Origin of the sequence: Marinobacterium nitratireducens, assembly GCF_014645375.1 — a bacterium.
In the GTDB taxonomy this organism is placed as follows: domain Bacteria; phylum Pseudomonadota; class Gammaproteobacteria; order Pseudomonadales; family Balneatricaceae; genus Marinobacterium_A; species Marinobacterium_A nitratireducens.
On the sequence record NZ_BMLT01000006.1, the window covers coordinates 1 to 397,398 of the forward strand.

Genomic DNA, 397,398 nt, shown 5'->3' on the forward strand with positions numbered 1-397,398 from the left:
GTGTGGGGCTTCCCCATGTGAGAGTAGGTCATCGCCAAGCATTTAATTACGGAAACCCCGGTCTCGATGAGGCCGGGGTTTTTCGCTTTGGACACAGTGCCAAGCGAAGCCCATCGATTTGTGATGCGATCGATATTATGGGTTCGCCCTATGCCGGGTGCAGCCCCCGGGGCAGGTGCCGATGGCGGCTTAACCCATCCTGCCCGATAGCTCCTGCATGCGTGTTGACGACAGAGGCCTACTGGCGCATGGCGCCCGTGCCGGTTATGGTAGCCAATGTCACGGCGTCTACCCATGTAAGGTAACCAATGTCACCTGCAAATACTGCCAAGGCAGCCCTGCTCGAGCTGGCGCGCTTTGTTCCCAGTCCCAACTTCAATGAACGTCCCTCGGAAGAAGTCTCGTTACTGGTTATCCACAATATCAGTCTGCCACCGGGACAGTTCGGTACCGGCTGTGTGGAGGAGCTGTTCTGTAACCGGCTGGACTGGAGCGCCCATCCGTTTTTCGAGTCGATTGAGGGGCTCGAGGTATCGGCACACCTGCTGATCGAACGCAGCGGTGAGGTTATTCAGTTCGTACCTTTCGACAAAAGAGCCTGGCATGCAGGCAGGTCCTCTTTCCAGGGACGCGAAAACTGCAATGACTTTTCGATTGGTATCGAGCTGGAAGGAACGGACGAGCAGCCATACAGCGACGCGCAGTACGAGCGTCTGGTGCAGGTGACCAGGATGATCACTCAGCGCTACCCCCTTGTTGTACCCGATCGCATCGTCGGGCACTGCGATATTGCACCGGGGCGCAAGACGGATCCGGGACCTGCATTCGACTGGCAGCGCCTGCGCAGGGGGCTGCAGACCGATCCCGGCCCGCACACCGACTGAATAACGCGCAGCGCTCATCTATTGATTTAGCTGAGAATAATTTTCATCTATCATAGGGCGCCATTGCCGATCGCCCGCGTCGCCGGATTGTGCCGGGGGGAATGGCACCTGTGTGGCCGCCACCCAGGTGCCTGGCGTGTTGAAGCGAATTCCATTCAGAAATTCTATAGTTGTTGCGGGTCAGGATGAGTCAGTTGCTGGAAGTCGAGTCAATCAGCTGTGCCTATCGAGATAGCGTGGTTGTCAGGGATCTGTCCTTTGCCATCGGAGTGGGGGAAATTGCCTGTCTGCTGGGGCCCAGCGGTTGCGGCAAGACGACCGTTCTGAGGGCTCTGGCCGGCTTCAGCCGTTTGCACGGCGGCTCTATCCGGGTACGGGGAGAGACCATTTCCAGCGTCGGATTCACCCGGGCACCGGAGCATCGCCAGATGGGCATGGTGTTTCAGGACTACGCGCTCTTTCCACACCTGACGGTGGCCGAAAACATCGCATTTGGTCTCAAGGATGCCGACAGACCCCAGAAGGCCCGGGCGGTGGGAAAGATGCTCGAGCTGGTGCGTCTGCCTGACCTTTCCAAACGCTACCCGCATGAGCTGTCCGGCGGTCAGCAGCAGCGGGTGGCGCTGGCCCGGGCACTGGCGCCGAAGCCGCAGCTGTTGCTGATGGACGAGCCCTTTTCCAACCTCGACACGGAGCTGCGCAAGCAGTTGTCGGGCGAGGTGAGGGATATCCTGAAGCAGCAGGGCATTGCCGCGATTGTGGTGACGCATGATCAGGAAGAAGCGTTCACCATCAGCGATCGCCTGGGTGTGCTGGCCGGTGGCGTTCTGCAACAGTGGGGCAGGGCGGAGTCACTGTACTACGAGCCCGCCAATCCGCTTGTGGCGGGTTTTGTCGGCAAGGGTAGCCTGTTCGAAGGGGTTTGTCTGAACGAGACCTGTGTCGAAACTGAGCTGGGTTTGCTTGAGTTTGCCGAACCGTTCTGCGCGCCCTCCGGCAGAGCGGTAAAGCTGTTCATACGCCCCTCCGATCTGCATCCGGGAAAAGATGGCTCAGTGGAGGCCGAAGTGCTGACGCGGGAGTTTCTCGGCGGGCAGACGCTCTATGGGCTCAGGCTTCCGAACGGACGGCAGGTGGAGTCGGAGGTAAGGGAGAAGGTGGGCTTCCAGCCCGGCGACCGGGTCCGGCTTCAGGTGGCGGTCCATCGGCCCATCGCGTTCTTCGACTGATCCTCAGGGCAGGGTTTCTAGCCCCGCCCGCGCTGATCCTTGATGCCGGGCTTTTCTTCACGGCTCTCGTCGCTCTCAGGCCTGCTGGCGGGTGTTGGTTATCGAGCGGCTCAGCAGTATGACCGGCAACACTCCGACCAGCACTATCAGCAGTGCCGCCAGCGAGCAGCGTTCGAGCATTTCATCCGAGGCGTACTGGTACACGAAGGTCGCCAGCGTATCGTAGTTGAACGGCCGCAGAATCAGCGTGGCCGGCAGCTCCTTCATGCAGTCGACGAAGACCACCAGCAAAGCCGTCAGGAGCCCTCCGCGAATCAGTGGCAGGTGCACCCGAAACAGGGTTCCGGATGCGCTCTGGCCAAGTGACCGGGATGCCATGTCCATCGAAGGCGTGACCTTGGATAGCGAGCTGTCCACCGCACCGGTCGAGACGGCAAGAAAACGGACAACGTAGGCCATGACGACAGCGAAGGTCGTGCCGCTGAGAAGCAGGCCTGTGGAAAGGTTGAAGTGGCTGCGCATAAAGGCATCGACACTGTTGTCGAAGGCCGCCAGTGGAATGATCACGCCAAGCGCCAGTACCGCACCCGGCATGGCGTACCCGAGGCTCGAGAAGCGCACGGCGAACTGCAATGAGCGGCGTTCGCTGAATAGGCGACGGGCATAGGCCAGCACCACTGCGATGACGATGGAAACCACGGCGGCTGTCAGGGACAGCGTGAAGCTGTGGCTGGCGTAACCGATGAAGTCCTCTGACCAGAGCTGGTCGAGATAGCCGCTGGCGTACCAGGCCAGCAGGCCGCAGGGGAGGACGAAACCGCAAACGACCGGCAACAGGCAGAACAGGGTCGCGGCGGCCGCGCGCCAGCCGTGCAGACGGTAGGGTTCCAGCGCGGTAAAGCGGTCGGCGCTATGGAACTGCTTCTGCTTTTCCCGGGCCTTGCGCTCCAGGGTAATCAGCAGCACCACGAACACCAGCATCAGGCTGGCGATCTGGGCGGCACCGCCAAGGTTGTACATGTTGAGCCAGGTGTCGTAGATGCCGGCGGTGAGGCTCTTCACGGCAAAATAGTCGACGGTGCCGAAATCGTTGATGGTTTCCATCGACACCAGCGACACACCCACCGCGATAGCGGGCCGGGCGATCGGCAGGGAAATGCGCCAGAAGCTCTGCCAGGCATTGCAGCCGAGCACCCGGCTGGCGTCACGCAGACTGACGGACTGCTCCAGGAAAGCGGCGCGCGCCAGCAAATAGACGTAGGGGTAGAGCACCAGTGACAGCATCGCGATGGCGCCGCCAAGGCTGCGTATCTCGGGGAACCAGTAGTCGCGGGCGGTTTCCCAGCCGAAAAGGGCACGCAAAGCGCCCTGCACAGGGCCAGCGAACTCCAGCAGGTCCGTGTAGACGTAGGCAATCACGTAGGCCGGTACGGCAAAGGGAAGCAGCAGCGCCCACTCGAACAGGCGGCGTCCCGGAAAGTGGCAGAGTGTAACCAGCCAGGCACTGCCAACGCCGGCCAGGATCGACAGCAGGCCGACGCCGACGACCAGTTGTATTGTCGTGATGACATACACCGGAAGTACTGTACTGGCCAGGTGCGACCAGATGTTCTCGTCGGGGAACAGTGCCAGATAGAACACCGACAGCACCGGCAGCGCCACGACCAGTGCGATGCCCCAGGCCAAGGTGTACCAGCCGGTCAGGTGGGGCCGCGGTAGCCGGGGCTGGTTGCATGTCAGGATTGCGGTGTCCGATCGCATTGTTTTTCCAAACGACAAAAACGACAGCCGCGAAGGCTATCGTTCCCGTGTAACAAAGTCGACAGTTTTCGGCGCAAGCCCGCAGGGGCCGCGCCGGTGTCACTGGCGTATCAGTTGTCGAAACCGACCTTGTCGACGAGCTTCGAAGCTGTCGTACGCAGCGGGCCGAGTTCCTGAAGGTTGATCGCGTCAGCCTTGAAGTCGCCCATATACTCGTTGATCAGGTCGGAGCGCGGAGTGTCCGGGCGGACCGGGAACTCGTAATTCACTTCGGCGTAAATGGCCTGCGCCTGCTCACCGCTCAGAAACTCCAGCAGCTTGACCGCGTTGTCGCGATTGGGCGCGTACTGGGTCACGGAGGCACCGGAAATATTCATGTGCGCGCCGCGGTCCTCCTGGTTCGGGAACACCAGATTGACGGACTGCGCCCATTCTTTCTGTTCGGGCTGCTCTTCGTTGGTCAGCATTTTGCCGAAGTAGTAGGAGTTGCCGAGTGCCAGGTCGCAGACACCTTCCTTCACGGCCTTGACCTGAGCACGGTCATTACCCTGGGGTTTGCGCGCCAGGTTGGCCTTGAGGTCTTCGAGCCACTGCTCGGTCCATTCTTCACCGTGGTGCGCAATCATGGAGGCGAACAGCGACAGGTTGTAGGTGTGCTTGCCACTGCGGGTGCAGATGCGCCCCTTCCATTTCGGGTCCGCGAGCTCTTCGTAGGTCTTGATTTCGCCTTCGTCCACGCGATCCTTGGAGGCGTAGATGATGCGAGAGCGGGCGGTCAGAGCGAACCAGCGGTTATCCGGGTCTCGATACTGGGGCGGAATATTGCTGTTCAGAACCTCGCTTTCTACCGGGCTGACCAGTTCACGCTGGACGGCATCGTACAGTGGGCCGACTTCGGCGGTGAGCAGCACGTCCGCCGGAGAGTTGCGGCCTTCGTGCTCGAGTCGCTCGAGCAGACCGCTGCCGCCGGTTACCAGATTGACCTGAATGCCGGTTTCCTTGCTGAATTCTTCCAGTAGCGGCTGGATCAGGAAGGCCTGGCGGTAGGAGTAGACATTGACCTCCTCGGCAGCCTGAGCGATGGAAGCGGTGCCGGCCAGGGTGGCGACGGCGAGTAGCGTGCGGGCGTAGTTCATCCGTTGACTCACTTTTTCTGAATATGTTTGTGTTCGTAAAGGATAATGCGAACAATTCTTAATTATGATCTGGTTGCTGTCAAGTGCGGATGGCGCTTATTCGTCGAGTGATGGCTTCCCGGCTGCAGGCTGATTGGCGCTTTTCACTCTGGCGGAAACAATCTTGCGAGTAATACAGGGACGGCGGTTTCGACCCGCAGTATGCGCCGGCCGATATGGACAGGCGTCAAACCCGCTTCGGCGAGTTTTTCGACCTCGTAGGCGATAAAGCCGCCCTCCGGGCCTATTGCCAGGGTGGTCGGGATGGTGGCGGTATCCGGGCATGGGATGGCGTTGTACGGGTGCGCCACCAGGGCACGGGTACCCGCTGCGATCGCCGGCAGCTCATCCTCGACGAAAGGCTTGAAACGCTTGCGCAGTTGCACTTCGGGCAAGCGGGTGTCGCCCGCCTGTTCCAGGCCCAGCAGCAGATGTTCGCGTATCGACTCGGGGCTCAGCAGCGGCGTCGACCAGTAGCTTTTGTCGACGCGGTAGGAGTTGACGAGGTAGAGCCTTGCCACCCCCATGGCGGCGATGGTTTGCAAGGTGCGCTTGAGCATCTTGGGCCTTGGCAGCGCCAGGATCAGCGTCAGTGGCAGCGGTGGCGGTGGTGCCTGGTCGAAGCAGGTTTCCAGCTCGATGCTCTGGTTATCCAGGGCCACCACCCGCCCGGATCCGATCCAGCCGCCCAGTCTGCCCGTGCGCAGCCTGTCGCCGATCTCCGGTTGCTGAATGGTACGAATATGGTGGAAGCGGCGGTCGTGCAGCCGGACCCGGTTGGTTGCGACAAAGTCCTCGTCGTAAAGCAGAATCAGGTTCATGGCATGGGGGTCTGAAAGGGAGTGATTATACCAAAAGCCCTGGCGTCGAACCGGCGTAGCGGTGTCGTCCCGCTGCGACTGTTTCTGCGCCTTTTTGGGGAGCTGCACAGCGGGTGCGGAGCTTCGTGTGCCATTTTGGGGCGGTGTCGGCTGATATTTGTCATGGAAGTGTAATTTATCCCTTGTATCGTCCCGTAGCTGGTTGATTTTACGGCCATACAGGGTTTATGGTCGATAAAGTCCAAACCTTGGACGGGCGAATAACATACCTACTAAAACGATTAGTTATTCGTCGGAAAAAACGGAAAGTGACAGTTTAGGGGATGCAAGCATGAGCAAGAAAATCGCGTTTGTCACCGGCGGTACCGGTGGACTGGGTACGTCTATCTGCCGCTCGCTGGTCGATGCCGGTTTCACCGTCGTCGCGGGTTACTTCAGCGGTGGGCGCCACGAGAAGGCGCAGGCATGGCAGGAAGCCCAGCGGGCGGACGGTTACGAGATCGACATCGCCTATGGTGACGTGACCGATGAAGAGTCCTGCGCCAAGTGTGTCGCTGCAGTCGAAGAGAAATATGGCACCGGTATCGACGTCCTGGTCAACAACGCCGGTATTACCCGTGACGGCCAGTTCAAGAAGATGACCTGGGATCAGTGGGACCAGGTCCTGTCCGCGAACCTCGATTCCATGTTCCATATGACGCGCCTGGTCATCAACGGCATGATCGACAAGAACTGGGGACGTGTCATCAACATTTCTTCGGTAAACGCGCAGAAGGGCCAGTTCGGTCAGTGCAACTACTCCGCAGCCAAGGCAGGCATTCACGGTTTCACCAAGGCGCTGGCGCAGGAAGTCGCACGCAAGGGTGTTACCGTCAACACCGTATCTCCGGGCTACATCAAGACTGAAATGGTCGCCAAGATCGCCCAGGATATCCAGGACAAGATTACCGCGACCATCCCGGTCGGTCGTTTCGGCACGCCGGAAGAGATCGGTCGACTGGTCGCCTTCGTCGCCGAGGACGAGTCCTCTTACATCACAGGTTCCGACCTGTCGATCAACGGCGGCCTGCACATGTACTAATGCTTGCCGGTTCAGCTTTTTGCTGAAAATCGCACGCCAAAAAAAATCCCGCCAGACTGGCGGGATTTTTTTTGGCTCTTTACAACAGCCCGTCCAGGTGGCCGTAGAAGCGGCTCTTCAGTGCCGGATGGTGACCGGTCAGGGGTATGCAGCGCCATTCGTATTCAAGCCGCTGCAGGTCGCTGAGGCTTACCCTTCGGTTGTGTTGCTCCAGCGCCTGCTGCAGCCTTTGCATCTGATATTCCAGCCGTGCCGCCTGATCCTCTTCCGGCGACGGCAGGCCCAGCTCTATTTCCAGCTGGATGCAAAGCTGACGCAGGGGCTCCGCGGCGGCGGCGGCAAGGTCCGGCATCAGCTCCGGCTCGCGCAGCACCTGGTTAAGCAACTGGTAGCGTTGTTCGATCAGGTCGGCAAACTCGCTGTTGCAGCGGTCCTGCATGTTCCACTGCGCCTGTATCGACTCCAGTGTTCCGGCTTCGGCCGACGACTGCCCGAGCAGCGATTCGAGCTGGTCGCAGAGGCCGATTCTGGCTTCCAGTGCCGCGAAGGGGGCCGAGTGTCGTAGCTGCTCCAGGTCGCTGCATTCCTGCTCGAGTTGCGTCGCAGCGGATTCGAAACGTCGCGCGCAGGGCTCGCTGAATTCGCTGTCCAGCGCCGCGAAGGCCTCGCGGGCCTGGCGCAGCTGCGCCTGAATTCGTTCGCTGCCGCAGGGGGTTTCCAGCAGCTGTTCGAGCTCCTTGCAGAGGCTTTCCGCCTGGTCGCGCTGCTCGACTTTCTGCCGGCGATGGCGCTGCTGGCTGTCGTTCAGACGCTCGAAAATGGTGTCGCAGTGGCCGCGGAACTGTTTCCACAGACGCTGCTCCTGATTGCGGAAGGTTTTGCCCGCCGCTTTCCATTCCTGCTGCAGCTGCCGGGCCTCCCGGGCGGCTTCCTGAGGCTCGTCGGCGTCGCACAGGGCGGCGGCTTTTGCCACCAGGTCCCGCTTGGTCTCCAGGCAGCCCCGGTAGTGTTCCTGCAGACGGCCATCGAGCTGCTGCAGCAGGGCGTTGAAGCGCTCCTGGACTTCCCGTCCCGGCACCCGGTCGACCGGCGCGTACTGCTTCCATTCCTGCTTTGCCGCCCGACTGATGGTTTCGATGCCTTTCCAGTCGGGCTGCAGCCAGTCGATGCTGGCGATATAGGTGTCGAGCTGATCGCAGATCGTGGTCCGCTGTTTCAGGTTTTCCCGGCGAAGCTCGCCGAGCGAGGCGAAATATTCTTCGCACGGCGCATAGGCGCGGTCGGAAGCCTCCTTGAAGCGGCGCCAGAGGGTCTGGGAGTGCACGGCATCGGTGCTGTCCAGCATTTTCCACTGCTGCTGCAGGCGGCGGATGCTTTCGGCCCGCTCGGGGGCGGGGAGATCGCTGTCGATCAGCGCTTCCATCTCGGCGCAAAGCTGCTCTTTTTTCGGCGTCACCGCGAAACCCTGCCAGTCCCTGAGCTCCTGCAGCTGCGCGTGCAGTTGCTTGAAGCGCAGATCCAGTGCCGTCGGGACCTGACCGTTGAGTATCTCCAGCGCGTCAGTCGCCTGCTGGTGGTACCTGCCGGCCTGCTTGACGTGTCCCTCGTCGATGGCGGCTGCCAGGTTGTCGAGTTGCGACTCCAGCGAGCGCTGCGTTTCGTGGGACTGCTGCTGCAGGGCCTCGCGTTGCTTGCGGGCCTGGCGCAGTGCTGCGGCGGCTTTCTGCAGGCGCTCGGGCTGATTCAGATTGGCGGGCCAGTCGATCTGCTGAAGCAGCTTTTCGATACGCTGTTGCTGCTTGCGCAGTTTTGCGGGGCCCAGGTCCTCGATCGGCTGCCTCAGCAACTGATCCAGTTCTGCGCTGTGCCGCGCCTCGGCGTCGATGCACTCGGCAATCCGGCGAATCCGCTCGATCCGGTCCTGAGGCGGGACGCTTCCGTCCCCATCGCCGGGATGCTCCAGTTGTTGCCAGTCCTGCATCCACTGTTCCAGCGAGCCGTGCAGGTTTGCGGCGTCGAGGCTGCCGCCGGCGGCGGCCTGGGCGCTCTGATTTTCCAGCTCGTTCAGCCGTTCCAGCAATGTCTCCCGGGCGGCGAGGTAGGCGCGCTGCTGCTGCGCCTCGCGCTCGCGGGCTTCGGCCTCGGCGCGAGCCTTTTTGGCACGCTGGTGGCAGACCTCGCGGGCCTGTTCGCAGCGCTGTGCCAGACTGTCGGCAGTGGCGGGCAATTCCTGCCATTGTGCGCCCAGTGCGTCGACCAGAGCACCATACTGGGGCATCAGCTCGCCGCGGGCCAGTTGTTCAAAGCGCTCGACGAGCTCGGTCCGGCGTTGCTGCAGCGCCTGGCGTTCGCGCTCGGCTTCGCGCAGGGTCTGCAGTTTGTCGCGCAGAATCCTGTAAACCGCCTTGTCGCGCTGGCGTACCTCCCGGCCCAGACGCTCGAGCAGCGCTTCGCTCTCGAGCCGGGTCGCGGCCAGACGCCGGGTGCGTGCGGTCTGGGCATTGAGGATCACAATTTCCAGATTGCTTTCGGCGTGCACCCTTTCCACGGCGGCCTGCTGCAGCTCTGCCTGCCGGCAGTTCAGGGCGATATGGGTCAGCAGGTCCTCATCGGCGATTTCGTTGATGCAGTGCAGGCGCTGCTCGAGCGACAGCTGATCGTCGTCGCTGTTGATCAGGCGACACAGCTGCTCGCTTGCCTGCTGACGAATCGCCGGATCGGGTTCGTTGTTCAGCGCCTGCAGCAGAGTGTCGGGGTTGACGACCCGCGCCAGCGCGGCCTTGCGCACCTCTGCATCTTGATCCGACTGTGCCAGGCGGGAAATAATCGCCTGCTCTTCGGGGCTGTCTGCCAGCATCCTGCTGATGGCGCGTATCCGTACGTCCGCCTTGCTGCTTTGCCATTTGGGCCGGAAGAACTTCGCAAACATCGTAACGGGGGTCCCAGTAAGGATTGAACAGCCCGGTGCAGGAAAACCCGGATGCCATGACTGGATGGCATCGCCGCATGCACAGGGCCGCTACGGGAAAGCTGGCTATTCTACCGGCGCCCGGGAGGGCAGGGAAAGGGTTGACATCGCAGTAATAGATGTACGGGCGCTGAACTGTTGTCGCCTGACCGCGCAGACAGGGCGTTGCGGCCTAGAGTGGTGGCAGTATTTCGACCTCGCCGTCGACATAGACCCAGCGCCCCCGTTCACGGCGAAAGCGCGAGCGCTCGTGCAGCCGGCCCTTTTCGTCGCCGGCCTCGAAACTGGCGATGAATTCGACTTCGCCGCGCTCGTCGCGTGCACGCCCCTTGCGCCGGCCGATTATCTGCAGGCCGGTCCAGAGGGTGCTGGCGGTCTGTTCTTGCAGAACGGCGGCATCGTCGGGGCGGCGCCTGTTCGCCGCCAGGGTCTCGATCAGATAGTCCACCTGGCCGAGGGCGAAGGCGGTGTAACGGGAGCGCATCAGCACCTCTGCGGTAGCCGCCGGTGTGCGGCCGCTGATAGCCGGCTCGCAGCAATCCCGATACGGCTTGCCGCTGCCGCAGGGGCAGGGCTGATTGAGGGTCTTGTCGTCGTGCAGCATGTCGGTTTGCGATACCCTTGGCTGGCCGCTGGTGGAGCGGCAGTGGTAGGATTTTCGTCTGTCGCTTCAGAACCGACAGTCTACCGCGGGTTTTCCATAACGCCTATTTTCGAGCTTTGCAGCAGGGAAACATTGATGTCAGTCTCCTCCACGCCGACCTTCTTCTGGCATGACTACGAAACCTTCGGTGCCGACCCGCGACGGGACAGGCCCGCCCAGTTTGCCGGGGTGCGCACCGATATGGATCTCAACATCATCGAAGAACCGGTGATGTTCTACTGCAAGCCGGCCGAGGATCTGCTGCCGAACCCGGAAGCCTGTCTGATTACGGGTATTACGCCGCAGCAGGCGATGAGCGAGGGTGTCTGCGAGGCTGAGTTCGCGGCCCGGGTGCAGGCGGAGCTGGGGCGGCCCGGCACCTGCGGAGTGGGCTACAACAGCATCCGCTTTGACGATGAAGTGACCCGGCATACGCTTTATCGCAACTTCTACGACCCTTACGCCCGCGAGTGGCAAAATGACTGTTCGCGCTGGGATATCATCGATATGTTGCGCCTGACGCGGGCGCTGCGGCCCGAGGGTATCGAGTGGCCGAGCTACGAGGACGGCTCGCCCAGTCTGCGGCTGGAAGATCTGACCCGCGCCAACGGCATCGAACACGGCCAGGCGCACGACGCCCTTTCCGACGTCTACGCCACCATCGGCATGGCGCGGCTGGTACGCGAGCGCCAGCCCAAGCTGTACCAGTACGTGCTGCAGAATCGCGGCAAGCGCGCGATACAGGGGATGCTGGATATCCAGAATCACAAGCCGGTGCTGCATGTGTCGTCCCGCTACCCCTCGGAGTGGGGGAACCTTGCACTGGTAGCACCGCTGGCGACTCACCCGGTAAATCGCAACAGCGTCATTGTCTGGGATCTGCGAATCGACCCTTCGCCGATGCTGCAACTGCCGGCGGCTGAAATCCGCCGCCTGATGTACACCCCCGCGGCGGAGCTGAGCGATACCGAACCGCGCATTGCGCTCAAGCAGCTGCATACCAACAAATGCCCGGTCGTGGCCCCGGCCAGCCTGATCCGGGACGCCGCCGAGGCTGCCCGTTTCGAGATCGATGGCGATACCTGTCGCGCGCATCTGCAGATCCTGCGCAACTTCAGTGGCCTGGACGCTTTGCTGACGGAAGTGTTCGGCGAGAGCGACTTCGAGCCAACCTCGGATCCCGATCTGATGCTCTATGGCGGCGGTTTCTTCGGCGAATCGGACAAACGCGCGATGGAGCAGATCCGTGACTGCGAGCCGCAGGCGCTCGGCGAGTTGCAGGTGGCTTTTCAGGACCCCCGCCTCGAGGAAATGCTGCTGCGCTACAAGGCGCGAAACTACCCCTTCACGCTGACCGACGAGGAGCGCAGTCAGTGGGAGGAGTTCCGCCGGCGCAAATTGCTGGGGCCGGACAGCGACGGCTACCTGACGATGCCGCAGTTCTACGAGCGCCTCAACAGCCTGTACCAGGCGAGCGAACGCACCGATGCCGAGCGCCGGCTGCTGGAGGAGCTCAACGTCTACGCCGAAGCGATCTATCCGATGGAAGAGTTCTTCTGATGGAGCGGCGACTGCCGTTACTGCTGCTCGGCTGGATGCTGTTGCCGGTCGCCGCCGCAAAGGCGCTCGAGTATCGGGTCGTGCCGTCAGCACAGGCGGCGCCGAAGCCTTTGCCGCAGGCGGTGGTGGTGCCCTATTCATCAACGCCCTCTAAGATGCACCAGGTCGAGATAGGCGTGGCCGGAGAGCCGGGGCAGCAGGTCGGGGAAGATGCGGTGTTCGAGCGGATCCGGCGCGCCCGGCCGCTCGAGCGGTGCCTGGTGGAACCGGGCACCGAGTGCGATCTTGGTATCTATCCGGGGACGGGGGAGGAGCCCTAAGCCTCCGGTACGAAGGCGTGGGCGGCTTTCAGCGCGGCGATGCGGTCATCCGCGCGGCGCCCGGTTTCCTTCGCCGCGAATTCATCCTTGACGCCATTGCCGAAGCTGCGCACCAGCAGGCTGCGTTCGCCGAGCCCGGCAAAGGCCTGGCGTACATCATCGACCGTCAGTGCTCTTAGCGCGGCCGCCAGCTGTTCGCGGCTGTCGAAGTCGAGCTCCTGATTGTCCAGTTCCTGCCAGTAACGGCGGCTGCGCTGATTGAGAGTGCTTTCCTTTTCCAGCAGGCGTGACAGCGCACTGGTGCGGTAGGCATCCAGCTGGCCGTCGACGAGGCTGTCGACATCCGATTGCATGTCCGCCAGGAAAGCATCGATTTTCTGTTCCAGCGTCACCGGATCTGCAACCGGCGACTGCACCACGAATGCCAGTCCCGGCACATGACGCAGTGGCAGCGGCGAGGCGAAGACAATGTAGCCTAGTTGCTGCTCGGTGCGCAGTTCGTTATAGAACGGCGATGCCAGCATTTCGCCGAGAATGCCATAGGCGGCGCGGGTTTTGAGGCGTGTGTCGGCGCCCTGAAAGTAGAGGGTTACCGCGGAGTCGGCATGATCGATCGGCAGTGTCTGCACCAGCGCCTCTCCCGCCTTGAGCTGTACCACCGGGATTTCGGGCGGCACCGCCACTTGCGCGTCTGCGCGCAGTCGCTCGTTGACCTGGCGCGTCATGGCGATGGCATCCTCCGGCAGCAGATTGCCATGGGCCAGCGCCCGCAGCGAGGTTTTCGCCAGCAGACGCGGGATGAAGGCGCGCAGTTGCGCCAGATCCAGGGGCTCAAGCGCCGCCAGCCTTTGTGTGCTGGAGTACTGCGGCAGCAGCAGGTCGTACAACTCGCCCGTGGTCTGGTTGTAGGGCTTGTCGTTACGCTCGTTGGCCAGCTCCTGGGCCAGCTGGCGCTTCAGCAGTTCGAAGCGCGCCGGGTCCAGCGTCGGCCTGGCCATGGCCTCTAGCAGCGCGTCGAGCAGTACCGGCTGGCGCTCGCTGAACCCTGACAGCCGCACGCTGACACCGCGCAGGTGCGGATACAGATTGGCGGACAGGCCAGCAAGACCGGCGTCGTAGAGGGTTTCGTTGAGGGCGTCGTTGACCATGCGGGTGTACAGGGCCGTCAGCACCGAAGAGGTCGCATCGGCATTGGCCTGGGACGATTGCAGCGAAAAGAAGAAGTCGGCCCGGGGAACGCGGAAGTCGCTATCCTGCTGGAACCAGAGTTCGGCGCCGCGCTCTGCCAGTATCTGTCGCGGCCGGTCGGAGTAGGGCGGCTGCAACGGTTTCAGCGCCAGGTCGTCGGCAATGAAGGGGTTGGGGTTGCGGACGGCGAGGAAGTCCTCGCCGTCGGGATTGCGGCGCCACTGCGCAAGCTTCGCGTCAGTCAGCGGCATGAGGCGGTAGCCGGCCTGGTACCAGGGATCGAGCTGATCGGTGTCGAGGTTCCGCGCCTGGCGGCTCAGCAGCATGTTGTCCGGTCGCACCGGCTCCAGAAAGCGTCGGATCAGATCGCCGTCGAAAGCACTGAAATGGAAGTTGGCATCGACGGCGTGCTCGACCGGGTATTCCTGCAGGGCGCGGGACAGACGACGCACGTAGTGGGACGGGTCGCCGGGCTCGGCAAAACGGAAACGGGTTTCGGCGAGGCGCCTTTCCTCATCGTAAAGGCCGGCGTCGATGCCGTCCTGGCGCAGCAGTCGGATGTAGCTGAAAAACAGCGCCACCACTTCCTGGTAGTGGGTCATGCCGGCTTCCGTCAGATCCATACTGACGATCAGTGACGAGCTGTCCGGCAGGTCCATGCCGGAGGAGGCACTGAGCCCGTTGGCCCAGCCTCGGCTCTTGAGCGCGGACAGCAGGCTGCCGTGTCCTTCGTAGCCGATCAGGCTGGACAGGTAGTACAGCGGCTTCTCGGCCCAGTAATCCCGGGCCGGTGGCAGCGGGAAGCTGAGGGTGACATTGTGCGTGTCATCCAGCGTGCGGATGTCGAGCTGTGCCGGCAGGGTCCCCTCGCGGTAGAGCGGCACCTTGTTCCGGTAGGGCTTGGCGTCGAAGTTCGGGACGGCATCGAAACGTTTTTCGACCATGGCGCGAAGCTCGGACACCGGCTCCTTGCCGAGCACCACCAGGCGCATCAGGTTGGCCGAATAGTAGCGCCGGTAAAAGTCGATCAGATCCCGGCGCAGCGCTCCGTCGTCGTCATTGGCGAGGGTATCGAGGCTGCCCACGTTGAACTGGCTGAAGCTGTGCTCCGGGTTGATCAGGCGCTTGTAAACGCTCCAGATACGGCGCCCGTCGTCGCGCAGGCCGCTCTGGTACTCCGAATGCACGGCATGGCGCTCGCGATCGACGTACTTTTCATCGAACAGCGGCGCTATGAAGAACTGGGCGAAGCGGTCCAGCGTTGGCTCCAGCTGGTCGGCGCTGACGTCGAAGAAGTAGTTGGTGTTGTCGTACGAGGTGTAGGCATTGTGACTGCCGCCGTTGGCGCGAATAAAGGCCTGATAGGCGCCGGCCTCGGGGTACTTTTCGGTACCCAGAAACAGCATGTGCTCGAGGAAGTGCGCCAGTCCCTGGCGCTCGGCCGGATCCGCGTTAGAGCCTACATCGACATCCAGCGATGCCGCCGCCTTGTCGGTATCGGCATCGGAAATCACCATTACCTCGAGGCCATTGCCGAGGGTGAAGCTGTCGTAGATGCGGTCGTCATTGGGGCTGATGCGGATATCGGCCGCTGCCTGTGCGAGGGAGGCCAAAAGCCAGAACAGCAACAGGGTCAGCGGAGCGAGCAGGCGTTTCGTCATCATGGAAAAAGCAATCCTCGGTACAGACGGCACTGGGTGACCACCAGTTTAATGAGGCAGGGGTTCGGATGTCACGGATGAGACCCGCGGCGGCGGCTAAAGTTCGCCGTGGCAGCGGTGCCGCTCTGCCGATACAATTCAGAGGGTCCGCAAGTCCGGCCGGGAAGGAGTCCCATGAACCGCGAAAAAGTGATTTACGCTTTCTTTATCGTGCTGGCGCTGACGCTGAACTTCGGCTTCTTCGTCGGTGAACTGCACAACCCTTCACATCACAACATCTTCGAACTGTTTGCCGCGCTGGTGGTAAGCCTGATCACCACGGTTCTCAAATTCGGTGACCGTACCCACCTCGGTGCGCTGATGATGGCCACCAGCCTGGTGGCGGATCTGCAGCTGATCACGGCGTCGCTGATCTGGGGCTATGCCACCCATATCGGCGGAGGCGTCGATGAGGCGGCCGTCGCCAGTATAGTGTCGTTTTCCGGCGGCGCGCTGATGGCCAATTTCGTGTCGGTGATCCTGCTGGTAGTCGAGACCGTCATGGTCCGTCGATGAACAACGTCATCTACCTGATGCTGCGGCGACTGCGGGCGCCGCTCATCACGCTGATTGTGGTCTATGCGCTGTCGGTGCTCGGGCTGGTGCTGATCCCCGGTATCGACGATCAGGGGCAGCCCTGGCGCATGAGCTTCTTTCACGCCTTCTACTTCGTCTCGTTCATGGGCTCGACCATCGGCTTCGGTGAAGTGCCCTATGCCTTTACCGATGCGCAGCGGCTCTGGACCCTGGTGTGCATTTACGCCACGGTGATCACCTGGCTCTATGCCATCGGTTCGCTGCTGGCGCTGTTGCAGGATCCGGCCTTCGGTCGCCTGATGCGGCGTCGCTCCTTCGCCGGCGAGGTCAGCCGCATCACCGAGCCCTTCTTCCTGGTGTGCGGCTACGGCGTCACCGGGAGTCGCGTGGTCCGGCGCCTGGCCGAGCGCGAGATTCGCTCGGTGGTGGTGGATATCGATCAGGAAAAGGTCGATGCGCTGGAGATCGACAGCCTGCGGTTGCGCATACCCAGGCTCTGCGCCGACGCCGCGCTGCCGGACGTGCTGCACGATGCAGGCCTCCGGCACAGCCAGTGCATCGGTGTGCTGGCGCTGACGAATCAGGACCAGGCCAACCTGGCGGTCGCCATCGCCAGCAAGCTGCTGGTGCCCTCGCGCATGGTGATCAGCCGTTCGGAGGGGGATGTCACCACGGCCAACCTCGAGTCCTTCGGCACCGATCTGGTGGTCGACCCTTTCCGCGCCTACGCCCAGTATCTGGTGCTGACGACGCACTCGCCCTACATGCACCTGGTCTACGACTGGCTGCTCAATCCACGGCACCGCAATATGGCGACGGTGCACCGGCGCCGGGAGGGGCGCTGGATCATCTGCGGCTTCGGTCGTTTCGGCAGGGCGCTGTACGGCGAGTTTCTCGATGACGGCGTCGAGCTGACGGTCATCGACGACGACCCCGGGCTGCAGTGCGAAGGTGCGCAGCGGGTTCGCGGCATCGGAACAGAGGCGGTGACCCTGCGCGAAGCCTGCGTCGAGACGGCGGTAGGCATCGTCGCCGGTACCGACAACGACGCCGACAACCTGTCCATCATCATGACCGCGCGGGAGCTCAACCCCAGACTGATTACCGTCGTGCGGCAGAATCTCAGCGCCAACGGTCCGGTATTCGAGAGTTCGAAGGCAGATTTCGTCATGGAGCCGGGACGCATCATTTCCAACCGCATTATGGCGCAGATGAAATCACCGTTGCTGCCGGTCTTCATCGAACGCATGCAGGCCCGGCACGACGATGTCTGGGCGCACGTGTTGCTCAACCGAATGAGCCGGGTGGTGGGAGACCGCGAGCTTGACAGCTGGTCGGTACGGATCTGCGAGGAGCAGACCCCGGCGCTGCTGATGCCGGGTGACGGAACGCCACTGACCCTTCGCACCCTGACCAAGGACCCGCGCGAGCGCGAGCGACAGCTGCCCTGCATCGTGCTGATGCACCGGCGGGGCGAGGCGGTCGATATGTTGCCGGGTGAATTGCTGGAGCTTGAACCGGAGGATGAAATACTGTTCTGCGGGCTGGCCGAGGCCCAACGAGAAATGGAGTGGACGTTGAAGAACGTCAACGTGTTTCAGTATCTGCAGACCGGGCAGGAGCACAGTCATACGGTGCTGTCGCGGTTGCTTCGACGTCGGGAACCACGCTGATGGCGTACCTGCTGCTCGTTTTCACCGTACTGTTCTGGGTCGGCAACTCGGTACTGGCCCGCGCCATTCACCTGGAGTTCCCGCCGGTCACCCTGGCCTTCACGCGCTGGAGTCTTGCGCTTGTGCTGATCCTGCCGTTCCTGATTCCAAGGCTCAGGCGTGACTGGCCGATCATCCGCGCACACTGGAAGATTATCCTGCTGCTCGGCATTCTCGGCGTTGCCTGCTTCAATACGCTGATCTATACCGGCCTGCAAACCACCTTGGCGACCAACGCCACGCTGCTGCACTCGGCCATTCCGGTGGTGATCCTGATCATCAGCCGGGTGTTCCTGAAACAGGCGGTCGGCGCCCGGCAGTGGCTCGGCGTCGGCATTTCCATGACCGGGGTGCTGGTGCTGCTCACCCAGGCCCGGCTCGAGGCCCTGTTGCAGCTGGAGTTCAATCGAGGGGACCTGTGGGTGCTCGCGGGGGTGATCGACTGGGCGCTTTACTCGGTGCTGTTGCGCTACCGTCCGCTTGAGCTTGGCGCCTTTACCTTTTTCGGCATCACCGTCCTGATTGGCGCGACGGCGCTGCTGCTACCGGCATTGATCGAGCTGTACAGCGGACACATGCCTCAGGTAACGTCCCGGACCCTCGGAACCGTGCTTTATATGGCCGTGTTCCCGTCCATATTGTCCTATCTGTGCTGGAACCGCGGAGTTGCGGAACTTGGAGCCCCGGTTGCGGGTCTCTTTATCCACCTGATGCCGTTATTCGGGCTGCTGTTGTCGGTGCTGATCCTGGGAGAGCGCGTGCAGTCTTTCCATTTTGCCGGTATCGCCCTAATATTCGTTGGCATTTACCTGGCCGTGGTGTCCCAGACGCTGCGGTCGATCAAACCTGTGGAGCCTCCATGCAAAAACTGATCATGCTTGTATTCACCGCCTTCCTGAGCTTCGCCTTCGTGGTGCCGGACGCCGATGCCGGCAAGCGCTTCGGCGGTGGCAGCAGCATCGGCAAAAGCTTCTCGACACCGAAGAAGACCTCACCGACCAGCCAGGACAGTGCAAGCGCGACCGGCACCACCGCGCAGAAGTCTGCCGCAGCACCGACTGCCGCGGCCAAGAAGCCCGGAATGGGTGGCCTGCTCGGCGGCCTGTTGGCTGGCGGCCTGCTGGGCGCATTGTTCTTCGGTGGCGCCTTCGAGGGTATCCAGTTCATGGATATCCTGCTGATCGGTCTGCTCGCCTTCATGGCGTTCAAGCTGTTCGGCATGTTCCGTCGTCAGCAACCGGCGCCCGCTTATGCCGGCCAGGGGCAGGGCGCGGCGCAGGCACGCAACCCGTTCGAACCGGCACAGCCGGAACCGATGGCACGCAGCTCCGAGCCGCAGCCGGCCTTCTCTCCGGCAGCCGGCTTTGGTGCGGGCCTTGGCGCCAAGGCGTTCGAAACCCCGTCCTGGTTCAATGCTGAGGCGTTCCTGGAAGGCGCCAAAGGGCACTTCGTCACCCTTCAGAACGCCTGGGACCTGCAGGACTGGGATCAGATCCGCAGCTACGTATCCCCCGAGCTGCTGGTGGAGCTGCAGCGCGAGCGCGCCAGGAACGGCGATCAGCGTACCGAAGTGGTATCGGTGATGGCGGAGCTGGCCAACTTCATCGACCAGGGCAACCAGGTGGTCGCCAGTCTGAACTTCTACGGCTGGCTCAAGGAAGATTCTGACCAGACCACCGAGTTCAACGAAGTCTGGCACCTGACCCGCGATATGAGCGTGCCCGATGCCGACTGGATCATCGTCGGCATCGAACAGCCCTGAGGGCCGCCTGTAGGGCTTTTCCGCAGTAGATCAGCGTTAAGCCCGACAGGCTGCTAGCCCCCTGATTTTAAAAATATTTTGATCAGGGGGTTGTGGAGTGGCGGGGCGGTCTGTACTATAAGCCCCACGTTGATGCGGGGTGGAGCAGCCTGGTAGCTCGTCGGGCTCATAACCCGAAGGTCGTCAGTTCAAATCTGGCCCCCGCTACCAAATTCAAGGAAAAAGCCTGGGATTGAAAAATCTCAGGCTTTTTTCGTTTTTTCGTTTAATAGAATGCGTCGGGCTCGCTCTTCATAACCGCGGGCGAAGGTCGTCAGCTGGAGGCAGACCCGCTCCAATCTGGCCCCCGCTACCAAACGTTGGGTCCAGCGACGAAGTGACGGCAATGGACTGCAAAAATGCCGGCATTGCAGGAGCAAATGCCGGCCGCGTAACCCAACAGTTTTGGCTACCCAAATTTAGCGAAAAAGCTTGGAATCGAAAGGTTCTGAGCTTTTTCCGTTTCCGTGGGAGTCGCGCCTCGCGACGAATGCTGTGGGGGGCCCCGGTGTGGTTCGCGGCGGGGCGCCGCTCCTACGGTTGGGGAATGGCGCTGAGTGGCGGCTGTCGTCAACGTCTCACGCCGCTCGATACTCTGCTTGACAGCCCCGGGCTTCGGCACCAAGGTACCAGTAAAGCACAACAATGGTGCAGGCAGAGGGCCGATGGCAAAAAGGATCGCGGGACCCGCATGGGCGCCCCGGCTGGGCAGCGCGGCAGAGCTGGAAATACCCTGGGACACGCTGGAAATTCTCATCGGCGGGCGTTCCGTCGTCGATCTGGAGCAGCTGCAGGTCGGGGATGAAAACGCCGCGTTGCGGTATTTGCGGGCCTATGGCTTCGATTTATCGGATGAGGATGACCGGCTCTGGCTGGAGAGAATCCATACCCGGGCCATCGCCTTTCTCGACGAGGTGGTGTTGCCCTGGCAGCGGATCGAGGCGGTGCCGAAGGACTACCGTGAAATGCCGCTCGAGGCGCTGCTGGTGGAAGCCTCGCAGCCATCGGACGGGCGCTGGCCGAACTGGTCCTGTGTCCTGTTGAAGGTACTGCATTGCGCGACCCACGCCGAGGTTACCCAGGACGAGGCCGCGCACCGGGCGGCACTGCGCAGCGTACAGGAGCGTTTTCAGCCGTTTCTGTTCGAGTTGCAGGGGCAGCAGTGGATTGGCGACGATCAGTGCAAGATTCCGCTGGTGGATTTCCATATCAAGGAAGAGAAGGCCTTCGAGCGGATCATGACCAAGCTGCTGCACAAGCCCGGCAATCTGGCATTGGAGCTGTTCGACAGGCTGGGTGTGCGCCTGGTAACCCACGATATCTTTTCGGCGGTGCTGCTGATCAAGTTCCTGCGCTCGCGCAGCATCATCATGTTCGCCAACCAGTTGCCCGAGCGCAGCCGCAATTCGCTGGCCGAGCTGCACGAGATCCAGAGCCTCTTCGGCATGGAGCCTCCGCCCTTTCTGCTCGATACCCCCTCCGGCGAAGATATGAAGGTTGCCGACAGCGGCGCGCTCAATCCGTTCAGCGACCGGGCGTTCCGCATGTTCAAGTTTGTCGAGCGTCTGATCGTACGCCCGGAAGACGGCCGCCGCTGCATCTATCCCTATGAGATTCAGGTCCTGGACTGCAATGCCTGGGAGGCGACGCACAGTGGTGACGCCACCCACGATGCCTATGAGGCGCGCCAGCTCAAGCGGGTGCGTCACCGCCTGTTCGGGCACCCTCCCGAGGCTTGAGCCGGCGCGCCGGTGCCGCTATTGTCGGCTCTAATCTGCAATTCAAACGGGGAACGCTGTGAAACTCGATGCGCTGATTCTGGCCGGCGGTGAAAGCCGGCGCATGGGGGGCGGCGAAAAGGGGCTGTTGCCGCTGGCCGGCCGGCCGATGATCTGCCACCTGATCGATCGGCTGCGTGACCGTGTCGAGCGCGTCTGGATCGGTTGTCGCGGCGACCAGGAGGGCTACCGGGGTCTCGCGGACGGAATGGTGGAAGACCAGGGCGAAAGTGCAGGTCCTCTCAGCGGTATTGGTCGTGCGCTCGAGACGCTCGACTGCACGCACCTGCTGGTCATGCCCTGCGATACGCCGCTGGTAAGCGGCGCCAGTCTGGACCGTATGATCGCCCTCGCGAAGGCCCATCCCGATCGGATTCTGGTGGTGCAGGACGGTGAATACCTGCAGACACTGCACCTCATCGTGCCGGTTTCGAGTGCCGCGAGCCTGGTCCGTTATCGACAGAGCGGGCGCCGCGCGGTGCGCGGCTGGCTCGAGGCCTTCGGGTATGTCGAGTGCCGCTGTGACGACCCCGGGGAGTTTCTCAATATCAATACGCCGCAGGCGCTGGTGGAGGTGGAAGCGCGTCTTCTGCGCAAAGAGGCTTAGCGGTTGCCGCCCCTCAGACGGTGCAGAAAAAATTCCAGCTGATGCTCGACGAAATGTTCGAAGTCCCACCCCTCGGGCGAGAGCAGGCGCCGGTACTGCCGTCGCAGCACGTAAGTCCAGACGTCGAGTGTTGCACCGTCGGGCAGCTGTACATGGACGCGACGCCGGTCGTAAAGTTCGCCTTCGTAACCGTCCAGTCGTTGCAGTTCGGCGGGTGTCAGATCCAGGTAGACGCAGCCGTGGGTGATATGGCCTCTTTCGGCCAGGATGGCGGGGAACTGCCGCTCATGGACGCGATAGCAGCCGTAATCCGGCAGTGCTGCGCGTGCGGTGTCGCCGGCGCGGCGTCCGAGCACCAGTTCGATGACGTCGGGCACCATCAGCGTGCCATAGGTGAACAGTTTTTCCATGGAGGCCTCGGACCGTGCCGGAGTGCCTCCAGAGTAGCACAGCGGCGGTTCAGGGGGGCTCATGGGCGCGGGCGACCGCCAGCATGCCCGCCTGGCTGGCCCGGTCCCCGTCGATCCAGCTGGCCTCGATCCCGCAATACTGCAGTGCCTGGTGGTAGGGTGCCTGCAGTCGCTCGGCGCCGATAAGCAGCACCCGGTTCAGGTCCGGTGCTGACTGGCGCATGCAGCGCACCTCCTCACCGATCAGAACGCCGGAGAGGTAGCTCGCGACCTGCTCCGGTGCGAGTTCTGCCTGAAGCATGCGGCTGCGCCCCTCGAACAGCGCGTGCAGCACTCCGCCGGGTGCCTCGACTGCCTCGAGACCCAGGGCAAAGGCTGTCGGGTCAAAGGGGCGGTCATCACGCGCGGGTTCGCCGATCAGGGTATGAAACCTGACCGCCTGGTAGAGTTCGCCGGTCATCAGCGTGGTGAAATCCCGCAGCCGGCCACCCGCGGCGCGTACCCATTTGCTGTGGGTACCCGGAAGGCAAAGGGTCGCATTGCCGGTTGCCATGACGGACAGTGCGCCCAGCGCCTGAAGCTCCTCGCCGCGCATCACGTCCACCTTGCGTTCGGATACGACGCGGGCGCCGGGCAGTATCCAGGTTCGGGGCAGCTCGGGAACCGGCATCAGCGCGCTCGCCAGCGCCGTCGCATCCAGGGGCAGATCCAGCTGTGGGGACTCTCGCCAGCCACGCGACGACCCGACCATGCCGGCAAGGTACAGCGCAGTATCGGCGCCACGCCAGTCGGCGATCTGCCGGTCAAGGTATGACGCGATATCCTCGCTCTGGAGGGGGCGTATGCCGCGGTCGGAAACGCGCCGGTCGAGCTCCGCGCCGCTATCGCGGTCGAGCAGAAAAGCGCGAAAATTGCTGGTGCCCCAGTCGACGAAGATCAGCGGGCCGGTCATGGCGTTGTCCCGGTTTCGAGCCGTTGCCATTCGCTTACCAGCTCGGCTGCGATGCGGCCGACCTCGCAGGCCGGGCGGCCGGGACTGTAGAGATTGCTGCCGAATCCAAAGCCGGTTATGCCGGCGGCATGCCAGTCGGCCATATTGTCGCGGTTGATGCCGCCAACGGCGATTACCGGCAGCCCTGGCGGCAGTATGGAGCGGATGTCGCGCAGATAGCCTGTCCCCAGGCGGGCGGCCGGGAAAAGCTTGAGCGCGCTGGCCCCGGCTTTCGCCGCGGCCAGCGCCTCGGTCGGCGTCATGCAGCCGATCATCGGCGCCAGACCCGCGTTGATCCCGGCGCCGACGATCGCCGGGTCCGTATTGGGCGTGATCAAAAGCTGCGCCTGCAACCGGGCCAGCCGGCTGACCTGCTCGGCGTCGAGAACGGTACCGGCCCCGACCAGCACCTGTTCGGGGCAATGCCGGCGCAGGCGCTCGATGCTGTCCCAGGGCGAGGGCGAGTTGAGCGGCACCTCGATCATGCGAAAGCCCGCCCCGATCAGCGCTTCGGCCACCGGCACCACTTCGTCCGGGGTGATGCCGCGCAGTATGGCAATCAGCGGCAGGTCTCGCAGCGCCTGCTCCAGCTGCGGATGTTGGGTGTCGTTCATGCCAGGCTCCTGTCGTTCCCGGTTACCGCCGTCCCGGCTACCATTCCGCGATGCTGCCGTCTTCGTGGGTCCATACCGGGTTGCGCCAGCGATGTCCGACACGGGCACGCTCTTCGACGTAGGCCTCGTCGATCTCGACGCCAAGCCCGGGCCCGTCGGGGATGGCGATAAAGCCATCCTCGATCGCGAGCGCCGACCTGTTGACCAGGTAGTCGAGCACATCGTTGTCGCGGTTGTAGTGGATGCCCATGCTCTGTTCCTGGATGAAGGCGTTGTGGCAGACCGCGTCGAGCTGCAATGAGGCCGCCAGCGTCAGCGGACCGAGCGGGCAGTGCGGCGCCAGCGCCACGTCGTGCGCCCCGGCAAGGGTGGCAATCTTCAGCCCCTCGCTGATACCGCCGCAGTGGCTCAGGTCCGGCTGTACGATATCGACCATGCCGTCGGCCAGCAGGTCGCGGAACTGAAAGCGCGTATGCAGGCGCTCTCCGGTGGCGATCGGATAGCCGAGAGCGCCGGCGATCTGTCTCAGGCAGGGGAGGTGCTCCGGCAGCACCGGCTCCTCGACGAACATCGGGTGGTAAGGCTGCAACTCGCGCAGCAGCGCCTTGGCCATGGGACGGTGTACCCGGCCGTGGAAGTCGATGGCGATGCCGACGTCCGGGCCCACTGCGGCGCGGGCCTCGGCGACCCGTGCCACCGCCTCGTCGATCTTGCGATGGCTGTCGACGATCGCCATCTCGGCGGTGCCGTTCATCTTGAAGGCGGTAAAGCCCTGATCGACCAGCGCCCGGGCGCCGGCGCCAACATCCTGCGGGCGGTCGCCGCCGGTCCAGGCATAGACGCGCATGCGATCGCGGCAGGTGCCGCCGAGCAGCTGGTGCACAGGTACGCCGAGATCGCGTCCCTTGAGGTCCCAGAGTGCCTGGTCAATCCCGGCGATGGCGCTCATCAGTACCGGACCGCCGCGGTAAAAACCGGCGCGGTAGAGCTTGTTCCACAGGTGTTCTATGCGGTGCGGATCCTCGCCGATCAGGTAGTCGGCAAGCTCCTGCACCGCCGCTTCGACGGTAGCGGCGCGGCCTTCGACCACCGGCTCGCCCCAGCCGTAAACACCGGCGTCGGTTTCGATCTTGAGGAACAGCCAGCGGGGCGGTACCTGCCAGGTTTTCAGTGCGGTTATTTTCATGGATGACCTCAGTCGACGAGCCACATGGCGGTTTGGGGCCATGCCAGCAGCAGCGCCAGGACGCAGAGCTGCAGGGCGATGAAGGGCAGAACCGAAACGAAGATGTCCTTGAGGCTGACTTCCGGCGGCGCCACGCCCTTGAGATAGAAGGCTGCCGGGCCGAATGGCGGCGACAGGAAGGAAACCTGCATATTGACCGCGAACAGGATGCCGAACCAGATCGGGTCGAAGCCCAGCTGGACGACGATCGGGATGAAGATGGGCAGGGCCAGCATGGCGATGCCGATCCAGTCGAGGAACAGGCCCAGCACCAGCAGGATGGCCATCATCACCAGGATGATCGCGATCGGTGCCACATCCAGACCCTGGATCAGGCCGGAGACGAATCGGTTGCCGCCCATCAGGTTGTAAACGCCCACCAGGGCCGCGGCGCCGATACCGATCCAGATGATCATGCCGCAGGTGATCAGCGTCTGGCCGAGGCTCGAATGCAGCACCTTCAGCGAGAACTCGCCGCGCAGCACGATGGCCAGCAGTACGCCGAACACGCCCATCGCCGCCGCTTCGGTGACCGAGGCGATACCGCCGTAAATGGTACCCAGCACCAGAGCCGCGATCAGGCCCGGCACGACGACCGCCTTGAGGGCCTCGCCCTTGCTGGCGAAGCCGCCATCGCTTTCCTCGGGGCGCAGCGGCGGACCCAGTTGCGGGTTGCGCAGGCAGCGTACCAGCACGTAGCCGATGTAGGAGGCCATCAGGATCACGGCCGGCGTGATCGCGGCGGTAAAGAGGTCGGCGATCGATACGCTGGCGATCATGCCGTAGATGATCAGCACGATCGATGGCGGCATCATGGTGCCGAGGGCGCCGCCGGCGCAGACCACACCGATCGACAGGTGCTTGTCGTAACCCAGGCGCAGCATCTGCGGCAGCGCGAGGATACCGAGCAGGACGATCTCGCCGCCGATGATGCCGGACAGCGCGGCGAGGAAGAAGGCGACCACCACGGTCTGCACCGCGACCCCGCCGGGCAGTCGGCCGGCGAACACCCGCATGGCGTTGAACAGGTCCTTGGCGATGCCGGAGCGGTCCAGCAGGGACGCCATCAGTACGAACATCGGCACCGCCACCAGGGAGTATTCGGTGATGAAACCGTACACCCGGCTGGTGACCAGCGGCAGGGCGTTGGGGCCGAACCAGCCGAAGGTGAAGCCCATCGCCACCAGTCCGGTGATGAAGGCCAGCGGCAGGCCGGTGACCAGCAGCGCGAAGATAAGGCCCACCATCAGGACCGTTGCAGTTGCGATATCCATCAGTGTGGATCCTCCCGGTTGCGGGCCGGACGGCAGGACTGGATCAGGTGCAGCAGCGCCTGCAGGGTCATCAGTGCCAGTGCGAACAGAATGAGCCCCTTGGCGAGCGCGGGAATCGGCGGATTCCAGGAGGTGCCGGAACGTTCCAACTGCCAGTCGCCCATCGGGTTGTGGGATGCGCGCCAGAACATGTTGAAGGCGGCGTAGGACATGGCGATGCAGAAACCGAGGGTCACCAGATCGTTGAAGCGGTCGAACCAGATGCGCAGTCCCGGGCCGACGGCGTCGTACAGCACCCGCACGCGAATATGCCGGTTCTTCGCCAGCGTCGCGGGACCGCCGAGGGAGAAACTGGTGGCGACGAGGAATACCACGGTTTCGTGTACCCAGGAGGTCGGCGAGTCGAAAACGTAACGCATGATGACTTCGAACACGCTGATCGCCATGGCCAGGAACACCAGCCAGGCGGCAACGGCACCGCCGCGGGATATCAGGCGGTCCAGGGCGTTTCGCTCGCCCCCGAGCAGGCTCTCGGGTTCGTGGGACGGCGTCGCCGCCGTCTCGTTTGTCTGAGTGGAGAGGGTAGACATGGTGCCTCCGCGCGGGCCGCGTCGCGGCCCGCCGTTCGGGGTGGATTACATCAGGTTGCGGTCGGTCAGGTAGGCGACGACGGAGTCGTAGATCTTCTGGTTGAGCTCGCTTTTTCCGGCCCAGACCTTCCATTCTTCCTTGGCGATATTGCGGAATTTGGCGCGCTCCTCCGGCGCCATGTCGATGATGGTAATGTCACCGTCCGCGCGTGCCTTCTTGGCCGCAACGATATCGCGGGCCTTGAGCTTGGCGACCATCTCGTAGGCCATGTCGTCGGTCGCGGTTTCCAGTATCGCCTGGAGATCCGCCGGCAGGCCGTCCCAGATCTCCTTGTTCAGGGACACCGATACCATCGGCAGCGAGTGGAAACCCGGATAGTTCGGGTACTTGGCGAAGCTGTACAGTCCCTGGTCGTAGTTGGTGGCGAACACCGTGTAATCGGCGGCGTCGATCACGCCTTTCTCCAGCGCCGTGTAGACTTCCGAACCCGGCAGGTTGACCGGAGTGGCGCCGGCCTTCTGGAAAATGTTGTATACCATGCCTTCCGGCGCGCGCAGTTTCAGACCCTTGAGGTCCGCGACGGTACGGATCGGCTTGGTCGAGACGAAGGCTTCGAGGCCGGTCGCCGCCGCGCCGATGAGATGTACGCCGTAGGGCTCGACCAGCTCGTTGTAGATCTCCTCGCCGCCGCTGTACTTCATGTAGTCGAGAAACTCGAGGGGGTCGCCCCAGGCGCCGACCAGGTTGCCGAGCATGCCGAAGGCCGGATCACGGCCGGAGAAATAGCTCGGATCGGTGAGGTGGCCCTGCAGGATACCCGAACTGACCGCGTCCAGCGTCTGGTTTGCCTGCACCACGGCGTTGACCGGCAGGATCTCGATTTCGATGCGGCCGCCCGACATCCTCTTGATGTTGTCGGCCCAGGCCTTCTTGATTTCGAACTGGGGCTCGCCGGTATTTTCGGAGGTCTGGAAGGTCCAGTTATAGTCCGCCGCCTGGGCGCTGCCCAGCAGCAGACCGGCGCCGAGCACGGCGCCCTGAACAGCACGGGAAATTAGGGTTTTCGGGGTCACAGGAGATTCCTTTTTTATTGTCATGACGCACCTTTGGTCATTGAGGTGGGGAAGGACGCAGCGGCTGCCAAAAGCCTAGTTGATGCGCCGGGTCAGGTTGTCTCGAGAGCTTTCAGCACCTGATCGACGATCTGGTCCACCGTCTGCAGAATCGAGACGCGGATGCAGGGTTCGTCGGGTGCGGGCTCTTCGAGGGCTTCAAACTGGCTGGCGACCATGGAGGCCACCATGAAGTGATTCTGTCGCAACGCCATGCGCCGCTCGATTTCGTCACGAGTGCCCTGGAGGTAGACGAAGGTAACCGGGCCGCTGGCGGCGAGCTGTTCGCGGTAGCGGCGTTTCAGCGCCGAGCAGGACAGCACTTTGGACCTGCCGGCGGCGTTGGCGGTCGCCAGCTCCTGTGCCAGTCGCGAGAGCCAGGGAGCGCGGTCGGCATCGGTCAGAGGCGTGCCGGCGGACATGCGCTGCACGTTTTCCAGCGGGTGGAAGCTGTCGCCTTCGATGAAGTCGGCGTTCAGTGCGGTGGCGAGGCGCTCGCCGACGGTACTCTTGCCGCAACCGCATACGCCCATGATGACTAGGTTCATAGTTGTTATTTTAGCGCTAACATTTCTGTTATTAAAAAATCCCCTTCAGGTGCGGGGATTAGCGATTTTTTTCAGGTTAAATCAGAATATTTCCTCGGTCAATGGTCTGAGAGAAATAAATTTAGCGCTAACATTATGCTGATTTTTTCACCCTTTGAATGCTGCTAGAATGGCGGCACCCAGCCTTCAGGAACCGATCGATGGCCAGTAAATCAAGCCAGTCCCGCAGCCGCAGCAAGGGACGCGTGACCCTGAGCGACGTCGCCAGCATGGCCGGTGTCAGCTCGATGACAGTGTCGCGCGCGCTCAATGACCCGGAACGCGTGTCCGAGCAGGTGCGCAGTCGCGTGCGCGAGGCCGTGGAGGCCCTGGGCTATATCCCCAACCGCGCGGCCAGGTCGCTGGCGGGGCAGCGCAGCTACAGTATTGCGGTGGTGATACCTTCGGTGTCCAACGCGGTGTTCAGCAATGTCATCAAGGGGATCTACGATGTCTGCAGTGCCCGCGGCTACGAGATACTGATGGGCAATACCTACTACTCGGTGCAGCAGGAATCGAGCCTGATCGCCAAGTTCCTGACCCATCACCCGGACGGGCTGATTGTGACCGGGCTGAACATGGCGGACAGCGCCCGGGCGTTGCTGCAGGGGGCCGGGATTCCGGTGGTTCAGCTGATGGAGGTCGGCGAGGCCGAACCGATCGACCTCAACGTCGGGATATCGCACCGCGACGCCGGTGCCGCCATGGCCCGCTACATGCTGGACAGGGGCTATCGCCGTATCGGCGTGCTCGGTGCGCAGATGGACTATCGCGCCCAGCGCCGCATTCAGGGCTTCGTCAATGTGCTGGCCGACGCGGGGCGCTACGACGAGGCGCGCATTGTCACCACCTCCGAGCCCTCGACGGTGCATCTGGGAGGGCAGCTGCTGGGCGACCTGCTGTCGGCGGCGCCCGATACCGATGCTGTCTTCTGCATTAACGATGACCTGGCCTACGGTGTCATCTACGAGTGCCAGCGGCGCCATATCCGCATTCCGCAGCAGCTGGCCGTCGCCGGCTTCAACGATCTCGAGGCCTCGGCCTGCATCAATCCTTCGTTGACCTCGGTGTCGACGCCGCTGTACGAGATGGGCCGGGTGGCGGCGCAGATGCTGATGCGACGCCTCGATGGCGAGACCATCGAGCAGCCGGTGGTGGATCTGGGGTTCGAACTCAGGGCGCGCGAGAGTGCGTGAATCCGGTTGCGCGTAACGCGTAACGCGTAACTGTGATAAAGTGCGCCGGTTTTTCGAATAACCGGACGAATTCTATGACTATCGATCAGCAGCTGCTCGAGCGCAGCGGCGGCAAGTGCGAACTCTGTGGGGCCGAGGACAATCTCACAGCTTACGATATTCCGGCGTCGCCCGTGCCGGGTCTCGACAGTCAGGCGCTGCTGTGCGGTAGCTGTCTTGGCGAAATCGAGACGCCGGTCGATCAGCATCACTGGCGTTGCCTGAACGACAGCATGTGGAGCCAGGTGCCTGCGGTACAGGTGCTGGCGTGGCGACAGCTCAAGCGCCTTTCCGGCGAGGTCTGGGCGCAGGATGCGCTGGAAATGCTCTATCTCGATCCCGAAACCGAGCGCTGGGCGCGTGCCGGCATTGTCGAGGAGGACGCCGATGCCGAGCCGACCCTCGACAGCAACGGTACCCGTTTGCAGGCCGGTGACACCGTCACCCTGATCAAGGATCTGGATGTGAAGGGCGCGGGCTTCACCGCCAAGCGCGGCACCCAGGTTCGGGATATCCGCCTCACCGACAACCCGAAGCATATCGAGGGCAAGGTCAACGGCGTGCAGATCGTGCTGGTGGCGGCGTATCTGAAAAAAGCGTGACAGGTGCCCTGAAAATTGCACCTGCATTTTCAGGATTTTTGCGGGGCGGCCTTCCGCCATCCATGGCGGTTACGGGTTACGGGTTGGCTCAGTGGCTGCCTGTCACGCGTCACGCGTAACCTGTCATCTCTTCGGTTGAAGGGTGCGCTGAGCCTGCAAAGCGCACCCCGAGTCCCGCAGGGAGCCCATCACCACCCGCCACTGCTCGAGCTTTTGCGCCAGAGGCGTGCCGGCGTTGGCCGGACTGGTGGACGGCAGGCGCGTCATGCTGAGGTGTTCGGGCAGCGGGATCCCTGCACGGACGACATGCCGCTTGAACATGGTTTCGGCGGTGCCGCCATTGAAATAGATTGCGTGCACCCGAGGATGCCGGCGAAAGAAAGCGCTGAAATCGTTGGCCTCGACGCTCTCGCCGGCGATGTTCTGGTCCAGGCTGCCGGGTCGGTGGCAGCGGTGCACCACGTCCCAGAGCGCGATGCCGGCCATCTTCAGTCGCTCCAGCCGCTCGGGGTAGGAGAGGCTAGGGGGGAAACCGAGCAGCGCGGCCATGATCGGCCAGAAACCGTTGCGCGGATGGGCGTAGTACTGCACCTCCTGCAGTGACTTCACGCCCGGGATCGAGCCCAGGATCAGCACCCGGGCATCGGGCGCGGCAACGTAGTCGAAGCTTTGGATATCGGCCATGTGGACACTGCGAAGGCGGCTGGGGTTTCGGAATATCGGGTCGGTGGTTACAGGTGACGGGAGATTGCCGCGGTAACCGACGTTGTTCGCCCGGAGACCGGGCTCCTACAATGAACCCGTCACCCGTCACCCGTCACCCGTCACCCGTCACCCGTCACCCGTCACCCGTCACCCGTCACCCGTCACCCGTCACCCTCATTCGCAGAGCGCGTCGAGCTTCTGCTTGAGTATGCCGGTCACGGCACCCGGATTGGCCTTGCCGCCGGTGGCCTTCATCACCTGACCCATGAAGAAGCCGAGCATCTTGCCGCGCTTCTCGACGGGCGCTGCCTTGTACTGCTCGACCTGCTTGTCGCTGTTGGCAATCACTTCGTCGACGATCTTCTCGATGGCGCCGGTATCGGTGACCTGCTTCAGACCCTTGGCCTCGATGATCTCGTCGGCGCTGCCGCCCTCGGACCACATCACCTCGAACACCTTCTTGGCGATATTGCCGGAGATGGTGTCGTCCTTGATGCGCTCGAGCAGGCCGCCGAGCTGCTCCGCCGCCACCGGCGAGGCGCCGATTTCGGTGTCGTTCTGGTTCAGGTATTTGGCCAGTTCGCCCATCACCCAGTTCGCCGCCAGTTTGCCGTCGCCGCAGCGCTTGGCCACTTCCTCGTAGTAAGCCGCCTGGACCGGCGTCGACGACAGCACGCTGGCGTCGTATTCCGACAGGCCGTACTGTTCGATGAACAGCGATTTCCACTGATCCGGCAGCATCGGCAGCGTCTCGCGCACCGCCTCGATGTAGCTGTCGTCGATAATCACCGGCAGCAGGTCGGGGCAGGGGAAGTAGCGGTAGTCGTTGGCCTCTTCCTTGCTTCGCATGGCGCGCGCGACCTTGGTGTCGCCGTTGTAGAGGCGGGTTTCCTGAACGATCTCGCCACCGCTCTCGATTACCTCGATCTGACGCTCGACCTCGAGCTCGATCGCCTCCTCCATGAAACGGAAGGAGTTGAGGTTCTTGGTTTCGGTGCGGGTGCCCAGGGTGTCGCTGCCGGCCGGGCGCACCGAGACGTTGACGTCGAAGCGCATCGAGCCCTCGGCCATGTTGCCGTCGCAGATGCCGATCGAGGTGACGATCGAGTGCAGCTTGCGGGCGAACGCCACGGCTTCTTCGGCCGAGCGCATATCCGGCTCGGTGACGATTTCGATCAGCGGCGTGCCGGCACGGTTGAGGTCGATGCCGGACATGCCATGGAAGTCCTCGTGCAGCGACTTGCCGGCGTCCTCCTCGAGATGCGCGTGGTGGATGCGCACGCGACGGCTGCTGCCGTCATCGAGGCTGATATCGACATGACCGGGACCCACGATCGGCTCGGCCAGCTGGGTGGTCTGGTAGCCCTTGGGCAGGTCCGGGTAGAAGTAGTTCTTGCGCTCGAACACCGAACGCTTGCCGATTTCGGCGTCCACCGCGAGGCCAAAGGCCACCGCCTTGCGCACGGCTTCCGCATTCAGCACCGGCAGGGTGCCGGGCAGCGCCAGGTCGACGGCGCAGGCCTGGGTATTGGGTTCGGCGCCGAAGGCGGTGCTGGCGCCGGAGAAAATCTTGGTCCTGGTCGAGAGCTGAACGTGGATTTCCAGCCCGATTACGGTTTCCCATTGCATCTTGCGTTAACCCTCGATCGGTGACTGTTGGTGCCAGTCGGTGGCCTGCTGGAAGCGGTGCGCGACGTTGAGCAGTTTCGCTTCGCTGAAGTAGTCGCCGATGATCTGCAGGCCGACCGGCAGGCCGTTGCTCTGACCGCAGGGAATCGACATGCCGGGCAGGCCGGCGAGGTTCAGCGCCAGGGTGTAGATATCTTCCATATACATCTGCACCGGGTCCGAGGTCTTTTCGCCGAGACGGAACGCCGGCTGCGGCGTGGTCGGGCCCATGATGACGTCGACGTCGGCCAGGACGGCTGCGAAATCCTGCTGGATCAGACGACGGACCTGCTGCGCCTTGCGGTAGTAGGCGTCGTAGTAGCCGGCGGAGAGGGCGTAGGTGCCGACCATGATGCGACGCTTGACCTCGTCGCCGAAGCCCTCGCCGCGGCTGCGCTTGTAAAGGTCCTCGAGGTCCCTGGCATCTTCGCAGCGGTAGCCATAGCGCACGCCGTCGAAGCGCGACAGATTGGAGGAGGCTTCCGCCGGCGCGATGATGTAGTAAGCCGGAACCGACAGCGCGCTGTTGGGCAGGCTGACTTCCTTCACCGTGGCGCCGAGTTTCTCGAACTCGCGCACGGCGTTGTGCACCTGCTCGGCAATGGCCGGGTTCAGGTCGGCGGCGAAGTATTCCTTCGGCAGACCGATCTTCAGGCCTTCGAGGCTGTCGTTCAGCGTCAGGCGGTAATCCGGCACCTCGCGGTCGACCGAGGTGGAGTCCATCTTGTCGAAGCCGGCCATCACGCCGAGCATCAAGGCGCAGTCCTCGGCGGTCCGGGCCATGGGACCGGCCTGATCGAGCGAGGAGGCGTAGGCGATCATGCCGTAGCGGGAGACGCGGCCGTAGGTCGGCTTGAGACCGGTGATGCCGCACAGTGCCGCCGGCTGGCGGATGGAACCGCCGGTGTCGGTGCCGGTGGCGGCCGGCGCCAGGCGCGCGGCCACGGCGGCGGCGGAGCCGCCGGAGGAGCCGCCGGGGACGCGTTCGGTATCCCAGGGGTTGCGCGACGGGCCGTAGAAGCTCGACTCGTTGGACGAGCCCATGGCGAACTCGTCCATATTGGTCTTGCCAAGCATCACCGCACCGGCGTCGTTGAACCTGCCGATCAGGGTGGCATCGTAGGGCGCGATGAAATTATCGAGCATGCGCGAGGCGCAGCTGGTGCGCACGCCCTTGGTGCAAAAGATGTCCTTGTGGGCGATGGGCAGGCCGGTGAAGGCGCCTGCCTGTCCGGCGGCGCGCCGCTCGTCGGCGGCGCGTGCCTGGCTCAGCGCCTGCTCCTCTGTGACGGTGATAAAGCTGTTGTAGGCCGCGTCCTCGTTCTTGATGCGGTCGAGGTAGGACCGGGTCAGCTCGACGCTGCTGAAGTCGCCTGCGGCCAGTCCGCCGGCCAGCTCGGCCAGGGTCTTGTCAAACATGGGGTTCGTATCCTTCAAAAAGGTGGAATCCTGTCACTCGATGACTTTGGGGACCAGGAACAGGCCGTTCTCGACTGCCGGTGCGGCCGCCTGCAGCGCCTCGCGCTGGTCGGGCTCGGTCACCTCGTCGGCGCGCAGGCGCTGAACGGCGTCCAGCGGGTGGGACATCGGTTCGACACCGTCGGTGTCGACGGCCTGCAGCTGATCGACCAGGGCGAGGATGTTGGACAGGTTGCCGGTATAGCCCGGAATCTCGTCTTCGCGGATCTGCAGACGCGCCAGATGGGCGATCTTTTCCACGTCGGAACGCTCTAGAGCCATGTTGCGATTCTCGCTGATTTCACTAAGGTTTCTGGCACCCGGGGGTGCAGCGGAAAGGTAGCTTGAGGGCGCTTAAGTTACCATAATCGGAGCCTGCGAATAAGCCCTGCGGCGTTCCCCGGCCCCTGCCGGACTCTGGCTCAGGGACTCCATTTGTTCCTTGCTCTAAATCCCCGCCATTGCTAGAGTTACGTGTTTTCAGAATCAGCGCGCCGCGCGGCATCTGTTTTAGGTACCCCACTCCCATGTTCAAGAAAATCCGAGGTCTTTTCTCCAGCGACCTGTCCATTGATTTGGGCACCGCTAACACCCTTATTTACGTTCGCGATAAGGATATCGTGTTGAACGAGCCTTCGGTGGTGGCGATTCGTCACAATGGCAATCACAAGGCGGTGGCGGCAGTTGGCGCGGACGCCAAGCGCATGCTGGGCAAGACCCCGGGGAACATCACTGCGATCCGGCCGATGAAGGACGGCGTGATCGCCGACTTTCACGTCACCGAGAAGATGCTGCAGTACTTCATCAGCAAGGTGCACGACAGCAACTTCCTGACGCCGAGCCCGCGGGTGCTGGTTTGCGTGCCGTGCAAGTCGACCCAGGTGGAGCGACGCGCGATCAAGGAATCGGCGCTGGGCGCAGGCGCGCGTGAGGTATACCTGATCGAGGAGCCGATGGCGGCGGCGATCGGCGCCGGGCTGCCGGTAGACGAAGCGCGGGGATCCATGGTCGTCGATATCGGCGGCGGCACCACCGAGATCGCGGTCATCTCCCTCAACGGCATCGTCTATGCCGAGTCGGTCCGCGTCGGCGGCGACCGCTTCGACGAGGCTATCGTCACCTACGTGCGCCGCAACTACGGCTCGCTGATCGGCGACGCCACCGCCGAGCGCATCAAGCAGGAAATCGGCACCGCCTACCCGTCCTCGGAGGTGCTCGAAATCGACGTGCGCGGCCGCAACCTGGCCGAGGGCATTCCGCGTCGCTTCACCCTCAACAGCAACGAGATTCTCGAGGCGCTGCAGGAGCCGCTGTCGTCCATCGTGCAGGCGGTCAAGAGTGCGCTGGAGCAGTGTCCGCCTGAACTGGCGGCCGATATCGCCGAGTTCGGTATCGTCATTACCGGCGGTGGCGCGCTGCTGCGTAACATCGACCGGCTGATCAGCGAAGAGTCCGGCCTGCCGGTCATCGTTGCCGAAGATCCGCTGACCTGTGTCGCCCGTGGTGGCGGTAAGGCACTGGAAATGCTCGACAAGCACGCCTTCGAGCTGCTGTCTTACGAATAAGTTTCGATGCAGGTGAATCGTCACCGCCCGCAGGGGCATCGCGGCATGCGTCGGGAGGTGCCCCATTAAGCTGATATTTCGGGGCGGCTCGCCGCGCATCCTGTTCGTGGTGCTGGTGCTGCTGGCGTTGTTGCTTATCCTGGCCGACCTCAACTGGCCGCGCATGCGCGACGCCCGCTCCTACCTGTCCCTGGCCGTGACGCCGCTGCAATGGCTGGCCGACGTGCCGGGACGGGTGGCCGACGATCTGTCGGATCTGCTGGTCGACCGCAGCACCCTGCTGAAAGAGAACGAGCAGCTCAAGTCCGAGCAGCTGTTGCTGGAGCGGCGGGTGCAGCAGGTCGCCGCTCTGACCGCCGAGAATATCCGCCTGCGCGAGCTGCTCGAGGGCAAGCGGCGGGTACAGGACGAGGTCATGCTGGCGGAGCTGATCGGCGTCAACCCCGATCCCTTTCTGCACCAGGTTCTGCTCAATCGCGGCACCGAAGACGGTGCTTTCGTTGGCCAGGCCGTGCTCGACGCCGGCGGCGTGAGCGGTCAGGTCATCGCCACCACGCACTACACCAGCCGGGTGATGCTGATCACCGATGCCCGTCATGCGATTCCCGTCGAGATCAACCGCAATGGCTTTCGCGCCATCGCGCTGGGCAAGGGCACCTACGAGGAAATCGAGCTCGAACACGTACCCGACACCGCCGACGTTCGCGAGGGAGACCTGCTGATCACCTCAGGACTCGGCGGGCGCTTCCCGCGCGGTTATCCGGTCGCCGTCGTCACCGGCGTGCTGCGGGATCCCGGCAAGCCGTTTTCCATGGTCACCGCCAAGCCGACAGCGCGGCTCGACAAGAGCCGGCATCTGCTGCTGGTCAAGACTCCGCCGAGCCAGAGGGCGGAGGTCGCCGGAACCGTATCCGGGGCCGGCGATGAGTGAAGCGCGGCCCGGCGGTTTCCTGATCATTTTCGGCACCTTCCTCGTCGGGCTGGTGCTGAGCCAGCTGCCGTTGCCGGATACCTTCGAGTGGGGCCGGCCCGAGTGGGTGCCGATGATCCTGATCTACTGGGTGCTGGCGCTGCCGCACCGCGTCGGTCTGGGCATGGCCTGGATGTTCGGACTGGCGCTGGATCTGCTCAAGGGCAGCCCGCTGGGCCTCAACGCCCTGTCGCTGACCCTGATCGCTTTCCTGACCCTGCTGATACACCAGCGTCTGCGCATGTTTCCGCTCTGGAAGCAGGCGCTGATGGTAATGGTGCTGGTGGGTATCAATCAGCTGACCTTCCACTGGATGCAGGCCATTGCCGGCAATGCCCGCGACAGCTTCATGTTCATGCTGCCAAGCCTTGTCAGCGCACTGCTCTGGCCCTGGGTGTTCGTGCTGCTGCGTAGCATTCGGCGTACCTTCCGGGTAACCTGAACCGGTGAGTTTGGCGCTCCGGATAAGGAATCCCCATGACTGACCTGATACTGGCCTCGGCGTCGCCGCGGCGCCGCGAATTGCTGGCGCAGATCGGTGTCGATTTCGAAACCCTCCCGTTAGACATTCCCGAAGTCGTGGCGCCCGGTGAGGCCGCCGAGGACTTCGTCCGGCGGCTGGCGCTGGAAAAGGCCCGCGCCGGCTTCGATGCCTCCGCCGGGGATTGTCCGGCGCTCGGTTCCGATACCGCGGTAGTGGTCGACGGACGCATTCTCGGCAAGCCCGCCAACGAGGCGGAGGCCGTGGCGATGCTGCTGTCGCTGTCCGGTCGCTGGCACCGGGTGCTGACGGGAGTGGCGCTGGTCGACGGCGGTCGCAGCGATTCCCGGGTGGTGGCCACCGAGGTGGAGTTCGCCCGCCTCAGCGAAGCGCAGTGCCGTCGCTACTGGGCCAGCGGCGAGCCCCGGGACAAGGCCGGTGCCTATGGCATCCAGGGGCTGGGCGCGGTTTTCGTCACCCGCATCGAAGGCAGCTACTCGGCGGTGGTCGGGTTGCCGCTGGCGGAGACGGCCGACCTGCTGGAAGGCTTCGGCGTGCCGATATGGAATAGAATACATAATGACTAGGAAAGGGCTGCGAGCAACGATGGGCGAGGAAATTCTGATCAACTTTACGCCGATGGAAACCCGTGTGGCGGTCATCGAGAACGGCGTACCCCAGGAAATCTACATCGAGCGGGCCAAACGTCGCGGCATTGTCGGCAATATCTATCAGGGCAAGGTGGTGCGGGTGTTGCCGGGCATGCAGGCGGCTTTCGTCGACATCGGCCTGGAGCGCGCCGCCTTCATCCATGTCGAGGAAGTGCTGCCGCAGACCGCCACAGCGGAAGAGCGCAGCAACACCTCCATCTCCCAGGTGCTGCGCGAGGGACAGGCGCTGCTGGTGCAGGTCACCAAGGACCCCATTGGCACCAAGGGCGCACGCCTGACCACGCATCTGTCGATCCCGTCGCGTTATCTCGTGTATATGCCGGGTAACGAGCATATTGGCGTGTCGCAGCGAATCGAGGACGGCGACGAGCGCGAGCGCCTGCGTGGCCTCACCGAGTCGATCATTCAGGAAGCGGGCGACGAGGGCTACGGCGGCTTCATCCTGCGTACCGTCTCGGAAGGCGTCAACGAGATAGAGCTGCGCGCCGACCTGCTGTTTCTGTACCGGCTGTGGAAGGCCATCCAGCGCAAGATCGAATCCGCCGGCGTGCCGGAAATCGTCTACGAAGACCTGCCGCTGAACATGCGTGCCTTGCGTGACATGGCGCACGCCGGGGTCGAGCGCATCCGTATCGATTCGCGCGAGACCTATCAGAAGGCGCAGGAGTTCGTCGAGGCGCTGGTGCCCGAGATCCGCGACAAGCTCGAATACTATCCGGGCGAGCGGCCGATTTTCGACCTGTTCAACGTCGAGGAGGAAATCAAACGCGGTCTCGGCCGCAAGGTCGAGCTCAAATCCGGTGGCTATCTGATCTTCGACCAGACCGAGGCCATGACCACGGTCGATATCAATACCGGCGCTTTCGTCGGCCATCGCAACCTCGAGGAAACCATCTTCAAGACCAATCTCGAGGCGGCCACGGCGATCGGACGTCAACTGCGGCTGCGCAACCTCGGCGGTATCATCATCATCGACTTCATCGATATGGAGGATTCCGATCATCAGCGCCAGGTCCTGCGTACCCTCGAGCGGGTGCTCGAGAAGGATCATGCCAAGTGCAAGGTGACCGGTGTTTCCGAGCTCGGGCTGGTCGAGATGACCCGCAAGCGCACCCGTGAAAGTCTTGAGCAGGTACTGTGCGAGCCCTGCAGCCAGTGCCAGGGGCGCGGTACCATCAAGACGCCGGAAACCGTCTGCTACGAAATCTTCCGCGAAATCCTGCGTCAGCACAGGGCCTACGACACCGAAACCTACCTGGTACTGGCGGCGCAGGCGGTGGTGGATTATCTGCTCGATGACGCGTCCGAGCACCTGGCCGAACTCGAAGCCTTTATCGGCAAGACGATTCGCTTCCAGGTCGAGACGCTGTACAGCTCCGAGCAGTTCGACGTCGTTCTGCGCTGAGCGGGCGGCCAGGCATCATGGTGCGGCGGACCCTGGGCTGGCTTGGCTGGGCCTGTGTGGCGCTGGCGCTGGTCGTTGCCCTGGCATTCAGTCTGGCGCGGTATTATCTTCCCGCCGCCTCGGCCTACCGCGACGAGGTCGCCGGGCTGCTGACACGGCAGCTTGGTGTGCCGATCGCCATCGGTACGCTGGAGGCGGACTGGGCCGGGCGCTGGCCCCGTATCACCCTGACCGACGTGCGCGCCTACTCCGAGAGCGATGCCGGGCCCGAAGTCCGCTCCCGGCTGGCCCGGGTTTCGCTGCAGTTCGACCTGCTGCGATCACTGCGTCACCTGGCGCCGGTATTCGGCGAGGTCGAGGCCGAGGGGCTTGAGCTGCTGTGGCGGCAGCGTGGCGGCCGCTGGCTGCACCGTCCGCGCAGTGGTGATGTCGGTAGCGGCCTGGATCCCGTTGCCTGGCAGCGGGCCCTGGCTCTGGTCATGCTGCAGCCGCAGCTCGGCATTCGCAACACCAGGCTGACGCTGATACCGGAACAGGGGGCGGTACGCTCCCTGACCGTCCCCGAGCTGATACTGCGCAACAGCAGCACCGAACATCAGCTCAGCGGGCTTTTGGACCTGCAAACGGCTGTCGACGCCGGTCAGCTTCGTTTCGCCGTCGAGACCCGCAAGGTGCCCGAAAACCCGCTGACGGCGGACTACGATTTCTACCTCTCGCTCGACGATATCGGCCCCGAACTGCCGAACCTGGCGGATTTGCCGCTCGAGCTGGCCTCCCTGTCGCTTGGCACCGAATTCTGGGGGCGGCTGTCCGGTGGTGAACTGGACTCTGTCAACGGCCGTCTGCGCTTCTCGCAGCTCAGGCTCGACGACCCCCGCTTTCCCGCCATCAGCGACGGCGCTACCGACTTTGCGCTGTTGCGCCGGCCGCAGGGCTATCAGTTGCAGCTCAATCAGCTTGGCTTCGTCAGCGCTGGCGAGCCCTTCGAGCTGGAGCAGCTGGTGCTCGATGGCGACTGGCAGGCGCGCAAGCTGCTCCCGCGCAGTCTCGGCCTGCCGGCGCTGGACCTGGCGCAGCTGGGGCGCTGGCTGCAGGTACAGCCGTTTGCGCCGGAAGTATTGCAACGCTCGATGCAGAGCCTGGCGCCAAGAGGCACCCTGCGCAATCTGCGGGTCGACCTGCCCGCCGACGGTTCGGTGGCAGACTTCCGGCTGGCCGGCGACCTCGAGGGCGGGGCGATCGACGCCGGTTGGGGGGCGCCGGCGGTGGCCGGCATTCAGGGGCGGCTGGAAGCGGACCGCAATGGTGGTCGCATCCACCTGGCGAGCGACGATTTCGACCTCTTTTTTCCCGAGCTCTATGACAGCGGCTGGCACTATCGCGACGCCGGCGGCGTTGTCGGCTGGCGGCTGGCGCCTGATGGGGTGGTGATCGGCAGCCAGCTGCTGCACCTGGGCAACGACAGCGTCAACGCCGCCGGCCGCTTCAGCATGGTGCTGCCGTTCGATCGCGAACAGCAGAGCGAACTGACGCTGATGATCGGCATGACCGACAGCGATGCGCTGCAGGCCCCGAATTACGTGCCTTCCGCTCTGGTGGGGCCGGCGCTGACGCGCTGGCTCGATGGTGCCATCGGGGCCGGGCGCCTCAAGGCCGGCGGTCTGGTGGTGCATGCCGGGACGCGACGGCTGGAGTCGCGCCGGCCGCCCACCGTGCAGTTGTTTTTCGATGTCGACAGGGCCGATTTCGCCTACCAGCCGGGCTGGCCCGCGGTCTCTGCCGGGGAAGCCTTTATGCTGTTGCGGGACCGGACGCTGCTGGTGGAGGTCGAACGCGGCCGTTTTCTGGACTCGGCGATCGAGCATGGCCGGGTCTATCTCGAGGGGCCGGGGGCCGCGCTGAAAGTGGCGGCAACGGCCCGGGGCGGCGCCGGCGACATACTGCGGCTGTTCAGGGAGTCGCCATTGCGGCAGTTTGCAGGTGACGAGCCGGAGCGCTGGCAGGTCGACGGCGCGGCCCTTACCGAGCTGAGTCTGGCGATACCCCTGGGCGGAGGCCGGCCGGATGTGTCGGTGGCGAGCCGCCTGACGGAGGGGGCGGCGGCTGCGCCCGAGCTGAGACTCGAGTTCGCCGCCTTGCAGGGTGATGTCTTCTACCGGACGGCCACGGGGGTGCGCAGCGAAGGGCTCGGCGGCCGTTTTCTCGGCGAGCCCTTCAGCGCCCTGATCCGCACGCCGCAGGTCGAACCCCTGCGAACCCGTATCGAGTTGAGCGGGCAGATGCCCGTTCACGAGTTGGCCGCCTGGAGCGGGGTGGACCTGCTCGACAGCCTCACCGGTAAGAGCGCCTATAACGCCCGACTGGAGCTTTGTGCCGTCGGCGAGGGCTGCAACCGTCTGCTGGTCGCCAGCGACCTGCGCGGCGTTGCGGCGCCCTGGCCGAACCCTCTGGGCAAATCCGGCAACGAACAGCGGCCGTTGCAGGTATCGCTGGATCTGAACAGTCGCCGCCTGCGCTTCAATTACGACCAGCAACTGCGCGCGGTGTTCGGGCTTGGCGGTCCGTTGCGGGCGCGGCTGACATTCGGCGGTGAGCGTCCGGAGCCGCCGGCCGCGGCAGGCCTCTGGATCGATGGTTATATCGACGCGCTCGATGCCGCGCAGGTGCAGGCGCTGCTCGAAGCGCAGGGCTGGATCGGTGGCGACGGCGACGCGGCAGGTGGCGATGGCGCTGCGGCAGGTCCGTTGCGGGAGCTCGACCTCAGGCTGGGACGACTGAGCGTCGGCGAACAGTCTTTCGAGCAGGTCGCGGTGCAGCTTAAGCCGGCGCCCTGGCGTCTGCGGGTCGATACGCCCAGGCTCGCGGGCAGTCTCGACTGGCCCGCGGGCCCGGGGCGGCCCTATCAACTGGATCTCGAGCGTCTATTGTTGCCGCGTCCGCAACCCTCTGCCTCCGCCGCCGAGACCCCTGTCGGCGGTCCCATCGACCTTGGGGTGATTCCCGCCATGGACGTTCGCATCAGTGAATTGAGGCTGGGGGAACGTTCCTTCGGCAACTGGAGGATGGCCGTGCGGCCGCAGAGCGGGCGGCTGCGCTTCGACGATATCGCAGGCGAGGTCGGCAGTGTCGACATTCAGGGCAGCGGCGTCTGGCAGGAGGCGCCGGCCGCAACCGATCTGACGCTCAAGCTGAACGGCAAGGACCTGGGTGATGTCTTGGCCGCCTGGGGTAACGGGCGGGTGCTGGAGTCGGACCATGTGGAGGGCTACGCCCAGCTGCGCTGGACTGATCGTCCCTGGCGCTTCGCCCTGGCCAAGGCGAGTGGCGAGCTCAGTTTCGCGCTCGAAAGCGGACGAATCATCGAAAGCGGCAGCGCCAGCAACCTGTTGCGAATATTCGGAGTGCTGAACCTCAATAGCCTGGCGCGACGGCTCAAGCTCGACTTTTCCGACCTGTGGAAAAGCGGTCTGGCATTCGATCACCTGACCGGTCGTTACAACCTCGCCGCGGGGCGCGCCCGCACGCTGGAACCACTGCGCCTCGAGGGCCCCTCGGCGGACATGACGATGACCGGTGTTCTGGATGCGGTCGCCGAGACCGTGGATCAGGAGATGGAGGTGACCCTTCCGCTGACCAGCAATATACCGCTGGCGGCGATACTGCTCGGAGCGCCGCAGGTCGCGGGAGCGGTGTTCCTGATCGACAAGCTGATCGGTGATCAGCTCGAAAAGGTTACAACGGTCCGTTACCGCCTGAGCGGCGACTGGGATAATCCCGAGGTTTCGATCATCAGGACCGCGCCGCCGGCCGAAAAGGTTTTTCCGGGCGATCGGTGAAGGCCGCGTTGCGGAATGCGTAGCAGCTCGCTTCGCGAGCGAATTGTTCAGGCGCGACAGGTATCATCGGATGAGTTCGCCCACTTCAGTGGGCTCCTACGTTTTCGGGACCCGGGAATTGGAGGTGTTGTCCATGAATTCTCGCATAGCAGTAATTCAGATGACGTCGGGCGGCGTGCTCGAGGATAACCTGAGGGTGGCGGATCGCCTGGTACGGGAAGCGGCCTCGGCCGGCGCCCGGCTGGTACTGCTGCCGGAGAACTTCGCGCTGTTCGATTCCGCGCGCCTGCGCGAGTTGGCCGGCCGCGGCGATGAGGTGCGTGCCCGCCTTGCGGATCTGGCGGCCGGGGCCGGGGTCTGGCTGGTGGCCGGCTCGCTGCCACTGGCCGAAAGGCCTGACGGGACGCCGGTACCGGCGCCGAGGGTGCGTGCCGCCTGCCTGGTGTTCGATGAAACCGGTACCCTGCGTGCCCGCTACGATAAACGCCACCTGTTCGATGTCGATGTCGCCGATGCCCAGCGCCGTTATCGCGAGTCGGACTACATCGAGCCCGGCGAGACGCCGGTGGTTGTCGAGACGCCGGTTGGCTGCCTGGGACTTAGCATCTGCTACGATCTGCGCTTTGCGCAGCATTACCAGGCGCTGCGCGACGCCGGTGCGCAGCTGATCACGGTGCCGTCGGCATTTACCGCCGTGACCGGAGAGGCGCACTGGGAGTTGCTGCTGCGGGCAAGGGCGGTGGAAACGCAGTGTTACCTGCTTGGCGCAGACCAGGGAGGGCGTCACGCCAACGGTCGCGAAACCTGGGGGCATTCGATGATCGTCGACCCCTGGGGCGAGGTGCTCGGCGTGCAGACGCAGGGGGAGGGGGGCGTGGTCGCTGAATTCGACCGCGAGCGCCTGCGTGGGATCCGCGAGAAGATGCCGCTGCAGATGCATCGGAAAATGGTGAGTCGTGAGGCGTAGGAGCGCGTACCCAAACTTACGGGCACTTTCCCGCGGCGAAGCTTTTATCCGTGGCGGGTCCTTCGCGGCGGGGCGCCGCTCCTACGCGAGCACTTCCACGCGGCGAATCGGTGAGTAGGATGGGTCAAGCGATGCAATCGCACGGGCTTCACCCTTTGTCTCGCCGCCCGGGCATCGTGGCCCCATCATATCGATCGCATTACAGATCGATTGGTTTCGGGTGGCAACATACCATCCCGAAACATTTCGTGTTGGGTCCGCTACTTGCGTTACCTGATCCAACCTACGCCTCCACCCTGCCTACCCTGCAGTAGGGTGTTGGGTTACGGCACTTCGCACCTATACCCAACCTACATGTTGTCCGCGCCCCGCGGCGAATCAGCTTTCCGCCAGCTCGCGCAGGTACTTGAACAGCTTGCGCGCCGACGCCGGCGGCTTCTGCTGCTGGGCCTCTTTCTGGGCGTTGCGCACCAGCTGGCGCAGGTGCTGCACGTCGGCGTGGGGGTACTCTTCGATATAGGCGGTGAGGTCGCTGCCGTCGCCATTGACCAGGCGGTCACGCCAGCGCTCCAGCTTGTGAAAATGGGCGTCGTGGGCCTGTTTGCCGGCCTCGAATCGATCCATGGCCTCTTCGATCGCGTCGGCGTCCGCCAGTCGCATCAGGCGGCCAATGTACTGCAGCTGGCGGCGAATCGCCTCGCCCTTCCTGAGGCGCTGGCACTCCTTCACCGCCGCCAGCAGCTCGGGTTCGAGCGGCACCTTGTCCAGCTGCTCGTTGTTCAGACCCACCAGCTTCTTGCCCAGTGCCTGCAGCGCGTGCATTTCCTGCTTGCGGCGGGTCTTGCTGACCCACTCTTCTTCCGGCTGGTCGATGTCGTCAAATTCGTCTGTCATTTCGTGTACTTATCCGTAGAAGTAGGTTGCAAGCCCCAGGAAGGCGAAGAAGCCGACGACGTCGGTGATGGTCGTCAGCAGCACGCTGCCGGCCAGGGCAGGATCTATGCCGGCCGCTTTCAGACCGATCGGCAGCAGGGTGCCGGCGAGTGCGCCCGCAAGCAGGTTGATGACGATGGCGGCGGCGATAATGCCGCCTATCTGCAGGTCCTGGAACCAGATAATGGCGACCCCCGCCACCACCGCCGCCCAGAGCAGGCCATTGATGGTGCCGGCGATCAGTTCGCGGTTCAGCAGCCAGGCCGCGTTGGATCGGTCCAGATGCCCCAGTGCCTGACCGCGAATCACCAGCGTCAGCGTCTGGCTGCCGGCGATACCGCCCATCGACGCGACGATCGGCATCAGCACGGCCAGTGCCACCACCTTGTCGATGGTCGCCTCGAACAGGCCGATGACCGCGGAGGCGACGAAAGCGGTGATCAGGTTGATGCCCAGCCAGAACGCGCGACTGCGGGTGGTCTTGAGCACCGGGGCGAAGGTATCGGCGTCTTCGCCCAGGCCCGCCATGCCCATCAGCGAGTGATCGGCATCCTCGCGGATGACGTCGACGACGTCGTCGATGGTGATTCGGCCGAGCAGCTTGCCGTCCTCGTCGACCACCGGCGCCGAGATCAGCCCGTGCTGCTCGAACAGCTGTGTGACTTCGGTATCCGTCATGGTCGCTGCGATCGGCGCGATGTCGGTATTCATGATCTCGCGCACCAGCATGTCAGGGTCCGATACCAGCAGCTTGGTCAGTGGCAGCACGCCGATAAAGGCGTCCCGGCGGCTGACCACGAACAGGCTGTCGGTCATCTCCGGAATTTCCTTGTGCCGGCGGATGTAGCGCAGCGCCGTTTCCACCGTGATATCCGGCCGGATGGTCACGGTGTCGGTATTCATCAGGCCGCCGGCGGTGTCCTCGTCGTAGGACAGCACCTGCTCGACACGCGCGCGGTTCTGGATGTCCATGGTCTGCAGCAGCTCGCGCATGACGCGCTCCGGCAGCTGTTGCAGCAGGTCGACGAGGTCGTCTGTATCCAGGCCTTCGGTGACTTCGAGCAGTTCGCCGGCATCCATCCGGCTGACGATATCGGCCTGGACGTCGTAGCTCAGGTACTGCAGGACCTCGCCTTCGAGCTCCTTGTTCACCAGGCTCCACAGCAGCTGGCGTTCCTTCGGTGGCGACTTGTCCAGCAGGTGCGCGATTTCCGCCGGGCGAAGGCTGTTATTGAGCGTATAGCGGACCTGACGAAGCTCGCCGCTGTTGAGAGCCTCGTTGAGTTTTTCGATCGGCGAGAGATGCTCTTTGCTGCTCATGACGTCCTTGCACGACCGTGGGCATGGGAGTGGCAATCAGTATAACGGATTCGCCGAAGCGGGTTCAGCGCAGGTGGCGGGCAGCGGGTGTCAGCCGCCTTCACCGAAATAGTCGTTGATCAGGGCTTCTATGGCCTCGACCGCCGCGTTCTCGTCTTCGCCGTCGGCGCGGATGGTCAGTTCGGTGCCCTTGCTGGCGGCGAGCATCATCACCGACATGATGCTTTTGCCGTCGACTTCACGGCCGTCCTTGTCGATACGAATCTGGCTGGAGAACTGGCCGGTGGTGTTGATCAACTTGGCTGCGGCCCGGGCGTGAAGGCCCAGTTTGTTGATGATGGTGACTTTCTTTTCGATCATTCCGGGGGATGTCCTCGAACGCTGTGCCGTGCCGTACCTTCGCTATCATTGCCGCTACATTATCCACAGACCGCTGCAAATAACCAGCGGCATGCGGCAACCGCCGGCCCTGGTTCAGTCCAGTTCGCGGTGGCGAACATGGACGTTTTCCATCTGCTGACGGAAATGGCCGGCAAGGCGGTTGGCGATGTATACCGACCGGTGCTGACCGCCGGTACAGCCGATGGCGATGGTCACGTAGCTGCGGTTGCCGGCGCGAAACGCCGGCATCCACTTCTCGATGAAGCTCTGGATGTCGGTGACCATTTCAGCGACCTCGGGCGACTGCTCGAGGAACTGTATGACCGGTTCCTCGAGCCCGGTGAAGGCGCGCAGGTCCGGCACCCAGAACGGATTCGGCAGTACCCGGACGTCGAAGGTGAAGTCGGCGTCCAGCGGCAGGCCGTGCTTGAAACCGAAGGATTCGAACTGCAGCGATACCTGTTGTTCGCGATGGCGCGAGACCCGTTCCTTGATATTGTCCCGCAGGTCGTAGAGTTTCAGGCGCGTGGTGTCGACGCGCAGGTCCGCCAGGTTGGCGATGGGCTCGAGCAGCTCACGCTCGTACTCGATGGCCTGCTTCAGGCTGGTGTTGTCGTCGGACAGCGGATGCTTGCGACGGGTCGCGCTGTAGCGCTTGATCAGCGTCGGGTCCGATGCGTCCAGGTACAGCACCTCGATGTTGACCTCGGCATAGCGCTGGCGCATTTCCTCGAGCAATGACGGGAAACGGCGCAGGTTGCTGAGCAGGTTGCGCGCGTCGATGCTGACGGCCAGCTGTTCGGGTGGCGACGGGTCCTGCAGCATCTGCTCGACCAGGCTCGGCATCAGCAGGGCCGGCAGGTTGTCGATGCAGTAGAAATCGACGTCTTCCAAAGCCTGTAGCGCGGTACTTTTCCCGGATCCGGACCGGCCGCTGATGACCACCAGTTTCATAACAGTACCTTCTCAACGGGTTGCCGATTGTTGACAGCAGCTCAGGTTAGCAAAGGGGGGCGGGGTTTGCAGCCGCGAGCGGATACTTTTGCTCGTGGACGACTAGAACCTGGGGGATGTTGCTCGGGCGGACAAGGTTTGGTGTCCGCCCTGTGGGGAGGCGCTGCGGCTCAGGCTTCGGCCAGCCGCAGTGCGGTGTCGTAGAGCTGCTGATCGGTGGACGTATCGCGCAGTGCGGACAGTACGTCCTGGCGGCTGAACAGCTCCGCCAGCATCGCCAGCGTCTGCAGGTGCTCGTCGCTGGCCTCGGAAGGTACCAGCAGCAGACACAGCAGATCCACCGGCTGATTGTCGATGGCGTCGAAGTCGATGGGCTCCACCAGCTTGATCAGCATGCCGATCGCCTGGCTGGCGTTATCGAGCCGACAGTGGGGAATGGCTATGCCGCTGCCGATTCCGGTACTGCCCAGACGCTCCCGACCGATCAGGCCGCTGAAGATATCTTCAGCGGCCAGACCTTCAGTGTGTTCGGCAATGATCTTACTGGCGGTTTCCAGTACGCGCTTTTTGCTGCCACCATCCAGGTTGCAGAGGGTAAGGGGTGGGGTCAGCAGTTCATGTAGATACATGTGCGTATTCGTTCAACCGTTTTGTGAATGGCTTATTTGTGGTTCTTCATTTTTTCCTTGTGCTTGATGATCTGGCGATCGAGCTTGTCGGTCAGACCATCGATGGCGGCGTACATGTCTTCGTGTTGATGAGTGGCGAAGAGCTTGCCGCCGGCGAGGTGAACATCGGCCTCCGCCTGCTGGCGCTGCTTTTCCACGCTCAGCGTGACCTGAACATTGGTGATATTGTCGAAGTGACGCTCCAGTTTCCCGAACTTGCTGTGTACATAGTCGTTCAACGCATCGGTGAGTTCGACATGATGTCCAGTGATGTTGATTTGCATAGTTCTCTCCTAGTCAACAGCGACGAAGGCTCGCCTTGTTTGCACTTCAATTAAACCAGACGCTTGCGCTCATTAGAAGGCGCAATATTCATTGCCTCGCGGTATTTTGCCACGGTGCGTCGCGCTACCTTGAATCCCTGTTCGTCAAGCAGCTGGGCGATCTTGCTGTCGCTCAGCGGTTTGCTGCTGTTTTCGGCCGCGACCAGCTTTTTGATCAGGGCGCGAATGGCCGTCGAAGAGGCGGCGCCGCCGTCGGCGGTGCCGACATGGCTGGAGAAGAAGTACTTGAGCTCGAAGATCCCGCGCGGCGTGTGCATGAACTTCTGGGTAGTGACGCGGGAAATGGTCGACTCGTGCATTTCCACCGCTTCGGCGATATCGTGCAGCACCAGTGGCTGCATCGCTTCCTCGCCCTGCTCGAGAAAGCCTTCCTGGCGGGCGACGATCTCGCGCGCCACTTTCAGCAGCGTCTCGTTGCGGCTCTGCAGGCTCTTGATGAACCAGCGTGCTTCCTGCAGGTGGTTTTTCAGGTAGGTATTGTCAGAGCTGTTGTCGGCGCGACGGATCAGATCGGAGTACTGGGTGTTGATGCGCAGGCGCGGCGCCGTTTCCGGATTCAGCACCACCTGCCAGAACCCCTTTACCTTGGTCACCACCACATCCGGGATGACGTATTCCGCAGCATTGGCGGTGACGCTGGCGCCCGGCTGCGGATTCAGGGTCTGTATCAGCCGGATCACCTCCTGCAGCTGCGGTTCCTTGAGGCGGGTACGGCGCATCAGCTGCTTGTAGTCGCGGCTGCCGAGCAGCTGGATATACTCGCTGACCACACGGATGGCCTCCTTGCGCCAGGGAGTTGTTTCCGGCAGTTGCCGCAGCTGGATGGCAAGGCATTCGCCGAGGTCGCGGCCACCGACTCCGGGCGGGTCGAACTGCTGAATGCGGTGCAGAACCGCCTCCAGATCCTCGAGTTCGATGTCGGCGAAGTCCTCCGGGTCCTGTTCCCGGAAGTGCTCGAGCAGCTCATCGAGGGCTACGCGCAGGTAGCCTTCGGCATCGATGCCGTCGATGATGCCGGTGGCGATCAGACGGTCCAGGTCGCTCATCGGCGTCAGGTTCAGCTGCCATTCCAGGTGGTCCTGCAGGGTTTCTTCGGCGCTGTCGTTGGACTCGAAGCCGCCGTCGTCATCCCGGGCCGGGCCGCTCGGGGCGCTGCTCTGGTAGGTGTCGTCCCAGGAGCTGTCGATACCGAGCTCCTCCGGGATGTCGTCGTTCCACTGGTCTTCGGCCTGGGGGCTGTCGTCGCTGTCGTCCTGCGCGGACGAGGCCTCGGCCTCGGCTGTCCGCTCGGCACTGTTGTCATCGTGACGCTCGCTCTGGTCGGCGTCACCGCTGTCCTCGTGCTCTTCTTCGTTAACTTCGAGCATCGGGTTGTTTTCCAGCGCTTCCTGAATTTCCTGCTGCAGGTCGAGCGTTGACAACTGCAGCAGCCGGATTGCCTGCTGCAGCTGGGGGGTCATGGTCAGGTGCTGACCGATTTTCAGGTGGAGCCCTTGCTTCATGGGGTCACTGCGTTGGTTATCTGTGGACTGTTGTTGTGCATTATACGCGCATCCTGAGGGTCAGAGGCGGAATTGCTCGCCGAGGTAGGCGGCCCGGACCTTTTCGTTGGCGGTGATTTCCTGCGGTGCGCCCTGGGCCAGGATGCCGCCTTCGCTGACAATGTAGGCCCGCTCGCAGATGTCGAGCGTCTCGCGCACGTTGTGGTCCGTGATCAGTATGCCGATGCCCTTTTCCTGCAGGTGCCGCACCGTGTTCTTGATGTCATTGACCGAAATCGGGTCGACGCCGGCGAAGGGCTCGTCGAGCAGAATGAAGGTCGGCTCCGTTGCCAGCGCCCGGGCGATCTCGACCCGGCGCCGTTCGCCACCGGACAGGGCCATGCCCAGGCTGTCGCGGATATGCACGATATGAAATTCTTCCAGCAGCTCCTCGAGGCGCTTCTCGCGCCCGGCCCGGTCGAGGTCGCGCCGGGTCTCGAGAATCGCCATCAGGTTGTCGCGCACGCTGAGTTTGCGAAAGATCGAGGCCTCCTGGGGCAGATAGCCGAGTCCGCGGCGGGCGCGGCCGTGCATCGGCAGCGGCGTGATTTCGTCGCCATTGAGAAGGATCTGTCCGCGATCGGCGTTGACCAGGCCTACGATCATGTAGAAGCAGGTGGTCTTGCCGGCGCCGTTGGGGCCCAGCAGGCCGACGATCTCGCCGCTGCGAAGGCTCAGCGAAACATCGCGTACCACCTCGCGGCCCTTGTAGCTTTTCGCCAGCTGGCGGGCTTCCAGCACGCTGGTCATTGCGCAGCCCCCTTGGGCTGGATCACCATCTGCACCCGCTGCCCTTCGCCGCCTTCGCCGCCAAAGGCGTTGACCAGGGATTTGTCGAGGTTGTAGACGATCTTCTGGCCGGTGAAGGAGTCCTTTTGCTGCACCACCCGGGCGTTGCCTGTGATGGTGATTTCACGCCGGGCGATGCGATAGTCCATGCGCTCGCCGTAGGCGTTGGTGACGGGCTTGTCCTGCGCCGCCTGCTGCCGGAAGTGCACATTGCCGGTGGCGAGGATGCGATCGACGTCGCCATCGCTGCGGTAAAGGTCGACCTGGCGGGCGGTGATTTTCATCGATCCCTGCTCGATGCTGACGTTGCCGCTGTAGGTCGTGGTGCCGCTGAGGTCGTCGATGGTGGCCTGGTCGGCGCTGATATTGATCGGCTGGTTGCGGTCTTCCGGCAGCGCCAGGGCGGCGCCGGACATGGCGACGGCCAGCAGCGCCGCCAGCCAGGAGCGGGTATTAGTTTTCATAGCGGCCCTCGACCTCTGACAGTAGTTCAACTTTGCGTTCTTCAAGATAGGCCTTCATGCCCCGTCCCCGGGTTTCGCCTCCGGGGGCGAGAATGCGCACCCTGGCGTCGGTCTCGGCGTACTGCTGCTGCGGCAGCAGTGTCAGTGAGCTGGTTTCCAGGCGCAGTCCCGGGCCGTCTGCGGTCTCATCGTGCAGTCGCACGTCGCCACTCAGGTCGACCCTTTCATTGCTGTCCATGAGCATGCCCTCGGCCGCCTCGATACTGATGCGGCCCTCGCTGCCCTTGCGGGCAAGCTCGATGCGGGGTTCGCTGGCCTGCAGCAGGCCGGGCTCGGGATAGTGCTCCAGCTCCGGCGACTGCAACTGCTGGTGCAGTCTGCCGTCGGCGTCGAACTGCTGGATACGGGCATCCCGCAGGTAGAAGTCGGTGTTGGTGACATTGCCTTCGAGCGCGCGCACCTCAGGCTCGCTCGGCCCGCGGTCGAAGCCCCAGTACAGCAGCACCGGAGCCAGCAGGGCGGTCGCCAGCGCCAGGCGCGAACGGCTGCTCAGCACTAGAGGTACTCCGCAACCAGGTCGTCGAGCTGGCCGCGGGCGCTGAGAATCTGCTCGCAGAACTCGCGGCCGGCGCCGCTGCCGCCGGCGCGGGTACTGCACCAGTCGGCGTGTTCGCGCACCAGGGGGTGGCCGTTGGGTACGGTGGCGCCGAAAGCGACGGCGCGGATAGCCGCAAGGTCCGGCCAGTCGTCGCCGATATAGGCGGTGGTCGCGGCGCTGTGGCCGGTTTCGGCCCAGAGCTCTTCAAGTGCGACCAGCTTGTCCTCGCGGCTCTGGCGCAGGTGGGTGATCCCGAGCGATCGCGCCCGCATCTCCACCTGCGGCGAGCGCCGGCCGGTGATGATCGCGGTTTCGATACCGGCCCGTGCCAGCAGCTTGATGCCGAGGCCGTCGAGGATGTTGAAGTCCTTGACCTCGGTGCCGTCGGCGAGAAAGTGCAGCTGCCCGGAGGTCAGAACGCCATCGACGTCGAACACGGCCAGGGTAATGTTGCGCAGGCGTGCATTGAGCTCGTCGGAAAGGGGTGTCGCCAGAGTCGTCATATTACTCCCGCCTTTAGCATATCGTGCATGTTGAGCGCGCCGACCGGCTGGCGATGCTCGTTCAGTACCAGCAGCGCGTTGATCTGGCGCTCCTGCATGATCTGCAGCGCCTCGGCGGCGAGGATGCCGGCTTCGACCACGGTGCCGTTGGGCGTCATCACCTCGGAGATCGGGGTATTCTTGAGGTCGACCTCGTGATCCAGGGTGCGACGCAGGTCGCCGTCGGTGAAGATGCCGCACAGGCGACCGGCTTCATCGACCACCGCGGTCATTCCCAGGCGCTTGCGGGTGACCTCGAGCAGTGCCTCGTAGATCGGCGTGGTGCGGGTCACGACCGGGACGTCGTCGCCCTTGTGCATCAGGTCCTCAACCTTCAGCAGCAGGCGCCGGCCGAGACTGCCGCCGGGATGCGAGAAGGCGAAGTCGTCGGCGCTGAAGCCGCGGGCCTCGAGCAGCGCGATCGCCAGGGCGTCGCCCAGTACCAGCTGAGCGGTGGTGCTGGAGGTCGGGGCCAGTCCCAGCGGGCAGGCCTCGCGCTCGACACCGATATGCAGGCTGGCGTCGGCGGCGCGGGACAGTGTCGAGCCCGGATTGGCGGTAATGCTGACCAGGGGGGTCTTCATGCGCTTGATCAGCGGCAGTATGGTGACGACCTCCGAGGTCTCGCCGGAGTTGGACAGCGCCACCACGACATCCCGCGCGGTGATCATGCCCATGTCGCCATGGCTGGCTTCGCCCGGGTGCACGAAAAAGGCCGGGGTGCCGGTGCTGGCAAGGGTGGCGGCGATCTTGTTGCCGATATGGCCGGATTTGCCCATGCCGGTGACGATAACGCGGCCTTCGCAGTTGAGCATCAGGTCGCAGGCGCGGGTGAAGTCGCCGTTCAGGTGATTGAGCAAGTCGGCAACGGCATCGCGCTCCAGCTCGATGGTGCGCCTTGCGGCGTTCAGGTAGTCGAAGGGTTTGCTCATGGATTTAAGTCCCGGTGCTCCTTGAAATGCTCATTATTGTACAGCAGGGCCGGGGCAGCGACACGAATCGGACGCCCGGCCGCCACTGTGGTGGCCGGCGAAGCGCAATATGGTGTCTCCCCGGGGAGCCAAAGGCCGCCTATTAAAACAGAATGGAAAGGGCGTGCAAGTCCGGCGCCGCGGCGGAGGTCGCCCGGGCCGGGCCGAAAGCCGCCTCGCAGGCGCCTCTACCGGCGTTCGTGCTATTTCCGCTTTGTGCGCTGCAGTGATATATTGGCGCCTTTTATTTTACCCCCCGGAGGTCGTGCGTCGGCGGATACAAGGCTGGGCCGCCGCTTCAGTGTATGGACATGTTCGAAGATGTAATCATCAATATCCGCAAGCTCAGCTTCTCCCGCGGCGATCGTGCCATTTTCCGTGACCTGGATATCCGTATCCCGCGCGGCAAGGTGACCGCCATCATGGGACCATCCGGCACCGGCAAGACCACCCTGCTGAAACTGATTGGCGGTCAGCTGCTGCCGGACAGTGGCCGTATCGAGCTTGACGGAGCCAATATCCCGACGCTGTCTCGCAAGGACCTGTTCGAGGTGCGTGCACGCCTCGGCATGCTGTTCCAGAGCGGTGCCCTTTTTACCGACATGAGCGTGTTCGAGAACGTCGCCTTTCCCCTGCGGGTCCACACCGACCTGCCGGAGGAGATGATCCGCGACATCGTGCTGATGAAGCTCCAGGCCGTGGGCCTGCGCGGCGCCCGCGCGCTGATGCCGAGCGAACTGTCCGGCGGCATGGCGCGGCGGGTGGCGCTGGCGCGTGCGATTGCGCTGGATCCGCATCTGGTGATGTACGACGAGCCGTTCACCGGGCAGGACCCCATCGCCATGGGCGTGCTGGTCAATTTGATCCGTCGCCTCAACCAGGCGCTGGGGCATACCAGCATCATCGTTTCACACGACATTAAGGAAACTCTTGGTATTGCTGACTACGTATACCTGGTTTCCGACGGGTCGGTGATCGCCCACGGCACGCCGGACGATCTGGCGCAGGTCGAGTCTGAGCAGGTGCGCCAGTTCATGCAGGGGCTGCCGGACGGGCCCGTGCCGTTCCACTATCCGGCCGACGATTACCGTGCCGAACTGATGAAAGGGAGCTGATCGATGCTGGATCAGATACAGGCGCTGGGTCGCTACGGCCTGACGCGGCTCGGTGCCATCGGTCGCTCCGGCCAGCTGCTGATGCATGCGCTGGTGGCGCGTCCGCAGCCGGTGAAAATGTTTCCGCTGCTGATCAAGCAGATTTACTTCGTCGGCGTGCTGTCGCTGATTATCATCCTGGTATCCGGGCTGTTCATCGGCATGGTGCTCGGTCTGCAGGGCTACACCATCCTGGTGGACTACGGCTCGGAGCAGGCGGTAGGGCAGATGGTTGCGCTCAGCCTGGTGCGTGAGCTGGCGCCGGTGGTGGCGGCACTGCTGTTCGCGGGCCGGGCGGGCTCGGCGCTGACGGCGGAAATCGGTCTGATGAAGGCCACCGAGCAGCTCTCGAGCCTCGAAATGATCGGTGTCGATCCGTACCGGCAGATCATTGCGCCGCGCTTCTGGGCCGGATTTATCTGCCTGCCGATACTGGCGGCGATCTTCGCCATCGTCGGCGTCTGGGGCGGGTCGCTGATCAGCGTCGACTGGCTGGGAATCTACGAAGGCTCCTTCTGGGCCAATATGCAGCACTCCGTGGATTTCTACGACGATATTCTCAATGGACTGATCAAGGCCGTGGCCTTCGGGTTTGTCGTGACCTGGGTCGCCGTGTTCCAGGGCTACGACTGTGTACCGACCTCCGAGGGGATCAGTCAGGCCACCACCCGTACCGTCGTTTATGCGTCGCTCTGGGTGCTCGGGCTCGACTTTATTCTGACCGCCTTGATGTTTGGAGATTTGTAAATGCGTACCAAAGTAATGGAGATCAGTGTCGGCGGTTTCATGCTGGCGGGGATCCTGGCGCTGATTTTGCTGGCGCTCAATGTCAGCGGCCTCACGGTATCCGACAGTGCAGGCAGCTACAGGGTCACGGCCCGGTTCGAGAACATCGGCGGACTGGCGCCGCGGGCCAAGGTCACCCTGTCCGGGGTGCAGATCGGTCAGGTGCGTTCGATCCATATCGATGAGCGTATGCTGATGGCGGTGGTCGAAATGGATATCAATGCGTCGGCGGACTATCTCAGCCGCGACAGCTCCGCGCAGATCCTCACCGCCGGCCTGCTCGGCGAGCAGTATATCGGCATCATTCCCGGTGCGGACGACGAGATGCTGAAGGATGGCGACATGATCGAGAATACCCAGTCCGCGCTGGTGCTGGAAAATCTGGTGAGCAAGTTTCTTTTCAACAAAGTCAGTGAGTGAGGTGTGCGATGAAACATTGGCTGGCGAGTTTCGCTATTTTTGCGGCGCTGCTGTCGCCGCTGGTGCAGGCCGATCCCCACTGGGATGAGGCCAGTCAGGTGGTGGAAAAGGTCACCGAGGATATGGTGGCGCTGCTGGAAGGGGGCGTCGACGCCGAGAGTGACGCCGGGCTGGAAGCATCCATGGCGACAATCGAGCAGACGCTGGGGCCGGTGGTGGATTTCGATTACATCGCCCGCCGGGTGATGGGCAAGTACTATCGCCGCGCCAGCGACGAGGAGCGCGCCCGCTTTGCCGAGGTCTTCCGTCATACCATGGTCAAGACCTACACCAAGGCGATCGCCGGTTTCGAAATCAGCCGAGTCGAGCTGGTGGCCCCGGCTGCCGACAGCCCCGAGCCCGACAAGCAGGTGGTGACGCTGGACGTTTACTCCGGCGCCGGCACCAAGTACACCCTGGTCAACTACATGCTGGAGCGTGACGGTCAGTGGCAGCTGGTCAACGTCATCGTCGACGGCATCAACCTGCGTCTGACCTTCACCACCCAGTTCGCCGATCTCGCCGAACGCAGCAACGGCAACATTTCCCAGGCCATCGACGGCTGGCAGAGCCAGGTCGAGGCGCGGGTGGCGTCGAAGGAGGCCTGATGCAGGCTTCGGTCGAAATTCGCGAGCCGGACGGGGTGGTGCTCAGGGGCGACCTGCGCTTCGCCACGGTGACAGCGATACGCAGCCGGCTGGAACGGCTGATCGCCACCGGCAACAGTCACTGCGCAGTCGACTTCGCCGCAGTCAAAAGTGTCGACAGCTCGGCGCTGTCGCTCTGGCTGTGCTGCCAGCGCGAAGCGCAGCGCCACGGTGTGACGCTGGAGGCGCGTCGTGTGCCGGAGGAGCTTATGTCCATCGCCAGGCTGGTCGGCCTGGAATCTCTGTTCGACGCCTGAGTCTGCCGGGTGGCAGGTCATGCCTGCCTCGCTGTACCGGCTGCCCCGGCGTCGCCTTTTTGGATGCATTCCGCTATCATTCGGCGCCTGTTTCGTAAAAGTTCGTCCGGACGCGCGCGCTTGGGGTGCGTCCGGTCGGCCGCCGGATACCGGCGGCGAACCCGTATTTTTGGAGACCAGCATGCAAGCTGAAGACGTTAAACAGATAATCGAATCCGAGCTCGACGGCTGTACCGTCTATCCGGCCGGTGAGGGCTGCGACTTTCAGGTCACGGTGGTCGGAGAGGTCTTCGCGGGCCTGACGCCGGTGAAAAAGCAGCAGCTGGTCTATCAGTGCCTGCAGCAGCATATCGCCAACGGCACCATCCACGCGCTGACCATCAAGACCTATACCCCGGAGCAGTGGCAGTCGCTCCAGGGCTGATTCGACCCGCAGAACAAGGGCCGGGGCGTCGCCATTGGCACCCTCAGGCAGATAACGACAGGATTCCTGATGGACAAGCTTTTGATCGAGGGTGGCGTCACCCTTAGAGGGGACGTGCGCATCTCCGGCGCCAAGAATGCCGCGCTGCCGATTCTGGCGGCGACGCTGCTGGCCGACGGACCGGTCACGATCGGCAATCTGCCGCACCTCAACGACATCACCACCATGCTGGAGCTGGTACGGCGCATGGGCGTCGAGCTGCTGGTGGACGAAAAGATGAATGTCGAGGTCGACCCCCGGTCGATTCGCGAGTTCCACGCTCCCTACGATCTGGTCAAGACGATGCGCGCCTCCATTCTGGTGCTGGGCCCGTTGCTGGCCCACTACGGCGAGGCGCAGGTGTCGCTGCCGGGCGGCTGCGCCATCGGCAGCCGTCCGGTCGACCAGCATATCCGAGGGCTGCAGGCGATGGGCGCCGACGTTCAGGTCGAGGGCGGCTACATCAAGGCCCGCTCCAACGGCCGCCTGAAGGGCGCGCGGGTGTTCTTCGATATGGTAACGGTCACCGGCACCGAGAATATTCTGATGGCTGCGACGCTCGCCGAGGGTGAAACCATTCTCGAGAACGCGGCCCGCGAGCCGGAGGTCGTCGATCTTGCCAACTGCCTGATCGCGATGGGCGCCAATATCAGCGGCCACGGCACCGATACCATTCGCGTGCAGGGCGTGGACTCGCTCAAGGGCGGGCGTCACCGGGTGCAACCCGACCGAATCGAAACCGGCACCTACCTGGTGGCGGCCGCCGCGACCGGCGGCAAGGTACGCTGCCGCAACACCGATCCGGAAATCCTCGAGGCCGTGCTGCAGAAGCTGACCGAGGCCGGTGCCGAGATCACCACCGGCGAGGACTGGATCGAACTCGACATGCAGGGCCGTCGTCCCAAGGCCGTGAGCATCACCACCGCGCCCTATCCTGCCTTCCCGACCGATATGCAGGCGCAGTTCGCAGCGCTCAATGCGGTCGCCGAAGGGGTGGGCCGCATCAAGGAAACGGTGTTCGAAAACCGCTTCATGCACATGCAGGAGATGATTCGCATGGGGGCGTCGATCAATATCGACGGTCATACCGCGATGATCGAAGGCGTCGCCAGGCTCAAGGGCGCGCCGGTGATGGCAACCGATCTGCGGGCCTCGGCGAGCCTGGTGATTGCGGCGCTGGTGGCCGAGGGCGAAACCCTGATCGACCGTATCTACCATATCGACCGCGGCTACGAGTGCATCGAAGAGAAACTGCAGCTGCTGGGTGCGCGTATCCGCCGCGTGCCGGGATAAGACTTAATACCCGGCGATCGGGCGAATGGCTGTTCGAACGATCGTTACGTACATGAAACTTCCGGGCCTGGAATTGCTATGACACAACCGCTGACTATCGCGCTCTCGAAGGGGCGTATCCTGAAAGAGACGCTGCCGCTGCTCGAGGCGGCCGGCATCGTACCGGCCGAGGATATCTTCAGCAGCCGCAAGCTGATATTCGATACCAACCACGAACATGTCAAGCTGGTGGTGATTCGCGCCACCGACGTGCCGACCTATGTCGAGTACGGCGGCGCCGACATGGGTGTCGCGGGCAAGGACGTGCTGATGGAGCATGGCGGCGAGGGGCTGTACGAGCCGCTGGACCTGGAAATCTCGCGCTGCAAGCTGATGACGGCGGGGCTGGTGGACGCGGGCCCCGTGAGCGGGCGCATGCGCATCGCCACCAAGTTCGTCAACATCACCAAGGAATACTTCGCCCGGCAGGGGATTCAGGTCGATATCATCAAGCTTTACGGCGCCATGGAACTGGCTCCGATCATGAAGCTGGCCGATCAGATCGTCGATATCGTCGACACCGGAAACACGCTGCGTGCCAACGGTCTCGAGCCGCTCGAGCTGATCGCGCCGATCAGTTCGCGGCTGGTGGTCGGTCAGGCCTCAATGAAGATGAAATACGATCAGATTCAGCCGATCGTCGACGGCATGGCCAAGGCTGTCGTGGCACGGCGCGGAGAGTGAGATGTCAGAATTGAAAATACAGCGGTTCGATGCGAGCCAGGATGACTTCGGCCCGGCGCTCGATCGCCTGCTGGCCTGGGAAAGCGTGTCGGACGACAGGGTCAACGGCATTGTCGACGAAGTGCTTGCCCGTGTGCGCACCGAGGGCGACGCCGCCGTGGTCGAGTACAGCAACCGTTTCGATCGACTCAGCGTGTCGTCCATGGCGGAGCTCGAGCTCGGTCGCGAGCGCCTGCAGCAGGCGCTCGACAATCTGCCGGCGCCACAGCGCCGGGCGCTCGAGGAAGCCGCGGAGCGCGTGCGCCGCTACCACGAACGTCAGAAGGGCGAGTCCTGGAGCTATACCGAAGCGGACGGAACCCTGCTCGGACAGCAGGTGACGCCGATGGATCGCGTCGGCATCTACGTGCCCGGCGGCAAGGCCGCCTATCCGTCGTCGGTCCTGATGAACGCCATGCCGGCGCAGGTCGCAGGTGTCGGCGAGATCATCATGGTGGTGCCGACCCCCGGTGGCGTGCTCAACGAACTGGTGCTGGCGTCGGCGGCGCTGGCCGGCGTCGATCGCGTGTTCTGCATCGGCGGCGCTCAGGCAGTTGCCGCTCTGGCGTACGGTACCGAGACGGTGCCCCGCGTCGACAAGATCGTCGGTCCCGGCAACATCTTCGTCGCCACGGCGAAAAAGGCGGTATTCGGACTGGTCGGCATCGACATGATCGCCGGACCGTCCGAGATCCTGGTGGTGTGCGACGGCAAGACCGACCCGGACTGGGTCGCCATGGACCTGTTCTCCCAGGCCGAGCACGATGAGGACGCCCAGTCGATCCTGATCTCCCCGGATGCGGACTACCTGGATCGCGTCGAGCAGAGCATGCTGCGGCTGCTGCCCACCATGGAACGTCGCGAGATCATCGAAATCTCGCTGCGCAACCGCGCCGCGCTGATCAAGGTGGCGGATCTGGATCAGGCGGCCGAGGTGGCCAACCGCGTCGCGCCGGAGCACCTGGAGCTGTCGGTGGAGGATCCGCAGGCGATGCTGGCGCAGATTCGTCATGCCGGCGCCATCTTCATGGGACGCTACACGGCGGAGTCGCTGGGCGACTACTGCGCCGGACCCAATCACGTGCTGCCGACCTCCGGCACCGCGCGCTTCTCGTCGCCGCTTGGCGTCTACGACTTCCAGAAGCGCTCATCGCTGATCCAGTTCTCCGCCGACGGCGCCTCCGAACTGGGTGAGGTGGCCTCGATTCTGGCCCGCGGTGAAGGCCTTACCGCCCACGCCCGCTCGGCCGAGTATCGGATCAAGAAAGGGTAACGCGTTATCTTTGACGCGTGATACGAGCCTCGATAGCAACCCTATCGGGGCTTTTTCGTTTCTGGGTAACGGTGCCTATCGTAAACCCGTAACCCGTAACCCGTAACCCGTAACCCGTAACCCGTCACCTTTCCCTTTCTTCCTGCTGCGGTGGCCGTTCGCCGACCTGAACGTTGAGCCTCATTGCCTTGCCGTTGCGCAGTATTTCGACGTCGATGGCGTCGCCGGGCCTGAGCGCGGCGATCTGGTTCATCGAGCTGCGGCTGTCTTCGACCTCGACCCCACCGATGGCGGTCATGATATCGCCCGGCTGCAGGCCCGCGAGGTGGGCCGGGCCGTCGCGGAAGATCCCGGCGATGATCAGGCCGCGGGCTTCGTCCAGGCCGAAACTTTCCGCCAGCCGAGGCGTAAGCTCCTGCACTTCGACGCCGATCCAGCCGCGTATCACCCGCTGGTGCTCGACCAGGTCCTGCAGAATCTGTCGCGCCAGGTTCGACGGAATCGCAAAACCGATGCCCTGGGAGCCACCGGACTTGGAGAAAATCGCCGAGTTGATGCCGATCAGGTTGCCGTAGGCGTCTATCAGGGCACCGCCGGAGTTGCCCGGGTTGATGGCGGCATCGGTCTGAATGAAATCCTCATAGGTATTCAGGCCCAGACTGTTGCGCCCGGTGGCGCTGATGATGCCCATGGTCACGGTCTGGCCGACGCCGAAGGGGTTGCCGATGGCGAGGACCACGTCGCCGACCCGAAGCGTTTCGGACGAGGCCAGTTCGATGCTCGGCAGATCCGGCAGATCTATCTTCAGCACCGCCAGATCGGTTTCGGGGTCGGTGCCGATCACGGTGGCACGGGCCTCGCGTCCGTCGCGCAGCGCGACCAGCACATCGTCGGCGCCGGCGATGACGTGGTTGTTGGTGACGATATAGCCCTGATGACTGAGCAGCACGCCGGAGCCGAGGCTCGACTCGATGCGGTCGCGCTGCGGGCGGTTGCCGAAGTCGAAGAAGCGGCGGAAGAACGGGTCTTCCAGCAGCGGGTTGGCCTGCTGTTTGACCAGGGTGCGGGTGTAGATATTGACCACCGCCGGGGCGGCCTTCTCGACCGCTGCGGAGTAGGACACCGGGCCCTCGCCGAGGCTCGAGGCCGGCCGTTCGTTCACCGGCGCCTCGCGAATTTCGACGGTGTTGATCTGCGGGCTCAGCAGGTCCGGGAACAGCTGCAGGATGACGATTGCCGCCAGAACGCCAGCGACGATCGGCCAGATCAGAAAAGAAGACTTGCGCATGGGCGGCCCGGGTGATTGCCTCGATAAATCATGCAATTATACGGTGAGACAGCGAGTATTGTGAATTGCGGCAGCAGTGTTGCCCATTATTTAGTGTTCCAAGCGTAAGCGGATCTGTTTCGAGGTGTTCAAGCGTATGTCGATCGAGCTCAACCAGTTGGTGCAGTACAGCGACGAGCTGCTCCAAAGCGGCCAGATAACCGACTATTGCCCCAATGGCCTTCAGGTGGAGGGGCGGCCCCGGGTGCGGCGTATCCTGTGCGGCGTGACCGCCTGCCAGGCGCTGCTGGATGAGGCCGTGGCCTGGGATGCCGATCTGATACTGGTGCACCACGGGTACTTCTGGAAAGGCGAGGACAGCCGTATCCGCGGCATCAAGAAGCGCCGGCTGGCGACTTTGCTGCAGCACGACATCAGCCTGCTGGCCTACCATCTGCCACTGGATGTGCACCCTGAGCTTGGCAACAACGTGCAACTGGCGAAACGCCTGGGGTTGACCATCGAGGGGCCGCTGGAACCCGGCAACCCGAGGTCGGTGGGGCTGCTCGGTCGTCTCGACAGCCCGGAGTCGCTGGCGGATTTCTCTGCCCGGGTGGCGCGCATACTGGGTCGGGAGCCGCAGTGCATCGAAGGTGGCGGGCAGCCGATCGAGCGCCTGGCCTGGTGCACCGGGGCTGCCCAGGGCTATATCGAGCAGGCCGTGGCGCAGGGCGTGAATGCCTATCTGTCCGGTGAAATTTCGGAGCCGACGGTGCACAGTGCCCGGGAGAACGGCATTCATTACCTCGCCGCCGGTCACCACGCCACCGAGCGCTACGGCGTGCAGGCGCTGGCCGGGCATCTGGCCGAACGCTTCGATCTGGAATGGCGCTTCGCCGATATCGACAATCCGGTGTGACAGGTCACAGGTCACAGGTGACGAGTGACAAGTGATGCGTTACGGGTGACGAGTGACAGGTGACCTGTGACGCCTACTCTTAAACCCGTAACCCGTAACCCGTAACCCGTAACCCGTAACCCGTAACTTCTGCTCTCAGCCCGCAGCCCGTTCCTTCTCCTGATCGCCGGACGGTTCCTGCTTCTGCTCCTGCTGTTTGCGCTTGAACTCGGCCAGCTCGGCCGGATCGCGGACGTCGTCCGCAGCGTCGGCTTTCCGCTCCAGGCCGTAGCGTTCGGACAGGGTGCCTTCCTCGTCGTCGGCCTTGGTGGCGTAGTCGCGTGGCGGCTCCGGAATCTTTTCGGCCTCTTCGTTCGGCACCACGTCGGTCATCACCGGGATGGTCTGCTTGCCGGGCGCTTCTGCAGGCTCCGGAATCTCGAGACGCGGCTGCATTGCATCTTCCAGGGCCAGGGCGGCCGACTCGCTTGCGCCGAGACTCTGGGCACCCTGCGCCAGATGCTGATGCACATCGCGATAGGCGCAGGTAAGCTGGTTGACCAGATCGGCAGTTTTCTCGAAGTGTTCGGCCACCTCCTGCTTGTAACTGCCAAGTTCTTCGCGTGCCTCGTCGAGTTGGCGGTTAAGGGACGCGCGTTCGCCGGCATCCGAGCCGGAACGGCCGAGCAGGTAGCCGATCAGGCCGCCAATGGCGAGCGCGACGACACCGATGATCCATACGCTGGTCTGTTCCACAGTCAATCCTCACAGCTGGATTTAACAAGATGTTCATGATAACCCGAATGGAATTATCGGGTTAAGGGCCCTGTTGTCAGTGACTCTCGATAGATTAAAGCAATCGACTGGTAATGCCTATTATCGCCGGCCAATTGAGGCTGGAACCTATGAACAAGTCCCAGTTGTCCTCTGCGGGTCCTGAAGCGTGCAGCTGCTAGGCGCAGTGCGCAGGCAATGGCCTTAGTCCTTGTCAAGCACTGCAACAACGCAGATGCATGCTTCAGGGCCCGCCCTGCGGGGCTTTCAGCGCGAACCGGACTCATTGTTGCAGCTTCTCGACAGGCCACCAGCATGCCTTCAAAGCTGCGCCTCGATTCCGGCTCGCGCTGAAAGCCAGAGACTCATTGGGGACTTATTCATAGGTTCCTTAGCCATAGAGCCCGTCGACGCGCGGGCGGCACAGCATCGGGGCGTAGCGGAACAGGTAAAGCAGCCAGGCCAGTATCCAGCAGGTACCGGACAGGTGCAGCGCAAGCCCATAGGACACCGGCGCCAGCGGCAGCACGATGCGAAGTACGCCTGCCAGCAGCATCAGCGCGAACGCCAGACCGATGCCCGCCGGGGTCTGCAGAGTGCGTCCGGTATGGCCGAGGCTCACGCGTGCCATCATACCAAGGGTGAGCGAGCCGATGGCACCTGCCGCGAAGGCGTGCAGAGCGATGGACGGCGGCCACCCGGCCGCCGCGACGATCAGCTGCAGCGCGAAGCCGGCGGTGATGAAGAGATATCCCAGGTGCAGAATCCACAACAGCGGTACCCGGGCAATGCGCGCATCGATCCAGCCGCGCTGGCGCCAGCCGTGCAGGACCAGGTTCGCTGCGCTCAGTATCAGTGCCGGCAGCTGCCACTGCAGCCCCCAGCACAGGGCCCAGAGCAGTGCCAGTGGCATCACCAGGCGCTCGAGCCACGGATGGCGGCGGGCGCTGAAGTCCCCGAGTCCCTTTTCGGTGAAAAACGGAATCACCCGGCCGCCCATCAGCAGCATCATCGCGACGATGAGGTAGAGCGCCAGGTGCAGTCCGGTCAGCGCTGTGTTCCCGGTCAGGCCGAGCCGCTCGAGGTGTACCAGCAGGTTGCCGGCGAACAGTCCTGCGAGCAGCAGCAGGAATACCAGGTTGCGGTAATTGCCCGCCCGAAGAATCGGCCAGGCCAGGGCGGCGGCCAGCAGCGGGAGGAAGCTCAGGTCGGTCAGGGCCGTGAGCCAGGGCGGTGCCGGCAGCAGCGGAACGGCTCTTCCTGCCAGCCAAAGCAGGGTCAGGCCGGCGAGCCAGGGGCCGCGCAGGGTCTGGATCGAGGTCCAGTTGCGTACCGCCGTCAGCAGGAAGCCCGCGATCACCGCGGTGGCAAAGCCAAACAGCATTTCGTGCGCGTGCCATACCAGGCCCGAGTCAAAGTAGGCCGAGGGGATCTTTGCCGGCCAGCTCAGCAGCCAGAGCCCGATGAGCCCGGCGCCGGCCAGGGCCGAGGCGATGAAGAATGGGCGAAAACCCAGGTTGAACAGGGAGAAAGGGCTCGGGATGTGTCTTTCCTGCAGCGGTATCATGGGCACGCTCCGGCGGGATTTCGATATACTCTGCGGTCAGCGGATACGATTAATTATGTGCAAAAAATACATTTTAATAAAGTGCTTTGTGCTGCTGCTGTCGCTGCCCGCGCTGGCGCAGATTGCCGTCGTCGACGATAGCGGTCGCACGATTGTTCTCGAGGCGCCGGCGCAACGCATACTGGCGCTCGCCCCCCATGTCACGGAGAACCTGTTCAGCATAGGCGCGGGCGACCTTGTCGTCGGCACCGTGAGTTACAGCGACTACCCGCCGGAGGCGCTGGCGATTCCGCGTATTGGCAATTACGAGCGGCTCAGTCTGGAGCAGGCACTGGCGCTGGAGCCGGATCTGGCGATCGCCTGGCCACCCGGTAACGATGCGGTCCAGCTGCAGCGTCTGCGCGACTTCGGGATTCCGGTTTTCGAATCGGACCCGAACTCCTTTGCGACAATCGCGGGAGAGCTGCGCCGGCTCGGTCGGCTTACCGGGCGCGATCAGGCGGCCGGGCAGGTGGCAAAGGAACTGGAAGCGGGGGTCGAGAAGCTGGCCGTGCGGCACCGGAACGCGCCGCCGTTGAGAGTGTTCTACCAGCTCTGGCACGAGCCGCTGATGACGGTCAATGGGTCGCAGCTCGTCGATCGCATGCTGCAGCTGTGCGGCGGCGTCAATCCGTTTGCGGGGCGGCCGGAAGCGGCGCCCGGGCTTGGAGTCGAGGCGGTGCTGGCCGCCAGCCCGGATGTGATAGTGACCACCACCGAGGAGGCGCCCGCCAACTGGCGCGAGCGCTGGCGGCGCTGGCCGCAGCTGCCTGCGGTGCAGCACGACCTGTTCTACCAGCTCGAGGCAGACTGGATGCACCGGGCAACCGTGCGGGCGCTGTACGGCGCGCAGCAGCTGTGCCGAGACCTGGATGACGCCCGTGCCAGGCTCGGACTTGAACGGGCTGCTGATCCCCACCAGGCAACGGAGGAAGGCGATTGAAGCAACTGATACTGGGCGGCGCCCGCTCGGGCAAGAGCCGGCTGGCAGAGCAGCGGGCGACGGACAGCGGCCTCGAGGTGGCCGTTATCGTCACCATGATGCCCGGTGACGATCCCGAGCTGCAGGCGCGCATCGCGCGGCATCGTGCGGATCGTCCGGCACACTGGCGACTGGTCGAGGCGCCGACGGAGCTGGCGGCGGCGATAGAGCCGCTGCTCGAGGCCGGCTGCTGCGTGCTGGTGGACTGTCTGACGCTGTGGCTGACGAACCTGTTGCTGGCCGGGGACGATGATGCCATGGAGCGCGAGCTTGCGGCGCTTAACCGGCTGGTCGGGGAAAGCCGCGGAGAACTGTTGCTGGTCAGCAACGAAGTGGGTTGGGGCATCGTGCCGATGGGCGAGCTGAGCCGGCGTTTTCAGGACCGGGCCGGCTGGTTGCATCAGCGCCTTGCGCAGCTGTGCGACCGGGTGACGCTGTGCGTCGCCGGACTGCCAATGGAGGTGAAATGACGGAGTTAAGCTGGATCCGGGCGCCGCTGCGAGCGCCGGATCCTCAGGCGGCGGAGGCGGCCCGCAGGCGCCAGGCGCGGCTGACCAAGCCCGCCGGGTCTCTTGGTGAGCTGGAGTCGCTGGCCATCAGGCTGGCGGGGCTGCAGGGGCGCGAATGTCCACGCCTGGAGCGCTGCCATGTCAGTGTATTTGCGGCCGATCACGGTATCGCGGCGTCCGGCGTTTCGGCTTATCCCCAGGCGGTGACGGCGCAGATGATTCTGAATTTCGCCGCCGGGGGCGCTGCGGTATCGGTGCTGGCGCGGCACAGTGGCGCGGCTTTCGAGGTGATCAACCTGGGCACGGTCGAACCGCTGCCGCCCACAGCCGGGGTGCTGGACCGGTCGCTGGCTCCGGGCAGCGCGGATTTCAGCCAGGGTGCTGCGATGACGCAAGACCAGCTCGAGGCGGCGCTGGCGGTTGGTGCCGAGCGCGTCGAGTCCGCCGCGGACGCCGGCAGCGATCTCTTCATCGCCGGCGAGATGGGGATTGGCAATACCAGCGCCGCCAGCGCACTTGGCGCTGCACTGCTCGGGTGCCCGCCGGCGCAGTTGCTGGGGCGCGGTACCGGCGTCGACGCGGCCGGCCTGGCGCGCAAGGAAGCCTGCATACGGCGGGCGCTGGAACTGCATGCAGAGGCCGGCGACGAACTGGAACTGCTGCGCAGGCTGGGCGGTTTCGAGATAGCGGCGATGAGCGGTGCCTGCCTGCGCGCGGGCCAGCTCGGTCTGCCGTTGCTGGTCGACGGCTTTATCGTGACAGCGGCGGCGTTGCTGGCCGTACGCCTGCAGCCGTCGCTGGCGCGCTGGCTGTTCTTCGCCCACTGCTCGGCGGAGCCAGGTCACAGGTTGCTGCTGGAGGCGCTCAATGCCCGTCCCCTGCTGAATCTGGATATGCGTCTGGGGGAGGGGAGCGGCGCGGTACTGGCCTGGCCGCTGCTGCAGAGCGCCTGTCGGCTGCACAGCGAGATGGCGACCTTCGACGAAGCCGGCGTGTCCGAACCTCCTGCGGATTCCGATCCATGCCGGCCCTGACGCTCGATCTGCTGCGCCATGGCGACGCCGACGGGACGGGTGCCTACCGGGGGCGCAGCGACCCGGCCCTGACGCCGCAGGGGCTTGCGCAGATGCGGGGCTGGGAGCGCGCATCGCCAGGCTGGAGCCGCGTGCTGTGCTCGCCGCTGCGCCGCTGTCGCGAACCCGCCCAGCGGCTGGCGGCCGCGCTTTCACTGCCTCTGGTGGTGGAGGAGGCGCTCATCGAGTACGACTTCGGTGACTGGGATGGCCGGCGCTACGACGAGGTCTGGCGCGATGACCGCGAACGGGTGCTGGCATTCTGGCAGGATCCTGCAGCCAGCCCGCCGCCCGGGGGCGAGTCGATCGCATCGCTGTGTGCGCGGGTCGAGGGACTGGTGTCGCGGCTGGCGGCCGGCGAGGACCGTCACCTGTTGCTGCTGACCCACGGCGGCGTCATACGTGCACTGATCGGTACCAGGCTGGGTCTGCCGGCGGCGGCCTGGTCGCAGCTGCGCATCGATACCGGATCGCTGAGCCGGGTGAACATCGGCCTCGATCCGGACAATCCCTGGTTCGAGCTTGTCTATCTGAACCGCTTGCCCTCCGGGCGACTCGACCCGTAGCAGCCGCGCCTCGCGGCGAATCGAATCCGGTGCCGTGCCAAAGCGTTCGCGGCGGGGGAAGTGCCCGTACGTTTGGGTGCGCCGCTCCCACGAAACAGCTGTAGGAGCCCGGTCCCCGGGCGAACCGGGTGCAGGCTTCGATCCTCTGGCTTTGAAAGGCTCCCGAAAAGATCGCCCGCGGAGCGGGCTCCTACACAAGATTCGCAGGTCCTGCCGAACCGTGGGAGCCGTGCCTTATGGCGAAACGGTCTTGCACCGCGGGTGATCGCCCGCGGAGCGAGCTCCTACAATATCGGGAGGCCGCGCGATCTGCAGGAGACCACTGCGTGGGCGAATCGAGTTTGGTACCATGCCGAATATGCTCACCACGGGCACTTTCGGGCACTTTCCCGCCGCGACTAACGGCCGCTCAGCGGTCCTCGGGCTCTTCCTCGGTTTCCGATCCGCTCAGGCCCTTGATGAAGGACTTGGTGTTGTCCCAGGCGTCCTGGGTGACGTCGGCTGCGGCATCGGCGCCTTCCTTGCCAAGCTCGACCGCGCTTTCAGCGCCGGCGCCGGTGGAGCAGATGGCGCGCTGCACGGCGCAGCGTGCCTTGCAGCCATTGACGGCGGCCTCGTCGCTGAAGTGCCGCACTTCGCACTCGACGCGGCAGTACGCCTGATCCAGGGCGCAGTCGGCGAGTGCCGGCAGCGGCAGCGTCATCAGCAGACCCAGCAACAGTGGTTTTTTCATGCGTCCTCCAAAAGTTTAATCTGAATGCTGACGGCGGTGGCGGGGTTGCCAGCAGACTTCCCGGCCCTGTTGCCGCCGCGCCAGTACGCGGGCGCAAACGAACAGCAGATCCGACAGGCGGTTGAGGTATCCGAGACTGTGACAATTGACCGGCTCGCGCCCGGCCAGTTCCACCAGGCGGCGTTCGGCGCGACGGCAGACGGCGCGGGCCTGCTGGCAAAGCGCCGAGGCGCGGTTGCCGCCGGGCAGAATGAACTCCTGCAGCGGCGGCAGCGCGCCGTTGAGCGCGTCCAGGTGCCGTTCCAGGGACGCGACCGCTTCGGCATCCATCACCCGGTAGGCTTCGTCGACCATCGCCAGTTCGCCGCCGAGGTCGAACAGGTCGTGCTGCAGCGGCGCAAGCACGGCAAGCAGCGGGTCGTCTGCCGCCAGTTCGGCCAGCAGCACGCCGAGCAGCGCATTGAGCTCGTCGAGATCGCCGATCGCCTCGATACGCGGATGGTACTTGTCGACGCGCCGGCCATCGGCCAGCGCCGTGGTGCCACGGTCGCCACTGCGGGTGTAGATTCGGGTCAGGCGGTCGGCCATTGTCAGTCCTTGGTTTCGGGACGGGGAATCGAGACGATGCGGCGATCCAGCTGCAGCACCGAGGTGTCCCGGTCGGTATAGTCGTACAGGCCCAGCAGGTAGCGTATGGCATTGAGCCGGGCTCGCTTCTTGTCGTCGGAGCGGATGCACACCCAGGGTGATTCCGGCGTGCTGGTATAACGGAACATGTCGTCCCGGGCGCGGCTGTAGTCGTTCCAGCGCCGCTGCGCTTCGACATCGATGGGGCTCAGTTTCCACTGCTTCAGCGGGTCTGTCTCGCGCTGGTGGAAGCGCCGGCGCTGCTCCTTCTTGCTGACCATGAACCAGAGCTTTACCAGGTGCAGTCCCGAGTCCATCATCATGCGTTCGAGCTGCGGCGCCGTGTGCAGAAACTCCTTTACCTCGGCCCGGGTGCAGAATCCCATGACGCGCTCGACGCCGGCTCTGTTGTACCAGGAGCGGTCGAACAGGACGATTTCGCCGGCGTTGGGCAGTTGCTTGATATAGCGCTGGAAGTACCACTGGCCAAGCTCCTGTTCCGTGGGCTTGCCGAGTGCCACCACGCGATAGTTGCGCGGATTGAGGTTTTCGATCACACGTTTGATGGTGCCGCCCTTGCCGGCGGCATCGCGCCCCTCGAACAGCACGCACAGCGGGATCCTGTACTCCTGCACCCAGCGCTGGAACTTCTGCAGTTCGATCTGCAGCGGGTACATTTCCCGCTTGTACCGGGCCTTGGTCATGCGATTGGGGCGCTCACGGCGTTCCAGCTGTCCCGCCGCCAGCTCGCTGTCAGCTTCTTCGTGGAGGTGCAGCGTTGCCAGGTCCAGCAGTTCGGTGCTGATAAGGCGCTTGTCACTGTCAGCCATGGTTGCTGTCTCTCCTGTGCTGCGTAGCTTCGAGTTTGCGGACCTGTTCCAGCATAGCCCTGTGCGTCGGTACGGCGATGCCGAGGCGTTCGGCTTCACGGCAAAGGTAGCCGGTGATCTGTTCGATCTCGGTGGTGCGCCGGTGACGGATGTCCTGCAGCATCGACGAAAAATTGTCGCCGGTGGCCGCAGCGACGTTCTGTGCCTGCTCGGCGAGAGGCCTGTCGAACAGTTGAGTGCCACGGGCCCTGGCGACAAGCTCGAACTCGTCGCACAGCCTGATCAGTTCCTCGCGGTAGCGGGCGATGCGTACCAGGTCGCCATTGCGGCAGGCGTGTATCGCGGTCAGAGGGTTGATGGCGCAGTTGACCGCGAGCTTGCGCCAGAGCGTGGTCTCGATATCGGGATCGGAGCAGACCTCCAGGCTGAAATCATCGGGCAGTTCCGCTACGAGATCTGAAGAGTCCGCGTCGCTGGCGCCGATGCGCGTCTGGCCGCGTCCGGCGTGCACCACTTCGAAGGGCGCGCGCAGCCAGGCACCGTCGGTGGTGGAGCCGATCGCGAGCCGCCAGGGGCCGACAAGTTCGCCGGCCAGCTGCTGGTTACCAAGGCCGTTCTGCAAAACCAGCACCCGGGCGTTTGGCGTCAGTCTCGGCAGTACGGCGCGCAGCGCCGCCTCGGTATCGAAGGCCTTGGTACACAGGAGCAGGCGCTCGATGGGTCCGCAGTCGCCGGCCAGGGTTGCCTTCACCCGGTGAAGACTTTCGTTGCCTTCCCGTGTCAGGCGGATGCCGCCGGCCCGCCGGAACTGTTGCAGCCGGGTGGCGTCACGCAACACCAGGGTTACGCCGAACCCCGCCTGTTGCAGGCTGGCTCCCCAGAGGCAGCCAATAGCGCCGGCCCCGACAATGGTCCACTCCATGAAATCTCCAGATGCAGTCGAATGGGCTCATAATAGCGGTCCGCGCCGGGCGGGGGAACGCTCTGGGCGCGCGCGCGCAGGGTCCTGCGGGTGTGAGGCTGGTAACTGACGCCGGCAGTTGCTGCAACGAAGGCAACACTGTCCTAGAATGCCTGCTTTTGCGCGGCAAGAGGAGAGAGCAGATGGCTTCATTCGATATCGTGTCCGAGCTGGATGCGCACGAGGTAACCAACGCGGTGGATCAGGCCAACCGCGAAATTCAGAATCGCTACGACTTCAAGGGTGTGGACGCCCGCTTCGAGCACAGCGACGACCAGGTGGTGCTCTGGGCCGAGGTGGACTTCCAGCTGCAGCAGATGCTGGAGGTGTTGCGCAGCAAGCTGACCAGCCGCAAGATCGATATCCGTTGCCTGGAGGTCAAGGATCCCGAGACTGCCAACATGAAGGCGCGTCAGGTGGTGGTGCTGAAGCAGGGCGTAGACCAGGCGCTGGCGAAGAAGATCACCAAGCTGATCAAGGATTCCAAAATCAAGGTACAGAGCCAGGTCCAGGGCGACCAGGTGCGCGTGAATGGCAAGAAGCGTGACGATCTGCAGCAGGTGATTGCGCTGTTGCGCGGCGCCGAACTGGAACTGCCGCTGCAGTTCAACAATTTCCGGGATTGAGTGGCAGCGGCAAACGACAGCCCACAGGCCGGCGCAGCTCGCTTCGCTCGGTGCGCCCTACGTGCTGCGGATGTCAGGGGTTACGACGGCTGTTTGGCGGGCTCGTGCCGATCGCCGGCGTCGCGGTCATCGGAGCCGATGGTGGTGGCTGTAACCGGCGTATAACGCGCCGCCAGCCACACCAGCACCAGCACCGGCATGCCGAGCAGCGCGGTGCCGGCGAAGAACAGCGGGTAGCCGATCAGGTCGACGGCATCGCCCGAGAAGCCGGCGAGGAACTTCGGCAGCAGCAGCATCACTGAGCTGAACAGTGCGTACTGGGTCGCCGTGTAGCTGACGCTGGTGAGGCTCGACAGATAAGCGATAAAGGCCGCGGTGGCGATGCCGGCGCTGAAGTTGTCGAGCGATACCGTCACGATCAAAAAGGGCACGCTGTGTCCGGTCAGCGCCAGCGCCGAGAACAGCAGGTTGGTCCCCGCCGCGAGCACGGCGCCGGTGAACAGCATCCGCATGACGCCGAAACGATACACCAGCAGGCCGCCGCACAGCGAACCCAGGATGGTCATCAGGGTGCCGAACAGTTTGGTGATCTCGGCGACCTCGACCTTGGTGAAGCCCATGTCGACATAGAACACGTTGGCGATGATACCCATCACCACATCGGCGATGCGGTAGCTGCCGACCAGCGCCAGAATCAGCAATGCCGGGCGGCCGTAGCGGCGCACGAAGTCGGCGAACGGGCACCAGATGGCGATATAGAGCCAGCCCAGGGTCTTCGCCAGGACGTGCGGCAGGTGCTGGCGCTGTTCCATGAAGGCTTCGATCTGCGCCCGTTCCTGTTGCGCGGCGCTACCGTTGGGCGCCGGCTCCGCTACCAGCAGGGTGGTGATGATCCCCACCAGCATCAGCGCCGCCATTACCAGATAGGCGATCTCCCAGGATTCGCGATGGTAGGCGTCGCCGGTCGGGTCGTACCAGGCCGCGATCAGCAGTGCCCCGGTCGTCGCCACGATCATCGCCAGCCGATAGCCAAGCATGTAGGTTGCTGCCATCGCCGCCTGCAGCCGCGGCCCCGCCGACTCGATGCGGTAGGCGTCGATGCTGATGTCCTGGGTGGCGGAACTGAAGGCCACCATCAGAGCGAAGAACGCCATCAGTTCAAGGTTCTGCGTCGGGTCCGAGCCGGACATGCCGACCAGACTGGCAAGGATCGCCAGTTGCGCGGTGAGCATCCAGCTGCGCCGGCGGCCGAGCCAGCGCGACAGCAGCGGAATCGGCGTCCGGTCGATAATCGGCGACCAGACCCATTTGAAGGCGTAGGTCAGCGCGACCCAGGAAAAGTAGGTAATGGTGCCGCGGTCGATTCCGGCCTCGCGCAGCCAGTACGACAGGGTGGAGAACACCAGCATCAGCGGCAGTCCGGCGGAAAAACCGAGAAACAGCAGCGTCACGGCACGCGGATGCAGGTAGATGCGGGCGCTGTTCAGCCACTGTTTCAGATCCTTGCCATCCCGCTCGGGTACTGCTTGCATGTTGGGTCCGGTTTTCTCGAATTAGGCCCCTGCCATTGTCTCGGTCGCGCCGGCGAATGTAAATGCAAGGCAGGTTTTGAGTTTACAGAGGGCGGTCCTGGATTCAGGCTAATCTGCGAAGAATCCAAAAAAAGACCCGCAACTCGTGCGGGTCCCAGGGTCAGGCGGTACTGCTGCCAAAACTTTGTACTGTCTACTGTGCTCTGTGAACTAGATCCTCAAGGCGCCATCGATTTCGAAGCAGCGACCGCTGATGTAGTCGTTTTCGAGAATGAAGGTTACGGTGCGGGCGATCTCCTCGGGCTTGCCGAGGCGGCGCAGCGGGATCTGCGAGGACAGCTTCTCCAGGGCTTCGGGTTTCATCGCCATGACCATGTCGGTGGCGATGAAGCCGGGCGCGATGGACGCGGCGCGTATCCCATAGCGCGCCAGTTCCTTGGCCCAGGTGACGGCCATCGCCTCGGCGCCGGCCTTGCTGGCGGTGTAGTTGGTCTGACCCATGTTGCCCGAGCGGGAAATCGACGAGATATTGATGATGCAGCCGTGGTTGCCGAGCTCGATCATCTTGGCGGCGGCTTCACGGGCGCAGAGGAAAGTACCGGTCAGGTTAACCGCGATGACCTGGTTCCACTTGTCCAGGGACATTTTGCTGACGACTTCGCCGTCCTTGGCCTTGACCAGCATGGCATCGCGCGTGATGCCGGCATTGTTGACAAGGCCGTGGATGGCGCCCAGTTTGGTTGCGATTTCCTCGAACAGTCCTTCTACGGCGGATTCGTTGGTGACATTGCAGACGAAGCAGTGGGCATCGGCTCCTTTCTCCATGCAGAGCCTGGCGGTGATTTCGAGATCGGCGCCGTGCATATCGACCAGGGCGATACGCGCGCCCTTGTCGGCCAGTTCCAGAGCCATGGAGCGGCCCAGGCCACGTCCGCCGCCGGTGATGACGATTACCTTATCTTTCAGTTCCATCGCGGGTACCTTGTTTCCTGAATGAAAGCGCAGTGCTGAGTCCGGGACGGGTTCCTGGCGGGCTGCTTTGCGTCCGGGTGTGCAGCCGGGGCGCCGCGGGAAGGCGATGCGTCTTGGCTGCCTCGGCGACCCTTGCCAGCTCCCAAGTAGGGGAGCCTGAACGGATACCCCGGAGCCAGTTCTAGTTATTGTTGGTTTGCGGCATTCACATGCTGCAATGCAAAACGTTATCCCGCAGATGCACAAATGTCTACTACCGACACGGGAGTGTCACGAAAACATAACAGTCAGCTGTTATACCTGAGCTGCATTCCGATATTTCCGAATATCTTAAGTTTTTGAATAAAAAGAAGTTTGTTTGCGGTAACGGGGTGGGGAATTTTTTCTACGACTTTCGTCTAAAGGTCTTAAGAATGAGCCCGGCAAGGGACGTTCAAGGGCAAAACGGTGCACAAGGTTGCGGTCTGGCGGTGCATCTGGTGTCATGGGGCAAACTCTTCCGGACCTTGCGACATGCCGTTTCTTTTTCTTCTTTTTATCATCATTCCGATTGTCGAAATCACCGTGCTGATCAATGTCGGACAGTTGATCGGTACCTGGTATACCGTCGGTCTGGTGCTGTTGTCCGCTTTTATCGGCGTCAACATGCTGCGTTACCAGGGGCTGTCGACGCTGGCGCGGGCGCAGCAGCGGGCCAATGCCGGTGAAATACCGGCGCGGGAGATGGTCGAGGGAATCGTGCTGGCCGTCGGTGGCGCATTGCTGATCACGCCGGGATTCGTCACCGACTTCATCGGTTTCTGCTGCCTGATTCCGGTCACACGGCGCCTCGCCGCCAATGCCCTTATCAAGCGCTTCACGGTGGTGGCGATGAGTCGTCAGCAGATGTCCGGTTTTGCCGACCCGGATTTCCAGCCCGGCCCGCACGGCCCCTATGGCCATCAGGATCCCCATGGCTCTCGCCACCACGAGCAGCCCACCCGTTCACGCGAAGGCGATGTCATCGATGGCGAATACCGTCGCGAGGACGATTGAAAAAAATTTAAAAATTTTTCGCTGGCGCTGTTGAAATGCCCCGGGCCGCCCCCATCTTCCTTTTCAACCAGAATTTGGGGCGCCGATAGGCCGGTGTCCTTTCTCTGCAAAACAAGGCTTTGGATCTTAACGAGATCAGGAGAACAAACAGATGAAAATTCGTCCGCTTCACGATCGGGTTGTCGTTCGTCGCAGTGAAGAAGAAACCACCACTTCCGGCGGTATCGTGCTGCCGGGTTCCGCAGCAGAAAAGCCGAATCGCGGCACCATCGTTGCGGTAGGTGAAGGGCGTACTCTCAACAACGGCGACGTCAAGCCGCTGTCCGTCAAGGTGGGTGATGTCGTTCTGTTTGGCCAGTACTCCGGTAGCAACACCGTCAAGCTCGACGGCGAGGAGCTGCTGATCATGAACGAAAGCGAAATCTTCGGCGTGCTGGAAGACTGATAAGTCCTGCGCCAACCCCTGAATTTCGATTCCAAACGATTTGTATAGGATTAACTGACAATGGCTGCTAAAGACGTACGTTTCGGTGATGACGCTCGTAACCGCATGCTCAAGGGCGTGAACATCCTGGCTGACGCCGTGAAAACCACCCTGGGCCCGAAGGGTCGCAACGTCGTGCTGGACAAGTCCTTCGGTGCACCGCTGGTCACCAAGGACGGTGTTTCCGTCGCCAAGGAAATCGAGCTGCAGGACAAGTTCGAGAACATGGGTGCACAGATGGTCAAGGAAGTCGCTTCCCAGGCCAACGACGTTGCCGGTGACGGTACCACCACCGCGACTGTTCTGGCTCAGGCGATCGTCAACGAAGGTCTGAAGTCCGTTGCCGCCGGCATGAACCCGATGGACCTCAAGCGCGGCATCGACAAGGCCGCTGCTGCGGTCGTCGAAGAACTGCGCAAGATGGCTGTTCCCTGTGAAGATTCCAAGGCTATCTCCCAGGTAGGCTCCATCTCCGCCAACTCCGACGAAGTCGTCGGCGACATCATCGCCAAGGCGATGGAGCGTGTTGGCAAGGAAGGCGTCATCACCGTTGAGGAAGGCACCGGCCTCGAGAACGAGCTGGAAGTCGTTGAAGGCATGCAGTTCGACCGCGGCTACCTGTCTCCTTACTTCATCAACAACCAGGAGAACATGTCCGTCGAGCTGGAACAGCCGTACATCCTGCTGTTCGACAAGAAAATCTCCAACATCCGCGATCTGCTGCCGACCCTGGAGCAGGTAGCCAAGTCTTCCCGTCCGCTGCTGATCATCGCCGAAGACGTCGAAGGCGAAGCCCTGGCGACCCTGGTCGTCAACAACATGCGCGGTATCGTCAAGGTCGCTGCCGTCAAGGCGCCGGGCTTCGGTGATCGTCGCAAGGCCATGCTGGAAGATATCGCTGTCCTGACCGGCGGCCAGGTCATCTCCGAAGAAGTCGGCCTGAGCCTGGAAACCGCTACCCTGGAACAGCTGGGTCAGGCCAAGAAGGTCAACATCACCAAGGAAAACACCATCATCGTCGACGGCGTTGGTGAAGTGGCTACCATTGAAGCCCGAGTTTCCCAGATCCGCGCCCAGATCGAAGAGACTTCTTCCGACTACGACCGCGAAAAACTGCAGGAGCGCGTTGCCAAGCTGGCCGGCGGTGTTGCAGTAATCAAGGTCGGTGCTGCTACCGAAGTCGAGATGAAAGAGAAAAAGGCCCGCGTTGAAGACGCCCTGCACGCGACCCGTGCGGCTGTCGAAGAAGGCGTGGTACCGGGCGGCGGTGTTGCTCTGATCCGTGCGCTGTCCAACGTCCAGCAACTGGAAGGCATCAACCACGACCAGACCGTCGGTATCGAGCTGGCCTTCCGTGCCATGGAAGCACCGCTGCGTCAGATCGTCGAGAACGCCGGTGACGAAGGTTCCGTCGTCGTCTCCAAGGTTCGCGAAGGCGAAGGCGCCTACGGCTACAACGCCGCAACCGGCGAATACGGCAACATGCTGGAAATGGGTATCCTGGACCCGGCCAAGGTCACCCGCTCTGCACTGCAGGCGGCTGCTTCCGTTGCCGGTCTGATGATCACCACCGAAGCCATGGTTGCCGAGCACCCGGAAGACAAGGGCCCGGCTATGCCTGACATGGGCGGCATGGGCGGTATGGGTGGCATGGGCGGCATGATGTAAGCCCGGCCAACCCCAAAACCCTTGAAAACCCCGGCCTTCGCGCCGGGGTTTTTTTTGTGTAGGGACATACTTATCCTGCGGGCACAGGATGTGCAGGAGCGGGGTGTTATTTGGGGTGACGGGTTACGTGTCAAAGAAGGGTGGGTCTAGCCGCCGTTCTGTTGTTCTTCCCGGCCGGCTCCCGGGGAGGGGCGGCGTAACCCATCATAGGCGCCGCAGGTGCCTTCGTGTCGGTCGGCGCGGGCTTGGTCGAGCTGCCTGATATTCCGCATATTTCCAGCAGGCAACGCAGTAGCCGAAGCATTTGATGGGTTACGCCGCCGTCAGGGTTTGGCTGAATGTTGCGGTTTTGTGCTCATGGCGGCTAGACCCATGCTACCGCAAGCCGCAAGCCGCATACACCATTCGCATACGTATCGCGTATAGGCCTACTCGGTATTTCGATTGGTCGCCTGCAGTCGATCGTCTAGTCTTGCTAGGGTCACTAAAAACAACTGCAGGACTAAAGATGAAGAAAACTCTCTCTGTTCTCGCCGGCGCCATGCTCAGCATCGGCGTAATGAGTGCTCAGGCTGCGACCCTCAAAATGGCCTACGATGCCGATCCGGTTTCGCTGGATCCGCACGAGCAGCTGTCCGGCGGTACCCTGCAGCTGTCACACATGACCTTCGACCCGCTGGTGCGCTGGACCAAGGATCTGACCTTCGAACCGCGTCTGGCCGAGAGCTGGGAGCGTGTCGACGACCTGACCATGCGCTTTCATCTGCGCAAGGGCGTGAAGTTCCACAGCGGCAACGAGATGACCGCCAAGGACGTCGCCTTCACTTTCGAGCGTCTGCGCAACTCCGCCGACTTCAAGAGCATCTTCGCGCCGTTCAAGGAACTCAAGGTCGTCGATGACTACACCATCGACCTGGTCACCAACGAGCCCTTCCCGCTGGTACTGAACAACGCCACCTATCTGTTCCCGATGGACAGCGCCTTCTACAGCGGTACCGACGAGAACGGCAATCCCAAGGATATGCTGGTCAAGCACGGCAACTCCTTCGCCTCTTCTCATCTGTCCGGCACCGGTCCTTACACCGTCGCCAGCCGCGAGCAGGGTGTGCGGGTCGAGTTCAGCCGCAATCCCCAGTACTGGGATGAGCAGTCTCCGGGCAACGTCGACACCATCGTGCTGACCCCGATCAAGGAATCGCCGACCCGTGTCGCCGCGCTGTTGTCCGGTGACGTCGACTTCATCGCGCCGGTGCCGCCGACCGACCTCGACCGTATCGAGAAGAATGAAGATACCAACCTGGTGACCATGGGCGGCACCCGCATCATTACCTTCCAGCTCAACCAGAATCGTGTCGAAGCCTTCAAGGACGCGCGCGTGCGCCAGGCGGTGAACTACGCCATCAACCAGAAGGGCATCGTCGACAAGATCATGAAAGGCTTCGCCACCACCGCGGCGCAGCTGAGTCCGGAAGGCTATCTCGGCCACAACCCGAACCTTGAGCCGCGCTACGACCTCGAGAAAGCCAAGCAGCTGATGAAGGATGCCGGTTACGAAGACGGTTTCAGCGTCACCATGATGGCGCCGAACAATCGCTACGTGAACGATGCCAAGATCGCTCAGGCGGTGGCCTCGATGCTGGCGCGCATCAACATCAAGGTGGATCTCAAAACCGTGCCCAAGGCGCAGTACTGGCCGGCTTTCGATGCCCGCGAGGCGGACATCATGATGATCGGCTGGCACGCCGATACCGAGGACTCGAACAACTTCTACGAGTTCCTGACCATGTGCCCGAACGCCGATACCGGTGCCGGCCAGTACAACAGCGGCAACTACTGCAACCCGGAGATCGACAAGCTGGTGGTGCAGGCCAACAGCGAGACCGATCCGGCCAAGCGCGCAGAACTGATGCAGCAGATCGAACAGATGCTGTACGACGATGCCGCCTTCGTACCGCTGCACTGGCAGAACCTGGCCTGGGCCGCCGCCAAGAAAGTCGATATCGAGCCGGTGCTCAATGTCATGAACTTCCCGTACCTGGGTGACCTGGTCATCGAGGAATAAGTGAACCGGGGCCGGCGGCCCCGCCGGCCCCGCTTGTCTCCTTCGAGTTTTCCTGACGGCCCGCGCCGGGCCGTCCTTTTGCTTCAAATCAGAGCCAGATCCACGGACCCGGGCAAGGCTCGAGGCAGAACCCGCATATTTCATGAAGGCGGACCGAATTTATGAAAATCGATATATTTCAATAGCTTAGTATTCTGGTGACGAAAGTCGGAGATTCAACTTCGTCCTTTTTGGGTTAAGACCCAAGCTGGCGTTGAATCTTGCGCGATCGGCCTTGAGCCGTAGCAAGCTACGGCCCTTCAACCGGTCGCACAACCTTCTTAGCCAGCTTGAGCCTTAATTCCAAAACCCTCATAAATTATCCGGGTTAAGTTATGATTGCTTTTCTGATCAAACGTGTCGTCCAGGCGATAGTGGTGATGTTCATCATCAGCCTGGTGAGCTTCTCGATACAGGACAACCTCGGCGATCCGCTGCGCGAGCTGGTGGGACAGTCGGTATCGGAAGCGGAGCGCCAGGCGCTGCGCGATGAAATGGGGCTCAACGACCCCTTCCTGGTGCAGTACGCCCGTTTCGCCAAAAACGCCCTGCAGGGCGACCTCGGCACCTCCTACTTCTTCAAGGAGCCGGCGCTGGAGGTCATCCTCAACAAGCTTCCGGCGACCCTTGAGCTGGTGTTCGGCGCCACCCTGATCATCGTCCTGCTGTCGGTGCCGCTGGGTGTCTATTCGGCGATCAAGCCCAACAGCCTGTTTTCCCGCGCGGTCATGGGTTTCAGCATCATCGGCATTTCGGTACCGGTGTTCCTGACCGCCATCGGCCTGATCTACTTCTTCTCCATCGAAATGGGCTGGATGCCGTCCTTCGGCCGCGGCGAAACCGTTACGGTGCTGGGTTTCTGGGACAGCGGTTTCTTCACCGCCGACGGCCTGGCGCACCTGGTGCTGCCGTGCGTGTCGCTGGCGTCGATCATGCTGCCGCTGTTCATCCGCCTGATCCGTGCCGAAATGATGGAGGTGCTGCAGTCCGAATACGTCAAGTTCGCCTGGGCCAAGGGCCTGGCGCCGCGCCGGATCTACTTCCTGCACGCGCTCAAGAACACCATGCTGCCGGTCATCACCGTCGGCGGCGTGCAAATCGGCACCATGGTGGCCTACACCATCCTCACCGAAACCGTGTTCCAGTGGCCGGGGATGGGCTTCCTTTTCCTCGAAGCCGTCAATCGCGTCGACACACCGCTGATCGTCGCTTACCTGATCGTGGTCGGCGCCATCTTCGTGGTCACCAACACCCTGGTGGACCTGATCTACGGCCTGGTCAACCCGACAGTGAAACTGGCAGGTAAAAAATGAACGCGCCATTTTCGTCGTCACGCACCCTATACGGCCTGGTGGACCTGATCTACGGCCTGGTCAACCCGACAGTCAAGCTGGCAGGTAAGAAATCATGAGCGAACAACTGCAGACAATGGATGCGCCGCCGTCGGCCTGGCAGCGCTTTCGCGACAGCCACCTGTGGCACAGTTTCACCCGCGATCGCGTGGCACAGCTGAGTCTGGCGATATTCGTCACCTATGCCGTGCTGGCGCTGCTGGCACCGCTGATCGCGCCCTACGACCCCTACGACCCGGCGCAGATCGACATTCTCAACGCCGAGATGCCGCCAAGCTGGGAAGAGGGAGCGGACCCGGCCTTCTGGCTCGGCACCGACGCCCAGGGGCGCGACCTCTGGTCCACTATCCTCTACGGCACCCGGGTGTCACTGACCATCGGCCTGTGCGCCGTGGCGCTGCAGGCGCTGCTCGGTATCATCATCGGTCTGTTCGCCGGCTACAGCGGCGGTCGCATCGACAGCCTGCTGATGCGCTGCGCCGACGTGCAGCTGTCGTTCTCCACCATGATGGTGGCGATCGTGGTGCTGGCGGTCTTCCAGGCCACCTTCGGCACCGAGCTGTACCAGAATCTGGCGATGCTGATGCTGATTCTGGTGATCGGCATAGCCGAATGGCCGCAGTACGCCCGTACCATCCGTGCCTCGGTGCTGGCCGAGAAAAAGAAGGAATACGTCGACGCCGCCCGTGTCATCGGCCTGCGCTCGCCGCGCATCATGTTCCGCCACATCCTGCCGAATACGCTGTCGCCGATTCTGGTGATCTCGACGGTGCAGGTGGCCAACGCCATCATCGCCGAGGCCTCGCTGTCGTTCCTCGGTCTTGGCATGCCGGTATCCCAGCCTTCACTCGGCTCGCTGATCTCCAGTGGCTTCGAGTACATCTTCTCCGGCTCCTGGTGGATTACCGTGATTCCGGGTGTCGTGCTGGTCGGGCTGGTGCTGGTGATGAACCTGCTCGGCGACTGGCTGCGCGATGTTCTCAACCCGAAACTCTACAAGGGGTGATCAAGATGGCACTTCTGGAAGTCAGAAACCTCGAAGTCCGTTTCGGGCTGCGCAGCGGCGAGGTCAAGGCGCTGCGGGACATCAACTTCAGCCTCGAGCGGGGGGAGCGCCTGGGCGTGGTGGGCGAGTCCGGCGCCGGCAAGTCGGTGCTCGGCTTTTCGATCCTCAACCTGCTGTCCAAGCCCGGTTTTATCGCCGGCGGCGAGATCCTGTTCGAGGGCAAGAATCTGGCGAACTTGTCGCCTAGGGAACTGCGCGGCATCCGCGGCAACCGCATCTCGATGATCTTCCAGGATCCGATGATGACGCTGAACCCGGTGCTCACCATAGGTCAGCAGATGGTCGAGTGCCTGCTGGCGCACCGCAAGATCTCGCGCAAGGATGCCAAACGCATCGCGCTGCAGAAGCTCAAGCAGGTGTACATTCCGTCGCCGGAAAAGCGCTTCGATCAGTACCCGCACGAACTTTCTGGCGGTATGCGCCAGCGTATCGTCATCGCCATTGGCCTGCTGATGGATCCGGACATCATCATCGCCGACGAGCCCACCACGGCGCTCGACGTCACTATCCAGGCGGAGATCATGGACCTGATGCTGGAGCTGTGCGAGCGCAACAACGTGGCGCTGATGCTGATTACCCACGATCTTGGCGTGGTCTCCCAGGTCACGCGCCAGGCGATGGTGATGTACGCCGGCCGTATCATCGAGCACGGCCCGACCCGCGAAATCATCAACGATGCCCAGCATCCCTATACCCAGGGGCTGATGAACGCGTTGCCGCAGATGGCGATTCCGGGCCAGCGCCTGAACCAGATTCGCGGTTCCATGCCGCCGCTGCAGAACATCCCCACCGGCTGCGCCTTCAACCCGCGCTGCGACTACGCCATGGATATCTGCCGCAGCACGCTGCCGGAGTACGTCCGCTCCGGCGGCTGCCGCGTCGCCTGTCATATGGTGGCCCAGCAACTGGCCGAAAACGCAGCGCCGCAAACCCTGGAGGTGAAGTAAGATGAACGCCCAAGTCGACTCCCTGGTGCAGATCAAGGATCTGTACAAGCGCTTCTCGATCTCCGGCGACTTCCTCGATCAGCTGAAATTTCGTGGCGGCAAGCTGGTGCGCGAGCAGGAACACGTGCATGCGATCAACGGCGTCAGCCTCGACGTGCAGCGCGGCGAGGCGCTGTGCGTGGTGGGCGAGTCGGGCTGCGGCAAGTCGACCGTGGCGCGCACCGTGATGGGGCTGCTCAGTCCGTCGTCAGGCAGTATCAGCTATGAAGGTCAGCGCATCGACAATCTCAGCGATCGCCAGGTGCTGCCGTACCGGCGCAAGATGCAGATGATTTTCCAGAACCCCTACGCGTCGCTGAACCCGCGCATGACCATCGCCCAGACGCTGGAAGAGCCGGTGCGCTTCCACAACGCCGGGTCATCGAACACCGAGATCCGCGACAAGGTGCACGAGGTGATGCACTCGGTCGGCATCGACCCGACCTGGGCCAAGCGCTTCCCGCACGAGTTTTCCGGCGGTCAGCGCCAGCGCATCAGTATTGCCCGGGCACTGGCGGTGGATCCGGAGTTCATCGTCGCCGACGAGCCAATTTCGGCGCTCGACGTCTCGATCCAGGCCCAGGTGCTGAACCTGATGATGGACGCCCAGGAGAGCCGCAACCTGACCTACCTGTTCATCACCCACGATCTGTCGGTGGTCGAGCACTTCGGCACCCGCGTCGCTGTGATGTACCTGGGCTCGCTGTGCGAGCTGGCGCCAACCAAAACGCTGTTCGCGACACCGCGCCACCCCTACACCCAGGCGCTGCTGTCGGCGATTCCGCGTCTGGAGGACAATCGCTCGGGGCACATCCGGCTGGAGGGCGAGGTGCCGACACCGGTGAACCTGCCGTCGGGCTGCGTGTTCCACGGGCGCTGCCCCCACGCCAACGAGCGCTGCAAGCGCGAGATCCCGCAGCTGATCGCGACCAGCGACGGCGGTCAGGTGGCTTGCCACGCCGTCGAGGAAGGCCGGATCTGAGATGATCACAATCGCTGAGGTGGCGGCCAGACCGCCTGCTTTCAAGCCCGGCCGAAGAGGTCTGATCTGAAATGAGCGCTTTACGTATCAACGCTGTGTTCGACAGCGGCAATATCGAGGTGCTGGATGCCAGCCGGCCGCACGACGTTCGGCTGGCTATACGCGCGGACAACGCTTCGGATTTCTACCAGTGGTTTCATTTTCGCGTCGACGGCGGGCGTGATCGGGCGCTGCGCCTGCGCCTGACCAACGCCGCCGGAGCCGCCTATCCGGACGGCTGGGACGACTACCGCGCGGTGGCGTCCTACGACCGCCGCTACTGGTTCCGGGTGCCAACCCGTTATCAGGACGGCGAGCTGCTGATCGAGCACGAGCCTGCGCAGGACAGCGTCTACTATGCTTACTTTGCGCCTTACAGCTTCGAGCGTCACCTGGATCTCGTCGCCGGCGCGTCGCGCTCCGCGAGGGTCTTCGTAGAGTCGCTCGGTGAAACCCTCGATGGACGCACGCTGGATCTGCTGCGCATCGGTGAGCCCGCACCGGGCCGCCGGACCATCTGGGTCACAGCCCGACAGCATCCCGGCGAAACCATGGCGCAGTGGTGCGCCGAGGGCCTGCTGGAGCGGCTGCTTGACCGGCATGATGCGCAGTCACAGACGTTACTGGAGGAGGCGGTCATCTATCTGGTGCCGAACATGAATCCCGACGGCGCCGTGCGCGGCCATCTGCGCACCAACGCCATCGGCGTCAACCTGAACCGGGAATGGAACGCTCCCAGCCTCGAGCGCAGTCCAGAGGTGTTCGCGGTGCGCGAACGCATGGAACAGACCGGTGTCGACCTCTACCTCGACCTCCACGGCGACGAGGCGCTGCCGTGCAACTTCATCGCCGGCCAGGAGGGGGCGCCCTGGGTCAGCGACGAGCTGCTGGAGCAGGAGCGCGCGTTTGAACGCGATCTGCAGGCGGTCAACGCCGATTTCCAGCTCGAGCGCGGCTATCCGCCGGGCAAATTCGGTGACGAAGCCATCACCATCGCCAGCAACTGGGTCGGCAAGCGCTTCGGCTGTCCGGCAATGACCCTCGAGATGCCGTTCAAGGACAACGACCTGCGGCCGGATCCGGAGCAGGGCTGGTCGCCCGAACGTTCGGCACGACTCGGTGCTTCGTTGCTCGACGCGGTCCTGGCCTGGCTGCGGCGCGGGTAAGCTGAGCCATGGAGGTCAGGTGGCTCGATGACTTTATCGCACTGGCGAAAGCGCGACACTTTTCCCGGGCCGCGGACGAGCGCAATGTCACCCAGCCCACGCTGAGCCGGCGCATCAAGCTGCTGGAAGAGGAGATGGGCGTCACCCTGATCGACCGCAACACCCTGCCGCTGTCGCTGACGCCGGCGGGCGAGGTTTTCCTTGCCGGCGCGGAACAGATGTCCCGCATCGCCCGCGAAACCAAGTCGCGCTGCAACGAAATCCGCGAACAGCAGGACAGCAGGTTGCACTTCGCCACCACCCAGACCCTTTACCTTAGCTTTTACAATGCCTGGGTGCAGCCGTTCTGTCAGGAACAGGGACTGGAGCTGGAACTGAACCTCAAATCGACCGCCTGGGTCGGTGCCGATTTCGTCAACGCCCTGACCCAGGGCGAGACCGATCTGGCGCTGTGCTACTGGCATCCGTCGATCGAGTTCATGCAGGCGCTGGATGACGAACGCTTCGAGTTCCTCACCGTTGCCGATGAGGTGCTGGTGCCGATCAGCGCCCTCGACGACAACGGCGAGCCGCTGTATCGCCTGCCCGGCAGTCCGCGCGAGCCGCTGCCCTACATCGGTTACCACGAGAGCGCCTTTGCGCGGCCGGTGATCCAGCAATTCATTCAGCAGCAGCTGGAGCCGCCGCAACTGGTGACCATGAACGAAAACGCCCACGCCGTCAGCGTCAAGGCGATGGTCAAGGAAGGCTTCGGTCTTGGCTGGGTGCCCCGGCGCCTGATCGACGACAGCCTGCGTTACGGCCAGCTCGGACTTGCCGGTGGCGATCGCTGGCAGATACCGCTGCAGGTCCGGCTGTACCGGCGTCGGCACGACCACAATGCCAATCTCGAAGCGCTCTGGGCTCTGCTGCACGAACGCTTCGATGCGGCGCCGCGCTCGGCCATCTGAGGCGGCATCAAAATCAGTCCCGTCCGGGACCGGAGATAACTTTCCCATGCACGAACTTTTCAAACAGCATATCGAGATCCTGAGCGCGCGTTTCGACCGCGCGCTACAGGCCTGCAACCTGGAGGCGCTGCTGCTCGGCTCGGGCCAGGCGCCGCGCCGCTTCCTCGATGACAATCACTATCCGTTTCGCGCCCACCCCCCGTTCGTTCAGTGGCTGCCGCACCTGACCCAGCACCCGGGCAGCTGGTTGCTGCTGCGCCCCGGGCGCATGCCGGTACTCTACCTCTACTGTCCGGACGACTTCTGGCACCAGACCCCGGAAGCGCCGACCGGCGACTGGACCCGCTGCTTCGAGATCGAGTGCTTCGCCGACCCGAACTGGCTCGGCACGGCGCTCGCGGGTCTTGGCCGCACCGCCCTGATCGCCGCCGAGCGACCGGCTTTTGCCGCGCAGGACTGGCAGCACAACCCGGCCGCGCTGATGACTCGCCTCGACTTCGAGCGCGCGATCAAGACCGACTGGGAACTGGCGTGCCTGCGTCGCGCCAACCATATCGCCGCGGCGGGCCACATCGCCGCGCAACAACTGTTCGCTACCGGCGCCAGCGAGTATCGCATTCATCAGGGCTATCTGGCCGCCACCGATCATAACGAGCGCGATCTGCCGTACGACAACATCGTGGCGCTCAACGAGCATGCCGCGGTACTGCACTACCAGTTCCAGCAGCGCGAGATACCCGCCGTGCATCGCACCCTGCTGTTCGATGCCGGCGCCACGCACCTGGGCTACGCCGCCGACATCACCCGTACCCACGTCGCCGATGCTTCCTCGCGCTTCGCCGAACTGGTCGCCGCGCTCGACAGCGCGCAGCAGGCGCTGTTGCCGCAGGTCAGGGCCGGGGCCGACTTCCCCGAGCTGCACCGGCAGATGCATCAACGGCTGGCGCAGATTCTTGCCGACAGCGGTCTGGTCAGGGCCTCGGTCGAGGCTCAGCTGGAGCAGGGCATCACCCGCACCTTCTTCCCCCATGGCCTCGGCCACCTGCTGGGGCTGCAGGTCCACGACGTCGGCGGCTGGCAGCAGGACAGCGTCGGTACCCTGCGCGAACCGCCGCTGGAGCATCCCTTCCTGCGCCTGACCCGCACCCTCGAGCCCGGTTACGTGGTGACCATCGAGCCCGGCCTCTACTTTATCCCCTCCCTGCTCGAACGGCTGCGACAGGCCCCGGCGGGTCGTGTCGTTGACTGGTCCGGCGTCGAAGCGCTGCTGCCGTACGGCGGCATCCGTATCGAGGACAACGTTGCCGTTACGGAGGAGGGCAGCGAGAATTTCACGCGGGACGCCTTCGCCGCGGCCGGCCAGGAAGGGTTCTGACAGTCGAACTGTGGGAGCCGCGCCCCGCGGCGAAGCGTCCTGCACAAGGAGATAGCTGTAGGATGGGTGAAGCCGCAAGACTGCCTTAGCGTAAGGATGTTACGGCGTCTGACGCGGCGTAACCCATCAACCGCGTCCGCTCTCGCGTTGTAGAATCCTGTCGAAGGGCGCCGCATCCGCTCGTTTCAATAGGGTTGGCGCAGTGCCGGCCAACGCGGTAGCGGGTGCTATTGAAATTCGATAGCGGCATCGCCCATCATCGGTGCGATAATCCGAGCGTCTCTCCGACGTCTGGAACCTTTCGATGAATACAGGGAAGTATGCCTTTCGCCGCGCGTTGCGGCCGTTTTCCTTTCCGGTCGCGCTGGTGACCTGCCTGATCGGCATCGTCCAGGCAAGGTTGCTGCAGCCGGTCCATCCGTTCGACGCCGCTCTGGTGCTTCTGGGCGGGGTGCTGCTGCAGGCCGGGGTCAACCTGATCAACGATCACGCCGATATCCGGCAACTGCGTGTCGGCGCGGGGCACGAATCCGTGGTCCGGGCGATCCGGCGCAACTTCAGGGCCGGCATGCTCTGCTTTATGCTGGCCGCGGTGGTCGGGCTGTACTTCGTCGCCCTGCGGGGGCTCGGTTTCCTCGGTCTGTGCCTGCTGGGGCTGGCCGGCGCTCTCGGGTACACCCTCGCGCCGGTCAACTACAAGAACCGCGGGCTCGGAGTGGTGCTGGTGTTCTGGCTGATGGGCGTGCTGATGATCGCCGGCAGCGCCGTGGCACTGGGTGCATCGCTGACGCTGCCGCTGCTCCTCAAGACGGTACCGGTAAGCCTGCTGGTTTCGCTGCTGCTGCTGAGCAACGAGCTGCGCGATTACGAATCCGACCGGCATGATGGCCTGCGCACCCTGACCGTGCGCATCGGTTACGCTGCCGCGAGCCGGCTCTACCTGGTTCTGCTGGCCGCGGCTTTCCTCTGGACGGCGCTGTTATTGCTGTTCGGGCTTCTGCCCGGCGCACTCTGGGTGCTGCCGAGCCTGCTGCTGGCGCGAAAGCCCGTGCGCCTGCTGCGAGCACCGCAGCAGCTGCGCAAGCCGCTGACGCCCGCCACTGCGCGTCTTCTGCTGGGCTTCGGAGTGCTGTTCTGCGTAGCCCTGGCCAACCCTTGGAGGATATAGACGGGCCAGGCGGGCGGCCGGTTGGCTGCAAAGCAGGACCTGGAGTGTGCTGGCCGCCAGGGGGTGTATGATCAACGCAGCAGTGGTGCAGAGCAGAGCAAAGCGCGCTTCACCCTCTTGCTTCGGCGCTGACAGATGGGAAGAGACAGACCGGCATGCCGTTCCCGATAGTCAGTCTTTAGGTGACAGCACGGCGGTAATGATTAAACCGACACCGGTTCCGGCTATCAGTGAACCGACGAACGCCAAAGCTGAAAATTGCAGCACGATGAGGCCAATCCCAAGCCCGAGTAATACGCCACCGCCAATGGCCCAGTTGGATTTGTCGCCGGTTCGATTGCCATTGCTCATAGTGTCACCTCTGCGGTTGTCGGGCTCTATCACCAGCCACAGCACGTACTAACATGCCTGTCTCAGAGCCTCTCAAGGCGGCAGCTGGGTAAAACATGACCACTTTTTCGCTGGCCGCGACTTGCCCGGCGTCGCGTCATTAACAGCCACCTGTACCGAAACTACAGAGATACATCAACGCTCATCTCAGTGATGCCTCGACGCAGCCAATACGCCCGGCCCTGTATTGTAGGCGAGTCACGGCGAAAGGGACGTCGGTGGGCGGCCTGGTGAGGTTTTGCTGGGTGCCAAATCCATGTCCGAAAGCTTGAGCCGATGGCTGCCGGGCCGGCAACCATCGACATCACCGACTTCAGGCGATGCGGTGCAGGGCGCAGACCTTGTTGCCGGAGGGGTCGAGGAGGTAGGCGATATACATCTTGAGGTCGCCGTTTTCGCGGATGCCCGGCGGGTCCTCGCACAGGCTGCCGCCATTGGCGAGGCCGGCGGCATGCCAGCTGTCCACGTCTTCCTGACTTTGGGCGGCGAATCCGATGGTGCTGCCGTTGCCCTTGCTCGCGGGCTTGCCGTCGATCGGTTTGGTGACGGCAAATACCCCGGTGTCGGTGAAGTAAAAGCAGGCACCCTTTGCATTCAGAACGCCCGGCTTGCATCCCAGTACGCCGAGGGCGGCGTCGTAGAAGGCTTTCGATGCTTCGACGTTATTTGCACCGAGCATGATATGACTGAACATAGTTGTTTTCCTTGAAAATCTGTATCCCGGAAAAATTCCGATATTGAGTTGCCGGCCCCCGGTATCCGGGGCTGCATCGCGAAGATCGCGTCCGGCCGGTTTCCTATACTGCATATCGACGGGACAAATGTCGACAAGGATTGTTGTCACATTTGCGTTCGGAAATTCCACCCCGCTTCCCGCGGCTGCCGAACGTTACTGCCACGGGCGCTCCGGGATGATGCGTTTGCGATCGACGCCGGGGCCGGGGTTTAATCATCATGCCAGAGAGGGAGCGACCGGCCATGACTGAAGCACTGCAAGTATTGAAATCGACCTTTGGCCTGGAGGCGTTTCGCGCCGGCCAGCAGGAGGCCATTGACCGTCTGCTCGCCGGCGAATCGGCGCTGACGGTGTTTCCCACCGGCGGCGGCAAGAGCCTTTGCTACCAGCTGCCGGCGTTACTGATCGACGGGTTGACGCTGGTGGTGTCGCCGCTGATCGCGCTGATGCAGGATCAGGTCGCGGCGCTGCAGGCCCGGGGCATAGCCGCAGCACGACTCGACTCCAGTCGCAGCGGCGACGAGGTCCGTGAGATCTACCGGCAGCTGCGCGCCGGCGAACTGCGGCTTTTGTATGTCGCGCCGGAGCGGTTGCAGAATGCGCGCTTCCTGTCGCTGCTGCAGGGTCTGCAAATCGGTCTGATGGCGGTGGATGAAGCGCACTGCATTTCGGAATGGGGGCACAATTTCCGCCCGGACTACCTGAAGCTGGCACAGCTGGCCCGGGATATCGGTGTGCAGCGGGTACTGGCGCTCACGGCAACGGCGACGCCATCGGTGGCCGCGGATATCTGTCGTCAGTTCGGCATTCCGCCACGCAATCATATCCAGACCGGTTTCTACCGTCCCAACCTCGCGCTGGGCGTCAGCATCTGCCGCGAAGACGACAGGCTGGCGTTATTGTTGCAGCGGCTGGCAGCCGCACCGGAGGCGGCGACCATCGTCTATGTCACGCTGCAGCAACAGGCAGAACGGCTCGCATCGCAGCTGCAGCAGGCCGGTATCCGGGCGCAGGCCTATCACGCCGGCATGAAAGCGGAACTGCGCGAGTCGATTCAGAACGCCTTCATGGCTGGTGAAACCAGCACGGTGGTGGCGACCATCGCCTTCGGCATGGGCATCGACAAGGCCGATATCCGCGCCGTCTACCACTACCATTTGCCCAAATCGCTGGAAAACTACATGCAGGAGATCGGGCGCGCGGGTCGCGACGGCCAGCCGTCGCGCTGCGAACTGTTCGCCTGTCCGGACGATGTGCGCGTGCTGGAGAACTTCACCTACGGCGACACGCCGGTGCCGGAGCATCTGCAGGGGCTGGTCGGTCACCTGCTGACGCTGGGCGAGCGCTTCGACATCTCGACCTACGAGCTGTCGAACCGCTTCGATATCCGCCCACTGGTGATCGGCACCGTGCTGACCTACCTGGAGCTCGAAGGCGTGATCGCCGGCCTGGGACCTTTCTACAGCACCTATCAGATTCGCTTCGAGGTGCCGGAGGAGGAGATAGTGGCCCGTTTCGATCCGCGCCGGGCCGACTTTCTGCAGCGCCTGTTCGCCGCCGGCAAGCAGGGGCGCGTCTGGCTGACGCTGGACGTAACCGAGGCCGCCGCGGCGCTGGACGAGCCGCGCGAGCGGCTGCTCAAGGCGCTGCAGTATCTGGAGCAGGAGGGCTTGATCGGCACCCAGGTCAAGGGCGTGCGCCAGCAGTACCGGCGACTGCAGCAGCCGGACCTTAACGAACTCGGTGCCCGCCTCGGGGATCTTTTCGTGCGGCGTGAAGAGCAGAGCCTGGCCCGTCTGCAGCAGGTGCTGGACTACGCCGCGGATACCCGCTGTCTGCCGGCGCAGCTGTGCGGTTACTTCGGCGACGAGCTGGCGCAGCCGTGCGGCCAGTGCACCAGTTGTCTCGACCCGTCGCCGCGCGTGCTGCCAAGACAGGCAGAGTCCCCGCTGACCGAGGTGCAGAAAAAGGCCGTTGCGGCGTTGATCGCGGAAGGCCAGGAAGCCTTGAGGCATCCTCGCCAGCTGGCACGCTTTCTCTGCGGCCTGTCGAGTCCGGCGGCCTTCCGTCTGCGCAGGCATGCAGCCTATGGCAGTCTGGCGTCGCAGCCGTTCCGGCAGGTGCTGGACGAGGCGCAGGCGCAGCTGATGGCGAGCTCTGGTTCCGGCTGATCGGTGCGGTGCGCTGCGCTTACCGGCATCCTACGGATGTCGCTGTCGCTCCACCTGCTGTTCGCGCTTGAGCAGCTCCACCAGGTCCGACAGCTGTTCACTGAGCAGCTCGACGATATCGTCCACCGCCAGGATGCCGGCCAGTTCGCCGCGCCCGTTGACCACCGGCGCCCGGCGCACGCCCCTGGCGCGCAGCTGCTTGATGGCTTCGTCGACTTCGTCGTTCTCGTTCAGCGTCAGCAGATCGTAGGACATGGCGTCGCCCACCGAGAGGGCGTCGGGATCGACGTCCCGCGCCAGCAACTCTATGACGATATCCCGATCGGTGAGAATGCCGACCGGCACCCGCGTCGCATCGTCGCTCTGGCGTACCACCACCACATTGCCGACATGGTGCTTACGCATCAGGCGCGCGGCGTCGCTGATGTTTTCCTCCTGGTCGATAACGATGACTTCGCGATTGCAGATCTCGCCTACGGACATTGTCGATCTCCCGCAAGTTTCGGCGCACAACCGAGGAGCAATCCGGCTTCGCTGGCGCCCGGCGACGGAGGACCCTATCCTGATCGGGTCTGTACTCTTGCATGATAGAAGAGTTCGGCTGCATCCGTCGGCGCCGGGAAAACAATGCCCAGGTCCGGGCGCGGCTCAGGCCTCTACCGGAATCGCAAACAGCACGATTGCGCCCATTGCCAGTGCCAGCAGGGTATAGGCAAAGACCCGAAGGTAGCGGCGCCTCCCTGAGGCTGCGTCCATTGCGAGGCGGGCGGCCTGCAGTGCCTGCAGCAGGTAATAGAAGGCAAAGGCGCGGGAGGCGAGGGCGACGACCTCGAAGATATGGGTGGACCAGGTCAGCGCCGCGGCCAATAGTGCGATGATCGGGTAGCTGACGCGGGCGGAGAGTCGTTGCCGTGATTCGATCTCGACCACTCCGCCGGCGCCGATGGTGTCGGCGATGGCGGCGCTGAACTGGCTCAGGGCAGCCGCCAGTACCAGCATCAGCGGCAGCACCAGGGTGATCTGACCGGAAAGCCCGATAATTGCCGTTTCGTCCGGCGTCTGGATGGCGAACGGTGCCATCAGCGGCATGGCCAGCGCCACGAAGGCAATGTAAATGACCCCAGCAAGCACCTGGGCCAGCAGCATGGAGCGTGCCCGAAGCCTGGCCTTGTAGCGCGAGGCGAGATATTTGGAGGTTTCGAAGCCCTGAACGATCAGCAGCATGCCGCCGAGCTGGCGCAGCAGTTGCCAGAGATCCCCGGAGGTCTGGGGCAATCCCGAGAGATCGTAGCCGTGGCCGATATCGTGCCAGAGCAGTCCGGCCAGCAGTGCCGCGATAATCGTCAGCTTGATGGTGACCGAGTATTCTTCCAGTCGCTCGAGGCCTCCGAGGCCGCGGCTCAGTCCGTAGCCTCCAATGAACGCCAGTACCAGCGTTGCCAGCAGGTCGGCATTGAAGAGGGTATAGGCGCCGACGCCGGTTAGCACGAAGCCGCTTAGCAGACGAATATAGAAGGTGATCGAGATTACGTAGGCGAAGGCGAGCGCCAGGTCCGACAATCGCTCGAGCGTTGCCGCCAGAGGCGTTTCCTGGGCCATCGCCCCGCGCCCGTCATAACGGATGTTGAAACGGATCGCCGACCCCAGCCAGAACGACAGCAGGATGATGCCGGAGATGGCGACAACCGATGCGGTACCGGCAATGCCGGCGAGCAGGGGCACCACCACCAGAAAGCCGCTGCCGATGATCGAGGCCAGCGGCGTGACGGTGGCGCGCCAGAAGTTGCAGTCGCGCACGTTGCGCCTGAGCATAAGCCCGGAGAGCGTCAATGACAGCCCCAGGAGCAGACCGTCGAGAAGAGAAAAGTTACCCGTTTCCATGGCTGGCGCTCCGGTACTGCATTCAACACGAGGTGCGATTATTGATCGTAGCCGGAGGCGGGTCCATGCCGATGGCGCAAACCTCCGTCGCGCAAGCGTCACAAAGCGGGCGTATGGCCGGTTTTGCAACGGTCAGTTGGCGCTGGCCTGTTGCAGCGCCGGCTCAGGCGCACGGCACTGGGTGCTGGCGCCGGCTTCGAGATAGGGCTTGAGCAGCGGCGCCATGCCCTTGAGCACCTGCACCGGCAGGGACGACGTGAAGGAGAAGTCGTCGGCGGCTTCGCCCTGTACGAAGGTGGTCAGGGTGCCAAAATGGTCGGGGCCGAGGTAGAACACGAAGGTCGCGGTGCGGTTGACGGCTGTCGAGCTGACCATATGGCCGAAGCGGTCGAAGCGGTCGATGCGGTTGTCGCCGGTGCCGGTTTTGCCGCCCAGGACCAGCGGATGATCGGGGCTGTCGAAGCTGCCGTAGAGACGGCGCGCGGTGCCGGAGGAGACCACCTCGGAAAGAGCGCCGCGCAGAGCCTGGGCCACTTCGGCCGGCATCACCCGGACCGCGCTGTCGGGATTCTGGGCCAGAACGGTCTGGTAAGGCGTGCCGCTGCCGAATGTCATGTCCTGAATGCGCACGGTGGGCAGACGTACGCCGTCGTTGAGAATGATGCCCATCAGCTCGGCCAGTGCCGCCGGCCGGTCGCCCGAACTGCCAAGGGCGGTGGCGAGCGATGGCACCAGAAAGCTGAACGGGTAGCCAAGACGCTGCCAGCGCTCGTGGATATCCAGGAACGCCTCCACTTCCAGCAGTACGCGGATACGGTTGTCGCGGGCGCTCTTGTGGCGGGAGTTGAACAGCCAGCGGTAGACCTCCTGGCGCTCCTCCCCGCTGGCCGCGACGGCGTCGGCGAAGCTGGCGACCGGGTGCTCGAGGCGGTAGCGCAGCAGCCACAGTTCGAGCGGGTGGACCCGGGCAATGTAGCCCTGGTCGTTAAGATTCCAGCGCCCGGGGCCGTAGTCGTCGTAGAGCTTGGCCAGTTCCTTCTCGTCGAACTGTTCGTCCGGCAGCTGCTCTTTCATGAACACGTCGAAGTTGACCCGGCGCGCCTCCGGCATCAGGTAGCGGTGCACCGCCGCGAGCCGCACCGGCGTCTGACGCAGGCCCGCGAGGAAGGTTTCGACCTGCTTCGCCGGCGACTTGCCGTCGTACTTGCGCCAGAAACGCATCAGGAAGACGCGGCCCTCGCGGTCGGCGAAGCGACGCAGATACTGCTCGCGCAGCGGGTTGTCGTCGTTCTTCAGCAGCGCGGCCGCGTTTCCCGGGGTCTGATAGGTGCTGTAGCGCACCAGGTCGCGGAACAGCCGGATAAACGGCAGGTTGATGGAGTGGCGCAGCGCCTCGCGGATGGTCGGTCGGCGCCGGTTGTCGTCGCGATTGAAGTTCTGGAAGGTATGCAGGCCGCCACCGGTCTGAAAGCGTTCCCAGGGACTGGCGGAATAGCGCCGGTCGAGCGCCGCTTCGAGCATATCGGGAAGGTTCTGGTCGGCGTTGCGGGACAGGTAGTCGATAGCCCAGTGGGTAATGTAGTCGTTGGGCATCACCTCCACCTCGCGCAGCGCGGTTGCGGTCATGCCCGAGTAGCGGTCGTGCAGTTCGGCGACCACGGTCAGGTAGTGCGCCAGCACCCGCAACTTGGCGGTCGAGCCCAGTTCCAGCTTGCTGCCTTCGTTGATATCGAACGGCTGGTTGGTGCTGTCGGTCTGCACCCGCACCAGATTACCCTGCGGTGAGCGTTCGAACAGCGTCAGGCTGTAGCGCAGCGAGGTGGTGTCGTCGTTGGGGTTCAGCAGGTACTTGCCGTAGAGTCCGGCCTCGCGGGCGAACTCGGGATCGGCGAGCTTGAGCAGGTATTCGCTGGCCTGGCGTTGCAGCTCGCCGTTGAGGGGGCTGCCGGCTTCCAGATCGAAGCGGTCCAGCTCGTACAGGGGGGCGCCGAACAGGCTCGAGAGGCGGCCGCGGGCGGCGTTGATGCCCTTGGACGTGTCCACCTGGTGGCGGATCGGCTCGCGGGACCAGTCGCGAAACCGCACCCGGGTCTGCAGCGCTGCGTCGCGCAGGCGGGCGTCGATCACGCCGGCGTCTGCGAGCAGGCGGATGTGGCTGTCGGCCAGGGTGTGCAGTTCCTCGCGTCCGGCGTTGAGATAGTAGGACGGACGGCGCTGCGAGATCAGCAGCGACAGCACCTGACGCAGCGCCAGGCCGCGCTCGAGGGCAGCGGCGTCGCTGTTGTCGGCGAGGGCCCGGTTGACCTGGTCGAAATCGGTGTTGAACCAGACGAACAGCCCGGCTGCCAGACCGTGCACTTCGCCGTGACCGGGAGCGGCGGACAGAGGCACGCTGTTGAGATAGTCGCGCACCACCCGCCGGCGCCATTCAAGGGTTTCGGGGCCCTGCTGATAGGCGCGCACGCTGGCGGACATCATCTGCTTGAGTTTGTCGGCCGCGGAGTAGGTGATGCCGTCGGGGGAGTGGCGGTATTTTTCCAGCTGGGTGGCCAGGGTGCTGCCGCCGGCGGACTGGCCCTCGATGTCCAGGCGCTTGCCGACCTGCGTCAGCGCCGCCTTGACGAAGCGCGGCCAGTCGACCGCCGGGTTGGACATCGGCTTGTCGGTATCGAGCAGCTCGCGGTTCTCGATAAACAGCAGGCTTTGCACGATCACCGGAGGGATCGACGCGAAGGTTTCGTAGTTGTGCTTCGGATAGCTGAAGCTGTAAAGCGTTTCGCCGCGGCAGTCGAACAGCGTCAGGCCGGCGTGGGACTTTTCCGGGTAGGGCGGGTAGAAGCCGCGCTGGCTGTAATCCATCAGCGCCTCGGAAAAGCGCGATTGCTCCCGGATCTCGAAGTTCTGTTGTTGCGCACGTTCGAGCAGCGCCGGCAGCCGGGCGTAGCCAAGACGAACGTCGAAGGGACCGAACTGCGGGTAGAGGATGGCGTCGCTCGGTCCCGGCTGTACCGAGTAGCTCAGGTCGGTGGCGTATCGGCTCAGTACCCGGGCCTGGAATTCGGCGGTGCGCATCTCGTGGGCGGCCAGCAGTCCAACCAGAGCGCCGATGGTGAGCAGTGGCGACACCCAGAACAGCAAAACGGCGGCCAGACGTCGCCGCGCCCTGTGTTTGCGGGGCATCTGTGCAGAAGGACGCGAACGGGGCTGCCGCGACGGAGCGGTTTCCCAAGGCCTGCTGCTGTGATTTTCCCCGTCCCGGATCCGCTGGACCCCGGATTGCCAAAATGCGCCCATTCCTGTGGCCCTGCCAATCGATAGAAGTCGAACATTCGCTCAACGCCAGCCGGGTTCGTCCCTGTCGTTCAAGTGCGACGAGCAATCGAGTATCAGTATAGATGACGTCATCGAGCTGCCCGCACCCGGGCGCAGCCGCCGGCAGACGGGTGCAGCCGATGCCCTGAACCGATATAAAAACAGCGTCCGGTATTCAGTGATGCGCAGACGCGCGCTTTTGTATTGCCGGTGAGCAGATTGTAGGCAGCGTTCATTACTATCAATAGCAGGCACGGCACTTCGCGCGCCAGTCCCCGGGACGATAAAATTTTGTTCTGTGGACCTGCGCGGGACGCTTATCAATCACAGAATCTGTGGAACCGTTGCCGATCGCGCTTCGGCCAAGGCGACAAAACTGCATTATCCCCGCTGTTCGGCGTCGTTAGCGGGTTGTAGCCGGCGGATCATGGTATGCTTGCGGGTTTTCGAAAATCCGGCTTCGACCGGGCCAATAACAGCAGCAGGATCTGCGGCCACCCGCCGCGGATCGGGACGCCGGCACCATCCCGGCCGGCGTCCCGCAATCAGGAGATAGATCGATGTCCAGGACCGCTTCAGGTCTCGATGCCGCAGGCGCCGCGACACCGCGCCCCCAGTGGTCGTCCCGGCTGGCGTTTATTCTCGCCGCCACAGGCTCCGCCGTCGGCCTCGGCAATATCTGGAAATTCCCCTACATTACCGGCGAAAACGGCGGTGGCGCCTTCGTGCTGGTGTATCTGGCCTGCATCGCCGTGGTCGGACTGCCGATTCTTGCGGCCGAGGTGCTGTTGGGTCGCCGCGGACGTCACAGTCCGGTGCGCAGTATGGCGCAACTGGCCAAGGCGGACGGGGCTTCGCCGCGCTGGGGCTGGGTTGCCTGGATGGGGTTTGTCGCGGCCTTCGTGCTGCTGTCTTTCTATTCGGTGGTCGGCGGCTGGTCGCTGGCGTATATCGGCCATGCCGTGAGCGGCGACTTCGGCGCGGCCGATGCCGAGGCCATCGGGGCCCTGTTCGGTGGCTTGCTCGGCAGCCCCGGCACGCTGTTGCTGTGGCATTCGGTCTTCATGCTGATGGTGGTGGCGATCGTCGGCGCCGGCGTCAATGCCGGTATGGAGCGGGCGATCAACCTGCTGATGCCGCTACTGTTCGTGCTGCTGCTGGTGCTGGTGGGCTACGCCATGGCCCAGGGCGATTTCGCCCGCGGAGTCGACTTCCTGTTCGCCGCCGATTTCAGCAAGCTCTCGACCGAAGGCGTGCTGACGGCTCTCGGGCACGCCTTCTTCACCCTCAGCACCGGTATCTGCGTGATGATGGCCTACGGTTCCTTCCTGCCGCGCGAGGTCAATATCGCCCGTACCGTGATAACGATCGGCGTGCTCGATACGCTGGTGGCGCTGCTGGCCGGCCTTGCGATTTTCCCACTGGTTTTCGCCAATGGCCTGGAGCCGGGCGCGGGGCCCGGACTGCTGTTCGTGACCCTGCCGCTGGCATTCGGCCAGATGACCGGTGGCGTCCTGTTCGGCTCGCTGTTCTTCTTCCTGCTGCTGGTGGCGGCCATCACCTCGGCGATCTCGATGATCGAACCGGTGGTCGAGTGGCTCGAGGATCGCGGTGTGGCGCGCAAGATCGGTGCGCTGCTGTCAGGCGCGCTGATCTGGGCGCTGGGCATCTGCACCGTGCTGTCGTTCAACCACTGGGCGGACTTCCATCCCCTGGCCTTTATCGGGCGGTTCGAAGGCAAGACACTGTTCGATCTGTTCGATTTCCTGGTGTCGAACCTGGCGCTGCCGCTTGGCGGCATGGCGATCGCGCTCTACGCCGGCTGGGTGATGAAGCCGGAGACTCTGCGTGATCTGATCGGGCTCGGAGAGGGCCTGGCCTGGGCGCTGTTCCGCTTCGTGCTGCGCTTTCTGAGTCCTGCGGCGGTGCTGGTGGTATTCATCTACAACCTGGTCTGAGCCCCGCTTCCCGGCGGCTTTTGCGTTGGCGTGAAAGCTGCTAGGGTGACCGGCATCGATTGCTGAAGAGTTTGACAACGCCTATGAGTCGTCCGCAGGAGTTCGACGTTCCGCAACTGGGCCCGGCCGGGGGCGGTGAGCCGCGACGGCCGGCCGCTCCGGCACGCCGGGGAGACCAGGCGCCGCCGGCCCGTGGTGGCTACCTGCTGCACAGTCTGGTACTGGTGCTGCTGACCGGCGCGACCAGCGGTCTTGCCTACTGGGGGTACGGTCTGCAGCAGGATCTCAGGCAGAGTCAGGCGCTGCTCGCCGAGGCCAGCGGCCGCCTGGCCGAGGTGGAACAGTTGCTCGAGGTCACCAGCGACAGTGCGGCCCAGTCGGGCCAGAGCCTGCGGGGGCGTCTCGAGGCACAGGCCTCGGCCGCCGAGGCCAAATACAGCCACTTCGATTCGGAGATCGCCAAGCTCTGGACCATCGCTTACCAGCGCAACAAGCCCAAGCTGGAGACGCTGGAGACGCAACTGGCCGAGCAGTCGGCGCGGCTGGAATCTCTGGGCCAGGCGCAGCAGGCGCAGGACAAGGCATTCGCGGCTCAGTCGCAGCAGCTGGCGCCGCTGCCGTCCCGGGTCCAAGAGCAGTCCCGAACGCTGGCGGCACTCGGCGAGCGCCAGGCCGATATCGACAGCCGCCTGGCGTCCCTGAGCGGGCTCGAAGCCGGCCAGAGCGAGATTCGCAGCGAGCTGGATCAGACGCTCGACGAGCTGCGGCGTTCGCTGGCGGCACTGGATACCCAGGTGCGTGTCAGCGAGGAGATGCAGGCGGAGCAGGTGGCCGCGCTGAAGGCGGATCAGCAGGCGGCGCTGGGCCGGCTTGGCGAGCGTCTCGCGGCGCTGGAGCAGGGGGCCGGAACCGCCGACCTCGGTCGTCGGGTGCGAGTCAACGAGCAGGCTATCCAGGCCATAGACGGCAGTCGCCGCCAGTTCAACCAGAATCTTTTGCAACTGCGTGCACAGCTCAACGAATTACAACGCCGGATGCAATGAATGGCGTTTCGCATGGTCTATGCTGTAGCGCACCCGTCGGATCATTGCGCCGGCTGTTGTCGCAAGGCACAATGATCCGTTCGACCTGAAGGACACGACACCACTGATGAACATACGTGCATTCTTTGCACTCAAGCTCGGCGACCAGACGGTCCGTCGACTGGCTGACCAGGCCGATTCGCTCTGCGCCTACGACCGCCACATGGAGGTCGACTGGGTCGATTCCGAAAGTTACCACCTGACTCTCAGCTTTCTGGGCGATATCACCCTGTCCCAGGTCGAGCGGCTCGAACGCGAGAGCAGGGCACGGCTGGAAGGCATCGAACCACTGCAGATTCAGCTCAACGCATTCGATTACCTGAGCGTCAGTCGGCAATTGGCGGTGGTCGCCGCCATCAGCGACGGCAGCAACGAGCTGATGGAGATGCACCGGCTGATGGTACGGGTGGCCGCTGCGGCCGGCGTCCTGCACGAGGAGACCGATTTCCGCCCCCATGTCACCCTGGGACGCCTGGAGGCCGACAATCGTTTCAGCGCACCGGAAAGCTGGCCCTCGCTGGATCTGACCTTTCCGGCTTCGTCGGTGGTGCTGTATCAGAGCAAACCCGGCAGTCACGGCTCCCTCTACACGCCGCTGTTCGAGGTCCCGCTGCAGTATGGCCTGCAGCGCGCCCGCTACGCCTGACCGGCGGAAAGCGCCCCTCCCTCCGCGCCCGGTGTTCCGCGCCTGGCCGGGCGCTGCTGCCTGCCCCTGACCTTTTCATTGACCGCTGTCACCACAGCTGCGGAACCGGGGTCTATACTGGGACTCTCTGCAGAGGGAACAGCATGCAAGCATTACCCCATCATTATGACGTCTTTGCCAGTGCCAGCGCCGAGGGGGACGTCAATACCCGCGCCGACGGCAAGCCCGAGATAGCGGGGGCTGCCCCGGTACAGTTCGGCGGCCCCGGTGACCGCTGGTCGCCGGAGGAGCTGCTGATGGCAGCGGTGGCCGACTGTCTGATACTCACCTTCAGGGCCGTCGCCCGCAACGCCGGACTCGATTGGCGCGAACTGGAGGTCCGCAGCAGCGGTACGCTCGACCGTGTCGAAGGTGTCACGCGCTTTACTAAAATTCATACAGAGGCCCGTCTCGGCCTCGCGCCGGGGCAGGATGCCACGCGCGCCGGCAAGCTGCTGGAAAAGTCGGAGTCGGCCTGTCTCGTAACCCGCTCGTTGCTCGCGGAAACGGCGCTATCGTTGGATATTTACGAATCCGGCAGTTGAGTCTCGCACCCTCCTCCACAGGGCTGGACGATACCCGTCCGGCTCTGCTTGAACATGATTTTTTCTCATTTCGGTTTTATTCCGCACCTGCGTGGCACTACGCTGATCTAGCGAGCCTGCTAACAGGGCTCCCCAGGCCTTCTGCCCAGAGTGGAGGTATTCAGCAGCCCTTAGCGCCCTGTCAGGAGGTGCCCTCGTGGACAATATCAGCGGACGTTATTTCGACGATGCCGAGTACCAGCGGCGCCGTCAGCAGGTCAGGGAAGGCATGACGGCACGCGGGCTCGACGCCTGTCTGATCGCCAGCCCGGAAAACATTTACTACCTGACGGGTCTTGACCACCAGGGCTACTTCGCCTGCCAGTTGCTGATACTGCCGTCCGACGGTCAGCCGGTGCTGATCACCCGTGCGATGGAGAAGGCGACGGTGCGCGACCAGGCGCCGGACGTGCTGCACGTCGGTTACGCCGACGGCACCGAACCCGCACCCGGCGACGCTGCGCCGGTGATCGACGATACCTGGTCCCTGACCATGGGCACCCCGACACGGGAGCCGCGCCGGCGCCCCTATCTGATGCCGTCCGCCGCGGTTCGGGAGACCGTCAGAGCGCTGGAGGACGCGGGGCTGGCGAAGGCCGTGATCGGTATCGACATGAACAGCACCTTCCTGCCGTATTCGATCGCCGAGGGCATCATGAACGGGGTGCCGGATGCCGACTGGCAGCAGCTGGAGAGCCTGGTGGACGACGTGCGGGTGTTGCAGTCGCCGGCGGAGCTCGAGCTGACACGACGGGCCGCGGCGATTTCCGACTCGATGATGCTCTCGGCGATCGCCGCTGCGGGGGTGGGTATCAACGACCGCGAAATCATGGCGGCGATCTACGATGCCATGTTCCGCCGCGGCGGCACCTACCCGGGTTTCGTGCCGCTGGTGCGCTCGACCGGCAACCTGGCGCACGAGCACGGCACCTGGGAGGATCGGGCGCTGCAGCAGGGAGACCTGCTGTTTCTCGAGATGGCCGGCTGTGCCAGGCGCTACCACGCCCCCATCGGGCGACTGGTGTTTATCGGCCACGAACCCCCAGAGGCGAAGCAGGCCAACGACATCTGCCGCGATGCCATGATGGCGGCGGCCGATACCATCAGGCCCGGCGTGCTGGCCGGCGATGTCTACGAAGCCTGGCAGGCGGTACTGGACCGCAGTGGCCTTTCGCACTACTCGCGCCACCACTGCGGCTACTCGATCGGTATCGGCTACCCGCCCAGCTGGTCCGGCAGCGGGGTTCCGGTCGGCCTGCGACGCAATTCCCAGATGCGCCTGCGCGAGGGCATGACCTTCCACCTGATGAGCTGGCTGCTGGGGTCGGGGCAGGGTGACGCCTTCCTGTCCGATACCGTCGAGGTGACGCCGCACGGCTGCGAATTCCTGACCTCGGTCGGGCGCGGCGTGCTGGTGCGCTGATGCCTGAGATGAACACCGATTTCCGCCACCTGCTGGCCAGCGACAACGCCTCGGGCGTGCACCCGGAGGTGATGGCGAAACTCGCCGAGATCAATCGCGGACATGCGCCCGGCTATGGCGCCGACGCGCTGACAGAGGCGGCGCTCGAGCGTTTCGCACAGCTGTTCGGCGAGCGCAGCGAGACGCTTCTGCTGTTCAACGGAACCGGCGCCAACGTGCTGGCCCTCAAGGGCATGCTGCGCAGTCACGAAAGCGTGCTGTGCTCGGAGCTGGCGCATCTGCTGGTCGACGAGTGCGGCGCGCCCGAGCATTTCGTGGGGTGCAAACTGACGCCGGTGCCGGCGCCGAACGGCAAGCTCACCCGGGATGCCATCGAAGCCCGGCTGGCGGCCGGTCACAGCGGCGGCGTGCACCGCAACCGGCCGCGGGTGCTGTCGCTGTCGCAGGCCACCGAGCGCGGCACGCTGTACAGCCTCGGGGAGCTGCGGGCGTTCGGCGAGCTCGCCCGCAAGCAGGGACTGCTGGTGCATCTGGACGGAGCGCGCATTGCCAATGCCGCGGTCGCGCTCGATGCCAGCTTCGCCGAACTCGTCGAGTGGGTCGACGTGCTGTCCTTCGGCGGCACCAAGAACGGACTGATGATGGCGGAGGCGCTGGTGATACTGAATCCGGATCTGCAACAGGCCTATCCGTATCTGCGCAAGCAGGGCATGCAGCTGGCATCGAAGCATCGTTATCTTGCGGCCCAGTTTCTGGCCTACTTCGACAACCAGCTGTGGCGGCGCAATGCCGCCAACGCCAATGCCATGGCGCGGCGTCTCGGCCAGGGGCTCGCCGCCATCGATGGGGTGATGCTGAGCGAGCCGGTGGACGTCAATCTGGTATTCGCGCAGCTGCCCAATGCCTGGCTCGAGGACATTCAGCGCCTGACGCCCTGTCTCGCGCTGCGGGGCGAAACCCGCACAGAAGTGCGGCTGGTGACCTCGTTCGACACTTCGCCGGCGGATATCGACGCGTTCGTCGATGCCGTTGCGCGGCTGGCGGCAGAGCGCTGACGCCAGCCCCATCGTATCGGTCGGGCCCCGGTTCGACCCCTCATGAGGCCGGCCCTTGGCCGGTGCCACAGTAGATCAGGAGGCAGAGCCATGAGCCAGATAGAAGTCGTGAATCCCTTCACCGGGGAGCCGGTGTTCTCGCAGTCATCGGAGTCCTTTGCCGCCGTCAGCAAGCGCATCGATGCCGGACAGCGCGCGGCCCTGGCCTGGCGGTCGCTGACGCCGGAAACCCGGGCCCGGCACCTGCTCGGGGCGCTGGACTACTTTCGCCACAATCGCGACGACATCGCCGCCGGCATCACCCGTGAAATGGGCAAGCCGCTCGCGGCGGCGAAGGAAGAGCTGGACTTCATGCTGGAGCGGGCCGAATACCTCTGCCGCTTCGCCAGCGACGGTGCGCTCGACCCGGCGCACCATGCGCAGTACGACGACGAAACTTTCGAGGGCCGTATCGAGTGCCAGGCCAAGGGCGTCGTGTACATCATCACGCCCTGGAACTATCCGCTGTTCTGCGCCATCAACGGCAGCGTTTGCGCGCTGCTGAGCGGCAGCGCAGTGGTGCTCAAGCACAGCACCACGCCGTCGGTGGGCGCGCACTTCGAGAAGGCGTTCGGCACGATGGCGGGTATCGACGGCCTGCTGACCCATGTGCTGGTGGACTTCGACGTTTCGGCTCGCATCATCGAGGAAGCCGATATCAATCATCTGGTGTTCACAGGCTCGGTGCAGGGCGGTCGAGTCGTGCAGCAAAGCGCCGCCAAGCGGGCCTTCAACGAGGTGCCTGACCCCTTTATCCAGTGTTCGCTGGAGCTTGGCGGCAGTGACGCCGCCTATATTGCCGAGGATGCCGATATCGAGCAGGCGGCCTTCTGGACCGTAAAGATCGGCCGGTTGCACAACTCCGGCCAGTCCTGCTGCGCGGTCAAGCGGGTGTATGTCCACGCAAGCCTCTACGACGACTACCTGGCGCGGGCGCAGGCGATCATGGAGGCGGAGGTCAGCGGCGACCCCATGGCGTCAGAGACCACCCTGGGGCCGTTGCACGGCGGCGAAAAAGCGGTATCCGGGCTGCTGGAGATGGTCCGGCAGGCCGAGCGGCTGGGGGCCCGCCTGTGCACCGGCGGCGACACCGAAAGCCACGGCAATGCCGAGTTTCTGCGCCCGACGCTGCTGGCCGATGTCAGGCCGGAGATGCGGGTGCTGCAGGAGGAGACCTTCGGACCGGTATTGCCGGTCATGAAGGTTGCTGACGACGACGAAGCCATCGCTCAGGTCGGCAACAGCCGCTACGGTCTGACCGCGTCGATCTTCACCCGTTCACGCCAGCGCGCCGAGCATTTTATCCGCGCGGTCGATACCGGCACGGTTTACGTCAACCGCTGCAACTTCGTCGATGCGCGCCTGGGCTGGATTGGCCGGCACGCGTCGGGCAACGGCTCGCTGGCGCTGGCGCCGGAAGGGCTGCAGGCGTTCAGTTGGCGCAAGTCGGTGAACATCGACCCGTCTGACTTGAAATAGATTGGGTGCATCGCAGAAGAGAAGGAAGGCAACGGACAAAAGTAGAATGGGTGGAGTCGCAATGGCACTTCGATGTCGGTGCGCAGAGGGTTTGCTGCGGCGTAAGCCATCAATGTCTCCGATTTTCGCCGTCCTGAGTTGTCACCCCAAGATGGGTTACACGACGCCCTGGCTGCGTAAGGGACGGAGATTCCCTGCCCGGGCGTCGTTCCACCCATCCTACTATCCGGAGGTCCCATGTCTGAACTGCCACCCTGTCCCGATGTCGCGCTGATGCGCGATCTCAGTGAAACCCGGCGTCGTTTCCACCGAACACCGGAGCTGTCCTGGACCGAGTATCAGACCACGGCGCGGCTGTGCGAAGAACTCGAAAGTCTGGGCTTTGCCGTCGAATGGGGGCAAAGGCTGTATGCCCGGGCGCCGGGGAATCCGCCGGATCCCGAAACCGATGCGAGGGCCTGGCAGCGGGCCGAGCAGGCGCTGGGGGCGGACAACCGCTATCTGGCCGCGATGCAATCCAATCGCACCGGGCTGGTGGCGACCCTCGACGGCAGCGGGCCCGGCCGGGTGTTCGGCTTTCGTTTCGATATCGACGCCCTGCCGATCAGCGAGAGCGACGCGGCGGCCCATGTGCCGGCGGCGGAAGGTTTCGCCTCGGCTTATCCGGGCATCATGCACGCCTGCGGCCATGACGGCCATCTGACCATTGGCCTTGGGCTGGCGCGCCGGCTCGCGGCCAGCCGCGGGCGCTGGAACGGCCGGGTGCATCTTTTCTTCCAGCCCGCCGAGGAGGTGGCCGGTGGCGGGGCTGTTTTTGCCGAGTTGCCGCAACTGGCCGAGGTGCAGCTGTTCACCACGCTGCATCTGGGCATCCTGGATCGCTACCGCATCGTTTTCGACGCCACCTGGATTGCGGCGCGGATATACGACGTCGTCTACCGGGGCCTGGCCAGTCACGCCGGCAACGCGCCCCAGGCCGGTCGCAATGCCCTGCTCGCCGCCTGTCAGGCGGTGCAGGGACTCTATGCGCTGCCGCGCCACAGTGCCGGCATGTCGCGGGTCAATGTCGGCCGCTTCCGCTCCGACAATGCCCACAATGTCATCGCGGACGAGGTGCACTTTCGCTACGAGGTGCGCGGCGGTGACGACGCCATCTGCGACTTCATGGCCGAGGCGGCGGAGCGGGTCCTCGAGGGTGCGGCGCGGATGAACGGCGTGGAGTGGCAGCGTTCGGTGTTCGCCGAGTTCTCCAGCTGTCCCAACAGCAGGGCGCTGGCCGAGCGGATCGCCGGGCTGGCGCAGGGACTGGGCCTGCCGCAGGCGCTGCTGCAGGACAGTTTCCAGGTGTCGGCCAGCGAGGACGCCGGCTATCTGATCCGCAGGGTGCGTGAGCAGGGCGGCGAGGCCACCCACCTGATTCTCGGCTCGCCGGTCGGCGGAGGCCACCACAGCCCGACCTTCGACTTCGACGAGCAGCTGCTGGGCTGGGGCGTGCTGCTGTTCGAGCGTCTGGTGACGGAAGGTTGATGCAGGAGAAGCGTACCCAAGCTTAGGGGCACTTCCCCGCCGCGAATCTGTTCTTGCATTGGAGCCCCTGTTCGCGGCGAGGCGCCGCTTCTGCGTAATACCAATGCCCTAAAGTCGCCCTCTGTCGTTTTCGTGTATAATCGCGCCGCAATCATCCAAGCAGCCGGCTGACAAGAGCTGCCCCTTTACCCGGAGCCTGACGGAGAGTCTCAATGAGCGTGATTCGCCAAGACGATTTCATCAGCAGCGTCGCAGATGCGCTGCAGTTCATCTCCTACTATCACCCGATCGACTTTGTGCAGGGCGTTCACGAAGCCTACCTGAAAGAGCAGAACCCGGCCGCCAGGGACGCCATGGCGCAGATTCTGATCAATTCGCGGATGAGCGCCGAAGGGCACCGTCCGATCTGCCAGGATACCGGTATCGTTACCGTGTTCTGCAAAATCGGCATGAACGTGACCTGGGACGCCAAGATGAGCGTCACCGACATGATCAACGAGGGTGTGCGTCGGGCCTATAACAACCCTGACAACGTGCTGCGCGCCTCCATTCTGGCGGATCCCGCCGGCAAGCGTCAGAACACCAAGGACAACACCCCGGCCGTGATCCATTACGAAGTCGTCGAAGGCGACGAGGTCGAGGTGCATATCGCGGCCAAGGGTGGCGGTTCGGAGAACAAGTCCAAGATGGTGATGCTGAACCCGTCCGACAGTATCGTCGACTGGGTCGTCAAGACCGTGCCGACCATGGGCGCAGGCTGGTGTCCGCCGGGCATGCTCGGTCTCGGTATCGGCGGTACCGCGGAGAAGGCTGCGGTACTGGCGAAGGAGTCGCTGATGGACCCGATCGATATCCACGAGCTGCGCGAGCGCGGCCCGCAGAACCGCGTCGAGGAACTGCGTCTGGAGATCATGGATGCGGTGAACGCACTGGGGATCGGCGCCCAGGGCCTTGGCGGTCTGACCACGGTACTGGACGTCAAGATCAAGGATTACCCGACCCATGCCGCGTCGCTGCCGGTCTGCATGATTCCGAACTGCGCCGCGACCCGTCACACCCACTTCAAGCTCAACGGTAACGGCCCGGCCGTGCTGACGCCGCCGAGCCTGGAAGACTGGCCGGAGGTCACCTTCGAGGTCGGCGCCAATACCCGTCGCGTCAACCTCGACGAGATCACTCCGGAAGAGGTCGCGACCTGGAACGTCGGCGACACCATCCTGCTCAACGGCAAGATGCTGACCGGCCGCGATGCCGCCCACAAGCGCATGATCGAGATGCTGAACAATGGCGAGCAGCTGCCGGTAGACCTCAAAGGCCGCTTCATCTATTACGTCGGCCCGGTCGACCCGGTGCGTGACGAAGTCGTGGGGCCGGCGGGCCCGACCACCTCGACCCGCATGGACAAGTTCACCCGTCAGATCCTGGAGCAGACAGGCCTGCTGGGCATGATCGGCAAGTCAGAGCGCGGACCGGTGGCGATCGAGGCGATCCGGGACAACAAGGCGGTGTATCTGATGGCCGTCGGTGGCGCCGCCTATCTGGTGTCCAAGGCAATCACCTCGGCCGAGGTGCTGGCGTTCCCGGAACTGGGTATGGAAGCGATCTACGAATTCGAGGTCAAGGATATGCCGGTGACGGTGGCGGTCGACGTCAATGGCGAGTCGGTGCACACCACAGGTCCTGCCAAGTGGAAGGAGATCATCGCCAGGTCGGCCTGATCTGAACGAAGCTGAAAACGGATCCTTTCCGACGGAGCTCCTTCTTCGGGCGAATCCCAGGATTCACCCGCAGGATCGGGCTCCTACCAGTCACCGCAGCTCAGGCGCAGTCGAGCTGCTCTTTTTCCAGTCGGCGCTTGGCTTCAAGGTAGCGCGGCATCGGGCCGACGTCCTCATAGATGGGGTCGCCATCCTCGATCCGAATGACCTTGGGACCGGGGCGGTACGGCATCTTTGCCTCGACTTCCATCAGAATGCTGTGCAGCAGCGAGCTGCAGACGTCTTCACGGCTCAGTCCGAAAGCGCATGCCAGCGCTTCGAGGCGAACCAGATCTTCCTTGCTGATGGTGACGTTGAGGTCTGTAAGGCTCTCCTGCAGGCGGGCTTTCGATTCGAGCGCGTCGAGCAACTCGGAGACATGACTGGTGGGCATGATCCATCTCCTTTGATGACTACAGTTTCAAGGTAGCCCAGAGGCAACTTTTTAGCGAGCAGGCGCGGCCGTGACGCAGCCGGCCGGCCGCTTTAGAATGCTGCATTTGCAAAATAACGGGGGATAACCGGGGCAATGGCGAAAATCAAGATTCTCGTGGGGACCACCTACGGCACCAGTCAGGAAGTGGCCGAGGATTGTGCGGCGCAGCTAAAGGCGCTTGGGCACGATGCCAGCGTGCTGCGCCAGCCCGCCTACGACGAGGTGGTCAGCGATGCGCCGCAGGTGCTGCTGGTCTGTTCGGCGACCATCGGGCAGGGCGAAGTGCCCGAGAACCTGCTGCCGCTGTATCTCGAACTGAACGACCGCTTTCCGCTGATGCCCAACGCCGGCTTCGCGCTGATCGCCCGCGGCGACAGTTCCTACGAAAACTTCGCCGAAGGCGGGCGTCAGGTCGCCGATCTGCTGCGCGAGCTGCAGTTGCGCGAACTGGTTCCGCCGCTGTTCCTCGATGCCTGCGAGACGATGGACCCGGAGGCCGAGGTCGACGCCTGGATCCAAAAGCTGGCCGAAGTGCTTTAATCGCGTAAGGCGTAAGGCGTAAGGCGTAAGGGGGCGCACTTGTTGCTTTGGGGCTGCGGGTCGCTGCTACACTGACTCGCGCTTAACGCTTAACGCTTAACGCTTAACGCTTAACGCTTAACGCTTAACGCTTAACGCTTAACGCTTCAGAAACCCCTGCTGCTGCAGGAATGCCAGCATGTGCGGGCGTGCTTCCTTGATCAGCATGCCGGAGATCTGCTCGCTCCAGCTCATGTCCTTGTTGCCGCCGGTGCGGCTACGGTAGTACTGGCGCACCTGCTCGTCGTAGTCGCGGATGCGCTCGCAATCCTGGCTGTCGTCGTAGCGGTCCTTTTTCAGGATCACCTCGAGGGGCAGGCGCGGTTTCACTTCGGGGTTCTGGTCCGGGTAGCCGAGGCAGAGCCCGAAGACCGGATAGACCAGTTCCGGCAACTCCAGCAGCTCCGCGACCCGGTCGATCCGGTTGCGCAGTCCGCCGATGAAGACGATGCCAAGGCCCATGGACTCCGCCGCGACCGCGACATTCTGGGCGAACAGGGCGCAGTCGGCGGTGGCGGTGATGAACTGTTCGGTGAAACCGGACTGCATCTGCGCGCCGTGCATGTCGCAGCACAGCCGGTGGCGCTTCATGTCGGCGCAGAACACCAGGAAGGCGGCGGCGTCGGCGACATAGGCCTGGCCGCCGGCGCACTGCGCCAGTTCCTCGCGCCGGGCCGGATCCTCCACCTGAATCACGGTGCAGGCCTGCAGGAAGCTGGAAGTCGCCGCGGCCTGTCCGGCGCGGACCAGTTCGTCGAGGGTTGCCTGATCGAGGCGCTCGCCCTTGAATTTGCGGATCGAGCGGTGGGATTTCAGCAGTTCGATGGTTTCATTCATATTGGGGAAGTCGTCAGTGGTGAGTGGTAAGTAGGGTGCCCTGAGCGAAGCGGCACCGGAAAAATGGCACGTTTCGCTGGCATTTGCTCCTGCAATGCCAGGCTTCCCGCGGGGCGGCCTTCCGCCATCCCTGGCGATTGCTGCACTCAAGGTGCCCTACACGAATCAAACGCCACGGCGCGGCCGGCTCATCGTTAGTGCGGACCATTTTAACACCCCGCCCGCGTTCAGCGCAGAATCCGGCGGAACGTCAGGTTGATCCGCGGCGCCGAGACCCGGCGGCGGCGGGGCAGGGCGTGCTGCCAGTGGTGCTGGGTCGGGCCACGCATCAGCAGTAGCGAGCCCGGCTCCAGCCGCAGCGTCAGTTTCGCCTGCGTCGGGTCCTGTCGGTGGCGCAGGACGAAGTCGCGCGCGGCGCCGAGGCTGAGTGACGCGATCACCGGATCGGTCCCGAGCTCGGGTTCGTCGTCGCTGTGCCAGCCCATGCTGTCGTCGCCGTCGCGGTACAGGTTCAGCAGCACGCAGTTGAACGGGGTCGGCTCGAGCTGCGCGAGACGCCGGCGCAGGTCGGCGACGCGCGGGTGCCAGGGGCTGGCGGTCAGCAACAGGCCGGAATAGCGGTAGCTGAGTTCCGGCTCGCCCTGGAACTGCTGCAGCCTCGGAATCAAGCACTCTCGACCGAACAGCCGGATGCGGTCCTGACGCCAGTCGACTTCATCGCTCAGCTGCGCGAGCAGCAGCTGCTGTTCGTCTGCCGCGATGAAGTCGTGGTACAGCAACAGCTCGGCGTCCGGCAGGGACGGGCGCTCGAGGCGCATCAGGCCGACAGCCAGCTGCGGCAGGCGTCGGCCAGAGCCCCGGCGATGCAGATGGCGTTGCTCGGATGCGGCACCGTGTTGGTGGTGATAATCTCGGCTTCGCGTTGCAGCCGCGCGTAGGCGTCGCCGGCGAAGAGACCATGCACCGCAATACAGGTCGCGCGCGGCATGCCGGCGTGGCGCAGGTGCTCCAGCACCTTGAGCAGAGTGCGGCCGCTGGAGACGATATCGTCGATCAGTACCGGCTGATGCCCGTGCCACTGACTCAGCTCCGGCACGTCTATCTCGACATCGAAGTCGCCGCGGCGTTGCTTTTGCAGGACCAGGCTGGGGGCGCCTGCGAGCCTGGCGACCTCGCCGACCCATTGCTCACTCTCGCTGTCGGGTCCGATCAGCAGCGGCTTGTCGATATGCTGCCCGATCCAGGCCGCGATCAGCGGCGCCGAGGGCACGACCCGGCTCGACAGCCGGTAAATCTCGTCCAGCGACGCATAGCGGTGCAGATGCGGATCCAGGGTTATCAGACCGTCAAGCGCCCCGGAAAGCAGTTTGGCGAATACCGCCGAGGTCAGGCACTCGCCGGGGTTGAAGCGGATGTCCTGGCGCATGTAGGGCAGATAGGGCGCGATCAGCAGCACGCGCCTGGCGCCGAGTTCCCGCAGCGTCGCGGCGGTGAACAGCATCGGCAGCACCCGGGCGTCCGGATCGTTGAGGTTGCAGAACAGCAGACAGTCCCGCCCCTGGCAGTCGCTGTGGATGCGCAGGTAGGTTTCGCCGTCGGGAAAGCGGTGCTGCTCCAGCTCGCCGCTTTCGGCCACGAGTTGCTGCGCCAGGCGGGCCGCGAGCGCCGCATCGGATTCCAGGTTGAACAGCAGCGGTGTCACTTTTCGTTTCCTTCCGACAGGGCCAGTTCGACGACCTCGGGATGGGCTTCGAGGAAATCGACGGCGTAGTTGAGCTCGCCCGAGCTTTCGGCATGAATCATCAGCAGCACGTCGTTCGGTTCGACCCGGTCGCCGAGCTTGACCGAAATTTCGACACCGGCGGCCTGGTCCAGCGGCGCGCCGGCGAGCTTGGCAATTTTCGCCAGCAGGCGATTGTCGATCTTCTGCACCTGGCCGGCGTGGTTGGTGGTGAGGCTGTAGCGGTAGGGCGCCACCGGAGGGCGTTTCAGGGCGCCCTGGGCATGGCAGATGGCCTGGAATTTCTGCCAGGCGCGGCCGCTGTCGAGGGTTTCCCGCGCCAGGGCCTCGCCCTGTCCCGGCGAGGCCTTGTGGGCCATTTCCAGCAGCGCGCCGGCCAGCAGGCAGGCGCGTGCGCGCAGATCCTCCGGCGCTTCGGGCTTGCCCTGCAGTACCGCCAGAACGTCCCGTGCTTCCAGCGCAGGTCCGACGCCGCGCCCGACCGGTTGACTGCCGTCGGTGCAGATCACCCTCACCTGCAGTCCCAGCGACGAGGCGACCGCCTCGAAGGTGGCGGCGAGTTTTTCCGCCTGTGCCTGGCTGCGTACCTTGGCGGTGGCGCCGACCGGGATGTCGATCAGCACGTGGGTGGCGCCGGCGGCGATCTTCTTCGACAGCACCGATGCCACCAACTGGCCTTCGCTGTCGATATCGAGCGCGCGCTCGACCTGGATCAGCAGGTCGTCCGCCGGGCTCAGCCTTACCGAACCGCCCCAGGCCAGGCAGCCCCCATGCTGCTTGACCACCGCGCGAATCTGTTCGTGACTGAGGCTGACGTTTGTCAGCACTTCCATGGTGTCGGCGGTGCCGGCCGGGGAGGTAATGGCGCGCGACGAGGTTTTCGGCACCGTCAGTCCGCAGGCGGCGAGGATCGGCACCAGGATCGGCGTGGTGCGGTTGCCGGGCAGGCCGCCGACGCAGTGCTTGTCGATAACCATCGGCATGCCCCAGTCGATGGTTTCGCCGGCCTTGATCATCGCCCGGGTCAGGGCGGTGATCTCCTTGAGGTCGAGGTTGTCACTGCCGCAGGCGGTGATGAAGGCGGCAACCTGGACGTCGGCGTAGCGGCCGTCGACGATGTCGTTGATGATGCTCTGGAACTGCATCTCGTCGAGACTATGGCCGTAGACCTTGGCGCGGACGTAGGACAGCGACTGGATCGGCGGCGGGTGCGAGACGTGGATCGGCATGCCCTCGGTGAGGTCGAGACGGCGCCAGGCCGACTCGGAAAAGCCGATCTGACCCGGTGCCACCAGGTCGCTGCTGACCATGTTGAGCGTGGCGATGATGTGCTGCGAGTCGCTCGATACCAGCACCCGCGAAAGTGCCGCGAAGCCTTCCGAACGGCAGACGGGGCAGTCGGCGCGCATGAAGACGATCGGTTCCTGGCGGGTATCGATGCCGAGCCGATGGGCTTCGAGCGGCAGCATGCGATCGGAGAGCTGGATCATGGCGTGATTTCCGTCCCTGTGGCTTGTTCACCACTTTAGCACGCCGGCGGCGGGCCGGCGCAGGACCGGGGTCAAGGTTCGCTCCATTACCGCTTCGGTCGTCCGACCGGGTCCCGTATTGCTGCCCGCAGCGTCAGTAACCGGCCGGGTTGATAGCTTGCGGACCGGCTCTGCTGCTAGAATCGCTGCGCTCATTCAGATTACCTGCGTTTAAGGGAACCCGATGGAACATCGATACCGGCTGCTGCTTTCCTGTCCCGACCGTGTCGGGATAGTGTCCATGGTCAGTAACTTCATCTCCAGTCACGGCGCTTCCATCGCCGATGCCAATCAGCACTCGGACCCGACAACCGGCTGGTTCTTCATGCGGGTGGAGATCTTTGCCGAGTCGCTGCCGTTCAGCATCGAGCGTCTGCGCGAGCAGTTTGCGCCCATTGCCCAATCGTTCCAGATGGAGTGGCAGATTACCGACTCCGCCCTGCCCAAGCGGGTGGTGCTGATGGCCAGCCGCGAGGCGCACTGCCTGGCCGACCTGCTGTACCGCTACCACGCCGGCGAGCTGGACTGCGAAATTCCCTGCGTGATATCCAACCACGACGACCTGCGCAGCATGGTCGAGTGGCACGATATACCTTACTATCACGTGCCGGTTGACAGCGCCGACAAGCAGCCGCATTTCGACCGGGTGCTGGAGCTGGTGCGTGAGCACCGCGCCGACGTCGTCGTGCTGGCGCGGTACATGCAGATTCTGCCGCTGGAGCTGTGCGGGCTCTATCCGCACCGTATCATCAATATCCACCACAGCTTCCTGCCGTCTTTCGCCGGTGCCAGGCCCTATCATCAGGCGCACGAGCGGGGCGTCAAACTGATCGGCGCGACCTGCCACTACGTGACCGAAGAGCTCGACGCCGGCCCGATCATCGATCAGGATGTGATACGCATCAGCCACCGAGACCTGCCGGAAGATATGGTTCGCCTGGGGCGCGACGCCGAGAAGACCTGTCTGGCCCGCGGCCTGCGCTGGCACCTCGAGGATCGCATCCTGGTGCAGGGTAACAAGACCGTGGTTTTCAACTAAGCCGCCGTTCAAGGTCCCGCCTGAGGCTGCGCTCCGCTCCGGAAGCGGCCGCTTCGCGCTGTGCGAACTAAACTGTGTGCACAGGGAAGCGGACCGGGCCGGCCGGGTCCTGCGTCTGTACCATCGACATGGATGCCGATATCATCGAGGAGCCACTCTCAAGGGGAGGCTTCCGCAGTCTGTTAACTGGAGTCCCATGGGGTACACTTTCCCGGAACAACCGATCCCGTTCTATCCCTCGCTGGCGAAGCGCCTGGGCAGCGATGAAGCGCTGCTGCTGGCGATCTACCATGACCGTGCACGCAGTGGCGGCCGGGCGGAGCCGGGCGAACTGCTGATCAGCCGCAGCCAGTGGCTGCAGCTGGCCGATTTCTGGGATGAGTCGCGGCTCGCCGCGGCCACCGAGAGCCTCGTGCGCCAGGGCTGCCTGGAAGCGTCTTACGACGGCAACCTGGTGCGGCTGCGTCTGCTGCCGCAAACCGAGGCCGAGGCAGTCGCGCCGCCCCGGCCGGAGCCCGTTGCGCAGGCGCCGGCCGCGGAACCTTTGACCCGGCTACCGGTGCACGACGAGCCGCCGCGCCCGCTGACCCGGCAGGCCTCGCGGCCGAGGAGTCAGCCGCGCATGATCGAGGAGCGGGGGCCGGCGCCGACCTTCGGTGCTGCCGGCGGCTGGCGTCGCCACAAGGATGAACTTCAGGTCCTGTTCGAGCAGCACGAGGTACGCAATCAGCAGCTCAAGCCGATGGAGCTGGGCTGGCGGCCGTCGGAGACGTTTTTTGCCTTGCTGCCGCGACACCAGATCCCGGCCGAATACGCCGAGGAGCTGCTGGACGAATTCGTGCTCTACTGGATCGCGAAGGAGCGCAAGGAGACCAACTGGGATCAGAAGTTCCTGACCTGGGTAAAGCGGGAATGGGTCCGCAAACAGTCGCGGGACAGCGGCATCAAGGATGCCGCGGCACGTGGCGACCAGGCGCAACAGACAGGCTATCAGCATGAAAACTCCCGCCGAGATTCTCGCGAAAAACGCAAACAGGTTACCGCAGCAATCATGGACATCCGCGACACCGACTGGTGACGGACACAAGCAGGGAGGCGGCGATCAGGCCGGCGCTCTGTCGGTCGAGACCAAGGCGCTGGTGAACATGCTGTTCGCGCGCTTTATGGCGATTTACGGCCACAAGTTCAAAAGCTGTTTCGAAACCCAGGACGAGATTCGTATCGCCAAGCGCGAATGGGCGCTGAGTCTGCGCGGCTACGGAGAGGCCGAGCTGGTGGCCGCCATTGACCACTGCAAGGAACGGCTGGCCTGGATGCCGACCATTTCGGAGTTTCTCAAGATTCTGCAGGATCTTGGAACCCGTGGCCTGCCGGGACTGCAGAGCGCCTATCAGGAAGCCTGCATGCACGCCGAACACCCGACCCGGCACGACTGGAGCCACCCGGCGGTCTATCACGCCGGGCGCGCCACCGGCTGGTTTCGCCTGCGCAGTGAAGAGCAGGAGCAGGTATTGCCGGATTTTCGCTACCACTACGGTGTTATGGTGCGCCGCGCGCGCGATGGCGAGGACCTGACCGTGCCGGTGCCGGTGGCGCTGCCGGACAAGCGCGACAATACGCTGGTGGCCTTTATCGAGCGCTGGGGCGAGGAGCAGGGGCTGGCGCCCGAGGTGGCCGCCTCACTGCTCTACTATCTGACCAAGCCCAGGGGCTCCAAGACCCGCGAGCGCTTTCGCGCCCACGCCCGGCAGGAAGCGCAGGACAAGGGCCTCGATGTCGAGCTGCCGGAAGATTATCAGGACTGATGGTGGGCACTGAGGCGTACAGTTTCGACTGCACTTGACCGTATCCACGATTGGAGGATGGGTAGAGCGATGCACCGGTAGGGACATGACCGGTACCCGTACCTTTCGGGCATCGCGAAACCGCCATGGAAGGCGGAAGGTCGTCCCGCGGAAATCCTTAATACCCAGGAGCGGTTTCAAGGAAACCCGTCAAATCGATCGCCGTACAGATCGATTGACTTCAGTCGGCATGGATTAGAAAAGGCTCCTGTAGGCGCTCGCTCCGCGAACGAATCCGGAACTGGCAGGGCTCTGCAGGGCTTTTCGCCCACAGAGTGGGCTCCTACAGGTGGCACCGGCGCGCTCTTGTAGGCGCTCGCTCCGCGAGCGAATGACTCGGGTACGGTCCTTCGGACCTGGACCCAGCCTGCGGGGGCTGCACGCTTTGCGGGCGACGAGGCCAAGTGTGAGGCCCGTGCCTGTGCATCGCTTGTCCCATCCTGCAATTCGTCACCCGTCACCCTTCACCCATGCCCTGTCCGAACATTTCGCCGATGGCTCTGGACAGCGTTTCGCTACGTTCGGGGTTGCGCAGCGCCGCCATGATGGGGCCTCGCAGCGAGGGCATGAACATCAGATCGGCCAGGACGCGGGAAAAGCCCGCCTGGCCCGCTTCGCCGGCGGCGAGGCGCTCGAGGAACGGCTGCAGCAGTTCGGGGTCTTTGAGACTCTCGCAGCAACGGGTGGCGAGGGCGACGATGACCTCGGCCTCGAGCGCCCGGGGGCTGGCCAGCACCCGCTGCAGCAAGGCCTTGCGCAGCGATTGCGACGGGCTGTTCGATACCGCCCGCACCAGCGCCGCCAGCAGGCCGCCGTCGCTGTCCCGGTCGCAGGCGAGGGCCGAGTCGAGGCGGGGTTCCAGCGCCTGCAGCAGGCGGTGGCCGGGCTCGACATGTTCCAGCGCCCGGCACAGCGCGCCGAGCGGTTCCGCCGGCAGCCAGCCAATGGCGTCGGTCAGCAGTGCTTCGTTGCGGCCCTGCTCCAGCCGTACCACCAGGTCGGCAATACCCTGATAGCCCAGATTGACCCAGTTCTCCGGCGCCAGCTGGCCGGCGAAGTAGTGCTGGGCGTATTCGTAGTAGCGGGATGCGCTCTGGCGCAGCACGAGACCTGCGTGGGCGTGGAACAGTGCCATCTTTTCATCGTCCGGCTTGAACGAGAAGGGGTTGTCCTTGAGGGCATCGTTGCCATCTTCGACCAGGCCGCCGATATTTTGCATCAAGCGGTGCAGCAGGTCGTCGCGCACCGCCTGAACCAGAAAACCCTGCTCGTCGAGCGGCAGCTTGAGGAACCAGACGGCGTTGCGCTGGGGGCTGTCGGGGTGCCAGAGCAGCAGGCCGACCCAGGCATGGTGCAGGTAGGGCTGGGGGTAGGGGATCCTTCCCTGTTCGACCCTGGCGAAGGTCGTGGACGACAGCTTTGCGACCCGGCGACCGAGGTCGAACAGGCGACAGCGGGCTCCGGTCTGGTCGATCAGTTCCAGCAACGATTGAATCCGGGTCAAGGTGTCCTCCTCGCGGCGATGGCGTCAGACGGGCAAAAGCGCGGATTTTACCAGTCCTGCCGCCGGGGTGACAGCTGTGCGCCCCTCAGCCGGCCAGCAGCAGTGCTTCGGCCTTCTCCACCTCGCGTACGGTACCGCGCAAAATCACGATATCGTTGTCTTGGAGGCGGGTCTCGGCGCCGGGTGCGCTGAGCAACTCCTGGTCGCGCCTTATCGACTCTACCTCCACTGCAAGCTCCAGTTCCCCGAGGCTGTGTCCGGGGGCGTGGCTGCCGGGCGCCAGTATCACCGGATGCAGGACCTCGGCCGGGGCGCCGTGCTTGTCCAGCTTGCTCGACTGGCCACCGTGATAGTAGCCGTGCAGCAGGCGGTAGCGCTCCTGTCGAACCTGGCCGATTCGGGCCTCGATGGCGCGCTCCGGCACATCGAGCAGCGTCAGAACGTGGGAGACCAGCATCAGGCTGCCCTCCAGCGCCTCCGGGATCACCTCGGTGGCGCCGGCCTGCTGCAGCTGCTCGAGCCGGCCGTCGTCCCGGGTCCGCACCAGTACCGGCAGGTCCGGAAAGTGGTGCTTGAGACCCTGCAGGGCCTTGAGGGCGTCGGCGTCGTCGGGAAAGGTGAGAATCATCAGCCGGGCCCGTTCCGAGCCGAGGGACTTGAGCAGATCGGTGCGACGGGCATCACCGTAAAAAATCCGCTCGCCGGCCATGGCGGCTTCCTGAACCCGCAGCGGGTCGTTGTCGATGATGACGTAGGGAATTTCCAGCGGTCGCAGGAAGCGCGCGATCACCTGTCCGACCCGGCCGTAGCCGCAGAGAATGACATGGTCGCTGATATCCTCCAGTTCGTTGCCGGGATGGGGCAGCGAGTCGGTTTGACGGCTGCTGCGCGAGTAGCGCATCAGCAGGCGGCTGAGTGCTTCCGAGTAGCGGATCAGGATCGGGGTGGCCAGCATGCTGAAGATGATCACGGCGACGACCAGTGCGTGCAGCTCGGAGCTGACCAGTTGGTGGTTCAGCGCCAGCGCCAGCAGGGCGAAGCCGAATTCCCCGCCCTGGGCAAGGCAGATGCCGGCCCTCAGCGAGTTGGCCGCGTCACCGTGCAGCAGCCAGGCGGAAAGCATGATCAGGCCTGCCTTGACCAGCAGCAGTGCCAGCGTCGCCGCCAGCACCCAGTGGATATGCGCGACGAGGGCGTTGAGGTCGAGCTGCATGCCCACCGAAACGAAGAACAGCCCGAGCAGTACATCGCGAAACGGTCGGATATCGGCTTCCAGCTGGTGCCGATAGCGGCTTTCGCCGAGCATCATGCCGGCCAGGAAGCCGCCAAGCGCCATCGACAGCCCGGCGGCATGGGTCAGCCAGGCCGCCGCCAGCGCCGCCACCAGGGTCGTCAGTACGAAGAGTTCGTCCGAGCGGGACTTGGCGACTTCATTGAACAGCATCGGCAGCACGGTGCGTCCGAACACCAGCAGCGCGACCAGCAGCGCCGAGCCCTGCAACAGCATTGTCACCACCTCGCGGCTGTCGAGCTGCTGCTGGCTGCCGCCGAGCGTCGGTACCACGATGAGGAAAAATACCGCGGCGAGATCCTGGAAGATCAGGATACCGACGGACAGGCGGCCATGGGTGGCGTTGATCTCGTTGCGGCGGATCAACTCGCGCGTGACGATGGCGGTCGACGACAGTGCCAGGGCGCCCGCGATCACCAGGCTGGTGGCGAATGGCAGATCCAGCGCCCAGGCGGCCAGCATGATCAGTGCTGCGGTCAGAATTACCTGCATCGACCCCAGCCCGAACACCGTGCGCCGCATCGCGATCATGCGCGGCAGCGAAAACTCCAGCCCGAGCATGAACAGCAGGAAGACTACGCCAAGCTCGCTGAGCAGGTGTATGCCGGCATCGTTGTCGACGACGCCTAGGCTGTAGGGCCCCAGCAGGACGCCGACGCTGAGATAGGCCAGGATCGGTGGCAGCCGTACCCGCCGAAAGAGGGTGATGGCAACCACCGCCGAGGCGATAATGGTGAGAAACTGCTGGAAAAATCCATGTTCCATAGTGAACCACGGCTGATGGATGTGGCTGTCAATTGTATCCGAACGGGCCCGCGGGTGCGCCATGCCTTGGATCAAGGTATGGCTGATCGAAGCGGCGCGTGCGCGCCTGGCGTTGTCCGGGACTGGTAGAGGAACCCATCGCGTGCTTTCAGAACACCACGAGAGCATCGGACGCTGTTGCTGGGTTTCCTGATATTGGCTCCTGCAATATCAGGATTTCCGCCGTCCTTGGCGGTTTCGCCGCATCAAACCAGGAGCATCCCGATAGGAAGTGCCACCGCGGCTCCACCCAGCCTACGCTTTGCCCTGAGCGTGATACCCTGCCTGAAACCTGTGTTGAACGCTGCATTCGGCCACGCAGATAGATTTTCAACAGCCTGTCAGGGGGCGGCGCTCCCGCAGGGCCTCAGTGCAGTGCGCGCAGAGTGCGGTCGATTTCGGTGATCAGTTCGAGCAGGATGGCGGTGTCGGCGTCCACTTCCTTGAATACCTCTTCGGCCATGCTGGCGATGTCGCTGCTGGCCGGCAGCGGCTGCCGCTGCTCGATCATGATGCAAAAGCGCGGAATCATGATCCATTGCACCCATTCACAGAAGCTCAGGGTGTCGACGCAGAAGGGCTGGGCGCTGGACAGCGCCTCGGCGGACGGCGCCGAGGCCTGCCACAGGTCGAGCGCGCGCATTTCACGCTCGACCTCGATCAGCAGCTGCGCCAGTTGCCGGTGCTGGCTCATCGGCTGCCACTCCGTGCCTGCTTCAGGGTATCGGCGATCAGGAACGCCAGCTCCAGCGCCTGTTCGCCGTTGAGGCGCGGGTCGCACTGGGTCTGGTAACGGTCCGCCAGGCCTTCTTCGGTGATCTGGTAGGCGCCGCCGATGCACTCGGTGACGTTGTTGCCGGTCATCTCGAAGTGAACGCCGCCGGCGTAAGTGCCCTCGGCGCGGTGGACCTCGAAGAAACCCTTCATCTCGCGCAGGATGGCGTCGACGCTGCGGGTCTTGTAGCCGCTGGAGGCAGTGGTGGTATTGCCGTGCATCGGGTCCGAACTCCAGACCACGGAGCGTCCCGACTCCTTGACCGCGCGTACCAGCGGCGGCAGCTTGTCGAGGATCTTGTCGGCGCCCATGCGGGCGATCAGCGTCAGCCGGCCGGCCTGGTTTTCCGGATTGAGAATGTCGATCAGCCGCATCAGATCATCGATGCTGGTGCTCGGCCCGACCTTGACGCCGACCGGGTTCTTGACGCCGCGCAGGAACTCGACGTGGGCGTGGTCCGGCTGACGCGTGCGGTCGCCGATCCAGAGCATGTGCGCCGAGCAGTCGTACCAGTCGTCGGTCAGACTGTCGCGGCGGGTGAGCGCTTCTTCGTAGCCCAGCAGCAGCGCTTCGTGGGAAGTGTAGAGGCTGGTCTCGCGAATCTGCGGCGTGTTTTCGGCATCGACGCCGCAGGCTTCCATGAACGCCAGCGTCTGGTCGATCTGATCGGCGAGGTGCTGGTACTTCTCGCCCTGCGGGCTCTTCTCGACGAAACCGAGGTTCCATTTGTGTACCTGATGCAGGTCGGCGAAGCCGCCCTGGGCAAAGGCGCGCAGCAGGTTGAGCGTCGACGATGCCTGGTGATAGGCGCGCAGCAGGCGCTGCGGGTCCGGAATCCGGGCTTCACTGGTGAAGTCGAAGTCGTTGACGATATCGCCGCGGTAGCTGGGCAGCTCGATGCCATCGCGGGTCTCTATATCGGCAGAACGCGGCTTGGCGAACTGGCCCGCCATGCGGCCGATCTTGACCACCGGGCAACTGCCGGCGAAGGTCAGCACCACCGCCATCTGCAGCATCAGCTGGAAGGTGTCGCGAATCTTGTTGGCATTGAACTCGGCGAAGCTCTCGGCGCAGTCGCCGCCCTGCAGCAGAAAGGCGCGGCCCTCGGCGACCTGGGCCAGCTGCTGGTGCAGCGAGCGGATTTCACCGGCGAACACCAGCGGCGGCAGCCGGCCGAGTTCCTCTTCCACGGCGCGCACCGCGCCGGGGTCCGTGTAGGTGGGCTGCTGAACGATCGGTTTCGTGCGCCAGCTGCCGGGGCTCCAGTCTTGCATCTCGTTGACTTCTTGCTCGAACGGTTCTGTAGTGGAGGCAACAGTTTACGGCAACAGCGTCGAGAAACAAGCGGTCGTGGCATACTGGGGTTTGGTTTGAAGGAGGAGACATCATGTCGGCACAAGATCGTGAAAATGGGCTGCGGGTCCGAACCGAGGTCATGGGCGAGGAGTTCGTCGAGCGCGCCATGGGGATGGCCGACGAGCTGACCGCGCCAATGCAGGACTGGATCAACGAGCATGCCTGGGGTTCGACCTGGCAGCGCGAGGGCCTGTCGCGCCAGACCCGCAGCCTGGTGACCATCGCCATGCTGGCGGCGCTGAAGGCGCCCACCGAGCTCAAGGGGCACGTGCGCGGCGCACTGCGCAACGGCTGCAGCAAGGAGGAGATCCGCGAAGTACTGCTGCACTCGCTGGTGTACTGCGGCGCACCGGCGGCGCAGGAGGCGTTCCGTGCGGCGAAAGAAGTGATCGACGCCTGGGATCAGGGGTGAGGGTTTACCTGAATCCGGCAATACACAATTTATCTGACAGGTGACAGGTGACAGGTGACAGGTGACGATTTCCCGTAACCCGTAACCCGTAACCCGTAACCCGTAACCCGTAACCCGTAACCCGTAACCCGTAACCCCTCAGGCGTTCTTGATACCGCTGAGGTTGCGGAAGGATATTTCCTTGGCGGTGTTGAGAAAGTCCACCATGAACTCGGCGCTTTTCTGGTCCTCGCGGATGGCGCCGTAGAGGGTACACCAGACGCCTTTCTCGCCCAGCGGGCGGGCGGCGACGTAATCGCGCTCGAGGTACTGGTGGATGGCCCAGTTCGGCAGCGCCGAGACGCCGCGACCGCTGGCGACCAGCTGCAGGATCATCACCGTGAGTTCGGCCGTGCGCACTTCGGCCGGTTCGATGCCGGCGGGGTCGAGGAAGTGGTTGAAGATATCCAGCTTGCCGTGGTCCACCGGGTAGGTGATCAGGGTTTCCTGAACCAGGTCCTCCGGGTGAATGAAGCGCCGCGCCACCAGGCGGTGCTGCTTGGCGATCGCCAGTACCGACTCGTAGCTGAACAGCGGAATATAGGTGATGCCGGTGCGCGGTTCCGGGTCCGAGGTGATGACCAGGTCCAGATCGCCGCGCGCCAGCGCCGGCAGCGGCTGAAAACTGAAGCCGCTGGACAGATCCATCTCGACCTCCGGCCAGTGCTGGCGGAAATGATCGATGGTCGGCATCAGCCACTCGAAGCAGCTGTGGCATTCGATACAGATATTCAGTCGCCCGGCTTCGCCGCCGGCCAGGCGCGCGATATCGCGCTCGGCATTGCGGATCATCGGCAGCACGTCGTCGGCCAGGGTCAGCAGGCGCTGGCCGGAGGAGGTGAAGCAGATCGGCTTGGTCTTGCGAATGAACAGCGAGCAGCTGAGGCGGTCCTCCAGGTCCTTGATCTGGTGAGACAGGGCCGACTGGGTCAGGTGCACCCGCTCGGCCGCTTCGACCAGGCTGCCGGCATCGCGCAGCGCGGCCAGCGTCTTGAGGTGCCTCAGTTCGATCATGCCTCACTCCCGTCCTGGATGTCGTGAAAGGAATTATAGCGGTATTCGCGCCCGGCGTCGGCAGCGCTGGGGTGGGATCGCGGTCCGGGCGATCCGGCGCGCTCGCTTGTTGGGGCCGCCGGGGCAGGACCTTAAGCGGCCCTGCCTTGCGGCGTGCTGAATCAGTTGACCAGCAGGAATTCCAGCAGCGCCTTCTGGGCGTGGAGGCGGTTTTCGGCTTCGTCGAAGACGATGGAGCGGGGGTCGTCGAGCATGTCCTCGCTGATTTCCTCGCCGCGATGGGCGGGCAGGCAGTGCAGGAACACGGCATCGGGGTTGGCAAGGTCCATCAGTGCAGGGCTGACCTGGAAACCGGTGAACTGCTTTTCGCGCGCCTTGGCTTCTTCTTCCTGGCCCATCGAGGCCCAGACGTCGGTGGAGACAAGGTCGGTGCCCTTTACCGCTTCCTCGGGGTCGCGGAACAGCCGGACCCGGTCGGCGTGCTGCTCCAGCAGCGACTGCATCGGTTCGAAGCCCTCGGGGCAGCAGATGTGCAGGCGGAAGTCGAGCAGCGCCGCAGCGTTGATCCAGGAGTTGCACATATTGTTGCCGTCGCCGATCCAGACCGCGGTCTTGCCCTGGATGGAGCCGCGGTGCTCGTGGTAAGCCTGCATGTCGGCGAGCAGCTGGCAGGGGTGGTAATCGTCGGTCAGGGCGTTGATGACCGGCACCCGCGAGTACCTGGCGAAGGTTTCCACGGTGGCGTGCTCGAAGGTGCGGATCATCACCACATCGACCATGCTGGAGATGACGCGGGCGCTATCTTCTATCGGTTCGCCGCGACCGAGTTGGGTGTCCCGCGACGACAGGAACATGGCGTGGCCGCCAAGCTGGGCCATGCCGGCTTCGAAGGATACGCGCGTGCGGGTCGAGGCCTTCTCGAAGATCATGGCCATGACGTGGTTCTGCAGCGGCTCGTATACTTCGCCGGCATTGCGCATCTGTTTCAGTTCCCCGGCCCGTACGATGAGCTGCTTGAACTCATCGGGGGTCAGGTCGTTCAGCGTCAGAAAGTGTCTCGTGCCCATAGGTGGTGTCTGCTTCAGCAGGTCCTCTGAGTGCGGCGATTGATTATGGATTCTTAGTCTAGTGCCGGAAGATATTCTGGCTTACCGATCGTCTGCCGCGTAGATCTGGATCAGTTTGGAAAGCGTGTTCACCAGCAGGTCCGCTTCGCCGTCGGTCATGGTCAGCGGCGGCAGCAGTCGCACCACGCGCCCGCCGCCGGTAACGTTGAGCAGGATGCCCTTGACCTTTGACAGCACAGCAAGTTCGCTGCCGGCTTCGTTCAGTTCGATGGCGATCATCAGGCCCTTGTTGCGGATTTCGCGCACGTAATCGGAGCCGGTCAGCTGTTCGCGGAAACCGTCGCAGATCCGCTCGCCGAGCGCCCGGGCGCGCTTGCAGAGGTTGTCGTTTTGGATGGTGTCGACCACCGCAAGCGCCGCAGCGCAGGCCAGGGGGTTGCCGCCGTAGGTGGAGCCGTGGGTGCCGGGGGTAAGCACCTCGGCTGCCTTGCCCCGGGCCAGACAGGCACCGATCGGCACGCCGTTGCCAAGCCCCTTGGCGGTAGTCACGACGTCCGGCAGGATACCGTTGTGCTGATAGGCGAAGTACTCGCCGGTGCGGCCGTTGCCGGTCTGCACCTCGTCGAGCATCAGCAGCCAGTCGTTGTCATCGCAGATATCGCGCAGCTGGTTGAGGTAGTCGTCGGCCGGAATACGAATGCCGGCTTCACCCTGGATCGGCTCGACCAGGATCGCGACCACATTGGGGTTGTTGGCGGCGATGGTGCGGATGGCCTCGACGTCGTTGTAGGGCGCGCGCAAGAAGCCGCCGACCAGCGGCTCGAAGCCGACCTGGACGGCACGGTTGCCGGTGGCGCTGAGAGTGGCCAGAGTGCGTCCGTGGAAGGCGCCTTCCATGACAATGATCGCCGGGTTGTCGACGCCCTGCTGGTGGCCGTACCGGCGCGCCAGCTTGATCGCCGCTTCGTTGGCTTCGGCGCCGGAGTTGCCGAAAAATACGTTGTCCATGCCGGAGAGCGCGGTCAGGCGCGCGGCCAGGCGCTCCTGTAGCGGCACGCTGTAGAGGTTCGAAGTGTGGATGAGCTTGGATGCCTGCTCGGTAATGGCATGGGTGACCGCCGGGTGCGCATGCCCAAGACCACAGACGGCGATACCGGACAGAGCGTCCAGGTATTTGTTGCCGTCGGTATCGTACAGCCAGGTCCCTTCACCGTGATCGAACGCCACGGAAAGGCGGTTGTACGTGTTCATGATCGGTGTGGTGGCCATGGCCGTCTCCCTACAACGCAAAAAGGCAGCCCCGGCTGCCAGACAAAAGAAAGGCATTCTATGTAGATGAGGGTGCTTTGGCAATGCGCGGGCCGCGGTAACGGGATTTTAATCGTGCGGGGTTGTAATGCGGTCCAGCGAACCCAATATGGTGTTTAGTGGCGGGAGCCCGGTCTCCGGGCGAACCAGTGTGGCAGCGCAGTTTTTCGCCCGCCGCGTGGGCGCCTGCGCATTCCGGGTTTTATTAATAGCCGTCATGCGTTTTACCTGACCATAATGCTCGGATAAACGGTCGGATTTGTGGTAGGCTAGCGCCACGTGTTCGCGCAGTGCGAGCGATAGCATACCCAGGCATTCAAAGGTGTATCAATGAGCGTAATCGACACCATCAAGGAGCAGATCGAAAAGAACCCCATTCTGCTCTATATGAAAGGCACCCCGCGATTCCCGCAGTGCGGCTTTTCCTCCCGCGCTTCCGAGGCTGTAATGAACTGTGGCGAGCGTTTCGCGTTCGTCAACATCCTCGAGAATCCGGAAATCCGCGCCGAGCTGCCGAAGTACGCCAACTGGCCGACGTTCCCGCAGCTGTGGGTCCAGGGTGAGCTGGTGGGTGGCTGCGACATCATCTGCGAGATGGCGGCCAGCGGCGAGCTCGAGACACTGATCAAGCAGGTGGCGGCCGAGCAGGGCGCGGACGAAGCCTGATTATTCGGCGGGACGCGCCAGAACGCATTCCGCCAACCCTTTCATCGGCGCGGCCGGGCAACCCCGGTCGCGCCGATGGATTTAAGAGCTTAAAACGGACTATTTACGGAGAAGATAAGTAATGGGCGTACTCGTAGGTAAGCAAGCACCGGACTTCACTGCTGCAGCGGTTCTGGGCGACGGTCAGATCGTCGACGCCTTCAACCTGAAAGAAGCGATCAGCGGCAAGTACGGTCTCGTTTTCTTCTACCCGCTGGACTTCACTTTTGTCTGCCCCTCCGAGCTGATCGCTCTGAACAACCGCATGGCGGCGTTCAAGGAGCGTAACGTCGAGGTGATCGGTGTTTCCATCGACTCTCAGTTCACTCACAACGCATGGCGCAACACTCCGGTCAACCAGGGCGGCATCGGTCCGGTTGAATACACCCTGGTTGCTGACGTGAAGCACGAAATCTGCCAGGCATACGACGTCGAAGCCGACGCCGGTGTCGCTTTCCGTGGTGCCTTCCTGATCGACCAGAACGGCGTTGTCCGTTCCCAGATCGTCAACGACCTGCCGCTGGGTCGTAACATGGAAGAGCTGATCCGTCTGGTCGACGCGCTGCAGTTCCACGAAGAGCACGGCGAAGTCTGCCCGGCTGGCTGGACCAAGGGCGACAAGGGCATGAACGCTTCTCCGGAAGGCGTTGCCGCCTACCTCGCCGAGGAATCCGGCAAGCTGTAAGCTGGACCGCAATCCAAAAAAAGGCCCGTCAACGGCAAGTTGACGGGCCTTTTTTGGTTCATCGCGCTCCAGCGGAAAAACGTAAATCGCAGGATGGGTGGAGCGATGCCTCGGTACGGCGTATCCGTCACCGATGCGGCCAGGGCGTCGTGCAACCCATCTTGGACGTCGGTTCGGCAGCTGGCTCTAGCGATGCAATGGCATTTGCCGGAACCTTTGGTGCTGCTGATGGGCATCGCGTAACCCGTCAAATCGATCGCGGTACAGATCGATGGCTCCCGGCCGGCAGAGCGCCAAGTGAAACCCCGGATGACCTTTCCGTTGCCTGCGAAGTCTGGGTAACAACAATCCCGTCAACTCGATCGCAGCGCAGATCGATCGGCTTCAGCCGGCAGGGGCTGGAGCGGGTACACGTAGGAGCTCGCTCCGCGAGCGAACCGAAGGCTGGCGGGGCGCTGAAAGGCTGTTCGCCCACAGAGTGGGCTCCTACTTCTGGTGCGAGGGCACCGCTTCCACAGGCCTCACGCCTGACTACTCTCAATCCTCGTAATGTCGCGCCTCGAGCACCATGTCCCAGCCGCCGAGGTCCTTCCAGCGATTGACGATGGAGCAGAACAGCTCCGCGGTCTTGCAGGTATCGTAGAGCGCCGAATGGGCCTTCTTGCCGTCGAAGTCGATGCCGGCGACGTCACAGGCGCGGGCCAGGACCGTCTGGCCGTAGGCGAGGCCGGCGAGGGTGGCGGTGTCGAAGGTCGAGAACGGATGGAAGGGGTTGCGCTTGATGTCGGCGCGGGCCGATGCCGCCTGCACGAAGCTGTGATCGAAGGCGGCGTTGTGGCCGACCAGTACGGCGCGCTTGCAGCCATGGGCCTTGATCGATTTGCGGATGGGCTTGAAGATGTTTTCCAGCGCCATGGCTTCGGGAATGGCGTCGCGTTCGGGGTCGAACGGGTCGATGCCGGTAAACTCGAGTGCGGAGCGCTCGAAATTGGCGCCCTCGAACGGGTCGACCGCCTCGTCGAAGCACTGGTCGATCATCAGATAACCGGTTTCATCCATGGTCAGGGTGACGGCGGCTACCTCTAGCAGCGCATCGGTGCGAGGGTTGAAGCCGGCGGTTTCGACGTCGACGACGACAGGCAGGAAGCCGCGAAACCGGTCGGCCATCATTTGCGCAGTGGTGCTGTTACTCAAGTAATATCCTTAATGCAGCGGGGCAGGGGCGAATGTCCCGCCATTCTAGCAGCCCGGCTTCGGAGCCTCCAACTTTGGGCACCGGCAAGCCGATGCCGGACCCGGGAGCGGGGATCCTCTAAAGAATAGCGCTGGCCGGTCGATACAGTTGCAGCGGGTGGCGTGCACAGGCGGCCTCCGGCAGTGCGCTGTCGGCCGGGGAGGGTGGCGCCGTTGCCAAGATACACTGGGTGGTGCTTTGATGTTCAGGTTTTGCGTCTTATTGTCCGTCTGCTTGTCGGTTCAGGCCGCCTGGGGTGTGACCTTCCGGGCGTCGATCGAGGATTCGCGCTGGGACCTCGAGGCGTCCCGGTTCAATTGCCGTCTGAGTCAGCCGGTGCCGGATTATGGGCGGGCGCTGTTCGAACAGGAAGCGGGCGAAGATGTGCATTTTCGCCTGCAGCCGCTAGGGCGCAGCCACGCCGCCGGGCAGGCGCTGCTGGTGGCTGAAGCGCCGCCCTGGCAACCGGGTATTGCGACCCGGGTGATCGGCCCGGTTGCGGTGGATGCCGCCAGTGGTGAGATCAGCGTCGATCCGCCCTACGCCCGGCAGATGCTGGCGTACCTGCACCAGGGGCTGGTGCCGACCTTCACGCATGAGCGCTGGCAGGGTACCGTAGAGCCGCTGCGGGTCGGGGTGTCGGCGGCGAATTTTCCATCGGCGTACCGCGAGTACAGCGGCTGTGTCGAAGGGCTGCTGCCGGTCAACTTTACCCAGGTGGCGCGTACCGCGCTGCTGTTTCCGTCCGCCACTACCGATCTTCCCGACAGCGCCCGCGAGCGGCTCGACCTGATTGCGCTCTACGTTCGCAACGATACCGAGGTGCGCTCGGTGTACGTCGACGGTCATTCCGACAGCCTCGGGCGGCGGCTGCTCAATCGTGATCTGTCTAAGAAGCGGGCTGAAGCCGTCACCCGCTATCTGGTGGAGCAGGGGATCGACGAAAGCATGATCACCACGCGTTTTCATGGCGAGCGCTATCCGGTGGTACCCAACAGCACAGCGGCCAACCGCGATCGCAACCGCCGCGTCACCGTGCGTCTGGAGCGCGACTGATTCTGTGACCCTGAGCCGCAGGGCGGGTGCTATCGTACGGCGAAAGGCGCTCGAGGCTTCTGAGTCCCGCGCTTAGCTGCTATACTGCGGCGCTTTTTCCAGACGTATCGACCGCCGCACCTTCGCTGCCGCGCGCTCGACGTCTTTTCGAACGACAGATTCCCCGTCCCGGTGGCCTGATGGCGGCCGGGCGATCTCATCTGGAGCTGAGACATGTCCGATATCAAAAAGGTTGTGCTGGCCTACTCCGGCGGACTCGATACTTCCGTGATCGTCCGCTGGCTGCAGGATACCTATAACTGCGAAGTCGTTACCTTTACCGCCGATCTGGGCCAGGGTGAAGAAGTCGAACCAGCGCGCGCCAAGGCCGAGGCCCTGGGCGTCAAGGAAATCTTCATCGAAGACCTGCGCGAAGAGTTCGTGCGCGATTTCGTCTTCCCGATGTTCCGGGCCAACACCATTTACGAAGGCGAGTACCTGCTCGGTACCTCCATCGCACGTCCGCTGATCGCCAAGCGCCTGGTGGAAATCGCCAACGAAACCGGCGCCGACGCCATTTCCCATGGCGCGACCGGCAAGGGCAACGACCAGGTCCGCTTCGAGATGGGCGCCTACGCGCTGAAGCCGGGCGTCAAGGTTATCGCGCCCTGGCGCGAGTGGGATCTCACCTCCCGCGAAACCCTGATGAAGTACTGCGAAGACCGCAACATTCCGGTGGACTTCTCCGGCAAGAAGAAAAAGTCGCCGTACTCCATGGACGCCAACCTGCTGCACATCTCCTACGAGGGCGGCATTCTGGAAGATCCCTGGGCCGAGGCCGAAGAAGACATGTGGCGCTGGTCGGTATCGCCCGAACAGGCGCCGGATCAGCCGACCTATATCGAACTGACCTACGAGAAAGGCGACATCGTGGCCATCGACGGTCAGGCGATGAGCCCGGCTACCGTGCTGGAAACACTGAACAAGATCGGTGGCGCCAACGGTATCGGCCGTCTCGATATCGTCGAGAACCGCTTCGTCGGCATGAAGTCCCGTGGCTGCTACGAGACTCCGGGGGGCACCATCATGCTGCGCGCTCACCGTGCCATCGAGTCGATTACCCTGGACCGCGAGGCCGCTCATCTGAAGGACGAGCTGATGCCGCGCTACGCCAAGATCATCTACAACGGCTTCTGGTGGTCGGAAGAGCGCAAGATGCTGCAGCAGCTGATCGACTACAGCCAGCGCAATGTCAACGGCGACGTGCGCCTGAAGCTGTACAAGGGCAATGTCGAGGTCGTGGGTCGCCGCTCGGCGGGCAGCCTGTTCGACGAAAGCATCGCCACCTTCGAGGACGATGCCGGTTCCTACAACCAGAAGGATGCCGAGGGCTTTATCAAGCTCAATGCCCTGCGCATGCGTATCGCTGCCAGCAAGGGGCGCAACCTGCTGGAAGACTGATTCCCAGGTGTTCGAAAAAAGCCCGCATTGCGGGCTTTTTTGTGTCTGTCTGTCACCCTCGCATGCACTGTGATAACTTTGCGACACCTTTCCTGTCAGCGGCTTTATGGAATCCTACCTCGAAGGCAAGACGGCGCTTGTCGTCGACAGCAACCGGGACGATCTCGGCGCCTTGCGCGAGCTGCTGGGCGGTTTTGGCCTGGCTCAGGTCGCGGCCGCCACATCGGCGGGCATGGCCGTCAACTATCTCGCCGCCCAGTCTTTCGATTTCTGTTTTGTCGCCTATGACCTCGGACCCGGCGTCAAGAACGGTCTGCAGGTGATCCAGGAGGCCACGCTCGATGGCTCGCGCCGCTATCGCGACGGCTTCGTGCTGATCGCCGCCAGCGATCAGGCGCAGGCGCTGGCCGGAGCGCTCGAATACGCGCCGGACGCCTGTATCGCCAAACCCTGCGACCGGGCCCGGCTGCGTCAGTGTCTCGATCGCCTGGCGCGGGTGAAGTCGCTGTTACTGCCGCTCGAGGAGCGGCTCGACGAGGGGGACTGGAAGGGCGCGCTGGAACAGGGTGAGCAGGCGCAGGAGCGGTACCCGGGCGTGCGGCCCTATCTGCAGCGCCTGCGTGGCATTGCGCTGCTGCACCTGGAGCGGTTCCGGGAAGCCGAAACTCTGTTCCTCCGGTTGTCGCAGGAGCCTGTCTGCGACTGGGCCGACATCGGCCTCGGGGTGGCGCTTTACCAGCAGGGTCGCTACCGCGAAGCGCATCGGTGTCTGGGGCATCTCACCGGGCAGAATCAGACCGCGCCCGAGGCGTTCCTGATGCAGGCGCGCTGCGAACGGGTGTTGGGGCACTGGCGCGAGGCTCAGATGCTGCTGCGCAAGGCGACCATACTGCAGCCGTTCATGCCGCAGCTGCAGTCGGACCTGGCCTGTCTGCTGGCGCTCGACGGCGACTGGCCCCAGGCCGCGACCGCCTATCGTCAGGCGGTCGCCCATGGGCGCTACTCGCCGTTTCAGCGCGTCGATTGCTACTACGGGCTGGTCGAAGCGTTGCTGCAACAGGTGGAGAAGGGCGCCTCTGCAGTCTCCGATGCCGCCGAGGCCGAGTGCGTGCGCACGCTGGAAAGCGCGGTGCGGGATTTCGAGGGCGACCCGGCGGTGCCGTTCCGGGCCCGCCTGCTGGCAGCGCGGCTGTACCGGCGCAGTGGCAACAGCGCCCTGGCCGAGCAGGCGGCGCAGGATGCGCTCGAGCGCTTCGGGTATCTGCCGCCGTCGCTGCAGGCGGAACTGGCGGACCTGATGGCCGACGGGCTGGAGGACAGCTCGCTGGCCGAGCTCGGGCGGCAGCGGCGTCAGGAAGCCATGCGGCTGCTCGCGACGCTCGACTGGGGGCGCAGTAATCTGTCGGCAATGCTGAGCTACCGGCGCAAGGACTATGAACAGGCCTATGCGCGTTTCTGCGAGGCGGACCGGCTGCGCAGCGGCAATCCGGCGGTGGTGCTCAACCTGGTGCAGGCGGGACTGGAAGTGGCCAGGCTCGATGAGGCGCGCGCCCGGGCGGTGCTGCGTCACTGCGATGACCTGCTCTACGGTCTGCAGCTCGGAGCGCTGGGCCAGAAGCAGCAGGAACGTTACCGTTCGCTGTGCCGGCGCCTGGCAAATCTCAATCTTCTGCGGGGCGGCGCCGAAATGGCCCGTTGAGGGCTCAGAGGAAGGAATCGTCGTCTTCGATCAGGATCCGGGATTGTTCTGCAGGCCGCGGTTCGCTATCTTGTAGCTCCTCCGATTCAGGTTGCATAAAGCTACGGGCAAGTTTTCGGCTCAGTAGCTTCTTCTGCGATGCCTGCGGGAAGTCGGTGAAGAGTACGATATTCTTGGCGATCAGTATCTCTACGATGTCCTCGATGATGCGAATGGTTCCGGCATCGGAGCTTTCGAGGAACTGTTCCGGCGAAAAGGAACTGTCGTTGATCGACAGGAAGTTGAGTACTTCCCGGTCCTTCATGTCGACCGCCGTGGAGCCCGGCTCTGCGGTTTCGGTCAGTGCGACGATCCGTCCGTCCGGATTGCGTTTGGCGTAGAGCATCGGGATACAGATATCAGCCAGTTGAGTTGCGTGTTAGTATGGAGCTCGCGATCCGAGCAGGTCAAGGACATGGACGACATTCAGGATCCCCTTCTTAGCTGCCTGGTCGAGCTGACCCGGCAGAACCACAACCCCCTCTCGGCTGATGTACTCAGCGCCGGGCTGCCGCTGGAGAACAACCGGCTGACGCCCAAGCTATTCGTTCGCGCGGCTCAGCGTGCCGGACTCAGAGCCCGGGTGATGCCCCGCGCACTGCGGGAGATATCCCCGCTGGTGCTGCCGGTGGTGCTGCTGCTCGACGACGACCAGGCCTGCATCCTGCAGGAGCTGGATCTGGAGGATGATTCTGCACTGATCATCCAGCCCGAAAGCGGCGGCAAGCACCGGGTGCGCCTGGACGACCTCGAGACGCACTACAGCGGTTACGCGATTTTCGTCCGCCTGGAGTATCGCTTCAGCGAGCGCGTCTCGAAGGTTTTGGACGACCGCCAGGGGCACTGGTTCTGGGGCACGCTCAAGCGTTCGGTACGGATTTACCGTGACGTGCTGCTGGCGTCGCTGCTGATCAACCTGTTCGTGCTGGCAAGCCCGCTGTTCGTGATGAACGTCTACGACCGGGTCGTGCCCAACAGCGCCATCGAAACCCTCTGGGTGCTGGCGGTCGGCCTGTTCGTCGTCTATCTGTTCGACTTCGGCCTGAAAATGCTTCGCGCCTACTTTATCGAGGTGGCCGGCAAGAAGACCGATGTGCTGCTCTCGGCGATGCTGTTCGAGAAGGTGATGTCGCTCAAGTACAGCGCCATGCCGCGGTCGGTCGGCTCGTTCGCCAGCAATCTGCGCGAGTTCGAGAGCATCCGCGCGATGCTGAGTTCCACCGTCAATACCGTGCTGATCGATATTCCCTTCGCGGTGATATTTCTCGCCGTGATCCTGCTGATCGGCGGCCCCCTGGTGGTGGTGCCGGTGGTGGCGATCCCCGTCATCTACCTTTTTTCGCTGATCGTGCGGCCGCGGCTGCGGGAGTCGGTCGAGAAGACCTTCGAATCGGCGTCGCAGAAGAATGCCACTCTGGTCGAGAGTCTGACGGCGATGGAAACGGTCAAGACCCAGCGCGCCGCCTCGCCGTTGCAGCTACGCTGGGAGCAGGCCGGCGGCTACATCGCGCGCTGGGGGCTGCGGTCGCGCATGCTGTCGTCGTCGGTGGTCAATTTCGCCGGTCTGGTGCAGCAGCTTACCTCGACCGCGATCGTGATCTTCGGCGTGTATCTGATCTCCGAGCGCGAGCTGACCCTGGGCGCCCTGATCGCCAGCGTCATTCTGTCGGGCCGGGTGATCGCGCCGATGGGGCAGCTCGCAGGCCTGGTAGCCAACTTCCATCAGGCTTCCACGGCGCTGAAGACCCTCAACCAGATCATGGATCTGCCGGAGGAGCGTGAGGGCGAGCGGCACTTCGTGCACCGGCCCGAACTCAAGGGCGATATCGAGTTCAACCAGGTCAGCTTCAGCTATCCGGGCGAGCAGCAGAAAGCGCTCGACGGCGTTTCCTTCCGTATCCGGGCAGGGGAGAAGGTAGCGCTGATCGGTCGTATCGGCTCCGGCAAGTCCACCGTGGAAAAGTTGCTGATGGGCCTTTACAGCGCCAGCGACGGGGCCATTCGTGTCGACGGTATCGACATCAACCAGATCGATCCGGTCGACCTGCGGCGCCATTTCGGCTACGTGCCCCAGGACATCATGCTGTTCGCCGGCACACTGCGCGAGAACATTACCCTGGGCGCACCCTATGCCAGCGACGAGCAGATGGTGAAAGTGGCGAGGCTCGCCGGCGCCGACCACTTCGTCAACCGCCACCCGCTGGGCTTCGACATGCAGGTGGGCGAGCGCGGCGCGGCGCTGTCGGGTGGCCAGCGGCAGGCCGTGGCGGTGGCGCGCGCGCTGATCCACGATCCTTCGGTGCTGATTCTCGACGAGCCGTCCAATGCCATGGACAACTCGTCCGAGGAGACGCTGAAGCAGCAACTGGCGGAGTATGCCCGTGAGCGTACCCTGGTGCTGGTGACCCACAAGATGTCGCTGTTGTCGCTGGTGGACCGCCTGATCGTGATCGATGGCGGCAAGGTCGTGGCCGACGGGCCCAAACAGACTGTGCTCGAAGCGCTGAAGCAGGGACGCCTGCAGATTCGCAAGTAGGAACCTCCATGAACAGGCCAGTATCCAGGGACGATACCCGCTTTATGACCAGCATCAGCGAGGCGATGCTGGAGCAGACGCCGCGCAGCGCCCGCCTGTTGCTCTGGGGGATGGCGCTGTTCATCCTGCTGGCGATCGTCTGGGCCAACTGGGCTCAGCTCGACGAGATCAGCCGTGGCGACGGCGAGATCATCCCGTCGAGCCAGCTGCAGGTGGTGCAGAATCTCGAGGGGGGTATCGTTTCCGCCATCCTGGTGCACGAAGGCGACCTGGTCGAGAAGGGGCAGGTGCTGCTGCGCATCGACGACACCCGCTTCTCCAGTTCCTTCAACGAAAACCGGGTGCGCGAATACGAGCTGATCGCCAAGCAGCTGCGCCTGCAGGCCGAGGCCGACGGAACCGAGCTGGAGATGCCCGCGGACTTCCCGCCGGCGTATCAGCATATGCTCGACCGCGAGCGCAATCTCTACAATGCCCGTGTGCAGGAGTTGCGCACCACGCTTTTGATTACCCGCCGCCAGCTGGAGCAGCGCCGACAGGAGCTCAGGGAAGCCCGCTCCCGCATCGATCAGCTTCAGAGCAGCTACAATCTGTTGCTCAAGGAGTACAACATCATGAGACCCCTGGTCGGCGAAGGGGTGATCTCGGAGGTCGAGTACCTGCGCACCCAGCGCCAGGTCAATGATCTCAAGGGCGAGCTGTCGGCGACGCGGCTGAGCATACCGCGCATCGAATCGGCGATCGCCGAGCACGAGAGCCGTCTCGAGGAAGGCGAACTGCAGTTTCGCACCGAAGCCCGCACCGAGCTGAACGAGGTGAGCGGCGAGCTGGCGCGCCTGCGCGAGGCGATGCAGGGCATGCAGGACCGCATTACCCGCACCGAGGTGCGGGCGCCGGTGAAAGGAACCGTCAAGGAACTGATGGTCAACACGGTCGGCGGCGTGGTGCAGCCCGGTGACGATCTGCTCAATATCGTGCCCTGGGAGGACCGGCTGCTGGTCGAGGCCCGCATCCGGCCGGCGGATATCGCCCCGATCAAGGTGGGCCTGCCGGCGAGGGTCAAGGTCTCGGCCTACGATTTCTCGATTTACGGGGGGCTGGACGCCAAGGTGGTGTTCGTCTCGCCGAGCACCATCCTCGATGAGGAGAAAAAGGCGTTCTATCGCGTGCGTCTGGAAACCGAGACGCCCTATCTCGGCAACATCGAAAAGCCGTTGCCGCTGATCGCGGGCATGACCGTGAGTGTGGATATTCTCACCGGCAAGAAAACGGTGATGGACTATCTGCTCAAACCGATTCTCAAAGCCCGCGACAGGGCACTGACGGAACGCTGAGATGAGGCTGGGAATCTATACCACGCATGACAACGTGCTGGAGCGCTGGCAGCGGTTGCTGCACGAGCTGTCGCCGCAGCTGCTCAAGAGCGGCGAGCTGGAACAGGGGCTTTCCGACGGCCTGATGCTGCTGCATCTGGACTCGCTGGAACTGCAGCGCCGCAAGGCGCTGTTCCAGAAGCTGCAGGCAGGCGGGCAGCTATATGCGGTGCTGACCGACCGGCCGCATGATGACGACGGCATCCGCATGCTGGCGCTGGGCGCACGTGGCTACGCCAGCACCTTCATTACCGGGTCGCTGCTGCTGCAGTTGATCGAAACCCTCTGGCGCGGGGATATCTGGGCAAGCCCGGTGGTCATGCAAAAGCTGCTCAGGCGGTTGCTCAACGGTCAGCCGGCCCAGTTGCTGGCGGCGCAGTCCGCGCGCGTGGGCCTTGCGGCAAGCCTCAGCGAGCGGGAACAGCAGGTGATGGATATACTGGTAACCGGCGCGGCCAACAAGGTGATCGCCCGGCAATTGAACATAACGGAAAGAACGGTAAAAGCTCATATCAGTGCTATTCTCAGGAAAACGGGCGCGGGTGACCGCGTTTCGCTAATCCTTATGGCAAACGAGCAGCAGCGTCTACACTAACAAGTCAGTGGAAACCCTTCAGGGAGACAGGAAAATGGGCCTCAGGACAGGGATATTCGCCGGAGTGACATTGATGTCGGCGATCCAGGTGGCAAACGCCACCTCTATAACGGATGTGATCAGCGAGAACATGGTCCGGAATCCGGAAGTGGCGGCAGCGCTAAATGCCCGCGATGCGGTACGGGAAGAGGTTAAGGAGGCCATGGGCGGCCTGTATCCCGATCTCGATCTGCTGATGGGTGTCGGTTACGAGTGGACCGACGACCCCAGCACCCGCGGCGCGCAGCAGGGAACTGGCGGCGACGGCGACGAGGACATGTGGCGCAAAGAAGCTTCTCTGAACTTCCGTCACATGCTGTTCGACGGTATGGCCACCCAGAGCGAAGTGGCACGCCAGGAAGCGCGGCTGCTGTCGGCCGATGCCCGCGTGCGCGAAGCCACCGAGCAGTTCGCGCTCGACGCAACCCGTCACTATCTCGACGTGGTCCGTCGCACGGAGTTGTTGCGCCTGGCGCGTCTGACCCTCGACAATCACGTGACCATCTACGACCAGATTCGCCGCCGCTCGGAGTCGGGCCTTGGCAGTCTGGCGTCCATCCAGCAGGCGGAAAGCCGCCTTGCGCTGGCCGAAGTCAACGTACTGGCAGCCGAGAACAATCTGCGCGACGCCCGCGCCAACTACATTCGCGTGGTCGGGGCCGAGCCGCCGACGGATTACGAGGTGCCGGCCGATCTGGCAATGCCGGCCAGCTATGACGAGGCGCTGGAGCGTGCCGGCGACACCCAGCCAACGCTGCAGGTTGCCGCCGCCGATATCGAAGCGGCCAAGGCGCAGTACGAGGCGGCCTACAGCCGTCGCTACCCGACTCTGCACTTCGAGGCCGAACGCACCCTGTACAATGACATCGACGGCATCGGCGGTGACAACGAAGACTTCACCGCCATGCTGAGGCTGCGCTACAACCTCTTCAACGGTGGTACCGATGAAGCGCGCATCCGTCGTACCCAGCACCAGATCCACGAGGCCGAGGAAATCCGCAACAGCGCCGACCGCCAGGTCGCGCAGTCGCTGGGCCTGTCCTGGAACGCCTACGAGATTCTCGGTCAGCAGGTGGGTCACCTCGAGACCTACGTCAGCACCGCCGAACAGACCCGCGACTCCTACAAGAAGCAGTTCGACATCGGCCAGCGCTCGCTGCTTGACCTTCTCGATACCGAAAACGAGGTGTTCTCGGCGCAGAACTCCCTCACCGATACCTCGTTCGACTATCTGCTGTCGCAGTATCGCGTCTACAACGGCATGGGGCAGCTGCTCGAGGCGCTGGAGATCACGCCGCCGCAGGACGTGCCGATGAGCGAGAGCACGGAAATGGCGGAGGCCGGTCAGTAACGGGCGCTTTGTTGCATCTGCACAGGTGGCTGGATAAAATCCGCGCTGCCTAATTAAAGACAGATCCCAAGGGTTGCATGGCGCAACCCTTTTTATTTTTATGGTGCGGCGCAAGCGATGAAATCACACAAGCTACTGGAGGCCCCGGTGCCGATGCGGCTGGTCGGCCCGCTGCGGATGACCGGTCATATCGTCGATGACAAGGTCAAGGTGCCGCTGGCGACTTACGAGACGCCGCTCTGGCACTCGGTCGGACGCGGTGCCCGCATCTCGGTGCTTGCCGGTGGTATCCGCACTTCCGTGATCGACGAGCGCATGACCCGCTCGATCCTGCTCGAGGCGGACGACGCCCTGGCGGCGCATCAGGCGATCGAGTCGCTCAAAGCGCGCCGGGCCGAGCTCAACGAGGTGGTGGCGCAGAGCAGCCGCTTCGCCAACCTGATCGATATGCACTCCCAGGTGGTCGCCAACCTGATCTACCTGCGGCTGGAGTTCACCACCGGCGATGCCTCCGGTCACAATATGGTGACCAACGCCGCCGACCGGCTGATTCCCTGGATCCTGGCGCAGTATCCGCGCCTGCGCTACTCGTCGATTTCGGCGAACTACTGCTCCGACAAGAAGGCCACGGCGGTCAACGGCATTCTCGGCCGGGGCAAGTATGTGGTCACCGAGCTGCTGGTGCCGCGCGAGCTGTGCGAGCGCAAGCTGCACACCACGCCGGAGAAAATCGTCGATCTCAATATCAAGAAGAACCTTATCGGGACTCTGATAGCCGGCGGTCTGCGCAGCGCCAATGCCCACTACGCCAATATGCTGCTGGCGTTCTATCTGGCTACCGGGCAGGATGCGGCGAACATCATCGAGGGCTCCCAGGGCGTGGTGCACGCCGAGGTGCGGGATGGCGATCTGTATTTTTCCTGCACGCTGCCGAACCTCATCGTCGGCACGGTCGGCAACGGCAAGGGGCTGGAATTCGTCGAGCGTAATCTCGACCTGCTGGGCTGCCGCGAAGCGCGCGAGCCCGGCGCCAACGCCCGCCGGCTGGCGGCGATCTGCGGTGCCACGGTACTCTGTGGCGAACTGTCGCTGCTGGCGGCTCAGACCAATCCAGGCGAGCTGATGGAGGCTCACCTGAAGCTGGAGCGATGATGTCGGACCCGACCAACGAGCGCAAGATCGAGCACATCCGCGCCATCGAGCGCGATCCCGATATCGAGCGCAACGGCGCCCACTTCGACCGCATCCGGCTGCGTCACCGGGCGTTACCGGAGCTGGACCTGGCCGCGGTCGATCCGTCGACCACCTTTCTTGGCAAGCGGCTGGCCTTTCCGCTGCTGATTTCGTCAATGACCGGCGGCGATCATGAACTGGTTCGGCGGATCAACCGTAATCTGGCAGAGGCGGCGGAGCGCTGTCAGGTGGCGCTGGCGGTGGGCTCGCAGCGTGTGATGTTCACCCAGCCCGAGGCGCGGGCCAGTTTCGAACTGCGCGAACTGGCGCCGACCACGCTGCTGATGGGCAACGTCGGTGCCGTTCAGCTCAATTACGGTTTCGGACTGCAGCAGTGCGAAGAGTCGGTGTCGGTACTCGGTGCGGATGCGCTCTATCTCCATCTGAACCCGCTGCAGGAAGCGATACAGCCGGAGGGTGACACCAACTTTGCCGGTATCGGCGAGCGCATCGGCGAGCTCGCCAGGCAGCTCAGCGTACCGCTGATCCTCAAGGAAGTCGGTTGCGGGCTGGCGCCGGAGGACATCGCGGCGGGGCTTGGGCGCGGCGTGCGGATGTTCGACGTTGCCGGCAGCGGCGGCACCTCCTGGAGCCGTATCGAACACCATCGCCATGGCGACGACGGCGACAGCGCCGGACTGCGCTTCCAGGACTGGGGCATACCCACGCCGACGGCGCTGCGCCTGGCGCAACCCTTCGCCGATCGCGCCACCCTGATCGCCAGCGGGGGGCTCAGAGATGGGATTGATATGGCGAAATCTGTTATACTCGGCGCCTCCCTTTGTGGCCTCGCAGCTCCGTTTCTGCGCCCGGCGATGGTGTCTTCGGACGCCGTGGTCAGGGTCATCGAGCAGCTGCGCAGAGACTTTACGATCGCCATGTTTCTGCTTGGCGCTGCGGATATCGCGTCGTTGTTCAAGAATCAGGCTCTCATTCTTGAAGAGCGTTGAGGAACCAAACCATCTATGTCAGTCGGTATTGATGAAATAAGCTTCTATACCTCGAATTACTTTCTGGATCTGCGCTCGCTGGCCCGTGCCCAGCAGACGGACCCGGACAAGTACTACGTCGGTATAGGACAGGAGAAAATGGGCATGGCGGCGCCGGACGAGGACATCGTCACCATGGCCGCCAACGCTGCTCTGCCGCTGGTCGATACGGTGGGCTCCGAGCGCATCAGCACCCTGCTGTTCGCCACCGAAACCGGTATCGACCAGTCCAAGGCCGCCGGTATTTATGTCCATCGTCTGCTGGGACTCGGCGCCAACTGTCGCGTGGTGGAGCTCAAGCAGGCCTGCTACAGCGCCACCGCGGCCGTTCAGATGGCCTGCGCTCTGGTTGCGCGCCAGCCGGAACAGAAGGTTCTGGTGGTGGCGTCCGATATTGCCCGCTACGATCTCGACACACCCGGCGAAGCGACCCAGGGCTGCGGCGCCGTGGCGATGATGATCAGCGCCAACCCGCGCCTGGTCGAGATCGCCCCGGAAGTCGGCAATTACACCGAGGACGTGATGGATTTCTGGCGTCCCAATTACCGCAGCACCGCGCTGGTGGATGGCAAGTACTCGACCAAGATCTATCTCAAGTCGCTGAAAAAGGCCTGGGAGAATTTCCGCGAGGCAAGTTCGCTGACCTTCGGCGACTTCAGCCATTTCTGCTACCACCTGCCGTTCGGCCGTATGGCACAGAAGGCGCACCAGCAGCTCGCCCGGGTCAACAAGAGTGAACTGGGAGCCGAGCAGCTCGAGCAGCAGATCGAAGCCAGCCTGCAGTACAACCGTATCATCGGCAACAGCTATACCGCCTCGATGTACATCGGTCTGGCGTCGCTGCTGGAGAACAGCAGCCACGACCTGGCCGGTCAGCGTATCGGCTTCTTCAGTTACGGTTCGGGCTGTGTGGCCGAGTTCTTCTCCGGCCGGGTGGTCGAAGGTTACGAGCGCCACCTGTACCGCGATGCCCATCGCCGCATGCTCGAGGCGCGCCAGGAAGTCAGCTACGACGAATACCTCGCGCTCTACCGTTACCCGGATCCGCGCGACGGCGAGCACCTCGACATTCCCGCCAGCACCACCGGTCGTTTCCGGCTGGCAGCCATTTCCCATCACAAACGCGAATACGTGGTGTGCTGAAACGGGTCAGTGCCCCCGGCAAGATCATCCTCAGCGGGGAGCACGCGGTGGTCTACGGCAAGCCTGCGCTGGCGCTGGCCGTGGACCGCCGCATGAAGGTCACCTTCGAACCCGACCGCCTGCCGCGACTGAGCTGGCACACCGGCGACCGCGGTCACAGCCTCGGCCTGGAAAAGTTCTCATCCCTGCGGCGGCGTCTCGACAGCTACTTCGAGCGTTACCTGCGGGGCGAGCTGAGTATCGGTCAGATACTGCGCAAGCCCGGCGAGCTGGTGTTCTACGCCGTTGATATGGCGCGGGTGCTGTCCGGACTCGAGCAGCTGCCCAAGGGGCGCGTGCATATCGACTCCGAGATTCCCATCGGTGCCGGCATGGGCTCCTCCGCCGCGCTGATCGCCTGCCTGCTGAAACTCTTCGGCCATTTCGAAAGTCGCGACGAGCTGGTGCGCCAGGTGCGTCATTGCGAGCGCCTGCAGCATGGTCGGGGCAGTCTGATCGACGCCGCCACCGTTTGTCTCGGCGGGCTGGTGCGGGTGCAGGGCGAGAGCTTCGAGGCGCAGCCGCTGTCGCCGGACGGTCTTGGCGCGGGCTGGTTCTGGGTTTACACCGGTACGCCCTCGAGCAGTACCGGTACCTGCGTCGAACACGTGCGCACCGGCTTTGCCGATTCGGATATCTGGAGCGAGTTTGGCGATATCACCGAGCGTTTCGAGGCGGCGCTGGCACAGGACGAGGCGGTCGTCGAACTGCTGCGCGCCAATCACCGCCTGCTGACGCGTATCGGCGTGGTACCCGCCGAGTGCGGACGCTTTGCCGAACGCGTGGAACAGCGTGGTGGCGCCGCCAAAATCTGCGGCGCCGGTGCCGTTTCCGGCGACCGCGGAGGCCTGATGCTGGTATGGCTGCCGCAGGGCACGCCGCAGTCGCTGCAGCTGCCGCGCGACTGGCACTGGGGGGCGCTGCACGAGGAACGGCAGGGAGTACGGTTCGAGCCGTAGGGTGCTGCTGAACGCAGTGAAGCGCACCGGAAATCGTGGTGCGGTTCGCTCCGATCACCAGCACCCTACGTTAGGTCACTAGGGACGTTTTGGGAGGCGGGTTTGCTACAGCTGGATAACTGGCGAGAGATCCGCGTATCAGCCCCCGGCAGCATCATGCTGATGGGCGAGCACGCGGTACTGTACGGCGAAAGGGCCATCGCCTGTGCGGTCGACCGTTACATGCGCCTGCGGCTGACCCGGCGCGAGGATCGTGCGGTCATCATACGCTCGGCGCTGGCCGAGGTGCAGGGTACGCTGGATGCGCTGCCGCAGGAGCCGCGCCTGAGTTTCGTGCTGGCCACAGTCGGCCTGTATGCCGGACGTCTGCCGGCGGGCTTCGAGCTGGATATAGAATCGGAATTTTCCCACACCGTCGGTCTCGGCTCGTCGGCGGCGGTGACCGCGGCGCTGGTTGCGGCGCTCAGCGCCTACGCAGGTGACGACACCGGGCCCCAGGCGGTCTTCGACGCGGCCCTGGACGTGATCCATGCGGTGCAGGGACGCGGCTCGGGTACCGACCTCGCCGCCAGCGTACAGGGTGGCCTGATCGGCTACCGGGTGACGCCACGCCAGCTGGAACGGCTGCCGGGCCTGCCGGAAATCTGTCTGTACTACAGCGGCTACAAGACCCGGACACCTGATGTGCTGGAGCGGGTCGCGCAAGCCTCGAAAGGCTACGAGGCCCTGTACCTGGACCTGTACCGGCTGATGGGCAGGACCTGCGAGCAGGCCGAAGCGGCGATTTTGCGTCAGGACTGGCCGGCGCTCGGACGCCTGATGAATATCTATCAGGGGCTGATGGATGCGCTCGGCGTCAACGATGCCACCCTGGCGCAGATGGTCTATCGGCTGCGCGCGAATCCGCAGGTGCTCGGCTGCAAGATCAGCGGCTCGGGGCTTGGCGACTGCGTGCTTGCGCTCGGGGCGGACGATTCGCTGGCCTGCGACTATCAACGGATACCGGTGGCGGTCAGCCCGGAGGGAGTCAGGATTGAGTATCACTAAGCAAGCGGTCATACAGGCGCAGTTGCCGGCGAAGCTGGCGCCGCAGGACGCTGCCGAGGCGTTCGCGCCGAGCAATATCGCGCTATGCAAGTACTGGGGCAAGCGTGATGCAGAGCTGAATCTGCCGATCAACAACAGTCTGTCGGTGTCGCTCGGGCATCTCGGTACCCGTACCCGGCTGGAAAGCGCACCGGACGGAACGGACCGGGTCTACCTGAATGGCGTCGAGCAGGCGCAGGACCAGCCTTTTGCCGCCAAGCTGCTGGCGTTCGTCGAGCTGTTCCGCGCCGGTCGCGCGCTGCCGGTGCATGTCCATACCGAAAACAACATTCCCACCGCGGCGGGCCTGGCGTCCTCCGCTTCCGGCTTCGCCGCGCTGACGCTGGCGCTCGATCGCTGGCTGCAGCTGGGACTGGCCCCCGAGGTGCTGTCGGCCTTTGCCCGCATGGGCAGCGGCAGCGCCTGTCGTTCGCTGTTCGAGGGGTTCGTCGAGTGGCGCGACGGCATCCACGACGACGGTATGGATTCCCACGGGGTGCCGATCCCGGCACGCTGGCCCGGGCTGCAGATCGGGCTGGTCAAGGTCGCCACCGGCGAGAAGGCGGTCGGCAGCCGCGCCGGCATGCAACGCACCATCGAGACCGCCCATCTGTATCAGAGCTGGCCGTTGCAGGCCGCGGCCGATCTGGAAAAGCTGCACCAGGCGATCGCCTCGCGCGATTTCGCGCTGCTGGGGCAGACCGCCGAGCAGAACGCGCTGTCGATGCACGCGACCATGATCGCGTCCTGGCCGCCGCTTTTGTACTGGCAGCCGGAGTCGGTAGCGGCGATGCAGCGGGTCTGGCAGCTGCGCGAAGCGGGGCTTGCGGTCTACTTCACCATGGATGCGGGCCCCAACCTCAAGCTGCTGTTCGAGGTTCAGGACCGTCCGGCGGTCGAGGCTGCCTTTCCCGGTCTCGAGGTTGTGGCGCCGTTCGGCGACTGATATGACCGGCAGCGACACCGTATCCGGCTTTATACTGAGCCGCCAGCAGCGCGATACCCGCGAGGGTATTGCGCTGCTGTACTGGATCAGCACCGACAACGGACCGGTGCCTGTCCGTGTGCCGGACCAGGACGCGGTGCTGTTCGTGCATCAGCACGACGACGAACGGGTGCTGTGCGCACTCGAGGGGCTCGACGGCTGGCGGCTCGAGCCGCGGCCGCTGAAGGATCTCACCGGCGCGCCGGTGGCCGCGCTTTACTGCCGCAGCCTCAAGCTGTTCCGCCAGGTGTCGGAGCGGCTGCGCTGCGCCGGCGTGGCGATGCTCGAGGACGACATCCGTCCGGTCGACCGCTATCTGATGGAGCGTTTTATCCAGGGCGGTGTCGAGGTCACAGGACCCGGAAGCGGGACGCCGCGACTGCGGCCCTGCGATTACCGGCCACGCCTGAAGATGTTGTCGATCGACCTCGAAACCAGCCTCAGCGCCGACCGCATTCTGTCCATTGGCCTCAGCGGCGACGGGTACGGCCGGGTGCTGCTGTGTGGCAGCGGCGAGGATCTCGACTGGCTCGAGTACGTGCCGGACGAGCGTCGGCTGCTGGAGCGCCTGATGGAGGAGGTGGCGTCCTTCGATCCCGATATCTTCATCGGCTGGAATGTCATCGATTTCGACTTTCGCGTACTCGAAGCGCGGGCCCGGGCACTGGGGCTCAAGCTGCGCCTGGGGCGCGACGGTGATGCGCTGCAGCTGGTGCGCGGCGGTCAGGGCAAGCATTTCGTGCGCCTTGGCGGGCGCCTGGTGGTCGACGGTATCGACACCCTGCGCGGCGCCACCTACCAGTTCGAAAGCTTTTCGCTTGAATTCGTCGCCCGGGAGCTGCTTGGACGCGGCAAGCTGATCGATCACGTCGATGCCCGCGGCGCCGAAATCCAGCGCCTGTATCGCGAAGATCCGGTGGCGCTGGCGCGCTACAACCTCGAGGACTGTGCGCTGGTGCAGGATATCTTCGCCAGGGCACAGCTGCTGCATTATCTGATCGAACGCTGCCGCCTGACCGGCCTTGCACTGGACAAGGTGGGTGGTTCGGCGGCGGCGTTCGACAACCAGTACCTGCCGCGGCTGCACCGGGCGGGATACGTCGCCGCCGAGTATGCCTCCGGAGTCAGCGGGCTGTCGATTCCCGGTGGTTTCGTGATGGATTCCCGGCCCGGGCTCTATCGCCAGGTGCTGGTGCTGGACTTCAAGAGCCTGTATCCAAGCATCATTCGCACCTTCTGTGTCGACCCCTGCGGGCTTGCCGAGGGCCTGCGCGAGGGCGCCGACCCGGAGGATCTGGTACCGGGCTTCAACGGCGCCATCTTCGCTCGCAGCCGCAGCATTCTGCCGTCGATCATCGAGCGCCTGTGGCAGGCCCGCGACGAGGCCAAGCGCGAACGCAACGCGCCGCTGTCCCAGGCCATCAAGATCATCATGAATTCCTTCTACGGCGTGCTCGGCTCCAACCTCTGCCGTTTCTACGATCAGCGGCTTTCAGGCTCCATCACCCTGCGTGGCCATGAAATCCTCAATCGCACCCGCGACGAGATCGAGCGTCACTTCGGCTTTACCGTCATCTACGGCGATACCGATTCGGTGTTCGTGTGGCTGGGCGACGATTGCAGCGACGACCAGGCGCAGAGGCACGGCCAGGCGCTGGCCGGGCACCTCAACGGCTGGTGGCGTGCGCAACTGGAGGCGCGCTTCGGTCTCGTCAGCTTTCTCGAAATCCAGTACGAGAGTCACTTCCGCCGCTTTCTGATGCCGCGCATGCGCCATTCGGAAGCGGGCAGCAAGAAACGTTACGCGGGGCTGAAGCGCCTGCCGGACGGCGGTGACGAGCTGGTGTTCAAGGGCCTGGAAAACGTGCGTACCGACTGGACGCCGCTGGCGCGCCGGGTGCAGCACGAGCTGTACGAGCGGGTTTTTCGCGAGCAGCCCTACGAGGCGTTTCTGCGCGATACGGTGGCGCGGGTATTTGCCGGCGAGCTGGATGAAGAGCTGGTCTACCGCAAGCGCCTGCGTCGGCCGCTGCACGAGTATCGGCGCAACCGGCCGCCGCAGGTGCAGGCCGCGCTCAAGGCGGAGCAGGCGCTGCAGCAGGCCGGGCGGCAGAGCCGTCTGCGCACGGGCTCCCGGATCGAATACCTGATCACCGTCAACGGGCCCGAGCCGCTGGACTTCCGCCGTTCGCCGATCGATTACCAGCACTATATCGACCGCCAGCTCAAGCCGGTGGTCGATACCCTGCTGCCGTTCCTGGGCCGTGACTTCGACTCCCTGGTCGCCCCGCAGCTGGATCTGTTTTAAAGCCCCAGCAATGCCTGGGCGGATGTAGGGTGCTGGTAACGCACCGTTGGCATTTCGGTGCGCTTCGTTTCACTCAGCGGCACCCTACATACGAATCAGCCGCCGTCGTAATTCGCGACGAAGTCGTCGAGGCGCTTGATCAGCGCCGCCTTTTCCCCGTCCGACACGAACGCCGATTCGAAGGCATTGCGGCTCAGCGCCACTGCCTGGTCGCGGTTCAGGCCCAGCTGGCGATGCATCTCGACGAAATTCTCCGCGATGTAACCGCCGAAGTACGCCGGGTCGTCGGAGTTCACTGTGACCTTGACGCCCCGGGCCAGCATCTCGAGGATATTGTGCTGGTCGAGGCTCGGGAAGACCCGCAGCCGCACGTTGGAGAGCGGGCATACCGTCAGCGGCATCTGTTCCGCAATCAGACGCTCGATGAGGGCCGGATCCTCGGCGGCGCGCACGCCGTGGTCGATGCGCGAGACCCGCAGCAGGTCCAGCGCCTGGTAGACGTATTCCGGCGGGCCTTCCTCGCCGGCGTGGGCCACGGTGAGGAAGCCCTCGGCGAGTGCCTTCTCGAACACCCGCTGGAACTTGGCCGGTGGGTGGCCGGCCTCCGAGCTGTCGAGACCGACCGCGACGAAACTGTCGCGATACGGCAGCGCCTGCTCCAGGGTGGTGAAGGCTTCTTCCTCGCTGAGGTGGCGCAGGAAACTCAGGATCAGCCGGCTGCTGATGCCGAGCTGTTCGCGGCCGTGCTGCAGGGCGCCGGTGATGCCGCGGATCTGGACACCGATATCGATGCCGCGGGCCGTGTGTGTCTGGGGGTCGAAGAAGGGCTCGGTGTGGATAACGTTCTGGGTTTCGCACTGCTTGAGATAGGCCCAGGTCAGGTCGTAGAAGTCCTGCTCGGTCTGCAGCACGCCTGCGCCCTGATAGTAGATATCGAGGAAGTCCTGCAGATTGCCAAAATCATAGGCGGCCCGGACCTGGTCGACGGTGTCCCAGGGCAGCTCGATCCCGTTGCGATTGGCCAGAGCGAACATCAGCTCGGGTTCCAGGCTGCCTTCGAGGTGCATGTGCAGCTCGGCCTTGGGCATACTGCTGAGAAAGTGTTCCATTGGGCGCCTCCGTTGCTTGATCCTTTTCTGAGTTAAACCGAAAAAGATCGCGGATACCAGCGTCGCAGGGTGGTGACGGGTGACAGGTGACGCGTAACGTGTCACCCGTCACCCGTCACCGCCTTTTCAACGCTCGGCCAGCGGCGTGGCGAAGGTGTAGTCCATATCCCAGGGGAAGCGGATCCAGGTGTCCTGGCTGACTTCGGTGATGAAGGTGTCGACCAGCGGTTTGCCGGCCGGCTTGGCGTAAATGGTCGCGAAGTGGGCCTTGGGCAGCATGTCGCGCACGCACTGGGCGGTCTTGCCGGTGTCCACCAGGTCGTCGACCAGAATCATGCCTTCGCCGTCGCCTTCGACGCGCTTGAGGATATTGAGCTTGCCCTGGGCCATTTCGGCGCCGTCGTCGCTCTTGCCGTAGCTGGTGACGCAGACGGTATCGATCAGGCGAATATCCAGCTCGCGGGCCAGTATGGCAGCCGGTACCATGCCGCCACGGGTGATCGCGATGATACCTTTCCAGGGGCCCTGCTCGAGCAGGCGCCAGGACAGGGCGCGGGCATTGCGGTGCAGTTCTTCCCAGGAAACCGGAAAGTCTTTGCGATAGGGCACGGACGCCATCGGTTGTTCTCCATCAATAGCTTTGCAGCGACCGGCGTATTCTAACCGAAGAGTCAGGATCAGGTGTAGGGTGCTGGTGAACGGAGTGAACCGCACCGGTACGATGGTGCGGTTCCCGAGGGTCCGTGGATTCGGGACGGGTACGCGTGGCGTCTCTGTATAGGTAACGTGTCACCCGTCACCCGTCACCCGTCACCCGTCACGCGTTACAAGTTACGCGTTACAAGTTACACGTCAGCCCTGTGCCTTCTGCGCCAGCCGGCGCGCGGCGGCGCGGTGGTCGGCAACCAGCTCACCGAGGTCGACGTCCGGCAGGGAGCCGTCGATCACCTTCCAGTCGCCGCCGACCATGACCCGGTCCGCCTGCTGGGCGCCGCACAGCAGCAGGGCGGCGAGCGGGTCGTGGCTGCCGGAAAAACGCAGCTCGTCGAGGCGGAAGAGGGCGAGGTCGGCCTGTTTGCCCGGGGCCAGCACGCCGATGTCGTCCCGCCCAAGCACCCGGGCCGAGCCACTGGTGGCCCAGCGATAGGCGTCGAAGTGGGTGACCCTGGACGCCCCGTAACGCAGACGCTGCAGGTACATGCCCTGGCGTACCTCGTTGATCAGGTTGGAGCCGTCGTTGGAGGCAGAGCCGTCGACCCCGAGCCCCACCGGTGCTCCGGCCGCCTCGAGTTCGAGATTTCGGCAAATGCCCGAGGCCAGCATCATGTTGGAGCTCGGGCAATGACAGATGCCGACGCCGGCAGCGCCGAGACGGCGGATCTCGTCGTCGTTGAAGTGAATGCCGTGGGCCAGCCAGGTGCGATCGCTGAGCCAGCCGACGCTCTCGAGGTAGTCGACGGTACGCATGCCGAAGCGCTGCTCGCAGAAGGCCTCCTCGTCGAGGGTTTCGGCCAGGTGGGTGTGCAGCCGCACGTCGAGTCGTTCGGCCAGCGCCGCGCTTTCACGCATGATCTCGGTGGTGACGGAAAATGGCGAGCAGGGCGCCAGCGCGATCTGCACCCGGGCGCCGTCGCCGTGCTCGTGGTAGCGGTGGATCAGGCGTTCGCTGTCCTTAAGGATCTGCTCTTCGGTCTGTACCGTGCTTTGCGGCGGCAGGCCGCCGTCTTGCTCGCCGAGGCTCATCGAGCCGCGGGTCAGCATGACCCTGATTCCGACCGCCCGTGCCTGCTCGACCTGCACGTCGACCGCCTCTTCCATTCCGCTGGGGAACAGGTAGTGATGGTCGGCGGCGGTGGTGCAGCCGGACAGCAGCAACTCGGTCAGCGCCAGTCGCGAAGCCTGGGCGTGCATCTCCGGATCGAGGTGCGCCCATACGCCGTAGAGGCTCTTGAGCCAGGGAAACAGCTCCTTGTTGAGCGCATCCGGATAGGCGCGGGTCAGGGTCTGGTAGAAGTGGTGATGAGTGTTGATCAGGCCGGGCAGCACAACATGCTCGCCGGCGTCGAAAATCTCGTCACAGGGGGCGCTCGGTTGCTGCCCCCGCGCCACCAGTTCGACGATGCGTGCATCCGATACCACGATGCCGCCGGCGGCGTCATCGTCGATACCGGTATAGAGGGCCAGGGGGTTCTTGATCCAGAGTCGCTTGCTCATGCGGGTTCCTCAAAACGGTTGCTTACCGACAGTGCCGTATGCAGATGCGCTGCCGGGCCGGTCGGGTTGTTTAAGGCGTAAACCCTTCGCCATGAGTCTGTATACAAAGAGCGGGTATATGGTGTGCATTATGCTGTGGTCTGCGTCCGGCTGCAAGGCGCGACGAGTCAGCTGCTGTACAGCTGGATTTTTGTAGTAGTCAATAGAGTGTGGGGAGGGTTAGCGGCGCACTGCAGCGAGTTTCGGGTTCTGAGTGCGTACGGGCGTCGCGTAACCGCCATGGACGGTGGAATTCCTGAAAACGCAGGAGCGGTTTTCAGGGAACCCGCCATATCGATCCGGGAACCGGGTCGATGGGTTTCGGCTGGCAAGCATTCTCTCGATGCGTTTAATATGATGTTCACGGCTCCCGGTACCGTTGGAACCCTGAGATCGCGCCGTTTCGTCCATTTCGCATATTCACAACTCCCGAGGTACCCGATGTCGTCCTTCAAACTTTCTGCCTTCTGTTCCTGGCTGCTGTCGCTGGCGCTGTTCGGCGTCATCGCTCAGGTGCAGGCAAGCTCGGGGCTGACGCCTCGGCAGGCGGCCGGCTATGTGGAACTGTTGCCTGAGGTACGGTCCTTCTCGCAGCAACTGGGTGCGGATCTTGGCACCGAATTGCAACGCGAGCTGCAGCCGCGGGAAGGCGAGACCTTCGCGCCCCACAGCAAAGGGCTTGCGATGCTGAAGCGGCGCCAGCCCGATCACTATGGATCGCTGACGGAACTGGTCGCATCCGGCGGCTTCGACAGCGCCGAGGCCTGGGCCGACGCCGGGGACCGGGTGATGCTGGGCTATGCCGCGATCAAGGCCGAGCAGGCGGGGACGGGCATGCTCGACATGGCCGCGAGCATGGACAGCCTGGACCCGCAGATGCTGGCGCTGATGCCGCCCGAGCTGCAGGCGCGGCTGAAGCAGGTCCAGATGATGGCGCGTGCCCTGAAAGCGGTGCCGGCGGCCGACAAGGAAATCCTGCGGCCGCTGGTGCCTCAACTCGACGCCTACTGGCGTCAGGACTGGCAGCGTTATCAGGGGCAGTGAAGCCTAACCAGTGACCAGTGACCAGTGACCAGTGACCAGTATCCCGTCACCCGTCACGCCTCACCAGTGACTCAGTCGTTCAGAGTCTGATGCGGTCCGAACAGTTCGTAGTGCAGCCGTGAGTCCTCCACCCCCCAGTCTTTGAGCTGGCGATGGACGGCGCGCATGAAGCCCACCGGGCCGCAGAAATAGAACTGGCTGTCGTCCTGCAGGATTGCGTCCCTGAGCGGCGTCAGGTCGATCAGGCCCACGGCGTCGTAATCCTCGTCGATGCGGTCGTCCGCCAGCGGTTCACGGTACCAGGTGAAGCTGTGCACCTGCTCATGCGCCTGCGACAGCGCCGTTACCCGGTCGCGAAAGGCGTGCTGGCGGCCATTTTCGCAGGCATGCAGGTAGTGGACCGGCGCTTTGTGGCCGGACTCCACCAGCGTGGAAAGCATGCTCAGCATCGGCGTCAGGCCGACACCGCCGGACAGCAGCACCACCGGCGTCTCCTGTTCCACGTCGAGGAAGAAGTCGCCGGCGGGCGGCAGCAGGTCGATTTCGTCGCCGATCTCGACATGGTCGTGCAGGAAGTTCGAGACCTGCCCCTGCGGCGTCCCCGGTTCGCGCTTGACGCTGATGCGGTAGGTCTTGCCGTTCGGTGCGTCGGACAGGGAGTACTGGCGATATTCGTGGTGCGCCAGCGAATAGTGCGAGACCGACAGGCTCAGATACTGCCCCGGCCGGAAGTCCATTACCGGGCCGCCGTCGACCGGTGCCCAGACAAAAGAGCAGATCAGCTCGCTTTCGGCGCGCTTCTCGATCAGACGGAAACGCCTTTTGCCGCGCCAGCCGCCGTTCGCCTGCTCGGCGGTTCGGTAGATCTCCTCTTCCCGGCCGATAAAGATCGCGGCCAGCTGTCCGTACGCCTGCGCCCAGGCATCGAGCACTTCGGGGGTGGCGGCATCCGGCGCCAGCTCGCGAATGGTCTCCAGCAGGTGATGACCGACAATGTCGTACTGCTCGGGCCTGATCTGGAAGCCGGTGTGCTTTTGCGCGATGCGCTCGACCGCCTGTGCCAGTACCGACGGATTGTCGAGGTAGCGGGCGTAGGCGAGGATGGCGTTGAACAGCGCCACCGGCTGCTGGCCCGACTGCTGGTGCGACAGGTTGAAGATGTCCTTGAGCTCCGGGTTATCGCGGAACATGCGGGCATAAAAATGCTCGGTCAGCGCGCTGCCGGCGGATTCCAGCAGGGGCAGGGTGGATTGAACGGTCTCGATCTGTTGCCGGGAGAGCATGCTGCATCCTCTTAAGATGTAATGGTAGGACATGTTATTTAAAGTGTATTATCTATACATTTTAATTTCCGTCAAGAGTCTGGTCGTTCCCGGAACAGAATGGGTCGCGGCCATGCTACCGCTGAACCCGCACGCTACCGCGATGAGCAAGCCGGATGATGGCAGCTGCAGCGCTGTAATTGTCGCCCCAAGGTGACAGCGCAGCGGGGGAGGGTCTATGGTCATAGAGTCAGGACAGAAAATCCGTCCTCTTGCGCATTTACGGATTTTTCCGGAATAGGAAGCCTTCATTCATCCGTCAGGTCGTGTTTGATGAGTCGTCTGGATGCCCGTTATTTGCGCCGGAAGCTTCTCGAAGCGCAGCACGAGCAAACGCCGGTGGCGCTGGGGGGTAGTGCTTTTGTCGCTCTCGGAGCCGGTGGATACTACTGGTGGCAGACCGGGCAGCTGTTTTTTCCCCTGTGGTTGCTGGTAGCGCTGGCGCTGCTGATCGCAAGGCTGGTGCTCTATGTACGGCTGGAGCAGCGGCGTAACAGCGTAGAGCCGCTGGATGAGGTTTACTGGCAACGGCTGTACTTCTGGAGTGTGGTCGTGGCGGCGCTCAGTTGGGCGGCCATTGGCCTGTACGTCGAACTCAGCCTGCCGTTCACCGAAGCGGCGTTCATCTATGTCTGTCTCGCCGGCATGGTGGCGGGCAGCGTGGCCAGCACGGCATCGGTATCGCCGCTGCTCTACATCTGCTTTTCCGCCATCACCTTGCTGCCGCTGTCGCTGGTGCTGCTGGTATCCATGGTGCCGCAGAAGGTGGCGATGGGGCTGATCTGCATCGCCTTTTTCGTCTTCACCCAACGCTCGACCTTCCGTATCTACGGAGTCTTCGAGGGCTTTATGAGCAGCAGTCTGGTCAATGAACAGTTGCTGCGGGAGCTGCGTCAGGAGCAGCGGCGAGTGCTGAAACTCAACGGCCAGCTGCGCGAGGATCTGGTCAAGCGCATCAACACCGAGAAGCAGCTGCGCACCGAGAAACAGCGGGCCGAAGCGCTGGCGGAAAAGCTCTACGAGCTGTCGTCAATCGACGGGCTGACCGAAATTCCCAACCGGCGCTACTTCGACGAACTGCTGGCCGCGGAGTGGAGCCGCGCCCTGCGTAGCGGGACGGTGCTGTCGCTGATTATCTGCGACATCGACTACTTCAAGGATTTCAACGACCACTACGGGCACCTGGTGGGTGACGAATGCCTCAAGGCGGTGGCGCGGGAGCTCGATCTGCATGCGCGGCGCGCCGGCGACTCGGTGGCGCGATTCGGGGGCGAGGAGTTCGCGGTGCTGCTGCCCGGCACCGAACTTGCGGATGCGCTGCGCCTGGCGGACGAGATGCGCGAATCGGTCAAGGGGCTGGGAATATCGCACCGCGGATCCCGGGTCAGCGACCTGGTGACGATCAGCATGGGAGTCGCCTGCATGGTGCCGACACTGGACAAGCGCCCGCAGCAGTTGCTCAAGGAAGCCGATGAGGCGCTGTACCGCGCCAAGCACCAGGGGCGGGACCGGGTCGTCAGCGCCGCCTGAGCCGAAACGGCAGCCCTCTCAGTCGCGCCGGATGCCGCAGCCGTCGAGAATGATCTCGGTCAGCGTTCGGGTGGCGGTCTCGTACAGCTCCTGCTGCGGCCTGTCTTCGCCCAGCGCCGCGTCGATCTGCACCGCGAAGTCGGCGTAGTGCTGGGTGCTGCCCCAGAGCAGAAAGATCAGGTGCGCGGGGTCGATCGGCTTCATCTTGCCGGCCGCGATCCAGTGCTCGAACACCGCCGCGCGGCCACGGAACCAGTCGCGATAGTCCTGCTGGAAGTACTCGCTCAGATGAGGCCCCCCGCTGAGGATCTCCATGGCGAAAACTCTCGATGCCTGGGGGTAGCGGCGGGAAAAATCGAGCTTCGTGGCAATATAGCGGGGCAGCACGACCGCCGGGTCGTCATGGGCGTCGAGCTCGTTGAAGGAGCTGTCCCAGAGATCGATGATATTCGACAGCACGGCGTAGTAGAGCCCGAGCTTGTTGTTGAAATAGTAATGGATATTGGCCTTGGGCAGGCCCGCGCGGTCGGCCACCTGCTGCATGCTGGTGCCCTTGAAGCCGTAACGGGCAAATTCCTGCTCGGCGGCGGTAAGGATCAGTTTCTCGTTGTGCTGCCGGATTCGTCCGGCGGACTTATCGGCGCGGTGAGCGCCCACTTCTAACTGCATGCCAGATCAGACTCCTGTGAGTTGATAGCGGCCATTATAGGGGAAGGGGGCCTGTCAGCGCACTGACCTTCGTGCAGGGTAAATCAGTTGTGCTGGATGGCAATTGCCTCCGGGGCCAATAGAATAGGGTGCCGCCCTGACCACCGGAAGCCTGGGGGCGAGGTTACAAGGAGTTCGGATGATAACCAAGAGTCTGCAGGCCGACCTGCTGATGCTGCTGGTCACACTGCTGGCGGCCATGGGGTGGATGTTCTCCCATGAAGCGCTACAGTCCCTGCCCCCGATGGGGTTCATGGGGGTACGGTTCCTGCTGGCCGGCCTGCTGGTCAGCAGTGTTGGCTGGCCACAGCTCAAGCGCCTGAAGCCCGGCGCCTGGCGACGCGCCGCCGGCACCGGGGTGGTCATGGGGGCGGCGATGCTGTGCTGGATACTGGGGCTCTTCCACGCCACTCATCTGGGAGTCGGCGCTTTTATCTCCAGTCTCGGGGTCGTGCTGGTACCGGTGGTCGGCTGGTTGTTTTTCCGCCAGAACCCCAGCGCCAGTACCTGGGTGGCGTTGCTGGTGGCGGCCCTCGGCATGGCTTGCCTGTCGCTCGAGGGCGGCTTTCACTTCAGCCCGTCCGACATCTTCTTTGCGGCGGCGGCGCTCACTTTCGCGGTGCACTTCAACCTCAACAGCCGCTTTGCGATCAGCATTCCGCCGGTGGCGCTGACCGGTGTTCAGCTGTCGGTGGTCGGCGTCATCGCGCTGCTGGCCTCGTCGCTGTTCGAAACCTGGCAGCAGGCGCCGGGCTGGAGCGGGCTTGGCTGGGTGGCGGCCAGCGTCCTCATTGCCACCAGCCTGCGCTTTTTCCTGCAGATCAAGGCCCAGAGCATGGCGTCGGCCAGTCACGCGGCCATCATCCTGACGCTGGAACCGGTCTGGACCGCGATACTGGCAATGTTCTGGCTCGATGAGCGGATGTCGGCGCTGCAGGGCGTCGGCTGTTCGCTGATCTTCCTGGCTCTGCTGATCAATCGCTGGCGTTGGCTGTTGCAGCGGCCCAAGCAGGTGGCCTGAATGTCTGAGATTGCCTGGCGGCTGACGGTGTTCATCATTCTGTTCGCGGTGCTGGCACTGTGCGAGGCCCGCTGGCCGCGCCGACGGCGGCGTCAGACCCGCACCCTGCGCTGGGGGATCAACTCGGGGTTGCTGCTGGTCGATGTGCTGGCGCAGCGGCTGACGCTCGGCGCCGCCGCCTACCTGATGGCGGTCCATGCCCAGGCGCAGGGCTGGGGGCTGTTGCAGCTCGTGGAGTTGCCGGACGGCCTGGCCGCACTGCTGGGCTTTGTGCTGCTCGATCTGGCGATCTACTTTCAGCACGTGCTTTTTCATGCGGTCCCGCTATTCTGGCGCATTCATCGTGTGCATCACACCGACCTCGATCTGGACCTGAGTTCCGGGTTTCGCTTTCACCCGTTCGAGATTCTGCTGTCGCTGCTGTACAAGGTCGTGCTGGTGGCGGCGCTGGGTGTGGCGCCCTGGGTGGTACTGCTGTTCGAGGCCACGCTCAGCGGCGCCTCGCTGTTCAGTCATGCCAATCTCAGGCTGGGGACCGGTCCGGACCGGCTGCTGCGCTGGCTGGTGGTGACGCCGGACATGCACCGGGTCCATCACTCGGTGGTGCCGGCCGAGACCGACAGCAACTTCGGCTTTTTCCTCTCGTGCTGGGACCGGCTTTTCGGCACCTACCGTGAGCGGCCCGGGGCCGGGCACGAGCACATGACCATCGGGTTGGACGGCTGGCAGGAGCCGCAGCGGCTGACGCTGGCAAGGCTGTTGCGGCTGCCGTTCGCCGGAAAATAGCGTCCGTGTTGTGATGGGTTGCGCCGCCCCGGGGGCTTGCTGTTAAACGGCAACCGTGCGGACGGCGGTTTCACCTGTCCTACCCGTTCCAGTTAAAGCGCGATGAACCTTTTAAGAGCCGGGCTGGCGGATGAGCGGGGTGCACAGTTGTGTGTCCGGTGAGCAGAGCGCAAGCCGTTGCCGAGGAGGCCCTGGCGAAGCGATTTGTAAAGCAATTTTTTTACAAAAATTTGTCAGCTCGGTGGCTGCGTCGCAACTCCCGGAATGCCGGGATTCGTGGCATCTGAAGGGGGCTGCTACACCCTAAGGGAGCCCAAATCAAGTATTGAAAAAAAACCGTTGCTAACTATATTTGGTGCGAATTAATCCGGTGTGCACAAGATGTAGTGTTCTAGGTTGTGGAAACCCCACAAGAGCACTGCTTGCCGTTGCCCGTATTCCCGTCCCGGTCACCCATCGGGCGAGGTGGGCGGGCAAAGGGAAATGCACCAAGCCGGTAGGTCCGAATTCAGAGAGCAGGAGTAGGCGGCGACGCTATGCAGCAAGACTTGATGGTTACCAAACGGGACGGTCGACGCGAAAATATTGACCTGGAGAAGATCCACCGCGTTGTGATCTGGGCTGCAGAGGGACTCGACAACGTGTCCCCGTCCGAGGTCGAACTCAAGGCTCACCTGCAGTTTTATGATGGCATCAAGACTTCCGATATCCACGAAACGCTGATCAAGTCGGCTGCCGACCTGATTTCGGAAACCGCGCCGGACTACCAGTACCTGGCCGCCCGCCTGGCGATCTTCCATCTGCGCAAGCGCGCCTTTGGCAGCTACGAGCCGCCGCGCCTGTTCGACCACGTGACCGGCATGGTCGCGGCAAACCGTTACGACAAGCACCTGCTGGCCGACTACAGCGAGCAGGAGTGGGACGAGCTCAACGGCTACCTCAGGCACGAGCGCGACATGAACTTCAGTTATGTCGCCGTCAAGCAGCTCGAGGGCAAGTATCTGGCGCAGAACCGGGTCACCGGCGAGATCTTCGAAAGCCCGCAGATCCTGTACATGCTGGTATCGGCCTGCCTGTTCGCCGACTATCCGCGCGACACCCGTCTCGACTACGTCAAGCGTTTCTATGATGCCTGCTCGACCTTCAAGCTGTCGCTGCCGACGCCGATCATGTCCGGCGTGCGCACCCCGACCCGCCAGTTCAGCTCCTGCGTGCTGATCGAGTGCGACGACAGCCTGGACTCGATCAACGCCACCGCCGGCGCTATCGTCAAATACGTGTCGCAGCGTGCCGGTATCGGTATCAACGCCGGCAAGATCCGTGCGCTGGGCAGCCCGATCCGCAACGGCGAAGCTTTCCACACCGGCTGCATCCCGTTTTACAAGCACTTCCAGACCGCCGTGAAGTCCTGTTCCCAGGGCGGCGTGCGCGGCGGTGCGGCGACGCTGTTCTACCCGATCTGGCACCTGGAAGTCGAATCCCTGCTGGTACTCAAGAACAACCGCGGCGTCGAGGAAAACCGCGTGCGTCATATCGACTATGGCGTGCAGATCAACAAGCTGATGTACCAGCGCCTGATCAAGGGCGAGAACATTACCCTGTTCAGCCCGCACGAGGTGCCGGGGCTTTACGACGCCTTCTTCGCCGACCAGGCCGAGTTCGAACGCCTCTACGTGCAGTACGAGCAGGACCCGAATATCCGCAAGAAGACCCTCAAGGCGGTCGAGCTGTTCGGTCTGCTGGCGTCCGAGCGTGCCTCCACCGGTCGTATCTACGTGCAGAACGTCGATCACTGCAACACCCACAGCCCGTTCGATCCGGCCGTGGCGCCGGTCAAGCAGTCGAACCTCTGTCTCGAGATCGCGCTGCCGACCAAGCCGCTGAAGGACATCAACGATCCGGATGGCGAAATCGCCCTGTGCACGCTGTCGGCGTTCAACCTCGGTGCGCTGGATAACCTCGACGAGCTCGAAGATCTGGCCGACCTGATCGTGCGCGCCCTGGACAGCCTGCTGGATTACCAGGACTACCCGATCGAGGCCGCGCGCAACGCCACCATGGCGCGTCGCACCCTGGGCGTCGGCGTGACCAACCTGGCCTACTACCTGGCCAAGCACGGTGTACGCTACTCCGACGGTTCCGCCAACGGTCTGGTGCACCGCACTTTCGAGGCGATCCAGTACTTCCTGCTCAAGGCCTCCAACCAGCTGGCGAAAGAGCGTGGCGCCTGTCCGAAGTTCGACGAGACCACCTACGCCAAGGGGCTGCTGCCGATCGACACCTACAAGCGTGAAGTGGATGACTTCTGCGAAGAGCCGCTGCATTACTTCTGGGAAACACTGCGCGAGGACATTCGCGAATTCGGCCTGCGCAACAGCACCCTGACCGCGCTGATGCCCTGCGAGACTTCGTCGCAGATCACCAACTCGACCAACGGCATCGAACCGCCGCGTGGTTACGTGTCGGTGAAGGCGAGCAAGGACGGCATCATGAAGCAGGTGGTGCCGGAGTACATCGAACTGAAAAACCACTACGAGCTGCTCTGGAGCATCCCGAACAACGAAGGTTACCTGCAGCTCGTCGGCATCATGCAGAAGTTCGTCGACCAGTCGATATCGGCCAACACCAACTACGACCCGAGCAAGTTCCCGGGCGACAAGGTGCCGATGAAACAGCTGCTCAAGGACCTGCTGACGGCCTACAAGTACGGCGTCAAGACACTGTACTACCACAACACCCGCGATGGTGCGTCCGACGGCCAGGACGACGGCGGTTGTGAAGGCGGCGCCTGCAAGCTGTAATCGATTCTTTTTACGCTACCGCAGCAGGCCCGCCATCCCCGGATGGCGGGCCTGCGTCTGTGCTCGTCAGTGAGTTTTCAGGGACCCAATGTCATACTCCACATTCAGCACCTCCACCCACGATGCCACCCGTGAACCGATGTTTTTCGGTCGCAGTGTCAACGTTGCGCGTTACGACAAGCAGAAGTACCCGATTTTCGAGAAGCTGATCGAAAAGCAGCTGTCCTTTTTCTGGCGTCCGGAAGAGGTCGACCTGTCGACCGACCGCAAGGACTTCATTGGCATGCCGGAACACGAGAAGCATATCTTCCTGAGCAACCTCAAGTACCAGACGCTGCTCGACTCGGTGCAGGGGCGCTCGCCCAATATCGCCTTCCTGCCCGTGGTGTCACTGCCGGAGCTGGAAACCTGGTTCGAGACCTGGGCATTCAGCGAGACGATCCACAGTCGCTCCTATACCCATATCATCCGTAATATCATCACTGAGCCCTCGACGGTGTTCGACGCCATCGTCACCAACGAGGAAATCGTCAAGCGCGCCGAAGCGGTGACCAAGCTCTACGATCAGTTTATCGAGCTGGTACAGGTCTACGTCACCCACGGCGAAGGGCAGCACGAGATCCGGGGGCGTTTGTTCGACACCCGACTGCGCAATCTCAAGCGCAAGCTCTACCTGACGCTGGTGTCGGTCAACGTCCTCGAGGCGATCCGCTTCTACGTCAGCTTCGCCTGCTCCTTTGCCTTCGCCGAGCGGGCGCTGATGGAGGGCAACGCCAAGATCATCAAGCTGATCGCCCGTGACGAAGCCCTGCACCTGACCGGTACCCAGCACATGCTCAACCTGATGGCATCCGGCGCCGATGACCCTGAAATGAAGGAAGTGGCGCTGGAGTGCCGTGACGAGGCCCGCCGCATCTTTGCCGAGGCGGCGCAGCAGGAAAAGGACTGGGCGCAGTACCTGTTCCGCGATGGCTCGATGATCGGCCTCAACGCCAAGATCCTCAGCGGTTATGTCGAGTACATCACCAATGTGCGCATGAAGGCGCTGGGCTTCGAGGAGCTGTTCCCGAGCAAGCAGAACCCGCTGCCCTGGATGAACGCCTGGCTGGTGAGCGACAACGTGCAGGTGGCGCCGCAGGAGTCGGAGATCAGCTCCTACCTGGTCGGCCAGATCGACAACGAGGTCGGCGACGGCGACTTCGACGATTTCGACCTCTAACCGACTGTTGTAGTCAGTCTCCCGCCCTTCACGACGGGAGACTCAGACAAGGGATTCAGCATGTCCGGGATTCCCCGTATCAAGGTCAACAACTACCACACCTTTTACTATCAGTACGAGTTCTCGCTGCTGGATGCGCTCGAGGCGCAGGAGATTCCGGCGCCGTTCAACTGCCGCGGCGGCTACTGCGGCTGCTGCAAGGTCCGGTTGCTGGACGGTGAAGTGGAGATGGTGCAGGACAGCCTCTTCGACCTGCCCGAAGGGGAAATCCTGACCTGCTGCACCAAGCCCAAAACGCATATCGAGATCCAGCTGCCGGAAGAGTAGCGACAGCGTTCCCGCGGCCCTCATTCGGGCTCGCCGCGAATCGCCTGCCGGGGAAAAGGCTTCGGCGCGGGGCGCGCCTCCTACGATGAATTCGGAGTCCCGATACCTGTAGGGGCGGCGTACCCAAACTCAAGGGCACTTCCTCGCCGCGAATCGCCTGCCGGGGAAAAGGCTTCGGCGCGGGGCGCGGCTCCTACGATGAATTCGGAGTCCCGATACCTGTAGGGGCGGCGTACCCAAACTCAAGGGCACTTCCTCGCCGCGAATCGCCTGCCGGGGAAAAAGCTTCGGCGCGGGGCGCGCCTCCTACGGTGGGTCCGGACATCCGACCCACTCACCACCTGTGGACAGCTGCGCTCGAAGTGTCGGAATGTCGCGCCGGGCCGGACCTTCTCAAAGATCTTTTACACATTCGCTAATTCAGTGCTGTCAAGCTTGACAAAGCATCGGCCGTGCCCGGTGCATGTCTATTTAAATGCTTGTAACTAGCTGAAAATTAAGCGGTAATTTTTTCGTGGCGGTAAAATGCCCGATTTGCTGAAAGGCCCGGAATGACTGGCTTAGCGCCCGGTGTCCCATTGTTATCCAGAATGTTTTCCACAGTTTGTGTGGGTAATGCGCCAGTCTTCGGCCTGCGCGGGGACAGTGCCGACGGCGCTATGGATCAAGGGTTTCGGCGGCGGTCTCGGCCGGCGGCCATCTGCGGGCGAGCGACCTGGAATCGGGCGGGTGTCGAAGGGCTGTCGGCAGCCACTGTGAGTGCCCGTAAAGGCTAAGAGCCGTCCACAGACGCCCCGGCGCGTGCCAGGTTCGGGAGAGCAGCCGCTACCGTCTTCGTTATTGAAAATATATACAGTTGGGCGCTTCGCTTGCGGCTCCGGATGTTGTTCAGCTGACGCCCCGATATGCTTGAAAAACAACCTCTCGTCATGGGCTGCCAGGTCTGTGGACGGGGTAACGGATCCTTCATAAAGATGAATAAATAACAAGTCCGGACGTGGAAATTCAGCGACAAAATCGACCTTGACAGCGTTGTTATTTTGTCTCCATCCACACCCTGGAACGGTTCGCCGCAAAATCCACAAAGGTTGCCACGAGTTTTTAATATTTCCATATTGACTTGCTTAACATATTGAAAAATAAAGAAAAAAACGAGTTGGTTGATTTTTGATCAATCTAAGTGATGGCGTGTAACCATGGGCTCTTGGAGCAGGTTTCCAAAATTTATTCAGGGTTTTATCCACAGAAAATGGGGGTAACTGAACTACAACGTATTTCAATCTAACGGACACATACTGACGAAGCGGTCAAGATGAAAATCGCCCCCGGGATCGCCTCCGTGGGGCGACGTCACGCGGCTGTCAGCAAAGCTTCACCTGGCTTTCAACTGCCTGTCTTTTGTCCTCTCTAATCTACAGCCGCTGCCCGAGTCGGGCGCTGGCGTGACAACGGTCGCGCCAAGCTGCAAGTCGTCTCCAGGAGTGGCGCCCGAGCCGCTGAGGTCCTGAGCACGTCGGTTGCAGTCTGATGGCTGCAATCAGGGAATGAACTTCTTTCTCACAAGAGAGGCACAACCATGTCAAAATTGTCTCGCCGCCAGTTCGTCGGACTGATGTCCGCTGCTGCCGCCGGCACCGCACTGAGCCCGCTGGGTCTTCTCCACAGCCGTCGCGCCATGGCGGCCGAGGGTGGCTGTATGCCTGCCAGCTTCACGGTACCGGGCTTTGGCCCCCTTGCGCCGCTACCGCCGCTCAATACAGCTGAGCTCGGTAGCCTGGCCAATGAGGCGCTGCTGCGCCTGCCGGCAGGTTTCAGCTACACCGCCATCTCGATGAAGGGGATGCCGATGAGCGACGGCACCCTGGTACCGGGGAACCACGATGGCATGGGCTGCTTCCAGGGCCGTGCGGGTACCTACGTACTGGTACGCAACCACGAGGGCAGCATCGGCAACAGCCTCAAGTGCGTCGCGCCCAACGGCAACAACTACGACGATTTCGGCGGGGCCTATGGCGCCGGCGGCACCACCACGGTGATCGTTGACCGCGAGGGTCGCGTGGTGAAGGACTATGTCTCCCTTGGCGGCACCATCCGCAACTGTGCCGGCGGCGAAACGCCCTGGGATTCCTGGATCAGCTGCGAAGAGAACATGACAACGCCGTCCAGCGACGCTCGCGCGACCGAGAAGCACGGTTACAACTTCGAAGTGCCGTCAATGGCGGATGAAGCGGTCGAGCCGGTGCCGCTGGTCGACATGGGCCGCATGAACCATGAGGCCGTGGCGGTCGATCCGCAGACCGGTTATATCTACGAGACGGAAGATCGCGGCGACAGCGCCTTCTACCGTTTCGTGCCGCACAAGCGTCCGAACGGCTTCGGCGACCTGCAGCAGGGCGGCGATCTCTACGCTATGGTGATCGATACCGAGCAGTCCTCCAACTGCAACGGTGATCTGCTGCCGCTGAGCCACGCACAGGGTGCGACTCAGGTCGACACCCGTGGCCTGGGCCGTGGTGCAGCAGGCAGCATGCTGCCGTTCCTGGGTCAGGAGCTGAAGGTGCGCTGGGTCAGGCTCGACGATGTCGACCCGCAAGAGGATACCCTTCGCTACGAGGCCCAGGCCAAGGGCGCAGCAGTCATCTGGCGCGGCGAAGGCGCCTGGACCCATCACAACAGCATCTACTTCGTCGCCAGCGGTGCCGGTGATGCCGGTGAAGGTCAGGTGTGGTGCTACAACCCGCGTACCGAAACCATCAAGCTGGTGGTCGAATCGACCGATGAAAACCTGCTCGACGGTCCGGACAATATCACCGTGGCGCGCGACGGTACCCTGTACCTTTGCGAAGACGGCAGCGGCGGTCGGGAAGGTGACGCGAACTACGGCCAGTACGTCGTCGGCGTCGACAAGAGCGGCGGCCTGTTCCAGTTCGCCCACAACAACGTCGATACCGGCGAGTTCTGCGGCGCCTGCTTCTCGCCGGACGGCAAGTTCATGTTCGTCAACAGCCAGAATATCGGCGTGACCTACGCCATCTGGCGGGACGACGGCCGTTCCATCTATCTGTGATCGGATGTAGGTTGGGTGGAGGGCCGAAGGCCTGAAACCCAACATTGAAACCTGGCAGGGTGTTGAAAAACGTTATCGAGGCAGCTGAGGTGAGCGGAGCGCCGCCCGGGCCAAAACAGGCGAAAAAGCGCAGTTTAGTGAACTAAATGAGCATTTTGAGCCTGTTTTTAACGAAGCATTCGGCAACGCAGATAGATTTTCAACAGCCTGCTAATTCGCCGCTGCACCAATCGCCCTGGAAGGGGCGACTGGCGTGAATGGTTTGACGATGCTCAAGCCGGGGGGATCACGGAAGACGGTGATGGGCTTCGCTTCACCAGTCCGGCCTATCTGTTGGGTTTCGCCCTCCGGGCTGCACCCAACGGATCCAGGTAAGGTGGAATGAGCCTGCGAATTCCACCATGGAATCCGGAACGACAGGTGGATTGTGCCTTCGGGCTCATTCCACCCTACGGTTTACAGCTCCGATTTCTGCTTGTACTCGCACAGATCCTCGATCAGGCAGGCGCCGCAGCGCGGCCGGCGCGCGACGCAGATATAGCGCCCGTGCAGTATCAGCCAGTGGTGCGCGTCCTTGAGAAACTCCCTGGGGATAAAGCGCAGCAGCTTCTTTTCCACTTCCAGTACCGTTTTGCCCGGGGCGATACCGGTGCGGTTCGAGACGCGGAAGATATGCGTATCGACCGCCATCGTGGGCTGGCCGAAGGCGGTGTTCAGTACCACGTTGGCGGTCTTGCGGCCCACGCCCGGCAGCGCTTCCAGCGCCTCGCGGGTCTCGGGCACCTGTGAGTTGTGGCGCTCGACCAGGATGCGGCAGGCCTTGATGATGTTCTCGGCCTTGCTGTTGTAAAGGCCGATGGTCTTGATGTACTCCTTCAGCCCGTCGACACCGAGCGCCAGGATGGCCTCGGGCGTATTGGCGACCGGAAACAGCCTGCGCGTCGCCTTGTTGACGCCAACATCCGTGGCCTGGGCTGACAGTGTTACCGCGACCAGCAGCTCGAACGGGTTCCGGTATTCCAGTTCGGTGGTCGGGTTGGGGTTGTCGTCGCGCAGGCGACTGAATATCTGATGGCGTTTACTGGCGTTCATTTAGCCGACGTTCCCGGTCACGCGGACGCGCTTGGAGCCGCCGCCTTCGGCTTTGGGCTTCTGGGCGCGACGGCGTTCCTCGAGACGGGCGTCGACGATGTTCTTCAGCGCGATCAGCAATCCCATGCCGACGAAGGCGCCGGGGGGCAGGATCGCGAACAGGAAGCCGGAATAGTCGTCCACCAGGGTGATCTTCCAGCTTTCCGCAGCGGGCCCGAACAGCAGCTGCATATCGGAGAAAAGGGTACCTAGGCCCAGCACCTCGCGCATCGCGCCGAGCACCATCAGCACCGCGGTGAAGCCGATACCCATCATCAGGCCGTCCAATACCGAGGCCCCGACCGGATTCTTGCAGGCGAAGGCGTCGGCGCGGCCCATGATGGCGCAGTTGGTGACGATCAGCGGGATGAATATGCCGAGGATCTGATACAGCTCGTAGGTGAATGCCTGCATCAGCAGCTCGATCGAGGTGACGAACGCCGCGATGATCATGACGAAAATCGGCAGTCGCACCGAATCCGGCACGAAGTGGCGGAACAGCGAAACGGTGAGGTTGGATCCGGTCAGCACCAGGGTGCTGGCCAGGCCTAAGCCCATGGCATTGACCACGGTTCCGGTTACCGCCAGCAGCGGGCAAAGGCCCAGCAGTTGCACCAGCGCCGGGTTGTTGTGCCAGAGCCCGTCGAGGGTGATTTTTCTGTAATCAGCCATGGCTGGCCTCCTGTTGCGTCTGCGGCTCTGTGCCGAGCAGTTCGGCGCGGTGCTCGCGGAAGTGGTCGACCGCGCGGCCGACGGCGTTGACCACGGCGCGTGGCGTGATGGTAGCGCCGGTGAACTGGTCGAAGCGGCCGCCGTCCTTGCGTACGGCCCAGCTCGGATCGTCCTCGCCGTCCTTGCGCTGCCCCTCGAAACCGAGGACCCAGCGGGATTTCTTGATATCGACCTTGTCGCCGAGTCCCGGGGTTTCCTTGTGAGCCAGTACGCGTACGCCGGCGACACTGGCGTCGGCATTGATGCCGACGATCAAACTGATTTCGCCGGTATAGCCATCCGGCGCGACCACCGGCAGGATAACCAGCGCCGGCTCACCGTTGCGGTATCCGCGGTAGGCGGTAGCCGGGCGTTCGTGGCCGAGCAGCGTCGGGGCGGTGAACTCGACCGGATGATCCAGCAGGTCGTCGTCGAGGCTGTCACGCTCGACGATTTCGTAGAGCGCTCGGGCCTGCTGCTCCAGTTCGTTGCGTTCAATGCGCTCGGCGGTGCCGACCTGGGTAATGGCGATCAGGCCCGCGGTGACCACGGCGAACACCGCTATGCCGACGGTGCTGCTTCTGATGGCGCTGAGCATCTGCATCAGGCGTCCTCCTTGAGTCCGCGTTTGGGTTTGGCGTGACCGTAGGTGCGCGGCTGGGTGTACTGGTCGATGAAAGGCGCGGCGAGGTTCATCAGCAGCACCGCGAAGGCGACCGCGTCCGGATAGCTGCCCCAGGTGCGAATGACGTACACCAGTACGCCGATACCGGCGCCGTAGTAGAGCTTGCCGCGGTTGCTGGTCGCCGCGGTCACAGGATCCGTGGCGATAAAGAAGGCGCCGAGCATGGTCGCGCCCATGGTCAGATGGAAGAACGGGTCGGCGAAGTTGTCCGGCGCGAACAGATAGAACAGTGTCGAGATCGCTGCCAGGCTGCCGAGCATCGCCAACGGCGTATGCCAGGTGAACACCTTGCGGTAGAGCAGGAAAACCCCGCCCATGAAGTAGGCGGCGGCGACGGCATGCCAGGCGCCGACGCCGTCGGCCAGCACCCGGGACTCGCGGAAGGCTTCCTCGGTGGTCAGACCGCCGCGGTGGCGCAGCTCGTCCAGCGGCGTGGCCGAGGTAAAGGCGTCGATGGCGCTGTGATCGAGAGCGCCGAAGATCACCTTGAAGGTGTCGATCAGGCCGAGCACCTGCCAGCCGTCATCGGCATGCAGCACGAAGGGAGCGGTCCAGCGGGTCATGTCCACCGGGAAGGAGACCAGCAGCAGCGCGTAGGCGACCATGGCCGGATTGAAGGGGTTGTTGCCGAGGCCCCCGTAAAGATGCTTGGCGATCACGATGGCGACGAAGACGCCGACCAGCGTCAGCCACCAGGGCGAGAAGGGCGGCAGTGCCAGGCCCAGCAGCAGGGCGGTGACCAGCGCGCTGGAGTCGCGCAGATAGAACGCCACCGGACGGCGCCGCAGCTTCATGACAGCGGCTTCGAAACCAAGCGCCAGCAGCATCGCCCAGCCGATCTGGATCAGCGTGCCCCAGCCGAAGAAGAAGGTCATCGCTGCGATACCGGGCAGCGCCGCAATCAGCAGCAGCCGCATGATCTTCGGTGTGCTGCCCGCATTATGCAGGTGCGGTGAACTGGAACGGATCAGTGCCATTCGATTAAATCCTATGCAAAACGGCTATTCAAAACGGCTCAGCGTCTGGTTCAGTTCCTCGGCCTTGAGGTTCGCCTCCTGCAGCGCCTGCCTGAGCGCCTCGCGGTCGTCATCCCCGGCCTTTCCCAGGGCGCGCTCGGCCTTGGTGACCGCGGCGCGGGCCAGCGCTGCATCGATCTGCAGCTGCTTGAGGTCGACGCCGGCGGCGGCGGCCTCGGCGATACGGGCCTGTTCGGCGCCGTCGAGCTCGGCCTTGGCGGCATCGTGGCGCTGCCGCAGCTCCTGCACCTCGGCTTCGCTGCCTTCGCCCTCCTCGAGTGCCTTCTCGGCCTTCTTCAGCTTGGTGCGCATGATCGAGACCTGCTGTTTCAGCGCCTTCAGATCCGGCTTTTCGGTCTGCGTCGGCGCCTGTGCCTCGCCACCGGCGTCGAGCCAGGCCTTGTGGGCCTCGTTGTACTTGCCCTGCAGCTTGGCAACGCCGGCCTTCATTTTCTCGGCGGCCGGGCTGCCGCTGGCGATGGCGTCGTCGAGCGCCTTCTGCGCTTTCTCGACCTTGGCGCCGGCGGCGTGCATATCGGCCTTGAGTTCGGCGAGCTTGGCCGGGCTTGCCCCGGGCTGTGCCGTGCCGGCGGCGGCCTCCCAGGCCTTGCGGGCGTCTTCGTACTTGCCCTGCAGCTTCTCGACACCGGCTTTCATCTTCTCGGCGGCGGGGCTGCCGCTGGCGATGGCGTCGTCGAGCGCTTTCTGCGCCTTCTCGACCTTGCCCCTGGCGGCGTCCATATCGGCTTTCAGTTCGGCCACTTTCGCAGTGTCTGCGCCGCCTGCGCTTTCGCCTTTCTCGGCCGTCTCGTAGGCCTGCTGCGCTGCCTCGGCCTTGGCCGTCAGCTGCTGTACCGTGGCGCGCAGCGCCTCGACGCCGTCCTGGCCCTTGTCTTCGGCGTTCTTCAGCGCCTTCTCGGCCTGTTTGAGCTTGGTGCGGGCGACGGCGGCGGCGGTCTTGAGCTGCTTCAGGTCCGGCTGGCCTGCGGCCTGGGCGTCGCCTCGCTCGGCCGCGTCCAGTGCCTGCTGGGCGGCGTCGGCCTTCTGCTGCGCCTGCTGCAGTTCCGACTCCAGCGCCGCGAGGTCGCCGCTACCGCTTTCGCGGGCGCTGTCGACGGCCTTCTGCGCCTTTTTCAGTTTGGTGCGGGCGACGGCCGCGGCGGTTTTCAGCGCCTTGAGATCGCCTACGCCGCCGCTCGGGGCCGCCGCGACGGCTTCGCTCTGGTCCTTTTTCTTGGCCTGGTTGCGTGCGGCTTCCTCGGCACGGGCTTTGCGGCGGGCTTCCTTCTCGGCTTTCTCGGCTTCGAGGCGGGCCTGTCGAGCTTCGAAGCGCTGGCGCGCGTGTTCGGCCTTGCGCTGTTCGGCTTCCTCGGTACGGATTTCCGCCTTGGCGTTGCGATAGTACTGCACCAGCGGAATATAGCTGGAGCAGACGTAGGAGCAGGCGCCGCACTCGATGCAGTCGAACAGGTTGTGATGCTTGGCTTTGTCGAGTTCGCGACCCTTGGCGAACCAGTACAGCTGCTGCGGCAGCAGTTCGGCCGGGCACACCTGCTCGCACAGGCCGCAGCGAATGCACTCCTGCGCCGGGGGCGCCGGCGGCATCTCGTCGTAGGTCGAGGCGATCAGACAGTTGGTGGTCTTGATCACCGGAATCTGATCGTTATCGACGGCAAACCCCATCATCGGCCCGCCGACCACCAGACGGTAGAGCTTTCGGTCGCTGACCCGGCTGGCTTCGAGCAGCAGCTGGTACGGGGTGCCGATCAGGGTTTCGAAGTTCTGCGGCTGGCCGAGGGCATCGCCGGTGAGGGTGACGATACGGGAAATCAGCGGTTCGCCATGCCGGACCGCCCGGGCGATGGCGTAGGCGGTGCCGACGTTCTGGCAGACGATGCCGACGTCGGCGGGGATACGGCCGCTTGGCACCTCGACGTCGGTGAGCAGCTTGATCAGCTGTTTCTCGCCGCCGGACGGGTATTTGGTCGGCACCACCCGGATGTCGATATTCAGCTTGCAGCCCTTGAGCGCCTTTTCCAGCGCTCTGACCGCCTGCGGCTTGTTGTCCTCGGTACCGATCAGGATATGACTTGGCTCGAGCAGGTGGGCGATGACCTCGATGCCGGCGACGATATCCTCGGCGCGCTCGCGCATCAGCATATCGTCCGCCGTGATATAGGGCTCGCACTCGGCGGCATTGATGATCAGGGTGTTGACGATGTGGTCTTCGCCGAGGTGCAGCTTGACGTCGGTGGGGAAACCGGCGCCGCCCATGCCGGCTATGCCGCTGTTGCGGATAAAGTCGATCAGCTCGGATTTCGGCATGCGGCGAAAATCCGCAAGGCCCTGATGCTCGATCCAGCGCTCCTCGCCATCCGCCTCGAGCATGATGCAGGTGCCTTCCATGCCGGACGCGTGGGGCACGGGGTAGGGCCCGATGGAGCTGATGACACCGGAGGTCGGCGCGTGCAGCGCGGCGCTGACGCGGCCGGCGGCACTGGCGATAAGCTGCCCCTTGAGCACCCGGTCGCCGGGCTTGACCAACGGTTCGGCGGGCGCACCCAGGTGCTGCGCCAGCGGCAGTACCAGGTGCTGCGGCAGCGGCGCCTGGCGGATCGGCTTGCGGGTGGACTGGCGCTTGTTCTCGGGCGGGTGGATTCCGCCATGGAATGCGAATACGTGGCCCATCAGGCGGCGTCTCCGTGCTGCATGCGGCCACGTCCGGCGTCGGTGGCGATCAGTTGTACGCCGGGCGTCGGCGCCGGCCATTTCCAGGTGTTCAGGGTGGTTTCGATCGGAATCATGTCAATACAGTCGACCGGGCAGGGCTCGACGCAGAGGTCGCAGCCGGTGCACTCGGAGGCGATGACGGTATGCATCTGCTTGGCGGCGCCGAGGATGGCGTCGACCGGGCAGGCCTGGATGCACTTGGTGCAGCCGATGCATTCGTCTTCGCGGATATAGGCCACGGACCGGGGCTTCTCTTCGCCGTGCTCGTCATCGAGCGGCACCGCCTCGACGTCGAGCAGGTCCGCCAGCGCCTCGATGGTGGACTGCCCGCCCGGAGGGCACTTGTTGATGGCGTCGCCGCCGGCGATCGCCTCGGCGTAGGGGCGGCAGCCGGGATAGCCGCACTGGCCGCACTGGGTCTGGGGCAGCAGGGCGTCGATCTGGTCGACGATGGGGTTGCCCTCGACCTTGAAGCGCACCGAGGCGAAGCCAAGCAGAATGCCGAACACGGTGGCCAGGCCCAGCAGTACGAGTATCGCGATAATGACAGCGCTCATGAAATCTCCCCGCTCAGAACGAAACCAGGCCGGTGAAGCCCATGAAGGCCAGCGACATCAGTCCGGCGGTGACCATGCCGATGGCGGCGCCGCGAAAGGGTGTCGGGACGTCGGCAACGGCAACGCGCTCGCGGATCGCCGAGAACAGGATCAGCGCCAGCGAAAAGCCGACCGCAGCGCCGAAGCCGTAGACGATGGATTCCATGAAGCCGTTCATCTTCTTGATGTTCAGCAGCGCCACGCCGAGCACCGCGCAGTTGGTGGTGATCAGCGGCAGGAAGATGCCCAGCACGCGATACAGCAGCGGGCTGGTCTTGCGTACCACCATTTCGGTGAACTGCACCACCACGGCGATCACGAGGATGAAGGAAATGGTCTTGAGGAAGGCCATATCCAGCGGCGCCAGCAGATAGCTGTACACCAGATAGCTGCAGACGGACGACAGGGTCAGCACGAAGGTGGTCGCCAGCGACATGCCCATCGCCGTTTCCAGCTTGTTGGAAACGCCCATGAAGGGGCACAGGCCCAGGAACTGGACCAGCACGAAGTTGTTCACCAGCACGGTGCTGATCAGAATAAGCAAAAATTCCGTCATTGCGATGCTCTAGTCGTATGGGAGAGTCGTCTCCCGGAGTCATTCGTAGGATGGGTGAGGCCGCAATGGCATATCCTGTCCGGCGGCCCGGCTACGTGCGGCGGCGCAACCCTCCGGGTGTTCGGCCTGTCCGCGGCGCCGAACCGACACTTCACGATGGGTTGCGTGGCGCACGACTATTCTCAGGCATCCTGACGCCACCTCGGTTAGCGCCCCTTTACCCATCCTACTCAGCCTGTCAAAACAGCGGGCGAAATTTTACCGGATTGTGCCCGCTCCGGTAAGGTCCGGCGGCATATTAACGGGCCACAGCAATACGCGGACCCAGAAGCCAAGGCCCGGGGCAGTGAACTGCGCCCGGGCCTTGTCCGTTACCGTTGCCGGCATCGAGCCGGCGGAACAGCGGTTACGCCAGTGCGTGTGCCTTGAGCAGCGCCAGCAGCGCCTTGACCTGCTCGGCCGGGCTCTGCGCCTCGCTGTTGATGCGCAGATCGCCGCTCTGGCCGTTGAGGTCGACGCTCAGAGCGCCCGGCGCTTCGCTGACGCCCTCGAGCAGCACCACCAGGCCGTTGTCGGCCAGCAGCTGAGCGGTTTCGCTGAGATTGCCCTTGAGCGCCGGCGGCAGGCTGTCCTCGCGCAGCACGGCGACCGCGCGGCCGGCATCGAACAGGCGCTTCTCGGTGCTGTACAGCAGGGTGGCGCGGCTGTCCTCGGTGCCGCCGCTGATCGCCACGATACCGGCGCGCTGGCCGTAGCGGCGCTCCTTGTCGGCACGGCTGACCTGCGGTTCTGCGCTGATGGCGTCGTTGTCGTCCTGCAGTGCCTGCTCGCCGTCGTTGACGATCATGCCGGCGGCCACGGTGGCATTGCTCAGGCGGTCGACGATGATGAAGGAGCCGGTGCCCGCGTGCTGGCGGTAATCGTCGGCGATGATCGGACGCTCGACACTGATTTCGCAGCGCGCGATTTCGTTCAGTGCCAGGCTGGTGCTCGGGAACTGTTCCAGGGTGTTGACGTCGACGCGGTGACGGATATGACTGATGCCGCCGGCGACGGTCTGGGTCGCCAGCTTGATGTCATAGGTGCGGCCCGGGATCAGCGCGTTCTCGGACATCCACACCACCATGGCGTCGAAGCGGCTGGTGACGTCGGGCACCTTGTCGCTGTGCACCAGGATATCGCCGCGGGACACGTCGATCTCGTCTTCCAGGGTCAGCGTCACCGACATCGGCGGGAAGGCCTCGTCGAGGTCGCCGTCGAAGGTGACGATCGATTTGACCTTGCTCGATTTGCCGGACGGCAGCACGGTGACGGCGTCGCCGGGCTTGACGGTGCCGGCGGTCAGGGTGCCGCAGTAGCCGCGGAAGTCGAGGTGCGGGCGGTTGACGTACTGCACCGGGAAGCGCAGATCGTCGAAGTTGCGGTCATGGGCGATTTCGACGGACTCGAGCAGGCTCATCAGCGGCTCACCCTGGTACCAGGGCGACTTTTCCGACAGCGACACCACATTGTCGCCCTTGAGCGCCGACAGCGGCACGAACTCCACGTCCGGCAGGTTCAGGTTGCGGGTGAAGTCGAGATAGTCGGCCTTGATCTGCTCGAAGCGTTCCTGGCTGAAGTCGACCAGATCCATCTTGTTGACCGCGACGATAACGTGCTTGATGCCCAGCAGGGAGACGATAAAGCTGTGGCGCTTGGTCTGCACCTGCACACCGTGACGGGCGTCGATCAGGATGATCGCCAGGTCGCAGGTCGAGGCGCCGGTGGCCATGTTGCGGGTGTACTGCTCGTGCCCCGGGGTATCGGCGATGATGAACTTGCGCTTGGAAGTGGAGAAGTAGCGGTAGGCCACATCGATGGTGATGCCCTGCTCGCGCTCGGCGGCCAGGCCGTCGACCAGCAGTGCCAGGTCGATCTCGTCACCGGTGGTGCCGACCTTCTTGCTGTCGTTCTGGATCGCTGCCAGCTGATCCTCGTAGATCATCTTGGAATCGTGCAGCAGGCGGCCGATCAGGGTGGACTTGCCGTCGTCGACGCTGCCGCAGGTGAGAAACCGCAGCAGTTCCTTGTTTTCGTGCTGTGCCAGGTAGGCTTCGATATCGGTTGCGATCAGATCGCTTTGGTGACTCATTTCTTTAAGCTCCAGGCTTTTGGCCGCAAGCCCCAAGTGGCATGTGCCGGCGTTCAGGGTTTGCGGATCTTGTTCCGCGTGTGCTGTATCGGGCGCTCAAGACCGGATCAGCACCAGGTTCCAGACTGTCGGGCGTTGCAGGAGCCCGCTCCGCGGGCGAATGGCTGCGGCGCGGTGCCGGGTGAAACTCCCATTCGCGCCGGGGCGGCGCTCCTACGTCGTCAGAAATAACCTTCCATCTTCTTCTGCTCCATGGAGCCTGCGCTGTCGTGGTCGATGGCGCGGCCCTGGCGTTCCGATGTGGTGGCCAGCAGCATTTCCTGAATGATCTCCGGCAGAGTGTCTGCCTCGGACTCGATGGCGCCGGTCAGCGGGTAGCAGCCCAGGGTGCGGAAGCGGACTTTCTTCATCTGCGGCTCTTCGCCCGGCTCCAGCGGCATGCGGTCGTCGTCGACCATGATGGTCATGCCGTCGCGTTCCACGACCGGACGCAGCGCGGAGTAGTACAGCGGCACGATCTCGATGTTTTCGAGGTAGATGTACTGCCAGATGTCGAGTTCGGTCCAGTTCGACAGCGGGAAGACGCGGATGCTCTCGCCCTTGTCGACACGGGTGTTGTAGATGTTCCAGAGTTCCGGGCGCTGGTTCTTCGGGTCCCAGCGGTGGTGCTTGTCGCGGAACGAGAACACGCGCTCCTTGGCGCGGGACTTCTCCTCGTCGCGGCGTGCGCCGCCGAAGGCCGCATCGAACTTGTACTTGTCGAGCGCCTGCTTGAGGCTCTGGGTCTTCATGATGTCGGTGTGTTTCTTGGAGCCGTGCACGAAGGGGCTGATGCCCATCTCGACACCTTCCGGGTTGATGTGCACGATCAGGTCCATGCCGGCTTCATCGGCCATGCGGTCGCGGAAGGCGATCATGTCGCGAAACTTCCAGGTGGTGTCGACGTGCATCAGCGGGAACGGCGGCTTGCCCGGGTAGAATGCCTTGCGGGCCAGGTGCAGCATCACCGACGAATCCTTGCCGATGGAGTACAGCATGACCGGGTTGTCGAAGCTCGCGGCGACTTCGCGGATGATATGGATGCTCTCCGCTTCCAGCTGTCTGAGGTGCGTCAGACGATGTTCCGGCAACTGATTCATGGATCGGGCCCTTTCTTCTATAAATGTAACTCGCGGGCGCTGCACTGCAGGCCATATTGCGGCGCATTATTACAAAGTCGACATACAATCAAAAAGAATAAATTCACATCCATTTATTCGTTTAGGCTATATGGCGCCCCTGGCGGGGCATCGGTGACGGGCTCGAAGCGATGCGTTAAATAGTTATAACAAAATTTCCAATTAGTATTTTGCGTTATAAACGCGCGCCAGTATGATGGGCGCCACTTATCAGTAGTGGGTTGCCAGCATGGAAGTCGCTTACAGTTTTGCAGGTCTGGTGGTGGGCTTTGTCGTCGGCCTGACCGGCATCGGGGGCGGGGCCCTGATGACGCCGATCCTGATCGTCGTCTTCGGTATCGCACCGGTGGTGGCCGTCAGTACCGATCTGCTCTACGCCGCGATTACCAAGTTCGGCGGCATGTGGTCCTATGCCCGCAAGAAGATGGTGCACTGGAAAGTGGTGGGCCTGCTGCTTGCCGGCAGCATTCCGGGCAGCCTGCTGACGCTCAATTACCTGAAGGGGCTCGAGGCGCTGGAAAGCATCGAGCACCTGATGAACATGACACTGGGCGTGTCGCTGGTGCTGACCTCGATTGCAGTGTTCCTGCGTAATCGCATTCGCGAGAAGGCGCTGAGCCTGGAGAACCACCCGCTGGCCGATCGTGCGCGCCGGATTCGGCCTTACGCCACGGTGCTGATGGGACTTCTGCTGGGTGCCCTGGTAACACTGTCGTCGGTCGGCGCCGGTGCCCTGGGCACGGCGATGCTGATCCTGCTGTACCCGCGTATGCTGATGCCGGGTATCGTCGGCACCGACCTGGTGCATGCGGTGGTGCTGACCAGCGTGGCGGGTGCCGGGCACTACACGATGGGTAATGTCGACCTGTCGCTGCTGTTATACTTGCTGATTGGTTCGCTGCCCGGCGTGTTTCTCGGCAGTCATGTCGGAGTGCGGCTCTCGCCCAAGGTGATGCAGCCGATCATGGGTTCCATTCTGTTCGCGATCGGCCTGCGCTTCGTGCTGGCGGGCTGATCGGTTCGAGACTCAGGCAGGCAACAATCGGTATTCCCAAGAATTGACCCGCCGGTGGCGGGTCAATATCCACAGATTTTGAGGTGAACGGCGGCGCAGCCGCCACGCAAGGTGTTGGAGCATGTATCAATATAACGAAGTAGACCAGAAGCTGGTCGACGACCGCGTCGCCCAGTTTCGCGATCAGACCCGCCGTTTCCTGGCGGGCGAACTGCCCGACGAGGAGTTCCTGCCGCTGCGGCTGATGAACGGCCTGTACATCCAGCGTCAGGCACCGATGCTGCGCGTCGCGATTCCGTACGGCCTGCTGTCGTCGGCGCAGATGCGCAAGCTGGCGCACATCGCCCGTACCTACGACAAGGGCTACGGTCACTTCACCACCCGGACCAACATCCAGTTCAACTGGCCGAAGCTGGAAGAGGTGCCCGATATTCTTGCCGAGCTGGCGCAGGTGCAGATGCACGCCATCCAGACCTCGGGCAACTGTATCCGCAACACCACCACCGACCATTTCGCCGGCATCAATGCCAACGAAATCGAGGATCCGCGGCCGTACTGCGAGCTGATCCGTCAGTGGTCGACCTTCCACCCGGAATTCGCCTACCTGCCGCGCAAATTCAAGATGGCGGTCACTGGCGGTCCGGAAGACCGCGCCGCGTCCCAGGTGCACGATATCGGTCTGCACCTGGTGAAGAACGACGCCGGCGAGATCGGCTTCGAGGTGCTGGTCGGCGGTGGCCTCGGCCGTACCCCGATGATCGGCAAGACGATCCGTGAATTCCTGCCGAAGGAGGACCTGCTGTCCTACCTCGAGGCGATTCTGCGCGTTTACAACCTCAAGGGACGTCGCGACAACAAGTACAAGGCCCGCATCAAGATTCTGGTGCAGGCGCTGGGTGCCGAAGAGTTTGCCCGTCAGGTCGAGGCCGAGTGGGAGCAGATCAAGGCCGAGCAGCCGGAGCTCAAGCTGACCGCGGAAGAGATCGCGCGGGTGCAGGGCTTCTTCAAGCCGTTCGATTACGACAGCGCCGCGGCGGCCGACACCAGCCTTGCCGACAAGCTGGCCAGCGACACCGACTTCCGCGTCTGGTACGAGAAGAACACGGTCGAACACAAGGTCGACGGTTACCGGGGCGTGGTCGTCTCGCTGAAGCCGATGCTGGCGCCGGCTGGCGATGCCACCGATCAGCAGATGGACGTGGTCGCCGACCTTGCCGACAGCTACAGCTGGGGCGATATCCGCGTCACCCATACCCAGAACCTGGTACTGGCCGACGTCAGGAACGCCGATCTGTACGCGGTCTGGCAGGTGCTGGCCGAGCACAACATGGCGCGCCCGAACATCAACATGCTCAGCGACATGATCGTCTGCCCGGGCGGCGATTTCTGCGCCCTGGCCAACGCCAAGACACTCGGTATCGCCGACCAGATCAACCAGAAGTTCGACGATCTGGACTTCCAGTACGATCTCGGTGAAATCCGGCTGAACATGTCCGGCTGCATCAACGCCTGTGGTCACCATCATGTCGGTCATATCGGCATCCTCGGTGTCGACAAGAACGGCGAGGACTGGTACCAGATCACCCTCGGCGGCTCCGACAAGGAAGACGCCTCGCTGGGCAAGGTGCTGGGCAAGTCCGTCGGCGCCGATGAAGTCGCCGACACCCTGGAGAAAATCCTGCTCACCTACGTGGAAAGCCGCGTGGAAAACGAGTCCTTTATCGAAACCGTGCGTCGTATCGGTGTCGCCCCGTTCAAGGAGAAGGTTTATGCCGCTGCTCATTAATCGTCAGGTCGTCAGCCAGGATAACTGGCAGTTCGTGGACGCCGAAGCCAGCCTCGAGCAGCTGCCGAAAGACGGCGATATCGTGGTACCGCTTGCGCTCTGGCTGGAGAACCGTGACGCTCTGGCCGCGCACAACGGTGCGCTGGGCGTGCAGTTCAACGGCGACGACGACATCGAACCGCTGCTGGCCGATCTCGACAAGCTGGCGCTGGTCGCGGTCGAGTTTCCGGTATTCCGCGACGGCCGCGGCTTCAGCCAGGCCCGCCTGGTACGCCGCGCCGGCTTCAAGGGCCAGCTGCGTGCCGTCGGCGACGTCACCCGCGACCGCTTCGAGTATCTGCACCGGTGCGGCTTCGACGCCCTGCAGGTGCCGGAAGACCGCTTTACGCCGGAAACGCTGAATGCCTTCGGTGAAATCGGTGCCTACTACCAGGGTGCTCTCGACGACCCGCGGCCGATTTACCGCCAGGGCCGCTGAGTATCCGGGCGGCCGCCGTCCCCGCGGGCGGCGGCCGTTGTCTTACGAGGTGAGGAGTTTTTCATGAGCGAGCAGATTAGTGCCGAGCTGCAGGCCAAGATCGAGCACGTCGCCGGCCTGCTGAACCAGGCGGCCGGGGAATATGCGGACGGCATCGTTTTCGCCAACAGTCTCGGAGCCGAGGATGTGGTGCTGACCGACCTGATCAGCAAACAGGCGCCGTCGATCCGGATGTTCGTGCTGGATACCGGCCGGCTGCCGGAGGAAACCCTGAAGCTGCTGGCGCAGGTGCGCCAGCGGTACGGCAACCTGAAACTGGACGTTTACTACCCGGAAGCGGCCGATGTCGAAGCCTACGTCGCCGAAAACGGCATCAATGCGTTCTATGAATCCCAGGAGTTGCGCAAGGGCTGCTGCTTCGTGCGCAAAATCAAGCCGCTCAAGCGTGCGCTGTCCGGCAACAAGGCCTGGATCACCGGTCTGCGTCGCGAGCAGTCGGTGACCCGTGACGAGATCGCTTTCAGCGAGTGGGACGAAGGCAATGGGCTGCAGAAGCTGAACCCGTTGGCGGACTGGTCCGAAAAAGAAGTCTGGGCCTATATTCGCGCCAATGAGGTGCCTTACAACGAGCTGCACGACCGCCACTATCCGAGCATCGGCTGTGCACCCTGCACCCGCGCGATTTCGGTGGGCGAGGATGTCCGCTCCGGCCGCTGGTGGTGGGAGAACCCGGAAAACCGCGAATGCGGTCTGCACCCGGCCACCCCGCTCAAGTTCAAGTAGGAGCCCGGTCCCCGGGCGAAGCTTTTGCAGCCCGGCTCGCGGGTGAAGCTTGCGGCGCCCGCTTCCTGCCAGAAACTGTTGCTTGATGTCATTCGCCCGCACAGCGGGCTCCTACGGCTTTCGAAGGTATCGTAGGAGCCCGCTGTGCGGGCGAAGTTTTTTGTCGGGTGCCGTTCGCTTCGCGCAGGGCCCCCTAGGGGCGTTCGGTGTCCTGTAGGGCACCTTGAGCGCAGCGAAACGTGCCGGTGTTTCGTGCATCGCAATGGTGCGTCAGTTTGTTCTATGTTGGTGCGTTCAATGTTCGGGCTGGGGCTGGCCGTCGGAATTTCGGTGCATGCAGCCTGGCCGCTATTTTGCATCGATAACGCGCAGTGCCGGCCTCTCAAGGGGCAGCGGCTTGACGTACACTTAAGTCAAAAGAGTCAAAGGAGTCTGGACCGTGGAGTACCTTCCTCTATTTTTCCGTCTGCGGGATCAACCGGCGCTGCTGGTGGGTGGCGGTCAGATCGCGTTGCGTAAAGCGCGGTTGATGCTCCGGGCCGGCGCCCGTCTTACGGTGGTGGCTCACGAGATCTGTCCGGAACTTGCCGAAATGGTGGAAAACCAGAGCGGTCAGCTGGTCGTCGGGGAGTATCACAGCGGCCTGCTGGACGGCCAGGTACTGGTGGTGGCCGCCACCGATGACCCGTCGCTGCACGAGCGCATCCACTACGACGCCGTGGCGCGAAACCTGCCGGTCAACGTGGTGGACTCGCCCAGTCTCTGCACCTTCGTGTTTCCCGCCATCGTGGACCGCTCCCCGATCGTGATCGGCATTTCCTCCGGTGGCGACTCGCCGGTGCTGGCGCGCACGCTGCGGGCCCGGCTCGAAACCCTGATTCCCAACGGTTACAGCCGTCTCGGCGAGCTGGCCGGGCGTTTCCGCAACCGGGTCAAGGAGCGCTTTTCCGGTGTCAATCAGCGCCGCAAGTTCTGGGAGTCCGTACTGCAGGGGCAGGTTGCCGAAAAGGCATTCGCCGGCCGCATGGGTGAAGCCGAAGCGCTGCTGGAGTCCAAATTGCAGGCGGCGGACCCCGATCACCAGGTCGGTGAGGTGTATCTGGTCGGCGCCGGCCCCGGTGATCCCGAGCTTTTGACCTTCAAGGCGCTGCGCCTGATGCAGCAGGCCGATGTGGTGCTCTACGATGCACTGGTGTCGCAGGATGTGCTGGAGCTGTGCCGGCGCGATGCCGATATGGTCTACGTCGGCAAGAAGCGCGATCAGCACACATTGCCGCAGGAAGGCATCAACGATCTGCTGGTCAAATATGCCCTCGAAGGCAAGCGGGTGCTGCGGTTGAAGGGCGGGGATCCGTTCATTTTCGGTCGCGGCGCCGAGGAGCTGGTCTCGCTCAAACCGCACGGCATCCCGTTCCAGGTGGTGCCCGGCATCACCGCAGCCAGCGCCTGCGCCACCTATGCCGGCATCCCGCTGACGGACCGTCACCACGCCCAGTCGGTGAAGTTTGTCACCGGCCAGCTGAAGAACCGGACCTCCGACCTCAACTTCGCCGAGCTGGTGCATCCGAACCAGACCATCGTATTCTACATGGGGCTGCACACGCTGGCGGAACTCAGCGACAAGCTGATTGCTCACGGCAAGCCCCCCGGCACCCCCGCGGCAATCGTATCCCGCGGCACCGCCCAGGATCAGAAAGTGCTGACCGGCACGCTCGCCAATATCGCCGAACTGCAGCAGGAGGCGCAGTTGCCCGCGCCCGCACTGGTGATTATCGGCGAGGTGGTGGCGCTGCACGAAAGTCTCTCCTGGTTCGGCGACGATCTCCTGGAGGGGCGCAACCACAGTTTGATGCGCATTCATCATGAGATTGGTGAGGCCTAAGGCGTAAGGCGTAAGGGGGGAGGCGCACCCGGAAGGCACTTCCTCGCCGTGAATGGGATGGCATGGGGGCGATTCGGTTCGCCGCGGGGCGTGGCTACGAAAAGCGGCTGGTGCCGGCGTTGAACCGAATCGCGCCGGCATCCAGCGGGCGTGGGGGCGGCTACAGGTGCGTTTGATAGAGCGCGCGCTCGAGCGCGGCGCGCTCTGCATCGGGGTCCGGCTGGCAGGCCTGTCGCAGCAGGGCCTCCAGGTACTGCTGCGGCAGCTGTGCCTGACGGGCGCCTCGCAGCACATGTTCGAGATACCAGTCGAAAGGGTGCAGTCGCGGGTCGATGAGGGTGGCGGAATAGATAAATGCCGCCAGCGTGCGGCCGTCCGCCAGCTCGATCCCGACATCGCGGATTTCGTACCCGTATCCCAGTCCTTCAACCCGGTCCAGCAGCGGTCGGCTGCTGCGTTCCAGCCGGTACAGCACCCCGTGGACCCTGTCGCAGGGCTGCCCGGTGGCAAAGGCGTCGCACTTGGCGGAACCGTCCTGCCCGATCTTGTGAAAGCGCAGGCTGTGTTCGCGCAGAATGCCGCTCGACAGCGGCTCGGCCTCGGGCACCCGTGCCCGCAGGCGCTCCAGCGCCATATTCGAGCCGTAGGCGAAATACAGCAGCGCGTCTTTCATGTCCGGTTGCGGAAAAAGGCTTCCACCGCCGCCAGGTGCTCTTCTTCCTGATGGCACATTCCCTGGTAGCAGGCGCACAGATCGAGAAAGTCGGCCAGCTCCAGACGCCGCGCCGACTTCAGCAGACGCTTGGTCAGGCGGGTTGCACGTCCCGGCTGAGTCGCGATGCGGGCGGCCAGTTCCAGGGATCGTGGCAGCAACTGGTCCGCCGCGGTCACTTCCAGCAGCAGCCCCAGGTCCAGTGCTTCGCCGGCGCCGATCAGTCGTCCTGTCAGCGTCAGTTCGGCGGCGCGCTGGTAGCCGACCAGGCGTTGCAGAAACCAGGCGCCGCCATCGCCGGGAATGATCCCGAGATTGAGGAAGGTTTCGCCCATGCGAACACTGTCTGCGGCAATGCGCAGGTCGCACATGCAGGCCAGGTCGAAGCCGGCTCCAACGGCGGCGCCGTTGATGGCGGCGATCACCGGGATTTCAGCTTTCTCCATCGCCAGCGGCAAGCGCTGGATACCGCGGCGGTAGCGCTCCTCCAGTTCGGCGACATCGCCGGCGAAGTCGCCCTGGCGCGCACGCATGTCGTGAATGTTGCCGCCGGCCGAAAAGGCGCTGCCGTTACCGGTCAGCACCAGTACGCGGGCCTCGTTGCAGCGGTTGGCCCAGTCGAGAGTGGCGATGATGTCATCGACCAGGGCGGTGCCGGTCAGGGCATTGCGCACATCGTCACGGTCGAACCTGAGTGTGGCCACGCCATCCTGCAGAGTCAGGCTGGCATCTTCCAGAGCGGGCAGTTGCATGGAGACTCCTTCTGTCTGTTCGGTTTCAGCGTTGACGCCAGTCATCCGGTACGCGCACCGCGACCACCCGGGCCTCGGCGCAGCGGGCGCCGTTGGCGCTGAGGGTACAGCTGAGTATTGTCTTGCGGTCGCTGACCTCGTCCACCCGTGCCAGCAGTTCCAGCTCGGCATCGATCGGCGCCGGCGCCCGGTAGCTGACTTCGAGCTTCCCGGTGGCGTACCAGATTTCGTTGCCCTGGCCGATCGCCCGTCCGTCGCGACGATAGGCGTCGGCAATGGCGGTACAGATGCCGTGGCAGTCGATCAGAGTGGCGATAATGCCGCCATTGAGCGTTTGCGCAGGTCCTGCGCAGTGCTGCGGTGAGGGCCGGAAATGACAGATGGCGCTGCCGTCGGGCTGCCAGTAGCTTTTGATCTGCAGTCCGCCGGCATTGCCCGGGCCGCAGCCGAAACAGTGATTGCCGGGTATCTGGTCCTGGAAGGCGGTGGCGGTCATGACTATCATCCATTGCGGGTGGCCTCTTAGATTGCCGCAATGCGAGTCGGGCGGCAATATTGCCACCGTTGAAGATGAGGCTTGTGTCGGACTGCTCGTTGGCTGTAAAAATGGCTTTAAGTTATGCCTGTTTTAGCACACTTTATTATATACGTGTAGAATGCAGGAATTAGACAAATGATCGGCAAAGAGTGGCGATGAGTATCAAGCAGGAAGACATCTGTACCAGCCGCAAGGCGGCCGAGCTGCTGGGTGTTTCCGCACGGACGGTACAGCTCTGGGCGGACGCCGGCGTCGTGGCGAGCTGGAAAACGCCGGGTGGGCACCGTCGGTTCAGTCTGACCGAAGTGCGGAAGCTCGCGCAGGAGTTGATGGCGGGGCAGGGGCCTGTGCTGCCGGCAAGCTCCGCAGAGAGTTCTGCAAAGAGCGGCGAGAACCAGTCGCTGCCGGTTCTGGTGGTCGAGGACGAGGCGACCTTGCTGCGTCTTTACGAGCTGACCCTGAAAAGCTGGGATCTGCCACTCGATCTGCATCTGGCCGATAACGGCTACGCCGGTTTGCTGACCATCGGTCAGGTGGAGCCGAGGCTGCTGATTCTTGACCTCAATCTGCCGAATATCGACGGCTTCCAGATGATCGCAGCGCTCAAGCACAGCGGGGTGCTCGAGCGCATGGAACTGATGGTGATTTCGGCGCTGGAGCCGGAAGAGGTGTTGACCAGCATGCCGGTCGGCGTCGAGTGCCAGGTGCTGCCCAAACCCGTACCCTTCGAGCGCATTCGCGAATGTATCGAGCGTCTGCTCGCCGGCTGACCTCGGGTGCGTGCCTGTAGGATGGGCTGAGCGATGCATTGGCACGAACCGGCCACATCCCAGGGAGACTCGGGCATCGCGAACCCCATCAAATCGATCATATTGCAGATCGATTGGTTTCGGTTGGCACCATAGGTTCCCGAACCTGCCGGTGTTGGGTTACGCGCCTGCGGCGCTAGACCCAACCTACATTCTGACCTCGTGCGTGCCGTAGGATGGGCTGAGCGATGCACTGGCACGAACCGGCCACATCCCAGGTAGACTCGGGCATCGCGAACCCCATCAAAGCGATCATATTGCAGATCGATTGGTTTCGGTTGGCACCATAGGTTCCCGAACCTGCCGGTGTTGGCTTACGCGCCTGCGGCGCTAGACCCAACCTGCAATCTGACCTCGGGTGCGTGCCTGTAGGATGGGCTGAGCGATGCATTGGCACGAACCGGCCATATCCCAGGGAGACTCGGGCATCGCGAACCCCATCAAATCCGAACCTGCCGGTGTTGGGTTACGCGCCTGCGGCGCTAGACCCAACCTACAATCTGACCTCGGGCGCGTGCCTGTAGGATGGGCTGAGCGATGCATTGGCACGAACCGGCCATATCCCAGGGAGGCTCGGGCATCGCGAACCCCATCAAATCGATCGTATTGCAGATCGATTGGTTTCGGTTGGCACCGTTGGCACCATAGTTTCCCGAACCTGCCGGTGTTGGGTTACGCGGCCGGTATTTGCTCCTGCAATACCGGCATTCCTGCCGTCCTGGCAGTCGCTGCGGCGCTAGACCCAACCTACAATCTGACCTCGTGCGCGCCCGTAGGATGGGCTGAACGATGCATTGGCACGAACCGGCCATATCCCAGGGAGACTCGGGCATCACGAACCCCATCAAATCGATCGTATTGCAGATCGATTGGTTTCGGTTGGCACCGTTGGCACCATAGGTTCCCGAACCTGCCGGTGTTGGGTTACGCGCCTGCGGCGCTAGACCCAACCTACAATCTGACCTCGGGTGCGTGCCTGTAGGATGGGCTGAGCGATGCATTGGCACGAACCGGCCATATCCCAGGGAGACTCGGGCATCGCGAACCCCATCAAATCCGAACCTGCCGGTGTTGGGTTACGCGGCCGGTATTTGCTCCTGCAATACCGGCATTCCTGCCGTCCTGGCAGTCGCTGCGGCGCTAGACCCAACCTACCGAGCACTGTCCTCTGGATCTTTCAATCCTGCTGGCGCTTCTCCTGCCGGTACATTAGCAAACCGGCGGCGGCAACGGCCAGGCTGACGATCACCACGATAATGGTGGCCAGGGCATTGATCTCCGGGCTGACGCCGAGCCGGACGCTGGAATAGACCACCATCGGCAGCGTGGTGGCGCCGGGGCCGGAGACGAAGCTTGCAATCACCAGGTCGTCCATCGACAGCGTGAACGCCAGTAGCCAGCCGGCGGCCAGTGCCGGGGCAATGATCGGCAGGGTGATGGCGAAGAACACCTTCATTGGCCGGGCGCCGAGATCCAGCGCGGCCTCCTCGAGCGACCTGTCCATGTGCGCCAGCCGGCTGCGCACCACCACCGTGACATAGGCCATGGAAAAGGTGATGTGAGCCAGGGTAATGGTGGTCTGGCCGCGGCCCTGGGGCCAGCCGGTCAGACGTTCCATCGAGACGAACAGCAGCAGCAGCGAAAGACCGATGATGACGTCCGGCATCACCATTGGAGCCGTGACCATGGTTTCGAGGGTGGCGCGTCCGCGGAAGCGGCCGTAGCGCACCAGTGCCATAGCCGCCAGGGTGCCGAGCACCACTGCGACACTGGCATTGACGGCGGCGATCTTGATACTGAGCCAGGCGGCACCGAGTATCTGGTCGTTGTCGAGCAGCTCGAAGTACCACTTGGTACTGAAACCTCCCCAGACCGTCACCAGTCGGCTTTCGTTGAACGAGTAGACCATCAGTGAAATGATCGGGCCGTACAGGAAGGCGTAGCCGAACAGCAGTACGCTCAGCAGCAGCGGCGAACGCCGGGTCATCGCAGTGTCCTCCCGTTGCGTCGTTCTGGGCCTGGGCCGTGTCGCAGCAGGTTTTTTTCGGCGGGTGGCAATGGCGATTTCACTGAGCCTCCTCGCTGCGCCGTTCGAAATGTCGCAGCAGCATGAACGGAATGATCAGCACCACCAGCAGCACCGCGGCCAGCGCCGATGCCAGCGGCCAGTCCTTGTTGCTGAAGAATTCGGTCCACATCAACTTGCCGAGCATCAGGGTGTTGGGGCCGCCGAGCAGGTCCGGAATCACGAACTCGCCCATCACCGGGATGAATACCAGCATGGCGCCGGCGAGCACCCCCGGCAGCGACAGCGGCAGGGTAATGGTCAGAAACTGCTTCCAGGGGCGACAGCCGAGGTCTGCCGCCGCTTCCAGTAGGGTCATGTCGAGGCGGATCAGGGTCGCGTACAGCGGCAGCACCATGAAGGGCAGATAGCTGTAAACGATACCGACGTAGACCGCGAACGGGGTGTGCAGCATTTCCAGCGGACTGTCGATCAGCCCCAGCGCCATCAGCGTCTGGTTGATCAGGCCGTTGTTCTTGAGAATGCCGATCCAGGCGTAGACCCTGATCAGAAAGGAGGTCCAGAACGGCAGGATGATCAGCATCATCAGCGGCAGGCGCCAGTGCCGTGGGGCACGGGCGATGGCGTAGGCCATGGGATAGCCAAGCAGCAGCGTCAGCAGCGTCGAGAATGCGGCGATCTCGAGCGAGCTGATGAGCGCCTTGACGTACAGGCTGTCCTCCAGCAGCAGCTCGTAGTTGCCGAGGTTGATCGCCAGTACCACCAGACCGTCCTTGAATTCGCGCACGATATCCAGGTACGGCGGCTGCGCCAGGGTCGACTCGGACAGGCTCAGCTTGAGCACGAACAGGAATGGCAGCAGGAAGAACAGCGCGAGCCAGAACCAGGGGATGCCGATGATGAACTGGCGGCCTTCGGGGCGCGGAAGGGCCGGCCACTTCATTCGCTGAGGGCTCCGCAGCTGTCCGGTCGCCAGCTGATGGTGACCGTCTGATCCCAGGTCAGCGGCTGCTCCGCCAGGGCCTGGACATTGGACTGGGTGAACTGGACCCGCTTGCCGCCCGGCAGCTCCAGGTGATAGATCGAGACATCGCCAAGGTAGGCGATTTCACGGATCACGCCGGTAAGCTGGTTGGGACCCTCTTCCCCCGGCGCGAGCAGGCGGATTTTTTCCGGCCTTACCGCCAGGCACAACGGCATCCCCGAGGCCATCTTGCGGCTGTCACGCACCCGCAATACCGCGCCGGCCTCGTCGCACTGCAGCAGGACCTCGTCGCCCTGTTGCTCGATCACCACGCCTTCGAACAGGTTGACGGAACCTATGAAATTGGCGGCATAGCGGCTGATGGGGAATTCGTACAGGCGTCGCGGCGGGTCGACCTGCTCGACGCGGCCGTCGCGCATCAGCGCGATGCGCGAGGACATCGTCATCGCCTCTTCCTGGTCGTGGGTGACGATGATGAAGGTGATGCCCAGGCGCTCCTGAATATTGACCAGCTCGAACTGGGTTTTTTCCCGCAGCTTCTTGTCCAGCGCACCGAGCGGTTCGTCCAGCAGCAGGATGCGCGGGTGCTTGGCCAGGGCGCGGGCCAGCGCGACGCGCTGCCGCTGACCGCCGGACAGCTGGTGCGGTTTGCGCTCGGCGAAGGGGACGATCTGCACCAGCTCCATCATTTCCTGAACACGCTTGTCCCGTTCGCTGCGGGGCATGCCTTCCTGCTTGAGGCCGAAGGCGATATTGTCCGCCACCGTCATATGAGGAAAGAGCGCGTAGGACTGGAACATCATGTTGATCGGGCGTTCGTACGGCGCCACCTGGGTGACATCCTTGCCGTCGATCAGGATGCGCCCGCTGCTCGGGGTTTCGAACCCGGCGAGCATGCGCAGCAGCGTGGTCTTGCCGCACCCGGACGGCCCCAGCAGCGAGAAGAACTCGCCCGGGTAGATGTCGAGGCTGACGTCATCCACCGCGTAGGTCTTGCCGAAGGTCTTGGTGACGTTCTCGATCCGGATGGCCGGTTCCGCGCTGCCAGCCTGCCAGCTGGCGTCGCTGGCCGTGTTGCGTGCCTGGTTCATGTATGTCGATTGTGCTCCGAGAACGGGGGAGCCCCCTTGGGAGGGGGCTCCGGCAGGGCGTTACTGACCGGTCTTGATCCGGGTCCAGAGGCGGTTGATGGACTTGGTTTCGCGGTTGCTCGGTGTTTTCGGCGTGATGAAACGCTCGCGGGTGGCCTGCGGCGGATAGATGCCGGGGTCCTGGCGGATATCCTCGTCGACCAGTTCGGTGGCCGCGGCGTTGGCGTTGGCGTAGGCCACGTAGTTGGTGATCGGTGCGATGACGTCCGGACGCAGCAGGAAGTCGATGAATTTCTGCGCAGCCTGGGGATTCGGCGCGTCGGACGGAATCGCCATCACGTCGGTCCAGACCACGGCGCCTTCGGTGGGTACCAGATAGGCGATCTCGACACCATTGCCGGCCTCGTCCGCACGGTCACGGGCCTGCAGCACGTCGCCGCTGTAGCCGTGGGCCACGCAGAGATCGCCGTTGGCCAGGTCGTTGATGTACTGCGAGCTGTGGAAATAACGGATGTTCGGGCGTGCGGCGTTGATGACGGCGGCCGCTTCGTCGAGCGCCTCGCTGCTGAAGTCGTTCGGGTCCTTGCCAAGGTAGGCGCGCGCGGCAATCAGCACTTCGGTCGGATCGTCCATCAGCGAGATGCCGCAGCCGGCCAGCTTGGCGCTCACCTCGGGGTCGAAAATCAGGCCCCAGCTGTCCAGCTCCGCGTCATCGCCCAGAACTTCGCGCACCTTGGCCACGTTGATGCCGATGCCGGTAGTACCCCACATGTAAGGCACCAGGTAGTTGTGACCCTCGTCGATATCACCCAGAGAGCCGAGAATCACCGGATCCAGATTGGCGTAATGGGTCAGCGCTTCCTTGTTGACCGGTTGCAGGATACCGGCCTTGAGCTGACGATCGGCGAAGGGACGCGCGGTCGGGAAGATCAGGTCGTAGCCGCTATGGCCGGCGAGCAGCTTGGCTTCGAGTACCTCGTTGGAGTCGTAGACATCGTAGAGTACCTTGATGCCGGTCTCCTGCTGGAAGCGCTCGAGCGTATCTTCGGCAATGTAGTCGGACCAGTTGTAAACGTGCAGTTCCTCCTGTGCCGCAACCTGTGCGGCGGCGCCCAGCGCAAGGGCGGCGGCGACTGCTTTCAAACCGAATGACCAGCTCTTCATTGAAGGGGCTCCCCCATCAGCAGTGATACTATGGAAACGCTGTTACAGCGCGCCCGGGCGGGCCTTTTCGGACCCGGTTCCTGCGCCTGTTTTGCAGCGCCGAATATGAACAAAAGCGGAAAAAAACACCAACATTTTTTGCTGTGCCCGGCAACTTTTTTGGCCGCCGGGCGAAGGTGCCGGTGCCGGCGGGGAAGCCGGCCCGGCGGGCAGCGGACTTCGTTCAAGCTAGTGTTCAGGGCAGGCAACGTCAAGCGCCGGCCGGTGCCGGCGATTATCAAGGCGCTTCGCAGACTGGAGGATCCCGATGGTTATCGGGGGTAGGCTGTTGCTTCTGCCGGCAGCTGTGGAAAACTACGCAGACATATTTCCTCCTGAGTGGGCGCCTTGGCGCCCTCTGTTCCAACACTGGGAATGGCATGAACTACTGGCTTTTCAAGACCGAACCCGACGTTTTCGGTATCGACGACCTGGCGCAGGCGCCAGAGCAGACCGCACGCTGGGACGAAATTCGCAACTTTCAGGCGCGCAATTACCTGCGCGACGAGATTCATGCCGGCGACCGGGTGCTGATCTACCACAGCAGCTGTCGTCAGGTGGGTATTGCCGGTATCGCCGAGGTCGTCGGTGAGTCCTATCCGGATCCCGGTCAGTTCGATCCGGCGAACGCGCTGTTCGATGCCCGGTCATCAGCGGATGCACCACGCTGGTTTTGCGTCGATGTGCGGCTGCGCCGGCGCTTCGCCCGTATAGTGCCGCTCAAAACCCTGAAGCAGATCCCGGAGCTTGTGGACATGGTGCTGCTGCGGCAGGGGCGTTTGTCGGTGCAGCCGGTGAGGCCGGAGGAGTGGAGGTTGATAGAAACCCTTGAAAACGGTTCATGACATACGCTTTTTGGTGTCGCATTTTTCAGACGGTTCTTCAGGTCTGGCGGCTGTTGCGGCCATGAGGATCAGGATATACCCTTACCTCTCACCGGTTTTGGATTGCTTGACGCGGTTGCCGTTTCCTTTTTTTCCGAATATGGTGAGCAGAAATCATAAAGCGCCTCGAGGGATCCTGCGAACAGGTCCCGGAGTCCAGACAGGAATTCTTCGTATTTCCCAGGCGCGAGAGCGCCGGAGTTGCCCGCCGTCCAGTTGTCGTGAAGCGTAGCCAGGCGGGGCTGCAGTCGCGCGACGCAGTCTCTCAGTTCGGATTGAGGACATGTTGGGTATTGGAAATCGGGCGCTGATGCGTCAACTCTTCTTGCCGGTACTGGGTATCGTGCTGGTCATGCTCGGGGGTATCGTCGTCACCGAGTATGTTGCCAGGCTCGCCGCCGACCGGGTACAGCAGGCGCAAAGCCGCGAGTCCCAGGCGCGTCTGTCCGAACTACGGGCGCGACTCGAAGGCGAACTCAACTCGGTGCTGTATTTCACCCAGGGACTTACGTCCCTGCTGCTGTTTCGTCCGGATATCACCGGTGACGAGTTCAACAAGGTGGCCGAAAACACGCTGCGCGGCAGCACCCCGATTCGCAATATCGCCCTGGCGCCGGACAACGTGATCCGCTACGTGTATCCGCTGGAGGGCAACGAGAAGGTGCTTGGCCTGGACTACCGTCAGACATCCGGGCAGTGGCCGGCGGTGAAGCGGGCGATGGAGGAGGGCATCACCACGGTGGCAGGCCCGCTGGAACTGGTTCAGGGCGGTATCGGCCTGATCTCGCGCACGCCGATATTCATCGATTCCGAAGAGGGCAGGCGCTATTGGGGCATCGTTTCGACCGTCATCGACGTCAGCCGAGTGCTCGAGGCGGCCGGGGTTTTCGACGAAAACCCGCTGCCATCACTGGCCATTCGCGGCATCGACGGGCTGGGCGCCGAGGGGGCTCAGTTTCTCGGCCCGGTAGGGCTGTTCGACCGGCCGGATATCCTGACCCAGGACGTGACCTTCCAGCACAATCGATGGCAGCTCGGCGTCGAGCCGGATTACAGCGAGGAACAGGTCGCCGCGACGCGGGTCCGTGTTCTCGCCTATGGCCTGTTATTCATCATACTGGTGCTGTTGCTGCAGATGCTGCGCATCTTCCGCAATTACGAGCGACGTGCGACCCGCGATCCGCTGACCGGGCTGCCTAACCGGCGCCTGCTGCTGGAGCGAGCCCGCCAGCTGGTGGCACTGGGACGCCGGGGGCGTCTCGATTTCTGTCTCTGCTACCTTGACCTCAACGGCTTCAAGCCGGTCAACGATAACTACGGCCACCATGCCGGCGACCTGGTACTGCTGGAGATCGCTGCCCGCCTGCGCAAGTTATCGCGTGCCTCCGACACCGTGGCGCGGACCGGCGGAGATGAGTTCGTGTTGCTGTTGCCCGGACTCGGAACCGAGGCGGAAGCGGAGCGCATCGTCGATAAACTCAGGAGCGCTCTGGCGGTCCCCGTGACATGCGAGAGCCACCAGATCGCAATCGGCGCCAGCATGGGCTGGGCACTGTTCCCGCACGAGGCCGATGATCTCGACACGCTGATGGCGCTTGCGGACAGCCGCATGTACTGCATGAAAGCACAGGTGAAAGCCGGGGCCGAACCGCAGGCTGCACTGCAGCCGGCGCTGGAACAGGACTAATCTTCGAGGAAGCGGCCGAGTCGCTGGCGCAGGCGACGGTTTTCCCGGCGCGTCTGTTCCAGCTCGTCCAGCAGCTCGAGTGCCAGGGCGATACCGGACCAGTCGATGCCGAGATCCCGGTGCAGGCGCGAAGCGCGGCGGGCACGGGCCACCAACTGGGCCTGGAAGCGCCACTGGCCGCTCTTCTGGCCGGGTACCAGAATACCTTCCTCGACCATTTGCATCAGGCTGTCGCGGGACAAATCCGTGGCCTGAGTGAACTCCTCGATGGTCAGCTCGATCAGGACAGGGGTCATCGTTGGCTCCATTCACTTCTCGGATCAAAATTGGCGGCCTCGGCGAGCTCGCGCCAGAGCGCCTCGGTGCGACTGTCATGATCCGGCGGCATGACCACTTTCAGCACCGCGTAGAGGTCGCCCTGATGGCCGCGTGCGGGCAGCCCCTTGCCGCGAATGCGCAGGCGCTGTCCGGTCTGGCTGTTGGCCGGAATGCGCAGCTGTATGCGTCCGTGCAGCGTCGGCACCTCGATGCGGGCGCCGAGCGCCGCCTCCCAGGGGGCCAGCGGTACCGTGATGATGAGGTTGTGCCCTTCGACATCGTACAGCGGGTGCGGTACCAGGCGGATTCGCAGATAGAGATCGCCGCTGGTGCCACCATGACGGCCGGCGCCTCCCTGGCCCTTGAGCCGTATCCGCTCGCCGTCGGTCACACCGGCGGGAATCTTCACGTTGAGCTTGCGCCGGCGCCGCACCGGGCGACCCTGCTCGTCCAGCTCGGTGACCTCGAAACTGACCGGTTTGGACTCTTCCGAAAGCGTGTCTTCGAGGAAGATCGGCATCTCGAGCTCGATATCCTGGCCGCGGGCGCTGAAACCACCGCGATGCGTGGTTCGCTCGCGGAACCCGCCGCCACCGAAGATGCTTTCGAAGAAGTCGGAAAAGCCGCCGGAAGCGTCACCGCCGCCGAACGCCGACGAGGCATGCCAGCCCGACGGCGGCTCGAACTGCTTGCCATGGCGTCCGTAGCGGCGCAGCTCGTCATACTCGGCGCGCTTCTGGGCGTCCTTCAGCACCTCATAGGCTTCAGACACCTCCTTGAAGTGCGCCTCGGCGTCAGCCTCGCTGCTCACATCGGGGTGGTAACGCCGCGCCAGCCGGCGGTATGCCGCCTTGATCGCGGTCTTGTCGGCATCCGGATCGACGCCGAGAATCTTGTAGTAGTCCTTGAATTCCATGGTCAATCGCCAGTGAGGAGTAAACGGTGGACAGCTAACAGTTTACAGATCGCGTTTCCTGCATGCTGACGGCTGCTCTTCTGTTTACTTCCTGAAACGTTAGTAACTCGCAACTTTTGACTGTCCGCTCAATACTCCTTCTCTACATTGACATAGGGCACGAAACGGCCCTTTTCGAGGGCCTCGATATCGGCGGCGATCTGCTCCAGTGCCTCTGCGACCAGGGTTGGTGCGGCAATATGCGGCGTGACAATGACCTCGGGCCGGGACCAGAGCGGGTGTTCCGCAGGCAACGGCTCCTCGGCGAAAACGTCGAGCATGGCGCCGCGCAGATGGCCGGCGTCGAGTGCGGCCAGCAGTGCGTCCTGATCCAGGGTGCTGCCGCGTCCCGGGCTGATGACCACGGCACCCGCCGGCAGTGCCGCAAGGCGGGCAGCATCGAGCAGGTGCCGGGTGTCCCGGGTTGCCGGAAGCAGGTTGACGATGAAATCGCAGCCGGCCAGAAAGGCGTCGAGACAGGCCCGGCCGGCATAGGTGTCGATGCCGTCGATGGACTTTGGCTCCCGGCTCCAGCCCCTGACCGCATAGCCCTGGCGCGCAAGTGTTGTTGCGACTTCCGCGCCGATGGCGCCAAGGCCGAGCAGGCCGACGTTCAGCGAGTGCCTCGGGCGGCTTTGCAGCGGATGCCATTGCCGCTGCTGTTGCTGGATCCGGTAGCGATCGAAATCGCGTCCGAAGTGCAGCACGCCGTACAGCACGTACTCGCTCATCCAGCGGTCCATGCCGGCATTTCGCAGCCGGATCAGCGGTATCTCCTCGGGTCTGCCGGGCAGGCTCAGCAGGGCGTCGACGCCGGCGCCGAGGTTGAACAGTGCACGCAGCGCTTTCTGGTGCTGGAAGAGCTCGGCGGGCGGATGCCAGAGCAGGGCATAGTCGGCCTGCCAGTCGGCCTCGAGCTTGCGGCTCCAGCAGCGGGCATCGGCGTCGGGCAGTTGTCTGCGAATGCCCGCGAGCCAGCTGTCACTGTCGAGCCCCTGACCGTGGAAGAGTATTTTCATCGTTCTGGTTACCCCCCTGGTGTACTGTTTCACCCTTGGCGGGCTCTATCAGTATCTATTAGGGTGAAACAGTAGACTAGTACAGCGACCAGCGTTTCAGTCGCATCGCCCGCTCAACCCGTGTCGCGGCCAGACGCAAGGCGGCCTGGCGCGGTGATATTCCGGCGCTGCCGGCGCTATCGAGCATGGTCCGGACGTTGCTTCGGATCTTGTCGCGGATGGCGTCGAACGCAGCCGACTGGCTCAGGTGGCGGTATTCCATGGCGGCGCAGATAACGCCCCCGGCGTTGGCGATGAAGTCCGGCAGGGCGAGTATGCCGCGCTCGTGAAGCCGGGCCTCGGCGGCGTCGGTCACGGGAATGTTGGCGCCCTCCGCCAGCAGGCGGGTGCGCAGACGGTCGACATTGTGCTCGTCGATAACATCCGGCCGCGCCGCCGGAATCCAGATATCGCACTCGACGTCGATGATCGCATCGCCTGAAAGCCGGGTGCCGCGGGTCATCTCGGTTACCGAGCGGCCGTCACGTTTCAGTGCCAGCAGATGCTCCAGGTCGAGCCCGGCCGGGTCGGCGATACCGCCCTGCGAGTCGCTGACCGCGACGATGCGCGCGCCCTCTGCGGCGAGGAAGCGCGCCGCGTGGCGTCCGACGGCGCCGAATCCCTGTATTGCCACCCGGGCGCCATCGAGGTCGAGTTCGCAGTCGGCCGCCGCTTCCCGGATCGCCTGGAACAGTCCCCAGCCAGTAGCGCCGAGCTGATCCAGCGGTATGCCGCCGAGCTCGGCGGGCAGGCCCACGGCGCGGCCGGTCTCGTCCTGTACCCAGGCCATGCAGTTCTCATCGGTGCCCATGTCCGGGCCGACGATGTAGTCGCGGCAGTCCCGCAGCGCCGTGGCAAAGCCCCGGATCAGGCGCTCCTTGTTCGCGGCGGGCATTTTCGGGTCGCCCACCAGAACCGATTTGGCGCCGCCATGGGCCAGCGAGGCTGCGGCGTTCTTCAGCGTCATGGCTCGCGCCAGCCGGGCGCATTCCGCCAGACTCACATCCGCCGCCATGCGCAGCCCGCCAATGGCCGGACCCGCGGCGACGTTGTCGATGACCAGCAGGCCCTCCAGGCCGATACCGGGTTCGCGAACCTGAATGATCCGTGTCGGGCCGAGGTGGTCGCCGCCAGTGTAGGTGAGGTCCATCAGTCTGCTCTCGCGGTTTTCGTTCCCTTAGTAAAGCAGCTTTTGGCGGTTACAGGTGACAGGTTACGGGTGACAGGTGACTCGTAACCCGTAACCCGTAACCCGTAACCCGTAACCCCTAACCCCTAACCTCAGTAGCTGTACGAGATCGACAACGAGCCGTAGCTGTTGCCTTTGGCCTGGCCTTCGAACTCGCGGCTGCGTCGTACCTGGGCGTAGGATACCTTCCAGCGCCTGTAGACCGCGGAAACGCCGTAGGCCGCTTCGCCGACCAGCGGTTCCTTGTCGACCGAATGGCTGTCGCGCCAGGTATTGCCATCGAGGAAGATGTCGCGCAGAACCCAGCGCCCGTCCAGCGACAGGAAGGCGTGGACGCCGAAACCGCCGTTGATGCGCGGGTCGCGCCGTCCGGGCGCGCTGTTGTCGCCGCCGGGGCGCAGTGCCGAGGTACCGAAGTCATCCGGCAGTTGCCAGCCTGCGCGCAACTCGGCGCCGGCGTTGACATAGGTGGCGACGTTGCCGAGGCTGCCGCCGGCGTGCCAGATCAGGTCTGAGCCCCAGGGCGAGCCGCCGGGCAGGTTGCGCAGGCGGCTCTTGTGCTCGTATACCAGTTGCAGCCCCGGTTCGTTTTCCAGCTGGTTGTCCCAGCCCTGGAACTTGTCGAAGCCGCGCAGATCATGGACCAGGTCCTGGGCTTCCTGACCCAACGCCGCGGGGCCCACGACGCCGAAATTCAGCCCCACCGAATTGAGCTTGTCCCGGGTCTTGGCGTGGTAACCGACACCGCCGTACAGCCAGCCCGCGTAGGGGCGGTCGTCCGGGTCCAGGCTGGTGCGGTCGATATCCTCCGGGGTGTAGATCAGCTGGCCGGCGGTCAGCACGATATTGCGGTGTATCTCGTCGCTGCGCGACTCGGGCACCGGGTAGAAGGGTTCGAACCAGTCGTTGACCTCGCGCACCCATTGGGGCAGGCGGGGATCATAGAGATAGTTGTCGATATCCGGCGATACCGCCGAGAAACGCACGCCGTTGGTGTAGTGGCGATCGGTCTCGGCGAAGAGGTCGTTTTCGAGGAAAAAGCTGAAGGTCCAGGGGCTGTCGTCGGCGGCCTGGACCGCCGACGGCAGCAGCGCCGCCAGCAGTATCGCCCGATACGGCAACTGGCGCATGATCAGGAAAAGTAACTGCGCCGCGCGCGCTTGCGCAGCTGCCGCCACAGCAGCACGAACAGAATCACGAAAAGGGCCAGCGTCAGGTATGGCCAGTCGATCCCCAGCACCTGCCAGCCGTTGTCGGCGCATTCGCCGATGCCGCGAAAGGTATCGGCCAGCGACGGCATGCCGGGGCCGCCGTTGAGCATGGCGTCGTCGAGCTGGGCACAGGCCGGCAGGTCCTGGGTGGTGCGCAGCCAGACCTGACGGATGCTCGCGGCGATGCCCCCGGTTGCCAGCAGCAGGTTGAAGCCGGCAAACAGACGCTGCAGCCAGGCCCGTGGATTGAGCAGCCAGCCGATCAGGAAAATGGCCGCCATGATGAGCAGAATCACCCGGGTCAGAGTGCACAGCGGGCAGGGTTGCAGGCCCAGTTCGCCCTGCATGTAGAGCACGGCGAAGGCAAGAGTACCGGCGCACAGCACCAGACCGATGAAGTTGATGAGCCGGTACGACAGGCCGGCGTTGTCGGGATTGGGAATCACGTAGGGTCCTTAGCAGGGCGTCCTGAGTCTCGGTTTCGGGTCCGGTAGCCTGTCGAACCTGGTGCCGATCGTCGTGCTGCGATCGTCCAGGTCCGCCAGGCTGCAGGCGCCGGCGGCTATTTGCGCCGCCAGCCGCCGTTGCCCGATTCGATATAGTGTCCGGGTTTGGCCTTGTTCTGCAAGCGCTGACCGATACGGGCTTCTATGACCTGCAGGTCGACGCCGGCGCTTCGGGCGCTGTCCTGGTAGGCGGCCTTGCGCTTGCGGTTGATGTCGGCGACCAGTGATCTGACGTCGGCACCGGGGTTGTCGACCACGATGCCGAGGTAGCCGTTGTTGCGTTCGCCCACCAGTCCGCTGTCCTTGGCTTCGTCGAGGGACAGCGCCCAGGCGGGCAGCGCCAGCAGGGCCAGGGCGACGACCGACAGCAGGCGTTTGAGTCTCTGTTTCATGCTGGCGTCCTCAGAACAGGTTGCTGTTTTCTTCGAGCAGGTCGTCGATCTCGCGGTCGACCTTGACCAGAATCTCGTGCTCGATCTTGACGTTGAGGTTGATGGTGATCGGTTCGCTGGGCGGCGCGACCTGGACCGTCGGGGTGCAGGCGGCGAGCAGGGCCAGAGCCGCCGGAAACGCGATAATGGTCAGTCGGTGTGTAGCCATGATCCTGAATCCTCCGGGCCTTTTACGTCCCTGTCGCGGGCGTCTCAACGGTAGCGTTTCTCGATCGATTCCGTCAATTGATCGGTGAACTGCAGTGTCTGCAGCAGCTTGAGCAGGTTTTGTTCGATATTGATACTGAAATCGACCGCCTGCCCGCGGTTCCAGTTGGGGTTGTGACCCCGCAGTCGGGTATTCATCTGCGCCGTACCATCGGGCGCGTAGCGAAGGCTCGCGGACAATTCGTCGTAATGAAAGTTCTCCAGCGCCTGCAGCGCCATCGCCATGCCCCGGTTGGAGCGACCCAGCGCCATAACGCCGTCGTCGGGCGAGAATCTGATCCAGCCCGGGTTCTCGTTGTGGATGCGGCCGTTGTCGATGCTAAGGCCGTCGTCATCGAGACGTACGGGCAGTTCGGCGCCGATCCGACCCTCGCCACTGAGTCCGGGTTGCTGCTGCAGCTCCAGCAGCCGCGACAGCCGCACCTGCTGCAACCTTACCCGGGTTTCCAGTCTGGGCGAGAGGGGATTTATCGTAACTGAATCGATCCCGAGGGAACCACCGAGCAGTTGTGCCCGGAGCGGGTCGAGTCTGAGCTCCGGTGCCTGCCCCGGTAACTGTGTGAGGCGGTAGTCGGCGCCGGCCGCCTCGATCGGGAAACCGGCGTCAAGCAGCGCCACCTGCAGGCTGCCGGTCTGCTCCAGGCGGCCGCTGCGACGTCGCAGGGTGCGCGCCTGCCAGTGGCCGCCCTCGATGCCGATCGCACCCCAGCTTGCCGACAGGTCTTCGATGCGCTGGTCGAAGCGCAGCGCCAGCCCCGATTCGGTCCAGTTGGCGCTGCCTTCGTTGTACAAAAGGCCTTTGGTGATCGTGAGTTCCGGCGGTGCAGGCGGATAATAGCGGTTCCACAGCCGTTCGCTCTGCTCGAGCGGCAGCGGCGTCGCCCGCCAGTAGAGATCGCCGCCAAAGGGTTCCAGCGTGCCGCTGGCGCGGGCCTGCAGGCGCAGTTCGGGGTCGTCGAGCTGCAGCTCGAGGCGGCCCGACAGCGTCTCGCCTTCCAGACTGAAGCGGCTCTGCAGCGAGGCGGTCGGCAGCCGCCGGCCGGGCATCTGCCAGGCGATGCGCTCGATGTCGAGGCTGGCGCTGACCGCAGGCTGTGCCGGCTCCAGCCGCTCGAGCCTGAGGCGCAGCGGGCTCAGTCGCAGGATACCGTCCGGGTGCTGCAGGGGCTCCGGTGACAGCTCCAGCGCAGCCGGCTTCAGCCACAGGCCGGGAAGCGGGTCGTCGATACCGGTACCAAGGTGCAGGGGTGACGTCAGCCTGATTGCCGCATCCAGCGGCGCGAACGGCGGCAGCGGTATTTGCCGCAGTTTTGCCTCGCTGCCCTCGGACAGCTGCAGCTCGAGTTGAGCCTCGTTGCGATGCAGTTCGAAGCCTGCGCTCAGATGATGAATGCCCGGCGAGTCCCCGCCGTCCTGCCAGTCGAGACTGTCCAGCTCGATGGTACCGGCAACCCGGTTCGGTTCCAGCCGGTCGAGATGCAGCTGAAGCGGGCTCAGTCGCAGTGTGCCCTGCGCCTTTTCGAGCGGCGGGACCCTGAGCTCGAGCTGCAGCGGCGAGACTTTCAGAATGGCGGGGAGACCTGCGGACAGGGCGTCGAGGTCGGCTGCCAGGCGGACGTCGGATTGCAGGCGCAGGCTGCTGTCGACCGGCGCGAAGTCTGCCACCTCCAGCTGCTCGAGCCGGACGCTGCTGCCGGCCGGCAGTTGCAGCGAAGCCTGGCCGTTTTGCAGGTGCAGCCGGGTGCTCAGCGGCAGGTGCAGACCTTTCAGTGTCGGCAGTGGCCGCTCGGCGGAAAGGTCGCCGCTGAGGGTCTGCTGCAGTTCCAGGTCGTGCCACCAGTGCGGGTCCGCCAGCTCGAGCGTCAGCGGCAGGCTCAGCCGGCCCCGGGTTTGCAGCTCGCCGCGGAGGTCCGGCAAGGGGGGGAGCGCCGGCAGCCAGTGGCGTTGCCATTGCTGGGCAAGATCGATTCTGAGCCGCTGCTCCAGCTCGATTGCAAGCCGCTCGCCTTCGATTCGGAACCGGCCGCTGGCGGCCAGGACGGGGGCGCTGTGCTGCAGCAGCCTCAGGTCGAAGGTGTCGTGCCCAAGTTCCAGGTCCGCCCGGGCTCTGGCGTTGTCGTCCTCGAACAGCTGCAGGCGGCTGTGAAGGATGCCGTTCTCGAGATCAATGTTGCCGCGAAGCTGGCGTGCCGGCTGCGACGGCGCACTGTAGATCAACTGCAGTTGCCCGACCTGGATACGGTCGGCCGGTGCCAGTGACAGCCAGGCGGCTGGCAGCAGTGGCGCCAGTGCGAGCTGGCCGCGGCCGGCGCTCGAGGCGCTGTCGCTGACGCTCAGCTCGATGCGGGGCACCCGGACCCAGGACAGGCGACGCTCGAACAGCAGTGTCGGCAGGTCATAGCCGATTTCCACCGAGGTGCCGCTCAGTTCGACGTGACGCCCCTCGCTGTGCTGGCCAAAGGCCAGCAGCGATACCCTGAGCTGGCGGTAGCCCGGATACTCGAGTTCGAGCTGAGGCTGCTCGAAGCCGCGGCTCTCCAGCCAGCGCACCGCAACGAAGCCCGCCAGCGCGGGCAGGCCTGCGTAAAGCAGCGCCAGCAGCAGCAGGGGTATCAGCAGCCAGAGTCCTCGGCGCATTCATGAATCCTTCAATGGGGTACGGCCTTCCGTGGGAGTGACTCCGTGCTGGCGGATAAATTCACCGAGCAGCCGAAACTCCTCGCTGCGGGCGGCCTGTCGGCGCCACATCAGGCCGATGGTGCGGCGTACACCGTCCTCGGCAAAGGCCCGGGTGCGTATGCCGGTGCCGGCGAGTATCGGCGTGTCCAGCGCCATGCGTGGCAGCAGCGTGATGCCGATGCCGTTGGCGACCATCTGCACCAGCGTATTGAGACTGGTGGCCTGGTATGGCACCGAGAGGTCGCTGGCGTTGAGGCGGCATGCGGCCAGCGCATGCCCGCGCAGGCAGTGTCCCTCCTCGAGCAGCAACAGATCCTGTCCGCGCAGATCGCGGCTGTGCAGCTGGGCGATGCGGCCCAGCGGGTGCTGCGGCGGATAGGCCAGCACGAAGTCGTCGTCGAACAGCGGCAGGCTCTCGACGCCGTCGGCAGGAAAGGGAATCGCCAGCAGCAGCAGGTCGAGTTCGCCCTGATGCAGGGCGTCGACCAGGTGCTGACTGAGGTCTTCCCGGATGAACAGCTGGAATTCGGGGTGTTCGGCGCGCAGGCGCTGCAACAGGCGGGGCAGCAGGTAGGGGGCGATGGTCGGTATCACGCCCAGACGCATGCGGCCGCTCAGCGGCAGCGCCGAACGTTCGCACAGCGCCGCCAGGTCGTCGACGGCATTGAGAATCTGATGGCTGCGAACCACCGCCTCCCGTCCGACCTCGGTCAGCAGCACCCGCTTGCTGTTGCGTTCGAGCAACAGCACGCCTAGATGCTCCTCGAGCTCCTGGATGCCGGCGCTGAGGGTCGACTGCGAGATATAGCAGGCGCGCGCGGCACGGCCGAAGTGCAGGTGTTCGGCAACCGCGCAGAGGTACTTGAGCTGTTTCAGCGTAGGGGGGTGGCTCATCGGTTTTTTCGATCGTCACTATCCAATCTATCTATTGTACAGATTCTAGTCGCGTGCCTACTTTTTAACCAGGGAGCCTGCTGCGTGTTCGCAGCGCCGGGCCCTTTCATGAGCAAACATCAGATCCACACCTGCAGGAGGTGCGTCATGTCACTCAAAGGTTCGCAAACCGAACAGAACCTGAAAGATGCCTTTGCCGGCGAGTCCCAGGCCAATCGCCGTTACCTGTATTTCGCCTCCAAGGCGGATGTCGAAGGCTACAACGATGTTTCCGCCGTGTTCCGCTCCACCGCCGAAGGCGAGACCGGACACGCCCACGGTCATCTCGAATATCTCGAAGAGGTCGGAGATCCTGCGACCGGCTTGCCGATCGGTGCGACCGCCGCCAACCTGAAGTCGGCCATCGCCGGTGAAACCCATGAGTACACCGATATGTATCCGGGCATGGCGAAAACCGCGCGTGACGAGGGGTTCGATGAAATTGCCGACTGGTTCGAGACCCTCGCCAAGGCCGAGCGCAGCCATGCCAACCGTTTTCAGAAGGCACTGGACGGGCTGGATAGCTGATCCGGCGGTTTGAGGCTTCATGCATCGGCGCCCGGCGCCGGTGAGCAACGGGTGCCGGCAAGCGCAGTGAACCCTGTTATCGCAGCAGGGGGGCGTCCACCGGCACCGTTCTCAAAGGGCACGATTCGCTGCGATCGCAACGTGCGATGTCCGAGATGCCCGGCGGGTACTGAGCAGTGAAAGCAAAGGGAGATCAGGATGAGCCAGAGCAAGTCAGCTCGCGAAGGCAGTCTTGAAGCGCCGACGCGTCACCCCATCGATTGGCAGTCGGCGGAGTTCAACGACAAGGCCGCGCTCGATGCCGAGCTCGAGCGCGTGTTCGACATCTGCCACGGCTGCCGCCGGTGCGTCAGTCTGTGTGACGCCTTTCCGACCCTGTTTGACCTGGTGGACGAGTCCGACACCATGGAAGTGGACGGTGTCGACAAGGCCGACTACATGAAGGTTGCGGACCAGTGCTACCTCTGCGACATGTGCTACATGACCAAGTGCCCCTACGTACCGCCGCATGAATGGAATGTCGACTTCCCGCACCTGATGCTGCGTGCCAAGGCGCAGCGTTTTCGCGAACAGGGCGCCTCGTTTCGCGATCGCACCCTGACCAGCACCGACCGGGTAGGTAAGCTGGCGACGATTCCGCTGGTGGACGTCACCGTCAACGCGATGAACGGCAATGCCGCCTTTCGCGGCATGCTGGAGAAGAGTCTCGGCGTCCACCACGAGGCGCCGCTGCCGAAATACCACAGCAAGACGCTGCGCAAGCGCGTGGCCAAGCTTCAGCAGTCGCTGACGCCCAGAGCCGTCAACGGCACCACCGGGAAAGTGGCGCTGTTCGCCACCTGCTATGGCAACTACAACAAGCCGGATCTGGGCGAGGATATTTTCCGTGTTTACCAGCACAACGGTATTCAGATCGAACTGGCGCCGCGGGAGCAGTGCTGCGGTATGCCGAAGCTGGAAATCGGCGATCTGGAGTCGGTGGCGCGGGCGAAGGAGGCCAACATTCCGGTGCTGGCGAAGCTGGTCGACGAGGGCTACGACCTGATCGCGCCGGTGCCCTCCTGCGTGCTGATGTTCAAGCAGGAGCTGCCGCTGATGTTCCCGGACGATCCTCAGGTCGCCAAGGTGCGCGATGCTTTCTTCGATCCTTTCGAGTACCTCTGGCTGCGCTACAAGGGCGGCGAGCTGAACACCGACTTCCGGCAGGGGCTCGGCGATATCAGCTACCAGGTGGCCTGTCACCTCAGGGTGCAGAACATCGGCCTGAAGACACGCGATGTGCTGCAGCTTGTTCCCGATACCCGGGTGCAGGCTCTGGAGCGTTGCTCCGGGCATGACGGCACCTACGCCGTGCGCGTGGAAACGCGGGACAAGTCGGTCAAGATCGCGCGTCCCGTGGTGCGCAAGGTCGACCAGCAGGAAGCCGATCATTTCGCCAGCGACTGCCCGATGGCGGCGACCCACGTCGCCAATTTGAGCGAGAAAGTCGACGAGCCCGAATCGCCGATGGCGCTGCTGCGCAAGGCCTACGGTATCTGACCTCCTGAAGTACGAGGAAAGCAAGATGACGAAACTGACCCGGGACGACCTCTGGTCGCTGGAGGTCTACGCCCAGCGACGCAACGAATTCCGTGCCGAAGCCATGGCGCACAAGCGTGTGCGCCAGCTGGCGCTGGGCGAGCACCTGCGACTGTTCTTCGAGGACAGCACCACCATCCGCTACCAGATCCAGGAGATGCTGCGGGTCGAAAAGCTGTTCGAGGCACAGGAGATCCAGGACGAGCTAGACGCCTACAATCCGCTGATCCCGGACGGCGCCAACTGGAAGGCGACGATGATGATCGAGTACACCGACGTCGAGGAGCGCCGCCGCCGTCTGGCGGAGATGGTGGGAATCGAGCATCGGGTCTGGCTGCAGGTCGGTGATCTCGAGCCCGTGATGCCGGTGGCCGACGAGGACATGGAGCGCAGCACCGAGGACAAGACCTCGAGCGTGCACTTCCTGCGCTTCGAGCTGACGCCGGAGATGGTCGGCGCGGCCTGCGCCGGTGCAGTGATCCGCGCCGGCGTCGATCACCCGGCCTACCGCGTAGGCCCCGAAGAACTGAGCGATGAACTGCGTCGCGCATTGGTCAGCGACCTGACCCCGGTCGCGCACTGAGCCTGTAGCCGCGCCTCGCGGCGAACAAGAGTAGAACCGGGTCGGGTAGCCGGGTAGCCTGCGATTCCAGTCGCGGCGGGCGGGTGACCTTTGGGTGCGCCGCTCCCATGCTTTTGTAGGAGCCCGCTCCGCGGGCGATCTTTTCGGGTGCCTTTCCCGGCTGTGGTAATTCGCTCGCGGAGCGAACTCCTACAGGCGAGCGAAGCACCCCAGTCTTGCCCAGGTATCTTCGCGGCGGGGAAGTGCCCGTAAGCTTGGCTACGCCGCTCCTACATCAGAGCTTGCGCACCACGTTGATGCCATCGCGCACCGTCAGGAAGATGTTCTCCACCTCCGGATCGGCGGCGATGCGCCGGTTCAGCTCCACCAGCGTATCGTCGATTTCCGATTCCGGCTGCAGCACCTTGCCCGACCAGAGGACGTTGTCGAGCACGATCAGGCCGCCGGGGCGGGTCATCGCCTTGACGCGCTCGTAGTACTCCAGGTAATTGCGCTTGTCGGCGTCGATAAAGCTGAAATCCAGCTCCAGGTCGAGGGTTTCCAGGGTGTCCAGCGCGCGGCCGAAAATCACCTCGATCTTGTGCCCGTGTTCGCTGCGGTCGAAAAAGCCCTGGGCGAACTCGATAGCGCGGGGGTTGGTTTCGCAGCAGATCAGACGACCGTCGGCGGGCATGCCCTCGGCGATCGACAGCGCCGAATAGCCGGTGAACATGCCGATCTCCAGCGCCACCTTCGGCTGCGCCAGCGCCGTCAGCATTTTCAGCGTGCGGCCGACCAGGCGCCCCGACAGCTTCTGCGGCCAGCCCATATTGGCATTGGTGGCGTCGATCAGCTCCTGCAGCAGCGCAGGCTCCTTGCCGGTGCTGAGAAAGGCGTAGTCTTCGATGGCTTCGTTGACGAGGAAGTCGGTCATGGCGGCGCAGGCGGTTCGTTCAAAAAGGGGGGGCCATATATTACCATCTTTCCGTAACCGGGTCCCTTGTCCCTTGCCGGCCGGCATGTCCCCCGGGCGGCGATTGTAGGGCACCTTGAGCGCAGCGAAACGTGCCGCTATCGACGGTGCCGTTCGCTTCGCTCAGGGCCCCCTACGGTGTGTGATGTCGGGCACCCTGAGCGCAGCAACTGCCAGGTATGACGGGAATCAAACCTGCCGACTGTACAGTTATTGGCCGGACGTCAGCCTCGCCCAGTCGAATTCGCGGATGCGCTGCGGCGCGATGTAGTAGATCAGCGAGCCGGCATGGATCTCAAGGTCCAGTTCGGGATTGACCTCGGGCTGGCCGTCGGCCTCTACGTCGACGGCTATCAGCGTTGCCTGATAGCGTTCCTTGAACGGCACGAACAGCTGGCGGATCGGCAGCGACGGCAATCCCTGCGGATAGCGGATGGCATACTGCGTCATGCCTTCGGCGGCGGTCAGCAGCTGCTGGTGCAGCGCGCTGGAGCCGGGGTCCATGGCGGCCTTGACCATCAGTTCCACCGCCACCGACGGCGTGCACTCGATATTCGGGCAGTGGTGCTTGAGCAGCCGCGCCAGGGCCTCGTCGCGGAAGTAGGCGATGGTGTGGGCATCGGGGTTGCGGCTGTGGCTGTACAGCGCCGCGGCCAGGGTGCTGTCGTCGCGGGCGCAGTCGATGATGATACGCGACGCCTGCTCGATGCACGCACGGTCCATCTCGGCGCCTTCGTTGTAGGCCGAGACGCGGACGAACTCGATCTCGCCGGGCATCGGGTTTTCGATGTCGGCGCTGGCGCACAGGCAAAGGGTGCGCTGATGGTGCTGTTCGGTCTCGATCCTCAGCAGACGCAGCAGATGCGGTGTCCGCTCCGGGTCCCAGCCGATGACCAGGATATGATCCCTGAGGTTCAGGTCTTTGAGGCCCATAAGCCCTTTTCTCCATTGGTAGGCGCTGAAGGCGGCGATCTTGCCGACGGTCATGGCGAAGAGCCCGAGGCCGAACGGGATAATGACCAGGGCGGTATAGAGTTTGCCCGCGCCGGTTTGTGGCGACAGGTCGCCGTAGCCGACGGTGGATGCGGTGACCAGCAGCCAGTAGAGGTAGTCGGGACCGGCAAGGGCGGTTTCACCGATAATGCGCAGCACCAGCCAGTTGACCAGAATGTAAACGGTCAGCAATAGCAGCAGACCCTGCCATTTCAGGTCCTTGAAGTGGTGATAGATCAGTTTGCGCAGGCGTTTGATCAGCGGCATCCGTTTCCGGCCTTTCGGTTTGGTCTGGCGAAGGATGTTAGCAACTGGGCGGGAGCAAGAGAAGAAACCGCATCGCCGAGGGTCTTGCTGGTGCGGATCGGCGATGCGGCAAAGGAAGTTTAACTTCCACGGGCTGGAGAGATTGCCGGAACCCGCCGGTCAGCCCTTGCCCGCAACAGAAGGTAACCTGATGCCTCAGGCCGAACCATTAGCCAAAGGTCGTGTCCGTGTCCGGTGGGCAACAAGACTGGGGTGCCTGGGGTAAATCCCTTACAATGCGGGCCAGACAAGACTTATTCACAGGAGTGTTTCATTTGGATCCTCTCGTTCTGTTTCTGCTGACAGGTTTCGTTTCGATGTCGGCGGCGCTCAGCGCCGGCACGATCAACAAGCTGCCTGACGCTGACAAGCCGCCCATTGCCCAGACCCGCAATGGCCTGGTCAGCGTGGTGATGATCGGCAACCTGGGTGCGGTGGGGCTGATCTTCTCGATGGCTTACGGCCTGCGCCAGCTCGACTGGTGGATTCCGGTGCTCTGTCTGATCGTGACCTTCCCTGTGGTGCATATCGCGCTGGTTCAGCGCCTGCTGGGGCCGGCCAGAAGCCTGTTCCTGATGCTGCCGCTGGTGCTGGCATCCCTCGTTGCGCTTTATCATTACTGGTAAGACGTTATGGCGATGCTCGATCCGCTGAGCCTGCTGGCGGGCGCCGCCGCCGGCGCCCTGCTGGCGCTGTTCGTGACGCTGCTCTGGGCCGGGCAGCGCCGCGCCCGTGACCTCGAGCGCTTGCACGCCAGCCAGCAGGAGCTGGCGCTGCTGCAGCAGCAGCAGGAACAGCTGCAGGCGCGCGTGACCGAAGCCGGTGCGTATCAGACCCAGTGGCAGCAGCGTTTCGAACAGCGCGACCGCGAAGCGCGGCAACTGGAGCTGGCGCGGGCGCAACTGGTCGAGCGGGTGCATCAGCTGGAGCGGCTGGAGCAGGAAAATGCCGATCTGGAGCGCTCGCTCGACTCGGCCCAGCAGCTGCTGGGCCGGCGCAACGAACAGCTGGTGGAGCTGGAAAGTCGTACCGAAGTCGAACGGCAGGCGCAGGAGGAAAAACTCCGGCTGCTGACCGAAGCGCGGGATCAGCTGAAAACCGAGTTCCAGAATCTCGCCAACCGTATCTTCGACGAAAAGTCCGCACGCTTCAGCGCCAGCAATCGCGACAGTATAGGGCAGCTGCTGACGCCCTTGCGCGAGCAGTTGGGCGACTTCAAGCGTCGTGTCGAGGATGTCTACGACCGCGAAGCGAAGGACAGGCGGGCGCTGTCGGAACAGATTCATCATCTCAAGCAGCTCAACCAGCAGATGAGTCAGGACGCCGTCAACCTGACGCGGGCGCTCAAGGGCGAGAGCAAAACCCAGGGCAACTGGGGCGAAGTCGTGCTGGCGCGGGTACTGGAGTCCTCCGGGCTGCGCGCCGGCCACGAGTTCGAGATGCAGGTGTCGATCAACGACGGCAGCAAGCGCTACCAGCCCGATGTGATCGTGCGCCTGCCGGACAACAAGGATGTCATCATCGACGCCAAGGTGTCCCTGACGGCCTACGAGCAGTATTGCTCCAGCGAGGACGACGCCGAGCGGGCGCGGCTGCTGCGCGATCATCTGCAGTCGCTGCGCAACCATGTGCGCGGTCTTGGCGACAAGGCCTATCAGGGCCTGGAGGGCGTGCGCAGTCTCGACTTCGTGCTCCAGTTCATTCCCATCGAGGGGGCGTTTCTGCTGGCGCTGGAGCAGGACCCCGAGCTCATGCGCTACGCCTACGAGCGCAATATCATTCTGGTGAGTCCGACCACGCTGCTGGTGACGCTGCGCACCATCAACCATATCTGGCGCAACGAGTATCAGAATCGCAACGCCCAGGAAATCGCCCGCCGCGGTGGCGAGCTGATCGACAAGTTCGTCGGCTTCGTCGACTCCGTCGACGATATCGGCCGCCATCTGGAACGCGGCCATCAGGCTTGGGAACTGGCGCACAAACGTCTGACCAGCGGCCGTGGCAGCCTTGTCAGCCAGGCAGCGGCGCTGCATCGCCTCGGCGCCGTCGGCAAGAAGCCGCTGCCGCGCCATGCCGAGACCCTTGACGAGGAAGAGGAAGAAGACGAGGAGACGCTGGGTCTGAATGGAGGTGATGCGTGATCCCGGTGCTGGGTTACGGTTCGCTGCTGTCCGAGGCGTCGGCGCGGGAAACCGTACCGGGCCTCGAGCGTTTTCGCCTGGTGCGGGTGCCGGGATATCGCCGAATATTCAACAAGGTCGGGGTGGTGTTTTTCAGCCGTCACGGCGCCAGTGAGGACAGCCTCGAAATCGCCTCCTGCGCCACCGAACCCGCCGCCGGCTGCGAGATCGTCTGCGCGGCTTTCGACTGCCCGGACGACGAGTTTCTCCAGCTCTACGAGCGCGAGCACCGCTTTAGATGGATAGAAGTGGATGTCATCGAAGCCGATGGGGGCCGCAGCCGCGGACGTATCTGCACGCGCTACAGCGACGCGGAATATCGTCTTAATAAATGCATTACCGAGGCGGAATATCACCGCCGCGTCGGGCAGTATTATCGCGGCCCCCTCTGGCGTGACGATATTTTACCCTTTCCCCGCTACCTGAGTTTCTGCCTGCGTGCCGCGGCGGAACAGGGGCCGGGGATACTCGACAACTTTCTCGACAGCAGCTTTCTTGCCGACGGAGAAACCAGTCTGCGCGACTACCTGGCCCGTCGCCAGACCTCGGCGCATGACTTTATGAGCGTTGACAGCGATTACGGCTATCGAAACGACTGACCGCCGCCCACCCCGGTTTCAGCGGCCCAGGAAGGGCGGTTTATATCAAGATTGATTTTTGATTATTGCGGCGATTAATCAAAATTCAATATTGATATATTCGAGAATAATCAAGATTTAATTTTGATTTTTTCTAATTTTCCGCTCTGAAACTTTTTGATTAAAAACGCGGGGATGAGGGCGGATGTTGCCGCAGTGGCAAAACCTATCCGCCTGATCGGCAACGTTTTTTGCTAAATGGGGGCAAAAGTTTGCCGATAAAAAGTAGCGGGGATTGTTGTTTTTTTGTACATTTTGTTCCAATCTCTTGCTGTGGCGTCAGCTCGCCTCCGAGCGATGGAAGTTGGCGCATAACTTGCCTTATTTATTGCAAGGACCCCTGAGAACTTACCTCTAATTATTCGGAAGACGGCAAGATGGCAACCGGAAGCAATATGATCGTCGGGCTCGACATTGGCACATCCAAGGTGGTCTGCCTGATCGGCGAAGTCGGTGCGAGCGGCCGTCTTGAACTGGTCGGTATCGGCTCGCACCCATCCAACGGATTAAAGCGCGGCGTGGTGGTGAACATCGATGCCACCGTCAATTCGATTCAGCGTGCAGTGGAAGAAGCCGAGCTGATGGCCGGCTGCAAAGTGCATTCGGTCACGGTGGGAATCGCTGGCAGTCATATCAGCAGCCTTAATTCCCACGGTATCGTCGCGGTGCGGGAAAGAGAAGTCACCGAACAGGACCTGGAGCGGGTTATCGACGCCGCCCGGGCGGTGGCGATTCCGGCCGATCAGAAAATCATTCATATACTGCCGCAGGAATATCTCATCGACAGCCAGGAGGGTATCAAGGAACCTCTGGGCATGTCCGGCGTGCGCCTCGAAGCCAAGGTGCATCTGGTCACCGGGTCGATCAACGCGGTGCAGAATATCGACAAGTGCATTCGCCGCTGCGGCCTCGATGTCGACGCCATCGTGCTGCAGCCGCTGGCCTCGAGCTATGCGGTACTGACCGATGACGAAAAGGAACTCGGCGTCTGCCTCGTCGATATCGGCGGCGGCACCACCGACATCGCGGTATTCACCGGCGGCGCCATTCGCTTTTCCAGTTCCATACCGGTGGCGGGGGATCAGGTGACCAGCGATATCGCCATGGCACTGCGCACCCCGACCCAGAACGCCGAGGAGCTCAAGGTCAAGTACGCCTGCGCGCTGGCGCAGCTGACCCGCGCCGACGAGACTATCAAGGTGCCCAGCGTCGGCGAGCGACCGCCGCGCAGCCTGTCGCGCCAGGCCCTGGCCGAAGTCGTCGAACCGCGCTACGACGAGCTGTTCACACTCATCCAGGCGGAACTGCGGCGCAGCGGTTTCGAGGATCTGGTGGCATCCGGCATCGTCCTCACCGGCGGTACTTCCAAGATGGAGGGGGCGGTGGAGCTGGCCGAGGAAATCTTCCATACGCAGGTGCGGCTGTCCTGTCCGCAGGGCGTCCATGGCATGGACGATATCCTGCAGAATCCCATCTATGCCACCGGCATGGGGCTCCTGCTCTACGCACGACAGAATCTCGATACCAGCGACGCGGCGGATAGCGGCATGCGTGCCGAAGCTGTGCTGCCGGCGCGGCAGGGGCCGGGGATCGTAGAGCGCATGAAGGCCTGGTTCCAGGGCAACTATTGAAGTGCGGGTGCAAGGCCCGCGGTTGAAAGATGCAGTCAAACGGACGTTAACGACACGCTGTCGACCGGACTCAGAAGCCGGCGCAGCATCTGGAGGGGAAAAGAAAAATGTTCGAACTCGTTGATAGCATTCCACAGAGTGCCGTCATCAAGGTGATAGGCGTGGGCGGTGGCGGCGGTAACGCCGTGCAGCACATGGTCTCCACCGACGTTGAAGGCGTTGAATTCATCTGTGCCAACACCGATGCCCAGGCCCTGGCCGGGCTGGTGGCGCGCAGCGTCATCCAGCTCGGTGGCGAGCTGACCAAGGGACTCGGCGCCGGCGCCAACCCCGATGTCGGGCGTCAGGCGGCGCTCGAGGACCGCGAACGTATCGCGCAGATGGTCAGCGGCGCGGACATGGTGTTCATCACCGCCGGCATGGGCGGCGGAACCGGAACCGGCGCTGCGCCGATCGTCGCCGAGGTGGCGCGTGAACTGGGCATCCTGACCGTGGCGGTGGTGACCAAACCATTCCCGTTCGAGGGGCGCAAGCGCCTCAAGATCGCCGAAGAGGGCATTCGGGAGCTCAAGGATCACGTCGACTCCCTGATCATCATACCCAATGAAAAGCTATTGCCGGTGCTGGGCAAGAACTGCAGCCTGATCAACGCCTTCAATGTCGCCAACGACGTGCTCAAGGGCGCGGTCCAGGGTATCGCCGATCTGATCATCCGCCCCGGCATGATCAACGTCGACTTCGCCGATGTGCGCACCGTGATGTCTGAAATGGGCATGGCGATGATGGGTACCGGCGCCGCTCATGGCGAAGGGCGCGCTCAGGAAGCCACCGAAGCGGCGATCAACAGCCCGCTGCTCGAGGACGTCGACCTCAAGGGCGCGCGCGGGGTGCTGGTGAATATTACCGCGGGCCTCGATCTGAGCCTCGGCGAATTCTCGGAAGTCGGTAACATCGTCGAACAGTACGCCTCGGAAAACGCCACCATCGTGGTCGGTACCGTCATCGATCCGGAGATGAGCGATCAGATCAAGGTAACGGTGGTCGCGACCGGCCTCGGCCGTGTCGAGCAGCAGGAAGTGCGCATCGCCAATGGTGGCACGACTGCGGCAAGCGCCCGCGCCGCGCGCACCACCTCCACCAATGACTACAGTCAGCTGGAGTTGCCGACCGTGTTGCGCAACCGTGCCGAGGAGCGTGCCAGCCGCGAAGAAGCGGAAGCGGCGCCGCCGGAGCCGGTCAAGCGCACCGGCACCGACGATATGGACTTCCTGGATATCCCGGCGTTCCTGCGCCGCCAGGCTGACTGAGCGCCGCCCTCCGGTGATGTCTTTTGGCCGCCCCGGCAGGGGCGGCTTTTTCCCGATCGGGCCTGATTTCTAGAACGCTCCGAAGCGGTTCTGCGCCCGGCGATCCGTGGCCGCGGCTAAGCTCCTTTTGCCTTGGCAGACCCGGGTTGGTTGTCCAGTAACCAGAAACGGGGCGCTGCAAATTTTTTTCGGCAAAAGGTTTGCAATTCAGAAAGTTATCTATTAAATTACGCGACCTCAACGGCACACAGCGTTGAGCGGCATCCGAGTGAAGCGGCAGTTTCCGACGATGCAATACAATTTGGTGAGATGTCCGAGTGGCTGACTCGGAGGCTTGCCGGAGAGAACGTCGGAGCTAGCGACGACGGTAACGAGCACGCCAGGCGTGCTGGTTCGAAGTCTGAAGAGACATCGCAGTGACAATTTGGTGAGGTGTCCGAGTGGCCGAAGGAGCACGCCTGGAAAGTGTGTATGTCGAAAGGCATCGAGGGTTCGAATCCCTCCCTCACCGCCATATTATCTCGTTGATTCCTAAGGGAATTACGAAACTTCCTCAGAGGGCTGGGGCATAATTGAGGCAGAAATGTCCGTTTTCTGTGCGCCGCTGTCCCCTCTAAATCCCATCATTTCAGACACCAACCCAGCCATTGAGCAGGTGTCTTGCTGGCTCGATCTTCAATAGTTGTTCTTGATCATCGTCGTGTCGGTATGACCGAGCTGGCGTTCGACCCATTCAAGCGGGACGTAGTTCGATAGCGCCTAGCTCGCGAAGGTATGCCGGCACTGGTCCGGGCCGCGGTAGCCAACCTTAGCCTTCACCAACAGGTCGGTGTAGCAGCGACGGATCGGCGGGTCATGCCAGGGAATCTGCTTCTGGATCCAGTGAATAGCAGGGTCAATCAGCTCGACAATCCGTACCCGAGACTTCTCCTTCGGGACCTTGTACTCCGGTCCGGCCTTGGCCCGGCGAACTTTCAGCCGCCAGGTTTCGGTATCCAGAAGCTCCCAGGCCAAGGCCATCACTTCGGAGAGTGACAGTCCGGATCAGGAGGCAAACATCACCAGGTTGATGTCCTGCGGGCGACGAGTCTTCACGTGGGCGATACGCTCAAGCTCACCGCGCTCGAAACGATCGGCCGTGTCTTCGTCGTCATCCCGGGCAAGATTCTTGACTCGATCCAGCGTGTTGCGCTTGATCCCGCCATCATGGAACGCATCAGCCCACACACTGTAGACGTCCTTGATTATGTACCAGTAGAAGTAGCGCCCCTGCGGTGGTCGGTAACCAGGTGATGTCCCAACACCACTGCTGGTTCGGGCAGTCGGCCACATGGGTGGTTAGTGACCGCTTCGCCGGCGGTCGGTTGCGGCCCCGCGGGTGCTGTTGCTCGGCTTCGTTCAGTACGCGATAGAAGGCCAACTCCAAGCCCAGCGAGGTGCCACGATCGACCAAGCGCGCCACAATCTGGTATGGAGGTATACTGGCGAACTCCGGCTGGTTGGTAACCTCCAGGACTCGGCGGCGCTCGTCCAGGCTCAGCTTGTCGGCGGGTTTCGGGCGCGACGCGCTCGGGCGTTGATCGTCCGGACGGTGCTGCCAGCGTTGCAGCGTACGAAGGGACAAGCCCTGCTCGCGGCACAGGTCTGGGCGCGACGTGCAGCCACCGCCACCGCTTCCTCGATCAACTGCACGGCTTTCCTCTAGGCCTCCAGGCCTTGGTCACAGATCTGGTCCTTGATCTGTACAGCTCACCGATGGAGTCCAGCGCCTGAGCGACGGCCGCCGATCAACCCCTGGGGTCTGCTCGTCATCGTCGCGCTGCTGGCCTGGGAGATGGGTTATTTTGGTCAAATCTATCCTGGCGTGCTTCAAGGCGATCAGCTCGGTAAAGAACATCCCCAATGCGCGGCGCATTGCCGTGAGCTGGATGGCGCAGACGCTGACGTATGCCCTGCTGATCGACCTGGCGGACGGTGCCTTCCTGCTGCAACCTCTGCACGGCGCGGACGCAAAAAGGTGTTCATCATCCTTATGCAGGCCCGGTTTCATTCCCTACTGGCCGGGGGCTGCCCGGCGGCAATACTGGCGGCGGTAATGAGTACGGTGGACTCGCAACTGCCTGTATCGGCGGCGGGCTGTTCGATCTCTACGACTGGCTCAGAGTGACAGACCGACGCTGGTGGAAGAACCATACCAACTGGTAGATACCGGCGGCCAGTTGCCCTCACCCACGGGTGGGATTTCATCGGTCCAGGACAGGACTCTTTCCACCTCGCCCTCGGGCCACTCCTTGCTCTGGCGCTGATGGCAGACTTGGCAGATGAAGGTGCCGGGACCCCATCTGTGCTGCTTCAGCAGAAAGTGGCTGGGGTCGTCCCCGGGATCCTCGTTCTGGTAGAGCGCGGCGATCTGTTCCAGGTTCTGCTCGCGGTGCAGCCAGGCTTCCCGCCCTATGTCCCAGACCGCGAAGGACTCGGCAAAATACTCGTTTGGGATATGCCGCAACGACAGCAGTGATTCCGCCACCGCCAACTGCCCGCTCTTGAGATAGAAATCCACTTCGCCCAGGACGAAGGACAGGATATTGAATGACGCTCGCGGCCAGTCGATGCAGCTCAGATCCGTGGGTGATACCTTGTCACAGTAGTCCCGCCCGGCCTCCCAGGCGGCAAATCCCTCGGCGAATTTGTCATTCTCTTCGAACAGCATGAGTCCGACCGGCACACTGACAAAGGCGGTGTTGATAGCCAACCAGTGGTTGTGTTCCGCATCCAGGCGCTGTACAGCGGTGTCGTCGCCGTGCAGGCGGGCCAGCCAGCGGCGCGCGGGTACCGTCCAGCCGCCGATTAGGGTAGCGAGACGAAAGCGCGAGTGCTCATTGGGGTTTTCACGCCAGAGGGTTTCGCGTTCTTCCGCCAGGTAGCGGGCACGGACGGAAAAATAACTGGACAGCACGAAATGGTAGAGGACGGTGGGGTCATCGTAGTCTGCTTCGCCACCCATCCAGATGTTGACCGTGGTCAGGTAGGTGTTGGTGAGCATATTCCGCGGGTGCTCGGCAAAATCATCGAGTAATTTCTCCAGGGCGATAAAACGGTCGCCCTCGTGGTTGTTGAAAAAGATCTCGCGAAAAAATATATGCGCCGGGTGATTTTCATCGGCATTGTCTGCTGCATCATTGTGCGGACGGCGGGTTTCGAACCACTGGTGCAACTGCGCTTCGGTAGCCTGTAGCGATTTGCGAATCCACCACTTGTCGCGTCCCAGATCCAGTGATCGATGCAGGAAATACTGCGCGAGAATCGTGTGTTTGATCGCCTGGCCACCACTGTCGCGCAGCAGCGAGCGCTTTAAATGATACAGCGCCAGGAGTTGTGCCAGTCCGGCGTGATCGACCCTGTCCAGGTAGGCGCCAAGCAGACGTTTCTCGCGACGGCTGATGTCCGGCTGCGTAGCGCGGGGTACTTGGGTTTCGTAGTCGTAGAGGGGAGCCATCTGCTGCAGAACCTCTTCAACTGCGGAAGAAAAAGCCGGCATCAGATGGTCGCCGTCGATGATCACCTGATCGGGAATGGACTCGGCTTCCTCCAGCTCACGCTTGAACTCGCCCAGGCTGCTCTGTGGTGGCGAGCCTCCGGGTGAGCTGGATTTTGAATTCGCGCCGGACTGCCAACTGTAGAGCCATGCGTAGCCGTTGACTGGTGTGGCGGCCTTTACCTGCGGGACAGAGAAAAGTAGCAGTAGCGTCAATAGCAAATGGAATTTCATTTTAGATGAACTCCCTGATGTTTTTGATGAGGTGACAACGGGACTCCTGCTGATAATCGAGGTGAAACCAGTGTGCGCGTCGACTGACCGGCAGTTCTGGAGCCCGCGATCAGTATCGGGTGTCGCGGTGGTGGCTGCTGTGAGAAATTACCCCGGCTGTTGCCGAACTATTCACGCGCCGGCTGGCCCGCAAGGCTCCACTTAAGTGAACAGCATTATCATAAAGTGGGGCTTTTATAATTTTGTGCACGAGGTACGATGTGAATCCAACAAGGGACTTGCGTCCAGTGCAGTAAGCCTGCCAGTCGATGGCCAACCCCCTTCCGTGATTACCCAATTTCACCAGATCGCCCTTGAGGCGTTGTGTGGTTGAGACGGCGGGGCGATGGAAGATACGCCTAATTAGCCCTACCAGCCGGCCGGCAGTTTCTCCTGGATGAAGATCTTGCGGTCCCTGACCTGGATGTAGCCGCCGGTACTCAGGTCCTTCATGATGCGGCTGACCATCTCCCGGGAGGCTCCCACCATGTTGGCGATATCCTGATGGGTCAGCCTTTCCTCGATCACCAGACTGTTATTCCGTTCCGTCGCCAGTTTCAACAGGGTACAGGCCACTCGCTCGTAGACGGGCTTCATGGCCATGTTGCCAACAGCTTCCGTAAGCGAACGGACCTGCTGTACCAGACAGCGAATCAGCTCCACGGCGATCTCGGGATGCTCGGCAAGGCAGCGCTGGAAATCCGCCTTGGATACCACGGCCAGCCTCGAGGGCTCCAGGGTCATGACCGAGGCCGAGCGCGGCGCCTGGTCGATCAGCGCCAACTCCCCAAAGTACTCGCCCGGTCCCTGGATATTGAGCTGGACTTCCTTGCCGTGCTCGTCGCTCAGGAAGACCTTAACCTTGCCGGTGAGGATGATGTAGAGAGAGTCACTTTGGTCCCCCTCGGTTATCAGCACTGCGTTCTTCGGGTAGTTTCTCGTTACACCGTTGCTGGTAAGGATATGCAGATCTTCCGGGCTAAGCTCGGGAAATAACTCCGTGGGTGAAACCATCGAATAGTGCTCCTTGACTGAATTCGGTGGCGTTGCCGAAGCAGCGCGCATCGGTTCACTTCACTCGATACTCAAAGCCAGACCGGTTCGACATCAGAGGTCTAACAACAATTCTGGTGCTAAGGGGCCGGTTATCAAAGTGTATCCTGCTTATCGATTTAGTGAATTATTCCCTTGCCTGGCCTTGCCCGAGCTATCTGCAGTCTAAAATTTTCACATCTACCCTGAACCTGGTAGCGTCCAGGGACCTGCTAACCGGAGCCTCATTACGACTGATTCGCAGGTTGCCTGTCTGGCTGCCCCTAAGCTCGCGTTGCGGTGCACGTAGCAATCCGCAATCCTGCAAATTGAGGTGTTTCAACCATGCCAGTGATGGCCAGGGCGCTGGCGCTGGGCTTGTTCACAGCGCTTGTCGGGCTCGTTGCCAACATAGTCGTGCAGGCGGCTCATCTGGAAGAAGATATCGGGCTTGACTGGCTTTTCAAGCTGCGCGGCCCCAGGGCTGTTCCCGAACAGGTCGCTGTCGTCGCGATCGACCGGGACTCGTCGGACGCGCTCCGGTTGCCATACAAACCGGAGAGGTGGCCGCGGTTCCATCATGCTGAGCTGGTGAGTAAGCTTGCACAGCTGGACGCTCGGGTCATTGTCTTTGACATGCATTTCAGGGAGTCACGCGATAATGGCCAGGATAGTCGGTTTGCAGACGCCATCCGCGACGCCGGCAATGTCGTGTTGTTCGAGTACCTTCAGATGTGTCTGCGACCGAAGGACTGTGATCTGGAGTTTCTCCCCACCGGGGGCGCCCTGATCATAAGGCGGGTGCGACCAATACCGGAACTCATGGAGGCAGCTACCGCCGTGGCGCCATTTCCGCTGCCGAAGTGGCCACTTCGCAAGTATCAGTCCTGGCTGTTCGTGTCGTCTGCCGGTGATGCCGCGACTCTGCCGGTAGTGGCGCTCCAGCTTTATGCAAACTTCCATTTACCGCACCTGAGGGATTTGCTTCGAGCTGGAATCGGCGAGGGTGGACGGCTACAAAATGCTGATGACAGTGCACCGGAGCAGAATGTGGTCACGCAGGTCCAGGAGTTACGGCAGCAGTTTCAGGGCAATCCCGCCCTTGGACCAAAGGTGCTGGAGGGACTGCGCAAGCACTCTGCGGGCATCGATTCGAATACTCGTTCGATGCTTTCGGTTCTGGTTGAACTGTACAGCGGCCCAAACAGCCGCTTCCTGGACTACTATGGTCCGGCGGGCAGCATCACCACTTATCCCTACCATCGTGTTCTGCAAACGAGGTCTCGCGAGCGAGGCGAGCAGGCTCCGGTTGACGTCAAGGGTAAAGTGGTTTTTGTAGGCGCCGCGGAGGATCTTCGCCAGGAGCAGGGCGACAGTTACCCCACACCCTTCTCCATGGATATGAGCGGTGTGGAGTTCGCCGCTACCGCCTTTGCGAATTTGCTCGAGGGGCGGCAGGTCAGGCCGCTCGGTCCTCTAGCAAACGCCCTGGTGATGGTGCTGTGGGGTGTGCTCCTGGGGACTTTGTTTCTAACCTTGCGTGCCGTTTATCTTGTCCCGTTGGCAGGGATTTTGGCTGCTGGCTATATGGCGGGTGCATACTCGGCTTTCGCCCGGGGCGGCACTTGGCTGCCTGTTGTGAGCCCGTTGTTTTTTCAGTTGCCGGTAGCATTGATCACCGGATTGCTCTGGCAGTACCGGCAGACCCGTCATGAACGCGAGAGAATCCTCGATATCCTGAAGCACTATCTGCCGTCGGAGGTCGTGACTGAGTTACTGACCGCCCCCGGGGATCCGCTCATGCGATTCAAGCTGGTTAACAGCATCTGTCTCGAGAGCGATGCCGAGCAATACACAAGGCTCTCTGAAACCCTTGAGCCCGAAGCGCTCAAGATACAGCTGGACCGATACTTCAAAGTCGTATTCGAGCCCGTGATACGACACGGCGGATTTATTTCGGATGTAGTGGGGGACGCGGTCCTGGCCATTTGGGAGAACGCGAGTTCGTACAGGTCCGTTCGGGCAGAGGCCTGTCTTGCAGCCCTGGATATAGTCACTGCCATCGATGAGTTCAACCGGCACAATCCCGAAGCGCAATTGCCGACCCGGCTGGGAATGCACGGCGGAGAGGTCGTACTTGGCAATGTTGGCACCGGCGATCACCTCGAATATCGCGCCGTTGGCGATGCGGTCAATACCGCTACACGTGTCGAGGGTCTGAACAAGCAACTGGGTACACGGCTGCTCGCCTCGTCTGAGTTGGTCCAGGACCTGGACGAACTTGTTACACGCGAGCTTGGAAGCTTTCGTCTGAAAGGGAAGCGCAAGCCCCTGGTTATTCATGAGCTGGTGGGGCGCGCCGGGCAGGTCGATGCAGCCTGGCTGGACAGGTGTTCCCGGTTCGCCACCGCCCTCCAGTACTTTCGTGAGCAGCATTGGCAAAAGGCAGCGCAAGCCTTCAGAACGTTACTGGCGACCTACGATAACGATGGCCCCTCGCTGTACTACCTGAGACTGTGCGAGAGCTTTATTGACTGTCCCCCGGCGCCAAACTGGGATGCCGTGATTAACCTCACTCAGAAATAAGGCTCTTACTCAGGATTCGCTGTTAATTTATAACTTGCCTTATGGATTCGCCAGTTTTTTATGGTTTGGCAATGATTCTGGCAGGTTCCGGTAAGGCTGTTTCATAAGGGATCGGAATATAGAGTGGTTGAGCAATAGGCAGCGCGATGAGCTGCATGCATAGCATTCGCTACGTATACTAATTATTTCAAAAGGGCTTGAAGCAGACGGAACCCCAGCACTTAATAGAGTATTCTTTCCTTTGGAATCCTGGATTTTCTATTATTAAGTTATTGAAATTATTCGGTTTTGTTGGATTTTAATAAATTTTATGGCTTTTGATTTCCCATCGGTAATTGTCGTAGGTGATCGGGTCTGACGGAAAATTATCCGTATATTCGGAAAATTAAGAAATGACTGAAGCTCAAGTTGATTGAAAAGGTATATTCATTTTAAACATGCGTTTAGATTATTATTTTATAAGAAGGTCGACCTATTTTGCATCTACGCAGAGTTGGAACTATACATTTTCTATGGTTTCTGATTCGAGCAGTGCGGTTTTCCCTGTTTCCACAAGCGAAGTGTGATGTCATATTATTATTAGGTTTCTGATTTTTATAGGATTCTTATGAATTGGGGCATATTGATAATTGCAAGTGTCCTTTATTAGGCCTAATTGATATGTTTCTTGGATGCAGAAGGCGCGACCGGGTCAAAGTATTCCATTAGAGACGCTAAGTGTCTGAGTTATAGCGATAACTCAGACACCACAAGGAGGTTAAGGAGCCATGAGCTGTTACCGCTGGTTCTTCATCCTGTTTATCGGATTTTCCTGGGCCTTATCGTCGAATGTTCCGGCCGCCGACGGGTGCGAGCCCTGGGTGGCGAGAATCGTCTCCGTCGAAGGTCAGGTGGAAGTCAAGCCCGCAGGTAAGGCGCACTGGCAACCGATGCAAGCGAACGCGACACTCTGCGCCGATGACAGCCTGAGGGTCGGGGCGCTCAGCCGGGCGGCAATAGAGTTCCATCGGGATACCAATCTTCTCAGGCTCGAACAGAACACAGTAGTTACCTTATCGGCCCCCCAGGCTGAACAGCCCTCCTGGATAGAGCTTCTCGAAGGTGCTGTGTATTTCATCAGCCGCGTCACACAGCAATTGAATATCAGGACGAAGTTTCTGAACGCCAGCGTGGAAGGCACCGAGTTCATGGTTCGCGTCGAGCGCGAGCGCAGTATGCTGTGGGTTTTCGAAGGGCGCGTTCTGGCCAGCAACGACATCGGCCGGCTCCCGGTGAACAGTGGTGAGGCGGCGATCGCCAGAGCCGGCGAAGCGCCCGTGCGGCACCTGGTTGTGAGTCCCAGGAATGCGGTACAGTGGGCGCTCTTTTACCCGCCGCTAATCGATTACCGCGGCATGGCCTATTGGTCCGGGCTGACTTCCAGAGCTGTAGCCCACGCTGTGGCGCGTTACCGGGCGGGCGATCTGCCAGGTGCTTTCGCCGCCCTCGATGGCGTGCCGGCCGGTCAACGCGATGAGCGTTACCTCACCTTAAGGGCTGGACTCCTTTTGTCGGTAGGCCGGGTCGACGAGGCACGTTCCGATATCGCCAAGGCCCTGGATCTGGATTCCAACAACGCTACCGTCATTGCGCTGCAATCGGTTATCGCGGTGGTGCAAAATGAAGGGGAGAAAGCGCTCTCTCTTGCTAAACAATCGATCGAGCTCGATCCGCAGTCGCCGGTTCCGCGGGTTGCCTTGTCTTACGCTTATCAGTCGAATTTCGAGATCGAAAAGGCGCAGGCGAGTGCACAGGAGGCTGTCGACCTCGCCCCTGGGGATGCTCTGGCCTGGGCTAGGCTGGCGGAACTCTGGCTCGCGATGGGTTATCTCGATCGCGCCCTCGAGGCCGCCCAGGAGGCGGTTGTGCGCAATCCCGAGCTGGCGCGAACTCAGACGGTATTGGCCTTTTCCCACCTCACGCGTTTTGAGATTGATCAGGCCAGAGCCGCCTTCGAAAAGGCCATCAGGCTGGATCAGTCCGACCCGTTGCCCCGTCTCGGTCTCGGGTTGGCCAAAGTTCGCAAGAACGATCTGGAAGGCGGGCGTCGCGAGATTGAAATAGCGGCCAGTCTTGATCCGAATAACTCGTCGATCAGAAGCACTCTCGGGAAGGCTTACTATGAAGAGAGGCGCGATAAACTGGCCGGGACCGAACTCGCCATAGCGAAGGAGCTCGATCCGAATGATCCAACACCCTGGTTTTACGATGCCATTCGCAAGCTGACCATCAATCGATCGGTCCAAGCACTACAAGACGTCCAAAGATCTGTCAAGCTCAATTACAACCGCGCGGTCTATCGCTCCAGGCTGTCGTTGGACGACGACCTTGCTGCAAGGAGCGCAGCTTTAGGCCGCGTCTATAGCAATCTTGGCTTCGACCAACTTGCCCTGGTGGAGGGGGGAAAGTCTGTTAACACCGATCCCGGCAATTATTCTGCTCATCGCCTTTTCGCAGATGGTTATGCCGGACTTCCACGGCACGAGATCGCCCAGGCGAGCGAACTGCTTCAGTCCAAGCTTCTGCAACCACTCAATGTAACACCGATTCAGGCGAGTATTGCGGCTACAGATCTGCAGATACTTGAGGGGCTTGGTCCCACCTTGCCTTCGTTTAATGAATTCAACCCCCTTTTGCTGAGAGAGCGCGTCGCTGTACAGGCATCCGGTCTAGTGGCAGGAAACGATACCTTGGGAGAGGAGGTCGCGCTGTCAGGTATTAGGGATCGATTCTCGTATAATCTGGGGCAGTTTCACTATGAAAGCGATGGTTTCAGGGCCAATAATGACCTCGAGATCGATATCTATGACGCCTTCGTCCAGTTTCAGTTGAGGCCAGCGACTAGCGTACAGGCCGAGTACCGGCGAACTGAAAGAGATCAGGGTGAGCTGGCCTTGCAGTTCGGCGCCGAACCGTTGCCGGTCTTTCGCCGAGAGCGCAAGTCCGATTCGGTTCGCTTGGGCCTACACCATACCTTTTCCCCGAGTTCTGAATTAATAGGCTCCGTACTTTACCAAGACCAAAGCTTCAAAGAGAGAGAACGAAGACGCACCCAAGGTTTCGATCTCGACCGAGACAGGGATGGCTTTACCGTCGAACTCCAGCACCTTGCGAGATCAGAACGACTCGATGTGGTGAGTGGGTTTCGTTACCTGGATTTGGACTCCGAACGCAGGCAAGTCTTATTCGTCGAGATCCCCTTCTTTCCCGATCTCATACCTGTACCGGTACCCGATCAACGGGAAAGCCTTGTCAATAAGGCCCTTTACACCTACGCCAATTTCGGAGTTTTGGACGACTTAACGCTCATCGCCGGACTAGGTCTGGAGTCGTTTAGGAGGGGGCAGCAGATCGATCGCGAGCAAGTTAGTCCTAAGCTCGGTGTAATCTGGGAGCCGCTAGATGATACTGTGGTCCGCGCCTCAGGCTTTAGGGTGCTGAATCCGACAACGTTGTTTAGGGAAACCATCGAACCGACTCAGGTCGCAGGTTTTAATCAATTTTTCGATGACATCGAGGGCTCGGATGCTTGGCGTTACGGAATCGCTGTCGATCAGAAGATTGGGTCGTCGCTCTTTGCTGGCGCAGAGTACGCAGAGCGGCGCCTTGATGCGCCTGTCATTGGTGTAGCGGAGGACAAAGCTCCATTCTATGACCTGAACGAAGACTTTGCACGGGCCTATCTTTACTGGACTCCGCATGATCGTTGGGCGTTGAGTGCGCAGTACCAGTACGAGCGCTTTGATATCGATCCGAACCTTGTTCAAGGTATCGTTCATTCGAAAACCCACCGTATGAGCTTCGGAACCAGCTATTTTGATTTAAGCGGTCTGTCGTTACACGTTACCGGAACCTATACCGATCAATCCGGAGACTTTGATCCGGAAGACACCGGAATGGTCACTATATCTGGGCAGGATAACTTTTGGGTGACGGACGTGCGGGTTGACTATCGTCTGCCAAGGCGTTTCGGATTGTTCAGCGTTGGTGTGAAGAATCTACTCGATGAAGAGTTTGAACTCCAGGACACTGACCCCGATACACCCACCGTGCAGCCGGATCGTCTTGTATTCGGCAGGCTGACCCTGTCGTTTTAACCATACTGCCCGCTTGATTTTTGGGTGTCGACGGGTTGGTTTGGTCCACTTGAGTCCGCAGAAAGCGGTTTCAGTTAACACGGGAGAATACGATTATGTTATGCAAACGAATTAGACCTTGTTATCGGCTGCCAAGTCTTGTAGGACTAATTTCTCTACTCTGGCTTTCCGGTTGCGCGAACGGTATAGCGAAAGAAGATGATCAAAAAATGCCCTCGGAATGGGAAAACCGTCAGTCGGAATTAGGGTCCTTCGTATACCGGGCTGATGGCAGTGTAGTTCTTCGTATAGAGGGTCGCGATGTGGACTTGGAGGAACTTTCGAGTCCGGAGGAAATCGGAAGCGGAAAGGTCGTAACCCTCAACTCGCTTGGCCTGATTGCAATTAAAGGAAGCCCGATTGTTGAGGTGCGAGGTACGAGCGGTAGGATACCGTTTTGTTACGTAGTCCATGTATTTAAAGATCAACCATCAAAATTTATGGGAGGCTGTCCTAAAGAGCGATACCGCCATGTACCACATTAGTACCTGAGCCGGTGGCTTTAAGCTGATGGGCAGGCGATCGTTGGTCTGCCAAGAGAAGTATCGTGTGGAATTGGAGAGCTTCGGTCTAAATGACGTGGAGCTGGTAGAGCGCGAATTTAACTCCGTAGTGCGGCATCCCCTATGCAGCCTGAAGGTACTTCTGAAAGATCACTTCAGGCTGTCTGAGCCTGAAGCATTTTCCGTGCCTCGGGCTTAATCGCTTTTCTGCCTGTCGGACATCCTTGTCTGTGCTCGTTCGAAGATCCGTTTCCTTGGCGAAGCAGGCCGTTAAAGTTTTCAGTCATCCCACGCCCCCATGAAGTCGAGGGATGGCAAAGTCGTCATCAGAGTTCAGCGCCTTGGCAATGGCCATTTGCACAATGAACTCGGCACCGTTATCCGCCAGTTCTGTATTTCTCGACGTGAATATTTAACAAATACCAAGTAATTAGTATCACGGAAATGCTGAATTGATCGGGCTAACTTTACTGCGAGTGCTGAAAGCTTTGGGAGCGGAGATCTGTTTTTGAATATCCCAAAATTCGGCTTTAAATAGATGATTGAAGCAATGGATTTTCGTGATAGTAGGAGGTTTGTCATGATCAAAAGAATACTTCTCGTGATTTTTATTGTGGTTGGTTCGTCAGGCATCGCGATGGCGTGTCCGGACAATTACTATCCCTGTGGCAGCAATTTATGCTGCCCACAATAAGGAGGGCCGAAGATGTCTGGTTCTGTCGATCCCGGCTCCGTTTTGAAAGCGGGTTGGCGCAGTCTCATCCTGAAGTTCGGCGGTGCCGTCTTGATACTGGCAATGATCGCTGTTATTGCGTCCTTCTTCGTCACCGTGACGCATGAAGACGCCGTCCATTACCTGGGTCGCACGAGCGCCAGCCAGCTCTCGACTCTGCATCCTGGGGCGCTTTACGCAGTCGATGATCACCGGATTCTAGGTAGCTATCTCTGCGAATATGCAGTCGAGGAAGGTGACATCATTGAAGCACCGCCACGCCACTACGAATTCTACAATCAAGCGGGCGTAATGTTGCCTTTCCTGGCAGCATTGAATACAAGCCTTTGGGGCGGTACCGAAACTTCGCAGGACTGGGGCGAGAGCGAAGCTTTTTATCGTAAATGGGAGGTCCGAGAAGTTTCCTTTATAAGTAGCCGCCGACCGGTAAAGAAGATCTGCGAACAGCGCGTTGTTCAGGCGCTTAATAGCGGGAAAAAGGTTTGCTCGGTTAACTCTGTGATAAACCGCTTGGGAGATAATGCACCCTATGCGGTACAGTTCGACAATTTTTGTTTGATTAAATGCAATTCGGATGACAGCACCGTTTGCCGTCCCGCGGAGTTTCCGCAACTGGATGACATTGCCTGGACTACCAGAATGAAGGGCCGGCTAGACCTTATAACCCAATCACCATGAATACCCCGGCATGTTCGCAGGTTCCCTAATACGAACTGGCTTCACCAGCTTTCGCGATATCGAAAGGCGGGGTGTAAAAAACTTCATTTCACCCATCAACTCACCGGGCTAGTCGATTGGATAGCCCGGATCTTCAGTAAATCCAGTGTGAATAATTCCTTCCCGGGCTGGGAATATATGACGGAAGGCATTCGCCGTTTCACGCACGCTGTAGCTGTCCCTCCGAATGAAAAGATCCGTTGCCTCAGGGGCAGCGAAGGAGACAGCAATGAATCCGAAAAACAAACTTTACCTGACGATGGCCGCCGCTGTCGGCCTGACGTTGGGTGCCTCGCTGCAAGCGGGTGCCGCGGCACGCTTCGGAACCGGCTGCCAGTCCGATTATCAGAACAACTGGCAAAACAAGCTGCCGCATGTATGGAAGCGTTGCGGCTGGTTCAACAACGAACTCGACGACACTGACTTCAAGATCTTCTATTACAACCTGCACGGAGCCAAGTGGTGGTGGGAGACAGGCGGTGACCAGCTCACCCTGGACAACGTGAACCTGTTCTATGCCAGCACCCATGGTGGCGGCTGGTCCAACAAGTCGGTATGGGCCATGTGGGATCAGAATCAGCTTGCCTCGTCCACCAGCATGAGGCTGGGGGATGAGTCCTACGGGCTCAGCATTCTCGCGACCTACGCCTGCGAAACCCTCAAGTTCAACGACGGCAAGATGTGGACTCGAATGGGCCCCATCTTCCGCGGCGGTCTGCGTATCGCCCTGGGCAGCCACGACAAGCTGTACGACTCAATCACCACCGACGAGACGGGTGAGGATTTCGCCGACAACATGCAGAAGAGTCACACCCTGCAGTACGCCTGGAAGGACGCCAATTCCGACTGGGCCACCTCTCAGGACGTGACCGTCATGGCTACCGGCACCAGCTATGCCAACTGCGCCGCCCGTCGCGACAACATGAAGTGGCAAAACTACCCCGCTTACGGCCGACTGCGCGACAGCAACATCAAGTACTACTGCTATCGCTACTGGAACAACCTGTGACGCCGTACGCACATACGGACCGAACTTGAAACCGACTGGAGCAGACCATCATGTCCAGACAGACGACTACTCACACCAAGCGCTTCGTCCGAAGCCTTCTGAGCGCGCTGCTGTGTAGCGCTTCCACCTTGGCCCTGAGTGCCGACTTTGCCGAACGCGTCGCTTCCGAACAGCGTTCCGCCGAAGCGGGGCTCGGTCGCGACGGCCTCCACTTGCTGAGCCGCAAGGCGGGTCCCGGGGCGGAGAAAATGGCGGCAGTACTGCTGGAGCGCCTTCGCGCTCTCCCGGGCGGCGTCCATACCAGCGATCGCTTCAAGCGCGAGGTGACCGACAAGCACACTTCCCTGGTCAGTGACGACGGCTGGGTACTGCAGGTGTACGGCGACGGTACGCGCGTCCGCTACCGTAATTATGGTGACCAGGAGAGTGCGGACAAGCAGGGGCTGCCACTGGACGAGCGCTTCTCGCAGAAAGAGCTGGAAGCGATGGGGCGCGATTTTGTGGCCGGATACCTGCAGGATCTCGTATCCATCGGCCCCAACGAAGCGCTGATACCCTTCTTTACCGAGTTCGAAATCACCGGCGGCGGTCCCGCGGACAAGAGCGAGCGGATGCTCCCTGAACGTGTGCAATCCAGTACCGTGGTATTCAGCCGCACAGTGGATGGTCTCCCGGTGGTTGGCCCCGGCTCCAAGGTCGCGGTCACCTTCGCCAACGACGGTGATCCGATAGGCTTCGATTACGATTGGGCACCCTATGCCGAGACCGGTGAGGTACAGCGAATTCTGCCGTTGGGCGAAATCCGCCGGCGGGGTGCCAGGTTCTCGCCATTCGAAGCCGGCGAGCGCGGGGTGCATGAACTGCACTTCGAGTGCGGCTACGTGGACTTCGGTGCCCGCAAACGCGATCCGGCGGCGCTTATCCAGGGTGGCTGCATGCGCCATGCAGTCAAAAAGTGGATCGTCGATACGAAGGAACATGCCCGGGATGCGCGTTCCGGACACGCGCTCAAGGCCACGCTCGATTTCTTCCCTGCGGGTGAGAAGATGCGCCCGGACGCCACCTGGATGCAGGCCATGAGGCCCGACCCTTCTGCGGAAAAGGCTCCCGGCAGTCTCTAAGCTGCGGTGGCCAGGGAAGGCCGCCCTGGCGGGCCCCGTCAGGCAAGTAACAGAACGACGCCGTATCGAAAAACGGGAGTCACTTCTTGAAAACTCAATTGACCCACAGATCCAAGGTCGCCGTTGCCTGGTCGGCAATCCTGCTGGCTTTGGTGGCGGCGCTGTCCATTTCTGACCAGGCGCCGCTGTTGTCTCTTGGGTCCTCAGAACAACCGGCAGAAGCCCTGAAGCCCCTCGGTTCCGAGGCGCCGGAACCGGTTCGCGAGCCATCCCGGGCGGCGACTAAGCTGTCCCGAAACCATTGGGACGAGGATACATATTTTCGCGACAGCGTGACCGCCTGGCACGAGCAGCAGCCGCTTGAGCCGGCGCAGCAAGTTGAGGTGCCGGAGACATTCCCTCTGTTCGAAGCCGACTGGCGCGATGCCCTGCCCGAAGAGACCGGGCTGGAACCGGACATCGATTTCGATCCGGTTCCGCTGGGGCCCGAACCGCTGGACGATCCCTGGGGCGGGGAGTGGGGAGACCTGGGCGGCAGCAGCGGCTGACCAAGCGCAGAAGGCGATTTTTCAGATCTACTATGGAACCTGGCTTGCAAATAGGCTCCAGAGCTATTTGCAACTCACACCACAGAAACGGGAACAGGTGCGAAGATATGCTGATTGATGTGGTGCTCGCATTGGTCTGCGGCCAAAGTTAAACATCCCTGGTTAACCTATTAATCCGGCGGGTTAATACTAAAATGAAGCGATGTAAATACTTCAAGGATACTGTGATGTCAGGGTTTGATCCATAGTCATAGTATTGTGCGACCATACAGCAGTGAATACATGGTCCTGGCTGTACCCAAACCACCCTGTGGTTGGAAAAGACTGGGATACGGTAATAGGCTTGCTTAAAAATACATTAAATATACCTTTCCCTATATCGATTTCAATACGAACTTCTTTGAAGTCTGGCGAAAATCCACTAAGGCCGTAGCAGGCTTTATAAAAACTTTCTTTAGCGGAAAATAGTATAAAGGCGCTTAATTCCATAGCTTCGGAAGGCAGTGATTTCAACCAGGAACGCTCTTCAGGCACGCAGATATACTCCAGTACGTCGACGGGAAAGGGGCGTTTTCGGTATTCCACATCGACGCCCACCGCACGCATCTTGCAGCGCTCTGCCACGACCGCCACGACCAGGCCGCGGGTATGGCTGATGCTGCCGACCATTCCCTCTGGCCACAGTGGCGCCCCGGACGGGTCTTTCAGTATCGGATGACGCTCGACTATAAGGCGACTCATCGCTAAACGGGCACAATGGCGCCCGGTTGCGAACTCTCGCCTGCGTTGAGCGACACAATTTTTCACCAGTTTTCGCTCCGATTCAAAAAGAACATCATCATCCAGAAGCGAAGCCATACTGACGGTGCTGAAGTCTCTATGCGGGAAAATCCCCTCCAGTCTGGGGTTTATGGTAAACATGAAAATAGCCTCATTGGGACTTGTTCGCAGGTTCCCTAGAATCTACCTGCTTGAACTTCACTGTAGATCATCAGAACAGTCATATACCGAAATAGTGGGAGACCTTGGAACAGGTATTGGATGTGCGATACCGGCCCTGTTAATAGGGCCTGATGTGGAATGTATCGAGGGTCGGTACTGATAGTCTGTGAAATATTACCGTTACTTTCCCCTCCCTAGTCGGTAAATGTCTCGGTTTAGAGGGGCCATGTCTGGAAATGTAAATATTTCACATAATCCCTGGTCATTCCTAACAGCCTGCTGGATTGCTGTTTTTTAAACTGACGTGGTAACTCGGAAGCTTTTCTGCGGGCGATCGAGCCAATCTAAAGGGGCACTAAAGGGGCATCTGCTTTCCTGACGCCAACACCTATGTAAATGCAAACCAGACAGTGAAGGAATGCAAAATGAATGACTACAGCTCTCCCGAATTCTTCACCCGATCAGAACCTTCAGATGTCCAGCCCCCCGAGCCATTGGCGATCGTTGGCATGGGCTGTCGTTTTCCCGGTGCAGCTTCCAACCCGGTGCTGTTCTGGGACAACCTGCTGGAGGGTAAGGACTGCATCGTCGACGTACCTGCAGACCGCTGGGCTCTGGACCGCTTCTACGATGCCGATCGCAATAAACCCGGCAAAATGTACGTAAAGAGCGGCGGTTTCCTGCAGGAGAATATCTACGAATTCGACGCGCTTTTCTTTGGCGTTTCACCGCGCGAAGCCGCGGCCATGGACCCACAGCAGCGCATCCTGATGGAGGTAAGCTGGGAGGCGCTGGAAGATGCCGGTATCGATCCCGAATCGCTGGCCGGCAGCGAAACCGGAGTCTTTGTCGGCGGCTTTATGCTCGACAACAAACTGACACAATTGAGTCCTCTGAACCGCCACACCATCGCCGCCAGCACTGCTGTGGGTATGACCCTCACCATGCTGTCCAACCGTCTGTCATACCTCTACGACCTGCGCGGTCCCAGCATGACCATTGATACCGCCTGCTCCTCATCCATGGTCGCTCTGGATCAGGCGTGTCAAAGCCTCTGGAGCGGCGACAGCAAACTGGCGCTGGTGGGCGGCGTCAACATCATGCACCGGCCGGAAATTTTCATTGGCCTGTGCAAGGGCGGTTTTCTCGCGCCCGACGGCCGCTCCAAGGCTTTCGATGCACGTGCCAATGGTTACGGTCGTGGCGAAGGCGCCGGTATCGTAGTGGTGAAACCCCTGGCCGAAGCCGAGCGCGATGGCGATAGAGTCTACGCTCTGATCCGTGCCACCGCCTGCAATCAGGATGGTCGTACCGATGGCATCACCGTGCCCAATGCCGATTCACAGCAGGCGCTGATCCGTAAAGTGGCGAGGCGCGCGCAGGTACCGCTGAACGATATTCACTACTTCGAAGCGCACGGCACGGGCACCGCGGTCGGCGACCCCCTGGAAATGTCCGCCATCGGCGCCACCATCGGCCGGGAAAAGGCCGCCGAATCGCCCTGTATTGTCGGGTCTGTTAAGGGCAGTATCGGCCATCTGGAAGCTGCCTCCGGGGTGGCCGGCCTTATCAAGACCGCGCTTGCCCTGCAGCACCGCTGTGTGCCGCCACAGGCAAACCTGCAGCAGCTCAATCCGAAAATCCCGTTTGACGAGTTGCACCTCAAAGTCGCGCGATACCCGACGAAACTCCCGGGAGACGTGCAACCCCTGTTTTCCGCCATCAACTCCTTCGGCTACGGCGGCACCAATGCCTGCGCGGTACTGCAGAGCTATACGCCCGCGGCGCATCCGCCGCTTGAGGGGCAGGGCAAGATCGAGCATGTCAGCGGTCAGCGTTTGCTGCTGCCGCTGTCGGCGCGTAGCAAAGCGGCACTGATGAATCTGGCGGAACTTTACCTGAAACGAATACAGGGCGCGGACAAGCCCGATATTGCCGACCTTTGTTATTCCGCCGGGGACCGGCGCGCGCAGCTCGACCACCGGCTCTGCATCAGCGGTGCCAACGTCGAGGAGTTGTGTACAAATCTGCGCCAGTACCGCGACCAGCAGACCGGAGAACACTGTATCGAAGGGCACGCCAGCCAGTGGCGCGACAAACTCGCTTTCGTGTTCACCGGTATGGGACCGCAGTGGTGGGGCATGGGCCGGGAGCTATTGGATTCCGAGCCGGTATTTCGTGCCGCCGTGTCGCGTTGTGACCAGCTATTCCGTGAGATCTCCGGCTGGTCGATTCTGGAGGAAATGTTGCGTCCGGAAGCCGAGTCCCGCATTGGCGAGACCCAGATCGCACAGCCGGCCAACTTCGTGATTCAGATGGCCCTGGTGGAACTCCTGCGCAGCTGGGGTTTGCAGCCGGCTGCCATTATCGGTCACAGCGTGGGGGAGGTGGCCAGTGCCTACCATTCAGGCGTTCTGTCGCTGGAGCAGGCACTGCGCGTGAGTTACCACCGCAGTCGCATCCAGAAAAAAGCGGCCAATCAGGGGGCCATGATGGCGGTTGGCGTGAGCGAAGCGGAAGCCGTCAGCCTGATTGAAGCTTACGAGGGCAAGGTGTCGATCGCCGCCATCAACGGTCCCACGGCGATGACCCTGTCCGGTGACAGCCGGTCCCTGGAAAGCATTGCGGAACAACTGCAAACGCGTGGCGCCTTTTATCGCATGCTTGAGGTCGAGGTGGCCTATCACAGCCCCACCATGGACCCGCTACTGGATGAAATCCGCGAATGTCTGGCCGGACTCACTCCGGTAACACCCTCGCTGCCCGTCTATTCCACGGTCACCGGCACGCGTGTCGAGGGAACCGCGTTCGACGCCGAGTACTGGTGCCGCAACGTGCGCCAGCCCGTGTACTTTTACAGGGCGCTGGAGCAGATGCTGGCCGACGGCTACGAGGATTTTATCGAGGTCGGGCCACACCCGGTGCTGTCCACTTCGATCAAAGAGTGCTTCAGCAAGAACCGGGTCAATGGTCTGCTGATCAGTTCACTTAAACGGGGCTCCGATGAACAGGTGAGCCTGAAGCAGACGGCGGCGACCCTGTATACCCGGGGCTACCGCCTGACCTGGGCGAACCTGTCGAGCAACCGCTACTGCTGGACACCGGATGGTGAGCATTGCACGCCGCTGTCACCTGCATACATAGCGCTGCCTAACTATCCCTGGCAACGCGAACGCCACTGGAACGACGCCCCCCAGGCACAGCGTGACCGCCTGGGCCAAACCATACAGCACGCGGTACTGGGGGCGCGCGAGGATGAACCGCACGACAGCTGGCTGAACCAGATCAATACCCGTTACCTGCCGTACCTCGAGGATCACAAGGTCGAGGATCTGGTTGTTCTGCCGGGTGCCGCCTTCATCGAGGCTGCGCTGTGCGCTCACCGGGAAACCACGGGCACGGATAGCTGTCTGCTCACCGATGTCCGCTTTCACAATGCCCTGGTGATCGACGCCGATAGCGAGCGCCAGATGCAGACAAGGGTGCAGTCGGGTTGTTTCGAGATCCATAGCCACACCCTGGAAGAGCGCGATCAACACAGGCTGCATGCCAACGGCTACATGCAGAAGCTGTCACTCGCCCATCACTATCCTGTCGATATCACGGCCCTCAAAGCCTCAGGCATGCAGCTGCTGCAGCCGGAGCAGATCTACCCTGAACTGACGCAGCGCGGCCTCCAGTATGGGCCCTGGTTTCAGTGCATCAAAATGCTGTGGCGGCGCGATGGCGAGGTGCTGGCCTGCATTCGCGCCCACCCCGATACAGCATCGTCGGCAGATAATTACCAGTTGCATCCTACCCTGCTGGATGCCTGTTTCCAGTCACTGATTTCGGCACTGCCGGAACAGAGTGAATTCAGTCGTCGGGTGTACATCCCCGTCCGCATCGGCCAGTTGCGCCACTTCGGGAAAGCCGGTACCGAGATTTACTGCCATGGCAGGGTGCGGGATATCGGCGAGCAGAGCATCCGCGGCGATATCCGCGTCTGCGATGACAGCGGTAAGGTGCTGGTCGAAATTCTCGATCTGCACTGCCAGTCGCTGCGTTCCCCGGGAAGCAGCAGCCATGACAGACTGGATGATCGGGCATATCAGGGCCTCTGGAGGGAAGAGAACGAATCGCCCGCGGAGCCGGCCGGGTCAGTCTGTCAGGTCCTGCTGGTGCAGCGCGATGATTCGGGACAGCTGTTGCAGACGTCCTTCGAGCAGCAGCCGGATACCCCGGTGATCACAGTGTTGGCGGAGTCTGAGTACAGCAGGGTCAGCGAACGCGAATATCGCTTCGATCCAGGCAATGCCGAACATCTGCAGCGCTTCTTCGAGGACCAGGCCCGGTTCCGTGACTACGATCGGCTCTGCCTGGTTTATGGCCTGTCCATGGCGCAACGCAGCGACGACCCCATTCACTTGAATGGCAGCACTCGGGCACTGGCATTTCTACAGGCCCTGGCGCAGTGCGACATCCAGGTGCCGCTGTGTACCATTCTTCTGACTCAGGACGCCCAGCGTGTACTGGACACCGATAGCTGCGACGGATTCGCGCAGAGTCCGGTGATCGGACTCGCCCGTGTTGCCGCGATGGAACTGCCACAGCTGCACTGTCGCTGTGTCGACCTGGAACGGAATCTGTCGCAGGCGGCATTGCAACAGCTGCTGGTCGAATGTGCGGGCAAGGGGCGCGAACAGGAACTTGCCCTGCGTGGGCAGCAACGCTTCGTCTACCGTCTGTGCCGCAGTCCTCTGCATGAGGCCTGGCGCCCGCAACCAAAAGCGGCCGGGCGTGAGCGCAACTTCGTCCCGGCACCGGCTGCGCTTGCGCACCTGAGCGGCGCTGCGTTCCAGGCCTGCCCGCGCCAGGCGCCTGAACCCGGTGAGATCGAAATCAAGGTGCGCGCCGCATTAATGAACGGCGGCAGCGGGGATCTGCAGGAAGTCTGTGCGCGGGTCGTCGATACCGGCGAGGCCGTGCGCGGTTTTCAGCCAGGTGATGAAATCATCGCCTGTTACCGGGGGAGCGTCGGACGCTTTGTCACGCTCGAGCCAGCGTCGATGCTGGCGCTGCCAAAGCCTGCGAAATGGCCGGTGCAAACGGCCGCGGGAGCGCTCTCGGGACTGGTGCTGGCGCGTGCAGCCCTGCTCGAGTACGGACACGTCCAGGCGGGCAGTTCCGTGCTGATATTGGGCAGCGATTCGTCCGTCGGCCAGGCTCTGTCGCAGCTGGCCCGTAGTCTTGGCTGCGCGCCTGTCGAAGTGCTGTCGGGTGCAGGCAGTAACAGTGGAGGCCGTCTGCATATCGATTCAGCCACCTTGATGCAGGATTTACAGGCGCTACAGTCCGGGACTGGCTTCAACCTGATTCTCACTACCACAGGGAGCGTGCCGCATCTAGATCTGGATGCGCTGCTGGCCGGGTGTGGATGCTACATACAGCTGCACGATGGCGATGAAGCGCGCGCCGAGCCCGCCAGCCTGACCTCCGGCAAAGTGCAGCTGCAACTGCACAAAGCCGATCTTTTGCGGGAGGCCTTGAGTACGCCATCAGACCTTCAGTTGGAGTTGGAACCTATGCTTTCCAGCCTCGACAGTCATGGGGTAATACTGCCGGCTCTTGACCCGGAGAGGCTGGCGACAGAACCGACGGCTTCGGGTGTCCTGTCTCTGGAAAGCGGCGAGCGGCTGCGCATCATCGACAAACCCAGCGCAAGTCTGCGCATCCGGCCCCGGGCCAGCTACCTTATCACCGGCGGCTTCGGTGGCTTCGGTCTTGGCATGGCTCGCTGGCTGGTGGAGCAGGGCGCCCGCCATCTGGTACTGGTCAGCCGCAGTGGCGACAGCAGCCCCGCGGCCAAAGCAGCGGTCGCCGAATTGCAGGATGCCGGGGCTGAGGTTTGTGCGCAGGCGGCGGACATTGCCGACAGCGCCGCGGTAAAGCGTTTAATCCGGTACATCGATGAGCAGCTGCCGCCCCTGGCCGGTATTTTCCATACCGCCGGGGTGCTGGACGACCGCGAAATGCTCTCCGTCAACGCCGCCAGCCTCGAAGCAGTGATGAAACCCAAGGCCCTGGGCGCCTGGAATCTGCACTCTGCCACCCGGTCGCTGGATCTGGACTGCTTTGTCCTCTACTCCTCGGTTTCGGCGCTGATCGGCAACCGCAATCAGGCCAACTACGTGGCCGCGAACCTGTTCCTCGATAATCTGGCGCAGTACCGCCAGGCCCATGGTTTGACCGCTACCAGCATTAACTGGGGCCCCCTGAGCGATGTGGGCATGGCTGCAAACCCCAATGTCATCAAGCACCTGTCCCATCTCGGCATTCAGGGCTTCCCGATACAGCAGGCGCAGGAAGCCTTTGCCCGGCTGATGCAGGCACCAGTTGCGCAGATGGGCATATGCGACATCGACTGGCGACGCTGGGGTCAGCTCGAGAGCGGTAGCGCTGCACCTCGTTTCTCCGAGCTGGTGGAGGCCAACGCCGTACAGGAGCAAGCCGACAGCTGGTCCGCCCTGCGGGCGCAAGGTGCGGAAGCGCTGACCTGCGCCATCGCCGAATGCTTCGGTGGCATGCTGGCGACCACCCTGAAGCTGGCGATCGAGCATATCGACTCGGATACACCCATCAATCGCTATGGACTCGACTCCCTCATGGCCATAGACCTGCAGATGCAAATCCGCGAGGAGTTCAAGGTCGATATCTCGATTCTGGAGATGATGAAAGGCAATAGCGTCAACCGCATTGCCGAAGTGATCGCAGGCAAGCTGGATGCAGTGTTTGATTCCGAAGCCGCTACCAAGGACCACACCGGCGGCGGACAACCCGTCGCCGCGCCTCAATCTGAACTCGAGACCATTACCGTCCTGGCGCAAGGGACGGATCAGCCGGACTCCATCGATGCCATGAGCGAAGAGCACATCGATGAACTGCTGCGCCGGGAACTGGAATTGAACTAACCATCAGGAGCACAGATCCATGACAGCCCAGGAACCAGCCACTGCCGTCGACAAGGCATCCGTACCTCTGGAACAGATGAGTATCGACGAGAAAAAAGCGCTGATGAAAGAACTGCTCGGCAACAGGAGTCGCGATACAGTCAGCCTGGTCCCGATGTCCAGGGGCCAGGAGGCGCTCTGGTTTATTCACCGGAGTGCACCGAAAAACGCCGCCTACAACGTCGCTATGGCGTTTCATATTGATTCAGGCCTGGATCCGGTATTGCTGGAACGGGCGCTCAATCTGCTGGTGCAGCGCCACGAAATTCTGCGTACCAGCTACGCGGTGAGCGAAGGAAAGAATGTGCAGCGGATTCATGCCCGCGCCGACCTCGCACTGAGATCCATCGATGCGCGCGACCTCTCACAAGAGCAGCTTCACGCGCGCATCGTCGGCGACTACCGTCTGCCGTTTGATCTCACCACGGCGCCACCGGTGCGGGCGAACTGCTACCGGCTGGCGCAGGATGAAAGTGTGTTCCTGCTGGTGGTGCACCACATCGCTATCGATGCTGCGTCGCTGTGGATTCTGATGGAGGAGCTGGCGCTGCTGTACCGGGCATTGTGCCGGGAGGAAACCGAGGTACGGCTCAACCCGGTCCGCAGTTATCGTGAATTTTGCAGGCAGCAGGCGCGGTACCTGTCGGGCGAGCAGGGAGCTGCCGACCGGTCCTACTGGACGACGACTCTGGCCCCGGATCAGCCGCCGCTCACTCTGGACATCAGCCGGCCGAGACCGCCACTGCAGGGTTACGACGGCGCCAGCTTCTATTTCGAGGTCCCGGGGGCGTTGGCCAGTGACCTGAGGGCGCTGGCCAGGCAGCAGGGCATTACCTGCTTCTCGCTGCTCCTGGCAGCCTGGTACTGTTTGCTGGCGCGTCATTCCGGGCAGGATGACATCTGCGTTTCCTCACCCACATCAGGGCGTCTGCAGGCCGGTTTCAAACGCAGCATTGGCTACTTCGTCAATCCGGTTATCCTGCGCACGTCGATGCAGGACAACCCGACCCTGGTGGATTTCCTGCAGCGGGTGCAGCGCAGGGTACTGGAGGCGCTGGAACATCAGCAGTACCCCTTTGCTTCGGTCGTCGAAGTGGTCGACCCCCGCCGCTCGCCTGCACTTACGCCTTTTTCTCAGGCCTCGTTCGTATATCAGCGACCTGAAGCCGGGCAGTCGCTTGCCGAAGGCTGGACGCCGGGGCGGCAGGGTCCGCGCGTTCAGTGGGCAGACCTGGGCATCCGCCAATACCCGCTCGATCAGCAGGAAGGCCAGTTCGAGCTCGAACTGGAACTGACCGACTGCCGCGATCAATTGTTCGGGAGTCTGAAATACAACACGGGTCTGTTCAGTGAGCAGCATATGGAAATGTTGGCGACGCATTATCAAACGCTGCTGCAATCTATGGTCAGCGCGCCGCACTCGCGTATCGGCAGTCTGAATCTGCTCAGCGTTGCGGAGCAACAGCAACTGGCAGACTGGAACGACACCGGTCGCGAGTATGAGCCCCACGACAATCTGCAACAGCTGATCGAGGCGCAGGTGGCGCGAACACCGGATGCCGTGGCACTCAAGTTCGGTGACGAGGAGATGACCTACGCAGTCATGAACGCACGGGCCAACCGGCTGGCCCACTTCCTGTTACGCCAGGGGGTGACACTTGAAACCAAGGTGGGCGTCTGCATGGACCGGAGCTTCGATATAGTGATTGCCCTGCTGGCGATCATCAAGGCCGGTGCAGCCTACGTTCCGGTAGATCCCAATTATCCTGCCGAGCGGGTAGCCTTTCTGTTGCACGACATGGAAGCACCTCTGGTGCTCACCCAGGCCCCCTTGTTAAGGTCCCTGCCTGAACTGGACGCCCGGATAGTCTGTGTCGATCAACTAAGCCTGGAGGAATACGGCTGCGACGATCCGCAGCTGCCGGTCGGCCCACACAACCTGGCGTACATGATTTACACCTCCGGCTCCACCGGCAACCCGAAGGGCGCCATGAACACCCATGCCGGCATTTGCAACCGTCTGTTGTGGATGCAGGAAGCCTACCCACTCGATGCCAGCGACAGCGTTCTGCAGAAAACCCCGTTCAGTTTCGATGTGTCCGTGTGGGAGTTTTTCTGGCCGTTGCTGACGGGCGCACGCCTGGTGATCGCACGGCCCGATGGTCACAAGGACGTGGAATATCTGATTGATGTCATTCGTCGCGAACAGATAACGACCCTGCACTTCGTACCCTCCATGCTGAGTCTGTTCGTCGCCAATCCGGAGGCGTCTCTCTGCCATAGCATCCGGCGTGTTATCTGCAGTGGTGAGGCGTTGAGTCACTCTCTGCAGCAACGCTTTTTCGAACGCCTGGATACCGAACTGCACAATCTTTACGGTCCCACCGAAGCCGCCATCGATGTCACCGCCTGGCAGTGCCGGCCGGGCGAGGCGGGCAGCGTGGTGCCGATCGGCCGGCCCATTGCCAATACCCGGATTCATGTGGTGGACAAACATCTGCAGCCGGTTCCTGTCGGCGTCAACGGCGAACTGCTGATCGGCGGCACCGGGGTCGCCCGGGGGTACTTCAAACGCGATGATCTGACCGGGAGCAAATTCATCCCCGATCCGTTCAGCAGCGATCCCGAGGCGCGGCTCTACCGCACTGGAGATCTGGTGCGCTACCTGGCCGACGGTAACATCGAGTACCTGCAGCGCATGGATGACCAGGTGAAACTGCGTGGCTTCCGTATCGAGCTCGGTGAAGTGGAGGCGATGCTGAACCGCTGTCAGGGTGTACGCGACTCGGTGGTGCTGAAGCGGTCACACGCGGACGGCGACGACTATCTGCTGGCCTTCGCCACCCGTGACCAGAGCAAGACCGATGCGGCGACAGTTCTCCGGCAGGTGGCGGAGTTGCTGCCTGCTCACTGCGTACCCGCGGCGCTTGAATTTTTGCCTGCGCTACCGCTTTCACCCAACGGCAAGATCGATCGCCGTGCACTGCCCGAGCACCGCTTCGAAGGTGCCCTGCAGGGGGCGTCAATGGCGCCGCGCAACGCGGTGGAGCGTACGCTGCATCGCCTCTGGCTAGACCTGCTGCCGGTGCAGCGGCTGTCCATCCATGACAATTTCTTCGATCTCGGCGGTCACTCTCTGCTGGCAGTGCGCCTTATGGCTGCCGTCGAAACCGAACTGGGGCTACGCTTGCCGCTTGCCAGCCTGGTGCAATACCCCACCGTCGCCGGACTGGCCCGGCAGTTAGGGGATCCGCCTCAGCAGAACTGGGGTTCCCTGGTGGCCATCCAGGAACGGGGCGAAAACGCGCCACTGTTCTTTGTCCCCGGTGGCGGCGGAAACGTGCTTTATTTCTATCCGCTGGCCGAAAAGCTGGGCCATGAGCGACCCTTCTATGGACTGCAGGCGCAGGGGCTGGATGGGGTATCAGAGCCGCTGCACAACCCGCAGGAAATTGCCGCTGCCATGATCCGTGAAATCCGACAGGTGCAGCCCGAGGGCCCCTATCTGATCGGCGGCCATTGCGTCGGCGGCCTGATCGCTTACGCCATTGCCCAGCAACTGGCCGCCGGCGGTGACGAGGTCGAGCGATTGTTGATCCTCGACGCGCCGGCACCGCATTTCTTCACGCCGAGATCTGGCCCGTCGCCCAGTGACGCCCAATGGATCGCCATCCTGGTCGGCAGCATTGCGCACATGACCGGACAGAACCTGTCACTCGATGCCGGCGATCTGGAGTCTCTGAGTCACGATAGGCAGCTCGGTGAACTGCGCTCGCTGCTGGCGGACGCCGGAGTGGTGCCGGACAACACGCCGCTGGCGCAAATCCGCGGATTGCTGCAAGTGTTCACGGCCAACGCGCAACTGCATCACGACGAAAATGGCAATATTCACAAAATTCCTGTGAGCCTGTTCCGCGCTCGCGATATCAATCCTCACTACGATTATCGCAACCATGACGACCACGGGTGCGACATGGCGCAGTCGAGTCTTGGCTGGCAGCGTTATGCCAGCAGACCCGTAGAGGTGCAGCTTGTGGATGGCGATCACATCACCATGCTGGCGCCGGAACAGTCCAGCGCACTCGCCGAAGCGATTGCCCGCAGTTTGCAGGGCAGGGGAGTATGAAGATGTCACGACGTTACTTTCGCATCGTAACCGAACACCCGGTCGCGGTCATGCTGATTGCCCTGCTGCTATGCGCCGCCGCAGCCGCTGGCATTCCGCGGCTGTCCTTCGAGTCGGATCTGCGTATCTACTTCAGCCCTGAAAATCCGCAGATTCTCTCTCTTGACCGGATGGAGGAGACCTACTCCAAGGTGGACAACGTTCTTTTTGTGCTGGCGCCGAAGAACGGTGTTTTCAATAATCGTGTGCTGTCGCTGGTGCAGCAACTCACCGCCGACGCCTGGCAGATTCCCTTTTCCAGCCGCGTCGACTCCATCACCAACTTCAAGCACAGCTACGCCGATGGCGACGATATTGTCGTCGAAGATCTGGTACCCGACGCCAAGTCGCTGACCCCTGAACAACTGGATGCCGTCCGCCGGGTAGCACTCGAGGACCCGCTGCTGCGCCATCGCGCCATTGACCCCGATGGCAGGTTCACAGGCATCAATGTCACCATCAATATCCCCAAGGGCAAGGAGCTGACCAGCGTTCCTCTGGTGGTGGAACGCGTGCGCGCCCTGGCGGCGGACATACGCGTCCGTTACCCGGATATCGAACTGTATCTCAGTGGCGTGGTGATGATGGACAACGCTTTTGCCGAGGCATCGGAGCGGGACATGCAGACGCTGGTGCCGGCAATGCTGGTACTGGCGCTGACCCTGATGGGGCTGATCATGGGTTCCCTGGCCGTGGCCCTGGCGGCACTTCTGGTGCTGACTTTATCCATCGTCTCCGCGATGGGGCTTGCCGGCTGGCTGGGCATACTGCTCAACCCGGTCAGCATCAACGCGCCGAACATCATTCTTATCATCGCCATTTGCGATTGCGTGCACCTGCTCGCGGGGTACCTGCTGGGGCTGCGTAACGGCGAGGACCAAAAGACGGCCATGCTGAACAGCTTGCAGGGCAACGTCAAACCGATATTGATCACCAGCGTGAGCACCGGCATCGGCTTTCTTTGCCTTAACTCGAGCGAGGCGCCGCCCTTTCGCGACCTCGGGAATATCACCGCGCTGGGCGTGCTGGCAGCTTTATTTTTCACCCTTACGATTCTGCCGGCGTTGATGATATTGCTCAGAGCGAAAGTCACGGCCACCGGTAGCAACCGCATACAGGGCTGTCTTGACCGGCTGGCGTTGTCGATCACCCGCCATCCGGCACGGTTCGCACTGGGTTCTCTGGCGCTTGCCGTCGGTCTTGGCGCCGGAATCGCCAAAATCTCTCTCAACGATGAGTTCGTCAAGTACTTCGATGACAGCACCGAGTTTCGTCAACACACGGATTTCATCACCGACAACCTGACGGGCATCTACTATATCGACTACGCCATCGCCAGTGACACCGACGGCAGCGTCAACGACCCGGATTACCTGCGTACGCTGGATGCCTTCACCGGATGGCTGCGCCTCCAGGACGAAGTGCTGCACGTCAACAGCATTACCGATATCTACAAGCGTCTGAATCGTAATATGCACGGGGACGACCTGGCGTTCTATCGCCTGCCGGAGTCTCGCGAGTTGGCGGCGCAGTACCTGCTGATGTATGAAATGTCACTGCCCTACGGTCTGGACCTGCGTGACCGCATCAACACCGGCAAGAACGCGAGCCGCGTCACCGCCACCCTGAGGAATCTCTCCAGCGCCGAGGTGCTGGCCTTCGACGCGCGTGTACAGGCGTGGTTGCAGGCCCACGATACCGACATCCGCTTCAGCGAGGGAACCGGTCTCACCCTAATGTTCGCGCAGATCGGCATGCGCAATATCGCCAGCATGCTGACCGGAACGGCCATCGCACTGGTAGTGATTTCTCTGCTGCTTGTGCTGATATTCCGTTCGCTGAAATACGGGCTGTTGAGCCTGGCGCCGAATCTGCTGCCGGCGCTGGCCGCATTCGGAATCTGGGGGCTGCTGGTGGGGCAGGTCGGTATGGCGTTGTCCGTTGTCGCGGCCCTGACACTGGGCATCGTGGTGGACGATACCGTGCACATCATAAGCCGTTACCTGCATGCACGTCGGGCGCTTGGTTACGACGCCCGTGCCGCAGTGCGATATACCTTTGCCCGCGTCGGTAGCGCGCTGGTCATTACCTCCATCGCACTGAGTGGTGGCTTTGCGGTGCTGGGTTTTTCGAGTTTCGAAATCAATGCCGGCATGGGTTTGCTCACGGCCCTGGCAATCGCACTGGCCCTGTTGCTGGATCTTACACTGTTGCCGGCACTGCTGGTGTTGATGGAAGGTTCTCGGCGGGTCGCCAAAAATACCGCGCCGGAGCCGGCCCCAGCCCAATCCCGAAGTGATGCCGTCAACGCGATCTCGACTCATTGAATCGGATGGATTTAAGAGCGGAAATGATGTCTTCGATCACTGCATTCGAGGGCGCTGATCTATTTATAGGCTCAGCGTAGATTGAATTCACCTTTTCGTTCTTTCTGTCAGCCATGCTGGTAAATTCTGAGGAGAACACCCATGAAAGAACTGCTGCTGTTGATTACCTTGACAATTCTGCCGCTATCCGAGGCCCTGGCCGTAAACGCCGAGTCCAAGGGGCTTGCCATCGCCCAGGAAATGGACCGTCGTAACAGCGGTTGGAACGACCAGACCGCCGATATGCAAATGGTTCTGCGCAACGGTCGGGGTGACGAGAGCCATCGCGAGATCCGGGCCCGCACCCTGGAGGTTCAGGGCGATGGCGACAAGTCACTGCATATCTTCGACGGTCCCGCCGATGTGCGGGGTACGGCTTTTCTGAGCTTTACCCATGCCACTGATCCTGACGACCAGTGGCTGTACCTGCCGGCCTTGAAACGGATCAAGCGAATCTCGTCAGCGAACAAGTCCGGACCTTTTATGGGCAGCGAGTTCGCCTACGAGGATATCAGTTCCCAGGAGCTGGAGAAGTACAGCTACAAGTGGCTGCGGGACGAGCTTCTGGACGGGCACGAGACCATGGTTGTCGAGCGACATCCAAGCTACGAGCATTCCGGCTATACTAAGCAGGAAATGTGGGTCGACAAGAACATGTATGAGCCTCTGAAGATCGAGTATTACGACCGAAAAGGGGCGCAGCTAAAAACGGTGACCTTCCACGATTATCAGCAATATTTGGGTCAGTACTGGCGGCCCGAGCGAATGGAGATGGTGAACCATCAGACTGGGAAAAGTACTACGCTGGAAATTACCAATTACCGATTCCGAACCGGTTTGACGGCAAGTGACTTTAATCGCAACAGTCTGAAACGGATACGATAGAAATACGCGAGCATGAAACAAAACGGATTTGTTCAGCACGCTGCCAACCCGGTTCCGCCCAGCATTACGTCATCGGCGGCGGGTGGGCAGTGTGCCATCGGGCTGTTGTTGCTGCTGACCTGTGTGCGCTGTTTCGCAGGAGAGTGGTCGGGGTCCGCTGGAGCGGAATTACGCCTGTTTCCCGAGGATGCCGCCTTCTCCGCACAGGATCATCACAGTAATCTGTCCCTGGTCATCGAGCCCGAATACTACCGGCAGTGGGACGGGGGTGACCAGAGCCTGTCATTCTCTCCCTTCCTGAGACTGGACCAGCATGATGATCAACGTACCCATTTCGACATACGTGAACTCAGCTGGCTGAAGGTGACGGACGACTGGGAGCTGCGACTGGGCATTCGCCAGCTGTTCTGGGGGGTTACCGAGTCCCAGCACCTGGTGGATATCGTCAATCAGACCGATTTCGTCGAGGACATCGACGACGAAGACAAGCTGGGCCAGCCGATGCTTAATCTCAGCTTCGCGCGTCCCTGGGGCATCCTGGATCTGTTCGTGCTGCCCGGCTTCCGGGAACGGACCTTTCCTGGCCGTGACGGACGCCTGCGCTTTTCGCTGCCGGTGGATACCGACCGTCCCATCTATGAATCCGGCGCCGAGGAGCGGCATGTCGACGCCGCGGTACGCTGGTTCCGGACCCTGGGTGATCTGGATATCGGCCTTTATCATTTTTATGGCACTTCACGTGACCCCTTACTAATCCCGACATTGGACAATGACGGGACCTTGGTATTGCGGCCTCGCTACGACCTGATCAACCAAACGGGTCTGGACCTTCAATTGACGGGCGCGAACACCCTCTGGAAAGCCGAGGCCATTACCCGCAACGGCCAGGGCGACCGCTATTTCGCCTTCACCGGCGGCTTCGAGTATACCTTCGTCGGAATCGGCGACAGCAGTGCGGATCTGGGTGTCCTTTTCGAATATCTGTTCGACGATCGTGGCGAATCTGCGCCGACTCCGTTCGATGATGACCTCTTTTTCGGATTGCGGCTGGGACTGAACGATGTCAGTAGCAGTGAATTGCTGGTCGGCACGATTATTGATCGGGAAACGGGGGCCCGACTGACCAATGTCGAGGGCAGCCGTCGGCTGGCACCGGATTACAGGCTCAGTCTGATCGGTCGGTTTTTCAGCGACGTTCCGAATGAGGACCAATCGCTGTACGGAATGCGACGGGACAGCTTCATTTCACTTCAGCTGACCCGGTATTTCTAGCGACTTCGCCGCTTGAGCGGAGACTGGAGACCCGGTATTGCGGGACGCTTTCGCGGGTGGAATCCAATCACCTTTATTCAGTGCTTTTCGAGCGTTTGCTGTACCGCTGCAGATTATCGTTCAACTCCGAAATGATCTGGGTTGCGGCACTGATGATCTGGTGAGAACCGAAGCCGGCCCGGGTCATTTCCCTGTAGAAGGACCTTGCCACTATCCGCGTCATCCTGTCGAGGCGGGAGACCGATCCCATCTGGACCTTATCGCAGACCTTACCGCCGCTCTGCGCCAGCGCCAGTTGCAGCAGGCGGGAATCCAGTTGATCTCTCAGCTGCAGTGCCTGGATGGTTTTCGCCACGAACAGGCCAATGCTTTCCAGCAGTTCGAGATCCTGCTGGTCGAAACTGAGCCGCTGCCGCGGTCCTGCGACCGAGATTACGGCGAAAACCCTGTCGGACACCCGCACGGGAGAGAGCATCATGCAGGTACTGCCATAGGGTTGGTTTTCTGTACTGTCATCCCGATCATGTAGCCCCCCGATCAGCAGAGCCTGTCCGTCGGACATGACCTGCCGGACGTCATGGCTGTCGTGATCTGTGAGGGTTGTCTGCGCCATGTTCGGATCGATGCTGGTAATCGAGGCGACGGGACCGCTTTGGACCTCCTCGGCCAGAAACAGCGTACAGTGCTCGGCGTCGAATAGCTCCGCCAAAGCGCCGGGAAGTGGTTGCAGCACGTCTTGCAAACAGGTCTTCTCGCTCAGTGACGCAAGTAGTTGCCGTAACGTCCGCGACGGCTGGGATGCGCTGGAGAGGGATGGGGCGCTGGGACGCTCCGCGAACAAGGGGACTAAAGGGGGCAATATGCTCATGGTGTCATCTCCCGGGTGCTGGTCGGTGGCTGCAGGTGGGAAGACCGCCGCGGTCGGGAACTAAGGGGCCGGAAGGATAACGGCAACCGCAGATGACAGTCAGATGGGACGCCGCAAACCCTGGCTTGCATATGCCGCTCTCCGCTGGCCGCCAAAGGCGGTCTTCAGAGTCAGGCTAACGCGGCGACTGCCGGACGGCTGTGAAATGTCACCGGTCAGGCTGTAAAAAATTGCCCCGGGTTCGCCCATGTGCTCTGACGGTATTCCTTGAATACCGTCAGAGCACATGGGCGGATGCTGCAATTCGGAACAGGGCTCGGTGGGCCGCAGGCTGCTTTTCCCTGCAAGAGTACCCTGCGTGATCTTCCCGCGGCAGCGATGATTCTTGGCGAGAACAGTATCATAGCTTAGAGCGGGCCCCATCCGTTCAGGTGGGGCCCGCGGGTTGCTTCTGACTCTGCCGTGGAAACCTGCGCATCACTCTTGGTTCCCTAGTCTTCGCCGTCTTCCCACTTGCTTTGGCCCAGCCGGGTGAATGCCGTCAGGTAGACGAAGTGCTGGTCGCTCTCCTCGTCGAACTCGACACAGTACTCGGTCGGGAACCAGCCGATGTTCTTGGCGGCGGTCGGTAGTGCGGGAATGTCGAAGCAGCTGTTCGGGTGACTTTGCAGGAATTCGCGGGTGATCATCGGTTCCCAGAAGCTGATATAGCCGTTCCAGGTGCCGTAAATCCAGGTATGGGTAAACTCGCCGCCGTTCAGTTCCGGGGCGCCCGACCACAGCAGGTGATTGCCCATGCGCGGTTCCACGGCGCCGGGCGATATGAAACCGGCGGGATGCTGGCCCGGTGGCAGCGGCCGGGTGGCGGTTTCGAACTGTTCGCAGGTCAGCGGAATGCCCGGGCCGCACATGTCCTGCGCACTGGGGGGCGTGATGGCGATGCGCTCGAATTCGGAGACGGTGTAGAAGTGAAAGTCGATATGGGGCGGGCGGTAGATGCCGGTCGGAGGCGGGTGCCCCACCGGGTTCCAGTTCAGGACGATATGCTCGAATCGGGTCGTTTCGGCGATATTCCGGGGCAGGGTGGGACTGCGCTCGTGTCCGCAGCAGTGCCAGACAATGTTGCCGTTCTCGTCCAGAATATCGGAGTAGCCGTCACTTTCCTCGGTCGGTGCGTTGTCGAACACGGCGTCATCGAAACGTACGCCCAGCGTTTGCGGCACGCCATTCTCGACGGCCCCGAAAGCGGTAATGTGGCCGTCACCGAGCGCTACGGGCGCGGTTTCCTCGTAGGAGGTGGGTTTTTCTGCGAAGGCGAGCACAGGCATCAGCATGGCGAGCGCGGTGGCCATTGAACGTTTCATCGGTTATCCCTCTTTGCGTAGCGCTTATTGCCACGGTTCAATGTCAACAGGGCCTGACTGCAAGGCCGACTGAAGTATAGACAGGCCCTGGTGCCGACTGCGATTTCTGAGCCTGCCTGATCGCCGGTTTGCTCTCGTATTCTTCCCAATTCACACTCTTCGGCAATCCGGGCAGTTGGCTGGTGCGTAACAGGAATACATACAGTCAGTCACAGGCTCGGTCCCCCGGGTCTTGAATCAAAAGAGAGTATCGCGATGAGCCAGACGAATCGAGCCAAAGCCGCCAGGGTGCCACAGAGTCGCTTGTCCCGCCTGGCCGGGCTTGGCTCGCTGGCCGGGGGGATCGCCGGCAACCTGTTGGTCGAGGGTGGCCGGCAGCTGGTGCGCGGCGAGCGCCCGGAGCTGATGAACCTGTTGCTGACGCCGGGGAATATGAGCCGCCTGGCGGACCGTTTGGCGCGGATGCGGGGGGCGGCGATGAAGGTGGGGCAGCTATTGTCGATGGATGCCGGCACTGTGCTGCCGCCGGAGCTTGCGCAGGTGCTGGCGCGGTTGCAGGCGGATGCCGAGTTTATGCCACAGGCACAGCTGTTCTCGGTGCTGGAAGCCAATTGGGGCAAAGACTGGGAGCAGGACTTCTCCCGCTTTTCGTTCAGACCGATAGCCGCTGCGTCGATCGGCCAGGTGCACGAGGCGCGCACTGTCGACGCTGAGCATCTTGCGGTCAAGGTACAGTATCCAGGGGTTCGGCGCAGCATCGACAGCGATATCGACAATGTCTGCTCGCTGTTGCGCATGAGTGGCCTGCTGCCCGCCGAGCTCGATGTGGCGCCGCTGATCGAGGAAGCCCGGCTGCAGCTCAAGCGGGAGGCTGACTACCGTCGGGAAGGTGAGCAGCTCAGCGCCTACGGGGAAATGTTGAGTCGTTTCCGCAACAGGGATCGGGTACGCCTGCCGCTATACCATGCCAAACGCTCAACAGCCGATATCCTGTGCATGAGCTTTATGCAGGGGCAGCCCCTGGAGGCCCGGGTTCGGCACCGCAGCGACGAGGCGGACCGGCTGATGACGCTGTTGCTGGACCTGTTCTTCGCCGAGCTGCTCGAGTTTCAATCTGTACAAACCGATCCCAACCCGGCCAATTATCGGGTGGATACGGAGTCCGGCGATTTGATACTGCTGGATTTCGGCGCGGTGCGGGCGTTTTCGCCGGCTTTCGTCCGGGGCTACCGTCGAGCCATCGAAGCGGCGGTGAGCGAGGACCGCCGGGCGCTGCGTGAGGCCCTCGAGGCGCTGGGGTTCTTTCATCGCGGTAGCGAGGTCGCCAATCTCGATGTCGTTCTGGATATTTTCGTGCTGGCGGCCGAACCGCTGCGAAGCCCCGGCGCCTATGACTTTGGCAGTTCCGACCTGGCGCGCCGGATTCAGTCCCGGGGGATGTCCGTCAGCCGCGATCCTGCCGCCTGGCATACGCCGCCGGCTGACGTGCTGTTCCTGCATCGGAAAATGGGTGGCCTTTACCTGCTGGCGTCCCGTCTCGGAGCCCGGGTGGACGTCGGCAGGCTGTTCCAGCATTATTGACGGGGCTGTGCGGTGCAGCACGTCCGGCATCGACGCCGATAGCGCCATGCGGCGAAGCGGGTGTAGAGCCATTCCAGTGGCCGGGTGAGATGGCACCGCTCGATCAGCGCCGCCAGCCAGCGATAGCGCGGCAAGGCCCGCCAGATGACCAAAAACGCGTTTATACCGGTGCTGATCTCTCCACCGGCCTCCAGCGCATGGAGCCGGCGCATCGCTTCGTCCGGGGTGATGCCTGCAGCATCGAGCGCCGCACCGTTGCGATGAATATCGCGCCAGTCAACGGCGCAGGCACGGTCGAGCCGGCGGTAGTGGCCGATCTCACGCCGGCATAGGGGGCAGCTGCCGTCGTAGAAAACGATCGGTTTCGCAGTGGTTTCAGCTCCCCTTGTCATTCTGACTTCCTTAAACGTGGGTAATTTCGTCTGAAGTACGCCGCTGCCGGGAGCTCGGACCATACACACCTGGAGGGTACAGCCGGCGCGAGGGCTTCGGCTGGTTTGAGGGGCCGGGTGATTCCTGTCTACCAATCATATCCAGATATTCTAGACGGCGGAAAGCGGGGGGTTGACTGTGCTCTCGCGACGCTGTGTCCCACAATAGTCTATGGAGGCTGCCAATCCATACCCGCCGTGCTTGTCAGAACGTTAAGAATTAGGAGTTACGCCGCTTACCGTGAAGTGGGTAGCTGGATGTAAGTGCCAGGCACATTATAATTTTTTATTGAACAGTCGCCGATAACGATCAAGGTTGTTTCGGTAGGTTGCTTCGCGGTTGATTTCGAGTCGCGCAATACCTGTTTAGCGGGTGATACCGAATTGTTATCACCCGGTCTATGGAAAGCGTACGGCTTAATGCCTCTCGCTTTACCTCATACGAAGCGGCCGCTGATCGATCCCAGGTCCTGATAGTGCACGGTGAAGTTGTCGCCCGGATTCACCGGCATGGCCGCGGTGATGGCGCCGATCATGATGAAGCTTCCGGCGGCCAGCGATTCGCCGCGCTCGCCCAGCATGTTCGCCAGCATTGCCACCGAGGCCGCAGGATGGCCCAGAACCGCCGCACCCGCGCCGGTCTGCACCACCTCGCCGTTGATCTCCATGACGACCCCGAGGGTCTTCAGGTCCAGCTCAGACGGCGGCGCCATGCGCCCGCCGGTGATGAAACGCGTCGAGCTGGAGTTGTCGGCAATGACGCTTTTCAGGTCGAACTTGAAGTCCTTGTAGCGTGAGTCGATCACCTCGACCGCCGGTACCACGAAGTCGGTGGCGCGCAGCACGTCGCCGATATGCACGCCCGGCCCCTTCAATTCCTCCTTTAGAACGAACGCCAGCTCCGCCTCGATCTTCGGGTGGATCAGCTCGGCGTGCTTGATGTCGCCGCCGTCCGGTACGCTGAAGTAGTCGGCAAGAAAGCCGTAGCAGGGATGTTCGACGCCCATCTGCGCCATCTTGGCCCAGGAGGTCAGCCCCATCTTCATGCCGACGATCTTGTGGCCGCGCGCTTCCTTGCGACGACGGATCTCCCACTGGATGTCGAACGCATCCTCGTAGCTCATCTGCGGGAAGTCGTCGGTGATCTTGGTGACTTCGTAGGCGTCGAGTTCGGCGTTTTCCAGGTGGATCGCCAGCTCTTCGATCTGTTGCTTGCTCAGGTTACCCATTGGTTCGGTCCTATCTGTTCGTCCGCTGGAGTGCCGTGCGGAGCGCTTCGATTGCGGCACGTTTCGCTGCGCTCAAGGTGCCCTACGTAGGGTGCCCCTGAGCGAAGCGAACGGCACCGCCCATTCAATGCCGCATCACGCCAGGCCTTTCTGCTTGGCAAGGGTCAATGCCAGGTCTTCGATCATGTCTTCCTGGCCGCCGACGGTGCCGCGACGGCCCAGCTCGACCAGGATGTCGCGCGCCTGTATGCCATACTTCTGCTCTGCCCGTTTGGCGAACAGCAGGAAGGAGGAGTAGACGCCGGCGTAGCCCAGCGTCAGGGCGTCGCGGTCGACGCGGATCGGCTGGTCCATCAGCGGCACCACCCGGTCCTCGGCGACGTCCATGATCTTGTAGAGATCGATGCCGGTGTGGGCGCCCATCCGCTCGAGCACCGCGCAGAGCACCTCCAGCGGCGTATTGCCGGCGCCGGCGCCCAGGCCCGCCACGGAACCATCGATGCGGCTGGCGCCTGCGTCGATCGCCGCCAGCGAGTTGGCGACCGCCATCCCCATGTTGTGGTGGCCATGGAAGCCGATCTCGACATTCGCCGGCAGTTCGCTGCGCAGCAGGCCGATCTTCTCGCTAACCTCGTCCGGCAGCATGTAGCCGGCGGAATCGGTGCAGTAGATGCAGTTGGCGCCGTAGCCGGCCATCAGCTTCGCCTGCTCGAGGATCTTCTCGGGACTGGCCATGTGCGCCATCATCAGGAAGCCGACGGTGTCCATCTCCATCTTGGCGGCCATACCGATATGCTGCTGCGAGACGTCGGCCTCGGTGCAGTGAGTGGCGACGCGAATGGTCGAGACACCGCAGTCGCGCGCCATCTTCAGGTGATCGACGGTACCGATGCCCGGCAGCAACAGCGCCGAGATTTTCGCCTGCTTCATCTTCGGCACCACGGCGTTGAGGTATGCCTCGTCCGAGTGCGCGGGGAAGCCATAGTTGACCGAGGCACCGCCGAGGCCGTCGCCGTGGGTCACTTCGATCAGCGGCATGCCCGCTTCATCAAGCCCGGTGGCGATATTGACCATCTGCTCAAGGCTGATCTGGTGGCGCTTGGCGTGCATACCATCCCTGAGACTCATATCGTGCAGAACGACGTTCTTATCTTTAAGATTCATTCGTTGCTTCTCCCCGCTTAGCCGCGTGCCGGCAATGTGATGGTGCCGTTCGCCGCTTCCTCGGCGAACATCTCCGCGGTGCGTAGACCCGCGGCGGTCATGATGTCCAGGTTGCCGGCATATTTGGGCAGGAAGTCGCCGAGGCCCTCGACCTCCATGAACATCGACACCCGGTTGCCGTCGAACACCGGTCCGTTGACCAGGCGGTAGCCCGGTACATACTTCTGCACCTCGGCCACCATGGCGTGGACCGACGCGGTGATCGCGGCCTGGTCCGGTTCGCCGGAGGTCAAGCAGTGCACGGTGTCGCGCATGATCAGCGGCGGCTCGGCCGGGTTGATGATGATGATCGCCTTGCCTTTCTTCGCCCCGCCGACCTGCTCCACCGCGCCGGCGGTGGTACGGGTGAACTCGTCGATATTCTGGCGTGTGCCCGGGCCCACCGAACGGGACGAAACGGTCGCGATGATCTCGCCGTACTCGACGCCCTGCACCCGTGACACCGCAGCCACCATCGGGATGGTGGCCTGGCCGCCGCAGGTGACCATATTGACGTTCATCTCAAGCCGCTCGGCGTGCTGCTTGAGGTTGACCGGCGGCACGCAGAAGGGGCCGATCGCCGCCGGGGTCAGGTCGACCATAATGACGCCCAGCTCATTGAGCTTGCGGCTGTTCTCGGCGTGAACGTAGGCGGAGGTGGCGTCGAAGGCGACGCGGATATCGTCGGCGATGACGTGCGGCAGCAGCCCGTCGACGCCCTCGGAACAGGTTTTGATGCCCATTTCGCGGGCACGTTTGAGGCCTTCGGAATCCGGGTCGATGCCGACCATCCACACCGGCTCGATCCATTCGGACCGCTGCATCTTCATCAGCAGATCGGTGCCGATATTGCCCGGGCCGATAATCGCGGCTTTCAGTTTTTTAATCATGATTCAATCCTGTATTCGCTCATGGCACGAACCGTAGGAGCGGCGCCCCGCCGCGAAGCCTTGCGAAACGGTGCCATGCATTCGTGGCGAGGACGCCACTCCCACAGGTATCACTCCCACAGGTGCGGCGCCCCCATGCCCTCTCAGCTGAAGCGCACCGAGGCGCTACCAAGCCGTCCGATGCTGACGCTCATGAAGTCGCCGGCCCTGACCGGCTCCAGCGGTACCAGTGAGCCCGACAGGATCACCTCACCGGCCTTGAGCGGAATACCGAAGGTGCCCAGGGTATTGGCCAGCCAGGCGACGCAGTTCACCGGGCTGCCAAGCGCCGCCGCGCCCGCGCCGGTGCTGATCACCTCGCCGTTCTTCTCCACCACCATGCCGCAGGTGCGCAGGTCGACCTTGCGCGGGTCGACCGCACTGTCACCGAGGATGAAGAGACCACATGAGGCGTTGTCCGCCACCGTGTCCTGGATCTGGATCTGCCAGTTCTCGATGCGCGAATCCACCACCTCGAAGCACGGCAGCAGGCAGTCGGTCGCCGCCAGCACATCGGCCGCGGTCAGACCCGGCCCCATCAGGTCCTTCTTCAGGATGAAGGCGATCTCGCCCTCGGCCTTGGGCTGGATCAGCTGCTCCGAGATCGGCATCTCCTGACCCTGGCTGAACGCCATTTTGTCGGTCAGGAAGCCGAAGTCCGGCTGATCGACGCCGAGCATGCGCTGCACCGCCTTCGAGGTCAGACCGATCTTCTTGCCGATCACCCGCTCGCCGGCTTCGAGCCGCCGCTCCAGCAGCCGCAGCGAAATGTGGTAGGCGTCTTCAACACTGATATCGGGGAAGCGCGTTGTCAGCGGCGTCACCGTTTCGCCCTTGCGCATTGCCTGATAGAGTTCGTCGCCAAGCGCAATTATCTGGTTCTGTTCCATTGTTTTCTCCGGTTCAGAGCTTGATACAGATGTTCTTGTGTTCGGTGTAGAACTCCAGTGAATAGGTACCGCCTTCGCGACCGATGCCAGAAGTCTTCGAGCCGCCAAAAGCGGTGCGAAGATCGCGCAGGAACCAGCTGTTGACCCATACGATGCCGGACTCGATCTGTTCGGCGACGCGAAGCGCGCGCGAGCTGTTCTCGGTCCAGATCGCTGCCGCGAGACCGTAGTCTGTGTCGTTTGCAAGGGCGATCACTTCGTCTTCGGAGTCGAACGGGCGGATATGACAACAGGGCCCGAAAATCTCCTCGCGGATTACTCGGGCGTCGTCGGGCAGGTCAGTCCAGATGGTCGGCTCGATCCAGGCTCCGTCGTTCAGCGCTTCGCCCATATCCGGAACACCACCGCCAATCACGACAGTTGCGCCTTCGTCTACTGCAAGACGGTAGTACGAAAGCACTTTTTTCTTATGCTCCTGGCTCACGAGCGGGCCGAAGTCGACGCTCTCGTCTTCCGGTCGGCCTATCTTGAGTGCAGCTACCCGCGCCTTTAAGCGCTCGACGAACTCAGCGAATATCGGCCGCTCGACGTACAGGCGTTCGGTACCGAGGCACACCTGACCACAGTTGGCGAAAGCGGAACGCATGGTGCCCTCGACTGCCTTTTCCAGGTCGCAGTCGGCGAAGACGATGCCAGGATTCTTACCTCCCAGCTCCATCGATATATCGCGAAGGCCTACAGCCGCGGCTTGCATGATGGCCTGCCCGGTACGGGATTCCCCGGTAAAGGTAATGGCGTTTACGTCCTTGTTGGTCGTCAAAAACTCCCCGGCCGAACCTGGACCGAAACCATGCACCACGTTGTAAACCCCCTTAGGAACGCCGCATTCGTTCATGACTTCTGCCAGCAGGGTTGCAGTAGCCGGCGTTTCTTCGGACGGCTTGACGACCACCGTGTTGCCACAGGCCAGGGCGGGTCCAACCTTGAATGTCATTAGCAACAGCGGGAGGTTCCAGGGAGCGATCACCGCGATAACTCCCTTAGGGCGACGGTGTCCGACGTTCAGGGCGCCAAGATTATCCGGAGTATCGGTCTTGAATGCTTCGGTAGGTTGGTTCGCCAGCATCTCGGAGAAAGCCTTGAAGTTGGCAGCACCTCTTGGAATGTCGATCTGGGACGCCATCGAGTAGGGTTTGCCGGTATCCTTGCATTCCGCTTCGAGAAACTCGTCGAATCGCTCATTGATACGGTCGGCGACCCGATTAAGCAGTTCGATGCGCTCAGCCTGGGTCATCTCGCTCCAAGGGCCGCTCAAGGCCGCCCGAGCGGCTGCGACGGCTGCATCCACATCCTTCTTGCCGGCTTCATGGACAATTGCAATCAAGCTGTTGTCCACCGGGTTTCTGTCCTCGAACGTTCTTCCGGATGAAGACTCTGAAAATTCGCCATTAATAAAGTTTTTTATTTCTTTCATCTCGTAAATCCTCAGGCTTCAAAATTCGTCGAATCAGCACTGCTGAACGGCTGTCTAGAACGATCCGATATTGGGTTTTTATTGCACGGTATCAGATTGATGAAATCACCGGATATTGGAACCGCTTTTGAATATTGGAAGTCTGCTTTTTTGAGCTTGACACTCTCTGCTGAATTATCTGGCAGGAATCGAAAACGGAAAGCAGCCAATATCGGTTAGTTTGGGAGTTAATCAATTCCCAGCCAGCGTTTGGCATTTAAACCCAGTAGTTTTCGCTGCTGATGTTCGGTTAGGTGAGCTGAGGTACGCACCAGTTCACCCATGACCTGCTCTCCCAACGGGAAGGGATAATCGGTACCGAACAGCACTCGATCTTCCCCCATAACATCAAGCAGCAGTTTAAGTGCGCCGTCGTTATATACGGCGGTATCGACATAGAATCGATTGACATAACTGGAGGGTAATTCCGGGCAGTCCTGTCTAACGATATCTCGATGTCTCCAGGCATTGTCGATGCGACCAAGCAGGTAGGGGAAGCTGCCGCCGCCGTGAGCAAAGCACAGCCTAAGGTCTTTCGGCAGGCGCTCGATGGCGCCGCTCAGGATCAGCGACAGGATCGACAGTTCTGTCTCGGCGGGCATTTCCACCAGCCACTGCAACATATAACGCGAATTGCGCACCGTCTTGTTCATGTCCCAGGGGTGGGCCAGAACAGCGGCGCCTTCGGCCGCACAATGCTGCAGCACGGTCATGATGCCTTCGTCATCGAGGTCCCGGTCGCCAACGTGATTGCCGATCTGAACGCCCAGGTGGCCTTCACGCATGATGCGGCTGATTTCGGTGCACGCCAGATCCACATCTTGCAACGGCACCTGTGCCAGGCTCATCAGGCGGTCGGGGTTGATGGCACAGAGTTCCCTTGCGGCATCGTTAAAAAGACGGGCGCACTCAGCGGCTTCTTTGGCGTTGCGGCCATAGGCGAAGAGCACGGGAGTGGCGCTGATCACTTGGATATCGATACCGTCGCGATCCATATCCGCCAGACGCTGCTCGGCGGACCAGACCGCCGAAGTCACCGGTCGAAACTCCTTGTTTCCGAACATCAGCATGGCTTTGTCCGCGTCCTGGTGTTTCATCCAGGGCCAGTCGCCGCCAAATTTCTCCGCCAGATCCGGCCAACTGTGGGGAATAAAGTGATTGTGAATATCGATGACAGACATATATCTGAACCAGCCTCATGAAGATTCGTGGGCCGTCTTCCAGCCTGGTGTACCCGGGAAGATCGGCGTGATGGAGGTGATCCTAGCCCTGCCGGACATCGAGTAAAAATCAAATAAACCGCTTTGGATATAAGTAATGCCTATATAAGGCGGTCGAGTGATGGCGACGTAGTACAACACCAGTGCCGGAGGTGGGGCCTGTCTGCCAGCGGAAGGGGAATCGGGAGTCTAGAGCTCCCGACTGACAAGCTGAAGCTCGCGGATAAAGGATTTGACGACGGTGGATGGCTCATTTCCCTTGGGGACGGAAATGCCGACGGGTCCCAGCCGTTGGTTCAGGTCCACCGGCAAGCGGATCAGGTCGCCACGGGCGATCCGGCTCTCGACGGTATGGGCCGGTGCGACACCGATCAGCTCGGTATTGCGCCACAAGTAACTGTTGGTCAGCCAGGAAGTCGATTCGATCACGCAGCGCGGGGGTTCGAGCTCCGCGTCAAAAAACGCTTTTTCCAGCTGCGCTCGCAGTGTCGTTTCAATGGGGGGCAGCACCCAATCACAGCGGCTGAGTTCTTCAAGCGTAACCCGGGCGTGGGCAGTCAACGGATTACCCGGGGACGCAAAGACAATGATGTCTTCATCATAGAGGTGGAGTTGTTCGGTGCCCTGGCGATACTCGTACTCCGGCAAGCGGCCGATCACCAAGTCGATATCTCCCCTTAGAAGCCGCGGCATCAGTATGTCGTTGGTTCCCTCTATCACCTTGATGATGAGGTTGGGACGGACTTCTCGCATTCTTTCGATGGCCCTGGGCAGGACAATTGCAGCTGCCGCCAGCAGGGTGCCGACAACGATGCGCCCACCGGCACCGGATGCCAGATCAGACAACTCTTCGCCGGCGTGACGCACCTGGGTCAAAATGGAGCGGGCATGACGGACCAACGACGCACCGTATGTTGTGGGTACCACGCCTCGGTTGGTCCTTTCGAACAATTTGCAGTCGAGCGCAGCCTCCAGCTCCCGTAACGACTGGGTCGCCGCGGGCTGGCTCATACCAATGCTGTCACTGGCCCCGCGCAGCGTTTTGGTGTCGTCTATGGCGACGATCAGCTGCAGTTGGCGCAACTTGATGCGGGACATCACCTTCTGTGCGATATCCATCTCTAGCCTCATGATGCATAGCGTGCCTGTTATTCTATATATCAAAGGGCCAGCTGTCTTTGATATAGACCTGGATTATATCCATGTCAGGGGAATCGAATCTGATTTCCGCTCCACCGGTGCTACATTGTCCCCGGTTCAGAAATGGAGGGGGCTGAGTTGACGCCATTGGAGCTTATATATAGTGCCACTGCGCTTGGAGTGGCTGGTGGTATCAAGGGGTATGCCGGCATCGGCTTGCCGATGATCGCTATTCCTGCGCTGGCAATGCTGCTGCCGATGGATCGGGCCATTGCGCTGATGGTGCTGCCAGTGTTGCTGGCAAACCTATGGCAAGCACGCAATCTCCCCCGGGAACTGTTAGACAACCACTGGTTTTCGGTTCTCGCCGTATCGCTGTTGCTGGGCATAGCTGGGGGGTATCTGCTGCTGCCGGCGGATTCTAGGTTCCTGTCGCTTATGGTTGGTGTGTCAATGACTGCCTTTTCGCTGCTGTGTCTGACCGGGTACAGGCTTTCGATCTCGTCTTCAGTACGCCGTCCATTGGCGGTGGTCTTTGGTTGTACCGCCGGGCTCATTGGCGGCTCAACATCCCTGTACGGTTGGCCGCTGGTAATTTTCCTGTCCTCTGCCGGCTTGCCGCCGCGACAGTTCGTGGCAACCATATCCTGCCTCTATTTGGTCGGGCATCTTGGCTTTATGTTGAGCACGGGGCTACAGCTGAATCTGACATTGTCAGGGGTAGGGCAGTCGATGCTGGCCTGTGGACCTGTGTTTGTCGGTATTGCCGCAGGGCAATGGTTGCGCGCGCGGTCCGGGGAGCAGCAGCTCTTTTACCAACTGGTCTACCTGTTGATGCTGATTGGCGGAGCGGGCCTGATCCTGCAGGTTCTTTGATCTCGGCGCTGTCCTGGACCGCGGGGGCAGGACAGCGACAACCTGAATGCCTCCCGGTTTTTGATATAGGCATTGCTAATACCTGAGCCGCAATATGTGAATATAGGTCTGTTCTGCAAGGCTTTAAGATGGTGGAGAAAGTTAACATTCTAACAATATCCAATGTATAGGGTCCGCCATGTCTTCCGTCCTTATTAAAGATAAAGCCGTGCCGCGCGGCAGTTTTCCCCATGTGAAGCGAGCCGGAGACTTCATATTTGTATCGGGTACCAGCTCCCGCCTGCCGAATAACAATTTCGAAGGCGTTGAAGTTGATTCGATGGGCGTTGCCAATCTGGATATTCGCGCCCAAACCCGAGCGGTTATCAATAATATACGGGACATTCTCTCTGCGGTTGGCGCGAGTCTTGATGATGTCGTCGACGTAACCAGCTTTCTGGTCAACATGAACGACTTTGGAGGGTATAACGAGGTGTATTCCGAGTTCTTTGGCTACGATGGGCCGACTCGAACAACTGTGGCCGTTCATCAGTTGCCCCATCCGCATCTGGTAGTCGAAATAAAAGTGACCGCTTACCTGCCACAATAAAATAATAGAAAGACATTGAAGTGATAGCTTGGCAGGTGTGTGTAATCGTAATACCAGGTATTCATGTCTGTAATGGACAGCGAAATAAAAAAAGAGGGTAGTTACATATTATGAAAAATAAATTATTCGCAGCTTTGCTTTTCGCGGGATTTGTCGGGCAGGTCAGCAACGTCGTTTCGGCCAAAACCGTCAGTATCGGTACGCCTCCCCAGGGAAGCCTGGCCTACGCCAGCGGTGCAGCCATCGCAAAAGTCGCGACTGAAGCCACAGGCGACAACTTCAGGGTAGTGCCGCAGGGAGGACCGCCGGTTATTGTGCCATCCGTCAATGTTGGTCGCATGGAATTTGGCCTGATAGCAAGTGTAGCGGCCACCTATGGCTATCGTGGAATAGAGATTTTCAAGAAAGCCAATCCGGACATTCGTGTTGTATCAGCGCTGTATCCCATCCGCCTGGGGATGGCGGTCCGGCGGGATTCCGGTATCGGCTCGCTGCAGGACCTCAAGGGGCATCGACTGGCCAGCGAACTTGTCAAACAGAAAAATACGCTGCGCTTTACCGAGGCCTATCTGGAGTCTGCCGGCTTGAGCTTTGACGATGTCACAGGAGTGCCGGTTCCAAACTTTGCACGCGGGGTCGAAGCATTGCAGGCGGACAAAGTTGACTCGAGTATCGCCTCTATAGGCTCAGGCATTATTGCGCAAGCCAACGCGTCGATCAACGGCGGGGTGAAATTCCTCGAACTGGAAAACGGCAGTGACATTCAGAAGATAATTGACCGACTGGTGCCCAGTGCCTACGTCGACACCATCGAACCCAACCCCTCGCGTGTTGGTATAGATGGGGCAAGCAGGGTACTTGCGCAGGATCTGCTGCTTATCACCGGCGTCGAGACGCCCGACGAGCTCGTCTATCAGGTCGCCAAGGCCCTGGCGAGTAACAAACCGGCGCTGGTCTCGGCGGTCGGAGCCTTCGAGGGCTACAACCCCGGTGCTGTTGCAAGGGAACTGCCGGTGCCTTATCACCCGGGGGCGATTCGCTATCTGAAGGAGCAGGGATCCTGGCAATAACTGTGCAATCCATTCCTTTGGAGTAGCCATATGTCCACTAGTAAGATGACCCTGCGGCCCCGAGCGTTGCAGCCGTTGGCAAGGACCCTGATTGCCGTGCTGAGTATGGCTCTGGTATTCGGTTCCGCGGCCTGGGCGCTCGATCTGCTGCAACTGCTCGGCATCGCTATCTATCAGGAGCAATTTCTGGCGACGATGCTGGGCTGTGCGCTGGGGTTAGTGTTTTTGCTGTATACCGGGAATCGAACCGAGAACCGTTCGGTCTCCATCATTGACCTGGCTCTGTCGTTACTGGGTTTTGGGTGTGGTCTTTATGTAGCGGCCGAGTATCCCCGGCTGCTAGATGAGATCTACGAGGCAAACCTCGATGCGCTGATTCTGGGTGGGATTATCGTGGTGCTGGTACTGGAAGGCTTGCGTCGTACCACCGGCTGGATACTGCCCGCCATCACCGCCGGCTTCGCCCTGTTCGGTTTGCTTGGTCACCTGGTACCGGGCCAGCTGCAGGGGCGCGAGGTCGCTTTCGATCAACTCACAGTGTATCTCGGGCTGGATTCCAACTCCGTTCTGGGTATGCCGCTAACCATTGCCACGGCGGTCGTCATTCCGTTTATCGTGATGGGTATGATGTTGCAGAGCGCCGGCGGATCGGATTTCTTCACCGAGATATCAACCGCATTGATGGGTAAGTATCGCGGTGGCTCCGCCAAGATTGCGGTCACGGCGTCGGGGCTGTTCGGCTCGATATCGGGCAGCGCGGTGTCCAACGTTACGTCTACCGGCATGCTGACCATACCCCTGATGAAGAAAGGTGGTTATCCGGGCGGTACGGCCGCAGCGATCGAGGCGGTCGCCTCGACCGGCGGGCAGTTGGTGCCGCCGGTGATGGGCGCGGCAGCGTTCCTGATGGCGGAATTTCTGCAAGTGCCATATTCGGAGGTGGTCATGGCGGCTCTGATTCCCTCCTTGCTTTATTATCTGGCGCTATTCCTGCAGGTCGACATGCTCGCCGCCAAGAACAATATCGCTCCCGTACCGGAGGAAGACAGGGCCCCAGCAGCACCGACTTTCAAAGCTGGCTGGCAGTTCCTGATACCGTTCGTATTGCTGATTCTGGCACTGTTTGGGCTCAACTGGGACGCAGGTCTGGCGGCACTTCTGGCCACCGGGTCCCTGATCCTGATAGGCCTGAGCTGGGGCTACAAGGGACGCCGGATGAGTCTGCAGGGAACGCTGGACGCGCTGCTCAAGTCCGGTTGTGCAGTGCTTGACATTATCATGATCGGTGCTGCAGCGGGCATCATTATCGGAGTAATGAATATATCGGGCCTCGGCTTCGGGATCACCATGGCCCTTGTGCATTTTGCCCAAGGCAACCTCGTATTACTGCTTCTTTTGTCAGCCATCGTCTGCATCATTCTTGGGATGGGTATGCCCACGGTTGGTGTCTATATACTCTTGGCGACGCTGGTCGCGCCGGCGTTGGTGGAGGTTGGTGTCAGCCCTGTCGCCGCTCATCTGTTCGTGCTCTATTTCGGTATGATGTCGATGCTGACGCCGCCTGTGGCCATTGCGGCTTTTGCCGCGGCGACCATCGCAGGCGAGCCGCCGATGAAAACCGGGTGGAAATCGGTTTGTTTGGGTTGGACAGCTTATGTGATCCCATTCATTTTCGTCGCGGCGCCGGCGCTACTGTTCGAAGGCAGCTGGTCGGAGATCCTGCTAAGTACTCTTCTCAGTGTTGTTGCCGTCTGGTTCTGTTCAGCAGCGATTATCGGCTACAGCCGCACTAAGATATCCGGCTTTACCAGGGGCCTGTTTGGAATGGTCGGCTGTATTTTGCTTTTCCTTCTGGCGAGCCCTGCCGATTTTTATTGGCAGTTATCAGCATTAGCGATTTCATCTCCACTTATCCTGAATGGATTTATCGCTTTTCGTCCATCTCGTCTGAGGAGTTGTTAACCCGATGAGCGACCAACGACCCAATTTCATTTTTATCATTACGGATCAGCAGCGCGCGGACTATTTGGGCTGTTACGGCAACGGGTTCGTCAAGACCCCCAATATCGACATGATGGCGCAGCAGGGCGTGCGTTTCGACAAATTCTATGTCGCGACGCCCACCTGTATGTCCAATCGCGCCACGATCATGACCGGACGACTGCCGTCCGTTCATGGCGTGCGGAGCAATGGCATTCCTCTGAGCCTGCAGGCGAACACCTTTGTGGAAGTTCTGCGCGACGGTGGATACAAAACAGCGTTGATAGGAAAAAGCCATCTGCAGAACTTCACCGGGCAGCCACCGATCCAGAAACGCGAGTTGCCTGAAGGTCGCGCGTTGCCGCAGCGTTCCGAGCTGCATGATGCTCTGAAGCCCTATCACCCTGAACCGGCCGACTACGATCAGGAGCAGCCCTGGTTCTGGGACGGTTGCGACATTCGAATGCAGCTGCCGTTCTATGGATTCGAGCATGTAAAGCTCTGTACCGGGCATGGTGACCAGGTCGGTGGCCACTATCGACAGTGGCTGCAGCAGCAGGCCGATAACGCTGAATCGCTGGTCGGCCCGGAGAATGGCCTTGAGCACGATTACGTCTGTCCTCAGGCGTGGCGCACCGCGATGCCAGAGGAGCTGTATCCAACCCGCTATATTGCCGACCAGAGTATCGCTTATATTGACGAGCATCTCCGGCAGGCTCCCGACAGCCCGTTTTTCCTGATGGTGTCCTTTCCGGACCCCCATCATCCCTTCACGCCGCCAGGTCGTTACTGGGATATGTTCGATCCCGATGATATGCCGATTCCGCAAGGCTTCGACAGGCGCTCGGATCAGCCGCCCCAGGCGTTGAAATGGGTGTACGAAAACCGTGGCCTGGGCAGTGAACGTGAGAAAAGCGTGTTTGCCTGCGAAGTGACTGAACGGGAGCTTCGTGAGGCGATGGCACTGACCTGTGGCATGACCGCGATGATCGATGACAGTGTGGGGGCTATTCGGAGCGCGCTGGAAGAAAAGGGATTGGCTGATAACACGGTCTTCGTCTTCACCTCGGATCACGGTGACTTTCTCGGCGATCATGGCCTGTTGCTGAAAGGGCCTTTGCACTATCAGGGACTGATACGCACGCCCTTCATCTGGTCTGATCCTGATGTCGGTAATCGGGGCGAGGCGTGCAGCGCCGTCAGCGGCAGCCTCGACATTGCTTCGACGATCCTGGATCGGGCTGGTCTGGCGGGCTATCAGGGTATCCAGGGCCGTAGTCTAATGCCGGAAATCCAAACGCTGGTGGACCATGGCCCCGGTTACAGCCTGGTGCAGGAGGATCAGCAGAGGCCGGTATTCGGCTTTGATCGCGCGATACGTGTGCATTCGATGGTCACGGACCGCTGGCGAATTACGCTTTACGACGACTCTGAGCTTGGCGAGTTGTATGACCTTGAAACGGACCCGCTGGAGCAGAACGACCTATGGTCCGATTCTGCGCATGCCGTGATCAAAGCGGAGCTGATGGAGCGTTTCTTGCGAGGGCAAATCCGGTCTGTCGATCGTAGCAATTTGCCGATTGCACAAGCTTGAACAACAAGGTTGGTCCCGAAACTGGGCCAAATATGAACCTGGGGCGCGAACCCTTTCAGGAGACAGCATCATGCCATCCAAACATCTTTTGCAGCCGTTCAATTTTCAGCAGTGGATCGAAGAACACCGCGATCTGCTGAAGCCTCCCGTCAATAATGCCCAGATTTGGGACGACGGCGAACTTATGGTTACGGTGGTCGGTGGTCCAAACTGGCGTACCGACTATCATGACGACCCCGTCGAGGAGTTCTTCTATCAACTGGAGGGCGACATGGTTCTGCGGGTGATGGAAGAGGAGGGACGGCCGCCGCGCGATATCACTATTCGCGAAGGCGATATCTTCTTCCTGCCGGCTCATGTCAAGCATTCGCCACAGCGGCCTGTTGCCGGAAGCGTCGGTCTGGTCGTCGAGCCGAAAAGGCCCGAGGGCAGCCTGGACGCCTTCGAATGGTATTGTCTCGAATGCAACCACAGGGTGCATCGCGTGGAAGTACAACTTGAAAGCATCGTCAGGGACCTGCCGCCGCTATTCGAGCGTTTCTATAACGACGAGTCGCTTCGTACCTGCGGCAACTGTGGTGTGCTACATCCTGGTAAGGCGGCTCGTCCGGATGCCATTGTCAACAGCGCAGTCGATAGTCAATTGTCGGTGACTCATGAGTAACGCGGGGCAGCTGCAATACACAAGTGTCGAAAAACTCAGTTGCCGATCAGAATAGTGCGGCATTGAAAGGGTGAGCGAAGCGAGTCAAATAGCCAATGCGTCTTTTGGTGTCGTTGACTCGTTTTTTCCCCGGCTGATTAGAGTCCAAGGGCTACGGCTCACTCACAACTGCCCCTGTCCGGCTTGCCCGAGACCAGCAGCTCGCTGCCGAGCAGCGTATCGCAGCGGCTGGAGAGGGCGGCGATATCGGTGATCAGAATCTTGCCGTAGCGGATCTGGATCTGTCCTTCCTTTTCCAGTGCCTTGAGTTCGCGGCTCACGCCCTGGCGCGTGGCGCCGAGCATGTGGGACAGGGTTTCGTGGGAGACTTCTTCGATAACGCGCATGCCGTCGGTCTCGACGCCCCGGCTGTGGGCCATGCGCACCAGCAGCCGGACAAGGCGCTCTTTCAGCGGCAGCGCAGTGGCGTCTTCGGCGCTGGCGTAGAGGGCGCGCAGGCGCAGGCTGAAATAGAGATTGAACTCGCGGGCAATCTCGGCGTATTCGTCGTAAAGCGCGTCGAAGGCCTGCCGGTTCAGCGTCATCAGCAGGGTTTCGGTCGAGGCGTAGGCATTGTTGAGGCGCGGCAGGCCGTCGATCAGGCTCATTTCGCCGAAGCACTCGCCGTCGTGAAACTCGGCCATGCGGATTTCCTTGCCCGACTGGGTGTAGTTGCTGATACGCACTCGGCCGGAGTCGATCAGGTACAGCCCTTCGGCGGCCTCGCCGACCGAGTAGATGGTTTCGCCCTCGGCGTAACGCCGCGGCTTCATCTGACGCAGCACGGCGTCCCGGCATGCCTGGGGTAGGCGATCGATCCAGTTGTGCATGTAGGGGATCTTGTGCATTGCGGTGCGGCTCTCCGGCGGGATCTTTGCCATTAACTGACATTACTTCCTGAAACGTTAGCATCCTATACCGCCGGGCCCATCCAGGCCACGGCCGCGGTCTGCGCCGGGGCGGACATCTTTTTTCGCTTTGTCACCTAGGTTGCAGACCGACAGTTCGCCGCCGTGGATACTGTCGTCAGTTGATAAGCACTACAGCGTCGAGAGGACAGAATAACATGCGACCGTTTCGTTCCGACCAGGTTACCAAAGGCAAGACCGCTTCCGCCGCCCGCTCCCTGTGGCAGGCCGCCGGTGTGAAGAAAGAGGATTTCGGCAAGCCGATCATCGCCATCGCCAACTCCTTTACCGAGTTCGTGCCGGGCCACGTGCATCTGCAGGACGTGGGCCGCCTGGTCAGCGACGCGATCTGGGAAGCCGGCGGCATCCCCCGCGAGTTCAATACCATCGCCATCGACGACGGTATCGCCATGGGTCATGACGGCATGCTCTACAGCCTGCCAAGCCGCGAAATCATCGCCGACAGCATCGAGTACATGGCCAACGCCCACTGCGTCGACGCCATTATCTGCCTGTCCAACTGCGACAAGATCACCCCGGGGATGCTGATGGCCGGTCTGCGCCTCAATATCCCTGTGATCTACGTGTCCGGTGGTCCGATGGAGGCCGGTCGTCTGGAGAAACAGAACCAGATTCAGCGCGTCGACCCGATCGACACCTACATCGCCGCCTTCAACGAGAACTACATGGCCGGCCAGGCCGAGGAGATCGAGAACCACGCCTGCCCGACCTGCGGTTCCTGTTCCGGCATGTTTACCGCCAACTCCATGAACTGCCTGGCCGAGGCGCTGGGTCTGGCGCTGCCGGGCAACGGCTCCATGCTGGCCACCCACGCCGACCGCAAGCTGCTGTTCCGGGACGCCGCGCAGCGCATCGTCGATATGGCCAAGCGCTACTACCTGGAAGAGGACGACTCGGTGTTGCCGCGCAACATCGCCACCCGCACGGCGTTCGAGAACGCCATGAAGGTGGATATCGCCATGGGCGGCTCGACCAACACCATCCTGCACCTGCTGGCCATGGCCCAGGAAGGTGAGGTCGACTTCACCATGGCCGACATCGATCGTCTGTCGCGCCAGGTTCCGCATCTGTGCAAGGTGTCGCCGGCAACCAAGAACTACTACATGGAAGACGTGCACCGCGCCGGTGGCATCATGGGTATCGTCGGCGAGCTGGAGCGTGCCGGCCTGATCGACACCAGTGTCAGCAGCGTCGCCGGCAAGAATCTCGGCGAAGTGCTGGAAAAATGGGACTACCTGCGCAGCCGCGACCCCGAAGTACTGGAGTTTTTCCGCGCAGCACCCGGCGGCAAGCGCACCATCAAGCCGTATAGCCAGGAGGCACGCTGGAACTCGCTGGACATGGACCGCGAGAACGGCTGCATCCGCAGCATCGATCATCCCTACAGCAAGGAGGGCGGTCTGGCGGTGCTGTTCGGCAACCTGGCCGAGAACGGCTGCATCGTCAAAACCGGCGCCGTTTACGAACACATGTACAGGTTCAACGGCAAGGCCCGGGTGTTCGATCAGCAGGAGACGGCACTCAAGGCCATCGACAACGGCGAGATCGAGCCCGGTACCGCTTTGATCATTCGCTACGAAGGACCCAAGGGCGGCCCGGGCATGCAGGAAATGCTCAAGCCCACCATGTCCCTCAAGGCTCAGGAGCTGGACGACAGCTGCGCGCTGATCACCGACGGCCGTTATTCCGGTGCCTCCGCCGGTCTTTCGATCGGTCACGTGTCGCCGGAAGCCGCCAACCAGGGCAACCTGGCGCTGGTGCAGGACGGCGACCTGATCGAAATCGATATTCCGGAGCGCCGCATCAATGTGCTGCTGAGCGATGAAGAGCTGGCCGAGCGTCGCGCGGCGATGAATGACCAGCCGGCAGAGCTGGCCTGGCAGCCCAAGGGCGAGCGTACCCGTGTGGTCACCAAGGCGCTGAAAGCCTACGCGGCCTTCGCCACCAGTGCCGACCGCGGCGGCTACCGCGATCTCTGATTGCGATGAACGGGGCGCCTTGGCTTGAGCCAAGGCGCCCCGAATTCTCTGAAAAACAAAAACCGGCCCTGACCGGTTTTTTCGTTCTCCGCCGTTCCCTGGAGCCTATTCCGGCAGCATGGGCGGCTTCAGCTGCTGCCCAAGCAGTTGTCCGAAGACCGTATTCAGCTCTTGCTTGAAGTGACCGTAGGCTTCGCTGTCGATCACTTTCTCGCTCGTCCACAGATAGATATTGCGCTCGGTGGGCCGGGCGGATCCCAGATCCAGTTCTGTGATGGTGTCGGGACGGGTGATGGCTCTTGTCGGGAAGCGGGGCAATACCGCCAGGTGATGCCCCCGGGCCAGCAGGTTGATCATCATGACCGCATCGTTCTTGAACACCGTCTGAGTCTTGATCTTCTTTATCCCCTCGGATGTCAGCATCTTGATGAACTGCTCTTCGAACGGGCCGGCAAGTCCCACGCTCAGCCACTTGGCCGATTCGAAGTCGTCGATGGCGAGGCTTTCCTTCTTCGCCAGAGGGTGATTGGCGCTGCAGAAGATCCCCAGTTCGTCCTCCACCAGCAGTTCACGATGTATCCCGGCCAGCATCCGTTCATGCGGAGCCGGTGCGATGACAACATCGTTGAGATCGTCCAGCAGCGCGTCCAGTGCGGTAGTCGGGGAGGACGAAGTGACGGTGATGGCCATCCTGGGGTGCTCCAGGGTCAGTCGATCGACCAGTTCGGGGATGATCGCCATGCCGATCATGGGGCCGATGGCCACTCGCAGTTCCTGGTTCATGCCGGTGCGGTAGCGGGAAACCTGCTCTTGCGCCAGATCCATATTGCGCATGATGGCGCGCCCCTCGCGCGCCAGCGCTTCGCCCATCGGCGTACTCCTGACCCCGAAGCGGCTGCGCGAGAAGAGCTGGGTGCCGGCCTGCATCTCGAGCGTAGCCATGATGCGCGTGAGCGTCGGCTGGGCAACCAGCAGATGTTTGGCGGCCGAGGTGATCGATCCCTTGTCCAGGATGACCGCGAGATAAACGAGATGTCGGGGATCCATACATTTTTGTAATATTGGGAAGCTGTTTTAGCATTTTACAACAGGGATGGTACTCCGTAAATTGTAGCTCAGATATAAAAACAATAATCAGCGGAGACCCCATGAATTATCTCAAGGTCCGTTGGCGGTGTGCAGTTTTGTCTGCTTTTCCGTTAGCCGTTATCGCGTCAAAAGATGAAGCTGGCCCGGTTCGTTTCGAATCGTATCCGGAGAGGCTGAAGCGACGAATTATTCCCCGTTCAGTCAAGACCAAATGGCTCTGGAAAGAGCAGTGCTCTCGAAGGCTTTAGCACGCGATGTAGTGCCCGTACCGGATCGTTCATGTCTGCTGTTCCACGGATTTTCAGGGTTTCCGGCTCATGGGATTAGGATAGGCGAAACTTCTGGAAGGCATCTTCAGGTAAAGTCCTGTGGTCATTACAGGGAAAGTCAGATTACATATTCGGTGGGATTTTAAGCAATTCCTGTGGATGGTTGATCGGCCTTTTTTGAATGACATGATGCTGAAAAAATAGTTTTATATTTGATTCGCGGCACCAACAGAAAAGTCCGTGCATATACCCCTGCGCGGAGTTTCTTGATTTCAATAATAAACTCTAAATATAAGGAAACATAATGCGTAATCGTCTTGCTTGGGAAGCTCGTGGTTCCTCTGCTGCAAAGGCAGCGGTTTTTGGCGGCAAGAGGCTGGTGGTCGAGAAGTCCGCTCTGGCCGGCGCCGTGCTGCTGGCGCTGGCCTCCGGACAGGTCGCCGCGGCCGGATTGCAGAAAGCCCCCCAGGAAGAGGGTTTGGGTCTCGAACTCGGGTTCGGGGTGCACGCCGGTTTTTCATCGGTGGATTACTCGGCCGACGTCACGTCGGACAAGGACAATATCGACAGCGGCCTGCCGTACTACTACACCGCGTCCACCACGGTCGACCCGACCTACGTGTTCGATACGGCTAACCATGGCGGCTTCCAGTGGAAGCTGCACACGGCGATTCAGCTGGACGATGCCTGGCTCGATGACGACCAGATCGACGAACTCTCGATCGAGCTGAAAAGCGACCGCTACGGCAACTTCTACCTCGGTGAAGACGACGGCGCGGCGGATCGCATGAAACCCAAGCAGTCGGGACGGGTGGGCATTGCCGTCGGTCACGGCGCCTTTACCGGCATTATTCCCTGGTGGGGCAACCTGCCGTTCGCGGGCGGCACCATTCGTGAGGGAGGCGATCCCTACAACTGGGACTGGCCCAACGGCATCGTGGGCGGCGACTGGCGCTCCACGTCCCGCGATACCTCCGACGCCATCAAGATCGGCTACGAGTCGCCGGTGTGGAATGGCTTCACCGTCGGTGCATCCATCAACCTGCAGGATACCTACGCCGGTTATGACGGCGTCCGCGGCAGCATTCCGGACGAGCAGGACAGCTGGAGCGATCTCGGGCTCAAGGACGACGAGTACGAACTGGCGCTGCAGTGGAACGGCAAAACCTCGGCCGGCTATGCACTGAGTGCCGGTATCATTCATACCTCGGTGCATGTGATCAACGACGACATGCTGCAGGAGAACACCGACGTCGGCTTCAAGGTCGGCAAGCAGCTCGAGTCCGGCGCAACGGTCAGCGGCAGCGTCTACTACGCCTACGAGGACTACAACAACGACAAGGCCGATATTCATGTGGATGACGAACAGGTGCACGTCGGCTTCGACTGGAGCAAAGGCAAGTGGACGGTGGGCGTCAACTACGTCGAGGCCTGGGACAGCTACAATCCTGCGGCGACCGTGCAGCTCGGCGGTGGCGGCAACAAAGGTTACAGCCTTGGCGCCAACTACCGTCTGGCCAAGGGCCTGACGCTCGGTGGTGGCGTGCTGTATGCCGAAAATGACCGTGGTGAAGAGGCCACTGAAGTGGGCCTGAACCTGAGCTACCGCTTCAAGACTTTCGTTCACTGATGTGAAGCCTGCGCCTGCGGGCGCGACATACCCTTCCTTTGGCCGGCCCTATCGGGGCCGGCTTTTTATTGTGTTTTTGCGGGTCGGAAGGTTCGGCATCCGCAGGATGAACAAAACGCCATCATGGGTTGCAGGCGTCCGGTAGACGGCGTGTCCAGCGCAACCCGGGTCATGCCAGGCGGACCGAAGAAATCTGGCCGCAGCAGTGGCTGGCAATGCCGTCTGTGCTGTCGAGCCTGATGAGTCGTGCCGGCTTCAGTCATGCCGAAATACCCTAAATGGTTAACAATATTAATTTTTTGGTCATGTTTGTGGGCCAAGCGTCCGTGACGCAGGGTTCTGCCCGGGCTTATCCCGAGACTGAGCCATAAGGCTCTGATAAAAAATCGTTTTTTCGGCTTTTCCCGAGAACCCTGGCGGCGAGTTCAGCATAGGGAAGGGGCGGGCGGGTTGTTGAGCGCATCTATACATTTTTGAAGGATTGGCGGTCGATTTCTCTATTTTACAGTGCCGGACGGGGCCGGTAATTTAGTTAATGTCCATAACAAATAAAACAAGTTGGAGATGATATGAACAACCCCGCAAAGTGGCTGCGCCGCAGTCTGTGCTTTATGGCGGTCAGCGTCGCCGCAACCGTCAACGCCGAGCAGATCAGCATGGAAACCGTCGCGCCCAGCAGCGTGGCGGGCATCGTGCCCCAGACCATGGCCAGCTTCTGGGCGCAGGATGGGGTCGATGTGCAGTTGTCGATGAACCAGACCCTGACCAAATCGCTGCTGAAAATGACCCAGGGAGCACTGGACTCCGCGGTCGTTCCCCCCAATGCCTACAGCGCCCTCGTCGGCGGTCGGGCACCGTACGCGGGGATGGGCGACAAGGGCGCGGCGCTGGCTCAGAACGTGCGTTCGCTGTTCAGTATTCCCGCCAGCGTCTACCACGCCATCGTCTGGAATGACTCCGGTATCAGGTCCTGGGCCGATGCCGAGGGCAAACGGATCTTCATCGGCCCGCCGGCCGGCAGCGCCAACGAGCAGATTACCTCCATCGTCAAGGCCGGCGGTTTGAGCGAAGGGCAGTACGAGGCCGTCAAGGCGCCCTGGGGCGCAGCGGCGCAGAACTTCCAGGATGGCCAGTTCGACGTGCTGGTGTCGACCTACGGGCTTGGCTCCCAGGCGCTGTCGGAACTGAGTCTGAGCCGCGATATACGGCTGCTGTCGGTGAAGCCTGAAAATGCCGAGCCGCCGGCGGGGTTGGGCCTGGTACAGCGGACGATTCCCGCCCATACCTATCCCGGTCAGCAGAACGAGGCTGATGTCATCGGCTGGCAGGCGGTACTGATGCTGGCGGTGAAGAAAGACCTGTCCGACGAGCTCGCCTACGAGCTGACCAAGTCCTATATGGAGAACCGCCAGGCGCTGGCAGACGGCAATGCACTGCTGCAGGAGTTGCCGAGCGCCAATCCTCTCGCCGGTGTCAACGCGCCGCTGCACCCGGGCGCCCTGCGCTACTACCGCGAGGCGGGCATCGAAGTACCTGAGTCACTGACGGTCAACTAGGTGCCGATCCGGTCCCGGTTCTGATGACCACTCCCTTCCCAGGCGGCGCCCGGTGCGCCGTCGTTCTGGAGGTTGCAATGTCTTTCTGTTCTTCGGTCGCGCGTAAACCCCTGTTCTGGCTCACCTCTGCACTGAGCCTGCTGGTGAGTCTGTATGGTCTGGCGAATGTGATGCCGGCAATCGGTGATTTTCGCCTCGGACCTTTCCCGATGATCTTCTTTCGGGCGACCTTCTTCGCGCTCTGCGTGCTGGTGGTGCTGCTCGGGTTTCTGAGCGCTGGCGAAAAACGTCAGCCGACCTGGGTGATGCTGGTCGGCGGCCTGCTGAGCGTCGGTCTGATCTGGTCCTGCTGGTCGTTCTACGATGTCAGCATCATGCTGGACGAGTCGATGTTCCTGTTCGGCTCGCACGAAATGTGGATTGCGCTGCTGGCGTCCGCCGGCGCGCTGTTTTTCTGCTGGCGTATCTGGGGCGCACCGGTGGCGCTGCTCGGGATCTTCGGTATTGCATACATGGCGACCGGTCACCTATGGCCCGGCCCGCTCAAAACCGTCAGCGGCAGCGTCGAGGAGACCCTGGCGCAGAATCTGCTCTACAGCCTGGATGCCGGCATTCTCGGCAGCACCTTTTCGGTGGTGATCACCACCGTGTTTCCGTTCATTATCCTGGGCGCGGTGCTTGAGGGCGTCGGCGCCGGCGATTCGATGATCCGCATCGCCTTTTCCTGGATGCGCCGTGCCGCCGGCGGGCCGGCCCATGCCGCCGTGCTGTCCTCGGCGCTGTTCGGTACCGTGTCGGGCAGCGCTGTGGGTAACGTGGTCGGCACCGGTGTCGTTACCATCCCGATGATCAAGCGCAGGGGTTTTACGTCCAACTTCGCAGGTGCCGTGGAAGCGGCGGCATCCACCGGTGGGCAGATCATGCCGCCGATCATGGGCGCTGCCGCCCTGGTCATGGCCGACTTCGTCGGGGTCAGCTACCTGACCGTGATCGTCGCCATCCTGGTGCCGTCGATCGCCTACTATTGCAGCCTGTTCGCGATGATTCTGTTCGAAACCCGCCGTCTGGGGATCAAGGCGACGACCGCTACCGAGTCCGATCTCGACCGTCCGACCCGGCAGGACTATCTCAACCTGCTGCTGATCTTCCTGCCGCTGGCGCTGATCGTCACGCTGTTGGTTGCCGGGCTGTCGCCGTCCGGTGCCTCCATCTCGGCGCTGGCGCTGTTGTTCCCGCTCAGCCTGATCAATCCGGCGGTCCGTGCGCAGCCGGCCCGGCTGCTGAAGTGCCTCTGCGACGGTGGCAGCACCTTCGCCCAGCTGCTGATGGCGATTGCGGCGGTCAGTATCGTCATCTCCGCGCTGTCGGTGACGGGCGTGCCGGTGAAGTTCGGCACGCTGCTGAGCAGCATGGTGACCGATTCGCTGATGCTCTCTCTGATCGCGGCGGCGGCCTGCTGCATCATCCTGGGTATGGGCATGCCGACGCTGCCGGCCTACGTCACGGTGGCGACCATCGCCATTCCGGCCATGCAGCAGCTCGGTCTCGAGCCGCTGACCGCGCACCTGTTCGTGTTTCTGATCGCGGTCGCCTCGGCGATCACGCCGCCGGTGGCCATCGCGGCCTACGCCGCGGCCAGTATCTCGGGCGGGCGACCGATCGCGACCTCGGTGCAGGCCTCCAAGGTCGGGATCATGATCTTCATCATTCCCTTTATTTTCGCCTACAACCCGCTGCTGCTGATCGTCGAGCAGGCCGGCGCCGCGTTCGAGCTGATGCCCTGGCTCTGGCTGATCGTCAAGCTCGCACTGGGGATCTACCTGCTGGCCACGGCACTGACCGGCTTCGATCGGACGAAACTGCGCCCGTTCGAAATCGCGCTGCGCCTTGGCGCGACCTTCCTGCTGTTCGTGCCCGATGCGGGCTGGGATCTGGCTGGCTTTGCGCTGGCAGCGGTGCTCTGCCTCGGGCACTACTGGACGCAAAGCAAAACCGTGTATTCGAAGGTATTTCAGCAATGACAAACATTATCTATATCGTCGCCGACGACCTGGGCTACGCCGATCTGGGCTGTTACGGCGGTCGCGAAGCCCAGTTCGGCCGGGTGTCGCCCAATATCGACCGGCTGGCGGAAGAGGGCATGATGTTCCAGGAGGGCTACGCCAACTCGCCGGTCTGCTCGCCGACACGCTTCGCGCTGATGACCATGGCCTACCAGTATCGCCTGCGGGGCGCGCTGGAGGAGCCGATCAACAGCCGCAGCAAGGGCAGCAGCACCCTGGGTCTGCCGCCCCATATTCCGACCCTGCCGTCGCAACTGAAGAAGGCCGGCTACTACACCGGTCTGATCGGCAAGTGGCACCTGGGTTACCCGCCGCACTTCGGCCCCCGTGCCTCCGGCTACGACGAGTTCTACGGCATTATGGCCGGCGGCGTCGATTACTTCACTCACCAGAGCGGCCGCGGTGATCACGACCTCTGGATCAACGAGGAGGAGCACGAGGAGATCGGCTACCTGACCGATCTCTTGTCCGAGCGCGCGGTCGAGTTCGTCAACCGTCGCGCGGCGGCGGCGCGCGAAGGCACGCCGTTCTTCCTCAGCCTGCATTACACGGCGCCGCACTGGCCCTGGGAAACGCGGGACGATGGCGAGCTTGCCGGCGAGATCTCCAAGAGCAGCCTGTTTCACCTCGATGGCGGCAATATCCACACCTATCGTCGCATGATTCACCATATGGACGAGGGAATCGGTCAGCTGATGGCGGCGCTGGAGGCGCAGGGCCTGGCCGACGACACCCTGATCGTGTTCACCAGCGACAACGGCGGTGAGCGTTTCTCCGACAGCTGGCCGCTGGTGGGCGGCAAGATGGATCTGACCGAAGGCGGTATCCGGGTGCCCTGGATCGTGCGCTGGCCGGGCGTGGTCAAGCCGGGCTCGGTGAGCCTGCAGCACTGCATGACGATGGACTGGTCCCGCACGCTGCTCGAAGCCGGCGGCGGCAAGATCAACCCCGAGTACCCGGTCGATGGTGTTTCCTTGCTGCCGGTTCTGCGCGGCGAGATCGAGTCGTTCGAGCGGCCGATGTACTGGCGCATGAACCACCGTGGCCAGCGCGCGCTGCGACTCGGCGACTACAAGTACCTCAAGGTCGACGACCACGAGTACCTGTTCAATGTCACGGTTGACGCGCGAGAGCGGGCAAACCTCGCGAAGCGGGAACCGGAGCGGCTGGAGGCGATGCGCGAGCAGTGGCTGGCCTGGAACGACACCATCCCGCAGATCCCGGAGGACGCCACCGTCAGCCTGGGTTACTCGGTCAAGGATATGCCACAGAGGTAAATTGCATGATGAATGACTTTCCGTTTCTTAAACCCTTTGCCCGCCTGACGGCTCTGGTCGACAAGCCGCAGGAGGTGGGTGTCACCCACCACGGGCAGCGACGCCTGATACCGATACTCGGCGGCCAGGTGGCCGGCGATGGCTGGGAAGGGCGCGTGCTTCCGGGTGGCGCCGACTACCAGTTGATCGTCACGCCGCGAATGGCCGAGCTCGATGCCCGCTACACCATCGAGACCGACGGCGGCGACTATATCTACGTGCATAACCGGGCCATACGGGTGGCCGACCCGGAAACCACCGCGCGCCTGGTGCGCGGCGAGAGCGTCGATCCGTCGCTGATCTACTTTCGCTGCAGCCCCAGCTTCGAAACCGCATCGCCGAGCCTGAAGTGGATCAGCGAGCGCCTGTTCATCGGTACCGGTATCCGGCGCCCCGAGTCCGTGGAGCTGGAGCTGTTCGAGGTCTGTTGAGCGTCCATCGAGAGCCAGTTGACTCACCCTTCAATCGAGCATTGAAGCAGCATTGCCCCGCCCCGGTGGGGCCTTTTTATGGCGTGCTGAAGTGGGACACCTTTATCGGCAGGATGGATGGAGCCGCCGTCCGTCGTGTCTTGCCGCATGGCAGGAAGCTGCGGGCGCAACCCATCACCGCCTCCGTCGGTGCCTTCGCTTCGGTTGGCACGGACCGGGTTGAGCAGGCTGCATAGTAGAGTGGTGCAATCAGTTGCTGAACCGTGGATCGCGCAATTTTTGATGGGTTACGCCACCGTTGGGATTTGTTCGAAACCTCAGCTTTGTGCCCATGGCGGCTCGTTAAAGAACCCTTTTTTACGCTCTGGTTGCGCCGGGAAGGCGGCCTCTCGGTGAACCGCGCGGGGCTGGATGGGGTCCGCCATCGCCTGCGAAATAAGTTAATAACAGTAACTAAAATATTTTTAATATATTTTAAGTGTCTGATATCAAAGAAATTATTATTAAATATGTTAAAAACCAAAATAGTTAATTGACATAACTAAATGCCCGCAGTAACTTGGAACCACAAAGTCGAACAACAAGTGCCGAGTGAGGACCAGAACATGAACAAGTACGAAAACCGCTGGGAGACCGTCCTGGTCGAAGTGAGTGAAGGGATCGGTTGGGTCACGCTGAACCGTCCGGAAAAGCGCAACGCCATGAGCCCGACGCTCAACCGGGAGATGGTCGAGGTGCTGAACGAGGTCGAACAGGATCCGGAGATCGGCGTGGTGGTGCTGACCGGCGCCGGCGATTCCTGGACCGCGGGCATGGACCTGAAGGAATACTTCCGTGAAACCGATGCCGGCCCGGAGATCCTGCAGGAGAAGGTTCGCCGCGAAGCGTCCGAGTGGCAGTGGCGCCGCCTGCGTCTGTTCGCCAAGCCGACTATCGCCATGGTCAATGGCTGGTGCTTCGGCGGCGGCTTCAGCCCGCTGGTCGCCTGCGACCTGGCGATCTGCGCCGACGAGGCCACCTTCGGCCTGTCCGAAATCAACTGGGGCATTCCTCCGGGCAACCTGGTGAGCAAGGCCATGGCGGACACCGTCGGTCATCGTCAGGCGCTTTACTACATCATGACCGGCAAGACCTTCGACGGTAGCAAGGCCGCGGAGATGGGACTGGTCAACGAAAGCGTGCCGCTGGAGCAGCTGCGCGAGGCCACCATCGAGCTGGCCGCCAATCTGCTGGACAAGAACCCGGTGGTACTGCGTGCCGCGAAGAACGGCTTCAAGCGCTGCCGCGAGCTGACCTGGGAGCAGAACGAGGACTACCTGTACGCCAAGCTGGATCAGTCGCGCCTGCTGGACAAGGAAGGCGGCCGCGAGAAAGGCATGGCGCAGTTCCTCGACGAGAAGTCGATCAAGCCCGGGTTACAGGCTTACAAGCGCTAATACTGTATGGGCACCTCGAAAAACCTACTGCGCGACTCATATGCTGCGTTGCACGGTGCTCGGAATCCTCATGTATAACCCATACATTGCGGTTCCTGTGCTCCGTGCGCCTTGCCTCTACGCCGCTCGCTACGGTTTTCGAGGTGCCCGTATGAAAGGACTCAGGGCGGCGGGTCCGGACAACCGGCTGCCGCCTGTGGTCGCAGGTCTAATAATCAGAATAAGCGAGTAAATCCCATGTTCGACGTACCTTTGCTGATTGGCGGCAAGACCGTTGCCGCTTCTGACGGTCGCACCTTCGACCGTGTAAGCCCGCTGACCGGCGACGTGGTGTCCCGGGTTGCCGCCGCATCCGTCGCGGATGCCAATGCGGCGGTGGCGGCGGCTCAGGCGGCCTTCCCGGAATGGTCTGGGCTGGCGCCAAACGAGCGTCGCCGTCGTCTGCTCAAGTGTGCGGACCTGATGGAATCGAAGGCGGAAGCCTTCATGGCGGCGGCCAGCGAGACCGGGGCTGCGGCCAACTGGTACGGCTTCAACGTACATCTGGCGGCGGGCATGCTGCGCGAGGCGGCGTCCATGACCACCCAGATCAACGGTGAGGTCATTCCGTCCGACGTGCCCGGCAGCTTTGCCATGGCGCTGCGCCAGCCCTGCGGCGTGGTGCTCGGTATCGCGCCCTGGAACGCGCCGGTCATTCTCGGTACCCGTGCCATCGCGATGCCGCTGGCGTGCGGTAACACCGTGGTGCTCAAGGCTTCCGAGCTGAGCCCGCAGACCCACAGTCTGATCGGCCAGGTGCTGCAGGAGGCGGGGCTCGGCGACGGTGTCGTCAATGTCGTCACCAACGCTCCGGAAGACGCTCCGGCCATCGTCGAGGCGCTGATCGCGAATCCTGCGGTGCGCCGCGTCAATTTCACCGGCTCCACCAAGGTCGGACGTATCGTCGGCGAGCTGTCTGCGCGGCACCTCAAGCCTGCGCTGCTGGAGCTCGGCGGCAAGGCGCCGCTGCTGGTGCTGGACGACGCCGATCTGGATGCGGCGGTTGAGGCGGCGGCCTTTGGCGCCTACTTCAACCAGGGACAGATCTGCATGTCGACCGAGCGCCTGGTCGTCGACAACCGCGTCGCCGACGCCTTCGTCGAGAAGCTGGCGGCCAAGGCCCGGACCCTGCTCGCGGGTGATCCGAACGACGACGCTTCGGTGCTCGGTTCGCTGGTGGACGCCTCGGCCGGCGAGCGTATCAAGGCGCTGGTGGAGGACGCGTTAAGCAAGGGCGCGCGCCTGGTGACCGGCGGACAGCTGGACGGCAGTATCATGCAGGCCACGCTGCTCGACAACGTGACCCCGGAGATGAAGCTCTACTACGAGGAGTCGTTCGGCCCGGTGGCGGTGGTGATTCGCGCCGAGGGTGACGATGCCCTGGTGGAGACGGCCAACGATTCCGAGTTCGGCCTGTCGGCCGCGGTGTTCAGTCGCGATGTCTCCCGCGCCATGGGGATTGCACAGCGCATCGAATCCGGTATCTGCCATATCAACGGCCCGACGGTCCACGACGAAGCACAGATGCCGTTCGGCGGTGTGAAGTCCAGCGGCTACGGCAGCTTCGGCGCCAAGGCGTCGATCGAGCACTTCACCCAGCTGCGCTGGATCACCATCCAGAATACGCCGCGCCATTATCCAATTTGATCTCCAGCCGATCCGAGTTCTATACGCCACAACAATAATAACGGCGCCGCGCCCTTACCGGGTAAACCGAGGTGCGGACGCCGTTGGACAAGTCAGGGAGTCGTTGCAGTGAATATTTCGACCCAGATACCCCCGGGGATCGTTTATCGGCCGGTCTCGATCGGTCATCCGGATGTGGAAATGCGTCAGGAGGACGGCACTTTCTACCTGTCCCCCAGGGAGGCGCTCGCAGCCTATCCGGAGCGTCTGCTCGAGCGGCTGCAGCACTGGGCTGAGGTTCGGCCCGAGCAGACCTTCGTCGCCCAGCGCAGGGGCGACGGCGACTGGCAGCGCATCAGCTATCGCGACATGCTGGCGCGGGTGCGCAAGATCGCCCAGAGCCTGGTCGGGCTGAATCTGTCCCAGGACAGGCCGCTGCTGATTCTGTCCGGCAATGACCTGGAGCATCTGCAAATGGCGCTTGGCGCCATGTACGCGGGCGTGCCCCATTCGCCGGTATCCCCGCCGTACTCGCTGATCGCCCAGGATTTCACCAAGCTCGAGCATATCGTCAACCTGATTCGTCCGGGGCTGGTATTTGCCGCCAGCGGCGAGCGATTTGCCCGTGCCATCATCGCGGTGGTACCGGCCGATACGCCGGTGGTCGTTACCGAAGGCAGCCTGCCGGACCGCGAAGCGCTTTCTTTCGACAGCCTGCTGGCGCCGGAAGACTGCAGCGATGCCGATCGCGCCTACGCCGCTACAGGTCCCGATACCATCGCCAAGTTTCTCTTCACCAGCGGCTCGACCAAGCTGCCCAAGGCGGTGACGACGACCCAGCGCATGCTGTGCGCCAATCAGCAGATGCTGCTGCAGACCTTCCCGGTGTTCGGCGAGGAACCGCCGGTGCTGGTCGACTGGCTGCCCTGGAACCATACCTTCGGCGGCAGTCACAACGTCGGTATCGCGCTCTATAACGGCGGCACGCTCTATATCGACGACGGCAAGCCGACGCCGCAGCTGTTCGAACAGACGCTGCAAAACCTGCGTGAGATTTCGCCGACGGCTTACCTTACGGTGCCGAAAGGCTGGGAAGAGCTTGCCAATGCCCTCGAAGCCGACGCGCAGCTGCGTGAGCGCTTTTTCAAGCGCATGAAGCTGTTCTTCTTCGCCGGCGCGGCGCTGTCCCAGCCGGTCTGGAACCGGCTGGATCGGATTGCCGAGGCGCATTGCGGCGAGCGTATCCGCATGATGGCGGGGCTCGGCATGACCGAAACGGCGCCCTCGTGCACCTTTACCACGGGGCCGGTCTGCTCGCTTGCCGGTTATGTCGGATTGCCGGCGCCCGGCTGCGAGGTCAAGCTGACCCCGGTCAATGGCAAGCTCGAGGCGCGCTTTCGCGGTCCGCACGTGATGCCGGGCTACTGGCGTTCGGAGGAGCTGACGCAGCAGGCTTTCGACGAGGACGGCTACTACTGTACCGGCGACGCCCTGCGGTTCATGGACCCGGAACAGCCGCACAAGGGGCTGATGTTCGACGGCCGTATCGCGGAGGACTTCAAGCTTTCCTCGGGCGTATTCGTCAGCGTCGGGCCGCTGCGGACCCGGGCCATCCTGAAGGGCGCACCCTATGTGCAGGATGTCGTCGTCACGGCGCCCGATCGCGACCGTCTTGGGCTGATGGTTTTTCCCGATCTGCGGGCCTGTCGCGACCTGGCGGGGCTGCCTTCAGGCGCAACGCCTTCGGAGGTCATCGCGGCGCCGGCGGTGCGCGAGTGGCTGCAGGGGCTGCTGGGGCAGCTCAACGAAGAGGCCTCGGGCAGCTCCAACCGCATCGATCGCGCCTGCCTGCAGGCAGAGCCGCCGTCGCTCGATCTCGGTGAAGTGACCGACAAGGGCTCCATCAACCAGAGTGCGGTGCTGAAACATCGCGCGGATCGGGTCGATGCGCTCTACGAAGGTCGGGACAGCGATATCGTCTTCGCCGGCTGACGTCGGTTGATGCCGACCAACGCCGCCGTCGCTGCCGGGATCCGTCAGAGCCGGCGGCGTTTTTGTGAGTAACAGGGGATCGGAGAGTCCAAGTGTCGAATTACACTCCACCGCTGCGGGATATGCAGTTTGTTATCGAAGAGTGGCTCGCAGCGCCCGATGACTGGGCCGGCTGGGAGGCCCACTCGGCGCTGGACGCGGAGCTGGCGGCCCAGGTGCTGGTGGAAGCCGCAAAGTTTGCACAGCATGAGCTGGCACCGTTGAACGCGAGCGGCGATCAGCAGGGTTGCCGGTTCGATAACGGCGTGGTGTCGACGCCTGCCGGATTTCCGGAGAGTTATCGTCTCTTCGTCGAGGGCGGCTGGCCCTCGCTGTGCTGCGCCGAAGAGGATGGCGGTCAGGGGTTGCCGCAGCTGCTGAACGTGGCGATGCTCGAGATGCTGGCATCCGCCAATCATGCCTGGGCGATGTACCCCGGCATTGCCCAGGGTGCCTACGAGTGCCTGAGCGAATCGGCGCCGGCCTGGATCCGCGAGCGCTATCTGCCCGAAATCGTCTCCGGCGAGGCGCTGCCGACGATGTGTCTGACCGAGCCACAGGCGGGTACCGATATCGGCCTTATCCGCACCAAGGCGGAACCGCAGCCGGACGGTTCCTGCCGTCTCCGCGGCAACAAGATCTTCATCTCCGGCGGCGAGCAGGACATGACCGACGACATCCTGCACCTGGTGCTGGCACGTCTGCCCGAGGCGCCGCCGGGGCCGCGTGGTCTGTCGCTGTTCCTGGTGCCGAAATGGCTGGACCGGGAGGGCGGTCGCGAGCGCAATGAGGTCTACTGTACCGGCATCGAGCACAAGATGGGTATTCGCGGCAGCGCCACCTGCAGTCTGTCGTTCGAGGGCGCCACGGGCTGGCTGCTGGGCGAACCGCACGCGGGCCTCAAGGCGATGTTCGTAATGATGAACTCGGCGCGGCTGCACGTGGGGCTGCAGGGACTCGGTCACGCCGAAAAGGCGCTCCAGCTCGCCACCGGGTACGCCGCCGAGCGGCGGCAGATGAGAGCGGCCTCGAGGCCCCAGGGCGTGGCTGCCGCAGCGGTCGATCCAATCGGCTATCACGCGCCGGTCAGGCACAGCCTGCTCGAGCTTCGGGCCTGCACCGAAGGCATGCGCGCGCTGGGCTACTGGACCGGGCACATGCTCGATACGCTGCATCAGGTCGGGGAGGAGGAAGCGGCTGGTCTGCGGCGGCGGGTGGCGCTGCTGACACCGGTGATCAAGGCGTTTTTCAGCGAGCAGGGCTTTCGCCTGAGCAGCAATGCCCTGCAGGTGTTCGGCGGTTACGGCTATATGCAGGAGTGCGGCATCGAGCAGACGCTGCGTGACAGCCGCATCGTGATGATTTACGAGGGCACCAACGAGGTTCAGGCCAACGATCTGCTGCTGCGCAAGGTGATGGCGGACGGTGGCGAGGGCTTGAGGGACCTGCTGGCGCTGGTGCGGCAGGAAGCCGAACTCGCCACCGCCGACAGACCCAGATTCGCCCGGCAACTGAGTGCCGTGTGCGATACGGTGGAAGAGGCTGTCGGGCTGTTGCTGGATAGCCAGGACAGCGAGTATCCGTTCCGTGCTGCCGGCAACTTCCTGCGCCTGCTGGCGCTGTTGCTGATGGCCTATGCCTGGGCGAGAAGTGCCCGGGTGGCGGAGGGCCGTGACGATGACTTCCATCGCCAGAAGCGGCAGACGGCGGCGTTCTTTTTCGACTACGTACTGCCCGAGTATCGCCACCGGGCCGATATGATTCGGGCGGCGCAAGCGCCGCTGCCGTTTGTCTGATCACCCTGGCCGCCCGCCCCGGGCGGCCATTCCCTCTATCAGTTACCCATCCGAATCTGATGGCAGAAGCCCGCTAATGCGGGTTTTGAAAGTAGGATGGGTGGAACGGCGCAGTGCACCGCGTTTGCCTGCCTCTTTGCGCGAAATGCGCCGTGCAACCCATCATGTGGTTTCAGCACATCCTCGGCGATAATAGGGAAGCGGTTGATGGGTTACGCCGCATCGAACATCGAGATGTACCGGCATCTTGGGTGTCATTGCGGCTCCACCCATCCTACTACTCCATCAGGGGCGGAAATGACGTACCAGGGCGTCGCTTCACCCATCCTACGAATCCCTTGATCCGGGCGGCACTCCGTCTGGTGGCCATCCCGTTCATTAAGACCGGAGCTGTTGACGTTTGTGGACGTGGGTCCGCAAACGTCACTAGTCCCTTGGAAACCTATCCCCGATACAGCTTTTTCAGCAGCGCGAGCAACTGGACCCGCTCGTCGTCGCTGAGATTGGCCGTGCCTTCCAGATCGGTGTCCCTGGCGGCCGTCTTCAGTTGTCCGAGCACCTGTTCTCCGGTTTTGCTGAGAAAAATGCCGTAGGAGCGCTTGTCCGGCTTGCAGCGCACCCGCATGGCGAGCCCCAGCTTTTCGAGCTTGTTCAGCAGGGTCACGACCTGGGGCGGTTCGATCAGCAGCTGGCCGCCGAGGTCGGCCTGGGTCAGGCCCGGGCTTTCGCTGATGACCACCAGGGCCGCGAACTGTGACGGGCGAAGGTCGTGCTCGCCGAGTTTGCCGATGAGGCTCTTGTTGACGTGGATATGGGCACGCTTGAGCGAATAGCCGATCAGTTCATCCAGGATGCTGGAGGTGGCGGTGTTGAGTTCGATGTCGTCGAGCAGGGCGGTATTTTGTTGTACAGGCATGGCCGTGTCATCGGATGGTTTTGAAGTTAAGTTAATCAGTATAAGTTATTTTTTATCCAATGGCAGCCCGGACTTCCCGTTGGCTGACAAGGCCACCGAAAACAGCCCCGCGAGCCATATCAGGCCGCCCATCCTGGCCGGGGAGCTCGCCGAAGTTTTTGTAAAGCCTTTATTTTATGGGATTCTCACGTGATTTATGAGCGCTTCAGGTCGCTGCCGGCAGTCCTTGGCGTGGCAGTTCCACCTGTTTCGATAATGTAATAGCCAATCACCGTTTTTGCATTTCACAACCCCGCTGTGGCTGGTTAAGTTAGTTAAGCCTGATAACAAATACAAGCAGGGAGAAAGTAGCATGATTACCCGATCAAAGTGGTTTCGACGCAGTCTCTGTGCCCTGGCCGTCGGCCTGGCCGCGACAGCCCAGGCGCAGCAGATCAGCATGGAAACCGGGACGCCGAGCAGTGTGTCCGGTCTCGTGTCTCAGACCATGGCCAGTCGCTGGGGCGAGGACGGGGTCGATGTACAGCTGTCGATGAATCAGACGATGACCAAATCGGTGCTGAAAATCGGTCAGGGCAAGCTCGATGCGGCGATGATTCCGCCGAACGCGCTGGGTGCGCTGAGGGCGGGTACCGCCCCCTACCTCGGTCTCGGGGACAAGGGGGCCGCGGTGGCCGACAATATCCGGGCGCTGTTCAGTATCCCCACCAGCTACTATCACGCCATTACCTGGGCGGACTCCGGCATCGACAGCTGGGCGGATGCCGCCGGCAAGCGTGTATTCATCGGTCCTCCGGGCGGCGCCGCAAATGCCCAGATTACCGCCCTGGCCGATGCGGGCGGCCTGCCGGAAGGCCAGTATGACGCCGTGAAAGCTCCCTGGGGGTCCGCTACGCAGGGGTTTCAGGACGGCCAGTTCGACGTCCTGGTGATGATCTATGCGCTCGGATCCCAGGCGTTGTCGGAGCTGAGCCTGAGCCGGGACATCAACCTGCTTTCGCTGACATCCGAAAAAGCGGAACCGCCGGAAGGCCTGGGCCTGACCAGAGCCGCTATTCCCGCCGATACCTATCCGGGCCAGACAAATGACGCCGATGCAGTGACCTGGAAGACACTGATGATGATGGGTGTGCGCAGGGACCTGCCGGACGAACTGGCCTATCAGCTCACCAAGTCCTATGTGGATCGTGTCGGTGAGCTCGCCGCATCCAACGCCCTGCTTGGGGAACTGGCGGGTGCCGACCCCCTGGCCGGACTGAATGCCAGGCTGCATCCGGGAGCCGCCCGTTACTACCGGGAAAAGGGCATTCGGATTCCCGAGAACCTGCTGCCAAATTAACAGATTCGGCCTTTGCCCGACGCCGGGTCTGTGCACGCGGCCGGCGTCGCCATCGGCCAATGGAGAACGATCAAGATGAACAACGTCGCGAATAACCCCGATGCCCAGCCGCTGGTACTGCTCGACATTGACGGTCCCGTCGCCACCATCACCCTCAACCGTCCCGAAAAGCGCAATGCGCTGAGCATGGCTGTCATCCATCGCCTCGAGGAGTGCTTTGCGACCCTGCCCGAGTCGGTCAGGGTGGTGATCCTCGCCGGTGCCGGCGAGCACTTCAGCGCCGGGCTGGACCTTTCGACGCTGTCCGAAAGCACCTCCTTCGAGGGTATCCAGCAGTCGATGGCCTGGTACGACGCCTTCGCCAGGATCCAGTTCGGACGCGTACCGGTGATTGCCGTGCTGCACGGCGCGGTCGTCGGCGGCGGGCTGGAGCTCGCCTCATCGCTGCATATCCGCGTGGCGGAGGAAAGCACCTATTTCGGCCTGCCGGAAGGACAGCGCGGCATCTTCCTCGGTGGTGGCGGCTCGGTACGCGTCACCAAGCTGATCGGCTTTTCCCGCGTCACCGAGATGATGCTGACCGGTCATGTCGTCGATGCGACCGAAGGCCACGCCATCGGCCTTGCCCACTATGTTACGCCGGCGGGCGAGGGCATGAAAAAGGCGCGCGAGCTGGCCGAGCGGATTGCCTCCAATGCGCCGCTGTCGAACTTCGCCATCCTCAATGCCCTGCCGCTGATCGCGGAGCAGCCGATGTCCCACGGTCTGATGACCGAGGCGCTGATGGCGTCGGTGACCCAGGGCGCGCCGGAAGCCAAGGAGCGGATCAACGCCTTTCTGCAGAAGCGCGCCGGCAAGGTGGCGCCGGCCTGACCCGCTGAGTCCGCCGCCTTTAAATGCCCACCCATTCGATAACGAGGATCTCCCATGGAGACTGTGAACACCCATAAAAATAACGCGCAGAACACCCCGGCCGAGACGCCGCTCGATGTCGCGCCCCTGTTCAAGCCGCGCTCGGTCGCTATCATCGGCATGTCGGCCCGGCCGGGCTCCGCGAGCCGGGTGGTGCTGGGCAACCTGCTCGCCGGCGGATTTGAAGGCGAGGTGCACCTGGTCGGACGCAGCGGCGGCGACTGCGACGGTCGGGCGATTCTGACCGATATCGAGCAGCTGCCCGAAGGCGTGGACCTGGCGATCCTGATGGTGCCGTCGGCGGCGGTGCTGGATGCTGTGCGGGGCTGCGTGGCCCGCGGCGTTCGCGGTGCCGTCTGCTTCGCCTCCGGCTTCGCCGAAATGGGCGAGGAAGGCCGGCGTCAGCAGCTGGAAATCGCCGAGGTCGCCCGCGCCGGCGGACTGACGCTGCTGGGCCCCAACACCGTCGGCTACTTCAACTACGTCGATGCCTTCTACGTGATGATGGTGGAACTGGTGCTGCCGCCCCGGCTCGACCCGGCAGAGGGCCCGGCCGTCGCCGTGGTTGCGCAGAGCGGCGGTATCGGCGCGCATATTGCCGCCTCGCTGCAGTCCCGGGGCGTGCCGCTGTCGTACATGATGACCACCGGCAACGAAGCCCAGGTCGGGTTGGCCGAGATGATCCGTTTCTTCGCGACGGACGAGCACACCGGCGCCATCGTCGTCTACGCCGAGCAGATCCGCTCCGCGCCGGACTTCCTGGCAGCGGTGCGCGAGGCCCGCGCCAGCGGCAAGGCCGTGGTCATGCTGCACCCGGGGCGCAGCGAGCGCTCCCAGGAGGCGACCAAATCCCATACCGGCGCGCTGACCGGCAATTACGCGGCTATGCGCCTGATGGTCGAGGATGCCGGCGTAGTCACGGTGGACAGCCTCGAGGAAGCGATCGACGTCGGCCAGCTGCTGCTGCGTTATCCGCAGGCGCCGACCGGCGGTCTGGGGCTGATCACCGCGTCGGGCGCAATCTGCGGTCTGACCCAGGACTACGTCGAACCGCTGGGTCTGGAGCTGCCGCCGCTGGGCGAGGCCCAGGCCGAGTCCCTGCGCGAGCACCTGCCGGACTTCCTGCCGCCGCGCAATCCGCTCGATCTCGGCACTCTCTGCGCCTACCAGCCGAACCTGATCGAACGTGGTGTCGCGGCGGTGCTGGCGGACCCGTCCGTCGGCAGCCTGATGATCTCGATGGCGATGCCGGATCCCGAGGCCTCGGTGCTCTGGCTCAGGCACTTCCTGCAGGGCAAGGCCGCCAGCGACAAGCCGGCGATCTATGTCATGCACAACGAAGACGTGCAGCCGTCGCAGGCATTCGTCGACGAAGCCCGTCGCCACGGCGCGATCGTGATGCGCTCGCCGGAGCGTGCGCTGCGGGCACTGGCGCGCGTCACCGCCTTCGGGCGCCGGCAGGCCGAGGCCGGCGAGCCGCAGTCGCCGTCGCGCTCTTTCGCCCAGACGCAGCTGGCGCTGGGGCAGGGCACCCAGGCCGAGTGGGCTTCGAAGGCCGCGCTGCGGGCGCTGGGCATCCCGACCCCGGCCGGCGACCTGGCGACCACGCCCGAGGAGGCGATGCAGATCGCGCAACGGATCGGCTATCCCGTGGTCATCAAGGCCCAGGCGGCGACGCTGGCGCACAAGAGCGAGGTCGGCGGCGTACTGCTCGACATTCGTGACGAAGCGGCGTTGCGCAGTGCCTGGGATACCCTTTACGCCAATATCGATCGCGCGGAACCGTCCTTGGTGCTGGATGGCGTGCTGGTCGAAAAGATGGGCGAGCGGGGGCTGGAGCTGGTGGTCGGCGCCAACCGGGATCCGCACTGGGGGCCGGTGCTGATGGTGGGTCTCGGCGGTATCTGGGTCGAGGCGCTGGGCGATGTTCAGCTGTTGCCGCCGACACTGCCGAAAGCGGCCATCGTCGAGCGACTGCGTCGCCTGAAAGGCGCGAAACTGCTGGCCGGTTTCCGTGGCGCGCCGGCGGTGGATCTGGAGGCGGTCGCCGAGGTGGTCTCGGCGGTGGGACAGCTGATGCTCGAACAGCCGCAGATCACGGAAATCGACATCAACCCGCTGGTGGCGTACGGCGAAGGCAAGGGCGTGGTCGCGCTGGATGCCCTGATCGTCACCGAGTGAACCGGATAGATTCTAGGGAGACTCCCATGGACATTAAAGGAAAAGCGGTACTGGTGACGGGCGGTGCCTCGGGTCTCGGCGAGGCCACAGCGGTACATCTGGCAAGCCAGGGCGCGCGGGTCGCGGTGCTCGATATCCAGCAGGAACGTGCGGAAGAAGTAGCGCAGAGGATTGGCGGTATCGCGATACGCTGCGATGTGACCGACCCGGACAGCGCCGCCACGGCGATTGCCGTGGCACAGGAGGCCCATGGCGTGGCGCGGGTGCTGGTGAACTGCGCCGGCGGCGGTCCGATCCGGCGCGTGGTGGGGCGGGACGGTCCGATGCCGCTGGAGGACTTCGTCAAGGTGGTGAACCTGAACCTGATCGGCGGTTTCAACATGGCCCGTCTCGCGGCGGCACAGATGATCGCCGCCGAGCCCGACGAGCAGGGCGAGCGTGGCCTGATCCTGTTCACGACATCGGTGGCCGCCTTCGAGGGGCAGATCGGGCAGGCCGCCTACACGGCATCCAAGGGCGGGCTGGCGTCGCTGACGCTGCAGATGGCGCGCGAGTTCGCGCAGTTCGGCGTGCGCGTCATGGCCATCGCGCCGGGGATTTTCGAAACCCCGCTGCTGGGCAACCTCTCCGAGGAGCTGCAGCGCACGATCGGCGACGGCATTCCGTTTCCCCGCCGTCTTGGCCGCTCCGAGGAATTTGCCGAACTGGTGGGGCATGTCGCCGCCAACCCCTATCTCAACGGTGAGGTGATTCGCATCGACGGTGCGGTCCGCCTCGCCCCACGCTGATTCGCATTGACCCGCGGCCGGTAATGAAGCTTTCAGGCTTCATTACCGGCCCGTCGCACGAATAAAAAGAGGAAATGATTATGAGTCTGAAAGGGGCGGCCTATATTGTCGGCGCCTACGAGCACCCGACGCGCCATGCGGGCGACAAGTCGCTGGGGCAGCTCCATGCCGAAGTGGCGCTCGGTGCGCTGCAGGATGCGGGGCTGACGCTCGAGGATGTGGATGGCTATTTCTGCGCCGGCGACGTGCCGGGCTGGGAGGGTCAGGGTTCGGGTCCGTTGTCGATGGTCGAGTATCTCGGTCTCAAGCTGCGTCACCTCGATACCACCGAGACCTGGGGTTCCGCCTATCTCAACCTGGTGGAGCATGCCGCGCGTGCAATCGCCGCCGGCAAGTGCCGGGTGGCGCTGATCACCCAGGCCGGCCGGCCGCGGGCGGACAGGATGTCGCCGGAAGCGGGTCACCGCAAGCAGGCGCAGACCAGCGGGGAGGCGCAGTTCGAGCTTCCCTACGGTCCGGTGGTGACCAATATGTACGGCATGTGTGCGATGCGGCACATGTACGAACACGGCACCACCTCCGAGCAGCTGGCCTGGATCAAGGTGGCGGCGTCGCACCATGCAAAGCACAACCCCAACGCGATGCTGCAAAAGGTCGTGACGGTCGAAGACGTGCTGGAATCTCCGATCGTCTCGACTCCGCTGCACCGGCTCGATTGCTGCGTCATCAGTGACGGCGGCGGCGCGGTGGTGCTGGCGCATCCCGACGTGGCGCGCTCGCTGAAGCGTCCGCTGGTCACGCCGGTCGGCGCCGGCTTCACCGTCAAGCACCTGAACGGCGGCTACTTCGATATCCTGGCGTCGGGCGGCGTGCAGAGCGGTGCCGAGGCCTTTGCCCAGGCGGGTGTCACGCCCCGCGATATCCAGTACGCGTCGCTGTACGACAGCTTCACCATCACCGTGCTGATACAGCTGGAGAACCTCGGATTCTGCGAGCCGGGGCAGGGCGGGCGCTTCGTCTCCGACGGCGGGCTCATTTCCGGCGTCGGCAAGCTGGCCGTCAACACCGATGGCGGCGGCCTGTGCAGCAACCATCCGGGCAACCGCGGCGGCATGACCAAGCTGATCGAAGCGGTGCGACAGCTGCGCGGTGAGGCCCACTGTGCGGTGCAGGTACCGGACTGCCGGCTGGCGCTGGCGCACGGCACCGGCGGTCAGCTCGGCGCCCGCCACGGCAGCGCGACCCTTATTCTGGAACGGGAGGCCTGATCATGAACGAACGTACTATTCCGTCGCCGCAACCCTGGCACGAGACTCAGCAGTACTGGGATGCCGCCAATGACGGCATCCTGCTGCTCAAGCGCTGTCTCGACACCGGCAAGGTATTCCACTATCCGCGCGCGCACAGCCCTTTCACCGGCAGCGCCAATACCGACTGGTGCGAAGTCAGCGGCGAGGGGACGATCTACTCGTACAGCGTGCTGAGCCGTGCCGAGCCGCCCTATTGCATCGCCTACGTGACCCTCGCCGAGGGTCCGACGGTGCTGACCAATGTGGTGACCGACGACTTCGACTGCCTGCGTATCGGGCAGCCGGTCCGCGTCGAGTTCGTGGCCAGCGAAAACGGCCAGAAAGTGCCGGTGTTCAGACCCTGTTAGGGCCGATAGAGGATCGATAGAAGCGGAGGGCGGAGCGGCCTCGTCCCGACCGCGTGGGAGCGGCGCCCCCGCCGCGAATAGCCGGAGCAACATTGAAAGCTTCGTCGCGGGGAAGTGCCCGTGGGTTTGGGTATGCGGCTACTAGGGGGCCACCTGGATGGCTTAACTCCATTCGCGGCGGGGCGCCGCTCCTACGGGCTTAACCCCATTCGCGGCGAGGCGCCGCTCCCACGGATGGCAGAAGTGCCTGACCGCGTGGGAGCGGCGCCCCCGCCGCGAATAGCCGGAGCAACATCGAAAGCTTCGTCGCGGGGAAGTGCCCGTGGGTTTGGGTATGCGGCTACTTTGGGAACTCCCGCATGGCTTGACCCCATTCGCGGCGGGGCGCCGCTCCTACGGGCTTAACCCCATTCGCGGCGGGGCGCCGCTCCTACGGGCTTAACCCCATTCGCGGCGAGGCGCCGCTCCCACGGATGGCAGAGGTGCCTGACCGCGTGGGAGCGGCGCCCCCGCCGCGAATAGCCGGAGCAACATCGAAAGCTTCGTCGCGGGGGAGTGCCCGTGGGTTTGGGTATGCGGCTACTTTGGGAACTCCCGCATGGCTTGACCCCATTCGCGGCGGGGCGCCGCTCCTACGGGCTTAACCCCATTCGCGGCGAGGCGCCGCTCCCACGGATGGCAGAAGTGCCTGACCGCGTGGGAGCGGCGCCCCCGCCGCGAATAGCCGTGGATCCGGCGCCATCATATCGATCGCCGTACAGATCGATTGGTGTCGGGTGACAATATACCCAGTCCCATTGGCCTGCAATCAGGCGGCGGGTTCGAGCTCCCGGGCGATCCCGGCCAGCAGGTGGCAGAAGCGGTCGAGCAGCGGCGACGGCGGTTGGGCGTCGCGTCGGTAGTAGCTGATGCTGTGGTGTCCGCCGGAAACGGGCACCGGCAGTATTGCCAGTTGCCCGTCCCGGAGCGCGGCGCAGGTCGGCGTGATCAGGGTGATACGGTCGCTGTCCAGCAGCAGGGTCTGAATGGCGACGAGGTTGCCGGTTTCGACCGCGACCTCCGGTGGCGTCAGGCCTGCGTCCAGGAACGCCTCGTCGAAGCGGCTGCGTGCAGGAGAGCCCTGGCGCGGGGCTATCCACTGGGCTTCGAGCAGATCGGACAACTTCAGCGAAGTGCAGTCAGCCAGCGGGTGATTGCGCCGTGCCACGGCCGTCAGCCGGTCGGTGTAGAGGTTGACTTCGGATACACCCTGGGGTGTCTCGCCGCCTCCCAGCACACCGACCAGAATGTCGATTTCGCCTTTGTGCAGCGAGTCCATCAGGGCGTCATAGGTGCCGTCCAGGATACTGACGCTGATACCGGGAGATGCCTTCAGCAGGCGTGAAACGGCCCTGGGTACCAGCAGGCTGCCGGCAAACGGCATCGCGCCGATCACGAGGCGGCCGGCGGAGCGGCCATGCCAGGCGGCAAGCTCGTCCGGCACCCGGACAAGCTCGCGAAGCGCCAGTCCGATATGAAGGGCCAGAGCCTGGCCGCAATCCGTGGTCTGCAAACCCTGTCGGGTACGCAGAAACAGTGACACTCCGAGCTGCTTTTCGAGCTCCCGAAGGTGGCCGCCAATGGCCGCCGTGCCCAGCGACAGTTGACGGGCCGCGAGGGCTTCCGAGTGCAGGCTGGCCAGCGTCACCAGCACGCGCATCTGGCGATAGCTGATGTGCTGGGCGAGGCGCGCCCCTCTGGCCTGTCCATCCTGCGGCAGTGACCGCTCCGCTTCCTCCAGATGGTGCAATACCCGCTTAAAGCGCCGCAGCACGATATCGCCCGCGGCCGTGCAGCGCATCCCGCTGTGGTTGCGCTCGAAGAGGGCCTGTCCGAGTTCGGCTTCCAGATTGCTGATCGCACGCGACACCGTCGGCTGGGAAAGGTGCAGCGATTCGGCGGCACGGATGACACTGCCGCTCTCGGCGACGGCTACCATGGCCCGCAGGCGTCGAATGTTGGGGGTGTAGTCGGGCGCCACCGGCGCCCCCTCAGTCATGCTGTCCATGGGCGTTGCGACCTGTGCGCGGTTGGGCGGGGCCTGCTCGTGACGCGTGACGCGTGACAGGTTACGCGTCACCCGTAACCCGTAACCCGTAACGCGTAACCCGTCACCCGTCACCTGGTTCAGGCAGCGCTTCTTTATGCAGCGCTTCTTTACGCCGCCACGGTACCGTGCGGGTCGATAACGAATTTCTTCGCCGCACCGCCGTCGAAGTCAGCGTAGCCTTTGGGCGCATCGTCGAGGCTGATGACCTGGACGTTGACGGCGTCGGCGATCTTCACCTTCTCGAACAGGATCGCCTGCATCAGCGGGCGGTGGTACTTCATCACCGGGCACTGGCCGGTGTGGAAGCTGTGGGACTTGGCCCAGCCGAGACCGAAGCGCATGCTCAGCGCGCCCTGCTTGGCGGCGTCGTCGACCGCACCCGGGTCTTCGGTCACGTACAGGCCCGGAATACCGATCTGGCCGCCGGCGCGGGTCAGGGACATCGCCGAGTTCAGCACGGTGGCCGGGGCTTCCTTGCCGTGGTTGCAGCCGCAGGCATGGGCTTCGAAACCGACGCAGTCGACGAAGGCGTCGACTTCGCGCTCGCCGAGGATCGCCTCGAGCTTGTCGGCCATGTCGCCGTCCTGGGTCAGGTCGATGGTTTCACAGCCGAAGCTGCGCGCCTGGGCCAGACGGTCTTCGATCATGTCGCCGACGATGACGCAGGCGGCGCCGAGCAGCTGGGCGGACACGGCCGCCGCGAGGCCGACGGGGCCGGCACCGGCGATGTAGACGGTGGAGCCCGGGCCGACGCCTGCGGTGACGCAACCGTGGAAGCCGGTCGGGAAGATATCGGACAGCAGCGTCAGGTCCTTGATCTTCTCCATCGCCTGATCGGCATCGGGGAACTTCAGCAGGTTGAAGTCGGCGTAGGGCACCATGACGTATTCGGTCTGGCCGCCGACCCAGCCGCCCATGTCGACGTAGCCGTAGGCGGCACCCGGACGCGCCGGGTTGACGTTCAGGCAGATGCCGGTCTTGCCTTCCTTGCAGTTGCGGCAGCGGCCGCAGGCAATGTTGAAGGGCACCGATACCAGGTCGCCGGGCTTGATGAACTCGACATCACGACCGCACTCGACCACCAGGCCGGTGATCTCGTGGCCCAGTACCAGGCCGGAGGGCGCGGTGGTGCGGCCGCGGACCATGTGCTGGTCGCTGCCGCAGATATTGGTGGTAACGACCTTGAGAATAACGCCGTGGTCGCACTTGCGGTTGCCGATCTCGAGTTTCGGATAGGGGATGGATTCGACGGCGACTTCGCCCGGGGCCTTGTAGACGACGCCGCGGTTGCCTGCGGATGCACTCATAGTCATGTCCTTTGTTATCAGGTTTCTTTTTGTGTTGTGTGTCGGGCCGGGGCCCGACGCGGTTTCCTTTGTTCGGGAACGGGCCCGGTGAATCAGGTGTTTTCCAGCGCCAGCACGCTGATCCCCGTGGTCATCGGCGCGTAGTAGAACTGGTGTACTTCGCGCACCTGTGGTGTAAGGGCGCCGCGCATCACCAGCCACATGATCACTTCACCGCCTTCGGCGCCGGCGGCCGTCATCACCTCTTGGTGCGACAGCTCGGCCAGGGCTTCTGGCTTGTCCTGAATATCCCGCAGCCACTGCCGGTCCCACTCCTCGTTGATGAAGCCGAAACGCTCGCCGTTGAGCTGGTGCGACAGGCCGCCGGTGCCGACCACCGCGACCCGCAGGTCTTCGGGGAAGGACTCGATGGCGCGGCGCAGCGCCTGGCCGAGCTTGTAGCAGCGCTTGCCGCTCGGCAGCGGGTGCTGGATGACGTTGACCAGCAGCGGGACGACCTTGACCGGCCAGTCGTCGTCATCGTGTGACCAGAGCAGCGGCATGGCGGTCAGGAAACCGTGGTCCAGCTCCATTTCCTGGCAGAGGGTGAGATCGAACTCGTCCGCCAGCAGCTGGTTGGCCAGGTGGACCGACAGGTCCGCGTGGCCGGGAAAGTCCGGTAGCGGGCGCCGGCCGTAGCCTTCGTCCGCGACCCGGTAGCTGTCGGCCACGCCGAGGGCGAAAGTGGGGTAGCGGTCGAGGAAGAACTCGGTGCCGTGATCGTTGTAGACCAGGATCACGACGTCCGCCTTGACCTCTTCCGCGAGCCAGCGTTTGACCGGCTCATAGCCGTCGAACAGCGGCTTCCAGGCCGGGTCGTTCTGTTTTTTCTGGTCGTAGGCGCGACCGATCGAGGGAACGTGGGATGAGCCGATACCGGCGACAACTGTGGCCATCAGACAGCTCCTGGTACCTGTCGGGTTTTCATGAAGGTTTCGTAGCTTTCACCGCGCATCTGGGCACCGATCTGGTACAGGCCGTGGCCGACGGTGGCGGCGAGCTTGAGGAAGAAGAACAGGTTGCCGCCCAGCTGCGTGAGCCTGAGCCAGTCGCGCTCGCGCACCGCCTGTTTCTGTTCGTCGTCGAGCCCGTAACGGCTCATGTACGCCTCCTCGTCGGCGACGAAGGCGGCGCGGTTCTCTTCCAGCTTGAGCGAGTTGCACATGCGGTTGATGGCGTATCCGCGCCGAGAAAGCTGCAGATCGAACACATAGGTGCCGGGAATGCCCCAGCGGTCGTTCTGTTCGGACATGTCGGGTCCTCCTGAATCCTGTAATGCAGAGCCGTGGGATGGGTGGAGCCGCCCTGGCACCTGCTATCGGCATAAGGCGCTGCTAAAGCGGCGGAACCCATCAACAGCGCCGATCTTCGTCGCCATGGACTGAAATCACATGATGGGTTCCCCGAAAAATCCTCCTGCATTTTCGGGGTTTCCGCTGTCCATAGCGGTTGCACGACGCCGCGATTCGCGGTAGCAATTTAATTCTCGTGCCAGGCGTCGTTTCACCCATCCTACGGTTTGTCATTTTTCCCCTGCCGGTCTGCTACAGATCCCGGTGCATAACGAAGCGGGCCTTGCGGGCGGCGATGTACCAGCCCCCCAGTCCCGCCACGCATTCGTCCTCGAACTCGCCGACCAGCAGGCGGTCGTCCATCGCGGGGCCGAGCGGGTCGCCTTCGCCCTCCCGGTTGGCAGTGGCGTAGATCTGGACATAGGTCAGCACCCGGGCGCGCTCCGCCGACTCGACGGTGACGCGGATGTTGCTGCAGATGTGACGGGTGATACGGTCGCGGGGGCGGCTCTGGTAGCTGTCCAGAATCGCCGCGCGTCCTTCCAGCGGTGTGTCCGGCGCCGTCGGGCGATAGAGCCTGGCGTCCGGCGTGAACAGCGCCGCCAGGCCGGTGTAGTCCTGCCGGTCGGCGCAGTCGGCCGAGTCAAGGATCAGGCGGGTGCAGCTGCGCTCGACCTGGTCGCGCAGCGAGTCAGTGAGCAGTGTCATCATGCCGCCTCCAGCCACTGGCGCAGCAGGGCGCTGACCGCCTCCGGGCGCTCCATGGTCGTCATGTGTCCGGAGTCCTCGATCACCTCCAGCCGGCTGCCGGGTACCAGCCGGGCCATTTCCTCGTGCCGCTGCAGCGGGCTCCAGCTGTCCTCGCGACCGCAGACCAGCCAGGTGGGGCAGGCGAGGCGGGGCAGCAGCGGGCTGGCGTCCGGCCGGCTCAGCAAGGCTTCTATCTGGGCGGCGAAGATCGTTGGTGTCTTGCGCTCGATCATCGCCAGGATCTGCCCGACCAGCTCGGAGTCCTCGAGGCGCGACGGGTGCACCATGCCGTTGAGCCAGGTGCTGCCCATCTCGCGCATCCCGTGCTCCCGGGCCTGACGCAGCAGTGCCAGGCGACCCTGTTCCTCGCGCGCGCCGGCTTCGCCCTGCGCGCGGGGCTGGAAGCCGGTGTCGAGCAGCATCAGCCGCGTCACCCGCTCGGGCGCCTGGCGGCAGATCTCGAGCGCGACCCGGCCGCCCATGGAGTGTCCCGCCAGCGCGAAGCGGGGCGCGGCGTCCTGCAGGGCGATCTGCGCCATGTCCTCTATGGACGCGGCGCTGCCGTAATCCGGCACGCGGCAGTCGATGTCATGGAGGGCTTTGATCTGGTCCTGCCAGACGGCCCTGTCACAGAGCAGGCCTGGCAGCAGTAACAGTTGTTGCATCTGTAGATTCCTGGTTTGGCTGGCTTTCAAAAATCTATCTGGGTTGCAGAAAAACGTAGGATGGGTGAAGCCGCCTGGCACCTTGCTGTCGGGTGCCTCCGAGTGTGTTGCGGCGTAACCCATCATCCGAATTAACGGTCACCCTGATGATCTGAAATCAAGAGATGGGTTTCACGACGCCCTGGGCCATGTGGCAAGGGACGCTCCGTACAAAGCGTCGTTCCACCCATCTACAAGACTACCGAACACCGACTTCGCGAGGCGGCTGCAACTCCTCGGGTACCTCGGCGCCGGACCAGACCCCGATCAGCACGCCCTGTCTGCGGGACAGGCCGTTGAGCGCCTGCTGTCGCTCGCGGCTGACGGCGGTCCGGTTGCGCAGTCCCGCGCTCCAGTCGAGCATCTGGTCGCGCAGCTGCTGCCGGATCGGGGCGTAGCCGGGATCGCGGCCGAGGTCGACCAGCTCGTCAGGGTCGTTGTGCAGGTCGTACAGCATGTCCGGCAGACCCAGGCAGTGCACCAGCTTGTAGCGGCCGTCGAACGCCATGGTGATGCGTGCCATCAGCGGATCCACGCCGAGCTGCTGCGCCACGGGCAGACGGCCGTAGTCGCCCTCGGAGAAGATCACCGAACGCTGCGGCGCGCCGGCGTCGCCGTGCAGCCAGGCGCGCAGCGACTGGCCTTCCAGGCGATGGTCGGGCACGCTGCCGCCGAGCGCCTCGATAAAGGTGGGCAGCAGGTCGATGGCACCGGTCAGGTCATCGCAGATGCTGCCGCGGGTAGCGTCCGCGGCCTGGCTCGGATCGGCGATGATCAGCGGAATCTTGACCGAGGGGTTGTGGAACAGGTCCTTCTCCGCCAGCCAGTGGTCGCCGAAGTAGTCGCCATGATCGGCGGTAAGGGCGATCAGCGTGTTGTCGGCCTGACCGCTGCGCTCGAGGTGATCGAACAGGCGGCCGAGGTTGTCGTCGAGCTCCCGGATCAGACCGTAGTAGGTCGGCAGCACGTGGTTGCGCTTTTCGAGACTGGACAGGGTGCGACTGACGCCGAGCTTCATGTACTCGCGGTAGAGCGGGTGCGGGTCCTCGAGCTCGGCAGCCGAGCGTACCGGCGGCGGCATCTCGCAGCCACGGTAGAGGTCGTGGTACGGCGCCGGCGCCATGAAGGGCCAGTGCGGCTTGATATAGGACAGGTGCAGGCACCAGGGGTTCTCGCCCTGGGCGTCGATGGTCTCGATGGCCCGGTTGGTCATGTAGGCGGTTTCGGAGAACTCCTTCGCAATCCTGGCCGGTCGGTGCGCGTTCTCCATATAGAAGCCCGAGCGCAGCGAACCGTCTTCGCCTTCGGCCGCGTTGGCCCACTCGAGCCAGGGGTTGCGGCCGTCGAATCCCTGTTCCCGCAGATAGCGGTCGTATTGAGTGATTTCGGGCGTGTAACGGCCGGCCGGGCCTTCCGGATGCACGCCGTCATCGTGTTCGCCTGCAGTAAAGCCGGCGTTGGCGAGCAGGCGGCCGGCGGGCGAGTCCGGCGCGATACCGAGGCGCTGCATGCCGTCGCTGTCCGGTTTCATGTGGGTCTTGCCAAGCAGCAGGACTTTCGGCCCCAGCGGCTGAAGGTAGTCGGCAAGGGTCCACTCGTCGAGCGGAAACGGCCAGTCGTTCCAGGTCGCGCCGTGGGAGCGGACATGGCGTCCGGTATAGATGGACGCGCGCGAGTTGCCGCAGCTGGTGCCCTGGGTGAAGGCATTGGTAAAACGCACTCCGCGCCGCGCGAGACGGTCGATATTCGGGGTTTCGACCACCGGGTTGCCGTAGCAGGACAGGGCATCCCAGCGCAGCTGGTCGATCATGATGAAAAGGATATTCTTGACGCTCATCAGGCGACGGCCTCCACGGGGTTCAGGCGTTTGTAGCGGTGTTGCACCAGCAGTGCGATGCCGGCAACCGCGGCGAACAGGCTCGGCAGCGAGAACGGCGACAGCAGGGTGATCGCCAGTGCCAGGCGCACCAGGCTCTGGATCGGACTCAGCGCGCGCTGGTCGAAGCGGGAAAGGGCGCTCGCGGCCAGGTACAGCGCGATAACCAGTTGCAGCAGCATCCAGGCATAGGCCCCGACGCTGAACTCGGCGCCGGCTTCGGCCACGGTCAGCATCAGCGGGTTGTACACGAAGGCGAACGGAATCAGGAAGATCATCGCCGCGATGCGGGTGCTGACCAAGGCGGTCTTCATTGGCGATCCCTGGGAGATCGAGGCGGCGGCAAAGGCGGCGATCGCGACCGGCGGCGTAATCACCGAGGCGACGCCGAAGAAGAACACGAACATGTGCGCGGTCAGGGTTTCCAGGCCGAACGCCTGCAGGGTCGGGCCCATCACCGTGACGATGGCGATATAGGCCGGCAGCGTCGGCATGCCCATGCCCAGCACGATGCAGCCGAGCGCGGTGATACCGAGCGCCGCGAGCAGCGAGTACTGGGAAGCGCCGGCGAGCAGCACCGCGAACTTGGTCGGGATACCGGTGGCCGAGAGCGTCGCGACGATAATGCCGACGATGGCGATGGCGATGCTCAGCCGCGCCACGGTGATGCCGCCTTCGGCCAGGGCCGTCAGCAGGCGCTGGGGCTGACGCCGCATCTGCGGGTTGATGAAGCTCATCGGCAGCAGCGCGAAGATGGCGGAAATAGAAGCGCCGGCCGGCGATACGCCCTGTACCAGCAGCACCACGATAAGGGCGAGCGGGGCCACGATCAGCAGCAGATTGATCCAGTCCTGTCGGGTGATCGGGTCGGCAGCCTCGGTTTCGCTGGCCTCGACGCCGAGCTTGCGGGCTTCGAAGTAGACCGCCAGAAACAGGCTGGCGTAGTAGGCCAGTGCCGGGATCAGCACCGCGATGATGATGGTCAGGTAGGTCACGCCGACGTAGTCGGCCATCACCAGCGCAGCGGCGCCCATGATCGGCGGCAGAATCTGTCCGCCGGCGGAGGCGGTGGCTTCGAGGGCGCCGGCGAAGTTGCCGGAAAAACCGCGCTTGCGGATCATCGGAATCGTCACCACGCCGGTGCCGACGACGTTGGCGACGGCGCTGCCGGAAACGGTGCCGAACATGCCCGAGGCCAGGATCGCGGCGTACGCCGGACCGCCGCGGAAGCGGTGCATCAGGCTGAAGGAAATGCGGATCATGGAGTCGCCGGCGCCGCAGCCTTCGAGGACCGCGCCAAGAATGATAAAGGGCAGAACGGTGCTCAGAATGATGCCGAAAATGCCGCCCATCAGACCGTTATCGGCGCCGAACCAGAGGTTTTCCGCCAGGCCGTCGATCAGGTTGCTGCCGGAGGTCTTGAGCATCCCCGGCCAGTACTCGCCGGTACTCAGGTAGAGCAGTCCCAGGAGGCCGATGATGGCGATGGAGGCGCCCCACAGACGCCAGCAGAGCAGGGTGGCAACGGCGACAGCCGCCAGTGCGACCGCCGCATCCAGGCTGTCGAAGAAGACGATCGAACGGACCATTTCGACACCCACCTGGTAGTAACGCACGCAGCAGTAGGCGGTGACCGCGAGCGCGACCAGGTCCAGCGCAATGCGCCACAGCGGCAGGCGCCGTCCGGCGCGCAGCAGGCGCTGCCAGTCGAAAACGATGGCGATGGCGACGCAGATAAGGAAGAACAGCGGACGATACCATTCGAAGGCGAAGGGGCCGATGCGCGGTATCGACTCGTAACCCGGCATCACGTTGGCCAGGCCCAGAAAGGTCAGCAGACCCCCCAGTATCCAGAGCAGATACTGTAGTCGGAGTGTGATATTGGACATGTCGGTATCCCGTGAGGGATGGCGGGCGCCGCCCGCCATCCTGTCAGCAGTGAGGGAATTGAGGCGTTAGTTCGGCAGCAGCGCGTCGGGGATGCTGATACCCGCTTCGCGATAGTACCTGACGGCTCCCGGGTGCAGCGGCGCGTTGACGCCCTTGAAAGGGTCGTCGGTGTTGACGTTGCGGATCAGGGCGTTCGATGCCTTGATCTCGTCGATGTTTTCCCAGTACGCCTTGGTGAAGCGGTAGGCGACGTCGTCGTCCATATCTTTGCCGACGCCCAGGTAGAGGATGTTGGACGCGGTGAGGAGGTCCTGATCGCTGTTGATCTGGCCGGCATAGGTGTTGGCGGGGATCACCGAGGTGGTCATGTAGGCCTCTTCGGAGTACTGGCGCCACTTCTCGGTGCCGGTCACCTCTTTCGGAATGCCGAGGATGCGGATCTCGCGCTGCAGGCTCAGTTCATTGATCGACTGCTGGCCGATCGGGGCCGAGGTCACCAGCACATCGTACTGGCCGTCCTGGAAGCCCTGGGTCGCGATGTTCCAGGGCGCGCGGATGGCCTCGTAGTCCTTGCCTTCCTCGAGCCCTGCGGCCATTTCGATCATGCCGATGATCTGCATGTTGGCGGCGCCGGCCGGCGGGCCGACGAAAACGCGCTTGCCGCGAATGTCGTCCCAGGTTTCGATGCCGGAGTCCGCCCAGGCAATGGCGTGGTAGGTGCTGCCCGGCAGGCTGGTCAGGGAGCGAACATTGCCGGCGAGCTTTTTCGCCACTTCGGCCTGGCTGGCGTAAGGGCCGGTACCGGCTTTCATGGCGCTGAAGGCCGGCGGCGGCACCAGGGTCGATTCGAGGCGGCCGGCTCCCACTTTCATGATCGATTTGGTCAGGATCTGCCCGAGCACGACCTGCAGGTCGATGCCTTCACGGGCGGTATATTGGGCCATGGCTTGCGGCACGATGCCGGTGACGGAGGAGGCGGCGCCTGCGTCGAGCTGCAGGTTTTCCGCGCTTGCGGGGCTGGCGGCCAGGTGCAGAGCTGACAGCAGACCGATCGAGACTAGTAGTTTCTTCATGACTACCTCTAGTTGTGTTTGTAATTGTCGCGAAGAGGAGTGGTCAGTTTGCGCCGAAATTATTTATTCGTATAATTCCTTTTCGCCTCTCTAAACAAAACTATTTAAATAACAGGGGCGTAGAGGACACCTTATGGAACCCAAGCACCTGGTCCAGCTGGCGGCAATTCTCGATTGCGGTTCGATCAATCTGGCCGCGCGCAAGCTGAACGTGACCCAGCCGACACTGACCCGTAACATGCAGACCCTGGAGATGCAGGCCGGCGGCAGCCTGTTCAACCGCAGCCGGCACGGCGTCAGGCAGACGCCGCTGGGAGAGGCGCTGGCGCGGGAAGGGCGGGTCATCGAGTCGGCGGTCTGGTCGGCGCAGCAGTCCGCGGTGCGTTATGGTCTGGGGATGAAGTCCGAGACGCGCGTGGGTGTCGGGCCGCTGATGGCCAGCCTAGTGATGCACCGGGTAACCGAAAGGCTGCTGCAGCATTACGAGCAGCTGTCGGTCCTGATTCAGGTGGCGTCGCCCGGGCTGATGCTCGATCAGTTGAATCGTGGCGAGCTGGATCTGGTGATCGGTCCGCTGGTCGTGTCCGCCACCCACAAGCTCGAACGCCAGTTGCTGTTCGAGGATGAACTGGCGGTCTATGCATCGGGCTCGCACCCGCTGGCCGGCGCCGAGCGGGTCGAAATCAGCGATCTGAACGACTTCGACTGGATCAACCTGGGTACCTATACCTTTTTCGGCGAGTCCCCGGTGGAACTGCTGCAACGCGCCGGCGTCGAGCGTTTCAATACCGCAATCGCGGTCAGCGGGGATGCTGCGATAGGACTGAATGCGATGGCGTCGGGGCAGTATCTGAGCCTGATGCCGGCGCGACTGACTTCGCAGGCGGAGCAGGTCTTCGGCCTGAAGCGTCTGCCGGTGGACGGCGACTTCGGTCGCCGGGACATGTATCTCTGGTACCGGCCGGCAGTGGGAAACGATGCCGTGATGGCGCTGATCCGGGAGTCGATTCTGGAGGTGCTGGGGCTGGTCTGAGGGCCGGCCGCGGACCCGCCACCGGGGGCGCCTGTTTCGCTGGCGTCAGATCGGTATCGCATCCACCACATCCGCCGCGGTGTCGATGGCGTCGTCGACCTCGTTGCCGATCACCGGCACTACGGAGATGATGGCGCCGCCGATACGCATCGGCACCGTGACTACCTTGGTCAGTACGCAGCCGTTGAGCAGTACGACGAGGGCGGCAACGGCCGCCAGCTTCAGGGGGCCGGGGAGACGTGGCTGCTGTTTCAAGCGAATGTCCTTTCGTGGGCGGGGCCGGCGCGGGCCGGCCCCGCGGCTGATGTACGGGTGAAAAGCGGGGGAGGATAACGCATTTTCCGCGTCAGCTGTATTGCACTCCCGGCGCCGGCTAGGGGCAGGCTAGCCGTCGGGCAGGCCTGAGGTCAGCTGGTGGGGTTGCACTCGACGCGGATGCGCATCTTCAGCACCGGCCGGTGCACCGCATCGGACAGCACCGTGGTCTGCCCGGGTTCGATAGTGGTCTGGCGGGTTCTGGCGATCTCGGGACCATTGCGGAAGGTGGCTGCGCAGTGCACTGAGCGTGGCTCGGCGTTGGCCAGGCGGATCCAGGCCATGTTTTCGCTGGAGCCAGCTTCGACGCCGACATCGAGCTCATGCAGCTGCTGTTCGAGTTCGATCGGAAAGGCGCTGGCGTTGGGGTAGGCGCTCGCGGCCGCTGTGCCTGCCTGGCTCAGCATCAGCAGCAGGCCCGAAAGTGTCAGTAGCGTGCTCATGGACGGCTCCGAAAACGGTTCTTGTCACTCCGGCGCTTACCCGGAGTCTGGAAGCAGAAAATCTGTTGGCTTCCCACCGGCTGCAGGCCGGTCAGTCGCAGGTGACTTGCTCGAACGTCAGTAACGGTAGACCGGCTGCCCGGCGAATGGTGCCCGGCTGCACAGGCTTTGCCGGCGTTACCTTGCCTTCGGCTACACTGAGGGGATTACCGCCGGCCGCGTGCAGGAGTCCCGATGACCGACCCTCAACCGCCCCAGAGACCCCAGAACCAGCAGAGCCCGCAGAATCAGCAGGGGCCCGGGGGGGCGCCGCCGCAGATGTCGATGCTGCGGATGCTGGTCTGGTTCTGCGCCGTTATGCTGTTCACCTATTACTGGCTGGATCTGTCCCAGGGACAGCAGCAGGAGCTTTCCTATTCCCAGTTCAAGGCGCGCGTCTCTGCGGATCAGGTGGAGAGCGTGACGATGCAGGGAGACCGGGTGGTCGGTCAGCTGCGCAGCGCCATCGAGGGATCGCCGTCCGGCGACGGGCAGTCGCCGCGAAACCGCTTCGTCACCACTTTGCCTCCGGTCGACGATCCGGAGCTGATACCGTTGCTGGAGCAGCACGAGGTCGAGGTGCGGGCCCGCTCGGCCGAGGGAACCTGGTGGGCGCGGTTGCTGATCGGCGTGCTGCCCTGGTTCCTGCTGATCGGGCTGTTCTGGTACGCCAGCGTCAAGATGCAGGAAAAGATGATGGGCGGCGGTGGCGCCGGCGGCCTGTTCGGCTTCGCCAAGTCCCGCGCCAAGCGCTTCAGCAAGGGACAGTCGAAAATCACCTTCGATGATGTCGCAGGGCTCGAGAACGCCAAGCGCGACCTCGAGGAAATCAGCGACTACCTGCGCGACCCCGGCCACTTTCGCAAACTCGGCGCCAAGATTCCCCGCGGTATCCTGCTGATGGGGCCGCCCGGCACCGGCAAGACACTGCTGGCCCGGGCGGTCGCCGGCGAGGCCGAGGTGCCCTTTTTCAGCATCAGCGGTTCCGAGTTCATCGAGATGTTCGTCGGCGTCGGTGCCTCGCGGGTGCGGGACCTGTTCGAGAATGCCAAGAAGGAGGCGCCGGCGATCATCTTCGTCGACGAGATCGATTCGGTGGGGCGTGCGCGCGGCACCGGGCTCGGCGGCGGGCACGACGAGCGCGAGCAGACGCTGAACCAGATTCTCAACGAGATGGACGGCTTCGAGCCCCACGAGACGGTGGTGGTGCTGGCGGCGACCAACCGGCCCGACGTACTCGATGCGGCGCTGATGCGGCCCGGGCGCTTCGACCGCAAGGTGACGCTGGATCTGCCGGACCGCCGTGCGCGCCTTTCGATTCTGAAGATACACTCGCGCGAGGTGCCGCTGGCGCAGGATGTGGATCTTGAGCGTATCGCCGCGCTAACCGTCGGCTTTTCCGGCGCCGACCTCGAGAACCTGATCAACGAGGCGGCGCTGCTGGCCGGACGCAGCGGCGCGGATCAGGTCGATATGGACTGCGTGTTGAAGTCCCGCGACAAGGTGGTGCTCGGCGGAGTGCGCGAAATGGCACTGACCGAGGACGAGAAGCAGCTGGTCGCCTACCACGAGTCGGGGCACGCGCTGGTGGCGAGCCTGCTGCCCCACGCCGATCCGCTGGACAAGGTCACCATCATTCCGCGCGGGCAGGCACTGGGTATGACCGAGCAGATCCCCGAGGAGGAACGGCACAACCTGCGCCAGAGCTACCTGCGTGATCGCATCGCCGTAATGCTCGGTGGCCGGGCGTCGGAGCAGCTCATTTTCGGCGAGGTCAGCTCGGGTGCGGCCGAGGATCTGAAACAGGCCACTCACCTGGCCCGGCACATGATCAGCCAGTGGGGCATGAGCGACAAGATCGGACCGGTCGCCTTTCGCCGGGGCGAGGAGCACATTTTCCTGGGGCGCGAAATGGCGCAGCAGCGGGACTTCAGCGAGCACACCGCCGAGGTGATCGACGACGAGGTGAGCCACCTGCTGCGCGAGATCGGCGAGCAGGTGGCCAAGCTGCTATCGGACAACCGCGACCGCCTCGAGGCGCTGGCGCAGGCGTTGTTGCAGAAGGAAACGCTGCAGGCGGACGAGATCCGGGCCATTCTCGATACGGCGAAATCAGCTGCGCTCTGAACGCCGATTACAACCACTGCCTGGAGGAAAGGGCATGCCTGTCGATGTCGCGTTACTGAGCCTGGACAATCCGGTGTTCCATACCTACGTCCTGACCGCCAGCCTGATGATCCTGAAGCTGATGCTACAGCCCTGGATGACGGTGTACCGGATGCTGCATATCAAGGGGGGCTTTCGCAGCCCCGAGGATGCCCGTCGCAGTCCGATGAATCCGCAGCCGGACGCGTCTCAGCTCGAAGCCAACGAATACGTCGAACGTTCCCGGCGTATCAATCTGAACGACCTCGAAAGCATTCCGGCCTTCCTCGTCGCCGGCCTGTTGCTGGTGCTGGTGGAGCCGTCGCCACTGCTGGCGCAGGGGCTGATGTGGGGCTATGTCGTGGCACGGGCCGCGCACTTCCTTGCCTATATAACGGCCCAGATACACGATATCCGGGCCACCTTCTGGACCCTGAGTTCGCTGGCGGTCATTGCAATGATTGTCTGCGTGCTGCTCAGAGTGCTTTGACTTCATCAGCCAGGGCATCGCGCAGGCACTGGACGAAAGCGTCGACGACGATATTGCGTTCGGCCTTGGGTTTGGTGATGGCGCAGAAGGTATTGGAGTAGCTGAGCTGCTGCTTGAGAATCGGCTGCAGTTCATCGCCCCAGCCCCAGTTCCTCACCAGGTGACGCGGCAGAAAGCCGAGGTAGCGGCCGGTCAGTATCAGCGTCGCGCGCGCTTCCTGATGGTGCGCCGAGACCTGCTTGTTCCAGGCCGCCATGCTCGGGTGCAGTTCACGTCCCGGTTGTAGCCGCGGGGATTCGACGAAATTGTACCGTTGCAGGTCTTCGAGGCGGATCTCGCTGTCGGGGATGCCGTGCAGCGGATGACCACGGCCGCAGTAGAGCGACATCTGCTCGTCGTATAGCTTGAGCGAGCGCAGCCCCGGAACTTCGTACGGCAGTACCGTGATGCCGAGCTGGACGCGGCCGTCGAGCACAGCCGGCACCACGTCGTCCGAGGCCATGGTCGATATCCGCATTCGCACCTCCGGAGCCCTGTCGGCGAAACGGCCCAGCGCCTGGACGATGAAGGCCCGCGGCAGGCCCAGCATATGCTCGGCGCAACCCAGGTGCAGGTGGCCGAGAATACGGTCGTGGGAGTGGTTGACCCGGTTGCGGAACTGATCCAGCGCCGCCAGCAGTTCCTGGGTGGCCTCGTAGACCACCTTGCCCTGTTCCGTCAGGCTGAAGCCGGCGCGGCCGCGCTCGCACAGGCGCATGTCGAGCCGCTTTTCCAGATCGGCGATATAGTTGCTGATGGTGGAGTTGGCCAGATTCAGCTCCACCTCGGCGGCGGTGAAGCCGCCGCAATCCGCCACCGACTTGAACACCCGCAGCAGCCGCAGATCCAGATCCGCGAGCTGGCCCGAAATCGCCGTCTTGCGCTTGCCCATTCTTAATACCTTTGAAAATGCAAATGTAACGCCATTGAAGTCATTATATAAAGCAATGAAACAGCTTTGTATAAATAGTACCCATACAAGGCCACGCGCTGACCGCGGTAACGGCCCGAACCCCATAACACGAGGAGGCTACCCCAGCATGAGCATCCAGCTTCGAGACAGCAGCCTGCTGAAGACCCAGGGCTACATCAACGGCCAGTGGGTCGACGCCGACAACGGCGCGACGTTCGACGTCTTCAATCCGGCCACCGGCGAGAAAATCGCCGAAGTCGCGAGCCTTGGCGCCGACGAAACCCGTCGCGCGATCGAGGCGGCTGAAGCCGCGATGCAGGACTGGAAGGCCCGCCCGGCCCGGGAGCGCTCGGTGGTACTGCGTCGCTGGTACGACCTGATCATGGCCAACCAGGAAGATCTGGCGATCCTGATGACGCTGGAGCAGGGCAAGGTGCTGGCCGAATCCCGCGGCGAAGTCGCCTACGGTGCCTCCTTCGTCGAGTGGTTCTCCGAGGAAGCCAAGCGCGTCTACGGTGACGTTATCCCGGCGCCGCAGACCGACCGCAAGGCGATCGTCGTCAAGCAGCCGGTGGGTGTCGTGGGCGCCATCACGCCCTGGAACTTCCCCAACGCCATGATCACCCGCAAGGCGGCGCCGGCGCTGGCGGTAGGCTGCGCCATCGTGCTCAAGCCTGCGGCCGAAACGCCGCTGTCGGCGCTGGCGCTGGTGGAGCTGGCCGAGCGTGCCGGCCTGCCGGCGGGGCTCTTCAGCGTCATTACCGGCAAGGACTCGCGCGCCATCGGCGGCGAGCTGACCTCCAACCCGACCGTCAGAAAGGTGACGTTCACCGGCTCCACGCCGGTCGGCAAGTTGCTGATGAAGCAGAGCGCCGAAACCGTCAAGCGCACTTCGATGGAGCTGGGTGGCAACGCACCGGTGCTGGTGTTCGACGATGCCGACCTCGATGTCGCGGTTGCCGGCGCCCTGGCGGCCAAGTACCGCAACTCCGGCCAGACCTGCATCTGCGCCAACCGGATTCTGGTACAGGACAGCATCTACGACGCCTTCGTCGAGAAGTTCGTCGAGAAGGTCCGGGGCTTCCGTCTCGGCAACGGCCTGGACGAGAACGCCACCCACGGACCGCTGATCACCGCCAAGGCGGCGAGCGGCATCCAGGACCTGGTCGACGATGCGGTGGAGAAGGGCGCGACCCTGAATACCGGTGGGCGTCAGGATGATCTGGGCGAGTGCTTCTACCAGCCGACGGTGCTGAGCGGTGTCACCGACAACATGCGCATCGCCCGCGAGGAGATCTTTGGCCCGGTGGCGCCGATTTTCCGTTTCAGCGACGAGGCCGAGGCCGTTCGCATGGCCAACGATACCGAGTTCGGACTCGCGGCCTACTGCTTCACCCGCGACGTCGGCCGCGTCTGGCGCGTCAGCGAAGCGCTGGAGTACGGCATGGTGGGGGTCAATGAAACCGCGCTTGGGTCCGATGTCACGCCGTTTGGCGGCATGAAGGAATCCGGGCAGGGGCGTGAAGGCTCCAAATACGGCCTCGACGACTATCTCGAGATCAAATACATCTGCATGGGCGGTCTCGCCTGATTCGCGGCGCAGAAGGAGTACAGACATGAGCAACATCATCTACCCGACCACCAACTTCACCGCCACCGAGCAGCTGACCATCGATCGCGGTGAAGGCGTCTACGTCTACGACAGCAACGGCAAGCAGTACCTCGAGGGTCTTGCGGGCCTGTGGTGCACCTCGCTCGGTTACGGCAACCAGGAGCTTATCGAGACCGCTTCCGAGCAGATGGGCAAGCTGGCCTACTCGCACATGTTCGGCGGCAAGACCCACAAGGTGGGTCAGGAGCTGGCCGAGCAGCTGAAGGACATGGTACCGGTCGAGAACGCCAAGGTGTTCTTCGGCAACTCCGGCAGCGACGCCAACGATACCCACATCAAACTGCTGCACTACTACTTCAATGCCATCGGCAAGCCGGAAAAGCGCAAGATCATCGCCCGCGAGCGCTCCTACCACGGCGTCACCGTGGCCGCGGCCTCGCTGACCGGTCTGCCGGTCAACCAGACCAACTTCGACCTGCCGGTCGAGGCCCTCGGCATCCTGCGCACCGACGCGCCGCACTACCTGCGCGGCGCGCTGCCGGGCGAGACCGAGGCGGATTTCGTCGAGCGCATCACCACAAACCTCGAGCAGCTGATCCTGCGTGAAGGCCCGGATACCATCGCCGCCTTCATCGCCGAACCGATCACCGGCGCCAGCGGCGTCATCGTGCCGCCGGACGGCTACTACGAGAAGGTGCAGGCGATTCTGAACAAGTACGACATCCTGTTCTGGGCCGACGAGGTCATCACCGGCTTTGGTCGCACCGGTCAGGATTTCGGCTGCAACACCATGGGCATCGAGCGCCCGGCGCTGATGACGCTGGCCAAGCAGCTCTCTTCCGCCTACATGCCGATCAGCGCCTCGGTGATCCGCGGCGACCTGTACGAAGCCATGATCGAGCCGAGCAACAAGCTGGGCGTGTTCGGCCACGGCTACACCTACTCCGGGCACCCGGTGGCCTGTGCAGTGGCGCTGAAGGTGCTGGAAATCTACAAGCGCGACAATATCTTCGCCCGCGCCGCCGAGCTCGGCGACTACCTGCAGCGCCGTATCGGCGAATTCGCCGACCACCCGCTGGTGGGTGAAGTGCGCGGTCGCGGCATGATCGGCGCCATCGAGCTGGTGGCCGACAAGGCGACCAAACAGTCCTTCGAGGGCGGTGTGGTCGGCGGCTTCATGCAGCGTGCCTGCGAGAAGCACGGCCTGATCCTGCGCGCGGTCGCCGGCAATAGCCTGGCCTTCTGCCCGCCGCTGATCATCACCGAAGCTCAGATCGACGAAATGATGGAGAAGTTCGGCAAGGCCCTGGCCGAGACCCAGGACTTCGTCACCCGCGAAAAGCTGGTCGCCTGATCGCAACGCGTACCCACATCCGGCCTGTCCCCCGCCTCTGGACAGGCCGGTGAGATCGGACTTGCACCCCGGTCACCCTTGGACCGCCGAAGCCTTTCGGCGGTTTTTTTTGTCTATGGATATATTTTCAACCGCGATCGCCTTGCAGTAGCCGACTCATTGATGGGTTAGGCCGCGTCAACGTCGCTGAAAGCGTTAAACAGAGTGCCAGTGCAGCTCCACCCATCCTACTTTTGGCTCCTGGATTACCGCTAGTCTGTGATGAACCTTAAATATCTGCTCTGGCTGATACCGCTGCTGTTGCTGTTGATGCTACTGAACCCGCGTTCGCAGGAACCGCAGCGGACGGGACTCTCAGTTCCCGAGCGGGCGGCGTGTTCACCATCCGTGGCGGCTGACCTGCGTCCTGGGGTATTGTCTCGGTAAGGCTGTCATCTAACAGGAGAGTGCCATGCCCAATCTGCTCGAGCAGCTGAAACAGCTGAGCACGGTGGTCGCCGATACCGGCGATCTCGATGCCATCCGCCGCTTCGCCCCCGAGGATGCGACCACCAATCCGTCGTTGATCCTCAAGGCGGTGCAGTCGGGCCAGTACGACGCCCTGCTGCAGGAGATACTCGCCGCCGCCCGCGAGCACAGCGGCAGCCCGGAAGAGGCCATCGACGACGCCTGCGATCGCTTGGTGGTGGCCATGGGGACGCTGATTCTTCAGCATGTGCCGGGCCGGGTTTCAACCGAGGTCAATGCCCGCCTGTCGTTCGATACCGATGCCAGCATCGCCAGGGCACGCCGTCTGGTGGCGTTGTACGAGGAGGCGGGGGTGTCGCGCGACCGCATCCTGATCAAGCTGGCGGCGACCTGGGAAGGCATCCGCGCCTGCGAGGCGCTCGAGCGCGAAGGCATCGAATGCAACATGACGCTGATTTTCAGCTTCGCCCAGGCGCGGGCCTGCGCCGAGGCCGGGGCCTTCCTGATCTCGCCGTTCGTCGGCCGCATTCTGGACTGGTACCGCAAGGCCAATCCCGGCACGGAATACGCGCCCGAACAGGAACCCGGAGTGCTGCAGGTGCGCGATATCTATCGTTATTTCCGCCATCACCGTTACCCGACGGTGGTGATGGGGGCGAGCTTTCGCAACAGCGGCGAGATACTGGCGCTGGCGGGCTGCGACCGGCTGACCATCAGCCCGGCGTTGCTGGAAGAGCTGTCTCACAGCGAGGGCAGGGTGCTGCCGGTGCTTGCGGACCACGGCGAACGCGAGGCGCGCCCGTCACCCATCGGCGAAGCCGAGTTTCGCTGGCAGCTGAACGAGGATGCGATGGCCACTGAAAAGCTCGCCGAGGGCATTCGTGGCTTCGAGGCGGACCAGCTCAGGCTCGAAGCGCTGCTGCGCGAAAGGCTGCGCGCGCAGGGGCGCTGATACTTGCGGCCTGGTGTTCAGGTGGGATGGATGCAGTCGTTCTCGTGACGACGCACCTGGACGGTGGCCTGGAACAGCAGGTCGTTGACGTCGCGCAGCCGGCGGCTCAGTTCGCGCGCCAGGTTCATGTAGATCATGGTGTACTGGCTCGGGTCCTTCTCGTATAACTCGTGCAGCGCCGAGGCCGAAAGCTCGATGGCGCTGCAGTCCTCCAGCGCGCGGACGCTGGCGCTGCGCGGGCAGAAGTCGATCAGCGCCATCTCGCCGAAACAGTCCCCGAGCGACATGGTGCTGATGCGGTACTCGCGCTCCTGCCAGGTGCGCAGAATTTCAACCTCGCCCTTTTCCAGCACGTAGAGCTCGCCCGCCGGGTCGCCTTCCATGAAGAAGTAGTCGCCGCTCTTGCATTCGACGACCCGGGTCCGCGCCAGCAGAAATTCCAGCACGTCGTCGGTGATGCCGCCGAATATCGGCATCTGTTGCAGCAGTTTCAGTCTGGCGTTGGACATGCTCGTTCCGTTTCGGCCTCAGGGTATCAGCACCATGCCTTCGCGTGCCACGACCGAGCCCGGGCGTCTCTGATGGACCACCCGGTCCAGGGCCCGTAGCTCGGCATCGGTGCGCTCGGGAGCGTGATGGAAGACCACCAGGGTTTCGGCGCCGGCCCGCTCGCACAGTGCCAGTCCCGCCTCCCAGGTGGAGTGGCCCCAACCCAGGTGGTTGGGGTAGTCGTCGTCGTTGAAAGTGGCATCGTAGATCACGATGTTGGCATCCTGAACCAGCGCGACGATGTTCTCGTCGCAGCCCTGCGCCGGGTGCTCGGTGTCGGTGATGTAGCAGATCGAGCGGCCGTCGTAGTCGATGCGATAACCGGTGGCGCCGTCGGGATGGACCAGCGGCGCTGTCCGCACCCGGATCCGGTCGGACAGCGGCCAGCTGTCACCGGCGGCGAAATCGTGAAAGCTGAACGTCGCCGACATCCGCTGCAGCGGGACCGGGAAATAGGGCGGCTGCACGAAACGCAGCATCGCCGCCTCGATGCCGCCGTCGCAGTCGCCGGCCCAGAACCGCAGCCGGCTGCCCGGGTCGTAGGCGGGTGGGAAGAAGGGCAGGCCGAGAATATGGTCGTAGTGGATATGACTCAGCAGCAGGTCGGCCTGCACCGGTTCGCCGAGTGCGCGCAGGCTGGCGCCCAGCGGAGTCAGACCGGTGCCGGCGTCGAGAATTATCAGGTGTCCGCCGGCCCTCACCTCGACGCAGGAGGTATTGCCGCCGTATACCAGCGTATCGACCCCGGGGCAGGCACAGGAGCCGCGCACCCCCCAGAATCGCAGATAGAAATCGTCCGCCATCGCCACCTCGACCGAGTTGTCCGTCGCTTAAAGTGTAGGAGCTGAGCGTGGCTTGTCGACAGCGGGACGCTTATGGCTTCAGGGCGCGTAGGCGCGCAGGAAGGCGTCGACGCACTGCGTTACATAGCGTCGGTACTCGGCTTCGGGCATCAAACCCTCGACGTTGAGGTTCAGCCGGATCTGCTGTTCCCCCTCGACCATTTTCAGCAGCTGGACGGCGGCGAAACGGGGTTCCGGGATGCACAGCTCGCCGTTGCGGTCGAACTCCGCCAGCAGCCGGCTCAGCCGGCTGATGACGCGGTCGGGTCCGGCCTCGAAGAACAGCCGGGACAACTCCGGATAGGTTTCGGCTTCGCTGGTGCAGGTGCGGGCCACCTGAATGGCTTCGCGGGAGGTTACCAGTGCGGCGAAATTCTGCGCGATGTTCAGCAGCTGCGCGCGCAGATCGGGGCCGGGCTCGAACTCTTCCTGTGTCATCTGGTGGAAGGTGCACTTGCAGCCGACGGCGGCGACGAACAGTTCTTCCTTGCTGCCATGGTGGCTGTAAACGGTCTGCTTCGAAACCCCGGCGCGCTTGGCGATCTGGTCCATGCTGGTGCTGGCGAAGCCCTGTTCGGTAAAAAGCTCGACGGCGGAGTCGAGGATGCGGATACCTTTCTCTTCGCTTTTACTTCTGGCTTTAGTCATGGTTCACCAATTTCATACTGGACAGTCCAGTTTGATGGTTCTATAGTCTGCTTGAAATAGACTGGACGGTCCAGTTTAAATTCAACACTACAGGGTGAATGTACCATGAAGGGCAGGCAATTGCGTTTCCCCGGGGCGGAACTTGTCCGCTTGTGCCTGCCGCTGCTGCTGGCAGGAGGCCTGGCGGGCTGCGTCGAATCCGGCGCTGACAGCGGCGTCGAGGCCCATTACCATCCGGCGACCAGCGTTCAGCCCCGGTTGCAGCAGGGCTATCAGGTGGCACGGACCTTTATCGGCAGGGTCGAGGTGCGCCAGAGCGCAAGTCTCGGCTTCGAGCTCGGCGGCAAGGTGGCAGAGGTTATGGTCGACGAGGGCGACAGTGTCGCCCTCGGTCAGGTGCTGGCCCGGCAGGATACCGAGCTGCTGCAGGCCGAGGCCAGTCGGCTGGAGGCGGAAGGGGCACGGCTCGATGCCGAGCTTGCGCTGGTAAAGACCAGTATCGCGCGTCAGCAGTCGCTGCAACAGCGCGGTTATGCCTCCGATCAGCAGCTCGATGAACTCAAGGCCCGGCGCCGGGGACTGGAAGCGAGCCTTCTTGGCCTCGACGCCGAACGGACGGCGAACCGCTTGCGTATCGAGAAATCGACGCTGCGGGCGCCGTTCGAGGCGCGGGTCGGACGGCGCCTGCTGGACCAGGGCGAGGTCGTCGCCGCCGGTACGCCGGTACTGGAACTGCTGGAGGCCGGCGCCGCCGAAGTCCGGGTCGGGGTTCCGGCCGACCTGCTCGAGCGCCTGCCGTACGGCTCGCGTCAGTCGCTGAGCATCGGTGGCAAGGAATACAGCGCGCGGGTGCTGGCGCATGGCTCGGATGTGGATCCTGTGACCCTGACCGTGCCGCTGCGCCTGGTGCTGGACGGGGAGAGCGGACCGCTCAACGGCCAGCTGGCGCAGCTATCCCTGGAGCAGCATTATCCGGTTCCCGGTTACTGGGTGCCGCTGGAGGCGCTGACCGATGCGCCCCGCGGCATGTGGAACCTCTACAGCCTGCAGGAGACCGCGGATGCCGGCCTGTATGAGCTGCGCAGCCACAACGTGCGGGTACTGCATGCGACCTCCGAGCAGGCCTACGTCAGCGGTGAACTGGGCGCAGATGTCAGGGTGCTGAGCGCCGGTCTGCAGCGCCTGGTGCCGGGGCAGCGGGTGCGGCTGGCATCCGGCGGCGAACTGGCGGATGCAACGCCATGAAGGGCCTGCTGCAAAACGGGCGGTTGCTGACGCTGGCGATCGCGGTGCTGCTGGTGGCGGGGCTTGGCGCGCTGGCGACGCTGCCGCGCACCGAAGATCCGCGCATCCTCAACCGCGTGGCCACGGTGATCACGCCGTTGCCGGGAGCCAGTGCCGAGCGTGTCGAGACGCTGGTGTCGGAGAAGATCGAGAACCGGCTGCGCGAGCTGCCGGAGATCAAGCATCTGAGTTCCGTCTCCCGCCCGGGCATTTCCGTGGTCCGCCTGGAGCTGAAGGATGCGGTAGTGGACACCGTGCCGGTCTGGTCCCGCACCCGTGACCTGCTCGGCGAGGTCGCGGACGAGCTGCCCGCCGCTGCCGGCGCTCCGGAACTCGACGACGATCGCGGCTATGCCTTCACCAGTCTGGTGGCACTGACATGGCGTGCCGGAGGCGAACCGGACATGGTCACGCTGGGCCGTTACGGCGAGTTGCTGCGGGATCGGATGCGGGCGCTGCCGGGCACCGATTTCGTCGAGCTGTTCGGCGAGCAGCAGGAGGAAATTCTGGTCGAGATCGATCCGTTGCGCGCGGCGGCGCAGGGGTTGACGCCGGCGCAGATCGCCGAGCGCATCCGTCAGGCCGACGCCAAGGTCGCGGCGGGCTCGCTGTACAACGAGCGCAATCAGCTGCAGATCGAGCTCGAGGGTGCGCTGGACTCGGTCGCGCGGATTCGGGCGGTGCCGCTGACCTCCGCCGCCGACGGCCAGCTGATGCGTGTGGGGGATCTGGCCAAGGTGAGCCACGCGCTGCAACAGCCGCCCGCCGAGCAGGCACTGATCGACGGCAGCGTTGCGGTGGTGGTGGGCGTGCGGATGCTGCCGGACCAGCGTGTCGATCGCTGGATGGCGGCGCTGGAACAGCGCCTCGACGAGGTGGCGGCGCAGCTGCCGGCAGAACTCGAGGCGCAGATCCTGTTCGATCAGAACCGCTACACCGAGCGCCGCCTCGGTGACCTGGTCGGCAATATCGTGGTCGGCTTCAGTCTTATCGTGCTGGTACTGCTGGTCACGCTGGGCTGGCGTCCGGCGCTGATCGTGTCGCTGTCGCTGCCCCTTACAGTACTGTTCACGCTTTCGATGATGAAGCTTTGGGGCCTGCCCATTCACCAGATGTCGGTCACCGGTCTGGTGGTGGCGCTCGGCATCATGGTCGACAACGCCATCGTCATGGTCGACAGCATCCAGCAGCGCCGGCAGCAGGGGGAGGCCGCCCTGCAGGCGGTGACCCGCTCGATCCGGCACCTGTGGCTGCCGCTACTGGGCTCGACCCTGACCACCGTGCTCGCCTTCCTGCCGATCGCGCTGATGCCGGGGCCTGCCGGGGAGTTCGTCGGTGGCATCGCGCTGAGCGTAATCTTCGCACTGCTGGGTTCCTGGCTGATCGCCCACAGTCTGCTGGCGGCGCTGGCCGGTCGCTTTATCCGCGCCGCGGCGCCCGAAGGTCCGCGCTGGTACCGGGATGGTGTCCGGCCGCAGCGCCTTTCGCGTCTGTTCGCCGCCTCGCTGCAGCTGTCCCTGCGCCGTCCACGGGCGACCCTGGCGCTGATCTGTCTGCTGCCGCTGGCGGGCTTTTACGGCGCCGGGCAGCTGCGCGAGCAGTTTTTCCCGCCTTCGGACCGGGATATGTTTCAGATCGAAATGTACCTGCCGGTGCAGGCCAGCCTGGCCGAGACCCGGCGCTACAGCCACAGCGTCAGCGAAATGCTGCATGGCGTGGACGGCATCGAGCGGGTGCAGTGGTTCCTTGGCAACAGCGCCCCGTCCTTCTATTACAACATGATGGGCGGTCAGCGCGGCGCGCCGAACTACGCTCAGGCGATGGTCAACACCCGCGATGCGGCGAGCGCGAATCGTCTGATTCCAGAGTTGCAGTGGCTGCTGGACGAGCGGCTGCCGGGAGCCCAGATACTGGTGCGCAAGCTGGAGCAGGGACCGCCGTTCCAGGCGCCCATCGAGTTGCGGCTGTACGGTCCCAACCTCGACCGCCTGCAGCAGCTGGGCGCCGAGGCGCGGCGCATCCTCAGCGAGACTCCGGACGTGATCCACAGCCGGGCGACACTGCAGCCGGGTACGCCGAAGGTGTGGCTGGACGTCGACGAAGCGGCGGGGCGCCTGAGTGGCCTGACGCTGACCGGCATGGCATCCCAGCTTCAGGGTAGCCTGAACGGCGTTACCGGCGGGACCCTGCTGGAGGCCACGGAGTCGATACCGGTGCGTGTGCGCGTGGCGGGCGATGGGCGTCGCGAGCTGCACGACCTGGCCAGCCTCAGCCTGGTCGCGCCCGGGAGCGGCGAGTTGCTGCCGCTGACGGCGCTGGCGCAGCTGGAGCTGCGACCGAGCCGCGGCGCCATTCCGCGTCGCGACGGGCAGCGCGTCAATGTGATCGAGGGCTACCTGCGCGCCGGTGTGCTGCCGTCGACGGTACTGCAGGACTACAGCCAGCGCCTGGATGCCGCAGCCTTCCGGATGCCGCCAGGCTACAGTATGGAGTTCGGCGGCGAAGCGGCCGGACGCAACGATGCCGTCGGCAACCTGCTGGCGAGTCTGGGTCTGATTCTGGCGCTGCTGCTCACGGTGCTGGTGCTGTCGTTCAATTCGTTCCGCCTCAGCGGGCTGATTGTGCTTGTGGCCGTACAGTCGGCGGGGCTGGGACTGCTGAGCCTGCGCCTGCTGGACTACCCGTTCGGCTTTATCGGGATCGTCGGGCTGCTGGGGCTGGTGGGGCTGGCGATCAATGCCGCCATCGTCATACTGGCCGAACTCAAGGCGGACCCGGCCGCGGTGCGCGGCGACCGGGTTGCCATAGCGGCGGCGGTGCAGAGCTGCGCGCGCCATATCGTCTCCACCACCATCACCACGGTCGGCGGTTTCATGCCGCTGATCCTGGCCGGTGGCGGGCTGTGGCCGCCCTTTGCCGTCATCATCGCGGGAGGCACGGTGCTGACCACCCTGCTGTCGTTCTACTTCGTGCCGGCAAGCTTTCTTTTGATGAGCCGTCGTCATGCCTTCGACAGCAGCGCTGCGGCCGAGGCGCCTTTGCCCGCCGCCGGATGAAACCCGAGACGTCGCCCGACAGCCGCCGGGCGGCGTCTATACTACACACGAACTCGAAGTAATGAGTGCCTCTGTACGAGGAGGTAAACGTGGCAATCAAACCTCCACCCCTTGCGGCATTGTCCGAGGTGGTTGAGCATCTGACCCTGGCGGCCTTGCAGGACCAGAACCGGCATTACCGCGGCAGCGGGGGGGTCAGCGAGGGCAACCGGGCGCTGGGTTTCCGTCCCGCTTTCTACGACATGGACACCGGCCAGGTCCACCCTTCCCGTTTCGCCAATGGCCTCGAAGCGCCGATGCACATGCTGGACGGACTGCCCGACGACCTGGTGGTATCCCGTCTCGAGAGCGGTCGGGTGACGGCGGTCAAACCGGGGGTGGTGGCGGGCTTCGTGCGCGAGGATCAGTTTTTCACCCGCGAGCAGGCGGCGTTGGCCACGGCGCAGATGAAGGCCGAGGGGCGGCATCTGAGCAACCCGGCGGACCATCGCGCGCTGCTGGATATCTGGCAGCGTTATGTCAGCGATCCGGATTATTCCAACGACATGGTTCGGCCGGTGGTCGAGGACTCCTGGCGCCGCTGCCGGCAGCAGGTCGACCCGGATCTGCGCGAAGCGCCGCAGTCCGTGAGCGGAGCCGAGTTGGAACGCCGTCGCTACCGCGAGAGCGAGCTGCGCATGGCGGCGGCGCCGGTATTGAGGCGGGCAGGGGAGCTGTTGTTCCGCGCCGACAGCCTGGTATTGCTGACGGACGCCGAGGGCATCGTCATGGATGTTGAGGGCGACCTCGATATTCGCCGTGATGCGGCCGGCGTCAACCTGTCCATCGGCAGCTGCTGGAGCGAGCGCAGCGTCGGCACCAACGCCATGGGTACGGCGCTGGCGTCCGGCGAAGCGGTCCAGTTGCACGGTGCCGAGCATTACTGCGCCGGTATCAAGCGCTTCACCTGTTCCGCCGATGTCGTACGCGACCCCCACGACGGCCGGGTGCTGGGTGTGGTCGATCTGTCCGGTCGCACCCGCAGCTACCAGCGTCACACGCTCGACTTCGCCATGACGGCGGCCAGGCTTATCGAAGCCAACCTGGCCCGCGCCTATTTCAAGTGCCGCGAAGAGGTGCTGGAAGGCAGCCGCGCGCAGTTCCTCAACTGGCAGAGTGACGGGTTGCTGGCATTCGACCGCCGCGGCCGTCTGGTCAAGGCCAACATCCTGGCACACCGGGCCCTGCAGGGGCTCGGCCTGGATCTCGCGCTGACGCCCCAGACACGCCTCGCATCGCTCGATATCGAAGACCCGGACGCCGGCTCCGCGCTGCCGGCCTGGCTGGCAGCCTTGCGGCGCCAGCCGATCCGCCTGTACGAACGCCAGGTCGGTACCCTGGTGGTCTTGCCCCTGGCCTGAAAGCGAAAAGCCGGACGGTCAACCGGCCCTGCCGGCACTTATCCACAAACCGCTGAACTATAGTTATTCCGCGAACGTATCGCACAGGACGTTCTACAACAGCGGGAGGCAATCATGCTCAAGACGATTTCGGCGCTGGCTCTGGGGCTGGCATCTTCGGTGGCGGTCGCGGCCGGAACGGCGGTGACCTATCAGGTCGACGGTTTGGAGTACGAAGGTTACTACGTGACGCCGGCGGCCGACGCGCCGCTGGTGCTTTTGATTCATGACTGGGACGGCATGACCGCGTACGAGGTCAAACGTGCCGATATGCTGGCGGAAATGGGGTATGCGGTGTTTGCGGCAGACCTGTTCGGCAAGGGTATCAGGCCTACCGAAGACAGCGACAAGCGCCAGCACACCGGCGAGCTGTACCAGGATCGTGAAAAAATGCGAGCGCTGATGAACGGTGCGCTCGAGGCGGCACGAGCCGAAGGCGCCAGTACCGACAGCACCGTGGCGATGGGGTATTGCTTTGGCGGCGCGGCGGTGCTGGAGCTGGCCCGCTCCGGAGCGCCGATGAAGGGCTTCGCGACCTTCCATGGCGGTCTGTCGACGCCGGAGGGGCAGGATTACAGCAACACCCAGGGCAAGCTCCTGATCATGCACGGATCCGCCGACACCGCCATTACGCTGCAGGACTTTGCGACGCTGGGCTCTGAACTCGAAGCCGCCGGTGTATCCCATGAAATGATCACCTACGGCGGCGCTCCCCATGCCTTCACGGTGTTCGACAGCGACCGCTACCGCGAAGACGCGGATCTGCACTCCTGGCGTCGTTTCTCCGAGTTTCTGGACGAACAGTTGGGGGAATAGTAAGTGGAGAGTCGTAAGTGGTGAGCGGTGAGTTGTGAGCGCGTAGGGGGGGTCAAGCGATGCACCGCAAACGACTTCAACGGTTACAAAGAACATTGGGTATCGCGGACCCACCGTATCGATCGCAGTACAGATCGATGAGTGGCGGTTGGCACTTGGGCAAGACCGGTAAGCTTTGTGTGGTGGATGCTTGAGTCGCGCCTGACAGTCAGCCAAAGAAGCGGCCCCGCAAATGCGGGGCCGTTGACGAACACCTGTAGGAGCCCACTCCGTGGGCGAATGGCCAGGGTGCCTTCGGGATTCGCCCGGAGACCGGGCTCCTACGTTTCACCAAACATCATCGATCAGCCTTTCGGTTCGCTCATTAGTCCGCGAACGATGGCATAGCAGGCCAGCAGCAGCACTATGGTGAACGGGAAGCCTGTGGAGACGGCCATCGCCTGCAGGGCGCCGAGGCCGCCCCCCAGCAACAGCGCGATTGCCACCAGGCCCTCGAATACGGCCCAGAACACGCGCTGGGTTACCGGCGAGTCGATCTTGCCGCCTGCGGTGATGGTATCGATGACCAGCGAGCCGGAGTCGGAAGAGGTGACGAAGAACACGATCACCAGCACGATGCCGACGAAGGAGGTAATCTGATGCAGCGGCAGTCCCTCTAGCATGGTGAACAGCTTGAGCTCCAGCGAGGCATCGGCCACCGCCTGGTAGCCATCGTTGACGATCTGGCTGATGGCGGTGCCACCGAAGGCGGTCATCCAAAATACGCATACCAGCGACGGAATCAGCAGCACGCAGACGATGAACTCGCGCACCGAGCGGCCGCGGGAAACGCGGGCGATGAACATGCCGACGAACGGCGACCAGGAGATCCACCAGGCCCAGTAGAAGGCGGTCCATCCCTGACTGAAGTTGGCGTCGGTACGGCCAACCGGATTGGACAGCGGCACCAGGTACTCGAGGTAGGATACGAGGTTGCTGAAGAAGCCGGTGACGATGGCGACCGTCGGGCCGACGAGTACCACGAACAGCAACAGCAGCACCGCCAGCGCCATGTTGATCTCGGACAGGCGCTTGACGCCGGCGTCGAGACCGGCGACGACGGACAGCAGCGCCAGGCCGGTGATGCCGATGATCAGGAACACCTTGGTGGTTTCCGTCGCCGGCAGACCGAACAGGAAGTCGAGGCCTGCGCTGGCCTGTTCGGCACCGAAGCCCAGCGAAGTCGCCAGGCCGAACAGCGTCGCGAAAACGGCCAGAATATCGATGATGTGCCCGGTCCAGCCCCAGACCCTCTCGCCGAAGATCGGGTAGAACATCGAACGCATGGTCAGAGGCAGGCCCTTGTTGTAGGAGAACAGCGCCAGCGCCAGCGCCACCACGGCGTAGATCGCCCAGGGGTGCAGCGCCCAGTGGAAGATGGTGGCGGCCATGCCCAGGCGAATGGCACCTTCTGTATCACCCGCCGCGCCTGACAGCGGCGCCCAGCTGTCGGGCGACCCGGCGCCCTCGGCGAAGGATGACGAGAAGTGCGATATCGGTTCCGATACGCCGTAGAACATCAGGCCGATGCCCATGCCGGCGGCGAACAGCATCGCGAACCAGCCCGCATAGGAGTAATCGGGCGTGGCGTCGGTACCGCCCAGGCGTACCTTGCCCAGTGGTGAAACCACCAGTACCAGGCACAGCACTACGAAGACATTCGCGGCGCCGAGGAAAAACCAGTCGAAGGTGGAGGTGAGCCAGCCACGCATGTCGTTGAACATGGGGCCCACGGAATCCTGGAACGCGAGGGTCAGGAACACGAAGGCGACGATGGTCAGGCCCGACACCAGAAAGACGGGGTTGTGGATATCGAGGTCGAAAGGACCGATGTGGGTGCTTATATTGTCCTGACCGATCTCGTACTCGGTCTCGATCAGGTTGGCATCGCCCTCGGGCGTGATGTCGGTCGGATCTGTCATGCTAATCCCTCTATCGGACTGAATGGAGTGTGAAGGGCAAGGGGGTCAGCGTACGACCATTACCGATACATCCGCGTAGGACGCGAAGTAGCCGGCATTGGACGCGAAGATATGCTCGGCAAGCCCCGGCACATGGGATGCCATGACCACCAGGTCGGCTCCGCTGTCCTTGGCGGCTTTCATCAGAGTGTCATCGAGATCGATAGCCGGATCATGGCTGATATAGGCAGCCGTGGTGACATCGGAAAGACCGTATTTACTGGCCTGGGATTGTCCGAATTCCTGCATTTTGCGCGAGAATTCCGCCGGTGTATGGGCAATCTTGCTCGGGGCAGAAGCGCTGACACCGACATAACAGACGGGCAGGTTGTAGAGTTTGGCCAGATCGGCCGCAGTGTTGAGGGCTTTCTCCAGTCGCTCTACATGGGCAAGGTCGACCGGGACCATTAATTTCGAATACATGGATTCCTCCTGGGTGAAGGAACTCCTGAAAAAGCAACGCCAAGCCCGCAGCGACTCAGTGAAACCTGTTCAAGGGCTCCTCATTAAACACTTTCGGAGCGTGCTGCCTATCAATTATTGCAGATGCTGGAGGAATATAGCGAGTTTTGCGGGAAAAGGCGGAGATTTGCGGCACTTGTTGTTCAATATTGCAACAGTCAGGCTGCTGGCTGAACGCCAGTCAACCATCGCGCCGCTCCGGCGGGAGCGGCGCGATGGGCTTCAGGCGGCGACGGCCCGGTTGCGAACGCGCAGGCGAGTGCGCAGTGTCAGGCCGAGTACCGCGGCTGCCAGAATAAGGGTCACCAGGTTGGCCAGGATCATTGGCAGATCGCGCAGCACGATCCCGTAGCCCAGCCACAGCAATACGCCCAGGGTGAAGATCGAGTACATCGACAGCGAAATGCCGTCGACGTTGCCGGTTCTGAGGATCCGCAGAACCTGCGGAACGAAGGCAGCAGTGGTACAGAAGGCCGCCGCCAGGCCAATCAGCGTAATGCTATGCATAGTGGGTGTGTTCCAAACGACAGCGCGCCGTTGCGAAAACGCACGGCTGTCATCAAAGAGTTTCAGAATTTAGCGGAATCTTGCGGACTGCCACGAACGGGAAGCCCGGCGCCTTGCCTGGACGAGGCGCTATTCTAGTGGTTGGTTGAATTGTATACAAGTAGCCGGGCCGTTCCGGGGAAACTTTCCCGATGGATGCGCAACCCGGCGATCAGAAACGCCATTCGGGGCTTCGATGCTGTTGTCCCCGAAGAATTTGCGGTAATTTGCCGGTAATGTCCTGGAGATATGAAAATGGAATTTGTAATCGAAGACTGGCACTGGCTGGTATTTGGGATGCTGCTGGTGATGGCGGAAATCTTTATTCCCAGCTTCACCATCTTCTGGTTCGGGCTCGGTGCCGTTATCGTTGCCGCGCTGCTTTGGTTCCTGCCTGATTTCGGTTTTAGTGGCCAGCTGGTGGTGTGGGCGCTGTCGTCGATCTTTTTCACCTTTCTCTGGTTCCGTTTCTTTCGCCCGCTGATGGTGGATCGCACCAAGGCGGGCATCGCCCGCGAGGCGATCAGTGGCGAATGCGGACAGGTCATACGGGCTCCGAGCGAGGCTGCCCGTGGTCAGGTTCGCTTCACTACACCGCTTCTGGGCGATGACGAGTGGCCCTTTATCTGCGATACGCCGGTTGAAGTCGGTGACCGTGTCTGTGTACGGGATATTTCCGGTAATACCCTGATTGTCGAAAAACGTTGAGCCCGCCTGAGCGGAATCTGAAGGAGTAGAGCGAATGCCTATCGATGGACTGGCCCTTGCGGGCGTTTTTTTGGTGCTGGTGATCGTCACTGTCGCGGTCGGGGTCAAGACGGTACCCCAGGGCAGTAAATACGTGGTGCAGCGTCTGGGTAAATTCCACCGGACCCTTGGGCCCGGCCTCAATATCATTTTTCCCTACATCGATTCCGTGGCCTACAAGGTCACGACCAAGGATATCGTGCTGGACATTCCGTCTCAGGAAGTGATTACCCGCGATAACGCGGTGATCATTGCCAATGCGGTTGCCTATATCAATATCGTCTCGCCGGAGAAAGCGGTATATGGCGTCGAGGACTACAACATCGCCATCCAGAACCTGGTGCAGACGTCGCTGCGTTCGATCGTCGGCGAGATGGATCTGGACGATGCGCTGTCCAACCGCGATGCCATCAAGGCCAAGCTCAAGGGCGCGATTTCGGACGATATCGCCGACTGGGGCATCACGCTAAAAACCGTCGAGATCCAGGACATCAACCCGTCGCCGACCATGCAGCACGCGATGGAGGAGCAGGCGGCCGCCGAGCGTAGCCGCCGTGCCACCGTGACCCGGGCGGAAGGGGAGAAGTCCGCTGCGATCCTCGAGGCCGAAGGCCGGCTGGAGGCCTCCCGTCGCGACGCCGAAGCGACCGTGGTACTGGCTGAAGCCAGCCAGACCGCGATCCAGAAGGTGACAGAGGCGATCCAGAACAACGAACTGCCGGTGATGTTCCTGCTCGGCGAGCGCTACGTCGAGGCGATGAAGGATATGTCCACCTCGCAGAACAGCAAGCTGGTGGTACTGCCCGGCGATATTCCCGCCGCGGTGCGCGGCATCATGGGCTCGCTCGGCAAGTAACGCCGCTTGCGCAGCTTTCGATGGACTGCCTCCCGAGGTTGGTACGGTTCGCTGTGCCCGGGGTTCGGGGCCGGGGAAGCTCTCAGGCTTCCCGTGCCGTGCCATCCCCGCGAGAGCGGGCCGGAGCCGCGTCAAACTCCTTTCGCGATTTCTCCCCCAGGTAGACCAGGAATTCCCCGATCAGCAGGGTTATCAGCACGCCGCTGCCGACCTGCGCCGCGAAGACGCCGTCCAGCGGCTGGCCCGGCACCCAGAAGAACAGCACGATGGCCGCGCTCAGTACCAGGATGCAGTTGAGCGACAGCAGCCGGTGCAGCCGGGTACCGGGAATGCGAAAGCCGTCGGCGCGCGCCGCGTCGCGGCGACGCAGCTTGAGGTAGGCCAAGTGCATGCCGATATAGGGCAGCAGGAAGACGATGGCGCTGAACGAGAACAGCGTCCAGAACAGCTCTTCAGCGCTGCCGGCCATGAAGCCGTAAAGCAGCAGTATGGTCGAGCTGACGAGACTGGTCAGCAGAGCCGCGCCGACGGGGGCGCCATGGCGCGGATGTTTTCGGGCGAAAGCGGCGGGCATTTCCCGGGCTGCGCCGGCTTCGGCCATGGCGCAGTTGCCGCCCAGGGTCCAGGTCACCATGGTGGAGAAAAAGGTCAGCAACGCGGCACCGCCGATGACCAGCGCCAGCCCTTCGCCCAGTGCCGAGGCGCCGAACAGCTCGCGCAGGCTAACCGCGATGATATCGACGGTGTCGATACGTTCGGCCGGCACTGCCGCCAGTACGCCGAGGGTGCCAAAGATGTAGCAGGCGGCGGTTAGCAGACCGGCGATCAGCATGGCCCGCGGGATGCTGCGGTGAGGATTGCGAATGGCAGCGCTTTCGGCGCTGATCAGCTCGACGCCAAGGCAGCCGTAGACAATGACCGGAATATAGGCCAGTCCCTCGTCCAGCCGCTCCAGGCTGTGCCCGAGGCTGAGGTTGTTGGCGAAGCCGTGCTGCAGGCCATACCAGAGGCCGCCGGCGCCAAGGGTCAGGATCACCAGAAACTTCAGCGGCGTGCCGAGATTTGGGATCCACTTGCTCATGCGCAACGGCAGGCAGTTGATTGCGGCGTTTAGCCAGCACAGCGCAAGGCCGATGCCTATCTGGCCCCAAAGGTCCAGCGCCGGCCAGTACAGGGTGGCGAATATGGCACCGAACATAATGAAGACCGCCGGCATCCAGAGGGCGATGTTGATCCAGTAAAGCCAGGTGATTCGGGCGCCCCAGCGGGCGCCGAAAGCGTCGCGTATCCAGGCGTATATGCCGCCCTGCTCGGGGTAGCGGGTGCCGAGCTCGGCGGTGATCAGGGTGTTGGGCACGAAGAATATCAACAGTACCACCAGCCACCAGAAGATCGCCGACTCGCCCACGGCGGCAGACAGCGCAATCTGGTCGACCAGCAGGATCGCCGAGATGGTGTAGAGGGTGATATCGAGCGCGGACAGCGTCTTCTTGGGATTCGGGGAACCGGTCATGGAAGCGTTTCTCTTGTTGTCGTTATCTACCCCTTGGCGCAACCGGCATCCCTGCCGCTTCAGACGTCGCCCCAGGGAGGTGGGGGCGCCTCAGCTCTTGTTGGCCGCAAGCACGTAGAGGAATTCCAGCGCCAGGGTCGCGGCGGCCAGCGAGGTGATTTCGGCGTGGTCGTAGGCCGGGTTGACCTCCACCAGGTCCATGCCCACGAGTTCCAGCCCGGTCATGCCGCGAACCACCTTGAGGGCGCAGTCGATGCTCAGGCCGCCGCTGACCGGCGTGCCGGTGCCGGGGGCATGGGTGGGGTCGAGGCCGTCGATGTCGAAGCTCAGATAGGCCTTGCGGCTGCCCACCCGCTGGCGGATGCGCTCGAGGACCGCAGCCGGTCCCTGGTCGTTGACCCAGGCGGCGTCCAGGACCTCGAAGGGGTGGTTTCGGCGGTCATAGGTGGTGCGGATGCCGATCTGGATGGAGTGCTCGGTATCGACCAACCCCTCCTGCACGGCGTGATGGAAGATGGTGCCGTGATCGTATTGGGTGCCGCCCGAGTACGTATCAGTATGGGCGTCGAAATGGATCAGGGCCAGCGGACCGTGGCGGCGGGCATGGGCGCGCAGCAGTGGCAGGCTGATGAAGTGGTCGCCGCCGAAGCTGAGCATCTGTCGCCCCGCCTCCAGTACCCGGTCGGCATGGGCTTCGAGATTATCGACCAGTGTTTGCGGCTCACCGTAGCTGAAATGAAGGTCGCCGGCGTCCGCGACGCGCAGATGATCATCGAGGGCGAATTCCCAGGGCCAGCGGATGCCTTCCCAGATCAGATTGGCGGAAGCCAGGCGAATGGATTTCGGACCCATGCGGGTACCCGAACGGCCGGTGCAGGCGAGGTCGAACGGAATGCCGGTGATCACCACTTCGGTGCCCTCCGCCTGGGGATCGTAGGGCGGAAACTGCATAAAGGTCGCGGGGTGGGTGGCGTATATCGAGCTGTGCGCAACGTTGATCGGGGTGCCCTGGTTATTATTGGCGTCGGCCATGAAGATCTCCTGCAAGCAAACTATTTAGGGTCCGTTCACCTTATGCGGTTGGAGGTGATTAGTTAAATGAATTGGATTGATTGATCTATTCGTGTTACGAATGGCTTGGAGTGGGTAAGGACCGGAGGGTGGATGAAACGATGCAATGGCTGACATGAATCCTCTGCGCAAATTCGATCTCAATCTGCTGGTGGTCTTCGAAACGCTGATCGTCGAGCGCCACGTTACCCGGACCGCAGAGCGGCTTTACCTGAGCCAGCCGGCCGTCAGCCATGCGCTGCGCCGGCTGCGCGAGGCGCTGGACGACCCGCTGCTGGTCAAGACGGAGCGCGGAATGCAGCCGACGCCGCGGGCGCTGGAGCTGCTGCCCGGCGTGCAGCAGGCCCTGAAGCTGATCGATCGCACACTGACGCCACCGCCGGCGTTCGATCCGGCGACCAGCCGCCGCCGGTTCGTTATCGCCACCAACGACTATTTCGAAGAGTTGCTGTACCCGGGCTTCCTGGCCTCGGTGCAGCCGCGTGCGCCGCATCTCGAGTTCGCGATCGAGGTGATCTCGCAGAGCGTGTTGTGCAAGGGGCTCGAAAACCGGGAGGTCGATCTGGTCGTGGGGCTCGAGGCGGACACGGAGCTTCCGTCGACGCTGATGTCCGAGCCCTGGATCCGCGAGGAGCTCGTGTGTCTGGTCGCACGTTCGAACCGGGTCGTGGGGGATTCGCTGAGCCTGGAGGACTTCGTGCGGCAGCCGCAGATCGGACTGTCCCAGGTCGGCGCCGGCAACCCCGAATGGGTGGATCAGTGGTTGTCGGCGCAGGGGCTCGAGCGGCGGCTGCTCTCGCGCAGCCTGAATTACATGGCTGCCGCCCGCACGGTAGCACTGACCGACGCAGTGCTGACCCTGCCCCGGGAACTGGCTATGCTGTTTTGCACCCTGTTGCCGCTGAGGCTGGTGCAACCGCCGGCAGGCATGCCTCGACCGGAAATGACGCTGGTGCACCACCCGCTTTACGAGCGGGACGGGGCCATACGCTGGTTGAGGGCGGAGCTTCAGGATTGCGCTCAAAACATGACGGGAAGCTGAAATGACGTTCAGTGTGGAACAGTTGCAGGCCTTTGTCGCCGCTGCGGAGCAGGGGTCCTTTTCGGCGGCGGCGCGGCATCTGGGCAAGGCGCAGTCGGTGGTCAGCGTGGCGGTCAGTCATCTGGAGATCGACTGCGGCGTGGAGCTGTTCGACCGTAGCGGCCGGACGCCGGTGCTGACCGGGGAGGGGCGGGCGCTGCTGCGGGACGCGCGGGCGATTCTGCAGCGTTGCGACGAGATGCGGGCCAGCGCCGCCGCGCTCGGCCGGGGCGTCGAGACGCGGCTGACGCTGGCGGTCGATGCGGCCATCGCGATGGAGACGCTGGTGCCGCACCTGGCGGCCTTCGACGGGGCCTTCCCGCACCTTGAGTTCGAGCTTCTCAATCCAACCAGTCAGGATGTCGCGGAGCTGGTCAGCAGCGGCCGGGCGGATCTGGGCGTGATGTTCGAGCAGGAGTTCTACCCGCGCGGTTTCAATTTTACCGGTATCGACCATGTCGAGGTGATCGCGGTGGCCGGCCCGGGCCATCCGCTGGCAGCCCTGCCCGAGGTGCGGCTGCCGGATCTCGAGCAGCACCGTCAGCTCATGCCGACCACCCGCACCGCCGGTGTTCGCGGTGCCTTCGAACTGCAGGGCGGGCGCTGCTGGCGGCTCGAAAGCCAGTACGGCATCCTGGCGCTGGTGCGGGCGGACTTCGGCTGGGCCTACCTGCCGAAACCCTTCGTTCGCGAAGACCTTGAACGCGGTCGGGTCGTGCCGCTGCGGCTGGCGTTTCAGCAGGTCGACATCCAGGCTGGCATCGATCTGATATGGCGCCGAGACCGGGCGGCGGGCCCTGCGGCGCGTTGGCTGATCGAGCGCCTCTCAGGCGGATCGGCGCCCGGTTGTGGGGCGGAGTGATACCGGGGCTTCGGGACGCACTGTGGAAAAGGCCCCGTCGGGCTTCGGAACTGGCAAGACATTATCGAACAGCACTCAAGACCCATTGCCGATAGCGGTGGGCGCCTGTTTAATGAAAGCCTGACGCCATTCGGAAAAGGATTTGATCGCATCATGCAACGAATCGCACCCTGCTTGCCGCTCCTGTTGGTCCTTGCCTGTGTTTTCAGCCTCCCGGTCCGCGCCTCGGTCGGTCCGCTGGACCTGACCCAAAGCTCCTACGGCTATTTTGCCCTGGCCATTTTTACGCTGGCCTACCTGCTGGTCATCTGTGAGGAGCGCCTGAATCTGCGCAAGTCGAAGCCTGTGCTGGTGGGCGCGACCATCATCTGGTCGGTGATCGGCTGGGCCTATATCCAGGGCAACTTGCCGGGGCTGGTCGAGGAGGCTTACAAGGAAACGCTGCTGGAGTTTTCCGAGCTGATGCTGTTCCTTCTGGTGGCCATGACCTATATAAACGCCATGGAGGAGCGGCGGGTCTTCGACGCCCTGCGAGCCTGGATGGTGCGGCGCAACTTCAGTTACCGCACGCTGTTCTGGCTCACCGGGGTGCTGGCGTTCCTGATCTCCCCGGTGGCGGACAACCTGACCACGGCATTGCTGCTGTGCGCTGTGGTGATGAAGGTCGCAGACGGCGATCGTCGCTTTATCAACCTCTGCTGCATCAACATCGTGGTGGCGGCCAACGCCGGCGGTGCCTTCAGCCCGTTCGGCGACATCACCACCCTGATGGTCTGGCAGGCGGGCATGGTCGAGTTCGTGGAGTTCTTCGCGCTGCTGGTACCGTCGCTGGTCAACTTCCTGGTGCCGGCACTGCTGATGAGCCTGGCGGTGGAAAAGCGCCGGCCCAGTGCCGTCGTCGAAGAGGTGGAGCTCAAGCGCGGTGCGCGCCGCATCATGCTGCTGTTTCTGCTGTCGATCCTGACGGCAGTGAGCTGTCATATCGTGCTGCATCTGCCGCCGGTGCTGGGCATGATGGCGGGCCTCGGCTACCTGCAGTTCTTCGGTTACTTCCTGCGCATAACGCTGCCGCGTTCGCTCGAGCGCAAGCGCCGGCGGGCTGAAGCCGAGGGCAATCAGGAGCGCCTCAGGGCGCTCGGCAGCGTGGTGCCTTTCGATGTTTTCAATCGTGTCGCCCGGGCCGAGTGGGACACCCTGCTGTTTTTCTACGGCGTCATCATGTGCGTCGGCGGCCTCGGTTTTATGGGCTATCTGGCACTGATGTCCGACCTGCTGTACACCCAGTGGGACCCGACCAGCGCCAACGTCGTACTGGGTGTGATCTCGGCGGTGATCGACAACATACCGGTAATGTTCGCGGTGCTGACGATGGAGCCGCAGATGTCCCACGGCCACTGGTTGCTGATCACCCTCACCGCCGGTGTCGGCGGCAGCCTGCTGTCGATCGGCTCCGCCGCCGGCGTGGCGTTGATGGGCCAGGCCCGTGGCAGTTATACCTTCTTCGGCCACCTGCGCTGGATGCCGGCGGTGGCGCTTGGCTATGTCGCCAGCATCCAGGTGCACCTCTGGCTCAACGCCGGCCTGTTTCACTGATCCGCTTGCGTAATGCGGGTGCGGGTATATACCGGGTGGGCGGTTGCCACGGATGGAGGGTGGGTGAAGGCGCGAATGACGAATGCTGTTTCGCATACCGCGGGGCCTGAATCGCGCCGTAACCCGCAATATCGATCGTATTCCAGATCGATTGCTATCGGACGGCAGAGCGGTTGTTGGGTTCACTTGAATTTGCTCCTGCAATTCAAGTATTCCCACCATCCCCTGGCGGTTACGGTCCTTCGGACCTGGACCCAACCGGTGACCGCGTCGACTCGCGGGCGACCAGTTCGGCAGCAGGGGCCCTGACCAGGGTGCGACCGTTGCTGCCGTTGATGTGCTCGAACAGCAGTTCGATCGCCAGCGACGCCACCTGCTCGAGGTGCAGATCGACCGCCGTCAGTGGCGGGGTGCAGTTGCGCGCCCGCAGACCGTCGTAGCGGGTCGCGACCATGACGTCGTCCGGCACCCGTATCCCCAGTGACTGCAGTGCGCTGACTGCGCCGACGGCGAAGGCGTCGACCGGCGCGCAGATGGCGTCGATTTCCGGGTGCTGCTGCAGCAGTGCCTGGCAGGCCCTGGCGCCGGCCGCTTCGCCGCCGGCCTCGTCGGCCCTGGCAACCAGGCAGTCCATCCGGTATTCGTGGCAGAAATCGCGGTAAGCCTGCTCGACGTCGACGTACGAGTGCCGCGGCTGCTCGCCGATCAGCAGGGCGATCCGGCGCGCGCCCTGTGTGCGCAGATGTTCCAGCAGCATTCGCCCGGTGGCGCCGCCCTGCAGATCGACGTAGGGGAGGGCGCGGCTCATCGCCGGCTGACGGCCGATCGAGATCACATCCAGTCCGCGACGCTGCAGTTGCTCGACCTGAGGGTCGTTCGCCACCGGTTCGATAATGACCGCACCGTCGATATCCAGTTCGTCCAGCAGGCCGCGCGCTTCCTGCATCGGCGGCACCAGCACCAGCGCCAGCCCCTGCTTCAGCGCCGCTTCGGTTGCGGTGGCGGCAATCTCCATCATGAACCCCAGCCGAGACGGCCCCCCGGCAACGGCGAAAGGCATCGACGACAGCAGGGCGATGCAGTTACTGCGGCCGGTACGCAGGCGCTGCGCCCGCAGGTTGGGCCTGTAGCCGAGACTGGCGGCGATGGTCTTGACCCGTTCGCGGGTGCGGGGGTCGACCTGCCCCCGGTCGTTGAGGGCGTGGGATACGGTCGTGCGGGATACCCCGGCGGCTTCTGCCACGTCGGCGATGGTCGGTCGCCGGGCGGGCGATGGGGCATTCTTGTGATCATTCATGGCGATACTGTCTGCGCGGCTGTCCGCTCAAGTATATCGCAGCCGCGTTTATGGCTAAATCGATTTGGTGCATTACCGGAAAATGTGCACCTTTTCAGGGCATATTTCATAAAAATCAACCGTTATATCTAATGGTTCCAGGCAGGAGTTGACTCCGGAGTCAACTGGATCTATGGTTTAACCAAATCGATTTGGCTGGTCAGTAATTAGACCTGAATCGATTTGGCTGAGATGCCCGGTCAAGGCCGGACCGTCACAAGCCATTTTTTTGGTCTGGCGCCCAAATCGATTTGGTTATGCCTGACCTTAACCGGATGCCAGACGCTGGCAAACGGACGAAAGAACAAGAACTCAGGAGAAAGTCATGCCCGAACACAACAACAACCATAAGGTAACGGCCCCGGTGGACGAGGTGCTGCCACTGCGTACGCTGCTGGCTTTCGGCCTGCAGCATGTGCTGGTGATGGCCGCCTCGCCGATAGCCTCGGTGTTTCTGATGAGTACCGCACTCGGCTTCGACGCCGCCCTTACCGTCAACCTGCTGTGCGCGACCTTTATCATCTGCGGTATCGGTACCATCCTGCAGTCGGTCGGTCTCAAGGGCTTCGGCGCCCGGCTGCCATTCATCATGCTGCCCGGTGGCGCCCCCATCGTGCTGTTTATCCTGATCGCGCAGCAGACGGATGTCGCCACGGCGTCGGGGGCGGTGATCCTGACGGCGCTGTTCTATTTCTTCGTGCTGCCGGTATTCCGGCGCTGTCTGCGTTTCTTCCCGCCGGTGGTGGTCGGCACCATGCTGCTGCTGGTGGCGGTCAATCTGGTGAAGATTTCCGGCTTCCTGGTGGTCGGCAAGGCCGGCAGCGAGCACTACGCCGATCCGATGAATCTGATGCTGGCATTCACCACCATCGCCGCTACGGTGCTGTTCTCGCGACTGCTGAAGGGCACCTGGGGCCAGCTGTCGATCATGCTGGGACTGGTGGCCGGTGCGCTGGTGGCGATGCTGTTCGGCCTGTTCCACTTCGACAACGTCTATCTGTTCCCGCTGTTCACGCTGCCGACGCTGCTGCCGTTCGGCATGCCGACCTTCGATCTCTTCGCCGCACTGCCGCTGATGATCTTCTGCATCATTTCGATGGTCGAGGCGACCGGCCAGACACTGGCCATAAGCGACGCCGTCGACAAGAAGCTGGCGCCGGAAACCGACGTGCCGCGCACCATTCGTGGCGACGCCGCGATCTCGTTGCTGGGCGGCCTGTTCGGCACTTCGCTGATCATCACCAGCGGTGAAAACATCGGCGTGGTGCGTGCCACCGGTATCCGTTCCCGCTACGTGACCCTGGTCGCGGGCCTGCTGCTGATCCTGCTGGCGCTGGCCGCGCCCCTGGCGCGGGTGATCCACGGTGTGCCGGAAGCGGTGGTCGGCGGGACCGGCCTCGTGGTGTTCGCCATTGTCGGCACCATGGGTATCGACATGCTGCGACGCGTCGATCTGCGCAACCACGCCAACATGTACATCGTCGCGGTAGCGCTGGCGGTGGGTCTGCTGCCGATCCTGGTGCCGGGCGTCTACAGCCAGTTCCCCACCGGCATCGCGTCTCTGCTGGGCAACGGCGTCGCCATGGGCGCAACGACCGCGGCTGTGATGAACGCGCTGTTCCACCATATGGGAAAAAAGTCTGCTGAGTCAGCGACTTGCGAAGCCGCAACAGGCGAGGCCGAGCCCTCGTCCTGAACCCGATCGCCACACTTGGCCGGGGTAACCCGGCCTTTTTTACCCTGGTGCCGCCAAGCGGCCAGCCATTGCCAGTTTTTTCACTACATAACAACGGACAATATCATGCATAAGCACCAGAACAGCGAGCCCTTCGAGGCCGACGACCTGATCCTCGCCCCGGAATGGATGCTGCTGCCGCAGGGACCCGTGCGGCAGCAGGCGCTGCGGGTGGCCGACGGTCGTTTCGCCGACGTCGGTTCACTGTGCGAGCTGCAGGCCCGCTATCCGGAACTCGAGGTCCGGCGTATCGAGAAGCAGTTGCTGATGCCAGGATTCGTCGATACCCATCACCACCTCAGCCAGACGTTCGGCAAGTCGCTGGTGTTCGGAGAACCGTCGGAGATTTTCCGCCGCGTCTGGGTGCCGATGGAGTCGGGCCTCGACGAGGAATTGCTGTACCTGACCACCAAGCTGGCGGCGCTGGAGTCGTTGCGCGGCGGCTTCACCACCGTCTGCGACGCTGGCACCCGCGCCGAAACCGGGCTGAAAAGCATGGCTGTCGCGTGCGAGGAAGCGGGGCTGCGCACGGTGCTGGGGCTGGTCTGCAACGACCGCCGTGGCGACGAAGTGCTGGCGCCGGGGCCGATCCTGACTAAAGCCGAGCAGCACCTGGCCGACTGGGAAAGCAATCCGATGGTGAAGCCGTCACTGGCGATCCCGATACCCGAGATCGCCACCGACGACATGCTGCGGGCGGTGTCGGCGCTGTGCGCCGAGGCCGGCACGGTGTTCCAGACCCATGCCAACGAGCACCTGGTGGCGGTCGAGCGTTCGCTGGAGCGGTACGGTGTGCGGCCGGTGGAACACCTGCATCGTGCCGGTGCGCTGGGCCCCCAGGCGTTGCTGGCTCACGCCACGCTGCTGACGCCCGGGGAGATCGCCATGATTCGCGACAGCGATACGGCTGTGAGCTACAACCCCGTGGCGAGTGCCTGGAAGGGTAACGCCGTGGCCCAGGCCGAGCTGATGCGCACCTTCGGCGTGCGCCTGGGGCTCGGCACCGATGGCACCCGCAGTGACGCTTTCCGGCTGATGGACTTCGCCGAAGCGGCACAGCGCTTCGCCCACGGCCTGGCGGTCGGCGATTCCTCCTGTGGCGGCGGCTGGTCCTGGCTCGAGATGGCAACCCGGGAGGGAGCGCGGGTGCTTGGTCTCGAAACCGGTGAAATCGCCGTCGGCAAGGCCGCCGACTTCCTGCTGGTCGATCTGCAGGTACCGGAAATGACGCCGTCCTGGGACCTTTCCTGGGAGCTGGTGCGCCTGGCCAACCGCGACCAGATCCAGGCCGTTTACGTTGGCGGCCGCCTGCGTCTGTGGCAGGGCTGGCCTGTGGACTGGGACGCCCGCGCGCTGATGCAGCAGGTCGACGAGCTGGCTCGCGCGGTGGTGGAGCGCGCGCCGATTCAGAAAATCCATCCCTTTTCGCAGGCGCACCGCGAAGCGCGGGGGCCAGACTCCGACGCGTCGACGTCCGGGCACTGATTACGGGAGCGACGCATGACTCCGGAAACCTTGATCTGGACGGCGCTGGCCGTGGCTGCCGGCGCTTTCATCCAGGGCAGCACCGGCATGGGGTTCGCGCTGATCGTCGCGCCTGTGCTGGGGCTGCTGGAACCCTCGATGCTGCCGATCGGCCTGCTGGTACTGATGCTGCCGCTGAACGCCCACGTTGCCTGGCGCGAGCGCGCCGCGATCGACTTTCGCGGCGCGCGCTGGATCACCCTCGGCCGCATTGCCGGTACCTTTGGTGGCCTCTGGGTGCTGCTGGCGCTGCCGATGGACTACCTCAACGTGCTGATCGGCGTCTCGACCATCGCCGCCAGCCTTGCCAGCCTGCTGGCGCCGGCGTTCTCGCCCAACCGGCGCGCCTACGTCTCTACCGGGGTCATCACCGGCATTACCGAGACCGCGACCGGCATCGGCGGGCCGCCGCTGGCGCTGGTCTACCAGCATATGCCGGTGCCGACGCTGCGCGCATCGGTGGCGCTCTGCTTTCTGATCGGCGAGCTGGTGTCACTGGCGGTGCTGGCACTGAGCGGCAAGCTGCAGACGGAGCAACTGGAGCCGGTGCTGTGGATGCTGCCGGCGCTGCTGATCGGCATGCTGCTGAGCCACTGGATCCACCGTTCGATCAACGCCCGCTTCCTGCGCAATTTCGTGATCGTCTTCGCCATCGTCTCAGGCGCCTTCGTGCTGCTGAAGGGCTAGGCCCGCAGGGCCTGCCGGCAGTTCGGCGCCCTGCCTGCCTGTTCATCTGTGCCATGCTAAGGGAGCCTGCTGAAAATTCCTGTCTGCGCTGGAAGCCAGATATTCATTGGGACTTATTCGCAGGCTCCCTGGATACGCCCGTAACGGCGTACCTTCCCGTTTTGACGCTACGGGAGTGCCCCCCATGAACAGTATTTTTCACTTCATTCCAGATCGACTGCTGGCCGGGCTGCTGGCGGTTGCGGGCCTGCTGCTGGCGGGTCCGGCCCCGGCGGCGCTGTCGGTATCGCCGATCTTCGGCGACGACATGGTGCTGCAACGCGATATGCCGCTGCCGGTATTCGGCACCGCGCGTCCCGGCGAGTCGGTCACGGTCAGGCTGGAATGGCCGGGTGGTGAAACCCGCTCGGCATCGTCGACGGCCGACAGTTCCGGCAACTGGCAGGTGTCGCTGGCGGCACTTCCAGCCATCGCCTCAACGGGCGAGCTGTCGGTCGAGACCAGCAGCGAGACGATCGGCTTCAGTGGCGTGCAGGCGGGCGAAGTCTGGCTGTGCAGCGGTCAGTCGAACATGGGGTATCCACTGCGCAACGCCAACGGCGGCGATGCGGCGATGGCGGCTGCGCCGGATCACAACCTGCGCCTGTTCCGCATGATCGCCGGCAACGGCCCGGCGGCGAGCGGCTGGCGGTTGCCAGATCCGGACAGTGCCGGCGACTTCTCCGCAGTGTGCTACTGGATGGGGCTGGAGCTGTCGCAATGGTTCGCGAGGACGGAGGCCGATGTGCCGATCGGGCTGATTCAGGCCACCCATGACGGTACCGCCATTTCCCACTGGCAGCATGATTTCGGCGGCGAGGCCGACGACTACGAGAAGATGGTGCAGTCGATCCAGCCGTTTCCGGTCAAGGGTGTGGCCTGGTACCAGGGCGAGAGCAATGGCGGCGATGCCGACTACGCGGTCAAGCTCGCCGCCATGATCGCTGAATGGCGCGTCGACTGGGGCCTGGCAAGTCTGCCGTTCGGCATTATCCAGCTGTCCGACCGCTCCGGCTGGAACTGGGCGCGCAACGGCCAGCTGCTGGTGTCCGATGCGGACGACAACGCCTTCCTGGTGGTGATCAAGGATCTGCCGGGCGGCGCCCTGCATCCGCCGGAGAAACGGCCGGTCGGGATTCGCGCCGCCATCGGCGCCCGCGGTCTGGTGTACGGCGAAGCCATCGAATACTCGGGCCCGGTACGCGATCCAGGCGTGAGCCACATCGAGGGAAGTCAGTTGGTGCTGGCGTGGACGCACCTGGGGGACGGGCTGTTCACCGACGACGGCCTCGATCCCGGTCCCTTCAGTGTGGCGGCGGCGACCGGCCGCTTCAAGCGTGCCCAGGCGGTGATCGATGGCGATACGGTGCGGGTCTGGAGCAACCAGGTATCGGAACCGCGGCGGGTACGCTACGCCTACGACGGCACCGGGAACCTGTTCAACGCGGTGTCGGTCGCGACAGCCGGTGGCACGGAAGTGCTGGACCGGCTCAAGGCATCCGAATTCGAGATCGAAGTGAGCGGGAGTGGCGATGACAGCACGCCGCCGGCCGCGCCGACCGGACTGGTCGCAAGTCCCGGGGATGGGCAGGTGCTGCTCGACTGGGACGACAGTGCCGAAGCCGACCTGGCGGGCTACCGGCTGTACCGCAGCACTGTCAGCGGCGGGCCGTACGACCCGGTCAACGCCGGTCTGATCGCCGCCAGCACTTACACGGACGGCGGTCGGAGCAACGGAGTTACCTACTGGTATGTGGCGACGGCGGAGGACCGTGCCGGCAACGAGTCGGGTGACTCCGGCGAAGCCTCGGCAACGCCGATCGGCGCGGGTGGTTGTACACCGGTCAGCATGAGCGTGACCTCGCAAGTGACCTGGAACGAGCCGGCAAGTCAGGGGCAGAAGACCGGTGTTGCCCAGGTGACGGTGGAGGACAATTGTGGCGATCCGGTGAACGGTGCGTCGGTCACCGGCCAGTTCAGCGGTAGCTTCAGCTGCGGTACCGTGGACGAATATTGTACGGCTGTTACGGAGCAGGGCGTGGCAACGCTGCGCAGTGCCGATACGGCCAAGGGCAAGGTCAGCGTCGGGTTTTGCGTCCGCGCTGTTGATAAAGAGGGTCTGACGTTCGTATCGACGGGGTGCGAGTAGGTCGTGTTGTAGTAGCGGCGCCTTGCCACGAACAGGAATGACGGCTGCGGTTGTGCCGCACCGTGCGGGTAAACGGTTGGTGGCGGGAGTTTCGACTTTTCGTCTCGGTTACGGCTTTTCGTCAGCTCCCGTGTCGGGCATGAGCGGCTCGCCATCGGCGTCTAGGAGTTGATGATCGAACGCCGCCTGGAGACCGGTATCTTCCAGCACTTCCTCTTCGAACTCATGCTCGAGGTGGCGTGGGTACAGTGGCGACAGGATTGCCACCAGGATGCCGATCGCGGAGAACATGGCGAAGGTATCGGCGTAGCCGAATGCATTCACCAGCACGCCGACGACCGGGGAGCCGGCCGCCTGGCCGAGCGCGCAGGCCATGAAGGGCAGTACCGGCCCCATCGACAGCCGGCCCGGCAAAAGGCGGATGCCGGTCATCAGATAGAGCCCGGTCAGACTCATGTAGGCCAGGCCGAAGACCAGCGCGGAAAATGTCGCGAGCACCAGCTGACCGGGGCTGGCGGCGAGCAGCGCCAGGCTCGCGGACAGCATCATCAGCATCAGCGCGTGCGTGATCGGTGGGTTGTTGCGGTCGGCCAGATCGGCCACCACGGCGCCTCCGAGGCCGGCGATGCCAACCGCCAGCCACAGCCAGCCGGTTGCGCTGGGCGGCAGGGCGCCGAGGGTAGCCATCAGGTCGGGCGCGAAGATCCAGTACGCCGAAGCGACGAAGCCCATCACGAACGCAAACAGCGAAAGCCTGAAGAGGCGCGACCACTGCTGGGCGCTGATTGGAGCCGGCGGCGCTGCGTCCGTCGGCGTGATCCGGGACACCGAGGGGATAAAGTACCAGGCGGCAACCACCCCGATGCCCGCCATCACGGCAAAAGACAGATACGCGAAACGCCAGGCGCCGGACAGGAACAGCACCGAGGGTACGGCAACGGCCACGCCAATGCTGGTACCCGCGTTCATGACTGCGCTTACGCGCCCGTGCAGCGAGCGATTCACCAGCGCCTGCATGGCGGCCGTGAGCGCCGGCATCATCAGTCCGGTACAGATGCCACATGCGAATACGCCCGCGCCGAGCGTCAATGCATCAGAGGCCTGGCTGATCAGTGCCAGGCCGCCGACGCCAAACAGGCCGGACAGCACCGCCGCGTTGCGGGCACCGAGGTGATCGGCGGCGAATGGCGCGACCAGTGTGGACAGCAGGAAACTGATGAGCGGCAGTGCGCCGATAATGCCGATGAGGTAGGGCGTGAGCTCCAGCTCGGCGCGGATAGGCGGCACGAACAGCCCGAAAGCGAAGCGCGCAAGCCCGTAACTGATCGCGACCAGCGCTGCGCCGAACAGCGCAAATCCGGTGCTTGAAAGAGACTTCATACCGCCTCCGGCCGACAAGCTTCGATGATGTCGGTTTTCGGCCTCCGCTGAGTGATAACCGCCCATTGAAACCCGTATTCCTTTATAAACATGAAGCGCTCCCATGAACGGAGACGGACCCGAACGTTTTGACGAAGGCATACCCGATAATGCTTAAAGCGGTACAGCGATCTGGAGGGGAAACAGGACCGGGTGCCACACCGGTAAAACAGTGTTCAAAGGCCTGCGGCGACCCTCAACAGCCGCAAACCGGGCCTCTTCAGCCTAGGAGGTCTCCTGGCGGGTTTCAAGCAAGGGGTGCGCAGGCGTGCCGGCATCGTCGTCAAAGCTTCCTGGCGATATAGAACGCATAGCCGTAGTAGGTCTTGTAGCGGTCGTACAGCCGGGCTTCGCGCTGTTGCTCCGCCACCAGGCCGGCGGCTGCCGGGTTATCGGCATGCTGTTGCAGAAACTTTTCCTGCACCGGTACCTGGGGTTTGTAGAAGTGATCGGTCCAGCAGTTTTCCGGCAGGATGAAGATGGCAACGGGCACATACCCGGCCTGCTGCAGCTGCCCGACCTTGTTGGCGATGGTATCGATCCCGGGGTAGGCCTCGTTCCAGAAGCGGTCGATCTCGTCCGGCCGGCTCTCGGTAAACCAGGACGCTTCCGACACCGCCAGATAGCCGCCCGGCCTGAGAAAGCGGCGCCACTCCCGGATACCCCGCTCGAAGCCGATGTTGTAGATGGCCCCCTCGGACCAGATCAGGTCCAGCTCTTCCTCGGCGAAGGGCAGCGCGTCCATGGAACCGACGATGCCGCGAACGCGCTCGCTCAGGCCGGCTGCCTGGCTGTTGGCGTTGAAAATGCGGATGAAGTCGGGGAACAGGTCCAGGCCGGTGACCGATCCCGGCGCATGCCCGGCCAGCACCCGCGTCTGCCCGCCGGTACCGCAGCCAAGATCGACGATGCGGGACTCCGTCGTCAGCCCCTCGATAAAGCTCAGCGCCCTGACGGTCACCTCGGGGCTGCCGGGCCCCTGCCGCTCCAGTGACGCGAAATATTCGCAGATCAGGCTGTAGTCGAAATCGTGAATGGAGTGGCTTTCGTTGCCCATTGGAGTACCTGTTTGAGATTTCGGAGAGAGCTGCCAGGCTGTTGAAAATCTATCTGCGTGGCCGAATGCTGCGTTAAAAGCCGGTTTCAGGCAGGGTATCACACCCGGCGCAAATCGCAGGATGGGTGAAACGACGCCTGGTAGGGGGCATCCGTTTCTGGCTCGGCCCAGAGCGTCGTGGAACCCATCCTGTGCGCTCAGAACATCATGAGAGCGTCGGGCGCTGTTGATGGGTTTCCTGATAGTTGCTCCGGCAATATCAGGATTTCCGCCGTCCGTGGCGGTTAGGTCGTATCCAATGACCCCACAGACGATGAAGCGATACCCTCGGGAAACTGTCGCCGGAATATCTTAGCGCCGTCGCAACAAGTAGAATGGCCGGATGAGCATACTATTCGAAGAAATCGACTCTCAGCCTTCCCCGATCGGCACTATCTCCTTAAGGCGCCGGCGGTTACCCGTTATGGGAGATCGGGATATCTATGAAGTGAAACTCGGGGACGAGTTCCTGATGTCCAGCTACTTTGTCGACGGCGAGGTCGCGCTTGCCGATTGCGGGCTCCGTGCATTGAGTGGCGACGGCCTGTCGGTCGTGGTTGGCGGACTTGGCCTTGGCTACACCGCAGCCGCTGTACTCGAGCATGACAAGGTCGGCGAACTGCTGGTGGTCGAGTACCTGCCGCCGGTGATCGGCTGGCACCAGCAGGAGAAGGTTCCGCTGGGCAAGATACTCAATGCCGATCAGCGCTGTCGCTACGTGCAGGGCGACTTCTTTGCACTCAGTGCCTGCGAAGCGGGTTTTGACCCCGATATGCCGGGCCGGAAGCTGGATGCAATTTTGCTCGATATCGATCACTCTCCCCGGGCATTGCTCAACGACGCCAGCAAACCCTTCTACAGCGAGGCCGGCCTTACGCGGTTGGCGAGTCACCTGGTTCCCGGTGGCGTGTTCGGCTTCTGGTCCAATGAGCCGCCGGATGCGCCCTTTACCGAGCTGCTGCGCAGGGTTTTCCCGTCCGTCGAGGTGCACGAGGTGGATTTCCATAACCCCTTCCAGGATCGCATGGCGACCAATACCGTTTATGTGGGGATGTTGTGAGCCCCGTTACCATGTCATTACCACAGGAGCGCCATGAAAGCCCCTAAACGCCTTATTCCCCTGTTGGAGGAGGGCCTTATCGACGAGGTCCTGCGTCCGTTGATGAGTGGCAAGGAGGCTTCCGTCTACGTGGTGCGCTGCGGCGACGAGGTTCGCTGCGCGAAAGTCTACAAGGACGCTGAAAAACGCAGCTTCAAAAAAGCCGCCCAGTATCAGGAGGGGCGCAAAGTGCGTAACTCGCGCCGCGCCCGTGCCATGGAGAAAGGCTCGCGCTTTGGCCGCAACCAGATCGAAGAGACCTGGCAGAATGCAGAAGTCGATGCGCTCTACCGGCTCGCCGCCAGCGGTGTACGGGTTCCCGAGCCCTACGGTTGTTTCGACGGCGTGCTGTTGATGGAACTCGTCACAGATGACGAAGGCCGTGTTGCCCCGCGTCTGAACGATGTCGCGATGTCAGCCGACCAGGCCCGCGAGGATCACCTGATGGTGATGGAGTACGTCAAGCGGATGCTGTGCGCGGGACTGGTTCATGGTGACCTCTCGGAATTCAACGTACTGGTGGATGACTACGGTCCGGTTATCATCGACCTGCCCCAGGCGGTGGATGCGGCGGCCAACAACAATGCCCGCGCCATGCTCGAACGCGACGTCGACAACATGACGCGGTACTACGCCCAGTACGCGGAAGAGCTGCTGCAAACCCGCTACGCCGCCGAGATGTGGAACCTGTTCGAGGCGGGAGAGCTGTCGCACGAATCCGTACTGACCGGCAGGGTGGTCGAACCCGAACAGGCCCCGGATGTCGATGCGGTCATGGCAGAGATCCAGCAGATCCTGCGCGACGAGGAGCAGCGGCGCGAGCGCTTAAAGGCTGAACTACAGGACGAGGCGGAATAAAGTCCGGACGAAAAACAGGCGAAAGAGCGCAGTCGCAGGATGGGTGGAGTCGCGCCGGCAATCCGCTTTCCGATAGCGCCTGGCTTGTCGCGACGCAACCGCCACGGACGGCGGAAGTCCTGGTATTGCAGGAGCAAATATCAGGAAACCCATCACCAACCTAGGGCAGTGGCGAGCCCTTGTCGTCGACGAAGACGTCGAACACCAGGAACAGGTCCGGATCGAAGGACACCAGGCTGGCATGGTTGGTCACCAGCAGCGACCTGTTCTGATCGTCGAAGGCGATGTTGGCGGGATTGGCCCAGGGTACCGGCGCCCCCGGGGGATTCTGCGCAGGTCCTGAGTAGACGGTATTGACCGAGCCGTCCGGGTTGAGGACCCTGATGGTGCTCGTCAGGGCCTCGGCCACGTACAGCTTGCCGGATTTGCCAAAGGCGATGCCGTCCGGCCCCGTGAATCCCAACGACGCGAACACTTCCAGGTCCTCGGCAACCGGGTTGGGCACCAGCGGCAGCCGATAGATCACGCCATTCATATTGCTGTCGACCGTCACCGAAACATAAGCGTACCTGTTGTTCCGGTCGATGCGTATACCGTTCACGCCGAAGGGGATGAGCGGGTTGCCGGCAAGCGCCGGATCGGTAAACCACACCACGGGCGCGCCCCCTCCCGCGGGGACCCTGTAAATGGTGGCCGCGAACGAGTCGGTGACGTACAGGTTGCCCTCGTCATCGAAAGCGAGGTCGTTGAGCAGAGACGGCCCGGCCGGAATAAATTCGGAGTAGACCGACTGGGTGTTGGCGGGGGTGAGGTCCATGCGAATCACACCCACGTACGGCTCGATGACGTAGAGCTTGCCGTCCGGGCCGAACGCGGCGCACGAAGCGGCACTCATCCCCGCGTAGGGGTTGGTGATGGTAATGGGGTAGGTGGCTTCGAGGCTACCCGTGCGGATATCGTATGCCTGGACGTACGCCGACCCGGGCGGCAGCCCGAAGGCGGCAGGGCCGGAAACATAGAAGCGGTTACCGCGGGTGGCAATGCCCTCCGGAAAGCCGGCCAGGGGAACCGGCGCGACCACCGCCGAATCTCCCAGGCCCTGGGCAGGGGCGAGAGACGGGGTCATGAGTACCAGCATCAGGACCGCGAGCAGGGACGGGAAAGGGACCTTCATGTGAAGCCTCCATCGATGTTGCTTTGCATCAGTGAGCGATATGTCCAGACAGACCCGTGTCCCTGCATATAGGGAGATCCCCGGACCAGGGAGCGACTGGTGTCAGCAAGCAGTGTAGATGCTTTCGTAATCCAGGCATTTCAGCCATAAATAACTGATTTTTATATGCAGCTAACGATTGCTGCATAAAGGCGTGGTGATAGCTTCGATCAGGTGGCGTCACTTTGAGAACGGTATACTGTCCCCGGAATTACATCCATAAATAACTGATTTTTATATAGAGTTCTCGATTGCTGCATAAAGGCGTGATGATAGCTTGGGGCAGGTCGCGTCACTTTGAGATCGGTATGCTGTCCCCGGAATTCCCCGTACTGCGGCGACAACAGCAACTTGTTATGCCTTATTGTTAATATGTGGCGTAACAATTTGATGCCAGCGCGTATGGCACGATTGACAGAGGTATGGCTGCGGCCACTTTTCCGCCTCTTCACCAAAAAAGGTCCAAGGTGCCCAATGATGATTCTGTGCTCCGTCGTGTCCACACACTTCACATTTATGCCGATCTCCAACAATAGGCATTGAATCTACATCCAACCCTGCCAGCTCTACATCTCTTTTCTTAACATATTTTGGGACTAGGTATTCACACCCTTGGCACATGTAACGATACTGCCAGGTGCCACCCCTATTTTTCTGCTTTACGACTTCCCAACTGTGCCACCCACATTTGTGGCATTCAGTCCTATGTCTTTTGACAAACCGGAATTCGGAATAATCTGGAGAGTCCATTTATTTTATCCAATGCCGATATAGCCATAACGCCCGCTTAAGTGGTGAGCAACGCAATGCCGCTGCTTTCGCATACCACCTTAATCACAAAAATCAACGCATTGTAAAAATGCCACGCGTTGCGAATCCGTCTTGAAGCGTTTGTTAAATGCGTTACTTATTCTTACCATCTAACCATTCACATATAGCAAAGAAATATTCTATTCGCTCTGACCCATAAGACAAAGAACTACCCTGACTAAATAAGCGAATCATGTCTTCAACCAACTGATTACCTTCGATAAGTGCATCCATCTCAGCAAATACGTTTGCTCTAAAAAACGATCGTCCATCACTTGTTGATAGAAGTGATTTATGTTCGTTCGATATGCTATGCGCAATAACATTTCTAGCTTTTCTTGCTAACTGAATTGCATCTTCTGCACGTTCCGGTAGCTCATACTTCGATGAAAGAGCGCGAATCTTTTCATACAACGTTCCAGATGCTAGAAGTGAGTATATTTCATAAGAATACTCACTTTCAGAACTAATAACGTCAGTTAGATGAGCCAAAGTTCGGCAATTATTTTCAAATTCTGTTGCATAAGCTAAAGCTCGACCAAGAAGCGCATAAGAATCTGAGATTTCTGTGCTAGCTGCCGGCATCGGAAGTAATGGATGCGATGTCATTTAATATCTGAACTCCAAATATGGTCGAAAGCATTTAACGCCTTGCTTAGGGGCCGTAGTGAAGCTCAGCGTAACAGAGGTCCCAGCGCAGCGACTACAGCATCTTGTTAGCATTTTGGTTCTAAATCACCTTCAAATCTATATTCGTTACCTTCTTCTGACCAAGAACCTGAAATTGTTAAAAACTCATTCGACTCATTTTCCACCCTAAAGCGAAGTTTGCAGGGAACGCCTAGCTGGCCTGTTTCCTCTTGGCGCGATTTGTCTATATCCGATTCGAACACGCCATCTTTCAAGTTGGCGATGCCTGACCTTCTCCATTTTCCTTGGCCACCCCAACTAGATACTACATCGAAGGCCAAAGATGTCTTTCCATCACGAACAATAAAAGAGACGACATTGATAATATAGTCATCTTCAAAATACAACTCACCATGATACTTCATATTAAATTCCGGTTTTAAATGCTAACAGCCTGTTAATGAGGCTTTCGGCCTAATAATAATCATTAGAAGGTATACCTTTTTACAAAGCTTGCGATCCAAAGTTAGCACGTAATGCATTATTTTATATGCTAAAAATTACCTCTACAAATACTCAACAACGTATTAGAAGGTATTTCGCCTTAACGCCACTCCGTCCGAAAGGTACACCATCAGCGAGCAGCTCCCACCTTTTGCCCTTTAATGACCGGCTGGTGTATTTGCAGAAGACAAGTCCTGATCCAACGCTTGAGCCTGTGTGCTACTCGCCATCTGAAACACCAAAACCCCACGCTACCGCCCTTCCGGTAACAGAATGCAAGTGGCGCTGAGGTCAGGTCAGTTGAGTTTGGAAAAGAGGAAGAGAGGGGGGAGAGATCACCCAGCCTGGCTTCCATGCTCAGCTGACGATTGTCGGCGGTGTCTATCTACTATAGTCCGGGCTTGTGTCGCTGTTGCCGGAACATTTCGTCCGGCCTGCGTTGCAGAGCGCTTCCATTGCGCAAGCTGTGTCGCCAAACCCCTACAGATCGTCGGATGTTACAACAGCGCTCGTCCGCTGCACAGGCCGTTCCGTTCCGGATTGCGACTTCCAGGAACGACTGACACCGTTTCGGCCGGGACGGTTGGGAAACGGATTGTCGGCACCCTAACGCCGGCATCGGCACCTGTGGGAGCGCCGTACCCAGTGGGGACTTCCCAGGTTGCGAACAACCACCGTTCAAAATTTGTTCGCCGCGGGGAAGTGCCCTTAGGGTACGCGGCTACGAACGGCCAGTGTGCCGACTCCGGCGGACTGTTACCTTCGGACACAGTCACTGCTACCCATGCGTTCCCATAGGTAACACCTCGCCGTGGTGCGGGTGGTAACGCCAGGTAACGGTTATTTTTAAATCTTTAAAAATCAACAGGTTGAGAAAAGTGGCACGGGCTGTGCTCTACTAGGGCGCAACAACAAGAAGAAGTTCAGAAGAACAACTACAAGACAACAGCGTCCGGTCCGCGGCAATAAAAACAACAAGCCGCTCGCCTGACGCACCATGACCTCGAATAAAAATAACAACGAGGTTCGCGCTGACCCGCTGGATCGGTGTCACGATGGTCCCCAAACCTTGCCTGAAAACAAAAATAAATATCAGGCCGGAATAGTCGACCAGCGGTCAGCCTGCTGCCTTCTCCTGTGTCCTCCTGTGTCCTCCTGAGCTCCATGCTCATGCCGTTCCATTCCTCTGTATATCCCTGATACCACCGACCTTCGGTCGTTGATCGATGTCCATTCGTTTTTGATTCCGCTCTGCAGGATTCGTATGCCTGTTGGCGTCCCAGCGCCGCCGTGGCGTTGACAGTCATGATCGCACTGGCTTTGCTCGTCACTCGTCACTCGTCACTCGTCACTCGTCACTCGTCACTCGTCACTCGTCACTCGTCACTCGTCACTCGTCTCGTGTGCCAGACTGGTCGGTAATGCTGTCGCCGGGCCCGCTGTCCGTCGTGTCGGTACCTGCAGGGATGGAGATCCGCATGAAAACAGCCGTCGATGTGGTTGTGCGCTACGGCGCCTTTTCGTTCCTGGCGCGGCTGTATTTGCTGTCGGGGCTGTCCGGCGCCGGCTGGAGCGCCTGGCTGCTGCTGCCGCTGACCCAAACCTTGTGCGTACTTCTTGCGACCGAAAAACTGAAAGTCTCACGTTACCACCCTTCCGGTAACGGAATGCAAGCGGCGCTAAGACCAGGTCAGAAGAGTGCGGAAGAAAGGAAGAGGGGGAGAGATCACCCAGCCTGGCTTCCATGCTCAGCTGACGATTGTCGGCGGTGTCTGTCTACTATAGTCCGGGCTTGTGTCGCTGTTGCCGGAACAATTCGTCCGGCCTGCGTCGCAGCTCGCATCCCTTGTGGTGCCTTCGTCGCCAAATCCCGACGGTCGGTGAATCTTACAAAACACATTCAGTGCTGGACAGGCGTTGGAATACCGAGAGAAGTAATTGACCCATTTGAGTCACTTACTGACGCAGGCTGGCTGCACAGACTTGCTATCCGCCGGCGGCGGGGCGCCTTCTACATCCAGAACCAAGGTAGGTGTCCGAAGATGGACGAGCGGCGGCTCCGGATTGCGGCTTCCAGGAGCGACAGGCGCCGTTTCGGCCGAGCCGGTTGCGAGGTGGTTTGAAGCCCTGCTAGCGCCGGAATCGGCACCTGTGGGAGCGCCGTACCCAGTGGGCACTTCCCAGGTTGCGAACAACCACGGTTCAAAATTTGTTCGCCGCGGGGAAGTGCCCTTAGGGTACGCGGCTACGAAGAACCGGCGTGCCTGGTTCGTACGACTGTTACCTGCTGACACAGTCACTGCTACCCATGCGTTCCCTCAGGTAACACTTCTTGCCTTTTGTTGGGGTAACACTCTGTAACAAATGAAATAAAAGACATTAAAAACAGTTACATAAGGAATCTGGCACGGTCGGTGCTTTCTATAAGCGCAAAACAACAACAACACGTTCGTAAGAACAACAACAACAAGACAACAGCGTCCGGTCCGCGGCAATAAAAACAACAAGCCGCTCGCCTGACGCACCATGACCTCGAATAAAAATAACAACGAGGTTCGCGCTGACCCGCTGGATCGGTGTCACGATGGTCCCCAAACCTTGCCTGAAAACAAAAATAATTATCAGGCCGGAATAGTCGACCCGCGGTCAGCCTGCTGCCTTCTCCTGTGTCCTCCTGAGCGCCATGCTCATTCCGTTCCATTCCTCTGTATATCCCTGATACCACCGACCTTCGGTCGCTGATCGATGTCCATTCGTTCTTGATTCCGCTCTGCAGGATTCGTATGCCTGTTGGCGTCCCAGCGCCGCCGTGGCGTTGACAGTCATGATCGCACTGGCTTTGCTCGTCACTCGTCACTCGTCACTCGTCACTCGTCACTCGTCACTCGTCACTCGTCACTCGTCACTCGTCACTCGTCACTCGTCTCGTGTGCCAGACTTGTCGGTATTGCAGCGGCCAGGCCGCTGTCTCTCGCGGTTGTACGGATAGGGACGGGAGGCCGGATGAAAACCGCCATCGATATGCTCGTGCGCTACGGCGCTTTTGCGTTACTGGCGTTGCTGACACTCGTGGCTTTGCTGGCGGGGCTGGCCGGCGCCGGCTGGAGTGGCTGGCTGCCGGTGCTGCTGGCGCTGACGGGACTCGGCGCCTGGGATCTGCTGCAGGACCGCCATACGCTGCTGCGCAACTATCCGCTGACCGGCCACCTGCGCTGGGTATTCGAGTGGTCGAGACCCTACCTGCGGCAGTACATCGTCGAGGGCGACCTGAGCGGACGTCCCTACAACCGCGAGCAGCGCTCGCTGGTTTACGAGCGCGCCAAGGATACCCTGGACTCGAAACCGTTCGGCTCCGATTTCGATTTCTACGACGAGCAGTACGAGCTGATGACGCACTCGATCGCGGCGCGCAAGGTCGATTACAGCGACTTTCGCGTGCAGGTCGGCGGGCCCCAGTGTCTGCAGCCCTGCGATGTGTCATTGCTGAATATCTCGGCGATGAGCTTTGGCGCTCTGGGTGCGAAGGCGGTCGAGGCGCTGAACCGGGGGGCGGCGGCGGGCGGCTTCTACCAGGATACCGGGGAGGGCGGCATCAGTCCTTACCATTGCATTCATGGCGGCGATCTGGTTTGGGAGATCGGCACCGGCTATTTCGGCTGCCGCGACGCCGACGGCCACTTCGATCCGGAGCTGTTCGCCCGCGAGGCCCGGCGCGAACAGGTCAAAATGATCGAGATCAAGCTCAGTCAGGGCGCCAAACCCGGTCATGGCGGCGTGCTGCCTGGCAAGAAAGTGACCGCGGAAATCGCCAGTACGCGCCACGTGCCCGAGGGCGTGGAGTGCGTCTCTCCGCCCGGGCACAGCGCCTTTTCGACACCGCTGGAACTGCTCGAATTCGTCGCCCGCCTGCGCGAGCTGTCCGGCGGCAAGCCGGTGGGTATCAAGCTGTGCGTCGGTCATCCCTGGGAGCTGTTCGCCATCTGTAAGGTAATGCTCAAGAGCGGCACTCTGGTCGATTTTATCGTTGTCGACGGTGCCGAGGGGGGCACCGGCGCGGCGCCGGAGGAGTTCTCCGATCATGTCGGTATGGCGCTGCGCGAAGGGCTGGTGCTGACCCGCAACGCGCTGGTCGGCACCGGGTTGCGCGGCGATATCCGTATCGGTGCCAGCGGCAAGGTCTACAGCGCCTTTTCCATCGCCCGCAACCTGGCGCTGGGCGCGGACTGGTGCAATGCGGCGCGTGCCTTCATGTTCAGCCTGGGCTGCGTGATGGCGAAGAAGTGTCACACCGACCGTTGTCCCACCGGCGTCACCACCCAGAACCCGAACCGCCAGCGCGGCCTGGTGGTGGAGGAGAAGTACCTGCGCGTTGCCAACTTTCATCGCAACACCCTCGAGCGGCTCGGCGAGCTCGTCGGCGCCGCCGGACTGGAACATCCCTGCGACCTTCGGCCGCATCATCTGCATCACCGTACCGGTCCCAACAGCATCGCCACCATGGATCAGATCAAGGACTTCCTCGAGCCCGGCATTCTCCTTACCGACCCGGAGTCGACTCCGTACGCAGACTGGTGGGCGGTGGCGTCGGCGGACAGTTTTCAGCCGCAGGCGGCGACCGCACCGTGACCGGAGCGATCGCAGGGTTGAGTTTTCGCGGCGGGGCGCCGCTCCTACGGGTACGCCGATGTTCGTAGGAGTGGCGTACCCAAAGGGCACTTTACCCAAAGGGCACTTCCTCGCCGCGAACCCTTTGGGCACAGCGGGCTGTTCGCGACAGGGTAGACGCCTTTGGGCATTTCGTTTCCACGTTTACGGGTTCCGCTGAATATTTATGTTGCCAATGGCGGCCTCGAATGTATTTGACCGGCTAATGCACTGCGATATGCTTGGGGAAAATACCTGACCCGGAACCCGCCATGAAAAACCTGCCGATGGACCTGCTCAGGACCTTCGTCACCATCAACGATCTCGGTGGCTTTACCCAGGCCGGAGAGGTGCTGGGGCGGTCGCAACCTGCGGTCAGCCTGCAGATCAAGCGCCTCGAGGAGCTGCTCGACCTGCCGCTGTTCAACCGCAACGGCGGGTTGCGGCTGACGGAGGAGGGGCAGCTGTTGTACGGCCATGCGCGCAAGATCCTGGAGCTGAACGATACGGCGATCTCGCAGCTGACCACACCGGCGGTCAGCGGCTCGGTACGGCTCGGGATTCCGAACGATTTCGAGGTCTCCTTCCTGCCGATGACGTTGTCGAAGTTCACCAGTGCCTACCCGAGCGTGACGCTGGATGTCAGCAGCGAGCTGAGCGTCAACCTGCGCCAGGCCTATCGCCGCGGAGCCTACGACCTGGTGATGAGCATGGACGAGCATCCATCGGAGGAGATCCTGCCGGGCGATGCCATTGTCGAGCCGCTGTCCTGGGTCAGCGGACCGTCGTTTCGTCTCGAACCGGCGGAGCCGGTACCGCTGGTGCTGTATCCGCAGGGCTGCGTTTACCGCCGTCATATCACCGAAACGCTCAATCGCGCGGGCATCGCCTGGCGGATTCTCTACTGCACCTCCAGCCTGCTGGGCATCCAGGCGGCGGTCGAAGCGGGGCTTGGCATCACGGCGCTTGCCAACAACACCGTGCCCGGCAACCTCAAGGCCGACCATACGCTGGGCTCACTGCCATCGCTGGGGGAAGTCACCATCGGGTTCAACTACGACATTGCCGGTCTGTCGCCGGCGGCGGCCCGGCTGCTCGACTATCTGCGCAATGGTCTGCAGCAGAGTCAGCGCTTTTCCATCAATCACCGGCTCTGAGGGGCCTGCGGCCGTGCAGGATGGGTAGAGCGATGCACCCCTACGAACGTCAACGGTTTCAGCGCAGAACGGGCATCGCGTAACCGCCAGGGATGGCGGGATTCCTGAAAACGCAGGAGCATTTTTCAGGGAACCCATCATATCGATCGCAGTACCGATCGATTGGTCGCGGTTGGCACGCGCGTTTATGGTGTTGGGTTTCGTGGCTCCGCCACTGCACCCAACCTGCAATCCAAACGATGGCCCTTCTCGGCACTCGGCCGCGGCTTAATGGACGGCTATCGGCTCTAGCTTGGCCTCCATCACCACATCCAGCTGTAGCCCCGACGTCAGCCGGGACAGCGCCCGCTTTAGTCGCGGCTGATTCAGCGGGCGGGTCTCACGGGCGGTCAGGCGAATCTGCAGTCTCCTGTTTGTCCGGTCCCGGTCCTCGGAAATCTGCTGCTTGAATTCTCCGATGTCGAGCCCGTGGCTGTCGAGGATCTGGCGTATGTCCAGGTCGAGGCCCGGGCTGAACGGGGCGCTTATATCCAGTGTCACGACCGGTTCCTCAGCAACGGGCGGCGTCAACTGTTGCCGCGACAGGATACGCAGCCCGTTACCGGAGAATCCTTCCAGTCGCTGCCAGGCGTAGTCGGCATGGAGCCGGGGCAGCTGGATGCGCAGCAGCCCGCTGATCATGCCGTCCATGCCGGCCAGGTGCTGATCGAGCAGGCGTCCTTCGCAGAGCGCGATGGTGTCGGTAAAGCGACGCAGCATATCGGGGCAGTCGTCGCCGGCGATGGCGGCGAGCCAGATAGTATCCATAGTCTTCAATCCGGTTTTGTGGCGGGGGACAGGGGGGGGCCGCGCCGGCGAAATGCGGCCGGCACCCCAGGTAGGTTCAGGCTTGGGCGGTCAGTGAGTGGTCAAAGTCGGGGCGGGGAGCCCGGGAAAGTGTCAGCTTGCTGACGCTCACGTACATCAGGCTGGATACCGCGCAGCCGATCAGCGGTCCTTCGACCCAGCCAAGATCGGAGAACAGCAGGCAGCCGCCGCTCGTCATGAGTCCGGAGAGCATCGAGGCCAGCGCACCGTAGCTGTTGCCGCGCCAGATTGACGACAGGAACACAGGGCCGATCAGGACCGCCAGCAACGTGCCGGTACCGAGGATGCCGAGCCAGGACAGCATGAACGGCGGGGCGTACAGCATCATAACCAGACCCACCAGACCCAGTATCACCACCCAGCTGCGGTTGAGCCACAGCACCCGCGACGCGGAGGCTCTGCTATGGGGAAACAGCGCCTTGCGCAGGTCGTGGGACGCGGCCGACGATACGGTGTGCAGCAGGGAGTTGGCGGTGGACTTCATCGCGAACAGAATGAACAGTGTAATGACGCCACCCAGTACCGGATGCAGATAGTTTGCCAGGTAGTACGGCATTGTCTGGTCGGCTTCGGCCAGCTGAGGATGGGTAACGCGGACATAGAGGCCAACAATCGGCACCAAGCTTAGCAGGCAACCCAGTGGTGCGACCCAGATCGCGACCTGATGAAACCGGACCCCGGGTTTGAAGGCCAGAAAGCGCACCGCCATATAGGGCAGCACAGCGGTAAACAGAAAGGCGTAAGGCAGTACCAGGAATACCGAACTGCGGTTCTCGCCGTATGGCTGGGCGTTTACCGGGTTCAACAGCATCGGGTCAATATCGTTCAGCCGGCCGATCAGTTCCGATGGGCTGAGGTCGGTGAACATCTGCACCATCATCACCACGGCAGCCAGCGCCATGCCGCATACCATCAGCGTATCGGTCCAGGCCACGGCTGCTAGGCCGCCAAGCATGGTGTAGAGGACGATTACGGCGATCATCATGGTGGCGCTCGAATCCAGGTCGATGCCGAGCCAGGAGGCACCGAGCAGACCCACTGCCTTGATCTGGCTGGTCAGGAACACCAGCAATAGCAGGATGGTGATGACCGCGGCCACGCCCTGAACCACGCGGGCCATTGGGCCTCTACCGTGCAGTTGGGCAATGTACTCGGGAATGGTGCAGCTGCCCAAACGGTCGGCCTGCTTGCGCAGGAAGGAGGCAAAGTAAAGTACGGCGATGACCATGGCCGGGGCGAAGAAAAAGTTGCCCAGTACTTCCACCGCGCCGAACTCGTAGGCGACGCCCGGCGAACCCATGAAGCCCCAGCCACTGAAGCCAGTGGCGACGATGGTACCGGCGCCGACGAAGGGACCAAGCGAACGCCCGGCGATCAAAAAGCCCGATTCGTCGTCGCTGTTGACGACCCGGCTCGAGACAAAACCCATGTAGATCAGGACGGCGAAGGAGCCCAGCAGCAGGGCCCAGTTAAACCAGTTGTAATCGTTCATGCTCTGTCTCCTGTCAGCCCTTCGAGGGCATGTCAGCCTGTTTGAACTCTCGCCGCGCATAAGATGCGACAGTGAGTATGAGCAGGGTGATGTTGAGAGTGATGAACCAGTCCAGTGTCCAGGCTTCGATGATCATGAGGTGCACCTTTTCAGCAGGAGTCCCGCTCCTGACGTTTATTGTTTTGCTGGTGTTGGTTGTCCAGCCGGGGGGAAGCGCCCCCTGCATGGCTGGCTAACCGGTTGTGCAAAGGCAACGTGAACATCGCCTTTGGGGAGGAGGGGAACCGAAGTGTGGGGCTCCGGCGCCGCTCCAGGGTGACAACTCGAGGTTGTCATTACGGACATGCCGGTTTCAGAATGTGGGGCTCGTGTTACCGGCAAGATGAGGGCGCGTGGGGCGTCCCCAATACTGAAGGCGTTAGCCCTTGATAATGTTGTACTCCGGTCCGAACGGGAAGCGGGTGATGTTCTCGGCACCGCTCTCACCCACGACCAGGATGTCGTGTTCGCGATAGCCGCCAGCACCGGGACGTCCTTCCGGAATCATCAGCATCGGCTCCATCGACACCACCATGCCCGGCTCCAGCACCGTATCGATATCCTCGCGCAGCTCCAGGCCCGCCTCGCGGCCGTAGTAGTGGCTGAGGGTGCCGAACGAGTGGCCGTAGCCGAAGGTGCGGTACTGCAGCACGTCATGCTCTTCGAAGATCTCGTTGAGCTCTGCGGCGATGTCGCAGCAGCGCGCGCCGGGCCTGATCAGCTCGAGACCGCGGCGGTGCACCTTGCAGTTGATTTCCCAGAGTTCCAGGTGACGGTCCGAGGCGTGCTCGGCGAACAGTGTGCGCTCCAGCGCGGTATAGTAGCCGGCGATCATCGGGAAGGTGTTGAGGCTCAGGATATCGCCCGCCTGCACCTTGCGGGAGGTCACCGGGTTGTGGGCGCCGTCGGTGTTGATGCCGGACTGGAACCAGACCCAGGTATCCATCAGTTCGCCGTGCGGGAAGGTGCCGGCGATCTCGCGCACCATGGCCTGGGTTCCGGCGAGGGCGATTTCGTATTCGGGCACGCCGACCGCGATGGCGTCACGGATGGCGGCACCCCCGACGTCGGCGACCCGCGCACCCTGCTTGATCAGCTCGATTTCCTCGGCGGACTTGATCATGCGCATCTTCATGGTCGGCACACCGATGTCGACGAACTCGGCGCCGGGCAGCGCATCCTTCATTTTCTGCAGGTTCTGCAGCGACATGTGATCGTATTCGATGCCGACCCTGCCGCCGTTCCCGACCAGCTGTTTCACGGCATGGAAGAAGTTGTCCTTCTGCCAGTCGGTGTAGACGACGTTGTCTCCGAGCTGATTGCGACGGTAGGGCTGGCCACCGTCGATGTTGGCGGTGACGGTGGTGAAACCATCCTGCGTTACGACAAGGCCGTAGTCGCGGCCAAAACGGCAGTAAACGAAGTCGCTGAAGTAGTTGATGTTGTGATAGGAGGTAAAGAGCACCGCCCGGATATCCTGCTCGGCCATGTAGATGCGCAGTTTGGTCAGGCGGGACTTCAGCTCGGCCTTGGTGAAGGTCGGCCGTACCTTGTCGCCGTTGGGGATGCTCAGGGTCTGAGGCATGTTCAACATCTTTTGACTCCCATTGTTCTTGTTGGTCGTTATGGGCCGAGTGCCGGGTTTCCGCCGCCTGCATTGCTTTGCCTGTGCGGTGCCGGGATTTCTCACTGGCTTGAGTCGATCCTATCCCTGCTGTTCTCATAACAGAAATCAATAGTTCTAATGTGGTCATTTGTAATGCAAATGATTTGCGTCGAAGTGCAGGAGCGGCTTCAGCCGCGAAGGATGCGGCCCAGGAAGAGATTGTTCGCGGCGGGGAAATGCCCTTTGGGTGCGCCGCTACGGGGACTTTGTCAGACGCCGGTGGTGTTAGGTTGGCGTAGGACCCGCGCCCCGCGGCGAAGCGGGGTGAGGCGATTCGCGGCGAGGGCGCCGCTCCCACGGGTTGTCGGGCGTTGGTCAGGTGCTGGAGGTGCCAGGTCGGCGTAGGAGCCACGCCCCGCGGCGAACCTTTGTCGGGCTCTGCGTCAGGTCCGTTCGCGGCGGGGACGTGCCCTTTGGGCACGCCGCTCCCACGGGTTATCGGGCGTTGGGGTGTTGGTCCGGTGCTGGAGGTGCCAGGTCGGCGTAGGAGCCACGCCCCCGTGGCGAAGCGGTCAGTTGGAATTACCGGGATGCACCAGTGCGCCGAGACCGGCCTCGACCAGGTTGCGGATCAGCATGGCGCGGATGGCGCTGGCCTGCTCCAGCGCCAGCGCCTGGCTTACCAGTTCCTCCCCGCGCTGCCGGCTGAAGGAACGGATCACCCACTTGATGCGCAGCAGATCCCCCGCGCTCAGGCTCAGGCTCTCGACGCCGAGGCCGAGCAGCAACAGGGCCACGGCGGGATCTCCGGCGGCCTCACCGCAGACGCTTACCGGCCTGCCGTGGCGCCGGCCGGCGGCGACGACCTGGATCAGGGCGCGGATCACCGCCGGATGGAGGGCGTCGAACCACTTGGCGACACGTTCATTGTTGCGGTCGACCGCCAGCAGGTACTGGGTCAGGTCATTGCTGCCGACGCAGAGAAAGCTGATCCGGCGCGCCAGCTCATCGGCCTGGTAGACGGCCGCGGGCACCTCGATCATGGCGCCGAGACGGGGCATGATGATGGCATCGTCCTGCTCCTGAAGCTCGTGGCAGGCACGAGTGATCAGTACCAGTGCTTCGTCGAGGTCCTCGACGCGGCTGATCATCGGCAGTAGCAGATTGAGGTTGCCGAGGCCCGCGTTGGCGCGCAGCATGGCGCGGATCTGGGTGAGGAAGATCTCCGGGTGGTCGAGGGAGATGCGGATTCCGCGCCAGCCGAGGTAGGGGTTCTCTTCCTGTACCGGGAAGTAGGTCAGCGCCTTGTCGCCACCGATGTCGAGGGTGCGCAGTGTGACCGGGCGCGGGTGAAAGGCCTCCAGCACCTGCCGGTAGAGGGTGAACTGCTCCTCCTCGTTGGGAAAGCTGTTGCGCACCATGAAGGGAAATTCGGTGCGGTACAGACCGATGCCCTCGGCGCCCTTGGCAAGCGAATGGTTGAGGTCCGACAGCAGGCCGGCATTGGTATACAGCGGGATGCGCACGCCATCGGGCGTTTCCGCGGGCAGCTCCAGCAGCTGCTGCAGGTCCTCCGACAGCTGTCTCTCCTGTTGCCGCACGCGGCGGAATTCGCCGCGCAGCGCTTCTCCGGGCTCAGGGTAGATCTGTCCCTGGTAGCCGTCGATGATCAGCGTTCTGCCGTCGAGCGCCGCCAGCGGCATCTCGGAGGAGAGGCTCATGATGGCCGGTACTTCCAGCGCTCGCGCCAGGATGGCCAGATGGGACAGGCTCGAGCCGTGGCCCGAGATGACCCCGACCAGTTGGCCGGCCGGTATGGAGGTCAGGTCGACGGGGCTCAGGTTTTCGCCGATCAGGATGCAGCGTTCGGGGTAGTCCGGTTGCGCCGGCTGCTTTTCGGGCAGCAGGCGCGCCATCAGGCGCTTGCCGATATCGCGGATATCGTGCGCCCGCTCGCGCAGATAGGGGTCGTCCATCGCCTCGAACAGGCGGGCGTGCTCGAGAATACTGTCACGCAGCGCAGCCGGTGCCCAGTGTCCCGCGACAATGCGCGCCCTGGCCGCGTCGAACAGCTCGGTGCTGCGGGCAATCAGCGCAAAGGCCCGGAACAGCGAGCGGTCTTCGGCATTGAGTGCCGGCTCGTTATGCTCGGCCAGGCGTTCGAATTCGGCGGCGACCTGGTCCACGGCGCGGCTAAGCCGGGCGATTTCGCTGTCGGGGTCGTCTGCCGGCCGATCGGGAATCTGCTCGAGTTCGGCGGGCGAGCAGATCACCAGGCCGGTGCCCATGGCGATGCCCGGCGCGCCGGCGCCGCCGTCGATGCGGCTGAGTGTGGCATCGGGTGTATCGACGGATGCCGGCGACGGGCTGTGCGCCAGTGACAGCGCTATGGCGCCGGCCAGCTGCGAGGCCAGGGTGACCATGAAGGATACCGCAGACTCGCGGAAACGGCGTTCGGCGACCTGCTGTACCACCATCACACCCAGTAGCTCCCCCTGGTGCAGGACCGGCACGCCGAGAAAGCCGTGGTAGTGTTCTTCGCCGGACTCGGGGACCGACTGGTAGCGGGGGTGGGCCGGTGCGTTGCGCACGTTGACGGGTTTGCGGCGCTGTGCCACCAGCCCCACCAGTCCTTCGTCGAGTTTCAGCTGCAACTGACCGACCACCTCGGGGTTGAGCCCTTCCGCGGCCATCAATACGTAGTGGTGGTGGGCCTGGTCGGAGAGAAAGACGGAGCAGGCATCGACCTGCATGGTAGCGCGGATGCCGCTGACGATCAGGTACAGCGCCGACTCCAGGTCTGCCGCTTCAGCGACGTCCTGCACGATCTGGCGCAAACGGGCCAGCTTCTTGCCCGGGCTCAGGCCTTTGTCCGCATCGCCCGGCGAAGACTGAGGTTGATCGGGGTTCATGCTGCCATCTCCTGTCGCAACGGAGACACTGCGCCATCGATTCGGGCCCTATTCGGATCCTGGCGTTCTGAACCGCGCGGTATTCGCCGTTGTCGTTATTGTTGCAAACAGCAGGCCCTTTTCACTCTATCCTGCCGGCGCGGACTTGTCATGCCGCAGTGCGGTTACAGCGTAAATCGTAGGATGGGTGAAACGGCGCTCGGGCACGGTATACCAGTTTTTGATCGGGTCCGGGCGCCGTGCAACCCATCTTGGGTCTCGGGTCAGCACCGCTGTGCCTGAATCATTGATGGGTTCCGCCGCTCAAGACTACCGTGCCGAGGAACCTGTATTCGGAGTTGGCGGCTCCACCCATCCTACCTTTCTATCCTGCCGGCGCGGACTCGTCATGCCTAGAGCATGGCGGAAAGCAGTGTGGCGATGCCAAGAAAGCTGAAGAAGCCGACGATATCGGTGATCGTTGTCAGGAAAATGCTCGATGACTGCGCCGGGTCCTGGCCCAGCGACGTCAGCACCACGGGGATGGTGGCGCCGGCCATCCCGGCGACCACCATCGACAAAATCATGGCCAGGCAGATCACCAGTGCAAGCCCGGTGGAGCCGCTCCAGATCCATACGCCCAGCGCGGTCACGCCGGAGACCGCGAGACCGTTGAGGAAGCCGACCAGCGCCTCTTTGAACAGAAGCTGACCCCAGTGACTGCTGCGCACCTCGCGCAGTGCCAGTCCCCGCATGGTCACCGCCAGCGCCTGGGCTCCGGTGTTGCCGGACTGGCCCGCGACCACCGGCAGCAGCACCGCGAGCGCGGTGAACTGGGCGATGGTGCTCTCGAACAGGCCGACAACGCTGGCGGCGATAAAGGCGGTCAACAGGTTGATCTGCAGCCAGGGCAGCCGTTTGCCGACGGCAAAGGAGACGCGGGACAGCGCCCGTTCTTCCTTGCTGGTACCGACCATCGTCTGCAGCGTGGCGGTGGCTTCGTTTTCGGCCGCCTCCATCAGCGCCTGAGGCGGCACGACGCCGATCAGTCTGCCGTCGAGGTCGACCACGGGAAGGTCGATGATACGCAGCTCCTCGAGCTTGTCGACGACCTCGTCGCGCGGAGTCATGCCCTCGACCCAGGCCGTGACCGGCTGCATCAGCTCGTGGAGGCGGGCAGCGGGGGACGCCACTGCCAGCACCTGAATCGGGATAACGCCGCTCAGTCGGTTGTCGCCGTCGAGCACGAACAGGCTGAGTATGTCGTGGCGCTGGCTGGCGCGCAGACGCTGCAGGCCTTCGCGTACCGTCATGTCGGCGCGAAACACCAGTATCCGCGGATCCATCAGGGCACCGGCGCTGCCGGGCGGGAAGGCCATCAGGGTATTGAGCTCCCCAGCCCGGGTTTCATCCAGCAGCGCCATCCAGCTATCGCGCCGTCCCGGTGACACGCTCGCCAGCCAGGCGACGCAGCGGTTCGGGTTGGCACGACTCAGCAGTTCGCGAACGCGCCCGTCGTCCAGCGACTCCAGCACTTCGCCCGCGATATCCGGGACCAGGCGTTCCCAGACCGCCAGCGCCAGCTCCGGTGGCTGCTCGCCGAGCAGGTCGGCAATGCGTGTCGCGGGCAGCTTCTCCAGCAGGTGGGTGGCTTCCGCCGGATAACGATTCAGGCAGACCTGCTGCAACAGGGCGGCGGCCCGCGGCTGCTCAGTGCTCATCCCGGGTCTCCGGGGGCGGTGCCCGGTTTTCGCGTGTCGGGAACAGCAGCGCCGCTGCACCGGACCAGAGCAGGTCGGTCAGTTCGAGCAGGGTATCGCGCGAGCCCTGGGCCATGCCGGCGTCGTGACCCTGGTCGCGCAGGGCGTCGACCATGTCCTTCTGGTGCAACACGCCGAGAAAGAGTCCCTTGCGGTCGGTAACGGCGATCAGGGTGTCATGGGTCCAGGCCGGGTGGTGTTCGACGGCACCCAGCCGGGTCTTGGCCGAAACCATCGGCAGGTCCTTTTGCACGATCGCCTGCAGCGGCGCCTTGCGGCGCGCCGACAGCAGATCCTGTACCGCCACGCTGCCGGCCAGGCGATGATTCCTGTCGAGCACGAAAATGCGGTGCAGCGCTGTCTGCGGGCTGTGGCGGATACGCTGCAGCGCTTCCTCGACACCGATGTCGGCGGGAAGGGTGAAAGCGCGGCTGTCCATGACCGCGCCCACCGATCCGACGGGAAAACTCTGCACCAGCCGCAGGGCGCTGTTGATGCCGAGCGGCAGCCGGGAAAGAATTTCCTCGCGCGGCCCCGCTGCAAGCAACTGCACCAGTGGCACCGCCGTCGTGGTGGGTAGCCTGGCCAGCAGGCCGGCGGCGCGCCTGACCGGCAGGCGTTCCAGGCAGCGGGTCACCGTCAATGGCGGCAGCCGCTGCAATACCCGGAGCGCCGGCTTGTCGGGCACCCCGGCCATCAGTTCGGCGAGATCGGCGGCGTCGACGTTCTCCAGCGCCGCGGCCGCGTCGTCCGGGTGTTCGGACATCAGGTGGATGGCCAGCAAATCAGTCATCGCCGTCGGTCCTTCGCTTCAGTACCGAAACGCTCTCTGCAAAACGCCGCGCGGGCACGAGGGTGCGCCCTTCGTCGGTATCGAGAATCACCGCGGTCGAGGTCAGCTCGAGGATGTCGCCTTCGGTGTCGTCCACCCGCACCTTCTGCCCGATGCGGTAGACCTTTCGCAGTTGGTGGGCCGCCAGAATGTTGCTGACCTCGGCGCTGGCGCCGATGCCGAAGGCCAGCCCCAGAGCGCCGAGAATGGCGGCGGCGGCGATGGTGACGACGTTGACCAACAGGCCGACGTTGAGGCCGAGGTGACCGATGCCGAGAATGGCGGCGAAGACGACGATCAGCGTCTTGACGGTAACCCCCAGCGCTTCGCTCGAGCTCAGTCCACGGGCCAGCGCGGCGGCCGCACCAGATCCTGGGCGATGCCGCCGAGCAGATAGCCGCCGAACAGGATCAGCGCACCGATGATTAGCTTGGGCAGATAGATGATGAGCTGGTTGATCCAGTCCGCGAGCCCCGGAAGCCCCAGGGATTCCACCGCGGCGGCAAGGAAGAACAGGAACACCAGCCAGTACAGCAGTCGGGCGATGAAGCTGGAGTCGGGCTTGCGCAGTGCGAGGGCCGCAGGCCCCGAGTGGCGGCGCAGATGTGCGGTCAGGCGATCGATGCCGGAACCGAAGCGCAGCGTCAGGGCGCGAATCAGTCGCGCGAACAGCCAGCCCAGCAGCAACAGCAGCAGTGCCGTGATCAGGTTCGGCAGATACGCCGCCAGGGTCCTGAGAAAGTCGCTGAAACTGCTTTCAAGAATGTCCCTGAGGTTGTTGAGCGTTTCCATGGTCCCCGTCGCCGTGCCGGACGCGGTCGGGTGACCGCGCCTTGACTACAGACTAGCAGGCCGTTGGAGTTCTACCTGATTTGCCGGCAGCCGCGTTCATTTATCAGTTTTTGTCCGCCCCGCTCAGCCGAACAGGGCCAGCTGATCCCCGGCCCGCGGCGGCACGCTGAAGAGGTCGGTGCGCAGTCGCAGGCCATGGCGCTGTTCCAGGCCGTACTTTCTCTGCGCAAGGCGAAAGCGCTGGGCGATCATCTCGGCGAACTGGCCTTCGCCGCGCATTCGCTTGCCGAAGCGGCTGTCGTTTTCCTGCCCGTTGCGGCTCTGGCGGATCAGGCTCATCACGTGCTCGGCGCGGTCCGGGTAGTGGGCGTCGAGCCACTCGCGGAACAGGCCCTTCACCTCCTGGGGCAGGCGTATGAAGACGTAACCGGCGTTGCGGGCACCGGCCTCGGCGCAGGCGCTTAGAATCGCCTCGAGTTCGCGGTCGTTGATCATGGGAATCAGTGGCGCCACCAGGACCCCGACCGGGACACCGGCGGCGGTCAGTTCGCGGATGGCGTTGAGCCGGGTGCGAGGCCCGGCGGCGCGCGGCTCCAGAGTGCGTTTCAGTTCCGGATCCAGCGTCGTCATGCTGATCATCACCGAGCACAGCTGCTGACGGGCCATATCGGAGAGAATGTCGAGGTCGCGCGTGATCAGGGCGCCCTTGGTGATGATCGTCACGGGATGGCGGTAGCGCGCGAGCACCTCGAGCAGCTCCCGGGTGATGCGGCGCTGCTGTTCAAGCGGCTGGTAGGGGTCGGTGTTGGCGCCGAGGGTGATCGGCTTGCAGCGATAGTTTTTCGCCCGCAGTTCCTGCTCCAGCCGCTCGGCGGCGCCCTCCTTGCAGATGATGCGGGTTTCGAAATCGAGTCCCGGCGACAGGTCCCAGTAGGCGTGGCTGGGGCGGGCATAGCAGTAAATGCAGCCGTGCTCGCAGCCGCGGTAGGGATTGATCGACTGCTCGAACGGCACATCGGGCGAGCGGTTGCGGCTGATGATGGTCCTGGGCCGCTCGTTGATCTGCACGGTATCGATGCGGGCCGGCAGCTCGCCGTCCGCGACAGGGTCGATCTCGCTGCGCGAGGGCGCGAATCGGTTGGCCGGGTTGGAGAGGGCGCCACGGCCCCTGGGCGGTCTGGACATTCCGGAGATCTCCGAAAATTAATACTGTTTAAATATACAGTATTCGTCGCGGGATGTGTATCGGTCTCCGGTTCTGTCGCGGGTGGTTTCGGTGGGCGGCGGGACCGGTGGCTCTCGTCGAATGCCATTCGATCGGCTAGGCTATTCGCTCGGAACACTCAGAACCCCGCCGAGGTCAATGGATGATGAATACTGTCGAACGCCGTTTGAGTTGTCTGGCCGTCACGATGTCCGGTGTCGCCGTGCAGCTGGCTGCCCCCACGGCATGGTCGCAGGATGCGGAGGCGCTGGCCAAGCAGCTGGCCAACCCGGTCGCCTCGCTGATCAGCGTGCCTTTTCAGCTGAACTACGACACCGACCTGGGGCCGGGGGATAACGGCGATCGTTATCTGCTGAACGTGCAGCCGGTTATCCCGTTCGATCTGAACGAGGACTGGAATCTGATCTCCCGCACTATCGTGCCCATCCTGTCCCAGGACGATGTGATTCCGGGCGAGGGCAGCCAGTCGGGTCTTGGCGACGTGGTGCAGAGCCTGTTCTTTTCGCCGAAAGAGCCGACGGCGAATGGCTGGATCTGGGGGGCGGGCCCGGTGGCGCTGCTCCCTACGGCAACCGACGACCTGCTGGGGGCGGAGAAGTGGGGGCTGGGTCCGACAGCCGTGGCACTGAGGCAGGATGGCGCCCTGACCTACGGTGCCCTGGCCAACCATATATGGTCCTTTGCCGGCGACGATGACCGCCGCGATATCAGTGCGACCTTCCTGCAACCCTTCCTGTCCCGCACCTCACCGAGTGCGACCACCTACACCGTCAATCTCGAGTCGACCTATGACTGGAAAGCCGAGGAGTGGTCGATCCCGCTCAACGCCAACGTCAGCAAGGTGCTCAGTCTGGGCGAACAGCTGGTCAGTGTTGGAGGGGGGCTGCGTTACTGGCTGGATAGCCCCGCTGCCGGCCCCGAAGGCCTGGGGGTGCGACTGCAGTTGACCCTGCTGTTTCCCAAATAGCGTTCGGCCTGAATGTGCCCGGTCAACGCATCCTGCAGGGTAGGCGAGGCCGTCCTGGCGCGCTTCAGGCGTTGCGGTACAGCCCATTGAAGACAAAGATGGGTTGCACGACGCCCGGACTGCAAAAGGGGTGGAGATCCCGGTAAGGTGTCTTTCCACCCATCCTGCCAAAGGCACAAGCGGGATGACGCCTATTTCGGTTCCATGCGGATGGCGCCGTCGAGCCGGATCACCTCGCCGTTGAGGTAGCGGTTCTCGATGATGTGGGCGGCGAGGGCTGCATACTCGTCCGGTTCGCCGAAGCGTTTCGGGTGCTGCACCATCTGGATCAGCGGGTCGCGGACCTCGTCCGGCATGCCCTTCATCATCGGCGTGTCGAAGATGCCCGGGGCAATGGTCATCACCCGGATTCCGAGTTTCGCCAGGTCCCGGGCGATCGGCAGTGTCATTCCGGCCACCCCGGCCTTGCTGGCGCTGTAGGCGGCCTGGCCCATCTGACCGTCGAAGGCGGCAACCGACGCCGTATTGATGATCACGCCTCGCTCGCCACCCGCGTCGGGCTCGTTCTTCGCCATCTGCTCGGCAGCCAGGCGCAGCACGTTGAAGGTGCCGATCAGGTTGATGTTGATGGTCTGGGCGAACTTTTCCAGCGCCAGGGCGCCGTTGCGGCCGACGGTCTTGCCCGCCGGGGCGATGCCCGCGCAGTTGATGCACACATCCACGGTGCCGAAGGTTTCGACCACCTGCGCCAGCGCGGCTTCGACCGAGGCGGCATCGGTGACGTCGACGCGGGCGAACAGCCCCTGCGGGCCGAGCTCGTCGGCCAGCGCCTGACCCGCCTCTTCGTTGAGGTCGAAGGCGGCAATCCTGGCGCCCCGGGCGGCCAGCCGGCGGCAGGTCACCAGGCCGAGGCCGGACGCACCGCCGGTGACGATAACGACTTTATTGTTCAGATCCATATTCGTTCCCCGAATTCGTTTTGGTGGCGCGCGGCGGCGCCGGATATGCTGGTGAAGCGATCAGCCGAGTTCCCGCAGCAGTTCGCGGGCGATGATGACGCGCTGGATCTCGCTGGTGCCCTCGTAGATGGAGGTGATGCGTACGTCGCGGGCGTAGCGCTCCAGCGGGAACTCCCGGATGTAGCCGTAGCCGCCGAGCAGCTGCAGCGCGGTGTAGCAGGCCTTGTTGGCCTTCTCCGAGGCGAACAGCTTGGCCATTGAGGCTTCCTTGGAAAACGGCAGCCCCTTTTCTTTGCGGTCGGCGGCGCTCATCAGCAGCAGGCGGGCGGCCTCGAGGTCGGTGTAGGCGTCGGCCAGCATCCACTGCAGTCCCTGGAAGTCTGTCAGCGGCTTGCCGAACTGCCGGCGCTCGGTCATGTAGGTACGGGCGTAGTCCATCGCCGCCAGGCCGATCCCGAGGGCCAGAGAGCCGATACCGATACGCCCGCCGGCCAGCTCGCCGACGGCGATGCGAAAGCCCTGGTTCAGCTCGCCCATCAGGGCATCCGCGGGAATGCGGCAGTTGTCGAACAGCACCTCGTTGGTGGCGGAGGCATGCTGCCCCATTTTCTTTTCGGCTTTGGAAATCTTGAGGCCCGGGGCGTTGCCCTCGACCAGGAAACAGGAAATACCCTTGCCCTTGGGCTGGTCCGGGTCGGTCAGGGCCCAGACCACGAAGACGCCGGCATACTCGGCACTGGTGATGAACTGCTTGGCGCCGTTGAGCACCCATTCGTCACCGTCGAGCACGGCGCTGGTGCGCATGCCTGAAGGGTCCGAGCCCGCGGTGGTTTCGGTGAGGCAGAAGCCGGCGGCGGGATAGTCGCCGCTGCAGATCCGTGGCAGATAACGCTGCTTCTGCTCCTCGGAGCCGATCGCCTGGATGACTTCGGCGACCATGTTGGTCACCGAGACCGTGACCGCCGTCGAGGCGCAGGCCCGGGCGATTTCGGTGACCGCCAGGCTGAACACGACGGTGCCGGCGTCGGTACCGCCGAAGTCTGCGTCGATGTTCAGACCCATGAAGCCGAGTTCGGCAAGCTTTTTCAGGTTGCCGAGAAAGCGTTCCCGGTCGCCTTCCTGGTCAAGCTTTTCCGCCACCGGCGCAAGCTCGGATTCGGCGAATTTGCGGGCCATATCCTGAATCAGTATCTGGTCTTCGCTGAGGCTGAGGTCCATCGCTTGTCTCCGGACTGCGCTGCGGGGGCCGGCGGCCTCCGTTGACTGTGATTGAAGGTGACTGCGAACCGGTCCGTGGGGCCTCCATGGATCTGTTCGCTGCTTCCCCAGAGTTTTGACCCTTTGGGTCGCCCTGGGGTCCGTGGATTACTATCGCCGAAAGCGGGGTGTCATAAAATGACATTAATTGACTGAATTGGTCATAAAAAGTGACACTTGGGCATGTGGCGCCCTTTCGGTGCCACAGGATCTGCACAGGAGGCAGGGTGGCGACTGTCGATATTCATTATGTACATGCGGCCCTGAACTGCGCTGTCCGCAGCGGACTCGAAGCGCAACCGCTGCTGGCGGACAGCGGCATCGATCCGCAGCTGCTGGGCCGGCCGGGAGCACGGGCCCCGGGAGAGAGCATGACACGGCTGGTGCAACTGATCTGGGCGGCGCTGGATGACGAGTTCATGGGCTGCACGGAACATCGCTGCAAGCCGGGCGTCTTCGCGTTGATGACGCAGCATGCGCTGCATTACGAATCGCTGGAGGCTGCGCTGCAGCAGGGCATTCAGCTGTATAACCTTTTCACCGACGATATCCGCATGCGTCTGCAGCGCCGGGGCGAGCGGGCGCTGCTGGAAATCGAGTTTGCCAGGCCGGAGCTGGACCCGGACGCTTTTTTCCGGGAGTTCTGGCTGGTCATCTGGCACCGCTTCGCCAGCTGGCTGATCGGTGAAAAAATCGCGCTCGGCACCACCGGCTTCGATTATCCGGAGCCGCCCCATGCCGCGGAGCTCAAACACATGTTTCCCGGCGTTCACCGCTTCGCGCGCGACAGGCTGTCGCTGAGTTTCAACGCCGGCTTTCTGGCGAAGCCGCCGGTACGGACCCGGCGTGACCTGGCGCTGTTTCTGCGGCGCTCCCCCGCCGACCTGATCACCATCCCGGGGCGGGAAAGCAGCTTCGAGGCGCGTATCCGTTCCGAGTTGCTGCACCATGGGCGGGAAGTGCTGGAGTGCCCGTCATTCGAGGATTTCGCCACGCGGTTCAATATCAGCGCCCAGACGCTCAGGCGCCGCCTGCGTGCCGAGGGCACGTCCTACCCGCGGATCAAGGATCAGGTCAGGCGGGACCTGGCGATCGAAAAGCTGCTGCTGTACCGGCTGAGCGTTACCGAGGTGGCTCGTCAGCTGGGCTTCAGTGAGCCGCGTTCGTTTTCGCGCGCCTTTCGGCAATGGACCGGCCTGACGCCGACGGCGTACCTCGAACTGAGAAAGGAGGCCGGCCCCCCGGGGGCCGGCTGAGTGTATGCGTGGGGCGCTGGGCCGGGTGCGGCGAGTTTCGGCAGGAGCAGGGCAGGAAAAGGTCTAAGCTGCTGGGTAGCTTACCCAACACAAAGGAGCAAGACCGATGAGCGTCAAACCGATACCCGATGGCTTTCATACCGCGACGCCTTATCTGGCGGTACGGGGGGCCGAAGAAGCGATCGAATTCTATAAACTGGCGTTCGGTGCCATCGAGCGCTTTCGCCTCGACACCCCCGACGGCAAGATCGGTCACGCCGAGATCGAGATCGGCGACAGCCGAATCATGCTGGCCGACGAGTGCTCGGAAAGCGGTTTCCAGAGCCCGACGGGATTGGGCGGCACCAGTTGCGGTTTGCATCTGTACGTCGAGGACGTCGATGCGCGTTTTCAGCGCGCAGTGGATGCGGGCGCGACGGTGATGAGTCCGGTGAAGGACATGTTCTACGGCGACCGGATTGGCAGCCTGCGCGATCCTTACGGTCACGTCTGGTTCGTCTCGACCCACCGCGAGGATCTGTCGGACGACGAGGTTTTCGAGCGGGCGAGGAAAATGTTCGAGCAGCAGCACTAGCCCGGATACTTCGCGCCCGCTCCGGGTTAGCCGCGCCAGAATACCGGGGTAAAGATCACGATGAGGCTCAGCAGCTCGAGCCGTCCCAGCAGCATCGCGAAGCACAGGATCCATTTGGCGCTGTCCGTCAGCGTGGCGAAGTTGCCCGCCGGGCCGATGATTTCGCCGAGCCCGGGGCCGACGTTTGTCAGCGCGGTGGCGGCGCCGGTGAGGCTGGTGATGAGGTCGAGCCCGGTCAGTGACAGCAGCAGCGTGGTCACCACCAGGCAGACGAAGAACAGGAACGAGAACGCCACGGCCGACGAGATGATGTCGTCGCTGACCTCGGTGCCGTTATAGCGGATCGAAAAAAGACCGCGCGGGTGCACCAGCTGGCGGATCTGTTTGGTCAGGAAGAGATAGGACAGCTGGAAACGGAAAATCTTCATGCCGCCGGAGGTGGATCCCGAGCAGCCGCCGATGAAGGTGATGAAAAAGAACAGCGCAACGCTGAAGCCGCTCCAGAGGGTATAGTCGGTCGAGGCGAATCCGGTGGTGGTGATGACCGAGGTGACGTTGAAGGCGGCGTGGGTGAGGGCATCGAAGGGGCCGAACACGCCTTCGCCGATAAGGTCCAGCGTCAGTATCAGCGTCAGTGCCGCGACAATCAGCAGGAAGCCGATCACCTGGTCGTCGCGCAGGACTTTCAGCGAGGGGTTGGCGAAAAAGCGAATGTAGAGCACGAAAGGCATGCCGCCAAGCAGCATGAACACCACCGAAATCCACAGCATGCCGTTGCCGAAACGCCCCATGGAGCGGTCGTCGGTGGCGTAACCGCCGGAGGATACCGTGGCCATGGCGTGGGTGATGGCGTCGAACAGGTTCATGCCCCAGGCCCAGTAGCTGAGGACGCAGGCCAGCGAAATGGCGAAGTAGCTGGCGCGGGCGCAGGGAAAAGTCGCCGCCGCGGCAGGTGGTGACCAGTATCAGTCCGAAGGCGCCGGTGACGGCGGCGGAGATGGCAAAAGCCCGGGTTTCGGAGTCCCCCTTGATCAGGCCGATCAGCGCCGGGAATATCATCAGCGTGGCCATCGCCAGGGCAATCAGGCCGCAGACGAACAGTACCGGCCGAAAAAGCTTGAACATCGGTCTTTTCCCTTGATTGCACGGCAAAAGCGCGTGCTTGTCCTGTCAGTGGGAGGCGCTTTCCATGATAGCCGCTGCCTCGCTCCGGTCACCACCAGTTTCGGCGCTTGAACTGCACCGCCATGCCGACCGCGATCAGTATCATCAGCCCCCAGACCATAAAATAGCCCCAGCGCCACCTGAGCTCGGGCATATAAGCGAAATTCATCCCGTAGACGCCGACGATAAAGGTCAGCGGAATGAATATGGTGGCGATGATCGTCAGCACCTTCATCACCTCGTTGAGCCGCTGGCTCATGCTCGAAAGACAGGTGTCGTGCAGGCTGCCGAGGATATCGCGATAGCTTTCGACCATCTCGATGATCTGGATGATATGGTCGTAAAGGTCGCGCAGGTAGAAGCGGGTTTCGGTTTCGATCAGAGGCGAACTGCTTTTCACCAGCAGGCCGATCTCCTCGCGCAGCGGCCAGATGGCCCGGCGAACCACGATCATTTCGCGCTTGAGGCGATGAATTTCCTGGATCTGGTTGCTGTGGGGTTTGCTCAGAATGGCCTCGTCGAGCATTTCGAAGTAATCGTCGAACTGCTCCAGCGCCACGAAGTAGTGATCGACGACGGCATCGACCAGGGCGTAGCAAAGATAGTCCGCGGCGCGGTCGCGAATATGCCCGCGCCCCTGAACGATGCGGCTGCGCACGCTGTCGAACAGGCCGGAGTTGTCCTCCATGAAGGTGAGCACGAAGCCCTGGCCCAGAATCAGTCTGAAGTGTTGTCGGGAGCCGGCTCAGCGACTGAAGGCGCGGAATTCCTTCTCGACGATCTGCTCCAGGGCCTGGCTGCGGGTCGAATGCGACAGGTAGGCGAGGGTGTCGGGCCGGGTCGGCTCGAGACGGTAGAAGCCGCCGTGGGTCGACAGCTCCGGCAGCGCGCCGAGAATGCGGTAACTGCCCATTGGGGTCAGCGCCAGAGTCTTGTTGGCACCGTAGGCGAAACCGACCAGCGGATGCTGGGTCGTGCCGCCGATCTCGCCATACTCGCTGTCCCAGGTGTACTCGATGACCCAGAACTCCAGCCCGGGGTTGCTCAGTACTGCGTAGCTGGAATCGATTCCGCTCATGTCCGGCCTATCCTCTTTACTGTCCTTGGCTGGGGCAAGGCGCCGATCTTCGCCGCCCCTGGATGTCAGCCACCATTATCGACGAAGCACCCGTGAAAAATAAAGCTTAAGGCGCAAGGGCCGGCACTTCGCCCGATGGAACCACGAACGGAGGATGGGTTAGCGATGCATTGGCAGTGAATCGACAGCCTTGCGCGGGGCTTCAGCATCGCGTAACCCGTCAAATCGATCGTATTGCAGATCGATTCGTTTCAGCCGGCACGGTGGGTTGTTGGGTTGCGTGGCGCGAACGCCTGCTGGAACATTGAATTCACAGGCAAGGCGCCGCTCCACCCAACCTACAGGAGCAGCGCATCGCGTAACCCGTCAAATCGATCGTATTGCAGATCGATTCGTTTCAGCCGGCACGGTGGGTTGTTGGGTTGCGCGGCGCGAACGCCTGCTGGAACACTGAATTCACAGGCAAGGCGCCGCTCCACCCAACCTACAGGAGCAGCGCATCGCGTAACCCGTCAAATCGATCGTATTGCAGATCGATTCGTTTCAGCCGGCACGGTGGGTTGTTGGGTTGCGTGGCGCGAACGCCTGCTGGAACATTGAATTCACGGGCAAGGCGCCGCTCCACCCAACCTACAGGAGCAGTATTTCGCGAAACCCGTCAAATCGATCGGATCGCAGAACGATGGGTGCCGGGCTTTTCCGCCATCCATGGCGGTGAAGCCGAGCGACAATCAGATGCCCGGGCGGACGTCGAGATCGCCGATGGCCTGGCGCGCCAGCGGTGACAGTTCGCTGCCGTCGTTCTGCAGGTAGTCGATGATCTGCTGTTTCATGCTGCGCGCCCAGAACTTCTTCAGGTGGTTGCGCACGCGCTCGGCGGCTTCGGCTTCGGTGCCGTAGTGGCTGTTGTTGGCGGCGATCTGGTTCGCCATCAGGATCAGAGTGTCGAGTTGATTGCTCATCTGGGTCTTTCCTCAGCCGGCATGGACGGCCGGTGCGGCCGGTGTGGCCGGATTGTTGTAGATCACATGACGGCCGCTGCGGGCGAAGCCGACCAGCAGCAGTCCGGAGTCCCGGGCCAGGTCGATGGCCAGCGAGGTCGGTGCCGACACCGCGACCAGGGCGCCGATGCCGGCACTGCAGCTTTTCTGCACCATCTCGTAGCTGGCGCGGCTGGAGACCAGCGCGAAACCCTCACTGAAGGATTCGCCGGTGCTGACAGCAGCGCCGATCAGTTTGTCGAGGGCGTTGTGGCGGCCGACGTCTTCCCGCGCCAGGCGGATGCTGCCATTCGAGTCGCACCAGGCGGCGCCGTGGGTGGCGCCGGTTTCCCGTTGCAGCGGCTGATGCCGCGACAGCGATGCCAGGGCTGCCTGGATGGCGTCGTCCGACAGTGCCGGCGCGGCGACGGGCGCCACCGGGCGAACCGCCTGCGTCAGCGATTCGGTGCCGCACAGACCGCAACCGGTGCGGCCGGTGAGGCTACGCCGGCGCAGCTTGAGCTCGGCCAGACGCTGGGCGCCGATCTCCAGGTGCACGGCGATGCCTGCAGCTTCCTCGCGCACCTCGAGATCGTAGAGCTCGTCGGGCGAGCGCAGGATCCCTTCGGACAGGCTGAAGCCGAGGGCGAAGTCGCCGAGATCCTCGGGCGTGGCCATCATCACGGCATGGGATATGCCGTTGTAGACCAGCGCCACCGGGATCTCGATGGCGATACTGTCCTCGGCCGGCAATGACGCACCGCCGCTATCCCGGTGGACAGTTATCGGGCGACGGCAGTGGCCAGTGCGCCGCTCAGCCATCTCAGCTGGCTCCGCTCTCGGCTTTCTCGCCGCGCAGCAGCTGGTGCTGCAGCTGCTCGAAGGAGCGGAACTGCTGCTGCCATTCGGACGGCTGGCTCACCTTCTCGACCTGCACCGCGGTCACCTTGTACTCGGGGCAGTTGGTGGCCCAGTCCGAGCTGTCGGTGGTGATGACGTTGGCGCCGCTGCCCGGGTGGTGGAAGGTGGTGTAAACCACGCCCGGCAGCATGCGGTCGCTGATACGCGCACGCAGTACCGTCTGGCCCGAGCGGCTGCTGACGCCGAGCCAGTCGCCGTCCTGGATGCCGCGCAGTTCGGCGTCGGACGGATGCACTTCCAGCACGTCCTCGTCATGCCATACCTGGTTGTCGGTGCGACGGGTCTGGGCGCCGACGTTGTACTGCGACAGGATGCGGCCGGTGGTCAGCAGCAGCGGGAAGCGGCTGGTGGTGCGTTCCTCGGTGGCGACGTACTCGGTGATGGCGAACTGGCCGCGACCGATCGGGAAGTCCTCGACGTGCATGGTCGGGGTGCCTTCCGGATACTGGTCGTTGCAGGGCCACTGAATGCTGCCGAGCTGCTCCAGCTTGTCGTAGCTGACGCCGGTGAAGCTCGGTGTCAGGCCTGCGATCTCGTCCATGATCTCGGACGGATGGGCGTAGTTCATCGGGTAACCGAGGGCGTTGGCCAGGTCCTGGGTCACTTCCCAGTCTTCCTTGCCGGCGACCGGCGGCATCACCTTGCGCACGCGGTTGATACGGCGCTCGGCGTTGGTGAAGGTGCCGTTCTTCTCGAGGAAGGTGGAACCCGGCAGCAGCACGTGGGCGAACTTGGCCGTTTCGTTGAGGAAGATATCCTGCACGATCAGGCACTCGAGGGACTTGAGCGCCGCCTCGACGTGCTGGGTGTTGGGATCGGACTGAGCGATGTCCTCGCCCTGCACGTACAGCGCCTTGAAGGTGCCGGCGATGGCGGAATCGAACATGTTGGGGATGCGCAGACCCGGCTCGTCGTCGAGCTTGACGCCCCAGCTCTTTTCGAAGCGCGCGCGGGCGGCGTCGTCGGCGACGTGCTGGTAGCCCGGCAGTTCGTGCGGGAAGGAGCCCATGTCGCAGGAGCCCTGGACGTTGTTCTGACCGCGCAGCGGGTTGACGCCGACGCCTTCGCGACCGATGTTGCCGGTGGCCATCGCCAGGTTCGCGATACCCATGACCATGCTCGAGCCCTGGCTGTGCTCGGTGACGCCGAGGCCGTAGTAGATGGCGCCGTTCGGGGCCTTGGCGTAGGTGCGGGCGGCGCGGCGGACCTTGTCGGCCGGTACCCCGGTGATCGCTTCGACGGCTTCCGGGGCGTGACGCTCCTCGAGGATGAACTCGCGCCAGGCCTGGTAGGCCTTGTCGTCGCAGCGGCTGGCGATGAAGTCCGTGTCTTCGAGGCCTTCGGTGACGATGACGTGCGCCAGTGCATTGACGATGGCGACGTTGGTGCCCGGGCGCAGCGGCAGGTGCTGGGCGTCCTTCAGGTGCGGCGTCTTCAGCAGGTCGATGCGGCGCGGATCGATCACGATCAGCTCGGCGCCCTCGCGCAGACGCTTGCGCATCAGCGAGCCGAATACCGGGTGGGCGTCGGTCGGGTTGGCGCCGATCACGACGATGACGTCGGACTCCATTACCGAGTCGAAGGTCTGGGTGCCGGCGGACTCGCCCAGCGTGGTCTTGAGACCGTAGCCGGTCGGCGAGTGGCAGACACGGGCGCAGGTGTCGGTGTTGTTGTTGCCGAAGGCCGCGCGCACCAGTTTCTGCACCAGGTAGGTTTCCTCGTTGGTGCAACGCGAGGAGGTGATGCCGCCGATGCTCTCGCGGCCGTAGGTGCCCTGCACCTCCTTCAGACGCTTCGCCGCGAAGGCGATCGCTTCGTCCCAGCTGACTTCGCGCCAGGGGTCGGTGATGGCGTCGCGGATCATCGGCTGCTTGATGCGGTCCTTGTGGGTGGCGTAGCCGAAGGCGAAACGGCCCTTGACGCAGGAGTGACCGTGGTTGGCGTCACCGCCCTTGTACGGCACCATGCGCACGACCTGATCGCCCTTCATCTCGGCCTTGAAGGAACAGCCGACACCGCAGTAGGCGCAGGTGGTCACGACGCTGTGCTCCGGCTGGCCCATGTCGATAACGCTCTTCTCCATCAGCGTCGAAGTGGGGCAGGCCTGAACGCAGGCGCCGCAGGAGACGCATTCGGAGTCCATGAAGGCCTCGTTCTGTCCCGGCGAGACCTTGGAGTCGAAACCGCGGCCGTCGATGGTCAGCGCGAAGGTGCCCTGAACCTCCTCGCAGGCGCGCACGCAGCGCGAGCAGACGATGCACTTGCTCGGGTCGAAACTGAAGTAGGGGTTGGAGTGATCCTTCTCGGCGTCGAGGTGGTTCTCGCCGTCGAAACCGTAACGCACCTCGCGCAGGCCCACGGCGCCTGCCATGTCCTGCAGCTCGCAGTTACCGTTGGCGGGGCATGTCAGGCAGTCCAGCGGGTGGTCGGAGATGTACAGCTCCATGATGTTGCGACGCAGCCTGGCGAGCTTGTCGTTCTGTGTCCACACCTTCATGCCGGCCTCGGCCGGAGTGGTGCAGGAGGCCGGCAGACCCCGGCGGTTCTCGATCTGTACCGCGCACAGGCGGCAGGAACCGAACGCCTCGAGGTTGTCGGAGGCGCAGAGCTTGGGGATGTTGATGTCGGCCATGGCGGCGGCGCGCATCACCGAGGTGCCTTCGGGCACGGTGACCTCTACGCCGTCGATCTCCAGCGTGACGAGCTTTTCGGACAGGCTGGCCGGCGTGCCGTAGTCTTTGTTCGGGTCGAAGTATTGCAACATGTCTATGGCCTCCGCTCAGCGCTGAAAGTCGTCGGGAAAGTGTTTCATCGCGCTCTGCACGGGGAAGGGCGTCATGCCGCCCATCGCGCACAATGAGCCGTCCACCATGGTCTCGCACAGGTCCGTGAGCAGCTCGAGGTTGGCCTCGCGATTCTCGCCCGCACGGATGCGGTCGATAACCTCGACACCGCGGGTCGAGCCAATACGGCAGGGCGTGCACTTGCCGCAGGATTCGACGGTGCAGAACTCCATCGAGAAGCGCGCCTGCTCGGCCATATCCACAGTATCGTCGAACATCACCACGCCGCCATGTCCGAGCACGGCGCCAACCGCGGCAAACGCCTCGTAGTCGAGCGGCAGGTCCCACTGGCTTTCCGGCAGATAGGCGCCGAGCGGGCCGCCGACCTGGACCGCGCGCAGCGGGCGTTCCGAGAAGGTGCCGCCACCGAAATCTTCCATCAGCTCGCGCAGGCTGGGGCCGAAGGCGAGCTCGATCAGGCCGCCGCGCTTGACGTTGCCGGCCAGCTGAAACGGCAGGGTACCGCGCGAGCGACCCCTGCCGTAATCGGCGTAGGCCTGGCCGCCCTGATCGAGGATAAAGGGCACGGCCGCCAGCGACAGCACGTTGTTGACCACGGTGGGCTGGCCGAACAGACCGACGATGGCCGGCAGCGGCGGCTTGGCGCGCACCAGTCCGCGCTTGCCCTCGAGGCTCTCGAGCAGCGAGGTCTCCTCGCCGCAGATGTAGGCGCCGGCGCCGAGGCGCACTTCCAGGTGGAAGGTCTTGCCGCTGCCGAGGATATCGTCGCCGAGGTAACCGGCGGCTTCGGCGCGGGCGATGGCCTCGTTGAAGATGCGCTGCGCCACCGGGTATTCGGAGCGCAGATAGATGTAGCCCTGGGTGGCGCCGACGGCGAGACCGGCGATGGTCATGCCCTCGATCAGCATGTAGGGATCGCATTCCATCACCAGGCGGTCGGCAAAGGTGCCGGAGTCGCCTTCGTCGGCGTTGCAGACGATGTATTTCTGCGAGGCTTCAGCGTCGAGTACGGTCTGCCACTTGATGCCGGTGGGGAAGGCGGCGCCGCCACGGCCGCGCAGGCCGGAGGCCTTGATCTCGTCGACGATGGCCTGGGGCGCGAGATGGAGCGCGTTCTCGAGGCCCTTGAAGCCGTCGTGGGCGCGATAGTCGTCGATCGACACCGGATCGGTGATTCCGGCGCGGGCGAAGGTCAGGCGCTGCTGCTTCTTGAGGTACGGAATCTCTTCGGTGAGCCCCTGGCACAGCGGGTGGCCGGTCTCGCCAACCAGCAGGCCGGCGTCGAACAGCGCTTCCACGTCATCTTCATCGACCGGGCCGTAGGCGATGCGGCCGGCCGCGGTTTCCACCTCGACCAGCGGCTCGAGCCAGAACAGGCCGCGGGAACCATTGCGTACCAGTTCGATCTCGGCGCCACGCTGGCGCGCTTGGGCTTCGATACGGGCGGCAACCTCGTCGGCGCCCATCGCCAGTGCGGTGGTGTCGCAGGGAACGAAAATCTTCGTGCTCATCACTTCACCTCCAGCGCGCGGGTGGTCATTTTGTCGACCAGACGGTCGAACTTCTCCGTCGTGACGCGGCCGTGGATACGGTCGCCGATGCGAACCGAAGGCGCACAGGCGCAGTTGCCGAGACAGTAGACGGCTTCCAGGGTGATCTCGCGATCGCTGGTGGTCTGGTGGAAGTCGACGCCGAGCCTGGCCTTGGCGTGGGCCTCGAGGTTGCGTCCCCCCATCGACTGGCAGGCTTCGGCACGGCAGATCTGCAGCGTCTGGCTGCCGGGCGCGGAGGTGCGAAAGTGATGATAGAAGCTGATCACGCCATGTATTTCGGCACGGGTCTGCTGCAGCGACTCGGCGATGATCGACACCGCTTCGGACGGGATATAGCCGAACCTGTCCTGGATGGCGTGGAGGATCGGCAGCAGGGCGCCGGGCTTGTGTTTCAGGGCGTCAACTTCGTCCTGAATCAGCTGCGGGGTCCACTCGGAGAAACCACTCATTGAGATCACCTGGGCTCTTTGTCGTGCTTTTGGTTTGTTTTATATGCACTCGTGTGCATATTTGTGGTTATATATCCACGTTTATTGGGGGCAAAAGTAGCACCTGTGGTTCAGATTAAAAATATGAAAAAGACTTCATATGAAGAAAATTCAGATTGAACCGGCCTGGTCCTTTACCGACGAGGCCGGAAACCGGCTCGATCCCAAGCTGTTCGGACTGCTGCAGGCGGTGCATCAGAGCGGCAAGCTCACCAGTGCCGCCGCGGAGGCCGGCATTTCGTATCGTCATGCCTGGAACCTGCTCAACAAGTGGGCCGATTTCTTCGGCGTGGAGCTTGTGGAGATGCAAAAGGGGCGGGGAGCGCGGCTTTCGCCGCTGGGCGACAAGCTGCTCTGGGCCGAGCAGCGCGTCGCGGCGAGGCTGGGGCCGCAGCTCGAGAGTCTGGGGTCGGAGCTGAACCTCGAAATCCAGCAATTGCTGGAAGGGGTCAAGCCGGTGCTGCGCATGCATGCCAGTCATGGTTACGCGGTGGCGCTGCTGCCGAAATTCGCCGACGGCTTTCAGCTCGACCTGCAGTACTGCAGCCCGCAGGAGGCGCTGGCGGCGCTGAATCGCGGCGGTTGCGACATTGCCGGCTTTCATATGCCGACTGCCGCCGTCAGCGGTCCGCTGACGAAAGGCTATCGTCGTCTGCTGAAGCCGCGCAGTCATCGTATTATCCGTTTCATCACCCGCACCCAGGGACTGATGGTCAGGCCGGGCAATCCGAAGGCGATCGCGAGCCTGGCCGACCTGGCAAGGGCGGACGTGCGCTTTATCAACCGGCAGAAGGATTCCGGTACCCGGGCGTTGCTCGACGGGCTGATCCGGGAGGCGGGCGTGTCATCACGCAGGATACGCGGTTACGAGCTGGAGGAGTTCACCCACTCGGCGGTGGCGGCCTATATCGCGGCCGGTATGGCCGATGTCGGCTTCGGTGTCGAAGCGGCGGCCCATCAGTTCGGTCTCGATTTCGTGCCGCTGGCCACGGAGCATTATCTGATGGTGTGCCATCGCCAGGTGCTCAACGACCCCAAGGTGCAGCGCCTGATAGAAACGATAGAAGGCGAGGCGTTTCGGCAGGCGGTGTCGCAGCTGCCCGGTTATTCCCCCAGTCGCTGCGGCGAGGTCTGTGGCGTCGATGAGCTGTTCGCGGAGGAGAATGCTTGACCTTTTGTGTCAATAGATTGACCGGATGCGTTCTTGAGCGCATGGAGGGGACGGTGGAGAGTGGTAAGGCGTAAGGCGTAAGGCGTAAGGCGTAATGCGCAAGGCGTAAGGCGTAAGGCGTAAGGCGTAAGGTGTGTGTAAGGTCATGCCTTGTGCTCTGGACCCGCCGTCCGCCATGCTGAGAACGCTTAACGCTTAACGCTTAACGCTTAACGCTTAACGCTTAACGCTTAACGCTTAACGCTTAACGCTTAACGCCCTACAACTCACCAGGTTGCCCCATGAACGCGATACGCGCAGCTTTCACCGAGATTCCCGCCCCCGGAGCCGTGCAGCCGGTTGCTGACGGCATACTCTGGCTGCGCATGCCGCTGCCGTTCGAGCTCGACCACATCAATCTCTATCTGATTGACGATGGCGACGGCTGGGTGGCGATCGACAGCGGGCTGGTGGGGGAGGAGACCCGCGGCCACTGGCGGCGCCTGGTCGAGCAGGCGCTTGGGGGGCGGCCTCTCAAGGTGCTGCTGGTTACCCACAGCCACCCGGACCACCTGGGGTCGGCCGGCTGGCTGTGCCGCGAATACGGTATTCCGCTCTGGATTACGCGGCCGGAGTACCGTGCAGCGCAGGCTCTGCTGGACAGCCGCTCGGCGGACGCAGCGGAGGATCAGCAGCGCTACTACCGCGCGGTCGGCATGAACAGGGAGCAGACCGAAGCCGTCGCGACGCAGGTGCAGCGCATGGCGTCGGCCTACGATGCACTGCCGCCGGTCGGCCGTGTACTCGGGGAGGGCGACGAATTGCAGCTCGGCGGCCGTCGCTGGCAGGTGCGGGTCGCGAAGGGGCACTCGCCGGCGCACGCGGTGCTGTACTGCCCGGATCTCGGGGTGATGCTGTCGGGCGATCAGGTACTCCCGCGAATCAGTTCCAACGTCGGGCTCTACCAGGACCGCCTCGACAGCGACCCGCTCGGACACTGGCTGGAGAGCCTCGAACGGCTGCTGCAGTGGCCCGACGATACCCTGGTGCTGCCGTCCCACAACGAGCCCTTCTTCGGCCTGCACCGACGCCTGCACGAGCTTCAGGCCGATCACGCCGACAAGCTCGTGCAGCTTGAGGACTTCTGCCGCGAGCCGATGTCCGTGATGGAGCTGGTGCCGCTCATGTATCCGCGCCGCCTCGGCAGCATGGACCTGCTGCTCGCCGCGGGCGAGTGCCTGGCGCATCTGCACTACCTGATGCAGCGGGGGCGGCTGGTGCATGAAAGCGACGCAGACGGCGTCTGGCGGTTCAGCTTGCCCTCCGGGTAATCGCCGCCTGGTTGGGTCTGGCGGCGTCTCTGCTGTAATTTCAGTGCGCTGCCGGGGCGTTCGCGCCGCGTAACCCAACAGCCTGCCTGTTGGTGCCGCGTTATATCGCTTTTGTAGGTTGGGCCTAGCGGCGCCCTGCCCGTAAATTCCGTGTTCTGCCGGACGTTCGCGCCGCGTAACCCAACACTCGCGATTTCGGGAATGCACCGTGCCGGCTAATACGAATCGATCTGTAATGCGGTCGATATGATGGGGTTCGCGATGCCCGGGCCGCGAGGTCAATCATCACGCACCTGCCGTACATCGCTCAGCCCATCCTACGCCACTGGTGGGTGCTGCGGTATACCGGCGAACAGGGCGACCTCAGTCGCTATCCCACATCACATCTTTATGGTCGCGGGCGGCGGCTTCGAGCATCTGCAGCAGCGGATAGGCGCGTTTGGCCAGTCCGATAGCCGGGCCTTCCTCGTCTTCGTCATCTGAATCTTTCGTTTTTTTGGCGTCCGCCGGTGCAGGCGGGTTCTCGAGTGCCTGCTTCAGTCGCGCCAGTGCCTCCGGCACGTCGTCGGCGAGGATGGCGCCGGGCACGACAACGCTGTGTCCGCAAAGGCGGATCAGCTGCCCGGCGATATCACCGAGCATGGTGATATTGGCATAGGCGGCGGAACTGAAGGTGATGAGCATGACGTGGGTTCTCCTGGATAACTGTTATCCAGTTTAGACGAAAGTCTAAGGCGTGCATGAATCACCTCGGTGCTGTCCGTTTATGTCAAGTTTTCGGCTTGATTCGTTATTGTTGGGACGGCCTCAACTGGCGAAACTAGAAAAAACCGGGGTGCGGTGGCATGACTTGTCAGGCGCCCGACAGAGGCAGGAGTAAAGCAATGCAGAAACATGACGTAGTGGTAGTCAGCGGTGCCCGTACCGCGATTGGCGATTTTGGCGGCAGTCTCAAGGATCAGGCGCCGACCGATCTGGCGGGTCAGCTGGTGGCCGAAGTTGTCCGTCGTGCCGGCGTTGAGCCGGAGAGCGTGGGTCACTGCGTGTTCGGCAACGTCATTCATTCGGAGCCCGCCGACATGTACATGGGACGCGTGGCGGCGCTCAAGGGCGGCCTGCCCGAGTCCACTGCGTCGCTGACGGTCAACCGCCTCTGCGGCAGCGGCCTGCAGGCGATCCTGACCGCCGCTCAGCAGATCGAGCTGGGTGTCTGCGATACCGCCGTGGCCGGTGGCGCCGAATCGATGAGCCGTGCGCCCTACTGGCTGCAGACCGCCCGTTTCGGCCAGCGCATGGGTAATGGCGAAATGGTCGACGCCATGACCGCGGCGCTGCACTGCCCGTTGGAAAAGGTTCATATGGGCGTGACCGCCGAGAACCTGGCCGAGAAGTATGGCATCAGCCGTGAGGAGCAGGACGCGCTGGCGACCGAAAGTCACCGCCGCGGACAGCGCGCTACCGAGGAAGGGCGCTTCCGCGAGCAGATCCTGCCGATCGAGCTGAAATCCCGCAAGGGTACCGTGCTGTTCGAGAACGACGAGCACGTGCGCCTTGACTGCGAAGTGGCGGATATGGCCAAACTCAAGCCGGTATTCAAGCGTGACGGCACCGTCACGGCCGGTAATGCTTCGGGGCTCAACGATGCCGCGGCCGCAGTGCTGCTGATGGAAGCGAACAAGGCCGCTGCCGAAGGCCGTGAGGTGCTGGGCCGTCTGGTCGACTACAGCGTCGTCGGCGTGGAGCCGAAGTACATGGGCATAGGTCCTGTGCCGGCAATCCGCGAAATTCTGGCGCGCAACGATCTCGCTGTCGGCGACATCGACGTTTTCGAAGTCAACGAAGCGTTCGCCGCCCAGGCGCTGTCGGTGGCCCGCGAGCTGGAGATTCCGAGCGAGCGACTGAACCCCAACGGCAGCGGCGTCGGCCTTGGTCACCCGATCGGTGCCACCGGCGCAGTGATTGCGGTCAAGGCGCTTTACGAACTCAAGCGGGTCCAGGGGCGCTACGCCATGGTCAGCCTCTGCATCGGTGGCGGCCAGGGTATCGCGGCTCTGTTCGAACGCGTCTGACTCAGGGCGCGCCGGGCCGGTCGTTGAGCCGGCCGGCTATACCGATTTCTTCTTGCACTCTGTCGGGCCAGGGACGGCTCTTTTTTTTGACAGAGCTATAGTTTCAGTAACGAGTGCCACCGGCATTCGTCAGGATCAGGAGGGGCAGGGAAAGCCGCCCCGATCAGGTCAACGTCAATGGCGGCTCAGTGGTATCCGTACGCCGCCGGTACCAATTCAGAGGTGATTTTCAATGCCTGAATACAAAGCTCCGTTGCGTGATATTCGATTCGCAATGCAGGAACTGCTGGATTTCGAGACGCACTACCAGAATCTGCCGGGAGGCGAGGACGCCAGCCCCGACATGGTCGAGGCGATTCTCGAAGAGGCCGGCAAGTTCGCCGCTCAGGAGCTGTCGCCGCTCAACCAGACCGGCGACAAGGGATGCACCCTGACCGACGACGGTGTCATCGCGCCGGAAGGCTTCAAGGAAGCCTACGCCAACTATGTCGAAGGCGGCTGGGCCGGTCTTGCCCAGGATCCCGAGTACGGCGGCCAGGGCCTGCCCGAGTCGCTGGCATCCATCGTGGCGGAAATCAACGGTACCGCCAACTGGTCCTGGGGCATGTATCCGGGCCTGTCCCACGGTGCCATGGTCACCCTGGAAACCCACGCCACCGACGAGCTGCGCAACCTCTACCTGCCGCCGCTGGTCGAAGGGCGCTGGACCGGCACCATGTGTCTGACCGAACCGCACGCCGGTTCCGACCTGGGTCTGCTGCGCACCAAGGCAGAGCCGAACGACGACGGCAGCTACAGCATCACCGGCACCAAGATCTTCATCTCCGCCGGCGAGCACGACATGGCCGAGAACATCCTGCACATCGTGCTGGCGCGCCTGCCGGATGCGCCGGCCGGCAACAAGGGCATTTCCCTGTTCCTGGTACCGCGCTACAACGTCAATGACGACGGCAGCCTGGCCGGCGCCAACAGCGTCAAGGCCGGCTCCATCGAGCACAAGATGGGCATTCACGGCAACGCCACCTGCGTGATGAATTTCGACGGCGCCCGCGGCTTCCTGCTGGGCCAGCCGAACCGCGGTCTGGCCTGCATGTTCACCTTCATGAACAATGCCCGCCTGTTCATCGCCCAGCAGGGCATCTGCCACGCCGAACTGTCCTACCAGGGCGCGCTGGCTTACGCCAAAGAGCGTCTGCAGATGCGTTCGCAGCGTGGCGCGGTGGCGCCGGAAAAGTCCGCCGATCCGATCATCGTACACCCCGATGTTCGCCGCATGCTGCTGACGCAGAAGGCCTACGCCGAGGGTGGCCGCGCCTTCTCCTACCTGTGCGCGCAGCTGGTTGACCTGGCTCAGAAGTCGCAGGACGACGCCGAGCGCAAGCGTGCCGAGGACCGCCTGGCGCTGCTGATCCCGATCGCCAAGGGCTTCATCACTGAAGCCGGTGTCGAGGCCTCGAGCCTCGGTGTTCAGGTGTTTGGTGGTCACGGCTACATCGCCGAGTGGGGCATGGAGCAGATCCTGCGTGATTCCCGTATCGCGCCGATCTACGAAGGCACCAACGGTATCCAGGCGCTGGACCTGCTGGGCCGCAAGGTGATGGGTAGCCAGGGGCAGCTGCTCGAGGACTTCGTCGGCGAAGTGAACGCTTTCATCGACGCCAACCGCGACAACCCCGAAGCGGGCGAGCTGGTCGTCGAGCTGGAGCGCCACGTCAAGCGCTGGAGCGAACTGACCGGTCAGGTTGCCGCCGGCATCCAGAAGGACCCGGCCACCCTGGGCTCGGCCAGCTTCGACTACCTGATGTACAGCGGCTACACCGTGCTGGCGTACATCTGGGCCATGAGTGCGGTGAAGGCGCAGCAGGCGCTGGCGAACGGCAGCAGCGAAACCGGCTTCTACCAGGCCAAGCTCGCCACCGCGCGCTTCTACTTCCGCCGCATCCTGCCGCGCAACGAAGGCCTGGCGGTCAGCCTGGTCGACGATGCCGACACCCTGCTGTCGCTGGAAGAGGAAGCCTTCGCTTTCTGATTCCCCGCTTGTTTTGATTGACTAATGGTGCCTTGTGCCGGTGTGGTCCGAATGGACTCCACCGGTTTTTTTTATGTACAGGATGTACGGTCTACGTAAATTGCTCCTGCATTGACGATATTCCCGACATCCCTGTCGGTCACCATTTTTTGCTCCTGCAAAAATGGCGTTTCCGCGGGGCGGCCTTCCGCCATCCCTGGCGGTCATGCCGCGGGTGCATGGATGCACACGACTGCATGGATGCAGAAGTTAGGGCGACGCAGGATGCCAAAGCCGAGGAGCGGCTTCTGTCCGCGCGCAGTGGAGTTTGAATAGGCTAGGCATGTCGCCGACTCATTGATGGGTTGCGCCGCGTCAACCTCGCGGAAAGCGTTAAACACTGTGCCAATGCGGCTCCACCCATCCTACTTTTGCCACCCTGCCGTGAGCGCAGGGGGGCGCAGGAACGGCGATGTACAGGATGTACGGCAGAAAACAGCTCCTGCGTTTCCCGCATTTCCGCGGGGCGGCCTTCCGCCATCCCTGTCGGTCTACGACAATTGCTCCTGCATTGTCGATATTCCCGCCGTCCCTGGCGGTCACCCCTCCGCGCACAATATGCGCAATATAGCCGCAAAGTTCTGAAAACTCTTTATCGCCGCAAGCTCCACAGCTCCCGGGCTGCTGGTTAGTTTGTAATCGTCTGCCGGGTCGTTTCGCGGACACGCAGCTTGCCTGCGGGCTCTCCTGGGCCTGTACGCCGGCGCATGGCGACGCAGCGCTAAGAAGCTCAGGGCGCGGTCGACTGAACCCTCAGTGGCGGCCTGACAGCGTGATGACAGTTTCGGGGGATACCTTCGGTAGTGAGCGACCACCATCCCCGGTCTCCGGATGCTCGACGTTTAATCCAGCAGGTCCCTGATCGTGCTGCCTGACCGGCGGCAGGGGCAGGTCTTGCCTCAAGCAAGCGGCTTAACAATAACACTGAGGTACGGAATGAATATCACCGGCATGCTTAATGGTTCAAAGCTCCTGAATTACGTAGGCTTTCCCACATCGGAGGTGCTGGGACCCGAAGCCAGCGAAGACGACATCAAGGGAATGATCGAGCGCCATGGGTCCGTTTTCATCAAGCCGCTGTTCAAGGGCGGTGTCGGCAAGAAGGGAAAATCCGGACTGATCGGTCGCGCCGAAGACCTCAAGACCGCGCTGCGGGAGAAGGAACGGCTCTATTTTGCCGAGCACGTCCATGGCAACACCCGCGTCAAGGCCCAGGGCGTGACATTCGAGGGGGCGGTGCCGGCCGAGCACGAGGTCTATTTTTCGATCAGCGACTCGACCCGCTTCCGCGCCCCGACCATCACCATTACCCACAAGGGCGGTGTCGATATCGAGGAGCTGGATCCGTCCGAGATCGTCGAGGTGCCGTTCGAGGCGCTGACCGGCCTGAAGGCTTTCGTCATCGCCAACGCGCTGTCCGATATCGGTGCGCCGAAGGAGATCGTATCGCCGCTGGTGCAGTACCTGCCGAGACTCTGGGAGCTGTTCCATCATTACGGCATGACCACGCTGGAGCTCAATCCGATCCGCATGAAGCCGGGACCGGGCGGCCGCCTGATTCCGGTGGCGTGCGATTTCAAGTGCGGCTTCGACCGCGACGATCCGCGCTGGCAGCGGCTGAACCTGCCCAATCACCTCTTCGCCGCCGACTACTCCGACTTCGAGCAGGAGATCAACCAGCTGCGCACCTACCAGGGGCAGAGCGACGTCTACGTCATCAACGATCAGGGCACGGTGCTGGCCCCGACCTTCGGTGGCGGCGCCAACTCGGCGGTGACCGAAGCGCTGGGCGACCGCGCCATCATCTCGTCGGACTTCGGCGGAAATCCCCCCTACGAAAAGATGCGCGACGTGGCCCGTATCAGCTTCAAACACTGGCTGGCGCAGAGCAACGTGCTGTTCATTATCGGCGGCAAGTCCAACAACACCGATATCGAAACCACCTTCCGCGCCATGGCCGACGCGCTGCGCGACTACTTCAACCAGCATGGACCGGTTCCCCTCTATGTCGTGATCGGGCGGGGCGGTCCCAACCTGATCCGGGGCATGGGCGCCTTCAAGGACACCCTGGATGCGCTGGGGTTGCCGTACCGCATGTTCGGCTTCGATTCGGCAATGAGCGAGGTGGTCAATTACGCCCTGCATGCCGATGACTGGATGCGCAATGGCGGGCGCGAGCAGGTGGCGAAGAAACTCGGTATCGCGGCCTGAAAGCCCGGCGACGCGACGATAAAAAATAAAGAGGAGCACAGAGCATGTATCAGCAAGGCGTAGGCGACTTCAAATATTTTGTCGGCATCCATACCCTTGAGCAGATCGCGACCCGGGATGACCGTGTCTGCGTACTCAATATCCTCGGCGGCGAATCCAGCGCGGTGACGCCGGTCAGTCATGCCTTTTCCGGCGGCAACGTGGTGTTCGGTACCGCCCCGGGCAAGCGTGGCCAGGTACTCAAGACCCCCGCGGGCGAGGTTCCGGTCTACAACAACGTCCGCGAGGGGCTGGACGCGGGACACGACTTCAATACCGGCGTGGTGTATCTGCCGCCGTCCGGTGTGCGTGACGGGGTGGCGGAGCTGATCCGGGTCAATCCGCGGCTGCGCAAGGTGATCATCATCACCGAAAAGGTGGCCGTGCATGATGCGCGTGAAATTCGCGCCATGGCGCAGCAGGCCGGAGTCGATGTCTTCGGTGCCAACTGTCTGGGCGTCGCCGACGCCTGGAACCGGGTCCGCATCGGTGGCGCGCTCGGCGGTGACGCGCCGGACGAATCCCTGCTGCAGGGCTCGGTCGCGGTCTATTCCAACTCGGGCAACTTCACCACCACCATCGCCCAGTATCTGGCCACCGAGGGCTGGGGCACGACCACTTCGGTCTCCAGCGGCAAGGACGTGTACATTCACTTTGCGCTGCCGGAATTCGCCTATGCACTGTCGAACGACCGCCGCTCCAGGGCGGCGGTGGTGTACATCGAGCCCGGCGGCTATTACGAGCACAGCCTTGAATTCACCAAGCCGGTGGTCGCCTGCGTGGTCGGACGCTGGAAAGCCAAACTGACCCGGGCCGTCGGCCACGCCGGTGCGCTGGCCGGCAGCGGCGACGATGCGCAGGCCAAGGAAAAATGGTTTCAGCAGACATTTGGCGTCGACGAGATTTTCACCCCCGACAACCCGGTGGTATCGCCGCGGGGCGCGGTGGTGACCAATATCGCCCATATTCCGCTGGCACTGACCCGGGTCATGGAGCTCAACAACCGGGCACCCGACTTCGCCCCGCGGGGCGACCTCTCGCTCAAGCCCTGGTTCGGCGACAATCGCGGCCTGGAGCTGCCGCCGGAGCTGGACCTGCCGGTGCAGGAGGCGATCGCGCCCTATAACCATCAGATTGCCGCGCTGGCACGGCAGATCGGCCGCAGTTTCCCGCGGCGGCCGATGAAGGACGCCTCCGGTGTCTCGCAGATGGATCCGACGTCGCAGATCACCCGGCTGCACAACCAGTCGATTCTGGATAGCGCCACCCGACCGCTGGAGAGCAACCTATGCCAGGCGCTGACCGGTGAGCACAACGGCGACAACGACAATATCCTGACCAACGTCGCGATCGCCGGTTACCTCAATCTTCACGGCGATAGCATGATCGCGGCGGCGGATGCCGCCCGCGAGGCCGGCAACGCACCCAACGTGGTGCTGTCATCGGCGCTGGCGATGCTCGGACCGAAACGGATCGAGACGGCGCGCCAGGGCGTCGATACGCTGATCGACCTGTTCGCCCAGGCGGGACTGGAGGATGCACGCGACGAGGACTTCGACCTTTCCGGCATCGCCATCAGCGACGAGCAGGCGGCGCTGTTTTGCGGCGATAAACCCGATCCCCGCGCCGAAGCGATGCTGCGTGCGATCCGTGCCCGCGGCGGTCGCTCGGTCTTCCTCCATTTCATCGAACTCTGCGACCGTCCACTGAGCCGCGACGGCGTGCTGGCGGCGATCGCCGCGACCCTGGCCTGGGGGCCGCTGATGCGCAAGCGGATCTCCCGCACGACGGTCAGGAGTCTGCCCTGGTACCTCCGGGTCTATGCCTCCCTGATCGGCGCGTCGGCGGATGGCCGCCGTCACCAGCCGGACAGTTACTGCGGTGTGGACAACGAAGAACTGCTCAACCGCTGGAGCGTCGGCGAAATGGCCTACCTGTCGCTAATGGGCGAGCGGGGCGATGATGCCTCCCTCTACGCCTTCCAGGTGCTCACAGGGCTTTTGACCAGCAACGGACCGGGCAGCATCTCGGCGCAGGGCTGCAAGGGGGCGGTGTCGTCGGATGGCCCCGAAACCCCACAGCGGGTGCAGATCAACAAGGCCATGATCGGCTTCCTCAGCCATACCGGTTTTTCCCACGGCGGCGCCGGTTACGAGGGCATCACCTTCCTGGTCGATCGTTTCCGGGAGACGGGGCTCAGCGATGCCGGCGATGCCGGCCACGGTCTGGACCTCGATGCCATGGCCTGCGACTACGCGGCGCAATACCGACAGGCGAAACAGGCGGCAAAGGACGCCGGCGCCGGTCGTATCGGGGCGATCGCCGGCATCAACCACCCGGTGTTCAAGGACAAGCCGGTGAACCGGGATCCGCGGGAGGTCTTTATCGCCAGACTGTTTGCCGACAGGGATGACTACAATGTGTTCCATGAATACTACAAAAAGCTCGTGAAGGCGCTGTTTCAGACCGGCGCGACCCGCAATGTCTTCTGCGTCAACATCGATGGCGTGATCAGCGCCCTGCTGCTGAAGATGCTGTGGCCCCGGTTCCGTGCCGGCACGCTCGACGAGCAGGCGCTGGAGGTGGCGGCGTTCACGATATTTCTCTACGGTCGGATGATCGGGTGCGCGGCGGAGATAGACGACCATATCAACAGGGGCAAGAATATGGACACGCGAACGCCTGCATCCCGGCTGGAAATGGTGTCCTGACCGCGGCTTTCGGAGCACGGCAGTGTCGTGCTCCGAAGTATCCCGGACACTGACATCTTAATGGTGTATAGAAGGAATTCGGCGGCCCGGACGTTCGCCGTTCAGGCACTTTGAGTGGTAACCGGAGTAAGAGGAAGCTCGATGTCTCGAGAACTGGATAAAGATGCACTTGCCTATCATCGCGCCGAGCCCGCCGGCAAGCTGGCGATCGTCGCAACCAAACCGATGGCAACCCAGCGCGATCTGGCGCTGGCCTATTCGCCCGGGGTGGCCGCGGCCTGCAACGAGATCGTGCGCGACCCGGTCGAATCCTACACCGTTACGGCACGGGGCAACCTGGTGGGCGTTATCTCCAACGGCACCGCGGTGCTGGGGCTGGGCGCCATCGGCGCACTGGCATCGAAGCCGGTAATGGAGGGCAAGGCGGTACTGTTCAAGAAATTTTCCAATATCGATGTCTTCGATATCGAGATCGACGAGAGGGATCCGCAGGCCTTCATCGAAACCGTCGCCCGCCTCGAACCGACCTTCGGCGGTATCAACCTCGAGGATATCAAGGCGCCGGAGTGTTTCATCATCGAGAAAGCGCTGAAGGAGCGCATGAAGATCCCGGTGTTTCACGATGATCAGCACGGTACGGCCATTGTTGCCGGTGCGGCGGTTTACAATGCGCTGCGCGTCGTCGGCAAGGATATTGGCGAGGTCAAGCTGGTGGTCTCCGGCGCCGGGGCCGCGGCGCTGTCCTGTACCGACCTGCTGGTCAACATGGGACTGAAAAAGGAGAACATCTGGCTCACCGATATCGCCGGCGTGGTCTACAAGGGCCGCGCCGAGGAGATGGACGAATACAAGGCCCGTTACGCCCAGGATACCGATGCCCGCACCCTCGATGACGTGATCGGCGGCGCCGATCTGTTTCTTGGACTGTCGGCACCGGGGGTGCTGAAACCGGCGATGGTCGAGAAGATGGCCGAACGGCCGATCATCCTGGCGATGGCCAACCCGGTGCCCGAGATTTTGCCGGACGAGGCCAGGGCGGTGCGTCCCGACGTCATCATGGCGACCGGCCGCTCCGACTATCCCAACCAGGTCAACAACGTGCTCTGTTTCCCGTTCATCTTCCGCGGCGCCCTGGACTGCGGCGCCACCACCATCAACGAGGAGATGAAGGTAGCCTGCGTCAAGGCGCTGGCGGAGCTGGCGATGGCGGAGCCGGTCGATCGTGTGCAGAAAGCCTACGCCGGCGAGCCGATGCGCTTTGGTCCGGAATACCTGATTCCGAAACCCTTCGATCCGCGACTGATCTTCGTGGTGGCGCCGGCGGTGGCGCAGGCGGCGATGGAAACCGGCGTCGCGACCCGGCCGATCGCGGACCTCGATGCCTACCGCGCCAGCCTGGCGCGTTACGCCTACCGCACGTCCGAGGTGATGGGTCCGATCCTGGAGCACGCCAAACGTTCGCCCAAGCGCGTGGTTTTCGCCGAGGGGGAAAGCAGCCGGGTGCTGATGGCGGTGCAGCAGGTGGTCGACGAGAGGCTGGCGCAGCCGATACTGGTCGGCGATCGCTCCCGCATTCTTCAGCGCATCGAGAACCTGCAGCTGCGGATCCGCGATGGTCAGGACATCCGCATCGTCGATCCCCAGGGCGGTGACTGGTACGAGCCCTATCTGACGGACTTCAGCGCCCGCATGGGGCGCAAGGGCATTTCCCCCGACGAAGCGCGCGGCATCATGCATTCCGACAAGACCGCGATCGCTGCAATGATGTGTCTGCGCGGCGATGCCGACGCCATGCTGTGCGGCGCCCACGGTCGTTTCCGCGTGCATCTGGCCACCATCGAAGGCCTGATCGACCGCTCCGAGGGCGTTGGCCAGTTCTCGACGGTCACGGCCCTGAATCTGCCGGCCAGCACCGTCTTCATCTGCGATTCGCACGTCAATCCCGACCCCAGCACCGAGGAGGTGGTGCAGGCTACGCTACTGGCTGCCGAGGAGGTCCGCCGTTTCGGCATCAAGCCAAAGGTGGCGTTGCTGTCGAGTTCGAACTTCGGGACCAACGATCTGCCGGACGCCCGCAAGATGCGCGAAGCCAGAGCACTGCTCGCCGCCGAGGCGCCGGATCTGATCGTCGACGGCGAGATGCACGCCGACAGCGCGCTGTCCGAGGATCTGCGCAGCAAGGTGTTCCCGGATTCGGTGCTGCGTGGTCAGGCCAATCTGCTGGTCATGCCCAATGTCGAGGCGGCGCATATCGCTTATGGTCTGCTCAAGACCCTCGGCAGCGGCATCGCCATCGGCCCGATTCTGCTCGGCGCCAGTCAGCCGGTGCATATCCTGTCGCAGAGCAGCACGGTGCGCGGCATATTCAACATGACGGCGGTGGCCGTCGCCGGGGTGCAGAGCGAGAGTCGGGGCTAGCCCCCGGTTTTCTTTGATCATCTGATAGAGAGGCAGCTATGCCCGGACAAGACAGAGAGACGGCACTGCGTTTCCTGGCCGAACCGGCCGATGTGAATTTCGGTGGCAAGGTTCATGGCGGTGCGGTGATGAAGTGGATAGACCTCGCGGCCTACGCCTGTGCCGCCGGCTGGAGCGGGCGCTACTGCATTACGGCCTACGCCGGCGGTATTCGCTTCGTGCGGCCGATCCATGTCGGCAGCATCGTTGAGGTGATGGCCAGGGTCATCTACACCGGCCGTACCTCCATGCACATCGGCATCGAGGTGAGGGCCGGCGACCCGACCACCACCGACCGTGAACGCACCACCCACTGTATCGTCATCATGGTTGCGGTGGACAGATCCGGAATGCCGGTGCCGGTGCCCGAGTGGGTGCCTGAGAGCGAAAAGGACAAGGAGCTGCGGGAGTCCGCCATCAGGCTGATGGAAATGCGCAAGAAGATCGGCGCCGAAATGGAAGCACACCTCGAGCTCTGAGCCGGGCTCCTGCGTCGATAGTCGCAGGAGCCTCGTACCCGCAAGAGGCAGCCTAGGGCCGCTCGCCGTCTTCCAGCCGCGCCTCAATATCCTCGATGACCTGGGGCAGGTCGGCGACGCTGTCGATGACATAGTGGGCGCCACTGCGGTTCAGCTGACTGTAGGCCTGCTCACGCAGGCTGGCCCGGCGGTCATTCTTCAACGCACTCCAGGCTGGCATGTCCAGCCCGACGGCTGCGCCGGTCAGTGCGACCGCAACGGTCCAGACACCGGCATTCAGGCCCTCCTCGATACCGACAAGGCTGTCGTCCACCCGAATGCAGGCAGCGAGGTGCTTGACGTCCAGCTGCAGCAGATTCTTCAGCGTCATGTGCGGCCAGGGCTGTCCGGCGCGAACGTCGCTGACACAGACGATGCTATCCGGGTTGCACCCCTGTTCGGTGGCGCGGCCGAACAGGTCAGTCGCAATATCGCGGCCGTAATTGCAGTTACAGCCGACGCCAATGCCGCGGGATTCGAGATAATGCAATGTCGGCAGCGCGCCGGGGATGAGCTGGGTACGCTCGGCAATAGCGTCGATCAACAGCGGCGCCAGTGCCTGATACAGGCGTTCCAGGTCATCCTCGGTCGGGGACGAGCCTGTTTGCCGTTGCCAGTGTTCGCGAATCCGGGGAGAATTCAACAACGCCGCGAGACTGATATCGTCGCAGTAGGGCGCGTGGTGGTTTGGCGCCAGGCTGTTGCCGGAGAAAAACGGAGCGGCGGCCCGGATTTCGTCGTCGGCGAGCTCGATACCCTGCTGCTGAAATAGCCGGATGCAGGCGTTTAGCGGCGCCCGGGCGCCGTAGTCGACCAGGGTGCCGGTCCAGTCGAAGATAACGGCCTCAACCGGACCGCTGTAAGCGCGTTGATAACGATAATGCATGGGTTGTCTCTTCTTCTTGTCGGGGGATCCCGGCATCGACAGAAGTGTAGACCGGTTGCCGCGGAACAGGGCAAAAGACGAATTTTCTGCTATGTCCTTATAGGAGGGCCAATTTTTGCTACTAAGCCGCTATTCAGCTCGTCAGTGCTAGCGTACCGGCGCCTTTTAGTGTAATTAGTCGGCAGCCGGTCAGCGCTGTTGCCCGCCGCATTGAATAAAACTAACTGGAGTGTAAGAGTGCAGAGGATCCTGCCCGCCCTGGCCCTGCTGGGCGCCCTGATTCCGTCGGCGGCACTGGCCGCTTTCGGGTTCGACGATGTTACGGAAAAAGCCCGCAAGCTGGCATCCTCGCCCTATGAGGCGCCGGCGCAGATTCCGAAGTTCATGCAAACGCTCAGTTACGATGCCTACCAGAATATCCGCTTCGATGCCGAAAAGAGCCTGTGGCGCGAGAACGGTTCCCGCTTTCAGGTGATGATGGTGCCGCCGGGGCTGTTCTACCGGCATGCGGTGAAGCTCAACGTCATCGATTCCGAGGGGACCCACCCGATTGCCTTCCGCAAGAGCGATTTCACCTTCGCTGATCCGGAAGTCGCCAAGCGTGTGCCTGCCAATCTCGGCTACGCCGGTTTCAAACTGACCTATCCGCTCAAGGGCAAGCAGGAGCAGAACCAGTTCATGGTGTTTGCCGGTGCCAGCTACTTCCGCGGTGTCGGGCGCGACAACAGCTTCGGCATCTCGGCGCGCGGTCTGGCGATCGATACCGGGCTGTCGCGCGGCGAAGAGTTCCCGTCGTTTACCGAGTTCTGGCTGGAGCGCCCGGCCCCGGATGCGCATGCCATGACGTTCTATGGCCTGCTCGAGGGCGAGAGCGTCGCCGGCGCCTACCGGTTCGCCGTCTACCCCGGCGAGGTTACGCGGCTGCAGGTGACGGCACGGCTGTTTCCCCGTGCCAGCGTCGAACTGCTCGGTGTGGCGCCACTGACCAGCATGTTCTACTACGGTGAAAACACCGGCCGGCCCCGCGGTGAATGGCGTGCTCAGGTACATGATTCCGACGGCCTGCAGATTCATAACGGCAGCAGCGGCGAGTGGCTCTGGCGCCCGCTGCTGAACCCGCGTGAGCTGCAGATGGACTATCTGATGACGGACAACGTCCGCGGCTTCGGATTGCTCCAGCGTGACCGCAACTTCGACGACTACCACGACCTTCAGGCCCGCTACGAACTGCGGCCGAGTGCCTGGGTCAAGACCGAAGGCGACTGGGGGCCGGGTCAGGTGGTCCTGGTGCAGCTGCCCACCGAAAACGAAACCAACGACAACATCGTCGCCTTCTGGCGGCCGCAAGAAAAGGTCGACGCGGGCCAGAACCTGGAGTACGCCTACGAAGTGCAGTTCGGCGCCGAGGGGCTTGGCGGCAACCCGATGGGGCAGGCGGTCAACACCTACGTCGGTGACGGCAGCATCATCGGCGGCGGCGCCGAGAAAGGCGCCTACCGGATTCTCGTCGACTTCAACGGCGGGGTGCTCGACAAGCAGCGGCCACGGGCGCCGGTACTGAGCCACGTGACAGCCATGGACGGCGGCGAGGTGCTCGAGCACTTCGTCGAATACAACGAGGCGCTCAAGGGCTGGCGCCTGTCGATGCTGGTGCGGCCGGCGCCGCGCAAGTCGCTGTCGCTGCGGGCTTTTCTGAGTCTCGGAGACGAAACGCTCACCGAAACCTGGAGCTACCGCCTGCCGGCAAACAACGATATCCGGATTGCGGAGTGATACATGGCCCGAACGCTGGGTGAGCATGCCCTGTCCCGAGTGCTTGAATACCTTGCCGCCAACGCAGTGGTGCTGAATGACGGACATACCCTGGTGGCGCTGCAGCTGGTGCAGGAGGGGCTGCAGCGGGGCGAAAAGGATCTGCTGGCCTGGGTCATGGACGAGCTGCCCGGACGCTTCGAACTGACTGTGCTGCCGTTGCCGCCGGTATCGCCGCGGCTCGAACGCGGCAGTATCGGCTACGGAAACGGCAAATGAGCGGGCCGGCCAGGAACCTGGATGCCGCCGTGCTGCGGCCGGCTCGCTGGCGACTGCGCGCCTGGCTGCGACGCACTCTGCTGACGCTCATCGTCGTATCCCAGGCACTGGTCGGCGCCTACTATATGGCTTCGGTGCTGCCGTACCACGGCGGCAACCTGCTGGAGCAGGCGCTGATCGCGCTCTTTACCCTGCTGTTTACCTGGATCAGCATCGGTTTCTGGATTGGCCTTTACGGCTTCTGGCTGCGCCGTATCGGCGGCGATCCCAAGTCGCTGCTGCGGCGCTACCCCGACAGTGTGCTCGCGGATACGCCGCTGGCGCGCACAGCGGTGGTGATGCCGATCTACAACGAGCCTGTCAATCGCTGTCTCGGCGGGCTGCGCGCCATCTACCGATCGCTCGAGCGCAGCGGGCAGATTCAGCACTTCGACTTTTACATTCTCTCGGACAGTCGCGACCCCGATGTCTGGCTGTCGGAACAGGCGGCCTGGCAGCGGCTGTGCGACGAGCTGGGGGCATCGGGACGCCTGTTCTATCGTCGTCGTACCCTCAACATGAACTACAAGAGCGGCAACGTCGCCGACTTTCTGCGCCGCTGGGGCCGTGCCTACGAGTACATGGCGGTGATGGATGCCGACAGCCTGATGGAAGGCGATACCCTGGTGAAGATGGTACGCCTGATGCAGTGCGAGCCCCGCGTCGGCATACTGCAGAGCTGCCCAACCATCATCAACGGGCAGTCACTGTTCGCGCGGGTTCAGCAGTTCGCCAATCAGGTGTACGGGCCGCTGTTCAGCACAGGTCTTGCGGCGATGCAGCTCGGCGAGGCGGCGTTCTGGGGGCACAATGCCCTGATCCGCACCGAGCCGTTCATGCGCCATTGCGGGTTGCCGCATCTGCGTGGGCCGGGGCTGTTCAGCGGCCCCATTGCCAGTCACGATTTCGTCGAGGCCGCCTTTATGGGGCGGGCCGGCTACGAGGTCTGGCTGGAGCCCGATCTCGGGGGCAGCTACGAGGAGTCGCCGCCAAGTCTGGTGGATGAGCTGACCCGCGACAAGCGCTGGGCCAAGGGCAATCTTCAGCACCTATGGCTGATGCTGTTCGAGCGCCGTCTTCGCATGGCGCACCGGATGGCGTTTCTCAACGGCATACTGTCGTACGTGGCGTCGCCGCTGTGGTTCGCGTTTCTGGTGCTCACCACCATCGAGACCACGAAACTGGTGCTATGGCCACCGAACTATTTTCCTGACCAGCACAGCCTGTTTCCGCTGTGGCCCGAATGGCATCCGGAATGGGCTATCGGTCTGGCAACCAGTGTCGTGTTTCTGCTGTTCTTCCCCAAGCTGCTGGCGCTGATCGACGTGCTGCTGAGCGGACGGCGCCGGGCCCATGGCGGTTTTTTCCGCCTGCTGCTCAGTACCATCGGTGAAATCCTGGTGTCGGCGTTGCTGGCGCCGATCCGGATGCTGGCCCACACCCGCTACGTACTCGAGGCGCTGTTCAACGTGACGCTGCGCTGGGCGGGTCAGAACCGCAGCGACGAAACGACCTGGACAGCGGCGCTGCTGAGTCAGGCGCCGGGCTCGCTGGTGGCGGCGGCCTGGTCCGGGTTTGCCTTCTGGCTCGATCCCATGTTCTTCATCTGGTCGCTGCCCGTGGCGCTGCCATTGCTGCTCGCCGCGCCGACGTCGGTGATCCTGAGTCGCACCGGTCTGGGCCAGGCGCTGCGCCGTGCCGGCATTCTGCTGGTGCCGGAGGAGAAAAACGGCTCGCCACTGCTTGCCGACCTGGCCGGACACAGTATTCTGCCGGAGCCGGGCGAGGGCGAGTCGGCGGTGGTGCGGGCGGTGCTGGACCCGGTGATGAACCGGGTGCATCAGGCGACGGCGCGCTCCCACGGTGGCGGGGCCAAGCACCAGCGTCTGAAGCAACTGCGTCAGCATTGCCTCGACCACGGGCCGGATAGCCTGAGTCGTGCCGAGAAAAACCTGCTGCTGACCGATCGTGAAAGCCTCGGCTGGCTCCATGCCCGCGCCTGGCGAGCACCGATCGGCAGTTTCTGGGGGCAGGCGATCGATAATCGTATCCGTCGAATCTGGCCGGATAGTTGAGGGCGGTAAGTGGTGAGTTGTAAGTAGTGAGTGGTGAGTGGTAAGTGGTAAGTGGTGAGTGGTGAGGCGTCAAGCGTCAGGCGTAAGGGGCGGCGGCCGATAGAGGTGTAGGAGCTCGCTCCGCGAGCGAATGAATGTTTCAGAAAACCGTTGACCGTGAATAGCGCGAAGCCATACTGATTCACGCTTCACGCTTCACGCTTCACGCTTCACGCTTCACGCTTCACGCTTCACGCTTCACGC

At 62.8% G+C, this 397,398-nt stretch carries 331 protein-coding genes, 2 tRNA genes and 1 other RNA gene; 177 read left to right on the top strand and 157 right to left on the bottom strand.

The genetic code is table 11. The features are described 5' to 3' along the window. The first annotated feature begins 308 nt into the window (after nt 1-308). Entirely contained in the window at nt 309-884 is a 576-nt protein-coding gene (ampD, locus tag IEX85_RS12400) for a 1,6-anhydro-N-acetylmuramyl-L-alanine amidase AmpD (protein WP_188860927.1), read from the top strand. 185 nt (nt 885-1,069) lie between these two features. Then, the gene (locus IEX85_RS12405; RefSeq protein WP_188860928.1) at nt 1,070-2,113 is read left to right on the top strand and encodes an ABC transporter ATP-binding protein; all 1,044 of its coding nucleotides are present in this window, start codon (nt 1,070-1,072) and stop codon (nt 2,111-2,113) included. Nucleotides 2,114-2,188: 75 nt separating this feature from the next. Here IEX85_RS12405 and IEX85_RS12410 read toward each other — a convergent pair whose 3' ends face one another. The 3 genes from IEX85_RS12410 to IEX85_RS12420 form a co-directional block, all read right to left on the bottom strand. Next, entirely contained in the window at nt 2,189-3,874 is a 1,686-nt protein-coding gene (locus IEX85_RS12410; RefSeq protein WP_188860929.1) for an ABC transporter permease, read from the bottom strand. A gap of 110 nt (nt 3,875-3,984) precedes the next feature. Continuing rightward, nucleotides 3,985-5,010: a Fe(3+) ABC transporter substrate-binding protein gene (locus tag IEX85_RS12415; RefSeq protein WP_188860930.1), complete on the bottom strand. Its 1,026-nt coding sequence runs from the start codon at nt 5,008-5,010 to the stop codon at nt 3,985-3,987. A 143-nt stretch (nt 5,011-5,153) separates the two neighbouring features. After that, nucleotides 5,154-5,870, bottom strand: coding sequence for a 16S rRNA (uracil(1498)-N(3))-methyltransferase (locus IEX85_RS12420; RefSeq protein ID WP_188860931.1), 717 nt, complete (start codon nt 5,868-5,870; stop codon nt 5,154-5,156). 331 nt (nt 5,871-6,201) lie between these two features. Between IEX85_RS12420 and phbB the strand changes: the two genes are divergently transcribed. Further along, entirely contained in the window at nt 6,202-6,951 is a 750-nt protein-coding gene (gene phbB / locus IEX85_RS12425; RefSeq protein ID WP_188860932.1) for an acetoacetyl-CoA reductase, read from the top strand. Between the two features lie 79 nt (nt 6,952-7,030). Here the strand turns inward: phbB and IEX85_RS12430 are convergent, their stop codons facing one another. Together IEX85_RS12430 and IEX85_RS12435 are read right to left on the bottom strand one after the other, a co-directional pair. Beyond that, nucleotides 7,031-9,880: a DUF349 domain-containing protein gene (locus IEX85_RS12430; protein ID WP_188860933.1), complete on the bottom strand. Its 2,850-nt coding sequence runs from the start codon at nt 9,878-9,880 to the stop codon at nt 7,031-7,033. Between the two features lie 211 nt (nt 9,881-10,091). Then, nucleotides 10,092-10,523: a YchJ family protein gene (locus tag IEX85_RS12435; RefSeq protein ID WP_188860934.1), complete on the bottom strand. Its 432-nt coding sequence runs from the start codon at nt 10,521-10,523 to the stop codon at nt 10,092-10,094. Between the two features lie 135 nt (nt 10,524-10,658). On the opposite strand from IEX85_RS12435, the gene sbcB reads away from it, so the two are divergent. Further along, the gene (gene sbcB, locus IEX85_RS12440) at nt 10,659-12,122 is read left to right on the top strand and encodes an exodeoxyribonuclease I (RefSeq protein WP_188860935.1); all 1,464 of its coding nucleotides are present in this window, start codon (nt 10,659-10,661) and stop codon (nt 12,120-12,122) included. Continuing rightward, nucleotides 12,122-12,442: a hypothetical protein gene (locus IEX85_RS12445; RefSeq protein WP_188860936.1), complete on the top strand. Its 321-nt coding sequence runs from the start codon at nt 12,122-12,124 to the stop codon at nt 12,440-12,442. The genes sbcB and IEX85_RS12445 overlap by 1 nt, the downstream gene beginning before the upstream one ends. On the opposite strand, the gene IEX85_RS12450 is transcribed toward IEX85_RS12445, so the two are convergent. Then, nucleotides 12,439-15,294, bottom strand: coding sequence for an insulinase family protein (locus tag IEX85_RS12450; RefSeq protein WP_188860937.1), 2,856 nt, complete (start codon nt 15,292-15,294; stop codon nt 12,439-12,441). The genes IEX85_RS12445 and IEX85_RS12450 overlap by 4 nt on opposite strands. Nucleotides 15,295-15,465: 171 nt before the next feature. Here IEX85_RS12450 and IEX85_RS12455 point away from each other — a divergent pair, with 171 nt between their 5' ends. The 7 genes from IEX85_RS12455 to IEX85_RS12485 all read left to right on the top strand — a co-directional run bounded on the left by IEX85_RS12455 (nt 15,466) and on the right by IEX85_RS12485 (nt 21,765). Then, nucleotides 15,466-15,846: a DUF6394 family protein gene (locus IEX85_RS12455; RefSeq protein WP_188860938.1), complete on the top strand. Its 381-nt coding sequence runs from the start codon at nt 15,466-15,468 to the stop codon at nt 15,844-15,846. Continuing rightward, on the top strand, nt 15,843-17,540 hold the full coding sequence (locus tag IEX85_RS12460; protein ID WP_188860939.1) for a potassium channel family protein: 1,698 nt from the start codon (nt 15,843-15,845) through the stop codon (nt 17,538-17,540). The genes IEX85_RS12455 and IEX85_RS12460 overlap by 4 nt, the downstream gene beginning before the upstream one ends. Continuing rightward, on the top strand, nt 17,540-18,451 hold the full coding sequence (locus IEX85_RS12465; protein WP_188860940.1) for a DMT family transporter: 912 nt from the start codon (nt 17,540-17,542) through the stop codon (nt 18,449-18,451). Before IEX85_RS12460 ends, IEX85_RS12465 begins: the two co-directional genes overlap by 1 nt. Next, nucleotides 18,439-19,341, top strand: a complete 903-nt coding sequence (locus tag IEX85_RS12470) for a Tim44 domain-containing protein (protein ID WP_188860941.1) — start codon at nt 18,439-18,441, stop codon at nt 19,339-19,341. Before IEX85_RS12465 ends, IEX85_RS12470 begins: the two co-directional genes overlap by 13 nt. Nucleotides 19,342-19,474: 133 nt before the next feature. Next, nucleotides 19,475-19,551 (top strand) — tRNA-Met (locus IEX85_RS12475). A gap of 494 nt (nt 19,552-20,045) precedes the next feature. Beyond that, on the top strand, nt 20,046-21,119 hold the full coding sequence (locus tag IEX85_RS12480; protein ID WP_188860942.1) for a TIGR04552 family protein: 1,074 nt from the start codon (nt 20,046-20,048) through the stop codon (nt 21,117-21,119). 58 nt (nt 21,120-21,177) lie between these two features. Beyond that, nucleotides 21,178-21,765 carry a molybdenum cofactor guanylyltransferase gene (locus tag IEX85_RS12485; protein WP_188860943.1) on the top strand — a complete coding sequence of 196 codons (588 nt, stop codon included), beginning with the start codon at nt 21,178-21,180 and terminating at the stop codon, nt 21,763-21,765. Here IEX85_RS12485 and IEX85_RS12490 read toward each other — a convergent pair. The 8 genes from IEX85_RS12490 to IEX85_RS12525 form a co-directional block, all read right to left on the bottom strand. Beyond that, nucleotides 21,762-22,175: a gamma-glutamylcyclotransferase family protein gene (locus tag IEX85_RS12490; protein ID WP_188860944.1), complete on the bottom strand. Its 414-nt coding sequence runs from the start codon at nt 22,173-22,175 to the stop codon at nt 21,762-21,764. The two genes, IEX85_RS12485 and IEX85_RS12490, sit on opposite strands and share 4 nt — an antisense overlap. Nucleotides 22,176-22,224: 49 nt before the next feature. After that, a complete protein-coding gene (locus tag IEX85_RS12495; RefSeq protein ID WP_229721903.1) occupies nt 22,225-23,157 on the bottom strand; it encodes a 2-dehydro-3-deoxygalactonokinase in 933 nt (310 codons plus the stop codon). Next, nucleotides 23,124-23,780, bottom strand: coding sequence for a 2-dehydro-3-deoxy-6-phosphogalactonate aldolase (locus tag IEX85_RS12500; RefSeq protein WP_188860945.1), 657 nt, complete (start codon nt 23,778-23,780; stop codon nt 23,124-23,126). The genes IEX85_RS12495 and IEX85_RS12500 overlap by 34 nt, the downstream gene beginning before the upstream one ends. A 37-nt stretch (nt 23,781-23,817) precedes the next feature. Next, entirely contained in the window at nt 23,818-24,966 is a 1,149-nt protein-coding gene (gene dgoD, locus IEX85_RS12505; protein WP_188860946.1) for a galactonate dehydratase, read from the bottom strand. 8 nt (nt 24,967-24,974) lie between these two features. Continuing rightward, nucleotides 24,975-26,279, bottom strand: coding sequence for a TRAP transporter large permease (locus tag IEX85_RS12510; protein ID WP_188860947.1), 1,305 nt, complete (start codon nt 26,277-26,279; stop codon nt 24,975-24,977). Continuing rightward, nucleotides 26,279-26,869 carry a TRAP transporter small permease subunit gene (locus tag IEX85_RS12515; protein WP_188860948.1) on the bottom strand — a complete coding sequence of 197 codons (591 nt, stop codon included), beginning with the start codon at nt 26,867-26,869 and terminating at the stop codon, nt 26,279-26,281. Before IEX85_RS12515 ends, IEX85_RS12510 begins: the two co-directional genes overlap by 1 nt. Nucleotides 26,870-26,914: 45 nt before the next feature. After that, on the bottom strand, nt 26,915-27,943 hold the full coding sequence (locus tag IEX85_RS12520) for a TRAP transporter substrate-binding protein (protein WP_229721904.1): 1,029 nt from the start codon (nt 27,941-27,943) through the stop codon (nt 26,915-26,917). Between the two features lie 92 nt (nt 27,944-28,035). After that, nucleotides 28,036-28,530, bottom strand: a complete 495-nt coding sequence (locus IEX85_RS12525; RefSeq protein ID WP_188860950.1) for a gluconokinase — start codon at nt 28,528-28,530, stop codon at nt 28,036-28,038. Between the two features lie 200 nt (nt 28,531-28,730). Between IEX85_RS12525 and gntR the strand changes: the two genes are divergently transcribed. Beyond that, entirely contained in the window at nt 28,731-29,765 is a 1,035-nt protein-coding gene (gene gntR / locus IEX85_RS12530) for an HTH-type transcriptional regulator GntR (protein WP_188860951.1), read from the top strand. A 74-nt stretch (nt 29,766-29,839) separates the two neighbouring features. Beyond that, nucleotides 29,840-30,406 carry a PhnA domain-containing protein gene (locus tag IEX85_RS12535; RefSeq protein WP_188860952.1) on the top strand — a complete coding sequence of 189 codons (567 nt, stop codon included), beginning with the start codon at nt 29,840-29,842 and terminating at the stop codon, nt 30,404-30,406. Between the two features lie 123 nt (nt 30,407-30,529). On the opposite strand, the gene IEX85_RS12540 is transcribed toward IEX85_RS12535, so the two are convergent. The 4 genes from IEX85_RS12540 to gatC all read right to left on the bottom strand — a co-directional run bounded on the left by IEX85_RS12540 (nt 30,530) and on the right by gatC (nt 34,519). Beyond that, the gene (locus tag IEX85_RS12540) at nt 30,530-31,090 is read right to left on the bottom strand and encodes a DNA-deoxyinosine glycosylase (RefSeq protein WP_188860953.1); all 561 of its coding nucleotides are present in this window, start codon (nt 31,088-31,090) and stop codon (nt 30,530-30,532) included. A gap of 195 nt (nt 31,091-31,285) precedes the next feature. Then, nucleotides 31,286-32,740, bottom strand: coding sequence for an Asp-tRNA(Asn)/Glu-tRNA(Gln) amidotransferase subunit GatB (gatB, locus tag IEX85_RS12545; RefSeq protein WP_188860954.1), 1,455 nt, complete (start codon nt 32,738-32,740; stop codon nt 31,286-31,288). A gap of 6 nt (nt 32,741-32,746) precedes the next feature. After that, the gene (gene gatA, locus IEX85_RS12550) at nt 32,747-34,198 is read right to left on the bottom strand and encodes an Asp-tRNA(Asn)/Glu-tRNA(Gln) amidotransferase subunit GatA (protein WP_188860955.1); all 1,452 of its coding nucleotides are present in this window, start codon (nt 34,196-34,198) and stop codon (nt 32,747-32,749) included. Nucleotides 34,199-34,231: 33 nt separating this feature from the next. Further along, nucleotides 34,232-34,519 (bottom strand): Asp-tRNA(Asn)/Glu-tRNA(Gln) amidotransferase subunit GatC, encoded by a 288-nt coding sequence (gene gatC / locus IEX85_RS12555; protein WP_188860956.1) that lies wholly within the window; start codon nt 34,517-34,519, stop codon nt 34,232-34,234. A 245-nt stretch (nt 34,520-34,764) separates the two neighbouring features. Between gatC and IEX85_RS12560 the strand changes: the two genes are divergently transcribed. The 7 genes from IEX85_RS12560 to IEX85_RS12590 all read left to right on the top strand — a co-directional run bounded on the left by IEX85_RS12560 (nt 34,765) and on the right by IEX85_RS12590 (nt 44,132). After that, nucleotides 34,765-35,802 carry a rod shape-determining protein gene (locus IEX85_RS12560; protein ID WP_188860957.1) on the top strand — a complete coding sequence of 346 codons (1,038 nt, stop codon included), beginning with the start codon at nt 34,765-34,767 and terminating at the stop codon, nt 35,800-35,802. Between the two features lie 106 nt (nt 35,803-35,908). Further along, complete coding sequence (gene mreC, locus IEX85_RS12565; protein WP_229721905.1) at nt 35,909-36,733, top strand: rod shape-determining protein MreC; 825 nt, start codon at nt 35,909-35,911, stop codon at nt 36,731-36,733. Next, nucleotides 36,726-37,214, top strand: a complete 489-nt coding sequence (gene mreD, locus IEX85_RS12570; RefSeq protein ID WP_188860958.1) for a rod shape-determining protein MreD — start codon at nt 36,726-36,728, stop codon at nt 37,212-37,214. Before mreC ends, mreD begins: the two co-directional genes overlap by 8 nt. 35 nt (nt 37,215-37,249) lie before the next feature. After that, complete coding sequence (locus IEX85_RS12575; RefSeq protein WP_188860959.1) at nt 37,250-37,840, top strand: Maf family protein; 591 nt, start codon at nt 37,250-37,252, stop codon at nt 37,838-37,840. Nucleotides 37,841-37,859: 19 nt separating this feature from the next. Continuing rightward, complete coding sequence (gene rng, locus IEX85_RS12580) at nt 37,860-39,329, top strand: ribonuclease G (RefSeq protein ID WP_188861240.1); 1,470 nt, start codon at nt 37,860-37,862, stop codon at nt 39,327-39,329. Nucleotides 39,330-39,346: 17 nt separating this feature from the next. Continuing rightward, the gene (locus IEX85_RS12585) at nt 39,347-43,165 is read left to right on the top strand and encodes a YhdP family protein (RefSeq protein ID WP_188860960.1); all 3,819 of its coding nucleotides are present in this window, start codon (nt 39,347-39,349) and stop codon (nt 43,163-43,165) included. Between the two features lie 133 nt (nt 43,166-43,298). Next, nucleotides 43,299-44,132 (top strand): carbon-nitrogen hydrolase family protein, encoded by an 834-nt coding sequence (locus IEX85_RS12590; protein WP_188860961.1) that lies wholly within the window; start codon nt 43,299-43,301, stop codon nt 44,130-44,132. A gap of 378 nt (nt 44,133-44,510) precedes the next feature. Here IEX85_RS12590 and yjgA read toward each other — a convergent pair whose 3' ends face one another. From yjgA to IEX85_RS12650, 12 genes are all read right to left on the bottom strand, one after another. Beyond that, nucleotides 44,511-45,026: a ribosome biogenesis factor YjgA gene (gene yjgA, locus IEX85_RS12595; RefSeq protein ID WP_188860962.1), complete on the bottom strand. Its 516-nt coding sequence runs from the start codon at nt 45,024-45,026 to the stop codon at nt 44,511-44,513. A gap of 9 nt (nt 45,027-45,035) precedes the next feature. Further along, complete coding sequence (gene mgtE, locus IEX85_RS12600) at nt 45,036-46,385, bottom strand: magnesium transporter (protein ID WP_188860963.1); 1,350 nt, start codon at nt 46,383-46,385, stop codon at nt 45,036-45,038. Nucleotides 46,386-46,475: 90 nt separating this feature from the next. Further along, nucleotides 46,476-46,745: an HPr family phosphocarrier protein gene (locus tag IEX85_RS12605; protein ID WP_188860964.1), complete on the bottom strand. Its 270-nt coding sequence runs from the start codon at nt 46,743-46,745 to the stop codon at nt 46,476-46,478. Nucleotides 46,746-46,859: 114 nt separating this feature from the next. Beyond that, nucleotides 46,860-47,720 carry an RNase adapter RapZ gene (gene rapZ / locus IEX85_RS12610; protein WP_188860965.1) on the bottom strand — a complete coding sequence of 287 codons (861 nt, stop codon included), beginning with the start codon at nt 47,718-47,720 and terminating at the stop codon, nt 46,860-46,862. A gap of 170 nt (nt 47,721-47,890) precedes the next feature. After that, entirely contained in the window at nt 47,891-48,349 is a 459-nt protein-coding gene (gene ptsN / locus IEX85_RS12615; RefSeq protein WP_188860966.1) for a PTS IIA-like nitrogen regulatory protein PtsN, read from the bottom strand. A gap of 32 nt (nt 48,350-48,381) precedes the next feature. Continuing rightward, entirely contained in the window at nt 48,382-48,672 is a 291-nt protein-coding gene (gene hpf, locus IEX85_RS12620; RefSeq protein ID WP_188860967.1) for a ribosome hibernation-promoting factor, HPF/YfiA family, read from the bottom strand. Between the two features lie 50 nt (nt 48,673-48,722). Continuing rightward, nucleotides 48,723-50,234: an RNA polymerase factor sigma-54 gene (locus IEX85_RS12625; protein WP_188860968.1), complete on the bottom strand. Its 1,512-nt coding sequence runs from the start codon at nt 50,232-50,234 to the stop codon at nt 48,723-48,725. 60 nt (nt 50,235-50,294) lie between these two features. Then, a complete protein-coding gene (gene lptB / locus IEX85_RS12630) occupies nt 50,295-51,023 on the bottom strand; it encodes an LPS export ABC transporter ATP-binding protein (RefSeq protein WP_188860969.1) in 729 nt (242 codons plus the stop codon). Further along, nucleotides 51,020-51,526: a lipopolysaccharide transport periplasmic protein LptA gene (gene lptA / locus IEX85_RS12635; protein WP_188860970.1), complete on the bottom strand. Its 507-nt coding sequence runs from the start codon at nt 51,524-51,526 to the stop codon at nt 51,020-51,022. The genes lptB and lptA overlap by 4 nt, the downstream gene beginning before the upstream one ends. Next, nucleotides 51,516-52,082: an LPS export ABC transporter periplasmic protein LptC gene (lptC, locus tag IEX85_RS12640; protein WP_188860971.1), complete on the bottom strand. Its 567-nt coding sequence runs from the start codon at nt 52,080-52,082 to the stop codon at nt 51,516-51,518. The genes lptA and lptC overlap by 11 nt, the downstream gene beginning before the upstream one ends. Continuing rightward, nucleotides 52,082-52,627 (bottom strand): KdsC family phosphatase, encoded by a 546-nt coding sequence (locus IEX85_RS12645; RefSeq protein ID WP_188860972.1) that lies wholly within the window; start codon nt 52,625-52,627, stop codon nt 52,082-52,084. The genes lptC and IEX85_RS12645 overlap by 1 nt, the downstream gene beginning before the upstream one ends. Continuing rightward, nucleotides 52,624-53,598 (bottom strand): KpsF/GutQ family sugar-phosphate isomerase, encoded by a 975-nt coding sequence (locus IEX85_RS12650; RefSeq protein WP_188860973.1) that lies wholly within the window; start codon nt 53,596-53,598, stop codon nt 52,624-52,626. The genes IEX85_RS12645 and IEX85_RS12650 overlap by 4 nt, the downstream gene beginning before the upstream one ends. A gap of 344 nt (nt 53,599-53,942) precedes the next feature. Between IEX85_RS12650 and IEX85_RS12655 the strand changes: the two genes are divergently transcribed. The 9 genes from IEX85_RS12655 to hisD all read left to right on the top strand — a co-directional run bounded on the left by IEX85_RS12655 (nt 53,943) and on the right by hisD (nt 60,731). Further along, nucleotides 53,943-54,752, top strand: coding sequence for an ATP-binding cassette domain-containing protein (locus IEX85_RS12655; RefSeq protein ID WP_188860974.1), 810 nt, complete (start codon nt 53,943-53,945; stop codon nt 54,750-54,752). A 3-nt stretch (nt 54,753-54,755) separates the two neighbouring features. Continuing rightward, on the top strand, nt 54,756-55,538 hold the full coding sequence (mlaE, locus tag IEX85_RS12660; protein WP_188860975.1) for a lipid asymmetry maintenance ABC transporter permease subunit MlaE: 783 nt from the start codon (nt 54,756-54,758) through the stop codon (nt 55,536-55,538). Continuing rightward, the gene (mlaD, locus tag IEX85_RS12665; RefSeq protein WP_188860976.1) at nt 55,539-55,997 is read left to right on the top strand and encodes an outer membrane lipid asymmetry maintenance protein MlaD; all 459 of its coding nucleotides are present in this window, start codon (nt 55,539-55,541) and stop codon (nt 55,995-55,997) included. Nucleotides 55,998-56,005: 8 nt separating this feature from the next. Then, nucleotides 56,006-56,644, top strand: coding sequence for an MlaC/ttg2D family ABC transporter substrate-binding protein (locus IEX85_RS12670; RefSeq protein WP_188860977.1), 639 nt, complete (start codon nt 56,006-56,008; stop codon nt 56,642-56,644). Beyond that, the gene (locus tag IEX85_RS12675) at nt 56,644-56,940 is read left to right on the top strand and encodes an STAS domain-containing protein (RefSeq protein WP_188860978.1); all 297 of its coding nucleotides are present in this window, start codon (nt 56,644-56,646) and stop codon (nt 56,938-56,940) included. Before IEX85_RS12670 ends, IEX85_RS12675 begins: the two co-directional genes overlap by 1 nt. Before the next feature lie 181 nt (nt 56,941-57,121). After that, a complete protein-coding gene (locus IEX85_RS12680; protein ID WP_188860979.1) occupies nt 57,122-57,364 on the top strand; it encodes a BolA family protein in 243 nt (80 codons plus the stop codon). Between the two features lie 69 nt (nt 57,365-57,433). Beyond that, nucleotides 57,434-58,696 carry a UDP-N-acetylglucosamine 1-carboxyvinyltransferase gene (murA, locus tag IEX85_RS12685; protein ID WP_188860980.1) on the top strand — a complete coding sequence of 421 codons (1,263 nt, stop codon included), beginning with the start codon at nt 57,434-57,436 and terminating at the stop codon, nt 58,694-58,696. 78 nt (nt 58,697-58,774) lie between these two features. Then, nucleotides 58,775-59,419: an ATP phosphoribosyltransferase gene (gene hisG, locus IEX85_RS12690; RefSeq protein ID WP_188860981.1), complete on the top strand. Its 645-nt coding sequence runs from the start codon at nt 58,775-58,777 to the stop codon at nt 59,417-59,419. A 1-nt stretch (nt 59,420) separates the two neighbouring features. Continuing rightward, on the top strand, nt 59,421-60,731 hold the full coding sequence (hisD, locus tag IEX85_RS12695; RefSeq protein WP_188860982.1) for a histidinol dehydrogenase: 1,311 nt from the start codon (nt 59,421-59,423) through the stop codon (nt 60,729-60,731). Between the two features lie 124 nt (nt 60,732-60,855). Here hisD and IEX85_RS12700 read toward each other — a convergent pair whose 3' ends face one another. Beyond that, nucleotides 60,856-62,019 (bottom strand): S1C family serine protease, encoded by a 1,164-nt coding sequence (locus IEX85_RS12700; protein WP_188860983.1) that lies wholly within the window; start codon nt 62,017-62,019, stop codon nt 60,856-60,858. Nucleotides 62,020-62,155: 136 nt separating this feature from the next. Between IEX85_RS12700 and IEX85_RS12705 the strand changes: the two genes are divergently transcribed. Continuing rightward, nucleotides 62,156-62,917 (top strand): Nif3-like dinuclear metal center hexameric protein, encoded by a 762-nt coding sequence (locus tag IEX85_RS12705; RefSeq protein ID WP_188860984.1) that lies wholly within the window; start codon nt 62,156-62,158, stop codon nt 62,915-62,917. 135 nt (nt 62,918-63,052) lie between these two features. On the opposite strand, the gene IEX85_RS12710 is transcribed toward IEX85_RS12705, so the two are convergent. Then, on the bottom strand, nt 63,053-63,652 hold the full coding sequence (locus IEX85_RS12710) for a Z-ring associated ZapG family protein (RefSeq protein WP_188860985.1): 600 nt from the start codon (nt 63,650-63,652) through the stop codon (nt 63,053-63,055). Nucleotides 63,653-64,061: 409 nt separating this feature from the next. Beyond that, nucleotides 64,062-65,237 (bottom strand): NnrS family protein, encoded by a 1,176-nt coding sequence (locus IEX85_RS12715; RefSeq protein ID WP_188860986.1) that lies wholly within the window; start codon nt 65,235-65,237, stop codon nt 64,062-64,064. A gap of 55 nt (nt 65,238-65,292) precedes the next feature. Here IEX85_RS12715 and IEX85_RS12720 point away from each other — a divergent pair, with 55 nt between their 5' ends. Genes IEX85_RS12720 through IEX85_RS12735 form a run of 4 tightly spaced genes read left to right on the top strand, consistent with a single transcriptional unit; the run spans nt 65,293 to nt 68,406 of the window. Then, the gene (locus IEX85_RS12720) at nt 65,293-66,219 is read left to right on the top strand and encodes a cobalamin-binding protein (RefSeq protein ID WP_188860987.1); all 927 of its coding nucleotides are present in this window, start codon (nt 65,293-65,295) and stop codon (nt 66,217-66,219) included. Then, a complete protein-coding gene (gene cobU, locus IEX85_RS12725; protein WP_188860988.1) occupies nt 66,216-66,728 on the top strand; it encodes a bifunctional adenosylcobinamide kinase/adenosylcobinamide-phosphate guanylyltransferase in 513 nt (170 codons plus the stop codon). Before IEX85_RS12720 ends, cobU begins: the two co-directional genes overlap by 4 nt. Beyond that, a complete protein-coding gene (gene cobT, locus IEX85_RS12730; protein ID WP_188860989.1) occupies nt 66,725-67,801 on the top strand; it encodes a nicotinate-nucleotide--dimethylbenzimidazole phosphoribosyltransferase in 1,077 nt (358 codons plus the stop codon). Before cobU ends, cobT begins: the two co-directional genes overlap by 4 nt. Then, entirely contained in the window at nt 67,789-68,406 is a 618-nt protein-coding gene (locus IEX85_RS12735) for a histidine phosphatase family protein (RefSeq protein ID WP_188860990.1), read from the top strand. Before cobT ends, IEX85_RS12735 begins: the two co-directional genes overlap by 13 nt. Before the next feature lie 409 nt (nt 68,407-68,815). Here the strand turns inward: IEX85_RS12735 and IEX85_RS12740 are convergent, their stop codons facing one another. From IEX85_RS12740 to IEX85_RS12755, 4 genes are read right to left on the bottom strand one after another with little or no spacing between them, the layout of a single operon-like run. Continuing rightward, the gene (locus IEX85_RS12740) at nt 68,816-69,139 is read right to left on the bottom strand and encodes a hypothetical protein (RefSeq protein ID WP_188860991.1); all 324 of its coding nucleotides are present in this window, start codon (nt 69,137-69,139) and stop codon (nt 68,816-68,818) included. Between the two features lie 15 nt (nt 69,140-69,154). Further along, the gene (locus tag IEX85_RS12745) at nt 69,155-69,727 is read right to left on the bottom strand and encodes a cob(I)yrinic acid a,c-diamide adenosyltransferase (protein ID WP_188860992.1); all 573 of its coding nucleotides are present in this window, start codon (nt 69,725-69,727) and stop codon (nt 69,155-69,157) included. Between the two features lie 2 nt (nt 69,728-69,729). Continuing rightward, the gene (ppk2, locus tag IEX85_RS12750; protein ID WP_188860993.1) at nt 69,730-70,596 is read right to left on the bottom strand and encodes a polyphosphate kinase 2; all 867 of its coding nucleotides are present in this window, start codon (nt 70,594-70,596) and stop codon (nt 69,730-69,732) included. Beyond that, nucleotides 70,589-71,518, bottom strand: a complete 930-nt coding sequence (locus tag IEX85_RS12755; protein WP_188860994.1) for a ketopantoate reductase family protein — start codon at nt 71,516-71,518, stop codon at nt 70,589-70,591. Before IEX85_RS12755 ends, ppk2 begins: the two co-directional genes overlap by 8 nt. A 182-nt stretch (nt 71,519-71,700) precedes the next feature. Here IEX85_RS12755 and IEX85_RS12760 point away from each other — a divergent pair, with 182 nt between their 5' ends. Continuing rightward, the gene (locus IEX85_RS12760; protein ID WP_188860995.1) at nt 71,701-72,183 is read left to right on the top strand and encodes a YajQ family cyclic di-GMP-binding protein; all 483 of its coding nucleotides are present in this window, start codon (nt 71,701-71,703) and stop codon (nt 72,181-72,183) included. 80 nt (nt 72,184-72,263) lie between these two features. Here the strand turns inward: IEX85_RS12760 and IEX85_RS12765 are convergent, their stop codons facing one another. Both IEX85_RS12765 and IEX85_RS12770 read right to left on the bottom strand, forming a co-directional pair. Beyond that, the gene (locus IEX85_RS12765; RefSeq protein ID WP_188860996.1) at nt 72,264-73,715 is read right to left on the bottom strand and encodes an AmpG family muropeptide MFS transporter; all 1,452 of its coding nucleotides are present in this window, start codon (nt 73,713-73,715) and stop codon (nt 72,264-72,266) included. Nucleotides 73,716-73,925: 210 nt separating this feature from the next. Then, nucleotides 73,926-74,687, bottom strand: coding sequence for an SDR family oxidoreductase (locus IEX85_RS12770; protein WP_188860997.1), 762 nt, complete (start codon nt 74,685-74,687; stop codon nt 73,926-73,928). A gap of 513 nt (nt 74,688-75,200) precedes the next feature. Between IEX85_RS12770 and IEX85_RS12775 the strand changes: the two genes are divergently transcribed. From IEX85_RS12775 to IEX85_RS12830, 12 genes are all read left to right on the top strand, one after another. Then, a complete protein-coding gene (locus tag IEX85_RS12775) occupies nt 75,201-75,722 on the top strand; it encodes an FxsA family protein (RefSeq protein ID WP_188860998.1) in 522 nt (173 codons plus the stop codon). A gap of 151 nt (nt 75,723-75,873) precedes the next feature. Further along, complete coding sequence (locus IEX85_RS12780; RefSeq protein ID WP_188860999.1) at nt 75,874-76,167, top strand: co-chaperone GroES; 294 nt, start codon at nt 75,874-75,876, stop codon at nt 76,165-76,167. Nucleotides 76,168-76,227: 60 nt separating this feature from the next. Next, nucleotides 76,228-77,874 (top strand): chaperonin GroEL, encoded by a 1,647-nt coding sequence (groL, locus tag IEX85_RS12785; RefSeq protein ID WP_188861000.1) that lies wholly within the window; start codon nt 76,228-76,230, stop codon nt 77,872-77,874. Between the two features lie 508 nt (nt 77,875-78,382). Further along, nucleotides 78,383-79,936 (top strand): ABC transporter substrate-binding protein, encoded by a 1,554-nt coding sequence (locus tag IEX85_RS12790; protein WP_188861001.1) that lies wholly within the window; start codon nt 78,383-78,385, stop codon nt 79,934-79,936. Between the two features lie 374 nt (nt 79,937-80,310). After that, nucleotides 80,311-81,288: an ABC transporter permease gene (locus IEX85_RS12795; protein ID WP_188861002.1), complete on the top strand. Its 978-nt coding sequence runs from the start codon at nt 80,311-80,313 to the stop codon at nt 81,286-81,288. A 94-nt stretch (nt 81,289-81,382) separates the two neighbouring features. Then, entirely contained in the window at nt 81,383-82,333 is a 951-nt protein-coding gene (locus IEX85_RS12800; protein ID WP_188861003.1) for an ABC transporter permease, read from the top strand. A 5-nt stretch (nt 82,334-82,338) separates the two neighbouring features. Then, the gene (locus IEX85_RS12805; RefSeq protein WP_188861004.1) at nt 82,339-83,340 is read left to right on the top strand and encodes an ABC transporter ATP-binding protein; all 1,002 of its coding nucleotides are present in this window, start codon (nt 82,339-82,341) and stop codon (nt 83,338-83,340) included. Nucleotide 83,341: 1 nt separating this feature from the next. Beyond that, nucleotides 83,342-84,361, top strand: a complete 1,020-nt coding sequence (locus IEX85_RS12810; RefSeq protein WP_188861005.1) for an ABC transporter ATP-binding protein — start codon at nt 83,342-83,344, stop codon at nt 84,359-84,361. Between the two features lie 71 nt (nt 84,362-84,432). Further along, on the top strand, nt 84,433-85,566 hold the full coding sequence (locus IEX85_RS12815; protein ID WP_188861006.1) for a M14 family metallopeptidase: 1,134 nt from the start codon (nt 84,433-84,435) through the stop codon (nt 85,564-85,566). An 8-nt stretch (nt 85,567-85,574) separates the two neighbouring features. Then, nucleotides 85,575-86,516: a LysR family transcriptional regulator gene (locus IEX85_RS12820; protein ID WP_188861007.1), complete on the top strand. Its 942-nt coding sequence runs from the start codon at nt 85,575-85,577 to the stop codon at nt 86,514-86,516. 46 nt (nt 86,517-86,562) lie between these two features. Continuing rightward, a complete protein-coding gene (pepQ, locus tag IEX85_RS12825; protein WP_188861008.1) occupies nt 86,563-87,891 on the top strand; it encodes a Xaa-Pro dipeptidase in 1,329 nt (442 codons plus the stop codon). A 304-nt stretch (nt 87,892-88,195) separates the two neighbouring features. Next, complete coding sequence (locus tag IEX85_RS12830) at nt 88,196-89,059, top strand: prenyltransferase (protein WP_188861009.1); 864 nt, start codon at nt 88,196-88,198, stop codon at nt 89,057-89,059. 171 nt (nt 89,060-89,230) lie between these two features. Here the strand turns inward: IEX85_RS12830 and IEX85_RS12835 are convergent, their stop codons facing one another. Together IEX85_RS12835 and IEX85_RS12840 are read right to left on the bottom strand one after the other, a co-directional pair. Beyond that, nucleotides 89,231-89,410, bottom strand: a complete 180-nt coding sequence (locus IEX85_RS12835; protein ID WP_188861010.1) for a hypothetical protein — start codon at nt 89,408-89,410, stop codon at nt 89,231-89,233. A gap of 352 nt (nt 89,411-89,762) precedes the next feature. Next, nucleotides 89,763-90,143 carry a VOC family protein gene (locus IEX85_RS12840; RefSeq protein ID WP_188861011.1) on the bottom strand — a complete coding sequence of 127 codons (381 nt, stop codon included), beginning with the start codon at nt 90,141-90,143 and terminating at the stop codon, nt 89,763-89,765. Nucleotides 90,144-90,427: 284 nt separating this feature from the next. On the opposite strand from IEX85_RS12840, the gene IEX85_RS12845 reads away from it, so the two are divergent. Then, a complete protein-coding gene (locus IEX85_RS12845; protein ID WP_188861012.1) occupies nt 90,428-92,356 on the top strand; it encodes a RecQ family ATP-dependent DNA helicase in 1,929 nt (642 codons plus the stop codon). Nucleotides 92,357-92,386: 30 nt separating this feature from the next. Here the strand turns inward: IEX85_RS12845 and IEX85_RS12850 are convergent, their stop codons facing one another. The 3 genes from IEX85_RS12850 to IEX85_RS12860 all read right to left on the bottom strand — a co-directional run bounded on the left by IEX85_RS12850 (nt 92,387) and on the right by IEX85_RS12860 (nt 97,417). Then, nucleotides 92,387-92,839, bottom strand: a complete 453-nt coding sequence (locus tag IEX85_RS12850; protein ID WP_188861013.1) for a CBS domain-containing protein — start codon at nt 92,837-92,839, stop codon at nt 92,387-92,389. 165 nt (nt 92,840-93,004) lie between these two features. After that, the gene (locus IEX85_RS12855) at nt 93,005-94,237 is read right to left on the bottom strand and encodes an Aq_097 family APC-type transporter (RefSeq protein ID WP_188861014.1); all 1,233 of its coding nucleotides are present in this window, start codon (nt 94,235-94,237) and stop codon (nt 93,005-93,007) included. Nucleotides 94,238-94,369: 132 nt separating this feature from the next. Then, complete coding sequence (locus tag IEX85_RS12860) at nt 94,370-97,417, bottom strand: transglycosylase domain-containing protein (RefSeq protein WP_229721906.1); 3,048 nt, start codon at nt 97,415-97,417, stop codon at nt 94,370-94,372. 692 nt (nt 97,418-98,109) lie between these two features. Between IEX85_RS12860 and IEX85_RS12865 the strand changes: the two genes are divergently transcribed. The 9 genes from IEX85_RS12865 to IEX85_RS12905 all read left to right on the top strand — a co-directional run bounded on the left by IEX85_RS12865 (nt 98,110) and on the right by IEX85_RS12905 (nt 109,099). Continuing rightward, a complete protein-coding gene (locus IEX85_RS12865; protein ID WP_188861016.1) occupies nt 98,110-99,507 on the top strand; it encodes a sodium-dependent transporter in 1,398 nt (465 codons plus the stop codon). A gap of 83 nt (nt 99,508-99,590) precedes the next feature. Then, on the top strand, nt 99,591-100,550 hold the full coding sequence (locus IEX85_RS12870) for a coiled-coil domain-containing protein (RefSeq protein ID WP_188861017.1): 960 nt from the start codon (nt 99,591-99,593) through the stop codon (nt 100,548-100,550). Nucleotides 100,551-100,656: 106 nt separating this feature from the next. After that, nucleotides 100,657-101,235 (top strand): RNA 2',3'-cyclic phosphodiesterase, encoded by a 579-nt coding sequence (gene thpR / locus IEX85_RS12875; RefSeq protein ID WP_188861018.1) that lies wholly within the window; start codon nt 100,657-100,659, stop codon nt 101,233-101,235. Nucleotides 101,236-101,378: 143 nt separating this feature from the next. After that, nucleotides 101,379-101,819 carry an OsmC family protein gene (locus tag IEX85_RS12880; RefSeq protein ID WP_188861019.1) on the top strand — a complete coding sequence of 147 codons (441 nt, stop codon included), beginning with the start codon at nt 101,379-101,381 and terminating at the stop codon, nt 101,817-101,819. A gap of 196 nt (nt 101,820-102,015) precedes the next feature. Beyond that, nucleotides 102,016-103,281: a M24 family metallopeptidase gene (locus IEX85_RS12885; protein WP_188861020.1), complete on the top strand. Its 1,266-nt coding sequence runs from the start codon at nt 102,016-102,018 to the stop codon at nt 103,279-103,281. Continuing rightward, nucleotides 103,281-104,336: a threonine aldolase family protein gene (locus IEX85_RS12890; protein ID WP_229721907.1), complete on the top strand. Its 1,056-nt coding sequence runs from the start codon at nt 103,281-103,283 to the stop codon at nt 104,334-104,336. Before IEX85_RS12885 ends, IEX85_RS12890 begins: the two co-directional genes overlap by 1 nt. 90 nt (nt 104,337-104,426) lie before the next feature. Continuing rightward, entirely contained in the window at nt 104,427-105,854 is a 1,428-nt protein-coding gene (locus tag IEX85_RS12895) for an aldehyde dehydrogenase family protein (RefSeq protein ID WP_188861021.1), read from the top strand. 237 nt (nt 105,855-106,091) lie between these two features. Then, complete coding sequence (locus IEX85_RS12900) at nt 106,092-107,381, top strand: amidohydrolase (RefSeq protein WP_188861022.1); 1,290 nt, start codon at nt 106,092-106,094, stop codon at nt 107,379-107,381. Nucleotides 107,382-107,593: 212 nt separating this feature from the next. Then, complete coding sequence (locus IEX85_RS12905; protein WP_188861023.1) at nt 107,594-109,099, top strand: fumarate hydratase; 1,506 nt, start codon at nt 107,594-107,596, stop codon at nt 109,097-109,099. A 100-nt stretch (nt 109,100-109,199) separates the two neighbouring features. On the opposite strand, the gene IEX85_RS12910 is transcribed toward IEX85_RS12905, so the two are convergent. Next, nucleotides 109,200-109,532, bottom strand: a complete 333-nt coding sequence (locus IEX85_RS12910) for a hypothetical protein (RefSeq protein WP_188861024.1) — start codon at nt 109,530-109,532, stop codon at nt 109,200-109,202. Nucleotides 109,533-109,667: 135 nt separating this feature from the next. Here IEX85_RS12910 and IEX85_RS12915 point away from each other — a divergent pair, with 135 nt between their 5' ends. Continuing rightward, nucleotides 109,668-110,114, top strand: coding sequence for a flavodoxin domain-containing protein (locus IEX85_RS12915; RefSeq protein WP_188861025.1), 447 nt, complete (start codon nt 109,668-109,670; stop codon nt 110,112-110,114). A 138-nt stretch (nt 110,115-110,252) separates the two neighbouring features. Here IEX85_RS12915 and nfsA read toward each other — a convergent pair whose 3' ends face one another. The 4 genes from nfsA to IEX85_RS12935 all read right to left on the bottom strand — a co-directional run bounded on the left by nfsA (nt 110,253) and on the right by IEX85_RS12935 (nt 114,221). Then, a complete protein-coding gene (gene nfsA, locus IEX85_RS12920) occupies nt 110,253-110,990 on the bottom strand; it encodes an oxygen-insensitive NADPH nitroreductase (protein ID WP_188861026.1) in 738 nt (245 codons plus the stop codon). 227 nt (nt 110,991-111,217) lie between these two features. Beyond that, nucleotides 111,218-111,808 carry an alpha-ketoglutarate-dependent dioxygenase AlkB family protein gene (locus IEX85_RS12925; RefSeq protein WP_188861027.1) on the bottom strand — a complete coding sequence of 197 codons (591 nt, stop codon included), beginning with the start codon at nt 111,806-111,808 and terminating at the stop codon, nt 111,218-111,220. Continuing rightward, entirely contained in the window at nt 111,808-112,692 is an 885-nt protein-coding gene (locus IEX85_RS12930; protein WP_188861028.1) for a ribose-phosphate pyrophosphokinase, read from the bottom strand. Before IEX85_RS12930 ends, IEX85_RS12925 begins: the two co-directional genes overlap by 1 nt. After that, nucleotides 112,689-114,221, bottom strand: coding sequence for a thymidine phosphorylase family protein (locus IEX85_RS12935; RefSeq protein WP_188861029.1), 1,533 nt, complete (start codon nt 114,219-114,221; stop codon nt 112,689-112,691). The genes IEX85_RS12930 and IEX85_RS12935 overlap by 4 nt, the downstream gene beginning before the upstream one ends. A gap of 223 nt (nt 114,222-114,444) precedes the next feature. On the opposite strand from IEX85_RS12935, the gene purU reads away from it, so the two are divergent. From purU to IEX85_RS12950, 3 genes are all read left to right on the top strand, one after another. Continuing rightward, complete coding sequence (gene purU / locus IEX85_RS12940) at nt 114,445-115,299, top strand: formyltetrahydrofolate deformylase (RefSeq protein WP_188861030.1); 855 nt, start codon at nt 114,445-114,447, stop codon at nt 115,297-115,299. Between the two features lie 196 nt (nt 115,300-115,495). After that, the gene (locus IEX85_RS12945; protein ID WP_188861031.1) at nt 115,496-116,377 is read left to right on the top strand and encodes a DnaT-like ssDNA-binding domain-containing protein; all 882 of its coding nucleotides are present in this window, start codon (nt 115,496-115,498) and stop codon (nt 116,375-116,377) included. A gap of 67 nt (nt 116,378-116,444) precedes the next feature. Further along, nucleotides 116,445-117,104, top strand: a complete 660-nt coding sequence (locus IEX85_RS12950; RefSeq protein ID WP_188861242.1) for a replication protein P — start codon at nt 116,445-116,447, stop codon at nt 117,102-117,104. Nucleotides 117,105-117,600: 496 nt separating this feature from the next. Here the strand turns inward: IEX85_RS12950 and IEX85_RS12955 are convergent, their stop codons facing one another. The 4 genes from IEX85_RS12955 to IEX85_RS12970 all read right to left on the bottom strand — a co-directional run bounded on the left by IEX85_RS12955 (nt 117,601) and on the right by IEX85_RS12970 (nt 122,791). Further along, the gene (locus IEX85_RS12955) at nt 117,601-118,647 is read right to left on the bottom strand and encodes a DUF3549 family protein (RefSeq protein WP_188861032.1); all 1,047 of its coding nucleotides are present in this window, start codon (nt 118,645-118,647) and stop codon (nt 117,601-117,603) included. An 85-nt stretch (nt 118,648-118,732) separates the two neighbouring features. Further along, the gene (locus tag IEX85_RS12960; protein ID WP_188861033.1) at nt 118,733-120,703 is read right to left on the bottom strand and encodes a monovalent cation:proton antiporter family protein; all 1,971 of its coding nucleotides are present in this window, start codon (nt 120,701-120,703) and stop codon (nt 118,733-118,735) included. Nucleotides 120,704-121,109: 406 nt separating this feature from the next. Then, a complete protein-coding gene (locus tag IEX85_RS12965; RefSeq protein ID WP_188861034.1) occupies nt 121,110-121,436 on the bottom strand; it encodes a YqcC family protein in 327 nt (108 codons plus the stop codon). Further along, nucleotides 121,433-122,791: a class II 3-deoxy-7-phosphoheptulonate synthase gene (locus tag IEX85_RS12970; RefSeq protein WP_188861035.1), complete on the bottom strand. Its 1,359-nt coding sequence runs from the start codon at nt 122,789-122,791 to the stop codon at nt 121,433-121,435. The genes IEX85_RS12965 and IEX85_RS12970 overlap by 4 nt, the downstream gene beginning before the upstream one ends. A gap of 113 nt (nt 122,792-122,904) precedes the next feature. Between IEX85_RS12970 and IEX85_RS12975 the strand changes: the two genes are divergently transcribed. Next, nucleotides 122,905-123,285, top strand: coding sequence for a carboxymuconolactone decarboxylase family protein (locus tag IEX85_RS12975; protein ID WP_188861036.1), 381 nt, complete (start codon nt 122,905-122,907; stop codon nt 123,283-123,285). A 138-nt stretch (nt 123,286-123,423) separates the two neighbouring features. Here the strand turns inward: IEX85_RS12975 and IEX85_RS12980 are convergent, their stop codons facing one another. From IEX85_RS12980 to IEX85_RS12990, 3 genes are all read right to left on the bottom strand, one after another. Then, nucleotides 123,424-124,338, bottom strand: a complete 915-nt coding sequence (locus IEX85_RS12980; protein ID WP_188861037.1) for a LysR family transcriptional regulator — start codon at nt 124,336-124,338, stop codon at nt 123,424-123,426. 161 nt (nt 124,339-124,499) lie between these two features. Continuing rightward, nucleotides 124,500-125,405 (bottom strand): ornithine carbamoyltransferase, encoded by a 906-nt coding sequence (gene argF, locus IEX85_RS12985; RefSeq protein ID WP_188861038.1) that lies wholly within the window; start codon nt 125,403-125,405, stop codon nt 124,500-124,502. An 81-nt stretch (nt 125,406-125,486) separates the two neighbouring features. Beyond that, nucleotides 125,487-126,674: an aspartate aminotransferase family protein gene (locus tag IEX85_RS12990; RefSeq protein WP_188861039.1), complete on the bottom strand. Its 1,188-nt coding sequence runs from the start codon at nt 126,672-126,674 to the stop codon at nt 125,487-125,489. 369 nt (nt 126,675-127,043) lie between these two features. Between IEX85_RS12990 and grxD the strand changes: the two genes are divergently transcribed. Together grxD and IEX85_RS13000 are read left to right on the top strand one after the other, a co-directional pair. Further along, entirely contained in the window at nt 127,044-127,379 is a 336-nt protein-coding gene (gene grxD / locus IEX85_RS12995; protein ID WP_188861040.1) for a Grx4 family monothiol glutaredoxin, read from the top strand. 121 nt (nt 127,380-127,500) lie between these two features. Next, a complete protein-coding gene (locus IEX85_RS13000; protein ID WP_188861041.1) occupies nt 127,501-128,103 on the top strand; it encodes a peroxiredoxin in 603 nt (200 codons plus the stop codon). A 537-nt stretch (nt 128,104-128,640) separates the two neighbouring features. Here IEX85_RS13000 and rnt read toward each other — a convergent pair. Then, on the bottom strand, nt 128,641-129,270 hold the full coding sequence (rnt, locus tag IEX85_RS13005) for a ribonuclease T (protein ID WP_229721925.1): 630 nt from the start codon (nt 129,268-129,270) through the stop codon (nt 128,641-128,643). 289 nt (nt 129,271-129,559) lie between these two features. On the opposite strand from rnt, the gene IEX85_RS13010 reads away from it, so the two are divergent. From IEX85_RS13010 to IEX85_RS13020, 3 genes are all read left to right on the top strand, one after another. Then, complete coding sequence (locus tag IEX85_RS13010; protein WP_229721908.1) at nt 129,560-130,393, top strand: flagellar protein MotY; 834 nt, start codon at nt 129,560-129,562, stop codon at nt 130,391-130,393. 213 nt (nt 130,394-130,606) lie between these two features. After that, on the top strand, nt 130,607-131,833 hold the full coding sequence (locus tag IEX85_RS13015) for an argininosuccinate synthase (RefSeq protein ID WP_188861043.1): 1,227 nt from the start codon (nt 130,607-130,609) through the stop codon (nt 131,831-131,833). 106 nt (nt 131,834-131,939) lie between these two features. Further along, nucleotides 131,940-133,532 (top strand): tetratricopeptide repeat protein, encoded by a 1,593-nt coding sequence (locus tag IEX85_RS13020; protein WP_188861044.1) that lies wholly within the window; start codon nt 131,940-131,942, stop codon nt 133,530-133,532. Nucleotides 133,533-133,536: 4 nt separating this feature from the next. On the opposite strand, the gene IEX85_RS13025 is transcribed toward IEX85_RS13020, so the two are convergent. Then, the gene (locus IEX85_RS13025; RefSeq protein WP_188861045.1) at nt 133,537-133,917 is read right to left on the bottom strand and encodes a hypothetical protein; all 381 of its coding nucleotides are present in this window, start codon (nt 133,915-133,917) and stop codon (nt 133,537-133,539) included. 69 nt (nt 133,918-133,986) lie between these two features. Here IEX85_RS13025 and IEX85_RS13030 point away from each other — a divergent pair, with 69 nt between their 5' ends. From IEX85_RS13030 to IEX85_RS13075, 11 genes are all read left to right on the top strand, one after another. Then, the gene (locus IEX85_RS13030; RefSeq protein ID WP_188861046.1) at nt 133,987-136,107 is read left to right on the top strand and encodes a type I secretion system permease/ATPase; all 2,121 of its coding nucleotides are present in this window, start codon (nt 133,987-133,989) and stop codon (nt 136,105-136,107) included. A gap of 8 nt (nt 136,108-136,115) precedes the next feature. Next, entirely contained in the window at nt 136,116-137,441 is a 1,326-nt protein-coding gene (locus tag IEX85_RS13035) for an HlyD family type I secretion periplasmic adaptor subunit (protein WP_188861047.1), read from the top strand. A 1-nt stretch (nt 137,442) separates the two neighbouring features. After that, nucleotides 137,443-138,075: a response regulator transcription factor gene (locus tag IEX85_RS13040; RefSeq protein WP_188861048.1), complete on the top strand. Its 633-nt coding sequence runs from the start codon at nt 137,443-137,445 to the stop codon at nt 138,073-138,075. 73 nt (nt 138,076-138,148) lie between these two features. Further along, a complete protein-coding gene (locus IEX85_RS13045; RefSeq protein ID WP_229721909.1) occupies nt 138,149-139,465 on the top strand; it encodes a TolC family outer membrane protein in 1,317 nt (438 codons plus the stop codon). A 117-nt stretch (nt 139,466-139,582) separates the two neighbouring features. Then, on the top strand, nt 139,583-140,617 hold the full coding sequence (locus tag IEX85_RS13050; RefSeq protein WP_188861050.1) for a hydroxymethylglutaryl-coenzyme A reductase family protein: 1,035 nt from the start codon (nt 139,583-139,585) through the stop codon (nt 140,615-140,617). After that, entirely contained in the window at nt 140,617-141,648 is a 1,032-nt protein-coding gene (fni, locus tag IEX85_RS13055) for a type 2 isopentenyl-diphosphate Delta-isomerase (protein WP_188861051.1), read from the top strand. The genes IEX85_RS13050 and fni overlap by 1 nt, the downstream gene beginning before the upstream one ends. Nucleotides 141,649-141,663: 15 nt before the next feature. Continuing rightward, nucleotides 141,664-142,830 (top strand): hydroxymethylglutaryl-CoA synthase, encoded by a 1,167-nt coding sequence (locus IEX85_RS13060; protein ID WP_188861052.1) that lies wholly within the window; start codon nt 141,664-141,666, stop codon nt 142,828-142,830. Beyond that, entirely contained in the window at nt 142,824-143,828 is a 1,005-nt protein-coding gene (locus IEX85_RS13065; RefSeq protein ID WP_188861053.1) for a mevalonate kinase family protein, read from the top strand. The genes IEX85_RS13060 and IEX85_RS13065 overlap by 7 nt, the downstream gene beginning before the upstream one ends. 102 nt (nt 143,829-143,930) lie before the next feature. Next, nucleotides 143,931-144,875 (top strand): mevalonate kinase, encoded by a 945-nt coding sequence (gene mvk, locus IEX85_RS24020; RefSeq protein WP_308425649.1) that lies wholly within the window; start codon nt 143,931-143,933, stop codon nt 144,873-144,875. Further along, nucleotides 144,862-145,860: a diphosphomevalonate decarboxylase gene (gene mvaD / locus IEX85_RS13070; protein WP_229721910.1), complete on the top strand. Its 999-nt coding sequence runs from the start codon at nt 144,862-144,864 to the stop codon at nt 145,858-145,860. Before mvk ends, mvaD begins: the two co-directional genes overlap by 14 nt. 1 nt (nt 145,861) lies before the next feature. Beyond that, nucleotides 145,862-148,207: a DNA polymerase II gene (locus tag IEX85_RS13075; RefSeq protein WP_188861055.1), complete on the top strand. Its 2,346-nt coding sequence runs from the start codon at nt 145,862-145,864 to the stop codon at nt 148,205-148,207. Between the two features lie 95 nt (nt 148,208-148,302). On the opposite strand, the gene IEX85_RS13080 is transcribed toward IEX85_RS13075, so the two are convergent. The 3 genes from IEX85_RS13080 to IEX85_RS13090 form a co-directional block, all read right to left on the bottom strand. Then, the gene (locus tag IEX85_RS13080) at nt 148,303-149,316 is read right to left on the bottom strand and encodes an adenosine deaminase (RefSeq protein WP_188861056.1); all 1,014 of its coding nucleotides are present in this window, start codon (nt 149,314-149,316) and stop codon (nt 148,303-148,305) included. A 126-nt stretch (nt 149,317-149,442) separates the two neighbouring features. Next, nucleotides 149,443-149,934: a xanthine phosphoribosyltransferase gene (gene gpt, locus IEX85_RS13085; RefSeq protein WP_188861057.1), complete on the bottom strand. Its 492-nt coding sequence runs from the start codon at nt 149,932-149,934 to the stop codon at nt 149,443-149,445. A 234-nt stretch (nt 149,935-150,168) separates the two neighbouring features. Then, nucleotides 150,169-151,530, bottom strand: a complete 1,362-nt coding sequence (locus IEX85_RS13090; protein WP_188861058.1) for an 8-oxoguanine deaminase — start codon at nt 151,528-151,530, stop codon at nt 150,169-150,171. 480 nt (nt 151,531-152,010) lie between these two features. Between IEX85_RS13090 and IEX85_RS13095 the strand changes: the two genes are divergently transcribed. Beyond that, complete coding sequence (locus IEX85_RS13095) at nt 152,011-152,613, top strand: hypothetical protein (protein ID WP_188861059.1); 603 nt, start codon at nt 152,011-152,013, stop codon at nt 152,611-152,613. Between the two features lie 71 nt (nt 152,614-152,684). Here IEX85_RS13095 and hmpA read toward each other — a convergent pair whose 3' ends face one another. Continuing rightward, complete coding sequence (hmpA, locus tag IEX85_RS13100) at nt 152,685-153,896, bottom strand: NO-inducible flavohemoprotein (protein ID WP_188861060.1); 1,212 nt, start codon at nt 153,894-153,896, stop codon at nt 152,685-152,687. A 312-nt stretch (nt 153,897-154,208) separates the two neighbouring features. Between hmpA and IEX85_RS13105 the strand changes: the two genes are divergently transcribed. Beyond that, on the top strand, nt 154,209-155,465 hold the full coding sequence (locus tag IEX85_RS13105; RefSeq protein ID WP_188861061.1) for a GGDEF domain-containing protein: 1,257 nt from the start codon (nt 154,209-154,211) through the stop codon (nt 155,463-155,465). Nucleotides 155,466-155,483: 18 nt separating this feature from the next. Here the strand turns inward: IEX85_RS13105 and IEX85_RS13110 are convergent, their stop codons facing one another. Beyond that, nucleotides 155,484-156,134, bottom strand: coding sequence for a TetR/AcrR family transcriptional regulator (locus IEX85_RS13110; RefSeq protein WP_188861062.1), 651 nt, complete (start codon nt 156,132-156,134; stop codon nt 155,484-155,486). A 178-nt stretch (nt 156,135-156,312) separates the two neighbouring features. Here IEX85_RS13110 and IEX85_RS13115 point away from each other — a divergent pair, with 178 nt between their 5' ends. The 6 genes from IEX85_RS13115 (at nt 156,313) to IEX85_RS13140 (ending at nt 165,394) form a co-directional block, all read left to right on the top strand. Continuing rightward, nucleotides 156,313-157,194 (top strand): DMT family transporter, encoded by an 882-nt coding sequence (locus IEX85_RS13115; RefSeq protein ID WP_188861063.1) that lies wholly within the window; start codon nt 156,313-156,315, stop codon nt 157,192-157,194. Next, nucleotides 157,195-157,980 (top strand): sterol desaturase family protein, encoded by a 786-nt coding sequence (locus tag IEX85_RS13120; RefSeq protein ID WP_188861064.1) that lies wholly within the window; start codon nt 157,195-157,197, stop codon nt 157,978-157,980. Between the two features lie 536 nt (nt 157,981-158,516). Further along, complete coding sequence (nrdA, locus tag IEX85_RS13125; protein WP_188861065.1) at nt 158,517-160,781, top strand: class 1a ribonucleoside-diphosphate reductase subunit alpha; 2,265 nt, start codon at nt 158,517-158,519, stop codon at nt 160,779-160,781. Between the two features lie 88 nt (nt 160,782-160,869). Beyond that, a complete protein-coding gene (gene nrdB, locus IEX85_RS13130) occupies nt 160,870-162,000 on the top strand; it encodes a class Ia ribonucleoside-diphosphate reductase subunit beta (RefSeq protein ID WP_188861066.1) in 1,131 nt (376 codons plus the stop codon). 60 nt (nt 162,001-162,060) lie between these two features. After that, a complete protein-coding gene (locus tag IEX85_RS13135; RefSeq protein ID WP_188861067.1) occupies nt 162,061-162,327 on the top strand; it encodes a 2Fe-2S iron-sulfur cluster-binding protein in 267 nt (88 codons plus the stop codon). Nucleotides 162,328-163,903: 1,576 nt separating this feature from the next. Further along, complete coding sequence (locus IEX85_RS13140; protein ID WP_188861068.1) at nt 163,904-165,394, top strand: alkaline phosphatase PhoX; 1,491 nt, start codon at nt 163,904-163,906, stop codon at nt 165,392-165,394. A 456-nt stretch (nt 165,395-165,850) separates the two neighbouring features. Here the strand turns inward: IEX85_RS13140 and nth are convergent, their stop codons facing one another. From nth to cysD, 9 genes are all read right to left on the bottom strand, one after another. Further along, on the bottom strand, nt 165,851-166,486 hold the full coding sequence (gene nth, locus IEX85_RS13145; RefSeq protein WP_188861069.1) for an endonuclease III: 636 nt from the start codon (nt 166,484-166,486) through the stop codon (nt 165,851-165,853). Further along, nucleotides 166,487-167,197 (bottom strand): electron transport complex subunit E, encoded by a 711-nt coding sequence (locus tag IEX85_RS13150; RefSeq protein ID WP_188861070.1) that lies wholly within the window; start codon nt 167,195-167,197, stop codon nt 166,487-166,489. Further along, nucleotides 167,190-167,840 carry an electron transport complex subunit RsxG gene (rsxG, locus tag IEX85_RS13155; protein WP_188861071.1) on the bottom strand — a complete coding sequence of 217 codons (651 nt, stop codon included), beginning with the start codon at nt 167,838-167,840 and terminating at the stop codon, nt 167,190-167,192. The genes IEX85_RS13150 and rsxG overlap by 8 nt, the downstream gene beginning before the upstream one ends. Then, nucleotides 167,840-168,898, bottom strand: a complete 1,059-nt coding sequence (gene rsxD / locus IEX85_RS13160; protein ID WP_188861072.1) for an electron transport complex subunit RsxD — start codon at nt 168,896-168,898, stop codon at nt 167,840-167,842. Before rsxD ends, rsxG begins: the two co-directional genes overlap by 1 nt. Nucleotides 168,899-168,922: 24 nt before the next feature. Then, on the bottom strand, nt 168,923-171,625 hold the full coding sequence (gene rsxC, locus IEX85_RS13165) for an electron transport complex subunit RsxC (protein ID WP_188861073.1): 2,703 nt from the start codon (nt 171,623-171,625) through the stop codon (nt 168,923-168,925). Next, nucleotides 171,625-172,224, bottom strand: coding sequence for an electron transport complex subunit RsxB (rsxB, locus tag IEX85_RS13170; RefSeq protein WP_188861074.1), 600 nt, complete (start codon nt 172,222-172,224; stop codon nt 171,625-171,627). The genes rsxC and rsxB overlap by 1 nt, the downstream gene beginning before the upstream one ends. Nucleotides 172,225-172,237: 13 nt before the next feature. After that, entirely contained in the window at nt 172,238-172,819 is a 582-nt protein-coding gene (gene rsxA / locus IEX85_RS13175; RefSeq protein ID WP_188861075.1) for an electron transport complex subunit RsxA, read from the bottom strand. Between the two features lie 406 nt (nt 172,820-173,225). Further along, on the bottom strand, nt 173,226-174,950 hold the full coding sequence (cysN, locus tag IEX85_RS13180; RefSeq protein ID WP_188861076.1) for a sulfate adenylyltransferase subunit CysN: 1,725 nt from the start codon (nt 174,948-174,950) through the stop codon (nt 173,226-173,228). A gap of 221 nt (nt 174,951-175,171) precedes the next feature. Continuing rightward, the gene (gene cysD, locus IEX85_RS13185) at nt 175,172-176,089 is read right to left on the bottom strand and encodes a sulfate adenylyltransferase subunit CysD (RefSeq protein ID WP_373290911.1); all 918 of its coding nucleotides are present in this window, start codon (nt 176,087-176,089) and stop codon (nt 175,172-175,174) included. 268 nt (nt 176,090-176,357) lie between these two features. Here cysD and IEX85_RS13190 point away from each other — a divergent pair, with 268 nt between their 5' ends. The 5 genes from IEX85_RS13190 to cysG all read left to right on the top strand — a co-directional run bounded on the left by IEX85_RS13190 (nt 176,358) and on the right by cysG (nt 182,072). Then, nucleotides 176,358-177,143, top strand: a complete 786-nt coding sequence (locus IEX85_RS13190; protein WP_188861077.1) for a sulfite exporter TauE/SafE family protein — start codon at nt 176,358-176,360, stop codon at nt 177,141-177,143. 121 nt (nt 177,144-177,264) lie between these two features. Then, nucleotides 177,265-178,929 carry a nitrite/sulfite reductase gene (locus IEX85_RS13195; RefSeq protein WP_188861078.1) on the top strand — a complete coding sequence of 555 codons (1,665 nt, stop codon included), beginning with the start codon at nt 177,265-177,267 and terminating at the stop codon, nt 178,927-178,929. Further along, nucleotides 178,913-179,407, top strand: coding sequence for a DUF934 domain-containing protein (locus IEX85_RS13200; RefSeq protein ID WP_188861079.1), 495 nt, complete (start codon nt 178,913-178,915; stop codon nt 179,405-179,407). The genes IEX85_RS13195 and IEX85_RS13200 overlap by 17 nt, the downstream gene beginning before the upstream one ends. A 63-nt stretch (nt 179,408-179,470) precedes the next feature. Further along, nucleotides 179,471-180,190, top strand: a complete 720-nt coding sequence (locus IEX85_RS13205; RefSeq protein WP_188861080.1) for a phosphoadenylyl-sulfate reductase — start codon at nt 179,471-179,473, stop codon at nt 180,188-180,190. 439 nt (nt 180,191-180,629) lie between these two features. Further along, complete coding sequence (gene cysG / locus IEX85_RS13210) at nt 180,630-182,072, top strand: siroheme synthase CysG (protein ID WP_188861081.1); 1,443 nt, start codon at nt 180,630-180,632, stop codon at nt 182,070-182,072. 160 nt (nt 182,073-182,232) lie between these two features. Here the strand turns inward: cysG and IEX85_RS13215 are convergent, their stop codons facing one another. Genes IEX85_RS13215 through IEX85_RS13225 form a run of 3 tightly spaced genes read right to left on the bottom strand, consistent with a single transcriptional unit; the run spans nt 182,233 to nt 184,032 of the window. After that, the gene (locus IEX85_RS13215) at nt 182,233-182,745 is read right to left on the bottom strand and encodes a gamma-glutamylcyclotransferase family protein (protein ID WP_188861082.1); all 513 of its coding nucleotides are present in this window, start codon (nt 182,743-182,745) and stop codon (nt 182,233-182,235) included. Then, entirely contained in the window at nt 182,742-183,536 is a 795-nt protein-coding gene (locus IEX85_RS13220) for an enoyl-CoA hydratase-related protein (protein WP_188861083.1), read from the bottom strand. The genes IEX85_RS13215 and IEX85_RS13220 overlap by 4 nt, the downstream gene beginning before the upstream one ends. A gap of 25 nt (nt 183,537-183,561) precedes the next feature. After that, nucleotides 183,562-184,032, bottom strand: a complete 471-nt coding sequence (locus IEX85_RS13225; RefSeq protein WP_188861084.1) for a PaaI family thioesterase — start codon at nt 184,030-184,032, stop codon at nt 183,562-183,564. A gap of 197 nt (nt 184,033-184,229) precedes the next feature. Here IEX85_RS13225 and IEX85_RS13230 point away from each other — a divergent pair, with 197 nt between their 5' ends. Further along, a complete protein-coding gene (locus IEX85_RS13230) occupies nt 184,230-184,844 on the top strand; it encodes a response regulator (RefSeq protein WP_188861085.1) in 615 nt (204 codons plus the stop codon). A gap of 1,216 nt (nt 184,845-186,060) precedes the next feature. Here IEX85_RS13230 and IEX85_RS13235 read toward each other — a convergent pair. The 4 genes from IEX85_RS13235 to IEX85_RS13250 form a co-directional block, all read right to left on the bottom strand. Further along, nucleotides 186,061-186,870, bottom strand: a complete 810-nt coding sequence (locus IEX85_RS13235) for an ABC transporter permease subunit (protein ID WP_188861086.1) — start codon at nt 186,868-186,870, stop codon at nt 186,061-186,063. 79 nt (nt 186,871-186,949) lie between these two features. Next, on the bottom strand, nt 186,950-187,852 hold the full coding sequence (locus tag IEX85_RS13240; RefSeq protein ID WP_188861087.1) for an ABC transporter permease subunit: 903 nt from the start codon (nt 187,850-187,852) through the stop codon (nt 186,950-186,952). Beyond that, entirely contained in the window at nt 187,849-188,985 is a 1,137-nt protein-coding gene (locus IEX85_RS13245; RefSeq protein WP_188861088.1) for an ABC transporter ATP-binding protein, read from the bottom strand. Before IEX85_RS13245 ends, IEX85_RS13240 begins: the two co-directional genes overlap by 4 nt. Before the next feature lie 60 nt (nt 188,986-189,045). Further along, on the bottom strand, nt 189,046-190,149 hold the full coding sequence (locus tag IEX85_RS13250; protein WP_188861089.1) for a polyamine ABC transporter substrate-binding protein: 1,104 nt from the start codon (nt 190,147-190,149) through the stop codon (nt 189,046-189,048). A gap of 419 nt (nt 190,150-190,568) precedes the next feature. Here IEX85_RS13250 and IEX85_RS13255 point away from each other — a divergent pair, with 419 nt between their 5' ends. Beyond that, the gene (locus IEX85_RS13255) at nt 190,569-191,033 is read left to right on the top strand and encodes an EVE domain-containing protein (protein ID WP_188861090.1); all 465 of its coding nucleotides are present in this window, start codon (nt 190,569-190,571) and stop codon (nt 191,031-191,033) included. Between the two features lie 349 nt (nt 191,034-191,382). Next, the gene (locus tag IEX85_RS13260) at nt 191,383-192,759 is read left to right on the top strand and encodes a diguanylate cyclase domain-containing protein (RefSeq protein WP_188861091.1); all 1,377 of its coding nucleotides are present in this window, start codon (nt 191,383-191,385) and stop codon (nt 192,757-192,759) included. Here the strand turns inward: IEX85_RS13260 and IEX85_RS13265 are convergent. The 10 genes from IEX85_RS13265 to IEX85_RS13310 form a co-directional block, all read right to left on the bottom strand. Beyond that, the gene (locus IEX85_RS13265) at nt 192,756-193,055 is read right to left on the bottom strand and encodes a chaperone modulator CbpM (protein WP_188861092.1); all 300 of its coding nucleotides are present in this window, start codon (nt 193,053-193,055) and stop codon (nt 192,756-192,758) included. The genes IEX85_RS13260 and IEX85_RS13265 overlap by 4 nt on opposite strands. Next, nucleotides 193,052-193,993 (bottom strand): curved DNA-binding protein, encoded by a 942-nt coding sequence (gene cbpA, locus IEX85_RS13270; protein ID WP_188861093.1) that lies wholly within the window; start codon nt 193,991-193,993, stop codon nt 193,052-193,054. The genes IEX85_RS13265 and cbpA overlap by 4 nt, the downstream gene beginning before the upstream one ends. 128 nt (nt 193,994-194,121) lie before the next feature. Next, on the bottom strand, nt 194,122-195,051 hold the full coding sequence (locus IEX85_RS13275) for a 2-hydroxyacid dehydrogenase (protein WP_188861094.1): 930 nt from the start codon (nt 195,049-195,051) through the stop codon (nt 194,122-194,124). 76 nt (nt 195,052-195,127) lie between these two features. Beyond that, nucleotides 195,128-196,240, bottom strand: coding sequence for a Glu/Leu/Phe/Val family dehydrogenase (locus tag IEX85_RS13280; protein ID WP_188861095.1), 1,113 nt, complete (start codon nt 196,238-196,240; stop codon nt 195,128-195,130). Between the two features lie 131 nt (nt 196,241-196,371). Continuing rightward, a complete protein-coding gene (locus IEX85_RS13285) occupies nt 196,372-197,409 on the bottom strand; it encodes a lipid A deacylase LpxR family protein (RefSeq protein WP_188861096.1) in 1,038 nt (345 codons plus the stop codon). 2 nt (nt 197,410-197,411) lie between these two features. Continuing rightward, nucleotides 197,412-197,936 (bottom strand): disulfide bond formation protein B, encoded by a 525-nt coding sequence (locus tag IEX85_RS13290; protein WP_188861097.1) that lies wholly within the window; start codon nt 197,934-197,936, stop codon nt 197,412-197,414. A 116-nt stretch (nt 197,937-198,052) separates the two neighbouring features. Continuing rightward, a complete protein-coding gene (locus IEX85_RS13295; protein WP_188861098.1) occupies nt 198,053-198,388 on the bottom strand; it encodes a YdbL family probable chaperone protein in 336 nt (111 codons plus the stop codon). Between the two features lie 10 nt (nt 198,389-198,398). Next, nucleotides 198,399-198,596, bottom strand: coding sequence for a YnbE family lipoprotein (locus IEX85_RS13300; protein ID WP_188861099.1), 198 nt, complete (start codon nt 198,594-198,596; stop codon nt 198,399-198,401). Nucleotides 198,597-198,640: 44 nt separating this feature from the next. Continuing rightward, the gene (locus IEX85_RS13305) at nt 198,641-201,292 is read right to left on the bottom strand and encodes an intermembrane phospholipid transport YdbH family protein (protein ID WP_188861100.1); all 2,652 of its coding nucleotides are present in this window, start codon (nt 201,290-201,292) and stop codon (nt 198,641-198,643) included. Continuing rightward, nucleotides 201,293-202,228, bottom strand: coding sequence for a hydrogen peroxide-inducible genes activator (locus IEX85_RS13310; RefSeq protein ID WP_188861101.1), 936 nt, complete (start codon nt 202,226-202,228; stop codon nt 201,293-201,295). It abuts the gene before it with no gap. 147 nt (nt 202,229-202,375) lie between these two features. On the opposite strand from IEX85_RS13310, the gene IEX85_RS13315 reads away from it, so the two are divergent. The 3 genes from IEX85_RS13315 (at nt 202,376) to IEX85_RS13325 (ending at nt 204,956) form a co-directional block, all read left to right on the top strand. Then, the gene (locus IEX85_RS13315; RefSeq protein WP_188861102.1) at nt 202,376-202,795 is read left to right on the top strand and encodes a rubrerythrin family protein; all 420 of its coding nucleotides are present in this window, start codon (nt 202,376-202,378) and stop codon (nt 202,793-202,795) included. A 198-nt stretch (nt 202,796-202,993) separates the two neighbouring features. Continuing rightward, nucleotides 202,994-204,334: a heterodisulfide reductase-related iron-sulfur binding cluster gene (locus IEX85_RS13320; protein ID WP_188861103.1), complete on the top strand. Its 1,341-nt coding sequence runs from the start codon at nt 202,994-202,996 to the stop codon at nt 204,332-204,334. 25 nt (nt 204,335-204,359) lie between these two features. Next, the gene (locus IEX85_RS13325; RefSeq protein WP_188861104.1) at nt 204,360-204,956 is read left to right on the top strand and encodes a DUF3501 family protein; all 597 of its coding nucleotides are present in this window, start codon (nt 204,360-204,362) and stop codon (nt 204,954-204,956) included. Between the two features lie 274 nt (nt 204,957-205,230). Here the strand turns inward: IEX85_RS13325 and IEX85_RS13330 are convergent, their stop codons facing one another. Then, entirely contained in the window at nt 205,231-205,869 is a 639-nt protein-coding gene (locus tag IEX85_RS13330; protein WP_188861105.1) for an O-methyltransferase, read from the bottom strand. Between the two features lie 249 nt (nt 205,870-206,118). Next, nucleotides 206,119-207,168, bottom strand: coding sequence for a potassium channel family protein (locus IEX85_RS13335; RefSeq protein ID WP_188861106.1), 1,050 nt, complete (start codon nt 207,166-207,168; stop codon nt 206,119-206,121). A gap of 305 nt (nt 207,169-207,473) precedes the next feature. Between IEX85_RS13335 and IEX85_RS13340 the strand changes: the two genes are divergently transcribed. The 6 genes from IEX85_RS13340 (at nt 207,474) to IEX85_RS13365 (ending at nt 213,477) form a co-directional block, all read left to right on the top strand. Continuing rightward, nucleotides 207,474-207,833 carry a hypothetical protein gene (locus IEX85_RS13340; protein ID WP_229721911.1) on the top strand — a complete coding sequence of 120 codons (360 nt, stop codon included), beginning with the start codon at nt 207,474-207,476 and terminating at the stop codon, nt 207,831-207,833. Between the two features lie 6 nt (nt 207,834-207,839). Next, entirely contained in the window at nt 207,840-209,348 is a 1,509-nt protein-coding gene (locus IEX85_RS13345; protein ID WP_229721912.1) for a DNA recombination protein RmuC, read from the top strand. Beyond that, complete coding sequence (locus tag IEX85_RS13350) at nt 209,345-209,986, top strand: gamma-glutamylcyclotransferase family protein (RefSeq protein WP_188861108.1); 642 nt, start codon at nt 209,345-209,347, stop codon at nt 209,984-209,986. Before IEX85_RS13345 ends, IEX85_RS13350 begins: the two co-directional genes overlap by 4 nt. 416 nt (nt 209,987-210,402) lie before the next feature. Next, on the top strand, nt 210,403-211,656 hold the full coding sequence (gene ftsA / locus IEX85_RS13355) for a cell division protein FtsA (protein WP_188861109.1): 1,254 nt from the start codon (nt 210,403-210,405) through the stop codon (nt 211,654-211,656). 107 nt (nt 211,657-211,763) lie between these two features. After that, nucleotides 211,764-212,963: a cell division protein FtsZ gene (gene ftsZ / locus IEX85_RS13360; protein WP_188861110.1), complete on the top strand. Its 1,200-nt coding sequence runs from the start codon at nt 211,764-211,766 to the stop codon at nt 212,961-212,963. A 426-nt stretch (nt 212,964-213,389) separates the two neighbouring features. Further along, nucleotides 213,390-213,477, top strand: a tRNA-Ser gene (locus IEX85_RS13365). 245 nt (nt 213,478-213,722) lie between these two features. On the opposite strand, the gene IEX85_RS13370 is transcribed toward IEX85_RS13365, so the two are convergent. Next, entirely contained in the window at nt 213,723-213,977 is a 255-nt protein-coding gene (locus IEX85_RS13370; RefSeq protein ID WP_188861111.1) for a site-specific integrase, read from the bottom strand. A 30-nt stretch (nt 213,978-214,007) separates the two neighbouring features. Beyond that, the gene (locus IEX85_RS13375; RefSeq protein WP_188861112.1) at nt 214,008-214,190 is read right to left on the bottom strand and encodes a hypothetical protein; all 183 of its coding nucleotides are present in this window, start codon (nt 214,188-214,190) and stop codon (nt 214,008-214,010) included. A 617-nt stretch (nt 214,191-214,807) separates the two neighbouring features. Between IEX85_RS13375 and IEX85_RS13380 the strand changes: the two genes are divergently transcribed. Further along, nucleotides 214,808-215,059, top strand: coding sequence for a hypothetical protein (locus IEX85_RS13380; RefSeq protein ID WP_188861113.1), 252 nt, complete (start codon nt 214,808-214,810; stop codon nt 215,057-215,059). A gap of 62 nt (nt 215,060-215,121) precedes the next feature. Here IEX85_RS13380 and IEX85_RS13385 read toward each other — a convergent pair whose 3' ends face one another. Then, entirely contained in the window at nt 215,122-216,732 is a 1,611-nt protein-coding gene (locus IEX85_RS13385; RefSeq protein ID WP_188861114.1) for a hypothetical protein, read from the bottom strand. A 408-nt stretch (nt 216,733-217,140) separates the two neighbouring features. Continuing rightward, nucleotides 217,141-217,785: a Crp/Fnr family transcriptional regulator gene (locus IEX85_RS13390; RefSeq protein WP_188861115.1), complete on the bottom strand. Its 645-nt coding sequence runs from the start codon at nt 217,783-217,785 to the stop codon at nt 217,141-217,143. Nucleotides 217,786-218,148: 363 nt separating this feature from the next. Between IEX85_RS13390 and IEX85_RS13395 the strand changes: the two genes are divergently transcribed. The 6 genes from IEX85_RS13395 to IEX85_RS13420 all read left to right on the top strand — a co-directional run bounded on the left by IEX85_RS13395 (nt 218,149) and on the right by IEX85_RS13420 (nt 229,195). Next, complete coding sequence (locus tag IEX85_RS13395; protein WP_188861116.1) at nt 218,149-220,389, top strand: CHASE2 domain-containing protein; 2,241 nt, start codon at nt 218,149-218,151, stop codon at nt 220,387-220,389. A 767-nt stretch (nt 220,390-221,156) separates the two neighbouring features. After that, entirely contained in the window at nt 221,157-224,525 is a 3,369-nt protein-coding gene (locus IEX85_RS13400; protein WP_188861117.1) for a TonB-dependent receptor domain-containing protein, read from the top strand. Nucleotides 224,526-225,773: 1,248 nt separating this feature from the next. Continuing rightward, entirely contained in the window at nt 225,774-226,478 is a 705-nt protein-coding gene (locus IEX85_RS13405) for a hypothetical protein (protein ID WP_188861118.1), read from the top strand. A gap of 268 nt (nt 226,479-226,746) precedes the next feature. Then, on the top strand, nt 226,747-227,526 hold the full coding sequence (locus IEX85_RS13410) for a DUF6345 domain-containing protein (RefSeq protein ID WP_188861119.1): 780 nt from the start codon (nt 226,747-226,749) through the stop codon (nt 227,524-227,526). A gap of 50 nt (nt 227,527-227,576) precedes the next feature. Next, nucleotides 227,577-228,647, top strand: a complete 1,071-nt coding sequence (locus IEX85_RS13415; protein ID WP_188861120.1) for a hypothetical protein — start codon at nt 227,577-227,579, stop codon at nt 228,645-228,647. Between the two features lie 86 nt (nt 228,648-228,733). After that, entirely contained in the window at nt 228,734-229,195 is a 462-nt protein-coding gene (locus IEX85_RS13420) for a hypothetical protein (RefSeq protein WP_188861121.1), read from the top strand. A gap of 213 nt (nt 229,196-229,408) precedes the next feature. Here the strand turns inward: IEX85_RS13420 and IEX85_RS13425 are convergent, their stop codons facing one another. After that, nucleotides 229,409-230,116 (bottom strand): 4'-phosphopantetheinyl transferase family protein, encoded by a 708-nt coding sequence (locus IEX85_RS13425; protein ID WP_188861122.1) that lies wholly within the window; start codon nt 230,114-230,116, stop codon nt 229,409-229,411. 446 nt (nt 230,117-230,562) lie between these two features. Here IEX85_RS13425 and IEX85_RS13430 point away from each other — a divergent pair, with 446 nt between their 5' ends. From IEX85_RS13430 to IEX85_RS13450, 5 genes are all read left to right on the top strand, one after another. Further along, a complete protein-coding gene (locus tag IEX85_RS13430) occupies nt 230,563-237,087 on the top strand; it encodes a type I polyketide synthase (RefSeq protein WP_188861123.1) in 6,525 nt (2,174 codons plus the stop codon). Nucleotides 237,088-237,106: 19 nt separating this feature from the next. Next, a complete protein-coding gene (locus IEX85_RS13435; RefSeq protein ID WP_188861124.1) occupies nt 237,107-241,252 on the top strand; it encodes a non-ribosomal peptide synthetase in 4,146 nt (1,381 codons plus the stop codon). A gap of 2 nt (nt 241,253-241,254) precedes the next feature. Continuing rightward, nucleotides 241,255-243,618, top strand: a complete 2,364-nt coding sequence (locus tag IEX85_RS13440; RefSeq protein ID WP_188861125.1) for an efflux RND transporter permease subunit — start codon at nt 241,255-241,257, stop codon at nt 243,616-243,618. Nucleotides 243,619-243,759: 141 nt separating this feature from the next. Beyond that, nucleotides 243,760-244,542 (top strand): outer membrane lipoprotein-sorting protein, encoded by a 783-nt coding sequence (locus tag IEX85_RS13445; protein ID WP_188861126.1) that lies wholly within the window; start codon nt 243,760-243,762, stop codon nt 244,540-244,542. Between the two features lie 12 nt (nt 244,543-244,554). Next, nucleotides 244,555-245,814 carry a hypothetical protein gene (locus tag IEX85_RS13450; protein ID WP_188861127.1) on the top strand — a complete coding sequence of 420 codons (1,260 nt, stop codon included), beginning with the start codon at nt 244,555-244,557 and terminating at the stop codon, nt 245,812-245,814. 73 nt (nt 245,815-245,887) lie between these two features. Here the strand turns inward: IEX85_RS13450 and IEX85_RS13455 are convergent, their stop codons facing one another. Further along, entirely contained in the window at nt 245,888-246,547 is a 660-nt protein-coding gene (locus IEX85_RS13455) for a GAF domain-containing protein (protein WP_229721927.1), read from the bottom strand. Nucleotides 246,548-247,173: 626 nt separating this feature from the next. Beyond that, nucleotides 247,174-248,046 (bottom strand): hypothetical protein, encoded by an 873-nt coding sequence (locus IEX85_RS13460; protein ID WP_188861129.1) that lies wholly within the window; start codon nt 248,044-248,046, stop codon nt 247,174-247,176. Between the two features lie 255 nt (nt 248,047-248,301). On the opposite strand from IEX85_RS13460, the gene IEX85_RS13465 reads away from it, so the two are divergent. After that, entirely contained in the window at nt 248,302-249,627 is a 1,326-nt protein-coding gene (locus IEX85_RS13465; RefSeq protein WP_188861130.1) for an ABC1 kinase family protein, read from the top strand. Here the strand turns inward: IEX85_RS13465 and IEX85_RS13470 are convergent. From IEX85_RS13470 to IEX85_RS13505, 8 genes are all read right to left on the bottom strand, one after another. Continuing rightward, on the bottom strand, nt 249,621-250,019 hold the full coding sequence (locus IEX85_RS13470; RefSeq protein WP_188861131.1) for a thiol-disulfide oxidoreductase DCC family protein: 399 nt from the start codon (nt 250,017-250,019) through the stop codon (nt 249,621-249,623). The genes IEX85_RS13465 and IEX85_RS13470 overlap by 7 nt on opposite strands. A gap of 476 nt (nt 250,020-250,495) precedes the next feature. Further along, nucleotides 250,496-251,287 (bottom strand): 2-oxo-3-hexenedioate decarboxylase, encoded by a 792-nt coding sequence (gene dmpH / locus IEX85_RS13475; RefSeq protein WP_188861132.1) that lies wholly within the window; start codon nt 251,285-251,287, stop codon nt 250,496-250,498. A 135-nt stretch (nt 251,288-251,422) separates the two neighbouring features. Then, the gene (gene dmpG / locus IEX85_RS13480; RefSeq protein ID WP_188861133.1) at nt 251,423-252,451 is read right to left on the bottom strand and encodes a 4-hydroxy-2-oxovalerate aldolase; all 1,029 of its coding nucleotides are present in this window, start codon (nt 252,449-252,451) and stop codon (nt 251,423-251,425) included. Nucleotides 252,452-252,468: 17 nt separating this feature from the next. Further along, nucleotides 252,469-253,380, bottom strand: a complete 912-nt coding sequence (locus IEX85_RS13485; RefSeq protein WP_188861134.1) for an acetaldehyde dehydrogenase (acetylating) — start codon at nt 253,378-253,380, stop codon at nt 252,469-252,471. 143 nt (nt 253,381-253,523) lie between these two features. Then, nucleotides 253,524-254,309 carry a 2-oxopent-4-enoate hydratase gene (dmpE, locus tag IEX85_RS13490; RefSeq protein WP_188861135.1) on the bottom strand — a complete coding sequence of 262 codons (786 nt, stop codon included), beginning with the start codon at nt 254,307-254,309 and terminating at the stop codon, nt 253,524-253,526. Between the two features lie 13 nt (nt 254,310-254,322). Then, nucleotides 254,323-255,783, bottom strand: a complete 1,461-nt coding sequence (locus IEX85_RS13495; protein WP_188861136.1) for a 2-hydroxymuconic semialdehyde dehydrogenase — start codon at nt 255,781-255,783, stop codon at nt 254,323-254,325. Nucleotides 255,784-256,010: 227 nt separating this feature from the next. Further along, complete coding sequence (locus IEX85_RS13500; protein ID WP_188861137.1) at nt 256,011-257,003, bottom strand: amidohydrolase family protein; 993 nt, start codon at nt 257,001-257,003, stop codon at nt 256,011-256,013. Nucleotides 257,004-257,231: 228 nt separating this feature from the next. Continuing rightward, entirely contained in the window at nt 257,232-258,161 is a 930-nt protein-coding gene (locus IEX85_RS13505; RefSeq protein WP_188861138.1) for a LysR substrate-binding domain-containing protein, read from the bottom strand. 159 nt (nt 258,162-258,320) lie between these two features. On the opposite strand from IEX85_RS13505, the gene IEX85_RS13510 reads away from it, so the two are divergent. The 6 genes from IEX85_RS13510 (at nt 258,321) to IEX85_RS13535 (ending at nt 264,955) form a co-directional block, all read left to right on the top strand. Next, a complete protein-coding gene (locus tag IEX85_RS13510) occupies nt 258,321-259,058 on the top strand; it encodes a sulfite exporter TauE/SafE family protein (RefSeq protein ID WP_188861139.1) in 738 nt (245 codons plus the stop codon). 178 nt (nt 259,059-259,236) lie between these two features. Continuing rightward, nucleotides 259,237-259,647 (top strand): RidA family protein, encoded by a 411-nt coding sequence (locus IEX85_RS13515; protein WP_188861140.1) that lies wholly within the window; start codon nt 259,237-259,239, stop codon nt 259,645-259,647. A gap of 110 nt (nt 259,648-259,757) precedes the next feature. Then, nucleotides 259,758-260,717: a TAXI family TRAP transporter solute-binding subunit gene (locus IEX85_RS13520; RefSeq protein ID WP_188861141.1), complete on the top strand. Its 960-nt coding sequence runs from the start codon at nt 259,758-259,760 to the stop codon at nt 260,715-260,717. A gap of 30 nt (nt 260,718-260,747) precedes the next feature. Beyond that, nucleotides 260,748-262,679, top strand: a complete 1,932-nt coding sequence (locus IEX85_RS13525) for a TRAP transporter permease (RefSeq protein WP_188861142.1) — start codon at nt 260,748-260,750, stop codon at nt 262,677-262,679. A 4-nt stretch (nt 262,680-262,683) separates the two neighbouring features. Beyond that, nucleotides 262,684-264,291 carry a sulfatase family protein gene (locus IEX85_RS13530; RefSeq protein WP_188861143.1) on the top strand — a complete coding sequence of 536 codons (1,608 nt, stop codon included), beginning with the start codon at nt 262,684-262,686 and terminating at the stop codon, nt 264,289-264,291. A 70-nt stretch (nt 264,292-264,361) separates the two neighbouring features. Beyond that, a complete protein-coding gene (locus IEX85_RS13535) occupies nt 264,362-264,955 on the top strand; it encodes a 3-hydroxyanthranilate 3,4-dioxygenase (protein ID WP_188861144.1) in 594 nt (197 codons plus the stop codon). 158 nt (nt 264,956-265,113) lie between these two features. On the opposite strand, the gene IEX85_RS13540 is transcribed toward IEX85_RS13535, so the two are convergent. Beyond that, complete coding sequence (locus IEX85_RS13540; RefSeq protein WP_188861145.1) at nt 265,114-265,875, bottom strand: Crp/Fnr family transcriptional regulator; 762 nt, start codon at nt 265,873-265,875, stop codon at nt 265,114-265,116. A gap of 185 nt (nt 265,876-266,060) precedes the next feature. Here IEX85_RS13540 and ilvD point away from each other — a divergent pair, with 185 nt between their 5' ends. Next, the gene (ilvD, locus tag IEX85_RS13545) at nt 266,061-267,902 is read left to right on the top strand and encodes a dihydroxy-acid dehydratase (protein ID WP_188861146.1); all 1,842 of its coding nucleotides are present in this window, start codon (nt 266,061-266,063) and stop codon (nt 267,900-267,902) included. 105 nt (nt 267,903-268,007) lie between these two features. Here the strand turns inward: ilvD and IEX85_RS13550 are convergent, their stop codons facing one another. Then, on the bottom strand, nt 268,008-268,949 hold the full coding sequence (locus IEX85_RS13550) for a LysR family transcriptional regulator (protein WP_188861147.1): 942 nt from the start codon (nt 268,947-268,949) through the stop codon (nt 268,008-268,010). A gap of 615 nt (nt 268,950-269,564) precedes the next feature. Here IEX85_RS13550 and IEX85_RS13555 point away from each other — a divergent pair. The 10 genes from IEX85_RS13555 to IEX85_RS13600 all read left to right on the top strand — a co-directional run bounded on the left by IEX85_RS13555 (nt 269,565) and on the right by IEX85_RS13600 (nt 283,184). Further along, nucleotides 269,565-270,890, top strand: a complete 1,326-nt coding sequence (locus IEX85_RS13555) for a porin (RefSeq protein WP_188861148.1) — start codon at nt 269,565-269,567, stop codon at nt 270,888-270,890. A gap of 569 nt (nt 270,891-271,459) precedes the next feature. After that, nucleotides 271,460-272,446, top strand: a complete 987-nt coding sequence (locus IEX85_RS13560; RefSeq protein WP_188861149.1) for a TAXI family TRAP transporter solute-binding subunit — start codon at nt 271,460-271,462, stop codon at nt 272,444-272,446. 77 nt (nt 272,447-272,523) lie between these two features. Beyond that, nucleotides 272,524-274,467 carry a TRAP transporter permease gene (locus IEX85_RS13565; protein WP_188861150.1) on the top strand — a complete coding sequence of 648 codons (1,944 nt, stop codon included), beginning with the start codon at nt 272,524-272,526 and terminating at the stop codon, nt 274,465-274,467. Further along, on the top strand, nt 274,464-275,786 hold the full coding sequence (locus tag IEX85_RS13570) for a sulfatase family protein (protein ID WP_188861151.1): 1,323 nt from the start codon (nt 274,464-274,466) through the stop codon (nt 275,784-275,786). Before IEX85_RS13565 ends, IEX85_RS13570 begins: the two co-directional genes overlap by 4 nt. Nucleotides 275,787-275,791: 5 nt before the next feature. Next, nucleotides 275,792-276,256, top strand: coding sequence for a DUF3237 domain-containing protein (locus IEX85_RS13575; protein ID WP_229721913.1), 465 nt, complete (start codon nt 275,792-275,794; stop codon nt 276,254-276,256). Nucleotides 276,257-276,861: 605 nt separating this feature from the next. Beyond that, nucleotides 276,862-277,692 carry a p-hydroxycinnamoyl CoA hydratase/lyase gene (locus IEX85_RS13580; protein WP_188861152.1) on the top strand — a complete coding sequence of 277 codons (831 nt, stop codon included), beginning with the start codon at nt 276,862-276,864 and terminating at the stop codon, nt 277,690-277,692. Nucleotides 277,693-277,762: 70 nt separating this feature from the next. Beyond that, nucleotides 277,763-277,837: non-coding RNA, sX9 sRNA (locus IEX85_RS13585), on the top strand. A gap of 92 nt (nt 277,838-277,929) precedes the next feature. Next, nucleotides 277,930-279,378, top strand: a complete 1,449-nt coding sequence (locus IEX85_RS13590; protein WP_188861153.1) for an aldehyde dehydrogenase — start codon at nt 277,930-277,932, stop codon at nt 279,376-279,378. Between the two features lie 108 nt (nt 279,379-279,486). Further along, complete coding sequence (locus IEX85_RS13595; protein WP_229721914.1) at nt 279,487-281,349, top strand: feruloyl-CoA synthase; 1,863 nt, start codon at nt 279,487-279,489, stop codon at nt 281,347-281,349. A 92-nt stretch (nt 281,350-281,441) separates the two neighbouring features. Continuing rightward, the gene (locus IEX85_RS13600) at nt 281,442-283,184 is read left to right on the top strand and encodes an acyl-CoA dehydrogenase family protein (RefSeq protein ID WP_188861154.1); all 1,743 of its coding nucleotides are present in this window, start codon (nt 281,442-281,444) and stop codon (nt 283,182-283,184) included. Between the two features lie 442 nt (nt 283,185-283,626). Here the strand turns inward: IEX85_RS13600 and IEX85_RS13605 are convergent, their stop codons facing one another. Continuing rightward, entirely contained in the window at nt 283,627-284,100 is a 474-nt protein-coding gene (locus tag IEX85_RS13605) for a MarR family winged helix-turn-helix transcriptional regulator (RefSeq protein WP_188861155.1), read from the bottom strand. Between the two features lie 352 nt (nt 284,101-284,452). Here IEX85_RS13605 and IEX85_RS13610 point away from each other — a divergent pair, with 352 nt between their 5' ends. The 6 genes from IEX85_RS13610 (at nt 284,453) to IEX85_RS13635 (ending at nt 290,977) form a co-directional block, all read left to right on the top strand. Beyond that, a complete protein-coding gene (locus tag IEX85_RS13610) occupies nt 284,453-285,439 on the top strand; it encodes a TAXI family TRAP transporter solute-binding subunit (protein WP_188861156.1) in 987 nt (328 codons plus the stop codon). Nucleotides 285,440-285,514: 75 nt separating this feature from the next. Continuing rightward, on the top strand, nt 285,515-286,312 hold the full coding sequence (locus tag IEX85_RS13615) for a crotonase/enoyl-CoA hydratase family protein (RefSeq protein ID WP_188861157.1): 798 nt from the start codon (nt 285,515-285,517) through the stop codon (nt 286,310-286,312). Between the two features lie 54 nt (nt 286,313-286,366). Beyond that, entirely contained in the window at nt 286,367-288,532 is a 2,166-nt protein-coding gene (locus IEX85_RS13620; RefSeq protein WP_188861158.1) for an acetate--CoA ligase family protein, read from the top strand. A 26-nt stretch (nt 288,533-288,558) separates the two neighbouring features. After that, nucleotides 288,559-289,320, top strand: a complete 762-nt coding sequence (locus IEX85_RS13625) for an SDR family NAD(P)-dependent oxidoreductase (protein WP_188861159.1) — start codon at nt 288,559-288,561, stop codon at nt 289,318-289,320. Between the two features lie 80 nt (nt 289,321-289,400). After that, nucleotides 289,401-290,588 (top strand): thiolase family protein, encoded by a 1,188-nt coding sequence (locus tag IEX85_RS13630; protein WP_188861160.1) that lies wholly within the window; start codon nt 289,401-289,403, stop codon nt 290,586-290,588. Between the two features lie 2 nt (nt 290,589-290,590). Further along, nucleotides 290,591-290,977, top strand: coding sequence for a Zn-ribbon domain-containing OB-fold protein (locus tag IEX85_RS13635; RefSeq protein WP_188861161.1), 387 nt, complete (start codon nt 290,591-290,593; stop codon nt 290,975-290,977). A gap of 808 nt (nt 290,978-291,785) precedes the next feature. On the opposite strand, the gene IEX85_RS13640 is transcribed toward IEX85_RS13635, so the two are convergent. From IEX85_RS13640 to IEX85_RS13680, 9 genes are all read right to left on the bottom strand, one after another. Continuing rightward, nucleotides 291,786-293,024 (bottom strand): LysR family transcriptional regulator, encoded by a 1,239-nt coding sequence (locus tag IEX85_RS13640; protein WP_188861162.1) that lies wholly within the window; start codon nt 293,022-293,024, stop codon nt 291,786-291,788. Nucleotides 293,025-293,173: 149 nt separating this feature from the next. After that, complete coding sequence (gene fdhA, locus IEX85_RS13645) at nt 293,174-294,373, bottom strand: formaldehyde dehydrogenase, glutathione-independent (protein ID WP_188861163.1); 1,200 nt, start codon at nt 294,371-294,373, stop codon at nt 293,174-293,176. A gap of 92 nt (nt 294,374-294,465) precedes the next feature. After that, on the bottom strand, nt 294,466-295,308 hold the full coding sequence (locus IEX85_RS13650) for a class III extradiol dioxygenase family protein (protein WP_188861164.1): 843 nt from the start codon (nt 295,306-295,308) through the stop codon (nt 294,466-294,468). After that, nucleotides 295,308-295,664 (bottom strand): protocatechuate 3,4-dioxygenase, encoded by a 357-nt coding sequence (locus IEX85_RS13655; RefSeq protein WP_188861165.1) that lies wholly within the window; start codon nt 295,662-295,664, stop codon nt 295,308-295,310. The genes IEX85_RS13650 and IEX85_RS13655 overlap by 1 nt, the downstream gene beginning before the upstream one ends. 292 nt (nt 295,665-295,956) lie before the next feature. Beyond that, nucleotides 295,957-296,415: a nuclear transport factor 2 family protein gene (locus IEX85_RS13660; protein ID WP_229721915.1), complete on the bottom strand. Its 459-nt coding sequence runs from the start codon at nt 296,413-296,415 to the stop codon at nt 295,957-295,959. After that, nucleotides 296,412-297,119 (bottom strand): alpha/beta fold hydrolase, encoded by a 708-nt coding sequence (locus tag IEX85_RS13665; protein WP_188861166.1) that lies wholly within the window; start codon nt 297,117-297,119, stop codon nt 296,412-296,414. The genes IEX85_RS13660 and IEX85_RS13665 overlap by 4 nt, the downstream gene beginning before the upstream one ends. A 238-nt stretch (nt 297,120-297,357) precedes the next feature. Beyond that, on the bottom strand, nt 297,358-298,995 hold the full coding sequence (locus IEX85_RS13670; RefSeq protein WP_188861167.1) for a sulfatase-like hydrolase/transferase: 1,638 nt from the start codon (nt 298,993-298,995) through the stop codon (nt 297,358-297,360). Then, on the bottom strand, nt 298,995-300,923 hold the full coding sequence (locus IEX85_RS13675; RefSeq protein WP_188861168.1) for a TRAP transporter permease: 1,929 nt from the start codon (nt 300,921-300,923) through the stop codon (nt 298,995-298,997). Before IEX85_RS13675 ends, IEX85_RS13670 begins: the two co-directional genes overlap by 1 nt. A gap of 66 nt (nt 300,924-300,989) precedes the next feature. Then, on the bottom strand, nt 300,990-301,997 hold the full coding sequence (locus IEX85_RS13680) for a TAXI family TRAP transporter solute-binding subunit (protein WP_188861169.1): 1,008 nt from the start codon (nt 301,995-301,997) through the stop codon (nt 300,990-300,992). A 133-nt stretch (nt 301,998-302,130) separates the two neighbouring features. On the opposite strand from IEX85_RS13680, the gene IEX85_RS13685 reads away from it, so the two are divergent. Then, nucleotides 302,131-303,030 carry a LysR family transcriptional regulator gene (locus tag IEX85_RS13685; protein WP_188861170.1) on the top strand — a complete coding sequence of 300 codons (900 nt, stop codon included), beginning with the start codon at nt 302,131-302,133 and terminating at the stop codon, nt 303,028-303,030. Nucleotides 303,031-303,075: 45 nt separating this feature from the next. Here the strand turns inward: IEX85_RS13685 and IEX85_RS13690 are convergent, their stop codons facing one another. Both IEX85_RS13690 and IEX85_RS13695 read right to left on the bottom strand, forming a co-directional pair. Beyond that, nucleotides 303,076-303,285 carry a DUF6726 family protein gene (locus tag IEX85_RS13690; protein ID WP_229721916.1) on the bottom strand — a complete coding sequence of 70 codons (210 nt, stop codon included), beginning with the start codon at nt 303,283-303,285 and terminating at the stop codon, nt 303,076-303,078. Nucleotides 303,286-303,437: 152 nt separating this feature from the next. Continuing rightward, nucleotides 303,438-303,788, bottom strand: a complete 351-nt coding sequence (locus IEX85_RS13695) for a hypothetical protein (RefSeq protein WP_188861171.1) — start codon at nt 303,786-303,788, stop codon at nt 303,438-303,440. Between the two features lie 234 nt (nt 303,789-304,022). Between IEX85_RS13695 and ftsH the strand changes: the two genes are divergently transcribed. Together ftsH and IEX85_RS13705 are read left to right on the top strand one after the other, a co-directional pair. Then, entirely contained in the window at nt 304,023-305,954 is a 1,932-nt protein-coding gene (ftsH, locus tag IEX85_RS13700; protein ID WP_229721917.1) for an ATP-dependent zinc metalloprotease FtsH, read from the top strand. 34 nt (nt 305,955-305,988) lie between these two features. Next, nucleotides 305,989-306,462 (top strand): MAPEG family protein, encoded by a 474-nt coding sequence (locus IEX85_RS13705; RefSeq protein WP_188861172.1) that lies wholly within the window; start codon nt 305,989-305,991, stop codon nt 306,460-306,462. Here IEX85_RS13705 and IEX85_RS13710 read toward each other — a convergent pair. Further along, nucleotides 306,449-307,393 carry a LysR family transcriptional regulator gene (locus IEX85_RS13710; protein ID WP_188861173.1) on the bottom strand — a complete coding sequence of 315 codons (945 nt, stop codon included), beginning with the start codon at nt 307,391-307,393 and terminating at the stop codon, nt 306,449-306,451. The two genes, IEX85_RS13705 and IEX85_RS13710, sit on opposite strands and share 14 nt — an antisense overlap. Nucleotides 307,394-307,541: 148 nt before the next feature. Here IEX85_RS13710 and IEX85_RS13715 point away from each other — a divergent pair, with 148 nt between their 5' ends. The 3 genes from IEX85_RS13715 to tal all read left to right on the top strand — a co-directional run bounded on the left by IEX85_RS13715 (nt 307,542) and on the right by tal (nt 311,800). After that, nucleotides 307,542-309,005 (top strand): NAD-dependent succinate-semialdehyde dehydrogenase, encoded by a 1,464-nt coding sequence (locus IEX85_RS13715; protein WP_188861174.1) that lies wholly within the window; start codon nt 307,542-307,544, stop codon nt 309,003-309,005. Continuing rightward, a complete protein-coding gene (locus tag IEX85_RS13720; RefSeq protein ID WP_268238081.1) occupies nt 308,935-310,380 on the top strand; it encodes an aminotransferase in 1,446 nt (481 codons plus the stop codon). Before IEX85_RS13715 ends, IEX85_RS13720 begins: the two co-directional genes overlap by 71 nt. A gap of 451 nt (nt 310,381-310,831) precedes the next feature. Next, a complete protein-coding gene (gene tal / locus IEX85_RS13725) occupies nt 310,832-311,800 on the top strand; it encodes a transaldolase (protein ID WP_188861176.1) in 969 nt (322 codons plus the stop codon). Nucleotides 311,801-311,817: 17 nt separating this feature from the next. Here the strand turns inward: tal and IEX85_RS13730 are convergent, their stop codons facing one another. The 3 genes from IEX85_RS13730 to IEX85_RS13740 all read right to left on the bottom strand — a co-directional run bounded on the left by IEX85_RS13730 (nt 311,818) and on the right by IEX85_RS13740 (nt 313,839). Beyond that, complete coding sequence (locus tag IEX85_RS13730) at nt 311,818-312,309, bottom strand: Crp/Fnr family transcriptional regulator (RefSeq protein ID WP_188861177.1); 492 nt, start codon at nt 312,307-312,309, stop codon at nt 311,818-311,820. Nucleotides 312,310-312,327: 18 nt separating this feature from the next. Continuing rightward, entirely contained in the window at nt 312,328-313,152 is an 825-nt protein-coding gene (locus IEX85_RS13735; protein WP_188861178.1) for an MBL fold metallo-hydrolase, read from the bottom strand. A 78-nt stretch (nt 313,153-313,230) separates the two neighbouring features. Then, on the bottom strand, nt 313,231-313,839 hold the full coding sequence (locus IEX85_RS13740; protein ID WP_188861179.1) for a TetR/AcrR family transcriptional regulator: 609 nt from the start codon (nt 313,837-313,839) through the stop codon (nt 313,231-313,233). A 105-nt stretch (nt 313,840-313,944) separates the two neighbouring features. On the opposite strand from IEX85_RS13740, the gene IEX85_RS13745 reads away from it, so the two are divergent. The 4 genes from IEX85_RS13745 to IEX85_RS13760 all read left to right on the top strand — a co-directional run bounded on the left by IEX85_RS13745 (nt 313,945) and on the right by IEX85_RS13760 (nt 320,434). Continuing rightward, the gene (locus IEX85_RS13745) at nt 313,945-315,084 is read left to right on the top strand and encodes an efflux RND transporter periplasmic adaptor subunit (protein ID WP_188861180.1); all 1,140 of its coding nucleotides are present in this window, start codon (nt 313,945-313,947) and stop codon (nt 315,082-315,084) included. Continuing rightward, nucleotides 315,081-318,179: an efflux RND transporter permease subunit gene (locus IEX85_RS13750; RefSeq protein WP_188861181.1), complete on the top strand. Its 3,099-nt coding sequence runs from the start codon at nt 315,081-315,083 to the stop codon at nt 318,177-318,179. Before IEX85_RS13745 ends, IEX85_RS13750 begins: the two co-directional genes overlap by 4 nt. A gap of 89 nt (nt 318,180-318,268) precedes the next feature. Beyond that, entirely contained in the window at nt 318,269-319,579 is a 1,311-nt protein-coding gene (locus tag IEX85_RS13755; protein ID WP_188861182.1) for a sigma-54-dependent Fis family transcriptional regulator, read from the top strand. 114 nt (nt 319,580-319,693) lie between these two features. Next, nucleotides 319,694-320,434, top strand: coding sequence for a dienelactone hydrolase family protein (locus tag IEX85_RS13760; protein ID WP_188861183.1), 741 nt, complete (start codon nt 319,694-319,696; stop codon nt 320,432-320,434). Nucleotides 320,435-320,778: 344 nt separating this feature from the next. Here the strand turns inward: IEX85_RS13760 and IEX85_RS13765 are convergent, their stop codons facing one another. From IEX85_RS13765 to IEX85_RS13775, 3 genes are all read right to left on the bottom strand, one after another. Beyond that, on the bottom strand, nt 320,779-322,395 hold the full coding sequence (locus IEX85_RS13765) for a BCCT family transporter (RefSeq protein ID WP_188861184.1): 1,617 nt from the start codon (nt 322,393-322,395) through the stop codon (nt 320,779-320,781). Nucleotides 322,396-322,440: 45 nt separating this feature from the next. Next, on the bottom strand, nt 322,441-322,857 hold the full coding sequence (locus tag IEX85_RS13770) for a universal stress protein (RefSeq protein ID WP_188861185.1): 417 nt from the start codon (nt 322,855-322,857) through the stop codon (nt 322,441-322,443). A gap of 261 nt (nt 322,858-323,118) precedes the next feature. Continuing rightward, nucleotides 323,119-323,403 carry a SemiSWEET transporter gene (locus tag IEX85_RS13775; RefSeq protein ID WP_188861186.1) on the bottom strand — a complete coding sequence of 95 codons (285 nt, stop codon included), beginning with the start codon at nt 323,401-323,403 and terminating at the stop codon, nt 323,119-323,121. Between the two features lie 294 nt (nt 323,404-323,697). Here IEX85_RS13775 and IEX85_RS13780 point away from each other — a divergent pair, with 294 nt between their 5' ends. Next, nucleotides 323,698-324,150, top strand: coding sequence for an NfeD family protein (locus tag IEX85_RS13780; protein ID WP_188861187.1), 453 nt, complete (start codon nt 323,698-323,700; stop codon nt 324,148-324,150). A gap of 34 nt (nt 324,151-324,184) precedes the next feature. After that, entirely contained in the window at nt 324,185-325,045 is an 861-nt protein-coding gene (locus IEX85_RS13785) for an SPFH domain-containing protein (RefSeq protein WP_188861188.1), read from the top strand. Between the two features lie 82 nt (nt 325,046-325,127). Here the strand turns inward: IEX85_RS13785 and IEX85_RS13790 are convergent, their stop codons facing one another. Both IEX85_RS13790 and speB read right to left on the bottom strand, forming a co-directional pair. Further along, nucleotides 325,128-326,558 carry an APC family permease gene (locus tag IEX85_RS13790; protein WP_188861189.1) on the bottom strand — a complete coding sequence of 477 codons (1,431 nt, stop codon included), beginning with the start codon at nt 326,556-326,558 and terminating at the stop codon, nt 325,128-325,130. 90 nt (nt 326,559-326,648) lie between these two features. Next, entirely contained in the window at nt 326,649-327,590 is a 942-nt protein-coding gene (gene speB / locus IEX85_RS13795; protein ID WP_188861190.1) for an agmatinase, read from the bottom strand. 145 nt (nt 327,591-327,735) lie between these two features. Between speB and IEX85_RS13800 the strand changes: the two genes are divergently transcribed. The 3 genes from IEX85_RS13800 (at nt 327,736) to nhaD (ending at nt 331,165) form a co-directional block, all read left to right on the top strand. After that, a complete protein-coding gene (locus IEX85_RS13800; RefSeq protein ID WP_229721918.1) occupies nt 327,736-328,671 on the top strand; it encodes a LysR family transcriptional regulator in 936 nt (311 codons plus the stop codon). 1 nt (nt 328,672) lies between these two features. After that, the gene (locus IEX85_RS13805; RefSeq protein ID WP_188861191.1) at nt 328,673-329,572 is read left to right on the top strand and encodes a LysR family transcriptional regulator; all 900 of its coding nucleotides are present in this window, start codon (nt 328,673-328,675) and stop codon (nt 329,570-329,572) included. A gap of 153 nt (nt 329,573-329,725) precedes the next feature. Further along, nucleotides 329,726-331,165: a sodium:proton antiporter NhaD gene (gene nhaD, locus IEX85_RS13810; protein WP_188861192.1), complete on the top strand. Its 1,440-nt coding sequence runs from the start codon at nt 329,726-329,728 to the stop codon at nt 331,163-331,165. A 232-nt stretch (nt 331,166-331,397) separates the two neighbouring features. Here the strand turns inward: nhaD and IEX85_RS13815 are convergent, their stop codons facing one another. After that, complete coding sequence (locus IEX85_RS13815; protein WP_188861193.1) at nt 331,398-332,462, bottom strand: LacI family DNA-binding transcriptional regulator; 1,065 nt, start codon at nt 332,460-332,462, stop codon at nt 331,398-331,400. 364 nt (nt 332,463-332,826) lie between these two features. On the opposite strand from IEX85_RS13815, the gene IEX85_RS13820 reads away from it, so the two are divergent. The 4 genes from IEX85_RS13820 to IEX85_RS13835 all read left to right on the top strand — a co-directional run bounded on the left by IEX85_RS13820 (nt 332,827) and on the right by IEX85_RS13835 (nt 338,635). After that, nucleotides 332,827-334,197, top strand: a complete 1,371-nt coding sequence (locus tag IEX85_RS13820; RefSeq protein WP_188861194.1) for a uracil-xanthine permease family protein — start codon at nt 332,827-332,829, stop codon at nt 334,195-334,197. 105 nt (nt 334,198-334,302) lie between these two features. After that, complete coding sequence (locus IEX85_RS13825; protein ID WP_188861195.1) at nt 334,303-335,721, top strand: amidohydrolase family protein; 1,419 nt, start codon at nt 334,303-334,305, stop codon at nt 335,719-335,721. A 15-nt stretch (nt 335,722-335,736) separates the two neighbouring features. Continuing rightward, a complete protein-coding gene (locus IEX85_RS13830) occupies nt 335,737-336,447 on the top strand; it encodes a sulfite exporter TauE/SafE family protein (RefSeq protein ID WP_188861196.1) in 711 nt (236 codons plus the stop codon). 184 nt (nt 336,448-336,631) lie between these two features. Further along, complete coding sequence (locus IEX85_RS13835; protein WP_188861197.1) at nt 336,632-338,635, top strand: sialate O-acetylesterase; 2,004 nt, start codon at nt 336,632-336,634, stop codon at nt 338,633-338,635. Nucleotides 338,636-338,743: 108 nt separating this feature from the next. Here IEX85_RS13835 and IEX85_RS13840 read toward each other — a convergent pair whose 3' ends face one another. Continuing rightward, nucleotides 338,744-340,015, bottom strand: coding sequence for an MFS transporter (locus IEX85_RS13840; protein WP_188861198.1), 1,272 nt, complete (start codon nt 340,013-340,015; stop codon nt 338,744-338,746). A 322-nt stretch (nt 340,016-340,337) separates the two neighbouring features. Next, the gene (locus tag IEX85_RS13845; protein ID WP_188861199.1) at nt 340,338-341,111 is read right to left on the bottom strand and encodes a class I SAM-dependent methyltransferase; all 774 of its coding nucleotides are present in this window, start codon (nt 341,109-341,111) and stop codon (nt 340,338-340,340) included. Between the two features lie 463 nt (nt 341,112-341,574). On the opposite strand from IEX85_RS13845, the gene IEX85_RS13850 reads away from it, so the two are divergent. Beyond that, a complete protein-coding gene (locus IEX85_RS13850; RefSeq protein ID WP_308425650.1) occupies nt 341,575-342,210 on the top strand; it encodes a polyamine aminopropyltransferase in 636 nt (211 codons plus the stop codon). A 33-nt stretch (nt 342,211-342,243) separates the two neighbouring features. Beyond that, a complete protein-coding gene (locus IEX85_RS13855) occupies nt 342,244-343,107 on the top strand; it encodes a PA4780 family RIO1-like protein kinase (protein WP_188861201.1) in 864 nt (287 codons plus the stop codon). A gap of 160 nt (nt 343,108-343,267) precedes the next feature. Here IEX85_RS13855 and IEX85_RS13860 read toward each other — a convergent pair whose 3' ends face one another. The 3 genes from IEX85_RS13860 to IEX85_RS13875 all read right to left on the bottom strand — a co-directional run bounded on the left by IEX85_RS13860 (nt 343,268) and on the right by IEX85_RS13875 (nt 346,185). Next, entirely contained in the window at nt 343,268-344,281 is a 1,014-nt protein-coding gene (locus tag IEX85_RS13860) for an SMP-30/gluconolactonase/LRE family protein (protein ID WP_188861202.1), read from the bottom strand. 942 nt (nt 344,282-345,223) lie between these two features. Next, the gene (locus IEX85_RS13870) at nt 345,224-345,739 is read right to left on the bottom strand and encodes a hypothetical protein (RefSeq protein ID WP_188861203.1); all 516 of its coding nucleotides are present in this window, start codon (nt 345,737-345,739) and stop codon (nt 345,224-345,226) included. A gap of 107 nt (nt 345,740-345,846) precedes the next feature. Beyond that, a complete protein-coding gene (locus tag IEX85_RS13875; protein ID WP_188861204.1) occupies nt 345,847-346,185 on the bottom strand; it encodes a hypothetical protein in 339 nt (112 codons plus the stop codon). 3,082 nt (nt 346,186-349,267) lie between these two features. On the opposite strand from IEX85_RS13875, the gene IEX85_RS13880 reads away from it, so the two are divergent. Together IEX85_RS13880 and IEX85_RS13885 are read left to right on the top strand one after the other, a co-directional pair. Further along, the gene (locus IEX85_RS13880; protein ID WP_229721919.1) at nt 349,268-350,890 is read left to right on the top strand and encodes an FMN-binding glutamate synthase family protein; all 1,623 of its coding nucleotides are present in this window, start codon (nt 349,268-349,270) and stop codon (nt 350,888-350,890) included. Between the two features lie 290 nt (nt 350,891-351,180). After that, complete coding sequence (locus tag IEX85_RS13885) at nt 351,181-352,065, top strand: LysR substrate-binding domain-containing protein (RefSeq protein WP_188861205.1); 885 nt, start codon at nt 351,181-351,183, stop codon at nt 352,063-352,065. A gap of 267 nt (nt 352,066-352,332) precedes the next feature. Here the strand turns inward: IEX85_RS13885 and IEX85_RS13890 are convergent, their stop codons facing one another. The 10 genes from IEX85_RS13890 to IEX85_RS13930 form a co-directional block, all read right to left on the bottom strand. Next, complete coding sequence (locus IEX85_RS13890) at nt 352,333-352,872, bottom strand: hypothetical protein (protein WP_188861206.1); 540 nt, start codon at nt 352,870-352,872, stop codon at nt 352,333-352,335. A gap of 76 nt (nt 352,873-352,948) precedes the next feature. Beyond that, the gene (locus IEX85_RS13895; protein WP_188861207.1) at nt 352,949-354,424 is read right to left on the bottom strand and encodes a sodium:solute symporter family protein; all 1,476 of its coding nucleotides are present in this window, start codon (nt 354,422-354,424) and stop codon (nt 352,949-352,951) included. Between the two features lie 13 nt (nt 354,425-354,437). Continuing rightward, a complete protein-coding gene (locus tag IEX85_RS24140; RefSeq protein ID WP_268238082.1) occupies nt 354,438-354,560 on the bottom strand; it encodes a hypothetical protein in 123 nt (40 codons plus the stop codon). Between the two features lie 282 nt (nt 354,561-354,842). Continuing rightward, nucleotides 354,843-356,057 carry a M24 family metallopeptidase gene (locus IEX85_RS13900; protein ID WP_229721920.1) on the bottom strand — a complete coding sequence of 405 codons (1,215 nt, stop codon included), beginning with the start codon at nt 356,055-356,057 and terminating at the stop codon, nt 354,843-354,845. Nucleotides 356,058-356,641: 584 nt separating this feature from the next. Continuing rightward, entirely contained in the window at nt 356,642-358,981 is a 2,340-nt protein-coding gene (gene ptsP, locus IEX85_RS13905) for a phosphoenolpyruvate--protein phosphotransferase (protein ID WP_188861208.1), read from the bottom strand. A 392-nt stretch (nt 358,982-359,373) separates the two neighbouring features. Continuing rightward, on the bottom strand, nt 359,374-360,681 hold the full coding sequence (locus tag IEX85_RS13910) for a magnesium transporter (RefSeq protein ID WP_188861209.1): 1,308 nt from the start codon (nt 360,679-360,681) through the stop codon (nt 359,374-359,376). After that, nucleotides 360,671-361,513, bottom strand: coding sequence for a CBS domain-containing protein (locus IEX85_RS13915; RefSeq protein ID WP_188861210.1), 843 nt, complete (start codon nt 361,511-361,513; stop codon nt 360,671-360,673). The genes IEX85_RS13910 and IEX85_RS13915 overlap by 11 nt, the downstream gene beginning before the upstream one ends. After that, on the bottom strand, nt 361,506-361,793 hold the full coding sequence (locus IEX85_RS13920; RefSeq protein WP_188861211.1) for a mechanosensitive ion channel domain-containing protein: 288 nt from the start codon (nt 361,791-361,793) through the stop codon (nt 361,506-361,508). The genes IEX85_RS13915 and IEX85_RS13920 overlap by 8 nt, the downstream gene beginning before the upstream one ends. A gap of 95 nt (nt 361,794-361,888) precedes the next feature. Then, on the bottom strand, nt 361,889-362,344 hold the full coding sequence (locus IEX85_RS13925) for a mechanosensitive ion channel family protein (protein ID WP_188861212.1): 456 nt from the start codon (nt 362,342-362,344) through the stop codon (nt 361,889-361,891). Nucleotides 362,345-362,467: 123 nt separating this feature from the next. Further along, nucleotides 362,468-363,529, bottom strand: a complete 1,062-nt coding sequence (locus IEX85_RS13930; protein ID WP_188861213.1) for a PA0069 family radical SAM protein — start codon at nt 363,527-363,529, stop codon at nt 362,468-362,470. Between the two features lie 182 nt (nt 363,530-363,711). Between IEX85_RS13930 and IEX85_RS13935 the strand changes: the two genes are divergently transcribed. Then, nucleotides 363,712-364,536, top strand: a complete 825-nt coding sequence (locus IEX85_RS13935; RefSeq protein WP_229721921.1) for a hypothetical protein — start codon at nt 363,712-363,714, stop codon at nt 364,534-364,536. Nucleotides 364,537-364,727: 191 nt separating this feature from the next. Here IEX85_RS13935 and IEX85_RS13940 read toward each other — a convergent pair whose 3' ends face one another. Both IEX85_RS13940 and IEX85_RS13945 read right to left on the bottom strand, forming a co-directional pair. Further along, nucleotides 364,728-365,495 (bottom strand): 3-hydroxyacyl-CoA dehydrogenase, encoded by a 768-nt coding sequence (locus IEX85_RS13940; protein WP_188861214.1) that lies wholly within the window; start codon nt 365,493-365,495, stop codon nt 364,728-364,730. Between the two features lie 60 nt (nt 365,496-365,555). Next, nucleotides 365,556-366,713 carry an acyl-CoA dehydrogenase family protein gene (locus IEX85_RS13945; RefSeq protein ID WP_188861215.1) on the bottom strand — a complete coding sequence of 386 codons (1,158 nt, stop codon included), beginning with the start codon at nt 366,711-366,713 and terminating at the stop codon, nt 365,556-365,558. 266 nt (nt 366,714-366,979) lie between these two features. Here IEX85_RS13945 and IEX85_RS13950 point away from each other — a divergent pair, with 266 nt between their 5' ends. Both IEX85_RS13950 and IEX85_RS13955 read left to right on the top strand, forming a co-directional pair. Beyond that, on the top strand, nt 366,980-368,008 hold the full coding sequence (locus tag IEX85_RS13950; RefSeq protein ID WP_188861216.1) for an AraC family transcriptional regulator: 1,029 nt from the start codon (nt 366,980-366,982) through the stop codon (nt 368,006-368,008). A 106-nt stretch (nt 368,009-368,114) separates the two neighbouring features. Then, entirely contained in the window at nt 368,115-368,582 is a 468-nt protein-coding gene (locus tag IEX85_RS13955) for a VOC family protein (RefSeq protein WP_188861217.1), read from the top strand. Nucleotides 368,583-368,608: 26 nt separating this feature from the next. Here IEX85_RS13955 and IEX85_RS13960 read toward each other — a convergent pair whose 3' ends face one another. From IEX85_RS13960 to IEX85_RS13995, 8 genes are all read right to left on the bottom strand, one after another. After that, nucleotides 368,609-369,487, bottom strand: coding sequence for a potassium transporter TrkG (locus IEX85_RS13960; RefSeq protein ID WP_373290913.1), 879 nt, complete (start codon nt 369,485-369,487; stop codon nt 368,609-368,611). 308 nt (nt 369,488-369,795) lie between these two features. Then, entirely contained in the window at nt 369,796-370,467 is a 672-nt protein-coding gene (corA, locus tag IEX85_RS13965) for a magnesium/cobalt transporter CorA (protein WP_308425651.1), read from the bottom strand. A gap of 24 nt (nt 370,468-370,491) precedes the next feature. After that, complete coding sequence (locus IEX85_RS13970; RefSeq protein ID WP_188861220.1) at nt 370,492-370,824, bottom strand: hypothetical protein; 333 nt, start codon at nt 370,822-370,824, stop codon at nt 370,492-370,494. A gap of 731 nt (nt 370,825-371,555) precedes the next feature. Continuing rightward, complete coding sequence (locus IEX85_RS13975; protein WP_188861221.1) at nt 371,556-371,786, bottom strand: formate dehydrogenase subunit delta; 231 nt, start codon at nt 371,784-371,786, stop codon at nt 371,556-371,558. Nucleotides 371,787-371,798: 12 nt separating this feature from the next. Continuing rightward, nucleotides 371,799-372,626: a formate dehydrogenase accessory sulfurtransferase FdhD gene (fdhD, locus tag IEX85_RS13980; protein ID WP_188861222.1), complete on the bottom strand. Its 828-nt coding sequence runs from the start codon at nt 372,624-372,626 to the stop codon at nt 371,799-371,801. Nucleotide 372,627: 1 nt separating this feature from the next. Continuing rightward, complete coding sequence (fdhF, locus tag IEX85_RS13985) at nt 372,628-375,489, bottom strand: formate dehydrogenase subunit alpha (protein ID WP_188861223.1); 2,862 nt, start codon at nt 375,487-375,489, stop codon at nt 372,628-372,630. Nucleotides 375,490-375,504: 15 nt separating this feature from the next. Beyond that, nucleotides 375,505-377,040, bottom strand: a complete 1,536-nt coding sequence (locus IEX85_RS13990) for a formate dehydrogenase beta subunit (protein ID WP_188861224.1) — start codon at nt 377,038-377,040, stop codon at nt 375,505-375,507. Continuing rightward, nucleotides 377,040-377,531, bottom strand: coding sequence for a formate dehydrogenase subunit gamma (locus tag IEX85_RS13995; protein ID WP_188861225.1), 492 nt, complete (start codon nt 377,529-377,531; stop codon nt 377,040-377,042). The genes IEX85_RS13990 and IEX85_RS13995 overlap by 1 nt, the downstream gene beginning before the upstream one ends. 139 nt (nt 377,532-377,670) lie before the next feature. Here IEX85_RS13995 and IEX85_RS14000 point away from each other — a divergent pair, with 139 nt between their 5' ends. Together IEX85_RS14000 and IEX85_RS14005 are read left to right on the top strand one after the other, a co-directional pair. Next, nucleotides 377,671-378,741, top strand: coding sequence for a substrate-binding domain-containing protein (locus IEX85_RS14000; RefSeq protein WP_188861226.1), 1,071 nt, complete (start codon nt 377,671-377,673; stop codon nt 378,739-378,741). Nucleotides 378,742-379,022: 281 nt separating this feature from the next. Continuing rightward, nucleotides 379,023-380,051, top strand: a complete 1,029-nt coding sequence (locus IEX85_RS14005; protein ID WP_188861227.1) for an MBL fold metallo-hydrolase — start codon at nt 379,023-379,025, stop codon at nt 380,049-380,051. Nucleotides 380,052-380,414: 363 nt separating this feature from the next. On the opposite strand, the gene IEX85_RS14010 is transcribed toward IEX85_RS14005, so the two are convergent. After that, nucleotides 380,415-380,735, bottom strand: coding sequence for a DUF1840 domain-containing protein (locus IEX85_RS14010; RefSeq protein WP_188861228.1), 321 nt, complete (start codon nt 380,733-380,735; stop codon nt 380,415-380,417). 200 nt (nt 380,736-380,935) lie between these two features. Between IEX85_RS14010 and bktB the strand changes: the two genes are divergently transcribed. From bktB to IEX85_RS14040, 6 genes are all read left to right on the top strand, one after another. Further along, on the top strand, nt 380,936-382,120 hold the full coding sequence (bktB, locus tag IEX85_RS14015; protein ID WP_188861229.1) for a beta-ketothiolase BktB: 1,185 nt from the start codon (nt 380,936-380,938) through the stop codon (nt 382,118-382,120). A 232-nt stretch (nt 382,121-382,352) separates the two neighbouring features. Then, nucleotides 382,353-384,149, top strand: a complete 1,797-nt coding sequence (locus IEX85_RS14020) for an acyl-CoA dehydrogenase C-terminal domain-containing protein (protein WP_188861230.1) — start codon at nt 382,353-382,355, stop codon at nt 384,147-384,149. 990 nt (nt 384,150-385,139) lie between these two features. Next, nucleotides 385,140-386,399 carry an ATP citrate lyase citrate-binding domain-containing protein gene (locus tag IEX85_RS14025; protein WP_229721923.1) on the top strand — a complete coding sequence of 420 codons (1,260 nt, stop codon included), beginning with the start codon at nt 385,140-385,142 and terminating at the stop codon, nt 386,397-386,399. Between the two features lie 44 nt (nt 386,400-386,443). Further along, complete coding sequence (locus IEX85_RS14030; protein ID WP_188861232.1) at nt 386,444-389,149, top strand: CoA-binding protein; 2,706 nt, start codon at nt 386,444-386,446, stop codon at nt 389,147-389,149. Nucleotides 389,150-389,290: 141 nt separating this feature from the next. Beyond that, nucleotides 389,291-391,567, top strand: coding sequence for an NADP-dependent malic enzyme (locus tag IEX85_RS14035; protein WP_188861233.1), 2,277 nt, complete (start codon nt 389,291-389,293; stop codon nt 391,565-391,567). Between the two features lie 38 nt (nt 391,568-391,605). Next, a complete protein-coding gene (locus tag IEX85_RS14040) occupies nt 391,606-392,085 on the top strand; it encodes an acyl-CoA thioesterase (protein ID WP_188861234.1) in 480 nt (159 codons plus the stop codon). 52 nt (nt 392,086-392,137) lie between these two features. Here IEX85_RS14040 and phnX read toward each other — a convergent pair whose 3' ends face one another. Next, on the bottom strand, nt 392,138-393,010 hold the full coding sequence (gene phnX / locus IEX85_RS14045; RefSeq protein WP_188861235.1) for a phosphonoacetaldehyde hydrolase: 873 nt from the start codon (nt 393,008-393,010) through the stop codon (nt 392,138-392,140). A 237-nt stretch (nt 393,011-393,247) separates the two neighbouring features. Between phnX and IEX85_RS14050 the strand changes: the two genes are divergently transcribed. From IEX85_RS14050 to mdoH, 3 genes are read left to right on the top strand one after another with little or no spacing between them, the layout of a single operon-like run. Continuing rightward, entirely contained in the window at nt 393,248-394,783 is a 1,536-nt protein-coding gene (locus tag IEX85_RS14050; protein ID WP_229721924.1) for a glucan biosynthesis protein G, read from the top strand. A 3-nt stretch (nt 394,784-394,786) separates the two neighbouring features. Then, complete coding sequence (locus IEX85_RS14055; RefSeq protein WP_188861236.1) at nt 394,787-395,041, top strand: hypothetical protein; 255 nt, start codon at nt 394,787-394,789, stop codon at nt 395,039-395,041. After that, nucleotides 395,038-397,155 carry a glucans biosynthesis glucosyltransferase MdoH gene (gene mdoH / locus IEX85_RS14060; RefSeq protein ID WP_188861237.1) on the top strand — a complete coding sequence of 706 codons (2,118 nt, stop codon included), beginning with the start codon at nt 395,038-395,040 and terminating at the stop codon, nt 397,153-397,155. Before IEX85_RS14055 ends, mdoH begins: the two co-directional genes overlap by 4 nt. Nucleotides 397,156-397,398: the final 243 nt, after the last annotated feature.

Coding starts and splice junctions, on each gene's coding strand:
- ampD (WP_188860927.1), top strand. CDS start 309: ATGTCACCTGCAAATACTGCCAAGGCAGCCCTGCTCGAGCTGGCGCGC.
- IEX85_RS12405 (WP_188860928.1), top strand. CDS start 1,070: ATGAGTCAGTTGCTGGAAGTCGAGTCAATCAGCTGTGCCTATCGAGAT.
- IEX85_RS12410 (WP_188860929.1), bottom strand. CDS start 3,874: ATGCGATCGGACACCGCAATCCTGACATGCAACCAGCCCCGGCTACCG.
- IEX85_RS12415 (WP_188860930.1), bottom strand. CDS start 5,010: ATGAACTACGCCCGCACGCTACTCGCCGTCGCCACCCTGGCCGGCACC.
- IEX85_RS12420 (WP_188860931.1), bottom strand. CDS start 5,870: ATGAACCTGATTCTGCTTTACGACGAGGACTTTGTCGCAACCAACCGG.
- phbB (WP_188860932.1), top strand. CDS start 6,202: ATGAGCAAGAAAATCGCGTTTGTCACCGGCGGTACCGGTGGACTGGGT.
- IEX85_RS12430 (WP_188860933.1), bottom strand. CDS start 9,880: ATGTTTGCGAAGTTCTTCCGGCCCAAATGGCAAAGCAGCAAGGCGGAC.
- IEX85_RS12435 (WP_188860934.1), bottom strand. CDS start 10,523: ATGCTGCACGACGACAAGACCCTCAATCAGCCCTGCCCCTGCGGCAGC.
- sbcB (WP_188860935.1), top strand. CDS start 10,659: ATGTCAGTCTCCTCCACGCCGACCTTCTTCTGGCATGACTACGAAACC.
- IEX85_RS12445 (WP_188860936.1), top strand. CDS start 12,122: ATGGAGCGGCGACTGCCGTTACTGCTGCTCGGCTGGATGCTGTTGCCG.
- IEX85_RS12450 (WP_188860937.1), bottom strand. CDS start 15,294: ATGATGACGAAACGCCTGCTCGCTCCGCTGACCCTGTTGCTGTTCTGG.
- IEX85_RS12455 (WP_188860938.1), top strand. CDS start 15,466: ATGAACCGCGAAAAAGTGATTTACGCTTTCTTTATCGTGCTGGCGCTG.
- IEX85_RS12460 (WP_188860939.1), top strand. CDS start 15,843: ATGAACAACGTCATCTACCTGATGCTGCGGCGACTGCGGGCGCCGCTC.
- IEX85_RS12465 (WP_188860940.1), top strand. CDS start 17,540: ATGGCGTACCTGCTGCTCGTTTTCACCGTACTGTTCTGGGTCGGCAAC.
- IEX85_RS12470 (WP_188860941.1), top strand. CDS start 18,439: ATGCAAAAACTGATCATGCTTGTATTCACCGCCTTCCTGAGCTTCGCC.
- IEX85_RS12480 (WP_188860942.1), top strand. CDS start 20,046: ATGGCAAAAAGGATCGCGGGACCCGCATGGGCGCCCCGGCTGGGCAGC.
- IEX85_RS12490 (WP_188860944.1), bottom strand. CDS start 22,175: ATGGAAAAACTGTTCACCTATGGCACGCTGATGGTGCCCGACGTCATC.
- IEX85_RS12495 (WP_229721903.1), bottom strand. CDS start 23,157: ATGGCAACGGCTCGAAACCGGGACAACGCCATGACCGGCCCGCTGATC.
- IEX85_RS12500 (WP_188860945.1), bottom strand. CDS start 23,780: ATGAACGACACCCAACATCCGCAGCTGGAGCAGGCGCTGCGAGACCTG.
- dgoD (WP_188860946.1), bottom strand. CDS start 24,966: ATGAAAATAACCGCACTGAAAACCTGGCAGGTACCGCCCCGCTGGCTG.
- IEX85_RS12510 (WP_188860947.1), bottom strand. CDS start 26,279: ATGGATATCGCAACTGCAACGGTCCTGATGGTGGGCCTTATCTTCGCG.
- IEX85_RS12515 (WP_188860948.1), bottom strand. CDS start 26,869: ATGTCTACCCTCTCCACTCAGACAAACGAGACGGCGGCGACGCCGTCC.
- IEX85_RS12525 (WP_188860950.1), bottom strand. CDS start 28,530: ATGAACCTAGTCATCATGGGCGTATGCGGTTGCGGCAAGAGTACCGTC.
- gntR (WP_188860951.1), top strand. CDS start 28,731: ATGGCCAGTAAATCAAGCCAGTCCCGCAGCCGCAGCAAGGGACGCGTG.
- IEX85_RS12535 (WP_188860952.1), top strand. CDS start 29,840: ATGACTATCGATCAGCAGCTGCTCGAGCGCAGCGGCGGCAAGTGCGAA.
- IEX85_RS12540 (WP_188860953.1), bottom strand. CDS start 31,090: ATGGCCGATATCCAAAGCTTCGACTACGTTGCCGCGCCCGATGCCCGG.
- gatB (WP_188860954.1), bottom strand. CDS start 32,740: ATGCAATGGGAAACCGTAATCGGGCTGGAAATCCACGTTCAGCTCTCG.
- gatA (WP_188860955.1), bottom strand. CDS start 34,198: ATGTTTGACAAGACCCTGGCCGAGCTGGCCGGCGGACTGGCCGCAGGC.
- gatC (WP_188860956.1), bottom strand. CDS start 34,519: ATGGCTCTAGAGCGTTCCGACGTGGAAAAGATCGCCCATCTGGCGCGT.
- IEX85_RS12560 (WP_188860957.1), top strand. CDS start 34,765: ATGTTCAAGAAAATCCGAGGTCTTTTCTCCAGCGACCTGTCCATTGAT.
- mreD (WP_188860958.1), top strand. CDS start 36,726: ATGAGTGAAGCGCGGCCCGGCGGTTTCCTGATCATTTTCGGCACCTTC.
- IEX85_RS12575 (WP_188860959.1), top strand. CDS start 37,250: ATGACTGACCTGATACTGGCCTCGGCGTCGCCGCGGCGCCGCGAATTG.
- rng (WP_188861240.1), top strand. CDS start 37,860: ATGGGCGAGGAAATTCTGATCAACTTTACGCCGATGGAAACCCGTGTG.
- IEX85_RS12585 (WP_188860960.1), top strand. CDS start 39,347: ATGGTGCGGCGGACCCTGGGCTGGCTTGGCTGGGCCTGTGTGGCGCTG.
- IEX85_RS12590 (WP_188860961.1), top strand. CDS start 43,299: ATGAATTCTCGCATAGCAGTAATTCAGATGACGTCGGGCGGCGTGCTC.
- yjgA (WP_188860962.1), bottom strand. CDS start 45,026: ATGACAGACGAATTTGACGACATCGACCAGCCGGAAGAAGAGTGGGTC.
- mgtE (WP_188860963.1), bottom strand. CDS start 46,385: ATGAGCAGCAAAGAGCATCTCTCGCCGATCGAAAAACTCAACGAGGCT.
- IEX85_RS12605 (WP_188860964.1), bottom strand. CDS start 46,745: ATGATCGAAAAGAAAGTCACCATCATCAACAAACTGGGCCTTCACGCC.
- rapZ (WP_188860965.1), bottom strand. CDS start 47,720: ATGAAACTGGTGGTCATCAGCGGCCGGTCCGGATCCGGGAAAAGTACC.
- ptsN (WP_188860966.1), bottom strand. CDS start 48,349: ATGTATCTACATGAACTGCTGACCCCACCCCTTACCCTCTGCAACCTG.
- hpf (WP_188860967.1), bottom strand. CDS start 48,672: ATGCAAATCAACATCACTGGACATCATGTCGAACTCACCGATGCGTTG.
- IEX85_RS12625 (WP_188860968.1), bottom strand. CDS start 50,234: ATGAAGCAAGGGCTCCACCTGAAAATCGGTCAGCACCTGACCATGACC.
- lptB (WP_188860969.1), bottom strand. CDS start 51,023: ATGACCAGCGTGCTGGAAGCCCGCCAGCTGGCGAAAAGCTACAAGGGC.
- lptA (WP_188860970.1), bottom strand. CDS start 51,526: ATGAAAACTAATACCCGCTCCTGGCTGGCGGCGCTGCTGGCCGTCGCC.
- IEX85_RS12645 (WP_188860972.1), bottom strand. CDS start 52,627: ATGACGACTCTGGCGACACCCCTTTCCGACGAGCTCAATGCACGCCTG.
- IEX85_RS12650 (WP_188860973.1), bottom strand. CDS start 53,598: ATGAGCAAACCCTTCGACTACCTGAACGCCGCAAGGCGCACCATCGAG.
- IEX85_RS12655 (WP_188860974.1), top strand. CDS start 53,943: ATGGACATGTTCGAAGATGTAATCATCAATATCCGCAAGCTCAGCTTC.
- mlaE (WP_188860975.1), top strand. CDS start 54,756: ATGCTGGATCAGATACAGGCGCTGGGTCGCTACGGCCTGACGCGGCTC.
- mlaD (WP_188860976.1), top strand. CDS start 55,539: ATGCGTACCAAAGTAATGGAGATCAGTGTCGGCGGTTTCATGCTGGCG.
- IEX85_RS12670 (WP_188860977.1), top strand. CDS start 56,006: ATGAAACATTGGCTGGCGAGTTTCGCTATTTTTGCGGCGCTGCTGTCG.
- IEX85_RS12675 (WP_188860978.1), top strand. CDS start 56,644: ATGCAGGCTTCGGTCGAAATTCGCGAGCCGGACGGGGTGGTGCTCAGG.
- IEX85_RS12680 (WP_188860979.1), top strand. CDS start 57,122: ATGCAAGCTGAAGACGTTAAACAGATAATCGAATCCGAGCTCGACGGC.
- murA (WP_188860980.1), top strand. CDS start 57,434: ATGGACAAGCTTTTGATCGAGGGTGGCGTCACCCTTAGAGGGGACGTG.
- hisG (WP_188860981.1), top strand. CDS start 58,775: ATGACACAACCGCTGACTATCGCGCTCTCGAAGGGGCGTATCCTGAAA.
- hisD (WP_188860982.1), top strand. CDS start 59,421: ATGTCAGAATTGAAAATACAGCGGTTCGATGCGAGCCAGGATGACTTC.
- IEX85_RS12700 (WP_188860983.1), bottom strand. CDS start 62,019: ATGCGCAAGTCTTCTTTTCTGATCTGGCCGATCGTCGCTGGCGTTCTG.
- IEX85_RS12705 (WP_188860984.1), top strand. CDS start 62,156: ATGTCGATCGAGCTCAACCAGTTGGTGCAGTACAGCGACGAGCTGCTC.
- IEX85_RS12715 (WP_188860986.1), bottom strand. CDS start 65,237: ATGATACCGCTGCAGGAAAGACACATCCCGAGCCCTTTCTCCCTGTTC.
- IEX85_RS12720 (WP_188860987.1), top strand. CDS start 65,293: ATGTGCAAAAAATACATTTTAATAAAGTGCTTTGTGCTGCTGCTGTCG.
- cobT (WP_188860989.1), top strand. CDS start 66,725: ATGACGGAGTTAAGCTGGATCCGGGCGCCGCTGCGAGCGCCGGATCCT.
- IEX85_RS12735 (WP_188860990.1), top strand. CDS start 67,789: ATGCCGGCCCTGACGCTCGATCTGCTGCGCCATGGCGACGCCGACGGG.
- IEX85_RS12740 (WP_188860991.1), bottom strand. CDS start 69,139: ATGAAAAAACCACTGTTGCTGGGTCTGCTGATGACGCTGCCGCTGCCG.
- IEX85_RS12745 (WP_188860992.1), bottom strand. CDS start 69,727: ATGGCCGACCGCCTGACCCGAATCTACACCCGCAGTGGCGACCGTGGC.
- ppk2 (WP_188860993.1), bottom strand. CDS start 70,596: ATGGCTGACAGTGACAAGCGCCTTATCAGCACCGAACTGCTGGACCTG.
- IEX85_RS12755 (WP_188860994.1), bottom strand. CDS start 71,518: ATGGAGTGGACCATTGTCGGGGCCGGCGCTATTGGCTGCCTCTGGGGA.
- IEX85_RS12760 (WP_188860995.1), top strand. CDS start 71,701: ATGGCTTCATTCGATATCGTGTCCGAGCTGGATGCGCACGAGGTAACC.
- IEX85_RS12765 (WP_188860996.1), bottom strand. CDS start 73,715: ATGCAAGCAGTACCCGAGCGGGATGGCAAGGATCTGAAACAGTGGCTG.
- IEX85_RS12770 (WP_188860997.1), bottom strand. CDS start 74,687: ATGGAACTGAAAGATAAGGTAATCGTCATCACCGGCGGCGGACGTGGC.
- IEX85_RS12775 (WP_188860998.1), top strand. CDS start 75,201: ATGCCGTTTCTTTTTCTTCTTTTTATCATCATTCCGATTGTCGAAATC.
- IEX85_RS12780 (WP_188860999.1), top strand. CDS start 75,874: ATGAAAATTCGTCCGCTTCACGATCGGGTTGTCGTTCGTCGCAGTGAA.
- groL (WP_188861000.1), top strand. CDS start 76,228: ATGGCTGCTAAAGACGTACGTTTCGGTGATGACGCTCGTAACCGCATG.
- IEX85_RS12790 (WP_188861001.1), top strand. CDS start 78,383: ATGAAGAAAACTCTCTCTGTTCTCGCCGGCGCCATGCTCAGCATCGGC.
- IEX85_RS12795 (WP_188861002.1), top strand. CDS start 80,311: ATGATTGCTTTTCTGATCAAACGTGTCGTCCAGGCGATAGTGGTGATG.
- IEX85_RS12800 (WP_188861003.1), top strand. CDS start 81,383: ATGAGCGAACAACTGCAGACAATGGATGCGCCGCCGTCGGCCTGGCAG.
- IEX85_RS12805 (WP_188861004.1), top strand. CDS start 82,339: ATGGCACTTCTGGAAGTCAGAAACCTCGAAGTCCGTTTCGGGCTGCGC.
- IEX85_RS12810 (WP_188861005.1), top strand. CDS start 83,342: ATGAACGCCCAAGTCGACTCCCTGGTGCAGATCAAGGATCTGTACAAG.
- IEX85_RS12815 (WP_188861006.1), top strand. CDS start 84,433: ATGAGCGCTTTACGTATCAACGCTGTGTTCGACAGCGGCAATATCGAG.
- IEX85_RS12820 (WP_188861007.1), top strand. CDS start 85,575: ATGGAGGTCAGGTGGCTCGATGACTTTATCGCACTGGCGAAAGCGCGA.
- pepQ (WP_188861008.1), top strand. CDS start 86,563: ATGCACGAACTTTTCAAACAGCATATCGAGATCCTGAGCGCGCGTTTC.
- IEX85_RS12830 (WP_188861009.1), top strand. CDS start 88,196: ATGAATACAGGGAAGTATGCCTTTCGCCGCGCGTTGCGGCCGTTTTCC.
- IEX85_RS12835 (WP_188861010.1), bottom strand. CDS start 89,410: ATGAGCAATGGCAATCGAACCGGCGACAAATCCAACTGGGCCATTGGC.
- IEX85_RS12840 (WP_188861011.1), bottom strand. CDS start 90,143: ATGTTCAGTCATATCATGCTCGGTGCAAATAACGTCGAAGCATCGAAA.
- IEX85_RS12845 (WP_188861012.1), top strand. CDS start 90,428: ATGACTGAAGCACTGCAAGTATTGAAATCGACCTTTGGCCTGGAGGCG.
- IEX85_RS12850 (WP_188861013.1), bottom strand. CDS start 92,839: ATGTCCGTAGGCGAGATCTGCAATCGCGAAGTCATCGTTATCGACCAG.
- IEX85_RS12855 (WP_188861014.1), bottom strand. CDS start 94,237: ATGGAAACGGGTAACTTTTCTCTTCTCGACGGTCTGCTCCTGGGGCTG.
- IEX85_RS12860 (WP_229721906.1), bottom strand. CDS start 97,417: ATGCCCCGCAAACACAGGGCGCGGCGACGTCTGGCCGCCGTTTTGCTG.
- IEX85_RS12865 (WP_188861016.1), top strand. CDS start 98,110: ATGTCCAGGACCGCTTCAGGTCTCGATGCCGCAGGCGCCGCGACACCG.
- IEX85_RS12870 (WP_188861017.1), top strand. CDS start 99,591: ATGAGTCGTCCGCAGGAGTTCGACGTTCCGCAACTGGGCCCGGCCGGG.
- thpR (WP_188861018.1), top strand. CDS start 100,657: ATGAACATACGTGCATTCTTTGCACTCAAGCTCGGCGACCAGACGGTC.
- IEX85_RS12880 (WP_188861019.1), top strand. CDS start 101,379: ATGCAAGCATTACCCCATCATTATGACGTCTTTGCCAGTGCCAGCGCC.
- IEX85_RS12890 (WP_229721907.1), top strand. CDS start 103,281: ATGCCTGAGATGAACACCGATTTCCGCCACCTGCTGGCCAGCGACAAC.
- IEX85_RS12895 (WP_188861021.1), top strand. CDS start 104,427: ATGAGCCAGATAGAAGTCGTGAATCCCTTCACCGGGGAGCCGGTGTTC.
- IEX85_RS12900 (WP_188861022.1), top strand. CDS start 106,092: ATGTCTGAACTGCCACCCTGTCCCGATGTCGCGCTGATGCGCGATCTC.
- IEX85_RS12905 (WP_188861023.1), top strand. CDS start 107,594: ATGAGCGTGATTCGCCAAGACGATTTCATCAGCAGCGTCGCAGATGCG.
- IEX85_RS12910 (WP_188861024.1), bottom strand. CDS start 109,532: ATGCCCACCAGTCATGTCTCCGAGTTGCTCGACGCGCTCGAATCGAAA.
- IEX85_RS12915 (WP_188861025.1), top strand. CDS start 109,668: ATGGCGAAAATCAAGATTCTCGTGGGGACCACCTACGGCACCAGTCAG.
- nfsA (WP_188861026.1), bottom strand. CDS start 110,990: ATGAATGAAACCATCGAACTGCTGAAATCCCACCGCTCGATCCGCAAA.
- IEX85_RS12925 (WP_188861027.1), bottom strand. CDS start 111,808: ATGCGCCTCGAGCGCCCGTCCCTGCCGGACGCCGAGCTGTTGCTGTAC.
- IEX85_RS12935 (WP_188861029.1), bottom strand. CDS start 114,221: ATGATCCAGCTCTCCGATCGCATGCTGCCGCTCGAAGCCCATCGGCTC.
- purU (WP_188861030.1), top strand. CDS start 114,445: ATGGAACATCGATACCGGCTGCTGCTTTCCTGTCCCGACCGTGTCGGG.
- IEX85_RS12945 (WP_188861031.1), top strand. CDS start 115,496: ATGGGGTACACTTTCCCGGAACAACCGATCCCGTTCTATCCCTCGCTG.
- IEX85_RS12950 (WP_188861242.1), top strand. CDS start 116,445: ATGCTGTTCGCGCGCTTTATGGCGATTTACGGCCACAAGTTCAAAAGC.
- IEX85_RS12960 (WP_188861033.1), bottom strand. CDS start 120,703: ATGGAACATGGATTTTTCCAGCAGTTTCTCACCATTATCGCCTCGGCG.
- IEX85_RS12965 (WP_188861034.1), bottom strand. CDS start 121,436: ATGAGCCAGCACCGGCAACTGGCGCAGCTGCTGATCGAGGTCGAGCGT.
- IEX85_RS12970 (WP_188861035.1), bottom strand. CDS start 122,791: ATGCAAGACTGGAGCCCCGGCAGCTGGCGCACGAAACCGATCGTTCAG.
- IEX85_RS12975 (WP_188861036.1), top strand. CDS start 122,905: ATGTCGGCACAAGATCGTGAAAATGGGCTGCGGGTCCGAACCGAGGTC.
- IEX85_RS12980 (WP_188861037.1), bottom strand. CDS start 124,338: ATGATCGAACTGAGGCACCTCAAGACGCTGGCCGCGCTGCGCGATGCC.
- argF (WP_188861038.1), bottom strand. CDS start 125,405: ATGGGCACGAGACACTTTCTGACGCTGAACGACCTGACCCCCGATGAG.
- IEX85_RS12990 (WP_188861039.1), bottom strand. CDS start 126,674: ATGGCCACCACACCGATCATGAACACGTACAACCGCCTTTCCGTGGCG.
- grxD (WP_188861040.1), top strand. CDS start 127,044: ATGAGCGTAATCGACACCATCAAGGAGCAGATCGAAAAGAACCCCATT.
- IEX85_RS13000 (WP_188861041.1), top strand. CDS start 127,501: ATGGGCGTACTCGTAGGTAAGCAAGCACCGGACTTCACTGCTGCAGCG.
- rnt (WP_229721925.1), bottom strand. CDS start 129,270: ATGGCCGACCGGTTTCGCGGCTTCCTGCCTGTCGTCGTCGACGTCGAA.
- IEX85_RS13015 (WP_188861043.1), top strand. CDS start 130,607: ATGTCCGATATCAAAAAGGTTGTGCTGGCCTACTCCGGCGGACTCGAT.
- IEX85_RS13020 (WP_188861044.1), top strand. CDS start 131,940: ATGGAATCCTACCTCGAAGGCAAGACGGCGCTTGTCGTCGACAGCAAC.
- IEX85_RS13025 (WP_188861045.1), bottom strand. CDS start 133,917: ATGCTCTACGCCAAACGCAATCCGGACGGACGGATCGTCGCACTGACC.
- IEX85_RS13030 (WP_188861046.1), top strand. CDS start 133,987: ATGGACGACATTCAGGATCCCCTTCTTAGCTGCCTGGTCGAGCTGACC.
- IEX85_RS13035 (WP_188861047.1), top strand. CDS start 136,116: ATGAACAGGCCAGTATCCAGGGACGATACCCGCTTTATGACCAGCATC.
- IEX85_RS13040 (WP_188861048.1), top strand. CDS start 137,443: ATGAGGCTGGGAATCTATACCACGCATGACAACGTGCTGGAGCGCTGG.
- IEX85_RS13045 (WP_229721909.1), top strand. CDS start 138,149: ATGTCGGCGATCCAGGTGGCAAACGCCACCTCTATAACGGATGTGATC.
- IEX85_RS13050 (WP_188861050.1), top strand. CDS start 139,583: ATGAAATCACACAAGCTACTGGAGGCCCCGGTGCCGATGCGGCTGGTC.
- fni (WP_188861051.1), top strand. CDS start 140,617: ATGTCGGACCCGACCAACGAGCGCAAGATCGAGCACATCCGCGCCATC.
- IEX85_RS13060 (WP_188861052.1), top strand. CDS start 141,664: ATGTCAGTCGGTATTGATGAAATAAGCTTCTATACCTCGAATTACTTT.
- IEX85_RS13075 (WP_188861055.1), top strand. CDS start 145,862: ATGACCGGCAGCGACACCGTATCCGGCTTTATACTGAGCCGCCAGCAG.
- IEX85_RS13080 (WP_188861056.1), bottom strand. CDS start 149,316: ATGGAACACTTTCTCAGCAGTATGCCCAAGGCCGAGCTGCACATGCAC.
- gpt (WP_188861057.1), bottom strand. CDS start 149,934: ATGGCGTCCGTGCCCTATCGCAAAGACTTTCCGGTTTCCTGGGAAGAA.
- IEX85_RS13090 (WP_188861058.1), bottom strand. CDS start 151,530: ATGAGCAAGCGACTCTGGATCAAGAACCCCCTGGCCCTCTATACCGGT.
- IEX85_RS13095 (WP_188861059.1), top strand. CDS start 152,011: ATGTCGTCCTTCAAACTTTCTGCCTTCTGTTCCTGGCTGCTGTCGCTG.
- hmpA (WP_188861060.1), bottom strand. CDS start 153,896: ATGCTCTCCCGGCAACAGATCGAGACCGTTCAATCCACCCTGCCCCTG.
- IEX85_RS13105 (WP_188861061.1), top strand. CDS start 154,209: ATGAGTCGTCTGGATGCCCGTTATTTGCGCCGGAAGCTTCTCGAAGCG.
- IEX85_RS13110 (WP_188861062.1), bottom strand. CDS start 156,134: ATGCAGTTAGAAGTGGGCGCTCACCGCGCCGATAAGTCCGCCGGACGA.
- IEX85_RS13115 (WP_188861063.1), top strand. CDS start 156,313: ATGATAACCAAGAGTCTGCAGGCCGACCTGCTGATGCTGCTGGTCACA.
- IEX85_RS13120 (WP_188861064.1), top strand. CDS start 157,195: ATGTCTGAGATTGCCTGGCGGCTGACGGTGTTCATCATTCTGTTCGCG.
- nrdA (WP_188861065.1), top strand. CDS start 158,517: ATGCAGCAAGACTTGATGGTTACCAAACGGGACGGTCGACGCGAAAAT.
- nrdB (WP_188861066.1), top strand. CDS start 160,870: ATGTCATACTCCACATTCAGCACCTCCACCCACGATGCCACCCGTGAA.
- IEX85_RS13135 (WP_188861067.1), top strand. CDS start 162,061: ATGTCCGGGATTCCCCGTATCAAGGTCAACAACTACCACACCTTTTAC.
- IEX85_RS13140 (WP_188861068.1), top strand. CDS start 163,904: ATGTCAAAATTGTCTCGCCGCCAGTTCGTCGGACTGATGTCCGCTGCT.
- nth (WP_188861069.1), bottom strand. CDS start 166,486: ATGAACGCCAGTAAACGCCATCAGATATTCAGTCGCCTGCGCGACGAC.
- IEX85_RS13150 (WP_188861070.1), bottom strand. CDS start 167,197: ATGGCTGATTACAGAAAAATCACCCTCGACGGGCTCTGGCACAACAAC.
- rsxG (WP_188861071.1), bottom strand. CDS start 167,840: ATGCAGATGCTCAGCGCCATCAGAAGCAGCACCGTCGGCATAGCGGTG.
- rsxD (WP_188861072.1), bottom strand. CDS start 168,898: ATGGCACTGATCCGTTCCAGTTCACCGCACCTGCATAATGCGGGCAGC.
- rsxC (WP_188861073.1), bottom strand. CDS start 171,625: ATGGGCCACGTATTCGCATTCCATGGCGGAATCCACCCGCCCGAGAAC.
- rsxB (WP_188861074.1), bottom strand. CDS start 172,224: ATGAGCGCTGTCATTATCGCGATACTCGTACTGCTGGGCCTGGCCACC.
- rsxA (WP_188861075.1), bottom strand. CDS start 172,819: ATGACGGAATTTTTGCTTATTCTGATCAGCACCGTGCTGGTGAACAAC.
- cysN (WP_188861076.1), bottom strand. CDS start 174,950: ATGAGTCACCAAAGCGATCTGATCGCAACCGATATCGAAGCCTACCTG.
- cysD (WP_373290911.1), bottom strand. CDS start 176,089: ATGAATCAGTTGCCGGAACATCGTCTGACGCACCTCAGACAGCTGGAA.
- IEX85_RS13190 (WP_188861077.1), top strand. CDS start 176,358: ATGGAAGTCGCTTACAGTTTTGCAGGTCTGGTGGTGGGCTTTGTCGTC.
- IEX85_RS13195 (WP_188861078.1), top strand. CDS start 177,265: ATGTATCAATATAACGAAGTAGACCAGAAGCTGGTCGACGACCGCGTC.
- IEX85_RS13200 (WP_188861079.1), top strand. CDS start 178,913: ATGCCGCTGCTCATTAATCGTCAGGTCGTCAGCCAGGATAACTGGCAG.
- IEX85_RS13205 (WP_188861080.1), top strand. CDS start 179,471: ATGAGCGAGCAGATTAGTGCCGAGCTGCAGGCCAAGATCGAGCACGTC.
- IEX85_RS13215 (WP_188861082.1), bottom strand. CDS start 182,745: ATGAAAGACGCGCTGCTGTATTTCGCCTACGGCTCGAATATGGCGCTG.
- IEX85_RS13220 (WP_188861083.1), bottom strand. CDS start 183,536: ATGCAACTGCCCGCTCTGGAAGATGCCAGCCTGACTCTGCAGGATGGC.
- IEX85_RS13225 (WP_188861084.1), bottom strand. CDS start 184,032: ATGACCGCCACCGCCTTCCAGGACCAGATACCCGGCAATCACTGTTTC.
- IEX85_RS13230 (WP_188861085.1), top strand. CDS start 184,230: ATGAGTATCAAGCAGGAAGACATCTGTACCAGCCGCAAGGCGGCCGAG.
- IEX85_RS13235 (WP_188861086.1), bottom strand. CDS start 186,870: ATGACCCGGCGTTCGCCGCTGCTGCTGAGCGTACTGCTGTTCGGCTAC.
- IEX85_RS13240 (WP_188861087.1), bottom strand. CDS start 187,852: ATGAAGTGGCCGGCCCTTCCGCGCCCCGAAGGCCGCCAGTTCATCATC.
- IEX85_RS13245 (WP_188861088.1), bottom strand. CDS start 188,985: ATGAACCAGGCACGCAACACGGCCAGCGACGCCAGCTGGCAGGCTGGC.
- IEX85_RS13250 (WP_188861089.1), bottom strand. CDS start 190,149: ATGAAGAGCTGGTCATTCGGTTTGAAAGCAGTCGCCGCCGCCCTTGCG.
- IEX85_RS13255 (WP_188861090.1), top strand. CDS start 190,569: ATGAACTACTGGCTTTTCAAGACCGAACCCGACGTTTTCGGTATCGAC.
- IEX85_RS13260 (WP_188861091.1), top strand. CDS start 191,383: ATGCGTCAACTCTTCTTGCCGGTACTGGGTATCGTGCTGGTCATGCTC.
- IEX85_RS13265 (WP_188861092.1), bottom strand. CDS start 193,055: ATGACCCCTGTCCTGATCGAGCTGACCATCGAGGAGTTCACTCAGGCC.
- cbpA (WP_188861093.1), bottom strand. CDS start 193,993: ATGGAATTCAAGGACTACTACAAGATTCTCGGCGTCGATCCGGATGCC.
- IEX85_RS13275 (WP_188861094.1), bottom strand. CDS start 195,051: ATGAAAATACTCTTCCACGGTCAGGGGCTCGACAGTGACAGCTGGCTC.
- IEX85_RS13280 (WP_188861095.1), bottom strand. CDS start 196,240: ATGGACCTCACCTACACTGGCGGCGACCACCTCGGCCCGACACGGATC.
- IEX85_RS13285 (WP_188861096.1), bottom strand. CDS start 197,409: ATGCGCCAGTTGCCGTATCGGGCGATACTGCTGGCGGCGCTGCTGCCG.
- IEX85_RS13295 (WP_188861098.1), bottom strand. CDS start 198,388: ATGAAACAGAGACTCAAACGCCTGCTGTCGGTCGTCGCCCTGGCCCTG.
- IEX85_RS13300 (WP_188861099.1), bottom strand. CDS start 198,596: ATGGCTACACACCGACTGACCATTATCGCGTTTCCGGCGGCTCTGGCC.
- IEX85_RS13305 (WP_188861100.1), bottom strand. CDS start 201,292: ATGCGCCGAGGACTCTGGCTGCTGATACCCCTGCTGCTGCTGGCGCTG.
- IEX85_RS13310 (WP_188861101.1), bottom strand. CDS start 202,228: ATGAGCCACCCCCCTACGCTGAAACAGCTCAAGTACCTCTGCGCGGTT.
- IEX85_RS13315 (WP_188861102.1), top strand. CDS start 202,376: ATGTCACTCAAAGGTTCGCAAACCGAACAGAACCTGAAAGATGCCTTT.
- IEX85_RS13320 (WP_188861103.1), top strand. CDS start 202,994: ATGAGCCAGAGCAAGTCAGCTCGCGAAGGCAGTCTTGAAGCGCCGACG.
- IEX85_RS13325 (WP_188861104.1), top strand. CDS start 204,360: ATGACGAAACTGACCCGGGACGACCTCTGGTCGCTGGAGGTCTACGCC.
- IEX85_RS13330 (WP_188861105.1), bottom strand. CDS start 205,869: ATGACCGACTTCCTCGTCAACGAAGCCATCGAAGACTACGCCTTTCTC.
- IEX85_RS13335 (WP_188861106.1), bottom strand. CDS start 207,168: ATGCCGCTGATCAAACGCCTGCGCAAACTGATCTATCACCACTTCAAG.
- IEX85_RS13345 (WP_229721912.1), top strand. CDS start 207,840: ATGGCGATGCTCGATCCGCTGAGCCTGCTGGCGGGCGCCGCCGCCGGC.
- ftsA (WP_188861109.1), top strand. CDS start 210,403: ATGGCAACCGGAAGCAATATGATCGTCGGGCTCGACATTGGCACATCC.
- ftsZ (WP_188861110.1), top strand. CDS start 211,764: ATGTTCGAACTCGTTGATAGCATTCCACAGAGTGCCGTCATCAAGGTG.
- IEX85_RS13385 (WP_188861114.1), bottom strand. CDS start 216,732: ATGAAATTCCATTTGCTATTGACGCTACTGCTACTTTTCTCTGTCCCG.
- IEX85_RS13390 (WP_188861115.1), bottom strand. CDS start 217,785: ATGGTTTCACCCACGGAGTTATTTCCCGAGCTTAGCCCGGAAGATCTG.
- IEX85_RS13395 (WP_188861116.1), top strand. CDS start 218,149: ATGCCAGTGATGGCCAGGGCGCTGGCGCTGGGCTTGTTCACAGCGCTT.
- IEX85_RS13400 (WP_188861117.1), top strand. CDS start 221,157: ATGAGCTGTTACCGCTGGTTCTTCATCCTGTTTATCGGATTTTCCTGG.
- IEX85_RS13405 (WP_188861118.1), top strand. CDS start 225,774: ATGTCTGGTTCTGTCGATCCCGGCTCCGTTTTGAAAGCGGGTTGGCGC.
- IEX85_RS13410 (WP_188861119.1), top strand. CDS start 226,747: ATGAATCCGAAAAACAAACTTTACCTGACGATGGCCGCCGCTGTCGGC.
- IEX85_RS13415 (WP_188861120.1), top strand. CDS start 227,577: ATGTCCAGACAGACGACTACTCACACCAAGCGCTTCGTCCGAAGCCTT.
- IEX85_RS13425 (WP_188861122.1), bottom strand. CDS start 230,116: ATGTTTACCATAAACCCCAGACTGGAGGGGATTTTCCCGCATAGAGAC.
- IEX85_RS13430 (WP_188861123.1), top strand. CDS start 230,563: ATGAATGACTACAGCTCTCCCGAATTCTTCACCCGATCAGAACCTTCA.
- IEX85_RS13435 (WP_188861124.1), top strand. CDS start 237,107: ATGACAGCCCAGGAACCAGCCACTGCCGTCGACAAGGCATCCGTACCT.
- IEX85_RS13440 (WP_188861125.1), top strand. CDS start 241,255: ATGTCACGACGTTACTTTCGCATCGTAACCGAACACCCGGTCGCGGTC.
- IEX85_RS13445 (WP_188861126.1), top strand. CDS start 243,760: ATGAAAGAACTGCTGCTGTTGATTACCTTGACAATTCTGCCGCTATCC.
- IEX85_RS13450 (WP_188861127.1), top strand. CDS start 244,555: ATGAAACAAAACGGATTTGTTCAGCACGCTGCCAACCCGGTTCCGCCC.
- IEX85_RS13460 (WP_188861129.1), bottom strand. CDS start 248,046: ATGAAACGTTCAATGGCCACCGCGCTCGCCATGCTGATGCCTGTGCTC.
- IEX85_RS13465 (WP_188861130.1), top strand. CDS start 248,302: ATGAGCCAGACGAATCGAGCCAAAGCCGCCAGGGTGCCACAGAGTCGC.
- IEX85_RS13470 (WP_188861131.1), bottom strand. CDS start 250,019: ATGACAAGGGGAGCTGAAACCACTGCGAAACCGATCGTTTTCTACGAC.
- dmpH (WP_188861132.1), bottom strand. CDS start 251,287: ATGGGTAACCTGAGCAAGCAACAGATCGAAGAGCTGGCGATCCACCTG.
- dmpG (WP_188861133.1), bottom strand. CDS start 252,451: ATGAATCTTAAAGATAAGAACGTCGTTCTGCACGATATGAGTCTCAGG.
- IEX85_RS13485 (WP_188861134.1), bottom strand. CDS start 253,380: ATGATTAAAAAACTGAAAGCCGCGATTATCGGCCCGGGCAATATCGGC.
- dmpE (WP_188861135.1), bottom strand. CDS start 254,309: ATGGAACAGAACCAGATAATTGCGCTTGGCGACGAACTCTATCAGGCA.
- IEX85_RS13495 (WP_188861136.1), bottom strand. CDS start 255,783: ATGAAAGAAATAAAAAACTTTATTAATGGCGAATTTTCAGAGTCTTCA.
- IEX85_RS13500 (WP_188861137.1), bottom strand. CDS start 257,003: ATGTCTGTCATCGATATTCACAATCACTTTATTCCCCACAGTTGGCCG.
- IEX85_RS13505 (WP_188861138.1), bottom strand. CDS start 258,161: ATGGATATCGCACAGAAGGTGATGTCCCGCATCAAGTTGCGCCAACTG.
- IEX85_RS13515 (WP_188861140.1), top strand. CDS start 259,237: ATGTCTTCCGTCCTTATTAAAGATAAAGCCGTGCCGCGCGGCAGTTTT.
- IEX85_RS13520 (WP_188861141.1), top strand. CDS start 259,758: ATGAAAAATAAATTATTCGCAGCTTTGCTTTTCGCGGGATTTGTCGGG.
- IEX85_RS13525 (WP_188861142.1), top strand. CDS start 260,748: ATGTCCACTAGTAAGATGACCCTGCGGCCCCGAGCGTTGCAGCCGTTG.
- IEX85_RS13530 (WP_188861143.1), top strand. CDS start 262,684: ATGAGCGACCAACGACCCAATTTCATTTTTATCATTACGGATCAGCAG.
- IEX85_RS13535 (WP_188861144.1), top strand. CDS start 264,362: ATGCCATCCAAACATCTTTTGCAGCCGTTCAATTTTCAGCAGTGGATC.
- IEX85_RS13540 (WP_188861145.1), bottom strand. CDS start 265,875: ATGGCAAAGATCCCGCCGGAGAGCCGCACCGCAATGCACAAGATCCCC.
- ilvD (WP_188861146.1), top strand. CDS start 266,061: ATGCGACCGTTTCGTTCCGACCAGGTTACCAAAGGCAAGACCGCTTCC.
- IEX85_RS13550 (WP_188861147.1), bottom strand. CDS start 268,949: ATGGATCCCCGACATCTCGTTTATCTCGCGGTCATCCTGGACAAGGGA.
- IEX85_RS13555 (WP_188861148.1), top strand. CDS start 269,565: ATGCGTAATCGTCTTGCTTGGGAAGCTCGTGGTTCCTCTGCTGCAAAG.
- IEX85_RS13560 (WP_188861149.1), top strand. CDS start 271,460: ATGAACAACCCCGCAAAGTGGCTGCGCCGCAGTCTGTGCTTTATGGCG.
- IEX85_RS13565 (WP_188861150.1), top strand. CDS start 272,524: ATGTCTTTCTGTTCTTCGGTCGCGCGTAAACCCCTGTTCTGGCTCACC.
- IEX85_RS13570 (WP_188861151.1), top strand. CDS start 274,464: ATGACAAACATTATCTATATCGTCGCCGACGACCTGGGCTACGCCGAT.
- IEX85_RS13575 (WP_229721913.1), top strand. CDS start 275,792: ATGATGAATGACTTTCCGTTTCTTAAACCCTTTGCCCGCCTGACGGCT.
- IEX85_RS13580 (WP_188861152.1), top strand. CDS start 276,862: ATGAACAAGTACGAAAACCGCTGGGAGACCGTCCTGGTCGAAGTGAGT.
- IEX85_RS13590 (WP_188861153.1), top strand. CDS start 277,930: ATGTTCGACGTACCTTTGCTGATTGGCGGCAAGACCGTTGCCGCTTCT.
- IEX85_RS13605 (WP_188861155.1), bottom strand. CDS start 284,100: ATGCCTGTACAACAAAATACCGCCCTGCTCGACGACATCGAACTCAAC.
- IEX85_RS13610 (WP_188861156.1), top strand. CDS start 284,453: ATGATTACCCGATCAAAGTGGTTTCGACGCAGTCTCTGTGCCCTGGCC.
- IEX85_RS13615 (WP_188861157.1), top strand. CDS start 285,515: ATGAACAACGTCGCGAATAACCCCGATGCCCAGCCGCTGGTACTGCTC.
- IEX85_RS13620 (WP_188861158.1), top strand. CDS start 286,367: ATGGAGACTGTGAACACCCATAAAAATAACGCGCAGAACACCCCGGCC.
- IEX85_RS13625 (WP_188861159.1), top strand. CDS start 288,559: ATGGACATTAAAGGAAAAGCGGTACTGGTGACGGGCGGTGCCTCGGGT.
- IEX85_RS13630 (WP_188861160.1), top strand. CDS start 289,401: ATGAGTCTGAAAGGGGCGGCCTATATTGTCGGCGCCTACGAGCACCCG.
- IEX85_RS13635 (WP_188861161.1), top strand. CDS start 290,591: ATGAACGAACGTACTATTCCGTCGCCGCAACCCTGGCACGAGACTCAG.
- IEX85_RS13640 (WP_188861162.1), bottom strand. CDS start 293,024: ATGGACAGCATGACTGAGGGGGCGCCGGTGGCGCCCGACTACACCCCC.
- fdhA (WP_188861163.1), bottom strand. CDS start 294,373: ATGAGTGCATCCGCAGGCAACCGCGGCGTCGTCTACAAGGCCCCGGGC.
- IEX85_RS13650 (WP_188861164.1), bottom strand. CDS start 295,308: ATGGCCACAGTTGTCGCCGGTATCGGCTCATCCCACGTTCCCTCGATC.
- IEX85_RS13655 (WP_188861165.1), bottom strand. CDS start 295,664: ATGTCCGAACAGAACGACCGCTGGGGCATTCCCGGCACCTATGTGTTC.
- IEX85_RS13660 (WP_229721915.1), bottom strand. CDS start 296,415: ATGATGACACTGCTCACTGACTCGCTGCGCGACCAGGTCGAGCGCAGC.
- IEX85_RS13665 (WP_188861166.1), bottom strand. CDS start 297,119: ATGCAACAACTGTTACTGCTGCCAGGCCTGCTCTGTGACAGGGCCGTC.
- IEX85_RS13670 (WP_188861167.1), bottom strand. CDS start 298,995: ATGAGCGTCAAGAATATCCTTTTCATCATGATCGACCAGCTGCGCTGG.
- IEX85_RS13675 (WP_188861168.1), bottom strand. CDS start 300,923: ATGTCCAATATCACACTCCGACTACAGTATCTGCTCTGGATACTGGGG.
- IEX85_RS13680 (WP_188861169.1), bottom strand. CDS start 301,997: ATGAAGAAACTACTAGTCTCGATCGGTCTGCTGTCAGCTCTGCACCTG.
- IEX85_RS13685 (WP_188861170.1), top strand. CDS start 302,131: ATGGAACCCAAGCACCTGGTCCAGCTGGCGGCAATTCTCGATTGCGGT.
- IEX85_RS13695 (WP_188861171.1), bottom strand. CDS start 303,788: ATGAGCACGCTACTGACACTTTCGGGCCTGCTGCTGATGCTGAGCCAG.
- ftsH (WP_229721917.1), top strand. CDS start 304,023: ATGACCGACCCTCAACCGCCCCAGAGACCCCAGAACCAGCAGAGCCCG.
- IEX85_RS13705 (WP_188861172.1), top strand. CDS start 305,989: ATGCCTGTCGATGTCGCGTTACTGAGCCTGGACAATCCGGTGTTCCAT.
- IEX85_RS13710 (WP_188861173.1), bottom strand. CDS start 307,393: ATGGGCAAGCGCAAGACGGCGATTTCGGGCCAGCTCGCGGATCTGGAT.
- IEX85_RS13715 (WP_188861174.1), top strand. CDS start 307,542: ATGAGCATCCAGCTTCGAGACAGCAGCCTGCTGAAGACCCAGGGCTAC.
- tal (WP_188861176.1), top strand. CDS start 310,832: ATGCCCAATCTGCTCGAGCAGCTGAAACAGCTGAGCACGGTGGTCGCC.
- IEX85_RS13730 (WP_188861177.1), bottom strand. CDS start 312,309: ATGTCCAACGCCAGACTGAAACTGCTGCAACAGATGCCGATATTCGGC.
- IEX85_RS13735 (WP_188861178.1), bottom strand. CDS start 313,152: ATGGCGGACGATTTCTATCTGCGATTCTGGGGGGTGCGCGGCTCCTGT.
- IEX85_RS13740 (WP_188861179.1), bottom strand. CDS start 313,839: ATGACTAAAGCCAGAAGTAAAAGCGAAGAGAAAGGTATCCGCATCCTC.
- IEX85_RS13745 (WP_188861180.1), top strand. CDS start 313,945: ATGAAGGGCAGGCAATTGCGTTTCCCCGGGGCGGAACTTGTCCGCTTG.
- IEX85_RS13750 (WP_188861181.1), top strand. CDS start 315,081: ATGAAGGGCCTGCTGCAAAACGGGCGGTTGCTGACGCTGGCGATCGCG.
- IEX85_RS13760 (WP_188861183.1), top strand. CDS start 319,694: ATGCTCAAGACGATTTCGGCGCTGGCTCTGGGGCTGGCATCTTCGGTG.
- IEX85_RS13765 (WP_188861184.1), bottom strand. CDS start 322,395: ATGACAGATCCGACCGACATCACGCCCGAGGGCGATGCCAACCTGATC.
- IEX85_RS13770 (WP_188861185.1), bottom strand. CDS start 322,857: ATGTATTCGAAATTAATGGTCCCGGTCGACCTTGCCCATGTAGAGCGA.
- IEX85_RS13775 (WP_188861186.1), bottom strand. CDS start 323,403: ATGCATAGCATTACGCTGATTGGCCTGGCGGCGGCCTTCTGTACCACT.
- IEX85_RS13780 (WP_188861187.1), top strand. CDS start 323,698: ATGGAATTTGTAATCGAAGACTGGCACTGGCTGGTATTTGGGATGCTG.
- IEX85_RS13785 (WP_188861188.1), top strand. CDS start 324,185: ATGCCTATCGATGGACTGGCCCTTGCGGGCGTTTTTTTGGTGCTGGTG.
- IEX85_RS13790 (WP_188861189.1), bottom strand. CDS start 326,558: ATGACCGGTTCCCCGAATCCCAAGAAGACGCTGTCCGCGCTCGATATC.
- speB (WP_188861190.1), bottom strand. CDS start 327,590: ATGGCCGACGCCAATAATAACCAGGGCACCCCGATCAACGTTGCGCAC.
- IEX85_RS13800 (WP_229721918.1), top strand. CDS start 327,736: ATGGCTGACATGAATCCTCTGCGCAAATTCGATCTCAATCTGCTGGTG.
- IEX85_RS13805 (WP_188861191.1), top strand. CDS start 328,673: ATGACGTTCAGTGTGGAACAGTTGCAGGCCTTTGTCGCCGCTGCGGAG.
- nhaD (WP_188861192.1), top strand. CDS start 329,726: ATGCAACGAATCGCACCCTGCTTGCCGCTCCTGTTGGTCCTTGCCTGT.
- IEX85_RS13815 (WP_188861193.1), bottom strand. CDS start 332,462: ATGAATGATCACAAGAATGCCCCATCGCCCGCCCGGCGACCGACCATC.
- IEX85_RS13820 (WP_188861194.1), top strand. CDS start 332,827: ATGCCCGAACACAACAACAACCATAAGGTAACGGCCCCGGTGGACGAG.
- IEX85_RS13825 (WP_188861195.1), top strand. CDS start 334,303: ATGCATAAGCACCAGAACAGCGAGCCCTTCGAGGCCGACGACCTGATC.
- IEX85_RS13830 (WP_188861196.1), top strand. CDS start 335,737: ATGACTCCGGAAACCTTGATCTGGACGGCGCTGGCCGTGGCTGCCGGC.
- IEX85_RS13835 (WP_188861197.1), top strand. CDS start 336,632: ATGAACAGTATTTTTCACTTCATTCCAGATCGACTGCTGGCCGGGCTG.
- IEX85_RS13840 (WP_188861198.1), bottom strand. CDS start 340,015: ATGAAGTCTCTTTCAAGCACCGGATTTGCGCTGTTCGGCGCAGCGCTG.
- IEX85_RS13845 (WP_188861199.1), bottom strand. CDS start 341,111: ATGGGCAACGAAAGCCACTCCATTCACGATTTCGACTACAGCCTGATC.
- IEX85_RS13850 (WP_308425650.1), top strand. CDS start 341,575: ATGGGAGATCGGGATATCTATGAAGTGAAACTCGGGGACGAGTTCCTG.
- IEX85_RS13855 (WP_188861201.1), top strand. CDS start 342,244: ATGAAAGCCCCTAAACGCCTTATTCCCCTGTTGGAGGAGGGCCTTATC.
- IEX85_RS13860 (WP_188861202.1), bottom strand. CDS start 344,281: ATGAAGGTCCCTTTCCCGTCCCTGCTCGCGGTCCTGATGCTGGTACTC.
- IEX85_RS13870 (WP_188861203.1), bottom strand. CDS start 345,739: ATGACATCGCATCCATTACTTCCGATGCCGGCAGCTAGCACAGAAATC.
- IEX85_RS13875 (WP_188861204.1), bottom strand. CDS start 346,185: ATGAAGTATCATGGTGAGTTGTATTTTGAAGATGACTATATTATCAAT.
- IEX85_RS13880 (WP_229721919.1), top strand. CDS start 349,268: ATGAAAACCGCCATCGATATGCTCGTGCGCTACGGCGCTTTTGCGTTA.
- IEX85_RS13885 (WP_188861205.1), top strand. CDS start 351,181: ATGAAAAACCTGCCGATGGACCTGCTCAGGACCTTCGTCACCATCAAC.
- IEX85_RS13890 (WP_188861206.1), bottom strand. CDS start 352,872: ATGGATACTATCTGGCTCGCCGCCATCGCCGGCGACGACTGCCCCGAT.
- IEX85_RS13895 (WP_188861207.1), bottom strand. CDS start 354,424: ATGAACGATTACAACTGGTTTAACTGGGCCCTGCTGCTGGGCTCCTTC.
- IEX85_RS24140 (WP_268238082.1), bottom strand. CDS start 354,560: ATGATCATCGAAGCCTGGACACTGGACTGGTTCATCACTCTCAACATC.
- IEX85_RS13900 (WP_229721920.1), bottom strand. CDS start 356,057: ATGTTGAACATGCCTCAGACCCTGAGCATCCCCAACGGCGACAAGGTA.
- ptsP (WP_188861208.1), bottom strand. CDS start 358,981: ATGAACCCCGATCAACCTCAGTCTTCGCCGGGCGATGCGGACAAAGGC.
- IEX85_RS13910 (WP_188861209.1), bottom strand. CDS start 360,681: ATGAGCACTGAGCAGCCGCGGGCCGCCGCCCTGTTGCAGCAGGTCTGC.
- IEX85_RS13915 (WP_188861210.1), bottom strand. CDS start 361,513: ATGACTGATTTGCTGGCCATCCACCTGATGTCCGAACACCCGGACGAC.
- IEX85_RS13925 (WP_188861212.1), bottom strand. CDS start 362,344: ATGGAAACGCTCAACAACCTCAGGGACATTCTTGAAAGCAGTTTCAGC.
- IEX85_RS13930 (WP_188861213.1), bottom strand. CDS start 363,529: ATGTCCAGACCGCCCAGGGGCCGTGGCGCCCTCTCCAACCCGGCCAAC.
- IEX85_RS13935 (WP_229721921.1), top strand. CDS start 363,712: ATGATGAATACTGTCGAACGCCGTTTGAGTTGTCTGGCCGTCACGATG.
- IEX85_RS13940 (WP_188861214.1), bottom strand. CDS start 365,495: ATGGATCTGAACAATAAAGTCGTTATCGTCACCGGCGGTGCGTCCGGC.
- IEX85_RS13945 (WP_188861215.1), bottom strand. CDS start 366,713: ATGGACCTCAGCCTCAGCGAAGACCAGATACTGATTCAGGATATGGCC.
- IEX85_RS13955 (WP_188861217.1), top strand. CDS start 368,115: ATGAGCGTCAAACCGATACCCGATGGCTTTCATACCGCGACGCCTTAT.
- IEX85_RS13970 (WP_188861220.1), bottom strand. CDS start 370,824: ATGAGCGGAATCGATTCCAGCTACGCAGTACTGAGCAACCCCGGGCTG.
- IEX85_RS13975 (WP_188861221.1), bottom strand. CDS start 371,786: ATGAGCAATCAACTCGACACTCTGATCCTGATGGCGAACCAGATCGCC.
- fdhD (WP_188861222.1), bottom strand. CDS start 372,626: ATGGCTGAGCGGCGCACTGGCCACTGCCGTCGCCCGATAACTGTCCAC.
- fdhF (WP_188861223.1), bottom strand. CDS start 375,489: ATGTTGCAATACTTCGACCCGAACAAAGACTACGGCACGCCGGCCAGC.
- IEX85_RS13990 (WP_188861224.1), bottom strand. CDS start 377,040: ATGAGCACGAAGATTTTCGTTCCCTGCGACACCACCGCACTGGCGATG.
- IEX85_RS13995 (WP_188861225.1), bottom strand. CDS start 377,531: ATGAGTGGTTTCTCCGAGTGGACCCCGCAGCTGATTCAGGACGAAGTT.
- IEX85_RS14000 (WP_188861226.1), top strand. CDS start 377,671: ATGAAGAAAATTCAGATTGAACCGGCCTGGTCCTTTACCGACGAGGCC.
- IEX85_RS14005 (WP_188861227.1), top strand. CDS start 379,023: ATGAACGCGATACGCGCAGCTTTCACCGAGATTCCCGCCCCCGGAGCC.
- IEX85_RS14010 (WP_188861228.1), bottom strand. CDS start 380,735: ATGCTCATCACCTTCAGTTCCGCCGCCTATGCCAATATCACCATGCTC.
- bktB (WP_188861229.1), top strand. CDS start 380,936: ATGCAGAAACATGACGTAGTGGTAGTCAGCGGTGCCCGTACCGCGATT.
- IEX85_RS14020 (WP_188861230.1), top strand. CDS start 382,353: ATGCCTGAATACAAAGCTCCGTTGCGTGATATTCGATTCGCAATGCAG.
- IEX85_RS14025 (WP_229721923.1), top strand. CDS start 385,140: ATGCTTAATGGTTCAAAGCTCCTGAATTACGTAGGCTTTCCCACATCG.
- IEX85_RS14030 (WP_188861232.1), top strand. CDS start 386,444: ATGTATCAGCAAGGCGTAGGCGACTTCAAATATTTTGTCGGCATCCAT.
- IEX85_RS14035 (WP_188861233.1), top strand. CDS start 389,291: ATGTCTCGAGAACTGGATAAAGATGCACTTGCCTATCATCGCGCCGAG.
- IEX85_RS14040 (WP_188861234.1), top strand. CDS start 391,606: ATGCCCGGACAAGACAGAGAGACGGCACTGCGTTTCCTGGCCGAACCG.
- phnX (WP_188861235.1), bottom strand. CDS start 393,010: ATGCATTATCGTTATCAACGCGCTTACAGCGGTCCGGTTGAGGCCGTT.
- IEX85_RS14055 (WP_188861236.1), top strand. CDS start 394,787: ATGGCCCGAACGCTGGGTGAGCATGCCCTGTCCCGAGTGCTTGAATAC.
- mdoH (WP_188861237.1), top strand. CDS start 395,038: ATGAGCGGGCCGGCCAGGAACCTGGATGCCGCCGTGCTGCGGCCGGCT.